Source organism: Mesorhizobium sp. MC2-1-1 (assembly GCF_057597255.1).
Map to the genome: position 1 here is coordinate 2899598 of NZ_CP195205.1, position 455226 is coordinate 3354823.

The following is a 455226-nucleotide window of genomic DNA, read 5'->3' on the forward strand; positions in this document are numbered from 1 at the left end:
AGAGATTCTACGCCATGACAGCGCAGGCTCGCTCGGCCGATCCGCGCCCTTCTAGGCTCCTGTTGATCTTGCATTGATCCGAACACGCCGTGCGCCCCGTAGATCTGGCTGACGCGAGACAAGGCGGCGCACCGCAGGGCAAACGCCGTGATCGGCGATGTCTGGTCATATCGCGCCGTTCGCGCCGAGAGCGCATGACGGAAATTTTTAAAACGCCCTGTCGAAAACGCGCCTCGCCGTTCGTCCTAGCAGCAAATCCAGGAAAACCGCGTGCCGGCTTTCCGTCGAGAATTGCCACAGCTCGGAACCGGGAATCCGGCCTCGACGGTATGGGATCAGCCAAAGGAGAACCAGATGCGCAAGATCATCGCCGCCACATTCGTCAGCCTCGACGGCGTCATGCAGGTACCCGGCGGGCCGGAAGAAGATCCGGTCGGCGGCTTCAAGTTCGGCGGCTGGACCTTCCATTACTTTGATGAGATAGCTGGCGCGGCAATGGACGAATTGTTCTCCAAGCCCTTCGCCCTGCTGCTCGGCCGCAAAACCTACGACATCTTCGCCGCGCATTGGCCATACCAGAACGATCCGATCGCTGAGGTCTTCAACCCCGCGGCCAAATATGTGGCGACGCACCGGCCGGATTCGTTGACCTGGCAGAACACCCAGTCGCTCGGGCCGGATGTCGTTGCAAGGCTGAACGAGCTCAAGCAGGAGGACGGTCCTGACCTGCTCATCCAGGGATCTGGCAACCTGATCCACACCTTGCTCGCCAACGGGCTGATCGACGAGATCCGTCTGATGGTCTTTCCGCTGGTGCTGGGCAAGGGCAAGCGGCTGTTCGGCGACAACGCGGTGCCGGCGGCCTTCAAGCTCGTCAAATCGCAAACATCCACCACCGGGATCATCATCGCGACCTACGAGCGCGCGGGCGAAATCCGGACTGGCTCGTTCGCCCAGGAGCAGCCTTCGCAAGCCGAGATCGAACGGCGCAAGAACTGGAAGTAGTGCAATCTCGCGGCGAGCCCTGCCTGCCGCGTATTCGCCTTATCAAGCCCGCTTTCGCAACGACGACTGAACCGTCAGGAGCCGCCTATGATGCCCACCATTACCGCCTTCGAACGATCGCCCGACGGCGGCAGGGGGCTGGCGCGCGACATGCACGTGCGCTGGGCCCTCGAGGAAGTCGGCCAGCCTTATGACGTTCGCCTCGTTTCGTTCGATGCGATGAAGCAACCCGCGCATCTTGCGATCAGCCCCTTCGGCAATATCCCGACCTATGAAGAAGGCGATCTTGCTCTGTTCGAGTCAGGCGCAATCGTCCTTCACATCGCTGTGCGTCATCCGGGCCTGTTGCCCGAGGATGCAAACGCACGGGCGCGGGCAATTGCCTGGATGTTCGCAGCCTTCAGCACCATCGAGCAGCCGATCCTCGATCGCACGACCGCAGTGATCCTGGAGCGCGACGCGCCGTGGCACGACCAGCGCCTGCCCCTGGTCGACGACCGGATCCGCAAGCGGCTGGCCGAGATCTCCCGTCACCTGGGTGATAGCGACTGGCTCGACGGAGCGTTCAGCGCCGGCGACCTCGTCATGGTCGGCGTGCTGCGCCGATTGCAGAGATCGGGACTGCTGAACGAATTCCCGAACGTCGCCGGCTATGTCGCCCGCGGCGAGGCGCGGCCGGCCTTCAGGCGCGCATTCGAGGCGCAACTGGCGGTCGCCATGGCGGCATCGAGCGGCTGACAGCCGTTCAGGCCGCCTCGCGCCGCCGTGCCAAACCCTCGCGGATATGGGTCGCGAACGCCTGCGCGGCCGGCGCGGTGGCGTGCTTGGGCAGGTGCAGGTTGACCGAGAAATTCGGCAGCGCCGGAAGGCCGGCATCGGACAGGATGTCGAGATCGGCCGGCACCGTCGAGGCAAGCCAGGTGGTAACGGCAAGGTCGGAGCGCACCGTCGCGGTCGTGGCGTCGATGTTGCCGTTCTCGAACACGGTGCGCCAGTCGAGCCCGTGCTCGCCGAGAGCGGCAAGCACTGCCGGGCGAAAGGCGCAGGTATCGGCGACGATCGAGACCGGCAAGGGCCGCTTCAAACGCGCCGAGCCGCCTCTGGCGCCGACCCATACCAGCCGGTCGACGAGCAGGCATTCGCCGGCGGTGGGACCGGCGCGTTCCTCGATCACGGCAAGGTCGATGGTGCCCGACGCCAGGGCCGCCGCTAGCTCGGGCGAGGACGCGCAGACCAGCGATATCTCCACCTGCGGATAGGCTTCGGCGTACGCTTTCAGCACCGGCGCGAGCAGCGTGCCCACGAGATCGTAAGGCACGCCGATCCGCACCTGCCCGGCAACCACCCTGCCCTTGATCTCGGTGAGGATCTCGTCGTTGAGCCGCAGCAGCGGCTTGGCCTTGTCGAGCAGGCGCTCGCCCGATCGTGTCAGCCTCAACCCGCGACGATCGCGCTCGAACAGGCTTTGGCCCAGCATGTCCTCGAGCCGCTTGATCTGTTGGCTGACGGCGCCCTGGGTCAGGTGAAGCGCATTGGCCGCCGACGTCATGCTGGCCTTGTCGGCCGTCGTGACGAAGGTGCGGATGAGAGTCATGTCGAGGTCGCGGATCATGAGCTCTATTATGATCCCTAATGCCAACCATATCAAACATTGCATTTACTGATGCTGGGAAGCGTCTAAGCATGCCGGCTCCTCCGACTGGAAAGCCCGCATGTCCGAAACCATCATCCCCTTGGTCCTGTTCGCGCTGATCTCGACCTCGACGCCCGGCATTGCCACGACATTGTCGACCGCGTCCGGCGCGCAATTCGGCTTTCGGCGCTCGGTGCCGCTGATGGCGGGCAGCGCCGCGGGACTGGCGTCGGTGGCGGCCGCGGGCGCGGCAGGCCTCGCCGGCCTGCTCGCCGCGGTGCCGTCCCTTCAACTCGCCATGAAGATAGCGGGCTCGCTCTACCTGATCTGGCTTGCGGTCAAGATCGGCCGCAGCGGTCCACCCAATCTCGACATCAGCATGGCCACCCCGAACAGCTTTTTGGGCGGCGCAGGCATCCAGTGGATGAATCCGAAGGGCTGGGCGATGGGATTGGGTGCCGCCGCATCCTTTGCGGCCCTGGCGGATGGTCCGATGCAGCTCGCGCTGCTGCTGGGCGCCGTATTCGGCCTGGCCGCGGCTTTCTCGCTGTCGCTGTGGTGCGTGGCGGGAACCTTGCTTGCCCGCCTGCTGAAGACCGAGCGCCAGTGGCGCGCGCTCAACATCGTGCTTGGCCTGCTGCTGGCCGCCTCCATCCTGCAGATGTGGCGGCCGGCGTAAGCAATTTCAGGAAAAGTGTGCAGCGGCTGTTCGTCAGCAATCGCGCGGGACGATACTTGAACCAGCCGCCACGATGACAGGACGTCAGACCGCGTAGCGCGCTGCCGGCTTGCTGGCGTGCAGGCTGCCGTAGAAGCCTTGGCGAGCGCCGAGGAAAGTATCCAGCTTGGCTGTGTCGGCAAGTCCCGGCACGGTCACAGCCTCGCCCCTGGCCAGGCCGACAAGTGCGGCATCGACCAGATCGTCGGCTGTCATGATGATCTCCGAGGGAAGCTTGTCGATATCGCTACCCGCAAGTTCCCAGAAATCGGTCCGGGTCGCGCCCGGCAGCACCACCTGCACCTTCACCTGCGTGCCCGCGACTTCACGCTGCAGAGCTTCGGTGAAGTTGACCACATAAGCCTTGGTGCCGCTGTAGATGCCGCCGAAGGAAGTATCAAAGGCAAGCACCGAGGCGATGTTGACGACGGCGCCGCGGTTGCGCGCCAGCAAACCCGGCAGCGCGGCGCGGGTAAGGCGGGTCAAGGCGATCACATTGACCTTGATCATGCGCTCGGCCGCATCGGCATCGGACGTCGCAACCACCTGTTGCCCGCCGAGGCCGGCATTGTTGACCAGCAGCGTCACGCTCTCGTCGCCGGCAATCGCCTGCTCGACACGGCGCACGTCGCCGTCATCGGAAAGATCGGCCGCGATCACCTTGACCTTGTGGCCATAGGCATAAGTCAGCCTGTCCGCCAGCTCCTGCAGCCGGTCGGCGCGCCGCGCCACCAGCACCAGGTCGTAGCCTTGCCCGGCCAGCCGGTCCGCATAGACAGCGCCGATGCCCGACGATGCGCCGGTGATGACGGCCGTGCCCTTGTTGTCCTTCGTGCTCATTGTCCTGTTCCTTTATTCGCTTCGCTTCGGTTCGGCGACGATGATGCCATCCGCCAAATGGCTCGGATTCCAATTAGTGGCATATACCACTTTCCGAGACGTAGGTATATGCCACTATCTTGTCAACGGCGGCGGCGAAAACTATTTTTGCGGCAGGCCGGCGCGCCTCTTCGCCGGCAAGGAGTGAACATGACGCAAGCTCGGCAACCCGGATTCAGCCGCTGCAACAACGCCACGCTGCGGCGCGCCGCGCGCAGCCTCGGCCGCTTCTATGACGACGCGCTGGCGCCGTCCGGCCTGAAGGGTACGCAGTTCGGCCTGCTCTTTCAGATCCACATCAGCGATGAGCCAGCAATGGGTACGATCGCCGAGGCGCTGATCATGGACCTTTCGGCGCTCGGCCACACGCTGAAGCCGCTGATCCGCGATGGCTACGTCGAAACCTTTCCCGACAAGGACGATCGCCGCGTGAAGCGCGTGCGGCTGACGCCGCAAGGCCAGGCCAAGCTCGACGAGGCGCTCGAACTCTGGAGCGTCGCCCAGCGGCAATTCGAGGATAAGGTCGGCGCTGAACAAGCGGCAAAGCTTCGAGCGGCGCTGGACGCGGTGGCCGACCTCGATCTGGAAATGCCGGCGGCCGCTCCTTCGAGGTGAAGAAGCCGCCACGGAACAGGTTTGATGCAGTTTTATTCCGCCGGCATGGCGACTGGCCGCCGCGCCGTCACCCGGCCGGCGAGCACGATACCCAGGCCAATGATCGGGAACACGGCGGCGATCAGGCCGAGATCTGCCGGGGCGCCGAAGCGCAGCACTGCTGCGCCGACCACCGCGCCGAGCGCGACGCCGAAGTAGAGCGCCGAGGCGTTGAGCGACAAAACGATTGGCGCGGCGTCGGGGGCGATCTTGAGGATGCGGCTCGCCTGCGCCGGCGGGAAGGCCCAGCCGACGATGCCCCACGGCACCATCATGGCCATCAGCGCCGGCCCGGCGAGATGATGCGGCAGGAAGGTCGGGATGAGCGAGAAGGTGACGAGCATGGCGGCCGACAGAGTCAACGACCAGGCGACGGTGCGGGTCGCGCCGAAGCGGTCGGCCGCCTGCCCGCCGGCGATGTTGCCGATGACGGCGCCGACGCCGAAGGCGAGCAGCATGCCCGGCAACGCGATCGGCGAGAGCCCGCCGCCTTCGATGGCCAAAGGCGCGATGAAGCTGAAGACGGTGAACGCGCCGATCAGCGCAAGCGCCGTGGTCAGAAGGATCGGCATCACGCCGGGCCGGATGGCTGCCGCCAGCCGGCGCTTCAGCGGCAGCCTGGTGCCGACGATGCCGCGCGGCAGCCGCCACCACAGGATCGCGCCTGACAGCGCGCCGAGCGCCGCGATGGCGAAGAAGGTGCCGCGCCAGCCGGCAATCGCCGCGACCAGGGCACCGAGCGGCGCGCCGACCGCGACCGCCACCGTGGTGCCGCCGACGACGACGGCGATGGCGCGCGCCCGGTGATGGTCGTCGACCAGCGCCACAGCGGTTCCCTGCGCGGTCGCCGCGAACAGGCCGGACGACAGCGCCATGACGATACGCGCGATCAGAAGCAATTCGAAGGAGGAACTGAGCGCCGCCACCAGATTGCCGATGACGAAGAATACAAGCGTCCACAGGATGACGCGCCGCCGGTCCCATTCGCCGGTCAGCGTCGCGAGCACCGGCGCGCCGATCGCATAGGCGAGCGCGAAAGCGGTGATCAGCGAACCGGCGAGCGGCACGGAAATGCCGGCATCAGCGGCGATATCAGGGAGAAGGCTTGAGATGACGAAGCCTTCGGTCGAGATCGCGAACGACCCGAGCGCGAGCCAGAAGATCCGCTTGTCCATGGGAATTGTCCTTAGTTCAAAAGTTATTGAACAATTGGACATAGCAGGGCATTGTGTCAACCGGACCGGGAGAAAATAGCTGAAGCCTGCTGACAGCCCTGTGTCAGGACCAGGCCGGAAATGAAGAGTGCGTCGCTCTCGGCGGGAAAGGTGCCAAGTTGAAGTTCGTTGCGTTTGTGCTTAATTCTTGGTCATGAGCCTGCCCCACCCAGCCACCGACCAGATCAGCCTGCCGATCGTGCTCGCCGTGCTCGGCGATCCGACCCGGCTCGCCATCGTGCGCTACCTGGCGAGCAAGGAAGGCGTGCCGATGAGTTGCGGCAAGTTCCTCGACCTCGCCTCCAAGACCAATCTGAGCTATCACCTGGCCAAGCTGCGCGAGGCGGGCATCACCCGCAGCGAAGCGGTGGGCACCAGCCGGCTGATCACACTGCGCCGCGACGACCTCGACAAGCGTTTTCCCGGCCTGCTCGACAGCGTGATCGCGGCAGCCGACGGTGCCCCTGACCTGCCGGCGGTCGGCGCTGCCGAGGTCGAGGTTTCCGCCTGATCCATGCGCATCGCCGTTCTCGCCGACATCCACGGTAACGTACTGGCTTTGGATGCCGTGCTGGACGATCTGAAACGCCGCGGCGGCGCCGACACGGCCGTCAATCTCGGCGACTGCGTCTCCGGCCCGCTATGGCCGCGCGAGACGATGGAACGGCTGCAGGTGCTCGGCCTGCCGACTGTGCGCGGCAACCACGACCGCCGCGTGGCGCAGGACACGGCGGATGATACCATGTGGCCGTCCGATCGCTACGCCCAGGAACGGCTGACATCGGCGCAGCGCCAGGCACTGCTCGACTTGCCGCTGACATTGGAGATCGCGCCCGGCGTCATCGCCTTCCACGCCCGGCCGGATCATGACGAGAAATATCTGGCCGACGCCATTGTCGACGGCCAGTTGGTGCGCGCGCCGCTTGCCGCCATCACGCGCCGGCTGAAGCCGCTCGATCCGGCCTGCCGCCTGGTGCTATGCGGCCACAGCCACCGCAACGAGCTGGTCCGCATTCCTGGAGGCCCGGTCGTCTTCAACCCCGGCAGCGTCGGCTGCCCGGCCTATGACGACGACACGCCGCCGGCGCATGTCTCCGAACAGGGCACCCCGCAGGCCCGCTACGGCATCGTTGATATTGGCTCGGATGGCAGTCCTAACCGTTTCGAGAGCATCGCCGTGGACTACGACCATGAAGCGGCCGCAAAGCAGGCCGAACAGGCGGGAAGGCCGGAATGGGCGCACGCGCTGCGAACCGGATTTATGAAGGAATAGGCGGAGCTTACATCCATTGAGCAAAGCTCATATGAAGCGCAACCTTACGCTCCTGCTGCTTTTCGCCGCTCCACTGCTGACGGCCACGCTGCCGGCCCTGGCTCAGGACGGGCCGGGGCCGATCATTTCAATTATAGGCGGGCTCGCTCCAGACGATCTCCTCAACATCCGGGCCACCGCATCGGCGGCCGGAAAGGTGGAGGCCCGCTTGCCCAACGGCACGGCCGTGAAGAACTACGGCTGCAAACTCGTCAACAATTATCCCTGGTGCAAGGTCGAGGATACGCAGGACGCGCACATCACCGGATGGGCGCCCGCCCGCTACCTCAGCCCAAACAATCCGGCACCGGCGCCTGAAGATACCGCCGCGCCGGCGACCGAGGCCGGCCCGCCTCGGCAAGCCGGCGCGCCCCAGCCCACCGCAGAGCCACAGCCGGACATCGCGGCCCGGCTGGGCAGCAACGAGCCGGCCGGGCCGCCATCCGCGGCCGACATCGGCAGGACCGCCATGCAGGACGCCTATGGCCTCGCCTTCGCGGCGTCGGCGGGTGGAATCTCCGACGGCCCCGCTCCCGATGCTGCCGGCGGCATCCCCTGCGCGCGCCGCATCGGCCAGCCGATGACCCGCTGCGAGGTCAGCGTCGCGCGCAACGACGGCGACAGCACGGTGACCGTGACCTGGCCCGATGGCGGAACGCGCGTCATCACCTTTCGTGGCGGCCAGCCGGCCGGCTCTGACTCTCCCGACGAGTTCCGCTTCACCCGCGAAGGCACGCTGAACATGATCCGCGTCGGCGCCGCCGAACGCTTCGAGATCACGGATCAGCTGGCGCTAGGCAATTAAGGGGGTAAGGCAGTAAAGGAAGAGAACGCCTACCGCCCTACCGCCCTACCGCCCTACCGCCCTACCGCCCTACCGCCTACTGCCCTACTCCCCTACTCGATCCCGCATTTTCGGGGTTACATCCGCCAAAACTCTTCCCTATAAGGCCCTCCTAGCCTGATACCTGAATCGCAAGCACAACCGGCCGGTCCCCCCGTCCCGGTTTTTCGTGCAAGCCGCTCGCCGAACGGATTTTACGATCATGCCAAGACGCACCGACATCAAGTCGATCCTGATCATCGGGGCCGGCCCCATCGTCATCGGCCAGGCATGCGAGTTCGATTATTCCGGCACCCAGGCCTGCAAGGCGCTGAAGGAAGAGGGCTTCCGCGTCATCCTGGTCAACTCCAATCCGGCCACGATCATGACCGATCCGGAGCTGGCGGACGCAACCTATATCGAGCCGATCACGCCCGAGGTGGTGGCCAAGATCATCGCCAAGGAGCGGCCTGACGCGCTGTTGCCGACCATGGGCGGTCAGACGGCGCTCAACACAGCACTTTCGCTGCGCCGCATGGGCGTGCTCGACCGCTACAATGTCGAGATGATCGGCGCCGACGCGCATGCCATCGACAAGGCCGAGGACCGCGCGCTGTTTCGCGAGGCGATGAGCAAGATCGGGCTCGAAACGCCGAAGTCGATGCTGGCCAACGCCACCGACGTCAAGAACGCCGACCGCAAGACGCATGAGGCGGAGCGGGCCGCGCTGAAGGCCGAGAACCCGGAAAACCTCGATGCCGCGCTCGACGCGCTGGAGACGCGCTGGAACCTCGGCGAAGGCGACCGCAAGCAGCGCTATATCAGCCACGCCATGGCGATCGCCGCCCAGGCGCTCGACCATGTCGGCCTGCCGGCCATCATCCGCCCCTCCTTCACCATGGGCGGCACCGGCGGCGGCATCGCCTACAACCGCGCCGAGTTCTACGACATCGTCCAGTCGGGCCTCGACGCCTCGCCCACCACCGAGGTGCTGATCGAGGAAAGCGTGCTCGGCTGGAAGGAGTATGAGATGGAGGTCGTCCGCGACAAGGCGGACAACTGCATCATCGTCTGCTCCATCGAAAACCTCGATCCGATGGGCGTGCACACGGGCGACTCGATCACCGTCGCGCCGGCGCTGACCTTGACCGACAAGGAATACCAGATGATGCGCAACGCCTCGATCGCGGTGCTCCGCGAGATCGGCGTCGAGACCGGCGGCTCGAACGTGCAGTTCGCCGTCAACCCGGCCGACGGTCGCCTCGTCGTCATCGAGATGAACCCGCGCGTCTCGCGCTCGTCGGCGCTGGCCTCCAAGGCCACCGGCTTCCCGATCGCCAAGGTCGCGGCCAAGCTGGCCGTCGGCTACACGCTGGACGAGCTGGAGAACGACATCACCGGCGGCGCCACGCCGGCCTCCTTCGAGCCGACCATCGATTACGTGGTGACGAAGATCCCGCGCTTTGCCTTCGAGAAATTCCCCGGCGCCGAGCCGGTGCTGACCACCGCCATGAAGTCGGTGGGCGAGGTGATGGCCATCGGTCGCACCTTCCAGGAATCGCTGCAGAAGGCCTTGCGCGGACTTGAAACCGGCCTGACGGGTCTGGACGAGATCGAGATCCCCGGCCTCGGCCATGGCGGCTCGCCCGCCAGCCATGCCGACGACCGCAACGCCATCCGCGCCGCGCTCGGCACGCCGACGCCGGACCGGCTGCGCATGGTGGCGCAGGCGATCCGCATGGGCACCTCGCTGGAAGATGTGCACGCCATGTGCAAGATCGACCCGTGGTTCCTCGAGCAGATCGCCGGCATCATCGCCATGGAGGAGCGCATCCGCGAGCATGGCCTGCCCCAGGACGCCGTCAATCTGCGCATGCTGAAGGCGATGGGCTTCTCCGACGCCCGCCTCGCCTCGCTGACGAAGACCGACGCGGAAGTGATTCAGAAGACTAGGCAAAAGCTCGACGTTCATCCGGTCTACAAGCGCATCGACACCTGCGCTGCCGAGTTCGCCTCGCCGACCGCCTACATGTATTCGACCTATGAAGTGCCCTTCGCCGGAGCGCTCGACAACGAGGCGCGCGTGTCGTCGCGCAAGAAGGTCGTCATCCTCGGCGGCGGCCCGAACCGAATCGGCCAGGGCATCGAATTCGACTATTGCTGCTGCCATGCCGCCTTCGCGCTGCGCGACGCCGGCTATGAAGCGATCATGGTCAACTGCAACCCGGAGACGGTCTCGACCGACTACGACACTTCCGACCGCCTCTATTTCGATCCGCTGACGGCGGAGGACGTGCTGGAGATCCTGCGCGCCGAGCAGGCATCCGGCGAGCTGGTCGGCGTCATCGTCCAGTTCGGCGGCCAGACGCCGCTGAAGCTGGCCGACGCGCTGGAGAAGGCCGGCATCCCGATCCTCGGCACCTCGCCCGACATGATCGACCTGGCAGAAGACCGTGACCGCTTCCAGAAGCTCCTGCACAAGCTGAACCTTACCCAGCCGAAGAACGGCATCGCCTATTCGGTCGAGCAGGCGCGCCTCGTCGCCGGCGAGCTCGGCTTCCCGCTGGTGGTGCGCCCGTCCTATGTGCTGGGCGGCCGCGCCATGCAGATCATCCATGACGAGGGCATGCTGCAGACCTATCTGCTCGATACCGTGCCCGGCCTGGTGCCGGAGGACATCAAGCAGAAATACCCCAACGACAAGACCGGCCAGATCAACACGCTGCTCGGCAAGAACCCGCTGCTGTTCGACACCTATCTGTCGGGCGCCATCGAAGTCGACGTCGACTGCCTGTGCGACGGCAAGGACACCTTCGTTTCCGGCATCCTGGAGCATATCGAGGAAGCCGGCATCCACTCGGGCGACAGCGCCTGCTCGCTGCCGACGCATTCGCTGCCCTCTGACCTCGTCGACGAGCTGGAGCGGCAGACGGCGGCCCTGGCCCGCGCGCTCAACGTCGGCGGCCTGATGAATGTGCAATACGCCATCAAGGACGGCACGGTCTATGTGCTGGAAGTGAACCCGCGTGCATCGCGCACCGTGCCCTTCGTCGCCAAGACCATAGGGCGGCCCATTGCCAAGATCGCGGCGCGCATCATGGCCGGCGAGACGCTGGAAAACGCCTTCGCCCATTACGGCGCCATGCCGGACCCACGCAACCCCGGCCACATCGCCGTCAAGGAAGCCGTCTTCCCCTTCGCCCGCTTCCCAGGCGTCGACATCCTGCTCGGCCCGGAAATGCGCTCGACCGGCGAGGTCATGGGCCTCGACCGCGACTTCGCCCTGGCCTTCGCCAAGAGCCAGCTCGGCGCCAATGTCGACCTGCCGCGTTCCGGCACGCTGTTCGTTTCGGTCCGCGACGAGGACAAGAAAGGCATCCTGCCGGCGGTCAAGCGCCTTGCCGGCCAGGGCTTCAAGGTGCTGGCCACCTCCGGCACCGCCCGCTTCCTGGCCGAAAACGGCGTCGACGCACAGAAGATCAACAAGGTGCTGGAAGGCCGCCCGCACATCGAGGACGCCATCCGCAACCGCCAGGTCCAGATCGTCTTCAACACGACGGACGGCCAGAAGGCGGTGTCGGACTCGAAGTCGCTGCGCCGCGCCACGCTGATGCAGAAGGTGCCGTATTACACGACGCTGTCGGGTGCTGCGGCCGTGGCGGAAGCGATTGCGGCGCTGCGGGCGGGGAATTTGGAAGTGCGGCCGCTGCAGGAGTATTTTGCGTGAGACACTCCAACTAACCTACAATGCGAGTATATCGCCGCCCGTCCCACGGGAGTGGCGACGGTTGCGTATGATTTCGTCTATCCTTCTTTTGACAAACGTAGCCCTAGCCTTAACTTTTTCAGCCGACGTTGCAATTATCGGGAGATTTGTGGCCCAACGCAAATCTTCGAAAGACACAATAGCTACACCGTCCCCAGAGGGCGAATCTATTGCATCGGGGTCAATTCGTACAATCCTCTTTTCGAAATCGAATTTGGCTTCAAACTCTGTCTCGTCGTGTCCACGCATCATACCTTTTCTAGATATATAACGCCCTATGGCCGCCGTAGACTCCAATACAGGCCTCATATTTGTTTGATAATCCAATTCCTTCGGAGCCTGCGATTTAAACATTAAGTATACAGAATTTATAAAATTCTCCACCCCAGGCTCTCCATAAGAGCCATACATGTACGTAGATACGCGAGTTCCCTTCATCGTAAATCCAATTTGAAGATTGTGGTCATTTAGCCTCAATATCTCAACCGGGTCACTTTGCTTAAGTATATCTCTTATTATTCTGGCCCAGTATTCAAACTCAGGTATAGTGTATAAATCATCAACCAGCGTAGGATTTATAGCTCTCGCCATGGAAAATACGGAATCTGTCTCGCGAAGAGGGACGATCTTAATCGCCTCCCTCAAATTGGGCACAAGATAATGCGTTAAAGCATAGGCCGTAAAATACTCCTGAAAAGTCCGATGAATAAATGAATATTGATCGCCGTCTTTAAAAAGCATATTCACAGATTCTGTCGCGTCTATCAGGAAATCCCTGGCATCAAAAGACTGATTTGCGCGCCGCTTCGCCCGCTCAATGTAACTTAGGCATTTATACTCTGAAAACGTATGCTCCATTTCCACGTACGTCGAGATGCAAAAATAGGAAAACACCTCTATAAACTCTTGCTCTCCTAACGACAGTCGGCGCTTTCGTTGAAAACCCTGCTTGCTGGCGTCGTGCAAAGTAAAGAGCGTCTGAAATGCGTACCTGTAGAAAACATGTATATTATCAGGTATATGCCGTATTTGTAGATAAGTCATTAGCATCATAAGTGTCAGAAGAGGAGTCGAGAAAAATGGCTTATACTCATTGTACCTCTTGTTTAGGATATTCTGGACAAATTCCTTTTTTGTATCCAAATCAAATTCTGTTTTATTTATCACCTCCAGCGTCTGATCCATTTCGAAAGGAAGCGCCTGGAAAAGGTAAAACTGCTCCCAAGATGAGAACCTATCGTCGTTCCTACTAGAAACTACGATACCGCAGTTAGGATACAATTTCGCCAGCTCCAATATCTGGCGCTGGACATCGTTTCTGAACTCATCCGGAATTTCGTCAAACCCATCAAGAATAAATATGAACCTGCCATCCTCCATCATCGCCTTGAATACATCTTCAGAGACAACCTCCTTTTCTGCTGACGAAGACACCCTCATAATGGCCAGAAGATTTTTTTGAGAAATTTCGTTTAATCTCCGTAATTCAAGAAAAATCGGTATTCTTCCCGCAGGATTGCTAAAACACTCATAAATAGATATTTGCAAAATATCGTCTTTCCAATTCCTCCAAAACCCGTGACTACAATTCTCTTGTTGTCTCTTATTTCCTGGCAAAGGCTGTCGTCATCGATAACTTCGCTATCGCAGCGGAATTTCGTCTTCACATATATTTCATTGATTTTAATCGGTCTTTCTTTATTAACTATTGTCTTTACGCTGCTGCAGGTCGTATGCATTTTTTCGAGGTATGGCGCAAAGTTAGAAAAATACTGAGAGTATTTCTTGCTTATAGTTCTAGTTACAGATTCTGACAGGCTTTTGAGAAAATCCTTGACGAGAGCTGTACCCACGCCAACCGCAATTTTATTTGGATCAAAGTCTGACATTGAAGGCCCCACACGTCTCCCGAACTAGATTGTAAACATTTATTTGCCCCATCATCTAGGGGATATTCCAATCTGTGCACAAATTTCAGCAGGTCGTACTTAGTTTGCATGTAATGGGGATGCGGCCTCCATCCTTATGCAAACCTTCAATCAGGTTCGGACTCATGGTGTCGATATCTAGGCAGGCGATGCCGCCCGATATGCGCCGGCCGACTCCAGGTAGCGCACAATTGCCCGAGAACGGTTGATCGAGCGGTGACCTTTACTGCTTTTCCGACAAAGGTCTGCGTGAGCAAAGCGGCGCCTCTGTCTGTGGTCGAGCGGCGGTTCAACTGGGAGAGAAGCTCAAGCCACCGCCACACACTCAATCTCGATATCGAACTCCATCGGCCATGACGCCACCGGCACGAAACTGCGCGCCGGCGGGTTGGTCGCAAAGTACTTCGCATAGACCCGGTTGATGGCGTTGTAGAAGCCGGAATTGACGGCGTAGATGCGCACCATCACCACCTTTTCCAGCGAGGTGCCGGCCGCTTCCAAGCAGTGTTTCAGCGCCTTCAGCGACGCGTCAGTCTGGGTCTCGATGTCGCCGCGCACCATCTCGCCGGTCGCCATGTCCACCGGCGGCGTCGCCGAGATGAACACGAAGCCGTTGGCCCGCACCGCCGTCGAGCACGGCAGGCCGAGCGCCCGCACCTTCGCCGACATCACGGGCACTTCGATGACTTCCTTGTCCATGGTGGTCCTCCCTTGTTTGCGGAGGAGATTATCGCGACGGCGGGGGAACGCCAGCGGCGACTTACCCTTCTCCCCTTGTGGGCGGGCGGTTCGGTATTTGCCAGGGTTGATGGACAGCGCGCAACGTAGCGATCCTTCTCGCCCCCCTCTGTCCTGCCGGACATCTCCCCCACAAGGGGGGAGATCAGATGTCGCCCTGGCTTTCGCCAATCGTCAACGTCGCAGAACGAGCGGGGCGCCGAAGCCGCCAATCTCCCCCCCAGTGGGGGAGATGTCCGGCAGGACAGAGGGGGGCGCCGTAGAGCGTCACTGTCGCCCGCTTGCCCAACACGGGATTCCTCACTGATGCGCCACCGCCAGTTCCTTCACATGCTTCTCGTGCATCGTGAGCACCGGCAGCGTTTTCTTGGCGAATTCCTTCATCGCCGGGTCGTCGCCGGAATTGGCATAGGTGGAAAACAGCGCAACCGCTTGCGTGTGCGCATCCATCTGCATCTTGATGTATTTGGTGTCGAACGCCTTGCCGGTGGCAGCTTTCAGCTCGTCGAGCATCTGCTGCTCCTTCGGCTGCAGCGCCGGGCCGGTGGGCTTGATCGAGGCGGTGGTCTGGCCCTGGCTGAGCGCGGCCTTGAAGTCCTCGGCAACTTTGGTGTGGTCCTTGATCATCCCGTCGGCGAAAGCCTTTACGTCGGCCGATGCCGACTTCTCCTGCGCAAGCTTGCTTGACGCGATCTCGAACATGTTGGCGTTGGGCACGGTCGTGACGAAGGTCTGGGTGTCGACCTTATTCGCGGTCACCATCGGTCCCACGGCGTCTGAGTTGGTGTCGTTCGACTGGGCGAACGCGGCGGGCGCGCCGGCAACAAGCGCGACGGCAACCAGGGGCAGCAGCGTTTTCATCTCGATCTCCGGTCCGAAACAGCCCCTCCGCTATCTCCAACGCGGGATTGGCCCCCAGGTTGCCTGAAAACCCGGGTGGCCTGAAAAGGCGCCGTACCCGCCCGGCTTTGCAGCCCCTAATCGGCTAAACCTTCCGCCTCGCGGCAAGACTTCGCGCGAAAGCGGACGGGCTCCGAAACCCCCGCCCCGGAGCCCGCCTGGGAGTGGCTGACGCATGCCGGCACAGCCTCCTCCGACGCCTTGCCAGCGTCGATCCGCCGATCGGCCGCCCGGCACGACAACGAATTAGCATGACCCGACGTCAGCCTATGTGAAGGGGTTCACAATGGCCGCGCGCAACTAGCTGCAGCGCCACTTCTTGCAATCAGCCCTTCCCAGTCGACCGGGATCATGCCGAGCCGCTCGTAGAGGCTGCAGGCCGCGCCGTTCTTCACCGTGTTGGTCTTGAGATCGACATGGGCCGCCCCGCGCTCGCGAAAAGCCAGGAATACGTGGCGCATCAGCGCCTCCCCGATGCCTTGCCTTCTGGCCTCAGGATGGACTGCGAGATCCTTGACGAAGCCAGACGCCCAGCACATCGCCGCGCCCGCCAGCAGGCCCTTGCCGTCGATCACCAGGAAACAAAGGTCGGGGTCGAACTCGACGTCGCCTAGGATGCGCGGCCACCAGTCCTCGAACGGCCCGTCGGCGCCGTCGTCGAACACCTCTTGCAACAGTGCGTGAAGAGCATGCGCGTCCCGATGCTCGAAAGCGCGCATCACGAAGCCCTGCGGCCAATCCGGCGCGGTCAGCGTGTCGTCGAGCAGCTTGCGCAGACGGATGTCGTTGGGCGCCGGCGGGCGGGGCGTTGTCTTCTCATGCAAGGCGCTGTCCCGAAACGCCGCGCGTGGCCCGACGGCGGCTCAGGCGCCCGGCGGCAGGCGGTGCCGCCCGCGGTCGACGCCAAGGCCCGTCGCCTCGAGCAGGCCCTTGCGCTTGGCGTCGTAGTAATAGCCGGTCTGGTAGAGCATGTCGGCCCGCTTGGCGTTGCCGCCCGATACCAGCCAGGCGCCGCGCAGATATTTCACCGCGTATTTGAGATTGGTCTCGGCGTCGAACAGGCCGGTCGCCGGGCCGTCATAGCCCATGCCACGCGCCGTCGCGTGCTTGATCTGCATCAGCCCCCAATGGCCGTTATTGTAGGCTTTCGGGTTGAAGGTGCTCTCGCGGTTGACGACATGGCGCACCAGATCGATCGGCACCTGATAGAGCGCCGAATATTTCGCGATCAACCGCTCGATCTCGCCGCGCGGGCCGCTGGCCTGCTGATCGGGCTGGCCGGGCGCCGCCAGCAGCGCCGGATTATCCGGCGCCACATAGGCGACCTGCTGGACGCCCGGCATCGGCGCGACCTTCGCCGTCTGGCCCGTGAGCGGCATGGCGACGCCCGCGGTCGTATAGACCGCTGCCTGCTTGATGGATGCCGCTTGCTTGATCGAGCCGGGGCCGGTCGGCGAGCCGCCGGCCGTCAGCACCGGCGGCGGCGGAAACTTGCCGGCCATCGGCGTCGCTCCGGCAAAGGCGGCGGGCTGCGCCATAACCATGGCGGATTGGGGCGTGCCGGGCTGGACAGGCGGCGGCAACAGCGCGCCTTGCGTCGCCGGCGCGCCCGGCGTGGTCGCCATGGCGACGGCATCGCCGGCCAGCGCGGCGGTCTGCACCTGCGCGAGGCCTGATGGCTCCGGCAGCACGGCCACGGTCTCGGGCAGCGCGACCGTCGGCGTGTCGTCGGCGACGGCAGGCGTCGAGGCCTCCGCGAGCGCGGGGGTGGCCTTCATCTGCGAGGTCGAGGTGCATCCGCTGAGACCAGCAGCGGCAACTAGCACGCCGATCGCGGTGATTATAATTTTAGCTGGCAAGCCGTGCGGGTCCGGTTTGTCGGTTGTTAAGGAGTCCTTACACCACCGATTCACGTCCCGCAATCGGGGCGCCCAGACGGTTTTCGGGTGGCGGCAAAAGGGCAAAAATGCCATATCGTTCTGGATACGTACCGGTTTTTCGCCGTTTTGCGGAGGAATATGCCATGAAACCCACATCCGAGATCACGGCCGGCCACGCAGTGTTAGAAACAGTGATCGGGTTCATGGGCATCGCCTGGAACGAGAAGGGCCTGATCCGGCTCTGCCTGCCCGAACGCAGCCGCGAGGCGATCGAGCGGCGGCTGTTCCGCCACCCGGGCGTTTCGACCGCGACCGGGCAGCCGCGATGGGTGGTCGAGCTGATCGCCTCGATCAAGGCTTACGCGGCCGGCGAGGATGTCGACTTCTCCGATGTGCCGGTCGACCTCGAAGGCGTCGACGATTTTCGCCTCGCCATCTACGACGCGGCCCGCAAGCTCGGCTTCGGCGAAACCACCACCTATGGCGAGCTGGCCAGGCGCGCCGGCCATGCCGGGCTTGCCCGCGAGACGGGCGCGGCCCTCGGCGCCAATCCGGTGCCGCTTGTCATTCCATGCCACCGTATCCTGGCGGCCGGCGGCAAGATCGGCGGCTTCTCCGCGCCGGGCGGCTCGGCCACCAAGGAAAAGATGCTGGCGATGGAAGGCGTTCGCGTCGGCCCGCCGCCAGTCGCGCAGGCCTCGTTCGGGTTCTAAGGGCGCGGGAACAACCAGGTCCGTAGCCAGACCTCGTGTTGAGCCAGCAGGCTCCCGGACAGGCTGCGAGAGCCGCGCCGTTTCGAACGGCGCCGCCCCTGTCAGGGCGTCAGTCGTTGTGCAGGAACCGGCGATGGAAGCGTCGATCGAAATCCGGCCGCTTGCAGACATAGACCGCGCAGGATTTGGTGTCGGCGCTGGGCACATAGGCGCGCGACCTCACCTCGCCCGCGTCGCAGAAGCGCTCGTCGCGCACGTAGCGATCGTAGAGCGGCAGGCCGGGCACGCGGGTCGACTGGTAGCGCAGGATGACGGCGCCCTGCCTGGCGATCGTCGCCTGCACCCGGCCGCAGCTCATGCGCGTCGGATCGTAGCGCGACACCGCCTGCGCCTCGGCGGCCACCAGAAGCAGGCAGGCGGCAAGCAGAACGGTCTTCATGGTTTCCTCCCTGGATCGGCGAGCATCTCATCCCTCCACAACGCGCGGCCGCTGTCAAAACTTCCGTGCGCCGCTTCCATGGCCTTCGAGACGGCTGAAGGCCGCTTCGAAGCGACCCGTCTTGTTTTCTTGCAAAAACTGTCTTATATCCGGGGCATTGAATTTGGCCGATCGATCGGGCCGCGATCTTCGCGTTTGCTGACGTCTATCTCCAAAGTTTCGATACCGCCGGCCGGACGTTGGTCCGGTCAAACCAAAGCAAATGTGAAGGGCATTCTATATGGCAACTGGTACGGTCAAGTGGTTCAACGCCACTAAGGGCTACGGCTTCATCCAGCCCGACAATGGCGGCGCGGACGTTTTCGTCCATATCTCCGCTGTTGAGCGCGCTGGCATGACCAGCCTGGCTGAAGGCCAGAAAATCAACTTCGAGATCGAGCAGGACCGCCGCACCGGCAAGTCCGCTGCTGGGTCTCTGAGCAAGGCAGCCTGATTTGGCGATAGCGCGCGCCGGACGGAGGTTCGGGGCGCGCGGCAAGTCACGGATGTACTGACGGTCGCGCGAGAAGCGCGCCGGAGCGAAAAGACCCGACAAGCTGGAACAGCAGATAGCTGCCAGCCCGGACAGGACGCTCCCGATCAGGCTACCGGCATAGGAAGGCGGGCATTGCCCGCCTTTTTTGTTGTCTGGATTCGAAGTTGCTTCCTTCCCGCGTTTTGACGGGGAGAGTGCCAGGCAGAGCGATGAGGGGCAGCGCTCACGTTTCAGAACTGCCATTGGCCGATTTTGCAAGGCCGGGGCCGCCCGTCGTCTGGCGGCCGCCATCTTCTCGCCCTCTACGGGGATAAGGAAGCTGTCGCCGACGCTTTCGCCAATCACCTGCGCCGTCTTTAAGGCGCCCACTCGATCGGCACATGTCCCTTGTCGGCTTCCACCCGCTTCAACCACTCCACGACGGCCGGATAGGCATCGAGCTGGAAGCCGCCCATCCCGGCAGTATGAGTATAGGCATACAAAGCGATGTCGGCGACACTGCAGGTGTTGCCGGCGAAGAATGCGTTTTGTTGCAGGTGGGTGTTCATCACCCCGAGCGCCTTGTTGCCGCGCTCCAGCGTCTGCGCCAATCGTTCCGGCGTGGCATCCTTTGCACGTTCCGGAAAGGTCAGCAGCGCCTTGCGCACCGCGATATAGGGCTCATGGCTGTATTGCTCGAAGAAAAGCCATTGGTAAGCGAGCGCGCGTTCGTATTTGTCGGCCGGCAGGAAGCGCGTGCCCTCGGCAAGATAAAGCAGGATGGCGTTGCTCTCGGCAATGCGCCTGCCGTCGTCGAGCTCGAGCATCGGCACCATCGCGTTCGGATTCTTGGCGAGATAGTCGGGCTTGCGCGTCTCGCCGGTGTGCGAGCTCACCTCGACCCGGATGAAGGGAATGCCGAGCTTGGCCATCAAAAGCCGCGGCTTGTAGCAATTGCCGCTGTCGGCCATGTCGTAAAGGATCATGCCTCTTGCCCTCTCCTGATCTCCAGAAGGCTCTAACGCGCCGGCTGTGTCTCATCCAGTGAGTTGTTTTTGAGGATAAGCATCTGCTTCCTTTCGGATCAACATCAGGGCTGCTTGTGCAGGGGCAAGACCTTGTTGGCGGCGTCGAGCAGGTCGTCGACAGACAGCGGCTCTTCCTTGAAGACGGTCCCGGCTAGCGCCGGGCGGGCCAGGTGAAAACCTTGCAACAGGTCGACGCCGCCCTCGAGCGCCACGCGCAGGTGTTGAGCGTGTTCTATGCCCTCGACCAGCACTTTGGCGCCGCGCTCATGCAGCATCCCCACCAACGGCCGGAAGAAGCGCTCGGCGGCTGCGTGGCGGCAGAGCTCGGCAAACCAGGCGCCGTCGATCTTGACGATGTCGGGCGCAAGCAGATTGATCCGCGCCTCGGTCGAATGTCCCGTGCCGAAATCGTCGATGGCGATACGGATGCCATCGCGCCGCATCTCGCGCACCAGGCTGACAAGAACACGGTCGTCGGCCGCCTGTTCGGTGATCTCGCAGACCAGCAGGCCCGGCTCCAGCCCGAAATCGCCCAGATGCCTAGTCATGAGCCGGATTTCAGCCAGCGCCCGCCCGAGATGGTCGTTGATCATAGGATTGTAGTTGAAGAACAGCGTGAGCCCCTCGACGCCGATGTTGCGGTAGTTCCCGAGATGCAGCATCCGGCACATCGTTTCGACAAACAGCCGGTCGGATGCGGAAATGCCGCCGAAGAAGTTCGACGTGGCCACCGGCTCGGCGACGCGGCGCGGCTCGATCAGCCCCTCGACCGCGACTGCTCTGAGTACCCTGCCCTCCGGTGCGAAGATGGGCTGATAGGCGCTCCACAGCCGGAATTCGCCGTAGATGCCGAACTGAAGGCCGATCTCGTCGGCGAAGATCGCCTTGGCGACATCGCGCCGCCTCTCACGCTTTTGGTTCATGGCGCGACCTTGCGCCCGAACACTCTTGCCGGCCGCGCCTGCGATGCCGGAGCCGCCGCTTCGGTCGATGGCTCGCTTCCCTCGGTCGCGGACAGCTGCGCCCCCTTGCCGAAGACGCGAAAGCTGGTGGGGGCAAGTTCGGGCCGGGCAAGCACATAGCCTTGCACCATGGAAGTGCCGGACCGCTCGGCGAGCTCCAGTTGCCAGCTTTCCTCGAGACCTTCGAAGACGGTGCGGATGCCCTGGGTCTCGAAGCCCTGCACCATCGCCGTCAGCAGCGCGAAGCCGGCGCCGGATTCCATCAGGTGGGTGATCCAATGCGCATCGAACTTGACGATGTCAGGCTTGAGTTCCTTGATCCGGTTGATGTCGGATTCATCGGCGCCATAGTCGTCCACCGCGATGCGGAAGCCATTGGCCCTCAGCGCCTCGACAAACTCGTAGAGCGTCTCCTGCGAGGCCGATTTCTGCTCGGTGACCTCGCAGACGATGCGGCGCGGATCGATGCCGGCTTCATGCAGCACCAGCCTCATGTCGCGCAACGCCTTGTCGGCAATGCCGCGATCGGTGAACACCGACGGGTCGAAATTGATGAAGATGGACGCCTCTTCCGGCAGGCAGGCGCGGGCGTTCAGAAGATGCAGCGTGCGCGTCAGCGCCTCGATATGCAGGCGGTCACCAGCCGGGCAAGTGCCGAAAAATGCCCGCGGCGATTGCGGCTCGCCGTCGCGGAACGGCCGGATCAGACCTTCGAACGCGACGACCGAAAGCTTGCCCTCCGTGAAGGCGAATATCGGCTGGAACGCGCTCTGCAGAGTATAGATGCCCCAGACACCGGTCGAGGTGCCGTCGTCATGATGGATGATCTGGGCAAGCCCGATACTGCGCGACAAAGCTTCCTCGTTCCGCGCGACTGGCGCAATTCGATCCGCGATCCTGCCAGCCAAGGGTTTAACGGCCGTTGATGAATTTAGCGTTGCCGCTCACGCCTCCTTGACCCCTGGCTCATCGCACAATGCTTGCGCTTGTCCCCATGATGCGACATGAGAGGCGCCGCGGCCGCTCCTGGCCGCTTTCCTAGGAGACATCCAGTCATGGCCTTTCTCGCCGACGCCCTTTCCCGCGTTAAGCCTTCCGCGACCATCGCGGTGACGCAGAAAGCGCGCGAGCTGAAAAATGCCGGCCGTGACGTGATCGGCCTCGGCGCCGGCGAGCCGGACTTCGATACGCCCGACAATATCAAGAATGCGGCGATCGAGGCGATCCGCCGCGGCGAGACCAAATACCCGCCGGTTTCCGGCATCGCGCCGCTGCGCGAGGCGATCGCCAAGAAATTCAAGCGAGAGAACAATCTCGACTATCGGCCGGAGCAGACCATCGTCGGCACCGGCGGCAAGCAGATCCTGTTCAATGCCTTCATGGCGACCCTGAACCCGGGCGACGAGGTCATCATCCCGCGCCCCTACTGGGTGAGCTATCCCGAAATGGTGGCGATCTGCGGCGGCACGTCAGTCTTCGCCGATACCTCGATCGACAACGGCTTCAAGCTCACCGCCGAGGTGCTGGAAAAGGCGATCACACGGAAGACCAAATGGCTGTTGATGAACTCGCCGTCGAACCCCTCGGGCGCCGCCTACACGGAGGCCGAGCTGCGGGCATTGGCCGACGTGCTGCTCAGGCACCCGCATGTCTGGACACTGACCGACGACATGTACGAGCACCTGACCTATGGCGACTTCGTCTTCAAGACAATCGCCGAGGTCGAGCCGAACCTCTATGAGCGCACGCTGACCATGAACGGCGTGTCGAAAGCCTATGCCATGACCGGCTGGCGCATCGGCTATGCCGCAGGCCCGGTGCCGCTGATCAAGGCCATGGACATGATCCAGGGCCAGCAGACCTCGGGCGCCTGCACCATCGCACAGTGGGCTTCGGTCGAGGCGCTCAACGGGCCGCAGGACTTCATTGCGAAGAACAAGGCGATCTTCCAGGGCCGGCGCGACCTCGTGGTCTCGATGCTCAACCAGGCGCGCGGCATCTCCTGCCCCTCGCCAGAAGGCGCCTTCTACGTCTACCCGTCCTGCGCCGAGCTGATCGGCAAGAAGACCAAGGCCGGCAAGGTGATCGACACCGACGAAGCCTTCTGCTCGGAACTGCTCGACGCCGAAGGCGTGGCGGTGGTTTTCGGCTCGGCCTTTGGCCTCGGTCCGAATTTCCGTATCTCCTACGCCACGTCGGAAACCTTGCTGGAGGAAGCCTGCACGCGCATCCAGCGCTTCACCGCCTCGCTGACCTGATCGGCGCGAAGCCGTCAGGCGTGAAGAACCCGGCTTCAGGCCGGGTTTTTTGTCGGGCCTGTCCTAACCGCCATATTGTCCGTCGGACACTTGCTCCAGCCAATCGGCTTGGACGCCATCCAGCGCCTCCTGCATGGCGATATGGGTCATCGCGGTTTTCCGCCCGGCGCCGTGCCAGTGTTTCTCACCGGGCGCGAAGGAAATGACGTCTCCCGCCCTGATCGTCTGGATCGGCTCGCCCCAGCTCTGCGCAAGTCCCGCGCCGGCGGTGACGTAGAGCGTCTGCCCAAGCGGATGCGTGTGCCAGTAAGTGCGCGCGCCGGGCTCGAAACTGACCAGTGTCGCCCTCAGCCGCGCCGGCGCTTCCTTCTCGATGATCGGCGTCTGCAGCACCCGCCCGGTGAAATAGGTCTCCGGCGCGATGATCGTCGGCACGCTGCCGCACGCAATGATCTTCATTGTCTCAATCCTCGAACTGATGCCGCATCGGCGGTCGCTCGCCCTCATGTGACTTTGCTTCCATGCCGCGCGCGACGCAACCGCTTCCGCGCCGCGGCATGGCGCATCGGCCACGGTGACCTGATCTTGACAGCCGTGGCCAGAACAGGCCGGCTCGGTTGCGGTGGGCAGCGTAGGCGTCGGCCATTTCCGTTCGCGAGAACTTCTTTTCCTCGTCCAGCGCGGCGATCAGATAAAGCACGAATATCACGGCAACCGGCGCCACCGCCCAGATCGACCAAGTCGCGATGCCCCAGCCGGCCCAAAAGATGATGTAGGACGTGTAGAACGGATGGCGGAGGTAGAAGAACGGGCCGTCAGTCACCAGGCCATGCGGATTGTCGGCATCGAAGACGAAGCGCAGCCCCGCCTTGCGCGACTTCGAAATCGCCCACCAAAACAGCGCCGAACTCGCCAGTTGAACCGCCAGCCCTACGATCTTGGCTAACGGCGGCTGCGGCAGGATCCATATGAGCGCCAGGAAAAACAGCGCCGTGGCGGCCACGACCACCGAGATTATCGTGGCGCCCGAGGACATGCCCGATGATTGAAAATGGGCACGCATCGACCACAGATACTGGCCTACCGTAGCGATGCCGACGATCGAGACAAGAAGGTCGAGCCCGCGTTCCACGTCCATCTCCATGAGCACACCTAGAATTCGAGGACACAATAGCCGTTACCGTACATTAGTCTTTTCTTAACCAATAACCTAAAGCCCGTGTAGACCGGGTAATGCGATGTTGGAGGCTGCGCAATACTAAGGTTCTATGCACCATGGCCATTGCCGAGCGCACGATCAGCACCCCGCAGGCCGATTTGCGCGTTAGCGAATCGGCGGGACCAGGCATGCCCATCGTGATGATCCACGGGTCCGGCGCCTCGCGCGCCGTGTTTGCCCGCCAGTTCGAAAGCCCGCTTGCCGACGCCCACCGGCTAATCGCTTTCGATCTCCCGGGCCACGGCCAGTCCTCGGACGCAGCCGACCCGGCGACGGACTATACGATCACCGGCTTGGCACGATCGGCGGCCGACCTCATCGACAACCTGGACCTCCGCCATGCCATCGTCTACGGCTGGTCGCTCGGCGGCCATGTAGCCATCGAGCTCGCAAGCTTCCATCCGGCCGTCAAGGGCCTGATGCTGACCGGCGCGCCGCCGGTGTCGAAAGGCTTCTTCGGCATGCTGCGCGGCTTCCACGCCAACTGGGACATGCTGCTGGTTTCCAAGAAACTTTATTCCGAACGCGACGCGGAACGCTTCGAGACGCTCTGCTTCGGCGACAGTGCGGACCCGTCCTTCCGTGAAACCATCCTTCGCGCCGACGGCCGCCTGCGCGCCACGGCGACACGCTCGATGATGGCCGGCAAGGGAGCCGACCAGAAGCAGGTGATCGAGCAGGCCGACTTCCCGGTTGCCATCGTCAATGGCGAGAACGACCCGTTCATCCGGCTTAACTACTTCGACACACTGGACTGCGGCACGTTGTGGGAGCAATGCCACGTCGTGCCCGGCGCCGGACACGCCCCTTTCTGGGAGCGGCCAGACCTTTTCAATCCGATCCTGTCGCGCTTTGCCGGATGGGTGGCGGCACAAGATGCCGAGATCGTCTTGCCAGCCCGGCACCGCGCAGGCTGACGCCTCGTGCCTTGGTTTCGCTTTGCAGGGAGGAGTTAAACCGGCTCGGGGCAGCTGCCGAGCGACAGCCCGATTCCACGCCGCGGCATCGCGCATACCGCCAAATTAGAATGTCTAAGAACCGTCATATATCGTTGCTTTTTAACCATAAAATCGCGATGATACCCCTCCGACGAAAGAATGGACTGAGGCAGCGGTCGCGCTCAGTATTTCTTAACGGCTGAGGTCCAAGCCATGGCGCGTGCTGTGGGGGCGCGGACATGAGTATCCTGGCGACGATCAAGGATCATAGCGGCCGTATCTACCGCGGCATCCAGGCCTTGCTCGTGATGAGTATCGCCGCCACCGGGCTCGCGGCCTTCGCGCTGACGGAGAACACCTCCCGCGCCGGCGCGCTGACGATGGCGGCGGCCTCCACCTCGATGGCGCTTCTGGTGCTGATGTACATGCGCTCAAGCGTCGTCCAACGCCTGCAATCGGCGGAGAACGCCGAGGCCGAGAAGCACCGCTTTCTCACCATCGATGCCATGACCGGAGCCATGACCCGGCGCTATTTCATGGAGGCGATGCGTGACCGGCTGGGCGGCTTGCGCAACCGCCGCCAGGCAGGCCTGCTTCTGATCGACCTCGATCACTTCAAGCAGCTCAACGACACGTTCGGCCATCAGTTCGGCGATCTGGCGCTGGCGCATCTGGTCACGGAAGCGCAACGCATTTTCGAGGACGGCGTCATCGGCCGGCTCGGCGGCGACGAGTTCGGCGTCATGGTTCCGCATGGCGACGCCGCCGTCATCAACAAGGACGTGCGCCGGCTGCTGGATGCGATGCGGGCCGGTAAGAGACATGAAGGCAAGATCGTTCCGCTGTCGATCTCGGTTGGTGTCGCGCTGGCGCCGCTGCATGCTTCGAACGGCGCTGAATTGATGCTGCTGGCCGATCTCGCGCTCTATGAGAGCAAGGCCGGCGGCCGCGGTTGCGTCACCGTCTTCGACGAGGAGATGCTGTCGGACAAACGCTATCGCCGGCTGGTGGAGCGCGAGCTGCGCGCCGCGATCTATCTCGGCGAGCTGGAACTCCACTACCAGCCGATCATCGACCCCGACGGCTTGGTCGACGCGCTGGAGGGATTGATCCGCTGGCGTCATCCCGTACGCGGCTTGATCTCGCCGGCGGAATTCATCGCGATCGCGGAGCGCTCGACGCTGATCGACATGATAGGCGAATGGGTTTTCAAGCGCGCCTGTGCCGATATCGGGCATTTTCCGGGACGGCGCATCTCGATCAACGTTTCCGGCGAACAGTTGAAGCGCGACGAGATCGTGACGATGTGCGACCGGGTGCTCAGCGAGACCGGCCGATCCGCCTCGCAGTTCATCATCGAAATCACGGAGACAGTGGCGACCGCCGCGACGCCCGAGGTTCTGAGGCGCTTGGAGGCGCTGCGCGGCCTCGGCTTCCACATCGCGCTCGACGACTTCGGCACCGGCCATTGCGGTTTCAACTATCTGAAGTCGCTGCCCATCGACGGCGTCAAGATCGACCGCTCCTACATAAGCAGCCTCGCCCAAGACCAAGTGGCGCAGATCTTCGTCTCGGCGCTCGCCCAGATCGCGCGCATCCAGAACATCGCCATCGTCGCGGAGGGCATCGAAACCGCGGAGGAGTTCACCCTCGCCCGGACCGCCGGCTGCAGCCGCTTCCAGGGATATTTCTTCGGTAGGCCGGCGCCTCGTGACAAGGCAAGCGCTCTGTGCGTCGCCGCTCGCGAACCGCTCGCCCTCACAGGCTGACGGACAGAGATGACGGCCTGACGAACCCTAGCAGGCGACTATCCTATTTTTCTTGCCCTCCTGGCGAACCCGTGTGACGATGGCCTTGGGAAGGGGTGCATAAACCCTGCCCGCGACGGCCGAACAGGCCGGCCGCCGCTCTGCATAGGGTGCGATCGGACGCAAAACCGGTTTCCACTTTTGCTGATCGCTCTCTTGGAAAACGCCTGAGTGGAGGTCAGCCATGGGTACTCGCGCCGGAGGACGACGCACGGGACCGAAATGCATCGCCATAGTCGGTCCCTTTGCAAGCGGTAAGACGACACTTCTCGAAGCCATCCTCGCCCGCACGGGCGCCATTCCCCGCCAGTCGCCCGTTTCATCGGGCAACACCGTTTCCGATCATTCGCCCGAGGCCCGCGCCCACGCCATGAGCGTCGAGGCGACCTTCGCCACCACCGATTTCATGGGCGAGCAGATTACCTTCGTCGATTGCCCCGGCTCCATCGAATTCGCCTTCGAGGCCGAGCCGGTGCTTGCCGCTTGCGACCTCGCGGTCGTTGTCGCCGAGGCCGACGAGAAGAAGATTCCGGCGCTTCAGCTCATCATGCGCAAGCTCGACGATCTCGCCATTCCGCGCATACTGTTCCTCAACAAGGTCGACAAGGCGATCGCGGGCGTGCGCGACACCCTGAAGATGCTGCAGCCGGCAAGTTCGGTGCCACTGCTGCTGCGCCAGATTCCGGTACGGAAGGACGGCATCGTCGTCGGCTCGATCGATCTGGCGCTGGAACGCGCCTACATCTACCGCGAATATGCCGAGAGCCAGGTCGCCGACATAGCGAACGATGACAAGGCGCGGGAGCTGGAAGCACGTTTCTCCATGCTGGAGACGCTCGCCGACCATGACGACCACCTTATGGAGCAGTTGCTGGAGGAGATCGAGCCGCCGAAGGATGCGATCTTCGACGACCTCTCGGCTGACCTGCGCGCCGGCGCCGTGACGCCGGTGCTGATCGGCACGGCCGAGAAGGGCAACGGCGTGCTGCGCCTGCTGAAGGCCATTCGCCACGACGCGCCGGATGTCGAGGCAACCAGGAAACGCCTTGGCGCGCCGGACGGCCAGACGGTGGTGCAGGTGATGAAGACCATCCACACCGCGCATGGCGGCAAGCTCTCGGTGTCGCGCGTGCTTTCAGGCCAACTGGCCGACGCAGCCGAGCTCTTCCTGTCCAACGGCGACACGGCGAAGGTTTCCGGCATCTACAGGATGCTGGGCAAGGATCAGACCAAGCTGACATCCGCCAAGGCGGGCGACACGGTCGCGCTCGGCAAGCTCGACAACGTCAAGACCGGCCACACGCTGAGTTCGATCAAGGGCGGCATCAGGCCATTGGTGACGCTCGAGCCGCCGCACCCCGTATTTGCCTTCGCGCTTCGCCCGAAGGAGCGCAAGGACGAAGTCAAGATGTCTGCGGCGATCCAGCGGCTGGCCGAGGAGGACCCCTCGCTCAGCCTGCGCCACAACCAGGATTCAGCCGAGACCGTCCTGTCAGGCCACGGCGAGATGCATCTGCGCGTGGTGCGCGAACGCCTCGAGGGCAAGAACCAGATTCCGGTCGAGGGCCATGCCCCTGCGGTGCCTTACCGCGAGACCATCCGCAAATCGACGCAGCAGCGCGGCCGCCACAAGAAGCAGTCAGGCGGCCACGGCCAGTTCGGCGATGTGGTTATTGAAATCAAGCCGCTGCCGCGCGGCTCCGGCTTCCAGTTCACCGACACCATCACCGGAGGCGTGGTGCCGAAGACCTATATCCAGTCGGTGGAGACCGGCATCCGCGACTATCTGAAGACAGGCCCGCTCGGCTTCCCGGTCGTCGACGTCGCCGTCAACCTGTCGGACGGCTCCTACCACGCGGTCGATTCCTCGGACATGGCCTTCCAGATGGCCGCCAAGCTCGCGATGAAGGAAGGCATGGCCGCCTGCTCGCCGGTCCTGCTGGAGCCAGTGATGAAGGTCGAGATCGTCACGCCCTCCGACGCGACCTCGAAGATCATCGCACTGATCCCACAGCGGCGCGGCCAGATCCTCGGTTATGACGCGCGGCCCGACTGGCCCGGCTGGGACGTCGTCGAGGCGACCATGCCGCAGGCCGAAATCGGTGACCTGATCATCGAGCTGCGCTCGGCGACCGCCGGCGTCGCCAGCTACAGGGCGGCGTTCGACCACATGGCCGAGCTCACCGGCCGCCTCGCCGACGAGGCGATGAACGCGAAGGGTAAGGCAGCCTGACCGAGTTTTTGCTGGCGGCAAAGAAACGGCGCCCGGTTGAACCGGGCGCCGTTCTTATGCGGACCGTCTTCCTGGGAGGCAACGGCAGGTCCGCCCCATCCGCAAATTGGTTCGGACGCGGTAGCTGCCTGAGCCCGGTCATTCCGAGTGATGCCCCCATCTCCCGAACCGACCAACCGCGTCCTATTGTCTACATAATCGATAGAGTGCGTCCGCGACATGTTACCCAATGTTACATGTCACTGTTACGTGGGGGATTCAGTCGTTTTTCCGCCGCCTCGAAGCCACGCGGGCAACAAAAAAGCCGGATCAATAAAGATCCGGCTGAGTTTGATTGGAAGTGCCGATTAAGGCTAACCTCCAGAGGGGAACACTCGAGGGCGCTAATGGGAGGAGAACGCGCCCTGGAGATGTGACTAGATATGTGCTCATCATGCCCAAGAAACAAGCATCTATTTTGCAACACACGCATGCAAAAAGACGCAGGCTGTGGTCCAACCTATTCCCAGAACCCATAGGACCAGAAAAATTACCGATTCCGTGCCGTTTTCGGAGCCAAAGCGCCTGCTTAAATACAAAAATCGAGCCGATTTGCTTGGAGATATAGGCGAGTCCGCAAGTGATGCCGATTTCGGCATGGAGCGGCCATTTTTTCGGCAGGAGATAGACAATGCGGGTTTTTTCAGCAATTGCCGGCAGCGCGCTATTCCTTGTCGTCGCGCCGGGTGTGGTCGCCGGAGTGGTGCCCTGGCTGCTGACCGAACATTATCGCCAGCCTCTGGCGGCTACACCGGGCCTCTTGGCCGCGGGCTCCATCCTCATGGTCGGAGCAGCAGCGGTGCTGCTCCATGCCTTCGCCCATTTTGCACTCGAAGGCCTCGGCACCCCCGCCCCGGTGGCGCCTACCCAGAAGCTGGTCGTCGGGGGCGCTTACCGCCATGTGCGTAACCCCATGTATGTCGCGGTGCTTTCGATCATCCTCGGCCAGGCGCTGCTGTTCTCGAGCTGGGCCGTCGCGATCTACGGTCTGATTGCCGCGGCAGCGATGGTCTGCTTCGTGAAACTCTATGAAGAGCCGGCGCTCACCAGCCGCTATGGGGCCCAGTACGAAGCCTACCGCCGCGCCGTGCCCGGCTGGCTCCCGCGACTGACGCCTTGGCGTGGATGATCAGCGCCGGTGGGCCGGGTTCCAGGTCATCGCCGTTCGCAGGCCGGCCTCACCGGAATATCGGCGCACCTTAGTAGGACCAGCTACGCGCCTTGGCGATGATGAAATCGCGGAAGACGTGCAGCTTCGCCTGGTTCTTCATCGCGTCGGGATAGGCGAAATAGGTGTCGAAAGACGGCACCTCGGTTTCGGGCAGCAGCTGCACAAGGTTCGAGTCCTTGTTGATCACATAATCGGGCAGCATGGCGATGCCGGCGCCGCCTTGGACCGCCCGCTTGATCGACAGGATATCGTTGATCTGCAGCGTCGGCACCCGCTGCGCGCCTTCGAAGTCCCCCACCGTCTCGAGCCAGTTCAACTCCGACAGATGCGAAGGCACCGGCACGCCGAAGGTGACGATGCGGTGGTTCCTGAGTTCGGCGATCGAGGCCGGCTTGCCGAACTTGGCGATGTAGGACGGCGCCGCGTAGAGGTGGAAGTGGACCGTGAACAGCCGACGCTGGATAAGGTCCGGCTGCTGTGGCTGGCGAAGCCGGATGGCGCAATCGGCCTGGCGCATGGTCAGGTCGAGCTCCTCATTGGCAAGGATCAGTTGCAGGCTGATCTCCGGATAGAGCTCGATGAATTCCTGTACCCGTTCGGTCAGCCAGCCGGCGCCCAGGCCAACCGTGGTCGTTACCCTGAGCACGCCCGACGGCCGGTCCTTGGTCTCGGTCAGCCGCGTCTTGATGGTTTCCAGCTTCATCAGCACGTCATGCGCCGTGCGGAACAGCATCTCGCCCTGCTCGGTCAGCACCAGCCCGCGCGCGTGGCGGTGGAACAGCGCAACTCCGACGTCATGCTCCAGCGCACTGACCTGCCGCGAGATGGCCGATTGCGACAGATGGAGCGTCTCGGCGGCATGAGTGAACGAACCAGCCTCCGCCGCGGCGTGGAATACGCGTAATTTGTCCCAGTCCAGCGCCATGATTCCCCTCGCGTTTCATTTGGCGTCTGAATGAAAAATCAGGCTTTTAAACGGCCTTTTTCAGCCGATCTGTCATTCCGCCGCTTCGCGGTGAACCTCTATGCCCGCCAGATATTTTTCCGCCTCGAGCGCGGCCATGCAACCGAGCCCCGCCGCTGTCACCGCCTGGCGGTAGACATCGTCTGTGACGTCGCCGGCGGCGAACACGCCGGGCACGTCGGTGCGGGTCGAATCCGGCGCCGTCCACAGATAGCCGTTCGGCTTCTGCTTCAGCTTGCCGGCAAAGAGCTCGACGGCTGGCGCATGTCCGATCGCGACGAACACGCCGTCGACCGGCAGCTTCGATTCCTGGCCGGTCACGACGTTGCGCAACGTCAGGCCTTCGACGGAAGGCGGCAGCGGCGCCTTGCCCGGACGGCCGGTGATCTCGTCCACGACCGTGTCCCAGATGACGCGGACATTGTCTTTCTTGAGCAGCCGCTCGCGAAGGATTCGCTCGGCGCGGAAATCGCCGCGCCGGTGGATGACGGTGACGCTCTTGGCAAGGTTAGACAGATAGAGCGCTTCCTCGACCGCGGAATTGCCGCCCCCCACCACCGCGACATCCTTGCCGCGATAGAAGAAGCCGTCGCAGGTGGCGCAGGCCGAAACGCCGAAGCCCATGAAGGTCTGCTCCGACGGAATGCCCAGCCACTTGGCCTGCGCGCCGGTGGCGATGATCAAGGCGTCCGCGGTGTAGATGGTGCCGGAATCGCCGGTGGCGCGGAACGGCCGCACATTGAGGTCGACCTCGGTGATGATGTCGTTGATGATGTCGGTGCCGACATGCTCGGCCTGCTTCAGCATCTCGCCCATCAGCCACGGGCCCTGGATCGGATCGGCGAAGCCTGGATAGTTTTCGACATCCGTGGTGATCATCAGCTGCCCGCCCTGCTGCAGCCCGGCGACCAGCATCGGCTTCAGCATGGCGCGGGCGGCATAGATCGCCGCCGTGTAGCCGGCCGGGCCGGAACCGATGATGAGAACGGGCGCATGTTTTGTATTGTCCATGAAAGGTCCCCTGCGGCGAACGGCCGTGGCTTGTCGCGTGTAATGTAAGTGTTGCCCGTGGGGCCAGCAAGGCAAGTTGACCTTCGTCCCCGGAAAGCTTCGTCCCTGCATATCGGGCCATATCGCCGATCGTCATCAACGCATTTCGCCCGGAGGCGCCCGGCCCCCGGATCACCGCATGCATCAAAACAAGGACAAATCATCGCAAAGCTATGGCCTCTGACACGAAACCAAATTACAAAATTGCGAAAGATTCTTGCGCGAAGGCCCTTCATGCCGCTGAAAGCCGACCTCGACGCCATCGACTGGAAGATCCTGCGCGAGCTGCAGAATGACGGGCGCATGACCAATGTCGAATTGTCCAGCAGGGTCGGGATCTCGGCGCCGCCCTGCCTGCGCCGGGTGAGGCGGCTGGAAGAGGCCGGCATCATCCGCGGCTATCGGGCCCTCCTCAACGCGCCGGCGCTGGGCATGGATGTCGTCGCCTTCTGCCTGATCGGCCTGCATCATCAGGCCGACGCGGAGCTGAAAACCTTCGCCGAGCGCACGCGCGGCTGGCCGATCGTGCGCGATGCCTGGATGGTCTCGGGCGAATCCGATTTCCTGCTGCACTGCGTGGCGAGCGACCTCGGCACCTTCCAGACCTTCGTTATCGAGGAGCTGGCCTCGGCCCCGAACGTGGACACGGTGCGCACCGCCTTGACCATCCGCCGCGTCAAGGACGAGGGGTTGGTGGCCTTTCCAACTTGATGGTGTGGCTAATTAAACGGCGGGCAATGGTTACCGGCAGTGATACCTGCTAGGCACCGACATCAAAGTGGACGGATGTGCTCAAAACCTCTTTGCGCGCCCTGCTGATTTGCGGCACAGCGCCAGCACCTGCAATACAAGTTTACAGCTTGCGTAATCGTGCCACCAGGCCGCGAAACCCGAATGGCAACCAAACCGTTTGGATATCGATTCGATCGGACCCAAATGCGCTTCGGTTCAAGAACTCCTCCAGTCCTTTTCGATCAAATGTCTGCTGGGTTTCAGGACCAATGAACTGCAACCTTCTCATGAAAGAGCAGTCCGTCGCATAGATCGACATGGTTCCTCCCGGGCGCAATACCCTGCGAGCTTCCGCGAGGGCGGTTCCTGTCGCTGAACAAAAATAGATCACGTTGACGGCAAGAACTTTGTCAACCGTGGCGCTTTCCAATGGTAACTGCTCGAAGCTACCCTGGATCAATTTCAGCTTTCCATCTTCAATTGCGGCCCGATTTCGAGCTTGGGCCTGACGAAGCATTGTCGGCGACCGATCTACCCCAATGATTGTACCCGTGCGCGCGAGCTTGGCCATCTTCTTGAGAGCCCAACCCGGTCCAAACCCCATTTCGAGCACGTCATCTTGTTCGGCGATGTCCAGCATTTCGATGGCGCGCACATTTGGCAGGTAGTTTATCAGGCCCATGACCGCTCCAGTCACACGCCCGCTCACACCCTCCGGTCTCGAAAATTGTTGCGCGATAAAGTCGTGCAGGCCCAGGGTGCCTATACCATCGAGGGGGACCTGCGGGTTAGGCATGCCTCGTAGAGCGAGGCCATCGTGCAAGGTGAATCCATCGATCCCTGGAACGAATGGTATCACGGGCAATTCCCGGGCTTTTTCATCTAACATTCATCGTTGCCTTTATTGCGGCACCTAGGACACCAGTTCGGTGTGGCGGTGTCCGAAAAGTGTCTGCCGAAATGGTGACGACAGCCGTCGTTGTAGCCGCGGACCCGCCCCCACATCCTATCAACCACCGTGTAGGCCGTCTCGATAGTCGAGGAGGAAAGCGGCACACTTCAGATGGGTCTTTTCGAGTGGAGCGAGAAATAACATCGCCGCGCTCGCGCTGCCGACGAACTCTGTACAGGGCCACCGATAGCAACGATCGGGACCGCGACGACCACAAGTGCCTTGGCTAGAATCAGCCGACGCAGTCCAGAAGTTTCAGCGGTTCCGTTCATCGCGATAGCTCCGTTCCGGAGCAATGGACGGTTGATATCACCAGCATCTTGCCGTCGGAATACAAATTCGTAAGGTCGATGATGCCTGCGCAGGCGCCCTTCTAGGGAATCGAGACGTTGAACATCACCATCCTGCCATGAGCGCCGCCTATCAGCCAGTTGGCGGAGCTCTGCAGCAAGCGGAACGCGTTGCGGATCAAGGTCAATAGTAGGCCGTCGCTCTGCTCACCCCAGAGCCAAGCGCACAACGAGGTATGCGACAAGGCCAAGCCCCGTTCTCACGTCGAGAGCGCTGCCTTTGCCGGCGGACAACCGGTGTTAGTGTGCCGGCTTCCGGAAATCACCCGCAAAAAGAACAGCCTAGGCTCTGGCTTTGAATCAATCTGCGATCAGAGCGACTGTATCGCGTTAAGCAGTCGATCAAGGTCCGTCGCGTCGCGCAACGGCGAAACTGAAAGCCTGCCCATCGTCGAGCCTTCGCCGTCGACGAGCCAACCGTGCGTAAGGCCGGCGCGCTGGGCGGCTTCCATGTCGGCCGGCTTGTCACCGACGATCAGCGATCGCTTCAGGTCGAGGCCAAGCCGTCGGCCCGCCTCGAGCAGCATGCCTGGATTGGGCTTGCGCATCGGGTGATCGGGTATCGCCAGCGCTCCGGTGCCGGCTTCGTGATAGGCGCAGGCAAGCACCATGTCGACAAGCACGTCTTGTTCAGCCAGCAGATCGAGCACCCGCCGATTGACCCGTGCAAACGCGTCCCAGCCGAAATAGCCCCGCGCGATACCCGACTGGTTGGTGACGACGACGACCGGAACGCCCCGCCGGTTCGCGGCTTCGATCACCGGCGCGATTTGGCCGCGTAGCACCATCGCGGCCGGATCGTCGGGATAGCCGGTGTCGACATTGATCGTGCCGTCACGGTCGAGGAAAAGCGCAGGCCGACCAACCGGAAACTCCGCGGAACCAATCCGCTCCACCCACAGGCCGGGCCCGGCCAGCGGAAAGCCCGCGTCCTCAGCCATTGCTGAGACGCGCTTCCACCGCCTCGCACAGATAGTGGTAGAGGCACAGATGCCCCTGCTGGATGATCGGCGTCGAGGTCGACGGCACGTTGAGCAGGATATCGGTCAACGGCGCAAGCTTGCCACCTGTGTCGCCCGTCAGGCTGATCACCGTCATGCCCATCATGCGGGCCTGCTCGGCAGCGGCAAGGATGCTCGGCGAATTGCCGCTGGTCGAAATCGCCAGGAGCACCGCGCCTTCCGACCCATGCGCCTCGACCTGGCGCGAGAAGACCGTGTCGAAGCCGTAGTCGTTGCCCCAGGCCGTCAGCACAGCGGCGTTCGCCGGCAGCGCGATGACGTTGTAGGCCTTGCGCTCCTTGAGGAAGCGGCCGACCAGCTCGCCGGCGATGTGGATGGCGTCGCTCGCAGAGCCGCCATTGCCGCAGATCAACAGCGCCTTGCCTTGGGAAAGCGCGGTCACGACGGTGCTCACCGCGTGCTCCATCTCGTTGGTGAGGTCACGTTCGACCATCGCCGAGATCGCCGCCGCGGAGCGGACGAGGTAGTCGTTCAAATCGGACATGGGATCCTCAGTTTGCGGCACGCAGCTTGCCGATCGTGTTCGTCGTGCTCTTGCCGGCGACGAGATCGACCAGCACCACGCGCCCGCCCGCCTTCTGCACCACATCGGCGCCGACCACGGTCTCGATCGTGTAATCCGCGCCCTTGACCAGGATGTCGGGCAAAAGCGCCTCGATCAGCTTCAGCGGCGTGTCTTCCTCGAAGACGACGACGGCATCGACCGACGCAAGAGCGGCCAGCACGCAGGCGCGGTCATGCTGGTTGTTGACCGGGCGACCCGGCCCTTTGAGCCGGCGCACCGAGGCGTCGCTGTTGAGGCCGAGCACCAGCCGGTCGCACTGGCTGCGCGCGGCATGCAGCAGGCTGACATGGCCGGCATGCAGGATGTCGAAACAGCCATTGGTGAAGCCGACGGTCAGCCCCTCGTCCTTCCACGCCGCGACCATCCTGGCAGCGGCATTGGCGTCGAGAATGGCATCGGTATGGGTCGTCGGCCCGTGCGAGCGGAAGAGCGCCCCGGCCAGTTCCTCGACGTTGAGCCTCGCGGTGCCGCGTTTGCCGACCACCACGCCGCCGGCCGCGTTGGCGATGACGGCCGCATGCACGCGGTCGGCGCCGGCGGCGAGCGAAAGCGCGAAGCTTGCGATGACCGTGTCGCCGGCACCGGAAACGTCGAACACTTCGCGCGCCTGGGTGGAGATGTGGCGGGCATCCTCGGCGGAAACCACGCTCATGCCCTTTTCGCTGCGCGTGGCGACGATGTATTCGAAGTCGTGCTCGGCGATGAGGTCGCGCGCGGCGGCCACGATCTCATCGTCGCTGAACACCTTGCGCCCGACCGCCTCGCCGAGCTCCTTGCGGTTCGGCGTGACCGCCGTCGCGCCGGCGTAACGCGCATAGTCGCGCCCCTTGGGATCGACCAGCACCGGCTTGCCGGCATCGCGGCAGATCGCGATCAGCTCGCCGGCGACGCCATCGAGCAATACCCCCTTGCCGTAGTCGGAGAGTATGACGATGTCGGCACGGCCAAGCGCCGCCTGGAAATGGTCGATGAGCTTCGCCCGCTCGGCGGAATTGAGCGCCTTGATCTCCTCTTCGTCGAAGCGCAGCACCTGTTGGTTGAGCGCACTGAAGCGGCTTTTCGACGAAGTCATACGGTCCTGGCTCTGCAGCAGCCCGTCGGTATCGACGCCGATCTCGCCGAGCATGCGCATCAGGCTGTTGCCTGCCTGATCTGCGCCGATCACCGAAACAGGAATGGCGGTCGCGCCGAGCGAAACGATGTTGGAGACGACGTTGCCGGCGCCGCCCATGTTCAGCGTCTCGCCCCGTCCATGCAGCACGGGGATTGGGGCTTCCGGCGAGATGCGCTCGATGACGCCGCTGACGAAGCGGTCGAGGATGAAATCGCCCACCACCAGCACGGTGGCATCGCCGAATCCGGCGATGGTGCGATGCAAAGGCTCGGGGGAAGGCAGATGCTGCTTGATCATCTCACTGGCGCACGCCTGAAGGCGGATTTTGGTCGGTTTGATGCCCGGGGTTTCCGGCACTTATCATGTTCGCGATGCCGATATACCGCAATTCGGATGAGCGCAACGGCAGGCTGACGAGGGCTACAACAGGAGCCGGCGAGCAATCAGCTCCTCTGCAAGGCAACATGGACACCGAGGCCGACCAGCACCGCGCCGCCAGCGCGCTGCATTAGTCGCTGCGCGCGTCCCGAACGCCGCAGCCGCGCAATCAGGGCGCCGGCAAGAAACACGCAAACGATGTCGGCCGAGGAGAACATCAGGTTGACGATGGTTCCCAGGACAACGAACTGCATCCACACCGGAAACGCCGCCGAGACATCGATGAATTGCGGCAGGAACGCCATGAAGAAGATCGCCGTCTTCGGATTGAGCACCTCGACGGTGATGCTTTCGAAAAAGGCGCGCCGGGCCGATTTCCGCTCGATGGTGGGCAGAGCCGCATCGCCGTCTGCCCGTTTACGGAACATGGAGACGCCGAGCCAGATCAGATAGAGAGCGCCGACGAGCTTGACCGTCAGATATAGCGGCGGCACCGCATGGAACAGGACGGACAGGCCAGCGGCGGCGGCAAAGACATGCACATAGCCGCCGAGATGGATACCGAGAGCCGCCGTCAAGCCAGACCAGCGCCCGCGCGCCATCGTCTGCGCGGCGGCATAAAGCATGGCGGGACCTGGGATGTAGGCGAAGATCGCCGTCGTGGCGAAAAACGCGATAAGCAGTTCGGTCGATGGCATTTTGTCTCTCACCATGTCGCCAGGCAGCGCGCCCGTCAGGCGGTTGGACGCGACTGAAGCGGGAGCTTTGCGGCCTCACTGTGGCGCGCCAGCTTGCCTGCTTTGTCGACACTCCCGCCCGCCTCCCTTATAAGGGCCGGAATCTGCAACGGAGCAAGGCTGAAAAGCATGATCATCGTTACGGGCGGCGCCGGAATGATCGGCTCCAACATCGTCGCCGCTCTCAATGCCGAGGGTCATGACGACATCGTCGTGGTCGACGATCTCACCGACGGCCACAAGATCGCCAACCTGGCCGACCTTCGCATCGCCGACTATGTCGACAAGGACGATTTTCTCGCCCAGCTCGACAATGGCGCCCTCGGCCGCATCGAGGCCGTCTTCCACCAGGGCGCGTGCTCGACCACCACCGAGTGGAACGGCAAGTTCATGATGGACGTGAACTACGCCTATTCGAAGCGGCTCCTGCATGCCTGCCTGGACCTGCGCGTGCCCTTCCTCTATGCCTCTTCCGCATCCGTCTATGGCGGCGGCAGCGACTTCCGCGAGGAGCCTGAGTTCGAGCGGCCGCTCAACGTCTACGCCTATTCGAAGAAGCTGTTCGACGACTACGTCCGCCGCAACGTCGACGCCAATCATTCGCAGGTGGCGGGCCTGCGCTACTTCAACGTCTACGGACCTCGCGAGGCGCACAAGGGCGCCATGGCGTCAGTCGCCTTCCATTTGTTCAACCAGGTCGAGCGTGGCGATAACCCGAAACTGTTCGGCGCATATGACGGCTTCGGCCCCGGCGAGCAGAGCCGCGACTTCATCCATGTCGGCGATGTCGCCGAGGTCAATCTGTGGCTGTGGAAAATGGGCCTGAGCGGCATCTTCAACTGCGGCACCGGCCGTGCCCAGCCGTTCCGCGCCATCGCCGAAACGGTGATCGACACGCTGGGCAAGGGGGAGATTGAATTCATCCCGTTCCCCGACCATCTCAAGGGCAGCTACCAGAGTTTTACTCAGGCTGATATGTCCCGCTTGCGCGCGGCCGGCTACAATGGCCAATTCCGCACAGTCGAAACCGGCGTCAGGGACTATGTCGAATGGCTGAAGGCCCAACGATCCTCGTGATCGGCCCACGCTGGGTGGGCGACATGGTCATGGCGCAGTGCCTGTTTGCGGCGCTGAAGGAAAAGCATCCTCACGCGGCCATCGATGTGCTGGCTCCGGCGTGGGCGGCGCCTCTGGTCAAGCGCATGCCGGAGATACGCAGCCAGATCGACTTTCCGTTGACGCCCGGAGCGCTCGAATTCCGCAGCCGCAGGCGCTTCGGCCGCTTGCTGCGCGGCCGCTACGACATGGCCTATGTGCTGCCGGGGAGCTGGAAATCGGCGCTGATCCCTTTCTTTGCCCGCATTCCGCATCGTGTCGGCTATTTGCGCGAAATGCGCTATGGCCTGCTCACCGACATCGTGCCGTTGCCCGAAACCCTGAAACGGCGCACGGCGCGCGCCTATTTCGGCCTCGCGCGCGGCGGCACGTTTCGCGCCCCGCATCTTGCCGTCGACCAGGCCAACCAGGCCGATCTGCTGGCGCGCTTCGGGCTCCCCGCGAGGAAATTCGTTGCCTTGATGCCCGGCGCCGAATTCGGCCCGGCAAAACGCTGGCCAAGCGACCACTATGCCGGGCTTGCCCGGGACATGATGGCAAAGGAATTGGGCGTCGTGCTGCTCGGCTCCAGGAACGATGCCGCCGTCACCGGCGAGATAGCGACGCTCGCCCCCGGCGCCATCGACCTTGCCGGCAAGACGCGGCTGGAGGACGCCATAGACCTCATCGCCGCGGCGAAGCTTGCGGTGTCGAATGACAGCGGACTGATGCATGTCGCCGCCGCCGTCGGCACGCCGATCGTGGCCGTCTATGGTTCGACCTCGCCGGAAAACACGCCGCCGCTCAGCGAGCGCTCCGAACTGATCTGGCTTCACCTGTCCTGTTCGCCCTGCCACAAGAAGATCTGCCCGCTTGGGCATCTCAACTGCCTGAACACGCTCGATGTCGCCCGCGTCACCGCCGCGGCCGAGCGATTGCTGACGGTCCCGGCAGCGGCATGAAGGTGCTGATCGTCAAGACGTCGTCGATGGGCGACGTCATTCACACCTTTCCCGCCGTCGAAGATGCCGTACGCAATCGGCCCAACATAGACTTCGACTGGTGCGTGGAGGAACCCTTTGCCGCGATCGTGGCGCTGCACCCGGCGATTGGAGTGATCCACAAGGTGGCGATCCGACGCTGGCGCAAGAAGCTTTTCAACGGCGGCACTTGGCGCGAGATGGCAGGGCTGCGCAAAACGCTTCGCGCCTCCCGCTACGATCTTGTCATCGACGCGCAAGGCTTGCTGAAATCAGCCTTGGTCGCCATCCAGGCTGGAGCGCCGATTGCCGGCTTCGACCGGGCTAGCGCCCGCGAGTCTTCGGCAGGGCTGTTTTATCAGCGCAGATATGCCGTGCCGCGCAACCTGCACGCCATCGAGCGCACCAGGCGGCTGTTCGGGCTGGCGCTTGGCTACCAGCCCGAGCTGTCGAGGCTCGAGTCAGGCATCGTGCCGCCGGCGGGCAACCTGCCCCGCATTGAAGGCAAAGCCGCCTTCCTGCTGCACGGCACGAGCCGCGAGGACAAGAAATGGCCGGTCGAGGACTGGGTCGAAACCGCGCGCCGACTGGCCGACCGGCAATTCACGCCGGTAGTCACCTGGTCGAATGAGCCGGAAAGGAAAGTGGCGCAAGCCATTGCCGGAGCCGTGCCGGAGACGGTGCTGGTTACGAAATCGCCGCTCGCGGATGTCGCCGCGATCCTCGGCCGCTCGACGCTGGTGATCGGCGCCGACACCGGCCTAACCCATCTCGCCAGTGCCTTCGGCCTGCCGACCGTCGCCATCTTCCTGGCGACGGAACCGGGTCTTACCGGCCCACGTGGAAAATTTGCATCGACCTTGCTTGCGCCGGCCGGGGGCAAGGTCACGCCGGCTGAGGTGATGGCGGAGGCGGAACGGCTGCTGGTGCTCAGTTCGAAAGCGCCAGCCTGAGGACCTTTTCGCAATAAGCTCCGGCCGGTCTAATGGCGTAGCGTTCGAGGAGCGGCCCATGCCGGCCGTTCTCATGTCATGTATGCTTCAGGCGAAAGGCCGGGAGCGCAGAGAACCACGCTACTCGGCCGCCTGAGCGGTGTCCAAGGCTCCTCAGATAAACTGGACCTGGACGATCTCATAACCACGAGCGCCGCCCGGGGCATTGACCTCGATGGCGTCGCCGACTTCCTTGCCGATCAGTGCCCGCGCGATCGGCGAGGAGATCGAGATGCGGCCGGACTTCACGTCCGCTTCCTGGTCGCCGACAATCTGGTAGGTCTTCTTTTCCTCAGTGTCCTCGTCGACCAGCACAACGGTCGCGCCGAACTTGACCTTGTCGCCGGAAAGCTTCGAGACGTCGATGACCTCCGCGCGCGCGATCAGATCCTCGAGCTCGTTGATGCGGCCTTCATTGTGGCTCTGCGACTCCTTGGCCGCGTGGTATTCCGCGTTTTCGGACAGGTCGCCATGCGAGCGCGCTTCGGAGATCGCCTCGATGATACGGGGACGTTCCTCCTGCTGGCGCCAGCGGAGTTCTTCCTTCAATGACGCGAACCCCTCGCCTGTCATCGGAACCTTGATCATAAGCCTGACCTTTCCTGCCGCCACCCCCGCGTTTCGGGAGCGGCCCTGTCAAATGGGTACAAAAAGAAAACGGTCCGGCAGCCTCGGGCTAACGGAACCGTTTCACCACAATTTCCCCGAATATAGCGATCTTCGCGCGATTTTCACGCCAAAAAATGAAGTTGGGCAAAATGATCACCGCTTTCGCGGGCCGGCTGGCCGCCAGCAAGAAAAAACCGGCTGCGAGTACTCGCAGCCGGTCGAGCAGTCATAAACTCCGTTCAGCTTCGCAGGAAATGATCGATCTGCTCGGACAGCATGCCGTATTCGCGCGAGCCCTTGCCGGTCCGCTTTTCGATTTCCTGCAGTTGCTGCTGCGCGCCGGCGAGATCGCCGATCTGCAGATGCGCTTCACCGAGATACTCGCGCACGAGTGTGTAGTTCGGATCGATCCTCAGGGCTTCCTCGTAGTAGCCGAGCCCGACCGTGACGCGGCCCGAATGGCGGTGCGAATAGCCGAGATAGTTGAGGATCCGTGGGTCCTGCTTGTTCTCGGCGAGCGTCAGTACAGAGATCGCCTCGTCATAGCGCCCGGCCATGGCCAGATCGTGGCCGGCCTCATAGATGCTGTCGTCATCCAGCATGCCATATTGCGGCTTCACGCACTTGTTCTTCTTCTTGTCCCAGACCTCGCCTTTCTTGCACTGGGTGACGGTCTGGCCGGCGCTGCTGCCGCCGGTGCCAGCGCCGCCGCTGTCGCCTGCCGTGAACGCGGGCGCCGCGAACAGCGGCAGGGCAGCAACAGCCATGACTTGAACAAGCAATCGTCTGCGCATCGAAGCCTCCTTATGGGCGTGGGAATGCCAGACTAACGCCTCTATGGCATTCTTTCATCCCGAAATACCGGCAGCGGCCCAACTATTTTGGACGGCTTTACCTCCGTACGTGACGCGCGCTGCAAATCCGCTATCATCGGTGCCCAGCGCATCACGTGGAGAAGGACCGTGCAGCAGCGCCTCGAGAAGGAGTGGGAACTTTCGATCGATCCGGACACGGTGCGCCTCCTCATCCTCAAGGCGAAGGCGCTGAGCGCCGCCGTCAACGAGGACTATGACGACGGCGCCGAGCATGAGGTCGAGTTCGACGGCGACGCGCATGCCAGCCACCACCATGACGGCCTTGCCGAGGAGGCTTCGGAAGATCTGACCGAGGAGGAATTCCGGGAGCTGATCGACGATCTCAACATCGACGAAGCGGCCGAACTGATCGCGCTCGCCTGGGTCGGGCGCGGCGACTATGACGCATCCGAATGGGCGGATGCGGTGGCCGCCGCCAGCGAACGCCCCAGGAAGCGCGCGGCCAAGTATCTGCTCGGCCTGCCGATGCTCGCGGACTGGCTGGAAGAAGGCCTTGAAGCCATAGGCGCGTAACGCGCCGGTAACCGATTGTGATCTGCAGGCCCGCCGGCGCAGGCAACTTCGCAACGCGACCGCCGTTTCCGGGCGATGGCAACGCTCGGCCTTTCACGACTTTGCAGACTGGCGCTGCCTTTGGTGGCTGCCGCGCTCGTGGTTACGCCGGCCCTGGCCAAGCATCATCATCGGTATAAGCGACACCTGCCGCCGGCCAGCCATAGCGCCACCCCGGCACCCGAAACGCCAGCGGCGGCTCCTGTCCCGGGATCACGCCCACAGGACAGGGAGAATGGCGCTGAGAAGTCCGGGTCCGACAAGCCGCCCGCGGACAGCAACGACGACTTACTCAACCAGGAGAAGTCGCGTCCGAAACGGGATGCCCACCCCCCAGGCTCGAACGGCCCTCAATCCGAGCCTCCGTCGGAATCCGAGCCGCAGACGCCGGACACCGTGCCAACGCCGCCGCTGAGGCCCGCCGAAGTGAACCCGGAGCCGCCGGAAACCCCGCCGCAACCACCGGAAAAGCCGGCTGATGCCGGCGAGAAGATGCTTCCCGATCCGCGTTCCACCGAGATGCCGGCCGGCAACATGCCGGCGGAGGAAACCGCATGCCGCGAGCGGTTGAAGGCGCTGGGCGTCGAGTTCGAGGAGCATAACGCCGAGCACGATCCAGAGATCGGCTGCTCGATCCCCTACCCCGTCGTCATAAAGACACTCGGCAGGTCCATTGGCATCAGTCCTGGCACTGAGCTCAATTGCCCGATGGCCGAGGCGGCAGCGCGCTTCATGGTCGACGTCGTCCAGCCCGCGGCAAAAGCCGAGCTCGGCGCCGACCTGCGGTCGATCGACCAGGCCTCGGCCTTTGTCTGCCGGCCGCGCCACGGCACCCGTAAACTGTCGGAACATGCTTTCGGCAACGCGCTCGACATCGCCTCCTTCACCCTGTCCGACGGCACCAAGATCGAGGTCGGCCCGACACCGACGGAGAAGGATGCGAAATTCCTCGACGCGGTGCGCAAGGCTGCCTGCGGACCGTTCAAGACAGTGCTGGGGCCGGGCGCCGATGCCGACCACACGCTGCATTTCCACCTGGACCTGGCCCCACGCCGCAACGGCGGTACTTTCTGCCAGTAGGCACGAAAGTTTCGGATCACCCCCTGGCAAGACCAGCGCCGCAATTCCGCCTCAGGCATGAATACCGGCGCTGAGCTTTCCTTTACTGTTGCGGATTATCCTTGAGCTATCCGAATCATGATCCCAATTGGGATCAGATCTTGGGGACAAGGATGCCTTTCAATGGCTCGAAGACTTGGCGCCATGCTATTAGCGGCGCAACGGGACAGGCGTGCGCGCGTCACGATCGCCGGACTGGCCGTTGGTGCTGCCATCGCGACAATATCGGCCTGCACCACGGGTGACGTCTTTGCGCTGCAGCCGGCCGTCGATGTCGGCAGCCAGACGGCAGCCGTGCCGCAGCCGGACGCGCCGCAATACTCCGGCATGCAGCGCCTCGTTCCATCCAATCCCTACCTGACCCAGGCCGCCTATCCGCGCATGGACGAGCCGATGTCGCCTCTCGAGCAGATGCCGGCCAGCGAAATCGACTGCCGCAACGAGTTGAAGCGTATGGGCGTGGTCTATCAGGACATCCAACCGATCCATGAGGGCCAGTGCGGCATCGATTTCCCGGTCAAAGTCTCGGCCATCGGCAGCGTCGCCATGAAGCCGGCGGCGACGCTCACCTGCAACATGGCCGCCACCTTCGCCGCCTGGACGAAGAACGAGCTGCAGCCAGCCGCCCGATGGCGCTACTTCTCCGGCGTCAAGGCGATCCACCAGGGCTCCAGCTATTCCTGCCGCAACATTGCCGGCGAAGGCGTCCTGTCCGAGCACGGCAAGGGCAACGCGCTCGACGTCATGAGCATAGAGCTCAACAATGGCGACGACATCGACGTGCGCAAGCCCGGCTGGTTCGCCTTCCGCACCCGTGGCTTCCTCAACAATGTGCGGGCCGACGGCTGCCAGTATTTCAACACTGTGCTCGGGCCGGGTTACAACTACGACCACCGCAATCATTTCCATTTCGACGTCAAGAACCGCAAAAGCGGCTACCGCGCCTGCCGCTGAGGCCGCTCTGCCCAAAAACGGCCAACACCGCATAAAATGGTCGCATGTGGATTTGGGAGCGGTTGGGTTGTGGTGGTTAAGCGAAGCCTGAAGCGGCGGGCGGCGATCTGGCTGGCGGCGCTTTGCGCCTCTTATCTGGCGCTCGCCTATGTCGCCGCGCCGGAATTCTGGACGTGGCGCGAGCGCGGTTTCCGCGCCCGGCCCTTCGGGATGGTGACTCATACGCCGCAGGGCATTCCCGGCGACCCGATCAATGTCGGCCTGGTCGGCACTGAAAAGGAAGTCGTCCACGCCTTCGCCATCGCCGGCTGGGACACGGCCGACGCAGTGACGCTTAGGACCGCGATCGGCATCGGCGAAAGCGTGTTGTTTTCCCGCCCCTATCCCGACGCGCCGATGAGCCGCCTTTTGTTCGAAGGCCGCCCCCAGGATCTCGCCTTCGAGAAACCGGTCGGCAACAGCGCCGACCGGCGTCACCACGTCCGCTTCTGGCGGACGGATGCCGTTGGCGACGACGACCGCCCGTTCTGGCTGGGCGCCGCGAGCTTCGACCGCGGCGTCGGCCTCAGCCACGACACGGGCGCCATCACCCACCATATCGGTCCCGACATCGACAATGAGCGCGACTTCCTGATCGGCGACCTGAATGCGGCCGCTCTGCTGGCTTCGACCACTGAGATACCGGGGATCGGCGCCACCAGGACCGGGCGCAACGGCGGCGGCGATCCCTATTTCACCGACGGCATGGCCGTGATCGGCGTGTTGAAGGTGCTTCAGTAGGGCTGCTTGCGGCGCGCTGAGACAAGGTGCGCGTGGTCATCGACGCGCTTGCCCGGCATTTCCTGGCGCCGATCCGGGATGCCGCCTGAACACTGTGCCTGTCATCTTCCAAAAATAGCGGCGAGCTATTTTCGAATGCACTGCAGCAATGCTATTGACCGCTCATGCTTTATGTTGAAATCGCCGTCGTTGCCGTCCTCATCCTGGTGAACGGCCTTTTGTCGATGTCGGAGCTTGCCATCGTCTCGTCGCGGCCTGCCCGTCTCAAGGCAATGATCGACCGCAACGTCAATGGCGCCGGTCGTGCCCTGGCGCTCGGCTCCAATCCCGGCAAGTTCCTGTCGTCGGTCCAGATCGGGATCACTCTGGTCGGCGTCCTCTCGGGCGCGTTTTCGGGAGCCACGCTCGGCGAAAGGCTGGCAAAATACCTTGCGTCGACCGGCATCCGCGAGAACATCGCCGACCCCGTCGGCGTCGGTATCGTCGTCGCTTTGATCACCTATGCCTCGCTGATCATCGGCGAGTTGGTCCCGAAGCAGATCGCGCTCAAGGACCCGGAACGCGTCGCGGTCAGGGCCGCGCCGGCAATGACTGTCCTTGCCACGGTCTCGGCGCCACTGGTCTTCCTGCTCGACCTCTCCGGCCGCGCAGTGCTGTGGCTGCTCGGCCAGGCCGGCGAAGCGGAAGAGAAGGTCACCGACGAGGAGATCAAGATGCTGGTCGCCGAGGCCGAGCATCACGGTACCATCGAATCCGACGAACGCCGCATGATTGCCGGCGTCATGCGCCTCGGCGACCGCGCCGTGCGCGCCGTCATGACGCCGCGCACCGAGGTCGATTGGCTGAACCTGCAATCCGACGAGACGGTGGTCCGGAAGCTATTGATGGAGACGCAGCATTCGCGGCTGCCCGCGGCTGAAGGCAATGTCGACGCCATGGTCGGCGTCATCCAGACACGCGACGTGCTGGCCGCCCTTCTCGCCGGTCGGGTACTGGATGCGCGCCAGCACGTACGCGCTGCCCCCATCGTGCATGACCAGGCCGACGCGCTCGACGTGCTGCAGAAGCTGAGGGAATCGGACGTGCCCATGGCGCTGGTCCACGACGAATACGGTCATTTCGAAGGCATTGTCACGCCGGCCGACATCCTCGAAGCCATCACCGGCGTGTTCCGCTCCGACCTCGAGGCCGGCGAAGAGGAGAACGCCGTCAAGCGCGATGACGGCTCGTGGCTGCTCGCCGGCTACATGCAGGCCGACGAGATGGCCGAGGTCCTGGGCATCGACCTGCCGGAGAACCGCGACTACGAGACCGTCGCTGGCTATGTGCTGTCGCACCTGCATCATCTTCCGGCCACCGGCGAATGCGTCGACGCGCAAGGCTGGCGCTTCGAGGTCGTCGACCTCGACGGTCGCCGCATCGACAAGCTGATCGCCACCCGCCTGCCCGACGGACATCGCCCCGTGGCACGCTCATAGCCATGCGATGCTTGTTCAGACCGCGACGGGCAGTTGGACAAGCGGCGAACCGACACCGCCGGGCGCGGTAGGGTCCCAAGTAGCCACCCGTTGCCGCTGCCGTTCCGCTCAATGCGCATCCGGCGGCGGCGCTTTGGGCGTGACGTTGCGCAGGAACGGAACCAGCGCCGTGGCGATTACGAAAGCCACCATGATGACCAGGAACGCATCGGCGTAAGCCATTGTCGAGGCCTCGCGATAGGCGAGCTGCCAGAGCTGCTTCAGCGATGCGGCATGGCCGCCGTCGATGGCGCCGGGCAACTGGCCGTAGCGCTGCGCAACGGTGTCGACCATGCGCATGGCCGCTTCGTTCTGCGGCGTCAGATGCGACGCGATCGTCAGGAAATGGAAGTTGGTGCGGTTGTTCAGGATTGCGCCGCAAATGGCGATGCCGACCGCGCCGCCGAGATTGCGCATCGTGTTGAACAGGCCGCTGGCATATTTCAGCCGTTCCGGCGGCAAGCTGCCGAGCCCGAGATTGACGCTCGGCGCGACGGCGAAGACCTGCGGAAAACCGCGAAAGATCTGCGGCAGTAGAAGCTCCGCCGAGCCCCACTGGCTGGTGATGGCGCTGAAACTCCACATCGACGCGCCGAAGGAGGCCAGACCGAACATCATCAGCCAGCGCGTATCGAAGCGTTTGGCGAGGAAGATATAGACCGGGACGCCCACCATCGAGGCGACGCCGGTGGAAAAAACCGCGAGCCCCGTCTCGAACGCGTTGTAGCCTCGCACATAGCCGAGGAACAGCGGCGTCAGGTAGATCGTGGCGAAGATGCCGATGCCGGTAATGAAGGACAGGAAACAGCCGATCGCGAAATTGCGATTGCCGAAGGCTCGGAAGTCGACCACCGGCTGCGCATAGGTCAGGCTCCGGAAGACGAACAGGATGAGCGTAACCACGGCGACGACGGCGCCGTTTCGGATCGTGGCGTCGTCGAACCAGTTCCAGCGCGAGCCCTCCTCAAGGACGTATTCCGCCGTGCCGAGGCTGACCGCCATCAGCATCATGCCGATATAGTCCGCGCCCTTCAGCAACGACAGATCGCCCCTGTCGATCCTGACCAGCAGCGCCACCAGGACGGTGATGATCGCGCCGGGGACGACGTTCACATAGAACAGCCAGTGCCAGTTCAACGTGTCGGTGATCCAGCCGCCGATGACGGGACCGAGCGTCGGCGCGATTGAGGCGATGCTGCCAACCACGGCGGCGGCATAGACGCGCCTCGGGCCCTGGAAATAATGGAAGGACGAGGTGAACACCGTCGGGATCATCGAAGCGCCGAGCAGCCCTTGCAGCGCCCGGAACACGATCATGCTCTCGATGTTCCAGGCAAAGCCGCACAGCATGCTGGCCAGCGTGAAACCGGCCGCCGAGATGGTGAAAAGCCATCTGGTCGAGAAGACGCGGGTGAGCCAGCCCGACAGCGGGATGACGATGATCTCCGCCACCAGATAGGAGGTCTGGACCCAGCCGATCTGGTCCTGCGCGGCCGACAGGCCGCCGCCGATGTCCTGCAGCGAGGAGGCGACGATCTGGATGTCGAGCAGCGCAATGAACATCCCCACGCACATCACCATGAACGGCAGGATGCTGGCGATGAAGGATTGCGGGGCGGCCGGCGCTGACACGGGGCCCTCAGCGCGACGCGGTATCGACCGTGACCACCGTCGACAGGCCGGGCCGCAGCGCAACCTTGCCTGCCTGGTCGGCATCGATCGTGATCCTGACCGGCACCCGCTGCACGATCTTGGTGAAATTGCCCGTCGCGTTCTGCGGCGGGATCACGCTGAAGATCGCTCCGGTCGCCGGCCCGAGGCTGGTGACGCGGCCCTTGAGCGGTTGGTCGGGCGCGACATCGGCATAGACGGTCGCGGCCTGTCCGTCGGCCATCGCGCGCAGCTGGTCTTCCTTGAAATTGGCGTCGACCCACAGGCCCGCCGCCGGGACGATGGTCAGCAGATAGCTGCCCGGCGAGACATAGGTGCCGACCTGCGCCACCCTATTGCCGACAATGCCGTCGATCGGCGAGCGGATTTCGGTGAAGCCAAGGTCGAGCTGGGCGGTGTCGAGATCCGCCTTGGCGGCGGCGACTTCCGCCGTCGCTTCCGAAATCTGGGTGTTGAGGACGTCAAGCTGTTGCCTTGAGGCCGAAAGCGCTGCCCGCGCGGCGGCGACCGCTGCCTGCGCCTGGCCGTCGGCCGCGGCGCTCTTTTGCGCATCTTGTTGCGAGCCGGTCTTGGCGCTGGCGAGCACCGCGTATCGCCTGGCGTCTTGCGCGGTGAACGCGGCGGCGGCGCTTTTGGCTTCTAGATCGGCGCTGGCCTGCTCGATCAGCGAGTTCTGCAGAGAGACCTGGGCCCGCAGATTGTCGAGCGCCGACTGCTTCTGACGCACCGAAGCCTGCGCGCGTTCCAGCGCCGCCTTGAACGGCCTGTCGTCGATGCGGATGACCGGCTGGCCGGCCACGACATGCTGGTTGTCCTCGACGAGCACCTTGTCGATATGCCCGGCGACGCGCGGCGCCAGCGGCGTGACATTGCCGCCGACATAGGCGTCGTCGGTCGTTACCAGGAAACGATTGGCCTGCCACCATTCCACGCCGTACCATCCGCCGGCGGCGACCACGATCAGCGCTGCCCCGAGCAGCCACGGCTTCCGGCGCTTTCTGACAGGCTTCGGAGCTTCAACGATCGAGGGCTGCAATTCAGCCGGGGAAAGAGCCCTGTTCATCCGATTTGCGCCTCTTCCCGGCCGCCATCCACCCGCGTGTTGTCGACGAGCGGCAGGCCCGAACCCTCACTGCTGAAACGATAGCGCTGGCGCATTCGATCGCTGGCCGCCGGCCCGGTCGCCATGGTGAAGCCGCCGCTGTCGAGCTCCTTGCCGGTCTCGCGGTCGACCAGAACGGGATCGGCCCAGTGCCCATCCGCCGTGTCCACCACGACGAGGCTCGGGCCTTCGGGCGCCAGATGCCTGTTGCCCCAGGCCAGCAGCGTAAGAAGCACCGGCCGGAAATCGCGGGCCTTGGCGGTCAGCACATATTCATGGCGAAGCGGCCGTTCGCAGTAGGCGCGCTTCTCGAACAGCCCGCGCTCGACCAGGCTGTTCAGCCGCCGCGTCAGGATGTTCGGGGCAATATCAAGGCTCTTCTGGAACTGGTCGAAGCGCGTGAGGCCCTGGAATGCGTCCCGCAACAGAAGGATGCTCCACCACTCGCCGACCTCGTCGAGGCTGCGCGCTATGGGGCACGGGCGCTTTTCGAAGCTCGTCCTGGCAACCATCCTCATGACTCACTTTCAATATGCAAGTCACTTTATAGCCGGGTTAGTTGCATTATGCAAGTCATCATGATCAGTGCGTATTGCGCGCTGCATCCTCACGCCGGGAGAGCTTCAGCGAGACGTTCGCGCAAACGAAAAGGGCGGCGCAAGCGCCGCCCTTCGGGGAGGATGATCTCTAAATCCGGTTTAAGCGGCCTGGGCTTCGCCGGCGATCGCGTCGGCGGCGCGAGCGGCCTTCAGCACCTTGGCCCACCAGACGACGTCGTTGACCAGCGCGGCCGCGGCCTGGTTCAGGTGCTCGAGATCCTCGAGCTTCTTCTCGCCCTGGCGCACCGCAAGGAAATCGCCCCAGGCGATATGGACGGCCGACTTGACCGGCGCCATCTGCAACTCGACGGCGATCAGGCGAAGCTGTTCTACCGCGCGCGCGCCGCCGACCGAGCCGTAGCCGACAAAGCCGGCCGGCTTTTTGTTCCATTCATTGGCGGCGTAGTCGATGGCATTTTTCAAGACGCCGGTCGGAGCGTGATTGTATTCGGCGGCGGTGAAGATGAAGCCGTCGAACTCGGCGACCTTCTTCTGCCAGCGCTGCGCCACTTCGTTCTTCGACGGCGCCCAGGCAGAGGATGCGACTTCGTCGAAGAAGGGCAGCGACCAGTCGCGCAGATCGACGATTTCGACGTCGATATCGGCATGCGACTTGGCGATCTTGGCGATCCACTGCGTCGGCACGTCGGCGAAGCGGGCGGCGCGCGTCGAACCGACGACGATGGCGATTTTGGGCTTGGACATAAGGGGCTCTCCTTGCGGGAATTTCTGGTATCGTTTGGATACCGGCGCTATATGTGATACTGACCAATCGGCGCGCAAGGAGGCACTTCTTTGTTACTGAGGCACCCGCACATCACCGAGGACTGCCGGGCCGTGTCGGAAATCCTGCAACGGGTCGGCGACAAATGGACCGTCCTCGTCGTCGGCAAGCTTGGCGACGGGGCGCTGCGTTTCAACGAATTGCGCGCCGCCGTCGGCGGCATTTCGCAGAAGATGCTGACCACCACCTTGCGGGGTCTGGAGCGCGACGGCTTCGTCACGCGCAAGGTATTTCCGACCATTCCGCCGCGTGTCGATTATGAGCTGACCGAACTCGGTCACGAGTTGCTCGTGCCGGTCGCCGCGCTTGGCGAATGGGCGCGCAAGAACACCAACCGGGTCCGCGAGGCGCGCGCCAAATTCGACAGCCAGCAGGCCTGAAACCGTTGTAATCCAAAGGTTTATGAACCATTGGATGAACCGTGTGGCTCGGTGTCGGCCCTATCGCATTTTCCGGCTCTGACCGGATCCGTCGCCACCTCGACGCGAGCCCCGCCGTCGGCTCCGAGCAACCGCCTGGACACGGAATGACAATGTTAGCCGGCTATTTATCAGGCGCTTTGGGCGGCCCCGTTGCAGCACGCTGTCGAGCAGCTTTCCGACTGCACCGGCTTCCTGTCGGCCACCTTCAGAACCCTCATGTAGGCGAAGCGCGGAAGGTCTTTCCTGACCTCCATATAGGCCGTTATGCCGAGCAGGCAGACCAAGGCTACAAGGGCTGCCGCGAGCCAGCCGTTCAGTATGTGTTGACGCATTGTTTTCCCCTTCGCGACCCTAAAGTGAATCGCGAAGGCAACCATTCGATGTCGCGGAGCCCATCTTCCGCGCCGGCATGGTTACAAAACGACAAGGCTGGGGAGAATCGTATCTGGTCAGCTTTCGGCCGGAACCGGCTTCGGCTTGCCTTCGCCGTCGAGCGCCACCATGACGAAATCGGCGTGGGTGACCTTTTCCATCAGGTCGGAAAGGTAGCGCTGCGCCCAGGCCTCGACCTTGAGCACCATGGAGGTGCGGCCGACCCGCTCGACATGGGTGTAGATGCAGAGCGTGTCGCCGATTTTCATCGCCTTGGCGAAGGACATCTCCTTCACAGCGGCGGTGACCACGCGGCCCTTGGCCCGCTCGGCGGCGCGGATGCCGCAGGCAAGGTCCATCTGCGCCATCACCCAGCCGCCGAAGATATCGCCGGCGGCATTGGCGTCGGAGGGCATGGCGAGCGTCCGCAGCGTGAGATCGCCAAGCGGTTTTCCGTCCGCGTAGTGCACCATGGGGAAATCCTTCCAGGATCAGTTGCAGTTGCCTATCAATGCGGCCGCCATGTCGCAAGCTCCGGCGAAAGCGAAATGCACGCCACGATCGACGGTCGCTTTTTTCACAAGCCATGCCGGAAGCCACGGCGACGCCGCAAGCAGGCAGTGTCTAGGGTAAGCCCGACATTGCGGAGGCCGCCCTTCCACCATGCAGACCTATGATTTCATCGTCGTCGGCTCCGGTTCGGCCGGTTCGGTCGTCGCCGACAGGCTGTCGGCGTCGGGCCGTTTTTCGGTGCTGGTGCTGGAGGCCGGCGGAACCGACCAGCGGTTCTACGTGCAGATGCCGCTCGGTTACGGCAAGACTTTCTTCGACCCGGCCGTCAACTGGAACTACAAGGCCGAGCCGGATCCCGGTCTCGCCGGCAATGCCGACCACTGGCCGCGCGGCAAGCTGCTCGGCGGCTCGAGCTCCATCAACGCCATGGTCTTCATCCGTGGCGCGCGCGAGGATTTCGACGCCTGGGCCGCCGCCGGCAATCCCGGCTGGAGCTATGAGGACCTCCTGCCCTCCTTCAAGGCGATGGAGGACAATGCGGCCGGCGCCGACCAGTGGCGCGGCGTCGGCGGCCCCTTGCATGTCACCGATTGTTCGAGCGCCGTGCATCCGCTGACCAAGCGCTATCTGGCCGCCGCCGTGCAGGCCGGCCTGCCGCTCAATCCCGATTTCAACGGCGCGTCCCAGGAAGGTGTCGGCGTCTACCAGATCACGACCAGGAATGGGCGCCGCATGTCGGCGGCCCGCGCTTTCCTGCGACCCGCGATGAAGCGTTCCAACGTGCGCGTCGAGACCAACGCGCTGGCGACGAAGGTCCTGTTCGAGGGTAGGCGCGCCATTGGCGTCGAATATGAGCAGAACGGTGAGAAGAAGACGGCGCGCGCCGGCCGCGAGGTGATACTTTCGGGCGGCTCGATCAACTCGCCGCAGTTGCTGCAACTTTCCGGCGTCGGCCCGGCAGCGTTGCTCGGCGATCTCGGCATCCCGGTCGTCCACGCCAACGGCAATGTCGGCGCCAATCTGCAGGACCATGTCGGCATCAACTATACTTTCAAGGGCAAGCTGCCGACGCTGAACCAGATCCTGCGGCCATGGTGGGGCAAGCTGCTCGTCGGCATGCAGTACATCCTCTTGCGCTCGGGTCCGCTGTCGCTGTCGATGAACAATGCCGGCGGCTTCTTCCGCACCGACCCATCGATGGCGCGGCCGAACATGCAACTCTATTTCCAGGCCTTCTCCACGGTGATCCCGAAGAGCGGCGAGCGTCCGATCCTGACGCCCGACCCCTGGCCGGGCTTTTCCATCGGCCTGTCCAACTGCCGGCCGTCGAGCCGCGGCGAGATCATGATCCGTTCCAACAATCCGCTCGACTACCCAAAGATCACCGCCAACGCCTATTCGACCAATGCCGATGTCGACGAGATGCTGGCAGCGGTGAAGTTCGTGCGCAGGATCGCGTCGATGCCCGCCATGGCCGAGATCATCGAGGAAGAGGTTCTGCCCGGGCCGTCGATACAGTCGGACGCCGACCTGATCCAGGATTTCAGGAAGCGCTCGGGCACCGTCTACCACCCGGTCTCGACCTGCCGCATGGGGCCGGACGCGTCGCGCGCCGTGGTTGATCCGCGCCTCAAGGTGCACGGGCTGGACGGCCTGCGCGTCATCGACGCATCGATTTTCCCGGACAATATCACCGGCAATACCAATGCCGCCTCGATCCTCACTGGATGGAAAGGCGCCGACCTGGTTCTGGAGGACCATAAATGAAGATCACCGATGTGAAGACCTGGGTCGTCGGCAACCCGCCGCCCGGGATCGGCGGCAAGTATTTCATCTTCGTCAAGCTCACCACCGACGGCGGCGTGGTCGGCTATGGCGAGGCCTACAACGCGACCTTCTCCGCGCATGTCACGGCCAGGATGATCGAGGACATGGCCGAGCGCTATCTCGTCGGTCGCGATCCGCATGACATCGAGAATTTCTTTCGCCGCGCCTATTCCTCCGGCTTCACGCAACGCCCCGACGTTTCGGGCATGGGCTGCTTCTCGGCGCTGGAGATGGCCTGCTGGGATATCATCGGCAAGGAGGCGAACAAGCCAGTCTACAAGCTGCTCGGCGGCCAGGTGCACGAGACGCTGCGCTCCTACACCTATCTCTATCCGCACACCGGCAGCGTCCATTCGGAAGATGCTCGCGGCAAGAACGTCTACAACGACCCCGAAATGGCCGCCGCCTGCGCGCTCGAATATGTCGAGCAGGGGTTCAACGCCGTGAAGCTCGACCCGGCCGGCCCCTACACCGCCTATGACGGCCACCAGCCACGCCTCATCGACATCGATCTGTCCGCGCGGATGATCAAGGCGATCCGCGAGGCAGTAGGCACCAGGGCCGATATACTGTTCGGCACGCACGGCCAGTTCACTGCCTCGGGCGCGCTGCGCCTCGCTCGCGCCATCGAACCCTATGATCCGCTATGGTTCGAGGAACCGGTGCCGCCGGATATGCCCGAGGTGATGGCGCAGGTCGCCCGCGGAACCTCCATTCCGGTCGCCACCGGCGAGCGGTTGACGACGAAGTTCGAGTTCGCCCGCGTCATCGAGAATCGCGCCGCAACCATTCTGCAGCCGGATCTCGGCCGCTCCGGCGGCATTCTGGAGACCAAGAAGATCGCAGCGATGGCCGAGGCCTACCACATCCAGGTCGCGCCGCATTGCTATTGCGGCCCGATCGTCGGCGCCGCCAACATCCAGCTTGCCGTCACGCTGCCCAACTTCCTCATCCTGGAATCGCTGAAGCAGTGGGACGGCTTTCACGCCACGCTGCTGAAGAAGAAGATCGAATGGCAGGACGGCAACGTCATCCCGTCGAAGGAGCCTGGCCTCGGAGTCGAGCTCAACGAAGCGGTCTGCGACGCGCATCCCTATGACGGCAAGGACCTGCATCTGCAGATGATGCAGACGCCGCTGATGCCATGACCGCGCACCCCGCCTACGCCTTCATCGGCCTCGGCAATCTTGGCGGCAACCTTGCCGCCAGCCTGCTGCGCAACGGCTTCGCCGTCACGGTCTTCGACCGCGACGCGGCAGCGGTCGAGCGACTGGTCGCGCTCGGCGCCACGGCAGCGGCGAGCCCGGCCGAAGCCGCCGCCCGCGCCGGCAATGCGATCACCTGCCTGCCCTCGCCGAAGGTCAGCGAGGCGGTGCTCGCCGGTCCGGACGGATTGCTTCAGGGCCTGCCGGCAGGCGGAACCTGGATCGAGATGTCGACCAACGGCCGCGACGAGATAGTGCGGCTCGCCGCGCTTGCTTCGGCCAAAGGCATCGAGACGCTGGAATGTCCGGTCACCGGCGGCGTGCATCTGGCCGCGGCGGGCAGGATCACCGCGCTGGTCGGCGGCGATGCCGCGCTCTACGAACGCCACCGGCCGGCCATCGAGGCGATGTGCGCAAAGTCTTTCCTGATGGGCCCGATCGGCTCGGCGGCGGTGATCAAGGTCATCACCAACATGCTGGCCTTCATCCATCTGGTCGCCGCCGGCGAGGCGCTTATGCTCGCCAAACAAGGCGGGCTCGACCTCGCCCAGGCCTATCACGCCATCGTCGCCTCTTCCGGCAACAGCTTCGTCCATGAGACCGAAAGCCAGCTCGTGCTCAACGGCTCCTACGACATCGGCTTCACCATGGACCTGGCGCTGAAGGATCTCGGCTTCGCGCTCGCCATGGGCAGGGATTTTGGCGCGCCGCTCGATCTGGCCACACGCGTCAACGCGATCTTCGAGGAGGGCAAGCGCGCCTATGGCGGCGGTGCCTGGTCGACCAAGATCGTCAAGCTGCTCGAGGACGCGGTCGGCACGGAGCTTCGCGCGCCAGGCTTCCCCGCCAGGCTCGAAACATAACCGGCAAGGATTTTGCCAGCTATTCCAATCAACTGACCGCGCTCGCTGAATCAAACCCTCAGCCGGTTGGTTCAACCTCTCAGCGTCAGCGCGCCGGGCAGGATCTCGAAGGTCGCCGGAATCCTGCCTGGCGACTCACCGTCTATGTCGACCAGCGCGCCATTCTTCTCGATATCGCCCAACGGCTCGACCAGCACCTTGCGGCCACGCAGGATGGTGATTGCCGGATGGTTGCGATGCCGGCCACCATAGAGCAGGCGGATGTCCCTTATCAGGCCGAGCTTGCCGGCGGCGCGCAGGATTACGATGTCGAACTGGCCGTCGGTGAGTTCGGCGTCCGGAGCGATCATCATCCCACCGCCGAAGAATTTGCCGTTGGCCACCGCCACCAAAGCCACGCGCGCCTCGATCGGCTCGCCGTCGTCGATGGTGATCCTGACGTCCTGGAAACGGTAGCGGATGAATTCCGTGACGGTGCGCCAGAAGAACAGCGCCTTGGCCGACACCCGGCCCTTTCGCTTGTCGGCATTGACGGCGCGATCCGTCGCGCCGGACAGACCCAGACTGGCGATGTTGATGAAGTGACGGCTGGCCAGCGCGCCGTGGTCGTCGATGTAGCAGATGCGGCCGACGTCGATCTTCCGGCCCTCGGCATCGGCGATCCGCTTGAGCGTGGCGTCGATGCCACGTGGCAGGCCGAGCCCGCGCGCGAAGTCGATGCCGGTGCCGCACGGCAAAAGCCCCAGCGCGCTTGCGCGGCCGGTCTCCTGCTCTGCCTGAAGCAGCCCGTCGGCCACCTCGCTGGCGGTGCCGTCGCCGCCTGCCGCGATCACCAGGTCGCATCCGCCGGCGGCAAGGTCGATAGCCAGCCGCTCGGCATCGCCGCCGCCTTGCGTCTCGCGCAGGTCGAAATCTCCGAAATTCCTGGCGAGCGACGCCGCCACCTCCGCCCAATGCCGCTTGAGCCTGCCGCCTCCGGCAATCGGATTGAGAACCACCCCGACCTTCAAGCCGACCTCCCCCGAGGCAATCGCGCACTATGCGCGGTGGAGTCGGCGCTGGCGCCCAAAGTCCGTCGTCGGCCCAAACTCCTTTGCCGGCATTGAAACGCGGACCAGGCGACGGGGCAAGGCTCAAGCGTCCAGGGTCACAGAAAAAGCGGGGCAGGCTGTCTAAGGGGTTCGGCTAGCGGGTTCCGACGCTTTTGCCGTTGGTCCCCGATAATCCCGCTATCCACAGGCATGCCGTTGTTCCCCAAACCCCTTACGCGGCGTAGATTCAACCCATCTCAGGCGGCTACCGAACGCCCAGCCGAAAGGCAAAAGCGCAAGGCGGATTTCCTGAGGCCCGTACGGCCCGGAACGAGAGCAGGTTCGCCTGTTGGAGGGACGGATGCCGAGACCTACGGGTGCCGCGGAAAGCGTGCTAACGCCGACGGCGGACCGATGCTGCCATGAAGGCCGGGAAAAACCTTCGATGGCACGCTGGGCGAAGCCCGCAAGGGTGGAGATCGGCGTGGTCTGGAACGGGCGCTGCCCTCGGGCGGCGACTGGCAGGACCGTCAAAATCAAGGCCGGCCTGGCGCGACGACTTTACTGGAGTTGCTGCCTTGACCGGGTCCTGATCTGACAGGGAGGCGCTGGGAGAAATCCCAGCGCCGACTGTCCTTTTGGGATCTGTCCGCCTCGTTGGCCTTGCCGGCGCCGCACCTCCAAGGCTTCCGCTACAGAGGCATTTCGGTCACAGTCGCCGACTGGGCAACCTGCGGAAACTTCCCGTCATCCACATTTCACAATCGCGGCCAAATCCCGCCTTGTTCAGCATGGATTGATGCAGACGGTGTTGGGAAGCAATTTCGAAGGGACAAGACCGTGATCAAGACCGCCCTTGTCGCCATGACCATCGTCGGCTGCGACTGCGACGCCAAGCTGTGCGAATATATCGGCGAGACGCCGGCCAAATGGGCGACGATCGCCGACTGCGAGGCGGCGATGAAGAGCCAGATGCTGCACCAGCGCAATTTCAACTATCCGCTGGTTTCAGGCATCTGCCGCGTCAAGGGCTCGGCCACGTCGTCCGAGCTTGCCGCGAAAGCCTCCACGCCGGATCTGAAGCCCAGGAACCGCGCTGTCGAAACCATCGCCCCGCTGCCGCCCGAGCTCGACCATCGCCCGAGCGCCCCCGTCGGTGGAGCGGTGACCGCCAGCGAAACGGAAGCAGCGAAGCCCGTGGCCTTCTACGGGTCGGTCGATGGCGGCCGCGCCGTGCTTTACCGCACCAAGGCCGGCTATGCCGTGGTCAAGACCGATCTCACCCGCGCCGCCGGCGCGACGGTTGACGCGGCGAAGCGCTCGGCGAACTGGCTGGCCGGTCTGACTGGGCTGTAGGCCTGTCCAAGGGGTGACGAGAGGCAGGTCAGTCCGGCCTCACCTGATCATCGACACGCCTTGCTCGTCGGCGGTCACAACCTTTGGTGGCTTCAGCAGCGACGGCGGCGAGCCGCAGCCAGATTGATAATGCCGAGATATTACAGCAAGATAATGCATTCGCCTGGGTTGGGGGGTGTCTTGACAATTGCCATTCGTATCGCGCTGTGCCTGCTGCTGGCGCTCGCTCCTTTGCATGCCCGGGCGCAAAGCGACGGCAAGGCCATGATGATCGCCTCCGACGACGCAGAGATGGCGGCGGCGATCGAGAAGGCGCGATCCAGCCTGGATGAATTCCTGGCTCTGTCCGATACTCCGCCGCCGGGAACAGGCAGGTTCAAGCTGAAGGTGATGATCGCCGACGGCAATGCGACGGAGCATTTCTGGGTCATCCCCTTCAAGCGGACTGAGACCGGCTTCGTCGGCATATTGGCGAACGAGCCGGAGGTCGTCCGCAATGTGGTCCTCGGCCAGAACATCGAATTCACCAGGGACGATATTTCCGACTGGGGCTATACTAGGAACGGCCATCAGGTCGGCAGCTTCACCGTCTGCGTGATGTTCAAGAAGATGTCCAAGGATGAAGCCGATCACATGCGCGCCCAATACGGCTTCGACTGCTGAGGCCTTTCCAGCCGCCTGGTGCCCGTGATCATCGCTCGCTCGGCATGAAATCCGCTGCTTCCACGGCCACTCCCGGCCCTCGCCAGGACATTGCTCATGATGGCGCCTTTGGTCGAAAGCCGCCGGCGCTCACCTTATCTCCCCAAGGCGGGAAAAATCGCCCCAAGCCGCGCTGCAACCCGCCGCCTGAGCGCCCCGTCCAGCGCGTCCACCGGCACCAGCCGTTCATGGCCTTGGGCAGCGAGGCGCGCGAAGAAATGCAGCCTGTAAGCCGCGATAATGCCGCGTGTGGCGGCATCGGCGCTGACATCGACGGTTAGGATCGAACCGATGCGGCCGGGCCATGGCTGCCTGGCAAGGGATGTGCCGAGGAAATCACCAAGGCCGTGGACAATGACGCTATCGCCGACACGCTCGACCGGCTGCACGACATGAGCGTGATGCCCCACGATCAGCTTTACACCGTGATCCGCCAGCCGCCTCGCCAGTGCCCGCGTCGCCGGCCTTGGAAAATGCCGGAACTCCCAGTCCCAGTGGGGCACGGCGCAGGTCAGGTCGATGCCGGAGACAACCTCGCGCGGCCATTTGGCGGGATCGCCACACATGGAGATGCGTTGTTCAAACGCAACGGCTGCGGCATTGCGCCAGAGCGTGAAGGCCGCAAAGCCGATCTTCAGCGATCCGGCCGCATGAAGCTGGACCGGACCGCCGGCAACCGTGCCGATGGTACGGATCCCGAGTCGCCTCAGCGAGACGAGCGTTTCCTCGAAACCGCCAACCCCCTGGTCGAGCACATGATTGTTGGCCAGGGACAGCACGAGCCTGTCGCGCGCGATGCCGGCGGCTGCAAGCGCATCGGCCAAGAAACGCTCGCTCATCGCATGACGCATACCGAGTAGCGTGCCGATGGTCGCGCGTGGACTGTCGACGATCGGGCTTTCGCAATTGCCGATCACCAGATCGGCCGATGAAAGCAGCGCTGCGATCGTCGGGTCGCATTCAGGCGTATCGCGATTGGCGACCGCCGAAATATCGCCGACGAAAGCCAGCCGCGCCGTCTTGATCGGCAGCGGATCGATCAGCGTCGTCGCCGGCGCCGCGAAGCCGCCTTTGTCGCCGCCAAGCGATGGTCTCAGCAGACGCGGCAACCACGACAACTTGTAGGAAAGCGGATAATTCGACACGGGCACGTCCAGTTTTGCCCTGTGTAGACTGTCTGACGGGCCGGTTGAAGCCGGCCACCGAGCGATCCTCAGCGGACATCTCCGGCTGACCAAAATACGTGTATGCTCGTCCCATCACGCGAGTGGAGGACGATGATGACGATGCTCAAGACAGTCTTTGCCGCCGCCCTGTCGGTGTTCCTGCCGGCGTCTCTCGCCTGGGCGGAGATGCCGGACGCAGCCAGATCCTTGTTCGAGGCCAAGACCGTGGCCGAGCGGGACACGGCGCTGTTGACGCTTGAGGCGGCAGCGGCCGGGGATCCGGCATCGGCCTATGCGGCTGGCGCCGGCGAATTCTTCACGGCACTGGAGCTCCTCGCCGCCGGCCTGCATCGCCACGGTTTCGAGAGCCCCAAATCCTTCATGCTGCCGTTGATGCAACTGCCCGTGCCGGAGAATCCCAACCCGCAACCGCTGACCTATGAACAATTCCGCGCCATCCTCGTCGCCTTCCGCGACCGGCTGGAAAAATCCGCCGTTACGCTGGGCTCGGTGCCAGCCAGCGCCGACATCGGCATGGTCGTCGACCTTACCCGCGCCGGTATCGATCTCAACGAGGACGGCACGATCGCGCCCGAAGAAAGCTTCGCCGCGATCATGGCCTCCCTCTCGCGCGGCGGTATCGAAACGAGCAACGGCGCGCCCTCACTGACCTTCCGCTTCGACCGCGCCGACGGATTCTGGCTGCAAGGCTACGCCGAGTTCCTAATGGCGCAGGCCGATTTCTGGCTGGCGCACGACTTCAGGGCCATGTTCGACGGCTCCTTCCACATGCTGTTCCCTCGGGCGAAACTGCCATTGCAGGATACGCTCGTACCGCCGGACGGCGGCATGAACGGCAACATCTTCACCTCCGAATGGCGCTTCGCCGACTTCATATCTCTCGTGCATCTCATCAACTGGCCCGTCGTCGAACCGGAGCGCCGTCAGGCCGCGCGCCGCCACCTGCTGGAAATGATCCGGCTGTCGCGCGAGGATTGGAAATCGATCCTGGCGGAGACCGACAACGACCGCGAATGGCTGCCGGGGCCGCAGCAGAAGGGCGTCAACCCGCTGACCGGCCTTGAGGTCGGCCAGCAACAGGTGCAGGCTTGGCTCGCCACATTGACCGTGGCCGAGGATCTTCTCGAAGGCCGCACCCTGCTGCCGCATTTCCGCATCACCGGCAAGGGCATAAACATGAAGCGCTTCTTCGACGAGCCCAAACCCTTCGACCTCGTGCTCTCGATCACTGGGCCCGGCATCGCACCCTATCTCGAAAGCGGCAAGATCCTCAGCAGCGACGGTTTCGACCAGATCCAGCGCCAGTTCGGCGGCGCCGGATTCTTGACGTTCGCGCTGTGGTTCAACTGAGACATCGCGGGACTGGAGCCTCCCCCCGCCATGCGTGGGCGAGGAACGCAACCCCGTAGCGATCGTGGCTTTCAGAGAATTGCCCCCTGGTAAAGCACCGCCTCCGCCTCACCCGGCGCGAAGCGCCGCGCCAGGGTGCGGAAGGCGCTGTGGACGCCATCGCGGTCGAGATTGCAGCTTCTAAGGTGCCGGACGGCCAGCGTCGGATCGAATTCGCTGCGCCCGTGCAGGACCCGCTGATTGTCGAACACCAGCACCTCACCGGGCTTGAGCTGGTGCTGGAACTGGTTCGCAGGATCGCAGATCAGCCGCGTCAACTCGGCCAGTGCTTCGATCAGACCGTCGACCGCCTCGACCGATCCCGCCTGCGGCGCCAGGCAGCGGTCGTTGTAGCGGATGCCGGTGACGGCGCCGCTCGCGTCGAGGCTGATCACATGCGCCTCGGCGCTGAAGAACACGTCACCGGCGTGCTCGCGATGGAACGTCACGCCATGCCTGGTCAGCACATCGAAGAGTTCCGGCGTGTTCCTGCGCATCAATTCGGCGACCTGAAAGCCGTCGACCATCAACGATGTGCCGCCGCTGCCGGCGCCGGTCCTGATGGCATGGAAGAAGATGAAGCCCGGCGGCGAATAGCGGAACGGCTCGTCCGTGTGCGGGATCTGCGCCCGTGCCGTCTCTCCTGCCACCCGCGCGTCGGGTCGTGAGATGAGATCGAAAACCTTGCCGTAGCTCGTCTCGCGTACGGGACCATAGCGGCCGGCGACACGCAGCGTCGCCTCGGGCTCGGCCGGCACGCCGGTCAGCATGGCGATGCCGTGGTCGCGCAAGGCGCGCAGCGAGCGGAACAGCGCTTCATCGTCCTCGACCACGGCATCGAAGGCAAAGCGGCCGAGCAGCCCGGAGAGATCTCTGTTCCACAGTTTCGGCCGGAAGCGCGGCGCACCGGAATCGCCGGTCTGCCCGGCATGGGCAGCCAGAAAGCCCGTCGCGAAGCGCGAGACATGGCCATCCGGCCAGGCCACGTCCATCATCCCATCCGACGAGATTACGATCGACGCTGCCCGCATATCGGCGGGAACGTCCGCCGGCGTCAGCCAGCGCTTCCCCGAAGCCGTGTCGCCGCATATCTCGCATTCGCAGGCGAGCCGCAGCCAGCGCGTGGAGAGGCGGCCGGCACTGCCGTCATCGAATTCGATCGTGATGCGTGTCCCTTCGTTACGCATCGATCGCAACGAGCGCGGTGTCGCTAGAGCCTTACCGGAGAAGACGGACTGGGTGTGCGTATCGAGCATTGCGATGGCTTTCCTGGATTGAGTTGTCTTCAACGAGACTAGGTCCGAGCCAATCAAACCAGCAAACGAGTTTGCTTTCTCAGGCTTTGAGGTAAACTCAATCCATGACACTCCTTCGCGACCTCCCCCTGTCGGCCTTGCGGGCGCTGGCCGCCGCCGCGCGCACCGGCAGTCTTACGCGCGCCGCCGACGAGCTCGGCGTCACGCCAGGCGCTGTCGGCCATCAGTTGCGGCAGTTGGAGGACCGGCTTGGCGTCAAACTGGTCAGGCGCGAGGGCAACGGCATCGCGCTCACGCGTATCGCCGAAGCGGCGCTGCCCGACATCGACCGTGGCTTCGACGCGCTGGCCTCAGGGCTGCGGCGGCTGCGTTTCGAGCGCCGCGCCCACACCTTCACCATCACGGCAGACCCCTCTTTCTCGTCGCTTTGGCTGGCGCCACGCCTTGACAGGGTTCGTGCGGCGCTCGGCAGGCTGGACGTGCGCATCGTCATGTCGATCGCGTTGGACTCGATGCTGGAGGAAGGTATCGACCTCGCCATCAGCTACCGGAAGAGCTCGGCCAGGGACCTCGCATCGGCCGACCTCTTCACCGAAAGGGTGGTCCCGGCTTGCGCCCCGGCATTGATCGGGAACCGTTCCGACACCGCCACGGCGCTGGACCGCCTGCCTCTGCTGCATATCGATCAGACTATGGGCGACGATGTCTACCCCACATGGGCAAACTGGTTCACCGCCGCCGGCCGCCAGCGCAAGAACATCGACCATGGACCGCGTTTCCCCTTGACCGTGCTGGCCGCGCAGGCTGCGATTTCCGGCATGGGCGCGTTGCTTGCAAGCGAACTGGTGCTACGGGAGCATTTCCGCTCCGGTCAGCTCGTCGAGATTGCCCGCGAGATTCCAGCATTGACCATCACGCGCCGTCTGGTCTGGCCGGTGAACGGACCGAAAGCCCGCCATGCTGCCGCTGTCGCCGCGGCACTTGCCGCGGTCGCGGATGCCGACAGTTCCCGGCTAACCAGATCATGACGCCGCTCCTGACAGCCTTCTGTCAGCAGCGTCCGCGCGCGGTCGGCGCCCGTTCACTCGGCTCTTCCCATTTCGGCCGAGTCCACCCATATTTGGGCCATGGCCAGACATCCTGACAAGAAGACGCCTTCGCAAGACGGCGCGCCGAAGCGGCGCAGTCCGCTCACCGACTTCCTCGACGCTGCCGAGCCGTTGAATCCCGGCGGCCTTGCCGAGGCGCCGCAGGCGGAGTTTTCCGGTGCGCCGTTGACCGGCTCGATCTCCGATTGGGCCGGGCAGATCGAACGCGAGGCGGAGAAGCAGCCAAAGGCGAAGGCGCCGAAGAAGATACCCGAACGCTCGTCCGCGCCTGGGCGCACGGCGCGCGGCACCTCGATGGGCGGCGCGGCTTCGGCCAAGGAACGCGCGGCAGCCGGCCTTAACCCGGTGGCCGGTCTCGACATCAGCCTGGAGGACGCCGAACAGGTTTCGTCCAGCGGCGTCACCGCGACCGTCGCGGCGCTGTCGGCGCTGATCGAATCCGGCAATCCGCTGCACAAGGACGGCCAGCTCTGGACGCCGCACCGTCCTGCACGGCCGGAAAAGTCGGAAGGCGGCATCGCCATCAAGATGGTGTCGGATTTCGAGCCGGCCGGCGACCAGCCGACCGCCATCAAGGACCTTGTCGAAGGCGTCGAGCGGAACGACCGCACCCAGGTGCTGCTCGGCGTCACCGGCTCGGGCAAGACCTTCACCATGGCCAAGGTGATCGAGGAGACGCAGCGCCCTGCCTTGATCCTGGCGCCCAACAAGACGCTGGCCGCGCAGCTCTATGCCGAATTCAAGAAATTCTTCCCGGAGAACGCGGTCGAGTATTTCGTCTCCTACTACGACTATTACCAGCCGGAAGCCTACGTTCCGCGCACCGACACCTACATCGAGAAGGAATCCTCGATCAACGAGCAGATCGACCGCATGCGCCACTCCGCGACGCGCTCGCTGCTGGAGCGAGACGACGTCATCATCGTCGCCTCGGTGTCCTGCATCTACGGTATCGGCTCGGTCGAGACCTATACGGCGATGACCTTCCAGATGCAGGTCGGAGACCGGCTCGACCAGCGCTCCCTGCTCGCCGACCTAGTCGCACAGCAATACAAGCGCCAGGACATCAACTTCGTGCGCGGGTCTTTTCGCGTTCGCGGCGACACGATTGAGATCTTTCCGGCCCACCTGGAAGACCGCGCCTGGCGCATCTCGATGTTCGGCGACGAGATCGAGTCGATCACCGAATTCGATCCGCTGACCGGGCAGAAGACCGGCGAGCTGAAGAGCGTCAAGATCTACGCCAATTCGCACTATGTGACGCCGCGCCCGACCTTGAATCAAGCCATCAAGTCGATCAAGGAAGAGCTCAAGCATCGCCTGCAAGAGCTTGAAAAAGCTGGGCGTCTCTTGGAGGCGCAGCGCCTTGAACAGCGCACGCGCTTCGATCTGGAAATGTTGGAGGCGACCGGTTCCTGCGCCGGCATCGAGAACTATTCCCGGTACCTCACCGGCCGCCAGCCGGGCGATCCGCCCCCGACCTTGTTCGAATATGTGCCGGACAATGCGCTGATCTTCATCGACGAGAGCCACGTCACCGTGCCGCAGATCGGCGGCATGTATCGCGGCGACTTCCGCCGCAAGGCCACGCTTGCCGAGTATGGTTTCCGCCTGCCCTCCTGCATGGACAACCGGCCGCTGCGCTTCGAGGAATGGGACGCCATGCGCCCGCTTTCGGTCGCGGTTTCGGCGACGCCCGGCAACTGGGAGATGGAGCAGTCCGGCGGCGTCTTCGCCGAGCAGGTCATCCGCCCGACCGGGTTGATCGATCCGCCTGTCGAGGTGCGCCCGGCCAAGAGCCAGGTGGACGATGTCGTCGGCGAGATCCGCGACACCACCCGGGCCGGCTACCGCACGCTGGTCACCGTGCTGACCAAGCGCATGGCCGAGGACCTGACCGAATATCTGCATGAGAACGGCATCCGAGTCCGCTACATGCATTCCGACATCGACACGCTGGAGCGCATCGAGATCCTGCGCGACCTGCGCCTCGGTGCCTTCGACGTGCTGGTTGGCATCAACCTGCTGCGCGAGGGCCTCGACATTCCCGAATGCGGTTTCGTTGCCATCCTCGATGCCGACAAGGAAGGTTTCCTGCGTTCCGAAACCTCGCTGATCCAGACCATCGGTCGCGCCGCCCGCAACGTCGACGGCAAGGTCATCCTCTACGCCGACCAGATCACCGGCTCGATGGAGCGCGCGATGGCGGAGACCAATCGCCGCCGCGAGAAGCAGATGGAGTGGAACACCGCCAACGGCATCACGCCGGAATCGGTCAAGTCGCGCATCGCCGACATCCTCGACTCGGTCTACGAGAAGGATCACGTGCGCGCCGACATCTCGCAGTTCACCGACGATGCCGGCGCCATGATGGGCAACAATCTGAAGACCCATCTCGAGGCTCTGGACAAGCAGATGCGCGACGCCGCCGCCAATCTCGATTTCGAGAAGGCCGCGCGCGTCCGCGACGAGATCAAGCGGCTGCGCGAGATGGAGCTTGCCATTTCGGACGACCCGCTGGCGCGCGAGGTGGAGAGCCAAAGTCCAGCCTCAGGCCGCGAAAAGGGCAAGCACAACAAGGGCGTGGCCAAGCATCGTACTGCCGAGGAGCAGGAGCGTTTCCGCCAGCTCGACGAAGCGCGCGCCGCCGAAGAGGCGGCCAAGGCCGCCCGGCCCAACCTCTTCCGCAAGCCGCATCTCGACGAGATGGGCGCGGACGGCGCTGTCCCGGTGAAGAAGCCGCTCTTCGCCAAGCCGTCGATCGACGACATGGGTCCTGGCACGGACATGACGACGCCGGCGGGCGCGGTGTCGCGCTCGCTGTTCAAGAAGCAGAGCGCGCAGGAAGCGCATGGTTCCGATTTTGGCGTTCCCGGCGATCGCACCAAGCCCCTGTTCAGGAAGAACTCGCTCGACGAGATGACGGTGCGCCGGACGGAAAAACCCGTCGAAGGAAAGGTGCCGGCGAAGCCAAAGCCGATCTCCCCCACAGGGGGCGAGATGTCGGGCAAGACTGAAGGGGGCGCGAAGGAAGGCGACGATTCCAGCAAGCCGATCGTTCGCCAGCGCGCCGGCATCGGCTCCTACGAAGACCCGGGCGACGAGCGTCGCCAGAAACGACGGCCGGGCAAGACCGGGCGGCCGGGGCAGTAATCTTACCCCGGCTCATATTCTCCGGTGAATGGAAGCCCGTTGAATGTGTGCGTACAGCAAGAACAACTCGGCTTCATGTCTTCCAGCTTGAGGCCCGGATCGACGAGCGCTAAGCGATTGTCCTCGTCGACATACAGGCCGCTGTAGTATGAATTTTCTCCAACGCGAACGAACGGTTTCTTTTCAGCCTCGTTGAGAGCGACCATCCAAAAGATCGGATCTTGCCGATCCAGCCGCGCTACCGCCCGGCTATGGACGTCAGCCCAGTCCTGACCAACTTTGGATAGAAGAAATTTAAACAGCGGCGTGTAGTCGAGACCATGCTGTTTTTCGGCGTGCATCGAGCCCCGGCTTGTCCTGTTCTGTTTCTTTATGTGCCGGGAAAACTTGTAGTCGCTGCCTCCATGGCGAACGCCATGGGTCCGCGTGTTTACTCGGCGATAGAGTGGTTCTTTGCTGTGCATCAGGCGCAATCCGTTAGGGGATCCAATATTCGCTCGAGTGAATTCTGGTCGATGTCGCCCACGGGCGCAAGATAACTTGGCGACGCCTTTCCGACCATCCTTTGCCAAAGCAGATTGAGGTCTTGCCACCGCCCCTCCCCCGGTGTACCCAATCCCCAACTCGAACTCTGGAAAGGAGGGCCGCGTGTATTTTTATCACCATTATCGGCGTGGCCCGATTTGCGCCCTGCGAGCTTGCTTGCAGGGCTGACCAGGACGGTCCGGGTTTTCCCGCTTCGATTTTTGGTCTGCCCTTCGTGGTGTCGCTGAACTTGGCCTGATGGCCGGTCGGCGCACCGTCAAAGTGCAATGAGCCGCTAGAGCATGATCCCGAAAAGTGGGAACCGGTTTCCGGGAAAGATCATGCTCCTACAAGCGTCGGCAAGACCAGAGAAATCGACATGGCCCTGATCAGCCTCAAATCCCTCGGCGTCACCATGAGTGCGCCGCTTTTTTCCAATCTCGACCTCACCATCGGCACCGGCGACCGGCTGGGCATCGTCGCCGCCAACGGCCGTGGCAAGTCAACCTTGCTCAGATGCCTGGCCGGTGAATTCGAACCCACGACCGGCGACATCACCCGGTCGCGCGGCCTGCGTGTCGGCCATGTCGAGCAATCCGTCCCCGACGCATTGCTCGACCTCGGCTTCCATGACGCCGTCGCCGATGCCTTACCGCCCGAGCAGCGCGACAGCGAGTTCTGGCGCGTCGACGTGGTGCTGGATTCGATCGACGTGCCCGAAGAGATGCGCAACCGGCCGATAGTCGCATTGAGCGGCGGCTGGCAGCGGCTCGTGCTGATTGCCCGGGTGTGGGTCACCGATCCCGACGTGCTTCTGCTCGACGAGCCGACCAATCACCTCGACCTCGCCAGGATCAATCAGCTGGAAACTTGGCTCAACGCGCTGCCGCGCGACGTACCGGTGATCATCGCCAGCCACGATCGCGCCTTCCTCGACACCACCACCAACCGCACGCTGTTCCTGCGTCCGGAAGAGTCGCCGGTGTTCGCGCTGCCCTATTCCCGGGCCAGGCAGGCGCTCGACGAACTCGACGCCTCGACGGCGCGCAAGTTCGAGCGCGACATGAAGATCGCCCAGCAACTGCGCAAACAGGCAGCCAAGCTCAACAACATCGGCATCAATTCCGGCAGCGACCTTTTGACGGTGAAGACCAAGCAGCTCAAGGAGCGGGCGGAAAGACTGGAGCATGCGGCCGTCCAAGCGCATCGCGAGCGTTCGGCCGGCGCAATCAAGCTGGCCAACCGCGGCACGCACGCCAAGGTGCTGATCACGCTGGAAGACGCGGCGGTGGAAACGCCTGACGGCACGCTGCTGTTCAGGACCGGCAAGCGCCACATCTGCCAGGGCGATCGCATCGTGCTGCTCGGCCGCAACGGCGTCGGCAAGACGCGCTTCATCGCGATGATCCGCGACGCCGTCGCCGAGCCGGGTTCGGTCGCGAACATCAAGGTGACGCCGTCAACGGTGCTCGGTTACGGCGATCAGGCGCTGTCCGGCATCGATGGCGACGACATGCCGCTTGCGATGCTCTCGCGCCGCTTCGAGATCGGCGAGCAGCGCGCCCGCTCGCTGCTCGCCGGCGCCGGCGTCGCGATCGAGATGCAGCAGAGGAAGATCGGCGCGCTGTCCGGCGGACAGAAGTCCAGGCTGATGATGCTGGTGCTCAGGCTCATCCATCCCAATTTCTATCTGCTCGACGAGCCGACCAACCATCTCGACATCGACGGCCAGGAAGCGCTGGAGGACGAATTGCTGACGCATCAGGCGAGCTGCCTGCTTGCCTCGCATGACCGCTCCTTCATCCGCGCCGTCGGCAACCGCTTCTGGCTGATCGACAGGCGGCGGCTGATCGAAGTCGACGATCCGGAGGAATTCTTCCGCTCGGTGGCCGAGACACCGAACTGAGTGACGATACATCTGCCGGGCCAGTGCCGCCGGCTCGGCAGTACTTTCACATCCGCTAAAAAAGGAGCATCTTGAATTGCCAAGCCATGGAGGAACGGGCCATGCGTGCAGTGGATATCGTCAGCGATCTCTATCAAAGCTATGCGGACCGTGACATCGAGGGCGCGCTCGTGCATTGCGCCGAGGATGTCGTGTTCCGCTGGATTGCCGATCCCCGGCAATCGCGCCATGCCGGCACCGCGCACGGCAAGCAGGAGTTCCTCGCCCGGCTCCTGGCGCTCGACGATGATTTCGAATACCGGCACTTCGTCCCGGTCGAGATCATCGACGGCGGCGACAAGGTCGCCGCGCAAGTCGAGATCCACATGACGCGGCGTGCCACCGGCGAGGACTTCATCATGCGCACCGCCAACTTCTGGACGGTCCGCGACGGCGAGATCATCGAGATGGTGGAGTATTACGACACCGCGCTGGCCGCGTCGGTGTTCTGAAAAGGATCGGGGCGATCTGTCGGATCGCCTGTAGCCGCCTCATCCTTGGGATGCCGACACAATGATGCCGGCATCAACCAGGGAGAGACATCATGTCGGTACTGTCATCCATCGGGCGCCTTGCCAACCGCTATGCGGCGGCGCGCGCCCGTCACAGCGGCGAGCGCATCCTGCTTTCGCCGCCTGCCGAGTTGCGCAAGGACATCGGCTTTCCGGAGATTTTCCAAACGCGCGAAAGCCGCTGCACCGCCACTTTCTCGGCGAAGGTCACATAGGGGTGGCACATCCAATGCGACTGTTCTCCGGCAGCCCGGGTTGCCGGAAAGTGGCCCTTTAAGAAATTTTCGGGAGGCATGTAGGATCGCCGCCGGTTCGTCCGTCCTTGGGCGGCAAGCCGGATCAACCCGTGAAGAGGAACACGAGAATGAACGACCAGACCCCGCCCCGCGCCAAGGTCCTTGGCGGATTGACCCCTTACCTGCAGGTCGACGGCGCCATCAAGGCCGCCGAATTCTACAAGCAGGCTTTCGGCGCGGAGGAAGTGTTTGCCTATCCGCCGGACGACAAGGGCCGCACCATGCACGTCCATCTTCACGTCAACGGCTCGACGCTGATGCTGGGCGATGCCTATCCGGAACACGGCCATCCGCACCAGGCGGCGCAGGGCTATACGCTGCAGTTCCATCTCGGCAGCGAGGACATCGACGCCTGGTGGAAGCGCGCGGTCGATGCCGGCTGCGAGGTCGTCACCCCGCTGCAGGTGATGTTCTGGGGCGACCGCTGGGGCCAGGTGAAGGATCCCTTCGGCGTCTCCTGGGCGATGAACGCGCCGGTGAAGTGAATCTCCTAGCGAGCAGGCGTCGCCCCGATGGATGACGCGCTCACTCGCGCCGGGTCGTTCCCCGCCGACCCGGCGCTCGTTTCTCAACAAAGGAGAGCTCATCATGTCTTATGTCGATGGTTTCGTACTTGCCGTGCCGCAGGCAAAACTCGATGATTACAAGAAGATGGCCGAGAACGCCGGCACCATCTGGATGGAGCACGGCGCACTAGCTTACGTCGAGTGCGTCGGCGACGACGTGCCGTATGGCGAGCTGACCTCGTTCCCGCGCGCCGTGCAGGCAACGGACGACGAGATCGTCATCTTCGCCTGGGTGGTCTATGAATCAAGGCAGGGCCGCGACGCGGTCATGGCCAAGGTAATGGCCGATGAGCGCCTCAAGATGGACTGGTCTGCCATGCCATTTGACGGCAAGCGCATGATCTTCGGCGGCTTCCAGCCGTTCGTGGAGCTATAGGCTTACATGGGACCGATCACTCCACGCCCCGCGCCAACACCAGACGCGTGACTCGTCTTCGTCTCTTAAAATTAGGACCGACTTATGCGCAAGCTGATCGTATTCAACAGCATATCGCTTGACGGCTATTTTACCGACGGGCATGGCGCCATGGACTGGGCTCATAGCCAGGATCCGGAATGGAACGCTTTCGTCGCCGACAATGCCAAGGGCGGCGGGATGCTGGTTCTGGGCCGCGTCACCTATGACCTAATGATCCAGTTCTGGCCGACGCCGATGGCCGCCCAGATCGCACCGGTGGTCGCCGAACGCATGAACGCCATGCCAAAGGTCGTGTTTTCCACTACGCTCGACACTGCGGGCTGGAACAACACCGAGTTGGTCAAGAACGGGCCCGTCGCCAAGCTTTGGGAACTGAAGCAGCAGCCGGGCAATCACATGACGATTCTGGGAAGCGGCAATCTCGTCGCCCAGTTGGCTGGAGAGAATTTGATCGATGAGTACCAGTTCGTCATCGTCCCGGTCGTGCTTGGCGCCGGCAGGACGATGTTCGAAGGCATGGGCAACCGGCTTGCGATGAAGCTGACGCGCTCGCAGGCCTTCAGCAACGGCAACGTCTTCCTGTGCTACGAACAGAAATCTCAAGCCGACCAGCGCAAGGCTTCGGCATGATGGTTCAGCCCAGCTTGTCCAGCAGTGGCTTCAGCCGATCCCCATATCGCTTCCAAAGATCGACCGAGCCCTGATACATCGGCTGGCGCACCTGCGCCGCCGAGGCCGTACGCACCGGCCGGTCTGTCTCGTGGAACGACAGCACTTTGTCGTCCCAAGGCAGGCCGAGATAAGCCATCAGCGCCCGTGTCTGCCCTTCCTGGTCGGCGACGAAATCCTCATAGCGCACATCGTGCACGACGCCCGGCAGCACCTTGTGCCAATGCGCCATGATGTCGGTGTAAAGGTTATGGAAATCCGCGAGCTCGCCGAGGTCGTAGCCATAGCGGTGGCTGTCGCCGCGGAAATGCACCTTGAAGATCGACAGGCACGTGGCCGCCGCATCGCGCGCGCAATGGACGATCTTCGCCTTCGGCAGCATCATGTGCAGGAAGCCGACCAGAAGGAAGTTGCCCGGCATCTTGTCGGTGACATGGCGGTAGCCTGGATAGCGGGTATGCAGCATGTCGAGATAGGCCTGACCGGCTTCGGCGAATGCCTTGTCGGGCATGTCGGCTATCCCGGCGGGGAAGCCGCCCGGCATGCTCATCGGAAACTGCTTGCCGACAGCCGTCTTCAGGATGTTCAATTCGCCTGCGCCATAGACCTGCGGATGGCTGGCGATGATCTGCTCGACCAGCGTCGTGCCGGAGCGCGGCATGCCGACGACGAAAATCGGCGTGTCGTCGGAAATGTCGCTTGGCCTGTGCTTCTCGAAGAAGGCCTCGTCGAAGACCGTCTTCATCGCCTCGAATTCGCCGCGCGTCCTGACCGGATCGTAGTCGATGGCCTGGCGGCGGATGGCGTTGCCCTCGGCGAAATAGTCGAAGGCGCGGCCATAGTCCTTGAGGTCGTCATTGACCTTGCCCAGGCCAAACGAGAGCTGCATGCGCGCCAGGCTGCCCTCCGGCGCCTTGGCATGCTCGGCCTCCATGCCGGAAAGCTCCTTGTCGCGCTCGGTCTGGCGCTTGACCTGCGTTAGCAGTAGCCAGGCCCTCGCCATGCTGGGCGCGATCGCCACTGCCTGGCGGGCGAGATCGGCCGCCTCGTCGAGCTTGCCTTTCTCCATCATCGCGACGCCCAGCCCGTAAAGCAGTTCGGCGTCCTTCGGCCGGATCGACAGCGCCTCCCGGAACAGCGCTATCGCCTCATCCAGCCGCCCCGCTTCCTGCAGCGTCTCGGCAAGGCCGATGCGCGCGCGGACATGGAACGGGTTGCGGCCGATGGTGCCACGATAGATCTCCTCGGCCGCGTCGAACTGGCCAAGTTGCTTCAGCGACGAGCCGAGATTGTCGCGTGCGGCCAGCTGGTCCGGCCGGATATCCACCGCCCCACGGAAGAAATCGATCGCGGCGGCGACGCGCCCGAGATCGCGCATGACCGTGCCCATATTGTTGAGGAAGTCGGCGTTACCGGGCTGCAAGGTCACCGACTTCTCGATGAGATCGAGCCCCTCCTCGCTCCTGCCGGTCTGATGCAGCAGCAATCCAAGGAAATGCAGCGCGGCGGCATGGTTGGGCTGCTGCCCCAACACCTGCCGGTAGAGTCCCTCGGCCTCCTGGCGGCGCCCCGCCTGGTGCAGTTGCAGCGCCTTTTGCACATACGGGTCGAGCGGGCTCGCCGAGGCACTTGGCCTGCCGCCCGCGTTTGCCGCTCTTCTTTGATCTCTGTTAATGGGAAACCTGCCGTATTTGTTGGTCCGCCGGACCTAAGCCATACGGGCAAGAGATTCAAGGCTAAGCATCATGGAGGCCGCATGCATCTCCACGGTTGGAGATGGATGCGGGCTAAGCAAAGCTCGTCGCCGACGATGTGGTAGTCTCTCCCAGGAGATCTTGAAGCAACGCATGTGTCTCTCCCCTATCCGGCTCCATGCCGGCAGGATGAATGACTGCGTCTGAAAGCCTTGGCCCATGCTTGGCCCGCCTCTGGCCGATGACCGCCGATGGAGCCGGGTCTATCGAGACCCGCAGCGTTGGACGCGCCGCAAGCCGCCCGCGAGCGTCGTCTTGCAACCATCACGTTTCCGTGTAATAAAAATCATGTTCGGGCATTTGCGACCCGGAGAGCGGAACGTTTTGGACGACCTTTCCCCGATAAGTGTGAATCTCTGACAGCCCCGTTTTTCGGCGGGGGGTTTGACCATGCGCGAATGCATGACCGCCGAAGCAACCACCGAGATTTGCCCAAGGCGCGAGGCAGCGGGCGAACCACAAAGACTGACACGGGTGAAGGAGTTTCCCCAATGGCCCAGACCGGTACCGTAAAGTTCTTCAATGCCACCAAAGGCTTCGGCTTCATCACGCCGGACGGTGGCGCCAAGGATGTGTTCGTCCACATTTCGGCGATCGAGGCATCCGGCCTGCGCACGCTGGTCGACGGCCAGAAGGTCACCTTCGACGTCGAGCCGGACCGCATGGGCAAGGGCCCGAAGGCGGTCAACCTGCGCGCCGCCTGATCGGCGCAACCGCCTGTCCTTGCGTACGCGATGATTTGGCAGGATCATGTACGGGCTTCCGGACAGGCTCGAAATTTCGAAGGCGCGACCGAACCGTCGCGCCTTTTTTGTGCCCAAATCCTTGGATCGGCAGGCGAAAACTTTCTCTTGCCGATAGCGCTAAAATAAAGGACAAATTTCCTCTCGGGCAGTTTGCCGGCCCGAGACTTGCCTTGATGGGATCAAAGGAGTTTCCCATGCCGCAGACCGGCACCGTCAAATTCTTCAACCATGCCAAGGGCTTCGGCTTCATCACGCCCGACGATGGCGCGAAGGATGTCTTCGTCCACATTTCGGCCGTGCAGGCGTCGGGCCTTCCCGGTCTTGAGGATGGGCAGAAAGTGACATTCGACACCGAGCCGGACAAGCGCGGCAAAGGTCCGAAGGCCGTCAATCTGTCGATCGGCTGAGCCGGCTCACGACGGATGCGACGGAGGCTTTTCGGGTGGGACCGCTCCCGCCCGGTATTGGGCTGCGCCCAAGCCTTTAGCTGGCCGTCACGAAAAATCGTTGCCCCCGAGTTCCGTTCAGCCTCCGTTCAGCCACGGTCTTCTATTAACCTTTGCTAAAGCCGGTCCGCATCCCCGCGAAATGCGCGGGCCGGCGCGAAGGAGACCGAAAATGAACCGTTTTCTCAAGACCGCCATCCTGAGCGTTGGCATTGCCGCGACCACCTTGGCCACCTTCTCGGCGGCCAATGCTAATGACTGGCGCTGGCGCCATCATCACAGCCACGGTGGTGGTGATGCTCTCGCCGCCGGCGTTGTCGGCCTCGCGGCGGGCGCCCTGATCGGCAGCGCGCTCAGCAACCCCGGGCCGCGCTACTACGAACCCGCCTATGGTGACGACTACTATGTCGATCGGCCGGTGCGCCGCTATTACGTGCAGCAGCCGCGCGTCGTCTATGCCGATCGCTACGCCGAGCCGTGGACCCGCGGCTGGTATGAGTATTGCTCGGACCGCTACCGCACCTTCAATTCGCGGACCGGCACCTTCACCGGCAATGACGGCGCCCAGCATTTCTGCGTCGCGAACTAAGAAAACCCAGGGTTCCCTGCCCCGGATAAAAGCGCCGCCTCCAGCGGCGCTTTTCTTTTTGAAGCACGTGCCAACGATGGCTGTGCCGGTAGGCCGGCATCACCTGACCATCGACACAGCCTAGGTCAGAAACGGATTGGTTCGCCGCTCGTCGCCAAAACGGCTGCCCGGGCCATGGCCGCAGATGAAGCCGACATCGTCGCCGAGTGGCAGAAGCTTGTTTTTAATCGAAGCGATCAGCGCGGCGTGGTCGCCGCCGGGCAGGTCGGTGCGCCCGATCGAGCCGCGGAACAGCACGTCCCCGACATGCGCGAATTTGGCCGCGCGATTGTAGTAGACCACATGGCCCGGCGCATGCCCCGGGCAATGCAGCACCTCGAACACATGATTGCCGAACGACACCGTCTCGCCTTCGGCCAGGAAACGGTCCGGTACGCAATTTCGCACGCCGGCGATGCCGTAGCGCCTGCCCTGGTTCTCGAGATTGTCGAGCAACATCTTGTCGGCCGCGTGCGGACCGACAATGTCGACGCCCAGCGCTTCCTTCAAATCCATAGCGCCGCCGGCATGGTCGATATGACCGTGCGTGATCCAGATCGCGCCGGCATTGATGGCATTGTCCTTCAGCACCGACAGTATCTTGTCGACATCGCCGCCGGGATCGACGACGACGCCGTTCTTGTCGTCCATATCGAAGAGAATGGTGCAGTTCTGCTGGAAGGGCGTGACCGGCACGATGCCGGCGTTGAGCTGACCCATGACTTTCCTTTCTCGGGCAGGACTAATTCGAACCGCTCCGATTGTCGCCCTGATGTAGACAGGCGGGCAAACGCCGTCCACTGCTGGCGGGCACAAATATCCCGAAACGAAATGGGCGGCCGAAGCCGCCCATTTGAAAGCTTGAAGCGAGGGGCTTTATTTCTTCATCGCGTTCATGACCGCGCCGATGATGCCGGTCAGGATGGCGCCGCCGCCGACGCCGCCGAGAAGGTTCTTCAGATCGAGGGCGCTGCCGATTCCGCCCGCCGCGGCCGCGGCGTCGACTCCGCCGCCACCCATCAGGCTGCCAAGGATGGCCGCGCCGCCGACCCCGCCGATCGCGCCGCCGAGGATCCTGGTGAGCTGGCCCATCGCCGCCTGTTTCAGCGCCGCTCCGACCGCCTGTCCACCGATAACGCCGGCAATCACCTGTACGACGATCTGAATAATCGTGTTGCTGTCCATGTAACTAGTCCCTCCATAGCCGCCTGCCTCTAGGGGCCGACACCATCATGAGACGCCGAACCGTTCGAAAGTCAAATGCGTGCAGGCTTAAATAAAAAGGGCGGCCCGAAAACCGCCCTTGTTGTACAAAAAAGCTGTGACTATCGCTATTCTGCGGCGATGGCGTGTTTTGGTTGCACTGCAGCGGAATAGTCGTTCATCAATGTCTTGGCGATCTCACCGACCTCGAATCGGTATGGACCGATCTCCGAAACCGGCGTCACCTCGGCGGCGGTGCCGGTGAGGAAACACTGCTCAAAACCTTCGAGTTCTTCCGGCATGATGGCGCGCTCGACCACTTCGAAACCGCGGTCCTTTGCCAGGCCGATCACCGTGCGGCGGGTGATGCCGTCGAGGAAACAGTCGGGCGTGGGGGTATGGATCTTGCCATCCTTAACGAAGAAGATGTTGGCGCCCGTGGCTTCCGCAACCTGGCCGCGCCAGTCGAGCATCATGGCGTCGGCATAGCCCTTGGCTTCTGCTGCATGCTTGGACAGAGTGCAGATCATGTAGAGGCCGGCGGCCTTCGACTTGGACGGCGCGGTGCGCGGATCTGGCCGGCGCCATTCGGCGACGTCGAGGCGGATGCCCTTGAGCTTCTGCGCCGGGTCGAAATAGCTCGGCCACTGCCAGATGGCGATGGCGCAATTGATGCGGTTGCTCTGCGCCGAGACGCCCATCTGCTCGCTGCCGCGCCATGCGATCGGCCGCACATAGGCGTCCTGGAAACCCTGCTTCTTCAAAAGCGTCCGGCAGGCCTCATCGATCTCCGCGACCGGATAGGGAATCTTGAAGCCCAGGAGCCGCGCCGATTCATGCAAGCGCTCATTATGCTCGGTCAGCTTGAAGATCTGGCCGCCATAGGCGCGCTCGCCCTCGAAGACGGCGCTGGCATAGTGCAGGCCGTGGGTCAGCACATGAATCTTGGCGTCCGCCCATCTGACGAACTCGCCGTTCATCCAGATGAAGCCTTGCAATTGATCGAAAGGAACGGATGCCATGTAAACCTCCCGGGGCGGTCGCCCGCAAATCTTTGTTTTATAGCCTTTCGTGCCGGCCCGCCAAGGGACCCGAAACGCCCGCCAGTGCTTGGAAGCGTAGGCGGATATTCAATCCGTGGCAAACTCAGGAAGTTCCGGAAAAACGGCTTCCTCTTGCCTTTTCGTTCGCAATCCGCCGAAAAGCTTGTCAAAAATTATCATTGCCCCGAAATTACGTCAATAGTACTGACATAATTACCCTCTCGCATGGAGAAATGATGACGAGCCCCGAAGCCGGAAAACCGATCAGGACGGCCATCACGGACGAGGACGGCATCGACTTCGCCATCATCGAACTGTTTTTCTTCGCCTATCGCGATTTCACCTCCGACCCGGACCAGATCCTCGCCGATTACGGTTTCGGCCGCGCGCATCACCGTGTGCTGCATTTCGTCAATCGCAGGCCCGGCCTCACCGTCGCCGAGTTGCTCGACGTTCTTAAGATCACCAAGCAGAGCCTTGCTCGGGTCTTGAAGCAGTTGATCGACACCGACCACATCGTCCAGGTGCAGGGCCCGCGCGACCGCCGGCAGCGCGAACTCTACCCGACCGCCAAGGGCCGCGCCCTGGCCCTGGCCCTGGCGCGGCCACAGTCGCGCCGCATCCGTGCGGCATTGGAGGATTCCGGAGCAACCGAACGCGCCACGATCGAGCGATTCCTGGAGGCGATGGTCAATCCGGAACTAAGAGCGCAGATCGACATTGTGCCTGCGCAAACATCGGGGAAGAACCATGGAGACCATTGAGAAGGTCGATCATCCGGCCGCGCCCGACGATGACGCGCCGCATCTTCTGGTCGTCGATGACGACACGCGTATCCGCAACCTGCTCAAGCAGTATCTGTCCGAGAACGGCTTTCGCGTCACCGTCGCCGGCAATTCCGGCGAGGCCAGGCGCAAGCTCGCCGGTCTCGACTTCGATCTTCTGGTGCTCGACGTCATGATGCCCGGCGAGACCGGCGTCGACCTCACCAAGGCGCTGCGGGCCGAGAAGAACGTGCCGATCCTGATGCTGACGGCGCTGTCCGAGACCGACAGCCGCGTCACCGGGCTGGAAGCCGGCGCCGATGACTACCTGCCGAAGCCGTTCGATCCGCGCGAACTGATCCTGCGCATCAACAACATCCTGCGCCGAGGCGGCCCGGCGGCGACGCCGAAGGTGGAACAACTGGTGTTCGGGCCCTACACGTTCCAGATCGCCAAGCGCGAGTTGAAGCGCGGCGGCGAGGCGCTTAAGCTGACTGACCGCGAGCAGGAGATCCTGGCGATCTTCGCCGCGCGGGCGGGCGAGACGATACCGCGCCATGAGCTTGTGGGCGATGAATCGGATGTCGGCGAGCGCACCATCGACGTGCAGATCAACCGCCTGCGCCGCAAGATCGAGCGCGATCCGTCCAATCCGGTGTGGCTTCAGACGGTGCGCGGTATTGGGTATCGGCTCAGCGTGGAATAAGTTACCGTCGAAGGCCCTTTGCTGAACAGGCCATCGACGGGCGGAAGGGCGAATGGCGACCACGCAACTGGAACAGCCTGAAGGAGGCGGCCTCGGCGATCTCGCGACGCGAACGCTGAGGGCGATGCCGCGCGCCTGGAACCGGTTCTGGCGGCTCGTCGCGCTCTACATGCCGAAGCGCCTCTATGCCCGCTCGCTGATCATCGTGATCGCGCCGATGATCCTTTTGCAGTCGGTTGTCGCCTTCGTCTTCATGGAGCGCCACTGGCAGACGGTCACCCAGCGCCTCTCGCAGGCGACGATCGCGGACATAGCGGCCGTCATCGACATGATGGAGACCTATCCGCACGACGCCGATTACGCCAACATCATCCGTATCGCCCAGGACCGAATGCAGTTGAAGGTGGATCTGCTGCCGCCGGATCCACTGCCGCCTCCCGGCCCGAAACCGTTCTTCTCAATCCTCGACGAGGCCTTGTCCTCGGAGATCACCAGGCAGATCAACCGTCCGTTCTGGATCGACACGGTCGGCAATTCCAACGTCGTCGAGGTTCGTGTCCAGCTTGAAGGCAAGGTGCTGCGCGTTTTCGTGCGCCGCAGCCAGGCCTATGCCTCGAACACCCATATCTTCCTTATATGGATGGTCGGCACCTCGCTGGTGCTTTTGATGATCGCCATCCCCTTCCTGCGCAATCAGATAAGGCCGATCCTGACGCTCGCAGAGGCCGCTGAAAGCTTCGGCAAGGGCCGGCCGATGCCGCGCGATTTCCGCCCGCGCGGCGCCGAGGAAGTCCGCCGCGCCGGCTTTGCCTTCATCCAGATGCGTGAGCGTATCGAACGCCAGATCGAGCAGCGCACCGCCATGCTGACCGGGGTCAGCCACGACCTTCGCACCATCCTCACCCGCTTCAAGCTGCAACTGGCGCTGGCCGGCGGCAAGGCGGAGACCAAGGCCGCGCTCAACCAGGACATCGACGACATGCAGTCGATGCTGGAAGGCTATCTCGCCTTTGCCCGTGGCGAAGCCGCGGAGGACACCGGCCGCTTCGACCTCGAGACCTATTTCCAGAAGCTGGGCGAGGAAGCGCAACTGCGCAAGTGCAAGCTCACGACGACCCTGACCGGGGATCCGACCGTGCATGTGCGGCCGAACGCCTTTGCCCGTTTGCTTTCGAACGTCATCGGCAATGCCTTCCGTTATGCAAAGACCGTCGAGGTCCACGCCAACCACGGCCGCGGCTCGCTCACCGTCACCATCGACGACAACGGGCCGGGCATCGCTCCCGAAAAGCGGGAAGAAGTGTTCAAGCCGTTCCTGCGGCTCGACGAGGCACGCAACCTCGACGCCAGCGGCACCGGGCTTGGCCTGTCGATTGCGCGCGATATCGCCCGCAGCCACGGCGGCGACATCAGTCTGGAGGACAGCCCTCTCGGCGGGCTGCGCGCGGTCATCAAGGTTCCGGCATAGCCAAAAAATGATACCGAAAGTGCAGCCGGTTCTTGCCGCGCTGATCTTCGGTTCGGATAAGATCATGCTCAATCAAAAACAGGCTTCATCCGCCCGTCATGAAATCATGGTGAAGAGCGCGTATGAAGCGCGCGACCCTTCTCGATTCGGCCCCGCCGCCCCGCTTCGATCCCGCGCCTGCCCGGGTGCGCTGGAGCGAGGCGCGAGCTGCGGCCTGGTTGCCGTTCCGGCACCACGCCGGCGCGCCAGGGAACTATCACGGTAAAGGACGGTCATGCGCATCGGGATCGCCATGCGTATCCTGATGGTCACCGACGCATGGCGGCCGCAGGTCAATGGCGTGGTACACACGCTGGAACGCCTCGCCGAGGCGCTGAAACCCTTCGACGTCGAACTCGATTTCCTGACGCCGACCCTTTTTCGCACCTTGCCGATGCCGACCTATCCTGACATCCGGCTCGCATTGACGACGCCAGGCCATGTGGCGCGGCTGATCGAAGCCGCCAAGGCCGACCATATCCACATCGTCACCGAGGGTCCGCTCGGCATCATGGCGCGCCGCCATTGCCGCGGGATCGGTCGTCCCTTCACCACCAGCTACCACACGCGCTTTCCGGAATATCTCAGCGCCCGCCTGCCTGTGCCGGAGCGCTGGGCCTACAACTGGCTGCGCGACTTCCACAATTCCGGACAGGGCACGCTGGTCGCCACGCAATCGCTGGCGGACGACCTCGCGGCGCGCGGCTTCAACAAGCTGAGGCCCTGGACGCGTGGCGTCGACATCGATCATTTCCGGCCGGACAAGCGCAAGGAGACCGGATTCCCCCGCCCGGTCTTCCTGTGCGTAGGCCGCGTAGCGATCGAAAAGAACCTGACTGCCTTCCTCGACCTCGACCTGCCCGGCAGCAAGGTTATCGTCGGTGAAGGACCGGAGCTGACAAAACTCAAGGCGCGCTATCCCAACGCGCATTTCCTCGGTCACCGCCCAAACGACGAGTTGGCCGAGATCTATGCATCGGCCGATGTCTTCGTCTTTCCGAGCCGCACCGACACGTTCGGCAACGTCATCGTGGAAGCGCTGGCCAGCGGAACGCCAGTCGCCGCCTATCCGGTGACCGGACCGATCGACATTGTCGGCGACGGCATCGGCGGAGCCGTGTCGAACGATCTGGGCGAGGCGGCGATGAAGGCGCTTCACGTCGATCGCGCCGAAGCGCGCCAGCGTGCGATGCGCTACAGTTGGAAGGCATGCGCCGAAATGTTCCTCGACGTGGTCGATGAAGCGCTGGGGATGCCGCGCAAGCGCAGGCATCAGGATGTCGCAGCTGCCGGCCGGCCGAGGCTGGTCCTAGAATAAGCGCCCACCATCCGGCACCTTGCGCTCGATCGCGCCGAGCACCACCGCGCCCTCCTCGTCCGGAAAGCCGAGCGTCAGCACTTCCGACATGAACGGACCGATCTGACGCGGCGGGAAATTGACCACCGCGAAGACCTGGCGGCCGACCAGCGTTTCCGGCGCGTAGTATTTGGTGATCTGCGCCGACGACTTCTTCACCCCGATATCTGGGCCGAAATCGATCTTCAGCTTGATCGCCGGCTTGCGCGCCTCCGGAAACGGCTCGGCTTCGACGATCGTGCCCGCGCGGATGTCGACACGGTCGAAATCGGCGAAGCTGATCTCGGGCTTGCGCTCGTGGCTGGAACTCATCGGCAATATCGGCTTGGTTCAGGCGTTTCCGTGGGTTTCGAAGAGCACGCTGGAGAGCGCGTCCTTGGCCGATGTACCCGACCAGACGACGAACTGGAAGGCCTGGAAATAGCATTCGCAGGCTTCGAGTGCCGAGGACAGAAGCACCTCGACCTGCTGGCTAGACGGCTCGACCCCGCCGGCAAGCAGCAGCGACTGGCGGAACATGATCGCGCCTTCCTGCTCCCACAGGTCGAAATGACCGAACAGCATCTGTTCGTTGATCAACGACAGGAGCCGCATCACTTCCAGCGCCCGCGTCTCGGGCACCTTGATGTCGAAGGCGCACGCCAGATGCAGCGCCTCGAAATCCTCCATCCAGGAAAAGGAGACGTGGTAGTCGGTCCAGTTGCCGGCCACCGAAATCGAAATCTCGTCGTCGCCGGCGCGCTCGAAGGACCAGTCGTTGTTGTGTGCCACCTGCTCGATGACGTCCACCGGGTGGATTTCACGGGAAAATTCGAGTTCGAGAAGTTCCATGGATGCTTCCTGTGTTCAGGGGAGCGCCACACGCTCCGCGGGGCACACACGACGAACAATCTTGTCTAGAACTCGGACGGCCAGGAACTTCTCAAACGCAAAGACCCCAGACCGGACCCCGCCGCCCGGCGCATGACCCTGCTTCGAATCATGCAACAAATTCAGTCTATTGATCGGGAGTCGCGTGAACAGCCCAATTTTTCGCACTGCGTCATCCGCATGTGGAAAGGTCGCTGTCACAAAGATTCATGCAATGCCGGTAAGCAATTCACGGCAAAGCGATTTTTCGGATCGCGCTTTGTGGAAAAGTTTAATAATTATTTTTTCGCGCGGGGCTTCGCCGCGCCCGCAGGTGCGGCCTGTCCGGTCAGTTCGGCGAGCCTGGCCTCGAGCGCCTCGACCCGCGTTGCCAACTGGATATTGTCTTCCCTCGCCTTGACCGCCATCTCGCGCACGGCCTCGAATTCTTCGCGCTGCACCACATCCATGGAGTTCAGCATGCGCTCGGCCTGCGCCCGGAACGCCGTCTCCACTTCGCGCCGCACGCCCTGCGCGGCACCCGCGGCGTCGGTCATGATCTTCGCGAATTCATCGAGAATGCGGTTCGGTCCGGTCGACATGGCATATCCTCGCTTTGTCGTTTTGACGTAGTGGCGCGCGCCGCGGAATGCAAGAACGTTGAGGTTCGATACCATGGCTGCGTTGCTATGGCGCATCGCGGCGCGATGCCTGAAGAAAGTTATCACATTGCCCCGACCTGTACTTGAAGCCGCCAAATCGCCTATTGTGCAGCGTATTGTTCCAGCACTCAGTCAGGATCGATCAATGGCAACGCCCCCGCGCCGACCGACAAACCCGATCGCAGCAGCGGAAGCCGCCTTCAAGCCCGTCAAAAAGCCCGCGGCGCCAATTCGCGAGGCCCCGGCGGTGCCAAATGTCAGAGAGCTTGTTTCGATAAGGATCGATCGCGCCGTACTGGACCACTTCCAGGAGGACGGCCCTGGCTGGCAGGACAGGATCAACGATGCTCTAAGGCAGATTGTCGCCGGCAAATCTCAGGTTTGAAGGTGCGCGCCGTGGCGTTCAGAACATCAACCGCCTTGCCTTGACCCTGCCAAAACCCTGCCGCATGGTCCGCGCCCGACAGGCGACCGCAACCGGGAGATCCCAGTTTGAGCGAATATTTCCTCTTGCCGCTGGCCTCCCTGCCGTTCCCCAACATCGACCCGGTCATCGTCAATATCGGGCCGCTCGCGGTGCACTGGTACGGCCTCGGCTATATCGTCGGCATCCTCTTTGCCTGGTGGTATGCCAAGCGCCTTGTCACCACCCCGCGCCTCTGGTCCGACGGCAGGCTGCCGATGAAGCCCGAGGACCTCGACGACTTCATCGTCTGGGCGGCGATCGGCGTCGTGCTCGGCGGGCGCACCGGCTACGTGCTTTTCTACGACCTGCCGCGCTACACCGCGCATCCGCTCGATATCTTCGCTGTCTGGCAGGGCGGCATGTCGTTCCATGGTGGCCTGCTCGGCGTGATCCTCGCCATGACGCTGTTTTCGCTCAAGCGCCGCATCCACACCTGGACGCTGTTCGATGTGGTGTCGGCCGGCGTGCCGGTTGGGCTCGGCCTCGTGCGTGTCGCCAACTTCATCAATTCGGAGCTCTGGGGCCGGCCGTCGGACGTGCCATGGGCGATCGAATTCCCGAATGGCGGGCCATTCACCCGCCACCCCAGCCAGCTTTACGAGGCCTTGCTCGAAGGCCTGGTGCTGTTCCTGGTGCTGCGCTTCCTCACCCATTCGCGCCTGAAACTGAAGACGCCGCGCTTTGTCGGCGGCGCCTTCATCTGCGGTTACGGCCTGTCACGCATCTTCGTCGAGTTCTTCCGCGAGCCCGACCAGCAACTTGGCTACCTGCTCGGCACCAACTGGCTCACCATGGGCATGATCCTGTCCACGCCGATGGTGCTCGCCGGGATCTGGGCCATGGTCACCGCAAAGCCGATGGCGCAGCCGCAGGCGGCATGACCCGGCTCAAGGAGCGCATCGTCGATCTGATCGAAGCCGTTGGGCCGATGCCGGTCGACGAATACATGGCGCTGTGCCTGTTCGATCCGCAGAACGGCTACTACACCACGCGTGAGCCATTCGGCGCCGCCGGCGATTTCATCACCGCGCCCGAGATCAGCCAGATGTTCGGCGAGCTCGTCGCGGTCTGGCTCTACCACGCGTGGCAAGGTGCCGGCCGGCCGTTGCCGGCGACCTTCGCCGAGATCGGCCCGGGCCGCGGCACGCTGATGAAGGACATGCTTCGGACGTGGTCGCGGCTCGACCCTGCGCTCGTGGCCGCTGCTTCCTTTGCCATGATCGAGACCAGTCCGCGCCTGGCTGAAATCCAGAAACAGACGCTTGCGGGCCAAAACGCGGCGCTTGCCTGGCACCAGACAATCGACGCGCTGCCTCGACAGCCGCTGTTCATCGTCGGCAACGAATTGTTCGACGCCGTGCCGATCCGGCAGTTCGTGCGTGTCGGCGAAAGCTGGCGCGAGCGCATGGTCGGTCTCGACGACAATGGCGAGCTGCTCTTCTTTGCCGGCGCCGGCTCGCTCGATCCATCGCTGTTGCCCGAAGACGCTTCCGGCGCGCCGGAAGGCGCCGTCGCTGAAGTGGCGCCGGCCCGTGTCGCATTGATGTCGGCGATCGCGGCGCGCATCGCTGCCCAGGGCGGCGCGGGCCTCTTTATAGACTACGGCCATGTGCAGCCTGGCATCGGCGACACCCTGCAGGCCTTGCGCCGGCATCGGTATGAAGACGTGCTGGCCGGCCCCGGCGAGGCCGACCTGACATCGCATGTCGATTTCGCCGCGCTCGCGACAGCGGTGCGCCCTTATGGGCTACGTGTCGAGATCGCGACACAGGGAGAATTCCTGCTTGGCATGGGCTTGATCGAGCGCGCCGGCACGTTGGGAGCGAACGCCGACGAGCAGGCCCGTCAAGCCATCTCCGACGCGGTCGAACGCCTAGCCGGCCCCGACGGAATGGGTGAGCTGTTCAAGGTCATGAAGGTCGTGCCGGCGGCGAAGGCCGCCTGACGTCAGGAAGCGGATCACCGGCTGGTCCGCTTCGTTCTCCGAACTTCGCCTTGACGAAACCGCCTCACACGGTCGACAACCCCCCCATGCTGAATCAGACCAGACCCGATCCAGTACGCTCGCCGCTCCTTGAAAAGGCGCAAGGCGTACGCCACGGCTATTTCACCCGTATCGGCGGCGTCTCCAACGGGATCTACCGGGGGCTCAACATCGGCACGGGCTCCAGCGACGATCAAACGCTGGTGGCCGAAAACCGGCGGCGCGTCGCCGACTGGATGGGCGTGGCGGCGGATCATTTGCTGACTGCGCACCAGATCCACTCGCCGGACGTGGTGATCGCCAGGGAACCCTTCGCGGGGCCCCGCCCGAAAGCCGACGCCATCGTGACCGATCGTCCGGGCATCGCGATAGGAGCTTCGACCGCCGATTGCGGGCCGGTTCTCTTCGCCGACGCCAGGGCGCGCATCATCGGCGCCGCCCATGCCGGCTGGAAGGGCGCCTTTACCGGCGTGCTCGAAAACACCGTCGCCGCGATGGAAGGCCTCGGCGCCAGCCGCGAGCGCATCGTCGCCGTTCTCGGCCCCTCCATCGGCCCCGACAATTACGAGGTCGGGCCAGAGTTCGTCGCCCGCTTCGTCGAAGCCGACGCCGACAATCACCGCTATTTCAGGCCATCCAGGACCGCCGGCCACTCGATGTTCGACCTCAACCAATACACACTCGACCGGCTGTGCAACGCCGGCGTGACCGCTGAGGGCCTTGGCCGCTGCACTTACGCGGAAGAGGACCTGTTCTATTCCTACCGGCGCACCACACACCGCAAGGAAGCGGATTACGGGCGCCAGGTTTCGGCAATTGTTCTGGAGAAAGAGTAATGGCGCTGCATTTCGAACGATCGGAATTCGACGCGCGGCGTGACCGGCTGCTGATCGAGATGGCCGAGAAGAAGCTGGACGCCGTGCTTTTGTTCGCTCAGGAGAGCATGTACTGGCTGACCGGTTACGACACGTTCGGCTTCTGCTTCTTCCAGTGCCTGGTGGTGAAGGCCGATGGCTCCATGGTGCTGCTCACCCGCTCGGCTGATCTCAGGCAGGCCCGCCATACCTCGACCATCGACAACATCGAGCTGTGGACCGACCGCGACGGCGCCAATCCCGCGATCGACCTGCGCAACCTGCTGAACGACCTCGACCTGCTCGGCGCCCGCATCGGCGTCGAATACGACACTCACGGCTTGACAGCCTACAATGGCCGCCGCGTGGATGAACAGTTGCAGACTTTCGGCCAGATCGCCGATGCGTCGGGGATCGTCGGCCGCCTGCGCCTGTTCAAGAGCCCGGCCGAGATAGCCAAGGCGGAAAAGGCAGCCAATCTTTCCGACGACGCGCTGGACGCCGCTCTGCCGCTGATCAGGCAGGGTGGTGATGAAGGGCTCATTCTTGCGGCAATGCAGGGCGCGGTCTTTGCCGGCGGCGGGGACTATCCCGCCAACGAATACATCATCGGCTCGGGTGCCGATGCCCTCCTCTGCCGTTATAAAGCTGGCCGGCGCAAGCTCACCAAGAACGATCAGCTGACGCTCGAATGGGCCGGTGTGTTCCACCACTATCATGCTCCGATGATGCGCACCATTTTGACCGGCAAGGTGTCGAAGCGTCACCAGGAACTGTTCGACGCGTCCCGCGCCGCCCTGCTCGCGGTCGAAAAGGCGATGACGCCGGGCAACAGTTTCGGCGATGTCTTCGACGCGCATGCCCGCACGCTCGAGGCGCACAATCTGACCAAGCACCGGCTGAACGCCTGCGGCTACTCGGTCGGCGCCCGCTTCACGCCGTCCTGGATGGATATGCCGATGTTCTACCAGGGCAATCCGGAGCCGATCGCCCCCAATATGACGCTGTTCGCGCATATGATCATCATGGATTCCGAAACCGAAACCGCGATGACGCTTGGCCGCACGTACCTCACCACGGAATCGGCGCCGAAGCCCCTCTCCCGCCATGATCTCGACTTGATCGTACAGTGAATCCATAATGGTTGGTTCACGGGGTGGTCTTCGCCACCAGGGAGTTCTCGGGCAAATGAGACGATCGCGGGTGACGAGCGTGTCATTGCTTGCAGCGGCGGCGCTTGCCGCTTGCACCAACGCCAAGGACGTCCTCGATCCTTCGGCTGTCACACCGCCGGCGAGTTCGGCCCAGACTTTGCCAGCCGCCCAGGGCATATCGGCCGCCACATCACCGACGGCAACCTCGACAGTCCCCACGGCGACCGCCGCGGCTTCCACGCCCGCCACGCCGGCCCAGGCCGCGGCTCTCGCCAAGACCCGGCTGCAGGTGGCGCCGATCGTCGGCGCCTCGGTAGAGGCCGCAGCGCCCTTGACGACGGAGTTGCAGACGCGCGCCAAGCAGCGCGGCTTGACGCTTGTCGGCAGCACGGATCAGACGGCGACGCATGTGCTGAAAGGCTATTTTTCGACGATGTCCGAGGGGAAGGACACGACCGTCATTTATGTCTGGGATATTTACGACCCTTCCGGAAATCGCCTCCATCGCATCAATGGCCAGCAGAAAGCGCCCGCGGTCGGCGGCGGCGAGGGGTGGCCGACTGTGGCGCCCGCGACCATGCAGGCCATAGCCGACCAGACGATCGACCAGTTCGCCGCGTGGCTCGGCGGCGGCGGCGCCGGTTGAACGAATGGTAGCCGGACGAGCTTTGCCGGCCAAACTGTTGCCGGCCATACTGTTGCCGGCTTGCGATGATTTCGACGTTTGTTGCGGTCGCCGGAAGGATTCCCCACAACGAGGCTTGCAATACCGGCCCGGGCCGCTAAAAGCCCGCTTAAAACGCTCATGAGAGTCTGTCGGGTCTCTCCATCCTTCACCAGGAACGGTGCATGAAGCTTTTCGCGGGCAATTCCAACCGGGTGCTGGCCGAAGCGGTCGCTCGCTATCTCAACGTTCCGCTGGGTAAGGCCAGTGTCAGGCGCTTCGCAGATCAGGAAATCTTCGTCGAGATCCAGGAAAACGTGCGCGGCGAGGATGTCTTCATCCTGCAGTCGACCTCTTTTCCGACCAACGACCACCTGATGGAATTGCTGATTATGATGGACGCCTTCATGCGCTCCTCGGCCCGGCGCATCACGGCGGTCATCCCCTATTTCGGCTATGCCAGGCAGGACCGCCGCGCATCGGGGCGCACGCCGATCTCGGCCAAGCTGGTCGCCAACATGATCACTCGCGCCGGGGCCAACCGTGTGTTGACGCTCGATCTCCACGCCGGCCAGATCCAGGGCTTCTTCGATATCCCCACCGACAACTTGTTCTCGGTGCCGGTGATGGCCCGCGACGTCAAGGCCAAATACAAGCAGCTCGGAAACGTCGTCGTCGTGTCGCCCGATATCGGCGGCGTCGTGCGGGCGCGCGCGCTGGCCAAGCGTTTCGACGCGCAGCTCGCCATCGTCGACAAGCGCCGCGAGCGCCCCGGCGAATCCGAGGTGATGAACATCATCGGCGCGGTCGCCGGCAAGGACTGCCTGCTGATCGATGATATCGTCGATTCCGGCGGCACGCTCTGCAACGCGGCTGACGCGCTGCTGGCCAACGGCGCGACCAGCGTCACCGCCTACATCACCCATGGGGTGCTCTCCGGCGGCGCGGTGGCTCGTATCGCCGGTTCGAAGCTGCAGGAACTTGTGATCACCGATTCCATCCAGCCGACGCAGGGCGTGCTCGACGCGCCGAACATCCGCGTTATTTCGATCGCCGATCTGATGGGCGAAGCGATCTCGCGCACGGCAACCGAGGAATCGGTGTCGAGCCTGTTCGACTAAGCCACCTGGGCCTCTATCCGGGTCGGACCGCTCAGCCGCCTCGCTCCCTCCCCCACCTCTCGCGCGCCGCGCATGTAGCCGCGCGGCGAGGTGCCGAGCATGCGCTTGAACATGGTGGTGAAGGCCGGCACGCTGTCATAGCCGAGATCGAGCGCCACCCTGGTGATCGGCTCGCCGTCGGCCAGCCTCGGCAGCGCCGCGAACAGGCAGGCCTGCTGACGCCAGGTCGAGAGCGACAGCCCGGTCTGGCGATGGAAGGCACGGGTGAACGACCGGCGGCTCATGCCCGCGGCATCCGCCCATTCGTCGATCGTGGCATGCGGCGAAGGAGCTGCCACGAAGCGCCGGCAGAGCGCCGCGAGCTTCGGATCGGATGGGAAAGGCAAGCCGAGCGGCCGTTCCGGCAGGTTCGGAATCTCGTGCAGCAAAAGGCCCATGACGAGCCCGGCGCGGCCTTGGAGCTCGCCGCCCTGCGGCAGCTTCTCCGATTCGACGATCAGGCTGTGCATCAACTCGGTAATCCCGACGACCCGCAATCCCTCTGGCAGGCCCGGAATGGCGTTGGGCATCACATAGACCGAGCGCATCGAGACGTCGCCCAGCATCTCGACGGAATGCTCTATGCCGGCCGGTATCCACATCGCATGGTCGGGCGGCACCATCCAGCGGCCGTGTTGCGTCGTCACCAACACGACGCCGACAAGCGCGTGCAACAGCTGGCTGCGGCTGTGGCGGTGCCTAGGCACGTGATAGCCGTCGGGGTATTCGGTCGGCAAGGCGACCGCGGGGCCAACCGCCTGCTCCAGCCACTGCCAGCGGCTCTCGTGCAGCCGGCCTAGCTCGGCGGCATCGCCCCTGAAGATTTCCCGGCCATGCGGCATCGGATGTGGCCCACTTGCGAAACTATTGGACCAAACCACGAAAGAAGTCGCGTGACAAGCAACCTATAAGGCGGCCTGCGGTTCGCCGCAAAGACGACCACGGAGCATTGCCTTGACCGATACGACCGCCACCTCCGTCGCCGCGCCGACGCCGGCAAGCCACACCTCGGCGCAAGCGACGGCCTTCACCGTCATTCTTGCGGTGAGCTTCTGCCACTGCGTCAACGACATCATGCAGTCGCTGCTTTCGGCGATCTACCCGCTGCTCAAGGACAATTACGGTCTCGATTTCTGGCAGATCGGCCTTCTGACCTTCACCTTCCAGGTGACGGCCTCGCTTCTGCAACCGGTGATCGGCATGATCACCGACAAGAAGCCGATGCCTTATTCCTTGCCCTGGGGCATGGCCTCGTCGCTGGTCGGCCTGGTAGTGCTTGCCCATGCCGGCCATTATTGGCTGCTCCTGACCGGCGCCTCGCTTATCGGTATCGGCTCAGCGATCTTCCATCCGGAATCCTCGCGCATCGCCCGCTTTGCCTCGGGCGGCCGCTTCGGCCTTGCGCAATCGCTGTTCCAAGTCGGCGGAAATTTCGGCCAGGCCATGGGTCCGCTGCTCGCGGCCTTCATCGTCGTGCCGTTCGGCCAGACCAGCATTTCCTGGTTCGCCGTCGGTTCGCTGATCGGCATAGTCGTGCTGTGGCAGGTCGGCGGCTGGTACAGCCGGCTGCGCGCCTCGATGGCGACCCGCAAGCAGGCCGCCCATGTCTCGCCCTTCCCGCGCAAGAAGGTCATGTGGGCGTTGGCCGTGCTGACGCTGCTGGTGCTGACCAAGAACGCCTATATCGCCTCGATTTCCAGCTACTACACCTTCTACGCCATCCATAAATTCGGCGTTTCGGTGCAGATGAGCCAGGTAATGCTGTTCCTGTTCCTCGGCGCCTCGGCGCTTGGCATCCTGCTCGGCGGCCCGTTCGGCGACCGCTATGGACAGAAGGCGATGATCTGGTTCTCGATCGTCGGCGTGCTGCCCTTCACGCTGGCGCTGCCCTACGCCAATCTGGAATGGACGATGGTGCTAACCGTGCTGATCGGCCTGATCCTGTCGTCGGCCTTCTCCAATATCGTCGTTTTCGCACAGGAACTGGTGCCGGGCCGCGTCGGCATGATCGCCGGCATCTTCTTCGGCTTCGCCTTCGGCATGGGCGGCATAGCGGCCGCGGTGCTCGGCGTCGTCGCCGACATGAAGGGCATCGACTTCGTCTACCAGATCTGCTCCTACCTGCCCTTCCTCGGCCTGTTGACTGTCTTCCTGCCCAACATGAAGGAAGCGCGGAAGGCCTGATTGCCCGCGAGCATCGGACAACCCGAGGCAATTCGCCCGCCTGCCAGCGGGTGTATTGCTATGCGTCCAGGCTGGATCAGTTGCTTGTCCGCGGGCCCAACCACTGTGAAAGCGCGCGAAGAAAGCGTTTGGGGCCGTCGATTGACCGCGGCGCGGGCAAGTTCGCTGACGCACCGCGCTCCCGCCTCGGCAAGGCTGCCAACTGATCCGGAAGAACTTGCAGCGTCGCCGTCCAAAGCAGCCGATCCAGTTGGGCAACATCCGTCGGTGCCGGATCGTCACGTTCACTCCGCAGCGCCTGCACGAGCAGATCCTGGAAATCCACCGGGTTGCCTGCCAGCCGGACATTCGGCGAGTGCTTGAAATGCTCGAAGCCGCGAAAAGCAAAGGGCGTCGCGACGATCGACTTGCGGTTATAGAGCGCTTCGGCGGTCTTGATGTTGGTGCCGCCGCCTTCGAGGATCGGAAGGATCACGACGTCGGCGAGTTCGATCAGCGCGCTGAGCGTCCCGGCATCCCGCACGCCGAGCAGTTCGGAGCGGGCATTGTTGATGCCCCCGCCGCGCAGAAATCTATGGTCGGCCTCGATCTGTCCGGAAACGCCACCGACTGCCACAATTCGTTCGGCAGGGGACAGGAAACCGAGATCCGGCGCCGTAAGCTCGAGAAATCCGTTGGCGTTGGGGGGATGGCCCGATGCCACGAACAGCGCGGTGCGCAGGCCGGCGAACCGCGACGCCCAATGCTCGAGGCCGACGGGCGATGCGCGTGGCCACGTGCCGTTGGCGGCGACCACCACGCTTGGATTGAGCTGGCGAAAATAGGCTGCATCCTGCCCGCTGACGGCGACGATCAGGTCCGCCTTCGCGGCAAGGTCGGACTCGATATCCGCCGCGCGCTGAGCGCTCCAGAGGTCGGTTTGCGCGCCCGGGATCGTGGCTTCTTGCGCCAGCAATTCCTGTTCGACGTTGTGCGAACTGTACACGACTGAAAAGTGTGCCTCAGGCGCGCATGTTTCCATGTACTCACGCACGGCCGGCCAAAGCCAACATTGCTCCAGGGCGATGACATCCGGCCTGAAGTCGTCGAGAAATCTGGCGATTTCGCGCCGATGCGACCTGCTGGCCGTGATGAATTCAGCGGTGGCGACGTCGGAACGCCATTTGCGCCTGGCCATGGTCTTGCGAAACCGGCGCGGCATCTCGATGAAGAGATCGCCGGGCTCCATTTCCCGCTTGGCGCCGCCATTGGGCGTGACGGCGATATGACGTGTTTCCCATCCGCAATCCCGCAGGACCCGGTGAACGGCATTCGCTCTCAACTGACCGCCATGCACCGGCCGCCAGATCGGAAACGTTCCAAGTGAAGCATACCTCATCGGATCGGCACGATGCCGCAACCGAAGGCATGAAGTGTCGACGTAGCATTCATGTTCCCGCTCCCCCACCCAGGTGTGAGGCTACCATTCGACGACGAGTCTGGACATGATGTTGATGGATGGATGCGAAGCTACGCCCAAGCTGGAACTTGGCGATTGCAAAGATGAGGGCATCATCTCGCGTCTGGCCGGAGAAAGCATTGTCGGGACAACGGTCGAGACATGTCTCAACTGAGAATCCCGAGCCTTCTCGTTCCACTGGACGGCCAGATACCCAGCCGCGCTCGAGAGTCGGAGGGCGATGTTCGCCCCGCAATTCCCCGACGGCGCGCATCATGTGCTCGTTATCGACAATTCCCTGCGCGAAAGCCACCGCGCCGACCTTGATCGTGGCGTCGAACTGATTGGAGGCTCAAACTGGCGAGCCCAGATCCGGCCAAGGGTGGGCGCCAAATTGGCGCGCATCCTGGCTTGAAGGGGAACGGCGCTGGCGCGGAAGACAGGGCACAATCTCGCGCCGTCACGGAGGCGCCCGGCCTGACGGCGGGCGCCTCCGTGACTTGGCAAGCAGTATCAGGCCTCGAAGAACGCCAACAGATCGGCGTTGATGACGTCGGCTTGGGTCGTCGCCATGCCGTGCGGAAAGCCCTTGTAGACCTTGAGCTCGCCCTTCTTGAGCAGCTTGATCGAGATGAGCGCGGAGTCCGCGATCGGCACGATCTGGTCGTCGTCGCCATGCATGACAAGCACCGGCACGTCGATCTTCTTAAGGTCCTCGGTGAAGTCGGTTTCGGAGAAGGCCTTGATGCAATCGTAATGCGCCTTGGCTCCGCCCATCATGCCCTGGCGCCACCAATTGTCGACGACGCCTTCGGAAACCTGGGCGCCGGGGCGGTTGAAGCCGTAGAACGGCCCGGCCGGCACGTCGTGGAAGAACTGGGCGCGGTTGGAGGCCAGTGCAGCGCGAAAACCATCGAACACCTCGATCGGCAGGCCACCTGGATTGGCCGGCGTCTTCAACATGATCGGCGGCACCGCGCCGATCAGCACGGCCTTGGCCACGCGGCCTTCGCCGCCATATTGCGCGACATAGCGCGCGACCTCGCCACCGCCCGTCGAATGGCCGACATGGATGGCATCCTTGAGGTCGAGATGCGCGGCGAGCGCCGCCACGTCGGCGGCATAGGTATCCATCTCGTTGCCGGTGTCGGTCTGGCTGGAACGGCCATGGCCGCGGCGGTCATGGGCAATGACTCGATAGCCCTTTGACAGGAAGAACAGCATCTGGGCGTCCCAGTCGTCGCTGCTCAGTGGCCAGCCATGGTGGAAGACGATCGGCTGCCCGGATCCCCAATCCTTGTAGAAGATCTGCGTTCCGTCCTTGGTGGTGATCGTGCCGCTGCCCGAACCCGGCTTGGTCTGCGAAGTCATCTCAATCTCCTTTTTCGGCGATATCGCGATAAACAATATCGCGATATCAATATCGGTAATGGAGGTTGAACCCCTTGTCTACTGGAATATGTATCGCGATATCATTTCGTGGTACGCAAGCGGTGCTCAGTCGGCAAAAGGAACGCGCCGTGCCTCTCCCGTTGGAAAATCAGCTCTGCTTCACGCTCTACGCCACCAGCATGGCGATCAACCGCACCTACAAGCCGATGCTGGACGAGATGGGGATCACCTATCCGCAATATCTCGTGCTCAACGCGCTCGGCGAGGCCGACGGTATGTCGGTGGGAAGCATCGCGCACCGGCTCGCCCTGGAATCGAGCACAATCACGCCGCTGGTGAAACGTATGGAGCAGGCCGGCCTTGTCACCCGCCAGCGCAGCCAGGCCGACGAGCGTCAGGTGCAGGTCGACATGACCCCCGCCGGACGCGCTCTGCTCGTCCGCTGCAATTGCCTGAACGAGACCTTGATCGAAAGGTCAGGTATGAAAATGGCTGAACTCGATGCCTTGAACCGGCAGATCCAGGCGTTGCGCGATGCGCTGAACAGCGGTCGGATCGACGCAGCCTGAGGCGTGCCCGCGCCTTCAAGTCGGCCGCTTGCGCCCTCGCCCGCCTTCCGCTATAGAGCCGCCACCCGCGTAGACACCCTTGGAGGCAACGCGGAGGAAGGCCGGCCAGGCCTGCATGATCCCCAAAAGCATTTGGACAGCCAAAGGCATTTGGACCGACTGTGCCAGGCCGCGACGGCTTTCGACGTTTACGGGCGGGTCTGCCGGCCGTGGACGCTCCACAACACGCGAAAGGAAATGCCATGAGCCACGATGCTTATGAGCTTAAAGCCGAAGCGCGCGAACAGGTCGGTAAGGGGTCCGCCCGTGCAGTTCGCCGTAACGGTAAAGTGCCTGCGGTTATCTACGGCGACAAGCAGCCTCCCCTGGCGATTGCGCTCAACTACAAGGACATCTTCTACAAGATCCATGGCGGCGGGTTCCTGACCACGATCGCCACGATCGATGTCGACGGCAAGAAGATCCAGGTCCTGCCGAAGGATTTCCAGCTCGACCCGGTCAAGGATTTTCCTGTCCATGTCGACTTCCTGCGCATCGGCAAGGACACCGAAGTCAATGTCGACGTGCCCGTCCACTTCATCAATGAGGACAAGTCGCCCGGCATCAAGCGCGGCGGCGTGCTCAACATCGTTCGCCACGAAGTCGAGTTCCACTGCCCGGCCAACGCGATCCCGGAATTCATCACCGTCGATCTCACCGGCACGGACATTGGCGATTCGATCCATATCTCGTCGGTGAAGCTGCCGGCCGGCGTCAAGCCTGTCATCTCCGATCGCGACTTCACCATCGCGACCGTTGCTGGCTCGTCGGCGATGAAGCCGGAGACGGAAGCCACCACCGAAGCGGCTGCCGAAACGGCGGCCCCGGCGTCCGAAGAGAAGTAATTCTCCGCCGGATGATTTCATCCGGATTAAATCAAAGAAATAGAGCATGATGTTTTCCGAAAACCCCCTAAAACTCTTCGGCATCATGCTCTAAGTCCGGAGACGGCGATGCTTGTCTTTGCAGGCCTCGGCAATCCGGGCGCGAAATACGGGAACAACCGGCACAATGTCGGCTTCATGGCGGCGGACGCGATTGCCCGCCGCCATTCCTTTTCGCCCTGGTCGAGGAAATTCCAGGGCATGATTTCGGAAGGCACGCTCGGCGGCGAGAAGATCCTGCTGATAAAGCCGCAGACCTTCATGAATCTGTCCGGGCAGTCGGTCGGCGAAGCGCTGCGCTTCTATAAGCTCGGACCGACCGCGCTAACCGTCCTCTACGACGAGATCGACCTTGCCGCCGGCAAGCTCAGGGTCAAGGTAGGCGGCGGCTCCGGCGGCCACAACGGCATCCGCTCGCTCGACCAGCATGTCGGCAACGGCTATCGCCGGGTGCGCATCGGCGTCGGCCATCCCGGCGTCAAGGAGATGGTGCACGGCCACGTGCTTGGCGATTTCTCCAAGGCCGATCGCGAGTGGCTCGATGTTCTGCTCGACGCCATCGCCGACAATGCCGGCTTGCTGGCCAACGGCGACGACAACTCATTCATGAACCGCGTCACGCTGACCTTGCGCGACAAGCTCGTGCCGACCGGCGATGACGACCGCCCGCCGCCCAAGGCGCCGAAGCAACAAAGCCATGTCCGCCAGGCGCGCCCGCAGCAGCCGGCGGCAAAGCTCCCCGAAAGCGGCCCGATGGCCGCCATGCTGAAGAAGCTTTTCGGCGGCAAGGAATAAGCCGCGGTACGATCGCGGGCTAAGGGCTTGACGTTCGTCACCGCTATCGCCCATAGCCCTCACCAAAATCGAAATTCCGACAGGACTGGACGAACATGGGTTTCAAATGTGGCATCGTTGGCTTGCCCAACGTCGGCAAGTCGACGCTGTTCAACGCGTTGACCAGGACGGCCGCCGCGCAGGCCGCCAACTATCCCTTCTGCACCATCGAGCCGAACACCGGCGAGGTAGCGGTGCCGGACCCGCGCCTGCAGAAGATCGCGGCGATCGGCAAGTCGAAGGAGATCATCCCGACCCGCATCTCCTTCGTCGACATCGCCGGCCTGGTGCGCGGCGCCTCCAAGGGAGAAGGCCTGGGCAACCAGTTCCTCGCCAACATTCGCGAGGTCGACGCGATCGTGCATGTGCTGCGCTGCTTCGAGGATGACGACATCACCCATGTCGAGGGCCGCATCGATCCGGTCGCGGACGCCGAGACGGTCGAGACCGAGCTGATGCTCGCGGACCTGGAGAGCCTCGAGCGCCGTATCGCCCAGGTCCGCAAGCGGGCCGCGGGCAAGGACAAGGAAGCCCTGTCCGTCCTGCCCATGATGGAGGCGTCGCTTGAGCTGCTGCAGGCCGGCAAGCCGACGCGCTTCCTGCTCGACGGCATCGCGCCGGAGGATCTGCGCATCCTTCAGGGGCTGAACCTGCTTACCTCGCACCCCGTCCTCTATGTCTGCAATGTCGCGGAGGCCGACGCAGCCACCGGCAACGAGCACACCAGGGCGGTGGAGAAGATGGCGGCCGCGCAGGGCGCCGGCACGGTGGTGATCTCGGCGGCGATCGAGGCGGAGGTCGCCCAGCTTTCCGACGAAGAGGAAATGGAGTTCCTCGCCTCGATCGGCCTCGACGAGCCGGGCCTCAACAAGGTGATCCGCGCCGGCTACGAGCTGCTGCATCTGATCACCTATTTCACCGTCGGACCGAAGGAGACGCGCGCCTGGACGATCCACAAGGGCGACAAGGCGCCGCAAGCGGCCGGCGTCATCCACACTGATTTCGAGCGCGGCTTCATCCGCGCCCAGACCATCTCCTATAACGACTTCGTCACGCTGGGCGGCGAAGTTGCGGCCAAGGAAGCCGGCAAGGCGCGCGACGAAGGCAAGGACTATGTCGTCCAGGACGGCGACATCATGCTGTTCAAGTTCAACACCTGATTCCGTTGCGGCTCCGCGGCCGCCCGCTGTCTTGACGTTGTGATATCACGGGGCTAGTCGGCTTGCAGGCGGTGTTTTCCGCCGGCAATCCCGGTGCAATCCAACGAAACCCTTTCCGTCAAGGGAGACCTGGCGATGATCAAGGCCTTCGTCGTGGACAATGATCGCCTGCGCGTCACCGAGGATTTCGCCACGGATGGCGACAGGATCGTGTGGGCCGACCTCTTCAACCCGACCAAGGAGGAAGAGGCCCGCATCGAGAGCTGGCTGGGCATTGCCGTGCCGACCCGCGAGGAGATGGAGGAGATCGAGATTTCGAGCCGCCTCTATGTCGAGGATGGCGGCTACTTCATGACCGCCGTGCTGCCGGCGCAGACCGAGGCGGACGACCCGCTGATGTCGCCGGTGACCTTCGCGCTGGCCGGCAAAAGGCTGATCACGATCCGCTACCACGAACCTAAGGCCTTCAAGACCTTCCCGCTGCGCGCGGAGAAAGTGGCGACCGGCTGCACCAGCGGAGACACCATCCTGATCGGCCTTCTGGAAGCCATTGTCGATCGCCTGGCCGATATCCTCGAGCGCGCCGGCCGCGATGTGGAGGCGATCTCGCGCGACATCTTCGAGGCGCGCTCCACCAAGGCTTCCAAGCGCAACCGCGATTTCCAGGAGCTCCTGAAAGGTATCGGCCGCAAGGAGGACCTCGCTTCCTCGGTCCGCGACAGCCTGATCTCGCTGCAGCGCCTTGCCGGTTTCCTCGCCCATGTCTCGGCCCAGACGAAGATGAGCAAGGACGTGCGCGCCCGCATCAAGACCTTGTCGCGCGACGTGCTGTCGCTCGCCGACCATGCAACTTTCCTGTCGCAGAAGATTTCCTTCCTGCTCGACGCCACGCTCGGCATGATCTCGATCGAGCAGAACGCCATCATCAAGATCTTCTCGGTCGCCGCCGTCATCTTCCTGCCGCCAACGCTGGTCGCCTCGATATACGGCATGAATTTCGACATAATCCCCGAACTCAAATGGGAGCTAGGCTACCCCTTCGCGATCGGCCTGATGGTGGTCTCGGCGATCCTGCCCTTCTGGTATTTCCGGCGCCGCGGCTGGCTCTGATCGTATTGCCGGTCGGCAACCCGGCTGGCTCACCAGAAAGGACTTGACCAAATTGCCTCGGGCCTGCATCCGGGTTGCCCGTTCCCTTGGGGGAATGCGCAAGTCAAACCGGATTGCAAACGATGACCGCAAAGACATGGGCCTTTGAGGATTTCGTCGAGGGCGCCTCGCTCGACCTCGGCAGCAAGGACGTAAGCGCCGCCGAGATCATCGAATTCGCCAGCGAGTTCGATCCGCAGCCCATGCATCTCGACGATGAAGCCGGCAAGGCGAGCATCCTGGGCGGACTTTCGGCTTCGGGCTGGCACACCTGCGCGATGTTCATGCGCATGCTGTGCGACGCCTTCCTGCTCGATTCGACCTCGCAAGGATCGCCTGGCATTGACCACGTCAAATGGAAGAAGCCGGTTCTGGCCGGTGACCGGCTGACAGGGACGGTCACCGTGCTGTCCAAGCGCCAATCCAAATCCCGGCCTCAGCTCGGCCTCGTCAGCATGCGCAGCGAGTTGTTCAACCAGCGCGGCGAAAGCGTCTTCGAGCTTGAGAACACCGGCATGTTCCTCTCGCGTGATGCAGTGGAGGGCCTGTCATGACCTTGGATGAATTCTTCCTCATCGGCGAAACCGTCACACTGGGTTCCCACAAGTTCGGCGCGGAAGAGATCAAGGCCTTCGCCCGCAAATATGATCCGCAGGTCTTCCATGTCGACGAGGAGGCGGCGAAGAAGAGCGTCCTTGGCGGCCTCTGCGCCTCGGGCTGGCACACAGCGGCCACCTGGATGAAATACAACCTCGAAAAGCGCATGGAGACCGAGGGAGTGCGCTGGACGGGCCCCGGTCCGCAGCCCGAATTCGGCCCCTCACCCGGGTTTCGCAATCTCAAATGGCTGAAACCGGTCTATGCCGGCGAGACGGTGACCTTCACGCGCACCGCGCTTGCCCACCGCCCGCTTGCCGGGCGTCCTGGCTGGAACCTGCTCACGCTGCGCTCGGAAGGTTTTGATTCGACCGGAGACAAGGTCATCGAATTCGACAGCGCCGTGCTGGTGAAAGTGGCGTAGCGAACTTTTCCCTTCTCCCCTTGTGGAAGAAGGGAAAGAGCTAATGCCCCTCATATCCGATCAGCGTCCTGACTGGCACGCCGAGCGCTTCCAGTTTCCTGCGGCCGCCGAGGTCCGGCAGGTCGATGACGAAGCAGGCGGCGACGATATCGGCGCCGATCTGCCTGAGCAGCCTCACCGCTGCCTCTGCAGTGCCGCCGGTAGCGATCAGGTCGTCGACCACGATCACCTTCTCGCCGGGCGCGACGCCGTCCTTGTGCATCTCCATCTCGTCCAGGCCGTATTCGAGGCTGTATGCGACCCGCACCGTCTCATAAGGCAGCTTGCCCTTCTTGCGGATCGGCACAAAGCCGGCAGAAAGCTGATGCGCCACCGCGCCGCCCAGGATGAAGCCGCGCGCCTCGATGCCGGCGATCTTGTCGATCTTCAGCCCGGCATAGGGATGCACCAGTTCGTCGATGGCACGGCGGAAGGCGCGCGCGTCGCCAAGCAGCGTGGTGATGTCGCGAAACAGAATGCCTGGCTTCGGATAGTCCGGAATGGTCCGGATCGCCGCGAGCAGCGTGTCTTCGAGGGAGGATTTCATAGGCAGTTGATCCGTTGCCGCACAGTTTTGCCGGCAAGCGGCCGAAAAGGAAAGGGCGCCTTTCGGCGCCCCCGCATTTTTCTGGAAGCCAGCCGGCTCAGTGCGCGACATCGGCCCAGACCCTGCGCTTGGTTACATAGACAAGCGCGCCGAAGAGCAGCAGGAAGATCATGACGCGGAAGCCGGTCTTCTTGCGATCCTCCAGATGCGGCTCGGCGGCGAACATCAGGAACGCCGAGACGTCACGGGCATACTGGTCGACGGTCTGCGGCGAGCCGTCGTCATAGGTCACCTGACCGTCTGAAAGCGGCTTGGGCATCTTCAGCGAAACGCCTGACAGGAAGTACGGATTGTAGTGCGTACCTTCCGGGATCACCATGCCGGCCGGTGGCGTCTGGTCGTAGCCGGTGAGCAGCGAATGGATGTAGTCCGGGCCGCCCTGCGCATACTGGGTGAAGATATCGAAGATGAACCGCGGGAAGCCGCGTTCGACGCCGCGCGCCTTGGCGAGCAGCGACATGTCCGGCGGGGCCGCGCCGCCATTGGCGGATGCCGCGGCCTGCTCGTTCGCGAACGGCGCCGGGAAGTGGTCCGACGGTTTGCCGGGACGATCGAACATGTCACCGGCATCGTTCGGGCCGTCATGGATGGTGTATTGGGCCGCCAGCGTCTTGATCTGCGCTTCCGAATAGCCGAGCCCTTCCAGCGTACGGAACGCCACCAGGTTCATCGAATGGCAGGCCGAGCAGACCTCCTTGTAGACCTTGAGGCCGCGCTGCAGCTGCGCCTTGTCGTAGGTGCCGAACGGGCCGGCGAAGCTCCAGCTCATTTCCTTCGGTTCGTTGATCGGGAAATGCGTCGGAGCGGCCGCGTTCTGCTCTTCCGCGGCGATGGCCGCGGTGGCCGCGACCACCAGGCCGAGCAGGGCCAGCGAGGTGAGAATCTTCTTCATACCCAAAATCCCCTCAGATCCTCAGCCCTTGGTTTCCGGCGCGGCCGTCGCGCCTGCCGGATGCCCGCTGCCGCCCTTGTTCTTTTCCAGCACCGCCTCGGTGATCGAGTTCGGCAGCCTGCGCGGCGTCTCGATGAGGCCAAGCACCGGCATGATGATCAGGAAGAAGGCGAAGTAGAACAGCGTCGCCATCTGCGCCATGAACACGTAGCTGCCTTCCGCCGGCTGCGAGCCCAGCCAGCCGAGCAGGATGGCGTCTGCAACGAACAGCCAGAAGAACAGCTTGTACCACGGACGGTAGACCGCCGAGCGCACCTTGGAGGTGTCGAGCCACGGCACCAGGAACAGCATGGCGATGGCACCGAACATGCACAGCACGCCGCCGAGCTTGGAATTGATCGGGCCGATGTTGAAGGTGATGGCGCGCAGGATCGCGTAGAACGGCAGGAAGTACCATTCCGGAACGATATGGGCCGGCGTCTTCAGCGGGTTGGCGACCGTGTAGTTGTCCGGGTGGCCGAGATAGTTCGGCAGGTAGAAGACGAAATAGGCGAAGAAGAACAGGAACACGATCATGCCGAACGCGTCCTTGATGGTCGCATACGGCGTGAAGGCGACGGTGTCGGTCTTCGACTTGACCTCGATGCCCGTCGGGTTCGACTGGCCGACGACATGCAGCGCCCAGACATGCAGCACGACGACGCCGGCGATCATGAACGGCAAGAGGTAATGCAGCGCGAAGAAGCGGTTCAGCGTCGGGTTGTCGACGGCGAAGCCGCCGAGCAGAAGCTGCTGGATCCAGTTGCCGACCAGCGGGATGGCGCTGAAGAAGCCGGTGATGACGGTGGCGCCCCAGAAGCTCATCTGGCCCCAGGGCAGCACATAGCCCATGAAGCCCGTGGCCATCATCAGAAGGTAGATGATGCAGCCGAGAATCCACAGCAGTTCGCGCGGCGCCTTGTAGGAGCCGTAGAACAGGCCGCGGAAGATGTGGATGTAGACGGCGACGAAGAAGAAAGAGGCGCCGTTGGAATGGAGATAGCGCAACAGCCATCCCGAATTCACGTCGCGCATGATCTTTTCGACCGAATCGAAGGCGAGATTGGTATCGGACGTGTAGTGCATCGCCAGCACGATGCCGGTCAGGATCTGCGAGACCAGCATGATCGACAGGATGCCGCCGAACGTCCACATGTAGTTGAGGTTGCGCGGCACCGGATAGGCGACGAAGCTGTCATAGATCAGCCGCGGCAGCGGCATGCGGGCGTCGAACCAGCGCTCGATACCGGTCTTGGGCGTATAGGTCGAGTGTCCCTCGCTCATCGAAATGTCCCCTGCCTCAACCGATAAGGATCTTGGTATCGGAAATGAACTTGAATACCGGGATCGCCATGTTCTCCGGCGCCGGGCCTTTGCGGATGCGGCCGGCGGTGTCGTATTGCGAGCCGTGGCACGGGCAGAACCAGCCGCCGAAATCGCCTTCCTGGCCGAGCGGGATGCAACCCAGATGGGTGCAGACCTGGACCATCACCATCCAGGCCTCCTTGCCGGGCGTTGTGCGGTTGGCGTCGGTCGCCGGCGCGTCGGAGGGCAAGTTGGCGTTGCGCGCGATCGGATCCTTCAGATCGGCAAGATTGACCGCCTCGCCGTCCTTCATTTCCTTTTCGGTGCGGTTGCGCACCACTACCGGCTTGCCGCGCCACTTGACGATCAGCGAACTGCCGGGCTGCAGCGAGGAGACATCGACCTCGACCGAGGCCAGCGCCAGCGTCGAGGCGTCGGGGCGCATCTGGTCGATGAACGGCCACGCGACGGCTCCGGCGCCGACGACGGCGGCCATGCCGGTGGCAACGTAGAGAAAATCGCGACGGTTGGGATCGTGGATGTCGGTTGCGCTCACGGGTGCCTGATCCTTTCGCCTCTTCCTAACCGGAGGCCGAGCCTTGTCCCCGCTCAATCGCACCTGCCCGACAGCGCATGGCGAACAGGCTAGCGAATTCCTCCGGCATTTGGAGTTCGGTTTATGCGTGAAGCCCGTTTTTGTCCAGTCGGGTGAGGCCACAAGGGCAGATTGTCGCGGGGATGCGCGACGGCCGTGGCCGGCGCGTGCCCGCCAGACCGTCCGACAGCGTGAAACAGCGGGAAATCCGGCGTGAAATCGGGCCGCTGTTCGCTTCGACGGCGGCTCCTGGCCCGCTTCATTGTCCGGTCATGGCGCATGTCACCGAACGCAACGGCCGGGCCGACGGCCCCGACCACCTGAAAGGCGAGCTACAAAGCACCGACATCAACGAGAATGGGCTTCATGAGGAGTGGCTGACGGAGCCGGTTTTAGCTGGCGCCCAGCCTGACCAGAACCGCCTTGGGGATGTTGTATTCGCGGATCACGGCATCGTGCCTGCGCAAGCCGCAAAGCTCGCGCTGGATAAAATAGGCATGGACGGCCGCGGCCGCCTCCTTCAACAGCCGGTTGCGGTGCTCGCCCTCCCCGTCTTCGCGCAGTTTGGCAAGGGTTTCCTCGACGCGCTGGCCGGCGCGGCCGAGTGCGGCCGCCTTTTCGGCGAGGATCTCGTGGCCGAGCAGGTCGAGCGCGCTTTCCTGCGCGCCTGAGCGTCCGAAATTGGCGGGCATGCGTACCGACATGTTGCCGTTCTACTCCGCCGGCCGCATCTCTTCCAGCGCGCTTTCCTCGTTGAACAGGAAGCCGCCGGACTGCCGTTTCCAGAGCCGCGCATAGAGCCCGTCGAGCGCAACCAACTCATCATGCGTGCCCTGCTCGACAATGCGGCCGCCGTCGAGAACCACCAGCCGGTCGAGCGCGGCAATGGTGGAGAGCCGGTGCGCGATGGCGATTACGGTCTTGTTTTCCATCAGCCGGGTCAGATTCTCCTGGATCGCCGCCTCGATGTCCGAATCAAGCGCCGAGGTCGCCTCGTCCAGGATCAGGATGGGCGCATCCTTGAGGAAGACGCGCGCGATGGCGACGCGCTGCCGCTGGCCGCCGGAGAGTTTGACGCCGCGCTCGCCGACATAGGCGTCGTAGCCGGCGCGATCGCGGTTGTCGCGCAGTCCCAGGATGAAGTCATGTGCCTCGGCTCTCCTGGCGGCGACGATAACCTGCGCATCGGTGGCATCCGGCATGCCGAGCTTGATGTTGTCGCGCAGCGAGCGGTGGAACAGCGCCGTATCCTGGCTGACCACGCCGATATTGGCGCGCAGCGAATTCTGCGTCACATGAGCGATGTCTTGGCCGTCGATCAGGATCTGGCCGCCTTCCAGGTCGTAGAGGCGCAGGATCAGGTTGGCTAAAGTCGTCTTGCCGGCGCCGGAGGGGCCGACGAGACCGACCTTCTCCCCGGGACGCACGACGAGGTCGATGCCGTCGAGCACCCCTCTCCCCTTGCCGTAATGGAAAGTGACGTTGCTGACGTCGATGCGCCCACCCGTGACGACCAGCTCACGTGCGTCCTTGGCGTCGGTCAGGCCAAGCGGCTGCGAGATCAGCGCCTTGGAGTTCTCCAGCACGCCGAGGTTTCTCAGGATGCCGTTGAGCTGCATCATCAGCCGTCCAAGCAGCATGTTGAGCCTCAGAACCAACGACAGCGTGAAGGCGACGGCGCCCACCGTGATCGAGCCTTCGACCCAGAGATAAATGGCAAACGCCGCGATCGCGGTGATCATGATGCCTGACAGCGTCGTCAGCGCCATGCGCACCCCGGTCAGCCGGCGTGTGAACGGCCGCAGCGCGTCGAGATAGATGTCGAAGCCGTTGCGGATATAGCGGTCGTCGCCATCGGCGGAAAACAGTTTCAAAGTCTGCACGTTTGAGTAGGAATCGACGATGCGGCCGTTGATCATCGAGCCGGCCTCGGCGGTTGCCTCGGCATGCCTGCGGATTGCCGGCAGATAAAGCTTGGCCAGCCAGCCGAAGGCGGCGATCCAGACCACCACCAGCGCGGCCAGCCTGAGATCGAGCCCGGCGACCAGCGCCAGCGTGGTCACCGTATAGACGATCATGAACCAGACGACCTCGATGAAGCTCTCCATCAGGTCGCCCGTCGCCTGCCCGGCCTGCCAGACCTTGGTGGCGATGCGGCCGGCGAAATCGTTCTGGAAGAAGGCGTAGGACTGGCGCGAGACATGCCGATGCGCTTGCCAGCGCACCAGATTGTAGAAGCCGGGCGTGATCGTCTGTTCGTCGACCAGCGCCGACAGGCCGACGACTGCCGTGCGCACGACGAGCACCACCGCGCCCATGAACAAAAGCTCGGGGCCCGCCGCGGCCCAAAGCCCGTGCCAACTGCGCTCGCCGGGCAACTGGTCGAGGATATCGACCAGCCTTCCGACGAAATAGAAGAGGCCAGCCTCGACAAGCGGCGCGACGCCGCCGATGACGAGCATGGCGAAGAAAGCGAGCTTCGCCTGCCCGACATAGTGCCAGAGAAAGCCGCCGACGCTGGCGGGCGGGCGCAGATCCGCCGGCTCGCGGAACGGGTAGACCCAATGCTCGAACCAGCGATAGATGGCTTGCATCATTCGGCGGCTTCACCCTTGGCGCCAACGTCATTGGCAAAACCATCGTTGGCTGCCTCGGCCGGCACATCATCGAGCAGGAAGCCGCCGGACTGGCGCTGCCATAGCTGCGCATAGAGCCCGCCCTTGGCGACGAGTTCCTCGTGCGAGCCCTCCTCGATGATGCGGCCCTTGTCCATGACGACGAGCCTGTCCATCGCGGCGATGGTCGAAAGGCGGTGCGCAATGGCGATGACGGTCTTGCCCTGCATCAGTTTGTAGAGGTTCTCCTGGATCGCCGCCTCGGCTTCCGAATCGAGCGCCGAGGTCGCCTCGTCGAGGATGAGGATCGGCGCGTCCTTCAGCATGACGCGGGCAATCGCGACGCGCTGTCGCTGGCCGCCTGACAATTTGACGCCGCGGTCCCCGACAAAGGCGTCGAATCCCTTGCGCCCCTCCGAATCGGAAAGCTCGGCAATGAAATCGAGCGCCTCCGCGCGCTTCGCCGCCTCGACGAGCATCTGGTCGGTGGCGTTTGGCCGGCCGTAGAGAATGTTCTCGCGCACCGAGCGGTGCAGCAACGAGGTGTCCTGCGTCACCATGCCGATCTGGGCGCGCAGCGAATCCTGCGTCACTGCCGCGATCTCCTGGCCATCGATCAGGATCTTGCCACTTTCCAGATCGTAGAAGCGCAGCAAAAGATTGACCAGCGTCGACTTGCCCGCGCCCGAACGCCCGACGATGCCGACCTTCTCGCCGGGCTTCACGGTGAGTGACAGGTTCTCGATGACGCCCTTCTGCTTGCCATAGTGGAAGCGGATGTCGTCAAAGCGGATCTCGCCTTGGCTGACGGATATCTCTTTCGCGCCTGGCCTGTCCTCGACCAGACGCGGAAGCGAGATCGACTGGATGCCGTCCTGCACGGTGCCGATGTTCTCGAACAGGCTCGACATTTCCCACATGATCCACTGCGACATGCCCCACATGCGCAATACGAGGCCGATCACCACCGCCACCGCGCCGATCGTAACCGCCTGGCCAAGCCACAGCCAAAGCGACAACGCAGCGACCGAAAAGAGCAGCAACGCGTTCAGGATGTAGAGCAGGACGTACAGCACCGTCACCAGCCGCATGGAGCGGTAGACAGTGCCGAGGAAGCTGTCCATGCCATCCCTGGCGAAGGCTGCTTCGCGCCGCGCATGCGAAAACAGCTTCACCGTCTGGATGTTGGCGTAGCTGTCGACCACGCGGCCGGTCATGACGGATCGCGCATTGGCCTGTTCCTCGCCGACCTTGCCGAGCCGGGGAATAAAAAAGCGCAAGAGCCCAATATAGCCGACCAGCCAGACGGCGAGCGGCGCCGCCAGCCGCAAGTCGGCCGAGCCGACGATGAACAGCATGCCGAGGAAGTAGACGATGACGTAGTTGAGCACGTCGATCAGCTTGATCACGCATTCGCGCACGGCGAGCGCTGTCTGCATCAGCTTGGTGGCGATGCGGCCGGCGAATTCGTCCTGGTAGAAGGCCATCGACTGCTTGAGCAGGTAGCGATGCACTTGCCAGCGGATGCGCATGGGATAATTGCCCATCAGCGTCTGCTGGTTGAGCAGCGAATGCAGCCAGACCGTGCCCGGCAGCGCGAACAGCACGACGAAAGCCATGCCGGCGAGCTTCCAGCCCTCCGTCTGCAGGAAGGTTTCGCGGTTCTGCGCCGACAGCCAGTCGACGATGCGGCCGAGGAAGCCGAACATCCAGACTTCCGTAAAGGCGATCGTCGTCACCAGCACCGCATCGACGATGATGTAGGGCCAGGCGCCGCGCGTGTAGTGCACGCAGAAAGCGACCAGCGTCTTCGGCGGCTCGACCGGCTCCGCGGCGGGAAACGGATCGAGCCTGTTTTCAAACCAGCGGAACATTGCAGGCACTCGACTTATCTATGCGCTCACGCGGCGCGGGATTGACGGGCAAGGCTTTGCGGCCGCGCGGCGTTGCGGGCCGGCGATACGGAATCACCCGTTTCGCCGGCCCTGCTTCGCGTAATATAGGGTTTCCCCGGCATTTCGCCGACAGCATCGTTTGACGATCCTGTCGACCCCGAAGTTGCAGAGGAAAGGCCGGAATCCGCCCGTTTCCTGTCGTCCGGCCGGATCATACGGATGATCCTGCGCACCAGCGTCGGCCGGCTGTGGTCGGGCACCGCGCGGGAGAAATCAACGTCCGGCAGCATCCCGCGATGCGGCCTGCGCCGTTCCTCGGCATGCACCGCCGACGAATAGGTCTCGCCGACCAGCAGCGCCCAGGTCGCCACCTTGCGCTCATGCAGGCTTCTTGAACCGGGTATCTTGTAGGGATCGAACATCGGTCCGTCCTCCATGTGCAAATGCGTTAAAAACGGTGATGCGGCCTCGACCGACGGCATTCGACAGAAGGCGCGGATCGAACCGGTCGGGGCGGGACGGCAACCGTCAGCCGGGACACGACTGGCGTCGGTCCTGACACGTTCAGCTGGGGCATGGCGCCCCTTTGGCAGTTTGAAAAACATCGCAAGATTCCTTCGAAGGCCGAAAACTGGGTTCGGCGGGAATCGGTGCGATGAGGACTTTAAAGTGTCAGAAGAATCGTCGTACCGAAACCGCCTGCGGGCATAGGTGAGCCCCGGAGCGGAGCTGGATGTGCATGGTCATCATGTGTTCCCCTCCATTCGGTTCGGGTTGACGATGGTCGGCATATACTCGACTTCGCAGAAAATGGCCACCCGCCAGTCCAGAAATCGCCGAAAGCCGGAGGCGCCTGTGGCCGATCTGCCACTTATTAGCAGGATGCGAAAATGAACGATCGTCTCCGCATCGCGCTCTACCAGCCGGATATCGCCGGCAACACCGGGACAATCCTGCGCTTTGCCGCCTGCCTCGACATCGGCGTCGACATCATCGAGCCGGCCGGCTTCCCGCTCTCCGACCGGGCGCTGAAACGGGCCGGCATGGACTACCTCGAAATGGCGGCGCTCTCCCGCCATGCCGACTGGCACGCCTTCGAGGAATGGCGAAAGGCGCATGCGCGCCGCCTGGTGCTGCTCACCACCAAGGCCTCGGCGCCCTATACCGGCTTCGCATTCGCCGCTGGCGACATTCTCCTCTTCGGCCGCGAATCCGCCGGCGTGCCGGACGGGGTTCATCAGGCGGCGGACGCGCGGCTGACCATACCGATGCGGCCGGGCGTGCGCAGCATCAATGTCGCTCTGTCCGTCGCCATGGTCGCGGGTGAAGCGCTCCGCCAGGTCGGATAGGAGCCTTCGAGCTTGGTCGCCGTCCCGAACCGCCGTCTCTTCCGTCATTCTTGCCCAGGCGCACATCGCCTTCTCCTGTATTTGCCATATCGTCGCCACTTCGCTACAAGCTCAACCTAACTTGAGGTCAAGCAGGGATTTCGAGAATGGCTCCTGTGCGGGAATTGACGGTCGGCCAAGTGGCCGTGCGTAGCGGCGTGGCGGTATCGGCGCTGCATTTCTACGAGGCCCGAGGCCTGATCCGCAGCCACCGCACGTCGGGCAACCAGCGCCGCTACAGCCGCGACGTGCTGCGGCGCGTGGCGATCATCCGTGTCGCCCAGGAGGTCGGCATCTCGCTTGCCGACATCGCCCGGGCTTTCCAGTCGCTGCCTGAAGAGAGGACGCCCACCCGCGAAGACTGGAACCTGCTTTCTACAGCCTGGCGCGACGAACTCGACCAGAAGATCAACCAACTCAAGAAATTGCGCGATGGCCTGACCGACTGCATCGGTTGCGGCTGCATGTCGATCGACAAATGCCCGTTGAGGAACAAGGAAGACCGTTTGGCCAGGGAGGGAACGGGGGCGCGGAGGTTGATTGTACCCTGAACGGTAGCAATGCGACTATGACGCCAGGAGCGAGGAGAGTTCAATGTTCGGGCATCTAGTTCAAGCGGAAGACGAAACGCAGCTCATCGTTATCTATCGGATCGGCTCCGATGGCATGCCGACACTTTATACATCATTGAGCTTTGAAAAGGCGCAGGAAATGGGCTTGGAGAAATTCAGCAAGCTACTCGGCGAGAACCTGATTCTGGATTCACCAAAACTGCGCGATCTGTTTTCGTTGTGACGCGCTTCAATCGGCCGCCGGCAGCCGGCGCATGGTGAACTCGATCACATCGCCCGGGCGTTCGAACCAGCTTTCGATCTCGGTCCAGTAGGCCTGCTTCGGGAAGCGCTCGAACCATTCCTTCGCCTTGAGACGCGCGGCCGGCCGCGGCAGCACGAAGGTCTCGCGCAGGAATCCGTCGCGGGGCTGGTTTGCACGCTCGGCCCTCGAGCGTTCCAGCCTCTTCTTCAAGCCATCCAGCGGCGGTCTCGCCGGGGTGCGCACGAAGGAACTCCTCTGCACCTTGGTTAGACGGGACTTGACCCTTGCCCTCAGGAGATTAGGGATCGCGCGCAGAAAAAACGAGTCCTTTGTCGGCCGCGACTGGAGACAGCATTTGGAACGACCTGAAATACCGGTGGGCCTGCCGGCCGACATCGAGCAGAAGAAGATGAAGGCCCGCCTCTGGTTCGAGGCCTTGCGCGAGCGCATCTGCGCCACCTTCGAGCAGATCGAGCAGGACCTGACAGGACCGCTGTCCTCGTGGTCGCCTGGCCATTTCGAAAAGACCCCCTGGGAGCGCGACGAGGGCAAGGGTGGCGGCGGTACCATGTCGATGATGCGCGGCCGCGTCTTCGAGAAGGTCGGCGTGCACACCTCGACCGTCCATGGGGAATTCTCGCCAGAGTTCAGGAAGCAGATTCCTGGCGCCGATGAAGACCCCCGCTTCTGGGCAAGCGGCATCTCGCTGATCGCGCATCCCTGGAACCCCAACGTGCCGGCCGTGCACATGAACACGCGCATGGTGGTCACCACGCGCCAGTGGTTCGGTGGCGGCGCCGATCTGACGCCGGTGCTCGACCGTCGCCGCACCCAGGACGACCCCGACACGATCGCCTTCCATCGCGCCATGCGGTTCGCCTGCGAGAAGAATGCCGCCGTGGCCGACTATCCCAAATTCAAGGCCTGGTGCGACGAGTATTTCTTCCTGCCGCACCGCAATGAGCCGCGCGGCATCGGCGGCATCTTCTTCGACTGGCTGCATTCGGACGAGGACAAGGGCGGCTGGGACGCCGATCTCAATTTCGTCCAGGATGTCGGACGCTCCTTCCTCGTCGTCTATGCCCATCTGGTGCGGGGCAACTTCGACCAGGACTGGACCGATGGCGAGCGCGACGAACAGCTCATCCGGCGCGGTCGCTACGTCGAGTTCAACTTGCTTCACGATCGCGGCACCATCTTCGGCCTGAAGACCGGCGGCAATGTCGCCTCGATCCTTTCCAGCCTGCCGCCCGAGGTAAAATGGCCGTAACGATCCAGTGAGCGCGGCCTTCGCCGCATTGCTGTCCCATTCGCCGGATCTTGGCCGGCAATGTGGCGGCAACGATTTCTTTTTCGTCTAATATCGTTTTGAAAGAATTGAATTATTTAAGGTCACCGGGTCGGGAAGCGCCGGCGGCGGAAGTGGAGGTCACAGGCCCTCCACGAGCCGTGACCCGACGCGACTTGACGGCCCTGATCAAGAGAGGTGCCTCGCCATACGGGGCGCCCGTATTTCCAGGAGAGCATGCCATGCGCAAGCTTATCATGACGGCGGCAGCCGCTGCATTTCTCGCCTCCGGTGGCGCCGCGCTCGCGGCGGTCAAGCACACCACGGGCACCGTCAAGAGCTTTGACGGAACGGCCATGAGCCTTGTTCTGGACAATGGGTCGACCTTCACGCTGTCCAAGGCCTTCAAGGACCCCGGCATTCAGGTCGGCGAGAAGGTCCGCGTGTCCTGGGACATGAGCGGCAAAAACAAGATTGCCGAGGCCGTCAAGATCATGAAGTAGCGACTGGCCCGGCATTGCGAGCTCAGGCGGCACGAAAGGCGGAGCACGTTGCTCCGCCTTTCGGTTTGGTGCCTTTGCCGCGGCAATCGCCCTCAGCCACTTCATGCAACCGATAGCGGCGGCATGTGTTATTGATATCCATCCTGGCAATCCCGCTAAATCGCGCAGCGGCTTCCAGCGGGACTGCACAATAACAAATGACTGGAGCGACCGGGCCGGTCGGCTCTGGAGCGAGGAAAGGAAAATCCCCATGAAGGAGTTTCAATGCGGATCGCTTGTCCCCGGCTGTGACTGGCACACGCGCGCCGAGGAAGAAGCTGAGGTCATGCGCCGCGCCGTCGAGCATATGCGCCAAACGCATGGCGAATCCGTGATCCGCGAGACGATGATCGAGGCGATCCGCTCGCGCATCCAGAAGGCCCGCGACGCCGCCTGAGCGAGCCAGATCGCGGACTTAGAAAGAGCGCAGGCCTGGATGCTGAAGGCGGGACGTCGCTTCCGGCGGTCCCGGGCTTGGTCGTGGATTACTCGCCGGCGAAAACCTTGCCCACGAATTCGAGAGAATTCTTATATTCGTAACGTCGTAGATAACCTCGCGGTAACGGTCTGCGTGCGAATCTCTCGCGCATGATCCGGCCAGAGGCGGCTGCCCGAGAGGCCCTTCGCCATCAAGGCGCTGTCCGGAATGGTGGGGCGAGGTGCTTCGCGCATGCGCGAGCGGTCCAACATCCGAGGCGCTCTTTGCACGACGGCGTTCCTGCTGTGCGCTCTTCTGTTTGCGTCCGCCGCCACAGCTCAAGAATGGACCACTTCGCTCGTCGACATCCATCAGGGCTCTCCGCTCAGCGACAAGGCCAGGGGCCTCGGCGACGGCGGCTATGAGCTGCAGGGCGGAAGCTGGGTGTCGTTCAACCAATGGTACCATGCGAACTGGGTCGATATGCATGTCGACCTTCTCACCCAGATCACGCCCGACGCCGGCATTCTGTGGGGATTTGGCACCGGGGAACAGGGCGAGAAATATCGCATCGCGCCCAGTCTAAAGCTTGGTTTTCTCACCCAGACCCACCCCAATCCGAACAGCACCCTGTCCCTGTCGGTCACCTCAACCATCGGCGGCGCCCTGACCGAAAAGCCCTGCGTGGCCGACTACGGCGACTTGGGCAGCTACAGCGTGAATTGCCGGCTCGCCGCGGGTGAGGCCGCACCCGAAGAAACGTTGAAATATCTTGTTAACGCTACACCCGAGAGGCTGCACCTGTGGCTCAACTACCGCGTTACGTTCTGATCGTCGGGAGGCCGCTGACGGCGCCCGCATTTCGCGATTCATCCGCCTTCTTGTTTGACCGGGAGTAAGACTATGTCTGGTAATTTCTGGAAGTTCGGCATTGCCGCGGCTCTTGTCCTTCTGCCGGCATCCATGGCCTCGGCCCAGGAAGCTCCCGACGCGGACGAGATGGCCGCGCTTTGCCACGGCGCTCAGTCCATATGCCTGAGCGCCGCGGTCCCGGTCGCGCGCACCACGCAGACCGTACAGAGCTGGATGAGCCCCGACGTCGGCGCCGCATGGGCCGCCGGCTACAAGGGCCAGGGCGTCACCATCACCATGGTCGACGACTTCAGCAGTTCAGATCGCTTTTCCGGGAATTTCGGCATTGGCGTCCAGACGCAGCGGCACGGTGAATGGACGCGTGAGGAGGCAAGCATGATCGCGCCCTCGGCGACCATCCGCTCCAAGGATTTCTCGACGGGTTCGGCCGTCTCGCTGGCCGGCGGCCGCAACGTGCTCAATCTCAGCTACGGCATGTACACTACCGCGGGCTACGGCGTGAACCAGATCTGGTGGGCCCCGGAAGAGGCCTCGATCATCAACTATGCGACCAGGGGAACGGCCGTCGTCTCGAAGGCAGCCGGCAACGACTCGGTTGCCGTTGGCGGTGTCACGGGCGGCCAGCAGGACTATCTCGACCTGGCCTTGATCGGCAAATCGACGGCGATCTTCGTCGGCGCGCTGTCGACGAACGGCACGACGGCCAACAAGGCCCAACTCGCCTGGTATTCCGACTACGCCGGCTCCAACCCGCTGGTGCAGAGCCACTTCCTGGTGGTCGGCGTCGAAGGCGACAAGACTGGCCTCTACGGAACCTCGTTCGCCGCGCCGATCATCTCGGGCTACGCCGCGATCATCGGCAGCAAGTTCACGAAAGCGACGCCGGTTCAGATCACCAATGACCTGCTAAATACTGCCCGCACCGACACGCTGGTGAACTACGATCCGTCCATCTACGGCAAGGGCGAGGCAAGCCTCTCGCGGGCGCTGGCACCCGTTGCGATACATTGACGGGCGCCGGCCGATCCGGCGCACTAAATTTCCAGGGCCTGCGCGGCGCGTTTCATGAGCGCGCCGCGTTCCAGTTTGAAACCCGACCCAACCCACTCCTGTTCGAGGTTCTTCAGGGTCGCTCCCAGCTTCGGCCCCGGTGACGCGCCAAGTCCGGTCAGGTCGGCGCCCTTGATCGGAAACACCGGCCTTTCCCATTTTATCGTGACATTGAGCAGGCGCGAAAAACCGCCAGCCTCGATCATCGCCTGATTGTCCTCGCCGGCGCGCGCCCGCGCGGCGGCAAGCGCCAGCCGAATACGATCGAGATAGCCATTGCGGTCACCGTAATAGAGCTTCTTGGCCAGTTCGGTCTCGGTCATCTTCGCCTCCGGAGCGATGGTCAGCGCCCAATGCCGCAGGCGCGCGGCCTCGTCGTTCGAAAGCCGCAGCCGCTCGCCAAGCGCCTTCATGCGCGCGGCATCGGGCGGGACGATTGCCTCGAGCCGCAGCATCGGATCGGCGGTCCAGTTGAGATCCTTTCCGGTCTTTGCCAGGCCGTGGATGGCATCGATGCCCCATTTCTCGCTTTCCGGGAGCACGGCCGACAGCACGCCCGCCTGGCGCATCCAGAGCAGGGCGCGCGAGGGGTCGGGCGCCGACAGCAGCTTCTTCAGTTCGGACCAGACTCGTTCGGGCGAAAGCTGGGCAAGCCCTTCCTTCAGCCTGGCGCAGGCCTTCAGGCCTTCGGCATCGGGCCGGCCGTCGCCATACCAGGCGAAGAAGCGGAAAAAGCGCAGGATGCGCAGATAATCCTCGCGGATGCGTGCTTCCGCGTCGCCGATGAAACGCAACCGCCGCGCCTCGATATCGGCAATGCCGCCGACAAGGTCGACGACCGTACCGTCGGCTTCGGCATAGAGCGCGTTTATTGTGAAGTCGCGCCGCTCGGCGTCAAGCTTCCAGTCACGCCCGAAGGTCACTTTCGCGCGCCGCCCGTCGGTCTCTATGTCGGCGCGCAGCGTGGTGACTTCATACGGCTTGCCGCCCGCAATAACGGTGATTGTGCCGTGTTCGATCCCTGTCGGCGCAGTCTTGAAGCCGGCCGCCTCGGCGCGTCTGATGGTCTCTTCGGGCAAGGTCGTCGCGGCAATGTCGATGTCGGCCACCGGTTGGCCAAGCAGCGTGTTGCGCACCGCGCCGCCGGCGACGCGCGCTTCCTCGCCGCCTTGCTTTAGCGCGGCCAGCAATTGCTGCAGGAGCTTGTCGCCCAGCCAATCGGCCCGATCCGAGAGGGACACCCCGGCACTCACGCATAAAGCCTTTCATACAGCGTGCGGATGATGCCGGCGGTGACGCCCCAGATCCGCTGGCCGCCATAGGGCATATCGTAGAAGAACCATTCGAGATCGTTCCACATGCGGCTGTCGCGCGTATGGTTGGCCGGATCCATGAGGAAACTGAGAGGGACCTCGAAAGCGGCATCGACCTCGTCGGCGTTGAGCGTCAGCGAAAAGCCCGGATGCACGACGGCAAGCACCGGCACGATGCGGTAGCCGCTGCCCGACACATAGTCCGGCATGCGGCCGATGACCTCGATATGGTCGCTATCGAGGCCGATCTCCTCGAAAGTCTCCCGCAGCGCGGTAGCCTCGGGACCGGGGTCGGTCGGGTCGATCGTGCCGCCTGGAAAGGCCACTTGGCCGGAATGGCTGCGCAGCTTCTCGGCGCGTTTGGTGAGCAGTACCATGGCGCCCTCGTCGCGGTCGACGACCGGGATGAGCACGGCCGCTTCACGCAGCGGCTTGACGTGTTGGAGCCTGGGATGATCGGGATTGAAGCGATGATCGCCGAAATCCTCGCCAGGGGTGATCGCGGCCTGCGCGGCAGCGCGCGCCCGGAAATCCGCGATCGAAAACGGCGCCCGCATCACCTGGTCCATCACGCGCTCAGCCGTTTCAGTTTATCGGCCGGCATGATCGGATAGGCCTCGCCGCCCGAGCGGACGGCGAACATCGCCCTGCCGTCGATGTCGATCTCCTCGCCATGCCCAACGAGTTCATACATCACGGGCCGCGCCACCAGCGCCTCCAGCCGCCCGCGCACCAGCACATAGGGTTTCAGCCCGCCGGTTTCCTCCTCGTCGACGAAGCGCAGCGGATGGCCGGGGCCGGCGGCCACCACGTCGCCGACATTGGTGCGGAAGGTGATGACCTGGTCGTCGCCGCTTCCGGACACATTCATTTCGACGGCGATGAAAGGCGCGTCGACCACGCGTATTCCGACCCGCTCGACCGGGGTCACAAGGTAGGTCTTTCCGTCGGCGTCCTTGCGCAGCACGCTGGAAAAAAGCTGCACCAGCGGCATGCGACCGATCGGCGTGCCGAGATAGAACCAGGTGCCGTCGGCCTTGATCTCCATGTCGAGATCGCCGCAGAAATCCGGATTCCAGCGCTCGACCGGCGCTGGCCCCTTGCCGGCACGGGCGGCCCGGGAGATCAGCGCCTCCAGGCCGCGCGCCTCGGTGGCTCCGGTTAGGCCCTGTTTGCTCGGGTTCTGTTCGCCCGGGCTTTGTTCACGATGTTCGCTGCGTTCGGCCATGGTCACGAAATAGTCACTGTTGTCCCGATTGTCAGCCTTGTCCGCCCAAGTCTGTGGTTTAAGTTCGAATGCAGGCGCCGGGCGAAGCCGAATCGCGGCATTCTGCGGCATGAGAATGCAGGCCGGTATTTCCAACTACAAGGATCGACGGCATGAGCGTGATGATCAAGGAGAGCCCGATCAGCGAGAAAGCGATGATCGAGGAAGCTGAAAAGGCGCTGGCCGACATCTCCAGGGTCCGCGACGCGGTCGGCCGGGTGATCTTCGGTCAGGAAGCGGTCGTCGAGCGCACGCTGGTGGCGTTGCTGGCGGGCGGCCATGCTCTGCTTGTCGGCGTGCCTGGCCTCGCCAAGACCAAGCTCGTCGAGACGCTGGGCATCGTACTCGGCCTCGATTCGCGCCGCGTCCAGTTCACGCCCGACCTGATGCCGTCGGACATCCTCGGCTCCGAGGTGATGGAGCAGGACGAGTTCGGCAAGCGCTCCTTCCGCTTCATTTCCGGGCCGATCTTCACGCAATTGCTGATGGCGGACGAGATCAATCGCGCCTCGCCGCGCACGCAATCGGCGCTGCTCCAAGCGATGCAGGAATACCATGTCACCATAGCTGGCGCCCGCTACGACCTGCCCTCGCCCTTCCATGTGCTGGCGACGCAGAACCCGCTGGAACAGGAAGGCACCTACCCGCTGCCAGAAGCCCAACTCGACCGCTTCCTGATGCAGGTCGACATTCTCTATCCGGAGATCGACGCCGAGCGCCGCATCCTGCTCGAAACGACCGGCGTCGAGGAGGCCAGGGCCGATAAGGTGCTCCAGCCGGCGAGATTGAGGGAAATCCAGACGCTGGTCCGTCGCATGCCGGTGTCGGAGAGCGTGGTCGAGGCAATCCTCAAGCTGGTGCGTTCGGCCCGGCCCGGCCAGGGCAATGCCGAGACGGACAGGCACGTCGCCTGGGGGCCGGGTCCACGGGCCAGCCAGGCGCTGACCCTGTGCGCCCGCGCCCGCGCCCTGTATGATGGCAGGTTGGCGCCGTCGGTGGACGACATCCGCGCCTTGGCGGAGCCGGTGCTGCAGCATCGCATGGCGCTGACTTTCGCCGCCCGCGCTGAAGGCACTTCCGTGCGCGACGTGGTGGCGAAGTTGGCAAAAGGCATCTGATGGGTCGAATAGGCGAGGTCCAGGCACCGGTTGCGACGCGCGACGCGCTCGCCCGTGGCCGGTTGCGGGCTTCACTGGTGCCAGACCTGTTGGTCGAGGCACGGCGTATCGTCAATACGGTGATCGCCGGCTGGCACGGCCGCCGCAAGCGTGGCATCGGCGAGAATTTCTGGCAGTTCCGGCCCTATGTAGAAGGCGATGCCTCGCGCATCGACTGGCGCCGTTCGGCCAAGGACGACCATACATATGTGCGCGACCGCGAATGGGAGGCCGCTCACACCGTCTGGCTTTGGGCCGACCCATCGCCTTCGATGCTCTACAAATCCGCAGCGGCGAGCGTTTCCAAGGAATCGCGCGCGCTGGTGCTGGCGCTTGCCTTGGCCGAGCTTTTGTCGCGTAGCGGCGAGCGCATCGCCTGGCCGGGCCTGACCGACCCGTTCACCGCCCGCAACGGCGCCGAGCGCATCGCCGCGCAGCTCAGCCACTCCGGCGCGCTGCCCGCCAAGCCCGATCTGTCGTCCATTCGCCGCTTCTGCGACATCGTCCTCGTCAGCGATTTTCTCGACCCGGTCGAGGAAACCAAGGCCTGGCTCGACGTGCTCGCCCGCCACGGCGTGCGCGCGCATCTGATCGAGGTCGCCGACCCGGTCGAGGAGACCTTCCCTTATTCCGGACGCACCGAGTTCACCGACCCCGAAACGGGCGACAAGCTGACCGCCGGCCGTGCAGAGATGCTGGCCGACGAGTACCGCCTGCTTTACCGCGCCCGCCGCGAGGAACTGGCCGCCTGGTGCAAGCGTCTCGGCTGGAGTTTTACCGTCAATCACACTGACAGTCTGGCTTCCGACGCGCTGGTGCGCATCCACATGGCGATGACCGCCGATGGCAATCATACCGGGTTGACCGCAGGTGGTCATACCGGGTTGACCGCCTCCGGCGATCATACCAGGCTGTCCCCGGGAAGGACGGTCGTATGAGCTGGCTGCCGCTTTCCTTTGGGGCACCCATGGTGCTGTGGGGTCTTCTGGCGCTGCCGGTGATCTGGTGGCTGTTGAGGCTCACCCCGCCCAAGCCGCAGACGGAAGTTTTCCCGCCGCTGAAGATCCTCGCCCGGGTCCTCAAGCGCGAAGAAACCCCGCAGCAAAGCCCGTGGTGGCTAACGCTGCTTCGGCTGCTGATGGCTGCGCTCGTCGTGATGGCGCTGGCCGAGCCGGTCTTCAATCCGCGCGAGAAGCTGCCGACGGAAGGCGCGGCTCTCGCGCTTGTCATCGATAATGGCTGGGCCAGCGCCGCCGACTGGGGCAAGCGCGTCGCCACCGCCGAACGGCTCATCGCCGATGCGGGCTCGAACGGCGTACCGGTCGTGATCGCCTTCACCGCCGAAAAGCCCAATGCCGAGATCGGCCCCTTCGATGCCTCGGCCGCGCTCGACCGTCTACGCGCCACCAGGCCGCGGCCGATCCCCACGGACCGTCCGGCCGTGTATGCCCGCGTCGCCGCCACGTTGGAACGCCTGCCCGGCGCAAGTGTCGCGGTGCTCGCCGACGGACTTGCCGCCAAGGGCGACGAAGTCGCTTTCAAGACCCTGCTGGAAAAGAACGCGAAACGGCTGGTCTGGGTCGCGCCCGACCGGCCTTCCCTGATCGGTCTGACTGGCGCCGACAACCAGGTCGACGGCTTCGCGCTCACCGCCGTTCGCGCGCCGGGGGATCCGGCGCCGGCGCAGGTCACGGCTGGCGCCTTCGACGACAAGGGCCGCCGCATCGCGGATGCGACGCTGACCTTCGCGCCGGGCGAAGCCACCGCCACCGCCACGATGGCCGTACCGTTCGAACTGCGCAACGATTTCGCCTCGATCGCACTCGACGGCGAGCATCAGGCCGGTGCCGTCCGCGTGCTCGACGAAAGCTCCAAACGCCGCCGCGTCGGCCTTCTCTCGCAGACCGAGGCCGACCAGGCGCAGCCGCTTCTGTCGCCGCTCTATTACATCCGCCGCGCCCTTCAGCCTTTTGCCGATCTGGTCGAACCGTCGAGCGCCGACCTCGCCGACGCCATTCCGCAGCTTCTCGACCAGAAGCCGGCGATGATCATCATGGCCGATGTCGGCACCATTCCCGAACAGGTCAAGCAGCGGTTGGTCGACTGGGTCGACAAGGGAGGCACGCTGGTGCGTTTCGCAGGCCCGCGCCTGGCCGCCGCCGGCAATGACGATGACCTCCTGCCTGTCCGGCTGCGCAGCGGGGAGCGCGCGCTGGGCGGCGCGCTGTCGTGGACGACGCCGCAGGCGGTCACCGAATTCCCGAAGAACGGTCCTTTCGCCGACCTCTCTCCGCCCTCCGAGGTGACGGTGAGCCGGCAGGTCCTGGCCGAGCCGACGCCCGACATCGTCGAGCGCACCTGGGCCACGCTCGCCGACGGCACGCCACTGGTGACGGGTATGAAGAAGGACAAGGGCACGCTGGTACTCTTCCATGTCACGCCCGAGGCAACTTGGTCGAACCTGCCGATCTCCGGCAGCTTCGTTGAGATGCTGAGGCGCGTCGTGCAGCTGTCGCGCAACCAGGGCGCCGCGATCGCAAATGCCGAGGCCACCGCCGCCTCGCTGGCGCCCTACCGCATGATCGGCGCCGACGGCATGCTGACGCCGCCGTCGCCGGACACGCGGCCGCTGGTGCCCGGCGCCGGACCGCTACCGGTGACGCTGGAAAACCCGCCAGGCCTTTACGGCTCGGAGACCGGCGTCTTTGCTCATAACCTTCTCGATGCTTCGACCACGTTCGCGCCGCTGGCACGCCCGCAGGTTTCGCTGCCGGTGACGGCCATTCCCTATGCCTTCGATGAATCGGAGAACCTCAAAGGCCCGATGGTCGCCGTCGCGCTCCTGTTGATGGCGCTCGACACCCTGGCCGTGTTCTGGATGGGCGGCCTGCTGGCACGCCGGCCGCGGCGCACGGCCGCGGCGGCCGCCGCCGCCGTTCTGGTCATTCTGGGCGGGCTCTTCGGCCACGCCGATCTCGCCCGCGCCGACGATTCGAAGCCCGGCGACGCCCAGGCGATCGACGACATTTCGAAAACCCGCATCGCCTATGTGATCACTGGCGAGCCGGGCGTCGATTCGATCAGCCGCGCCGGCCTCGAAGGCCTCACCAGGTTCCTGATCGAGAAGACCGCGCTCGAGCCCGGCCCCCCCGCCGGTGTCGACATCGCCAAGGACGAATTGTCCTTCTTCCCTCTGATCTATTGGCCGATCGATGCATCCGCGCCCATGCCGAGCCAGGCGGCGATAGCCCGCATCGATGCCTATATGCAGCAGGGCGGCACGGTTTTGTTCGACACGCGCGACCAATTCTCGAACGGCATCGGCGCCGGCTCGGCTAGTCCTGCCACTGAGCGGCTGCGCGACATCCTCGCCAATCTGAACGTGCCGCCGCTGGAGCCGGTGCCGTCGGACCATGTGCTGACCAAATCCTTCTTCATTCTTCCGGAGTTCCCTGGCCGCTTCAACGGCAGCCCGCTGTGGGTCGAGGCCTCGCTCGACGCCAGCAACACCGAAAACCGGCCGGTGCGCACCGGCGACGGCGTCTCGCCCATCATGATCACCGCCAATGATTTCGCCGGCGCATGGGCCGTCGACGAGAACGGCGATCCGATGCTGCCGACTGTGCCGCCCGACCCGATGCAGCGCGTCTATGCGCTGCGCGCCGGCGTCAACATCATCATGTACATGCTGACCGGCAATTACAAATCCGACCAGGTGCATGTCCCCGTGCTGCTCGAACGCCTGGGGCAGTAGGCCATGAACTGGTCGGTCTCCTTCGAACCGCTCGTCTCCTGGCCGCTCTTCGGCCTGCTCTTCGCGCCCTTGCTGTTGCTCGCGCTGGTTGGCCTGTGGTTCCGCCAGCGCGGCTCGGTGCTTCGCTTCATCGCGCTGCTCGCGCTTGCCGCCGCGTTGCTCAACCCGGTGTTCCTCGCCGAGGAACGCGAGGCGCTGAAGAGCGTCGTCGCCCTCATCGTCGACCGCAGCCAGAGCCAGGACATCGGCGACCGCGCCAGGCAGACCGACCAGGCGCTGGCCGGATTGCAGCAACGGCTCGCGCGCTTCAAGCAGTTCGATGTCCGTGTCGTCGAGGCCGGCAAGTCCGAAGCCGCCGACGAGCGCACCGAAACCAAGCTGTTCAGCGCGCTTGAGGGCGCCTTCCGCGACGTGCCGCCGTCCCGCATCGGCGGTGCCATCATGATCACCGATGGCGAGGTGCATGATGCGCCCGCCGGCGCACCGGAATTCAACGCCCCTTTGCATGCGCTGATCACCGGCAGCGAGCATGAGAAGGACCGCCGCATCCGCTTCGAGAACGCGCCGCGCTTTGCCCTCGTCGGCAAGCCGCTCGACATGACCTACCGCGTCATTTCGACGGAAGGCGACGGGGCTCCGGTGGACGTGCGCGTCTCGGTCAATGGCGAGCAGGTCTCGGTCGAGCATGCGACGGTCGGCCAGCCGATGAAGCTCTCGATCACCATTCCCAATGCCGGCCGCAACATCGTCCAGCTCGGCATCGACAGGGAGCCTGGAGAGCTTACCGATGCCAACAACCGGGCGATTGCCCTGGTCGACGGCATCCGCGAGAACCTTCGCGTGCTCTTGGTATCCGGCGAGCCGCATGCCGGCGAGCGCACCTGGCGCAATCTTTTGAAGTCGGACGCTTCGGTCGATCTTGTACACTTCACCATTCTGCGCCCGCCGGAAAAGCAGGATGGCACGCCGATCAACGAATTGTCGCTGATCGCTTTCCCGACGCGCGAGCTGTTCGTCGAGAAGATCAAGGATTTCGACCTGATCATCTTCGACCGCTACCAGCACCGCGACGTGCTGCCGATCCTCTATTACGATTACATCTCCGAATATGTCGAAAAGGGCGGCGCGCTGCTGATTGCCGCCGGCCCCGAATATGCCGGCGAGAACTCCATTGCCCGCACGCCCCTCAATGCCGCGCTGCCGGCCATGCCGACCGGCGAGGTGGTGGATAAGGCCTTCTATCCGCGCCTGACGGATCTCGGCCAGCGCCATCCGGTGACCCGCGGGCTTGAAGGATCGGCGAGCGAGCCGCCGCATTGGAGCCGCTGGTTCCGCACCATCGGGGTCAAGAACCCCGAAGGCGAGGTGGTGATGAAGGGCGCCGACGACCGTCCCCTGCTCCTGCTCGACCGCAAGGGCGAAGGCCGTGTCGGCATGCTGCTCTCCGACCAGGGCTGGCTGTGGGCGCGCGGCTTCGAGGGTGGCGGTCCGCACGTCCAGCTCTACCGGCGCATCGCTCACTGGCTGATGAAGGAGCCTGAGCTGGAAGAGGAACGGCTGACCGCCGATGGCCGCGGCATGATGCTTGAGATCCGCCGCCAGACGATGAACGACGATCCGGGTCCGGCCCAGGTTATAACGCCTTCCGGCAAGGCGGTGACGGTGAAGCTCGACAAATCCGAGCCCGGCATCTTTACCGGCAGCTTGCGGACCAGCGAGATCGGCCTTTACCAGATCGGCAATGGCGACCTCACCGCGCTTGCCCATGTCGGCCCGATCAACGCGCCGGAATTCTCGGACGTGATCTCGACCGAGGAGCGGCTGAAGGGGCCTGCCGAGGCGACCGGCGGCAGCGTGCGGCGGCTCGCCCCATCATCCATGCTGGACAATCTCGCCGGCGGCGTGTCACTGCCCTCCATCGTGCCGGTTCGCTCCTCGGCGGCCGCGTCGGGTGACGACTGGATCGGCCTGCGCACCACCGACGACAGCGCGCTCAAGGCGGTGTCGCGCGTCCCGATGTTCAGCGGCTTCCTCGGCCTCGCCCTGCTGCTGCTGGCGATAGGCTCGATGTGGTATCGTGAAGGGCGGTGAGTTTCTTCCTGCTCCCCGTTCCACAGAGAGAAGGTGCCCGAAAGGCGATTGAGGGGCGGCGCCCACCGGCCGGAATACGGCGCTTGCCTTGCCCTCGCCATGCGCGGCCAGCAAGCCGGCCCTCGCCCTCCCTCTCGAGGGCGAAGGAAAGTCCCTACTCCTCGGGTTCGACGGTAAACAGTAGCGGATAGCCCTTGGCCTTGCCGGCATCGGTCGCGCGTTGGGCCTTGGTCTCGGCGACATCGCGGGTAAACACAGCAACGACACACACGCCGCGCGTATGCGCGGTGACCATGACGCGGTGCGCCTGATCCTCGCTGAGCTTGAATTCGCCCTTGAGCACGGTCACCACGAACTCGCGCGGCGTGAAATCGTCATTGACGAGGATGACCTTGTAGAGCTTCGGTCGCTCGGTCTTCGGCTGCGTCTTGACGCGGGGCTTGACGACGGTTTCGGGCATCGGATCCGCTGGGGGCCTGCTCTCACTTTATCATCCGGGAAAGCAAACGTTCAATTGTCCACGCGCAAAGCCACGGTCGTGGACGGCCGACTTTATGTGGGGAAGCGTTGCCGAAGGTTCAACGGCCCTGGCGCCCGATCGAACGGCGCATCGCGGTGCCCGATCTGCCCGAGCCGGCGTCGCCGTCCGTACCCGAGCCGCGTTGCATGAAGGCAAAGAATATCCAGCCGGCCAAGCCGATCAGCGTTATGCCGGTCAGCATGATCAGGATCCAGGATTGCACCGGAGTGATGTAGTCGAAACTGGACGAGATCAACGGCGCGAAGAGCTCGGGCTCGGTCCTGCCACTGGCGGGATCCGGCACGGGGCTTGCGGTAAAGATGATCAGCGATCGCACGGCCGCGGTGACGAGCAGGCCGCCGAGTGCCAGCGAACGCATCAGGGACGAAAACCGCTTCTTCATGCGGGTTGTCCTACAATACCGGCATTGCAATCAGGTTAAGGATCGGGACAGGCGCCGCAGAAGCCGCCTGTGTCGGCGTCGGCCACCGAAAGACCGCCCCAGCCGAAACCGGCCCGGAGCGGTCTTGAAGATACCAGGACTGAAAGCCTGAATTACGACTTCTTCGCCGGGGCCTTCTTGGTCTCCTTGACCGGGCACTTGTGCGTCTTGGTCGCCTTGCAGGTCTTCTTGGTAGCCTTCTTCGGAGCAGCCTTCTTCGGAGCAGCCTTCGCCGGAGCGGTGGCGGCCGGAGCAGTCGTCGTGGTCGAGGCAGCCGGGGCAGCGGTCGTCGTGGCAGCGGCATTGCCGAGAGCCGGCATCGCGAAAGCGAGAGCAACACCGAGGCCGAGGGCGGAGAGGATGGACTTCTTCATGGCTTCATTTTCCTTTTCTTGCCGGTCTAAGTGAGCGTCACTGAGCGGGATCGATCGGTGTCACTCCAAGCAGCTTCAAAGCGTTTGCGAGCATCCGGATACCCTGCGCCTGTTTCTTGTTGGCGCAGAACCGGTTTCCCTTTCTTTGCAGTGCTTTCGCCGCGGTGACCTGCGTTGCCGCGGCATGGGTTTCGAGGGCTTCGTCAACTTGGCGGCTGAGATCGGTGCAACGCTCGGTCCGGGTAAGTGGGGCAACTTTTGCGGTGGCCGCGACTTTCGGGGGAGTCGCAACCTTCGCGGGGGTCGAGGTGCCGGCTGCTGCTGTGATGAGCGACATGCTGAGCACAGCCCCCATCATGCTGATCCAGAACCTCTGCATTGGTCTTGTCCGTTACTCCGGAAACTTGCGTCGCGGCCGATGACCTGACCGCCACGGCATCGTTTATGCCCTTGAAATTTTTCACCAGTTTTTCCCGACTGTAGAATTTTGTTTCTATATTGTGTCTGGGGAATCCCGATCGGACGGGCATCCTGGCCACTGGTCAAGATGTGGCCCGAATTCTATCGTGTCGGTGTTTCGCAAAGGGATGTCGGGGAAAATAGAATGATAGGTTTCGAGTGAAATCCGATGCGCACATACTGATCGTCGACGACGACAAGGGCATACGCGACCTGCTGCAGGAGTTCTTCCAGAAACGCGGGCTGCGGACGACGGTAGCCGGCGACGGCACCGAGATGGAGGCGATCCTGCGCCGGACCGCGGTGGACCTGATCATCCTCGACGTGATGCTGCCCGGAAAGAGCGGACTTGAGCTTTGCCGCGAGATCCGCGCCAACTACACCACCCCGATCATTATGCTGACAGCGGTCACCGAAACGACCGATCGCGTGGTGGGTCTCGAAATGGGCGCGGACGACTACGTGCCCAAGCCCTTCGATCCGCGCGAGCTTCTGGCTCGCATCCGCGCCGTGCTGCGACGTAACGGCAGCGCGGAGCCGCGTCGCCCTGCCGCCAAGCAGATATACCATTTCGCCGGCTGGACGATGGATTGCGCGCGACGGCGCCTGACGGCGCCCGACGGCGTCCGGGTCGAGCTGACAATGGCGGAGTTCAACCTGCTGCAGACCTTCGTCAAGAGCGCGCAGCGCGTGCTTACCCGCGAACAGTTGATCGAGCTCTCCGGCGGCGACAGCGGCTACAGCTTCGACCGCAGCGTCGACATTCTGGTGAGCCGCCTGCGCCGCAAGATGGAAGACGATCCGAAGACGCCGAAACTGATCCTGACGGTGCGCAGCGGCGGCTACCAGTTTCTGCCCGAGACAAGGTCCGAATGAGACGTTTCCTGCCACAGACCCTGCCGGCCTGGGTGCTGCTCATCGTCATTGCCGGTCTGATGCTTAGCCAGGTGACGACGCTTTACATCGTGGCAAGGGACCGCGTCGCCGCCAACGGTGTCGTCGACCTCTACCGGCTGAACGACCGCGCTTATTCGCTGGTGCAGCTGATGCATGACGCAACGCCCGAAGAGCGCAAGGCGACCGCTTCAGGCTTGTTCAACTCGACTTACGCCTTGACGGTGTCGGATACGCCGGTCATCACCTCATCGATCCCCGGCGATGACCAACTGGCCGAACTGGAGGACATCCTGGTCGGCCGCCTTTCGAAGTTCGGCATCACCGATGCGCGCGTGCGGCGCGATCCGGCCACCCAGGAAGCCGATGTCCCGGATGGACAGGCGGTGAACAGGGATGTCGGTCAGGTCGAGCGCGACCTGCTGGTTCTGGGCGCGAATTTTGCGCAGAGCGACAAGCTGACGGCCTCGCTTCGCTTCTCCGATGGCCAATGGCTGAATTTCACCGAACCGATCACCCCGGCCGGACCGATCCTGAGCCTCGACAGCCTGCCGCTCTATTCCCTGATAGCCGGCTTGATCGTCATCATGTCGATCTGGTCGCTGCGCCGGCTGACCGCACCCTACCGGATGATGGAAATGGCGGTGACGCGGATCGGCAAGGATCTGAAAAGCCCGCCGATCGCCGAGAGCGGCAGCCGCGAGATCCGCGCCGCGGCAAAGGCGATCAACGCCATGCAGATGCGGCTACGCGATTATGTCGAGGACCGCGAACACCTGGCGGCGGCGCTGGCGCATGATCTGCGCACGCCGCTGACCCGGATGCGCCTGCGCCTCGAACTGCTGCGCAGATCGCCCGCGCGGGATGCGCTCGCGCACGACCTCGCCGACATCGAAAGCATCGCGAGCTCGGTGATCGACTTCGCCAAATTCGAGGTGACCGAGGAAAAGGCCGAGCGGATCGACTTCTGGTCGCTTGTGGAATCGGTTGCGGACTCTTTCGAAGACGCATCCTTCGACGAGGACGCCACCCCTTCTCGCGGACTGATCTGCGTCGCACGGCCAGTGGCGTTGCGCCGCTGCGTCACCAATCTCATCCAGAACGCCGTGACCTACGGCAAGAAGGCGCATCTCGGCGTTCGACGATCGGGCGACACCATCACGCTTTCTATCCGAGACGAGGGTCCCGGAATCCCGCAAGCGAAGCTCGATGCCGTGTTCGGTTCCTTTGTGCGGCTGGAAGAATCGCGCAACCGCACGACCGGCGGCCTCGGTCTCGGCCTCACCATCGCCCGCAATATAGCGCGTGGCGCCGGCGGCGACGTCGATCTTTCCAATTATCCCGGCGGCGGCTTGCTGACAGAACTGCGGCTGCCCGTGGCAGCTTGAGTCAGCAAGGGTTGCCTGTTGCCCGCCCGGCACTGGATCGGCCCGCTCTTCGTGCGATAGTGCGGCCCGTTCCGGCACAAGGAAACTGAATCATGTTCTATGCTGTCCTTGCCTATCACGTCGAGGAGACGGTCCAATCCTGGTCGCCCGACGAGGATGCGGCGCTGATGAAAGACCTGCTCGAGGTGAACGACAGGCTCACCCGCGCCGGCAAGTTGGGGCCGGCGGCCAGACTGGGCGAGACCGCTAAGGCGGTCACGCTGCGCGGCCCAGCCGACGGCATCGTGATCGACGGCCCCTTCGCCGAAACCAAGGAGCAGTTGCTCGGCTTCTATATTCTCGACTGCGCGGACCAGGACGAGGCGATCGCCGCCGTGCGCGATCTGAAGCGCGTCAATCCCAGCGCCGTCTACGAAATCCGGCCGATCATGCTCTATCTGCCCGGAGCCGCGCTGCGGGCCGGTTGAAACGCCCTCGACCCTTCTGCTTCATGCCGGCGTGGCGGCTGCCTCGATTTCCTTCCCCAGCCGAAGCATCTCTGTGACCAGCAGGTCGAGATCGTCGCGGCGCGTGCGGTGATTGGCGATCGCCACTCTCAGGCAGTGCCGGCCTTGCACGGTGGTATCTGATAAGGCCGCGATGCCTTCTTCCTGCAGCCGCAGCATGATCTCGGTGTTGAGCGCCTTGAGCCCTTCCTCGGAGCCTCCACTCAGCCGGTGGCGGAAGCTGACGATATTGATGGTGGTCGGCGCCATCAGTTCCAGCGCCGGCTCCGCCTCCACCAACCGTGTGAGGTACCGGGCCTGGGCGATGTTCTGGTCGATCAGCCGGCCGAACTTTTCGACGCCATGCTCCCTCAGCGCCATCCAGATTTTCAGCGCGCGGAAGCCGCGCGACGTCTGCAGGCCGTAATCGTGGAGCCACTCTCCGGATGCGAGGCCGCGCGGCGTCGATTCCAGATATTCGGGCGTGACGGCAAATGTATTGCGGTGCGCGGATGCGTCCCTGACCAGCGCGCAACCGGCTTCGAATGGCGCATGCAGCCATTTGTGCGGGTCGAGCGCGATCGAATCCGCCTGCTCGATACCTGCGACAAGCGATCGGTTCTCAGGTGCGATCGCTATCAGCGCGCCGATGCAGCCGTCGACATGGAACCAGAGGCCTTCCTCGGTCGCCAATGCCGCCAGCGCCAGAAGGTCGTCGATGGCACCGGTGTTGACGGTGCCGGCGGTGCCGATCACACAGGCCGGCTTGAACCCCGCCTCGCGGTCCTCCGCGATTGCCGCCTTGAGCGCCGCGAGGTCGATGCGCAAACCGGCATCGGTCGGGATCCGCCGCAGCGCTCGATTGCCGAGGCCCAAAGCCTCCATGGCCTTCCGGTGGCAGGAATGGACCTGGTCCGAGGCGTAGTAACGCAACGGCTTCGGCATTGCCCCGACACCCCGCTCGCGCACGTCCACCCCCGCCTTGACATTGCGCGCGACGGTCAGGCCGATGATGTTGGCCATCGAGCCGCCGCTGACCAGCGTGCCGCCGGCCGAGGCCGGGAAGCCCACCATGTCCTTCATCCAGTTGACCACCTGGCTGTCCATTAGGGCCGCAGCATGGTTGCCACCGCCGAGATTGGAACCCTGGATCGCCGCCAGGAAATCGCCGAGCGCGCCGGTGAAGTTGCTGGCCCCCATGTACCAGGACCAGAAGCGGGGATGGATGTTGCCCATCGGGTAAGGCATGACGTTGCGGGCGACATCGCCATAGACGTCGGCCACCGGCGACGGGGATCGCGGCAAGGATGCGCTGAAGAACGATCGCACCTCTGGCGGCATCTCACGCCAGACCGGACGCTCGCGCACATCCTTGAGATAGGAGATGGCGTCGTCGACGATCCGATGCGAGAGCGTTCCCACCCCGGCCCAATCCGGCGGATCGAGTGTTTCGTCCGCGGCCGTCGCCTCCTGAAATATATCCATCCCGTCTCTCCACCGGCGCATGGGCGATCCGCGCGCAAAAGGGCGACGCCGCCATAAGCGGCGGCGTCGCGGTTCCTATCGTCAGGCGTCGAACTGGCAGCTCGGCGTCGAGCGCGACAGCGCCGTCTCCTCGGCATCCATGTCGGCCTCGATGCCGTCGAAGAGCGGCGTCGACATATAGCGCTCACCCGTATCGGGCAGCATGCACAGGATCACCGAGCCGGCCGGAGCCTTGTCCGCGATCTGGCGCGCCACGGCGAAGGTGGCGCCGCCGGAAATACCGGTGAAGATGCCTTCTCGCTGCGCTAACGCCTTCGCCCATTTGATGCCTTCGGGGCCCGGGATCGGGACCACCTCGTCGTAATAGTGCTTGTCGATCGCCTCCTGCAGCACATTAGGGATGAAGTCCGGCGTCCAGCCCTGGATCGGATGTGGCTCGAAAGCCGGATGGCTGGCGGCTGGCGCCCCACCGGCGCCGCGCTCCTGGCGCGTGCCGCTGCCGACCAATTGGGCGTTGGCCGGCTCGGCCAGCACGATCCGGACCTCCGGCCGTTCCTGGCGCAGCACCCGGCCGACACCGGCCACCGTGCCGCCCGTGCCATACCCGGTGACCAGGTAGTCCAGCCTCGAACCGGCGAAATCATTGACGATCTCGCGGCCCGTGGTCGCCTCGTGGATGGCGGCGTTGGCTTCCGTCTCGAACTGGCGGGCCAGGAACCAGCCATTGGCCTCGGCGAGTTCGACCGCCTTCTTGTACATGCCGAACCCTTTTTGGGCCCGCGGCGTCAGCACCACCTTGGCGCCGAGCATCCGCATCAGCTTGCGGCGTTCGATGGAGAAGCTGTCGGCCATCGTCACCACCAGCGGGTAACCCTTCTGCGCGCAGACCATTGCAAGGCCGATGCCGGTGTTGCCGCTCGTTGCCTCGACCACCGTCTGGCCGGGCTTCAACTTGCCGCTGCGTTCGCCTTCCTCGATGATGTTGAGCGCCAGCCGGTCCTTCACCGAGGCCGCCGGGTTGAAGAACTCGGCCTTCACATAGATCGTCGCGTGCCCCGGGCCGAGATTGTTGACGCGGACGACCGGCGTGTCGCCGACCGTTTCGAGAATGCTCTCGAACAGGCGGCCACGCCCGGCCGTGGTTCTGATTTTCAATTGATGCAACATGGCTTTGCTCCTGGATGTGCTCACACGTCGGTTACAGTCCGGCGGCTTGGGCGGCGCGGTTTCGACACCTAGCCGCGATAGCTTGTCTGATGGGCCGCTAAATGCGGCAACGGCGGCGTTCCGGCACGGAAACAGGCTGCCGGCTGCCTCCTGTCGTCTTTGGTGATACAATATGGACCAATTGGCCAGCGTTGGAGAAAGCGTGGAAACATACGTGGAATCCACCCGATCGGGCCTGAACAGCCGCTTTGGCCTGTCCATAAGGCTGCTCGGGCAACTGACGATCGCCCGCGAAGGAGTGCCCGTTATATTGCCTTCGTCGCGCAAGCTGCGTGCACTGCTTGCCTATCTGGCGATGGCGCCGCACCCCGTCAGCCGCAGCCGCCTTTGCGAACTCCTCTGGGACGTGCCCAACGACCCGCGCGGCGAACTGCGCTGGTGCCTGAGCAAGCTGCGCGCCGCCCTTGATGACCTGGATCGGCGCCGGGTCGAAACCGACGGCGAAATGGTGTCGCTCCGCCTCGACGATGTCCATGTCGACGCGCTGGATGCCGCCTCAGCGGTTGCCGAAGGTGTCGAGACGCTGGATCTCACGCGGCTGCAAGCGCTCTCGCGAGATTTCGCCGGCGACTTTCTCGACGGCCTCGAGCTGGATCGCAACCCGCATTTCACCAGCTGGCTCACGGCGCAACGCCGCCGTTTCAGCGCAAGCCACGTCGCCGTCCTGGAGCATATCATCGGTCTTGTCCCGCCGGGAGCCGATGAAGCCGGCGCCTATATCGACAAATGGCTGGAGCTTGCGCCCTTCGATGGCCGCGCGCATGTAGCGCTGCTGGAAAACCTGGCCCGGCGCGGGCAAATCGGCGCCGGCGAGGAGCATCTTGCCACCGCAGCCGACCTGTTTCATTCGGAAGAACTGGATTTCGCACCGTTGCGCGAGGCTTGGCGGGAGATAAGAACCCGCAACGCCGGCGCGACGCAAGGCGCACGATCCGAGCCTGCTTTACCAACCCCGGACTTGCCGGTAGCCGCGATCGAGTCAGACCCAGCGGCGACGCGCCGTGCTTCGCTCGCGGTGATGCCCTTTGCGGAAATCGCAGGCACTGGCGGCTTCCGTGGCGGGCTTGCCGACGGCCTCACGCACGACATCATCACGCGGCTTGCCAAGCTTCGCGATTTCTTTGTCATCGCCCGGGGCTCTGTCTTCGCGCTCGCCGAAAAGAACATTGCCCCGGAAGACGCCGGACGCAGGCTCAATGTCGACTATGTCGCGACCGGCTCTGTGCTTAGCCTGCCGGGCCGGTTCATGGTATCGGTCGAGCTTGTTGAGGTGCGCACGGCTAGGATCGTCTGGGCAGAAACCTTCGAGCACAGGCCCGACGACGTGTTCATCGTCATCGAGGATATCGGCAACAGCATAGTCTCTTCCATCGCCGCCGAGATCGCGACGGTGGAGCGCAACCGCGCATTGCTGAAGGCACCCAATTCGCTCAATGCCTGGGAGGCTTATCATCGCGGCCTCTGGCACATGTACCGCTTCACGCGTCAGGAGAACGAGCTGGCGCAGCATTTCTTCAGCGAAGCGCTGAAGCTCGACCCGACCTTCGCGCGCGCCTATGCCGGCCTTTCCTTCACCCACTGGCAGAGCGCCTTCCAGCGCTGGGGCGACCGCGACCGCGAGACCGCGCTTGCCTTCGAAAGCGCGGGCCAAAGCCTCCTGGTCGATGATCGCAACCCCGCCGCCCACTGGGCGATGGGTCGCGCGCTATGGCTTCGCGGCGAGCAGGACGGCGCGTTGCTGGAACTGGCGAGCGCCGTCGACCTCAGCCCCAATTTCGCTCTCGGCCATTACGCGCTGTCCTTCGTCCATTCGCAGTCGGGCGACCCGCAATCGGCGATCGGTTCGTCCGATCATTCGCGGCATCTGAGCCCCTTCGATCCGCTGCTGTTCGGCATGATGGGCGCTCGCGCCATGGCCCACGCCCGTCTCGGCGAATATGAAGCGGCCGCCGAATGGGCGCTGAAGGCCGCCGCCAGGCCAAACGCCCATATCATCATCCTGGCGATCGCCGCCCACTGCCTGGCACTGGCTGGCCGTCAGGACGAAGCGCGGAAGTACACCGGCATGATCCGCGACACCTTGCCGAACTATAGAGCCGACGATTTCATCGCCACGTTCCGGTTCGACCGCGATGCCGAAGCCCTGTTCCGGAACGGCGCCAAGCTCATCGGGCTGAATTGAGCCCTTGCCGCTGGCCGACCTTGTGTGCCCATATTCAGGTAGGGCCGAGCCGCAGATGTCTCTCGAGAACCTGAGCGCAGTGGACTTCGTTCCGAGAGCACAGGAAGCGCGGGGATGTATCATTTGCAGGCTGGCATAACCTGAATGTCGGCGCACTTCAGTGCGTCAGCGGACCGCTGGCCTTCCGCCAGGCGTCGATGCCGCCCTGGATGTGGCGGGCACTGGACATTCCGACATCCTGCGCGGCTTGCACCGCCATCGCCGAACGCTCCCCGAAAGCGCAGTAGAACAGGAGCTGCTTGGCTGTCGATTTCGCCAGCTCATGCAGCATGCCGCCGGCGGCGATGTTTTCCTGCAGACGCGCATAGGGAAGATGGATCGCGCCAGGGATGATGCCGTGCCGCTCGCGTTCGGTCTGCTCACGCAGGTCGATAAGGGCCACGTCGGGTCGCCCGATCAGCGCCAACGCCTGCTCGGCGCTGACCGCCCAGCCGCGGCTGGCGATATCGTCCTGATGCAGGCCGACCCGCATGTTGGCGGGCACGGCGACATCCATCATCTTCGGGTTGGCCAGGTTGAGATTGTTCATGATGTTCACATACTCGTCGACCGACTTCACCTGCAGGCGTGGGTTGAAGGCTTTCTCCTCGCCGATCGTCGACACGGTCTCGCCCTTGTAGTCATGCGCGGGGAAGATCAGCGTCTCGTCCGGCAGCTTGAGCAGACGGCCGAAGATCGATTCATATTGCTGGCGCGGATCGCCGTTCTGGAAATCGGTGCGGCCGGTGCCGCGGATGAGCAGCGTGTCGCCGGTGAAGACGCGGTCGGGCAGGACGAAGCTGTAGGAATCGTCGGTATGGCCCGGCGTATAGATGACATCGAGCGCCAGCCCCTCGATGCCGAGCTTGTCGCCATCGGCGAGCCGCATCGATACCACGTCGGCCTTGGTCTGCTCGCCCATTACGGTCACGCAATGCGTCTTGTCGCGCAGCGCGCCGAGACCGGTGATGTGGTCTGCATGAAGATGCGTGTCCACCGCCTTGACCAGCCTCAGGTCCAGTTCGTTGACGAGTTGCAGGTAGCGCTCGACCTTCTCCAGCACCGGGTCGATGATCAGCGCCTCGCCGCCGCGCCGGCTGGCAAGGAGATAGGAATAGGTGCCGGAAACGGAATCAAAGAGCTGACGGAAGATCATTGGCCAAGCATCCCCGCTGCATTTCGTCGCCAGGCGTCGTCGGCGCGACCGTAGCAGTATTCTGCCGCGAGGACATCTGGGAACGGAGCGGAGATTTTGCGCCTGCCACGCATGAAAGACAAGGTTGGGCCGGGTAAAGCCCCCTATGCGCTCGTCTCTCTGATGTGGATTGTCCGCTCGAAATACGGGGTTGCCGGGCCAGGCCGCGCCCAGCGGCACGCGGTAGCGCTCTAACGCGTGAACTTCTCCTGCCCCGTGATCGCCAGCCCACTCTTCAGATATGGGTGCAAAGTCAACCCGCAAGCCTCGGCCATTCGTCTTGAGGCCGCGTTGGTTGCGGCCACCTGTTCATAAAACACCGTGGCGCCATATTGCTCGAACGCCATCACGGCAGCGCAGGCGTTCATATAGCTGCCCAGCGACTTGCCTCTGTAAGCCGAGGACACAGCCGCAAGCCCGCCCCAGGCGAACGTGCGAAACTCGCTGAAAGAATTGTGTGGCATGTAGACGAAGGACGTGGCTGCGAGTTCGCCTTGTTCATCGACGATCGCGAATGTCCGTCCGGTCACGGATTCTCCCGCTAGTGTCGACCTGGAAAACGGCGCAAGACCATTTGCCGAGAGGAACACCTGCACGCGCTCCAGTTCCGCCTCGCGTGGTCTGTTGGACAGATCGACATGGCTGAAGCCAGGCGGCGTGCCTCGTTCCACGATCTGCTTTGACAAAGTGAGAACCTCGCTGGCGGAGCCCATGAAAGTATCCCACCAATCCACCCGATATCCCCGCGCCCCCAGGAATTCGGTGATCGCCCCGGTGCAGCCTTCGTGGACGAGGCGAAATCCGAAGCCGCCATCGGCTTCCAGCATGCCAACGCACGCTTCCAATCCGACCCGGTCGACATCGTCCGTCGAAACCATGCGGCCCGCGTTGCAAAGCCCAGGGATGCCATCGACCGTGGCCGCAAGCTCATCTGCACGCCGCTGCAGGCGCTGCTGCAACTCAGTCCCGAAATACCCCCTCATCGAGTCCCCCCAACGAGCGGCTGATCAAAGGCAGCCATTCCGGTGTTCCGTTACCCGCGGAGCCGGATGCCTACCTCCTCAGCACCGCGCTCAGCACGTCCCTGATGCCGATCGCGCCGACGAAGCGCGAGCCTTCGTCGAACAGTGCCACCGGGGCCGTCTGCGAGCGGTGCATTGCGAGCATCACCGTCTTCAGCGGCGTGCCGGGATTGGCCCAGAACACCTGCGCGCCCTCCTCCGGCTGACCCTCGACATCGGCGCAGGAAACCCACACCGCCGGCTTGCCGTCGCGTTCGGCCGCCGCCACCAAACCATGCTCGTCGATCTTGAAGCGGGTCGTCTTGCGGCGGTCGAGCCAGACCCAGCCGTCCTCACCCTGCTCAAGGTCGCGGCGATCGCGCATCACGTTCCACGCCGTCAGCACCGACAACGGGTTCACATTGGCGATGAAGTCGCGGACATAGTCGTTGGCGGGCCTGAGCACGATGTCTTCCGGCGCGCCGGTCTGGACGATGCGGCCACCTTCCATGATCGTGATGTGGCTGCCGATCTTCAGAGCCTCTTCAAGGTCGTGGCTGACGAAAATGATGGTCTTCTTCAACTCGGCCTGGAGCTGCAGCAATTCATCCTGCAGCTTGGTGCGGATCAGCGGGTCGAGCGCCGAGAATGGCTCGTCCATGAGCAGGATCGGCGCTTCGGTTGCGAAGGCCCGGGCAAGACCGACACGCTGCTGCATGCCGCCCGAGAGCTCGTGGGCGTATTTCTTCGACCACTGATCGAGATGGACAAGCTTCAGTTGCTTCTGCACGCGCGCCTTGCGCTCGGCCTCGGGCACGCCGGCAAGCTCGAGGCCGAAGCCGACATTTTCCTCGACCGTGCGCCAGGGCAGCAGGCCGAACTGCTGGAACACCATGGCCACCTGCTTCTGCCGCAGCCGCCGCAAGGTCGCCTCGTCGCAGGTGACCACATCGACGATGCGGTCGCCATCCTTGACCAGCACCTGGCCACGCGACACGACGTTCAGCCGGTTGACGGCGCGAAGCAGGGTCGACTTGCCGGACCCGGACAGTCCCATAAGCACCGAGATCTCGCCCTCATTCACGGTGAGGCTAGCGCCGGCGCAGCCCAGCACGTTGCCGGTCTTTTCCAGGATCTCGGCACGGGTGGCGCCCTGGTCGATCATCGCCAGCGAACCCGCCTGGTCGGCGCCGAAGACGATGTCCACATTCTTGAAATCAACGGCGACGGTCATTTCTTGCCTCCGACGCCGATGCGGGTCATGCGGTCGAGCACGATGGCTAGAACGACGATAGCCAGGCCAGCCTCAAGCCCGAGATCAATGCGGCGCGAGCCGAGCGCGCGGTTGATTTCGGTGCCGAGGCCGCCGGCGCCGATCAGCGCGGCGAACACAACCATGGACAGCGACAGCATGATCGATTGCGTCAGGCCAGCCATGATGGTCGGCAGCGCCGACGGCAGCTCCACCTTCCACAGAAGCTGGCGTTTGGTGGCGCCGAAAGCCTCGCCCGCCTCGACGATCGCCTTGGGCACGGAGACCACGCCGAGATGGGTGAGTCGCACGGCCGTCGGGATGACGAAGATGATTGTGACGATGAGGCCCGGCGCGTTGCCGAGCCCGAACAGGGTCAGCACCGGGATCAGGTAGACGAAGGTGGGCAGGGTCTGCATCAGGTCGAGCACCGGCAGCATGACGCGGTAGACCTTCGGCTTGTGCGCGGCCCAGATGCCGAGCGGCACGCCGATGGCCATCGCCATGGCGGCGGCGGCAACCACCAGCACCAGCGTCTGCACCGTCTGCTTCCACAGGTTCTGGTTGATGATGAAGACAAGGCCGAGGAAGACGCCGATGGCGAGCGGCCGCGAACGCTGCAAGAGCCAGGCGACGATAGCGATGATCAGCGCCAAAAGCACGGGCGGTACCATCAGCAGGAGGTTCACCGCTCCGTCGAGGATGAAATTCAGCCCGTTCGAGAACGCCCGGAAGATGGTGTCGAAATTATCCGTAAGGAAGCCGAAGAACGCCTTGCCCCACGGCCCGATGGGGATCTTGTAGTCGGTAAGGAATTTAGAAATCGGATCCATCTTTCCCCTCTCAACTCCGCCGCGCTTGCCGTGCGGTCATCTTCTCACGTCTCCGGGCGTATGAAAAAGGGCAGCCTCTTCCAGGGGCTGCCCTTTTCCGGCAATCACGCCGGCCCCAAGCCGCTCAGCCGCCGAGGGCTGTCTTGATGGCAGCCGCCGCGTCGCCACCGTCGAAGGTAGTGACGCCGGCAATCCAGGGCGCGATCGCGTCCGGATGCTTCTTAAGCCAGTCGGTTGCCACCGTCTGGGCGTCGCCGCCCTTCAGGATCGCGTCCATCATCTGGCCTTCCATGTCGAGGTTGAACTTCAGATTGGCGATGAACTTGCCGGCGTTCGGGCATTCGGTGGTATAGCCCTTGCGCACGTTGGTATAGACGGTCGCGGCGCCGAAGCCGCTGTCGCCCATGCCGTCGAGATAGGTGATCTTCATGGCGCCCATCACGGGATGCGGCGTCCAGCCCAGGAAGGCGATCCATTCGTTGTTCTTCATGGACTGCTCAGCCTGCGTCAACATGCCGGCTTCCGAGGACTCGACCAGTTCGAACCCGGCGAGATTGTCCTTCGGGTTCTTGATCATGTCCAGGATGATGCGGTTGCCGTCATTGCCGGCCTCGATCCCGTAGATCTTGCCGTTGAACTTGTCCTTGAACTTGCCGAGATCGGTCAGCGACTTCACTCCGGCGTCCGCGACATAGGTCGGCACCACGATACCGTAGCCGGCGCCGGTCAGGTTTGTGCTGATCGTCTCGACGGAACCGTCGGCGGTGTAGTCCTTGATGTCGTTGGTCATCGACGGCATCCAGTTGCCGAGGAAGACGTCGAGGTCCTTGTTCTTCAGCGAGGCATAGGTCACCGGCACCGAAAGCTGGATCACCTGTGGCTGATAGCCCAGCGCAGTCAGCAGCACCGAAGCCAACCCTGTGGTGGCCTGGATGTCGGTCCAGCCGACGTCGGACAGGCGAACCGCCTTGCAGCTCGCCGGATCGCCCGCATAGGCGGACGTCGTGGACAGAAGCGCCGCGAGGCCGAGGCCTGCGACGAACGATTTCATACGCGACATGAACTTTTCTCCCATTTGAACTTCGAGGCAAACGACGTCACGGTTCTTGCATCCGCCCTTGTTTCGTCAGCCAAACACCATTTTGATGCTGATTCAAGCGGTTCGACATCACGATGAACGGCGCGTGCTGGCCATTACGCGACATGACTGCCTTTTGAACGACATGGAGCTGAACGACAGAGAGTTGAACGACAGGGAGTTTTTGGTGGACGGAGCCGGCGCCCCCTCCCCGTGCAGAGGCAAGTCGGCTTAAAAGCACCTACCATGGCCAAGCTCTACTTCCACTATGCGACGATGAACGCAGGCAAGACGACGATGCTTCTGCAGGCGTCCTACAACTACCGCGAACGCGGCATGTCGACGATGCTGTTCGTCGCCGGCCATTACCGCAAGGGCGATAGCGGGCTGATCTCGTCGCGCATCGGTCTCGAATCCGAGGCGGAGATGTTCCGCGACGGCGACGATCTGTTCGCCAGGGTGGCCGAGCATCACGAGCATGCGAGCGTGCATTGCGTCTTTGTCGACGAGGCCCAGTTCCTCGAGGAGGATCAGGTCTGGCAGCTCGCCCGCATCGCCGACCGTCTGGATATTCCGGTCATGTGCTACGGCCTGCGCACCGATTTCCAGGGTAGTCTCTTCTCCGGCTCTCGAGCGCTGCTCGCCATAGCCGACGACCTGCGGGAGGTGCGCACCATCTGCCGCTGCGGCCGCAAGGCGACGATGGTGGTCAGGCTCGGCCCTGACGGCAAGGTTGCAAAACAGGGCCAGCAGGTGGCTATCGGCAAGGACGTCTATGTCTCTCTATGCCGCCGCCACTGGGAAGAAGAGATGGGGAGAGCCGCCCCCGAGGACTTCATTGGCTTCACCAGCAGTTGACCCCAAGCAGATATTCGAGAGACGTTCGGCGGGTATCTCATTTTATTTCTTTGTTTTCCGGCTTCCGGTCGAAAGGCCGTGGGCTACTCTTGCGAAACCAGCCTGATTCAAGCTGTCGAGGCGCGCCGCGCCGCAAACCGCCAGCCAAGCCGCACGACGATTGTCGCCAGCGCGATCAGCGCCATGCCCAAGGCTTGTGTGACGCTCGGCGCCGCCCTGCTCTATGCGGGGGCGACGATCCTCGCCAAGCGTTCGGACAACAGCGCGCCGAGATCACAGTGCTGTGCCAGACGCTGGTCGGCGTCGCGCTGCTCGCCCCGTTCGCCGGCGTCGGTCATCCGATCCCGCCGGTGTCGTGGGACTGGCTGGTGCGCATCGGAGTACCGCATACCGGCATTGCCTATGTGCTGGTGAATGCCGCCTTCGCACGCCTGACGCGGAGATGGCTCGAACCCGAATGTGGTGTCTGTCGCGGGGTGTGGCGTTTGCAAAGGCTTCGCTTTATAACGCCGACAGCCAGAACTCTCCGGGGTCAGCCATGCTTCGAGCCATTTCGTCCGCCGCGGTCATGCTGCTTGCCGGCGACCTTGCCGCCCATGCCGATGGCGACGCCGCCCTTGGCAAGAAGGTCTTCAACCGATGCGTCCCCTGCCACGAGGCGGCGACGGATCGCGACAAGGTAGGCCCTCATCTGCTGGGTGTCGTCGGCCGCAAGGCCGCCTCGGCGGACAGCTTTGCCGGTCATTATTCGCAGGCCATGAAGGATGCCGGCGCCGCCGGCCTCGTCTGGAACGAGACCAACCTCGCCGAATATCTCAAGGCGCCCAGGCAGAAGGTTCCAGGCAACAAAATGGCCTTCACCGGCCTGGCCAGCGATGACGACATCGCCAATGTCATCGCCTATCTTAAGGCCGACCCCAAGCCCTGATCGGTATGGGAGAGAAACCGGCGTTGCCCGACCGCCGAACAAAAAAGACCGGCTGCCAATCATTGATTTCTACGCGACCCGCCGCAAGAGATTTGCCGGCGTTGTTTCACCGCCTTCAGCGCCGCAAAAACAAGAACTTAAGGCATATCAGCTAAAGCTGCTCTACCGCGGGGCGCGTTACTGGGCGCCATACGCATGCTTGCATTATCTTTCAAGGGCCTAACCAGTTCTTTGTTTTGACGCCTCTCTCGGTCTTCCTTCTTTCAATCCATTGAGGCCCCCCATATATTCGCCGCCACGTGCGATACGAGACAGGATGCCGAAGCGGGAGGCCCCAATGGTGACATTGCAGAATTTCGATGCCGAAATTGTAAAGACCAGGCAGGTCGTCGAGGATATGCGCGCCAAGATCGAGCAGTCCGGCACCGTTCTCGACACGCTCGCGCAGGCCGACAAGAAGATCGGCGATGCTGATTTCGACATCGAGAACGCCCGCATCGAGGATGTGTTGAAGCAGCAGAAGGTCATGGAAGGCAACATCGCCGACCTGATCATCGGGCTGGAGGACGCAACCAATGTCTTCGGCACCGAATTCGAGAGCATGAAGAACTACACCGGCTGGGAAAACTTCGTCGGCGTCTTTTCGGCGCAGCGCAAGCAGCGCATGCGCACCGACCGCGTCCGCAACATGTCGCTGGCCGGCAACCTTCAGGAGCTTTTGGCGAAGTCGGATACCATCGTCGGCATCCTGAAGGCGCAGAAACAGGTCCTCGACCAGCGCTACAAGACTTCCGAGACCAGCCTGTCGCAGGTGATCGAGCGCCGCAAGGTGACCATGACCAATCTGGAAGCAGTGCAGAAGCGCATCGAGGCATTGAACCCCCTGCTGCTCGACATCGAGAACAAGATCGCCGCCTCGACCACGCAGAAGGAGCGTACCGAGCTTGAGGGCGAGCGCTCGAAAATGGCGACCGAATACAACGAGAAGCAGGCCAAGGAGCAGGAACTTCTGGCCGAAAGCCAGACGCTCGAGCGCTACACCTCGATGTTCCAGACTTTCGTCGATTCACTCAACAACCAGATCGCCGCGCAGTCGACGCTGATCAACAAGCTGACCATCGACACCGAGCAACGCATCGTTCTCTACAAGGCCCTGGAAGATTCACTGAAGACGGCCGCCCAACAGGACGTCGCCCACAAGATCAACACGCTGGGCAGCAAGGTCGACAACACCGCCGAGGAGACGATGGCTGGCATCGGCGCGGCCTCGCAGAAGCACATCGGCGATTTGCTTGAAATGCATGAGAAGAACATGGTGGCTTCAGCCGACATCCAGCGCCGCAAGAAGCTTGCCGACGATGCCTTCGCGCGCCGCTTCGACGATGTGATGAAGAAGCACAACGCCGCCAACTATGTGCAGCAATAGGCGGCGCCGCTGATTTCATTTCCACGGCAGCCACATGACATCTGAAAACGACGCGGCGGCCCGCTACTTCTCCGCCATCACGGCCGCGCTGAGCGGGCTGGAAGTGTTCATGCGCGACGACCGCTCGCCGCTGTACCGGCATGGCATCGTCGCCAGGATCGTCGCGGAATATATCGCGCGGCTGGACAAGTCCTTTGCCTGCTGGCGCAACCGCCTGGGTTTCATGGACACTTTCCGCATTTCGCGCGCCGATAGCGGGTATCCGGTGTTCCAGAACCTGCTTGAGCTGGAAAACGACCGCCAGCAGGCCGATGCCAGGCTTGCCAACATCCCTCAGGCCGCGGAGCTGCGCGAGGAGATGGCCGACTTCATCTTGCGCCACAAGGAATTTCCCGAAGCGCTGCAGAGATCGATGGCCGAGCGGCTCTATCTGGAGGACGTCAGGAGCGAGGCGACCTTCGGCCCGTTCACGCTGGCGCAGACGGCCAAGGTCTCGGTCAACCCGAAGACCATGCGGCCCTATTACCTTGTCCACTGGGCCACCTTCGACGGCAGCGCCAACCTGCCGCTGGTCTACATGGTTACGGTGGAAGACTCCTCCGAAAGCATGGTGCGCCAGTTGGTCGACGCGAACGGCAAGCTGAACGAGAAGGTTGACATACCGCTTCCCGTCGACGGCCTGCTTAACCCTGAGCTTGCGCACCGCTTCGACGACTTCACCGAAAAGAACTCGGCCTACACGCTCTCGCCGGCGACCATTGCCGTCAATCTCGACAAGGATTTCGAGCCGCTGCACCCGAAGCAGCTACGGCGGGTGGTGCTCGGGCCCTTCTACTCGGCCGGCATCACCGACAACAATTCGACCGTGACCGAGGTGCTGGCCAAGGTGCGCAAGCCGGAGAACGCATGGCTGCTCACCTGGACCATCCAGGAGGTCTTTTCCAAGGGCGAAAAGCCCGGCCGCAGGGGCCTTTTCTCCAGCGAGAAGACCACGCAGGAGTTCTTCATCAACACCGACGATCTCGAAGCGGCTCGCCAGGGCGTGTCGAGCTACGAGAATCACGCGCTGATCCCACACGAGGCCTACCAGGCGCTCTATGCAGCGGGCGAGGCGCAGAAGATCTTTTCCGGCTACAAGGTTCACGTCCTGTCCAACGGGCAGGTCATCAGCGACGTCTGACCGTCAAACCGCGGAGCATCCTTCATGGACACCGGCCTGACAACAATCTCGGAAGCCGCAATCGAAAAGCATCGCGCGATTGCGCAGAGCTTCATCACTCGCATCGTCGTGCTGGAGGATTCGTCGCGCGAATCGGGCACCGCGCTCGCCGGCACCAATCGCCGCTTCGTCTCGACCGTGTCTGTCGGTTCGGTGCGCCGCACGCGCGAGGTCGAGCTCTCGAAGACGGTTGCGGCCATTCATCCCGACGACCAGTTGATGAGCATCCCGCAACATACGCTGCTCTACCGCGCCCGGCGCGGCCTGGCGATCGCGCTCGCCATATCGGACGTCTTCGCCGAGGGCTCCGACCTCGAAGGCCTGCAGGCAAAGAACACGCGCGCCCCGCTGGAAGGCGACGAGGCCGCCACCTTCAAAAAGCTCCTGTCGGCGTCGGCTTACATCTCGGCCTTCAGTTTCGCTTCCTACCTGTTCCAGCTGATCGACAGCGATGGCGAGGCGCCCAACGACAGCCCTGAGCCCGACTTCCTGTTCGACACGCCGCAGGATGCGGTGAAGTCGATCGTCGCCGGCCTCGACAAGGCGATCGCCGGCTCGAAGGACGACGCCGACCTGATGACCCGGGCACGGGCTTTTGCCCGCGTCGCCATCGACGGGCTCTTGGCGCGAAAAGGCCGCTTCGACGGCATCGGCCCGTTCGAGAATGCGCATATCCGCATCGATGTCGACGATTTCACCCTCGACGGCTTCGACGTCGCGCCCGGCAAGCGTTCCAAGCCGCTGGTGATGACCTTCAAGAAGCCGGAAGAGGTGGTCGGCAACCACATCGCCAAGTACCAGTCGGTCAAGCTCGCCAAGATGCTGATGGCCTATGACTTCGAGCGCGAATTGAACCCCTTCGTCGAGCTCGGTGGCTTCCTGTTCACCTTCATCGGCGACGGCGCGCCCGGCACCGGCAAGACGACTCTCATTCAGATGATAGCCGGCCTGGTCAATGGCTACTGTCAGGTGGCCGGCTATCCTTTCGCCTATGAGAATTTCGGCGTCGACCAGATTTCGTCCTACCAGGGCAAGTCGGGTCAGAATTGCCGCCAGTTCATCAACAACGTTCTCAATCCGCGCGTCATCGGCTTCGGCACCATCGACGACATCGACCAGGTGGCGGCACGCCGCTCCGACGATCGCGCGTCGGCCGGACAGCAGGAGATCACCGGCGTCCTTATGGATGCCTTCGCCGGCGCCTCGACGGTCGTGCGCGGCAACTGCTCCTTCGGTATGTTCTCCAACTATCCCGAGAATGTCGACGACGCGCTGCGCCAGCGCGCCGGCGCGCGCTGGCTGGTCGATGGCCCGCAGACGCGCGACGACTACATCGACATCTTCGTGTTGCTTGCCGGCAAGAACCACAAAATCCCGCTGGGCAAGCACGAACTCTATGCCGCGCAGGAAATCCAGCGTGCGGTGAGCGAGGCTTACGAAGAGCACGCGAAGCCTCGGGAAGAGGGGCTGATGAAGGTCTACGAGCGCTATGTGAAGGAGAACGGCGCGCCGAAGACCATGGCGGACGTCGGCACCTATCTGCACATGATCAAGGATGCCGAGCCGCGCTTCACCGGCCGCGCCATCAAGAACGTCACCGACGCCATCAAGATGCGCGCCATGGACATCGAGTTGCCGGACGAATGGTTCGAGAAACCGGAAGCCTTCATGCACAAGAGCTACGACGACAAGAAGGCGATGATCGAGGAACTGCGCGGGCCGTTCTCGATGGACATGGTCATGCAGGAGATCAACCGCTACGCCGATTCCGAATTCCGCTATTCCGACAAGTCCGACGATGCCGCGGTCGAGAAGCTCCTGCGCGACGCACGCCTGCGCGAACGCGCGGCGCGCGAGATGGAGGAGTTGAGGAAGAAGGGGCTGTGGAATGCGTAAGCTGCGCCAACGCCCCCTTCTCCCCGTGAACGGGGAGAAGGAAAGATGAAAACCGCCAAAAAGCCCGACCTTCTGCGCGACAACGAACTTTTCTACGGCAGGTTGCTCACCGTCGACGAGCCGCATCTCATCCAACGCTACAACAAGGCGCTCGTTGCCTTTGGCCTCGCGCCAACCAGGCTGGTAAGCTTCCAGATCGACCGTACCGGCTTCTCGCCCGAAATCGCCGAGGAATGTGACGACTACGACTATCTCGACCCCAACGAGGTCAACCGCCGCTTCATCATCCTGACGCCCTCGCAGATCGACCTGCCGGTGGTGCACACCGCCTTCTCCAACACCTCGCAGCTGATGTTCGAGTTCATGTCCAAGAACCAGCGCGCCATCGACGCGCTGACCATCAAGGACGTGATCTACGGCGAGATCGAGGACTCCGTTCCGAAGGTCAACGACATCGAGGACCTGCTCGCGATCAACCAGGTCGAGTTCAAGGTGCTGTCGGCCGAGGACGTGCTGGGCAAGGCAGCCGAGCTCGGCAAGCTCGTCGACCGGCTGAAGCAGGAGCCCGACGCCTGGCGCGACAACGCCATGCTTCAGCGCATGGTCGATCTGGCCAAGGTCTGCGGCGACATTCGCGAGAACGCACTGGTGCCGGACCAGGTGATCTTCCGCCACAATGCCTACTGGACCAGCCATTTCGGCGGGCTCTATGTCTTTGTCGATCCGGACATGACGACGGTGATCTGCGATCCGGCCGCTCCCGGCTTCCGCCGCTCACGCCCCTGGCAGGTGAGCTATCTGTCGATCAACGACGCCGACAAGGTGTTCCGCTTCCTTGCCGCCACGGGGCGTCTCGACCTGCCGCGCGCCTCGTGGATCGAGGCCTCCGGCTATCTCGAACACCGCGCCGAGATGGTCGTGCGCGCACTGATCCGCGAGGCCGAACCCAACCGCAACCTGACCGATGTCGACAAGGTCTGGCTGCAGACCTGGATCCACGGCCATGCCGACCTTATCGCCCAGGACGGGAACTTCCCTTTCCTCAACGCCGCCAAGCGCGAGATCGTGCAGCTCGGCCATCTCAAGATCGAGGATGTGCCCCCGCGCCAGCGCTTCCTGGTCGTGCGCGCCAAGCCCGATCATCCCGATGCCTGGCTGACCAACCAGCTGATCTCGGATTTCGTGCCGCAGGATTTCGTCTCGCGTTACGTCTTCAACAAGCCGGGCTTCTACAAGGACTATGACGGCTTCAGCGACGCTTGGCGAAGCCATGTTGTGGACGTTCTGAAAACCACATATTTGAAGGACAAGGCGGCGTTCCGCGCGCGCCTTTACGGCTTGACTGACTAGAACGAAATGAACCGTCATTTCGTTCTGACTTGTTGTTTTGGCGCATGATGTTACCCAAAGAGTCTGCAACTTTTTGGCATCATGCTAAGGGGGTGCCACAGCCATGCTCGATCCGATCGTGAACTTCTTCACCCAGATCTTCCAATGGATCGGCCGCGGCATCGGCTTCGTGATCGGCGTTATCCTGTGGCCGTTCATGTGGATCGGCCGCTGGTACAGACAGCGTGGCTGGATACTCAAGGCGGTGGTCGGCCTTGCCCTTCTGGTGCTGCTCGGCCTCTACGCCAATTTCTTCTACGCCACACAGTGGTGGAACAATTTCAACCCAAACTATCCCGACGCCTACACTTTCGAGAAACGCAACGTTTCCGCCGGAGAGCAGGTTTCCGCCGGCACCGGCACCGACACGGCCAAGACCTGCGGCAACTCGGCGATCGCCCAGGTTGCCGCCGATCTGACCGACTTCAACGTCAATCAGAATGCCTGGATCTCGTCGATGATCCTCTACAAGCTCGGCCTGTTCGGCATCGACTGGGACAACACGCCGTGGATGGACAACAAGGCCTCCTTCCAGCGCGGCATCAACCAGGCGGTGCGGCGCACCGCCACCGAGCTTGCCGACAATCTGGGCCGCGTGCGCACGACTTCGCAGATCGATTCCGACCTGCAGGATGCGCGCGGCAATCTGCAATTCGACGAGTATACCTGGTATTTCGGCCTGAACCCGTTCGGCCCGAAGACTCCTACGCCGAGCTACTATCGCGACGCGGTGCGCAAGCTGCGTTCGTTCAATGCGCGTCTCGCCACGTGCCAGGCGACGTTCGACGCGCGCGCCGACAACCTTAAGCAGTATATCGACCGCATCGCTTCCGACATCGGCTCGACCTCGGCGATCCTCAAGGAGCGTGCCGAAAACCACAACAACGGCTGGTTCGATACCCGGGCCGACGACCGCTTCTGGTTCGCCTATGGCCAGCTCTACGCCTATTACGGCCTGATGAAGGGCGCCCAGGCCGACTTCGAGGACGTGATCAAGGAAAAGCACCTGCAGAGCCTGTGGGATACGATGGACGCGCAATTCGTCTCGGCCCTGCGCATCCAGCCCTTCATCATCGCCAATGGCCGCGAGGATGGCTGGCTGTTGCCGACGCATCTGACGACGATGGGCTTCTACATCCTCAGAGTGCGCTCCAACATGGTCGAGATCAGCAACGTGCTGACGCAGTAACGCGTGTCGAGGCGGCACGGCGATGGCGGATTTGCGCCGTCGCATCTGTCGCATTCCGCGCATTAGGCGGCTGTTTTGAGACGGCGGAGCCGCTCCCGCTCTGGCTTCTATACGCCGCAAACGGACCGGGCGACGAAGACCCGAAGCGGGTCGGACCGGGAACAGCAGCATTCTTTCTTTACAGGAAACATAGTTGCATGGAAGTTGACGCCGCGGCAGCGACAGGGTTAGAAAACACCCCTGCGCCTGTGCTTCGTTTCTAACATGCAAACATGATCAGAACCGTCCCTTCCACCGCCCAATCCAGAGGAAAGCCGTCATGGCCGAAGTGAAGTCCGACATCGAGATCGCGCGCGCCGCCAAGAAGAAACCGATCCAGGAAATCGGCGCCAGGATCGGCATCCCGAACGAACATCTGCTGCCCTATGGTCACGACAAGGCCAAGGTCTCGGCCGAGTTCATCAAGTCGGTGAAAGGCAACAAGGACGGCAAGCTGATCCTGGTCACCGCCATCAACCCGACGCCCGCCGGCGAAGGCAAGACGACCACCACTGTTGGCCTTGGCGACGGCCTGAACCGCATCGGCAAGAAGGCGATCATCTGCATCCGCGAAGCCTCGCTCGGCCCGAATTTCGGCGTCAAGGGCGGTGCCGCCGGCGGCGGCCTCGCCCAGGTGGTGCCGATGGAGGACATGAACCTCCACTTCACCGGCGACTTCCACGCCATCACAACGGCGCATAACCTGCTTTCGGCGCTGATCGACAACCACATCTACTGGGGCAACGAACTCGGCATCGACACCCGCCGCGTCGCCTGGCGCCGCGTCATGGACATGAACGACCGCGCGCTGCGCGAGATCATCTGCTCGCTGGGCGGCGTCGCCAACGGCTATCCGCGCGAAGCCGGCTTCGACATCACCGTCGCCTCGGAAGTGATGGCGATCCTGTGCCTCGCCACCGACCTCAAGGACCTCGAGAAGCGCCTCGGCGACATCATCGTCGCCTACCGCCGCGACAAGTCGCCGGTCTATGCCCGCGACCTCAAGGCCGACGGCGCCATGGCGGTTCTGCTCAAGGACGCCATGCAGCCCAACCTGGTGCAGACGCTGGAGAACAACCCGGCCTTTGTGCATGGCGGCCCGTTCGCCAATATCGCGCATGGCTGCAACTCGGTCGTCGCCACCACGACCGCGCTTAAGCTCGCCGATTACGTCGTCACCGAAGCCGGCTTCGGCGCCGACCTCGGCGCTGAAAAGTTCTTCGACATCAAATGCCGCAAAGCGGGGCTGAAGCCGTCGGCGGCGGTCATCGTCGCCACCGTGCGCGCCATGAAGATGAACGGCGGTGTCAAGAAGGAGGAGCTCGGCAAAGAGAACATCGAGGCGGTCAAGAAGGGCTGCCTCAACCTCGGCCGCCACATCGAGAACGTGAAGCAGTTCGGCGTACCGGCCGTGGTGGCGATCAACCACTTCACCACCGACACCGAGGCCGAGATCCAGGCGATGAAGGAATTCGTCAAGGCGCAGGGCGCCGAGGCGATCCTTTGCAAGCACTGGGCGCAGGGCTCGGCTGGCATCGAAGACCTGGCGAAGAAGGTCGTCGAGATCGCTGAATCCGGCGCCTCGCAATTCTCGCCGCTCTATCCCGACGAGATGCCGCTGTTCGAGAAGGTTAACACCATCGTCAAGCGTATCTACCGCGGCGACGAGGCGATCGCCGACAAGTCGATCCGCGACCAGTTGCATGCCTGGGAGCAGGCCGGCTACGGCAACCTGCCGGTCTGCATGGCCAAGACGCAGTACTCCTTCTCGACCGATCCGAACCTGCGCGGTGCGCCGACCGGCCACACCGTGCCGGTGCGCGAAGTCAGGCTTTCGGCGGGCGCCGGCTTCGTCGTCATCATCTGCGGCGAGGTCATGACCATGCCTGGCCTGCCCAAGGCGCCGTCCTCGGAAAAGATCTTCCTCAACGAACAGGGCCAGATCGAGGGCCTGTTCTAAGCATCTTCCGGACCGCGGACGATCGAGGGCGTCGCGCTACCGCGGCGCCCTTTGCTTACCGGATCTCTTGCGCCACCTTCAGCCGGCCAATCCGGAGACGAGAGGATCACGGGATGTGGTCTCTTGTCTCCCGACAACCAAGCCCGGCACGAAGCCCGTTATGGTCAGGCAGCGTTCCGCTGCAGGGCCCGCTGGTTCGATGCATAGATCGTATCCCGCTCCGGCAGCGTGCCGGTCGCCAGGCAATCGATCCACTCGGCAGTCTTCAACACCGCGGCGAAGCGCGACTGCAGAACGACACTCACCACCCGGTGGATGTCCTCGGCCGACGCGTAGCCGGCGCTGTTGGCGTAGGGCACCGAGCCGCTGGCATCCGAAAGGAACTCGACGGCAAAGCCCATATGCACGGCATGGATGATGGTCGACAGATCGCAATTGTGGGTCATATAGCCGACGACCGCGATCGTATCGATGGCGTTGGCGCGCAGCCAGGCCTCTAGATCCGTGCCGGTGAAGGCAGATGGCATCGTCTTCTCGACATAGTGGTCGCGGCCGCGCCTTGCGATCTCCGTATGCAACTCGCCGCCATGGCTGCCCTTGGCAAAGATCGGCGAGCTTTCGGGGGCCATCTGCCTGACGACGACAATCTGGATGCCGGCCGCGGCGGCGGCATCCATGGCGCGCGCGACATTGGCGACCGTCTCGGCGAATGGCGGATGCTGGATGGCGAGATTGCCGCCATCGTAGTCGTTCTGGACATCGATGACGACAAGCGCGCGGCGCGGCTGGGTGGCTGGTGCTGACATGGCGGTATCCTTTCGGCCGTGTTTATGCCGCAAAGCTAGACGCGCATTTCTGAAACCGAAAGTGGCCCGATTGACATCATTCGAAAAAATTGGGACATTTCGCCAATTAACCAACGATGCCTGTTATGAAGACCCCGATCATTGCCGTTGTCGCCTTCGACGGCATCAGCCCGTTCCATCTATCCGTGCCTTGCCTGGTGTTCGGCACGGACCGCACCAGGCTTGGCCTGCCGCGCTTCGATTTCCGCGTCTGCGCTATGGAGGAAGGACCTATCCGCACCGATGCCGGCCTGAGCATCCTCGTCCCATATGGGCTTGCCGCGCTCGAAAAAGCCGACATCGTCATCATTCCAAGCTGGAAGGACCTCGATGCTCCCCTTGCCGCGCCGTTCAAGGATGCGCTGGACCGAGCGCATCGGCGCGGCGCGCTGATCGTGGGCTTGTGCCTCGGCACCTTCGCCGTTGCCGGCGCCGGATTGCTCGCCGGGCGCAAGGCAACCACCCACTGGGCCTATACGGATCAGTTGCAGAAGCTTCATCCCGACGTCGCCATCGACGCGCAGGTGCTCTATGTCGACGATGGCGACATCATCACCTCCGCCGGCGTCGCCGCCGGTCTGGACTGCTGCCTGCACATCGTGCGCGCCCGCTACGGCGCGGAAGCGGCACTCCGGCTGGCGCGCCATGTCGTGCTTTCGCCGCACCGGCAAGGCGGCCAGGCGCAGTTCATTGAGCGCCCGCTTGCTCCGACGCCGGATGCGGACCGGTTCACGCGCGCGCTGGACCAGGTGCGGGCGACGCCCGGCGAAGTGCACAGTCTCGACAGCGTCGCCGCCAAGGCCGGCCTTACCCGCCGCACCTTCACGCGTCGCTTCCAGAAAACGACCGGAACCAGTTTCGGCTACTGGCTTGCGGACCAGCGCTTAGCACTCGCGCAGCGGCTTCTGGAGCAGACGGACAAGCCGATGGATATGGTGGCCTTCGAGGCCGGCTTCGGCAGCGCCACCTCGCTGCGCCAGCATTTCGCCGCGCGGCTCGGAACGTCGCCGATGCACTATCGGCGTGAGTTCTCGGGGCGGACCGATCAGGACGGAGCACATAGCGCGCGTGTCTTGAGGTAAGACGGCTCTCAAGGCGCCGCGTCGACGCGGCCGCTTTTGCATTCTCCGGTCTGCGGCCAGCCAACGTATTCCGGCGACGGCGCGCGCTTGCGGCCGGCAACCGTTGCCCGAACAAGGTTCTCGCTATGGCGCGTGGCTGGCCAGAACCACGCCACCGGGCAAGCCCGGGCCATACACGGGGCGGGCCTAAGGCTCAGGAACCGGTGGCGAGAGCTTCCGGGCCTTCTCCTCTGCGAGCAGGTGCGAGAGCATCTCGCGGTTCACGGGATCTGTTTCCGTTTCGAGCTTTTTTTCGAAGTTCTTGATGTTTTCGAGGTGCACGAACTCGTTGTATCTGCCTGGCATCGCGCGCTCCTTTCAGGGAGGGCTTCTGGCGAGCCGCCACGCTATGCCTTCCGCAGCCGCGTGTCCAATTAATCCACAAAATTCGAACTGAGACGCTACCAGAAAGCCAGTAGTCAAACACTGGAGCTATGCTAGCCTGTAGCTTGGATACTTGGCTCAGGTTCCGATCTCGAGGGGCGATCATGCTTTACATTCTTGCACTGCTGATAGGTGTCGTTGCAGGCCTGCGCGCGATGACCGCGCCCGCGGCCGTGGCTTGGGGTGCTTACCTCGGCTGGCTGCCGGTCACAGGCACGTGGGCAAGCTTCATGGGCCACTGGATTGCCGTCGGCATCTTCACCATCCTGGCGATCGTCGAATTGATCACCGATCAGTTGCCCTCGACGCCGAGCCGCAAGGTGCCGCAGCAGTTCGGCGCGCGCATCCTCATGGGCGCCTTCACCGGCGCGGTGATCGGCGCTACCGCCGGCGCCACCATCGGCGGCCTTATCGCCGGCGCCATCGGCGCGGTGATCGGCACGCTTGGCGGCGCCGAAGTGCGCGGTCGGTTGGCCGCTGCCTTCGGTAAGGATCCGCCCGCCGCCTTCATCGAGGACGCGGTTGCCATCATCGGCGGGCTGCTCATCGTGGCGGCGGTAGCATGAGCCCAAAGAGCTTCGACGCCATCGTCATAGGCGCTGGCCAGGCCGGCACTCCGCTCGCCGGCCGGTTGAACGCGGCCGGCATGAGCGTGGCGCTGATCGAGCGCAAGCTGGTCGGCGGCACCTGCGTCAACACGGGCTGCATTCCGACCAAGACGATGGTGGCGAGCGCCTATGCCGCCCATCTCGCCCGCCGCGCCGCCGATTATGGCGTGACGCTCGGCGGTCCGGTCGGCGTCGACTACAAGGCGATCAAGGCGCGCAAGGACAAGGTTTCGGGCGCCTCCCGCGCCGGACTCGAGACCTGGATCGCGGGCATGGAGAAGTGCGCGCTCTACCGCGGCCATGCCCGGTTCGAATCCGCTGACACCGTGCGTGTCGGCGACGATCTGCTGACCGCGCCGAGGATCTTCCTCAACACCGGCGGCCGCGCCTCGGTGCCCGACCTGCCGGGGGTTCACGATATCCCCTACCTCACCAATTCCTCGATGATGGATCTCGATGTGCTGCCCAGCCATCTCATCGTCGTCGGCGGCAGCTACATCTCGCTCGAATTCGCGCAGATGTTCCGCCGCTTCGGCTCCGAGGTCACGGTCATCGAGAAGGCGCCGCGGCTGACCGGGCGGGAGGATGAGGACACCTCGGCCGCCATCCTTTCGATCCTCGAAAACGAGGGCATCGCGGTTCATGTCGGCGCCGGCGACATAAGCTTTGCCAAACAAGGCGGCGACATCGCCGTTACATTTGCTGCCGGCAAGCCGGCGGCAAAGGGCTCACACGTGCTGCTGGCGCTCGGCCGTGTTCCGAACACCGACGATCTCGGCCTCGACAAGGCAGGCATCGCGATGGACCAGCGCGGCTACATCATCGTCGACGACCAGTTGCGCACCAATGTGCCCGGCATCTGGGCGATGGGTGACTGCAATGGCAAGGGCGCCTTCACCCACACCTCCTACAACGACTTCGAAATCGTCGCCGCCAACCTGCTCGACAATGACCCGCGCAAGGTCAGCGACCGCATCGAAGCCTACGCCCTCTACATCGATCCGCCTCTCGGGCGCTGCGGCATGACGGAGGCCGCCGTCAGGAAATCCGGCCGCCGTGCGCTGGTTGGCCAGCGGCCCATGACCCGCGTCGGCCGCGCCGTCGAGAAGGGCGAGACACAGGGCTTCATGAAGATCCTGGCCGATGCCGACACTGGCGAAATCCTCGGCTGCGCGGTGCTCGGGCCGGGCGGCGACGAGGCGGTCCACTGCGTGCTCGACCTCATGTACGCCAAGGCGCCGATCTCGACACTCGCGCGCGCCATGCACATCCACCCCAACGTCTCGGAGCTTTTGCCGACTATCGCCCAGGAGCTGAAGCCGTTGTCCTGATGCATCTCGACCGGACGTTCCGGAACAACGACATGAATCAACACAAAGGCGTAACGCGCGCCGCATGAATCCATTTCAGGGCGTCGTCCCTTGGATTCCCCTCATCAAGCCGCTCCGGTCTTTCTGCATCGCTGCATTGCAACAATGACGCTTGTGCGCCGGACTCATCCAGAGCCAGTCTTGAATTTGAACCGATTCAGACCGGACCCCCCATGCCGCTGCCGATCCTAGCGCTTGCCATTGCATCCTTCTGCATCGGCACCACCGAATTCGTGATCATGGGCTTGCTGCCGGAGGTCGCCGCCGACCTCGGCGTCTCGATCCCTTCGGCCGGTCTCCTGGTCACCGGCTATGCGCTTGGCGTCGTCTTCGGCGCGCCGGTCGTTGCCATGGCGACCGCGCGCCTGCCGCGCAAACCGGTGCTCGTCGGCCTGGCCGCGCTCTTTGTTGTCGGCAACCTCTTTTGCGCCATCGCGCCGAGCTATTGGCTGCTTATGGCCGCGCGTGTCTTCACCGCTTTCGGCCATGGCGCCTTCTTCGGCATCGGCTCCGTCGTTGCAGCGAGCCTCGTGCCGCGCAACAAGCGGGCAAGCGCCATCGCGCTGATGTTCGCCGGCCTGACGCTCTCCAACATCCTGGGCGTTCCCGCCGGTACGGCGCTGGGCGAGGCCTTCGGCTGGCGCGCCACCTTCCTCGCCGTGGTTGGCATTGGTCTGATCTCGGTCGCGGCCATCGCATGGCTGGTGCCGTCGGATGTCGCGGAGCCCAGCGGCGGCGGCCTGGTCGGCGAACTGCGCGTGCTCGGAAAGCTGCAGGTGTGGCTGGCGATGCTGATCGCCTCGCTCGCCTCGGCCAGCCTGTTCGCGGTATTCACCTACATCAAGCCGTATCTCACCGACGTCTCCGGCCTTTCGACGGCAACCGTCACCTGGGTGTTGCTCTTGTTCGGCGCCGGCATGACCATCGGCAATATCATCGGCGGCAGGCTGGCCGACTGGAAGCTGATGCCGACGGTGATCGCCACGCTGCTCTCCATGGCCCTTCTATTCGTCGTCTTCACCGGGTTCGGTGCCGTGGCAAGCGTGGCCGTGGCAATCGTCTTCCTGTGGGGCATGCTGATCTTCATCGTCGTGCCGCCATTGCAGATCCGTGTCGTTGAAGCGGCTTCCGAAGGGCCTAATCTTGCCGCGACGCTCAACCAGGGCGCCTTCAATGTCGGCAACGCCGGCGGTGCCTGGATCGGCGGCCTCGCCATCTCCTGGGGCGTGTCCTACGCCAATCTTCCGCTGGTGGGCGCCGCGCTGACGCTCATGGCCGTTGCCGTGGCCGTATCGTCGCAGGCGCTCGATCGCCGCGCTTTGCTCCAGGCGCAGCCGGCCGAATAGCCCTGCGGCGCGACACGCGCTGGGACCACTCGACAGCCCGATCGCAAAAATGCATGTGTGAAACCACGTCACGCGGAGGTGCCCCATGCAGAAGACGATCGAACACATCGCCGGCGACAGCGAAGGCGTCGCCTACGAATTTCCGGTCTTCCGCTTCGAGGGCAAGGACAAGGCGGCTCCTTCCGCCTATCTGCAGGCCGCTCTCCATGCCGGCGAACTGCCGGGCGTCGTCGCCATCGACGCCCTGATGCCGATGCTTGCCAAGGCGGAGGCCGAGGGCAGCATCAAGGGTCTGATCACGATCGTGCCCTGGGCCAATCCGATCGGGCGCGCGCAATATCATTTCGGCGAGCATCAGGGCCGCTTCAATCTCGGCACAAGGACAAACTTCAACCGGTCCTTCCCGTTGCTTGCCGCGCCCGACGCCAGACTGTTGCCTGATGCCAGCCTGGGCGGCGCCGATCGCCGGCTGAAGAACCGGCTCGTCCAGCTCTCGCTCGGCAACGACATCGTCCTTGACCTTCACTGCGACGACGAAGGCCTCGCCTATCTCTACATCCACACCAGCCTGTGGCCGCATATGGCCGACTGTGCCGCCGCCATGGGCGCCGAAGCCGTCGTGCTGTGGAGCGAGGACGACACCGGCACCTTCGAGGGCGCCTCGATCATGCCCTACCAGAACGTGCCGGCCAGCGTCGCACGCCTCGAGCGGCGCGTCGTCACCACTGTCGAATATCGCGGCATGCTCGATGTGGATGGCCCACTGGCTGCTTCCGATGCCGGGGGGCTCTACCGTCTGCTGGTCACACGAGGCGTGATCCAGGACTCATCCGTGCCGAAATTCGAGACATTTTCCGGACCTGTAGTGCCGCTGGAAAACATCGACATGATGCCCTCGCCCCGGGCCGGCGCCATCCTGTACGACGTCACGCCCGGAGATCGTGTAAAGAAAGGTGACAGGCTGGCGACAATCGTGCATGCGCCCGGCGAGGTCGGCGGCCGCACGGAAGTGTTTGCCCCGCAATCGGGCTTCATTCTGACCCGCCGCTCGCGCCGCATCATCCGCGCCGGCGAGGATCTGTTGAAGCTCGCTGGCGACAAGAAGAGCGGCGACGCGCGTTCCGGTACGCTCGAGGACTGAAGCCCCGCGGCCTCGGCATTGGCGTGAAATCCAGTTGCAAGGACCTCCATTCGTCGCTATGGGAGTCGACATGAACATGCGTTCGAACAAGACCATTTGGTGGTGGGGCTGCTGACAGCGGCCTGTTCGTGCATGTGCGCGTGAAAATGAGGGTGGCCGCAGCGGAATGTCCGGGCGGCCATTTGTTTTTTGAAGCCATTCCCGGGTCCGTTGCCCAAAACGCTGATGGAGACGGCAATGACGACTAAAGTTCTGGATAACGGGGCGGAGCGCTTCGTCACCGAGGGCGGCGTGACGATCACCCGCGAGCGGCACGATAGGCCGTACGAAGGCGCGATCGATGCCTATGTCGACGGCCTGAATTCGCGCCGCGGCGCGGTGTTTTCCTCGAACTATGAATATCCGGGCCGCTACACCCGCTGGGACACCGCCATCATCGATCCGCCGCTGGTAATTTCGGCGCGCGGACGCGCCATGCGCATCGAAGCGCTGAACAAGCGCGGCGAAGTGCTGCTGCCGGTGATCGGCAAGACGCTTGGCGCGCTCAACGAAGTGACGATCGCCGAGACCTCGAAGACGCTCATTCGCCTCGATGTCGCCAAGCCGGGCCGTGTCTTCACCGAGGAGGAGCGCAGCCGCGTTCCATCCGTCTTCACCGTGCTGCGTGCCATCACCGCGCTGTTCAAAACCGCGGAAGACGCCAACCTCGGCCTTTACGGCGCCTTCGGCTACGATCTCGCCTTCCAGTTCGACCCCGTCGACTACAAGCTTGAGCGCAAGGAGAGCCAGCGCGACCTCGTGCTGTTCCTGCCGGACGAAATCCTCGTCGTCGACCACTATTCGACCAAGGCCTGGACCGACCGCTACGACTATTCCGGCGAAGGCTTCTCCACCGAAGGCATGCCGCGCGACGCCCACATAGAACCCTTCAAGACCGCCGACCGCATCCCGCCGCGCGGCGACCACGAGCCGGGTGAATACGCGAGCCTGGTGCGCCGGGCGATGGAAAGCTTCAAGCGCGGCGACCTGTTCGAGGTCGTGCCCGGCCAGATGTTCTACGAGCGCTGCGAGACCCACCCATCCGACATTTCGCGCAAGCTGAAATCGATCAACCCGTCGCCCTATTCCTTCTTCATCAATCTCGGCGAGAACGAATATCTGATCGGCGCCTCGCCGGAGATGTTCGTGCGCGTCAACGGCCGCCGCGTCGAAACCTGCCCGATCTCCGGCACCATCAAACGCGGCGACGACGCCATATCGGATTCTGAGCAGATCCTGAGGCTGCTCAACTCCAAGAAGGACGAGTCGGAACTCACCATGTGCTCGGATGTCGACCGCAACGACAAGTCCCGCGTTTGTGAACCGGGCTCGGTGCGTGTCATCGGCCGGCGCCAGATCGAGATGTATTCGCGCCTGATCCACACCGTCGACCATATCGAGGGGCGGCTGCGCGAGGGCATGGACGCCTTCGACGCTTTCCTCTCGCACGCTTGGGCGGTCACCGTTACCGGCGCGCCGAAGCTGTGGGCCATGCGCTTCATCGAGCAGAACGAGAAAAGCCCGCGCGCCTGGTATGGCGGCGCTATCGGCATGGTCAACTTCAACGGCGACATGAACACCGGGCTGACCCTGCGCACCATCCGCATCAAGGACGGCATCGCCGAGGTGCGCGCCGGCGCCACGCTGCTTTTCGACAGTGTTCCCGAGGAAGAAGAAGCCGAAACCGAACTGAAGGCATCAGCCATGCTCTCCGCCATCCGCGAGGCCAAGACCGGCAACGCCGCAGGCGCCGAGCGCGCCACCGCGCGCGTCGGCGACGGCGTCAACATCCTGCTCGTCGACCATGAGGACTCTTTCGTCCACACGCTGGCCAACTACTTCCGCCAGACCGGCGCCAATGTCTCCACCGTGCGCTCACCGGTGGCGGAAGAGGTCTTCGACCGGCTGAAGCCTGATCTCGTCGTGCTGTCGCCCGGCCCCGGCACCCCGAAGGATTTCGACTGCGCCGCCACCATCAAGAAGGCGCGCGCCCGCGACCTGCCGATCTTCGGCGTCTGCCTCGGCCTGCAGGCGCTGGCCGAGGCCTATGGCGGCGAACTAAGGCAATTGCACATCCCCATGCATGGCAAGCCCTCGCGCATACGCGTCTCCAAGCCCGGCATCATCTTCTCAGGCCTGCCTAAAGAAGTGACTGTCGGCCGCTACCACTCGATCTTCGCCGATCCGGTGCGCCTTCCTGACGGCTTCGTGGTTACCGCCGAGACCGAGGACGGCATCATCATGGCCTTCGAGCACCGCAAGGAGCCGATCGCGGCGGTGCAGTTCCATCCGGAATCGATCATGACGCTCGGTCACAACGCCGGCATGCGTATCATCGAGAACATCGTCGCGCATCTACCGCGCAAGGCCAAGGAAAAGGCCGCCTAGGGGCGGGTAAGTCGGAATGAACGCGGCAATGACGATGACGACGGCGCAAGCAAAGGCGGCGACCAGGCAAAAGGTCGCCAGCCTTGCATTCTGGTCGATCGTCGTCGCCTTCGTCGTACTCGCCCTCAAGGTGGTCGCCTGGTACATCACGGGCTCCGTCGCGCTTTATTCGGACGCGGCGGAATCGATCGTCAACGTCATCGCTTCGGTAGCCGCCTTCTGGGCGATCCAGGTCAGCTACAAGCCCGCCGACCAGGACCATCCCTTCGGTCATCATAAGGCCGAGTATTTCTCCGCCGTCCTCGAGGGCGTGCTGATTGTCGTCGCGGCCCTCCTGATCCTCAACGAGGTCTGGCGGTCCTGGCAGCATCCGTCGCCGATCGAGCAGCCCTGGCAGGGCCTTGCCGTCAACGGCGTCGCAACGGTCATCAACGCTGTCTGGGCCTGGTTACTGATCCGCGTCGGTCGGAACGCCAAGTCGCCCGCATTGGTCGCCGACGGTCAGCACATCATGACCGATGTGGTGACATCCATCGGCGTGTTCGGCGGTCTCGTCGGCGCGGTGCTTACCGGCTGGCAGATCCTCGACCCGGCGCTCGCCGTGATCGTCGCGCTCAACATCCTGTGGCAGGGCTGGCATGTCATCGGCTCTTCGATGAACGGCCTGATGGATCGCGCCGTCGACAACCAGGAACACATGCAGATCCGCGACATCATCTCGGCCAATTCGAAAGGCGCGCTCGAGGTGCACGACCTGAAGACGCGCATTGCCGGACGCGCAACCTTCATCGAGTTCCACCTGGTCGTCGACGCCGACATGACGGTCGGCGCCAGCCACGTCATCTGTGACCGCATCGAGGACGCGCTGAAGGCCGAAATCCCGTCGGTGCGCGTCACCATCCATGTCGAGCCGGACGACGAGGCCAAGCTGCCGAAAGGCACCGCCGCGGTGCCTTTCGCGTAAGGCAATTCATATCGCAGCGTTGGAAGTTTCGTCGAAGCCTTCCAACTTCGTCATTTCAGGCGAAGCAAGAAGCGAAGCAACGCAGACCATGGAATCACCAAGCGCTGGTCACGGCGCACATGCCGGCTGGGGCATCAGCTGCAGCCTAAAGACCTTGTCGTCCGACTTCGTCTTGCCATCCCCTGCCTTCGAGCAGAGATCGACCACCGCGACCGCATTGTTGGGATTGGCCAGCATCATCGTGCCGTTGGCGCCGCGCTTGAGGAAAATCTCCTTCTGCGAGATGTCGCAGGTAAAATCGCTCATCTTGGAGCTGGCCGAGCAGCGCCACTGGTCGGCCTCGCCCTGGCAGGAATAGGTCTGCGTGACCTTTTTGTCTTTCTGCCTTGTCGTCACCGAAACGGCGATGTCAGCCCCGTCGGGCCAGTTCGCGGCATCGCCGCCGGCGGCGAAGGAGGCGAGCTCGATCGGGCCGCGGAAAACGCGGATCGATTGCGTGAGCTGGTTAGGATGCGACTTCAGATGCGCATCGTCGTAGTCGCGCCCGAAGCAGAAGGGCTGATCAGGCTTCAGCCGCACGCGCAGCGGATCGCCCAGCGCCGGATCGATCGGATCGATGCGCGCGAACTCCGCCTTGCAGTCGTCGGCAGGCATCGGATCCAGCTTGAAATTGTCGTCCTCGCTGCCCAGCGCCTGCCTGGCGTACTCCGCCTTGCTCATCGACTCCGCCGCGTCAGGATCGAGATAGACATCTTGCGACAGGCTGGAGAGCAGAAGCTTACCCTTGTCGTCGACTTTCAGCGAAGCCAGCGTCCGGTCGCAATCCATTCCGCAGCGGATGCCGCTAGCCTTGTCGTCGGGATCATTCCTGTTGCACCAACTGCTCGCCCATTCCGGCTTCTTGGCGCCGCGAACCGTGGTGGTGAGGAAGCCATTGTAGGAATTATCCTGGTTGGCGGGCGGTTCTTCGTTCGGGCGGCTCACCGGGTCATGCCCGTAGAAGAAGAAGATGCGCGCCACCTTCTGATGCGGATGCGCCTTCAGATGGGCGGCATCGTAAACGCGGCCGAAGCAGACATCGGCGCCGGTTGGGCTGAGCTCGGGGAGTTTGGGTGGCTGTTCGGCGCACGCCGGGCCGTCAACTGCGCCAAGGGTAACGCAAAACAGCGCGCCCGCCATGGTCCTCGCCACCATGGTCCTCGTTGTCATGTGACCCTCCTCCCACCCACAGGACTGGAATATATGCTAGCCTAGGAGCGTCGCCCGGACCATGCCAAATCATGCGAGGCGACGAGGCAGGGAGGATAGGATGCTGCGCCGTGACATCTTTCGTGCCGGTTTTGCAGGCGCCGCGGGCCTGTTCGGCCTGAGCCGGGCAAACGCGGCAACGCCTGAGCAAAGGCTGAAAGTCGCCTATCATCTCAGTGACGCGGACAAGGTGAATTTCGTCCTCGGCAACATCAAGAACCACTATGAGGGCACCGGCGGCAATGTCGATATCGTCCTGGTGGTGCATGGTCCGGCTCTGGCCGCCTTCAAGGCCAAGGGCGCTTCCGGCGCTGTTTCCAGCCGCTTTGCCGGCCTTGTCCGGCAGGGTCTCGTTCCGCAAGCCTGCGGCAACACCCTGCATGGCATGGACATCACGCTGACAGACCTGCTGGCGGGCTTCGAGCTTGCCGAGAAGGGCGGCGTCGTGAAGCTCGCCGAGCTGCAGCATCAGGGCTATGTCTATCTCCGGCCCTGACAGCACGCGCGCTTGAACGGCAGGCTGGCAATGGCTTACGAAAGATGTGAACCAGGAGGCCAGCCAATATGACAAAACTTGCCATCCCCGATCTTGCCGGCAAGGCGGTATTGGTCACCGGCGCTTCGACGGGCATAGGCGCGGCACTTGCCCGTGCCTATGCGGCGCAGAAATGCCACGTCGCACTGCACTACAATGCGAGCCGGGCGCCCGCCGAAGCCGTCGCCGAATCCATCCGCGACGATGGCGGCGAGGTGTTTCTGGTCCAGGGCGATTTTTCGATACCCGCCGACGTCGAGCGCGTCGTCGAGGAGAGCGCAAACCATTTCGGGCGGCTCGACGGCCTGGTCAACAATGCCGGGGGCATGCTCGGCCGCGTCGCCTATGCCGATCAGGACGAGGCGCATTACGACGCGGTGATGAATCTTAACGCTCGCTCGGTGCTAACCGCCTCGCGCAAGGCGATCCCGTGGCTGAAGCGCCAGGGCGGCTTCATAATAAACACCTCCTCGATTGCCGCTCGCAACGGCGCCGGCGGCGGCGCGGGGCTCTACGGCTCGTCCAAGGCCTTTGTGTCCAACGTGACGCGCGGCATGGCCAAGGAGCTGATCGGCTTCCGCATCCGTGTCAACGCGGTGGCGCCAGGCACCATACTGACGCCCTTTCACGAGCGCTATTCGACCACCGAGCAGATCAAGGCCATGGTCACGACCATACCGCAGGGCCGCGCCGGAACCGCCGAGGACTGCGTCGGCGCCTACCTGTTTTTGTCATCCGACCTTTTGAGCGGCTACGTCATAGGCCAGGTGATCGAGGTGAATGGTGGCCAGTTGATGCCGTGAGACGGCGATTGCATAATTGATGCGCGTGCAACCTGGAGGGAGATCAAGGGCATGTACGGACTGATCGGCAAGATGCGGGCGGCGCGCGGCCAGCGCGATGCGGTCATGGACGTGCTGCGCGAAAGCACTGGCGCTCTTCCCGGCTGCCTGAGCTACATCATCGCCACCGATCCGGTCGACGCCGACGCGATCTGGGTCACCGAGGTGTGGACCGACCAGGCGAGCCACAAGGCATCGCTGCAGCTGCCGGAAGTCCAGGCGGCGATCGCCAAGGCGCGTCCCTTCATCGCCGGCTTCGAATTCCAGGTCGAGACCCACCCGGTCGGCGGTTTCGGCCTTCTGTCGCCCGAAAAGGTTGGCTGATCTCCCGGACGCGCATTTTCCGCGAAAGGCAGGTTCGCATTTGTCTGCGTCCCCTCTAAGAGCGGAAACATGGACTCTTCACCAGAGCAGAACCCAACCCCGGTTGAGCGCCTGGCGCCCCTGCGTCCGCCGCGACAGTGGCTGGTGCTGATGGTGTTTTCACTGCTCTTCGCCGCCGCGCTGGAGCTTGCGGCCCTGCCGGCGGCGCTGCTTGTCGGCCCGATGCTTGCCGCGATCATGGCCGGCATCAACGGCGCCACCGTGCGCGTGCCGCCACCGCTGTTCGGCTCCGCCCAGGCGATTGTCGGCTGCCTCGTTGCCAGCTCGATCTCCGCCGACATCTTTCCGGTGTTCTATGACGAATGGCCGCTCTTCCTCGGTGTGGTGATGGCGACCGTCGCCGCGTCCAGTCTGCTCGGCTGGCTGATCAGCCGCTGGCGCATCCTGCCCGGCACCACTGCGGTCTGGGGTTCCTCGCCGGGGGCCGCCACCGCCATGGTGCTGATGGCCGGCGCTTTCGGCGCCGACCAGCGTCTCGTCGCCTTCATGCAATATCTGCGCGTCATCTTCGTCTCGATGACCGCCGCGCTCGTCGCCAGGATGTGGGTCGACACATCCGGCATCGAGGTATCGCCCATCGTCTGGTTTCCGCCCATCGATGCCTTCGCCCTTGCCGCCACGGTCGGCATCGCCGCCGTGGGCGGCCTGCTCGGAAGGCTGGCCAGGCTGCCCTCGCCGTTTTTTCTCGGCACCTTCATTTTCGGCGCGATGATCCATCTCGGCCTCGGCATGCCGATGCAATTGCCGCCTTGGCTGCTGGCGATCAGCTACGCCATGGTCGGCTGGTCGATCGGCCTGAACTTCACCCGGCCCATCCTGCGCCATGCGGCGCGCGCCCTGCCGCAGATCATCGCCTCGATCGTCGCGCTGATCGCCTTTTGCGGCGGCATGGCCTTCGTCATCAGCCGCCTGCTCGACATCGACCCGCTGACCGCCTATCTCGCAACCAGCCCGGGCGGCATGGACAGTGTCGCCATCATTGCCGCCGCGGCGCGGAACGTCGACATCTCCTTCGTCATGGCGCTGCAGTCGGCGCGCTTCCTGGTCGCGCTGCTCATTGGGCCAAGCGTAGCCAAGCTGGTGGCGCGAAACGTCAACGCCTGATCCACGCTATCCATTGCCAGCAAGCAAGGGAAATAGCCTATGAACCGCCGTTTGAACGCCATCGATCTTTCCGGCCGCATCGCCGTCGTGACGGGCGGCGCGCAGGGCATCGGCCTTGCGGTCACCCGGCGCCTGTTGTCGTCGGGCGCCGCCGTGGCCATTTGGGACGTCGACCAGGCCGCCATGGCCAAGGCCGTAACTAAACTCGCTTCGCTCGGCAGCGTCGCCGCCATCCTTTGCGATCAGTCACAGATCGAGGCCGTTGATCGCGCCGCCACCGAGACCGAGCGGACGCTCGGCCCCGTCGACCTCCTCGTCAACAATGCCGGCATCGCCGGGCCGGCCGCGACCGTGGTGGATTACGACCCCGCCGCCTGGCGACAGATCGTCGATATCGACCTCAACGGCGTCTTCTACTGTTGCCGGCGCCTGGTGCCCGGCATGGTCGCACGCAACTACGGCCGCATCGTCAACATCTCCTCGGTGGCCGGCAAGGAAGGCAATCCCAACGCCGCCGCCTATTCAGCCGCCAAGGCCGGCGTGCTGGCGCTGACCAAGTCGCTCGGCAAGGAGCTCGCCGGACACGACATCGCCGTCAACGCGCTGACGCCTTCGCCCGCCCGCACCCGCATTCTGGAGCAACTCACCGAAGCCCAGGTCTCCTATATGTTGGGCAAGGTGCCGCGCGGCCGTTTCGTCGAGGTCGAGGAAGCCGCCGCCATGGTCGCTTTCATGCTGTCGGACGAGAACTCCTTCACCACAGGCGCGACGTTCGACCTCTCCGGCGGACGCACGACCTACTGACGGCAAGCCGCCGTCGCGAAGCTTATCGACCGGCTACAGGCGCCATTACGCCGTCGCCTCGGCTGATAATCTGTCTTGCGACCGGTCACCGTCCAGCGTGAAGGCCATGTCGCCCTCGCCGTTGAAGCCTTTGCCGGTCACGGCTACGCGAACATGCCGGACGCCGTCGCGCCGCACGACGCTGACGACGTGAAGATTGGATTGCAGGCGGATGTTGTCGACCGGTTCCACCGCGCGATCCCGTCGCGGCTATGGAAGTTGCCGACTCCGGTCGTTCAACAACGCATCGCCGGTAAATGCGGCCAGAAAGACTTCGGCTGTACCGGCATTGGTGGCTTCTACAAAACGACGAAAGAAGTTGGGCGCTGTTGTCATGGATACGCCCCTTAATCGAGCCTGTGCATCAGATCGTCATCCAGCCAGCGGCCGAAGAAATAGACGAGCTGCTTGTGCCACCATGGCCAGTCATGGCTGACGTCGCCGCCCCAATAGTCGACCCAGGCCGGAATGGACTTGTCGCGCAGCACCTGTTCCAGCTCGCGTGTCTCGACCAGCATGCGCTCTTCCCAGGCGCCCTGGCCACAGCAGAAGATTAGCCGCAGCGCCCTGAGCCGCCCGAGGAGCTTTTGGTCGACGATGCCGGGCAGATAATCGAGCGGCGAGTTGAAATAGACGTTGCCGTCCAGCGTCCGGCCGAAGAAATCGCGGGCCGAATAGACGCCGGACAGCGAGATCAAGCCGCTCGCCAGTTCCGGAAAACGGAACACGAAGTTCGACGAATGGTAGCCGCCCATCGAGCAGCCGCAGAACAGCGGCTTCAAGGCGCGGCCGCCATTGGCCCTGGCGGCGACCGTCAGCAGCTCGGGCAGCGCCTCTTCGCGCACATAGCGGAAATAGGCTTCGTGGCGGGCGATGCGATGCGCCGCGTCGGCATGCTCGTTGAAGAAGGATTCCGAATCGATGCCATCGAGCGTGAAGAGCTGGATGCGGCCGGTGTCGATGAATTCGGCAAGAGCTGCGACGCCGCCAGAATCCTCGAACTGGTAGAACCGTCCCTGCGAGGTCGGGAACACCACCACCGGGCGCCCGGCATGGCCGTAGCGCTTGTATTCCATGTCGCGGCCGAGATTGCGGGCATGGCCCTTGTGATAGGAGACGTCCATCGGCTCAGCCCTTTTCCGCGTGGATAAAGTCGACCGCCTGGCGCAGCGCCTTCTGATCCTTGGAACGCATCTGGTAGGCGTAATTGCCCATGGCGCGGCTGAATACCTCCTCGATGGCCTGGTGGTGGACGATCTTGTCGCCGTGGGCGGCCAGCACGTCCGCATGGCTGTGCAAATAGTCGATATGCCGCTTGCGGCTGGCGTAGGCCGTGAAAAACTTGCCCTTGTACGGCCCGCCAACGGCATCCTTGACCACCATGTCGGCCCATGCGGCGTAGACATCGATGTCGAACGTGTAGTTGATGGCGTCAGTCATCCAGGCGCCGGGCGGGCGCATGTTGACCTCAAGCGCGATGATGCGATCATCCTTGGTCTCGAAAAGCTCGATGTGGAAGAAGCGCTCGCGCACGTCGAACGCTTTGAGGATTTTGCGGCCCGCCTCTTCCACAGCGGGCGTGATCTCGGGGAAGCAGGTGTAGCTCATGTGGCGGTCCTTGTTGACCGCGTCCATGATGCTCTGGTCGTAACGGTGGCTGGCGGCCAGCACCACCTCGCCGTCGCGGTTGACCAGCCCGTCGAAGGTCACGACCAATCCCTCGATGAACTGCTCCATGACGAAAGTCACACCCTCGGGCTTATCCCTGAAGAACTGGTCGAGCTCCTTGGCGTCAGAGATCTTGAAGGTATTGGAAGCGCCCGAGCCCGAATCCGGCTTGACCACCACCGGGTAGCCGACACGGCGGATGAAGGTCATGGCGCCGGCGCGGTCGGAGCATTTGCGCTGCGGAATGGTCTCGACACCGCTCTTGCGGAAGAAGGCGCGCATGCGGCTTTTCCGTTTCAGGTTCTTCACGAAGTCGACCTTGGTGCCGAAGATGTTGAAGTCGGTGCGGATGTTGGCTTCGAGCTCCAGCCAGTGCTCGTTGAGCGACTCAAAGCGGTCGATGCGGCCCCATTTGTGGATGAAATGCCCCATCGCCCGGAATACGGCATGGTAATCTTCCATGTCGGCGACTCGATAATATTCCGAAAGCGCCGCCTTCAGCTTGCCGTTCAAGGTCTCGTAAGGTGCGTCGCCGATGCCGAGCACGGTAGCCCCGGCCTTCTTCAGCCGGTCGCAAAACTCGGTTCCATTCGCTGGAAAATGCGGCGAGAAGAACACGAAATTCATGAATCGCCCCTCCCCGGCGCTTCGCTCGATGGTGAAGTCTGGCGCATTTGCGCGGCGTGGGGAAGGCCATCTGCATCGGCGATCACATTAGACGCGTCGCATTCACCCATGCGTCCCGCTTGCCTCCGCTGGGCCGCTCCTGTAAGAGTGCCGCCATGACCACGCGCGCCCGCTCCGTCGCTTCCTCTCGCACCGGCTTCGCCGGCGAGACCGCGCGCGCGCTCGCTTCCACCCTGCTTCTTCTCGGCCTTATCGGCGATCGCCGGGTTCGCTGAAGGAGCGCCCGGCGGTCGAAACCGCCGCTTGAGGCGCACGCTCCTTGGCCAGATTTTGGCAAAGTCACATCAAAGCGAACGAATTTTGGTAGAGGCGACGCTCGCCAACCATCCGCCTGAAGCGGGCATGCGAGCCGCCGGGAGAAATGACGATGAACGCACGAGAAGAAATCCGAGTCGACGAGGCTGACAGCCATAGGCACGTGGCCGGCCACATGCCGGATGCGGCACGCAAATATCAGCCCTACCCCACTGTCGGCCTGACCGACCGCACCTGGCCGAACAAGATCATCGACAAGGCGCCGATCTGGTGCTCGGTCGATCTGCGCGACGGCAACCAGGCGCTGATCGACCCGATGGGCCATGAACGCAAGGCGCGCATGTTCGCGCTGCTCCTCGACATGGGCTTCAAGGAAATCGAGATCGGCTTCCCCTCGGCCTCGCAGACGGATTTCGACTTTGCCCGCTGGTGCATCGAGCAAGGCGGCGTGCCCAGGGACGTATCGCTCCAGGTGTTGGTGCAGTGTCGGCCCGAGCTGATCACCCGCACCTTCGACGCGCTGAAAGGCGCGCATCGGCCGATCGTGCATTTCTACAATTCGACCAGCGAGCTGCAGCGCCGCGTCGTCTTTGAAAAGGACGTCGCCGGCATCAAGCGCATCGCCACCGACGCCGCCAAGATGATTACCGACATGGCGGCCAAGGCCGGTGGCGGTTATCGCTTCGAGTATTCGCCGGAGAGTTTCACCGGCACCGAGCTCGAGGTCGCGCTGGAAATCTGCAATGCCGTCACCGAGATCGTGAAGCCGACGGCCGACAACAAGCTGATCATCAACCTGCCCTCGACGGTCGAGATGTCGACGCCCAACGTCTATGCCGACCGCATCGAGTGGATGTGCCGCAATCTCGACAACCGCGAGAACCTGATCATCTCGCTGCATCCGCACAACGACCGCGGAACCGGCGTCGCCACCACCGAACTCGGCCTGATGGCCGGCGCCGACCGCGTCGAGGGCACGCTGTTCGGCAATGGCGAACGTACCGGTAATGTCGACATCGTCACGCTGGCGCTCAACATGTTCACCCAGGGCGTCGATCCGGAGCTCGACTGCTCGGACATCAACCGGATGAAGGATGTCTATGAATATTCGAACCAGCTGAAGATCCCGGAGCGCCACCCTTATGTCGGCGAGCTGGTCTACACGGCTTTCTCCGGCTCGCATCAGGACGCCATCAACAAGGGGATCAAAGCGCTGAAGAAGGCCAACACCCCGCTCTGGGAGGTGCCTTATCTGCCGATCGATCCAGCCGATGTCGGCCGCACTTACGAGGCGATCATCCGTATCAATTCGCAGTCGGGCAAAGGCGGCATCGCCTATGTGCTGCAGGCCGACTACGGCCTAAACCTGCCGCGCAATCTGCAGATCGAGTTCAGCCAGGCGATCCAGGCGATCACCGACGCCGAGGGCAAGGAAGTGCCGGCCAAGCGCATCCACGAACGTTTCCTCGAAACTTATGTCGACCAGCCCGGCGCGCGGCTGAAGTTTCTGGACCACCGCACCTACCCCGACACCGAGGTGAAGGGCCGGCGAATTGTCGAGGCGGATATCCTCGACAACGGCCAGGAAGTGACGATCAGCGGCTCGGGCACCGGCCCGATCGACGGCTTCGTCGACGCGCTCTCGCGCCATCTCGGCGTCGACATGTCGGTGCTCGACTATTCCGAGCATTCCCTGCAGCGCGGCTCCAACGCCTCGGCGATCTCCTATGTCGAAATGGAATATCCGGGCGGCAAGCTGTTCGGCGCGGGCATCAACACCAACATCGTCGCCGCCTCGCTGGAGGCCGTCGTTTCGGCCGCCAACCGGATCATCGGTCATAAAGCTGGCTGAGTTGCAAATCGATAGGAGTGCGGCGCATCCAACCTGCGCCGCACTTCGAACACGGAGGCGCAAGCCTGCCATTCGTTAACCGGCGCGGGAATTTCCGGTGGCTTACGCGATCGCATAATAGAAGCATCCTTGTGCGCCGGCGCGAGCGCTATATGATCGCGCCCTAACCTGTGCCGACTTCGGAAGGATCGACACTTGGAGCATGCCCCGCCTGCCGCCCCCGCAGTGCGCGAGACATTGGAGCGACTGCTTGCCAGCGAAACGTTCGGACGCTCCGAGCGTGCACGCAGGCTTCTACGCTATCTGGTCGAACGCGAGCAGGCCGGCGAAGCGGACAGGCTGAAGGGCATTTCCATTGCCATGGACGTCTTCGGCAAGGACGGCGATTTCGACGCCTCCACCGATGCCGTGGTCAGGGTCCAGGCCGGCCGCTTGCGCGAGCTTCTGGAGCAGTATTTCGCCAATGAAGGCATCGCCGAGCCGGTGCGCATCGCCATTCCGCGCGGCGGTTATGTCCCCTCCTATGAACTGAACTCAATCCGGCTGTCCGGCGACGCAAGGTCAACAACGGGCGGCATAGCGCGCCGCCCCGAGGTGGTGGCCGAAGCCGCCGCGGCTGCAACCGAACATCGGGAGGGCTCTGCGTCGAGCGAACCCGCAACGCTGATCGCCCCTGCGGCGCCTGCCCAGTCGCTCACGCGGCAACTGCGGTTCTTCTGGGCTGCCATGGTTCTGGTCATAATTATGCTCGGCGTGCTCATCGTGCGTCAAGGCAATGCCGTCCTCAACGGCGGCGACACAGCCGCCACGCTCGAAACGGCGGGCGTTGCCGGCACCGCCGCCCAGCCGACATTCGGCTCCTTGCCGCTGATCTACATTGCCGTGAAGGCAAACGGAGCGGAGGCGGCCCGCGTCGCCTCGTCGCTACGCGTCGGCCTTGCAGGCTTCGACACCATCGATTTCATCGGCCGCGATGCGGATTCAACGCGCGATCAATCGGCCGACCCGATCAGTTTCGTCTTCGATATTGTTACCGGCCCCGCCGCCGGTGACGTCACGGTCGAATTGCAGAGCGTGGCGACCGGTCGTGTCCTGCTGTCGCGAAACCTGACTTCGGCCGAAACCGCGCCTGGTGTGGTTGAAAGCAACATCGCCAGCCTTCTCACCTCGACCGTTCCCGCTTCCGGCGCCATCTACAGCTACATCGACCAGAGCGGCATCCAAACCAGCCAGATCGCATGCCTGGTGCTTGACGACCGCTACTTTCTCGACATGAGCGCAAAGACCCACGAGGTTGCGTATCGTTGCCTGGAAGAACTGGCCAGCGAAGGCACCAAGTCATCGCTTGTCTACGCGGAACTGGCTGCACTTCATGTGGAAGCCGCCACCGCGCACTATGCCTATCCCCCGGAAGCGACGCTCGAAAAAGCCATGACACTTGCCCATCGCGCCGTCCAGATGGGGCCGATGAGCCCGCACGCGCATCGCATCTTGGGCTACATAAACTCGCGTCTCGGCAACACGGACGAAGCGATCCGTTTGATGCGCAGGGCCTACGAACTCAACCCATACGACCTCGGCATGGCCGCCGCCTACGGCTACGGGCTGATCTTCGCCGGCAGATATGAAGAGGGAACGCCGATCCTGGGCCGCGCGGTCGACGCCTTCAGTGGCCATCCGACCTGGTGGGACTATGGCTTGTTCGTCGGAGCTTTCATGCAGGGCGACATGAAGAAGGCCGCCATCGCCAGTGAGTCGCTACGCACGACTGCATCCAAGTCTCACTATCTGGCCGCGCGTCTTATTGGCGCCAGGATTTCGGGCCGCAACAAGCTGGCGGGCGAGCTTGCAAACGAGCTCACCGCCGAATTCCCAAAATTCGCCGCCGACCCGCGCGCGACGTTCGTCGACCGCAAATACCCTCCCGATCTCACCGATCGGCTGGTGCGATCCTTGCGCGCCGCCGGGATCGGCAACCCGAGCTGACCACGCCCCCGTCTATGTTCGGGCATCCGGGTCGCCGGACTGCGTACCGCATCGGTCGCGAAGATTTTACTGGCTATCGGTCTGGATCGGGAGCAATCCAGCCACAATCTGGGTTTGCCGCCTCACCGCTCCATTTTTCATGCTTCCGATTCCCTTTATCGTCGAAGGCCGCCCTGGTCCGAAGACTATCGTCTTTCTGCACGGCTTCGGAGCTTGCCGTGAGATCTGGCGCGACGTCATGACTTCGCTGGCCACGGAGGCGAGAGTATTGGCCTACGATCTTCCGGGCCATGGTCATTCGCTGGAATGCGAGGGCATGGGCGGCGCCAAGCCGGCCGCGCGAGCCATCCTTGCCGATCTTGCCGCCCGCCAGCTGGACAAGGTCCACCTCGTCGGGCACTCGATGGGCGGCGCGATTGCGACATTGATGGCGCTTGCCGACCCCGGCAGGGTGGCTTCGCTCACGCTGTTGGCGCCCGGCGGCTTCGGTCCGGAAATCGACGCAAACCTGCTGCGCCGCTATGCCGCCGCGACCGGCAGGAGACAGATCCGCGCCAACCTTGCGGCCCTGTCAGGTCCACGCAGCGTGCCGCCTGACCACGTGGTGGACGCGCTGTGCCGGATGCGCAAGCGGCCGCGCCAGTTGCAGGCCCTGATCGATATGGCGGCCGCGATGACCAGGGATGACCGGCAAGGGGTCATCCCCGGGGCGCAACTGGATACACTCGACATGCCGGTGATGGTCGTCTGGGGAGTAGAGGATCCGCTGCTGCCTGTAGAACAGACAGAGGCTCTGCCGTCGCACTTCCATCTGCATCATGTTCTTGACGCGGGTCACATGCTGGTCGAGGAGGCTCCTGACCTGGTCGCCGAGATCGTGCGCCGCAACACGCGACGGCGCGCCAGACGGTTGCGTCCGGCGCTGGGCGCCACCGCGAGCTGATCGCCAGGCGGATTTCCAGCGGGGACGGGCTCCAGACCGGCCCGGAACATATCCGTGGCAGCGTCCGCCTGGACCGAGCCTGTCGCTTGTCGTCGGCAGTGCATTTTGCCGGCGAGTGTGTTAACTCGCTGTTAACCAACAGCGAGGCAGCCGCCCATGAAGGATGCAGGCGAAAAAACTACTCCGATCGAGCCATCGCGAAACCTCTCGGATGCCATACGCGACGTCAAGAACGCGTTCGCCGACCGCGATGACGTGGTCGTTGAGATGCGCGAGGCGCACCGCATGCGGCTCGATCTGCTGGCAGCCGAGCTTGCACCGGTGTTTGCCGATGTCCCCCTCGACATCGACAGCTTCGACTTCGCCGTCTCGTCGGGCCTGCAGCCGCGGCTGTGGATCGATGCGGTGAGCCACGTCGCCATGGGACGCGACCGCCGAACCTACCGCTTCCTCAAGGATACGCGCGTCGGCCGCGTGGTGCTGGCTGAAACGACCGAGATGAAAGTCGTTGCCGACGCAGTCATGCGTTACGTGGCGGAACGTGTCGTCGAGCGGCAGCGCATGATGGAGGGCGGCCTGGAAAGCGCCTCTTCCGGCCTGAATTGCCCCGTGGTTCGTGAAGCGCAGCCGCCTATCCGATCCGAAACCGGCCGCAGCGGCTGGACGACATTCTTCGCCGGCCTCGGCCTGATCACTGCCGGGGCGCTTGTCGGCTTGGCCTTTTCGCTGGCGTTGTTCTGGGATCGCATCATGCAGATGAGGATCAGTTTCTGACCAGAGCGATTTCAGGCCGGAGCAATTCCAGGTCTAAGCAACTCCGGGTGAGGGCATATCCAGGAAAGTTGAGCGGTTAAGGCGGTGGCTTCGCCGTCTCCATCAAATGGCGAGTTGCCCTGTCTGGCGCGCCGCGCCGGCCGGCACATCGAGGTCCACCGTCTCCAGGTCCGAAGGCGGAATGGCCGGTCCGGTCAGGCCGCGCCTGGTCAGGCGGAGCCGCCAGTCGCCTCTTTCTCCATTGATTTCGAACATATTGTACTGCGCCGCCGGCTGTTTGCCGCCGGGCGCCTGGCCGGCGGCAGCGACCCCGACCACGGGCACCTTGGCACCGCGCGGGCCGATGGCGAACAGGGAAGGCAGATGCGAATGGCCGTGCAGGACGAGCTCCGCGCCATGCCGGCGAATGACTTTGTGGAAGCGGGCAATGCCGAACAGCCGCTTATGCTGCGGGACCGCGCCGCGCACCGGCGGGTGGTGGATCATGATGATCCGGAAGAGCCCCTGCTTCGCCGTGTCGTCGAGGGCCTTGCCGAGCCGTTCGGCCTGCCCTTCCATGAAGAAGCCGTTTGCCATGAATGGCGCGGTGGCGCGCGCCGTGGTGACGCCGATCAGCGCGACATTGCCACGCACGCGCAGATACGGAAAGGAGTTGCGGTCGACCGGACTGTTGACGCCGTCGCCAGTCATCCAGGGAGCCCACGCCCGGCAGACCTTGTCGAAGGCGCCCGGCACATAGGCGTCATGATTGCCGGGTACCACGGAGACGTCTTGCGGCGATCCGAGCGTCTCAAGCCAGTGCTTCGCCATCTCGATCTCGCCGTCGAGCGCCAGGTTGACGAGGTCGCCGGTGACGGCGAGGTGATCGGGCGCGTTGGCTTTGATGTCGGCGACAATGGTGTCGATTACCGCATCATGCATGTGGCGGCGGCGGTTGCGCTGCCAGTTGACGTAACCCAGCACGCGCTTGGACGCGAGGTCGCGATAGGTTACATCGGGCAACGGTCCCAGATGAGCATCGGAAATATGCGCGAGCCTGAACATGGTCCCTTCTTAAGCGACGCCGGCGAGGCTTTCCACTCACCCTTTGCTGTTCGCCCAAGCAGGTTCCGCAAAAGTGTCCCACGGTTTTGCGGCCAGCCCCTGCGAAAAACAAGGAAAGCCAAGCGGATGTTCGTGGGAGAACCCACGAACATCTGCTTGGGGATCGTTGGATGAGCGGTCGAGACGATCCGGAAGAGGCATTCCGCCAGACCGGCTGGCCGGGGCTGCGGGCAAGGCTGTTCCATCTCTACTTCCTGATGCGCCGCCCAATGACGCTCGGCGTGCGCGGGCTGGTCTACGAACGTGCCTCCAACGCCGTCTTCCTGATCCGCCATACTTATGTTCCCGGCTGGCAGTTGCCCGGCGGCGGGGTTGAGGCCGGCGAGACGCTCGAAGAAGCGCTGACGCGCGAGCTGACCGAGGAAGGCAACATCGCGCTGGCCGCGCCGCCGGTGCTGAGGTCGATGCATTTCAACCGCCGCTCCAGCAAGCGCGACCATGTCGGCCTTTATTTGATCGAAGCCTTCAGTCAGACGGCGCCGAAACTGCCCGACCATGAGATCGCCGAAGCAGGCTTCTTCCCGATCGACCGCTTGCCGGGGGGCACGACCCCAGCGACGCTCCGGCGGATAGCCGAGATTTTTGGCGGTGAGCGCATCTCACCTTATTGGTAGCCGCGTCCACAGCGATTTTCTCTTGCTTTTGAATATCCAGACTCTATTTTCGAGCAACGCAGGGGGAACATAAACATATGTCCATGAGCGAAAATGAAACGGTCAACATTTGGCGATACGTCGGCATTTACCTTGCCACCACAATTGTACTTTATCTCGCCTGGATCGCTTTTTTGTACGCCCTTCCATCCATGGAAAAGAGTACGTCGACTCCCGTCAATCTAGCTATAATATTCGCTTCAACATCGTGTTCTTATTTCTATTTCACAAGACAACACGGAAGACTGTTCGAAAGGCACGAGTACTGGAAAATTGTTACTTTCTCGACAGCCGCATCGTTGCTGTTTTCAATCATTTGCCTGCTGGTTTCGATAGCGGTCGGCATTGCGCCGGTGGCTGTCGAGGGCGTATCGACCGGCGCCTGGATAATGGTCATGGCCATACTTGCGCTTTTTGGTTTTTGCCTCAATGCAATCGGCTTCAATAAACGGATCGGCAAGAGGCTCTTGAAGGCCAACGGGGCCAGACGGGCTCAACTCGATGCAAAGCCTTTCCAGTAAAACAATTTTCACGCCGCCCTCCTGAACCTGCCCCGGTCATGTGGCGCCGCATAATCAAGCTCCGGCCCGACCGGCACGATCCCCGTAGGATTGATCGATTTGTGGCTGCCGTAATAATGCGCCTTGATGTGATGCAGGTTGACCGTGCCCGCGACGCCGGGCACCTGATAGAGGTCGCGCAGATAGTTCGACAGGTTCGGATAGTCGGCGATGCGGCGCAGGTTGCATTTGAAATGGCCGACATAGACGGGATCGAAACGAACCAGCGTGGTGAACAGTCGCCAGTCCGCCTCGGTGACGTGCTCGCCGGTGAGATAGCGTTGCCGCGACAGCCGGTCTTCCACCGTATCTAGCGCCGAGAACAATTCGCCGAACGCCTCCTCATAGGCCAACTGCGTGGTAGCGAAGCCGGCGCGATAAACGCCGTTGTTGATCGCCGGATAGACGAGCGAATTGATCCCGTCGATATCGGCGCGCAGCGCCGCCGGATAGAAGTCGAGGCTCGCATCTCCCCATTCGTCGAAGGCTGAATTGAGCATCCGGATGATCTCCGAGGATTCGTTGTTGACGATCGTCTCTTCCTGTTTGTCCCACAGCACCGGCACCGTCACGCGGCCCGAATAGGTCGGATCGGCCTTGGTATAGATCTGGTGCAGGAAATCGAGGCCGTATAGCGTGTCGCCGGTCGCGCCGTCCTCAGCTTTGAAGGTCCAGCCGTTCTCGCCCATGAAATGATGCACGACCGAAACCGAAAGGATGCCGTTGAGCTTCTTCAACGCGCGGAAAATCAGCGTCCGGTGCGCCCACGGACAGGCCAGCGAGACATAGAGATGGTAGCGGCCAGGCTCCGCCTTGAAGCCGCGCTCGCGCCCTTCCGCCGGAGCGCCATCGCGCGTCACCCAGTCGCGCCATTGCGATTGCGCACGCACGAACCTGCCGCCGCTGCTGGCCGTATCGTACCATCTGTCCTGCCATTGTCCTTCGACCAACAATCCCATGCGGAAGTCTCCCTGCGGTTCAGGCTAATCTAGGCACCTGATAATCTAGGCCGATGGCCGGGCTGGCGAAGGCCTCCGGCGCTGAACAGTTCGTCAAATGCCGGAACCAGTTCGTCGAACTCCGCCAAGAAAGACAAAAGGCGCCGATTGCAGCGGCACAAAATTGGTGCTAGCGGAGGCGCCCATGTTTGACTTTGCCTCGATCCGGTTCGACCGACGACGAAAGGGCGCCCGCGCTTAGAAAGCGCTGACTGGCGAATGCTGCCGCTTTGCAGCACCCCCTCCTCGCATACCCGGAACGCAAAGACCATGAGCCTTGCCGACGTGAAATACCTGCCGGAGACTCCGGCGCATGATGCTGAAATCGAAGCCATCAATGCCGAGGCCTTTGGCCCTGGCCGTTTCGTGCTTGCCGCCTACAAGATCCGCGAGTCAGGCGGGCATGACCGCTCGATGTCCTTTGTGGCCGTCAAGGACGACACGGTCATCGCTTCCGTGCGCATGACGCGCGTGGCCGCGGGCGCCGGACGCGCCATGATGCTCGGCCCGCTTGCCGTGCGTCCCGCCTTCAAGAATCTCGGCATCGGCCGCAAGCTGGTCGCGATCGCGCTGGACGCGGCCAGGAAGGCCGGCGCGCCTGCCGTCATCCTGGTCGGCGACGAGCCATATTATGGACCGCTCGGCTTCAAACGCTTTCCGCGCGGGCAGATCACCATGCCGCGCCCGGTCGATCTCGACCGGCTGCTTCATCACGAGATCAGGGCTGGCTCCATTGCCCGCTTTGCCGGCGATGTCTGCCACGCCAGCATGGCGCGGGTTGCCGAATTTGCTCCGGCCTTGGCCCGTCCGGCCGCCCATGCGCAGTCGTCGATCGACCCGGCTATTGCGGTTGCGCCTCCTTTGCGCGCCTCGTAGCATAATTCGAAACCCTGGAGGCTTGCATGACCCCGAACGGCCAGATCGCGATCGTCACCGGCGGGGGATCCGGCCTTGGCGAGGCGACGGCGCGCGCGCTGGCGGCCAGGGGCGCCCGTGTCGCCATCCTAGACGTGGGCGTCGAGCGCGCGGCGAAAGTCGCGGCCGACATCGGCGGCATTGCCGTCCAATGCGACGTCAGCAGCGGCGACAGCGCCACCGCGGCGATCACCGAAGTGGCTGGAAAGCTTGGTGAGCCGCGCATCCTGATCAACTGTGCCGGCATCGCCATCGGCGTGAAGACCGTCGGCAAGGACGGACCGCATCCGCTCGACCAGTACCGCAAGGTTATCGAGATCAACCTGATCGGCACCTTCAACATGATCCGCCTCGTCGCCGACCGGGCGGCGAAACTCGATCCGCTGGAAGGCGGCGAGCGCGGCGTCATCGTCAACACCGCCTCGGTCGCCGCCTATGATGGCCAGATCGGCCAGGCCGCCTATTCAGCTTCCAAAGGGGGCGTCGTCGGCATGACGCTGCCGGTGGCGCGTGATCTGGCGCGATCAGGCATTCGCGTCTGCACCATCGCGCCCGGCATCTTCAAGACCCCGATGATGGCCGGCATGCCGCAGGAGGTGCAGGATTCGCTCGGCGCATCCGTGCCCTTCCCGCCACGGCTCGGCGAGCCGTCGGAATATGCCGCACTTGCCCTCCACATCGTCGAGAACCAGATGCTGAACGGTGAAACAATCCGCCTCGACGGCGCCATCCGCATGGCGCCGAAATAGGCGCGCGATGACTGGCTCGCCGGCAGGCGCCGGTGTTCCCACCGAGAAGACCGGGCCACTCGGCGGCTTGAAAGTCATCGAGATGGCTGGGCTCGGTCCCGTGCCGCTTGCCGCCCTGATGTTGTCCGAAATGGGCGCCGAGGTGCTGCGCATAGAACGCGCCGATGCCGGCCAGCCGTTCCTGAGCCTGCCGCAGGAATACGACCTCGACCGCCACGGCCGTTCCATACTCAAGCTCGACCTGAAGCGTCCGGCCGGCGCGGAGCTGTTGCTGCGGATCGCGGCATCGGCCGACCTGCTTGTCGAAGGTTTCCGCCCCGGCGTGATGGAGCGGCTCGGCCTCGGACCCAACGTGCTCTTCGAACGCAATCCGGCGCTGGTCTATGGCCGCCTGACCGGATTCGGCCAGGACGGACCGCTGTCCGGGCGAGCGGGGCACGACATCACCTATCTCGCCTATGCGGGCCTCTTGCACGCGATCGGCAGGAAGGAGGCGCCGCCCGTACCGCCGCTCAATCTGGTCGCGGATCAGGGCGGTGGCGCCATGATGCTCATCGCCGGCGTGCTCGCAGCTCTTTTCCAGCGTTCGCTGACGGGAAAGGGCCAGGTGGTCGACGCCTCGATGATCGAGGGTGCCTCGATGCTCGCGGCGCCGATCCACGCCTATATGGCGGCGGGCCTGTGGAGCGACAGGCGCGGCGAGAACCTGCTCGATTCCGGCGCGCCTTTCTACGACACCTATGAGACGGCGGACTCAAGGCACATTGCCGTCGGCTGTCTCGAACCTCGCTTCTTCGCCGAATTCGCCAGGCTCCTCCCGCTTGCCGGGCATTTTGTCGGCAGCCAGTACGAAAGATCATCGTGGCCGGTGATGCGCGCCGCCATCGCTGGCCGGGTCAAGGAGAAAACGCGTGACGAATGGGCCGGGATTTTCGCCGCGACCGACGCCTGCGTGGCGCCCGTGCTGTCGATGGTCGAAGCCAGGAGCCATCCGCACAATCGCGCCAGGCAGAGCTTTGTGAAGTTCGGCCGGTTCGAGCGCCCGACGCCGGCGCCGCGCTTTCCGCAAGGTGCGCGGGCGCTTGCCTCAACGCCCGCGACCGCCGATGGCGCGCCCGCGAGCATGTTGGCCCGCTTCGGCTTGAGCGGCGAGGAGATCGCAGCCCTTGCAAAGGCGGGTGTACTCGGCTGATAACCGGAGAAGCAAAATCAACTTATCCCGGGTGAGCTTGTGACCGAGTCGAAGAAAGACGTCATTCGCCGGACCGACGCCGAAGCGATCAGGCTGGCAAAAACCCTGATCCGTGCCGCGCGTTTCGGCGCGATCGCGGTGATCGAGCCCGGCACCGGCGTGCCCTTGGCGAGCAGGGTTGGCGTCGCCACCGACATCGACGGCGCGCCGCTGATCCTGGTCTCGATGCTGTCCGCGCATACCACTGCGCTTATCGCCGATCCGCGCTGCTCGCTGCTGCTTGGTGAACCCGGCAAGGGCGATCCGCTGGCGCATCCCCGCATCGGCCTGGTATGCCGAGCCCAAAGGCTGGAGCGAGGCTCGGCCGACCAGGTCCGAGCCGAACGGCGTTACCTCAACCGCAATCCGAAAGCGAAGCTCTACGCTGGGCTCGGGGACTTCTCGTTCTTCCGGCTCGAACCCGAGCGCGCCAGCCTGAATGGCGGCTTCGGCAAGGCGTATCTACTCGACCGCGATGATTTCATCAGCGGTGGCGCCCTTGTCGAGGAGTTGGCCGATAGCGAGCAATCCGCGCTGGACCACATGAATGCCGACCATCGCGACGCGATTGCCCTCTATGCCCGTCACTTCGGCCGCGCCGCGGGCGACGGCTGGATCGCCATCGGCTTCGATGCCGACGGCATGGATCTCGCCACGCAGGACGCGACCTGCAGGATCTTCTTTCCTCGCCCCCTGCAGACCGCACGAGAATTGCGTTCGGTACTGGTCGAGATGGCCAGGACGGCACGAGCGGCGGAGCAAGAACGATAGTTGATCGCGCGCTGGCGAAAGCAACGCTTGAGATTTGAACGAAATGATCTACCTTTGTTTTGACGCTGATTCAGCAGCGCCCATCGACATCTGAACATTGTGGATTCAGGCGCCATTGCCCCCTGGCGCCAGGATGAGCCAAGACCCTTGGGGGATCTATGATCTCAAATCGACTGATCGCCAATGCGGAATCGGCGGCCGCGTTTCTCACTCTCATGGGCAACGAGAAGCGCTTGTTGATCGTGGCCTATCTGATCGAAGGTGAGATGTCGGTCGGCGCTATCGCCGAGAAGGTGCAACTCAGCCAGTCCGCGCTGTCGCAGCATCTCGCCAAGCTGAGGGCGGTCGATCTCGTCGAGACCCGGCGCGACCGCCAGATGATCTATTATTCCTGCAAATCCGAAGCAGCGCGCGAGTTGCTGCACATGCTGGAAGGCATTTTCGGCGAAGGCGATCTTTCCCAGATGGCCCACCGGCTGCGCCGCGCCGGGGCTTGACCCGCGCCATCCAAGGCCTCTTACCTCGCTGACAATTTTTCCCGGCGAGATTTGCATGAAGCTCATCCCCATCGACGACCCTCTGGACCCGCGCGTCGCCGCCTATCTCGACATCCGCGAGCGCGACCTCGTCGGGCGGCATGGCCGTTTCGTCGCCGAGGGCAAGGTGGTGCTGGGGCTGCTGCTGTCGAACGGGCGCTTCGCCGCCGAGTCGGCTCTCATCCTCGAAAACAGGCTAGCGGGCCTGCAGTCGATCCTGGACAAGGCGCCTTCCGATTTTCCGGTCTATGTGGTCGGCGGCGAGGTCATGGACCGGATAGCCGGCTTCCACATGCATCGCGGCATCCTGGCGATCGGCACGCGTGGCGAGCCGGTGCCCGCCGAGATTCTGGTGGAAACCCTGCCGCGGCGCTCATTGACGGTCGTCCTGGTCGGCATATCCAACCACGACAATATGGGGGCGATCTTCCGCAATGCCGCGGCCTTCGGGGCGGACGCGGTGTTGCTCGACCGGACCTGCTGCGACCCGCTCTACCGCAAGGCTATTCGCGTTTCGGTCGGGGCGGCGCTGAAGGTTCCCTTCGCATCCTTCGGCGATACCGGAACCTTCACCGCGACGCTCGCCCGGCTTGGCTTCAGCCAGTTCGCTCTATCGCCGCGTGGAGAGGTGGACATCCTAGACTCGGAGCGTTCGGCCAGGCTGGCACTCTATCTCGGCACCGAAGGTGAAGGCCTGCCGCCGAACCTGCTCGCCAGGCTGCAAACGGTGAGGATCACCATGGCGGAAGGTTTCGACAGCTTGAACGTCGCGGCAGCGTCGGCCATCGCCCTGCATCATTTTTCGCAAGCCGTCGCCCCGTAGAACAGTCGCAGCATCTGTTCAGTTGGTCGAGCTGGCCTTCTGCAGTGCCCTCACCCGATCGGCAAGGCTGACGCCGCGCCCACTTTGTTGCCCCTCGCCCGCCAGGGCCTTGGCGATGGGGGAATCCGGCCCGTCGAGCTTCATCGTCAGGTTGACGACCTCGGCCGCCAGTTCGTTCATCTGCTCGCGAAGGCCGGCGCCGGGTCGCGCATCGGCCGTCGATTCGGATCTTGCCGCTCCCGAGGCGGCGAGATCGGTCTTCAGCCGCTTGTTTTCGCGCGCCAGCGCAGTCAGCCTTGCCTCGAGCCGTTCCCGGTCAGCCTCCAGCCTCGCGATTGCCCCGTCGACGTCGTCACGTTTCGCATCGGGGCCGGGAACCAGCCGCGCAACGCCGTTTGCAGCGGCGATGTCCTTGGACCGCTCACGCATTCGAGCGAGGTCCTTCTCGCGCCGGTCGAGTTTTTCCTCGCGGTCGGCAAGCGTCGCGAGCAGCCTCTCGACCTTCTTGTCGAGTTCGGCGGTTCTCCTCTTCTCCGCCTTCAACGCTTCGCGCGCTCCCTTGCTTTCCAAGGCGATCTCCTGGTTTCGCCTGTCCGCCTCCTTGCGCTGGCCGCGCAGCATCGCAATGTCGCTGGCGAGCTTCTCCAGTTCCGATTCGCGGGCAACCAGCTCGATCTGCCGGTTCGAGGACGAGAAACTGGCATCGTCATACATCTGCTCGAGCTTCCGCAGCTCCAGCCCCCGCTTCTCCAACTCCCGCTCCGTCTGCGCGTGCTTTTCCGACAGGCGGTGCAAATCCTCCTCGCGCTGCCTGAGCTCCGCATTCTTGGCTTGCAGGTCGGCTAGCACCTCGTTCTTTTCCTGCAATTCGACCGCCAGGCTCTTCAAGGCCTCACGCCCTCGGGCGATCTCCACCACCTGCTCGGCCGTCTTCTCCTGCAGGTTCTTGACGGTTATCTCGAGCCGGCGCGTCGTCATGGCATATTCCGCCCGGACCCGATCCTTGTCCGCCTGGATTTCGGCCTGTGTCAGAGGCAGAGAGGCCTCCAGACGCCTGCGTGTCAGGACGACGGCCCGCCGCCAGACCGCCGGCGCGATCAGCGACACCAGAAAAACGGCGCAAAGGAAACCGAGTACAAAGAACAGGACCGACTGGACCAAGGCGTGCTTTCCACATTACGGAGCGGCAATCGCTGGACTGAGCCACCTTGGCATGGCGGAAATTCAGCGCCGCGGCAAGAGCTTGCCGCGGCGCCTTCAGCACTGTCCGAGCGGAGTTAGCGGGCTGAACCCGGTCAGAACGGGTTCCAGGTCGGTCTTTCGGTGAGCTTCAGATAGCCGAGATTGACACCGAGACGGGCGCCGACGCCGGTGCGGATCGGAACGAGCAGCACGCGGTTGCTCTGCAAAACGTTGAAGCCGACGCCGGCAATGACATAGGCCGAACCGGCGACGCCGCCGAAACGGTTGTAGAGGCTGCTGATGTCGTCGAGGTTGTAGACCAGCATCATCACCCGCGAGCCCTCGCCGCCGAAGTCCCAGCCGAGTGACGGCCCTTGCCAGAACACCTTATGGTCGCCAGCATTCTTGGTGTAGAGCGTGCCCTCGCCATAAGTCAGGCCGCCGATCAACGCGCCGGATCCTTCCTCGCCCAGCAGGTAGCCGTTGGGCAGGCCGTAGGACGCAAATATCTTCTCCACGACGGTGGCCAGCCCGCCAGACGTCTCGCCGAAGAACTTATGACCGGAATCGACGATTTCCTGAGCTGTGTACTGTTGGGCCCGCGATGCCGAGGCCGAAAGCACCAAAGCCCCCAGAAGTGTGATGGTCATGGTGAGGACACGGACAAACGTCCGGTCGTAGTATCGGGAAAACATGCTTCCAATCTCCGTCAGGGAGCACTTTCGCCGACGCCTCGCACCCCTGCGGCTCTTGGCGGCCGTTGAGGGTGGCTATCACGGGCAAACTATGCCGTAATCCTTTTTCAACCATTAAACTCCCACAGGAAGATGGCGGTTCGAAGGCCGCGCCCCGGCCCCGGCGGCCGGTTTTCCCCCTGTAAACAAGTCATTTTTGCGCTCGACAATTTCGGATTTGTTGATGCGCGCTCGGGCGCTGTGTATTCAGAAAGCCTTGGAAAAGCGCGTGATTCGCGTGGACAGGCGCGAAGACGTTCGCTCGGCCATGAACAAGTGACGCAAGCAGGGATTTGACCGATGGCCGAGCTCTTCACCCTTTCCGCGCCCGATCTCGCGGCGCTGCTTTGCAGCCGTGTCTGCCACGACATCATTTCGCCCGTCGGCGCCATCAACAATGGCTTGGAACTGCTTGACGAGGGCGGCGCCGACGAAGACGCCATGAAGCTCATTCGCCAGAGCGCCAAGAACGCGTCGGCGCGGCTGCAGTTTGCCCGCATCGCCTTCGGCGCCGCGGGTTCCGCCGGCATGATGATCGATACCGGCGACGCCGAGGCCGTGGCCACTGCCTTCTTGAAGAACGAGAAGCCCGAGCTGGTATGGAACGGTTCCCGCGCGCTCTTGCCCAAGAACAAGGTCAAGCTGCTGCTGAACCTCATTCTTGTCGCCCATGCGGCAATCCCGCGCGGCGGCAAGCTGGTGATCACCCTGGAAAATCTCGAGACCCAACCGCGGTTTTCGCTGTCAGCCAGCGGCCCGATGCTGCGCGTGCCGCCGAAATTTCTCGAACTGCATTCCGGACACAAGCCGGAGGAGCCGATCGACGCCCATTCGGTCCAGCCCTACTACACGCTTCTTCTGGCGCGTGAGGCCAATATGACGATCTCGATCCACGCGACGGCAGACGAGATCGTGTTCACGGCTGAATAGTGGAAAGATAGGGCCGCTTATCCCCACTATATGTGCCGCCAGTCCTGGCGCAGCAGCGTGCGGTCCATTGCCGTGACGGTGCCGCGGCCAGCTAGGATGCGGCATGCCCTTTGGAAAAACTTTACCCAACGGCTTTTCAGCTTCTTTACCAGATTGGCCTATGGTGGCTTCCGCTTACCCGGAGGTTGCCGGTTCGGCAGATGGCAAAGAGGAACCCGGATATGAAGCGCTGCCTGTTCGTCGATGATTCGAGCGTCATCAGGAAGGTCGCAAAACGCATTCTCGGTGGCTCGGACCTGATTGTAATCGAGGCATCGACCGGGGTCGAGGCTGCCGAGATGTGCGCCGGCGACATGCCGGATGTCGTCGTTATCGATGGCGGACTGACCGATGTCCAGGCTGTGGACCTCATCCGCCGCATCCGCGCGATGGAAAGCCCCATCACGCCGCAGATCCTGATCTCGCTGGTCGAGGTCGATGCCGCGGCGATCATGCGTGCCAGGCGGGCCGGCGCTCAAGGCTACCTCTTGAAGCCCTTCAACCGCGCGCAATTGCTCGAAAGCTTCCGTGTCCTGAAAATAGCAGCCTGATTCGCCGGCGCGGTATTCAACAAAAAACCCGGCCTGAGCCGGGTTTTTCTGTTTCGAGATCGCCTCGATCGCTCAGGCGCTGACGCGGATGTCTTCCGGTTCGCGCAGCACGTAGCCGCGCCCCCACACCGTCTCGATGTAGTTCTGGCCGCCGGACGCCGCGTCGAGTTTCTTGCGCAGCTTGCAGATGAAGACGTCGATGATCTTCAGCTCCGGCTCGTCCATGCCGCCATAAAGATGGTTCAGGAACATTTCCTTGGTGAGCGTCGTGCCCTTGCGCAGCGAGAGCAGTTCCAGCATCTGATATTCCTTGCCGGTCAGGTGCACGCGCTGTCCGCCGACCTCGACCGTCTTGGCATCGAGATTGACCACCAGGTCGCCGGTGGTGATGACCGACTGGGCATGGCCCTTGGAGCGACGCACGATCGCATGGATGCGCGCCACCAGTTCGTCCTTGTGGAAAGGCTTCGTCATATAGTCGTCGGCGCCGAAACCGAGGCCGCGCACCTTGTCCTCGATGCCGGCCATGCCGGACAGGATCAGGATCGGCGTCTTGACCTTGGAGAGGCGCAACGTGCGCAGGACTTCGTAACCCGACATATCGGGGAGATTGAGGTCCAGAAGGATGATGTCGTAGTCGTAGAGCTTGCCGAGGTCGACACCTTCTTCGCCGAGATCGGTCGTATAGACGTTGAAGCTCTCCGATTTCAGCATCAGTTCGATGCTCTGTGCGGTTGCACTGTCATCTTCAATCAGCAGAACACGCATTTCATTCCCCTTTTCTGCTGCCGGGCCATGCCACGACCCGTCCGGGACCCGGAGCAGTGATTGCCTGAACAGAAGGTGCCACCGACTGGTTAACAAATCCTAATTTCGTGCCATCCACGATATCAGATTTTTTAACCCCTTTCTACACCCACTTGAATCTAATAACGAATCACAGACCAAAACCGCTAACGCACCACATTAATAAGTCAGCCTAAGTGACTCCAGAGACTCGTAGGCCCGGGCTTTGCCGAGAGCCGGAAATTTTTACCCGGCCTTAAGTCCTCGCCCGTATGATTAACAATGCCCGTAAACGAATGGTTACCGCCGGCAAAAATCTTTAGGGCTTTGTTTTCCATAGCCTAGGGAAAGCCGGGGGAAATGGGCGGCGCCTGGGCCGTTCCGGGCGGGTTGGACGGTATTGCAGGTGTGCGTTTGCGGAGTATCGAGTCATGAAGTCACGTGAAAACCTCGTTCGATTGAAGCAGTTTCAGGTGAATGAGAAGCGCCGGCAGCTCTTGCAGCTGGACATGATGATCGCCGAGTTCGAGCGCATGGCCGTCGAACTGGAGGCGCAGATCATCGCCGAAGAGAAAAAAGCCGGCATCACCGACATCAATCATTTCGCCTATCCGACCTTCGCCAAGGCGGCTCGCCTTCGCCGCGACAACCTCAGAAATTCACAAAGCGACCTCGCCCAGCAGCGAAGCAGCGCCGAATCATTACTCGGCGAAGCTGAAGCGGAGCTGTCCAAGGCGGAGATGCTGGAATCACGGGATACCAAGATCCGCGAGGCCGAAACCGGCGGCCGCAGCGCCATGATCGGCTGATCGCCCGCATATTTGGTCGTCGCCGGAGACAGACCGGCATCTTCAGGACCGGCAGCCGGTCGAAGCAGCCCTGCCGCCGTCTTCAGGATGCAGCGGCCATGTCGCCTTGATCAGCCGATGCCCTTGCTCGGGCTTCCTTGATTTCCGGCGTATGCTCTTCCGCCCACGACCGGATCTGGCTGAGCAGCCCCGCCAGGTTCTGGCCAAGCTCCGTCAATTCATACTCCACGCGCGGCGGAATGACCGCAAACACCTCGCGCCGGACCAGGCCGTCACGCTCCAGAACACGCAGTGTTTGGGTCAGCATCTTGGGCGTGATGCCCTCAAGCTTGCGCGCCAATTCGCCATTGCGCAGCCGGCCGCGCCGCAGCGCGCAGACTGTGAGATAAACCCATTTGCTGGCCAGCATCTCGAGCACAGTATGCGACGGGCAGGTACGCCGGAACGCATCGTAACCGAAAGGTGCGTCATCACTATCCATCAGGTGCCTATATATCCAAAACGTACATACTGGACAATGGTATGTTACTATCCAAATGATAGCGGCACATTCCCCCAACAGGAGGCGTTCATGCGTGCCGTTATCCAGAAATCCATCGGCGGACCCGACGTCCTTTTCGTGGCCGAGCAGCCGGACCCCTCGCCCGGACCCGGTGAAGTGCTCGTCCGCGTCAAGGCGGCGGGCATCAACCCCGTCGATGGCGCCGTGCGTGGTGGTTTCTACCCCCTGCTCGGCGAGCCGCCCTTCATTCTCGGCTGGGATATCTCAGGAACTGTCACCGCGCTCGGCGGCGACGTGACCACCTTCAAAGTCGGCGATCACGTGTTCGGCATGCCGCGCTTCCCCAAACAGGCCGGCGCTTATGCCGAGCTTGCCGCGGTGCCCGCGGGTGAGATCGCCGCGAAGCCCGCCGCCCTCGACCATGCGCATGCCGCGGCCCTGCCGCTGGCCGGGCTGACGGCCTGGCAGGGCCTCGTCCGCCATGGTCACCTTCAATCGGGACAACGCGTGCTGATCCACGCCGGCGCCGGTGGCGTCGGCCATCTGGCGGTGCAGATCGCCAAGGCGCGCGGCGCCTATGTCATCGCCACGGTCAGTCCAGACAAGCTTGATTTCGTTCGCACGCTCGGTGCCGACGACGTCGTCGACTACACCAAAGGCAATTTCACCGAACACGTCCGCAACGTCGATCTGGTGCTGGACGCAATCGGCGGCGACCATGTCGATGAATCGCTGAAAGTGGTGCGTGATGGTGGCACCCTGGTGTCCCTGCTGGTCGTTCACGACGCCTCCAGGACGAGGGCAAAGGAGCGGAACATCCGTGTTGAACGCATGTCCGTGACGCCCGACCGTGAAGGCCTTGTCGAACTCGCCAAGCTGGTCGATGCAGGGAAGCTCTCGCCCCATGTGGCAAAGACCTTCCCGCTCGACCAGGCCGGGGCAGCCCATGCGTTCCTCGCTACGCGACCCATCGGCAAGATCGTGCTGACGGTCTGAGGCTTGTGCGAAAGCGAAAAGGGCGCGGTGTTCCGCGCCCTTTCGATTTGCGGCTATCCGGCCTAGTGCCGGTACTGCTGGATCCGCGTGGTGCGCAGCCCGGCAAGCCCGTATTCGTCTATCGACGCCTGCCAGGAGAGGAATTCCTCGGTGGTGAGCTTGTAGCGCTGACAGGCTTCCTCAAGGCTGAGCAAGCCGCCGCGCACCGCCGCGACCACTTCCGCCTTGCGCCGGATAACCCAGCGCCGCGTATTCGTCGGCGGCAGATCGGCGATCGTAAGAGGGCTGCCGTCGGGCCCGATAACATACTTGACTCTAGGTCTAACCAGATCGGTCATCGTACTCTCTACTAAAAACTCAAAGACCCAATCCCCGCCACAGTACCGCCACAGCTTTAAAAATTGCCTAAGCGAACCCTAATCACTAGGTAAGGATCGTGAACGTCCGGTTAGGATTTGTTTTAGAATTTGAAACACCTGCCTCCAGGCTCCGACTTTGCCCCTAAATTCGCCATTGGACGGTAAGCTGGCGCGCGCGTGGCGCTTGACCTATATTCCGGCCATTGGCATTGAGCGCCGTACAGTGAAAGCACCATGAACAGCCTCGATCTTCCCGGCAGTCCCGAAGAAACCCGCGTCGTCGTCGCCATGTCGGGCGGTGTCGATTCGTCGGTCGTCGCCGGTATCCTGAAGCGCGAAGGCTATGACGTCGTCGGCGTGACGCTGCAGCTCTACGACCACGGCGCCGCCACCCATCGCGCCGGCTCGTGCTGCGCCGGACAGGACATCGACGACGCCCGCCGCGTCTCGGAGACGCTCGGCATTCCGCACTACGTGCTCGACTATGAAGAGCGTTTCCGCAAGGCGGTCATCGACCCCTTCGCGGAGAGCTATGTCGCCGGCGAGACGCCCATCCCCTGCGTGTCCTGCAACCAGACGGTCAAGTTCGCCGATCTCCTAGCCACGGCAAAGGATCTCGGCGCCGACGCCTTGGCCACTGGCCACTATATCCGCTCGCGCGCCAATGGCGCTCATCGCGCGCTCTACCGGCCAGTCGACGCCGACCGCGACCAGAGCTATTTCCTGTTCGCCACCACGCAGGCGCAGATCGACTATCTGCGTTTCCCGCTCGGCGGCCTGTCCAAGCCGCAGGTGCGCGCCATCGCCGAGGAAATGGGGCTCACTGTCGCGGCCAAGCAGGACAGCCAGGATATCTGCTTCGTTCCGCAGGGCCGATATTCCGACATCATCGCCAAGCTGAAGCCCACGGCCGCCAACCCCGGCGACATCGTCCATATCGACGGGCGCGTGCTTGGCCGCCATGAGGGCATTCTGCGCTACACGATCGGCCAGCGCCGCGGCATCGGCATCGCCTCGGGCGAGCCGCTTTATGTCGTCCATCTCGACGCCGACCGTGCGCGCGTCATCGTCGGCCCGCGCGAGGCGCTGGAGACGCACAAGATCTATCTGCGCACCATGAACTGGCTGGGCGACGGACCGCTGTCGGACGTTCCAGCCGGCGGAATTGAGCTCTTCGCGAAAGTCCGCTCGACCAGGCCGCCGCGCCCGGCCGTGCTGCATCACCTCAATGGCGTGACTTCGGTCGAGCTGGCCGATGGCGAGTCGGGCATCGCGCCCGGACAGGCCTGCGTTCTCTACTCCGACGACGGCAACGAGGCGCGCGTCTTCGGCGGCGGCTTCATCGAACGTTCCGAGCGCGGCGCGGAAGCCGAGGCCATGCTTTCGAGGCTTGCAGCCAGGCCGGCGCAAATCCCCGCGGAGTAAGATCAAGGCTTTCGGCCTGCCAGACTTTTCTCAGGTTCCAGATTTGGCGCGGCTCGTCGCCGGCGTCTCGGGAGTGGCTCAGGCGGACGAGCCGGTATGGATCACCGTGCCCGCGGTCAGGATGCGCAGCACCCGGATCGCTTCCTCGCCGTCGGTGCGCGGCTTGGCACGCGTCTCGATGCATTGCATGAAATGGGCGAGTTCGCGCGTCAGCGGCATGCCCTCGCCGACCGGCACGTAGGAAGGCTCGTTGGCCGTGAACGCCCACTGGCCGCTGTCCTGCCAGACGGCGTGGCGGTAGACGGCAAGCTTGCGCTCCCAGGGCTCGACGTCGTCGAACACAGCCATCGCCTTGGTGCCGACCACGGTCAGTCGCCGCTCGCGATAGGGATTGAGTCGCGAGGCGAAGAGATGGCTGCGCAGGCCGTTCGGGAAGCGCATATGCAGATGCGCGAAGTCACTTAGATTATCGAGCAACGCCGCCCCCTCGCCCCTGACCTCGATCGGCTCGGTGCCGGTGATGGCGAGAATCATCGACAGGTCATGCGGGGCAAGATCCCAGAGCGCATCGTTTTCGGTATGGAACTTGCCAAGGCCGAGCCGGTGCGAATGGATGTAGCGCACCTCGCCGAGCTCGCCGGTGTCGATCAGCGCCTTCAGCGTCTCGAAGGCGGGGTGGAAGCGCAGCACATGGCCGACCATGAAGACGCGGCCATTGTCCTTTGCCGCCTTCACCGCGCGCTCGGCGTCGGCGACAGTCAGCGCGATCGGCTTTTCCACCAGCACGTCCTTGCCGCTTTCGACGGCGCGCACCGCCGTGTCGGCATGGAATTGCGGCGGCAAAGCCATAACGATGGCGTCTACGTCGGTTCGCTCGAACAGTCTGTCCGGCTCGATCGCCAGACAGTCCTGCTCGCTGGCGAAACCCTCGGCGCGGGCACGGTTGACGTCGGAAACGGCATGCAGCGCGCCAAGCGCCTTGAGGGTGCGGATATGGTTGCTGCCCCAGTATCCGCAACCGAGGACGGCGATGCGCGGCTTCATTCGCTCAAACTCTAGAATTTCATGGCCGAGACATAGCGACGTGCCCCGCCGAACTCAACCCCGGGACTCGCGCTGAGTGCCTGCCCGGCAAAGCTTTTCTGGGACGGGATTATGCCAGCCGGATTATGCCGGCATGTCGGCCGCTTCCAAGCTTGACAGGCTTGCCCTCGCAACCTTATATCCGCGCGACCTCGGCAAACGCCTTGGAACATCCATCCATCCAGGACGGATTTTTCGAGCCGTTTGCCACCCTGGCGGGGTAGCTCAGTTGGTTAGAGCACGGGAATCATAATCCTGGGGTCGGGGGTTCAAGTCCCTCTCCCGCTACCACCATTCCCCCCACTCCTTTGACGCCGTGGGGGAAGGCACCCTCGCCCAACAGTGCCGTTAGCCGCCCAGCGATTTCGACTTCGACGCCGCCAATCCTCGATGGATGTCGAAACACCGTGACGGTTTCGACCAGATCACGCATTGCATCTGCACATTCGGAATCGCCGGAAGCAATGCCCTTGGCAAGCCCGGTCTGAAGTTGGTTTAGTTGTTCCTCGTAGCGGGCGAGCACCGCAGGGTGCAGCGCGATCACTCCGGTCGCAGCGGGTACTCGATCCAACTCTGCCAAAATGCACTTGCGCTCTTCATTCAATGTTGTTGATTGCGGTCCCAGTACAGCTGGGTCGCCGTGGCCTTTGGCAATGGCGTTGACCAGCCGCTCGATCTCCCGGGTTACCTCTTCAAGCCGTCGCTCCAAACGGGTGCGCCTGGCATCGGTATCGGCTGCCAAGCGCTTCCGTTCTTCATGGTAGGTCTGGACGTACTGGGCAATCACTTCAGGATGGCGCAACTCGGCGGTAAGGCCGTTCAGAACTGCAGTTTCGACCGTATCCAAATAAAAGGTCTTGGGATCGGCGCATGTTCCGCTTTCTGTGGCGGCGGAACAGCGGATGCGTATGCGCTTGGACTTGTCCACTCCTTTTGAAGACATTCCCGCACCACAGGCACCGCACCTCAGGAGCCCAGTCAGCATATGCCGTGGTCGGCGTTGATGGCTTGGATGGGTGGTTGCGCGGGCCTTTTTGCGTGCTTGGGCTGCGTCGAAGAGGTCGGACGAGACAATGGCGAGGTCCGGTACTGCGACTACTCGCCATTGACCCTTGGGATTTGGACGCGAGACACGTTTCCCGGTATCAGGATCCTTGATCATTCTGACCCTGTTCCAGATCAGGCGGCCAGCATAAAGCTCATTATGAAGCAGCCCCGTCCCTCTGTGCACATTTCCATTGATGGTGGAGGCATTCCAGGCTCGACCGCGAGGCGGGGGTACGCGGTCTCTGTTTAGATTGTGAGCGATATCACGCGGGGTCTGGCCTTCGACATACTCTCGAAAGACACGGCGCACGATGTCCGCTTCATCCTCTGCGATCATCCGCTTGCCCGGGTCGCCCAGCACGTACGAATAGCCATAGGTCAATCCGCCGGCATGAAGCCCCTTGTTGACTCGGCCGGCCTGACCTCTCCGGACTTTGTGAGCAATGTCCTCTCGGTAGAGTTGGCCAACGAGACCGCGCAGGCCGACCAACACCGTGTTCACCACGCCTTCGTGAACAGCACGAATCTCGATGCCGAGAAATGAAAGGCGCTTGTGAATACCCGCTAGGTCCTCCATGTCGCGCGAGAGCCGATCAAGTGCCTCTACGACGAGCACGTCGAATTCGTGCTCACGCGCTTTGTCCATGAGGTGAAGTAAACCGTCACGGCCCAGCACGGAGCCACCGGAGCGTGCTCGGTCGTCAAACGTTGCGACAACGTTCAACCCCTCACGTTCTGCGTATGCTCGGCACAAAGCGAGCTGATCGTCGATTGATCGCTCATTCTGGAGGTCGGTTGAGAAGCGTGCGTAGATCGCGGCTCGGCTCATGTTGAATTTTCTCGGCCTGTTCACGCGCATGGTCTTCGCGGGCCGCTTGGCGAGCGAGAGCGCTTGCAAGGCGCAGAATCGCCCGGTCGGGTGCCTCACGCAAGACCCGCTTACGGGACTTCACCACCATTGCAGGAACAGCTTGCGACGGGGCAAAAATGGCGGGGAGCAAAATACCCCGAACGATAGCAGTCGGCAGGTTGGCTGCCGGCCGTCACGTACGCCAAGAAAACGTAGCTCCTCCATGTCTCGCAAAATGTGCTCATGCGCGAGACGAGGGAATTCTCCACGATGGCCGCTCGCAGAAAGGGATAGCAGGGCGTGCTATTCGGACATACTTCGCCCTGATCCGCCACTCTGGCTCAAACCTGCCGGAACGAAAGACGCGGGTTAGCACTAAGTCGCGTCGGTTGAACAACCACCGTGGACCGAAGGGCCTCTATCCTGAACAAATACCCACGACAGGCGCCTCCCTCAAGCGCAGATTAGAAGCCTGCTTTTGCAGACCGATCAGATCGGTCGCTATCTCCTGATAAGGCCTACAGTCCGCCTGGACCACGGTTCGCTCAGGCCGTTCAAGCGGCACACTCCCGGCGATTTCCTTCAAGTCGGCAAGGACCGAAGCAATATGCGGCCAGGGGAAATCCGTTGGATCGTCAATTTCGCGATCTGCGCCTGCGATGATCTCGAGCTTGGCGACGACACCGAGAAGCGACCGCGCCCGTATTTGGGGTAGCTTGTCCTGAAGCTTCAAAGCCACAGTGGAGGACTCAACCTCCGCTTGGCAGGCGATCGAGTAGGCGACCTGCTTGTCCATCGCTTCCGAGCCTCTAGCGTCGAGATAACGCCTCTCTAGACGCTGTTGAAGACGGCAAAGGACCTGAGAAACATGCTGCGCCCGCAACCAATCTCGGAGCAATAGAATCGGGGGATCTGCATCCGGCAACCGGTTCGACGCCGTGTCCTTGCCATTCGTGACGAAAGGCATAGTCGTGCTATGGTCGGAATCAGCCATGATCCGAGCTCCGCAAAGCGTGGGCGTGGTTAGACTGTGGAAGCGGGGGAACCACTTCCAACGGCCGTTTCCTAAAACAAGCATATTTGCGCTTTTTGCGCAACAGGGCATTTGAACAATGAAGGTAAGTGCGGCCCAAGTTCGCGCGGCCCGTGGGCTTCTCGACATTTCTCAACAGGGACTGGCGGATTTATCCAAGGTAAGTTTGAGGACAATCGTGCAGTTCGAACGTGGTTCGAAACCAGCATCTGAATCAATCCTGCAAGCGCTGAAGCTATCGCTCGAAGCAGCCGGAATAGAATTCATTCCAGAGAATGGCGGCGGTCCTGGTGTCCGCTTGTCACGCGGTAGCGCGAACACTTAGACGAAGGCGGCATCTATAGGCGCCTTTAAGACTATCTGTTTCCCGATCAATGTCAGCAACGCGCCTAATGTCGGCCGTAGAGATCTGCTTCGCCGCTGCCTCAGTGCTGACGTGGTCAGCAAACAGGGTTGGCCATTCACGGCCCACGACCGGTCATTTTTCTACCGTGGTGCGAGTGTTTTCTAAAGGCGGCCTGCGGTCCGCAGCACATCACTCAGCGCATTTCTTCGCTAAGGTCTGAGTGGTTGGTCGATGATCCTCCCGAAACTGAGCGTGACGATCCGTTTCAATGAGCGGGACGAAGACAATCCAACTTTCAGCTCTATCGGGCCTCCGCCGGAAATGTGAGGGTGAGATAGTGTTGGATCGCGTCGACTAGGCGGTCCGAATCGGCGCCCCAAATCAGGTGGTCATCGCCCGGCAGCTCGACAAGCGTGGCGCCAGCGATGCGCTCGGACAAGTAAAGCGCTTCTTCGGGCTTGATCCATCGATCGCCCTTCCTTTGGAGGATCAGAGTGGGCACATGGATCGCGTGCAGGATATTGCGGACATCGACTTCCGCGCCCCAGCGCCACAGCGCGATCGCATCGGAAGGTGACGCCGAACTCCTCAGATAGGCTGCGAACCATTGTTGTTCGTGCGTATCGTTCACTAGGCTCGGCGCCCCGCGCCCCAAGTCCCAAGGCTCTCCCCAATTTCGCCCGATCGCCGCCAATTCTTCTTCCATTTCCTCTCGGGTCTTCGCCCAGGGATATTCCGGTGACCACAGTCCCAGGGCGTATGCACCATGAAGAATGAGAGCTTTGGTTCGCTCGGGGTAGGTCGCAGCAAAGAGCATGCAAAGGACGCCGCCTTCGGAACTGCCGAACACCACTGTTCGCCGCGATCCGATTGCATCTAGTACCGCCCGAACATCGTCCACCCGCTCCAGCAACGTCGGAAACCCTACATTGCGGTCGGAAAGACCGGTGCCTCGCTTGTCGATGCGGACCAGCCGACAAAATGACCCAAGCCGGCGCAGCACATGCGTCAGCCGCGGAGATTCCCAAGCATAGTCGAGATTGGAAACCCAGCCCTGCACGTAGACGAGGTCGAACGGTCCCTCACCGGTAACCTGATAGGCAATGCTAACACCTCCCGACTTCACATAGCGCGTTTCGGGGCGTACCGAAGCCGGCACTGGTTTAGCGCCTGGGACCGCCCCCTCGGCCCTTACGCTCGGTGCTGTATTCTGTCTGGTCGGTCCGAAACGGCTGGCACGGAGCTTGTCATACAACTCACGCGTCTCGTTGTCCGGTTCCAGTTGCAAGTGCTTGCGCAGTGCCTCGCGGCATTGCGCAAACTGCTTCAATGCCATGTTCGCTCGGCCCTGGCGGGCATAGATTTGCATGAGGCCGCGGTGAATATCTTCCCGGAGAGGATCGGATGCGAGCAAACGCGTTGCTGCCTGGACATAGGCGGCCAGATTGTCCTTCATCGCATGCTGGTGGAGGAGTTTTTCTAGAACCCCGATCCAGATCGTCCTCAGCCTCTCACGTTCCAGCCTTAGCCAGTCGTCGAACGGTTCTTCCCTCAGGACGAAGCCATCGAGCAGATCACCGGCATAGAGGAGCGCGGCCTGCTCAAGCTGCTCGGGCGCGCTTCCTGATACCAGGCGCTCGAACTGTGCCACATCGATCTCGAGGTCGTCGAGATTGAGGGTGACAGTATCGCCGTCCGCCAGGAGCCGCCGGTCGCCGGCCGATGGCAACGCTTTCCTTATCGCCGATAGGCCCTGTCTGAGGTTCATCCGCGCCTGCGGCTCTCCGGTATCACCCCATAGAAGCGCGGCGAGTTTCTCACGCGAATGGGGTCGTCCAGGATTGAGGGCAAGATAGGTCACCAGACCGCGCGCTTTGCGGCTCAGCACCGCGGCGGCAGGTCCGCTTCCAGCAAGAGTAAAGCCTCCGAACAGCAGAAGTTGAAGTTGCGCCATCGCTCCGTAAGCCAGGTTCGACGTTCAATTGTTCTCCGGACCTGGCGCGACTTCAACCACGATTTAGGGGGGGCCGCATTTTTCACGAACCAATCACGGTTCCTAGTACGCATATCTCACGGCCACAGGAGAGAGTTCGTGGATCCACACTCCGCGGGAGGATGATATGCTTAGTCCCAGCCTTTCTGATTGGCCCATTCAGCCCAGGATATTGTCAACCACAGCACAGCCGCCCGGTGGCTTTCGGCCGACACGTCATGAACTTGCACTGGCATTCTATCTGGAACGGCAAGACGCCCATCGAGCTGCGATCATCGCTTCTCGGCAGGCTGCGCAGATCCGACCTCATCCGTTCCTGCGTCTGACCGATCTTGGCCGCTTCTTGAAAAGGAAAGTTCTCGCGGCGCAATAGGCCTGTCGCTCTTCAGACCGCCTTCGGGGCTGAACTGACCGACTGCATTGTGCCGCTTACATCGCAAAACAGACAGTCCGGTTGCGGCCCCTTCCCAGTCGTGGAATTTACGTCAGAGAGGACTGTTCAACGTTGACAGCAACGTGCCACTCCACCGCCACTAGTCGCTGTTTTTTCGTGATGCGCTGGTGTGCCATGCATCAGGATCGGCGATCCACCGATTAACATCGGATTCCCGCCAGCCCGCCCCGTTGACACTGATCTTGATCTGAGCCGGGAACGTGCCTTCGGCGATTTTGCGATAGATGGTTGAACGGGACAGGCCGGTCCGGTCAAGGACGGTTTTGAGGCGTATGATGCGATCCGGCTCGGGCATGGCTTGCCTGCACCTCACTGGTTCTTGCTGATGTCTGCTGGGACAGACAGGACGAACCGATCCTAAGCGCAATCAGGTTTGTCGCCTCAACCGCCTGCGGAGTGGAAACGGCGGCAAATCGGCATTCCTTAGATCCCAATGCCCCGCCCCTTTCCGATGCCATGGCTGAGGGCCAGTTCCGCGCCCAAGCGGCGACCCGAATCCACGTTGATGCCAAGCTGGCGTTTGCGGTTGGCGAGCAGGGATTCCAGCTGCGGATCGCGTTCAAGGCTCTTGGCCATGTCGGACATGGCCGAGCGTGTTGACTTGTAGCCGGACATGTCGCCGGCCTGGTATTGCCGCTGGCTCGAGCGATCGAGTTTTTGCCAGCGTTCCACGAACCGGTCGGCGCGGCGGCTCGGATCGTCGTCCGGCCCGGTGCGGATTTCCGTTTCGAGCTGAAGAGCCAGCACGACGGGATTGACCCGGCCGGCCCCCGCCTCACGGACAAGCTCGGGATTTTTCACATAAGCCGCTTCGGCATCGCGCCAGCCATACGGCCGCACCTTCTCGAAGGCGCTACGGGCATCCGTCAACTCGCGCATCTGCTCGGGACTGCCCTGCCCGTCCGCATTTGCATTGTGCGACATCGCTTCGAGAGCGCGCGCGTGACGCACAAGCGCCTTTGTTCGAGCGCTGCGCAAAGCCGCTTCCGCATCCAATGGCGCAGTCGTGTCGGGCGGCACTCCGGTGGCAAGATTTTCTCTGCCGGGCGGCGGGCCTGCATCTCCGATTTGCGCCCCAACATCTTCCCTTCCCGGTCCAGGTCCACGTTCCTGCATGGGCTCGGCGTCTGCAGGCGAGCGCAACCCGTCGACCAGCCCGCCGATCCTGTCGCGCAGCTTCTCTGGAATGATCCGGCGCACGATGTCGACCACACGCTCGCGGAAGGTGATACCGCGCCGCTCGGCATAGCTCTGCGCTGGGTCGATCTGCTCATAATCTGACGCCATGTCCTTGGCGCGGTCGCGCGACAGCGTGCGGACGAGCCGGTCGCGTGTCGCGAAGTCGTCTTTGCCGTAATGCAGGTCCATTCCGTCTCGATGGCGCGACAGAGCCACATAGCTGCCATGCGCATCCATGCCCGGCGTGGCGAGCACATGGGTCCGGTCGACGGTTATGCCCTGGGCCTTGTGAATGGTCGCGGCATAGCCGTGGTCGATATGGGCATAGTCCTTCAGGTCAAAGCGCACCGATCTGCCGTCATCGGTGCGGACGGTCATGCTCTGTGAGCTGACGTCCTCCACTATACCCAGCGTGCCGTTCTTGACGCCAAGCCCGCGCTCGTTGCGCAGGAACATGACGCGGTCGCCGCTGGCGAAGTTTCTTGGGCCGCGTTCGACAGTCACGTGAACATCGTCGCCGAGATCGCCGGCAGCCCGCATGCGCTCGCGTGCGGCCTGGTTCAGTGCGCGCACCTCGTCGTTTGTGTGGGTGAGGATGATCCGGCTTGCCTCTGGATGCGCCTGCCTGTCGCGATCCCAGCGCGCGACGAGTTCACCTCGCGCCTCATTGCGCGTTGCAGCCTGATGCACCATGCCTTGCGCGTCATAGGCGCTGATCGCAGCATTGATCCTGCCGGTCGCCAGGTCGCGCGTGGCGTCACGCTGCCAGTCCTTGCGCTGCCGGCGCACCTGACCGATTTCGACGCCGCCATGTCGCTCGTGTATCGACCGGAATGCGGCGCCGGCCTCGATTGCCTGCAACTGCTGCGGATCGCCGACCAGCACGACCTTTGCGCCGACGTCCGCCGCATGGGAGAGCACGCGCTCCAACTGGCGCGTGCCGACCATGCCGGCCTCGTCGATCACCAGGACATCGCGCGTGGTGAGCAGATCGCGGCCCTGTCCCCAGCTGTGCTCCAGGCTGGCGATGGTGCGAGACGAGATGCCCGAACCGCCTTCCAGATTCTCGGCCGCAATGCCGGAGAGTGCGGCGCCTCGAACCTCGTAGCCCGCCGCTGCCCATGCTTGGCGCGCAACGCCCAGCATGGCACTCTTGCCCGTTCCGGCAAAACCAACCACGACGCCAAGACCGCGGCCGTCGGTAATGCGATTCAGCGCATCCGCTTGCTCGCCTGACAGGACAAGACTGCCCTGTTTCGCCTTCTCCAACGCTGCCTCGCGATGTGCTCCACTAACTGCGTGACGCTCACCTCTGGCCATGCGTTCCGTCGCGCGATACAGGCGCTGTTCGGTCTCGATCATCTGCCGGGTGGTGAAGCGGTCTTCGCCGCGTCCGTCCTTGCCGAGTTCAATCAGGTCGGGTGCATTGCTGATGGCTGACATGACCGCGCTGAACTGATCCACCCCGTCGCTGTGCCGATGCGCGAATTTCGCGATGTCCTTTCGTGTAAAGGTCGATTGCTGATGCGTGATGGCATCGAGCGCCACGGATGGATCGGCAATGATGCGCGTACCATTGTTGCGCGCAATCTCGCGATGCAGCTCGGCGCGATCTGCTTCAATGCCCGAAGCGTCAATGTCACCGCCTTCGATGCGTTGCGCCGGAGCCCCAATCTGCGTCTGCGGCTCCAGGGCAATGCTCTGCGCTTCCAGGCTGCGATGATCGATGCGGGCGTCGATATCGAGTTCGGCGAGGCGCTCATTGGCAAGCTCGGCCCATCGCTCGCGCCAGCGTTCGACCATATGGGTAGCGTTCCAGTCGCGCACCTTTGACCCAAAACCATTCTCGTCGACGGACCGCATGGTCAGCATGACATGAGCATGCGGCTTGGGACTGCCATCCTCCGCCCTGTCCCAATGCACGTTGAGATCGGCGACCATCCCTCGGCTGACAAACTCGGCCTGAACAAAGTCGCGCGCCAGTTCGATGCCTTGCGCCTGGTTTAGTTCACGCGGGAGCGCAAACTCGACCTCGCGCGCAAGCTGTGCATCCTTGCGTACCTCGAACGCTTCGACATCGTTCCACAGCCGTTCGCGGTCGCTCCAGGCCTCCGGTGCATTCGCAGGCAGCATCACCTCGGAATGGACGACTCCGCGCTTGGCGGAGAAGTCGTGGCTGCGGTCGATGCGTTCATCGCGTAGCCGCGAAGCCGAGCGGTAGGTGGCCGACGCGACTGCGCTTGAACCTGCCTTGCGGCCAATGACCTTGACGTGAAGATGAGATCGTGTCCCATCAGGTGGTGTAGCTGAGGGTTATGAAGCCGCTCGCGAGCGCGCCGTTAGTTGTGCTGTAGCGAGTGAGCGGCCTGTCGGTGGTCATCGGCGCTTTCCGGTAGGGTTTGGTTGTTGACGCCAACCCATTTCGGAAGGACCACCGATGACCGACGACATGATGAACCTGCGCACGCTCGTGGAGAAGACCCCGGATGCCGATCTGCTGCGCGAGATGATCGGCTTTGCCGCCGAGCGGCTGATGGAGTTGGAGGTGGGCGCGGCCACCGGTGCCGGCTATGGCGAGAAGACCCCGTTGCGGCTCGCTCAACGCAACGGCTATCGCGAGCGGGATTGGGAAACGCGAGCGGGAACCGTCGAACTTCGCATTCCCAAGCTCAGGAAGGGTTCTTACTTCCCGGGCTTCCTCGAACCGCGCCGCATGGCCGAGAAGGCGCTCACCGCCGTCATCCAGGAAGCCTATGTGCAGGGCATCTCGACGCGCTCGGTCGACGACCTGGTCAAGGCGATGGGCATGAGCGGCATCTCCAAGAGCCAGGTCTCGCGGCTGTGCGAGGAGATCGACGGCAAGGTGAAAGCCTTCCTCGAGCGGCCGATCGAGGGCGATTGGCCATACTTGTGGATCGATGCCACTTACCTAAAGGTGCGCCGCGGTGGGCGCATCGTATCGGTCGCCGTCATCATCGCCGTCGGCGTCAACGCAGACGGCCGGCGCGAGGTGCTTGGCATGGAGATCGGCGCCTCGGAGGCCGAGCCGATCTGGACCGAGTTCCTGCGCAAGCTCACCCGCCGCGGCCTGCGCGGCGTCAAGCTCGTCGTCTCAGACGCACATGAAGGTCTCAAGGCGGCCGTCACCAAGGTGCTGTGCGCCACTTGGCAGAGATGCCGCGTCCACTTCATGAGGAACGTGCTGGCGCACGCCGGCAAGAGCGGCCGCAGGGTCGTCTCGGCCTTCATCGCCACCGCCTTCGCCCAGGAAACGCCCGAGGCCGCGAGCACCCAATGGCGCGCCGTCGCTGATCAGATCCGGCCCAAGGTCCCTAAGCTGGCGACAATCATGGATGACGCCGAGCCCGACGTGCTGGCCTATATGACCTTCCCGAAGGAACATCGCGCCAAGCTCCACTCGACGAATCCGATCGAGCGTCTCAACGGCGAGATCAAGCGACGCACCGAGGTCGTCGGAATCTTCCCGAACGACGATGCGATCGTGCGCCTCGTCGGGGCGCTGCTGCTCGAACAGAATGATGAGTGGGCCGTCCAGCGAGCCCGCTATATGACCCTTGAGACGATCAGCCAGATGAGTGATGATCCCCTCATCAGCCTGCCAGCCGTGGCGCGCTGATCAGCCCGGCCCATGCCGGAGAGCTCGGCGACCAATGCCGCCAGCTACACCACAGCCCGGGACATGATCTGAAGATGATAGATCGCCATCGCGACCAGATCATTTGCACGTCAAACCGCACGTCGGCACGACGTATAAGCGCGCCCTCCCTCGAAAAAATCTCGGGATGGACCAGCCCGTCCCGGGCTGTCTCGGCAACCCTGAAGCCTTCCGGCAGGCGCTCCCCTATCATCCTCCGATCGACAACCGATGGAGATAGCTATGCGCAAACCACGCGATTTCGACGCCGAACTGAAGGCGCTGGAGGACAAAGCGCGAGAGCTCAAAACGCGAAGGGTGCAGCAACTTGGCCAGCTGGTGATCGCCACCGGCGCCGACCAACTCAGCACCGAGGAACTGGCCGGCGCATTGGTCGCAATCGCCGAGACGAAAGACGCCGCAAAGCGTGAGGCATGGGCTAAGCGTGGGGTGATGTTTTTCGAAAGCGGCTCCCGGCGAGCTGCTTCGGCATCTCAGCGCAACCGACGCAGCATTGCAGCGCAACAAGGCAGCGCACAACCGCCGGCAAGCGGCTCTGGCTCGGCATGACATGCGCAGCTGGCAGGTCGAGCGCCGCAAGCGCACCCGGCATCTGATTGAACTCGGCGGTCTCGTCGTCAAGGCAGGCATTGTCGAGCTCACCAACGACGATCGCGCCACCATCTACGGCGCGCTGCTTTGGATCGCCGCCAAGTTGCAGAGCGATGAAGGCGACCATGCGCGAGGCCTGTGGGCCGGGAAAGGAGAGCAGGCGTTCGATGCGGACCGGCGTGAAGAGCAAAAGGGCGCGCAAACGTAGCAATGGTTGGCGCAGGCGACTTCCGTCGCGTAAAAGTGGAAGGAAACCGCGAACAGAACGTCCCGCTGTGTAATTGTGCGCGCCATGTAGGTGGCGAGCCCGCCACTGGAATCCACCAGCACACAACGTTTGCCGAGCATGGTCAGAACGTAACTCAAGAGATCAACGACGGGAGCCGAGCGCAAATTGCCCGATCAAGTAAACGGTATCGCTATAGTGGACGGGTCGGTCAAGCCGGTAGCCTGCAGCGATCCCCTCCCCGCAAGTCCTGACACCGCCATGTGAGACCTCGGGCCGCTTGAGCTGGCAGAAATAAGCGAATCGCCAACATCGCCGAACGGGCCATGAGGCCAATCGGAATTCTCAAATTGAGAAAAATAGCGCAGGCTGTCTAACCCCATCTGGCTACCATCATTAGTGCGGGCTTGGAGAGAGCATGTTCCGCGGTTCTTGCTGCAAAGCGAACAATGCCGCCACACAGCAGAGAACGAAAATTGGGTTGACCGTGATCAGGGAGGACACGGTGTCAGGCTCTGTCGCCGACAAATCGATTATCGTCACCGGCGCAGGCCGAGGCATAGGCGCCGAGATAGCACGCGACCTCGCCCGCAATGGCGCGAGGGTCTGTGTCGCAGACATCAACCTAGATGCTGCCAGTCAAGTTGCAGAAGGCATTGGCGGCTCGGCAATCGCTGTCCGCGTCGATGTAGCCAACAGGGCAAGCATTCGGGAACTGATCGGCGCAACGGTGACGTCCTTCGGGCGGCTCGATGTGATGTTCAACAATGCAGGCATCAGCCAGACTTGTGCCTTCATGGATGTGACCGAGGACGACTGGCACCGCGTTATGGATGTGAACGCTCTTAGCGTACTTATGGGGGCGCAGGAAGCCGCCCGGCAAATGAAGGCTCAGGGCGCCGGCGGCAAGATCATCAACACAGCCTCGATTGCCGGCAAACAGGGTTATCCCTTGTTCGCTCACTACTGCGCCTCGAAATTCGCCGTCGTGGCGTTGACCCAAGCCGCGGCGCGCGCGTTGGCCGCAGACCGAATTACCGTCAACGCGTTTGCACCCGGCGTAGTGCGCACCGAGCTATGGGAACAACTAGACCGCGAGTTCATGACGCTCGGCCTGACGGACAAGCCAGATCAAGCGATCAACGAATTCAGCCAATCGATCCTGGTCGGCCGCTATTCGCAGCCGGAAGATATCACCGGCGTCACCACATTCCTTGCGTCGACAGGGTCGGATTATGTGACCGGGCAGACCTTCATGGTCGATGGTGGAATGGTGTTGACATGAACTTGTCTCAGGAGCGCATTTGATGAAAGCAGTAAGGTTTCACGCAGCCAGGGATATACGTGTCGAGGATGTGGCCGGGCCTTCACAAGTGCTTGGCCCAAACGACGTGCTCGTCAAGCCGCTGGTGACCGGCATCTGCGGCACCGACCTTCATGAATACATTGCCGGACCGATCGTCACCCCGCAAACACCCCACCCATATACCGGCGCGACCAACCCGCAAATTCTCGGCCACGAGTTCAGCGCCATTGTGGCCGACAAGGGGTCGGCCGCCGCCAACGTAAAGGTCGGAGATCGGGTGTCGATCCAGCCGCTGATCTCGCCCCGCAACGACTACTACGGCCGCAGGGGCCTCTATCACCTCAGCGAGAAGATGGGCTGCGTTGGGCTGAGTTGGGCCTGGGGCGGGATGGCGGAATACGCTGTCGTGAACGACTACAATATTGCCGTAGTGCCGAAAGGCGTCAGCGACGTACAGGCTGCGATGATCGAGCCGGCAGCCGTTGCAGTGTATGCCGTCGACCGTGGCGAGGTGACCTCGGGTTCTACTGTGCTGATTTCCGGCCTGGGCCCCATCGGCGCACTGACTCTGCTTGCCGCCCGAGCGGCTGGCGCGGCCGTCATCTTCGTGAGCGAGCCAAATGCCTATCGACGTGGCCTCGCCAAGCAGTTGGTTCCCGACGCGATCTGTCTCGATCCGACAAGGGACGACGTACCTACCTTCATCCGCGACCATACGGAAGAAGGCGTCGGCGTCGATGTTGCCCTCGAATGCGTCGGCCTCGAATCCAGCCTCAACGCTTGCGCTGCCTCAATCCGTCGTCAGGGCAAGGTGGTGCAGACCGGCCTTCACATGAAGCCTGCGTCCATCGACGCGATGCTTTGGGCACTGAAGGATATCACCGTGGAGGCCACTTGGTGCTATCCCGTGCAGTCCTGGCCACGGATCATCCGCATGGTCGAGGCAGGACTGCTGCCGGTCGAAAAGATCTGCACCGCGCAGATTTCGGCCGACGATGTCGTCGCCAAGGGTTTCGAAGCCCTTCTCGACAAGTCCGTCAACCACATGAAAATTCTCGTCACGGTTTGAGCTAGAAATGAGCAGCAAGAAACCGCCTGTAAAAGTCGCGATGATTGGCCTCGGCTGGTGGGGCAAGAAGATGACCGCTGTCCTTCAGAAGGCTCCCGACGAGATAGAGATCGTTTGCGCCGCCGAGCCCAGCCAAGCGGGAGCAGAATTCGCAGCCGCGAACGGATTAAATTGCTATCCGGACGACAGAGGAGCGCTGGCCCATCCGGGCGTCGAGGCAGTTATTCTCGCAACGCCGCATTCGCTGCACTCCGAGCAGATCGAGCGCGCGGTCTCTGCCGGCAAGCATGTCTTCTGCGAGAAGCCCCTGAGCCACACCCGAATAGGTGCAGAGGCTGCGGTCAAAGCCTGCCGCGCAAGAAATCTCGTGCTCGGCATGGGCCACGAGCGCCGCTGGGAGCCGCCGGTTGCGGAAATGCTTCAAGCTGCCCGATCCGGTAAGCTCGGTCGCCTCCTGCAGGTTGAGGCCAATTTCAGTCACGACAAGTTCCTGACCCTCAATGCCGACAACTGGCGACTCAATGCCGCGGAAGCACCCGTGGCCGGCATGACCGCGACAGGCATTCATCTTACCGACCTCTCGACAGCACTTTTCGGTCCGGCGCGCGACGTCCGCGTCTCCTGCGAGAACCTTGGTTCTGATTTTCCGCAAGGTGACACGATGAGCGCCCACATCCGCTTCAAGTCAGGCGGCACGGCCTATATCTCGGCGACGCTCGTGACGCCGTTCGTCTCGCGCTTCGCCGTGTTTGGAACCAAGGGGTGGATCGACATCCGCGACAAGGCGCACGTCGAGTCCCCCGCGGGTTGGGTCGTGACATCAGCCGAAACGGGCTCGCCAATCACGGTGGAGGAAGTAGCCCCAGCTGAGCCTGTTCGCGACAATCTCGTGGCGTTTGCCCGTGCCGTGCGCGGCGAGGCGCCGTATCCGGTTACCGGAGAAGAACTCGTCAACAACATCGCGATCCTCGAAGCCATCATTGCCTCCGCAGAGCAGGATGGGGCGGTCGTAGCAGTCTAGGAGGAGACCATGAAGGCGCTTGTTTTTGAAAAGCCAGATCAACCGGTCGTCGTTGATGTTCCGATGCCCGTCATTGACGACACCGAGGTTATGGTGCGCACGCGCACTGTTGGCATCTGCCATTCGGACTATGAGCTCCTGGCTGGGCGGTACATCATTCCCATCTCCTATCCTGTGACGCCTGGGCATGAATGGTGCGGCGAGATCGTGGAAGTCGGGAAGGCCGTCAAGAACTTCCGCGTGGGGGACCGCGTTGTCGGCGAGTGCGTGGTTCGCACGCCAGAGCGCCTGCACCACTTCGGCTTCTCCATGGATGGCGCCGATCGGCAGTATTTCAACGTAAACCCCGATTGGCTGCACAAACTGCCGGACAGCGTCGACGACAATCGTGGCGCCCTGATCGAGCCCTTCACCTGCGGCTTCTACGCCGTGCTACGCTCCGGCGGAACCAACGCCAGCGAGACGGTGGTGGTCTCGGGCGGCGGCACGATCGGCCTGGTGTCAGCAGCTGCGGCGATTGGGATGGGCGCCAATGTTGTCGTTGTCGATCCGATCCAGACCCGCCGCGACGTCGCGCTGAAGCTCGGCGCATCGGAAGCGATCGACCCGTCGACAGCGGCAGAGCGGATCAAGGACATCACGCATGGTCGTGGCGCCGATCTTGTGATTGAAGCCGCTGGCCACAGCGCTTCGCTCGCGGCGGCGTTCGAATACGCCGCGCAGGAGGGGCGCATGTCGATGGTCGGCATCAACATAGGCCAGAAAATCCCCGCCAATCTCGGGCTCATCCAGATGAAGAACCTCACTGTGCGTGGCTGCATCGGCTCGCCCGGTGTCTGGCCAGCAGCAATCCGCTTTCTGGAAAGGACCGCCATCGACCTGTCGCCCATCCAGACCCACCACTTCAACCTTACCGATGCGGTCGAAGCCTTCGATCTCGGTCAGAATCCGCAAGCCTGCATCAAGGTAACGCTCAGCACGGAAGGACTGAACTGATGGCTCGCCATGCATTGATCGCCGGCGTTTCCGGGATCATCGGCCGACATTTGGCAGAGCGCCTGACGGCGGAAGACTGGATAGTGACCGGCCTCTCCCGCCACAAGCACGACCTGCCCAGCGGCGTCGCGCACATTGCGGTGGACCTCACCGACAAGGGTGCTGTCAACCAGGCACTAGCCGACGTCGACCCAACCGACGTCTTCATCACAACCTGGCTACGCCAGCCCACCGAGGCGGAAAACTGCCAGGTGAATGCCGGCATGGTCCGCAACCTGCTGCAGGCCATGGATGGCAAGCCTTTGCGACACGTCGCGCTAGTGACTGGATTGAAGCACTACATGGGACCTTTCGAAGCCTATGCGAAGGCCAGGCCAGTAACGCCCTTTCGGGAGGAACAGCCGCGGCTGGCCTATCAGAACTTTTACTACGATCAGGAGGACGAGGTTTTCGCTGCGGCCGAGCGCCAGGGTTTTGGCTGGTCGGTGCATCGCCCTCACACATTGATCGGATATGCGGTCGGAAATCAGATGAACATGGCGGCGACGCTTGGCGCCTATGCAGCGATCTGCAAAGAGACCGGGCGGCCCTTCGTTTTTCCTGGTTCGCAACAGCAATATGAGGCCGTAGTCGACGTCACAGACGGCAGGATCATCGCCAAACACCTCCTATGGGCGGCAACTGAGCCCGCGGCACGCAACAATGCCTTCAACATCGTCAATGGCGAGGTCTTCCGCTGGAATTGGCTATGGCCGAAGCTGGCTGGGCATCTCGGCGTCGCCGCGGCTAAATATCCCGGCCACGCCCAGCCGCTGGAAGAGCAGATGGCGGGCATGGAGCCGGTCTGGGACAAGATCGTCGCGAAGTATGGACTTCAGCGTAACCCGCTCAACAAGGTCGCGTCCTGGTGGCACAGCGACGCCGATCTAGGCCGGGTCATTGAGAACTTCACCGACATGACCAAGAGCCGCGACATGGGCTTCACGGCCTACCAGAACTCCTTGCGGTCCTTCACCGACGCCTTCGACAAGTTCCGCGCGGCCAAAGTGCTGCCCTAGCGCTTGGGAGAGCGCACTGAAATGAACGCGACCCCGACTATACCAGATGCTCTTCCCCAACCGATCGTGAGCGCAATGCCGCTGGCCAGGAGCTTCGTGACGGTCATCCTCTCGACGCTCTTGCTACTCGTCGTGTGCATGATTTTTGCACCTTCGAGCATTTCCTTGGGCGCCTTCTCGGGAAGCCTGCCATTCGCGGCAATCATCGCCATTGTCGGACTCGGTCAGTTGTTGGTGGTTCAACAGGGCGGATTCGATCTGTCGCTACCGGGCGCAGTTTCGCTCTCGGTTGTGGTTGCGACGCACTATCCGCAGCAGAATGACGCCATGCTTTACCGGGCGGTCCTGCTGGCCATGGCCTTTGCGCTGGCTGCCGGTTTCCTCAACGGCGTGCTTGTCAGCATTTTCCGGCTCAATGCCATAATCGCCACTATCGGCACCAATGCATTGCTTTACGGCGCCGTCTTCGCGGTCTCCGGCGGAGTCCCGTCGATCACCACAAATCTGCTGGCGGAGATCGCTGGCGGCGAAACATTTGGCTTTCCGAACTCGATCTTCTTCGCGCTCGCCGCGCTCGCCCTCGTATCCTTTGTCCTGAAGAAAACAGTTGTCGGACGAAGGTTCGAAGCAATCGGCGCCAATCCGCTTGCGGGTCGCGCCGCGGGCCTCAACGTGCGTATTCACAGGATGATGGCCTATGTCTATGCGCAGCTTCTCTACTGCATGGCCGGTGTGCTGATTGCCGGAATTACGCGCGAGCCGACCGCCTTCCAGGGCGACAGTCTGTTGCTGCCGTCCGTTGCGGTGGTCGTGCTCGGGGGCACCTCCCTTTTGGGCGGGCGCGGCTATCCGATATCCACGGTGATATCCGCCTTTTTTCTAAACCAATTGAGCCAATTCGCACTGGCAGTCGGTGTGCCGTTTTCGGCTCAGACCATCATCCAGGCCTTGGCTTTGGGTTTTGGCATAGGTGTTTACTCGATCCGCTGGAGGGTAAACGTGAGGAAATCGACTGGGTCAAAAAATGTGGAGGAAAAATAATGAAATACTCTGTTCTTGCGAAGAGCTTGGCATTCTCGGTGGCTGCCACGGTCATGGCGCTCGGATCCACCAACATCGCGCGCGCCGAAGTGCCTTCCTGGTGCGGCCCCAAGAAGGCCACGCTTGCACTGCTTGACGGCTATGGCGGCAACAGCTGGCGTCAGGTGACGACGGCTTCCGGCAAGCAGACCGTCGAACTCTGCCCCAGCATCACGAAATACGAATACGCCGACGGACAAGGCGATACACAGAAGTCGATTTCGGACATCAAGAGCATGGCGGCGAAAGGTATCGATGCCCTCGTCGTGTTCGGTGACGCCGGTCCCGCCGTCCTTCCTGCCATTACGAGCGTCTTCAAAGCCGGCAAAGTCATCGTGCCCTATCGCGTGAATGTTGGTGGCAAGGAAGGCCAGAATTACTCGAAGTTCATCGGCTCTTCCTTTGTCGATGACGGTGAAACCTGGGGCAAGTGGATCAAGAGCATCCTGCCCAAGGGCGGGAACCTGTTGTTCCTCTCAGGCCCGGCAGGCAACAGCCAGGGGCTGGACGAATTGAAGGGGATGAAGAAAGTTCTTGGTCCGGAATATAAATTCGTCAACCCGGAGCCTTTCGCGGTGACCAACTGGGATCCGGCTCTTACCCAAAAGGTGCTCACGGCAGAGATCTCGAAGGACGCCAAGATCGACGTTATTGTCTCCGACTTCGGACCTTCGCTGGTGGGCGCTTTGCCGCTGTTCAACAAGCAGAACAAATCGATCCCGGCTTTGGCGACTTCGGACGGCAATTCGCTTGGGTGCTTCTGGCAGGACAACCAGGCCAAGAATCCGGATTTCAAACTTTTCACCGTCGCAACCGGCAACGACAACGTCCGGCTTGCCGTGCAGTGGGCCGTGGCGCTCGCTACCGGCGGCAAGCCGCCAGCTGATCAAATCTTCAAGGCCCCGGCTTTCGAGGACTCCGTGACCGGCAAGCCGAATGCCGTGCAATGCCGCAAGGACCTGCCGGGAGCCATTTATCTGTCTTCGGAACTCCCGGCCGAAGACCAGGCCAAGGCCGTCGGCAAATAACGACAGACATTGGCAAACGCCCGGAGGGCAACCTCCGGGCAAACTTACGCAAGGTCGGATCAGCGGTATGGCGGCACTTAGCATCAAGGCGTCCAAGCCTGAGACGGTGACCCACGGCGACGTGACGATCCGTCTGGAAGGCATATACAAGTACTTCTCGGGCGTCCCGGCGCTTCGAGATGTCAATGTCGAATTCTATACTGGCGAGGTACATGCCATTCTGGGCGAGAACGGCGCGGGCAAATCGACCCTGATGAACATTATTTCGGGCACTCTTGCTCGAAGCGAGGGGGAGATCAGCTTCGAGGGTCGGCCGATCCAACAAATGACGCCAGAAATGGCCGCCTCACTCGGCATTGCCACTTGCTTCCAACATCCCGCCATAATCGAGGATCTGTCGGTTATGGAAAATCTGCGGATGGCGCTGCCTGCGTCGCTTTTTCCCGGCCCGCAGCCGCAGGCAGCGGCACAGAGCATGCTGGCAAGCGTTGGCTTGGAACTGCCGCTGCGCATGCGGGCCGAGGGTCTCACAGTCGCCCAGAAGCATCTGCTCGAAATTGCCAAGGCGCTTGCGCTCAAACCGAAGGTACTGATTCTCGACGAGCCCACCGCGTCTCTCGATCAGGAAGCGACGGATATGTTGTTCGACCGCATCCGTGAAGTCGTCAAGACCGGCACCTCTGTCATCTACATCACACATCGATTGGCTGAGTTGCGCCAGATCGCCCACCGCGTGACAGTCTTGCGAGACGGTCGCGTCCGCGGCGCCGCGCGAGTTGACGATATAAGCGACATGGATCTGGTGCGTCTCATCGTCGGACGCACGCTCGAATCCGCCTTCCCGCCGAAATCGCACGGGTCTGGCCAGATCACGGCGTTTTCAGTGTCTGGCGTGAGCGGAAGGGGTCTTCATAATATCAGTTTCGACGTGCCGCGCGGTCAGATAATTGGAATCGCCGGCGTCGCTGGCAACGGCCAGTCGGAGCTCATGCGCGTGCTTGCGGGCCTCGAGGCGGGCGGTGGTACGATAGCGCTTCGTGGCAAGGCGACCACTCAAGCCGACTTGCTTCGCCAGGCGGCCTTCATGCCATCCGATAGACATGTCGAAGGCGTGGCGAGCGGACTGACCGTCAGGGAGAACGCGACTTTCTCGGCGCTGGAGAAATTTGCGGTCGCCGGCATCGTCAGCTCCAGGGAAGAACTCAGTCGGGTCCGGTCTATCTTCGGCGAGCTGGCCGTCAAGACGCCGAGCATGGAAGCGCCTATCCTGTCGCTTTCCGGCGGCAACCAGCAGAAGGTGGTGATGTCGCGCGCGCTGCTGTCAGATCCCGGCATCATCATTGCCGACGAACCTACGCAGGGTGTCGATGTCGGTGCGCGCTTCGAGATTTACCGCATCCTGCGTAGCGTTTCGGAAGCGGGAACCCCGGTCGTCGTCAATTCTTCGGATGCGGTCGAACTGGAAGGCCTCTGCGACAAGGTGGTCGTGATGTCGCGCGGGCATATCGTCGAAACCTTGACGGGCGACGATGTAACCGAGGAGCGGATCGTCGCCGCGGCCGTCAGGGCGGAAACGCATGGCGGCGAAAGTATTTCGAATGCGCATGCATCAAGGCGCGGCGCCTTTCGCCACCTTCTGCAGACTGACAACGCCCCGGCTGTGCCATTGGCTTTCGTCACCATTCTGCTCGGGCTGTATGTCTACAGTCAGAATGAGAATTTTCTGTCTGCCTACAATGTCTACAACATCTTCCTCTTGGCAACGGCGCTCGGATTCATCGCGTTGGGGCAGACTATCGCCCTGCTGATGGGCGGCATCGACCTGTCGGTCGGGCCACTCGCAGGCTTCCTTGTGGTCGTGGCTTCCTTTTTCATCAACGACGACAAGTCGACGTTCGTGATGATCGCGGGCTTCGCGCTGATGTTCATCGGCGCTTTGATCACAGGTGCCGTGAACGGGATTCTGATACGCTACGCGAACTTCACGCCGATCGCGGCGACGCTGGCCATGTACATCGCGATACAAGGCTTCAGTTTTCTGCTGCGCGACAATCCCGATGGCTACATCAGTAGTACGGCCACGGATTGGATCAACTGGCAGTGGGGACCATTCCCGGTAGCGTTCCTCGTGCTCGTGGCTATCGCCATCTGCGCCGAGCAGGTTCTGCGGCGGACCAAAGCCGGATGGCGCCTGAGGGCGGTCGGTTCCGACGAAGAGTCAGCTCGCAGGATGGGCTCGCGCGTCGACCTCATTTTCATCGGCGGATACATCGCTTGCTCGCTTATGACCGCGCTCGGAGCGATCATGCTGATGACCCAGATTGGTGTCGGCGACCCACGCCAGGGCGTGAACTACACGCTTTCAAGCATCACGGCAGTGGTTCTCGGAGGAACGAGCCTGACGGGAGGACGCGGTACCTTCATAGGTACGGTGCTGGGCGCCGTTCTGCTCACCGAGGTTCTCAATGCCGCAACCTTTCTCGGCCTGACGCAGACATACCAATATCTGTTCCAGGGCATCCTTATCGTCATCGCTGCCCTGATCTATTCGGCTGTGCAGCGACGGGCAACGCTCTGAGGAACGCAAGCCGCCGACATGCGTGACGGTGCGATGCTTTCATACTCGAAATCGCGGACGACCAGGAGGAGAAACATGGCCGAAAAAGTATACGGTATGCACCATATCGGCATTACGGTACCGGACATCGAGGAAGGCATCGCATTCTTCAAGGCCATCTTCGGCGCTGTCGAGGTGTTCCGGACGGGCGCTTTTGATGTCGACGAGAATTTCATGAAGAACAAGCTGGGCGCATCGGCGCACTCGCGAATCAGGGACTTGGTATTCCTGCGTTGCGGTGAGGGAACAAGCGTGGAGCTCTTCGAGTATGAAGGCGAGGACAAGGGCGTAGTGCCGAGGCGCCCATCGGAGATTGGCGGGATGCACATGTGCTTCGAAGTTGACGACGTCTTCGAGTCGGCCGAACGGCTTCGCTCGCAGGGTGTCGAAATGTTGGACGGACCCAACTTGGTCGAAGACGGTCCGCTCGCCGGTTTTCACTGGATCTATTTCCGTGCACCCTGGGGGCAAATCCTAGAGATCGCAAGCTTCGACAAACTTGGCTACGAGAACACATCGCCTCACCGTCTGTGGCGTGCGATGCCCAAGGGTGCGCACGCTTAACCAGTACGACGAGGCGAGGATGTAAGGCGTTCAAAAACGGCCGAACGGCCAGCCTCCATCCTGTCGGGACTGTAGTTTGCTGAAGAGTTTGCGCAAGGTGCGGCGAGCCTATCCCAGCGCAGCGCGCCGAGAAAGATTGTGCGCCAGTGACCGTGCGGACCCAGGCCGCGTAGCCGCTTACCCTTCGGCCCCCAACCGCGTAGCGGAGCCATGTTGGTCTTGATCAAGGTCTCGTCGATGAAGACCAGACACCTGCGGATCTAGGCCGCCCTGCCAGGATCGCCATCGTTGGCGTCTTCGACGGCCAATCAATGGCCAATGCTTCCGCGCCTATGTCGAGCAGGGCGGCCATCAGGCAAATGATCAGGGCCGTGGGCGCGAGGCTCTGGTATCTGCCGCCCTACTCGCCGGAACTCAATCTGATCGAGCAGGGCTTCGCCAAGATCAAACACTGGATGCGCCAGGCCCAGAAACGCACCGTCGAGGAGAATTGGCGACACATCGGCCGCCACGTCGAAACAATCGAGCCCGCCGAATGCGGCAAGTAGTTCGCTAACGCTAGATACGTTCCATCAAAGCGTGAAAGACTTTAGATCTTTGGCGCTCCGGACAGACAGAAGAAGTCATCGTCACCGAGCCCTTCGACATAAGCCTGCTCGAAACGTTGCCGGACGATCGCATTCACCGGAATGGAAATGTGATCGGCGCGGGCTACCTCAAGCACGAGATCGAGGTCCTTCATAATCTGGCTTACCGAAAACGCCGCGGGATACTCGCCCTTGATCAGGCTGTTTTTCTTGTAGCCGAGCAGCGGCGTGGCGATCGCGCTCTGCGTCATCACTTCAAGCATGTCGGATCGGTGCAATCCGCCCGCTTCGCCAATCGCGAGCGCTTCCGCGATTAGGGCGGAGTTGGCCGCAAGGATCGAATTAATCGCAAGCTTTAGATAACGGGCCTGATCGTCTGCCCCCAGATAGAACTGTCTGGCGCAGAAGGCGGTCAGGACCGGTTGTACATCATCGAATGCGGACCTCGGTCCAGAGGCCATGGCTGTCAGCTGACCTGCGGCCGCATGAGTCGTTGATCCGGACACCGGAACACGCAAGTAGGCTGCCCCGGTCGGCGCCAATTTGCGGGCAACTTTGGCCGAAGCCTCCGGCGACACCGTGGAAATGTCGATGAAGACATGGGCCGGCCGGAGTGCGGCAAGAAACCCGTCGGTCATCAGGCCGAGCAGCGCCGCATCATCGGGAACTGCGGAAAAGATGACCTCGGACGTCGCAAGCTTGTCAAGGCTTCCGCAGGTTGGAAACCCCTCCCTCTCGGCCTTCGCCGCGCCGTCTTGATTGCGCGCCAGCACCGTCACCGGCAAACCTGCAGCCTTCAATCGCCCGCAGATGGGCAGGCCCATCTTCCCAAGACCTATCCAGCCCACGGCTCGGAATATTCCCGTCGCCATGATCCATCTCCTCCCGGTTTAATCCTCGTGGTAAACCGGAAGGCTTACGAAACGTCGTGTTTAATTCTCATTTTGAGAATCATTTGCGCGGCGATAGACGGCAGCGATCCTAGGATGCCAATATCAAGGAAGGGAGGCTTTGATGATCGGGGTACTCACGTTCCTTCGGTCTCAGCCGGATCGACTCGCGCAGACGATCGATGCACTGCAAAACGTAATCGTCCCGAGTCTCGAAAGCCCGGGCTGCTTAGCCATCCACCTTCATGCCGACCCCAGGGATGCTTGTCGATTGATGATCTACGAGCAATGGGTGAGCAAGACCGATTTCGATGTAAACGGGGCCCTCCCTCAATCGCAGTGGTTCTGGCAAAACCGAAGCGACTACCTTCAGGCGGACATCGACATCCAGTTCTTCGATCTGGTTGCGGACGCATCGCGCGATGGTGCCTCCGTCAGCGGACCGTCCACAGGAAACGCTCAGTCCACACCCCGAACGCAGCCGTCAGGGAGGGCAGAGGCACGCGAGCCTTGATTGCCATCATGTCGATAACAAAATGACAGGCGGTTGGGAGGCCCGGAACACATGACCGAATACGAGCTTTTGCGGATAATCAGCTTTCTGGAACGGATGCGTAAACCCTATGACCAGCTCCTGCCGGTCGCCGAGCCGGACCAGAACTGGAACATGGTTATATTCCTCATGCGGAGCTATCTTCGCGGCCAGACGGTGAGCATGTCGTCGCTCGCCCAGTCGGCCGAGGTTCCCTTCGCAAGCGCCATGCGGCGTGTCCACCGACTTATTGAGCTGGGCGAGGTCGAGAAGCAGGAGAAGACGCCGGGATCGAGGACGTTTTACCTGGTTCCCAGCGCCCGGCTGATCGAGAATTTCACGGAGTACGCTCGCAAGGTCAAAGCGCTGCTGGCCGAGACGTTCGGACTGAAATCCGGAAACGGAGACGAGGAAGACTACTATTTCGGCGGTTCATACCTTGCGGGCCAGATCATTCCGCCCCTCGAGATCATGGCGAGCAGCCAAGACTCCGGCGAGGACCTCAAATTCCTGCTCCATGACGATAACTACTTCGCCTCGATGCGGGACATGTGGTCGGACTTCCGGGCAAAACTTTCATCAAGGAAGAACTTCACGCTTGTACCGCTTCCCCGGCTTCAGGCGGAAGTGTTCGAGAACGCGCGCAGGAAACGCAGCAAGTACGATGTCATCGCCGTCAACATGCCGTGGCTCGGCGAGGCGGTCACACGCGATGTCTGTCGGCCACTGACTGAGTTTCTGGAGAAAAGCGAGATCAATCCTCTCGATTTCCATCCCAACATCTGGGCCACCGGGTCGTGGAACAAGATTCAGTATGGCGTGCCGATCTATTGCACGATCGAAACGCTCGCCATCCGAAAGGATCTGTTGGAGGCCTACAAGCTGCAGGCTCCGACCAGCTTCGACCGCGTGATCGAAGTCGGCAGGCAGTTGCACCAGCCGCATCGCGGGCTCAATGGCGTGGTCTGGAACGCCGCGCGCGGCATGCCCATCGCCCATTCCTTCATGTTCTTCATGGGCTGCTGCGGCAGTGCCGTCATCAATCTTCCCACCGCGCGGCTCTACATGGACTATTCGCAGCTCTCGGGCGAGCAGATGCGGCCTCGCCTTGCCACCGAAGCCGGCCGAAAGACGCTGGATTTCATGCACAGGTTGCTGTCGATCTCGCCGCCGGACATCCTCGATATCGACTGGAACCGGGGGCTCGAATATTTCATGACGGGCCATTCGGCCATGGCCTATACGTGGACCATGCGCGCCGCGCGCTTCGAATACGACATCCGCTCGGCGGTGAAGCGCAAGGTCGAATATCTGGCCCACCCGCACGGACCGGGCGGGACGAGCGTCAGCCCGATCGGCGGTTTCCTGCTGATGATCCCGCAATCGCTGCCGCCCGAGCGAGCCAAACTGGCCTTCGAGGCGATCTCCTGGATGGCCTCGCCGGCGGCGATGAAGGAGCATGTGAAGAATGGCTTTCCGGTGGCGCCACGATTCTCTGTCAGCGCGGACCCGGAGGCCGCCGCCTCGACACCGATCGTCCGCTTCGTCGATCGGCTCGCGAAGAAGAACAAACTGCAGAACTGGCAGCGCCCGCCCATCCCCGAATATCACCTCGTCGAGGAAATCATCGGCTGCGAAATCTATGCGGCCCTTACCGGCGAGATTTCCGACCAGGAAGCACTGGATCGGGCGCAAGATCGCATCGACAAGATCATGCGAGAGGCAGGCTACTACTAACGGCCAGGAGATTGCCGCATAGCCCTCGCCTTTTCGCGCGCCTTGAATGTCCTCGCGCTCATGCGGTCCAGCAATTCGATGACCTCGCGAAGACTGTTATGTGGAATGCCTTGGGTGATGAAGACGACGCGGGTGCGCTCGTCCTTGTCGGGCCACTTGTCGAGCCAGGTCATGGTATGAAGCAGGTGCTGAGCGCCTTGGATGACCGCTGGGCGGCCCGGCTCCTCCGCAACATTGACTAGACCCTTGACGCGCAGCATGCTTGGCCCCAGGTTCTGCGAGATCCCGTCAAGCAGAAACTGCAATTCAGCGCGCGATACCGGTTCGTCCCTCAACAGCACAAACGATTGGATATCCTTGGCAGCAAGATGAGCGTGATCGTGCTCGTGCTCGTGGGCGCAATTGTCTTGTGACAAGTGGGCGGCTTCGGTTGCCTGGTAGCGGGACAGTGAAAGCCACGGCCGAGGATCGGCGCCTGGATCGGCTGCGTCGAAGCCCTTTGTCGTCAAAAGCGCCGCGATATCCGCAGTCTCCCAAGTCATCGGTCCGATCTTGGCAGCCGGATTGAGACGCGCGAGCGCGTTGAGCAACTGCTCCTTGGTACCTGACCCGGCAAGATCGACCTTGGTGATGCGGATCTGATCGGCAAGAGCGACCTGCCGCACCGCTTCGTCGTGATTTTGGCGCGTCTCTTCCCAGTTGACCGCATCCACCAGGGTAACGATGCTTGCCACGCGATATAGGCCGTCTAGCGTCGGTTCTGATAGGAAGGCCTGCACCACCGGTCCGGGCTCCGCCAGCCCCGAGGTTTCGATGACCACATTGTCGAAGGGCGGCATGCGTCCCGCCATGCGGGCCTGGTAGAGCTCATTGAGTGTCGACACGAGGTCGCCGCGCACGGTGCAGCAGAGACATCCGTTTTCGAGCACCACCACGGCGTCGCTCGAATTGGCGACCAGTGAATGGTCGAGGCTGACCTCGCCGAACTCGTTGACCACGACAACCGTGTTGCGCAATCCCGGAGCCTTCAGAGCGGCATTGATCATTGTCGTCTTGCCGCTGCCAAGAAAGCCGGTGACAAGCGTCACCGGCAACCGCGCTTGGATCCGGCCTCCGACATTTCGCATCTCAGGACCTCCACTTGGGGAGCATCAAAACACCTCGCAGCCCGGCAGGCCGCAAGAGATCAACCGATCCGAGGGGAAATTCGTGATGATCTCGCATCCGTCCTTGGTGACGACCACCTCTTCTTCAATGCGAGCGGCACCCGAGCCGTCCTCGGCACCCTTCCAGGTTTCGAGAGCAAAGACCATGCCTTCCTGGAGTGCCGTGTTCTGGCCGCGGAAGCGCTTGGAAAAGATTGGCCTTTCCCATAGCGACAAGCCCACGCCGTGGCCGTATTGCAGCAGGAATGCCTCTTCCTCATCGCGATAGCCGAATTCATGTGCGTCGGGCCAGACCGCGGCAACCTCGTCGGGCGTGATGCCCGGCTTGATCAAATCGATCGAGGCGCTGATCCATTTCGAGGCAGTCTCGTAAGCATCGATCTGATGCTTGTTCGGCTCACCGCAGATGAAGGTGCGGTAGTAGCAGGTGCGATAGCCGTTGAACGAATGCATGATGTCGAGGAATATCATGTCACCGGGCTGGATCATCCGATCCGAGAAGGTATGGGAGTGCGGCCGCCCGCGTCGGCCCGACACCGAGTTGACGCATTCGACGCGCTCCGATCCCATCCGGAACAGACGGTCGTTGGCAATGGCGACAAGCTCGTTTTCCTTGGTGCCCGGCCGGATAGCGCGCGCAATGTCGACATAGGTGGCGTCGACCATGGCGGCAGCCATCTTCAATAGTTCTACCTCGTCACCGGTTTTGATCTCGCGCGCGTCAAGAAGCGCCTGCTGGCCATCGACGATCTCGATACCCTCGGCCTCGAGCGCTCGGATCATCCCGATTTCCATAATATCGATACCAAGCGGTTCCTTGTCGATGCCGTAATGCACCAGCGCCTTCTTGATCTGACGGGCGAAGTCGCGTGCGACATTCATGCCCGGTGGAATTGCGCCCTGCATGGTGGTGATCGGCGCCGCGACGTTGTCGGCGATCCACGGTGATGAGATGCGTTTTGCCGGAGGTGCTGGATCCCACAGGAAAGGGGAACCTTCGGCAGGGCACAGCGCGTAGCGGAAAAACTTGTCCCTGGCCCACTCGCCAATATGTGTCGCGGTCACATAGCGGATATTGTCAAAATGGAAGCAGAGCACTCCGCCGAGCCCGGCGAACTTGATCGCTTCCTGCGCCCGCCTCAGACGCTCCTTGGAAAGCCGATGGTAGTCGATGCCTTGCTCCCAGTCCTTTGCCTGGGCGCCATAGGCGGCGGTGGAATGTGGACTGTTGTATTTCAAGGCGATTTCCTCCGATTGTCCTTGCAAAGGGCGAGCGCGAACGGGTCACAGTATGCCGTGTCGCGTCAGCCGAATTCCTGGTCCCACTTTCGTGTTTCGAGCACCGACTTCAGCCGGGACAGAAAGGCCGCGGAATATGCGCCGTCGAAGGCACGATGGTCGAAACTCTGTCCAACCATTCCAAGCATTCGGGGAGCGATGAAGTCCCCCGCCGACGTCGAAACCACCGCGGGGCGCAGCCGGATCGCGTCGCTCGACAGGATGGCGACCTGCGGCGCGTTGATGATCGGCGCGGTGAACTGGGTACCAAACGCACCGTTATTGGTGATCGAGTAAGTGCCGCCAGCCATATCGTCGGCGCCGAGCTTGCCGGTGCGCGCCTTCTCCACCAGCCTGCCAAGACGCTTGGCGATGCCAGCAACCGTCAGTTCGTCCGCGTTGTGAAGCACTGGCACAACGAGACCCTTATGGGAGAGATCGACCGCAATGCCGATGTTGATGTCTCCGCAGCGAATGAGGCGAGCGCCGTCCGTCCGGGCATTTATTTCGGGATATTCGCGCAGCACGATGCATGCCGCCTTTGTGATGAAGGGTAGGAATGTCAACGCGAGGCCATGCTCTGCCTTGAAGGCATCCTTTTGCAGCTTGCGCACGGTATCAACAGCGGTGAAATCCACCTCCAAGGCCTGAAACACGTGCGGGATCGTCCGCCAGCTCTCCGCCAGGCGATCGGCTGTCCGTTGCCTTATGTTCGAAAAAGCTACGACTTGGTCCCGCGGGCCGACGGGGAGGCTTGGCGGCAAGAGGGACGCAGGGGCGGCCGTCGCCGCGTGCGGCGCCATCGATCGGAACGTGCCACGCTCGGACAGATAAGCCTGCACATCCTTCATTGCGATGCGGTCGAGTCCCTTGTTACTTCGGTCGGCCAGAAGGCCCTTTAAGTCGACGCCCTGTTCGGCAATCAGTCGACGCGCTAAAGGAGTAACGCGTATGCCATCCTGCAGCGCCTTGCCGAACAGGCCTCGCGAGGTGCGGACCTCTTCAAAGGCGATGAGCGACGGTGCGGCCTTCGCTACGTCCCTGGCCTTGTCGCCGGTCGGCTTCTCAGCCTTGGGAGTGGGGATTGGCTCGTTGGCCGATGCGCCACCCAAGATGGCGACAACCGCGCCCACAGGCGCCGTTGCGCCATCGCCGACGCGGATTTCGGTGATCGTGCCTGCCTCAATGGCCTCGACATCGATAGTTACCTTGTCTGTCTCGACCTCGAAGAGGCGTTCGCCGGCTGTGACGGTGTCGCCCACTTTCTTGAACCAGCTAACGATCCTGCCTTCGGCAACGGTCTCGCCGAGTTGTGGCATGACGACATTGGCGCCCATCTCAGTCCCCGTTCATGACGCGGCTGACGCGTTCGACGATCCGGTCGGCCGTGGGAAGGGCAATGTCCTCAAGATGGTCGGCGGCGGGCAGCGGGATGTGCGGCGTGGTGATCCGCACGCAAGGACCGTCGAGATCCCAGAACGCTTCGTCCGCCACGATCGAGACGATCTCGGCGCCCCAGCCGCACAGACGCGGATTTTCCTCGACCGTGAACAGCCTTCCGGTCTTCACGACCGACCCCAGTATGGTCTGCGTATCGAGCGGCACCAGGCAGCGCACGTCGATCACCTCGGCGTCGATACCGTGTTCCGCCGAAAGACGCTTCGCCGCTTCCATCGCCCTGGGCACCATCATGGCAAGGGCGATGATCGTACAATCCCTGCCCGAGCGCAGGACCTTGGCGGTGCCGAGCGTGTCGACAATCTCACCGTCCGGCACCTCGCCCTTTATAGAATAGAGCGCCTTGTGCTCGTGAAAGATCACGGGATTGTTGTCGCGCACCGCCGCCGCCATCAGGCCGACGACGTCGACCGGCGAGGATGGGGCCACTACCTTAAGACCCGGGATCATCATCGACCAGTTCTCGATCGATTGCGAATGCTGCGCGCCGAAGCGAACGCCGCCGCCATTGCCGGTGCGGACCACCAGCGGCACCGACAATTGGCCGTTCGTCATGTAACGCGTTTTGGGAAATTCATTGGCCACATAGTCGAAGCACACTGCCATGAAATCCGAGAACATGATCTCGGCGATCGGACGCAGGCCCGTCATTGCCGCGCCCATTGCCGCGCCGAGAATCGCCTGCTCCGATATCGGCGTGTCGCGCACCCGGCGCGGGCCGAATTCCTCCAGAAGTCCGACGGTGGCCTTGAAAACCCCGCCGGCCTTGGCGACGTCCTCGCCAAGAAACACGACCCGCTCGTCTCGGCGCATTTCCTGCGCGATGGCGCGCGCGACTGCGTCGCGGTATGTCAGTTCCGCCACGCCCAGCCTCCATCGTCATAAACATCAGCGGTGAGGAGCGTTTCGGGCGCAGGCGGAGAAGCCTTGCACGCGGCCGTGGCTTCCTCGACCTTTTCCCGGCTTCGCTCTTCAATGCGGGAAATCTCGTTCGCAGGGATACCGAAATCGATGAGGCGCTGCCGATAGATCTTGAGGGGATCGCGCTCCAGCCAACGGTCGAGTTCGCCATCGGGCCGGTATTTGGCGGGATCTGCCCGCGAATGGCCTGAGTGGCGATAGGTAAGGCATTCGATCAGTGACGGCCCCTTGCCGCCACGGGCCCGTTCCAGTGCTGTCCGCGCGCTGCGGTAGACTATGTCGGCGTCATTGCCGTCGATGACAATCCGCTCGAGCCCATATGCGCTCGCGCGATCGCCCGCGGGATGCGGAACTGCGGTGACATCGCCGATCGGTGTGTATTCCATGTAAAGATTGTTCTCGCAGACGAACACGACGGGCAGCTTCCACACGACGGCGAAATTGAGGGCCTCGTGGAAAGCGCCAATATTGGTGGTCCCGTCGCCGAAGAAGCAGACGGCAACATCCGGATCACCGAGATACTGCGCCCTCCAGGCCGAGCCGCATGCGATCGGCAGATGGCCGCCGATGATGGCATAAGAACCCATTACGCCATGCTCGACTGAAGTCAGATGCATGGATCCGCCCTTGCCACGCATCAGTCCGATGTCGCGCAGCATCAACTCTCCGAGCATTTTTTCCATACCCACGCCACGCGCCAGCGTGTGGGCATGGCCGCGATACGTGCAAAAGGATTTATCGCCCGGCTGCATTGCGGCTCCGAACGCCGCCGCTATCGCTTCCTGGCCTAGCGACAGATGGCTCGTGCCCTTGATGAGATTTTGAAGGAAGAGATCGTAGGCCCTCTTCTCGCAATCCCTGATCTCGACCTGGAGCCGGAACATCTCAAGTCGTTTGTCGATGCCGATATCGTCGTTCGACAGGGCGTTGCGCTGTCGCGCGCCCGCTCTTGAAGCTGCCATGATCTAACTCGATTCCTCCCGCGCCTGTGCTCGGCGCGATCTTGTCAGGATAGGAATCTGCCAGACAAAACCGGAGCTATTGCGATGCAATTTTCTCAGTTTGAGAATCTTCTATCGAGCATCCGCGCGTCAGTCGGCAGAGCCTGCTCTCAAGATCCCCGCGACAAGAGGAGATCGTTCTGCCACGGAGGAGCCAATCATGAGCCGGGTTGAGGGTCGTGGACCGCGCATCGCCTTCCTGGGAACGGGCGCCCAGGGTGCTTCCATCGGAGCCGATTTCGCGCTTGCCGGCCTCGATGTCACATTTATCGAGCAATGGCCTGCGCATGTCGAGGCAATCCGTGCGCACGGCATTACGGTCAACCTGCCTGCCCAAACAATCAATGCCAGGGTTCCGGCGTTACATCTATGTCAGGTTGCCGAGGTCAAGGAAGCGTTCGATCTCGTCTTCCTCGTGGTCAAGGCTTACGACACCAAGTGGGCCACGCAGTTGATCTCGTCCTGCCTTGCCCCCGACGGACTTGTCGTTGGGCTTCAGAACGGCATGACGCACGAAGACATCGCCGAAGTCGTCGGTCGAGAACGCACCGTGGGAGCGGTCATCGAAATCGCCTCCAACATGTTTACACCCGGCGTCACCAACCGGCAGAATGACCGCACCACTTCCTGGTTCGCCCTCGGCGCCCTCGATCCAGTCACTCAACCTCGGGTGGAGGCCGTTGCCGAGTTGCTGCGAAATGCTGGAAGGGTCGAGATCACCGACGATATTCGTTCCGCCAAATGGATGAAACTGGTGGTGAATGCAGCCGAGCTGCTGCCGTCGGCGATCCTCAATATGCCACTCGCAGACGCGGCCAGGGCGCCGGGTATGCTCGAAGTCATGCGGGCGGCGGGCTACGAGGCGATGAATGCCGCGCTGGCCGATGGCGCCCGGATCGTCCCGATCATTGGGATGCCGCCCGTGACGACAAACCATCCTGAACGCTATGTAGACCGAATCTTCGAAGAGGTCCTCACCACCTTCTCCAAGCCGGACACGCTGACCACCTCCTTACAGGATTGGCGAAAAGGTCGCCGCGCCGAAGTCCAAGAGGTGAATGGCTGGGTTGTGGAGACGCTCAGGCTTCACGGACAGGATGCTCCGGTCAACAGACGTGTTGTGGAACTCGCCATCGAAATCGAGCAAGGTAGACTTGAAGCGAAGCCTGAGAACGTTGAACTCCTCATCGAAGCCTTGTGGCCGAACGCCGAACGCCGGTAGGCTATCCAGCGCAGAGGAAGTTCTCGCTTGCTGCAGACGGTTGCCGAAGGTGGTCGACCGGCACGCTGCCATCTATTTGCATTTGCGCTTTTACTGTCCGTCAGAGTATCAAATAGACGTTGACGACAATATAAAAAACTACAACGAAAAGAAAAAGCACCAACCACATGTTGCTGGCTGGTCGTCGCAGGATAGCGACGATCCGAGCACATAGTCCGTCGGCGATGTTCGTGATCATGCCCTCCAGTGCCTCGCTGAGACGACAGCTCCAAGAAAGAGCTGGCATCAGATATTCGCCTCAAATCTTGGATCGGTCAACGCGTCTGGCCTGTGGCACTTATAAGATGGCTTGTCTGGAGCGCTCGATTGGTAAGAGCTGCCGGATCGACTTACCCTGTAACATAGCTGCCGCAGGCTAAGGCAGAGGTTAGGGTATGGCGCTGATCACAAGATCTGAGTTGCTTCGACACGCTGCATGCCGAGCCGCACGCGGCCATGCTCCCGTATACGATTGGCTCAACACAGTTGCGGTAACCAATCTGACGCAGTCGGTAACCGCTGTCTTTGGCGGGTCGCCAGGTCAGGCGCTCTACGATTTTGCCAACTTGCCCGGTTGGCCAACGACTGGGGCGTGGAGTTGACGGAGAGCGACCTCGATCAGGCAGCCGATATCGCGAAGAAAAGCCCTACCGGGAGGCGAACGATGGATGAACACGAACTAGGTTTTTTCACCGAGGAGAATTCGGTCGCGGTCGTGACAGGCCGCAACAAGAATGCAAAGCACGAGCGCCTGAAGCAGGTGATGGAAGTGATTACTCGCAAGTTGCACGAAGCCGTGAAGGAGATCGAGCCGACGCAGGAGGAATGGATGGAGGCAATCACTTTCCTGACCCGGACAGGCCAACTCTGCAACGAGTGGCGTCAGGAATTCATCCTACTGTCGGACGTCCTCGGCGTGTCTATGCTGGTCGATGCTATCAATAACCGCAAACCCACTGGCGCCTCACAATCCACGGTGCTCGGTCCCTTTTACGTCGCGAACGCGCCAGAGCTGCCGATGGGCGCCAACATCTGCCTAGATGGCAAGGGCGAGGACATGGTGATCCATGGTCGCATCCTCGACACCGAAGGCAGCCCAGTGGCCAATGCGTTGCTAGATGTCTGGCAGGCCAATGACGAAGGCTTCTACGACGTACAGCAAAAAGGCATTCAGCCCGACTTCAACCTCCGCGGCGTGTTTCGCACCGGCGCGGACGGCCACTACTGGTTCCGCGCGGCGAAGCCCAGATTCTACCCAATACCGAATGACGGCACGGTCGGGACACTGTTGCAGACGCTCGGTCGACATCCTCATCGTCCGGCGCATCTTCACTTCATTCTCAAAGCTGACGGTTTCAACACGCTGACCACCCACATCTTCGACAAGGACGACGCCTACATCAATTCGGATGCGGTCTTCGGCGTTAAAGAAAGCCTGCTTGCGGAATTCAAATGGGTGACGGACCCAAGCGCATCAGAGGGGTTGGGCTTTGCCGGCCCCTTTTGGGACGTGGAATACAATTTCATCCTCGCGTCTGATCGGGCTGACTCCGCATTTGAATGAGATTTAAAAATCCCGGAGCTTGGACCCGGTAAGCATCCCAATATGCGCATAGCGTCCGAACGCTGTTTCGGCTAGGTAGGAGACCATCCCGGCGCGCCATTTTTCTGCCGTCTGGACCTAGCGGTTCTGGACGACTATGGCATGCATCCGCTCATCTTTCCTTTTGAAAGAACGGCGCACGGCTGGAAGCACGCCATCACTGGAACTCCGCTAACTGTTCACCCCACCCACTGACGTTACTGGTTGAACATTCGCCCGGGTAGACCTGAAAAGCGCAACGGCTGGACGCCTTGCCCGTAGGCGGCCCGACAGTTCCGCGTTGGGGGGCGTAGGGTTGAACCGCCGGGCCTGACCGAATCGGTACGGAGAGTGGGCTGGAGCGAAGGTTACATTAGCGAGGCTGCATGAATATCACGGTTGGTTACGTTCCACCGGTTTGGCAGAAACTCGCCGGGCGAGGCCCCCAACAACTATCTCAAGCCCGACGAGCTGCCGGAGATCAACCCGGCAATCATGCCTTGCAAGGCCGATGCCAGTCATTCCGTCCTTGAATGACACAGCTTGCCGATAATCGGCTTTGTTATGAGGCGCCTGCTGGACGTGTCGGGCCTTTCGTCCGCTTAGGTCGTGACAAGCCGCACGGCATTGCGCTTGACCGTGATCCCGAGATCCTTGCCGCCGACGGTCACCGTTTCATCGTCGACGCGCGTGACTAGGCCTCTCAGCTCGATCGTCTGTCCGCTGCTTATGTGAGGCGTCGTGTCCACGATCGAATGTGGCTGGTCGTATGACGGGATCAGGACGCTCACCCTGTCCTCGGTCACGCGCTTGCGCACGGTTGCCGTGATCGCCACCTCGTCGCCGACCTTGATGCTGTTGTCCTTGACCATTGCCATGATGATTCTGGCGCGGTCAACGTCGTCGTCAAGCTTGCGCTAATATTTGTCTGAGATCAAAGCATGCATGGGGCAGGAGGCGCATGCTGTTTACATGTGGGAGACGATCCTCAGCGCGCCATTTTTCTGCCGTCTGGACGTAGCAGTTCTTGATGACGAGGGCATGCATCCGCTCGTTTTTCCGTGTGAAAGGACGGTGCATGGTTGGAAGCACGCCATCACTGGAACTCCGCTAACTGTTCACCCCACCCACTGGCGCTACTGGATTGAACATTCGCCCGGGCAGACCGGAAAACGAAACGGTTAGACGCGTTTCCGCTAAACACTCAAGTTGAACGATCGCCATTGGTGCGGGGCGGCCGGCACCCTTCCTTCCGTTGGGGTGGGAAATTGCGTGAAAGGCACCGGCCTGGCGGTAGGGTTAGCTCCGCCACGTAATGCCTTGCGCGATCCAGGTTTAGGAAAATATTCCTTGACCGGTGCGGCGACCCACTCACGAGGATCGCCATGGGCAAGGTATACCCGTTTTCAGAGAGCACGCTTGGCGGGAAGCTGGCGGCGGGCACCGGCCTATCGGTCTACTGCCTCACTTGCCGGCGCAAGGCGGTCCTTGATGTCGCTGAGCTTGTGAAGCGGTTCGGGCCGGATCAGCGCTGTCTGCATTGGGATCTGCAGATCATCTATTGCCACGAGTGCCGCGCCGCCGGCCGAGACGATCGGAACCTGCAGTTTACCAATCATGCGCTGAAACCGGAGCAGCGGAAGAGTTTGACGCCTTGTCGCTAAGGCCCCGGCCCTCCTCCGTCGCCGCTGGTACATCCGCAGTCGGCGACGGAGGTCGGAAGCGGCCCGGCATCGCTGACGGGGTCGGCCAGCAAGCGCCGGGCCTAACCGGGGGACTTCGGCTCGCGCAAATATACGCCTCTGCCGAAATAGTAGGCACATATCCATAAGGACGACGTGGGAGTAGCCCAACGCCGCCGTCTCCATTCCGTCCCATCTCGGGACCGAATTGCTGGCATCAATTTTGCGTCGGCGGGCGCCAAGCCGGTAAGGTCGATCGTCGTCGCGGCCATCCTGCGCAATCCATGCGCCGGGCGCGGCTTCGTCGAGAACCTGCGGCCAGAGATTGTCGTCATCGCCCAAGCTGGGCCACGAGCTCACGCGTCGCCTCCTCCAGCTCATGCCTGCCGAGCGCATTGAAAGCTACGGCAAGGCCGCCGCTGTGGGTGTCGCAGGCTAGATCGAACACGCCTCAGCCATGATCCATACGCTGCGGTTCGGCAATGTGTTTCGCGACGCCGTCGGCGGCACAACCTATCTCGAATTCTGCAACACGCGCAACGGGCCGGGCGCGCTGCTGTCGTTGCCGATGATGCACAAGAGCGAGAACGGCCGCCGCTCGCATTTCATCACCGCCAACTTCCAGATCGCCGACGGCCCGGCCACCGACGAAATCGTCGTGCCATCGGCGCGGCGGATGGCGGCCGCCTCCATCCGCGGATCGCCGACCGTTTCCAGGAAGATGGAGCAGGATGCAGCGATGTGATCCTTGCGCTGCATCATTGATGATGTCTACTTTCGAGCATCGGCGCGGCTTACCTCAACGGCGGACATTAGGCGCATTGCTGCCGAGCTGTTGAGGACTCGGGCTGCTGTTTACGACCAGAGAGGCACTTGCGCTAGAAAGTAAATGCCTCGTCAAATTCCTTCTAACACCGAATCTGATGTCCCAAGTTGCTCCATAAGGGCACGCAATTCGGGTTGAGGCGCGACCCAGACAGTTCGAAAAGCTTCCAGGAATCCCAGCCAGTATCTCTTAAGCCTCCTTCAAGCCGTTAATCTAAAAGGTTTTCCGACCCATGGGGAGCCTCCCCCGCGAGCTTCGCCGCCATTTGGCGATGCGCAGCGGTGGTGCCCACGGCACTCCGGAGTTCGGGAAACAAGCTGCTCGGGCAATGGCCCAACGACATGAAATCCAGAATCTCACGCGGCGGGGAAACATCTTTCACTGGCGGCCGCGCGTGCCAGCGAGCTTCTGGGCTCGGCAGGATGCAGCCGGTTTTCACTAATCATGTCCTGCTCCCGACAGCATAAGCAGGTGCAGAGTATGCGGTGAGTGGGCGCTACTGGAATGGGTTTGCTCGCGCTTGTATTATCTCCTTCAAATCTCCGGGATGCTTTCGCGAAAAATCACCTGCAGCCGTGGCTGGTGCAGATCGTAGGACAGGCCCCTGACGGAATGGGAAAGGATGTTGAGCGCCTCGCGCGCCTCGACGCGCGGGTTCTGGTCGATCACCGCATCCAAAGTGCCATCGAGAAGCAGCTCCTTGGTGCCATCCGTCACTTCGTGCCCTAGGAAGATGATCTCCTTCGCGCGACCACGCTCCTTCAACGCCCGGGCGATGCCGGTGTTGCCGGCGCCGACATTGTAGATCGCGGCGAGGTCGGGGTGGCGCTCGAGCAAAGCGGAGGCCTCCGAATAGGCCTTTTCGCGATCGTCGAGCATTTCACGCATCTCGACGATCTCGAGGTTGGGGGATTCCTCGGCCACGATATGGCGGAAACCCATCTCGCGCTCCTCATGGCCGCGATATGCAAGCGAGCCGGCGAACAGCGCGACCTTGCCTGGGCGACCGGCGCCCATGAAGCGGTTAAGCAGATAGCCGGCCAGGCGGCCTGCGGCGCGGTTGTCGATGCCGATATAGGCGACCCTTGGCACATGCAGGATGTCGGAGGCGATGGTGACGACCTTGATGTCGCTGGCCGACAGCGAGCGGATCGCCTCGCGCACCGTAGGATGATCGAGCGCGATGACGCCCACGCCCTGCGTCTGGCCGTGCAGGTCCTGCAACAGGCGCGCAAGCCGGTCGGGATTGAAGCCCTCGATGGTCGTCACGCGAACGTCGAGGTCGGGCCGCGTCAGTGCCTGCGCTTCGATGTGGCGGTGTAAGAGCTTGATGAAGGAGTTGGTGCCGGCCGGCAGAGCGAAGTCGAGCCTGACCGTCTGGCCCGGCGCGGCGCGCTGCGGCGCGCCGTTCGGCGTTTCGCCGATATAGCCCAGGCGCTGCGCCATCTCGATGACGATCTCGCGCGTGCGGGCCCGCACCCCCGGTCTGTTATTGAGCACGCGATCGACCGTGGCCGGAGAAACGCCGGCTTCCCGGGCTATGTCTGTCAGCGTTGACCGCACGTCTAGCACCTCATCGCAAGCATCAAAATCACGCAGCTCCCACTCAGTTCCCGAAAACGCCTCAGCAGCGACCGCGATTCTGATGTGAAATGATGTAACCACCCTTGGCATGCGCGCAAGCCGGCACGGTAGAGAAGGCAACGAAGGAACCGTCCAGGTGGTCGGATCGAGGTGAAAGCCCCTCAAATCCAAGCAATGGACGCGACGTTATGGGTTCGGCAGACTGCATTTTCTCCCTCGCTTGCGTTCTTATGACGTATTTTGAGTATTTATGATGTTGACAGGCTTCACGCACTGCCGTCAATATCCCTCAGTGGGCCATGGAGGAACAGGCCCCGAGGGAGGAATTCGATGTCTCATTTGATCCGCATGTCGCGGCGCCGCCTTTTGGCGTCCGGAGGAAAGGCCGCGGTGTTCGTCGCCGCGACCGGTATTGCACCGCAGTTCATTCGTCCCGGCCGCGCCTTTGCCGCTGACGCGCTGGCGCCCGGCATGATAGGCGGGCCGACCGGCTTCGACGGCGCGGAGCGCTACCAGTACGGACCTGACACGCCGGAAGGGCGCGCGATCGAGGCGGCGAAGGCCCTGAAGGCGGCCGGCAAGGCGCCGGCAAAGATTGTCCTCGGCCTGTCCGACGGCTCGATCGGCCAGTTGACCAAGCCCTTCCCGGCCGGCGCACCTTCGATCAAGGATTTGTGGGAGAAGGAAACCGGCATCCCGATCGAGATCGTCGGCCTGCCCAACGGCCAGGAATTCACCAAGACGATGCAGGATATCTCCACCAAGGGTGGGGCCTACGACATCTATTCGACCGAGTGGAACCGGCTCGGCGATCTCGCAGAGACCGGCGGCATCGCCAAGCTCGACGACTTCGTCGCCAAGCACAAACCGGAATGGGACGACCCCAAGCAGGGCTACGTCAACGGCGCCAAGGGCGTGTCGCTGCTCAACCAGTATCGCGGCTCGACCTATGGCGTGTCGCTCGACGGCGACTTCCAGACCTGGGTCTATCGCACCGACCTGTTCAACGACGCCGCCGAGCAGAAGGCCTTCAAGGACAAATACGGCTACGACCTTGCGCCACCGAAGACCTGGAAGCAGCACAGCGATGTCGCGGCCTTCTTCCAGCGGCCGGACAAGGGTCTGTTCGGCTCCACCGACCTGCGCAACCAGGGCTGGGGCTACACCAACTGGTATCAGCGCTACGTCTCGATGGCGTCGCCCAACCAGTTCCTGTTCGGCGATGACGGCAAGCCATTGATCAATTCCGAGCAGGGCATCGCGGCGACCAAGGAATATGTGGAGTCGCTGGCGCATCATTCGCCGGACGCGATCTCGTGGGGCTGGCCGGAGCAATATGGCAATTTCGCCAAGGGCGGGGCCGCGATGACCTGCGCCTTCTCCAACCTGCCGAAGTTCCTCGACAATGCCGGCAACAAGGATTCCGCGGTCACCGGCAAGATCGGCTCGATGCTGCCGCCGGGTCGCGAGATCGACGGCAAGCTGATCAGCCGCTCCGTTCTGTGGTTCTCGCTGACCGGCATGGTCTCGTCGCAGTCGAAGAATCCGGAGGCCGCCTATCTTCTGCTGCAGTGGCTCGGCTCGGCCCGCATCTATGCCTGGATGAGCGCAAATCCCGGCGGCTATCTCGATCCGTTCCGGCTCTCGGACTTTTCCGATCCGCTCGTTCGCCAGACGTATCACGCCTATCACATGGACGTGGTGCGCGAGACGGTGGCGCGCACGGTGCCGACCATCAACTATCCTGGCGCTACCGCCTTCCACAACGCGCTCGACGAGAACCTCATGGCCTCATTGACCAAGGCCAAGACGCCTGAGCAGGCGATGGCCGACACCGAACGCGAATGGAAGAAGATCGCGCGTCGCATCGGCGAAGACAAGCTCCTCGAAGCCATCAAGACCAACAAGGAGGCCTGGCCCACGGTTCTCGATCCGATCAGCTGATCCTTCTCCCTGGATCAGAAAAGGAGGGGAGGGGCGACTGCTCCTCCCCTTCGCCAACGACGCCACCAGCAAAGCAGCCAGATGAAGCGTTCCGTTCCCTTCGAGATATTCCGCTACGCCGCTATCCTTGCAGCGATGGCGGTGACACTGGTGCCGATCCTTTGGATGGTGTCGATGGCCTTCAAGCCGATCGGCGAATGGTCGGCGACCGGCGCCGACCTGACCTGGTGGCCGAAGCATCCGACGCTAGCCAATTTCCAGTTCGTCTTCGGCCATTCCGCCAGCGACCTGATCGTCGCGCTCGATCACACGGCGCTGAAGCCCATCCTGTCGTCGCTGCTCTCGGCGGTGTTCGGGACCGCGATCGCGATGTCGGCCGGCACCGCCGCAGCCTACGGCCTGTCGCGCTTCGGCTCCGGCCAGAACCTGCCGCTGGCGCTGATCCAACTGAGGCTGTTTCCGCCGATGGCCGTCATGATCCCGGTGATGATCATGTGGGCTTTCCTCAACCTCAACGACACATGGTGGGGGCTGGCGCTGATCTACGGCATCGTCACACTACCCTTCGCCTTCTGGCTGATGAAGACCTTCTTCGACGACATGCCTCGCGAGATCGAGGAAGCCGCACTTGTGGAGGGCTGCTCGCGGCTGCGGGTCTTCACCCGCATAACGCTGCCCATGATGCGCGCGCCGCTGGCGAGTGCCGCGCTCTTCGTCTTCATCCTCAACTGGTCGGATTACCTGATCGCGCTGCTGCTCACGACGCGCGAATGGGTGACGATCCCCGTGTACATGGCGTCGCTCTCCTCCTCGATGACCGGACAGCTCTACGGCGCCAAGGCTGCGCTCGGTCTGATCGCGGCGGTACCGCCCGTCATCATGGGCATCGCCATCCAGCGCCACCTGGTGCGCGGGCTCACCTTCGGAGCGCTCAAGCAATGAGCGCGGTGACGGCGACGATTTCGGAGGACAAGATGGGTGCCGCGCGAGCGAAGCCAGCGCAGCGGGACGAGGGCGAGCGGCTGGGTTTCCGCCTGACCTTGCCGGCGCAGATCCTGGTGCTGTTTATCTCGGCCTTTCCGCTTTTGATGCAGCTCTACATAAGCGTCACCGACTGGTCGCCGCTATCGGGCGTCGGCTGGTGGAATGCCTGGGAGATGTGGAACAGTTTCGCCAACTATACCGACCTCGCGGCCGACACCCGATTCTGGAGCGCGCTGCAGCGCACCGCTATCGTGATGCTGGTCTGCGTACCGGCGGAGTTCCTGCTTGGCCTCGCGCTGGCGACGCTTTTCGCCGACGACTTTCCAGGCAAGCGGATCTTCTATTCGATCCTCCTGATGCCGATGATGGTCGTGCCCGCGGTCGCCGGCTACATGTTCTTCATGCTGTTCCAGTCGGGCGGCCCGGTGAACGACATCCTGTCGAGGATCATCGGCGGCCCCGTGACGATCGCCTGGCTTTCCGATCCGAACCTTGCGCTGATTGCAGTGATGATCGCCGATATCTGGCAGTGGACGCCGCTGATGTTCCTCATCCTGCTCGCCGGCCTGGTCGGCGTGCCGGAGGACCAGATCAAGGCGGCGACGCTGCTCGGCGCCAATGCGTGGCAGCGCTTCACCACGATCGTGCTGCCGAAGATGAAGACGATCATCATCATCGCGCTGGCGATTAGGGTGATCGAGAACTTCAAGATCTTCGACACGCTCTACATCATGACCGGCGGCGGGCCCGGTGTCGCCACCGAGACGATCTCGGTCTACATCTACAAAGTTACCACGCAGGACCTGATCTGGGGCTATGTAGCGGCCATCGCTCTCGCCATCCTGATCGTGCTCTCGATCGTCGCGGTCTACGCCATGAAGCGCATGGCGAAGACGCGGGAGGTGCCGGCATGAGCGCCATCCACCTCAAGAACCTCACCAAGACATTCGGCGACTTCGCCGCGCTGAAGACGATGGACCTCGAAATCGCCGACGGCGAATTCATGGCGCTGCTCGGGCCTTCGGGCTGCGGCAAGTCGACGACGATGAATATGATCGCCGGCATGGAGGAGCCGAGCAGCGGCAAGATCCTGTTCGGCGAGCGCGATATGGCCGGCGTGCCGATGGGGCGGCGCGGTGTCGGCTTCGTCTTCCAGAATTATGCCATCTTCACGCATATGACGGTCAGGCAGAACCTTGCCTACGGTCCGAGGATGCGTGGCGCCGCAAAGGTCGAGATCGACCGCCGCGTCGGCGCCATCGCCGAGATGCTGCAGCTTTCGCCGCTGCTCGACCGCAAGGCGGACCGGCTCTCCGTCAACATCCTGCAGCGCGTGGCGATCGGCCGCTCGGCGATTATGGAGCCGGCGATCTTCCTGCTCGACGAGCCGTTATCCAATGTCGACGCCGCGTTCCGCGCGGTTATGCGCACCGAGCTCAAGCAGCTGCAGCGCCAGTTCAGGCAGACGATGGTCTATGTCACGCACGATCAGCTCGAGGCCATGACCATGGCCGATCGCATCGCGGTGATGGATCATGGCGTGCTGCAGCAGGTCGGCACGCCGCTCGAGGTCTACAACAATCCGGCCAATGTATTCGTGGCGCGCTTCATAGGCGCGCCGGGCATGAACCTGCTGAAGGGCAGGCCGGCGGAAAGCGATCGCGGCTTGGTGATCGATCTGGGCCCGCTCGGCGTCACGCCGCCTCTGCCGGATGAACTGGCCTCCTCTGTGAGAGCGGTGCGCAACGATGTGCTCTACGGCTTCCGGCCCGAGCAGGTGGCGCTTGCCGATCGCGGGCTCTCGATGCCGGCCACTTTCGTCGAGCGCATCGGGGCACGCACCATCGTCCACCTTGGCGAAGGCGAGAGCGCCGTGAAAGCAGTGTTCGAGAACGATGTTGGGCTGTCGGTCGGGCAGACGGCAGTCGTCGCGCCGCCGGCTTCCTCGGTGCGCGTCTTCGATGCCGCCACCGGCCTCGCAGTGAGGGCGGGCTGAGCCATGGCCGACATCGCTTTCCGCAATGTCACGAAGCGCTACGGCAACACACTTGCCGTCGACGATGCCTCCTTCACCGTCAACGACAACGAGTTCTTCTGCTTCTTCGGTCCACCGCTCTCCGGCAAATCGACGATCCTGCGCCTTGTGCTCGGATTGGAGGTGCCGGACGAGGGCGAGATCCTGATCGGCGGCAAGCCCGTCAACAGCGTCTCGCCGGCCGAGCGCAACGTCGCCATGGTGTTCCAGAACCTGGCGCTGTTCCCGCATATGAGCGCACGGGACAATGTCCGTTTTCCGCTGGTCGAGCGGAAGGTGGCCGATGCCGAGATTGAGAAGCGGCTGGCCGACGTCGCGCAAAAACTCCACATCGGCCACATCCTGCACAAACCGCCGGCGCAGCTCTCGGGCGGCGAGCGGCAGCGGGTGGCGATCGCGCGCGCGCTTGTGCGCGACCCGGCCGCGTATCTGATGGACGATCCGATCTCGGCGCTCGATGCGCGGCTGCGCGAGGAGACGCGCGTCGAGCTGAAACGCATCCAGCGCGAGCTGGGCAAGACGCTGATCTATGTCACGCATGACCAGGAAGAGGCTATGTCGGTCGCCGACCGCATGGCGATCCTGGAGAAAGGCCGCATCCGACAGATCGGCGCGCCGGCCGAGATTTACGACCGTCCGGCCAGCGCCTATGTGGCGCGCATGCTCGGCTCGCCGATGATGAACATCCTGCCGTCGGTGCGCGGCGCCAACGGGATCGAGGCCGCGGAAGGGACAATCCGCATTGCCGATGCCAGGGCCCCGGCCGAGGCGATTGAGATCGGGCTCCGGCCCGAAGACCTCAAGGTCCGGCCCTGGACCGACAGCGGGACGGCGGAAGCCCGCCCGGCGCGGGTGTTCGAGGTCGAGCCGCTCGGCGGCTACACGGTCGTAACCATAGAAGCCGGACAGGCGCGGCTGAGGGCCTTGCTGCGCGGGCAGCCAGACATCAGGCCGGATGCAATGGTGGCGATATCCTGTGATCCCGGTCGCGTGCATTATTTCGGCCAGGACGGAGGCGCGCTGTGACGGCGGCCGCGAGGAGAGAATTTCGGGAGGAAGACATGGCGGAAGAAGACTTCGTGCCGGACGTCAAGGTTCGCACCAGGGAGTACAAGATCGGCTGCGTCGGCGCCGGCATGATCATGGCCGAGTGCCATCTCGCGGCCTACAAGGAGGCCGGTTTCCCGGTGGTGGCGATCGCCTCGCGCACCAAGGCGAATGCCCAAAAGGTCGCCACCCGCTGGGGCATCCCGACGGTGCATGACACGCCGGAACAGCTGATCGAGGATACCAATGTCGAGATCATCGATCTTGCTTTTCCGCCGGACCAGCAGCCGGCGCTGATCCGCCACGCGCTGAAGCAGAAGCACATCAAGGCGATCCTAGCGCAGAAGCCTCTGGCGCTGTCGGTGGAGGAAGCCGCCAAGCTGCGCGACGAGGCGGCGAAGGCCGGCAAGATTCTCTCGGTCAACCAGAACATGCGCTACGACCAGTCGATGCGTGTGCTCAAGCAGATCATCGACAGCGGCGCGCTCGGCGACATCGTCTTCGCACAGATCGATATGCACGCTATCCCGCACTGGCAGACCTTCCTCCAGGACTACGACCGGCTGACGCTTGCCAATATGAGCGTGCACCATCTCGATGTGCTGCGCTTCCTGTTCGGCGACCCGGACGAGATCACCACGCTGACGCGCAAGGATCCGCGCACCCAGTTCGACCATTCCGACGGCATCACGGTATCGACGCTACGCTTCCCGTCAGGGGTGCTTGCGGTGTCGCTTGAGGACGTGTGGTCCGGCCCGCGCCAGGAGGGCTACAAGGACGACCAACACATCAACTGGCGCGTCGACGGCACCAAGGGCGTTGCCAAGGGCACTATCGGCTGGCCGACTGGGGCGGCATCGACCCTGACCTATGCCTCGGCCGAGACGACCGGTGGTGAATGGGTAAGCCCAAGCTGGGAGACCATGTGGTTCCCGCATGCCTTCATCGGGGTCATGGAGCAGCTGCAGCATGCCGTGAAGACCGGCACGCGTCCGGCACTGTCCGTCGCCGACAACGTCAAGACCATGGCGCTTGTCGAGGCGGGCTATCGCTCGATGGCATCGGGCCGCACGGTCAAGCTCTCTGAGATCTCGATCAACTGAATCAACGCAATCAACTGAAATCACCGGCAACTGAATCGCTTACAGGGAGGAATTCAAGATCATGATGCAGGCAGGTATTTTCACGGGCTATTTCCCGTACGGCCTCGAAGAGACGGCTAAGAAGATCCGCGGGCTCGGTTTCAACACGGTGCAGCTCGACCTGCACTTCAAGGACGTCGACCTCTCGGCCGGTCAGATCACCAAGGAGAAGGCGAAGAAGGTGCGCGACACCTTCCGCGACCATAACCTGCCAGTGTGCTGCGTGTCGGGCTACACCAACATCATCCATCCGGACAAGGCGGAGCGCGAGAAGCGCGTCGGCTACCTCAAGGAGATCATCCGCAATGCGCGCCATTTCGGCTCGCCCTACGTGATCTCGGAGACCGGCACCTACAACACCGAATCCGACTGGGTGCATCACCCGAAGAACAAGACCGAGGAAGGTTTCGAGGAGTGCCGCAAGGTGATCGCCGACCTTGCCCAGACGGCTTACGACCACGGCGCGGTCTTCCTGCTCGAAACCTATGTCAACAACGTCGTCGGCTCGGTCGAGGAGACGGTGAGGATGTTCGCGCAAGTCGACCATCCCGGCCTCGGCCTGCTGATGGACCCGACCAATTATTTCGAGACCCACAACATCGACAGGATGGACCAGATCCTGAACCAGGTCTTCGACACGCTGACCGACAAGATCAAGATCGCCCACGCCAAGGATGTGAAGCGCTCGGGCGACGACAAGTCCGAAAAGCATGCCGATATCGGCGACGCCGACGCGATGGAAAGCCACACCTTCCGCGGTGTCGGCGAGATCGAGTTGCCGGCGCCGGGCCTCGGCTCGCTGAACTACGATCTCTACCTCAAGCGGCTCGCCGAGAAGCACCCGAACATCCCGGTCATCATCGAGCATCTGTCGGAAGACGATGTGCCGCGCGCCAAGAAGTTCCTCGACGGGAAGTTCCGCGAGAACGGCCTCTGAGATGGCGCAGGCGCCGCCGGTTCGCGGCGGCGCCGACTTGCACGACATAGAGTGGAGGAAAACCAGATGTTGAAGTTTGGATTGAAGCTGGCAGTTGCCGCGGCCGTGCTCGCTGGCGTCGCCTTCGGCTCGGCGGCGCAGGCTGCTGACGGTCAAAAGACGTTCTACCTTCTGTCGCATGGCGGCCCGTCCGACGCGTTCTGGATCGACTGGAATGCCGGCGCGACGAAGGCCTGCGACCAGCTCAAGGTGACCTGCAAGATTTCCTTTAGCGGCGGCGACATGGCGGCGCAGAAGGAAGCCTTCAATTCGGCGCTCGCCGCCAAGCCCGATGGCATCGCCACCACCTCGGCGCAGCCTGGATTGTGGACCGAGGAAGTGAAGGCGGCGAAGGCCGCAGGCATTCCGATCGTGTTCTTCAACACGGACGATCCGGCGACCGGACGTCAGGCCTATGTCGGGGCAGATCTGAAGGAAGCCGGCTCCATCTGGGCGAAGTATCTCGTCGACCACAAGATGGTGAAGCAGGGCGACAAGGTGTTCCTGCCGGTAGAAGTTCCCGGCGCCAGCTACCAGCAACTCGAGACAGAAGGCATCGCCAGTGTCTTCGATCCGCTCGGCATCAAGTACGACGTGGTCGACTGCGGTACCGATCCGGCGGGCATCATCGCCAAGATGACCGACTACATGGTCGCCAACAATCCGCCGGCGATCATCGCGCTGGGCGACTCCGTCGCGGCCAGCGTCAAGCGGGTGTTCGACGGCGCCGGTATCCCGGCCGGCAAGATCCCGGTCGTCGGCTGGGGCAATTCCAAGGAGACGGCCCAGGCGGTCAAGGACGGGTTCGTCAACGCCGCCGCCTGGCAATATCCTTCGGCGCAAGGCTTCATGCCGGTCGCGCTGCTCGGTCTCGCGGCCTCGGGCGAGCCTATCGGCTACGACATCCACACATTCGGCCTGTACGACGCTACAAGCGTCGAACCGATCCTCAAGCTCTACGACAAGAAGTGAGGAAGCCAGCGCCCGCCGCGCGCGGCGGGCGCTGTTCACAAAGCATGGTTCAGCAAGTCATGGCTATCACCGTAGAAGACGGCGCAGGGCGGGCGAAAGGCAGGTCGAGCCTGATACGCTCGCCGCAATTCTCATCCTTCGTCATCCTCATCGTGCTCCTGGCGGTGTTTGCGCTCGCCGACGGCAATTTCTTGTCGCCGCTCAACATCTCCAACATGATGGCGTTCCTGCCGGAACTCGGCATCATCGCGCTCGGCATGACGCTGCTGCTCACGGCCGGTGAATTCGACCTGTCGGTCGGCGCGGTGTTCGGCCTGGCGCCGGTTGTGGTGATGCTCCTGGTGCAGAATGCCGGGGTCGATATAGGCGCGGCGCTGCTGGCGGGGCTTTTGCTCTGCGTCGCGATCGGCGCGATCAACGGCGTTATCGTCACCAAGATCGGCATCTCGTCCTTCCTGGTGACGCTGTCGATGCTGCTCATCGTGCGCGGCGCTGCGCTATACATCACGCAGGGCTTTCCGCTGAAGTCATGGGACCAGCCGGGCTTTTTCGTCACGCTGCTCGCCGGCAGCTTCAACATCGGCGCATTCCGATTCTACACTTCGCTGTGGTGGTTTGTCGGCCTTTCCCTGCTTGCGATCTATGTGCTGCGCTACGCCAAGCTCGGCAACTGGATCAGCGCCATCGGCTCCAACCGCAACGCCGCCGTTGCGCGGGGGGTGCCGGCCGACGCCGTCAAGATCTGGTTGTTCATACTGACCTCGGTGCTAGCCGGGCTCGCCGGCATGATCAGCGCTTTTCGCATCTCGGCGGCCTCGCCGGTGGCGGGAACCGGCTATGAACTGGAAGTGATCGCCATGGTCGTGGTCGGCGGCACGGCGCTGACCGGAGGCCGCGGGACGATCCTCGGAACCATCGTCGGTGCGCTGATGCTGCGCGCTATCCGCAACGGCATCGTGCTCGTCGGCGTGCCTGGGCTCGCCTACAACATCTTCGTCGGCGTCATCATCCTCGCCATGCTCATCCTGCACGCTCTGCTGCAGAAAAGCGCAGCAAGGAGCTGACCACATGGAAGAAGTGCTTAGGCTGCAGAATCTGCAAAAATCCTTCGGCAGCGTGCGCGCGCTGAAAAATGCGTCGCTGACGCTCAAGGAGGGCGAGGTGGTGGCGCTGCTCGGCGACAACGGCGCCGGCAAGTCGACGCTGATCAAGGCGATCTCGGGCGTCTTCCCGATCGACCGCGGCGATATCTATGTGCGCGGCGAGAAGGTCTCCATCCGCTCGACGCGCGAGGCGATGGTCCTCGGCATCGAGACCATCCACCAGGACACTTCGCTTGCGCCTGACCTCAGCATCGCGCGCAACCTGTTCCTTGGCCGCGAGCCGGTTAATCTCAAATGGCTCGGCGTCTTCGCGCCGCTCGACCTCGCCAAATTGCGCAATGCGGCCTCGGCGCTGCTGAAGCGCGTCGGCATCTCGAAGAAGCTCGACGCCGACGCGTTGGTCTCGACGCTGTCCGGCGGCGAGCGGCAGTCGATCGCGATCTCACGCGCCATGCAGTTCGCGGCCAAGGTGATCATCCTTGACGAGCCGACCAACAATCTCGGCGTCGAGGAAACGCATGGCGTCCTGCGCTTCGTGAAAGAGATGCGCGCGGCGGGGCACTCGGTGCTCTTGATTACCCACAACATCCACCATGTCTTCGAGGTCGCCGACCGGATCATCGTCATGCGCCGCGGGGAGATCGTCGCCGAGCAGGTCGTTGCCGATACCGACCTCCTGACCGTGGAAAGCCTGATAACCGGCGCCGACTTGTCGGCCCTGATGAAGAGGGCGCAGTGACGGCATGGTGAAGCTCTATGGCCAGACGCTTTCGCGCCGGCAGATCGCCGAACGCTCCGGCATGTTGTCGCAATTCGCCGGCGTGCGGCTGATGACGCTCGGCGACGGTGTCGAGCGCGGCATCCGCATGCTCGAGTTCCGCACCGGCTCGGGCCTGCGCTTCACCGCGCTGGTCGATCGCGCGCTCGACATCGCCGACTGCGAATACGGGGGCCAGGCGATCGGCTGGCACTCGCCGAGCGGCTTTCGTCATCCCGGGCTGCATGACTATGAAGGCGAGGACGGATTCGCCTGGGGGCGGTCCTTCTCCGGTCTGCTCGTCACCTGCGGCCTCGACCACATTCTCGGACGCGACGAGGTGCCGGCCGAGAACTACAATTATCCCGGACGCAAGACGGTGACGCATTCGCTCCATGGGCGCATCGGCACCATCCCGGCGCGGCTCACCGGCTATGGCGAACGCTGGGACGGCGACCGGTGCGTTTTATGGGCCGAAGGCACCGTTCAGCAGGCGAGCGTTTTCGGCGAGGATCTGCTCCTCATACGCCGCATCGAGGCCGATGTCGGCGGCAACGAGATCCGGCTTTCGGACCGTGTCGTCAACCATGGGTTCCACCGGACGCCGCATATGTACTTCTACCATGTCAATGTCGGATACCCTTTGCTCGACGAAGGTTCGCGCTACCTGGCGCCGATCCGCGACGTGCTTTGGGCCGCGCATGGTGGAGAACGCTATGAGGCGCAGGGGGCCGGCTACCGGACCGCGCCGGCGCCGCAGTTCGGTTTCAGCGAACAGGTCTGGCAGCATGAACTCGGGGCCGATGCCAGCGGCGAGGTGCCTGTGGCCGTCGTAAACGACCGCCTCGGCTTCGGCTTCGAGGTCGTCACCCGCAAGGACCAACTGCCCTGCTGCTATCAGTGGCAGAATTTCCAGACGGGCCAGTATGCGCTCGGCATCGAGCCGTCGACGCACCATGTGCTCGGCGATCTTGCCGCGCGTGAGCGCGGCGAGATGATCTGGCTGGAGCATGACGAGACCCGCGCCTATGACGCGGTGTTCCGCGTCCTCGACGGCAAGAATGCGATCGCCGATGCTGAACGAAGGATTGCTGCCATCGTCCGCCAGCCGGAGCAGGAGTATCCTCAGCCCTCCGGCAATTTCCCAAAACTGGCGGGCAGGGCATGATCGCGACATTTACCCATAGCAAGTCCTTCGGCCGGTGGACCGGATTGCCAGCGGTGCGTGAAGATTGGAGGCCAATGTGACCATGGCGAAGAAGCGCGATTACAGCCTTGTCGGCGAAAGCACGCGCCGGGCAATCGAAACGGGGCTTGCCTCGGCCGAGTGGTACCATACCGACGTGCCGCGCAAGACCATGAAGGAATTGATGCAGCGTTCGGACGGGCCGGCGATCCGGGACACCATCATCTGGATCGTGCTGATCCTGGGCTCGGCCGCCGGCATAATCTGGTTCTGGGGCACTTGGTGGATCGTGCCATTCCTGTTCGTCTATGGCGTGCTCTACGGCTCTTCGAGCGACTCGCGCTGGCATGAATGCAGCCACGGGACGGCCTTCCGCACGCGCTGGATGAACGATGTCGTCTATCAAATCGCCTCGTTCATGCTGATGCGCAATCCGGTCCAGTGGCGCTGGAGCCATGCGCGCCACCACACCGACACCATCATCGTCGGCCGCGACGCCGAGATCGCCGTGATGCGACCGCCGGACCTCTTGAAGGCGGCGCTCGCTTTCACCGGCATCCTCGACTTCCGCTACTCGCTGCCGACCCTGGTGCGACAGGCCTTCGGCAAATTGTCGGACGACGAGAAGAGCTACATCCCGCAGATGGAGCAGCATAAGGCCGTGATCGCGGCGCGTTGGCACATGGTGGTATATGCCGCGACGATCGCTGTCGCGATCGCGCTTCGGTCATGGATACCGCTGGTGCTGATCGGCCTGCCCCGCCTCTACGGCACCTGGCACATGGTGCTTACCGGCCTCCTGCAACATATCGGCCTGGCCGACAACGTCACCGACCATCGGCTGAACACGCGCACTGTCTACATGAATCCGATCAGCCGGTTCATCTACTGGAACATGAACTACCATGTGGAGCATCACATGTTCCCGATGGTGCCTTACCATGCGCTGCCGAAGCTGCATGAGCTGATCAAGCACGATTTGCCGGTGCCGAACCCATCGATGTGGCACGCCTATCGCGAGGTCTGGCCGGTGCTGCTCAGGCAGCTGAAATACGAGGACCATTATCTCAAGCGTGAATTGCCGCCGACGGCCAAGCCCTATCGCGGCGAGTTCCACGATCTCGACATAACGGCCGCGGCCGCCGAATAGACGCCGCGCCGCAATCCCTAGAAGATAACGACCGGAGAAAAGATGATGGCGGAGTGGGTTGAAGCATGCGCGGTCGACGACGTGGACGAGGAGGATGTCATCCGCTTCGACCATGGCGGCCGCACGTTCGCGATCTTTCGTTCGCCGGAGGACGCATTCTTCGCCACCGATGGTTACTGCACGCATGAGAAGGCGCATCTCGCCGACGGGTTGGTGATGGACGAGATCATCGAATGCCCCAAGCACAATGGGCGCTTCAACTACAAGACGGGCCAGGCCAAGGGCGCGCCGGTCTGCGTGGACCTCAAGACCTATCCGGTCAAGGTCGAGGCCGGCAAGGTGATGATCAATATCGGCTGAATTGCCGGACCGTCGCTTACCCACACAAAGAGGAACAAAGTTCTATGAGCCGAAAGAGACCGACCGTTGCCGATCTGCGCGCCATGAAGGGCAAGCGGCAACTGACGATGCTGCGCGTGCTGACGCTGGAAGAGGCGGAAGCCGCCGAGCGGGCAGGTGTGGATATCGTCTCGGTGCCGCCGGAACTGGTGCTCAATCCGCAATATCGCGATGCCGCGCCCAGCCTCTTCACCATGCCGGGCGAGAATTTCTTCGAGATCGGCACGGCCGACGACTTCGTCCGCTGGTCGTTCCGGCTCTACAAGGCCGGCGCCGACGCCGTCTATTGCAGCGCCGGCTATGCCACGATCAAGCGCATGGCCGACGACGCAATCCCCGTCATCGGGCATGTTGGTCTCATTCCCTCCCGCGCCACCTGGACCGGCGGCTTCAAGGCGGTCGGCAAGACCGCCGATACGGCCATGCAGGTGTTCGAGGCGGTCAAGCAGTTGGAGGCAGCCGGCGCCATCGGTGCCGAGATCGAGGTGGTACCGGTGGAGGTGGCGAAGGCGATTTCCGAGCGCACCCCACTGATCATGCTGTCGATGGGCGCGGGCACTGGCTGCGATGCGCAATATCTGTTCGCCGAGGACATCCTCGGCACCAACCGCGGGCACATGCCGCGCCACTCGAAAGTCTACCGCAATTTCGCCGCCGAATATGACCGGCTGCAGCAGGAGCGCATCGCGGCCTTCTCGGAATATGTCGCCGACGTCAACAGCGGCGCCTATCCGGAAGACAGGCATATCGTGCATATGGACCCGGACGAACTCACCCTGTTCATGAAGAAGGTGGACGCAAAGGTGCCGTCGACCAATCGTTGATCTCCGCGGGCCGACCCCTGGTATCCAGCCTGTCCCCTCCCCTCAGGGTCACGCACAGCGGCCATGAATATTGCCGATCGGCCCTTAGCGGCCCTCGGCAACAAGGTGTTCAGCCCGCCCAAACCGAGTTAGGGCAAACGCCCTAATGGCGATATTCACGGCGGTCACTCATACTCTCCCTCCCTGGCATGACTATCGGGCTTAGGTGAGAAGCGGGCGTGTTGTTGAAGGAAGACCATGCCACCCAGAATGTCGCGCGATATGGCCAAGCCCGCTTCCTCGGCTTTGCCTGCCTCCAGCGCGGCGATCGCTTCTTCATGAAAATTAGCCGTTCCGATCTGCTTCAGATCCTGATTGAGGTGATGCAGGAACGGACCGGCCTGCAGCCACATCAGCCTGATCATCGATTGCAGCGTCTGTGACGGCGTGTAGCGATAGATCGCAAACTTCAACCTTTGATTGTAATCCAAGTAGTCGTAGATGGCGTGCTCGTCGATTGCCTTCGAAAGACCCGCGGAGCACCGCTTCAACTCATTGAAGCCAGCCCTGTCTATGTTGCCACAGGCCTGCATTGTGGCCTCGCGCTCGAGCAGGGCGCGCATCGTCATGATCTCACTGAATTTCTTTCTACTGAGATGCGGGACCGAAAAGGTCCCGTTGGCGTTCTGAACCAGACCGCCTTCTGCCAGGAGCCTGCCCATAGCCGCCCGTACTGGCATGTCGCTCGTTCCGACCATTGCCGCCAGTTTTCGTGAGCTCACTTTCTGGCCCGGCGCGAATCCGCCGCGCATCAGCACAGTGCGAATTTCCTCGTAAACAAGTTCCTGTAGCGAGTGAAAGTCGATGCGCTTGAGCGTGGGGGCAGTCGAGGTTGTAGACGCTTTCTTGTTGATCAAGCAATCCTCACATCAGCATTGTCCGAGCAGTTGGATGGCACACAGCAGCAGGTCGCGCTAACGCCAGAGGTATGCCCGATCAAGGCTATCCACCAACATCCACATCGCTCAATATGCGATGGCCGAGCCATGATGACAACCGCATGCGATCTGCGATCGCGAAGTTAATGATTACATCCGAATTATGACTTTGGGCGATCAGGGGGCACACGGAGTTATGGACGGACATATGGCAAATCGTCGGATATCATAGGGTAAGGCGACACGGATGGCGACGCGCAGGTCAAGCCAACTCGGCCGAGCGGCACGACCTCTGTGAATGGAATTCTGATCCACGCCGTGCGATGAGGCCTGCGGCGCGGTTATCTTGTCATCGGCAGACGGTTACCAGTGACGGCACCGGTGCTTGGCCCTCCCTGGCACCGATAAGATGTCGTCGAGCTTCGTCTTGCGCCGGCTCCTCGGCGCTGCCTGCACGGCATGACGTCGACCTGAGCCAGGCCTGGAAGTAGCCTTTTCTGGCAATTCTTGAATTGCCGCACTCCTGGGCTATGGCCACGGCCCGGTAGTGAAAAGATGTCAACTGTCGCTTGGGCGAAAGGACCTCCTTGGGACAGGCCCGTCAAGACTTCCAACGCGATGCACGCCTTCGAACCAGACGACATGCTTTGCCGGCTTCCGCCAACCCAAACATGCTCGGGGGCGGTCTTGTCGGCGGCCGGCATTGTCTGTGTACCTTCCAACATCTTGGCCCCTGAGGTCTATTGTGCCGAGTTGCCTCCGTCGACCGGCACCAACGAGCCGGTCATGAAACTGGCGTCGCCCGAAGCGAGAAAGGCGACGACCTTGGCAACTTCGTCGGCCCGCGCCAGCCGGCCCATTGGAATGGTGTCGGCCAATTGCTGAGCTTTGATCGTGCGGTCTGAACCGGGCAACGCCAGATCCAACATGGGCGTGTCGGTGTCACCGGGACATACAGCATTCACGCGTACGCCCTCCCGCGCGTGATCCAACGCCATGCACCGGGTGAGTTGCGCAAGCGCCGCCTTGGACACGCAGTAAGCGGCGGCGCCTCTTGCCCCCATCAGTGCCCAGTCGGAGGCGACATTGACGATGGAGCCAGCTCGCTGCGACAGCATGACCGGCAGCACGGCCCGAGAAAGGCGAAATGCGGCGGACACGTTCAGGTCGATCACCCGATCCCAATCGCCATCTTCGCACTCCAAGACGGTGCCGTTTACCAATACGCCAGCATTGTTGACGAGAACGTCGATACGCCCGAAGCGCGCCAGCGCGTCCCGGCAGATTGCTTCGGGAGCGGCACGGTCGGCAAGATCGGCCCTCACGAAGATCGCATTGAGGCCGCGTTGGGAGAGCGAAGCCACGAGCGCCTTTCCCATTGCTTCGTTGCGCCCCGTGAGCACCAGGTCCGCACGTCTCCTCGCAAACTCCTCGGTGACCGCCAAGCCTATCCCGGATGTGGCTCCGGTGATGAGGCATGCCATACCAGAAAAAGACATGTTAAGCCCTCGAACCGCCATCTGGCTTACGATCTGCGATCGCATAATTCAAGGGCTAAGCGCCTGCCGCCCTTGGCACCCATGCAGACAAGAAGGCTGGAGTGATACGAGAAGATCTAAAGGGCGACTGACGTCCTTTTAAGAACGGCAAACATCGAAGACATCAGCTTCTATGACGTCGCAGGGAAGCCAAAATCTCGCCAGCTTCGGTCAATTATCCCTTTCCTACCACGGCTGCGTTGCGAATCGTCCTGACGGAGCGCTACATGAAGTGCGCATCGAACAGATCTTCATCGTGCTGCGAAGATTGATCGAGGCGCGAAACCCGAGCTGGCAGACGTGGCTGCACGAGATTGGCCACGCGGCCGGTCGCTATTACAATGGCAATCGTCAAGTCGCGGAAGTTATCTTGGGGCCGACCAGCCACAGAATATCCAGCCAGGCCACCATCCACGAAAACCAAAACACCGCCGAGATCGGCAGGTTTTTGTCGTCCTGGAGATTTCTGATCTGGCCAAGAAGAAATCGAAATTAAATCCCAGCTACGGATAGTCGGGTGAATCCTGCAAGCGAGCCAATTCCCGTCGTCGAGAGCCGCCCTGTCGATCATGTCGGGTTGGTGGAAATCAATCGTCCCGAGGTGCGCAATGCACTCAACCTGGAAGTGCGTGAGAGGTTGGCTGCATCGGTAGCCGGCTTTTCGGAGGATCCGGAAATCCGCGCGATCGTGATCACCGGCCGCGGCGGCAACTTCGCGGCGGGCGCCGACATAAAGGCGTTCGAAAGGCTCGGTTCGGCCGACATGCTTCTGCAACGCACCCACCGCTACTGGGACGTGATCGCCAAGTGCCCGAAACCGATTATTGCCGCGGTCGAAGGCTTCGCGCTGGGCGGCGGCTGCGAACTTGCCATGCACGCCGACATCATCGTCGCGGCAAGGACAGCTACGTTCGGGCAGCCAGAGGTAAAACTGGGCCTGATGCCGGGCGCCGGCGGCACCCAGAGGCTGCTCAGGGCGATCGGCAAATACAAGACGCTGATGCTGGTTCTCACCGGCGACATGTTTTCGGCGGAAGACGCCGAGCGCGCCGGTCTCGTCAGCACCCTCACGGACGAGGGCCAGGCCTTGCAGCAGGCGCTGCTGATCGCGCAGAAGATCAGCCGGCTCCCGCCGCTGGCCGTCGAGCAGATCAAGGAAGCGGTGATCAACGGCGAGGACGCTCCGCTGGAAACGGCGCTGAGGCTGGAACGCAAGGCCTTCCAGCTGCTTTTCGACACCGCCGACAAGACCGAAGGCATCTCCGCCTTCCTCGAGAAGCGCAAGCCCTTATTCAAGGGGCGCTGACTTGGCTAGCACGGGAGGGGTGTCCACAAGTCTGATCGAAAAAGCCGGCGTCGTGGGCGCCGGGGTGATGGGCTCCGGCATCGCCGAGGTTCTGGCCGCGGCGGGCATCGACGTGATGATCGTCGATGAAGCGCCCGGAAAGGCGGCCGCCGCCGTCGAGCAGATCGCGTCGCGCCAGCGGGCGCGGGCTGCGGCAGGCAAGATCAGCGCGGATTCGGTCGAGAAGCTGCTGGCGCGCATAACGCCTGTCGAAACCCTTGATCGCCTGGCTGACGCCGATCTGGTCGTGGAAGCCATCATCGAACAAATCGAACCCAAGCGCCGGCTCATCGAGGCGTTGGAGAAGATCGTGGGGGCCGAGACGATCATCGCGACCAACACCTCTTCTCTCTCGGTGACGGCCATCGCTTCGGCAGCTGAGCGGCCGCGGCGGGTCGCCGGCTACCACTTCTTCAATCCCGTGCCGGTGATGAAACTGGTCGAGGTCATCTCCGGCGCTCACACCTCGCCTGCTGTGGAGCGCGCGCTGGTCGACCTTGCACACCGCTTCGGTCATCGTCCCGTGATCGCCGCCGACACCCCCGGCTTCATCGTCAACCACGCCGGACGCGCCTTCGGCACGGAGGCCCTGGCGATGCTGCGCGAAGGCGTGGCCTCGGTCGGCGAGATCGACGCGATCCTGCGCGATGCCGCTGGCTTCAAGATGGGGCCGTTCGAGCTGATGGACCTGACCGGCCTCGATGTTTCGCATCCGGTGATGGAGAGCATCTACACCCAGTTCTACCAGGATCCGCGTTACCGTCCTTCCGTGATCGCTGCCCAGCGTGTCGCGGCAGGGCTGCTCGGACGCAAGACGAGACGCGGCTTCTACGGCTATGACGCCAACGGGCAAGTTGTGCCGCCGCAGGCCACGCAGCCCGCCGGAACCGCCGCAATTCCGGAGCGCGTCGCCGTGCTGGCGGACAACGACGCGGGCGATATGCAAGAGCTGGTCGCGTCGACCGGCGCCACCGTATCGGGCACCGGGGAACGGACACAGGAGGGGGATGATCTCATCCTCCTGGGGCTGGAGGGCGAAGATGTGGCCGGCGCCGCGATTCGCCTCGGCCTGCCCCCGTCACTGTGCGTCGGGTTCGATCCCTATTTCGGTCTAGACCGGCATGTGACGCTGGTCGCCTCGGCTGCGACATCGGAAAAAGCCAGGAGCGCGGCCCTCGCTATCGCCAGGGGCGCCGGCCGCAAGGCGACGCTGGTGAATGACAGTTGCGGCGCCGTCTGCCAGCGCGTCGTGGCGATGATCGTCAACATCGGCAGCGAGATCGTCGAGCAGAAGATCGCGTCGGCGGCCGACGTGGACGCCGCGGTGCGGCTGGGTCTCGGCTACCCCCACGGACCGCTTGAATGGGGCAACAAGCTCGGCCCAGCCCGCGTTCTGCGCATCCTGGACACGATCCATGACCGCACCCGTGATCCTCGCTACCGCGCGAGCCTCTGGCTGCGACGTCGTGCGGAACTGGGACTTGCGCTGGAAGAATAAGCAGGCCGGGAGAAGTTAATTTTGGATATGTAGAAGGCCATGACGCCCTTGTAGCAGGCAGAGAGCGAAAAACGCCCACTCATATGGATTCCAGACCCGCAATGCATGCAACATCGCGGCTGATTTCCCCCAAGCCGCAGCCAGCTTAACGTGGATCTGTCATAATTCAACGAAATAAAGCGGAACCGGCGCCCCGGTAGCTACCGCGAGCTCGATGGCCGGTGCAGACAGTTTCCGGCTGGCGTCCCTATTTTCTGAACCGCAATCTCTGAGCTGTCGTCACTCCCTCGCATGCCTTTAACCACTCGTATGTGTCTTTCAACCCGAACCCGCTCCTCGGTGTGACGCCAATTGCTAAACAATCCCCCACGCCCGAAACCTCCCTCTCCCTGTCATCTCGCGCAACCCAAGCTCGCCGACCAGGTTAAGCGCCCCCTGTTTTGTCACCTTAAGCCGCTCCTGGATCATGCCGGTCGAGACGAGCGGCCGTGACTGCACCAACTCGACCAGATCTGGAAGCCTCGATCTGGCATGGCGCCTGCGCGGCCGCCGCTCCAACTGTTTTTTGCCAGCACCAGCCGGTCATTCTCCTTCAAGCCACCAAGTGCCGCGTCGTGGGTCGAGGAAGAGCAGCCTATCGCTACGATTGCGTGCCCGCCCCCCGCGGAATGTTTTTGGCGCCGAGATGCAGGCGAGCGAGATGATTGGCGGCGACCCCCTCCTGACGCAGCAGCGCGGCGACGAACAGTGGCCCAAGCCAAGTGGCGTGCTGCAGCACCTTGATGTCTTGCCATGCCTCGAGCAGGATCGCGGCGCGCAGCACCAATGGCCACTCCCGCGTGACGCCTTCATCGCTCACAGAAGCCAGGGAAAAAGACGGCGGTCGATGATCTCGAGCGTTATAAGCGGATTGGCTAACGGTTGCTCGCAGGGCAAAACTACCCTGCACCCGTGCGCCGAATGTCGGGGCACATCTTCAATATCGGCGCAGGGGCGCGATCAGATGTCAGCCCGCCTCGATGTCGGTCTGCGGAAAATCGGCACCTTTGAACATAAGCGGCTCTGCTAAATGCCGGGCACAAGCGTAGGCGAAACAGTCTCCGAAATTCAGCCGAGCAGGATGGCGGCCCTTGCCGTATCGATCGAAGGCCTCAAGCGCGATCCTGGCCGCCTCGGGCGGCACAGCCACCACCGTGATCTCCATCAGCTCGAGGTAACGCTCGAGGGCGTCAGCGGTCTCGGCAATTGTGAGACCGAGAACGCGCGCAACGGCAATCGTTGCCTCCCATACGGCAAGCGGCGAGGTAAGGCGCGTGTTGGACTGCGAGAGCCGTGCCAGAAGTTCTCGTGCATCGGACTCGTCAGCCAGAAGCGCAGTCAAAGCCGAGGCATCGATGAACATCAGTCGTCCTCGTACAGACTGTCACGAAACGCTTTGTCGGCAGGTCGACCTTTTTTCGGATTCCCGCGTGCTCGCAGTTCGCGCGCGAAATCAATGCCTAGTTCAACCAATGAGGGCTTGCCCTGCTCGCGCTCGAGTTCGTGCAGCAAGGCGGCATGGACGGCCTCCGTTAGGCCGGTCTTTCGCAATGCTGCCACCTTTCGGGCGAGCAAGTCGGTCGCGGGGTTCTTGATGTGGAAAGCCATGACTATCTCGTATATCCTGTTTGATGTACACGTATATAATGCACGGTGTACCTCAGGAAAAGTAGCCACAGGGTGGTGATGTGAGAACAATCCCACGTCGGCCATATTCTTCATCTGCCGAGATGTTACGTCGGTCCTCCCACTTTGAAACGCGCGCTACCTGGTCCATCTGTCTGGCCGTGACCTGGCTTGCAAGCAGCACAAGTCATCGGCCGCCACCCAAAGGGTCCCCATTTCTCTACCAGCTATTGCTAGGCAAAAGAAATCAACTCGCCAAATCGGCGCCTGGACTCTTGACAGTGAATCGTGGATTTGCGATTCTCAGACTGCTTAGATCATGAGAGAGGCTTCCACCACGGCGACGTCTGGGGGCCTTTTTCTTTTGCGGTTGAGTGCTCCTTAGCGTTGTCTTCTGTCGGAGCTCGTCATAGAGCGCTTGCAGGCGCTCCCGCACGAAGCTTGCGAATTCCGGCTCGATGCGTTTGTCGAACGCGAAGGTCATCTTCGTTTCGCCGTCGCTGATATTGACCAGGCGAGATCCGTTGGCGACGATCCACACCGTCCGTTCGGGTTTCTTGGTCGTAGTCTTGATGAGGTTGTGAATGGCCTGGAAACGCTCATCGCTAGTGCGCCCGGCGAATTCCGGCTCCTGGATGGCCTTGAGCGCCTTTGTCCGCTTGCCTTTTCCTCAAGCAGATCGGCAAGCTCGGCCCATTTCTGACGTCCAATCGATTCTGCGGCGCCGAGCGCCTCGATAACGATCTGCTCGCACGAGCAAGGCCCGGTCACCGCCTGTGTCACCTATCCCCACTGGCAGGAGGCACGGGGTAGGTCACTCGGGCGACGCCGCAGGCTCGACGCCCACGCCGATCATACTCAACCGGGTAGGCGCTAAGGTCTTGCCGGTGCGGCCGGTGCAAGCCATGTCTTGACCGCCGCCGGGATCAAATGGGTTTCGGATTCTGTCCCCCATGTCGTGGTGTTCCCCGTCCATTTCGGCCGTCGATCCTGTACGCGAGGGCAAGGCATTTGGGCGCGACCCGGCCTCGGCACGGGCAAGATCACGTTCCGGCTTGGTGCCGCGAACCGGAACCGCTGGAGAATACGGACGTGGCACCTATCCGAGGATCGGCGATGCCGTCGGGGGGCGTCCAGCCCCTCGACGACCGCATGGCGAAAGCGGACATTCGGGCCGATATACGTTGGCTGGCACTGAATACTATCGAAACAAGGGGCTCCGCCCTCATTCTGCGGCCAGTCGGGCATCTGAGCGGCCGGCGACCAATACCCTGGCTTCAGCAACAGCCTGCGCCGCTCGCCTAAGAATAGGCTCGGACTGCAATACGCCATCCGTGAAATCCTTGTCGGTCGCGTAGACGGCCGTCGGCAGCGTGAAGGCTTCGAAGAAGCCGAACAGCGGCCGCAATTGGTGCTCGACGACCAGGGCATGGCGCTCACCGCCTCCGGTCGCGGTCAGCAGCACGGGCTTGCCCCTCAGCGCCGACGGATCGATCAGGTCGAAGAAATGCTTGAACAGCCCCGTGTAGCTCCCCTTGTAAGTCGGCGAGCCGACCACAAGCACGTCGGCGGCGAGGATTTGCGAAAGTATCTCTTGCGCTTGCGCGTCGAGGTCGCGGGCCAACTTGGCAGTGCCCAGCGACGGTCCGAGATCGTCGACATCGTAGGTTCGTCCCGATAGCCCGTGAAGGCTGGAGATATCTTGGACGATAAGGTCGACGAAGGCGCGTGTTTTTGACGGTCGAGTGATGTTGCCGGAAAAGCCGACGATTGCTGGGCTGGACATGGAACGGGCCTCCGAGGTGACTCTGATTGAGACTGGGCGGCCCTCGCCGGCCGCACTTGGCGAAATTGCTGTTCCGCTGGACTCAATGTCCCGGCGGGAAAGCCCGATCAGCTCCAGGCATGCAAGGGGGGTGTGTCGCCGTTGAGGAAATACTTGCCGAGGATCGCGTATTTCCAGCGCACCGGATCGTGCAGCGTATCGGTTCGGGCATTGCGCCAGTGGCGATCAAGATTGTGCTCTGCCAGTGTCGAGCGTGTGCCCGCCAGTTCAAACAATTTGTTGGTGGCGGCGATCGCGATCTCAGTCGACAGGATCTTTGCTTCTGCGGTGACGATCTGGGCATGCGCGACGGTCTCGGTGGACGGCTTGACGATGGCATCGCCAATCGCATGGCCGGCCTTCTCGCTATAGGAAGCATGGCATTTCGACCTGCTCTAATACTTTTTATAGACATTAGCGCCTGACGGAAGAAATGGGCTGCTCAAGCGCATTTGGTATGAGAGATGATTTTTCCGCCAGAAAGACCGCTGGGAGCCATTGCGACGCATTGGCCCGATATCGGTGCACTCCGCGACATCGGACGCTTGGCGACATTGCCAGACGAACGAGCCCGCGCGCCAGTGAGGGACGATCGACCTTATGCGTAAAGAAGAAGCGCAGCGGCTTCGGCTCTTCTATCCGGCGAAGCGCGTTTCCGGGACGCCCTTGATCCCAAGGCCCGAGATCGCGAACAGGCTTCCCCGCAAGACGCCGTCGCCTGGGAAACGCGGCAATGGGGGCTTTGCCATCGAGGTCACATAGAGAATGTCCAGCTTTGGCCCGCCGAACATCACGCTGGTGATCTTCTTCACTGGCATGTCGATGATGCGGTCGATGCTGCCGTCGGGCGCATAGCGCACAAGTCTTCCGTCATAGACCAGTGCGTTCCACAGATAGCCTTCGGCGTCGACGGTCGAGCCGTCGGCCGCGCCGCCGCGGCTGGTATCGACGCGGGTAAAGGTGCGGCGATTGGTGGCCGCGCCCGTGGCAATGTCGTAGTCATAGGCCCAGATCTCACCCGTCCAGGTGTCGGCGAAATAGAAAGTACGGTCATCGGGGCTCCAGCAAGGACCGTTGGAGCAGATGATGCCAGAATCGATCCTGGTGACGGAGAAGTCCGGATCGAGCCGGTAAAGCCCGCCCGAGGGACCTTCCTCCATCGTGTCCATGGAGCCCGCGAAGAAGCGGCCGCGCCGGTCCACCTTGCCGTCGTTGAGGCGGTTCATCGGCCGGTCCGGCTCGGGATCGTGGATCAGCGTCACCTCACCAGTGGCGAAATCGAGCAGATGGAAGCCACGCTGCAGCGAGACCACTGCGCCACCGCCATCCTTGCGCAGCGCCATCGAGCCTATCTTCATCGGCACGTCCCAGCAGCGGATTTCGCGCCCGTCGGCGGTGGCGCGGAAGACGCGCCCGTCGAAACTGTCGATCCAGTAGAGGCGCTCCTGCTCGACATCCCATAGCGGGCCTTCGCCCAGCGTCGTCTTCACGTCCACCACGACTTCGATTTTCATGCTGTCCTCCCTGGTTCGGCAACCTTAGGCGGCGGGTCAGAAAGCGACCCTGTCGCCGCCCTTCAACGACAGGATCTCGCGCGCCTCGTCGGGCGTCGCCACTTCCATGCCGAGTCCTTCGATGATCTTGCGCGCCAGCACCACCTGTTCGGCATTCGACTTTGCCAGCTTGCCCTTGCCGGCCCACAAGCTGTCCTCCAGCCCGACGCGGATGTTGCCACCGAGCGCCGCCGACTGCGCGGCGATGCGCAACTGGCTAGCGCCGGCGCCGAGAACAGACCAGCGGAACTGGTCGCCGAACAGCCGGTCCGCGGTTCGCTTCATATGAGCGACATCTTCGGGATGCGTGCCGATGCCGCCGAGCAGGCCGAAAACCGACTGCACGAAGAATGGCGGCTTCACCAGCCCGCGGTCAGCGAAGTGAGCGAGGTTGTAAAGGTGCGCGATGTCGTAGCATTCGAACTCGAAGCGCGTGCCGTTGTCGTAGCAGGTCGCCAGGATGTATTCGATGTCCTTGAACGAGTTGCGGAAAACGAGATCTCGCGTCGCTTCCAGATGCGGCTTTTCCCAATCGAACTTGAAGGTCTCGTATTTGTCGGCAAGGTGATAAAGGCCGAAATTGATCGAGCCCATATTGAGCGAAGCCACCTCCGGCTTGAACTGGGCGGCCGGGCGCACGCGTTCCTCCACCTTCATGTAGGGGCTGCCGCCGGTGGTGATGTTGATGGCGGCATGAGTGCCTTGCTTGACGCGCGGCAGGAAGCGCGCGAACGCCTCCGGTGTCTGGTCGGGCTTGCCGGTTTCGGGATCGCGCGCATGCAAATGCAGGATCGCGGCACCGGCTTCGGCCGCGGCGATCGCCTCCGAGGCGATCTGATCTGGCGTGATCGGCAGATAGGGCGACATGGTCGGCGTGTGGATCGCGCCCGTTACCGCGCAGGTGATGATGACCTTGCCTCTGGCCGCCGATGCGCCTGATTTGCGGCTGGTTTCCTTCATTGTCCGAACTCCTGATCCGATTTCTTCTTGTGCGCCACCAGCGCCATCAGCCGCCGATCGCGCCAGACTTGCCGCTCGCCAAGGTCCTCTCGCGGCAGGCGCCTGCTGCGCTCGGCCTCGACGGTTTTCATCACATCGCCCGCCCAGTCGACCCGGCGCAGCATCTGCGGGAAGATGTTGGAATAGATGCCCTGGTAGCGTTCGACATAGTCGCGCACGCCGCCGGGCGCATTGAGGTCGATGGTCTCGAACGGTCCCATGAAGGACCAGCGCAGCGCCAACCCGTCGCGGATGCCGATATCGACGTCCTCGACACTGGCGAAGCCGTCGGCGACAAGCCTGAAAGCCTCTTCCAGCAGGGCGCCTTGCAGGCGGTTCATGATGAAACCGTCGAGCTCGCGCTTCATCACCAGCGGCGCATGGCCGGCATCGATGAGGAAAGCACGCGTCTTTTCCAGCGCCTCGGCGGAGGTCCAGGGCGCCGGGACTACCTCTGCCGCCGGAATGAGATAGGGCGGGTTGATCGGATGCACGACCAGGCAGCGGTGCCGCCCCCGCAGATGGTCGGTGAATTTCGACGGCAGCAGCGCCGAGGTCGAACTGGCCACGATCGCCTGCGGACTGGCAAGGCTGTCGATCAGCGAGAACACCTCTCGCTTCACATCGAGGTCTTCGGGAGTGTTCTCCTGAACATGCGCCGCACCGGCCAGCGCGTCTGCGAGTTCGGCCGCGATCGCGATGCGGCCGAGCACGGTATCGACGGACTGGCCGCGCAGCAGGTCGTTCGAGGCCAGGTCGTCGAGCACGCCCTCTATGTAGTCGCGGGCGCCACCTGTCGCGGCGGGCGACTGGTCCCACATGCGCACCTCATGGCCGGCACGGGCGAAACTGATCGCCCAGGCCCGCCCGATGAACCCGCTTCCGACAATCGCGACATTGGCCATCGAATGGTTCCTCAGAGCGTTTCGACGTTGCCGTCGACGCCGAGCGACTGGCCCGAGATGTTGATGCCTGCGTCAGATAGCAGGAAGGCGACCATGGAGGCGACATCGTAGGGGCTGGTCATGCGGCGCAGCGAGATGTTTTGCAGGTAGCGACCGGTCATCTCCTCGTGGCTGATGCCGAGCTGCCTGGCGCGCGCCGAGATCACGCCTTCGATGCGTGGTCCCTCGATAATGCCGGGCAGGATGGCGTTGACCCTAATGCCGTGCGGTCCAAGCTCCTTGGCGAGGCTCTGCGTGAAGCCGATGACGCCGAACTTGGCCGCCGAATAGGGCGTGCGGAATGCGTAGCCATGCCGGCCGGCCGCCGACGACATCGAGACGATCGAGCCGCCGCCCGCCGCCTTGATCAGCGGCACGGCGCGCCGGGCGCACAGGAACTGGCCGGTCAGGCAGATGTCGATGCAGCGCCGCCAGTCGTCAGGGTCGATCTCGTCGACACCGCCGGTCGGCCCGGCAATGCCAGCATTGTTGATCAGCGCGTCGAGCCCGCCGAGTTTTTCCTTCACGGCCTCGAACAGCCGGTCGACGTCCTCGTCGCGCGAAACATCGGCCTTGACCGCCGCGACCAGGTCGATCTTGCCCGGAGCGGCTGCCAGCGCCTCGTCGGAGATATCGCAGACGACGATGCGCGCGCCGAGCCGCGACAGCGTCTCGGCGATGGCGAAGCCGATGCCGCCGGCACCCGCTGTCACGAGCACGCGCTGCCCATTCAGCCCGGCCAGAAATTCGTCCGCCGTTGCAGGTGCCTTTGCGCTCATCGTCTTGTCCTTTTCATTGCAGCCGCCGTTCGCGCAGCGCCATGACGGCACCCAGAACGACCAGCCCGTAAAGAATAGCCCTGGTAGCGTAGGGCAGCGTGGTGCCAGCCAGCAGCATCTGCAGCGCTGTCAGAAGCAGCACGCCGCCGAGCATGCCGAGATAGTGGCCGCGTCCGCCGGTTATCAGCGCGCCGCCGACCACCACGACCGCGATCGACGGCAAGAGATAGTCGTCACCCATGCCGAGGCTCGCCTGGCCGGAAAAGCCGGTCAGCATGATGCCGACGGTCGCCGCACAAACGGCCGACAGCATGTAGACCAGGATCAGCGTGCGCTCGACGCCGATGCCGGACAGGCGCGCCGCGCGCAGCCCGTTGCCGATGCCATAGACCCGGCGCCCGAACGGCGTGCGTCCCAGGAGAAGGACCGCCCCGACGACGAAGACACTCATCAGCAGCACGATCGGTGTCACGAAGCCGAGCCTGGCCGTCATGAACCAGCGCAGCATCGGCGAGGAGAAACCGGCCGGCGTTCCCTGCGAATAGACAAGCGCGAGGCCCTGCAGAATACCGTTGGTGGCGAGCGTCATGACGATCGGCGAGATGCCGAGATAGGCGATGCCGAAACCGTTGGCGAAACCGATGGCGCAGGCCATCAACAGCACGACCGGCAAGGCGTAGACAAGGGCGGCGTCAGAGCCATTGACCATGCCGGCCAGGATGATGCCGGAAATGCCGATCGTCCACGGCACCGAAAGATCGAGGCCGCCGGTCAGGATGACCGTTCCCTGCCCCAGCGCGAGAACGGCGAGGAAGGACGACAGCACCAGCAGCGAGTTCCAGTAACCAGGATTGAGGACGGCGCGGCCGAGCCAGATTTGCGTGACGGCGATGATAATGATCAGGCAGACATAGGCGGGCAGCGCATAGCGCAACGTCTCGGCGTTGCGCAGGAGGAAAGCCGGTTGCGGCGACGCCAGACCGCGTGGGTTTTGCGACGACCCGGTGATCTTGAGGCGCCGGTCGATCGGCTCAAGCTGCGAAGGCAACATCCCTGCGCGCCATGCGGCGAGCCGGGAGCTGGCGGCGCGCATTTGAACGGCAAGCACCGATGCGTGAGACAAGGACCCGGCAAGGGCCGCCAGCACCAGGATGGCACCTTCCGCGATGGTCGAATAGTAAGCCGACACATTGAGCACCAGCAGGATATTCACCACCATCATCAGGATATAGGCGCCGAAGACGGTACCCACGGGACCGCCCTGCCCGCCACCAAGGCGGGTGCCGCCGACGACGACCGCCGCGAACATCGACAGGAGCAGTGGATTGCCGACCAGCGGGTCGGCGCTGCCGGTCTGCGCGCTGATGAACACCCCGGCAAGGCCGTAGCAGCCGCCGGCGATGACGTAGACTGCAAAACGCACCAGCACGACATTGATGCCGACGGCCGAGGCCGAATCAGGATCGCTGCCGACGGCATAAAGCGCCGTGCCGAAACGGGTTCCCTTCAGCCAGAACCAGACGAGCAGGACGACGCCGATCACCACCAGCGGCATCGGCAGCCAGCCGGCGATCGCGTCGCCCAGATAGAAACTGCCGAGATCGGGCGAGACGAAGCCGCCGGGCTTGTCCATCACCAGCAGCGTCACGCCTTGCAGGATGAACATGGTGGACAGAGTCACCACGATGGGCTGCATGCGCAACACGGCGATGAAGAAGCCGTTGAAGGCGCCCACCACCATGCCGACACCGATGCCGACGGCGGTCCACAAGAAGATGCTTGCGCCTGGCGCCATCGGATCCATGCTCGATGCCAACACGACATTGACCAAGGAGATCACCGCACCGGCGGACAGGTCGAAACCGCCCGACAGGATGACAATGGTCTGGCCGACAGCGGCCAACGCCGAGGTCGCCCCTCCGCTCGATAGGAACGACACGTCGAAATAGGTCAGCGGCCCGGCACTGATCCAGTCGACGATCGAGAGCAGGATCGCAAGAACGATGGCAGCGATCAGCGCGCCGCGATTGCGCATCAGCGCGCGACGCAGGCCGAAACCAGCCGAAACAGGGGATGAAGCTGCTGCGCTGCTCATGCGGCGTGTTCCCCGGCATGGCCGAGCGCTACGCGCATGATGGCAGGTTCGGTGATAGCGTCGCCTTCGAGCTCGGCCGCGATGCGCCCGTCATAGAGGACCAGGACCCGGTCGCATTGGTGGACCAGTTCAGGAATCTCAGTCGAGTGCAGCAGGATCGAGCCGCCGGCAGCGACGTAGTTTCGCATCATCACATAAAGCTCATGCTTGGTGCCGACATCGATGCCGCGTGTGGGATCGAACAGGAGCAGGATGCGGCTCTGCGCCACCAGCCATTTGGCGATGGCGATCTTCTGCTGATTGCCGCCGGAAAACGCCCCTGCCCGCGTCCACAGCGCACGGCGATCGACCTCGACAGTGGCGAACGCCTCCTCGACCGAGCGGGCCTCAGCAGCCGCGTCGACAAGTCCGAAGCGGGTGAAGCGCGAAACCACAGGCAGCGTGGCGTTCAGCGTGCCCGACAGTTTCAGGAACAGGCCTTCGGATTTGCGGTCTTCCGGCACCAGGCCGATGGCGATGTTGGGCCGCAACGCGTCCGCCGGCGAGCCGAGCCAGACCTTGCGGCCGTCGACAAGGACGTCGCCGCGAGTGATTTCGGCCATGCCAAAGCAGGCCAGGAACAGGTCCTGCTGGCCCATGCCCTGCAGTCCGGCAACGCCGAGAATCTCGCCCCGGCGCAGGTCGAAGCTGGCTCCGTCGAGCTTGCGCCCGACATTCAGGTCGCGCACGCCCAGTACCGGCGGGCCGAAAGCCTGGGCGCCGTCGGGCTTGGGCGGGAAGGTCTGCTCGATGGAGCGGCCGATGATCTTTTCGATCACGTCGGCATCAGAGATATCGGCCGCTGGCGCGGTGACGATGTGGCGGCCGTTCCTCAGGATCGTCAGCGTGTCGCAAAAGGCGCGCACCTCGCGCATACGATGCGTAATGAAGACGACGGTGGTGCCCGCCGCCTTCAGCCTGGCGATGATCTCACCCAGCCAGTCGACGTCGCGGCCGGCCAGCGTCGAGGTCGGCTCGTCAAGCAAGAGGATGCGCGGCTTGCGGTAGACTGCGCGCGCTATCTCGATCTTCTGGCGCACCGAAAGCTCGAGCTCGCCGACCTCGGCATCGAGATCGACGGAAAAGCCGAGCTCGTCGATGTGGCGGCGGATAGCCTTGCGCGCGGCATTGCGCCTGATCAGCCCGGAGACGCCGACGGGAGCGTAGGGCAATAGCATGTTGTCGAGGACTGAAAGATCGCGCACCAGGGTCATCTCCTGGAACGCCGTCTGCACGCCGAGCGCGTGGGCCGCGCGCGGCGCGCCATAGCCGATCTCCTTCCCGAAGACCCTGATATGACCGGCGCTCGGCCGCACCAGCCCCGACAGCAGCTTCACCAGCGTCGACTTGCCGGCGCCGTTCTCCCCCAGCAGCGCATGGACGCTGCCGGGCGCGATAGCGAACGACACGCTGTCCACCGCAACCGTCGGACCATACGCCTTGACGATGCCGTCGATCTCGATGGCGGGGAGCGGCGAATGTTCTGTCATATCCTCGATCGCAGGCTGTGCATTTCTGGACGCCAAGCATTGGCACGGATCGACGATGCACGGATGTCCGTGCATCGTCGCGATCTGCCTTGGGAGGCTCAGTTCTCCGGCTGTCCCACGAGCGCGGCATTGAGGCCGATCTCGGGCGTCTGCTCGGAAAAGATCGAGGCGAACCAGCCGGGGTTGGACACCAGCGACGGCTTGAAGACGTTGCAGCCAGCCTTCATTTCCGCCCAGGTGCCCTCGTCGCACAGCTTGATCGTCTCGTTGGTGACGACTGGTAGCGGCAGGATCGTGGTCTTCGGCACGTCCTTGCCTTCGATCGCCTCGACGGCAAGTTTCAGCGCCAGCGCGCCGGAATAGGGCGGCGAGGCATAGGAAATGCGTTGCGCACCCGCCGGTGCGTATGGCGGGGCGGCGCCTTCGACGTCAGTGCCCTCCGGCAGCATTTGGATGCGGCCGCCATTGGAGCCCTCGCCGGCGCAAGGCAGGAGCTCGCTGGCCTTCTTGCCGGCCTCGAGCTGCATCGAGTTGGCGGTGAAGCAGCCGACCTGCATCCAAAGCCCGTTGATATCGTTCCAACTGCGCGTGGCGAGGATCTTGGAGAGTTCGGTGCGGGCTACCGCCTGGCTCCACATGCCGACAGCCTCGCCGACGATCTTGATGTCGGGATATTTGGCAAAGACCTCCTTGGCCGCCTTTGTTCGCTGATCATCGACCGATGTTCCCGGAACGCCGGTGATGGCGATGATGTTGCCCTTGCCGTTGAGTTTTTTGACCAGCCATTCGGCGGTCACCCTGCCCGCTTCGAGCTGGTCGATATGGACGTTGTAGGCGCAAGGCTCGGTGATCTCGGCGTCATAGGCAAAGACCTTTACCCCCTTGTCGCACGCGTTCTTCACGACCTGGTTGAGGGCGGTCGGCGAGATCGGATAGACGACGATCGCCTCGGCGCCGCTTTGCACCATGGCGTTGATCTGCTGGATCTGACGTTGCGCGTTGGGTCCGGCGACCTGGACCTGCAGGTCGACCTTGTCGGCAAGGCTCTTGTGAGCTGCCATGGCCTTGACCATGTTTGCGGCCTCCGCCTGCCAGTCATTGCCGATATAGCTCATGCTGAGAAAGATCTTGTGCTTTCCGGCTGCTTCGGCGGCCGACACGCCAAAAGCGCACGCAGCCATGCCGGCCAGCAGCGCGAGCCGCCGGACTTTCGATCCGATACCCATTTAAATTCCTCCCGATGACGACCGAATGCCTCCCGAGGGCAACGAACGTAGCCCTCGCCATTCGATACCGAGACCGTATCATGATTTGATCAAAGATCAATGATGAAACATCATTATTGTGAGGCGTCGGCCGCGATGCTTGACGCCGCGGCCGGAACCTTGCATTCCCGGGAACGGGTCGTGGCGCGGCCGTTGCCCGGAAAGGTTGATGCAAGATGGCCGGAGCGGCGTTCAGGAGGCCTGGTGTCGAGATTGCGCCTCTGTCGAAGGAAACCCTTCAGGACAGGGTCTATCGCCATGTCACCGAACTGATCCTCGACGGCTCGATCGTGCCGGGCGAGATGGTCACGGTTCAGAGCCTCGCCGACGCCTTCGGCGTCAGTCCGATGCCGGTCAGGGAGGCGTTGCGGCGACTGACGGCGGCCAATGCGCTGATGGTTGTATCAGGCCGCTCGATCGGCATTCCCGCGCTCAGCCGCGCGCGCCTCATCGATCTCCGGAACGTCCGCTTCGAGATCGAAGCGATCGCCGCCGCCTGGGCTGCCGAGCGCATCGATGACCAAGGCATCTCGCGACTGGGTGAACACCTTGCCGCGCTCGAGCAGGCCAACGCCACCGGAGACGTCAAATCCTATCTGCGCGCCAATTATGCCTTCCATTTCTCGATCTATCGGGCCGCGGGCTCCGAGAACATGCTCAGCATCATCGAGAATCTTTGGCTCCAAATCAGCCCCTATTTCAACATGCTGCATGATTCGGGAAACTACTCGACAGCCAACGAGCACCATCAGCAGATGTACGCCGCGTTGCGCGACCGAGATGGAGAAGCGGTCAAGGCTGCCGTCCGCGCTGATATCGATGCTGCCTTCGGCGTCCTGATTGTCTTGCTCAAGTAACGGCTGACCAGCAACATCGGCTGCTCAAGAAATGACGAGGCCGCGAATTTCGCTGGCCGGCTTCGTACGCCGGAGCGTTCAAATACCAGCATTGCAAAGCAAAACGTCTTCGTTACTGCCACATGGCGACTAATACGCAGCGGCGGGCCGGGCCGATACTGGCCTCGCTGAGCAGATCAAAGCCACAGGCTGCCGAAATATTCAGCGTTTCGAAGTGCTATTCCGGCAACCTCGAATCCGGAACGCCGGCGATGAACTGCTCCAATACCACGTTGGTTTGACTCCAGAAGATTGCCGCTATCGGAGACGTCGCGACAGCAAAGGTGTACGAACGAGGTGAGGCGCATTTCGATCGACCGCTTTGGGGCCAATGCAGATCGACAGCTTCTGATCTCGCAAATGCGATGGGAGTCGTTTGGCACGTCTGGACCGACATCGCCTGAACAAGCGCCGCGGCTCACACAGTTCTGTTCCTGGTGGCCCCCAGCGAATCTACGAAACGCAGTGAGCGCTGTAGCGCGGCCCGAATGGTCGGGATATCGACAGGCGTATTTCGTCGTTGCGGGTAGCGGCGCTGAGGGCGCTCCAATCGCAATGGCATTTCAATGCTGACTGGAAGCCCCGGAGGGAGCATGCGCCAGTATTTCAGGTAATCGACGGCGCCATTGCCGAGGGCACAGAACGTCCATCCTGCATCGCTGCTGACAACGTCCTTGAGATGTGCATGACCAATCATGTCGATGGCTGCCTCGATATCTTCTGCAGGCTGCGTCGCCTCATGGCTATATGTGAAGGCGTTTGCTGCGTCGTGATTCAGGCAGACCTGGCGCGATCCGATTTCGCGTATGAAGCCTGCTCCCATTCGAGCATTGCCAAGTAAATCGCCCCTGCCGTGGCCGGGATTCTCGAGCGCAAGAGTGACACCGGATTGCTCCAGCTTCGGCAGAACGGCATCGATCGCCTTTCGTATGCCAGCCCTTTTCGTCATCGGCCCGGCATTGGTAATCAGGAAGGATGCGCCTAGGCCGGCAGCAAAGGCGATGCGCCGCGACAACGCGTCGACCGCATCAGGCGCCGAAAGGTCGAGATGAGCCGATACGGCCTTGATCCCAAGTCCGGCAGCTTCCGCTGTTGCCTGCAGCCTTGATGCATTCGTGCTTGTGAACATGGCTTCGTCGAAATCGACATAGCCGCGAATAAAGGCCGGCTCGACATGCATGGCGCCAGCCTGCGCGATCTCTTCGATGGCTAATTCCATCGAATAGCCGTCGAAGAGCGCGGTCGAGACCGATACGGTCCGAGGCATCGGAGACAGCGCTCAGGCTCCTTTGCCGTAGACGATCAGTTCGGAGGCTTCCTTCACCTTGGCTGGAGAGAGGGCCTCGCGCCAATCATCGCGGACCACGACGCCCTTGGCGAAGCGCATCAGGCGCAGCGCCGCGTCCGAAGGCACTTTCGGAGAGAAGCCGAACCACATGGCGATCTCGACATTCAGGTGGCCGATCAGGAAATCGAGGGCGGCCTTTCTGGGGATGCCATATTTGCGCTCGCATTCCTCCACGGCCTCCACCATCGTGTCGACGAAGGGCATGGCGACCATTTCAGACAGGCCCGGCTCGAGTATCGCCAGTTGCTCGACCGTGACCCGGTGGCTTTCGATGATTGGCGACCACATCGCTTTGCACACCTCTTCGCCAAGCGCGTAGTGTTCCTCTGGACCTTGCATCAGAGCGCAGACGATCGACTGCCTGGCTATGCCGCCGTGATAGTCGCGGCGAGCCGCCCACTCCGCCTCGTCGTTGAAAAGCGGAGGATGGCAGGGATGGCCGACAAAATAGGTCAGATCCGGCCGATCCTTCGGCAGGTCGCCGGCGTAAGGAGCTGCCGCATCGAGAATGAGAAGCATAGTGCCTTTCGCGAGCATCGGGGAGATCTGCCGCGCCACCTCGCCGATGACATTGTCCGGCAAAGCCATCACCACGACCTTGGCTCCGCGAACGCCCTCTTCCATGGCGACGGAATTGATACCGGCCTCCGCCAGTCGCTTACGGCCCGGCTCGCCGATTTCCACGGCGCGGACGCCGTAGCCCGCGTCAACCAGCTTGCGGGTCACGCGCAAGCCCATCTTCCCTCCCGCCCCAAGCACCGCTACCGATGTCGTCATTGCTTTCTCCTTTGCCTTGATGGTGCGCCGACGCCGCGAATTCAGCCAAACGCCTGCAGCGCGGCCTCGAGTTCTGGATGCGTGCCCGCATAATCGCGCGCAGGGATGCCTGCGGCGGCGGCGTCAAACGCATCATGCAGGCTTCGCACGCCTGCAGCCGGCCCGCCCGGATGCGCCATGATGCCGCCGCCACAGCAATAGATGAAATCGTTCGAGCCGAGCCTGGCAAAGGTGTCGCCGGCCTGCACAGCGCTCTGTCCGGACGAAAATACCGGCATGACCGTGTCTGGTCGGTCCGCGCGCCCGAACATCGGCGTCAGGCAGGCATGGGCCGAGGCCATCACAGACGCGTCCTGTTCGCAGAACTTGTTGGACAGCCCATTGACGTGCATGTGGTCTATCCCGGCCAGCCGCCAGAATTTCTGGTAGGCGATATAGCTCATGCCGAGATCTGGGGAGCGGCTGTAGAGGCCCCAGCCGGCGCGATGGCCGTGCAACGCAACGGCCGAGTGTCGGCGCATCTCGATGACGCCGGAAAGGCCAACGGAGTTCAGGACGAGCATGGCGCTGGTGCCGCCACGGCGGTCGATCAGGTCCAGCCGACGGCGCATGGCGTCGGAATCGCCGGAAATGTTAGCCGCATACATGACCTTGCGGCCGGTCTCGTCGGCGCGCCTGTCTATGACGTCCATCACCGCTCCGAACCGCTGTTCGAAGGGCGAATGCGGGGGATCTCCCATCAATTCGTCGTCCTTGATGAAATCAAGACCGGCAGCAATCAGCGTGTCGGCAAGCGCCGCCGTCTCCTGCGGCGTCAGACCAACACTCGGCTTGACGATCGTGCCGATCAGCGGACGGCCTTCGACCCCTGTCAGCCGGCGCGTCCCCTCGACCGCGAAGGCCGGCCCAGGGTAAGCGTCCGCGAAGACATCGGGAAAGCTGACGTCGAGCAGCCGCATGGCCGAAAAGTGGTGCAGCTCGAACAGATTGCCTAGAACGGTCGACCAGACTGAAGCCAGCACGGTCCCGGTGTTCTCGATATTCCAGGACAGCCCCACCTTGGCGCGGCGCGGCCTGCCGCGGGCCGCGTTTTTCGGCGGACGTGAAAACGGCAAAGCCTCGCCTTCGGCTTCCCCGATATCCTCGATGAACTCGACCCGGGCTCCGAACCGGCGCAGCAGCTCGGGTGTCTCTCCGGGCACGGCGCGGAATGTTCCACTGGACTGTTCGCCCGCCATGGCAGCCGCGGCCGCGTCCAGCGGATAGCGGGTTTCGATCAGATAAGTGGCGGAGAGACGGCCGTTCGATGCGGCTGAGATGTCATTCATGGGCCGAGCGTTAGCATCAAAAAGAAATTATGTCATCATATGAGTTCTGACGGGCAAAAAAAATTCCCCGGGTGAGTTGCTCAGCCGTCGCGGGCACCGGCGAGCTTCGAATAGAGCTCATTGGCGCGGCCAATGTGCTCGGCCATGGCAAGGCTGGCGCCTTCCGCATCGCCGCTGGCGATCGCCTTGTAGATCCGTTCGTGCTCCTCGATCGTCAGCCGCTCGGCGCCTTTAACAGCGACCAGGTCGCGCTTGAACCGGGATAGCCATTCGAGCATTCCCTTCGCCACCGCTGCGATCATCGAGTTGCCGCTCATTTCCGCGATGACGGCATGGAACTCCATGTCTGCCGCCACAAATCGCGCCTGATCGCCCTTTGCCTCCCGCAAGTGACGCAGCGTCTCGGCAAGCCGTTCCAGATTTTTGGCCGTGGCCCGGCTCGTAGCTATCCGCACCAGGCCTGTTTCCAGCAAAAGCCTGACTTCCTTTAGTTCTTCGAGGCCTCGCGAGTTGGTGGCCAGCATCATGACCATGGCGGCTGAGACCTGGTCGATGATCACTTCGGGCGTCGGATTGATGACGCGCGCGCGCTCCCCGTGGGAAATCCTGATGAGCCCCATTTGCTGCAGCGTCAGCATTGCCTCCCGGATCGAGGGGCGCCCCACGCCGATCATCGTCATGAGCTCCTTTTCCGACGGCAATTGCGAGCCGGGCGGAAACTCGGATGTGGAGATCGCCGCCATCAACCGGTCAAGCACCTCCACATACAGTTTCTTCTTCTGAACCGGCTCCATCCGTCCCTCCATGATCGTTGCGGACATATCGATCCCGAGTCGCATAGACAAACAAGGGGCTTTAGTTGACATTACATATATGATGACATAACGTCCGTGGCCTGTCGATAATTGCGCTTGATCACCAAAGTCGGGGGTTGCCGCGGCCGATCGGACGGAGCGGGCCGGTCAAGCGCGAGACTGCGTAGGCCGCTCTTCGCCCTCGGCAGCCGCATCGAATGAGGTTCCGGAGCCGCTTGCCTATTTGGTATGCTGGTATAATATGTACCTGGTATGGCGTCTTCAGAAAGCGTCACGACGGAAGGGTATGCGAGCCGGTCATGTCGGCCGGTCTTTTTATTGGGAGGAAGTATATGAAGTTTGCAATCGTGGCGGCGCTTGCCAGCGCCGCGCTGACCAGCGTTGCGGCTTTGCCGGCGATGGCGTCCCCGGATAAGCCGGTCATCGCGCTGGCCAACGCCTATTACGGCAACACCTGGCGGCATCAGATGGTGGAGGCCTTCGAGGCTTCGGCCAAGGAAGCGAAAGCCGCCGGGCAGATCGCCGACTACATCGTCATGAACGGCGACGGCTCGGTCGCGCAGCAGAACAGCCAGATCGCCGAACTGATCCTCAAGAAGGTCGATGTGCTCGCCGTCGACGCGGCCTCGGAGACCGCCGTCAACGGCGTGATCGAGAAGGCCTGCAAAGCCGGCATCATCGTGATCTCCTTCGATTCCGTCGCATCGGCGCCGTGCAACTACCAGCTCAATTTCGACTTCAAGGGCTACAAGGCGGCGCAGGCCGAAGCCGTGTTCAAGATGCTCGGCGGCAAGGGCAATGTCATCCAGGTGCGCGGCGTGAAGGGCTCGGCACCCGACAACGACATGTTCAACGCGCAACAGTCGGTGCTGGCCAAGTATCCGGACATCAAGGTGGTGGCCACCGTCTACGGCCAGGCGACCGCTTCGGTGGCGCAGGCGGCCATTGCCAATGTGCTGCCCTCGCTGCAGCACGTCGACGCCGTGCTCGGCCAAGGCGGCAGCGATGATGTCGGCATCGCCCAGGCCTTCGTCCAGTATGGCGGCGACTACAAGGACAAGATGCCGATCATCGAAGGCGGCGGCGGCACCGACTTCGTCAAATGGTGGGCCGAAGAGAACGCAAAGAACGGCTACCAGACGGTTTCCATGAACACCACGCCTGGCATCGGCGGCGCCGCTTTCTGGCTCGGTCTGTCGCTGCTCAAGGGCGCCAAGGCGCCAAAGCTGATGATCATGCCGGTGGCGACGGTCGATGCGAGCAACCTGAAGGACTACGCAAAGCTGCCGGGTGGGCAGATCATCAGCCCCAGCTACTCGCTGGACTGGGTCAAGCAGAACCTGCTCACCAAGTAAGGCAGGCAGCTCAGGGATCGGGCGCTGCCGCACGGCCGCGCCCGATCGTTGTCCGCGAAAAACCGGAGGACGAATGTCCCACATCGCCGTTGCCGTACAGGGCGCTGCTGCCGCCCCTGCTGGACCGAGCGTCGTTTCGCTGAGCGGGATCACCAAGAGTTTTGGGCCGACGCTTGCCAATGCGGGGATCGATCTCTGTGCGCGGGCTGGCGACGTGATCGGACTCGTCGGCGGCAACGGTGCCGGAAAGTCGACGCTGATGCGCATTCTGTGCGGCGCGATGTGGCCGACGCTGGGCGCGATTTCCTTTGCGGGCGAAGAGGTGCCGTTCGCAGCCTACGACACCGGCGAAGCGCAGCGCCGCGGCATCCGCATGGTGCATCAGGAGCTGTCGCTGTGCGCCAACCTGTCTGTCGCGGAGAATTTCTTCCTGGAAACCCCTGGCGACTCGGCAAGCCGTCCGGGCTGGCGGGCACTGTATCGGACCCGCGCCCGCGCGGCGCTCGACGCCGTCTTCCCGGGCAGCGGCATCGATACCGATGCGGAGGTCGGCCATCTCACGATTGCCGAACGGCAGATGGTCGAGATCGCGCGTGCCGCGGCGACGCCCGGCGTCAAGCTGATCGTGCTCGACGAGCCGACCTCTTCTCTCGACCTCGACCGCTCGAAGCAGCTTAGAGCCTTTATCCGCGGGCGGGCAGAAGCCGGACTCGCCTTCATCTTCATCAGCCACAAGCTGCAGGAGATCATCGACATCGCCACCGAAGTCGTGGTGCTGCGCAACGGCCGCGTGGCATGGCAGGGCCACGCCCAGGAAGCTTCGATCGGCAAGCTGGTGCAGTTGATGGGCGGCGATGCCGATCCGATCCATCAGCACAGCGTCTCCACCATGTCCTCGCAGGACGTGCTCGTGCGGCTCTCGGGAGCGCTGACGGCGGAGCTCGGCCGCGACGTCGACATCGTGCGCGGCGAGATCGTCGGGCTGGCCGGACTCGAGGGTAGCGGACAGAAGGAGCTGCTGCACGCGATCTTCGAGCCGAACCGAAAACAGCAGGCGACCATCGCCAGGCGTGCCGAGGCAGGCTTCATCGCCGGCGACCGGCAGAAGGAAGGCGTGTTCCCGCTGTGGAGCGTGCTTTCCAACATCAGCATCGGCGCGCTTGCCCGCCGGTCGGCGCTGGGCGTAGTTTCCGAGCGCGCCAACAGCGACACGGCGAGAGGCGCCGCCAGCAAGCTGCGGCTCGACGACAAGCGCTTCCAATCCAACATCACCGAACTCAGTGGCGGCAACCAGCAGAAGGCGCTGGTGGCGCGAGCGCTGGTCGCCGACACGCCGATCATCCTGCTCGACGATCCTACCCGCGGCGTCGACATCGCAACCAAGCAGGATTTCTATCGGCTCTGCAACGAAGTGGCGCGCAGCGGCCGCGCGCTGATCTGGCACACGACCGAGGACGCCGAATTGCTGGCGTGCGATCGCGTGCTCGTCTTTTCCGGGGGCCTCATCGTCAGCGAGCTGGTGGGCGAGGCTATCACCGAGCAGGCTATCGTCGGCGCCTCCTTCGCGCAACCGGCGGTCATCCAGGCGAATGCCGCCAGGAAGCGGACCGCCATGGCGGGGCTTGGGCGCAAACTAGTCAATGCCGCGCCGTTCATCGGCCTTGCCGCCGTGCTTGCCATCATGATCGCGATCAATCCGGCGGTGGCCTCGACTTTCGGACTCGACCTTCTGCTGATGCCGGCGCTCTCGCTGGTGCTGGTGACGGCGGCGCAGATGTTCATCGTCGGCGGCAGCGAGATCGACCTCGGCGTCGGCGCCTTTGCCGGCCTGATAAGCGTGGTCAGCGCCGCGCTGCTCTACGACCAGCCATGGCTCGGCGCGCTGGCGCTGGTGGCCGCGCTCGCCGCCTATGCGGGGCTTGGCGGCGTTATCCAGGCGCGCAAGATCCCGGCCATCGTCGTGACGCTGGGTGCATCCTTCATCTGGGTCGGCATCGGCTATGCGCTGCAACCGACGCCCGGCGGCGCAAGCCCGGACTGGCTGAGCGCCCTCTTCGGCTGGTCGATCGGCTTCATGCCGACATCGATCATCATGATCGCGGCAGTGGCACTGATCGTGCTCGTCATCGACCGGTTGCCGCTCGGCGTGGTGCTGCGCGGCTTCGGCAACAATCCCGCGGCGATGATCCGCTCGGGGTGGTCGCCGACACGCTATGCGCTGGTACGCTATCTCATCGCCGGCCTGTTCGCGGCTGCTGCCGGCCTGTCGCTGACGGCCATCAACACGGCGAGCGATATAAACTCGGGCAATTCCTTCACGCTGCTCAGCGTCGCCGCCGTGGTGATGGGCGGTTGCTCGCTGCTGGGCGGCGTCATCTCGCCGGTCGGCGCTATCGCTGGCGCGGTGACGCTGTCGCTGATCGGCGCGCTTCTGGGCACGCTCAGCGTCAGCAGCGACTACAATGCCGCCACGCAGGGGCTGATCCTGATCGCGCTGCTCACCTTGCGCAGCCTGACCGCCGACCGCCGGAGCGAGCCATGAACGCGTTCGCCACGTTCGGCCTCTGGGCGCAACGCAACCGCTGGATTTGGGCGGCGATCGGCGTGCTGATCCTCTGGCTGGTTCTCTCCGTCGTGACAAACCGCTTCAGCCTCTCCAGCCTGTCCGGCGTGATCCTCTCGGCATCGTTCCTGACGGTCGTCGGCATTGGCCAGATGTTCGTGGTGACCACCGGGCGCGGCAACATCGACCTCTCCGTCGCTTCGGTTATCACGCTCAGTGCCTTCGTCGCTCTGCTGACCATCAAGGGACAGGATGCCAACCTCGCCATTGGCGTCATCGCCGCGATCCTGCTCGGCCTGGCCGTCGGCGCCCTCAATTCCCTGCTCGTCGTCGGGCTCGGCATTCCGGCGATCATCGCGACGCTGGCGACCGGCTATGTGCTGGCGACCGCAACGCTGCTGTCGAACAAGGCGATCCCGGGTTTCGCGGTCAGCCCGGCGCTGAAGGAGCTGGCGACGGGCCGCATCCTGGGCATGCCGATCATGGCGGTCATCGCCATTTTGGGCGTCGCCGCAACCTCCTTCGTCTTGCGCTACACTGTATTCGGGCAACTGCTGTCTGCGGTCGGCCAGAACCGAGCCGCGGCTCGGCTCGCGGGCATCCGCAACGGCCCCGTCGTTGCGGCGGCCTTCGTCATCTCGTCGGTGCTGGCCTCGCTCGACGGGCTGCTGCTCGGCGCTTATATCGGCGGCGCCTTCTTGGAGATGGGCCAGCCCTATCTGCTGCAGTCGATTGCCGCGGTGGTCCTCGGCGGAACGCTGATCTTCGGCGGATCGGCAACGGCTGTGGGCACGCTTTTCGCCAGCATCCTGCTCATCCTCATCGTCACGACCATGCAAATCGTCGGGCTGCCGCCGGGCGCACAGGACATCGTGCAGGGCATCGTCGTCATCTTCGTGCTGGCGCTGGCCGGACGGCAGGCGCTGGGGCGGCGGGCGCCCGCCGACCTCGCGCAAGGCGGTGACGACCCGGACGCGAAAACGAAAGTGCCGGCGACGGGCCAGTCGGGATGAGGGACAAATCGAAGACGATTCCTCTTGCCAACCATTGGTAGAGTGATCATACCAGTATGCAAGATGACGATTGGCACGGCCCGTCGTCTGAACATCAGGAGCAGATTGATGACAACGATTGCGCTATTGGGTGCCGGCGGCAAAATGGGCTACCGCCTGTCGACCAATTTTCGCGGCTCGCCCTACACCATCCGCCATGTCGAGATCAGCGAGGCGGGCAAGGAACGCCTGAAGACCGGACTCGGCATCGACACGGTCGGGGTCGATGAAGCGCTCAAGGGTGCCGACGTGGTGATCCTGGCGGTTCCCGACACACATATCGGCAAGGTCGCAGCCGGCATCGAGAGCAAACTCGTCCCGGGAACGATGGTGATCGTGCTCGATGCCGCGGCCCCCTTTGCCGGCCATCTGCCGAAGCGCCCCGACCTCACCTATTTCGTCACCCATCCTTGTCATCCTCCGATCTTCAACGACGAAACCGATATGGCGGCCAAGAAGGACTTCTTCGGCGGCGTCAAAGCCAAGCAGCATTTCGTCAGCGCTCTGATGCAGGGCCCGGAAGAGAACTACGCCAAGGGTGAGGAGATCGCCCGGATCATCTGGGCACCGGTGATGCGCTCGCATCGCGTCACTGTCGAGCAGATGGCGCTGCTCGAGCCAGGTCTCTCGGAGACGGTCTGCGCTTCGCTGCTCGTGGTCATGAAGGAGGCCGTCGACGAGGTGGTGGCGCGCGGCGTCGACCGCCAGGCGGCGCTCGACTTCCTGCTCGGCCACATGAACGTGCTCGGCGCCGTCATCTTCGGTGAAACCAAGGGCGTGTTCTCCGATGCCTGCAACAAGGCGATAGAATTCGGCAAGCCGGTGCTCATGCGCGACGACTGGAAGCGGGTCTTCGAACCGGAAGAGATCGCAGCCAGCATCCGGCGCATCACCTGAGAGGGCATTGTTCCCCTCATGAGAGAAGGCGCAATTCCGGCAGCGCATCAGGTACATATCACCTGAATTAGTGATTGACTCATCATACCAGTTAGCTTTAGCTGTCCCGACTCGGATTTGCTGGGAATCCGAGGAATGGTGGAGGAGAGCGGGAGCGAGGAGAGCCGATCATCGGTGTCCCGGGTTGGACGAATGCGCCGCCCGCACGAATTCAAACAGCCAAACGGCCTCGGCCCGCCGAGGCAGGTTTTTCAACGGGAGGACTTCATGAAATTCACTCGCAGAACGACGCTTGCCGCTTTCGCCGGCTTGCTGGCACTCGGCACCGCGATGCCAGCCTACGCGGCGGACCTGATCGCAATCATCACGCCTTCGCACGACAATCCGTTCTTCAAGGCGGAAGCGGTGGGCGCCGAAGCCAAGGCCAAGGAACTCGGCTATGACACGCTGGTGCTGGTGCATGACGACGACGCGAACAAGCAGTCGGAGCTGATCGACACCGCGATCGGCCGCGGCGCCAAGGCGATCATCCTCGACAATGCCGGCGCCGACGCCACCGTCGCTGCCGTGCAGAAAGCCAAGGACGCCGGCGTCCCCTCCTTCCTCATCGACCGCGAGATCAATGCCACTGGTGTCGCCGTGGCGCAGATCGTCTCCAACAACTACCAGGGCGCGCAGCTCGGCGCGCAGGAGTTCGTCAAGCTGATGGGTGAGAAGGGCAATTATGTCGAGCTGGTCGGCAAGGAATCCGACACCAACGCCGGCATCCGGTCCAAGGGCTATCACGACGTGATCGACGACTATCCGGACCTGAAGAAGGTCGCGCAGCAGTCGGCCAACTGGAGCCAGACCGAGGCCTATTCCAAGATGGAATCGATCCTGCAAGCCAATCCCGACATCAAAGGCGTGATATCCGGCAACGACACGATGGCCATGGGCGCCTACGCGGCACTTGCCGCCGCCGGCCGCAAGGACGTCATCGTCGTCGGCTTCGACGGCTCAAACGACGTGCGCGACTCCATCATTTCAGGCGGCATCAAGGCGACGGTGCTGCAGCCGGCCTACGCCCAGGCGCAGATGGCCGTCGAGCAGGCCAGCGACTTCATCAAGAACAAGAAGTCGCCGGAGAAGGAAAAGCAGCTGATGGACTGCGTGCTGATCAACGGCGACAATGCTCCCAAGCTGGAGACCTTCGCGCTCAAGAATTGAGCTGGCGACGCAAGCTGCGAGGGGCGAACGCGTTCGTCCCTCGCCTCAATTTTCATTATCCGGGTGCCTTTCGAACGCCATGCCGAACAAGTTGACCTGGCTCACCCTTGTGCTGACCTTTGCCGCGCTCGCTGGCCTCAGCCTCAGCGCCTGCAAGATCCTGCCGACACCGTCGGCGCAAGGCGGCGATAGCGCCAACAGCACGGCCTTCAATCCCGACAAGATGGTCGCGGAAATCTGGCCTTCGAAGGTCATTCCCTATTTGCAGCAGAAGGCAGGACCGTTCGCAGAGGTCCATGCGCTCGCCAAGACCGATCAAGCCGCAGCCGGGGCAAAATACGGCAATGCGAAGAAGCAGGCGAATTCGCCGTGGACCTTCGCGGTTCGAGTCGAAGGCAAGGTCGTCGCCGCCAACACGCAATCGCGCGCGGCTACCATCGATGTCGACGTTGATGGCGACGGCAAGGCGGATGCGCGGGTGCAGATCGGGCCGGCCATGCGCGGAACCGCGCTTCGCGACAGCCTGGACTTCGTGCAGTTCAACGACTTCACCAACCAGATCGACTTCGCCCAGTTCGGCAAGGCCTTCAACGCCTATGCCGACAAGACCGTGCTGTCCCTGCTGCCGCGCGACGGGCTGGAAGGCCGCACCGCGAAAGTGCTCGGCGCTTACACGATCGAAGGCGGCCAGGACCTGCCGCTGGTGACGCCGGCGGAGGCCGAGGTCGGGCCGAAGCCATGAGTTCCGGTCACGACGTCATCCTCAAGCTGGAGGACATTTCCAAGGTCTATGCCGGCACCGTGGCGGTCAAGCACGCGAACTTCGAGGTGCGCAAGGGCGCGGTCAACGTGCTGGTCGGCGAGAACGGCGCCGGCAAGTCGACGCTGATGAAGATCATCGCCGGCGTGGAGAGGCCGACCGCCGGCCGCATCCTGCTCGACGGCAACGAGGTTTCGTTCGCGTCGTCCGGAGATGCCGTCAGCCGCGGCATCGGCATGGTGTTCCAGGAGTTGAACCTGTTCGGCAACCTCTCGGTCGCCGAGAATATCTTCGCCACCCGCGAACTGACCAACGCCTTCCGCAAGATCGACCACAAGGCGCAGGAACGGCGTGCCGCCGAATTCCTGGAACAGCTCGAGGCCGGCATTCGGCCTGACATGCTGGTTGAGGATTTGCGCATCGGCCAGCAGCAGTTGGTCGAGATCGCCAAGGCGGTCTCGCTCGACGCGCGCATCCTGATCATGGACGAGCCGACCTCGGCGCTGAGCGCGGCCGAGGTCGAGATCCTGTTCAAGGTGATCGCCGATCTCAAGGCGCGCGGTGTGGCCATCGTCTACATCTCGCACCGGCTGGAAGAGCTGATCCGCATCGGCGACTACATCACCGTGCTGCGCGACGGCCGCATCACCGGCCAGGAGGAGATGAAAAACGTCGACACGCAGTGGATCGTGCGCCAGATGATCGGCTCGGACGCCAAGGATTTCGCCAAGGCCGACGGCCACCGGCCGGGCGACGAGGTGTTTCGCGCCGAGGACATTTGCCTGCCGCGCGTCACCGGCGGGCTAGCGGTCGATCACGTCTCGCTGTCGCTGCGCACCGGCGAGATCCTCGGCATCTACGGGCTGATGGGCGCGGGCAGGAGCGAGTTGTTCGACTGCATCATGGGCCGCCACGGCCAGGCGAGCGGCAGGATCTTCATCGACGGCAAGCAGGTCAGGGAGCGCGACACGACGCGGCGCATCCGGCGCGGTCTGGCGCTGATCCCGGAAGACCGCCAGCGCGAGGGGTTGGTATCCATCCTGTCGGTTGCCAGCAACCTGACCCTGGCCAGCCTGTCGCGCTTCGTCAGCCTGTTCCACATCCGCGGCGGCGCCGAAAGGCAGGCCGTCACGCAGATGGTGCGCGAACTTGCGATCAAGGTCGCCGACCCGGCGCAAGAAGTGTCATCGCTTTCGGGCGGCAACCAGCAGAAAGTGGTGATCGGCAAGGCGCTGCTCACCGGACCGAAGGTGCTGTTGATGGACGAGCCCAGCCGCGGCATCGATGTCGGCGCCAAGGCCGACGTGTTCCGCACCATGCGTAAGCTTTCGCGCGACGGGCTGGGCATCCTGTTCGCCACTTCCGACCTCGACGAGGTGATGGCGCTCTCCGATCGCATCGCGGTGATGAGCAACGGAAAACTGACGGGCATGTTCGATCGCGCCGAGGCGACAGAGGCAGCGATCGTCGCTGCATCGGCGCTTGGCCACGGACCCGTACACGGAGAGCAACGCCGATGACCGACATTCCAGCCAAGGCTGCCGCGCCATCCGCATCCGGCGGCTCCATGCTGCTTACGCTTATGAAGCTCAGGACCTTCATCGCGCTGATCGCCGTGCTGGTGTTCTTCTCGATCGCGGCGCCGAATTTTCTGTCGGCCGCCAATCTGATTTTGATGGCCAAGCACGTGGCGCTCAACGCCTTCCTCGCCATGGGCATGACCTTCGTCATCATCACCGGCGGCATCGACCTCTCGGTCGGCTCGATCGTCGGCCTGTGCGGCATGGTCGCCGGCTACCTCGTGCTCAACGGCATCGACCTGCAGTTCGGCTATACCGTCTATTTCAACGTCGTCGAGATCGCGTTGATCACGCTATTGGTCGGCATAGCGATCGGCGCCATCAACGGATTGCTGATCACCCGGCTCAACGTCGCGCCCTTCATCGCTACACTTGGCGTGCTCTACGTCTCGCGCGGCCTGGCGCTGTTGTCGTCCGACGGCCGCACATTCCCCAACCTCGTCGGTAAGCCGGAGTTGGGCACTACCGGCTTCGGCTATCTCGGAGCCGGCAAGCTCCTCGGCCTGCCGGTCTCGATCTGGATCCTGGTCGTAGTCGCACTCGGGGCCGCCTATCTGGCACGCTATACGCCGCTCGGACGCCACATCTTCGCCGTCGGCGGCAACGAGCGCGCGGCGCGTATATCGGGCGTGCGCGTCAACATGGTGAAGATGTTCGTCTACATGTTCTCAGGCTTCTGCGCGGCGATCGTCGGCCTCATCATCTCATCGGAGCTGATGGCCTCGCATCCGGCGACGGGCGAAAGCTTCGAGCTCAACGCGATCGCGGCGGCAGTGCTGGGCGGCACCTCGATGTCTGGCGGCCGCGGCACGATCGGCGGCACCATCGTCGGCGCCTTTGTCATCGGCATCCTGTCCGACGGGCTGGTGATGATGGGCGTGAGCTCGTTCTGGCAGATGGTGATCAAGGGTGTCGTCATCATCGTCGCGGTCGTCGTCGACCAGGCCCAGCGCCGGCTGCAGAGCCGCGTGACATTGATGCAGATGGCGAAGGAGGGTTGATCATGGCGACCTTGCGTGGAGCGCTGATCGGCTGCGGCTTCTTCGCCGTCAACCAGATGCATGGCTGGCGCGACATCGACGGCGCGGCGATCGTGGCGATCTGCGACCGCGATCCCGAGCGGCTCAAGATCGTCGGCGACCAGTTCGGCATCGAGCGGCGCTACAGCGATGCGGCCGCCATGTTTGCCGGCGAGACACTCGACTTCGTCGACATCGCCACCACCGTCGGCAGCCATCGGCCGCTGGTCGAGATGGCCGCCGCCAACCGTGTCCCCGTCATCTGCCAGAAGCCGTTCGCGCCGACGCTTGCCGACGCCAGGGCGATGGTCAAGGCCTGCATGGACGCCGGCGTGCCGCTAATGGTGCATGAGAACTTCCGCTGGCAGTCGCCGATCCAGGCGGTGCGCGCCGTGCTCGACAGCGGCGAGATCGGCACGCCCTTCTTCGGACGCATATCCTTCCGCTCGGCATATGACGTGTTTTCCGGCCAGCCTTATCTGGCAACGGGCAAGCGCTTCATCATCGAGGACCTCGGCATCCATATCCTGGACATCGCCCGGTTCCTGCTGGGGGACGTTTCAAGCCTCACCGCGCGCACCATGCGCGTCAATCCAACGATCGCCGGCGAGGATGTGGCGACGATTCTGATGGACCACGATAATGGTGCAACCTCGGTGGTCGATTGCAGCTACGCGACGAAGCTTGCCACCGAGCCGTTCCCCGAGACGTTGATCGAGCTGGACGGCTCGGACGGCACGATCCGGCTGGCGCAAGGCTACAAGCTCACCGTAACCGGCAGGAGCGGCACCAGCGTCACGGACGTCTCGCCACCGCTGCTTTCGTGGGCGTCGCGTCCATGGCACAACATCCAAGAGAGCGTCGCGGCGATCCAGAAACATTGGGTGGAGTGCCTTGCCGCTGGCAAGGAACCCGCCACCTCCGGCGCCGACAACCTCAAGACATTCGCGCTGGTCGAGGCCGCCTATGCCGGTGCGGCCAGCCGGCAACCGATACGGATCGACGGACTGCTCAAATGACCACTGATCCGTTCTTGCTCTATGGCACGCGCGCGGTCGAAGCCGAACCTGTCCGGCTCAGCGCAGGACCGCTTAGCGCCGATTTCGTCAACGGCAATCTGCGCACCATTCGCCACGCCGGCACTGAGGTGCTGCGCGCCATCGCCTATATCGTGCGCGACCGTGACTGGGGCACTTATGAACCGGCGCTCACGGATCTGGTCATCGAACAGGAGGACGACCGTTTCTCGGTGCGCTATTCGGCAAGCTGCGAGGGGCCGGGCGGAAGCAGGCTCGGCTTCCAAGCCGCGATCGACGGCCATGCGGGTGGCCGGCTCAGCTTCGATGTGACCGCCCTGCCCCAGAGCGATTTCGAGACCAACCGCTGCGGCTTCTGCATCCTGCATCCGATCGCCGATCTTGCTGGCAGCCCGGTCAAGGTCGAGCACACCGACGGCAGCACGGTGAACACGAAGCTGCCGCTGCTGATCGACCCGTGGCAGCCTTTCAAGGATATGCGCGCCATCACCCATCAGGTGCGGCCGGGCGTCAGCGCCGAATGCCGGATGGAAGGCGACATTTTCGAGATGGAAGACCAGCGTAACTGGTCGGATGCTTCCTACAAGACCTATGTGCGGCCGCTCGCTCTGCCATGGCCCTTTGTGCTGCCGGCCGGCCAGCCGATGCGCCAGACGATCAGCCTGCGTATCAGGGGCGACTCCAAGCGGGCTGCCGCGGCACCCCGCGCCGAGCCGGTCCGCATCGAACCCGGCGAGACCGGAGCGAGGCTGCCAGCCGTCGGCGTGGTCATTTATCCGGAAGACGTCGAGGCGGCGTTAGGCGAACTGCCGCTGCTCAAGAAGCTTGGCCCACAGCAGCTCCTTCTCCATTACGATCCGACACGCGGCCATGGCCGGGACGCCTTGCAGGCTCATGCCAGGCTCGCCGCCGCATACCCGGCCTCCACAACGCTCGAATGCGTGGTCGCCTGCACCGGCGATCTCGAAACAGAACTCTCCGGTGTCGCCGATATGGTACGCCGAACCGGCCTGCGGCTCGATGCCATCGCGGTCTCGCCTTCGGTCGATCGCCAGTCGACGCCGCCCGGCAGCGTCTGGCCAGACTGTCCGCCGCTCGAGGACGTCTACGCGGCTGCCCGCCGCGCCTTTCCGGACCTCCGTCTAGGCGGCGGCATGTTCAGCTATTTCACAGAGCTCAATCGCAAGCGCGTCCCAGCCGGCGTCCTCGATTTCGTCACCCATTGCACCTGTCCGATCGTGCATGCGGCGGACGACCTCAGCATCATGCAATCGCTGGAGGCGCTACGTTTCATCACCCAGTCGACAAGGGCGATCTATGGGGCGAAGCCTTATCGTATCGGCCCGTCGACGATCGCCATGCGGCAGAACCCTTATGGCGGCGCGACCAAGGACAATCCAAACGGCCAGCGCATAGCCATGGCCAATCGCGATCCGCGCCATGCAGGCTTGTTCGCCGCCGCATGGACGATCGGCTACGCCGCGCGCGTCGCGCCGGCCGGGCTGGAGATGCTGACGCTATCCAGCTTTGCCGGACCGTTCGGCGTGCTGGCGGCCGCCGGGGAGCCCGCCGAGGAAGGAACGCCGCGGCCGATCTTCCATGCGGTACAGGGCTTGGCCGCCCTGGCCGGTCATTCGCAGGTTGCCATGCGCGTCAGTGACGAGCGCGTGGCTGTCCTGGCGGGCCGCTCACCGGCCGGCGCCATCACAGCCTGGTTGGCAAACATCACGTCCGACAATGTACCGGTAGACACCTCGGCGCTGCTTCGTGCGGCGGCAGCTCCGGTTGTGATCTGGGAAGGAACGGATGCGCGCAAGTTTGACCCAGGCACAGCTTCAGGGCACCTGACAATGCCCCCTTATGGCATAGCCAGGGTCGGCTGAAGCTACTTCTCGGAGTTCATCACGTAGAGGGCGCGCGAGCGTTCGAGGTGCTTGATCATAGCCTTCTCGGCCCCTTCGGCATCGTTCTTCTCGATACAGCCGATGATCTCTTCATGCTCAGTCAGCGTGAACTTTTCCTTGCCGGTCCAGATCAGCATTTCCGTGTGATATTCCTTCAGCCAGCCGAGCATCGCCTCGCTGACCGCGACATAGATCGGATTGCCTGAGATCGCCGCGATCTGGGAGTGAAACTTCATGTCGGCGGAGATGAAGGCCTCGGCATCGCCGCGCGCGCCACGTTGCTCGGCGACGGTTGCCCTGAGCCGCTGCACATCCTCGGGCGTCGCCTTCTCGGCCGCTTCCCTGACCATGCCGCGCTCGAAGAAGATGCGCGCGCTCTTCAAGTGCTCCAGCGTGTCCTTCGACGACGACAGGATGATCTTGGCCGCGCCGTCGACCTGCTTGATGATCGACTTGGCGGTGAGCTGCAGCACCTTGGCGCGCTCGCCGTGCGAGATGGCGACCAGGCCCATATTGCTAAGCGCCTGCATCGCTTCACGAATCGCTGGCCGGCCGACCTCGAAGCGCTCCATCAGCTCGCGCTCGGACGGCATGTCGTCGCCTGGCTGCAGTTCACCGCTGGTGATCAGCCGCTTCAGCCTGGCAAAGACTTCATCGGAAAGCTTGCGCCGGACGATCGGTTCCGAACGGTTCATCGCCGCGAATCACTCCCTTGACCCTGATTCCAATCTAGCACCGCGAGCTCAATTTCCAGAATGCCCGCCATGCTTTGACGCCGCGCCGGGCAGGATATTGCTTGCAATGCTTATGTACTCATTATACCAGATTTCGAACTCAAGGAATTCTTTTCCTGGCCTTTCGACTGGGTATTGCCGGCCATGATCACCCTCACTTATCGCATAGAGACCTCGGGAAGCATCGAGGGACTGGCGGCCAAGATCGCCAGCGACCAGTCGACCGGTACCTTCGTCGCGCTGCCAGGGGAAACCGAGGAGCTAAAGGCACGGGTGGCCGCACGCGTGCTGGCGATCCGGGATCTGCCGGACGCGGCGCAACCTTCGATTCCCGAGACCGACCCCGGTCCCTTCAAGCGTGCCGATGTCGACATCGCCTTTCCCTTCGACGCGATCGGCACCGACCTCGCGGCCCTGATGACGATTGCGATCGGCGGCACCTATTCGATCAGAGGGTTGTCTGGCATCCGTGTCGTCGACATGAAGCTGCCGGAGGAATTCAGAGGCGCTCATCCAGGCCCCCAATTCGGTGCTGCCGGCAGTCGCCGGCTGGCCGGCGTCGAGGGCCGCCCGATCATCGGCACCATCGTCAAGCCGGCGCTGGGTCTGAGGCCCGCGGAGACCGCCGCGATGGTCGGCGAGTTGATCGAGGCGGGTGTGGACTTCATCAAGGACGACGAGAAGCTGATGAGCCCGGCCTATTCGCCCCTGGCCGAGCGGGTCAAGGAGATCATGCCGCTGATCCTCGACCACGAGCAGAAGACCGGCAAGAAGGTGATGTACGCCTTCGGCATCTCGCATGCCGACCCGGACGAGATGATGCGCAACCACGACCTGGTGCTCGAGGCCGGCGGCAATTGCGCGGTGGTCAACATCAACTCCATCGGCTTCGGCGGCATGGCTTTCCTTAGGAAGCGTTCCGGGCTGGTGCTGCACGCGCACCGCAACGGCTGGGATATCCTCACCCGCCATCCCGGCCTTGGCATGGATTTCAAGGTCTGGCAGCAATTTTGGCGGCTGCTCGGCGTCGACCAGTTCCAGATCAATGGTATCGCGTCCAAATACTGGGAGCCGGATGACTCCTTCATCCGATCTTTCGAGGCGGTGACGACGCCCCTGTTTTCGCCCGCGGATTGCGCGCTGCCCGTGGTCTGCTCCGGACAGTGGGGTGGACAGGCGCCGGAAACCTATCGACGCACAGGACGCACGATTGACCTGCTTTACCTCTGCGGCGGCGGCATCGTGAGCCATCCGGACGGGCCGGGAGCCGGCGTGCGCGCCGTGCTGCAGGCCTGGCAGGCTGCAGTCGAAGGCATTCCGCTGACGGAATTTGCCAAAGACCATGTGGAATTGGCGCGCTCGATCGAGAAATTCGCCGACGGCAAGGCGGCTTGAGCATGCAGAAGCTGCTTCTCAGTTATTATGGCGACGACCTCACCGGCTCGACCGACGTGATGGAGGCGCTCGAACTCGGCGGCGTACCGACGGTGCTGTTCATGCGCAAGCCGGATGCCGGCCTGCTTGAACGCTTCGCGCATTGCCGCGCCGTTGGCCTTGCCGGCACCAGCCGTAGCGAATCCCCGCAATGGATGGACACGCATCTCAAAGCCGCTTTTGCCTGGCTGAAGTCGCTTCAAGCCGAGATCTGCCACTACAAGATCTGCTCGACCTTCGATTCCAGCCCGACGATCGGCAGCATCGGCCGGGCGATCGAGATCGGCCACGAGGTGTTCGCGCAAGACTGCGTGCCCCTGGTGGTCGGCGCGCCGCAGCTCAAGCGCTACACCGCCTTCGGCCATCTTTTCGCGGCCTACCGCGACAGATACTACCGCATCGACCGCCACCCGGTGATGAGCCGGCACCCGGCGACTCCGATGGATGAATCGGACCTTCTGGTACACCTGTCACGTCAGACGAACCTTCCGTCAGAATTGCTAGACCTGGCGACGCTGCGTTCGCCCACTCGGTCCGCAACGTTCGACAGTCTGGCCGCCGGATCGGCGATCCTGCTCATCGATGTCGACAGTCCCGAAAGCCAGGCCCTGGCCGGCAAGGAAATCTGGCGCACCCGCAAGCCGGGCGGCTACTTCGTCGTGGGCTCCTCCGGCATCGAGTATGCATTGCTCGCCGAATGGAGGCAGAACGCCGACCGCGCCGCCGAAGCCGTTTTCACGTCGCCCGGTGCCGCCGACCGCATCGCGGTGGTGTCCGGCAGTTGCTCGCCGACGACGGAACGGCAGATCCGGCATGCGATGAGCGATGGCTTCGATGGCATCGAGGTCGATCCGGTCGAACTGGTGTCGGAAAATTCCGACACCACGATCGCGCGCGCGGTAGCAGCCGGCAAGGCTAGCCTCGAGGCCGGGCGCAGCGTCATCCTCTACACCGCGCTCGGCCCTGCCGCAGATCGTGGCGCCGAGATCGACCGTGAGGAAGGCGCCCGCCACAAGCTTGGCCGCGGCCTCGGCGAACTGCTTCGCGCCTTGACCGTCGAGCAGAAACTGAAGCGCGTGATCATCGCCGGTGGTGATACGTCAAGCCATGCGCTTGGACAGATGGGCGTCGATGCGCTGACGGTCAGGATGCCACTCCCGGCCTCGCCCGGCTCACCGCTCTGCGTCGCTCACTCCAGCATCGCGGCGATCGACGGGCTGGAGGTCGCGCTGAAAGGTGGGCAGGTCGGAACCGACCGCTATTTCCTGGCCATCCGTGACGGTTTCGGCGAGTGACAGCCATGCCGCACCAGCCCGAATTCGGCTCGCTCTTGCCAGGGAAATGACCGGTGACACAGATGCCGCAAGTGTGGATCGGGACCAGTTGGAAGATGAACAAGACGCTGGCCGAGGCGCGCGCCTTTGCCGGCGCCCTGCTTGCCGATCCGGAAGGCGATGCGCGTATCCAGCGCTTCGTCATCCCGCCCTTCACGGTCGCCCGAGAGGTCAAGGCGATGCTGAAGGATACGTCCGTCAAGGTCGGCGCGCAGAACATGCATTGGGCCGATGAAGGGGCATGGACCGGCGAGATCTCGCCGGTGATGCTGAAGGACTGCGATCTGGATATCGTCGAGCTCGGCCATTCCGAGCGCCGCGAGCATTTCGGCGAGACCGACGAGACCGTGGGCCTCAAGACGGAAGCCGCGGTGCGCCACGGCCTCATTCCGCTGATCTGCATCGGCGAGACATTGGCCGAGCGCGAGGCCGGCCTTGCCCGCGAGGTGCTTGCCAGGCAGGTGCGCGGCGCACTCTCCAGGCTCGGCGCCGCGCAGAAGAGCGCGCCGATCCTGCTCGCCTACGAGCCGGTCTGGGCGATCGGCGCCAACGGCATTGCGGCAACCTCGGACTATGCCGACGCCCGCCAGGCGGAGATCGTCGCTGCCGCCGAGGACGTGCTCGGGCGCCGCGTTCCCTGTCTTTATGGTGGTTCGGTCAATCCCGGCAATTGCGCCGAACTCATCGCATGCCCGCATATCGACGGGCTGTTCATCGGGCGCTCCGCCTGGGCTGTCGAGGGGTATCTCGACATCCTGTCCAGATGCGCCGCAACATTATAGAAGGAGTTGACCATGAGACTTGCAGTGGCTGGAGACAGCGCCGGCGAGGGCTTGGCGAAGGTTCTCGCGGATTACCTGAAGGACAGGCACGAGGTGTCGGAGGTGTCGCGCACCGAGGCCGGCGCCGATCCGTTCTACGCCAACCTGTCAGACCGGGTCGCCAGCGATCTGCTGGCCGGCAAATACGATCGGGCGATCCTGGTCTGCGGCACCGGCATCGGCGTCTGCATCTCGGCCAACAAGGTGCCGGGCATCCGTGCCGCGCTCACCCACGATACATATTCGGCCGAACGCGCCGCGCTCTCCAACAACGCCCAGATCATCACCATGGGTGCGCGCGTGATCGGAACGGAGCTGGCGAAAGCCATCGCCGATGCCTTCCTCAAGGAGACATTCGATCCGCAGGGGCGGTCGGCCGGCAATGTCGCCGCCATCGACCAGATCGACGCAAAGTACAACGCTCGCTAAAACTTCGAGCGCCTGATCGAGACCGTCAGAGCCTCGTTCGGCAGCGCCATATCGGAGCCCTGCGGAATCAGAGACAGAACCACCGGAACATCATTGCCTACAAAAGCAGTCAGGCGGCTTTCATGGCGTGGCAGATTTCTTCGACCAGCATGGCGGCCGAAATCGAGCCGGGGTCCGGGTGCCCCAAGGAACGCTCGCCGAGACGTGCGGCGCGGCCGACGGTTGCGACCATGTTGCGTGTCGCTTCCGCACCCTCTCGGGCCGCCGCGATTATGGCATCGGCATTCTGACCATCGAGTGCGGCATCGGCGGCCGGGCCCCAGGCATCGAGCATCGTCTTCTGGCCGGGCTCCGCCTTGCCACGCTGGACGATGCCGTCGCGCATCGCCGCAATGATGGTCCGCAGTTCGCCCTTCGGCATTGATGTGCGCGGACCTGCGGCCTTGCCGGCGCGTAGAAGGGCGGTCGCGTAGAGTGGTCCCGACGAGGCGCCGACCGCGTTGAGAAAGCCTTTGGCGGCGGCATTGAAGACTTCCTGCAGCGTGCCCTCGGCGGCCTGGGCGGCATCGGCCGCGGCTTTCATGCCTTGTTCCATGGCAATGCCGTGGTCGGCATCCCCAATGACTCCATCAAGGGCGCAGAGCCTGTCGCGCTCAGTTGCCATCCGTGCAGAGATGGTGCCGAAAAGGGTTTTCAAATCCGCGGTCGTAAAATCCATCTCGCTCAACTCCGGAACATGGCGCAGTCGCAGGGATGGTCGATCATACGCTGCAATTCGTCATCGAGATGCATGATGGTGATCGATGCGCCGGCCATGTCAAGCGACGTGCAGTAGGGGCCGACAAGCGTCTTGTGAACGGCCAGCCCGGCTGCCTTCAAGCGCTCGGCGATCCGCGCGTTCAGGATGTAAAGTTCCATCAGCGGCGTTGCACCGAGCGAGTTGACCAGAACAGCGACACGAGCGCCGGCCGGCGCCGCCATTTCCGCCAGGATCGCGTCCATGATTTCGTCGGCGACCTCATTGGCCGAACGCAATGGTCCGCGCCGCACCCCGGGTTCGCCATGGATGCCCATGCCGATTTCCATTTCACCAACAGGAAGATCGAAGCTCGGCTTGCGCGTCTGCGGCAGGGAACAGGACGAGAGCGCCACGCCCATGGTGAAGGTGCGGTCGTTGGCGTGCCTGGCGATCCGCTCCACCTCGTCCAGCGGCATCATCATGTCGGCGGCTGCGCCCGCGCACTTGAAGATGAACACGTTGCCAGCCACGCCACGGCGCTTTTGCCTTTGATCGCGCGGCGCCGACGCGATGTCGTCGGTGGTCAGCACCGTGCGCGCCTCGATGCCTTCCATCTCCAGCAGTTCTGCGGCCATGTCGAAATTCATCACGTCGCCGGCATAGTTGCCATACATGAATAGGACGCCTGCGCCGCCATTCGCGGCTATCGCCGCGTCGACCGCCGGCTGCGGAGGGGGCGAAGCGAAGACGTTGCCGATCGCCGCGGCATCCGCCAGTCCCTTGCCGACATAGCCCAGGAAGGTCGGCTCATGGCCTGAGCCGCCGCCGATCACCAGTGCGACTTTGCCGGCCCGAGGGCCATTCTTTGCAACGACCGCTCGAGGGGCGTTGTCAGGGCGCCAGAGATACTCGGGGTGCGCGGCCATGATACCGACCAGCATTTCGTCCACGGCCGCATTGCCGTCGTTGATCAGCTTCTGCGTGAGGCTCATTCGCGTCTCCCTGTAATCATCTCCGGCCGTGAGACTAGAGTGTTTCGCGAAGGCGGGGAAACTGTCTCCTTCTGGTCCAACATCGCGAAGCATGAAGCATGAAGTCTTAGCGAGCGTTGTACTTTGCGTCGATCTGGTCGATGGCGGCGACATTGCCGGCCGACCGCCCCTGCGGATCGAATGTCTCCTTGAGGAAGGCATCGGCGATGGCTTTCGCCAGCTCCGTTCCGATCACGCGCGCACCCATGGTGATGATCTGGGCGTTGTTGGAGAGCGCGGCGCGTTCGGCCGAATATGTATCGTGGGTGAGCGCGGCACGGATGCCCGGCACCTTGTTGGCCGAGATGCAGACGCCGATGCCGGTGCCGCAGACCAGGATCGCCCGATCGTATTTGCCGGCCAGCAGATCGCTGGCGACCCGGTCTGACAGGTTGGCGTAGAACGGATCGGCGCCGGCCTCGGTGCGCGACACCTCCGACACCTCGTGCCTGTCCTTCAGGTAATCCGCGAGAACCTTCGCCAAGCCCTCGCCGGCGCTGTCTCCAGCCACTGCAAGTCTCATGGTCAACTCCTTCTATAATGTTGCGGCGCATCTGGACAGGATGTCGAGATACCCCTCGACAGCCCAGGCGGAGCGCCCGATGAACAGCCCGTCGATATGCGGGCATGCGATGAGTTCGGCGCAATTGCCGGGATTGACCGAACCACCATAAAGACAGGGAACGCGGCGCCCGAGCACGTCCTCGGCGGCAGCGACGATCTCCGCCTGGCGGGCGTCGGCATAGTCCGAGGTTGCCGCAATGCCGTTGGCGCCGATCGCCCAGACCGGCTCGTAGGCGAGCAGGATCGGCGCGCTCTTCTGCGCGGCGCCGAGCCTGGAGAGTGCGCCGCGCACCTGCCTGGCAAGCACCTCGCGGGCAAGGCCGGCCTCGCGCTCGGCCAATGTCTCGCCGATGCAGATCAGCGGAACGAGGCCGTGGCGCACCGCGGCTTCCGTCTTGAGGCCCACGGTCTCGTCGGTCTCGCCGAAATGCTCGCGGCGCTCGGAATGGCCGAGCTCGACGATATCCAGATCGCAGTCCTTCAGCATCACCGGCGAGATCTCGCCGGTCCATGCCCCTTCATCGGCCCAATGCATGTTCTGCGCGCCGACCTTGACGGACGTATCCTTCAGCATCGCCTTGACCTCTCGGGCGACCGTGAAGGGCGGGATGACGAAGCGCTGGATACGCGCATCGCCTTCCGGATCGGCAAGCAGGGCGCCGGCAAAGGCGCGCGCCTCGGCCAGCGTCTTGTTCATCTTCCAACTGGTCCCGATCCACACTTGCTTTGGCTGCGCCATGCGATGGTTACTCCGTTGCGCGTACCAGGGCTTGGGCCGTCGGCTCATCGGTGATAAGGCCCTTCAACCGCGCGCTCTTCAGCACCGCACGGACCGCCTCGATCTTCGTAGGCCCCCCGGCGATGGCGATGATGCGGCTTTCCGCCGGCCCGTCCAGATCGACGGCGAGCGTGCGGGCCGTCAAGGTTGTCTCCAGTACCCGGCCGCGCGTGTCGAAAAAATGGCCGAGCATTTCGCCGACGCCACCGACGGCGGTGATCTCGGCGATCTCACGCGGTTCGATCATGCCGGTCGCCACGAGCTGGGCGCCGGCATCCGCCGTGCCGATGCCGACGAATTTCAGAGTCGCCCGGCTAGACATCTCGAAGATTTCCCGCACGCCGCGCTGCGCCAGGAGTACTTCGCGGTCGTCCGCGGAATTGGCAAAAAAGGGTACCGGCATGACGTAGGCCTGCGCGCCGGTTTTTTCGGCCAGCCGGTGCATGACGTCGTGCGGGTTGGCGGCATAGTTGCGCGTCAGGCCGCCGAGCAGGGAGACGAAGCGGACGCCGGCTGCCTCGAAGCGCGGCAACTGATGCACTGCGGCGGCGAGCGTGCGGCCATGCCCGATACCGATGACGCTGTCTTCGCCGCGTTCCATTTCGCGCCGTAGGAAACTGGCGCCCGCCAGCCCCAGCGCTCGTAGCGGCAGGCCCTCCTCGCCCAGATCCGGCGCAACCTCGCAGAAGTCCAGCCCGTAGCGATCGCAGAGCTGGTTCTCCAGCAGGACGCATTCGACGATCGCGCCGTCGATAGAGACTTTCACCGCGCCGTCGGCCACCGCCCGGGCGATCAGACGATGCGCCTTCACCGAAGGCAGCCCGAGCCGCTTGGCCACCTCGGCCTGTGTGAGCCCACCGGCATAGTGAAGCCAGGCGGCGCGGATCGCGAGCGATCCTTCAGCGTCCATTTGACCTGGTCGTTTCAAGGGATGCAGTCCTTCATCGCGCGTTCGGCATAATCGTCAGCCGGCTCAGATATTCAGGCTTTGCACGCCGGTGTCGATATGGGGCGCCCAGAAAGCTATGCTTTCGGCGATCTGCGGTATGACCTGCCGATCATCCGGCTCCCGTTCCTTGAAACTCAGCTCCAGGCAAATCTCGTTATCGATGGCTCCGCCTTCGGCCAAGGCCTTCAGCAGCGGCCCGGGTTGTATGCGGCCCCTGCTGTTGAACACAGCGGTGAAGGGACGGTGTCCACCCTTGTCCATAAGGCTTTGCTTGATATGGATGATAGGCGAAACTTTGGGCACCGCGCGAGCCCAGGCATAGGGATCGTAGTCGTCCGGATCGGCGCTGGTCACGTCGCCGTGGTCGATGTCGGCCATCATCCACATCGGCACCGCCATTTCGGCTTTGGTCAGCCTATCCTGCAGCTTCAGGCATTCGGTGATCGTCTGGCCGAACTCGCGCCCAATGCTCATTGGTTCCCAGAAAACATATCCCAGCCCGGCTGCCTTGGCATGCTCCGCCACCTCGGCCCAGCAGTCGACGGCGATCCGGATCATCTCCTCGCGCCGGGCCGGGTTGTCGTAGTCCTTGAAGGTGAAGATGGCGAACTGGGTGCCGACGCAAACGCCGCCGAGGTCGGCGATTATGTCGGCGAAGGTCTTGAACCAATCGACATAGTATCGGCGTACGTCGCTGTCGGGATGGCCGAAATGGTTGAGCCGGCCGTAGGGGCCGGTCATGCCGCTTGTGACGCGCACGCCGGTGCGCCGCAGGGCCGCCGTCATCTGCCGGGTCAGTCGCCTGATCACCGGCGCCGGCCAGCTCGGATTGATGAACTCGTGCGTCAATTGCAGGTCGCGCAGCCTGAGGTCGCGGGCGACCGTCTCGATCAGGTCGTCCGGCTCGGCAAAGCGGTTGACCAACGGGTTGGTGTTCAGCGAAAGCGTCAGCGCCATGGCGTGTCGGTCCGGAACGTGGTTCTGGGTCGAGCTCGCATCGGATTTCACGCAGCCTCGGCAAGGCGCTCAGCCTCGAACCATCCGGCGAAGGCGTGCCGTTCGGCCTCGGTGAGGTGCAGGTGGTGCTTGGTGCGCCGCAGCAGGATGTCGTCCGGCGTGCGCGCCCACTCCTTGGCGACGAGATAGCGCACCTCCGCCTCGTACAGCAGGCCGCCGTGATGGCGACCAAGGCCGTCCAGGCTTGCGGCATCCTTGACGACATCCTTGGCGCGCGCGCCGTAAAGCCGTCCGTAGTGATGCACGAGATCACGTGCCATCCACGGATAGGCCTCGCGCAGGCCGTTTGCAAAGGTCTCGTAGTCGGCATTGGGAATTTCGCCGCCGGGCAGCGGCGCATCGCCGGTCCAGTCCCCACCCATCCGTGGGAAAACATGCTTCAGCCGGCGCATGCCGCGCTCGGCCAGTTCGCGGAAAGTGGTGATCTTGCCGCCGAAGACGTTGAGCAGTGGCGCACCGCCGGTCTCGTCGAGGTCGAAGACATAGTCGCGCGTCACGGCGGATGGATTGCCCTTGCCGTCGTCGAACAAAGGCCGCACACCGGAGAATGAGTGCAACACGTCCTGGCGCCGCAGCTTCTCCTTGAAGTAGCGGTTCACCGCCGCGAGCAGATAGTCGATCTCGCTCTCGTCGGCCTTCACATCCTCGGCGCGGCCATCATAGGCGATGTCGGTAGTTCCAATCAGCGCCATGTCGCCTTCATAGGGGTTGATGAAGATGACGCGCTTGTCGTGATTCTGCACCAGATAGGCATTCGCCCCTTGCCAGAACTTCGGCACGATGATGTGGCTGCCTTTGACCAGGCGTACGTTGCGTGATGAGTTCGATCCCGCGACACGGCCAATGACGTCTGAAACCCATGGGCCGGCGGCATTGACGACGCAGCGGGCGCGGAAAACGCGCGTTTGCCCCGTCATCGAATTCTTCGCCGTCACCGTCCAGGCGCCCTCTTCGCGGCGGGCGGAAACGACGGGCGTACGGGTGAGCACCTCGGCCCCACGCTCGGCAGCGCCGATCGCGTTGAGCACCACGAGCCGGGCGTCGTCCACCCAGCAGTCGGAATATTCGAACCCGTCCGTGTAGCGGTCGAGCAGCGGCGCTCCTTCCGGATCGCGCCTGAGGTCCAGCCTGCGCGTGGCCGGCAGCTTTTTCCGGCCGCCCAAATGGTCGTAAAGAAACAGGCCGAGCCTCACCAGCCAGGCCGGCCGATCCTGCGGGCTGTGCGGCAGCACGAAGCGCATCGGCCAGATGATATGTGGCGCGGCCTTGAGCAGCACCTCGCGCTCGATCAGCGCTTCGCGCACCAGCCGGAATTCATAGTATTCGAGGTAGCGCAGGCCGCCGTGCACCAGCTTGCCGGAGCGCGAGGAGGTGCCCTCGGCAAGATCGTCCTTTTCGCACAGCACGACCGACAGGCCGCGACCGGCCGCATCCCGGGCGATGCCTGCGCCGTTGATGCCGCCGCCTATGACGAAGAGATCGACCGTCTTCGGCTCAGGCCCCATCGCTTTGTCCTTTGGACGTTTCGGTAGGGGCGCCTGCTGCATTACGGCGCGCGGCGGCCAGGGCATCCCAGGCGGGACCCAGGACACGACGCGCCGCGCCGAATGCTGCGAAAAGCTTGTCATAGGCCGCCATCAACTTCGGATCTGGCGCCTCGGCAGGCCCCAGCAGCGGCGTCACCCATTCAGCGATGCAGGCGTTCATATCGGGGTAGACGCCGATGGCAACCGCCGCCATCATCGCGCAACCGGCGGCACCGGCTTCCTCACGCGACGAGACACGCACGGGTGCATGAACCGCCGCCGACAGGATACCGCGCAATCCCTTCGAGCGGGCAGCGCCACCCGAAAGCCGCAGCTCCGATGGCAGGTCGCCCATCGCCGCATAGCAATCGCGCATGGCCAGCCCCAGCCCTTCGATGACCGCACGGACCATATCGGGATAGCGATGGCCGACCGACAGGCCGACGAATCCGGCACGAGCGTTGGCATTGACGAACGGTCCGCGTTCCCCGGCCTCCGAAATGTAAGGGTGATAGACGACCTGGCCAGGGCGGGTCGTCGCAAGCCATTGATCGATGCGGCCGACCAGATCGCGGTGATTGGCGTCGTGCCCGAAGTCCTTCAGCACGTCCGCCGCCAGGCCGAGGACCCAATCGATGTTGAGCGTGGTCGCCATGTTGGTCTGCACCTGCGTCACCAGACCGGGAATGGGTAGGGCAATGACGTAGCCCGAACCCTCCTTGTTGAGGTGGACCTCGCCCGTGGGTACGGCGCGCATGTGAACGCCGGTCGAGCCGACGATCGAGCAGGCGACATCTCCCTGGCCACCGCAGACGCCGGCGCCAAGTGCGGTCATGACCATGTCGACATAGCCGAGGCTGACCGGAGTACCCGCTTTCAGGCCGGTCTCGGCCGCCGCCTCGGCGGTGAGCGGATGGGTGATCATCGTGCCGTCGACGATCTCTGGCAAGAGCTTGCGCCGCCCGGAAAGGCCAAGCGCCTCGATCACGATGTCGTCGTAGTGGCGGTTACGGAAATTGCCAAAGGTGAAGCTCGCCTCCGAGGGGTCGGTGGCGCGTACGCCCGTCAGCTTCACATAGAGCCAGTCCTTGCAGTGCAGCGCGACTTCCGCCTGATCGAGAAGGTCAGGCGAGTGGCGGTCCATATGCGCCATCTGGCTGCCCTGCTGGCAAGTGTTCAGGCCCGTTCCCGTCGCCTCGAAGCGAGCGCGGCTGAGCGGGCCGGCGGCCAGGCGCTCGACAGTGGGTGAAGCGCGTGCGTCGAGCCACAGCCATGCATCCGCGACCGGTCTGTTTTCGCGCCCGACCAGCCACGTGCCGTCGCCCTGCCCGGTCACTGCCAGAGCGGCGGTGCGCGCAGCCAGGTCCTCGACCTTTTCGCGAAGCCCTCTAAGGGCCGTCGCGCAGTCGTGCCAAGTTTGGGAGAGCGACTGCGTCGCCGAGCCGTCTGCACCCGACGCGTACCGGTTCGGAACCGAAGCGGACGCAATCTGGCGACCGTTCAAGTCGAAGGCGACCGCCTTGATGATCGACGTGCCGGAATCGATGCCAACGATAACATCAGAGCGAGCCACGGACCGCTCCACTTTCAGTGCGAACGCACTTCCATCGGCAACAGGGCAATGTCTGTTTCCTCCTCGTTTGCGACTGCGGCCACCGCTGGCCTGCAGCGGTACAAGAATACGTGGCCACCTGCTCCCCCATAACGAAACCATCCTAAATTATCATGGAAATAACACAACTGTTGATTTTTTTTGCAGACAGAGAAATTTTTTTCAGATAGGCTTATTTTAGCAGGGATGAAATCGGTACCCGCCTTACGTCATCCCGGCCAGGCAAATGGGAGAGCGAACAAGAAAGCGGCTGGACAGTTCAGATTTGCATTCAGTTCGAGTCGGGATACGGGGTGGTGGAAATAAAACACCGCTAGATCAGATGTTTATCGGAGCTCTTACCCTAGCGACAGCCCTACCCTGCCGCGCTTATGCGACCGGCAATCTCAGATTACCGGTCGTGCTGGGAAACGGGGATGCGCGGATTCGGCGGCAAGCGATTCATTGGACGTTGGCCTGGGCGCCGGCGCCTGCCCGAGGGTCAAATCCGCTTCGAAGCGAAACGCTGATATCACATACTTGACGCAAAGATAACACGGATTTAACATTACAGACCGATGGCGATGTTGCGGGAGGAAGAAGCCGCATCGCAGGTCAAGGGTGGAGAAAGCGATGCAAGCATTCGAGCCGAAGGGATACCGCGTCGTCGAAGGGCGTGCGTCGGCGCGCGCGCGTCGACAACCCTTGCAGGTCTGGACCCGCCCAGTTCGATCGCGGGTCGGGAACTGATTATGAACGTAGCGGCAACCCGGACGCCGAAGCCCCCCGCCGCGCCGCGCCGCGGTCTGATGATTGCGTTCGGTCTCGGCGTCGTAGTCCTCGCCGCCATCGCGCTCGATACCAAGGTCGTCCGGATCGGATCATCCGCAGACGTGAGCCAGGAGGCGTTTTCACCCGACCGGTTCGGCGAAAAGGAGTTTCCGCGCATCCAGGCATTCGTCGTCGAGCACGCAGTCGACGCTGCGACCTTCGGGCCGGCAGCCATGGCCGATAAGAATGCAGCCGCAAAGCAGTATGGAACAGCCTCATCGACCGGCGCGATCATCCCGATCAGGCTGACGGCGGTGGCGGGTGAAGCGAAGTCCGGCGTCTACGAGCTCAAGGCAGATGGCGTGCCGGCCGAGATCCACGTGCGGTTGCAGACTGGTCCCGCCATCAACGGAACAGACCTGCGCGACGCACCAGGCGACATCGCCTTCGGCAAGTTCAAGAACCAGATCGAGTACCAGGACGCTGGCTCGGCCATCAACCGTGCCATGAAGAAGGCGACCCTCGATGGGATCGACACCGCCAACCTTTCCGGCAAGACGCTGGAAATCTTCGGTGCCTTCCGTCTTATCAATCCGAAGAACTGGCTGATCACGCCGGTGAAGGTCACCGTCAAATGAGCGACGCCGCGATCTCCCGGCGGGCCGATGAAGTGGTTCTGGCGGCACGCAACATCGCCAAGTCCTACAACGGCGTGAAGGCGCTGAAGGGTGTCAATTTCGATGTTCACCGCGGCCAGGTGACGACACTCTTCGGCGAGAACGGAGCCGGCAAGTCGACGCTTATGAAGATCCTCTCCGGTGTGGTGCGGCCGACCTCCGGCGAGGTCATTCTCGACGGCCAGCCCATCGTGTTTTCCTCTTCCACCGACGCGCGAAACCACGGCATTTCGATCATTCATCAGGAACTCAGCCTCGCGCCCAACCTGTCGGTTCGCGACAACATCTTCATGGGGCGCGAGATCAATGGTGCGGCGGGCGTAAACTACGCCGAGGAGGAACGTCAGGTCCGCGAGCTGCTGGCGGAACTCCAGGAGGACATCGATCCGCTCACCCCCGTTGAGGAGCTGCGCCTCGGGCAGCAGCAGATCGTGGAGATCGCCCGCGCGCTCTCGATCGACAGCCGGATCCTCATCATGGATGAGCCGACATCGGCGCTCTCGGCCACTGAGGTCGAGGTTCTGTTCAAGGTGATCCGCGACCTCACCGCCAAGGGCGTGTCGATCGTCTACATCTCGCACCATCTCGAGGAAGCCCTGCAGATCACCGATCATGCCGTGGTGCTGCGGGACGGCAACATGACGGCCTATGCGCCGCGCGCCGATATCGACCTTGAATGGATCGTGCGCAACATGGTCGGCGAGAACTACGATCTGGGCAGTCCGCCGACCGGTCATGATTTCGGCTCGGTCTTGCTCTCGGTCCGTGGCCTGACCGTGCCGGACCCGGCCGGAGGCGGCTACAACGTCGTGGACCGCATGTCGCTCGACGTCAGGGCCGGTGAGATTGTCTGCATCTATGGCCTGATGGGTGCCGGCAGGACAGAGCTGCTTGAAACCATCGCAGGAAAACTCAGCGCCTCATCCGGCGAGATAGCGCTCGAAGGCAGGGAGATTTCCCATCTTGCCATCGGCGAGCGCATCGCCAGTGGCCTTGCACTTGTGCCTGAGGATCGCCAGCGCTACGGGCTCGTCCAGACGATGTCTGTCGGGCAGAATCTCTCGCTCGCCTCGATCATGGAGTTCACGCGCGGGGTCTTCACTTCGCTAAGGCTTGAGCGGGCATTGATCCAGAAATCGATCACGGACGTCACCGTGAAGACCGACGGACCGGATGTACCGATTGGATCGCTGTCAGGCGGCAACCAGCAGAAAGTGGTCATTGGCAAGATGCTGGCGACCCAACCCAAGGTTCTCCTGCTGGATGAACCCAGTCGCGGCATCGACATCGGCGCCAAGGCCGAGGTTTTCCGGATCCTTGCAGCCCATGCGGCGGCCGGGCAGGCCATCGTCTACACGACCTCGGAAGTCAATGAGTGCCTCTCGATCGCCCACCGCATCATCATAATGCGGCGCGGCCGGATCTCCGCCGAATTCACCTCCGACGTCCCCAAGGAAAAGATCATGGCCGCCTCCGGCGAGGCCGTGGCGGCCTGAGCGGAGCACGGGAACCAACAATGACGCAAACGAGCGCCAACCGCACCACCGCTTCCCCGGTCGCATCGGCAAAGGGAAATACCGGCCTCATAAAGCTCTTGCTGAAGGGCCGCGCTTTCTTCGCCCTGATCGCCATCATCGTCGTCTTTTCTTTTCTGTCGCCGAATTACCTGACCATCTCCAATCTGCTGATCATGTCCTCGCACGTAGCCATCTACGGGATACTCGCGATCGGCATGCTGGTGGTCATACTGAGCGGCGGCATCGACCTGTCGGTCGGTTCGATCCTGGCGCTGTGCGGAGTCGTCGCAGGCGCCTTGATGCAGGGCATGGAACTGAAGCCGCTTGGCGTGATCCTGTTTCCGCCGGTGTGGGCGGTGATCGTGCTCACTTGCTCGCTCGGCGCCTTGGTCGGCATGCTCAACGGCATTCTCATCGCCTGGTTCAGGGTGCCGGCCTTCGTCACCACGCTGGGAGTTATGTACATGGCGCGCGGCATCGCGCTGCTGATGACCAACGGCCTCACTTACAACAACCTCGCCGGTCGGCCGGAGCTCGGCAACACCGGCTTCGACTGGCTGGGCTTCAACCGGCTCTTTGGCGTGCCGATCAGTGTGGTGGTTCTGGCGGTCCTCGCCGTGCTGACCGGGCTGATGCTTAGCCGCTCCGCCTTCGGTCGCTGGCTGTACGCCTCGGGCGGCAACGAGAACGCGGCCGAGCTGTCGGGCGTGCCGGTCAAGCGGGTCAAGATCACCGTGTACACGCTCTCGGGTATCCTGTCGGCCATCGCCGGCCTGGTGCTTTCCTCGCAGTTGACTTCGGCCGGACCAACCGCCGGCACCACATATGAACTGACCGCTATCGCGGCGGTGGTCATCGGCGGGGCCGCATTGACCGGAGGGCGCGGTACCGTGCGCGGCACGATGCTCGGCGCCTTCGTCATCGGTTTTCTCTCGGACGGCCTCGTCATCATCGGCGTGTCCTCCTACTGGCAGACCGTCTTCACCGGCGCCGTAATCGTGCTCGCCGTGCTCATGAACACCATCCAATACGGGGCTCGCGGCGTCCGACAGTGACTCCGCGCCTCGCCGCAAGCTTCTCCGGGACGCAAGGAGACCGACCGGAAAAGAAGGCCGAGACAAATCGGCAACCGCAATATGCAACCGCAATCTTTACAAAGGGAGTGAGAGAAATGATCAACAAAACCAGAAGGATGCTCTTGGTCGCGGCCGCGGCGCTGCCGCTGATGGCAAGCCATGCCTGGGCGGCGGGCCTGATCAGCATCATCGTGACCGATCCGGCTAATCCCTATTGGCTCACCGAGGGTCAGGTCGCCAAGGCCACGGCCGAGAAGCTTGGCTACACCGCCAACGTCAGCGCCCACAAGGGCGACACCAATACCGAAAGCACGATGATCGACACCGCCATCACCAACAAATCGGTGGCGATCATCCTCGACCCGGCCAATGCCGACGGTTCGATCGGCGCGGTCAAGAAGGCAATCGCCGCCAACATCCCGGTCTTCCTGGTCAACGCCGAGATCAACCAGGATGGTCTCGCCAAGGCACAGCTGGTCTCCAACAACGCCCAGGGCGCCGCACTCGGCGCGCAACAGTGGGTCGAAGCGATCGGCGACAAGGGCAACTACGTCGAACTGTTCGGAAACCCGGCCGACAACAATGCGGCAACGCGCTCGAACGGCTATGAGACCGTGCTTGGCCAGTACCCGGACCTCAAGAAGGCCGGCAAGGAGGTGGCCAATTGGGATCGCACCCAGGGCTACCAGAAAATGCAATCGCTGCTGCAGGCCCATCCCGACATCGTAGGTGTCATCTCGGGCAACGACGAGATGGCCCTGGGCGCCATTGCGGCGCTGAAGGAAGCGGGCAAGCTTAGCCAGGTGAAGGTCGGTGGATTTGACGGCTCGCCGGACGCGGTCGCCGCCGTCAAGGCGGGCGAAATGCAATACACCGTGCTGCAGCCCGTCGCCGTGTTCTCGGCCGAGGCCGTGAAGCAGGCCGATAAGTTCATCAAGACAGGGTCGACAGGCGTATCCTCCGAGAAGCAGCTCTTTGATTGTGCCCTGATCACCAAGGACAATGTCGACAAATACACTGGGCCGTTCACGCTTTCCCAGTAGACTTCGGGGGGCGCGCACGATGCGCGCGCCCTCTTCCTGCCGCGCAAGATGCATTCGATGCGCAAAACACTGCTCGCCCTTAAGGCACCGCTTGCCATCGGCGCCAAATATGCGAATGGCATCGGCAGGAGAGGCTTAGATGAAAGATCGCGAGATTCGGCCCGAGCAGGCGTTGAAGAACCTTGCCTGGGATCAGGTACCCGCCGACAGCCGCCACGCGCGCCAGCTTGCACGCCGCCAGATGATGGCCGAGGCCGTCCTGGCCGAGGGCACGATGCGCATCGAGGACCTCACCGAACGCTTCGGCATCAGCCTGATGACCGCGCATCGCGACCTTGACGAACTGGTCGGTAAGGGTTTGCTGCGCAAGACGCGCGGCATCGTCTCGGCGGCCCCCACCAGCCTCATCGAATCTAGCGACGTCTACCGCTCGTCGCGCCAGGCTACCGAGAAGCGCGCTATAGCGCAGGCTGCGGCGGATTTCCTCGAACCCGGTCAAGCCGTGTTCTTCGACGATTCCACCACGGTCCTGCAGCTCGTGCCGTATCTCGCGGCGCGCGTGCCGCTGACGGCGATCACCAATTCCATCACGCTGATGAATGAGCTGAAGGGCATTCGAGACCTGACGCTACTTGGGCTTGGCGGCCAGTTCTACAACTGGTGCAATGCCTTCATGGGACCGGTCACGATCACCGAGATCCGGCGGCTGAGAGCCGATTGCGTGTTCATGTCGATGTCGGCCATTACCGACGGCATGGTGTTTCACCAGTCGCCGGAAATGGTCGAAACCAAGCGCGCCATGTTCGACAGCGCCGCCACGCGAATCCTGCTGGCTGACCACACCAAGTTCGAGCGCCGCGCATTGCACGCCATGTGCGCGCTTGGTGAGTTCGACGTGATCGTCGTCGACGAGGGAACCCCGCCCAGGCAGATCGAGACGATGAAGGCAGAAGGCACGAGGGTCGTCGTCGCTCCTGTGCGGCAAGACGAATTGTAACAATCATTGATGTTAACTTAACATCATGCTATGTGAATTTCCCAGAAGATGCACGCGATGTGCATGGCGAGGAGCGGATGCCCTGTCTGCTGGGAATCGATAGTGGTCTGACCGTCACCAAGGCCGTGATCTTCGATGAGACCGGCACGCCGCTGGCCGTGGCGCGCCGCCGGCTGGCGCAGATCATGTCCGAGCCGCACCATGTAGAGCGCGACATGAACGGGCTTTGGCGGGCTACCGCCGATGCGATCGCGCAAGTGGTGTCGGAGTGTGGCCGGCCGGCCTCCGATATCGCCGCCGTCGCGGTCACTGCCCATGGTGACGGGCTCTACATGGTCGATCGCACCCTCGAGCCGCTCGGGTACGGCATCCTGTCACTTGATAGCCGGGCCGGAGACATCGCGGACCGGTGGCAGACCGATGGGACGGCCGCGAAGGCTTTATCGCGGACCGGCCAGACGCCACATGCCTCGGCGCCGTCTTCGCTTCTGGCCTGGATACGCGAGCGCGAGCCGGAGCGCTTTGCCCATATCGGCCACGTGCTTGCCTGCAAGGACTGGCTGCGCTTTTGCCTGACGGGCAGCCTGGGCACCGATCTCACCGAGGCGAGCACCTCGTTCACAGAGGTCGATACGCAAGCCTACGCGCCGGATATCCTCTCGATCTTCGGCTTAGGAGCGCTCGGCGATGCACTGCCGCCGGTCGCGCGGCCCGACGAGATCGTCGGCGCCGTCACGGCGAAAGCGGCCCGGTCTACCGGACTTGTCTCGGGCACGCCGGTCGTGGCCGGCCTGCATGATGTAACTGCCTCGGCGCTCGGCATCGGCGGCTACGGCGAAGGTGTGATCGCCGTCGTTGCCGGCACCTATTCAATCAATGAGACGGTATCCGCCGCACCGCGCATCGACGCCCGCTGGTTCTGTCGCAACGGACTGAGCCCAGGCGAGTGGAACAACATGTCGATCTCGCCGGCATCGGCGGCAAACTACGACTGGTTCCTCGACACGCTATGCGGCTCCGAGCGGGCGGCGGCGGAAGCCGACGGGCGATCGATCCACGCCGTCGTCGGTCCGGAAATCGAGGCAGCGCTGGCGCGACCGTCTACACTGCTATTCCACCCTTATCTGTTCGGCTCGCCGCATGGCCCAGGTGCTAGCGCCAGCTTTCTCGGGCTGCGCGGCTGGCACGACAGGGGCGACATGTTACGAGCGGTGATCGAAGGCATCGCCTTCAACCATCGCGTTCACGTCGATGCGCTGCGCGAAGGTTTTGCCGCGAGGGAGGTGCGGCTGACCGGCGGCATTTCGCGCAATTCCGTCTTCGCGCAGATATTTGCCGATGTGCTCGGCATGCCGATTACGGTGACCAAAACTGAGGAGGCCGCAGCATGGGGCGCGGCACTGTGCGCCGGAGCCGGCATCGGCCTGTTTGCCTCAGCACGTCATGATCCGCGCGAACTCGCCGCGCTTGGCCGTACCTACCGGCCCGACCCCGTGCGCAGCGCCGGCATGGACAAGCGCTACCGGCTGCACTGTGACATCGCCAACCGTCTCGCCGGCGCCTGGCCGTCGATCGAAGCGCTCGCGCAAACGGGGGAACCATGAACACGGACAATCGCCGCCAGGACATTGCCGAATATGTCATTCAGCACGGCGAGGCACGAATCGACGAGCTTGTCGCGACATTCGGCGTCTCACGCATGACGATCCATCGCCACGTCGACGAACTGGCGCGCCAGGGGGTGCTGCGCAAGCTGCACGGCGCAGTCAGCGCACAGCCGTCCGGCATCTACGAAAGCCTTTTCCGCTTCCGCGAAACGCATGCGACCGCCGCCAAGCATGCGCTCGCCCGGGCGGCCGTGGCCGAGATCGAACCCGGGCAGGTTGTGCTTTTCGACGATTCGACCACCGCCAACGCGGTCGGCCCGTTCCTGCCGCAGATGGCACCGTTGACAATTGTCACCAATAGCCTGTCCCTGGCGGAACAGCTGGTCGACAAGGAGGACCTGAAGCTTATCCTGCTCGGCGGCGAATACCATCCGACCTACAACGCCTTTATCGGCCACATCTGCGAGAGCGCCCTGCAGAAGATCAGGGTGAACCTTCTGATCTGCTCCGCTTCGGCGATCGACAAAACCGCCACGCTGATCCAGGATCCGCAGGTGGTGCGGGTCAAGCAGGCGATGGCCGCGGCGGCCGCGCGCACCATCCTGCTGATCGATTCCTCCAAGTTCGGCAAGGTAGCGCTGCATCTTTTCGCAGACCTCACCGACTTCGATCTCGTGCTCTGTGACGACGGTCTTCCCGATGAGATTGCCGGCAGCCTGAGGGCGGCCGGGGTCAATCTCAAGATCGTGCCGGTGCAATGACCGGGGCGTCACGGGACGTCGATGTCCTGATCCTCGGCGCCGGCATCAATGGCGCCGGTCTGTTTCGCGATCTGTGCGAACAGGGCCTCAGCGTCGCGATCGTCGACAAGGCGGATTTCGGTTCCGGCACCAGCGCCGCGCCGTCGCGGCTCATCCATGGCGGCATCAAGTATTTGGAGACGGGCGAGTTGGGCCTCGTCGCGCAGTCGACGCTGGAACGTAACCTTCTGCTGCGCAATGCGCCGCATGCCGTGCGACCGCTGCCGACCGTCATCCCGATCTTTTCGTGGCTGACGGGCATCGGAGCGGCGCTCCGGACCCTTTTCGGCAGCATGACCGCACCGCGCAGCCGCGGCGCTCTGCTGATCAAGATCGGTCTCGCCATGTACGACTTCTATGGCGCCCGCCACCGCGTCATGCCAAGGCATGCGCTGTGGTCGAGGGCGCGGGCGTTGACCGAGATACCGCCGTTGACGCCACGCATCGTGGCGGCCGGTACCTATTACGATGCCACCGTCCGTCATCCCGAACGACTGGTGCTAGAGCTTCTTCAGGACGGCATAAGGGCTAGCGCTCAATCCGAGGCTCTCAACTACGTGCAATTGCTTGGCCGCGACGACAGCATCGTGCGTTTCGCCCTGCCGGAGGGCGGCGAGCTAAGCTTCCGGCCGCGCATCGTCGTCAACGCGACAGGGCCTTGGATCGATCCCGTGAACGCGGCGCTTGGCGCGCCGTCACGACTGGTTGGCGGCACCAAGGGGTCGCACGTCCTGCTTGACCATCCCGAACTGTTGCGGGCTCTGAAAGGCCGCATGATCTATTTCGAGGCCAATGACGGCCGCATCTGCCTGGTGTTCGACTATCTCGGCCGGGCGCTGGTCGGCTCGACAGATATCCGCGCCGACGACCCCGAAACGGTGCGCTGCGAGGAGGACGAGATCGAATACTTCCTGGCGAGCCTGCGCGACCTTCTGCCCGGTCTTGCCTTCGGCCGCGAGCAGATCATCTATGCCTATTCCGGCATCCGCCCGCTGCCGGCGTCGGACGGCACTGCGCCGGGTCTCATCAGCCGTGACCACTCGGCACCGGTCATGGAACCCGAGGGCAACCGGAACTGGCCGATCATTTCATTGGTGGGCGGCAAGTGGACCACCTTCCGCGGTTTCGCGGAAGAGGTAGCGGACACATTGCTGTCCAGGCTTGGCCAGCCCAGGCGGGTGAGCACGCAAAACCTCGCCATCGGCGGCGGCCGCGATTTTCCGGCCGATGCGGCTGCGCGTGCGCGCTGGATCTCCGCAGTGACAGCCGAAACAGGAACATCGCCAGCTCGCGCTGAAGTACTGCTCGACCGCTATGGCACGACCGCCCATGTCATTCTAGCGCACGAAGCCAAACGGCAGGCGGAACCGCTTGCCGGCTCGTTGGAATATACGCAGGCGGAAATCGATTGGTTGGCGCGCAACGAACGCGTCGTCCACCTGGCAGACATTGTCATGCGACGAACAGCGCTGGCGATCACGGGCCGGCTCAATCGCAGCAACCTCGAACAAATTGCCGACATCGCAGCTGCCGCGCTGACGTGGAATGCCGAACGGCGTCAGAAGGAGCTCGAAGCGACTTCAAAGGAACTCATGGAGCGGCACCGATTTCGTTTTGAATAGCCGAGATCCCATGACGGTCGATGGCTGAGCCAAGTCTGACAGACCGCGCTTAATTGTCCAACTAGCTAGAGCAGTCAGGGCGAGACGAAAGATCTGCCGCTCGGCGGCGTACTCGGACGGGGCTGATCTCAGGCACAACCCGTGCAACCGCCGTCTAACGTTCGTTACCGCGGGGTCCGCTTTCAGCTATCGGCAGAGCCTGCCTCGAAGGCCGATTTTGGGATCAAAGCTGCCGTTCGCGTCATGGAGACGGCGTCGGCATCGGGTCAGATTTGTCCTTGCCCTCTGGTCTTTGCAACACAGATATAGGTCATCACGCCCAACACCGTAGAAGGTATCTCGGGTTTTCCGAGTGGGGGGAAAGGCGGTAGCGCTCTCCCGCTACCACTTCACACCCACGATCGTGTCCAACGGCCGTCCCATAGCGGCTTCTTATTGAGCGGGCTTTTCCAGTATGCCGTGAGGTGGGGAACGCGGCTCCGCCAATGAGAGCGGCAAATTTGCCCTTGACCTCGATTTCGAAGCCTTTGCGCGCAGGTTTTGGGTGAACGGCAACGTCGGTAACAGGCTCTCGGAAGTTTCGGGTGAGCGGGCCGCGATCATCTGGGGCGTTCACGTGGCCCGCCAACGTCTTTGTCCGCTGCAAACACGGGATCTCGCAAGCAACTACTGATACGAGGCCAAGTTTGGCGGCATCGACGGTTCCAACGCGCTACCCAGCTATCCCACCTCCAAGGGCGACACTCCAGGAACGCCGGTCGGTGGCTGCCTCCGTGGATACGGAACGGACCGCAACTACCCGCGCTTTGCGAATTGCCCGAAACGAAACTGCAGTGCCGCGAACATCAATCGCCGCAGCGCTTTAAAGCCACCGACGAACCCGTCAGCTCTCATTGAATCGTCCCTCTAGCATTGTCCACAGGCCGGATAGATCCGCGCTGTGAAAGGAACCCCCGATCTCCCCATTGAGTGGTCGCGCAGCAATCACCTGTTCCGCGAGGTCGCCTGAGACAGCCCGCTCCGCGAGTACCTGCCTGGCCTGCCCTGTCGGCAGCGCGTCGAACCAGCGATAACCAGCGGCGCGCCGGGCGGCGGGGTCGACCTTGCCCCACAGCCGCACCCGCGAGATGCCCCCATCGGGATAGGCATCGAGCCTCACGTAGGAAACCGGCTCGCTCGTTTCTGCCACGCGAAAGACATGGCGCGTGTCCGGCTGCAATGGCCGGCGCGAAAGCAGCGGCATCCAGCCGTTGTCTCCGGTCAGTGCCTCCCCCGTCCCGGAAAGCGCGACCTCCGCCGAAGCGTTGTACTTGAAATGCGCTGTGTCGATCTCGACCAGGCTGACACGGCCCGGCAGCGCCAGGCGGATGATGGCATGGTCATTGCCGTCATCACGACGGCGGCGCGTTTCCCACCCGTCTCCCATGTTGCGTGCCTTGTCGGGACGGTTGAGCATCGCGGCAGAGGTGTAGAAGCCGTCGCTGCTGGTCACCACCTGGCCGCCATGATCCTGGCTGGCGAGGTCGATGGTGAGCCCGTCGAATATTCGCGGGTCCGGCACGACACGGCCATAGACGCGCAGCCTCGCGATGCCGCCGTCCGGAAAGGCCGACAGACGCACATGGGTGAAGCGGCGGCGGTCAGAGACGTCGAAGCGGTTGTGCGCGTCGCCCTTGAGCGGCGAACGCGGCACGATCTCGATCCATTCGGTCTCGGTCGATTGCAGGGCCTTGGGCCCAGGATAGCCTTCGATGCCGCAGGCCTCGATGCGGCACGTGGTCGGGAAATTGCCGGTGAAGAAGGAGGTATCGACATCGATGCTGGTAATCATGCCGGCGGCGCCCAGCCGGACCAATGCCCAATCGTGTCCGGGTTCGCGCCGACGCTTGGTCTCCCAGCCGTCGACGATCTCGCCGCGCGGCCCGTAATTGCCGGGGACGAACGCAGAGGGCGTCGGCGTGAGCAGGCTCTCTTTTTCGCCGAAGGATTCGTCGCTCGCGGCCAGCACGCTGCCGCCCAGCCAGCGCGAGGCAAGATCGACCTCGGCTGCGAAATCCTCCTTCAACTCGGGCATGGCGTAAGCCTCATGTGCCGAGGCTTTCTCGATCATGTTCATCGCCGGCCTCCCGCGCGCAACGCCAGCCCCGCCGGGCGCTGGCTCAAGCCCAGCGCCTGCGATAACGGCCAACCGTCGATGCGCTTCGCGTCCGGCTTTGCGTAGGTCGAGACCTTGCTGGTCTTGAGGCCCAGGCCGACGACCGCCTCGGCCAGGCGCACCGCCGCGGCCACGCCGTCGATAACGGGCACGCCAAGTTCGGATGTGATCGCCTCCTCCAAGCCGGCCATGCCTGCGCAGCCCAGACAGATCACTTCGGCATGATCCTGTTCGACGGCCTTGCGCGCTTCCTCAACGATGGACCGCATCGCGCCGGCGGGATCCTGATCGACCTCCAGCGTGGTCATGCCGTTGGCGCGCACCGAGGCGCAGCGGTCGGCAAGGCCGGACAGCCGCAGCCGATCCTCGATCGGCGGCACCGAGCGCTGCAAGGTTGTGACGACCGAATAGCTGCGGCCGATCATCATCGCGATGTGGGCGGAAGCCTCGCAGATCTCGATGACCGGCTCCTCGATCAGTTCCTGCAGCCCATCGCGGCCATGCTCGCCGAAGCCGGCCAGGACCACGGCATCGAACGGTTCGTCATGGGCGAGCACGCGGTCCATCACGGCGACTGCCGAGATGTAGCTCTCGAAGTTGCAGTCCACCGCTTCGGGGCCGAAGAAGGGCGTCAGCGTGACGATGTCGGTTCCAGGCGATGCTGCGGTCTTGGCGGCCGTGTCGATGACATCGGACATCGACAGGCTGGTGTTGACGTTGACGACCAGGATTTTCATCTCAGGCACTCCTTCTCAATTCTTGCATCAGGCTTGTTCTTCCGGCCTGCGCTCTTCTGTCGATCAGTTCGCCCATCGGGCGGCCGAAGAGGTCGATGCGCCGGCCGCGGAGGTATGTTTCCTGCACCACGCCGCTCAGCGTCCTGCCGGCATAAGGGGTGATCGGATGGCGATGGTGGAGGCTGGCCGCATCGACGATGAATTCGGCATCGGGTGAAAACAATGCGAAGTCGGCATCGCAACCGGTCGCGATGCGCCCCTTGTGCGCCAGCCCGGCGAGCGCGGCCGGACGCTCCGCCATCCAGCGGACGACGTCGGGCAGCGAATGGCCGCGCTTGCGCGCCTCGCTCCAGGTCACCGGCAGCCCGAGCTGCAGCGAGGAAATGCCGCCCCAGGCGGCGCCGAAATCGCCGGAGACCAGCTCCTTCATTTCAGGCGTGCAGGGCGAATGGTCCGAGACGATCATGCTGATCGTGCCCTCCCCGACGCCATCCCAGAGTCTTTCACGATTGACGGTTTCGCGCACAGGTGGGCCGACCTTGGCGGCGGTCTCGCCGTCGGCGATCTCCTCGGCGCAAAGCGCAAGATAGTGCGGGCAGGTCCTCGACGCTGAGCCTGACGCCGTCGGCGATTGCGGAAGCGATCATCGGCAGCGCGTCGGCGCTTGAGAGATGAAGGATATGCGCGCGCGCGCCGCTGGCGCGGGCTGCCTCGATCACATGGGCGATCGCCTGGTCCTCGATGCCTTTGGGGCGCGAGGCGAGATAGTCGGCATAATGGCGGGTGTGTACCTCCGCCATTGCGGCCATCGCTTCGGCGCTCTCCGCGTGGACGATGAAGAGCGAGCCGAGACCGGCGACAACATCCATCACCTTGCGCATATGTCCGGGTGTGATGCCCGGAAAATCGTCGGTGCCGGTGTCGCAGAGGAAGGACTTGAAGCCGAACACGCCGGCGGCATGCAACTTCGGCAGGTCTTCGAGGTTCGACGGAATGGCGCCGCCCCAGAAGCCGACATCGACATGGCACTGGCCGTCGGCGGCCTCCCGCTTTGCGGCAAGTGCCTCGAGCGTCACGGTGGTCGGTACGCTGTCCAGCGGCATGTCGACCAGCGTCGTGATGCCGCCGGCCGCCGCCGCGCGGGTTGCTGTCAGAAAGCCTTCCCATTCGGTGTTGCCGGGTTCGCAGATATGGACATGGCTGTCGACGAGGCCCGGCAGCAGCACGGTATCGGCATCGAGCGTGACGGTTTCCCGGGCTTTGGCGGGAGCGCCGAGCGCGGCGACACGGGCGATCTTGCCGCCGACGACGCCGACGGATACGGCGCGCTCGCCTTCCGGCAGGATTGCGCGCGGCGCGCGGATGAGGAGATCGAGGGATGTCATGGTAATTCCTCCCGTGCGGTCTGCCGCAACGGACACAGTGGGGCTTGGATATCGGTCCGGAGACTGGCTGCAGCCTCCGGACCGCCTGTGCTTCAGATGCGGGCGAAGCCAAGCAGGGCCTGCACGTCGGCCCGCTTGCGGACCAGCGTCACGCCGATGAGGTAGACGACCGCGCCGGTCAGCCAGGCCTGAAGGGCCGGGAAGCCGATATAGGCGCTGTTGATCGCCGGGATGAGGCCCGCGGTGTAGACGCCGACCACCGTACCGGCGGCCAAGGCTATGACGCCCGGCCAGTTGGCGATGCCGAGCTCGCCCCAGTTGGCGACGCGGTACATTGGCCGCTTGATGCCGAATAGCCAGGGCAGCAGGAAAAGGTCGATCGCCATGATTGTGCTTGCGACCGGCACCGTGGTCGAGCCGATGCTGGTGACGAGGTTGAACGTATCCTGCAAGTTAGGCAGGTAGAAGGTGAGCACGGCCGCAATCAGGCCAAGGCCGACGACGGTATACTGGCGCTTCCAGCCGCGAATGCCGGAGAGAACGTTCTGCGCGCCGTTGACTGCGATGTAGAGGTTGCCGTCCTGCACCGCCCACTGGTTGATGACGATGACTGCGATGCCCAGCAGCGCGCTGCCGAACATGGTGAAGTTGACGAAGTAGCTGATGCTCGGGCCAAAGTCGGGCTGGTTGGAGAGCGCCGCGATCATGTAGCCCATGATCGGGAAGAGCAGCGCGCCGACCACATATGAGATGACGATGGTTGGAATATTCCACCAGGAGGCGCGACCGACCTTTGCGTAGCGGAAGAAGTCCGGCTCGTTGCCCCAGGTGGACAGACCGACCATCGAGCCGATCACCATGATCATCGCGGTCTTGTTGTCGACATGGGGCACTGCGGCCAGCACATCGTGCGAGACGGTGGTGAAGGCGAGGATGGTGGCGAAGATGCCCCAGATCAGAATAACCGGCACGGCGACGAACTGGGCGAAGCGCTGCACGCCCTCGAAACCGAAATAGGTGTTGACGATCATCACTATCGCCAATAGCGCGGTGATGGCGCCGACCGCCGGCACCGTCATCAGGCCGCCGGCGATATCGATGATGAACTTCACCGTGAACAGGTAGAAGGCCATGCCGTTGACGACCAGAAGCAGCGAGACGAGACCGCTGCCGATGGTGCCGAAAATGCTGCGCGCCATCACCGAATGGGTCTGGCCGGTGGCGGCGCCGGCATTTGCCGAGCCGATGCAATATAGACTCATGACGGCCGCGGCGATCAGCATCGCCAAAGTCAATTCGGAAAGCGTCAGCCCCTGGAAGCGCGCGCCATAGCCGACCAGCACGGTGCCGAACACCGCCTGCATCGATAGGAACTGCGCCAGCATGCGGAAGTTGGAGCGCCGCTTTGCCTGCGGCACCACGGATTCGGTATAGTCGGCGATGTCCGCCTCGGTGACGGATAGGATGGTTTCTACGCTGTCGGCAATCGTCGGCTGCGAGTCGCCCGGCAACGGCTGCCGGGGCGAAGTCGGTGTCTGCAAGGTCATCTCAATATCCCCTTTGCGAGGTGTTCCCCTGGTCGATATGCCCGCCCGTCTTGCCTTACGGCAGCATCAACGGGACCGATGCAATATCGCCATGCTTGACCATGAAACTCCGAGCTACTCCCTTCAACGCCCAAAGATCGAACGTTAAGCATTAATCAGATCAATGCACTCCCTTCCCGAGGCTGCGTCTTCTCGACAATTTCGGCGATGAAAAGGTCACGCGCGATATGTGTCGGGCTTTGCGGGTCGGTGACGATGAAGATGTCGTTGCGAGGGACCTCGGTACCGGCGATCAGCGGCCACAGCCGCCCGGCCTCGACATCGGTTTGCGCGTAGCCTTCCGGCAGGAAGCAGAGACCGACGCCGAGGATCGCCAGACGCTTGGCCTCCTCGAGATGATCGGACATGCCGGCGATGTTGCGGCCAAAGCCATGTTCGAGCCGGAATTGGGTTAGCTCGTCGCCCTCGTCGGCGCCGGTCAGCACGAAGGCTTCCCTGGCCAGATCGCCCGGATTGGCGATGCTCTTGCCAAAGAGCTTGTGCGGCCTTCCGCAATAGGGCCGGTGGATCTCGGTGAAGAGATGGAGGTAGGCGAGTTCGGCGCGCTTTACCCGCGAAGGCGAGATGCCGACGTCGATCTTGTGTTGGATGAGGGAGTTGACCACTTCGGTCCAGGCCGCGACTTCAACGATCAGCTCGACAGCCGGATATTTGGCATGGAAGGCGGCGATCGCCTCATCGAGCGCCGGCGCGACAAGGTTGGAGACCAGCATCACCCGCAAATGTCCATGTATCTCGGACTTGACGTCCGAGAGCTTTGCCGGGATTTCACGGATTGCGCCGGCGAACTCCCGGCAACGCTCGGCAAGGATGCGGCCCTCCTCCGTCAACTCGAAGCCGGTCGGGCCACGATGGCAAAGCGTGACACCAAGCCTTTCCTCGAGGCGCCGCAACGCGAGGCTGAGCGCCGGTTGCTTTCGGTTCAATTCCTGCGCCGCCCGGGTCACCGAACGGGCGCTGGCGATCTCATGGAAGAATTTCAGCAGGTTCCAGTCGAGAGTCCTGGCGAATTGCGGTCCGCGAACCGCCTGATCCGATTGTCTGCGCCCCATGCACGCTCCCGAAACCACTTCGCCGGCCGCTCATCGCGGCAAGGCTCGGCAAGTTAAGCCGATATTTTCGGAGCCGGCAAAGCCATTTGTCCCCGCGCCGCCAGGACAGGGGGACATCGCCTTCTAGCTAGGCGCGGCCGGCGCGCGCGGCGCCGTCCTCGGTATTCTTGTTGGATCGCGCGGATGAGTACGTGACTTCTTCCGCCGGGCCGTGGCTGTCGATCTGACGACTTCCCTAATGCCTGACCATCCCGGCGTCCACATTCAGCGTCTGGCCGGTGATCCAGCGTGCGTCCTCGCTCGCCAGGAACGATACGACATCAGCGATGTGTTCTGGCTGGCCCTTGCCTTTCACCGCTTGCAGCATCTCGACGAAGCCGAACGCCTCGTTGTGCGGGCTTGCCTTGACGCCGTCGCTCTCGATCAGGCCGGGCGTCACCGCATTCGCCGTGATGTTATACTTGCCAAGCTCCGTGGCCAGCGCCCGCGTGAAACCGATGACACCGCCCTTGGCAGCGACATAGGCCGCCATATTGGGCGTGCCGGCGAAGAAGGTGTTGGAGGCGATGCTGATCACCCGCCCCGCCTTGTTCGCCGCCCGCATCTGGTCGGTGGCCGCGCGGGTCACGATGAAGGTGCCCGTCAGGTTGACGTCGATGATCTTGCGCCAATGGTCGAGATCGACATCGTCCCAGGCGATAAACGGCACGATGCTGGCGTTGTTGACCAGGATATCGACGCCGCCGGTCAGTGCCTGGATTTCAGCGAAAAGCGCTTTGACGGATGCCGGGTCGGAGATGTCGGCGGCGACAGCCTTCGCTTTGCCGCCGATCGACGCGGCGGCGGCCTTGGCGCCCTCGGCGTTGACGTCGCTGACGATGACGGTCGCGCCGTCGGCGGCAAGCCTCGCCGCGATCGCCTTGCCGATACCCTGCGCCGCGCCTGTCACCAGGGCGGTCTTTCCCGCAAGCCGTCCAGTCATGAAATGTCTCCCTTGGTCCGTGATCCGATGATGTCTGTTCAGGCGTCGGCGTCGATGACGGCCAGCGCCGCATCGATGCCTTTGCCGATTGCCAGTTTCTGGCCGGCCGCGTTCATGGCGCCGCCAAGCGCCGTCAGCGCCGCGATCGCATAGATCGGCTGCGCGGTCGGCCCCATATGGCCGATGCGCGTCAGCTTCCCAAGCGTTTCGCCGCGACCCGATGAAAACACCACGCCATAGCGGGCGCGCGCGGCCTGGCGAAGCGCCTTCTCGTCAACGCCTACCGGGGTGCGGACCGCGGTCGTGGTTGGCGACGCGATCCTGTCGCTCGCCGCCCAGATGGACAAGCCCATCGCCGCGACGCCCGCGCGCATGGCCCTGGCTGTAAGCGCGTGGCGCGCCCAAACCGCCTCCGGCCCCTCGTTGAGGTAGAGATCGAGTGCGACATCGAGCCCGTTGATCTCCGAGACCGACGGCGTGAACGGAAATGGCTTGTCGCTCGACCAGGCGTCTTCCCAGTCGACGATACTCAGCATCGATGCGCGCGGCGCCAGGGGATTGGCCTTCATCTTGGCCCAGGCCCGCTCGCTGACGCCCATCATGGTGAGGCCGGGAGGGGCGCCCAGGCATTTGTTGGGGCCGGTCACATAGATATCGGCCTTGCAATCCTCGGGATGCGTCTTCATGCCGCCGAAGGAGGAGACGGCGTCGACGATGAAGTAGGCGCCATGCGCCGAGACCAGCGCGCCGATGGCATCGATCGGGTTGATGGTGCCGGACGGCGTGTCGTGGTGACAGACGGAAACGACGGTGATTTCCGGATGCGCCTCAAGCATTGCCGCGACCGCCTGCGGGTCGATCGCCTCATTGTAGGGCACTTCGATTTCGAGCAGATGCGGCGAATAGCGTTTCGCCCAATAGCCGAACCCCTTGCCGTAAACGCCGGAGGCAAGGTTGAGCACCACGTCGTCGGGCGCGATCAGGGACGCCGCCGCGGCCTCGAGGCCCAGCACCGGCTCACCATGCAGAATGACCGGCTTGTTCGACAGCCGCATCGCCTTCTGCGCCTTGTTGGCCACCTTTTCATAGAAGAGCTGGAACGCCGGGTCGTAGTCGTAGAGCACCGTGCGGCCGAGGCCCCGCAGCACTTCGGCATAGGCGTTGACTGGCCCCGCGGTCAGGGTGATGACCGGGTCGGCATGATCGGAATAGCGCATGGGGGTGGTCTCCGGATTGGCGGCGTTCAGCCGTAGAACTGGGTGCCGGTCTTGTACGTCTTGAAGTTCTCCATGTCGTGCGAGTACATCAGCTCGGCGCCATGGTCCTCGGCAAGCTTCTTCACCTTGCGCATCGAATCGACGCCGGCGACCGGGTCGATGTGGAAAGACGCCTGGCAAAGTGTTTCAAGGCTCTTCTGCGTGTAGGCGGCGTCGATGGTGAACATGATCGGCTTGCGCTTGGAGAACTCGACCAGCAGGCTGTAGTGACCGATCGAATGGCCGGGCGTCGAGATGAGCTTGACGCCCCTGGCGAGATCGACGTCGCCGTCGATGCCCTCGAAGGTCGAGTTGGCGCGCGTCGTGCCTTCCAGCAATTGCGCGGTCGCGCCGCGCGCCTCGGCCGCCTCAGCCGAGAAGCTCAGGTCGGAATAGCCCAGATGTTCGAAAGGCTGCGGATTGCAGGCCTGCGGCACCTCCGAGCGATGGCAGATTTTCTTTGCGTGCGGAAAATACTTGTTGCCGCCGCAATGGTCGAAATGGAAATGCGAGTTGACGACGACGTCGATGTCCTTAGGCTCGAGTCCGAGCAAGGCAAGCGCGCCGGGAATGGTCTGGTGCTTTTCCTGGATCGGCTTCTCGAAAGGCAACACTTTCATCACATGGTCGTAGTCGTAGCCGGTGTCGATCAGGAACCGGCCCTCGGCATGCTCGATCAGTATCGAATAGACCGGAAAGCGCACTTCGCCGCCCGGGCCGCGATTCCAGAACACGTGATAGCCGTCGAGGACGAGCGAGCCGCCGTCGAGCAGGTAGACCTTGGTATCCGACATTGTTGCCTCCTGTTTTGGCGCGGCTCCCGTCCGCGCATGTGATTGCTGTCAGCGCGCACCGCGCTCGTATGGAATGCCGAGCGCCGCCGGCAGGCTGGCGCGCCGCCCGAACAGCACCAGCATGATCATTACCGCCAGGAATGGCAGCATCTGGATGACGTCGGTCGGTATGTTGATGCCCGCCACCTGCATGGCCGTCGTCAGCGACAGGCAGACCCCGAACAAAAGCGCGCCGAACAGCACCCAGACCGGACGGCCGCGCGCCAGCATGGCCAGCACGATGCCGAGGAAACCCGCACCGTTGGTGATGAACGGAATGAACAGTCCCGCCCCGACATTGGCGAGATAGGCGCCGCCGAGCCCGGCCAGCGCGCCGGTCGTCAGCACCGCGACCGTGCGCGTCCTGACCACGTCTATCCCGGCGACGTCGAGCGCGGCCGGCTTGTCGCCCGCCGCCTGCAGATTGAGGCCGAGCTGCGTGCGCCGGTAGAGGTGGCTCATTCCGAACACCAGCGCGACCGCCAGGTAGACGATCAGGTGATGCTTGAAGAAGGCAGGCCCGATGACAGGAATATCCGACAGCAGCGGGATAACCGTGGCGTCCGCCGCCGGCAGGCGGGGATAGCTGCGCGAGAACTGGAAATGGTGAAGCAGAGCCGTCAGTCCTTCGAGACCGAGCGTCAGCGCGATGCCGATGACGATTTGGTTCAGCCCGATGCGTACGCACAGCAGCGCCATGATCAACGCCACCGCGACGCCCCCGACAGCGCCAGTGAGGAAGCCCAGCCAAAGCGATCCGGAATAAAAGGAACCGACGAAGCCGAGATAGGCGCCGGCCAGCATCATGCCTTCGATGCCGATGTTCAGCACGCCGGCCTTTTCCGACATCTGCTCGCCGAGGCCGGCAAGCAGCAGCGGGATGGCCGCGGTGACGGCGCCGAACAGGAGCGCGCTGAGAAAGACTTCGCTGAACAGCCCGGTCATGCCTCAGGCCTTTCTCGACTGGTTGTAGCGATGGTCGAAATACTCTGCGAGAGCGAGCACGATCAGCACGATGGAGACCAGCACCAGCGTGAAATGATTGGGCACGCCAAGCCGCCGCGCTGCGCTCTCGCCGCCGATCGACAGCACCGAAAGCAGGAACACGAAACCTATCGCGGCAAAGCCGTTCATGCGGGCGAGGAACACGGCCGGAATGACCGCCAGCCCATAAGCGGGATTCCAGTCGGCGCGGACATTGCCCTGCACGCCGATGATGTCGACGGCGCCGGCCAGGCCGGCGAGCCCGGCGGAAATAGCGAAGACCGCAATGGTCAGGCCAGGCACGCCCAGCCCCGCATGAACCGCGGCGCGCGGATTGGCGCCGACGATGCGCAGCTTCAGGCCGAACGCGGTGCGCGTCATCACCAGATGCACGATGATGATCGCCGCAAGGCCGAGCAGGAGGCCGCTGGTGATGGTGGTGTCGAACAGTCGCGGCAGCCGCTCGTCCACCGGCAGCGTGCGTGTCTGCGGCACGGTCGTGCCGGGATCGCGAAAAACGAGCTTGACCAGGACATTGGCGAGCGAGGTGCCGAGGAACGTCATCATCAGCGTGGTGATGATCTCGTTGACGCCCTGATAGGCGCGCAGCAACGCGGGCACCAGCGACCAGATCACCGCCACGACCATGGCGATCAGGAATGAGCAGATGAGCGCCAGCCAAGCCGGCAAGATCTCCACTAGCACAGGAGCGCTGGCGGCGGCCGTGACGGCGCCCAGCAGGAACTGGCCGTCGCCGCCGAGGTTCCACATGCCCGAGCGGAAGGCGACGATCAGGCCGGCGGCGAGGAACAGCAGCGGCGCCATCCGCGTCAGCGTCTGTTGCACGCCCAGCGGCGAGAACAGGCCTTTCTCCAGCACATAGCCATAATAGGCGAGCGGATCGACACCGACGGCGAGCAGGATGCAGCCGGCGATGACGAGAGCGACCAGGATGGGGCCGAGCGTCATCAGCAACCGGCGCAGCATGTCACGGCGTGGAGCCGCCCCGCTCGTGGCATCGAGCGCGGTGGCGCTGACAGTGGGTGCGGTATCGATGCTCATGCGGCCAGTCCGATCATCAGGCGCCCGACCTTGGTGCGGGCATCGTCGCTATTCTCGACGGCGCCCACGAGCGCGCCGTTGGCAATCACCGCGATACGGTCGCACATGCTGAGCAATTCCTCGAGATCGGTGGAGATCAAGAGGACGGCGAGGCCGCGTGCCGCCGTGTCGCGGATGCGTTGGCGTGACGCCAGCGTGTTGGCGAGATCGAGCCCGTAGGTCGGCTTGTTGAAAATCACCACCTTCGCGCCCTCGGCCAGCTCGCGCGCCAAAAGGACCTTCTGGATGTTGCCGCCGGAGAGCCGCGCGACCGGCGTCTTGAGGCTTGGTGTACGAACATCATATTCGCGCACGAGCTCAGCGGCGCGCCTGTCGATCTCGGCACGCTGCTCGACGCCGCCGCGCCAGAAGGGCGCCGCGCCAACCTGCTTAAGGAAGAAGTTGATCGAGACCGGGAAGGTGCCTACCGTGCCTTCGCCCAGCCGGTCGTCGGTCAGGTAGCGTAGACCATGTCTGCGGCGTTCGCCGACGCTCGCAGCCTCGATGGCGGCGCCCTCCAGCCGCACCGAACCGCCGGTCGCCGCGCGCTGGCCAGCCAGGGCCTCGGCCAATTGCTTCTGGCCATTGCCGTCGATACCGGCGATCCCGAGAATTTCGCCGGGGCGGATGTCGAAGGAGATCGAAGACAGGCCCGGCGCGTTGTCGGTCGGCGCGACCGATAGACCGGCCACTTCGAGCAACGGCGCGGCATCGGCTCGGATAGTTCGGGTAGGACGCTGCGCAGCTTCGGGATCGCCCTTCTGCTTGCCGAACATCAATTCCACGATCTCCGAGATAATCTCGTGCTCACCCAGCGCGCGAAAACGCTCGGGCGGAATCTCGCCGACCTTGCGTCCGAGTTTCAGCACCGAGATGCGGTCGCCGAAAGCCGCCGCTTCCTTGAGCTTGTGGGTGATGAAGACGATCGCCAGGCCCTTCTCGGCAAGGCGGCGCATCAGCGCGCCGAGTTCCTCGATGCCCTTGGGCGTCAGCATCGAGGTGGATTCATCGAGGATCAGCAGCCGGCTGTTGCGCACCATGGCGCGCAGGATCTCGACCTGCTGCTGCTCGCCGAGCGAAAGCTCCGACACCTTGGCATGCAGCTTGACCGTGATGCCCAGGCTGCGGGTGATTTCGGCGACGCGCGCCGCGAGTTCTTCGGTCCTGGGGCGCTGCCACCAGGGCCCGCCGAGCAAGAGGTTTTCCGCCACCGTCAGCGTCGGCACCAGCATCATGTGCTGGAACACGGTGCCGATGCCCAGCGCCAGCGCATGGCGCGGCGAGGTTATCGGCGTCGGCTTGCCGTCGACCAGTATGCGCCCCTCGTCCGGTTGCTGCAGTCCCGACAACATGCCGATCAGGGTGGATTTTCCCGCGCCGTTCTCGCCGAGCAGCACATGCACCTCGCCGGGGCGGATCGACAGGTCGATGCCGTCATTGGCGACGATGCCGGGAAAGCGTTTGGTCACGCCTTCGAGCGCGACGATATCGCGCTTGCCGGCGGGCGATGAAGAAAGACTGCTCATGAAAGCCCAGCACTGGAAAAACGGGAAATATCCGGAGGGGTGAACCGATCGCCCCTCCGGAAGCAGGCTAGCGGCCGCCTTACTGGGCGACGCTCGTCATCAGCGCCCTGACGGCGGCGGCGTCATAGACCGGATCGACCTTGATCTTGCCGGAAATGACGTCCTCGCGCAGCGCCTGGATTTCGGACCAGACCTTGTCCGGGATCGCTGCGGTCTTCAGCAGCTTGACCGAGTCGTCCTTGAGGCCAATCGCATAGTGCTTGGTGCCGAAAGTGTCGGCCTTGATGTCGGCGATCATCGCCGCATAGACCGGCTCGATGTTCCACACCACCGACGACAGCAGGAAGCCCTTGTCGATCGGCGACTTGTCACCGATGACGTCGATGAAATAGACCTTGCCGCCGTCGGCAGCCTTGGTCGTCTCGACCGCCTGCAGCATGCCGAAGCTCGAGCCGTTGCCCTGGCCGAAGATGATATCCGCCCCCGAGGCGATCACGCTCTCGGTGACGCGCTTGCCGCCGGCCGCATCGCTGTAGGCGGCCGGGCCGATCACCGCATAGGTGATCTTGACGGCCGGGTTCTCGGCCTTCACGCCCTGCGCGAACGCCGCCGACTGCGAGTTCCATGACGGAGGTTCGCCCGACACGACGATGCCGACCGACTTAGAGCGCGACATCTTGGCGGCGAGACGACCGGCAAGATAGGCGCCCTGGTGGCCGCTCAGCGTATAGTCGGCGACGAGACCCTTCTCCAGGCCGTTCGGCGTATCGACGATCGCCACCGGAACCTTCAACTCCTTGGCGATTTCAGGCGCCGAGGTGTTGTAGCCGCTGGCGTGGGCGATCAGCAGGCTGGCGCCGTCGGAAGCGAGTTCCCGCAACGTCGGGCGTACGTCGCCATAGCCGAGGCCCTGGGCCACGACCACTTCGACGCCGGCGGCCTTGCCCGCCGCCTTGGCCGCATCGATGCCCTGCTGGTTCCAACCGTAATCGGTGCCTTCTTCCGGCGTCAGGATGGCGATCGACTTCACTTCGCCAGCAAGCGCACCGCCAAGCAAGACGCCACTCAGTATAATTGCACTAACACTGCTCTTCAGAACCTTTAACATTTCACCCTCTCTGTTTCGGTTTACCAATTAATATTCTTGTTGTTATTGCGCAGAAGCGAGATAGACTGCCTGAGAAAAATTTACCCATGGAGCTCAGGCAAAGTGAAGATTCGTTATATCCTCCCGGTGATGCTGGCGTTCACATCGTTCGCCAACGCGGTTGAGTTGCACCATGTCATCGTCCGCAAGGGCACCGATGGGCTCGATATGGTGCCGTTGACGATTTCGAATGCGGGCAGTGAAGGGCTGTCGTGCAATGCCGACTTCGCCCACTGGTATTCGGCCGGGATCGCGACGGTCGCGCCGGGCAAGAGCGCTCGCCTCGAGCTCTGGTTCGACCCCAAGACGGGTACGTTCACGATCCTCAACGACAAGCGCGAGAACCTGCCCGTAGAGCGGCTGTGGTGCGGTCTGTCGGGTCGCGCATATGCCACCCGCGCGCAGATCACGCTCGACCGCACCGACGCGGCGAAAGGTGAGCGCGCCGTGTCCTGCGTTATGGGGCAGGACAATCTGGTCTGCCGGTAGGCGCTCATCGACTTGCCGCTCCAACACCGCGCGCCTCTTACTTCTTCCCCAGGAACTTGTCGGTGAACACATCATCCGCCGACAGGGTGGCCTTGAGCACGCCCTGATCGGTGAGCGTCTTCAGGGTTTCCTCCCACTGCGTCTTCGTCATCCAGCCGAGGCCGTGTTCCTTGGTGTCGGAACTGGTGAAGGTCGACGCGATGTCGGCGTTGATCTGCGCCAGTAGCACGTCCTTCTTATCAGCGTAGCCAGGGGCTGCCTTGGCCGTGATCTCGGCGGCCTCTCCAGGGTGGGCAACGACATAGTCGAAGGCTTCGCTGTAGGCCTTGACGAAACGGGCGACGACGTCGGGCTTGTCCTTGATCATCTTCTCCGAGGTGAACAGGCCGGAGCCATAGGCCTTCCAGCCATGATCCGCGCCCATCATGATGCTGAGGGAGCCGGGACCGCCGGCCTTGGCTTCCAGTTCGGGAACCTCGGCGTCGACATAGCCGACCACCGTCTGGACCCGGCCAAGCAGAAGATAGCTTTCATAGGGCGGCGAGACGCTGTTCAGTGTCATGTCCTTCTCGGTCAGGCCATTGGCCGCCAGGAAGCCCTTGAAGAAGATGTAGGTCGAGCCGGCCGGATGAATGCCGATGGTGAGGCCCTTGAGGTCGGCCGGCTTGGTGAGCTTCACCGTCTTGGCCAGCGAGATGATGGCCAGCGGCGAGTGCTGGTTGACGGCGGCCACCGCGACGACCGGGACATTCTGCGAACGGGCGACGGCGAGCGTTGGAAGATCGCCGAAACCGAAATCCGCGTTTCCATTGCCCACCAGCCGCATGGCGTCGGGTGAGCCCGACCCCTTGCGGATCTCGGCGACGTCAATGCCGTTCTTGGCGAAGAAGCCCTTTTCCTTGCCGACAAAGAACATGGCGTGGTTGCCGCGCACCACCCAGTCGAGCTGGACATTGATCTTGTCGGCCGCCAAGGCCGCATTCGAGAACCCAAGCACACCGGCGGCCGCAGCGACGGCGACTGCCTTGATAAGTGAGCGTCTGAGCATTTTTTGTTCCCTTCTTGTGAAGTCGGTTGATGGGCCTAGGCTTGGCTGAATTTCGGCGCCCATGGCACCACGATGCGTTCGAGAATCTCGGCTGCGTAGTAGAAGGCGATGCCCAGCACCGAAACGAGCAGCAGCGCCGCGAAGACCAGCGCGGTGTCGAGCTGCGTCGAGGCGAACTGGATGACGTATCCCAGCCCGTCCGAGGCGCCGGCGAATTCACCGACGATGGCGCCGATGACGCTCAACGTGGCGGCTATCTTGGTTCCCGCCATCAGGTTCGGCAGCGAGTGCGGAACGCGGATCCTGAACAGGATCTGCGTCGGGCTGGCGCCGACCGAATTCATCAGCGACAGCAACGAGCGATCGACCGACTGCATGCCCGCCAGCATCGACAAGGTCACCGGGAAGAATGCTATGACCAGGATCAGGCCGATCTTGGGCGCGAGCCCGTAGCCGAACCAGAGGATGAAGATCGGCGCCAGCGCTACCTTGGGCACGTTCTGAAACAGGACCACCAGCGGATAGAGCGCTCGCCCCAGCCAGTCGAAGCGCACGATGACCAGCGCGATGATGACGCCGACGACGACCGAAACAAGGAAGCCGAACAGAATCTCGCCTGCCGTCACCAGCGTCGCCTGCATGAGCGTCGCCCATTGCGCGACCAGCGATCGCGCAATCTCGGACGGGGCGGGAATGATGAAGGCGGATATGGCGAAGATCCGCACCACGGCTTCCCATGCCACGATCGTCGCCAGCAGAAGTATGACCGCCGGCAGCCAACTGCCTGTCGCCGCGCTCCAGCTCGCGGCAAACCGCGACTCGGGGAGATTGGTGAAGGGTTGGTCGCTCATGACGCGCCTCCCGGCTGATGGCTGGCGCGCAGCATCGTGCGCAATTGAACCACGAGCCTGACGAACTTCGGATCCTCGGTCACCGACAGGTCGCGTGGATAAGGCAGGTCGATATCGAGGCTTTCGGTGATCCGTCCCGGCTTGATGCCCAGGACGTGGACATGGCGGGAAAGATGAATGGCTTCGTCGATGGAGTGGGTGACGAGCACGATGGTCTTGCCGGTGCGCTGCCAGATCTCCAGGAGCGACTGGCCCATCTGGTCGCGGGTGATGGCGTCGAGCGCGCCGAACGGCTCATCCATCAGCAGCACCGCCGGGTCGAGCGCCAGGGCTCGCGCGATGGCCACGCGCTGGCGCATGCCGCCGGACAGTTCATGGGGCCGCTTGTGGGCGCTGTCGCCCAGTCCCACCAGTTCCAGCATCTCTTGGCCTCGCGCCCGCAAATCCGCGCGCGAGAGCGACTTGTCGGCAATGCCCAGCAACATCGATGCGTTGTCGACGGCGTTTTTCCAGGGAAGCAAATTGGCCTCTTGGAAGACGAGGCCGATCATGCGCTTGCGCGTCGCCTCGACCGGCGAAAGCCCGGCGATCGAAACGTTGCCGCTTGTCGGAGCGACGAGTCCGGCCAGAACCTTGAGCAGGGTGCTCTTGCCACAGCCGGAAGGCCCGATGAGTGAGACGAACGAGCCCTTCGGTATCGCAAGATCGATATTCTGCAGAACCAGTTGCCTGGTCAGCGTCACCGAGACGCCCTTGGCGGAGATCAGGTCGTCATGGCGTATATGGCTCGGGCGGCCGCCCGAGGCTCTGATGGTCTCAATACGCATGGCTCACCTCCGGGTCCGCCGGCTTCGGGCCGTCAGCCAGGGCGGGCCTGGCATAAGCGGCCGCCCTCGTGAACGTCCCGACCCGACCGGCCTTATGAGCATCACGGGTCATCGGCTACTCCCGGCCTTCCAGGATGCGCCGTACCGCGACGAGCTTGCGCGCCCGCTCGGCTTGCAGCGCCTTGATCTGCTCGGGTGTGTAGGAGAACATGCCCTCGCCGGACTTGAGGCCGAACTTCGACGCGTTGGTCTTTTCCAGGACCATGGGCGCGACATCGTCGCGGTTGGAAAGATCGGCGTTGAGGAAGGACGAGACGGACTTGTAGATATCGAGGCCCGCCATATCGAGCAGCGCCATCGGCCCGATCACGGCGATCTTGTAGCCGATGCCCCAGGATACGCATGTGTCGAGGTCTTCCGGTTCGATGACGCCTCTCTCGACAAGGTCGACCGCCTCGCGCAGCAGCGCATAGAGCACGCGGTTTTCGACGAAGCCCGGAACGTCCTTCTTCACCACCACCGGCAGCAGGCCGATCGAGCGGATCAGGTCGCGGATGGTCGCCACTGTCTGCGGCGCGGTCTTCTCGCCGGCGACCACCTCGATCATCGGGATGATATGCGGTGGGTTCGACCAGTGCATGCCCACCATCCGTTCCGGATGCGAGATATGCGCCTGCAGCTTGGTGATCGGGATGCCCGACGTGTCCGACGCCACGATCGTGTCCGCCGCTATCAGGCCATCGATCATGCGATAGACATCGGCCTTGATCGAAATGTTCTCGGGCACGTTCTCTATGACGAGGTCGGCGCCGGATACCGCATCGCCTATATCATCGGTCAGGCGAACCGTTCCGGGGCCGTCCGACGGTGCCAAGACGCCCAGTGCGTCGAGCACGGACTCGGCGGTGCTCAGCATCGATCGCGCGCGCTCGATCGCGGTCGGGGCGACATCGTAGGCGGTCACATGCAGGCCGCCCCTGGCGAGCCGCGCGGCCATGCCCGGCCCCATCGTGCCCAGACCGATTATGGCGATACGCTGGATCATCACGCTGCCCTGCTTTCCGTTGCTGCTCTTGTCGCGGCGATGAGGTCGGCCGCCTTCTCGGCGATCATGATCACTGCCGCGTTGATGTTCCCGCAGACCAGGTCGGGCATGACGGAAGCATCCACCACGCGCAGGCCCTCGATGCCGCGAATTCGCAGCTCCGGGTCAACGACCGAGGCCGCGTCCGCACCCATCCTGCAGGTGCCTGCCGGATGATGCACGGTGATGGAGGTCTTGCGGATATGCTCGTCGATCTCGTCGTCGCTCTGGCACTGGGGACCGGGAAAGAATTCCGCCGCGATGAAGGGCTGCATGGAAGGTTGCGCCGCGAGATCCCTTGCCACCCGGAAACCGGCCCGCAGCGATTGCCAGTCCCTGGGCGAGGCCAGGAAGTTCTGGTGAATCAGGGGCGCCGCGAAAGGATCGGCCGATGCCAGCTTCACCGAGCCGCGGCTCTCGGGCTGCGTGGCCACGACGCGCGTTGCGAAACCGTCCGGAAACGGCGCCTTGAATGGCTTGAAATAGGGCCATGCGGCGAGCGGAGCCGCCGTGAAGAGCAGTTGCACATCCGGCAACGGCCGCTCCGGACCGCTTTTCAGGAAGGCGACGACTCCGCCGGGCACGTCGCCCGAAAAACCGCGCCCTGTAAGGTAGGTCTTGACGAAGTCCAACCCGATGCGATCGGCGCGCATGTTGTGCAGGAACGGACCCGGATTGCGGCGCCGGTACATGAGAATGACCGAGACGTGGTCCTGCAGGTTCTTGCCGACCGCGGGCAGGCCGACCCGCGTCTGGATGCCATGCGCCGCAAGTTCAGCCGGCGCGCCGATGCCGGACAGCATCAGCAGTTGCGGCGTGTTGATCACCCCGCCCGAAAGCAGAACTTCCTTGCGTGCAATGATCGTCCGTTCGCTGCCGCGATGGCTTATCGCCACTCCGGTGGCGCGCGTGCCTTCCAGGATGACCTTCGTCGCCGTCGCATCGGTAAGAACGGTCAGATTGGGCCGCCGCAGGACCGGCCGCAGATAGGCCGACGCGGTCGAACTGCGCCGACCCTTGGAGATCGTCATCTGGAGACGTCCGAAGCCCTCCTGCCGCTCGCCATTGTAGTCGTCCGTCTGGGGGTGACCTGCCTCCACGCTGGCCTGCGCGAACGCCTCGATCAGCGGGTCCTTGTAGCGGCAGAACTGGGTATTCACCGGACCGGAGCCGCCGCGAAAATGGCTCTCGCCCCGTTCCCAGCTTTCCTGCTTCCGGAAATAGGGCAGGACCTTGTCATACGACCAGTCACGCAGCCCGCTGGCGGCCCAGCGGTCGTAGTCGCCGCGATTTCCGCGCACATAGGCCATGGCGTTTGTCGACGACGATCCGCCAATGACCTTGCCGCGCGCGCACTCGACCTTGCGCCCGCCGACATTGTCTTCCGGCTCGCAGAAATACATCCAGTCGTGGCGACGCTCGGTCAGGATCTTGCCCCATCCGAGCGGTATATGGATCATGGGGTCGCGGTCCCAGCCGCCGGCCTCGAGCAGCAGCACCGAGCAGCGGGGATCGGCGCTCAGCCGATTGGCGAGCACGCAACCGGCCGATCCGGCCCCAACGATGATGTAGTCGTAGCTTTGCGCGTGCGGCATGATGCGTTTCATTGCCTTCGTCCGACGCCGGGGCGCCAGGGAACTGTTGGAACCTGGAAATCCCGGCACGGGCCGGGACCGCCTGGGTATTTCACAAGGCGACCGGCACTAGATCAGGCCAGCCTCTTTCAGACGCTGCGACCAGTGGTTCCATCCACGATCGATTTGGGCGCCGACCAGCTTTCCCGCCGTCTTGACCTCGCCTGGCGACAGATACTTGATCTTGCCGATCTGCAGGCCGGCCGTGAGCGCCTTCGCTTCCTGCTCGAGATAGAAGGCCCGGAAGACGACCTCGCGCACCGAATTGCCGACATTGACGACGCCATGGCGAGCCATCAGGACCACCGTTTGGTCGCCGAGGCTTTTGGCGATATCCGCGCATACATCGTGGCTGCCGCCGAAGAGATCCGTCTCGTCGCCGTGCTTGTCACGGATCTCATAGACCGGAACCGACTCGCCCATGAAAGCTCCCATATGGGTGACCGGCCGAAGCGGTGTGTCGACGAAGCAATAGGGCAGCACGGCGGGGGAATGCGTGTGGAGCACGCACTGGACGTCGGGCCGAGCCTTGTAGATCTCGCTGTGGATGTAGCGCTCCAGGTAGGAAGGTCGGTTGTCTGACGTTTCGCCTTCAAGATTGAAACGCTGGATGTCGTCGGTGGTTATCAGGCTCGGAGCGAGCTTCTGAGCCAGGAAGAAGCTTTCAGGGTCCTCCGGGTCGCGGGCACTGATGTGCCCGAACGTATCCAGGATGCCTTCATTCAGAAGGATCTTCGTCGCCGTGACCAGTTCTTCGAAGACCTTCCGGCGCACTGGGCTGTTGTCCTTCATTCCAATTCTCCCATTGCGCGGTGACGGCGACCATTCTTGTTTTTGTTATCGGTCGCACGCACCGCGGATTTCACTTGTTTTCGTAGAGGCCGACGATCCGGTTCTGCTCGACGATGTTGCCGGCATATTTCTGCAGGAACTCCTCCCGGGTGGGCGAGCCTTCGACCTTCGTGTCCAAGGCATAGACCCAGAAGTAGTAGTGATGAATTCCATGGCCGGCAGGCGGTTGCGGCCCGTAATATTGCTTGTGGCCGGCGCCGTTGGGTCCGACGCGGAACCTCTCCTGGGCGTCCGAAAGGTCGGTGGTCGACGGATCGATGCCGTACACCACCCAGTGGGTGAAGCCGTTAGCCAGTGGCGCGTCGGGATCGTGACAGATGACGGCGAGTTCCTTGGCGCCGGCCGGCACGCCGCTGACCGTCAGCTTCGGCAGGACGTTGCCCTTGTCGCCGGCGTGTTCGTCGCGCAGTTTCCCTAACGGCTGGAAGTCCGCCGACGTGATCTTGAGGTCCTTGATATTCAGGGGCATTCAACTTGTCCTCTATGAAAATCGATCGGCCTAAACGGCGGCCTGGAGGTCGGCGACGGCCTTGCCGCCGACGCGCTGATGCACGCGCGAACCGGACGCAACCGCGACACAGATCAGGAGTTCGTCGGGGCGCGGACCGTCCGGCACGGCGAAGGTGACTGCGTCATAATGCGAGCGGATATAGAGCTCGTCCTTGTGGGCAAGCGGGATGTCGATGGCCGTACCGGCCGCGGCCACCTTGCTGGCCGACGATATCCAGGCCTTGCCGCCGCCTACCTGTTGACGAAACGGGTCGCCGAACGCCGTGGTGATGCAGGCAACGACATGTTCCTGCTCGCCTGCCGTGCCTGCTATACCACCCTTGCCGTAACTCTCGACCGGCCTGTTGCCCAATAGGGCCGCGGCCCGCTCGCCAAGCGCATGGCCGATCGCCGGGCTGGGTTCGATTAGGTCCGACAGGTCGGCGACGAACTTTCCGGCGAAGGGGTTGCGTATGATGACGCCGACCGCGGCCTTGACGAGACTGACGCCCGGTGTTCCGCCGTCGTGGCGGATCTCGTGAATGGTGGAATACCAGCCCCGCACGTCGTAATTCTTCTCAACTTCCACCGAATAGTCCATTCATGTCTCCCGAGCGGCGCGCAGCCTCTACGCGCGAAAATTGTCCGGTTATTGCGGCCACGAATACACGCGGCGAAGCGGATCGTAGCGGGCTGCCTCGAGGGCTGCCGGCGTGAACATGTTTCCCTTGGAAAGCGAGCGGTTCGCGGCGTAGTCGCCGGACAAGGCCTGGCAGCGATCGGTGATCGGGCGAATGCGCGTCTCCCAGGCGACTAGCGCATCCTCGACCGAGGAGCCCTCCTCCAGGTCCTGCGACAGGCTGAAGGCGTTGACCATGGCGCAGCCGGCGCCCTGGGCAAGTGCGGGACACATGGCATGGGCGGCGTCGCCCACCAGCGCAACCTTGCCTCTCGTCCAGCTGTCCAGCTTGTTCGTCTGGTACGTGTCGTACCGCGCGGTCTCGAGCTTTGCTGCTTCGACAAGGCACGGCTCGAGGAAAGGGAACATCTCGACCCAGACCTCGAGATCCAGCGGAACTTTCGATCCGCGCGGATCGGCGGCGGGCGCCATCAGGCCCAGATACAGTTCGTTCTCGTTGCAAGGCGAGTAGAGGATACGTTGGACACGCGGCCAGAAGTTCCACATATCGATGGTGTTGTCCCACTCGCCGTGGCCGAGCTCCTTCTTCTTGCGCGGGACGATCAGCCGGATAATTCCATCCTTCGACATCCAGCGGTCCTGCTTGAATCCGATTGAATCCCTGACCTTGGACCCCACGCCGTCCGCGCCGACGATCAGGTCGGCCTCCAGAACCTCGCCGGTCTGGAGGGTCAGGCGGCCTTCCGGGTCGGCGGCAACCGCCTCGGAATCGACGCGGATATCGATCCCTAGGGCACGAGCGCGGTTGACGAGAGCGTTATGCAAATGGCTGCGCGTCATGATGCGCCAGGGAAGGCCGTTGAACGTCTCCCTGGAGATCGATTTGTTATGCATCCAGGTTTCGTAGGTCGGAGGCGTATGCGATCCCTGGAGAACGTCGTCCAGGGCGCCCAGCCCTTCGAGCACACGAAGGCCATTGTGCCAGAGGTAGATGCCCGCGCCGAACGCCCGGAGCTCGGAGCTTTTTTCGTGCAGCCTGACGTCCCAGCCGCTCTGCTTGAGGGCGATGGCGGCTGTCAGACCGGCAAAGCCGCCGCCTGCGACCTCGGCGCGACGCGTCTTGCCCGGAGTTCTGTTTACATTAGCCATTTTCTATCCTGATGCTGCATGCAAGAAGACGGCGCGATGGGCCGTCAGGCGTCGATGAAGTTTGTGATGGCTTTCAACGTGATCTCGGGAGAAACCTCGTTGACATAGTGGTCGGCCCCGGGGACGACCACGACGGGCAGATCGGGCCGCAACTGGCTGGTCTTTGCCAGCGCTGCGGCCGAAACCAGCTTGCTCTGTTCGCCACGGACGATGAGGACGGGCTTCGCCACGTCGCGGTAAGCCTGCGTCAGGTCCGCGCGAAGTCCCTTGGCGGTCTGAGCCATTGCCGTGGGCGACGCCAAGGGACGCAGGCCGCCTTCGACCCGCTGATAGCCGCTTTCGGCCCTGATCCTGATGGCGTCGGCGGGAATATTCGGATAGCGGCCTGCGAGATATGTCTGGACGTCCTCGATGTCCCTGAAAACCCGGTCTCCGGCGTTCACCCGGCTCTCCAGGGCGTCGAGCGCTTCAGTCTCGATGTAGGGAGTGAAGTCGATCGCGATGACGGACCGCACCAGTTCTGGATTTCTCGCTGCCACGGTTACCGAGTTCCTGGCGCCGAGCGAATGCCCGACGAGGATGGCGGGGCCTCGTCCGAGCGTGCGTATCAGGCTGGCGATGTCGTCCGCGTAGTCATTCGCCTCGTAGCCGCTTGCGGGCTTGTCGCTGAGACCATGCCCTCTCTGGTCGACAGCTACAGTCGTGAAGCGATCCGAGAGCCGAGCCATCAACGGCGCGAAGACCGCGGAGTTGGAGGTTATGCCATGGAAGAAAAGCATCAACGGGCCGGCACCGCTCTCGCGCACATTCAAGACGATGCGATCGGTTTCCACACGTCGCGAACCAACCTGGCTGGAAAGTATGTTTGCCACCACGTTCATGGTCCCCGGCGCTGCTGCTTTCTCACATAAGAGGATCATACAACCACGAGGGCGTCAACACGGATTGTCTGACATTCTTGCAATCTTAAGAATTGACAATCCTGCTATTCCCGCTGTCCAATGTCCGCAGCGTCGCATATGATGCGCCGGAGTCCGACCCTGAGCCGATGAGACGTAACCGATGCCGCCTGAACTGAATTTGCGGATTTCGCCACGGACAGTGCAGCAGGAGACTGTCGACAAGCTGCGGCTCGCCATCCTGTCCGGCCTGTTCCAGCCGGGAAGCCGCCTTATTGAAAGCCAGTTGTGCGCACAGCTCGGCGTCAGTCGCCCCTCGCTAAGGGAGGCATTGCGCAGCCTCGAGGCCGAACGCCTGATCGAGATCGTGCCCAATCGCGGGCCCGCGATACCAGAGCTTTCCTGGAAAGAGGCAACCGCCATCTACGAGGTGCGAGAGCTGTTGGAGGTGGAGGCGGCCGGGCGATGCGCGTCGAGAATACCAACGGAGCAGTTGCACGAGCTTGAGAGATCGCTTTTGGCGTTCGAGGAAGCCGCCTCGAGCAATGACAGCGTAGCCCAAGTCATGACCGCGGCCGATTTCTATTCGATCATCCTCGCGAATTGCGGCAATCCCATACTTGAGGAAGTCCATCGCGGCCTGGTGGCCAGGATCAGCTTTTTTCGAGGACGGTCGATGTCCTTGGAGGGCAGAGCGCAAAGCAGCCTGGCGGAGATGCGGGAGATATACGAATCCATTGCCGCCGGCGACGAGAAAGCCGCTCGCAAGGCCTCGAAACGGCACCTTATGAAGGCGAAGGCGGCGGCAAAGATGTCTATGAACAGCGAGAGCTGAGGTCTCCGGCGCGGGGGCGTCGGCTGAAGTCTTGAAATCCTTTGCGGTGTTTTCGGATCCCACCTCCGCTCGACCGGGATCAGCGAACCCGCGCGTCAACACAGAACGACGGAGTGGAGATGACCAAGGAGATTGGTGGGCGCGGACCGAGTGCCGATGTCGTCATCGTCGGGGGCGGGTCGGCCGGCACGTTGCTTGCCGCGCGGCTGAGTGAAGAGCCGACGCGCCGTGTCCTGCTGATCGAGGCGGGCGAGGAGGCAGCCGACCCCGACATCTGGAATCCCGCCGCATGGCCGATGCTTCAGGGCCGCAGCTACGACTGGGACTACCGCACGGAGCCGCAAGCCGGCACCGCGGGCCGGGTCCATCACTGGGCGCGCGGACGGTTGATCGGCGGCTCGAGTTGCCTGCATGCGATGGGCTACATGCGCGGCCATCCCTCGGACTTCCAGGCGTGGGTCGACGCGACCGGCGATCGCCGATGGAGCTGGGATGAGCTGCTGCCGGTTTTCCGGGCGATCGAAGATCACCCGCTTGGCGGCGACGGCACTCACGGCAAGGGCGGGCCGTTGCCGGTCTATTTGCCGACGGACGAAGTAAGTCCGCTTGCCCGTGCCTTCATCGAGGCAGGCGCGTCGTTGGGATTGCCTCGCCTGGTGGGTCATAACGGCGGTGAAATGATCGGCGTCACCCCGAACTCTCTGAACATCCGAGACGGGCGGCGGGTCACAACGGCCGACGCGTGGCTCACAAAGGCTGTCCGGGACCGCAAGAACCTGTCCATACTCACGGGATCCCGCGTGCGACGGCTGAAGCTGGACGGCAATCAGGTCGGCAGCCTCGAGGTCGTCGGACGGCACGGCTCCGTCGAAGTCCTTGCCGGTCAAGTCGTCCTTTGCGCCGGAGCGCTGGAGAGTCCGGCCTTGCTGATGCGCTCGGGCATCGGTCCTTCCGATATCCTCGATAGTGCCGGCGTCGGCTGCTCGATCGACATGCCGGAAATCGGCCGAAACCTTCAGGACCATCTGCTTGGCGCGGGCAATCTCTATGCCGCCCGCAGGCCGGTTCCGCCATCGCGCCTCCAGCACTCGGAATCGATGGCCTATATGAGAGCCGGGAACTTCACCGCTGCCGGGCAGCCCGAAATTGTCGTCGGTTGCGGCGTGGCGCCGATCGTGTCCGAGCGCTTTCAGACGCCCGCCGCCGGCACAGCCTACTCGCTGCTGTTCGGCATCACTCACCCAACGAGCCGCGGCAGCCTGCGCATAAGCGGACCGGAGCTCGACGATCGGTTGATCATCGACCCGGCATATCTGCAAACCGGTCGCGACCGCGACCTGTTTCGCCAGGCGCTGGAGGCCGCACGGACAATCGGACATCGAGACGAACTCGCCGATTGGCGGGAGCGCGAACTCCTGCCGGGCGCCCTGAACGGGGCGGCCGAAATTGACGACTTCATCGCACGGTCGGTCATCACACACCATCATCCCTGTGGCACGTGCAGAATGGGCAAGGATCCGAACGCCGTCGTCGACGCGGACCTGCGGCTCAAGACGCTCGACAATCTCTTTGTCGTGGACGCCTCGATCATGCCCAACCTCACCGCCGGGCCGATTCACGCCGCGGTGCTCGCAATCGCCGAGACTTTCGCACGGCGGCATCGGGAAATCCTGCAATCTTGACTTGAGCTGCTAATGCGCCGGTCCGCGCTCGAGAGACATTGTGCTCGAGCGGCTCCGCGAACATCTCGGCGACTGGCTTCGCGCCGCGTCATCAGGCCGTCACGGCGCTGGCTGGCCAGCCGCGACGGCCCCGCGAAACCGACAAGGAGCGGAAATCGAACCGTGTTTTGTACAGGCCTTCGCCCATCGAACTCCGTGCAGTCGAAGCCGAACTGGGTGGCGACGCGAAACTGGGCGCGCGAACATGTCGGAGCTTCTTCCGTAAAACTCAAGCGCTCCGCCGTGGAGCGGGATCAAGATGCAGAACACATGCAGCGCGACATCCTGCTCTAGGTCATCCCTTGCGTTCCTGGAGGATGTTGCCGCCATCCACGACGAGAACGGCGCCGTTGACATAGCTGGCTTCGTCGGATGCCAGAAACAACACGGCGGCAGCGACTTCCCCAGGGCTGCCGGCGCGTCCGAGCGGCGTGTTGCGGGCGGCGGCAAGTTCCTCCGGCGTCGAGGCGCCCGTTGCGATCCAGCCCGGCGCCACGGCGTTGACCGTGACGCCGCTTCTGCCGACCTCCAGGGCAAGCGCGTGCGTCAGCCCGATCATGCCGGCCTTGGCCGCGGAATAGGCGGCCTCGCCTTCGTTGGACACGTAGGGCCCCGTCACCGAGGCCATGTTGACGACCCGCCCGTGGCCGCGCCGCACCATGCCGGCCAGGAATCCGCGTGTGCTCAAGAAGGCGGTTTTCAGGCTGACATCGATGCCGCGATCCCAGTCGCTTTCGCTGAGGTCGAGAAATCTTCTTTGCAGCGCCGGCTGGGCAACGGTGCCCATCCCGGCATTGTTGACGAGAATGTCGATTTCACCGGCCTCGGAGCGCAAACGCTCGACATCGCCCGAGAGCGTCAAGTCGGCCATGAGAGCGCGGACATCGAGCCCATCCGCCCGCAGTTCCTGCGCCCGTTGCTCCACTCGCGCGGACGAAGCGGTGATGACGACCGAAAGACCGGCCTCGCCCAGCGCGCGCGCGGTCGCGATCCCGATGCCGTCGGCGGCCCCCGCGCCGGTCACCAGCGCCTTGCGAGATTTGCGAAACAAGATCATTTCCTCCCCACGACGCAAGCGCCGGCATGCCGGCCCGGGCAAACATACCCGCGATGAACCCGATCCCGCGCTTTTCAGTAGCCGGCGCTGACGCCGAAATCGATCGAAAGCGCGGCTCCGGTGATCGGCGCCGCGACCGGCTGGCAAAGATAGTGGATGAAGGACGCGATCTCTTCCGCCTGGATGAATCTTGCTTTGTCCCCTTGCGGATAATGCCCCAGAAGCCGGCGCTTGTAGCCCTCGGGGTCGTCTCCACCATAAGTCCTGGCCTGATATTCGATCATCGGCGTTGCCGTGTCGCCCGGACAAACCGCGTTGACCCTGATGCCTTGCGGGGCGAGTTCCAGGGCTAGAGCCTTGGTCAGCAGCACCAGTCCGCCCTTCGAGGCGCAATAGACGGCTGCCCCGTTATTGCCGACGAGACCGGCGTCGGAGGCGATATTGACGATCACGCCTTGCGCCGCCGACAGATGCGGGATGGCCGCCGAGATCAGGAAGAACGCGCCCTTGAGATTGACGTCCAGCACGAGGTCCCACTGCTCTTCCTCGACGCAGTCAGCCGCGCCCTCCAGCCAGACGCCGGCGGCATTGACGAGAATGTCTATCGCGCCGCCCCAGTCCTTGGCCTTGCCCACCACCTCGCGGCAGGCGGCGACGGAGCGTATATCGAGTGGCAAGCCGATCGCTTCCGCGCCGGTAGCCGCGATCGTCGCGACGGCGGCGTCGAGTTTGGGGCCGGGAAGATCGGCAAGCGCGATCCGCTCGCCGTCGGCAGCGAGACGTATTCCGGCCGCCAGACCCATGCCCCCGGCGCCGCCGGCGATCAGGACCGTTCTACCAGCCATTCGATAACCTCCACGGAACGCAGCGCCCCCGGCCAACGCAAACCACGTCATTGCTATATGTCGCATGGGCCAGCCAGGCAAAACAATGGTCTCAACGGCTTGGGCTGGCGGCCGCTCATCCCAACTCGAGCGTCGTGATGCCGAAAACCATAGACGGCGCGTTGCCGGGCTTGCCGCCCTTGTACATGCGCGTCGTCGTGAAGCCCGGAACCATGCCGGCGGCCTGCAGCATGGCGGTGAATTGAACCTGGCTGACCGGCACGTCGATATGCAATGCCTCGTTGCCGACCCTGCCCGCAAGGTCGGCCGCCAGGGCCAGGGCAACATCCGACCGGTCGGCGAACAGGGGGCCGACCTTGAAGCCTTCCCGGCACCGGCGCGCCACGCCATAGCCGGCGACACCGCCGAAGCCGGCTGAGAGGAGCGCAATCCGCGGCTGCCGCAGCCACTCGCCAAGAAAGGTTTCCCGCGCTGCGGGGAAGCACTGGCGATCATAGGCGAGTATCCCGGCCACGTCGCCTGCCGTTATGGGGCGTATATCGCCGCCGTTTGGCAAGCCGGCGGGCCTGCGGCTGTAGCGGACGGTCTCATAGACTGGCACGAAGCCCATGCGCTGGTAGTTGGCCCGCTGCTCTGCCACCCCGTCGAGACCGATGATGCGGTTGCCGAGACGCGCCATGCCGGCGTCCCAGACCGCCTTGCCATGACCTTCGCCGCGCCTGTCGGGACGGCAGATATAGAGGCCGATGAAGCCGAAATCCGGGCCGTATGCGACGGCCGAGATGCCGGCCAGCATCTCGCCGCCAACGAAGGCGCCGATGAATCCTTCCGGATCGGCTGCCCGGAACGCAGCGGCATCGCCAATGCCAGGATTCCACCCTTCCCTCGCCGCCCAGTCGACGAGCGTTTCCACTTCGCTGGCGGTCAGTGTCCGGATGGTTCTCGGCATCGTCTCACTCTGTGGCGGGGATGGTCGAGCACCAGGATAGGCCGCCATCCGCTGACTGCAAAGGCCGCGCGAACGCCATCGGCATGCCCTGGCCGGTGCCAGCCTGCCGGCCGACGCGGCAGATAGGCGACACGCAGGCGACGGTCGAGGATGGACCGGACTGTTATGGAGACGGTTTGCCGAACTCATGCAATGAGTTAGCAACGAAATCGCCGCCTAGGCGTTCGTTGTTCCTATGGGCGACTGGACACGATCGGCGAAGGCTGGAAATCTTCATTTGTCGTTGCTTGAAATCGCCCGGAGTACCGCAGGAAATGCCGCTGAGTGCCGCAGAGATCGCCCGTCATCCGGCAGCGCTTCGCTGCATCCAGGAGCAGGCGCGCGCGCTCATCCATATATACGAAACAAGCCCGCGGCTGGCCGCCGTGTTCGCCACCCAGCAGCGCTGGCTTCTTGCTCATGCCGGCCTGGCTCTGCATTTCCGGCGCGACCCCAGTGACCGTCGCACCGAAATGACGATGGCGCGGTTCATCGAGGTCGTGCGCCGCAATTCCGTGGCCAGCCGCAATACGGCCGAGGCCTTCGTCAAGGAGATGCTACGCTACAACATCGCCGAATATGTTTCGGCCAGCGGTGACGGCCGCGCCCACCCAATGCGGGTCACTGAGGGCACCATCCAGACCTTCACCGGCTGGATCCATGCGCATCTGAGAACGCTCGACCGCATGGACGGCGGAAACCGGCTGTCGGCTTTCCTCGATCGACCCGAAATGCTGCCCAAACTGCAGCCGCTGATCGCCGACGGATTGCTGGCAAGCCAGGACGTGCGGGAGCCCGGGCAGACCTTCTCGTTGTTTATCTGGCTAAATAACGGCGGCATCGTCATGGACTGGCTTATGTCCGGTATCGATCCGGAGGACGTCCATCTCGACAGGATACCGACCAGCGTCATCTCGGTCAGTGAGTTCGCGCATTGGCTGAAGCTGTCGCGCACCCACCTGGCGCGAAAACTCAACGATGCCGAGGCGCTGGGCAGTATCGGCTGGGTCGGCCAGCGCGGTCATTCCGTCATGTGGGTTTCGCGCCAGTTCTTCGACGAATACATGGCTGTGCAGGCGTCCAAGCTCGCCGTCGTCGACGAGGCCTTTGCCGCCAGCATGAGACACACGACCGCCTGACCGTCTCGCATTTCTCTATCCTGCTTTCAGGATAGCTGAAAAACGCGGATCGAAGGCACGGCTGATCGGCTCGGCCGCGGCGCCCACGGCGATCGCCCATGGGTCCGTGATTCCGAGTTGCAGGCGCGGCAATCGCCTCCCGGGGCGGTCGGCGATCGACGGCAGCAGCGGATGTATAGCCTGCAGCAAGCGGCGCGCCAACGCCTCGGGTGCGCCGCTGGTGAGGATGACAGTCTGCGGATCGAAGATCGTTTCGATCAGATGCACGCTCCAGCGCAGATCCTGCGCGGCACCCTCGATCCAGCCCATCACCTTCGCGTCCTCGGCGGCGGCCAGAGCGCCTATCTTCTCATAAAGATGCTCATCGGCCGGGTTGAGGCTGAGATGCTGGTACAGCGAGGCGAGCGAGGCACGGTGCTCGAGCGGTGTAGCTCCAGGCCCGGCGGGCGACAGCAGTGCCCTGCCGATCTCGCCGGCGTTGCCGTTGCCGCCATTGTAGAGTTCGCCATTGAGGATCAGGCCGGCGGCGATGCCGTAGCCGACATAAAGGCAGACCGCGTGATCGACACCGTGCGCGGCGCCGACGATGCGCTCAGCCGTGGCGCAGGCAGCGGCGTCATTCTGCAGCCCGACGCTCAACCCGGTCCCGGCAGCTAGCGTCTCCAGCAACGGGAACTGCTGCCAGGCCGGCATCATCCATTTGTCGTCGGACTCTTTAAGGCCGAACGGACCCGGCATGGCGACGCCGAGCCCGACCAGCCGCCGCTCGGACTGAGCGGAGATATCCGCCAGTTCGCGCCTCGTATGCGCGATGAGACCCAGGATGGTCTGCACGCCCGGCGACGGCTCGTCGAGGGGCAGACTGGCCTCGGCACGCGCCACCACGTTGCCGACCAGGTCGACAACCACCACCCGCGTCAAATGCCGGTCGATCTGCAGCCCGATTGCGAAAGCTCCCTCGGGGACCAGCCGATAGGGCGTGAAAGGCTGCCCCCTGCCCTTGCGCACCGCATCCAGCGCCACGACCAAGCCGTCCCGCTCCAGATCCTCGATGATGTTCGAGACCGCCTGCTTGGTAAGCTGCGTCGCCCGCGCCAGGTCGGCGCGCGAGAGCGCGCCGTTCAGCCGCAGCGCCTCGATCATGACGCGGCGGTTATGGGCGCTGGTGCCCTCCTGGTTGGTGCCGCTCTTGGCACGGATCGGGCTGATATCGTGCACCCTAGCTTCCCCTCTTGACTCCAATAAAGGATTGATCGACTAATTAAGTCAAGCGAATTGACTTAATAGGTGAAGCCCGCGCGGCTCTACAAGAAGACGGCAGGCTTTGGGCTTCGCCGTCCGCCGTTGGGAACGGATCCGGTCACGCGAAGCGAATCCGAGGAAGCGGCTCGCCGCCCACTCGCAGCTATCGAAATGGGAGAAAGACAAATGCTGAAATCGATCGGTAAGACACTTCTGGGCGCGGTCTTCCTTGGCGGGCTGTTCGTCCCCCACGCCTTCGCCGAAACCACGCTGAACGCGCTGTTCATGGCCCAGGCCGCTTATAGCGAAGCCGACGTGCGCTCCATGACGGAAGCTTTCACCAAGGCCAATCCGGACATCAAGGTCAATCTCGAATTCGTTCCCTATGAAGGCCTGCACGACAAGACCGTGCTCGCGCAAGGTTCCGGCGGCGGCTATGACGTGGTGCTGTTCGATGTGATTTGGCCGGCCGAATACGCGACCAACAAGGTGCTGGTCGACGTATCTTCGAAGATCACCGACGACATGAAGAAGGGCGTGCTGCCGGGTGCCTGGACCACGGTCCAGTATGACGGCAAGTACTACGGCATGCCTTGGATCCTCGACACCAAGTACCTGTTCTACAACAAGGAGATCTTGGAAAAGGCCGGCATCAAGGCGCCGCCGAAGACCTGGGAAGAACTCGGCCAGCAGGCCAAGATCATCCAGGACAAGGGTCTGCTGAAGACACCCATCGCCTGGAGCTGGTCGCAGGCCGAGGCCGCCGTTTGTGACTATACCACCCTGGTCAGCGCCTATGGCGGCGACTTCCTCAAGGACGGAAAGCCCGACTTCCAGAACGGCGGCGGCGTGTCGGCGCTGAAATACATGGTCGACAGCTACAAGTCGGGACTCACCAACCCGAACTCCAAGGAATTTCTGGAAGAGGACGTCCGCAAGGTGTTCGAGAACGGCGATGCCGCTTTCGCGCTGAACTGGACCTATATGTACAATATGGCCAACGATCCCAAGGACTCGAAGGTCGCCGGCAAGGTCGGCGTCGTGCCGGCGCCGGGCGTAGCCGGCACCAGCGAGGTCTCGGCCGTGAACGGCTCGATGGGCCTCGGCGTCACGGCGGTGTCGAAGCACCAGGACGAAGCCTGGAAATACATCGAGTTCATGACCTCGCAGGCGACGCAGAACCAGTACGCCAAGCTCTCACTGCCGATCTGGGCCTCGTCCTATGACGATCCGGCCGTCACCAAGGGCCAGGAAGAACTGATCGCCGCCGCCAAGCTCGGTCTCGCCGCGATGTATCCGCGCCCGACCACGCCGAAATACCAGCAGCTGTCGACGGCGCTGCAGCAGGCCATCCAGGAATCATTGCTCGGCCAGACGACGCCGGAAGACGCGCTCAAGACCGCCGCGGAAAACAGCGGCCTCTGATCTGGCGTTCCCCGACGGGCGGGCGGCCTCATCCACGAGCGCCGCCCGTGCTATTTCTTTCCGGATGAAGGAAGAGAGGCGCCTTGCATGTCAGGCACCTGGATGACGACTCGCGCGTGGCTGTTGATGCTGCCACTTCTGGTGATCATGGTCGCCGTCATCGGCTGGCCGTTGGTCGATACGGTCAGGCTCTCCTTCACCGACGCCCAGTTGGTCGGCACGGCTGGCAATTACGTCGGCTTCGACAACTACAGCAGGATGTTGACGAGTTCGAACTTCACCCGCACGCTCTCGACCACCACCCGGTTCGCGGTCGTCTCGGTCGCCGCCGAGATGGTGCTTGGCGTTCTTGCGGCACTACTGCTCAACCAGGAGTTCCGCGGCCGCGCTGTGCTGCGCGGGTTGATGATCCTCCCCTGGGCGCTGCCTACCGTCGTCAACGCGACGCTCTGGCGGCTGATCTATAATCCCGAATATGGCGCGCTGAACGCGGCGCTGACGCAACTCCATCTCATCGACGACTATCGCTCCTGGCTGGGCGAGCCGGGCACCGCGCTGGCGGCGCTGATCGTCGCCGATTGCTGGAAGAATTTTCCGCTTGTTGCGCTCATCGCGCTTGCCGCCTTGCAAGCGGTGCCGCGCGACATCACTGCCGCCGCGCTCGTCGACGGCGCCGGCCCGTTCAACCGCTTTCGTTTTGTCATCCTGCCCTATCTCGCCGGACCGCTGATGGTTGCGCTGGTGCTGCGAACCATCGAGGCCTTCAAGGTCTTCGACATCATCTGGGTGATGACGCGCGGCGGTCCCGCAAACAGCACGCGCTCGCTGTCGATCCTCGTCTACCAAGAGGCTTTCTCCTTCCAGCGCGCCGGCTCCGGCGCTTCGCTGGCGCTCATCGTCACCTTGCTGGTGACCGTTCTCGCCGTCGCTTACGCTGCGCTGGTCAGGAAGACCGCAGGGAGCGCGACCTGATGGAACGCAAGACCCCGCTCTTCACCGCTTTCGTTTATGTCTGCGCCCTCCTGCTCGCGGCCGTGATCCTGGCGCCCCTCGCCTGGCTCTTCGTCATGAGCATATCTCCGGCCGCTGACCTTGCCTCCAAGCCGCTGCGCTGGTGGCCGCAGGCGGCCGACTTCTCCCGCTACGCGCAGCTCCTGTCGACGGCCGAAAACAGCGCCGGCGCTGCCTTCACCGCCTCGCTACGCAACAGCCTGGAGGTCGCCGGCATGGCGACGCTCGCCGCTGTTGTCCTTGCTGTGCCGGCCGGCTGGGCCGTCTCGCGCACGCCTTCGGTGGGGTGGTCGCTCTCGATGGTGATCGCCACCTACATGCTGCCGCCGGTGGCGCTCTCCGTGCCCCTTTACATGGGCCTGTCCTGGCTCGGCCTGCTCAACAATGTCTTCGGCCTGGCGCTGATCTATCTGACGATCCTGGCGCCCTTCACCACCTGGCTGATGAAATCGGGTTTCGATTCCATTCCGCGCGAGATCGAGGCCGCGGCCATGATCGACGGCGCCGGCTTGTTCCAGACCTGGCGCATCATCACCCTGCCTCTGGCGGCGCCAGTCGTGGCGACATCGGCGCTGTTTGCCGTGCTGCTTGCATGGGACGAATTCTTCTACGCCCTGCTCTTCACCTCGGACCAACGGGCAAAGACGCTGACGGTCGCCATCGCCGATCTCGCCGGCGGCCGCGTCTCCGACTACGGACTTATCGCCACCGCCGGCGTTCTCGCAGCCTTGCCGCCGGTGCTGATCGGCCTCGTCATGCAACGCGCGCTGATCTCGGGACTCACCAGCGGCGGCGTGAAAGGATAATGATGACTGCTGAAAGACCTCGACCCTCCGGCCTCCTCGCGATCGACCGTGAGATGGCGCGCCAGCATGAGGATGCGCTCGCCTCGTTCGAGAACAATGGCGAAGCAGCCGCCAAGGTCGCCGCCTCGATCAGGAAGAACGGCCGTCTTGTCCTGCTCGGCATGGGCGCCTCGCATGCCGTCGCCCGCGCCGTCGAGCCGCTCTATCGCGCGCACGGCATCGATGCCATCGCGCTGCCGCTTTCCGAGCAGCTCGGCCAGCCGCTGCCGCTTGCCGGCAAGACCGTGATCGTCACCTCGCAATCCGGCGAAAGCGCCGAGGTGTTGCGCTGGTTCGCCGAGACCGGCGATCACGCCGAAACCTTCGGCCTGACGCTGGAGGCAGGCTCGTTCCTCGGCCGCACGGTTCCTTGCCTCGTCGGCGCCGGCGGCACCGAGCTCGCCTTTGCCGCGACCCGCAGCCTGACCGTGACCTTTGCCCTGCATCTCGCCATCCTGGCCGCGCTGGGCGAGGATGCCGCCGTTGCGCTCGCCGCGCTGAAGGCGCCGGAGGCGGTTGCGATCGATGCAGCGCTTGCGGCGCTCGACAATGTGGCGACCGTGGTCACGTCCGCCCGCAGCCTTCAAGGCGTGGCCGAAGCGTTGGCGCTCGGCCTTACCGAACTGTCGCGCCTGCCTTGCTTTTCCCTCGAAGGCGGCCAGCTTCGCCATGGGCCGATGGAGATGCTCAGCCCGAAGATCGGCGTCGTGCTTTTCCGCGGCGACGACCCGACCGCCGACCTCGTCACCGCCATGGCGCTGTCCGTCCTCGAAGCCGGCGCGCCGCTGATCGTCTTCGACGCCTCGGGCATGCCGCCGGTCGCGGGCGCCGAAACGTTGAGTTTCAAGCCTGCCTTCGGACTGGCAGCGATCTTTGCCATGCTGCCCGTGGCGCAACGACTGATGATCGCCTTCGCCGATTCCCGCGTCGAGAATGCCGGAACGCCGGTGCGCACCACCAAGATCACGCGGAGCGAATGATGCGGCCGCTCGCCGTGATCGGCAACGTCAATGTCGACCTGATCGTCGGTCCGGTCGCGCCCTGGCCAAAGGCCGGCACCGAGACCGTCGTCGATCATGACGACCTGCGTGTCGGCGGCCAGGCCGGCAACACCGCGCTTGCCTGGCAGGCGCTGGGCATCGACTTCGAGATTGCCGCCAATATCGGTGACGACCAGTTCGGCCGCTGGCTGCGCGAAGCGTTTGGCGCGCGTGCGGCCAACTGGCCGGTTCGTCCAGAAGGCACGACATTGTCGGTCGGGATGACCCATCCCGATGGCGAGCGCACCTTCTTCACTACGCGCGGCCACCTGCCCCGCTTTAGCCTGGCCGACGTGCTCTCGGTGCTCGACGGGGAACGGCTTGCTGGTGGCTACGCGCTGCTCTGCGGCTGTTTCCTCACCGACGACCTGACGCGCGACTACGAGGCTTTTTTCGACTGGGCCGAAGCGCATGGCATTGCCATCGCGCTCGACACAGGCTGGCCGATCGACGGTTGGACGCATGCGAATTGCACTGCCGCGCGCGGCTGGCTGTCGCGCTGCGAACTGGCCCTGTTCAACGAAGTCGAGACGACCACGCTGGCCGGCCTCGCAAGTCCCGCGGAGGCGGCGCGCAAGATCCGCGACGGCATGAAGGGCGGGGCGACAGTGGTCGTCAAGCGCGGACCGGAGGGCGCGATCGCCATCGGCGCCGGCGGCGAGCTCATTGAGGCGCTGGCGCCACGCGTCGCCGTCATCGACACGATCGGCGCCGGCGATGTCTTCAACGCCGCCTTCCTGGCTGCGCTGGCGCAGGGCCGGTCGCAGGAGGACTGTCTGTCGGCCGCCATCCGGGTGGCGTCGCACGCCATCTCAACCTCGCCCCGCGACTATGGCGGGCCGATCCAATTCGAGGATGCCGTCCATGAGCGCGCTTGAAATCCGCGATGTCCGCAAGAATTACGGCGGCGTCGAGACGCTCAAAGGCATCGACATCGCACTCGAGAACGGTGAGTTCCTCGTGCTGCTCGGCTCTTCGGGCTGCGGCAAGTCCACCTTGCTCAACATCATCGCCGGTCTCGCGGAGGCAACCAGCGGCGACGTGCTGATCGGCGGCCGGTCAGTGCTTGGCGTGCATCCGAAGAACCGCGACATCGCCATGGTCTTCCAATCCTACGCGCTCTATCCAAACCTCACAGTCAGCCGCAACATCGGCTTCGGCCTCGAGATGCGTAAGGTTCCCGCCGCCGAGCGCGACAGGGCGGTGCGCGATACGGCAAGGCTCTTGCAGATCGAGAACCTGCTCGACCGCAAGCCTGGTCAGTTGTCTGGCGGCCAGCGCCAGCGCGTCGCCATTGGAAGGGCGCTGGTGCGCAAGCCGCAGGTCTTCCTGTTCGATGAACCCCTCTCCAATCTCGATGCCAAGCTGCGCCTCGAAATGCGCACCGAACTGAAGCGCCTGCACGAGATGCTCCGCACCACGGTCGTCTACGTCACCCATGACCAGATCGAGGCGATGACGCTGGCGACGCGCATCGCCGTCATGCGCGACGGTCGCATCGAACAGCTCGGCACGCCGCAGGAGATCTACAACCACCCGGCGACCCTCTATGTCGCGGGCTTCGTCGGCGCGCCGGCGATGAACATGCTGGAAGCAGTTGCCCAGGACGGCAAGCTCGCCATCGCCGGCACGCAAGCGAGGCTGGCGCTGCCGGAACGCTACGTCGATGCAGCCCGCGACGGGGCTTCGGTTATGGTCGGCATCAGGCCGGAAGCGCTGCGCCTCGGGTCGGGCAGCGGTGCGGAATTGTCGCTGCCGGTCGAAATCGACGTCGTCGAATTGACTGGCCCTGAACAGGTCATCACCGCCCGGATCGGCGCGCAAAGGCTGACGGCTACCTTGCCGCCGCAAGCCCACGTTGCCAAGGGTCAGTCTTGCGCGTTTGTCTTCGACGCGGACGCGCTTCGCCTGTTCGACCCGGGGACCGGCAAGGCCTTCTGAGCGATATCCCCCGCTCGGCGGATCCCATCATACCGAGATGGCTGTACACGCGGCACACCACGCGCCAAGGCAACATCGCGCATGGGGTAGCTTTGAAGAAGACCTTCGAGAACCGATGTTGAACAGGCGTCAGAAACTGTCCAGCGTCACGGCTGTCTGCACGCAGTCAACCTGCGTCAACTAACCCGTCTCTATGTGAGCTGAAGACGGCGCCGCCCAAGCGGCGCCGTTTCGATTCAATCGATGTCGAAGGACACGCCCTGCGCGAGCGGCAGCGCCTTGGAGAAGTTCACCGTGTTGGTGGCGCGGCGCATATAGGCCTTCCAGGCATCCGAGCCGCTCTCGCGGCCGCCGCCCGTCTCCTTCTCGCCGCCGAACGCCCCGCCGATCTCGGCGCCCGACGTGCCGATATTGACGTTGGCGATGCCGCAGTCCGAACCGTCGACGCCGAGGAAGCGCTCCGATTCCTGCAGGTCTCGGGTGAAGATCGACGACGACAGGCCGGCGCCGACCGCGTTGTGCAGCTCGAGCGCCTCGTCGAAGTCTGTGTATCTCATCACGTAGAGGATCGGCGCGAAGGTCTCTTCCGTCACCGGCGAGACCTGGGCGGGCATCTCGACCAGCGCCGGATGCACGTAATAGGCGTCAGGATGGCCGTTCTCCAGTCGCGCACCGCCGGTCACCTTGCCGCCACGCGCCTGCGCTTCCTTCAGCGCTTTCTGCATGTTGTCGAAGGCGGCCTTGTCGATCAGCGGGCCGACCAGCGCCTTGCCTTCCAGTGGATTGCCGACCGAAACGCTCTGATAGGCCTTCTTCAGCCGCGGCAAGAGCGCGTCACAGACGCTATCATGCACGAACAGGCGCCTGAGCGTGGTGCAGCGCTGGCCGGCCGTGCCCATGGCGCCGAAGGCGATGGCTCTCAGCGCCATGTCGAGATCGGCGGTCGGCGTGACGATGCCGGCATTGTTGCCGCCGAGCTCCAGCACGGCGCGCGCAAAACGCTTGGCAAGCCTGGGGCCAACCTCGCGGCCCATGCGGGTCGAGCCGGTGGCCGAAACCAGCGGCACCTTCGGGTGGTCGACCAGTACCTCGCCGGCGACACGGTCGCCGATCAGCACCTGCAGCAGCCCTGCCGGCGCGTGAGCGCCGAAACGCTCCGCGGCGCGCTTGAAGATCGCCTCGCAGGCAAGCGCCGTCAGCGGCGTCTTCTCCGAGGGCTTCCACACCACCGCATCGCCGCAGACGAAGGCGAGCGCCGCGTTCCACGACCACACCGCGACCGGGAAGTTGAAGGCCGAGATGACACCGACCACCCCAAGAGGGTGCCAGGTCTCCATCATGCGATGACCGGGACGCTCGGTGGCGATGGTGAGGCCATAGAGTTGCCGCGAGAGGCCGACGGCGAAATCGCAAATGTCGATCATCTCCTGGACCTCACCCAGCCCCTCGGACGGAATCTTGCCGACTTCGATCGATACAAGCCGGCCGAGCTCCGCCTTATGCGCGCGCAATTCCTCGCCGAGCAGCCGCACGAGTTCGCCCCGCTTCGGCCCCGGCACCAGCCGCCAGGCCTGGAACGCCTTGTGCGCGGCATCGATGGCCTTGCCGGCATCGGCGGCCGAGATCGACCTCAGCGCCGCGATCTGTTCGCCCGTCACCGGGCTGCGCACGACGAGGTCGCCTCCGACAAGTGCGTCCTTGGCGACGCCCAGTTCCTCGAGAAGAGCGGCCGTTTCCTTCGCTAACGTCATTTTTTGTCCCTTTCAGGTGCTGCCTCGCATGGGCAGGAATGGAGCCATGCGCCGTCTCTTGGACGAGCCGTGGGCGCCTTGATGGCGAGGCATTACTCGTTTCGGGGAAAAACCGCCACCCCGGCATGGTCTAAGGCCAAGCTGCGAAATTGGGCCAGACAATGGGAATCGCAATCAGCGGGCTTTCTGGACCGACGACTTCTGGTCGCTCTCCTTGATCAGCCGATCGATATGCATGCGGATATGCGCCGCCTCGGCGGCGGTGTTGGCCAAGGCGATCGCGCGGTCGAAGGCGACACGCGCCTCCTCGTTGCGGCCAAGCTGCATCAGCAGCCCACCCCTGAGACCGAAGAAATGGAAATAGCCCGAGAGCCGCTCTTCCAGTGGTTCGATCATGGCAAGCGCCGCGTCCGGGCCCTTCACCTTGCTGACCGCGACCGCGCGGTTCAGCGTCACCACCGGCGAAGGCTGCATCTGCTCCAGCAGGCCGTAGAGCAAGTCGATTTCGGTCCAGTCCGTATCCGCGGCCGTCGCCGCGCGCGCATGCAGCGCAGCAATCGCCGCCTGCACCTGATAGGGGCCGGGTTTGCGGTGGCGCAACGCCTTGTCGACCAGCGCCAGGCCCTCGTCGATCATCTTGCTGCTCCAAAGCGAGCGATCCTGATCCTCGAGCAGCACGATCTCGCCATTATCGTCGAACCGTGCCGGCGCCCGCGCATGCTGCAGCAGAAGCAGCGCGGTCAGCCCCATGATCTCCGGCTCGGCCTGGAAAAGCCTGAGCAGCAGCCGGGCGAGCCGGATCGCCTCTTCGCACAGCGGCGCGCGGGCCGGCGCCTCGCCGCCATTGGTCGAATAGCCTTCGTTGAAGATCAGATAGACCATGGCGGCGACAGCGGCCAGCCGTTCCGAGCGCTCGACCGCGCCGGGCGTCTCGAACGGCACGCCGGCATCGGCGATGCGCGCCTTGGCGCGGGTGATGCGCTGCTCCATGGCGCTCTCGCCGACCAGGAAGGCGCGCGCGATCTGCTTGACGGTCAGGCCGGAGACGATGCGCAGCGCCACGGCGATCTGCTGGGTGGCCGGCAGGTCGGGATGGCAGCAGATAAACAGGAGCCGCAGGATGTCGTCGCGGTAATGCGCGCCGTCGAGCCGCTCGGCGATGTCGCTCTCGGCGTCCCCAAGGTCGGAGATCTGATCCTCTTCCGGCATCGGCGCCTGTTTGGCGCGTTTGCGCACGGCGTCGATGCCGCTGTTGCGGCCGACGAAAATCAGCCAGGCCGCCGGATCGCGCGGCGGCCCGTTCTTCGGCCAGTTCTTGAGCGCCCTCAGGCACGCATCCTGGAAAGCCTCTTCCGCGGCGTCGAGGTCGCGGAAGTAGCGCAGCAGCGCGCCCATCGCTTGCGGGCGGGCGTTGCTGATCGCCGTGCTTATCCAGGCAAGGTCCGTCATACCGCGACCTTTGTGGGATTGAAGACCGAGACCGGCCGGATCTCGTAAGAGCCGCCGCTGGGATTGACCTCGGAAAGCTCCCGCGCGAATTCGACGGCTTCGTCGAGGTCTTTGCATTCGATCGTGTAGAAGCCGAGGAATTGTTCCTTGGTCTCGGCAAACGGCCCATCGAGCACGATCGACTCTCCCTTGACCTTTCGCAGCGTCGTGGCCGCCGTCGTGGGCAAAAGGCGCGCCACCGGCCCGAGCCGACCGGCCTTGGCGTATCTGTCCTGCACGTCGAGAAGCTTTGCCATGACCTCGTCGTCCTGTTCCTTGCTCCATGAGCAAACAACGTCTTCGGAGGCGTAGCAGAGGATGGCGTAGAGCATGGCAGGTCCTTTCCGTATCAAAGGACGCGACACTAGGGCCCTTCCCGACACAAGGTCGATAAAAAAATATGACGGCGATCAGGGACTTGGCGCCCCGTCCCGCCCTGGCATCAGGCGCCGCGCGCCTGCAGCCATCTCAGCACCAGCGTTTCTTCCTCGTCGAGACCGGATATCAGCCGTTTGCGCTTGTTGGCCGCGGCCATCTCGTCAAGCAGACGCCCTTCGGCCCACGCCTCGAACACCAGTGGATGGATATAGCATTTGCGGCAGACCGCCCGTGTGTTGCCCAGCCGCTCGGCGACCTTGTCGACGACGCTGTTGATCACACGTTTTTGCTGTGCCTTGCTTTCCGGCAGCTCGGTTCCCGCAAACAGCGACGCCGCATGGATCGTGCCGCCCCAGGTGCGGAAATGCTTTGAGCTGAAATCGGAGCCCGAAGCCTCGCGAATATAGCGGTTGACGTCCTCCGAGCGCACGGGCCGTCTGTTGCCATCTTCATCGAGATATTGGAACAATTTCTGGCCGGGCAGATCCTGGGCGCCGCGCACCACCTTGGCGATGCGGCGATCGACCAGCTTCAGCTTCCATTCCTTGCCCGACTTGCCCTTGAAGGCGAAGCGCAGGCTGGATCCGGTGATCTCGACATGGCGGTCGCGCAGCGTGGTCAATCCGAAGCTCTTATTGTCGCGCGCATAGGCCGCGTTGCCAATGCGGATCATGGTGTTGTCGAGCAACCAGACCACCGACGCGACGACGCGCTCCAGAGGCAGCCCGTGCCGGCGCAGATCGCCATCGATCTGCCGCCTCAGAGCAGGCAGGCTTTCCGCAAAGGCGACGAGGCTTGAATATTTGACGCCGTCGCGTTCCTCGGTCCATTGCGGGTGGTAGCGATATTGTTTGCGACCGCGCTGATCCCGGCCGGTTGCCTGGATGTGGCCGTCTGGATCGGGCGAGATCCATACATCCGTCCAGGCCGGCGGAATGACGATCGATTTGATGCGGGCAAGCGTCGTTTCGTCGACAGCTCTGCCGCTGCGTGCAAGATAGGAGAATCCCGTCCCTTTACTCAACCTGCGGATGCCGGGGTCAGCATCGCTTACATAGTTGAGCGACGTGGCCTCCGCCGAGTTGCGATCACCGTTCCTACGATTTCCATCGTGCCGTTCGGAACGGTCCGATGACGTTTGTGAATGCTGCAACATACATGCAGGCTCCGCGAAATTATCCGTAGATAAAGCCGCGCGCCAAGGACTTGTTCCGAACGAGCTTTCAGCCTGCCTGACCGGCGGATAAATCCGCCATCCAGAGCCCCCCGTCGTCGGCATGGGCGGGGAAGTACTCTCGCCCGGCCGGCACCGTCTCGAGGGTCATTCCCGTCTCGTCAGCCAGATAGTCGTAGCCGATCTCCTGCAGGCGGCGATCCGGATCGAGACGATTGTAGAGGTCGCGACGCGACGCGCGCCGCTTGGGCTCGATCATTTTCAGATGATAGAGGTTGAGGCCGCTGTCCTTGAGCCTGAAGCCGATATCGTCGGGAAACCAGGCGCCGTGCAGATCCTTCGATCGATAGCGGTCGGGGTGGTAGGCGCCGAAAAGCCTGTGCTGCATCTTGTGGCCCCAGGTTCCGTCGATCCTGTAGCTGGCCGGCGTATACATCTCCCGGCAGCGGAACCCCCAGGCGACTTGCGTCGACCCGCCGGTGAGCCGGCCGATCCTGCCGGCGACGGCGTTTTCCAGCCTTTCGTCGGGATCCATGGCCAGAACCCAATCGGCGCCCGCCTCAAAGGCCGCGGCGATGAGCGCGCGCCGCCTGCGCGGCTCGCTGCTGAAAACCTCGTCCGAGGAGCGATCGTCATAAGCGATCCAGCCATCGACGACAGGGGCGATGTTTGCGATGAGGTCGGGCACGAGGTGCTGATCGTAGCGGTAGCTGAAAACGGCGACGATCTTGCGCCGCGACCAGAGCCATCGACCGCGCCGACGCCGCGGCGGCTTCATCTCGACGGTGATCATCGGTGGCGGCCCGTCCTGTCGCCATGCCGGGCACCGGCGGACGCTCCCAGCGATTTGGCGAACAAAGCCATCCATACGATCGGCAGCGACAGCCTTGCAAAAATCCTTTCCTTGCCGGAAAGCCCTTCCTTGGCCAGCTTGCCGACATTGCGCCGATCCCGGAACACCTTCCGGAACGGACGCACGGGCATCTCGGCCTCGACGGATCGAAGAAAAGCGCCGTAGCGGCGCCCGCGCCGATACTGGTCCGCGAGCAGCCCGAACAGGTTCGTCTCGTTGCGATGGATGGTCAGAACCCGCGGTTCCCAGACCGGCTGCAAGCCGGCCGGCAGCCTGGCCATGAATTCGGTGTCCTCTCCCGACGTCATCCGCTCGTCGAACGACCCATATCGATCGAACAGCTTGCGATCGAAAGAAACGCCGTAGCGCTGCGCCTTCTCTGCCGGAAGGCCGGGCAGGCGTCGCATGTAGGTCACGAGATGCGCCGCGCAGGCAATCAGATTGCGCGGGTGACTGTTCAACATCGCGCCCGCCACCGCCGGGATACCCTCATGGTGCCGCCGCAGCCGGACTTCCGCCCATCCCGGATGGGCAAGACAATCATCGGCGAGGAAGGCTACGTAGGGCGCTTGCGTGGCGGCGATGCCGCGATTACGAGCGGCGCCGACAAACAACCGCTCCTCGACATCGATGACCCTGACCTCGATGCCGTGGTCGGCAAGAAGCGCCTTCGCGTTGCCGCCGCCGGAATTCACGACCACGATTTCAAGCGCGACAGCCTGGTCGAGCAACGACCTTACCGCCGAGGCCAGTCCGACGGGGCTCCGGAAACCGATCACCACGACTGCGAGATCTGGCCTCCCGGCCATCAGGCGCGTTGCAATAGGGTGGCCGGCCCCCTGAACCTGCGCCGCAGCGCGATCTTCAATCGGTAGCGTATGCAACGCCAGATATCCGAGCCGGCCCGTGGCGCGGCTTCGGCTACGCCGAGGAATCTCGCCGCCATGTCGAAATCGCCGCTCGCGTAGTGAACGCGGGCGATCTTCAGGGCGACGAGGCCTTCCCTGATCTTCAGGGATCGCTCCGAGATGCCGCAGGAACGGAGCCCGCGCAGCGCCCGGCGCCATTCGAGAAAGCGCCCGGCAGGCCTGATCGTAAAACGACCGTCGGAGCGCTGCGTCGACACCAAATAGACGAATATCGGCTGCGTTACGACCGCAAGCGAGGCCCTGGCCATCACGCGCGCCCAGAACAGAGTATCCTCGTCATAGGCTAGCCCGGTCGCGAATCTTGTTTCGCCGACAAGCCGCCGCGACACCAGCGCGCTGCCGACCGCGATCGACCGTATCCGTCCTTCAAGATAGGCACAGGCATTGGCCGGTCCGCTTGCCGTGTAGCTGGCCGGCATCTTGGTCGATCGCTCCTCCCCGTCGACACACCGGCGATAGGCGCCAACCACCATGTCGATCCCCGATCGCGCCTCGGCGGCCGTGGCCAGCATCATGCGCAGGCCGCCTTCCAGATGGAGGTCGTCGGCATCGATCAGATAAATCCAGGGAAAACAGGCCTGTTCCAACGCCAGATTCCTGGCGCCGCCGACGTCGCGGCAGTTCGACTTTATGACGCGCAACGGCAAGGCAAGGCGCAACGCCGCTTCCGTGGCCACGGCATCGGTGGCGTCGGACGACGAATCGTCCACCAGCAGCACCTCGCCGATAACCTCTTTCTCCGAGGCCAGCGAAGCGAGCGTCCTGGCAATCGTCCGGGCCGCATCGTGTGCTGGAATGATGACGCTGACTGCTTTCAATCCTGTCTCCGCGCCGTTACGGGCAAACGCCCGCAATCCCCCGTCGGTTCGATCCCCAGAATATCGACGGCAATCGCGCTTGAGAAGCGTTTATCGGGCGACCGGGTGGCCGTCACGCTTTCTCGAGAACGACTGGAATGACGTCGACCGCCTGCTCGCCGACCTGGCCGCCCGTCGTCTTCAACACGCCGACGATCGGCGCTACATCGGAATAGTCGCGACCGTAACCGACGGTGATATGGTCGTTGCTCGCCCGCATGCCGTTGGTCGGATCGAATTCCTGCCAGCCGGCATCGCGTCCGCACCAGGCCTTGACCCAGGCGTGCATTGCGTCGGCGCCTTCTAGCCTGGGCTTGCCCTTCGGAGGAATGGTGCGCAGGAAGCCGCTGACATACCCTGCCGGAATGCCAAGTCCGCGCAGGCCGGCGATCATTATATGCGAGAAATCCTGGCAGACCCCGCGCTTCATCGCGAAGGCGTCGCTGGCCCGCGTCTGCACCGTGGTCGCCTTGCCGTCATAAGCGAAATCGCGGTGGATGCGGTTGCAGAGATCGACCGCGGTCGCCACAACCGAAGAGGCCAGGCTGTCATGCGCATAGGCGGTGATCGCCGCATCAATGCCGGCGTGATCGCTAGGGGCGAGGAAATGATGCGGCGCCAGGGGCGCCAGGGAGCGCACCATATCTAGCTCCGACCTCAGCCCTGCTATATCGGGCGAGACATCGAGACCCGGCTCGGGCCGCGTAACCGAGACGCGCGCGTTCATTCGGATGTCGAGCGTCTCATGCGCCTCACGAAAGGCGATCGATGTGACGTTGTTGCCGAAGAAGTCGGAAAAATCGGCGCGCTCCGCCGGCATCGGCTGGAACGACAGCGAGGCGGCGATCACACGCTGCACGCCGCCGATCGTCTGCGGCATCACGCGCACCTGGTGACGCCCGCCGCCGGCCGCGGTTGCGTAGTCGTAATGCAGATGGAGTCTGATGTCGTATAGCATCTAAGCGAAATAGGCTCGGGCGAGACTGTTGTAGAGGTCGCCGATCTGGCCGGCGAAGTCGTCGAGCACCTTGGCGCTCATGTCCGACGGCTCCATGACGGCTATCGCCGTGTTGAGCTGCAGGATTTCCTTGGCGGCTGGCGACATATGCCCCTCGCCGCCGACCGAGGGCAGCATGCCGATCTCAGCCTTCAGCCGCTCGAGCTGGAACAGGATGGAGCGGGGATTGAGCGGATCGAGCGCGAGCAGGTCGACAACGGTGCGCCGCCCGGCCTGCGCCGGATATTGCCTGCGATGGGTCATAACGCTGTCGCCGATCTCCAGCATCATGTCGAGCGCGCCCTCCGGCGCCTCTTTCCTCGTCAGCCGGCTGAGCGTGCGAGCAATCTGGATGCCGCGTTCCAGCCTGCGGCCGATTTCGAGGAAACGCCAGCCGGTGAAACGGTACATGTTCTCGTGCAGCAGGCCGGAAAAGCCGGCCAGCTTGCGCAGCATCACCGTCATCGCCCGCGTCGCGTCGTCTCCGGGCGCAACCGTTTCCGCGAACTTGTGGATGGTCTTCGACAGATCCTTCAATGCCAGCCAGCCATCTGGCGAGAAGCGGTCGCGGATCTGGCCGGCGCTGTAGACCGCGCTGTCCAGGGTGCCGATCAACCCTGGCGGTATCGGCGCTTCGACTTCGACGCCGTACGGCTCGAGATAACGCCTGATATCGACCAGGAGCGGCATTTCCGGATCGGAAGTCTCGGCAAGCCGCACATGATAGGCGCGCAGCACGCGCACCGTGTCTTCCGAACGCTCGATATAGCGCCCGAGCCACATCAGGTTCTCCGCCGCGCGGCTGGGCAGGCTGCCCGGCATGCTGCGGGTGAAACTCTCATGTTCCTGGGGCAGCAGCGTCTCGCGCTCGACCGGACTGTCGCTGACCACCCAGACATCCGCCGCCTGGCCGCCGCGCTGCATGGCGATCGCCGTCGGATCGAGCGAGAAGCCGACGCGGGCGAAGCCGCCGGGCATGACGGTCCAGCCTTCCCGTGTTCGCGCCAGATAGACGCGCAGGCTGGCGGGCCGCGGCTCCAGCCGGCCGCCGACGAACACCGGCGTGGTCGACAGCGTCACCGCCTCCTGGCCGACGAAACCGGCACCGTCCGCCTCGATGCGCGCGACAAGTTCGGCCCGCTCGCCCGCCGAAAGGGACGATCCGAGCCGGGTCGCGCCGTCGTCCTCGAAGGCGAGCCGGGTCGACAGCGCCGGGCCGACGACCATGCGGTCGATATTGGCAAGCACATGGTCGCGCTCGCCCTGCTGCCCGCACCACCACGTGGCGACGCTCGGCAGTTTGAGCTCCTCGCCCTGCAGTTCCCGCGCGATCATGGGCAGGAAGGAAAGCAGCGCCCGCGCCTCCACAAGGCCGGAGCCGAGCGCGTTGACGGCCGATACCGAACCCTGCCGGATTGCCTCGACCAGTCCCGGCGTGCCGATCTGCGAGTCCGGCTTGAGCTCGAGCGGATCGGCGAAGGCCGCATCCAGCCGCCGCCACAAGACGCCGATAGGCATCAGGCCGGAAACGGTCCGAACCATCAGCCTGCCGCCGGAGACGGTCAGGTCCTCGCCCTCCAGCAGCATGATGCCGAGATAGCGCGCGATATAGGCGTGCTCGTAATAGGTCTCGTTGAGCGGGCCGGGCGTCAGGATGGCGACACGCCCGCCGGATTCTTTCGCCATGCCGTTCAGCGCGTCGCGAAAGCGGCGGAAGAAGCCGGCGAGGCGATGCACGTGCATCTCGCCATAGATGTCCGACAGCGCGCGCGTGGTGGCGACGCGATTTTCAAGGGCGAAGCCCGCACCCGACGGCGCCTGGGTGCGGTCGCCAAGTACCCACCAGCGGCCATCCGGGCCGCGGCCGAGCTCAAAGGCAACCATGTGGAGGAAATACCTGCTGGCCGGCCGGACGCCGGCGATGGGGCGCAGATATTCCGGGCTCGCCGCGATCAGTCCGGCAGGCAGGATGCCCTTCTCGATCAGCCGGTTCGGCCCATAGATATCGGCCAGGATCGCTTCGAACAGGTCGGCGCGCTCAACCAGTCCGGCGCTGATTTGGGCCCATTCGGCTTCCTCGATCAGCAGCGGGACATAGGCCAGCGGCCATTCCCGTTCATTGGCGCCGGCTTTGTCATAGACCCGGTAGTAGACGCCGGCGTCGCGCAGATACTGGTCGGCACGGGCAAAACGCTGGCCAAGGCGCTCCGGGCCCAAACGGTCGAGCGCGTCGACGAAGGAACGCCAGGCCGGACGCGGGCTGCCCGACTCGTCGACCATCTCGTCGACGACGCCCGCGATCGGACGGTAGCGATCCAGCAGGCTCTGCGCCCGCGGCCCGCCGCTCGCCCGCTTGTGATTCCCCTTGGCCATTGTCGATCAGAGTCTCGCCGGCCGCCTGAGGTCAAGGGTCATTGGGAACTCTTCAGAAGCTTCTTCGTCACGCAACACATAGCCGCCCGGCGTGTGGCCGCGCGGCTCGAACCGGGCAAGCCGTCGGGCCTCGGCCTCGTTGCCGTTGATCGGGAAGGTGTCGTAATTGCGCCCGCCGGGATGCGCGACATGGTAGACGCAGCCGCCGACCGAGCGGCCCGACCAGCGGTCATAGATGTCGAATACCAGCGGAGTGTTGACCGGTAGAGCCGGATGCAGGCCCGACGCCGGCTGCCAGGCCTTGAAGCGCACGCCCGCCACCGCGACCTCTCTGGTGTCGGTGACTTTCATCGGCACGACGCGGCCGTTGCAGACGACGGCGTGGCGTTCCGGATTGAGGCCTTCGGTTCGCACCTGCAACCGCTCCACGGAAGAATCGACGAAGCGAACCGTACCGCCGATCGCGCCCTGCTCGCCCATCACGTGCCAGGGCTCCAGCGCCTGCCGTAGCTCCAGCTTGACGCCGGCATGCTGTACTTCGCCGCAGAACGGAAAGCGGAATTCGAGCTGTGCCGCGAACCAGTCGGGGCGGAAGTCGAAACCGTTGAGCTTCAGATCCTCCAGCACGTCGAGGAAATCCGTCCAGACATAGTGAGGGAGCATGAAGCGGTCGTGCAGTGACGTGCCCCAACGCACGAAGCGGCCGTCCAGCGGGTTCTTCCAGGCCCGGGCGATGATCGCGCGGACCAGCAATTGCTGCGCGAGGCTCATGCGCGCATTGGGCGGCATCTCGAAGCCGCGGAACTCGACCAGCCCGAGCCGGCCGGTCGGCCCGTCCGGCGAGAACAATTTATCGATGCAGATTTCCGAGCGGTGGGTGTTTCCGGTCACGTCGGTCAGGAGATTGCGGAACAGCCGGTCGACCAGCCACGGCAAAGGGGCCGTACCCTTATCCGGATGCGGCACCTGCGCCAGTGCGATCTCCAGCTCGTAAAGCGAATCGTGCCGCGCCTCGTCGAAGCGCGGCGCCTGGCTGGTCGGACCGATGAACAGGCCGGAAAACAGGTAGGATAGCGACGGATGCCGCTGCCATTGCAGCACCAGGCTCTTCAACAGGTCGGGCCTGCGCAGGAACGGGCTGTCGTTCGGCGTCGCACCGCCGACGACGACATGGTTGCCGCCGCCCGTGCCGGTATGGCGTCCGTCGATCATGAACTTGTCGGCGCCGAGCCGCGATAGCCTTGCCTCCTCGTAGATCGCCGTGGTGGTGGCAACGCATTCCTGCCAGTTGGCGGCCGGGTGGATGTTGACCTCGATGACCCCCGGATCCGGCGCGACGCGGATGACGTTGAGGCGCGGATCGTGCGGCGGAGCATAGCCCTCGATATGCACCGGCACACCAATGGCCTTGGCCGCATTCTCCGCCGCCGCCACCAGTTCGAGATAGTCTTCCAGCGCCTCGACCGGCGGCATGAACACGCATAGCCGGCCGTCGCGCGGCTCGACGGTCAGCGCCGTGCGCACCGCGCCGCCGATCTCGGTGATCTCCTGCTCGACACGGTCCTGCTGGACGGTGGCGGCGGTGAAAGAAACCGCCTGCTGGCGGTGCGCCATTTCATCCGCGCCCTCAAGTGTCCCCGGCGAAGCGTCCGGCAAAATCGCCTCGCGCGCCGGCAGCGGGCCGCGCGGCACAGAGGGATCGACCGGCACGATGTAAGGGAAATGCGCCGGCGCAACATAGGGCAATGTGCCGAGTGGCAGGCGATAGCCGACCGGGGAGTCGCCCGGCACCAGGAACAGGCGGCCGCGCCGCGTCTTCCATTTCTCCGAGCGCCAGCGCTGGCCAGCGGCCTGACTGTTCCAGCGCTGCACTGGCAGCACATAGCCGGACGGCTTGGTCAGCCCGCGCTCGAAGACGCGGGCCATGCGGCTGCGCTCTTCCGGGTCTTCCAGCTTCGAATTGGACGGATCGACATTGTCCGGCAGCTTGCCTTCCTTGAGCAACCACTCAGCCGGGTCCTCATAGGCCTCGTTGACCATCGTCCTGTCGATGCCGAGCTCGCCGGCGATCGCCGTGAGCAGGCTTTCGGCCTGTTCGGGACCCACCGCGGCATTGCCCTTCTCGCGCGCGATCAGCGACGGATCGCGCCAGACCGGCTCTCCATCCGTGCGCCAGTAGAGCGAGAAGGTCCAGCGCGGCAGGCTCTCCCCCGGATACCACTTGCCCTGGCCATAATGCAGGAAGCCGCCCGGCGCAAAGCGCTCGCGCAGCCGGCGGATCAGTTGGTCGGCCTTGTCGCGCTTGGTCGGTCCGACGGCCGCCGTGTTCCATTCGGCGGACTCGAAATCGTCGACCGACACGAAGGTCGGCTCGCCACCCATGGTGAGCCGCACGTCGCCGTCTCTGAGCGCGGCGTCGACTTTTTCGCCCAGTTGATCTAGCGCCTCCCAGCTTTCGTCGGAGAACGGCTTGGTGATGCGCGGATGTTCGGCGATCCGGTCGACGCGCATGTCGAAGCTGAAATCGACATTGGCGAAGCTTGCCATGCCGGAAATCGGCGCGGCATTGCGGAAATGCGGCGTCGCGGCAAGCGGAACATGACTTTCACCGGTAAGCAGGCCGGAAGTCGGGTCGAAGCCGATCCAGCCGGCGCCGGGAATATAGACCTCGCACCAGGCATGCAGGTCGGTGAAGTCGACAGCTGTTCCAGGCGGCCCATCGAGCGCGACCAGGTCGGGCTTGAGCTGAATCAGGTATCCGGAGACGAAGCGTGCCGCGATGCCGAGGTTACGCAGGATCTGCACCAGGAGCCAACTCGAATCCCGGCAAGAGCCCTTGGCAGCGGCAAGCGTCTCTTCCGGCGAATAGACGCCTGTCTCCATGCGCACTATGTAGTCGATCTCGCGCTGCAGCCTTGCATTGAGATCGACCAGGAAATTGACGGTGTTTGCCGGCCTGCGGTCGATGCTGTCCAGGAACTTGGACAGCAGCGGCCCGGCTGGTTCCGGCGTGCGATAGATGGCGAGGTCTTCCCTGATCTCTTCCGGATAATCGAACGGAAAGGTCTCGGCGCTCTCCTCGACGAAGAAATCGAACGGATTGTAGACCGTCATGTCGGCGACGAGGTCGACTTCGATCTTGAGCTCGTTGACCGGCTCCGGGAAGACGAAGCGGGCGAGGAAGTTGCCGTAGGGGTCCTGCTGCAGGTTGACGAAGTGGTTTGCCGGTTCGACCTTCAGCGAATGGCTGAGCACCTTGGTGCGCGAATGCGGCGCCGGCTGCAGCCTGATCACCTGGGGGCCGAGAGCCACCGGCCGGTCATATTTGTAATGTGTCAGGTGATGGACGGCTGCCAGAATTGCCATGGTGCCCCGGAGTTCGGCGTTTCAGTCGCCGAACCCTGACATAGGTGCTGGCCATTCTCCAAGCAGAGATGTTGCGCTGCACCTAAATTAAGCAGCGTTGCCGGCTTAGAAAAATGCCTGGATGCCCGTCTGCGCCCGCCCGAGGATCAGCGCGTGCACGTCATGCGTGCCCTCATAGGTGTTGACCGTCTCCAGGTTCTGCGCGTGGCGCATCACGTGGTAGCCGATCTGGATGCCGTTGCCGCCATGCATGTCCCGGGCCTGGCGGGCGATGTCGAGCGCCTTGCCGCAATTGTTGCGCTTGACGATGGAGATCATTTCCGGCGCCATCTTGCCTTCGTCCATCAGCCGGCCGACCCGCAACGAGCCCTGCAGGCCGAGCGCGATCTCGGTCTGCATGTCGGCGAGCTTCTTCTGGAAGAGCTGCGTGCCGGCCAGCGGCTTGCCGAACTGTTTGCGGTCGAGCCCGTATTGCCGCGCCCGGTGCCAGCAATCCTCGGCCGCGCCCATGGCGCCCCAGGAGATGCCGTAGCGCGCCCGGTTCAAGCAGCCGAACGGGCCGCCGAGACCTCGGGCATTGGGCAGCATTGCGTCCTCGCCGACCTCGACGCCTTCCAGCACCACCTCGCCGGTGATCGACGCCCGCAGCGACAACTTGCCGCCGATCTTTGGCGCCGACAGCCCTTTCATGCCCTTCTCCAGCACGAAGCCGCGGATTTCGTCCTTGCCGTTATCGCCCTTCAGCTTCGCCCAGACGACGAAGACGTCCGCGATCGGCGCGTTGGAAATCCACATCTTGGAGCCGGAGAGTTTGTAGCCATTCGCCGTCTTCTCGGCGCGCGTCTTCATGCCGCCTGGATCGGAGCCGGCATCCGGCTCGGTGAGGCCGAAGCAGCCGATCCATTCGCCCGATGCGAGCTTCGGCAGGTATTTCTTGCGCTGCGCTTCCGAGCCATAGGCGTGGATCGGATACATGACCAGCGAGGACTGCACGCTCATCATCGAGCGATAGCCCGAATCGATGCGCTCGACCTCGCGCGCCACCAGGCCGTAAGTCACGTATCCGGCGCCAAGCCCACCATACTCTTCCGGGATGGTGATGCCGAGCAGGCCGGCCTCGCCCATCTCGCGGAAAATCGAAGGATCTGTCTTCTCCTCGGCGTAAGCTTCCTCAATGCGCGGCGCGAGCTTGTCAGCGGCGAAGGCGGTGGCGCCGTCCCGCACCATGCGCTCATCCTCGGAAAGCTGGTCCTCGATCAGGAAAGGATCGTTCCACACGAAGGTGTTCTTCTCAGCGGCCATGGCCTCGCTCCCGGTGACTTTTGATGTGCCCGGCTTATCCGCCTGCGACAGGGAAAAATCAAACGAAATTGCATCACAGATCAATGAGGGATAGTAATGGATCATGAACATGCAACGCCGCCTCTTGCCGAACACCGCCGCGCTTGCCGCCTTCGAGGCGGTGGCGCGCCTCGGCTCGTTCACGGCAGCCGCCCGCGAGCTCGATCTGACGCAAGGCGCCATCAGCCGGCAGATCAGCCTGCTGGAAGAGCAGTTCGGGCGGCGGCTGTTCGAGCGCGACAGCCGCAATGTCCGGCTATCGGCCGCAGGCGAGACCTACGCCGAAGCGGTGCGCGCCGCTCTTGGTCAGTTGCGCGACGCCGCACTCGGATTGATGAGCAATCGGCATAGTGGCGTCCTCAATGTTGCAATCCTGCCGACCTTCGGCACACGCTGGCTGATGCCGCTGATCCCGGATTTCGTCGCCCGCCACCCCGACATTACAATCAACTTCGCCACACGCATCGGCCGTTTCGACTTCGCCCGCGAGCGGCTGGACGCAGCGATCCATCATGGCACGCCGGACTGGCCTGAGGCCGATTGCACGCTTCTGATGCGCGAGACCGTGATGCCTGTGGCTTCGCCCGAATTCCTCGCCTCTCGCGCTATCGCCACGCCGGCCGATATCAACCGCCTGCCGTTGCTGCACATGGCGACCCGCCCCGGCGCCTGGAGTGAATGGTTCGAGCATCAGGGACTGGAGGCACCGACCGGACCCGGCATGCAGTTCGAGCAGTTCGGCACGGTCGCCCAGGCCTGCATGGCCGGGCTCGGCATGGCGCTGCTTCCGGAAATCCTGATTGCCGGCGAATTGCAGCGTGGCCAGTTGGTGCCGGCACCGGGCACCCCGATGCAGAGCCGCAGCGCCTATTATCTGGTCGTGCCGCACGACAAGCGCGGCCACCCGCCGGTGGCAAGCTTCCGTGACTGGCTGCTGGGTCAGATCGGCAAGGAGCCGGCAGTGCTCGCGTGGTAGCTACTTGCGTTTCATCGCCTCGGCGAGCACCGCGCCGAAAGCACCTTGCGAAGGCTTTTCCGGCTGACGCTGCGGCGCGGGCGAGCGCGGCGCCGGCTTGCCGCCGCCTTGATCGCGTTGTCCACCGCGAGGCGCGCCCTCGCCGCCATCCTTGCGCATCGACAGCCCGATGCGCTTGCGTTTGATATCTACATCGACGACCCGCACCTTCACCACGTCGCCAGCCTTAACCACCTCATGCGCGTCCTTGATGAACCGGTCGGCCAGTTGCGAGACATGCACGAGCCCGTCCTGGTGCACGCCGATGTCGACGAAGGCGCCAAAGGCCGCGACATTGGTGACGGTGCCCTCGAGCAGCATGCCGGGCTTCAGGTCCTTGATGTCGTCGACGCCCTCGGCGAAGGTCGCCGTCTTGAAGCCGGGGCGCGGATCCCGGCCGGGCTTTTCCAGCTCGGCGATGATGTCGCGAACCGTCGGCAGGCCGAAGCGCTCGTCGACGAAGACGCGCGGATCGAGCGCCTTCAGCGCGGCGCTGTCGCCCATCAGCGCGCGCACGTCGCGGCCGCAAGCGGCGACTATTTTCTTCGCCACGCCATAGGCCTCCGGATGGACCGATGACGCATCGAGCGGCTCCGCGCCGTTCGGGATGCGCAGGAAGCCGGCGCTTTGCTCGAACGCGCGCGGCCCCAGCCGCGCCACCTTGAGCAGGTCCTTGCGGCTGGCAAACGGCCCGGCCGCATCGCGATGCGCGACGATCGCCTCGGCGAGCGACGGCCCCAATCCCGACACGCGCGCCAAAAGCGGCGCCGACGCCGTGTTGAGATCGACGCCGACGGCGTTCACCGCATCCTCGACTACCGCCTCCAGCGAACGGCCGAGCCGGTACTGGTCGACATCGTGCTGGTATTGACCAACGCCGATCGATTTCGGCTCGATCTTGACGAGTTCGGCCAGCGGATCCTGCAGGCGCCGGGCGATCGAGACAGCGCCTCGCAGCGAAACATCCAGGCCCGGGAATTCCGCCGCCGCCGTTGCCGAAGCCGAATACACGGAAGCACCGGCTTCGCTGACGATCACCTTGAGCGGCTTCGGCCCGCTGCCCGCAGGCAGGTCCGACAACATATCGGCAACCAGCTTCTCCGTTTCGCGGCTGCCAGTGCCGTTGCCGATCGAGATCAGCTCGACCTTGTGCTGGCGGACAAGGGCTGCAAGCTCCACCTGCGTGCCCCGCACGTCGTTCTTCGGCGGGAACGGATAGACGGTCGTCGTCGCCACCAACTTGCCGGTGCCGTCGACCACCGCCACCTTGACGCCGGTGCGGATGCCGGGGTCGAGCCCCATCGTCGGCCGCGAACCGGCGGGCGCCGCGAGCAAAAGATCCTTCAGGTTGCGGGCAAAGACATGGATCGCCTCCTCCTCGGCCCGCTCGCGCAGGTCGCGCATCAGGTCGAGCGTCAGATGCAGTGACAGCTTGATCCGCCAGGTCCAGCCCGCGACCTCCATCAGCCATTTATCGCCCGGCAGGCTGCCGCCGATCGCATAGGCATTGGCGATCATGCGCTCGACCGGCTTAACCGGCGATTGATCGTCGGCATCGACCTCGATGTCGAGTGACAGCACCTCTTCATTGCGGCCGCGCAGCATGGCGAGCGCGCGGTGGCTGGGCACGCCCGCCCAGCGCTCGACATGGTCGAAATAGTCGGAGAATTTCGCCCCGGCTTCCTGCTTCCCGTCGACGACTTTTGCGCGCAGGAAGGCGCGTTCCTTCATATAGACGCGCAGCTTGCCGACCAGATCGGCATTCTCGGCGAACTGTTCCGACAGGATGTCGCGCGCGCCTTCCAGCGCCGCCTTGGCGTCGGCAACCTCTTGCGTGACATAGGCGATCGCAAGCTCGGCCGGCACCGCTGACCGGTCGGCCAGGATCGCTTCGGCAAGAGGCCCGAGCCCGCGCTCCCTGGCGATCTCGGCCTTGGTGCGCCGCTTCGGCTTATAAGGCAGATAAATGTCCTCGAGCTCGGCCTTCGTGGCGGCCGCGGCGATCTTGGCCTCCAGCTCCGCGGTCAGCTTGCCCTGCTCGCGGATCGAGCCGAGGATCGTGTCGCGCCGCGCATCGAGCTCGCGCAGATAGGCAAGCCGCTCGGAAAGGTCGCGCAATTGCGTGTCGTCGAGCCCGCCCGTGACTTCCTTGCGGTAACGCGCCACGAACGGGACTGTCGCGCCTTCGTCGAGCAGCCCGATTGCCGCCGCGGCCTGCTCCGGCCGCGCGCCGATCTCGGACGCGATGATTGCTGCGATGCGCTTGATATCCGATGCCATGCTCGTTCCTGTCGAAAAGAGCGGCGACCATAGGCCGGGATGCCTGCCGCGCCAACCGCGCCGTGTTCAGCAGAATGAGAGGTCCACAAGAAAGACCCTCGGGCGTTTGTCACGCCCTCACCTGCCTCCAGCCTACACAGTCGGTTCGACCTAGATTATCCGGCTGAGCGTCTCCAGGAAGGCCACGATATCCTCGTCCAGCTTGTCGTCCACCGGGTCCGGCTGCGACGACATCTTGGCGATGACGACTTCCGTTTTCGGATTGACGTAGATCCACTGCCCGTGGATCCCGATGCCGCAATAGGCGCCGCTGTCACGGCCGGTCTGGTACCATTTGTTGCGATAGCGCCCCTTCGGGAACAAAAATGCCATCGTGCCGCGTTGCCAGGCCTCATGGCTGCCGCCGGTGGCGACCGTGTCGCGCACCCAGGCTTCCGGCACGACGCGGCGGCCATTGGCGGTGCCGCCCTGTCGCATCATCTCGCCGATGCGGGCAAGGTCGCGCGGCGTCATCGACATGCCGCCGGCGGTGCGCGCCGTGCCTTCCATGTCGACCGTCACCGCCATTTCGCTTACGGCACCCAGTGGCAGCCACAGCTTCTCGCTGAGCAATTCGCTGACGCGTTTGCCAGATGCCCGCTCCACCAGGATGCCCAGCATGTCCGAATTGGGCGATCGGTAGCGGTAGGTCTGCCCGTGCGGTTCGGCGAGACGCGGCAGCGTCAGCAGGAAAGCCGTGAGGCTTTCCGACCCGCCGCCCGGGTTCCACAAGGTCGAGCGACGATAGAGGGCAAAGACGCTTTCCGGATCGAGATAGTCTTCTTCGAAATCGAGACTGACCGTCATGTCGAGCACATTGCGCACGCTCGCGTCGCCATAGGCCGAGCCCCTGGCTTCGGGAATGTACTCTGTAACCGGCGCGCCGGGGTCGAACACCCCTTCGCCTTCCAGTATGCCGGCGAGGATCGCCGTCACCGACTTGCTGATCGAAAACACGATGTGCCGGGCTCCGAACTGCATATGCGGTGCAGACCAATCGCCGACCAGCTTGCCGGCCTTCAGGATCGTCAGTCCGTCCGTATCGGAGCGCTTCAGGAAGCTCGCGACGGTTTCGCTGCCGCGAGAGAGCGAGATATTCTCCTCGAGTAGGGCCCCCAGGGATTTCGCCTGCTCCTCGCCACCGGGCGCCGCCGCGACATGCGCGCTTGGCACCAGCTCGCCGACATTCTGGAACGACCATCGGTTGAACGGCGCCAGCCGCCAGGTTTCGAGCCGCACATCCTTGCGGGCAAAGCCATATTGGATCTCGAAGGCGGTCTTGCCGGTCATGATGCTCTCTCGGTTGCTATCTTGGGGTTTCAGGCCAGCGCTCCGGCGATGGCATGCACCGCTTTCTGCGTCGCCACCGAATAGGCGGAGTTGAGGAAATCCGGATAAGTCGAAAGCTTCACCACGACCATCCTGTGTTCCCAGCTCATATGGATCAGTTGGCCGAACACGCCGCGGCACATCAGCGATCGCGAACGCGAATCCTCGATCCAGAACTGGTTGCGGTAGCTGCCGTCCGGCAGGCTTGGGCTGAAATTCGGCCCGTGCTTGCCGGTCCGCGTCGCCTCGATCCAGTCGGCCGGGATCACGCCGCCGCCATTGTCGAGGATCAATTGCCCGAAACGGCCGTAGTCGCGCAGCGTAGCGTTGAAGCCGCCATCGGCCAGCGCGTAGCCGGCGCCGTCGACGGTGAAGCAGGCGCTCTCATCGGCGCCGAGCTTCTGCCAGAGCTCTTCCGAGACGAGCTGCGCCAGGCGCTTGCCGCTCACCCGTTCCATGATGAAGGCCAGCACATCCGTCTCGATCGAGCGGTATTCGAAGGCCTCGCCATGCTCCCGCACCTTGTCCTTCAGCCGCAGGATCAACTCGAACAGATGCGACGGCCACGGGAAATTCGGATCGCTGCCCGGCGGGATAGGTTTCCAGCCGGTCGCGACATCGACCTGGCCGATCTCGGAATAGCGATCGGTGTACTCCTCGGAAAAGCGCACCCCTGTAGTCATGTCGAGCACGTGCTGCACCAAGGCGCCGGCCCAGCCCGTCTCGCCGAGTTCGGGCAGATAGTCTGTCACCGGCTTCGCCGGATCGATCAGGCCGCGCCCGACCAGGATGCCGCAGACCGATCCGGTGACCGATTTCGCCATCGACTGCGACAGATGCAGCGTGCGCTCGTCCATGCCGTTGAAATAGCGCTCATACGCGATCTTCCCGTCCTTCAGCACGAGGAAGCCATCGGCATAGGTTTCGTCGAGCAAGCCTGCAAGCGTCGTCGGCGCGCCCGTGCTGTCAACGACGGCCAAGCCGTCGAGGTCGACCTCGTTGCGTTCCAGGCGGTGACGATGGCCGTTGCCGCGCCAGACTTCGACGGTGGGCAGGAATTCGCGAATATGCTGGAAGGCCCAACGGTTCCATGGTGGCCGATCCCAATCGAGCCTCGGCGGCACCAGTTTAGGCGGCGAGCCCTGCATGATCGGCGGCCGCGGATCGGAGTTGCGATAGGAATGCATGCGAATTTCCCTTGCCGCGGCATGTGCTGCCGTTACCCGAACGAGCGGCATCGGCACGGCCGACGAAAGCCCAAATGGGCTTCGAGTGCCGAGTGCCCGAAGTCTTGAAGGCATTGCCGGTAGGCGAGTCAGGGGGCGGCGCAGATTCGGCGCCGCCCCCTTGTCCGGTCCCGCATCTCCCAAGAGGGGAGTGTGCCGCTACTTCTGAAGATCCGTCCAGATGCGCGTGTAGATTTGCTGCACCTCGGGCGAGCAAGGGGTCATGAACTCGCCCACTTTCTCGAACTCTGGCGGCACCACCAGTTCGGGCGCACTCTTCATGTCGTCGGGCATGAACGCCGTCGAGCCCTTGATGCCATTGGCATATTTAGCGAAGGCGGAGATCATGGCGGCGTTCTGTGGATCCATGATGAAGTTCATGAACAGCTTTGCGTTCTCGACATTCTTCGCATCTTTCAGGATGGCGACGCTGTCCATGAAGTAGGGGAAGCCCTCCTTTGGATAGCCGAACTTGATATCGGGGTTCTTGATGCGCGAGCGCATGATGGCGCCATTCCAGTAGTAGACGGCCGAATAGTCGCCGGCCGGCAGCTTCTCGGTCACGCTGTAGTCCATAGCCAACCATTTCGGCTTTGCCTCGGCCAGCTTGTCACGCACTTTCTTGAGCAATTCCTTGTCGTCAGTGCACCATTTGCCACCCAGATACTTGATGGCGGCAAACATCACGTCGTTCATTTCCGGCGCAACGTTGATCTTGCCGACCAATTCCTTCGGCGGATCCAGGAAGATCGCAGAGGTGTTGATGTCGCCGCCGTAGACCTTCGTGTTGACGCCGATACCAGTCAGACCCCACTGCCACGGAACCGTATAGTGACGGCCCGGATCCCAAGGAACATTGACCCAGCGCTCGTCGACATTCTTGAAGTTTTCCATCTGGTCGGGCCGCGCCTCGAGCAGCAGCCCTTCCTTCACCCAGATCGGCACGTAATTGGCCGAAGGCACCACGATGTCGAAGCCGTGACCGCCGGCGCGCACCTTGGCGAGCGCAGTGTCGTTGGAATCGTAGTCCGTGACCGTTACCTTGACCTTGTATGTGTCCTCGAACTTCTTGATCATCTCGGGGCTGGTGTAGTCACCCCAATTAAAGATGTTGAGTTCGCCTTCCGCATACGCGCTGCTCACGAAGGCAAGCAATCCGAGTGCCGCCGTTGCGGCCGTTGTCTTCCATTTCATTGCTGTTCTCCAGTCCGGTTATGGTTTGCGACGATTGACGAAGTAAAAGACGGTTACGAGCACTACCGACAGAGCCAGAAACACAGTGGCGATCGCATTGATTTCCGGACTCGTTTCGCGCCGCAACTGGCCGAGCATGTAGGTGGGAAGCGTATCCTGCCCGCCGGACTTGACGAATTCGGTGATGACGACATCGTCGAGCGAAATGACGAAGGCGAGCATGAAACCGGCGATTATGGCAGGCCTCAAGAGCGGCAACGTCACGAAACGGAAGGCTTGCCAAGGCGTGGCGTAAAGGTCGGCGGCGGCGCGCTCCAGAGTGAGGTCCATGTTCTCCAACCGCGCTCGGATCGGCAGGTAGGCGAACGGGATGCAGAAGGCGGTGTGCGCGGCGATCAGGTATCCGAGTCCTGAATAGCCGGTCCAGACCTTGATGCGCGAGAACACGATCAGCAGCGCTACGCCGGTGACGATTTCCGGCACCATCAGCGGCTGGTTGATGAAGGCGTATTTGAAGGTCAGGCCGGGATAAGGCCGCGTGCGGGTGGTGGCCAGCGCGGCCATGGTGGCGACGATCGTCGACAGCGCGGCGGCCGACACCGCCAGCACGAGCGATCGTACGGAGGCATCCTGCACGGCCGAATTGTGCCATGCTGAAATAAACCAGCGCAACGAGAAGCCATCCCAGCGCGATAGCGAATCCGCCGCGTTGAATGAATAAGCGACGAGCGCGGCGATCGGCAGGTACAGCCCGACGAAGGTTAGAAGCGCGATAAGGCCGAAGCCGGGCTGGGCCTGTATGTCGAACGAACGCTTAGCCATGGAAGCCATCCGACTTGGAAGCGTTGCGCACGTAGACAAGGAGCGCGATCATCACCACCGCCATTAGCGTGATTGAGATGGCAGCGCCCAGAGGCCAGTTGCGACCGGCGCTGAACTGCAGTTCGATCAGGTTGCCGAGCATCATGTTCTTGCCCCCGCCCAGCACACGCGGAATGACATAGGCGCCGAGCGAGGGAATGAAGACCAGGATCGAGCCGGCGATGACGCCGGGCTTGATCAGCGGGAAGATGATGCGGCGCAGAACCTGCCAACGACCGGCGTAAAGATCATATCCGGCCTCGACCAGCCGGAAGTCGAGCTTCTCCATCGAGGCGTAGATCGGCAGCACCATCAGGGGCAGGTAGATGTAGATCATGCCAAGCAGGATGGCGGTGTCGGTATTCATGATCTGCAGCGGTTGCTTGATAATGCCGAGCGCCATAAGCGCCGTGTTGACCAGGCCTTCGTTACGGATCACCTGTTGCATGGCGAAGGTGCGGATCAGGAGATTTGTCCAGAACGGAATGGTGACGAGGAAAACCCAGACCTCTCGTGTCTTCGGCGGTCGCGTGGCGATGAAATAGGCCGTGGGGAAGCCGAAGAGCAACGTCAGCACAGTGGTGTAGAAGGACAGGCTGATCGAACGCCAGAAGATGGTCAGGTGCGCGTCCGCCAGGCCAAGCGTGTCGTCGAAGATGTCACGCTGGAACAGGACCGATGTCCATCCGTCCAGTGAGAACGTGCCGAACTGTACATCGCCGTAGTCGCCCTTCAGCATGAAGGAATAGGCCAGCATCACGAAAAGCGGACCGATGGCGGCGAGAAGGATTATGACGAGCGCCGGCGCCGACAGTAACCAGCGGTCACGTATGTCCCTGGCGTCGGCGGCGCGGGCGATTTCTTCGGCGCTGGCCATGATTGGAGGTCCTTTAGTCCTTCAGCACTTGAGCCGCATTCTCGCCGATCACGACCCCCACGCGGCTGCCCGGAGCAAGCGCTTCCCCGCCACCACGGCTGTTCTGGCGCCGCACGATGAAGGCGCTGCCGTCGTCGAGTTTGAGATGGAAATGCGTATCGGTGCCGAGATAGACAATGTTCTCAACTGTGCCGCTGAGCGAAGCGTTGGCTTCCGCCGGGCAAATCTGAGCGTGCTCGGGCCGCACCACGAGGGTAATGCCGCCTGACGGCGTAAAACCTTCCGGCAGCGATGCCGGGATTTCCGTGCCCGACGCGAGCCTGACGATCGCACGCCCGTCGGCCATGCTCTTCACCTCGCCCTTGACGAAATTGCTCTCGCCGATGAAATCGGCGACGAAGCGTTCCGCCGGGCGGTCGTAGATGTCGCGTGGCGTGCCGACCTGCAGGATCTTGCCGGCCGACATCACCGCGATCCGGTCGGACATCGTCAGCGCTTCCTCCTGGTCGTGGGTGACGAAGATGAAGGTGATGCCGGTTTCGTGCTGCAGGCGTTTCAGTTCGATCTGCATTTCCTTGCGAAGCTTGTAGTCCAGCGCCGACAAGGGTTCGTCAAGCAGCAGCACCTTCGGCTGCGGCGCCAGTGCCCGGGCCAGCGCCACGCGCTGCTGCTGACCACCGGAGATCTGGCTGGTGCGGCGCGCCTTCAACGCCTCCATCTTGACCAGCTTCAGCATCTGGGCAACGCGTGCTTCGATCTCCGCTTTCGGCTTGCCGAGCATTTCCAGCCCGAAACCGATATTGTGAGCCACCGTCATGTGCGGAAACAGCGCGTAGCTCTGGAACACCGTGTTGACAGGACGCTTGAAGGGCGGCAGCGGCGCGATGTCCTGGCCGTGCAGCAATATCTCTCCGGCGGTTGGAAAATCGAAGCCGGCAATCAGTCTCAGCAGGGTCGTCTTGCCGCATCCGGACGGGCCGAGCAGCGTGAAAAACTCGTTCTCGCGGATCGACACCGACACCGTGTCGAGAGCGGCTACCTGATTTTCGCCGGTTCCAAAGACCTTGCGAACACCGCGAACTTCGATCGCGTTCTTACCCGGTTGTTCCGGCACGATTACCCCATTGAGAGAGCCTGCTCTTTGCGGCAGGTGTGTTCCTGTCTGATTGTCACCATAAGCCGGGCGGCTTGGCAACTGCGGAGCGATGACTCGGTCCGAGTCCCTATGCAATTAAGCAATTCCTATGCCATCGTTAGGCTTGGTAGGTGATCCTCCCCCCGCAGATGGTGGCAACCGGATGCACGGTATGCAGCGCTTCCGGCGCGGTCTCCTCGATATCAGCCGACAAGACGACGATATCCCCCAGATAGCCGGCCTTAAGGCGACCCTTGCGATCTTCCATGAATTCCGCATACGCGCCCTCGACCGTGTAGCCCTCGATTGCTTCTCGCAGCGAGAAGCTCTGGTCCGGCATGCCTTCTGCCCAAGGCTTGCGCATGACCGCCGCCTGGATGGACAGGATCGGATCGACCGGCGAAACCGGCCAGTCCGATGCGAACACGACGCGCGCCCCTGCGTTCTTCAGCGTGCGCCAGGCATAGGCCAGTGGCCACTTGTCGCGACCGATGCGTGAAAGCGTGGGCTCCAACGGGAAGTTCAGCGCGCCCGGCGGATGCGCCGGCTGCATCGAAGCCAGAACGCCAAGTTCGGCGAAACGCGGCACGTCGGAGGCCGTAGTCACCTCGATATGCTCGATGCGGTGCCGGCTGTCGCGCCTGCCGTTTTTCTTCTGAGCCGTCTCGTACCCATCAAGCACGGCCCGCACTGCCCCGTCGCCGATCGAATGCACGGCGATCTGGAGGCCGCGCCGGTCAGCCTCGGTCGCCACCTCGGCGAAATGCTCCGGCGAAAACAGCGGTTCGCCGCGCCATCCTGGCCGGTCGGCATAGTCGTCGACCATCACCGCAGTCCAGGAATCCAGCACGCCGTCATAGAAGACCTTGACCATGCCGGACGACAGCCATTCCGATTTGTAGGTCGCGGCCATCCGCGATGCCTTTTCCAGCATGTCCAGCTTCATGAAATTCTTGAAGTGGAACGGGATCTTGGTCCGGCAGATGAGCCGTCCCTCTTCCTCCAGCCCGGCCAGCAGCTCGAGCTGGTAGAGGTTGCCGTCCATGTTCTGGATCGAGGTGATGCCGTGCCTGGCGCACCATTGCAGGCCGCGATGCATCAGATCCCGGTCGGCCGCCAGTTCCCCTGCGGACGGGTATGGGGCCGGCTCGGCACCCTCCAGGCCAAGCCGCGTCCGGTTTGCCCCGTAATGTTCGAGGATCGGTCCGAAGGCTTCGCCTTCGCGCAACTCCCCGGCGGCAAGCCCGTCCGTGCCCATGACGATCTCGTTGCCTTGGCCCAGCTGCCTGCCATGCAGCAGGCCGGCCTCTTCCAGCGCCTTGGTGTTCGCCCACATCGTGTGATGGTCGGAGGCCGACATGGCGAAAGGACGGTCGGGAATGATGCGGTCTAGATCCTGGCGCGTCACCGGCTCCGGCAGGATGGCGTAGTCGACGCCGGCGCCGAGAAGAAGCCTGGCGTCCGGCCGCTTCGCTGCAAAATCGTGGATCGCGTCGCGCAGCGCGTCGAAGCCATGCACGCCCGCCAGATGCAGATTGTCGAGCTCGGCCGCGCCGCCGAAAAGATGCATATGCGCTTCTATGAAGCCCGGCAGCACGGAGCCGCCCTGGGCATCGACGACCTTTGTCGTGGGTCCTTTGAACTCTTCGATTGAAGCACGGTCCCCAACGGCGATGATGACGCCATCCTTGACGGCAACAGCCTCGGCGGCGGGATTGTCATCGTCGATGGTCAGCACACGGCCGTTGACGACCACCAGATCCGCAACACCATCCGTAACCGACATCGCGACTCCACATTCTGCCCAGGGACCGACAGCGCCATGTCCGACGAGCCGCCGTTCCACCGAATGGCGACAAGGACAAAAGCTGATGCCGATGCGCCGTCTTCGAAATTCCCCTTGTTATCGTGGAAGACAGCGTGGATAAAGAATGCGACTGATTATTCGCGTTTGTCAACACGCCGGGTTTAGAATGTATTGTGGACGGCGCCGCGCGCCGATGGTGGGACATGGCGGGGAACGGGGGGCTACGAGCAGTGAAGCGCAGTCTCGACCGCAAGACCAAGATAGCGCTCGAACCGCGCAAGCAGCCGCGGCAACAGCGGTCGAGCAAATTGGTCGACCGGATTCTCGACGCGGCGCTGATCCTGACTCGAGAACAGGGAACCAAGACGCCTACGACCCTCGCCATCGCGCAGCGCGCGGGCCTGTCGGTCGGTTCGGTCTACCAGTATTTTCCCAACAAGGAAGCCATTCTTCTCGAACTCGCCAGGCGCTGGCTGTCCTCTTTTCCCGAGGTGATCGCGAAGCGGATCAAGGTCGCCCCACCCGCCAATCGCGAGGAGTTTCGCCGGGAAGTGCGCAAGCTCTTCATCGATACGTCCAGGATCTATCTCGAGAACGCGACCCTGATGCCGGTGATCGAGGCGATATCCGGCAACGCCGACCTCCGGCCGATCCAGGATGAATATGACGAGCAGATCATCGCCCTCTATGCCGCGTGGCTGCGGCATGTGAACCCGGCTCTCGACGAAAAGATCGCCAGCCGGCTCGGCGTGGTGATGATGGAGGTAGGACATGTCTGCCGGCTTGTCGGGCTGAAGAAAGATCGCAGGACGTTCGACCTCATCGAGGATGACGTGGAAACCATGTGGCTCGCCCTGGTGAGCCCCTATCTCAATCTTGACTGACCAACGCTTCGAGGGGAATTCAATGAAGACTGTCTATTCGCCGCTTCACGCCGGTCATGCCGGGCAGATGGAACTGGTGACGTCGGCGATCGTGCCCGGTTTCGAGAAGCCTTCTCGAGCCGAATTCATCAGGTCGCGGGTGGAAAGCGAGAAGCTCGGGCCGATCATCGGGCCGGTCGAGCACGACCTCGCCGCGGCCAAGCGCGTGCACGAGGCGAACTATATCGATTTCCTGCCAACCGTCTGGCCGGAATGGATTGCCGCCGGCTTCAAGGGTTCTGCGATGGGCTTCACCTGGCCGACGCGCGGCCTGCGCGGCGACGTGCCGCCGAAGCGCATCGATGCCTTGCTCGGCTACTATTCCTTCGACGCTGGCGCCACCTTCGTCGAAGGCACCTGGGCCGCGATCAAGTCGTCCTATGACGTCGCGCTGACTGCCGCCGCCCTCGTCAAGGGCGGCGATCGCGCCGCCTTCGCGCTCTGCCGCCCGCCAGGCCACCATGCGGGTGCTGCCTTCATGGGCGGCTACTGCTTCATCAACAACGCGGCCGTCGTGGCGCAGTGGTTCCGTGACCAAGGCGCCAAACGTGTTTCGATCCTCGATGTCGACTACCATCACGGCAACGGCACGCAGGAGATCTTCTATCGCCGCGGCGACATCCAGGTCCTCAATCTGCATGGCGATCCGATGGTCGAGTACCCCTTCTTCCTCGGCCATGCCGACGAGCGCGGCGAGGGCGAAGGCGAAGGCTTCAACGTCAATTACCCGATGCCCTTCGGCACCAACTGGGACCGCTGGAGCGCATCGCTCGAAGACGCCTGCGTCAGGCTCGCGGCCTATTCTCCCGACTTAGTCATTGTCTCGCTCGGAGTCGACACCTTCGAAAAGGATCCGATCAGCCAGTTCAAGCTGAAGAGCGAGGACTATCCGAAGATCGGTCGCCGTATTGCCAAACTCGGCCTGCCGACGCTGTTCGTGATGGAAGGCGGCTACGCGGTCGAGGAGATCGGCATCAACGCCGTCGGCGTGCTGACGGGTTTCGAGGATCGCTAGGTACATCGGATTGATGAGATACGCCCCCGGATGTAACCGGGGGCGTGTTTTATTGCGACCCGACCGGGAGATTGTCGGCTTAGGTCGACTTTGAAAACATCGCCAAGTAAGGCGAAGATCGGCCGCCGAGTCGCGACGCGAGTCCACCGGATTCGATTTTGTCAAATCGCGTTTGATGTCGGATTCATCTGCGGGTAAATTAGACCCGAATCAGCCGGTCCACGGGGGGCGCGGCGACCACCCAAAGTCTCAAGTTCCGGCCCAGGCCGGCGCCAGACGCGGACGGTTTCGCGTTCCCTGGAAGGATTCGGCGCGGTTGGCGCTGTTTGCGCCTTGAGTGTGTCTTCGTAAACGTGACGCGTTTCGGGTCCGTCGTTGGCTTTGCCAGCACCGGGCACAAGGATCGATTCCGGCAAGAATCCAAGAATCAAGATGAGCAGTCCCGCCGCGCTTCTCCAACCAGATGCTTCAGGCCCGCGCCTGACGTCGCGCGGCGATCTCACAAGTTTCTTCATGCAGCTTGCCGCCGATATCGGGGCCGACAGCTACATGCTGGTCGCCATCGTGCATGACCAGGATCGCAACGATGCGCGCATCGTCTCCTCGAACTGGATTTTCGATGCCATCGAACTGATCGGAAAAAGACTGATCGCCAACCTGGCGCTGGGACCGCTGACGGCGGCGCCTGGCATGCGTCCCAAGCCGCTCGTGGCGGCGCACGCGCCCGACGCCGGCGCGCTGGTGAGCGGTGAAGAGGCCCGCCTGCTCGACGTGCTCGGCCACGCCGAGATCTACTCGCTGCGGCTCTATGTCGGCCACCAGCGCCTGTTCGCGCTTTTCTCGGCGGCGGAGCCAGGCAAGATCGAGCTCACCGCGCTGATGAAGGCGCAGTTGAAATGCTGCTACGCTCTCTCCGGCATCCCGCAACTGATTGCCGCGGCATCCATGCAGGACCCGCTGTCGGACCGGGAGCGCGAATGCCTGTTCTGGGTATCGGAAGGCAAGACCACCGACGAGGTGGCACTCATCCTTGGCGTCTCGTCGAACACCGTCAACAGCTACATCACGCACGCCATCCAGAAATTCGCGGCCAGCAACCGCGCGATGGCGATCGCGACGGCGATTAGGAGCGGCATCATTTGAAGCACGCGCACGTCAAAGAGGCGGCAGCCGCCCTTTTCAACGATCAGCGCAGTCCCTTCGGTGCCTTCTCGCTGGGCTCGGAGACCCACCACGCGACCACCATTCCGGATGCTGTGCGCCGTTGCCGCTGGATTGCCGTCGATATCAACGCCTCGGCTTTCGGGCTCTACTTCGTCAGCCCGTCGGCTGAACGCGCTCGCCTCGTCGCATGCTTCGATTCCGACTATCCGAGCACCGCCGTCGCGACCAAATTCATCTCAGGCGCCAATGGCGAGGATGTGGTGCGCCACAGCCGCATCTCGACGGCGCCGCGTTGGTGGGCCGACGACGGCATCACCGGATCGCGGCAGATTTTCCAGTCGCTCACCTGGGCCGAGCCGACCGCGCCGCTGGCGCCCGGCACCAACGGCATCGCCCTTCCCGTACATGCCGACCGCGGCCAATGCGGACTCGTCGTCTTCCTGGGCTCAGAGATAGCACTGTCAGACGACACGCTCTGCGAGATCCACGCGCGCTCCTTTGCGCTCTTCGCAGCGGTCGCACGAATCCGCCCCGGCGAAACCGGCCGGACGCGTTCGATCTCCAAGCGCGAGCTCGAATGCCTGAAGCTGACAGCCAACGGCAACACAAGCGAAGAGATCGCCAAGCTCCTGAAGCTCTCTGTGCACACCGCCAATCAGTATCTCACCCAGTCGACGCAGAAGCTCAACGCCGTAAACCGCAACCAGGCGGTCGCCAAGGCGCTGCGGCTCGGCCTGATCGAATAACAGCCTGGCGCGGCGCTTCGAACGCATTGCCGCGAGGCAGGTCGCCCGCGATCAATCATTACGGAAATGCAAGCGGCTCGGTTCTGCGCATGCGGGCTTCTTCAATCGCGCCCTCGAGCAAGGCGGTGTTGTGCTCCGGCGTCTCGCCGGGCTTTTCGAACGACACGTAGTTGACCACGACGGACGCGCCGTCCGCTGTCAGCGTCAATTGGAAATAGACCGTCACGCCGCGCGGCCGCAGCTCGAGATCAAGCACGATGCGCGGACTGCCGCTCCAGTCGACATGCGCCTCGCCGCCATGGCCGAGCCGCAGCGTGCCGGGCCTGAAGTAAAGCTCGGCGGCCGAATCCACCAGATCCGAGAGGCAGGCGAAATGCTCGAGCCGGATGAAGGCGATATAGTCGGCAACGTCGATGAGCCTGAGCTCGCCCACCACGGGTTCGATGACGCTGGCGACGATCAGCTCGCGGGAGTTGGCGTGTGGTTGCCGGTCCATGGATTAGCGGCGTCCGTTCATTGGGTTGCCTTGCGCGCGGTCTTCTTCGAATAGACGATCCGCACCAACTCGGCGACCGCCTGGTAGAATTGCGACGGGATCACGCTATCAACCGAAACTTGCTTGTACATGGAGCGCGCAAGCGCCACGTCCTCGAAGATCGGAATGTTGTTCTCCCTGGCGATCTCGCGGATCTTGAGCGCCACCAGATCCTGACCCTTGGCCAGCACGATCGGAGCGGAATCCTCCTCGCGCACATATTTCAGCGCGATCGAGAAATGCGTCGGGTTGGCGATCACCAGCGTCGCGCGCGGCACGGCTGTCATCATGCGCCTGCGCGCCCGGTCGCGCGCCAGCGAGCGCAGCCGCGACTTGACGATGGGGTCGCCTTCCGACTGCTTCAGCTCGTCCTTGACTTCCTGCTTTGTCATGCGCAGGTCGCGCCGCCAGTGGAAACGCGACCAGACGATATCGACAACCGCGATCAAGCCCATGACGAAGACGATCGCCACAAGGATGTCGACGAAGATCCCCCGGATAACCAGGCCGAACGAGGCCGGGTTGGTGATCATGCCGGCGAGCAGCTTGCGGTGGTCTTGCGACAGCGTGAAACTCAGCACCGCGATGGCGAAGCCGAGCTTGGCCAGCGACTTCAGGAATTCGACCCACCCCTGCATGCCGAACATCCGGCTCCAGCCCTTGGCGATCGAGATGCGCGACAGCTGCGGCCTGATCCGTTCGCCGACGATTTGCGGCAAGTTCTGGAAGACCGAGGCGCCGATCCCGGCAACCGTCAGCAGCACCAGCAGGCTAACGACGGCGCGGCCGATTTCGGTCATCACCTGCTTGTAGAGCGAGATGACGTCGGTCTCGGTGTCCATCGGCCATGCTTCCGGCTTTTCCAGGAAGGTCGACAGGAACATGCCGAGATCGACGATCGCGTCCTTGGCGTAGAAGACGGCGAAGACCAGTATGGCCAGGAACGAAGCGAAGATCGCGGTCTCGCGCGAATGGGGCAGCTTGCCCTGTTCGACCGTGTCGCGGATCTTCTTTTCTGTTGCTTCCTCGGTTTTGGAATCCTTATCGACCGCTTCAGCCATGGTGCTCCGACCCGATAGCTATCGTCAGGCGGCTTCGGCGGCGGCGGTTTGTGTCGAAGGCAACTCGAAAGCCCCTTCGCGCGACAGCCGGATGGCGGCGATCGAGATATTCTTGCGGGCGCCCATGATGTCGGCGAGCGCAATACCTTCCGATCCCTGTCCGAGTTCGGATTCGATCATGCGGCGAGAGCGAGCGCCGATCGCCGACAGCGCCGATTCGGTCAGTTCCGGCGACGCACCGCGCAAAGCCAGCGTGACGAGTTCGGTCGACAGGCCGTCGAACAGAAGGACCCGGGCCTTTTGCGAAAGCAGCGGCAGATCGTCGAAGGCGAACAGCCGCGACCTGACGCCGGCGAGATCGGGCGTGTTGGCGTCCTCCAGGTCCTGCATGAGTTCATCCAGTTCGGGCTTCGCCATCTCGTTGAGCATGCTGGCCACGCGTTCCTGGCCGGCAGTGGTGTCCCGGCTCGCCTTCTGCGACAGCACGCTCACACGCAGCTGGTTCTCGACGATGCGAGATGCCGCATCCGGGATGTTGGCCATCGTCACCATGCGCTTGATGATCTGGCTGCGCATCGGCTTCCCCATGGTGAGGAGCACATTGGCGGCTGTCTGCGGCGCGAGCTTTGAAAGCACCATGGCCGACGTCTGCGGATGCTCGCCGGAGAGGAAGGAGCCGAGCCGAGCCGGTTCGAGCTTTTCGAGGTCCGGCCAGATCGGCGCGGGTCCATCCGGGACCGGCTCGAACTTCCTGTCGCCCATGATGGCGCTCATCTCCTCTGGCGACAGCGACTCGTTGAGGATCGTATCCATCCGGTCGGCCGAATCGAGCAGTCCCGCGCCCTCCGTGAACTCGGCCTCGAACTCGGCGACGATGCGCTCCAGATCGGCCTGAGGAATGGTGCGCAGCAGGCGCGCGCCCTCGATCAGCGCCTTCAGCTCGTCCTGTTTGAAGAATTTGAGCAGCCGGCTGGCCGCGGGTTTGCCCATGGCCACCAGTATGGCCGCCGCCTTTTGCGGACGTGTGAGCGCCAATGTCGTCGTCATGCGTGCTGCCCCCGCTGCCGATTGATCCGCCAGCCCATCATTCTCAGGCGGTCTTCGTCGCGGCGATGATCTCGGTGAGCCTGATGCCGAAGCGCGTCGGATCGCTCTCCAGCACCGTGATCTCGCCGCGCGCGATGTTGCGGCCATTGACCACGACGTCGACCGGCTCGCCGATGCGGCGGTTGAGCGCGACCGTGGAGCCCTTCTGCAGCGCCATCAACTCCGAGACCGGCATCTCGGTGCTGCCGAGGATGATCTGCACGTCGACCGGGATGGTCATGATGATCGAAGAATTGGCACCGGATTGAAAGGCCGCGTCCGGGCGCTTCTCCTCCTCCCGCAAGACGCCGCGCAATTCCTCGATGGCTCGGTCGAGCTGTTCGTCGGGCTGATCGGATTCGGCTTCCACCTTGGTTTGTGACATCTGTCGTCTCCTCAAATCCCCGGCCCGGCGTCAGCCCGGCATCAGCCCGTCGATGAAATCCTGCCCCGCACCATGCGGATGGCTGATGCGCACGGTGTAGTTCTGTCCGAGCTTGCCGAACTCGCAGACAAACAGCGTCCTGTCGCGGGCGCTGAGCCTGGCGTTGAGCTGAGCTTTCTCCTCGAATTCGATCACCTGGCCGGGCATGAGCGCGGCAAGGTCGCCAAGTGTCAGCCGGGCCAGCGGCATCGTCGCCTCTAGCCGCACGGTCGAGCGCATCACTTCTTCGGAGAAGCGGGCCCGCCAGTCGAGCTCCGTGGCCTCGCCATCCTCGCCTGCGGCGGCGGCGCCGCGCGCGGAAAGCAGCACGCGCTGCGGGATCACCACCGTGAGCGTGCCGCTGTCGGACGGGGTCGACAGCCCGTAGACGATGCGCACGGCGGCGCCGTCGCGCAGCACGCGCCGCCTCGCCTCGCTGCCGGCCATTGCTCTTGGCGCCGGCAGGCGCAGATCGAGCGAGCGTTTGCCTGATCCATTGAGCGCCGCGGCGACCTCCTGGAACACCATGGTCGCGACATCGGCCTCAATTTGCGACAGGTCGCGCTCGATCGGCGCAACCGGCTGGTCGGGGTCGCCGCCAAACAGCGCGCTCACCATGACGGCGACCGCCTGCGCATCCATCACCAGCGTCATGGCGTCAGCCGACGCGGGCGAGGAGACAATGCTCAGCGCGAAGGCCTCGCCGGCGCGCGATCGCGCTTCGGAGACGCGACTTACCTCCACCGCCTGCAGGTCGACCGCCACCGGCGCGCCGAGCTCGCCGGCAAGCGCCTTCTGCAGCACCGGCAGCGCTCGCTCGGCCATGCCGCGCCCGACGCCGATCACCTGCGCGGCCTCGCCGCTGTCGCCGACGAGGCGCTCGATGATCAACGCCCGGGTTTGCGAAGGAGTGCCCGGGCTTGTCATGATGGCAAGCGGCCCTGTCCGAGATGCTGCATGCTCAGGCCGCCTTCTTCTCGGCGGCGCCCGCGCTCATGGTGCTCTGCTCGACGGCATCGATCGTCGGTCGCTCATAGGAGGATATGGTCTTGCGGCCGAACTCGATCGCCACCTGCGGCAGGGCGCCGTTCATATAGGCGAGCAGCGTCTGCTTGACGATGATGTAGAGGCGGTTCTTCTTTTCACGCACCGTCTTGATCTTGGTGGCGACCGGACCGACCACGGCATAGGACAGGAAGATGCCGAGGAAGGTCCCGACGAGCGCGGCGCCGATCAGCCCGCCGAGGATCTCCGGCGACTGGTCCAGTGCGCCCATCGCTTTCACCACGCCGAGGACCGCCGCCACGATGCCCAGCGCCGGCAGGCCGTCGCCGACCGCGACCATCGCGTGATAGGCCTTCAGCTTGTCGGAGCGGATCGTCTGGATCTCCTCGTCCATCAGTGCCTCGATCTCGTGTGAGCGGGCATTGCCGATGATGATGATGCGGCAGTAGTCGCAGATGAAATTCGTCAGGTCGTGGTTCTTCAGTACGGTCGGGAAAGCCTGGAAGATGGCGGACTCCTCCGGATTGTCGATATGCGCCTCGACCTCGCTGCGTGACTTCGAGCGCAGTTCGCGCATCAGGCTGTGAAGCACGCCCAGCGTCTCGAGGTAGTCCCGCTCCTTCGGCACGGCCTGCTTGAAGGCTTCGAGGATGCCCTTGCCGGTGTCCTTGACCGTCTTCATCGGATTGGCGACCAGGAAGGTGCCAAGCGCAGCGCCGCAGATGACCACTGCTTCCCAAGGCTGCAGCAACACGTGCAGATGGCCGCCCATGGCCATGAATCCGCCGAGAACACAGCCGAGCGTCACCACAAGTCCGATCAGAATGCCCAAGACAGGTCCTTCCGCATTTCACGTCTTGGAGAAGGGATAGTCCTCGTGCCTTGTGTGAGGCTTGAATCGAGGGCAACGAACGCCATTCAGCTTCGCGCAAGGAAGTGACGCTATCGTGCATGGATAGCTTCGGCCGGAGGCATCCCCTTTGCTCAGTACTTTTACCAGCTACCAGTTGATTGCCAAAGACATCAACAAATCGATCACCCAGGTTGAGCAACAGCCGACGGTCGATCGCGATACGCAATATTATCTGGCTAATATCGGCAAGGTTAAATCGATCGACGATTTCGTAAACAATGACCGCCTGTTCAAATACGCCATGAAGGCCTACGGGCTGGAGAGCATGGACTATGCCAAGGCTTTCATGGTCAAAGCTCTGAAGGAGGGCGTATCCGACGCCAACAGCTTCGCCAACAAGCTGACCGACAAGCGCTACGCCCAGTTCGTCACCGCCTTCAACTTCGCGGCCGACGGCGCCAATGCGACCGTCTACAACCCGACACAGCAGCCGGTTACAGCGAACTACGCCGCACAGGCCCAGATCGCCGGCCTCGATCCGAATTCGGACTATGTAAAAGGCGAGACGACCTACTATCTCGCCAACATCACCAAGGTGAAGTCGATCGACGATCTGATGTCGAACAATCGGCTCTACACTTACGCGCTTGCCGCGTTCGGGCTGGATTCGGCCACTGAGGACAAGGCCCTGATCAAGTCCGTCCTGCAAGGCGGCGTGAAGGATTCCAAAAGCGTCGCGAACCAGCAAACCAACAAGGCCTATGCCGGGCTCGCCGCCGCTTTCAACTTCGCGCAGTACGGCGACACGACAACCACCCGGGTTGCGGCGCAGCAGCCGACCGTCGACATGTATCTGCGCCAGACATTGGAAGAGAATGCGGGCCAGACCAACGAAGGTGTCCGTCTGGCGCTGTATTTCCAGCGCAAGGCGCCCGACATCACCAGCTGGTACGACGTGCTGGCCGACACCGCATTGGCCAGCGTGGTGCGTACCGCGCTCGGTCTGCCCGATTCCTTCGCCACCGCCGATATCGACAAGCAGGCGCAGCTGTTCGGGCAGAAGCTCGACATCAAGGATTTCACCGACCCCGAGAAGCTCGGCAAGTTCCTGACCCGCTTCACCAGCATGTATGAGATCGCCAATCCGACCTCGACGGCCGTTACGTCGGTGAGCGTGCTCTTCGCTCAGCCCACCACCGTCGGCATCTCCACCGATCTGATGATGGCCATGCAGCAATTGAAGTTCTGAGACGATCATGCAGGACAGTCTTTACGTCGCCCTCTCCTCTCAGATCGCGCTCGAGCGCCGTCTCGACACCATCGCCGACAACGTCGCCAACGCCTCGACCATCGGCTTTCGCGCCACCGGCGTGAAATTCGAGGACGTCGTCTCCGGCACCGGATCGAGGTCGGTCTCCTTCGCCTCCTCCGGCAAGACCTATCTTTCCGGCGCGCATGGAGCTCTGACCGAAACCGGCAACCCGTTCGACTTCGCTGTCCAGGGCGACGCCTGGTTCGCCATCGATACGCCCGCCGGCACGGTGATGACGCGCGACGGCCGTTTCTCCATGAATGAGAACGGCGAACTGATGTCGATCGAAGGCCATCCGGTGCTGGACAGCGGCGGCGCCCCGATCCAGCTCGACCCGCGCAACGGCCCTCCCAAGGCGGGCGCCGACGGCTCGCTCCGGCAGAACGACCAGCTGGTCGGAGCTCTCGGCCTCTACAATTTCGATCCGGGCGAGAATTTCGTCCGCTACGGCAATTCAGGCATCATTCCGGCGCGCACGCCAGAACCCGTCACCGATCGCTCAGATATCGGCATCGCGCAGGGGTTCGTGGAGGAGTCGAACGTCAACCCGGTTCTGGAAATGACCCGACTGATCCAGGTGCAGCGCGCTTTCGAGAACACCGCGGCGCTCATGCGGCAGACCGATTCCTCAACCGACGACGCGATCAAGACGCTCGGCTCGAAGTGATGGCATGACGACCGGCTCGTCCCTGTTGCGCGCTTCGGAGAACACGGCGGATTCCGAACGGACGGATAGGCTGGCCGCGCTCGAACGCGTCTGGCGCCGGTTCGACGATCCGCAGGCGCTACTGTCGCGCGGCGGCCGCGTCGTCGAGATATCGCCCACGCATTACAAGGTCCGCGGCCTCTCCGGAATTGCCAGGCTCGGCGACATTGTGGAGCAGCGCGGCAAGGCCGGCGCGCGACGCGGCGAGATCGTCAAGATCGGCAGCGACGAGGTCGTGATCGCGCCTTTCGAGCGCAGCGCCGATGCCGGTATCGGCGACGCTGTTTTCCGTCGCGGCCCGCTCGCGGTCACGCCGCATGTGTCCTGGCGCGGGCGCGCCATCGATGCCTTGACCCGGGCCATTGACGGCGGCCCGCCGCTGATGAGGCCGGATGCCGCCAATGTCACGCATGGCACGACGCCGGGCGCCCTGTCGCGCCAGCGTGTCGGCACCGGCTTCCTCACCGGAGTCCGGGTGATCGACATTTTCACCCCGCTCTGCTTCGGCCAGCGGCTCGGCATCTTCGCCGGTTCCGGCGTCGGCAAGTCGACGCTGCTTGCCATGCTCGCCGGCGCTGGGGCCTTCGACACTGTGGTCGTAGCGCTGATCGGCGAGCGCGGCCGGGAGGTGCGCGAATTCCTCGAGGACACGATCGGCGCCGAGAGCATGGCCAAGACGATTGCCGTCGTCGCCACCAGCGACGAGAGCGCCATGATGCGCCGGCGCGCGCCGGACACCGCCATGTGCGTGGCCGAGCATTTCCGCGATCAGGGTCATCGCGTATTGCTGGTGCTGGATTCCATCACCCGCTTCGCGCATGCGCTGCGCGAGGTGGCGACGGGAACCGGCGAGCCGCCGGTCGCGCGCGGCTATCCTGCCTCGGTCTTCACCGACCTGCCGAAGCTGCTCGAACGCGCCGGCCCCGGAGCCGAGGGCAAGGGTTCGATCACCGCCATCATTTCCGTGCTGGTCGACGGCGACGACCACAATGATCCCGTGGCCGACTCGGTGCGCGGCATCCTGGACGGCCATGTCGTGCTCGACCGCACGATTGCCGAGCAGGGCCGCTATCCGCCGGTCAATCCGCTGTCGTCGATCTCGCGCCTTGCCGACAAGGCCTGGAGCACCGATCAGCGCATGCTGGTGACGAAGCTGAAGTCGATGATCGCTCGCTTCGAGGATACGCGCGACATCCGTCTGCTGGGCGCTTACCAGAGCGGCGCCGATGCCGAACTCGACAACGCGGTGCGACAGGTGCCGCTGATTTACGAAGCGCTCACGCAATCGCCGAGGGACCGCGCCTCGGCCGATCCGTTCGCCGACCTCGCCCGCCATCTCAAGGGGAAGCTGCATGGCGATCAAGGAGACTGAACTCCAATATACCGAGCGCATGCTGCGCGACATGCTTGCCCAGGCCGAGGCGGCGGAAAGGGCTGAGGCCGATAAGGCCAGGATTGCCAGGGACAAAGCCGCGCGTGCCAGGACAGAGAAGGCAGCGGCGCTTCTTACCAGAGCTGACAGGCCTCATCCGCCCAGGGTATCCACCGCCAAGATCGCCGACCCTGCCGAGGTCAGCCGCGATTCGCTGCTTGACGGGCTTTTCCCGCGCGCCGAATGGCCGGACCCGCCAAAAGCGCAATTCCCACGTCTGGCAGACAAGAGCGCCGACCGGCGCAGCGACCTCGTAATCGCCGCGCTGGGCATCACGCTCGGTCTGATATGCGCGTTGTTCCCCTGGTACATCTTCTTCAACCAGGAGCAGTTTGGCGTCCAGGCCATCAAGTTCGGCGGCAGCGGCAGCAACTCCGGACGCGAGGGCGGCGGCGTCGTGGCTCAGCGCAGCGGGCCGCTGACGGCCAGGGACGTTCCCGATCCCGCTATCGACCTGTTTGCCACCGGAACGGTGCAGGACGATCCTTCGCCGCCGCCCGCCGACCAGCCCTTCCCCGCCGCCGCATCGGAATTCAAGATGGTGCATGTCGCCAACGGTCGCGCCATGATCGAGGACGACACCGGTCTGTGGGTCGTGCAGCGCGGCTCTGTCCTGCCTGATTCCAGCCGCGTCGCCTCGATCGAGCAGCGCGGCGGCAAGTGGGTGATCGTCACGAGCACTGATAAGGTGATCCAGCTCACCAAGTAGCGGCACAGGCCAGGCAGCCACATCCCGCGCAAGGTCCGCGCAAGACTGACCGCCTAGTCTTGTCCGTACTTGCCCGGGAGATTCCCATGGAACCCGTAAATCTTTTCGATCTCGCCACGCGGCAGTCGCAATGGCTGGCTGTGCGCCAGTCGGCGATTGCCTCCAACATCGCCAATGCCAACACGCCCGGCTACACGGCCAATGATGTCGAACCGTTCGAAAAGGTTCTTGACCGGACCGCCGTGACGCTGGCGGCCACGCAGGCGGGCCATCTCGGCGCTGAAACGGCCAATGCCGGCTTCAACGTCAAGCCGGAGGACCCCAACGGCGCGATCATGCCGTCGAAGAACACCGTCGTTCTCGAACAGGAGCTGATGAAGGCCGGCGAGGTCCGCCGCTCCTTCGAGTTGAACACGGCGATCGTAAAGGCCTTCCATTCGATGATGACGATGGTGGTTAAGAGCTGACCATGGACGCCCTCACCGCAGCCCTCAAAGTCGCGGCATCCGGCCTCGGTGCCCAGTCGGAGCGCCTGCGCGTGGTCTCGGAAAACCTTGCCAACGCCCAGTCGACCGGCAGTACGCCCGGCGCCGATCCCTATCGCCGCAAGACGATCACCTTCCAGTCCGAGGTCGACCGCGCAACCGGCGGCTCGCTAGTGGAAGTCAGCTCTATCTCCCGCGATCCTTCGGACTTCCCGATCGAGTTCCAGCCCGGCAACGAAGCCGCCGACGACAAAGGGTACGTCAAGATGCCCAACGTCAACACGTTGGTCGAAATGGCCGACATGAGCGAGGCGAACCGCTCCTATGAAGCCAACCTGCAGGTCATCAAGCAGGCTCGCGATCTGATTTCCATGACCATCGACTTGATGAGGAACCAGTAATGATCGGCGGTATCGGGGCAATTCAATTCAGGACCGCGGTTGACGGCGCCGAGTCGGCGTCGCCAAACCTGCTGCAGGGCAGCGTCGGAACGCAGGCCGGTGAAAGCGTCGGCGCGAGCTTTGCCGATGTCTTGAGTCACGCGGCGACGAAAACCGTCAACACGCTACAGGGCGCCGAGCAGATGTCGATACAGGCGCTCAAGGGCGACGCCGACACGCGCCAGGTCGTTGATGCGGTGCTGAGCGCCCAACAGGCGCTGCAGACGACCATCGCGATCCGCGACAAGGTCGTATCGGCCTATCTCGAAATCAGTCGTATGAGTATTTAGGACCATGAAAGCACTCGCCATCGCAGCGACCGGCATGAATGCCCAGCAAACCAACTTGGAAGTCATCGCCAACAACATCGCCAACATCAACACCACCGGCTACAAGCGGGCCCGCGCCGAATTCTCCGACCTCCTATACCAGGTCGACCGCACGCAGGGCGTGCCTAACCGTTCCAACACCTCGCTGGTTCCGGAAGGCGTCTCGATCGGCCTCGGCGTGAAGACGACGGCGGTCCGCAACGTTCATACCCAGGGCGAGCTGGCTAGCACCGGCAACAGCTTCGACATGGCGTTGACCGGCAGAGGCTGGTTCCAGATCGAGGGCGCCGATGGCGGCACGCTCTACACCCGCGCCGGCGCCTTCAACACCAACGCCACCGGCCAGCTCGTGACGGTGGACGGCGCCAACGTGATCCCTGCCATCACCGTGCCGACCAACGCCATCGAGGTCATCGTCAACAAGACCGGTCAGGTCTTTGCCCGACTGGACGGTCAGACCAACCTCCAGCTTCTCGGCCAGCTTCAGATCGCCAATTTCGCCAACGAGGCCGGCCTGGCGCCGCTCGGCGACAACCTCTTCCAGGAAACGGCCGCATCGGGCCCGGCCAATGTCGGTGTTCCTGGCGATCCGGGTTTCGCCTCAATCCAGCAGGGTTATCTGGAATCCTCCAATGTCGATCCGGTCAAGGAAATCACCGAGCTGATCTCGGCGCAACGCGCCTATGAAATGAACTCCAAGGTCATCCAGGCCGCCGACGACATGGCCTCGGTTGTCTCCAAGAACATCAGGTAACGGATGATGGCCGGGCCGTTCTCCTCCGCACTGCGCCGCGCCGCGCTGGCCGCCGTTCTGGTGGCAGCCGGCACGCCGGCTTTCGCGCAGGACACGACCGGCCAGTCGGCAAACCAAATCGCCGCCGGCCAGGCGGTCGGCGAGGCCGTGCTGATCCCCAACCGGGTCATCTATCCCGGCGAGACAATCGAGTCCGCCTCGCTCAAGCAGGTGACGCTCATCCCCGGCAAGCACAAGCCGGACGGCGTGGCGACGCGCTCCGAGGAGCTCCAGGGCAAGGTCGCCAAGCGTACGCTTCTGCCCGGCCGCTACATCCCGGTCACCGCCATACGCGACGCCTGGCTGGTCGAACAGGGCGCTTCCGTGCAGGTTTATTTCACCGCCGGCGCGCTGACCATTTCGGCGGCCTGCGTCACGCTGCAGCCAGGCGCGGCCGGCGACCAGATCAAGATCCGCAACATCGACAGCGGCAAGATCATCTCCGGTACGGTGATGGCCGACGGCACCATCAAGGTCGGCGCTTCGTGATGCGTGCCTTCGTCCTTCTGCTCGCCGCGGCCATCGGAATTCCGCCGGCATTGGCTGACGGGCTGACGCCCAAGGCCAAGCGCGAGCTCGCGCAGAAAAATGGCGGCGTCTACGACGACCCGGAATATGATCCGGCCACGACCCAGCGCATGTTCCGCGTTTCCACAGGGCCGAGCACGCTGCCGCCCGGCCAGGTCGCCGCGCGCATCAAGGACATCGCCCAGTTGCAGAGCGCGCGCGACAACCAGCTCGTCGGCTACGGCCTGGTTATCGGCCTTGCCGGCACCGGCGACAGCCTGCGCAATTCGCCGTTCACCGAACAGTCGATCCGCGCCATGCTGGAGAATCTCGGCATCGCCACGGAGGGCGGCAGCGCGCGCGCCAAGAATGTGGCCGCCGTCATCGTCACCGCCAACATGCCGCCCTTCGTCCAGTCGGGCGCCCGCATCGACATCGCCGTCTCCTCGATGGGCGACGCCACCTCGCTCGCCGGCGGTACGCTGGTGATGACGCCGCTGAAGGCCGCCGATGGCGAGATCTATGCCGTCGGGCAGGGCTCGGTGATCGTCGGCGGCTTCACCGTCCAGGGCCAGGCCGAGCAGCTGACCCAAGGGGTGCCGACCGCCGGCCGCGTACCCAACGGCGCCATCGTCGAGCGGGCCGTGCCGGCCGAGTTCGACGACCAGGGGGTGCTCACGCTGCAGCTGCGCAATCCCGACTTCTCGACTGCCATCCGCATCGCGGACGCCATCAACGATTATACTTCGCAGCGCTTCGGCATGCGGGTCGCCGCCGAGCGCGATGCCCGCACGGTGCAGATCAGGCGGCCGAAGAACATCTCCGCAGCGCGCTTCTATGCCGAGATCGAGAACCTTGTCGTCGAGTCGGATGCCCCTGCCCGCGTCGTCATCGACGAGCGCACCGGGACCATCGTCATCGGCAACAATGTCAGGATCTCGCGCGTGGCGATCAGCCACGGCACGCTTACCGTACGCATCACCGAAGCACCGAGGGTCGTCCAACCCGAACCCTTTTCCAAGGGTGAGACCGCGGTGGAACCCTCGACCGCCATCGAGGCGAGCCGGCCAAACGCGCGCGTTGCCGTCCTCGACGGCCCCGATCTCGAAACGCTCGTCTCCGGCCTCAATCGCCTCGGTGTGAAACCCGACGGCATCATAGCCATTCTGCAAGGCATCAAATCGGCCGGCGCCCTGCAGGCCGACCTGGTTCTCCAATAGGCACGCCGATGACCGCGCTTTTCTCCTCACGACCGCATCGTAGCCCAGGACTTCATCGCTTGATCGGGCTCCTCTCCGTTGGCGCGATCGTCGCGCTGGCGGGCGGCGCCGTCCGCGCCGACGAAGTGCGCCAGGTGCTGCCCGGCGGTCAGGAGCCGGTCGTGCCGGCCCAGCTTGCACGGGAGACCGCGCCGGTTCAGGCGGCCGCGCTCACGGGCGGAAAGGCACCAGACGAAAGCGAGATCCAGCGCTTCTGCTCCAACATAGCGGACGCCGCCCGCGACCGCCGTTACGCTTTGCAGGCCGAGGAACTGAAGCAGCTACAGACCGGCATCGACGAGCGCATGAAGGCTCTGGAGGCAAAGCGGGCCGAATACGAGGAATGGCTGAAGCGGCGCGAAGTATTCCTGGCGCGTGCCGAGGATGGCGTCGTCAAGATCTATGCCGGCATGAAACCGGACGCCGCCGCCGAGCGGCTGGCGATGATCAACGCCGAGCTCGCGGCCGCGATCCTGATGAAGCTCGACGCGCGCAAGGCCGGCGTCATCCTGAACGAAATGGACCAGAAGGCGGCGGCGACGCTCACCGGCATCATGGCCAGCGCGGCGCGAAGGGTTGATCCGTCATGAAGTTGAAGTTGCTTGCCCTGATCGCCTTGGCTGGCCTGGCCGGCTGCGGCACAGATCTCAAGGAGATCAACAGGGAGCCCGCCTTGTCGCCGGTCGGTTCAGGCATTGGTGAAGGCGGCTCCGGGCCTTACAGCTACCCCGAACCTCCCGCTTCGCGGCCGAAGAAATTCTCGCTCTGGGACGATCGCCAGAGCCGGCTCTTCACCGATCCGCGCGCGCTGCGCGCCGGCGACATCCTGACCGTCAACATCAGGCTAAACGACAGGGCCAATTTCAAGAACCAGAACGATCGCAGCCGAACCGCCGCGCGCAAGCTCGGCTACGACATCAATCTCGGCTGGGAACAGGCGAGCACCAGCGGCAAGGGTGACGCCGGTCTGAGTTCGAGCACCGAGACCAACGCCGACGGCGAGATCAAGCGCTCGGAAGACATCGCGCTCAATGTCGCCGCGGTCGTGACCGAGGTGCTTCCCAACGGCAATCTGATGATCAGAGGCTCGCAGGAAGTCCGCGTCAACTACGAGCTTCGGGTCCTCACCATCGCCGGCATGGTGCGCCCGTCCGATATCGGCGCTGAGAACACCATCCCATACGAGCGTATCGCCGAGGCACGAATCTCCTATGGCGGTCGAGGCCGCGTGAGCGAGGTCCAGCAGCCGGCCTATGGCCAGCAGGTCCTCGACCAGGTTCTTCCCTTCTAGGATCGGGAGAGCGCGGCCGTGGCAAATGTCGAGCAGGTCCAGCCCAAGAAGGGACCTTCCCTGGTCATCCAGCTTGCAATGCTGCTGGTCATGACAGGCGCGGCCATTGGCATGGGCTGGGTTTCCGGCGGCTATCTCAAGCAGGGTGAAACGCCGGCGCCGGTGCCTTCGGCGGCGGAGAACGCCGGCACGGCGGAGAAGCCCGGGGAGACCGGCAAGACGGCAGCCGGGTCAACGCTGGTTCAGTTGGCGACGATCACCACCAATCTCGCCTCGCCATCGGACGTCTGGATCCGGCTGGACGCCTCGCTGCTTTATGACGCGCCGCAACCGCAGGAAGTGACCGAGCAGATCCATCAGGATCTGCTCGCCTATGTGCGCACGCTCAAGCTTCATCAGATCGAGGGCGCCAGCGGCTACCAGCACCTCAAGGCCGATCTCGACGAGCGCGCGGCGCTGCGCAGCGGCGGCCACGTCAAACAGGTTCTCGTCAGGACGATGCTGCTCGAATGAGAAAATTCCTCATAGCCACGGCGCTGATCGTCGTCACCACCTCCGTCGCCGCGGCCCAGCAGCTCGATCTCGGCGGCATCGGCAAGGCCGACGGAACGACCGTTGGCTATCTGATCCAGATGTTCGGCCTGCTCACCGTGCTTTCGGTGGCGCCGGGACTGCTCATCATGGTGACGAGTTTCACCCGCTTTGTCATCGCCTTCTCGATCCTGCGCGCCGGCATCGGCCTGCAGTCGACGCCGGCCAACCTGATCCTGATCTCGCTGTCGCTGTTCATGACCTTCTATGTCATGGCGCCGACCTTCGACCAGGCGTGGAACACCGGCGTGAAACCGCTGATGGACAACCAGATCACGCAGGCCGAGGCATTCGAGAAGATTTCGGGGCCGTTTCGCGACTTCATGCTGCACAATGTGCGTGACAAGGATTTCGACCTCTTCGCCGACCTCGCCCGCGAGCGCGGCCAAACCGTATCGCGCGAGACTGTCGACCTGCGCATCCTGGTGCCGGCCTTCATGATCTCGGAAATCCGGCGTGGTTTCGAAATCGGCTTTCTCATCGTCCTGCCGTTCCTCGTCATCGATCTCATCGTCGCCACCGTCACCATGGCCATGGGCATGATGATGCTGCCGCCGACGGTGGTGTCGCTGCCGTTCAAGATACTCTTCTTCGTGCTGATCGACGGCTGGAACCTGCTCGTCGGCAGTCTTGTGCGTTCCTTCACGTGAGGCCGCGACCGCCAGCGCCGGATAGTAGCTCGAATTTTAGGCAATATATTTTCGATTAACCCTGCGATTTAGCTCTTTGGTAGGGACTGCCGCCCATATTGCCCGCAGATGGCGGGTGATCGGGTTTCAGAGATCATTGGCATGATGCCGCACCGTCATACCGGACATGCCGGTATGTAAAAAAAATCCGTGTAAAATAGGTACGAGTAGCCATGTCCAGTATCATGACGAACAGCGCTGCGTTGACCGCGCTGCAGAGCCTCAACAACACCCAGAACCAGCTCCAGACCACCCAGTCCCGCATCTCGACCGGTTACCGCGTTTCCCAGGCTTCCGACAACGCCGCTTACTGGTCGATCGCCACCACGATGCGTTCCGACAATCAGGCCATGTCCACCGTTTCGGACGCCCTCGGCCTCGGCGCCTCGAAGGTCGACACCGCCTACACCGGCATGGACAGCGCGATCAGCACGATCAACCAGATCCAGCAGAAGCTCACCGCATCCTACGGTCAGACCGATGCTTCCAAGGAAAAGACCCAGGTTGAAATCAAGGCTCTTCAGGATCAGTTGAAGGCCTATGCCGACGGCGCCACCTTCTCCGGCACCAACATGCTATCGGTCAACAGCGGTGCCACCGCCACGTCCGCGGCCGACGTCAAGATTGTTTCGGCTTTCAACCGCAGCTCCGCCGGCGCGGTTTCGATCTCGACGATCGACGTCAACGTGGAAAGCATCAAGCTGTATGAAGCCGGCACCGCGGCAGGCGTGTCGAAGGGTATCCTCGACTCCAACCGCCTCGGCACCGATGGCAGCGTCGTTGCCACTGCATCGGCCCCGACCCTGGGTGCCGCCGCGGCGGCCACCGACACCTACACGGTCTCCAGCCTGGCGATCTTCTCCGGTTCCACCGCGGCCAGCGACACCCAGATCCAGCAGATGATGAACGTCGTCGACGCGGCGCTCAAGTCCATGACGACCGCCGCCACCAAGCTCGGCGCCGCCAAGAGCTCGATCGACCTGCAGAAGACCTTCACCTCGAGCCTGATGGACTCCATCGACCGCGGCGTCGGCCAGCTCGTCGATGCCGACATGAACAAGGAATCGACCCGCCTGCAGGCGCTGCAAGTCCAGCAGCAGCTCGGCGTCCAGGCGCTCTCGATCGCCAACGGCTCCTCGCAGTCGATCCTGTCGCTCTTCCGCGGCTGATCGCGCCAAGACCTGCATCGGACAATCGGGCCGCGCCAAAAGCGCGGCCCGATTTGCGTTGGGCGGCTCACCGTCTCACGGATACGGCACAGCTTAATTCTCTTTTTGAAGCAATTGCGCCCGGCAACTCTGCTTGGAACTACTGTCGCTCAAGGTTCGCGCAATCGTCGTTTCTTAGCTTCTCAAAGCTGATTTTTAACGGGCCATTAACCATATCGGGCTAGTTATGGTTAACCAATGACTTTAGGTCGTCGAATCGGCCGGACCGGCATGATCGCGACCCGTGGGCAGGCCGAGACTCGGCCGCTGGCATGCCGGCTTTTGAGAAGGAGCGAGTTTCTTGGCGAGCATCATGACGAACGCTGCGGCGTTGACTGCACTTCAAAGCCTCAACGCCACCAATAAATCGCTCCAGCAGACCCAGGCCCGGATCTCGACCGGCTACAGGGTCTCCGAGGCCTCCGACAATGCCGCCTACTGGTCGATCGCCACGACGATGCGCTCGGACAATTCGGCGCTGTCGACCGTGCAGGACGCGCTCGGCCTCGGCGCTTCGAAGGTCGACACCGCTTACACCGGCATGAACAACGTCCTTTCGTCGATCGGGCAGATCAAGACCAAGCTCTTGTCGGCCGTCGGCCAGTCGGATGCCAACAAGGCAAAGACGCAGACCGAAATCACGGCGCTGCAGGCGCAGATGAAATCCTTCGCCGATGCCGCCACCTTCTCCGGCTCGAATTACCTATCGGTGACGTCCAAGCAGGTCGCGGCTCCCAATGACGGCGTCCAGCCCGATGCCCAGATCGTCTCATCGTTCAACCGCTCGTCGTCCGGCGCCATCTCGCTCGGCACCATCGACATCAATGTCGAAAGCACCAAGCTGTTCGATTCCGGTCTCGCCACCGACGTCAAGAACCAGGGCATCCTCGATCGCCAGACCTCGATATATTCCACGGCCGCGGATCAGTCCGCGTACGACACGGCCTATGCGGCCGCGATAGCCGGGGGCGCCACCGACATCGCCGCCAACACCACTGCCCAGGCCGCCGTGTCGGGCACGCCCGTCAAGATCGACAACGTCTCGGCCTTCAATCTCGACATCACGGCATCGGGCGTGACCGACGACATCATCACGCAGATGATCACCAAGATCGACCACGTCATGAGTCAGCTCACCGACTCCGCCACCATCCTCGGCGCCGCCAAGAGCTCGATCGACCTGCAGAAGACTTTCACGCAGAGCCTGATGGACTCCATCGACCGCGGCGTCGGCCAGCTTGTCGATGCCGACATGAACAAGGAATCGACCCGCCTCCAGGCCCTGCAGGTTCAGCAGCAGCTTGGCATCCAGTCCCTGTCGATCGCCAACAGTTCCTCGCAGTCGATCCTGCAGCTGTTCAAGAACGGCTAAGCCGCCTTATCGTCCCGACCACAGAATGGCCGCGCCCGAAGCGCGGCCTTCTTTCGTTGTGGGGAGAAGCCGCCAGTCCGGCGCTCGCGGCTTCTTCGGCGGCGCGCCCTATCATCCTCGCACAAGCTTCGCGGTCTAGTCTTCTGGCGGACAGTCATGCTGGGAGCGGTTGAATCGTGCCGGAACAGATCCAGAGCATCATCGCGAATTTCAAGAGCTTCGGCGTGAGGCGTCTGGCGCTGATGGGCGGTATCGCGGCCCTGGTCATGGCCGTCATCGGCATCGCCTCCGTCTATCTCAACCGTCCGGCCTATGAAACGCTTTATGTCGGCCTCGAGCGCTCTGACGTGAACCAGATCGGCCTTGTGCTGGCCGATGCCGGCATCGGCTTCGATGTCGGTTCCGACGGAACCTCCGTCCTGGTGCCGGCCGGCACCACCGCGCAGGCTCGCATGCTGCTTGCCGAGAAGGGCCTGCCGACCAGCTCCAATGCCGGTTACGAGTTGTTCGACAATGTCGGCTCGCTCGGCCTCACCTCCTTCATGCAGCAGATCACGCGCGTACGCGCGCTGGAGGGCGAGATCGCGCGCACCATCCAGTCGATTTCCGGCGTCAAGGCGGCACGCGTCCATATCGTGATGTCCGAGCGCGCCAACTTCCGCCGCGACGAGCAGCAGCCTTCCGCCTCGGTGGTCATCCGCTACGCCGGCAACGATGCCGAGAAAAGCGCCATGTCGATCCGCCACCTGGTCGCTGCGGCCGTTCCCGGCCTCTCGGCCGACAAGGTCACAGTGCTCGATTCCAACGGCAATCTGTTGGCCGCAGGCGACGATCCTTCCAACACGAGCGCCGCGCGCACGCTCGGCGTCGAGCAGACGGTCGAGGCGCAGATCGGCGACAACATCCGCCGCGCGCTCACCCCTTATCTCGGACCCGACAATTTCCGTGCAAGCGTCAAGGCCGATGTCAACACCGATACGCGCCAGACCGAGGAAACGATCTTCGATCCGAACTCGCGCGTCGAACGTTCGGTGCAGTCGGTGAAGACCAACGAAGCCAGCAACCAGAAGCAGGCATCGACGCCGGCCAGCGTCGAGCAGAACCTGCCCGAGACGCAAACGACAACCACCGAGGGACCGCAATCCTCCTCGCAGAACGATCGCAAGGAAGAGATCACCAACTACGAGATCAACTCGAAGAAGATCGCAACCGTCTCCAACGGCTACACGGTCAACAAGATGTCGATCGCGGTCGTGGTCAACCAGGATCGGCTGAAGACCATCCTGGGCAAGGACGCCACGCCGGAGCAGATCGCCAAGCGCGTCGCCGACATCCAGAAGATGGTGGCCTCGGCGACCGGCTTCGACGACAAGCGCGGCGATGTCATCGACGTGTCGGCGGTCGAGTTCATCAACGGCCTCGACGGTGAGCCTATCGATCAGCCGGGCATCCTCGCCTCGATCGGCACCTATACCGGCACGCTGATCAATGCCGGCGCCTTCATTGTCGTCGTCTTCCTGGTTGCCTTCTTCGGCCTGAAGCCGATGGCCGCAGCGCTGACGGCATCGGCAAAGCCAGCGGCCATCGCTGGTCCGAGCTTCGACGACGTGCAGCGCTCGCTGCCGACGCCCGACGCGCCGGTCGCCGCGATCACCGCCGAAACTCCGGCCGGCCCCTTGCCCGGCGCGCGTGCCGGCGCAACCCCGCTCGACGACCTGCGCCAGAAGATCCGGCCGGCGCCGCAGGAACGACTTGCCCGCATGGTGGACCTCAATGAGGAGCGAACCGCGCAGATCCTGCGCAAATGGGCGGCCGCTCCGGAAGCCGTGGGTTAGCCCGTGGTCTCGGCCGCTCTCTTCGATCTCCTGCCCGATTTCGGTTCACGGACCTCGGGAGCCGGCCAGGCGCCGGCCGCCCGCGACGCCACGCATACGCCTGCAGCGCCTGCGGCGCCGCAGGCCGACATCGGCGCCTTGATCGCCGAGGCCGTGGCCGAGGCGGAGGCCGCGCTCGAGGCGCGTCTTACGATTGCCCACCAGGCGGCGCTCGACGCCGAGCGCCAGGCGAACGACGATGCGGCGAGAGCTTTCCTTGAAAGCTTCGGCGCCGATCTCGGCGCCGCCGTCGCAACGCGGATCGAGGCCATGGAACAGCGCGTTGCCGAGCTTGCCGGCGCGACCGTTGCCCGCATCATCGGCGGCCTTCTCAGCGACGACCTGCAGGAACGTTCGCTCCAGGCCCTTTCTCGCGCCATCGGCGCCGCGGTCGCCGACAACGAGGCCGTCCGCATCGGCGTCCGCGGACCGCTCTCGCTGTTCGAGCCTCTGAACGCCGCGCTCGGATCCCGCGCCGCCAATCTCGACTTCACCGAGGCGGCGGGCTTCGACCTGACCGTCACCATTGACGAAACGGTGTTCGAGACGCGTATCGCCGAGTGGTCGGCGTCCCTGTCGGAGGTTCTGTCATGAGCGCCATCGATCATGCCGAACCCCGGCATGAGATCATCATCGTCAAGCGCAACCACGACGGTCATGACGACGAACACCATGGCGGTGTGTGGAAGATCGCGTTCGCCGACTTCATGACGGCGATGATGTGCTTCTTCCTCGTGATGTGGCTGATCAACGCCGCCAACGAGCAGACCAAGGCGGCCGTCGCCAGCTATTTCAATCCGGTCGAGCTGATCGATCGCAATTCCAGCCGCAAGGGTCTCGAAGACCTTGGCGACGGCCCGAGCAAGGTCGGATTGACCGCGGACAATCCGCAGCAGGGCACGACCAAGGCGGGGGATGACGGCAAGGGCGGCGCGGGCTCGTCCGAACGCCGGCAGACGAAGGATGGGGCGCAGGATGCCCAGTTGTCCGACGAGAAGTTGTTTGCCGATCCCTATGCGGTGCTGTCGGAGATCGCCGCCGATACGGGAGTGATGCAGAACGTCAGCGCCAAGGGCGAAGGCGGCGCCCAGGCGGCCGGCCCGGCCACCGGCGCCTCTGGCGGCGAATCCTATCGCGATCCGTTCGCGCCCGACTTCTGGTCGCAGCAGGTGGCGGCGCCTGGCGCCGAAGCCACCGCCGAACGAGCCAGGATCGCCGGCGACCCTGCCAAGCCCGGCGAGAAGGTCGCCATGGAGGCAGTGCCGAAGGTGAAGGCCGTTCCAGTCGCTCCTCCGTTGACGAGCGCCCCGCTGGAGCCATTGGCGGCCCCGCAAGGAACCGATGCCCGCAAAGCTCAGGACGCCGCGCAAGGCAAGACCGGAAAGCCGTCGAGCAAAGGGACCAACGGCGGAGCCGTCGATGCTGAGGCCGAGGCCGAGGCGGCTAAGGCCGAGAAGGCCGAGCCCGAGCAGACCGCCGACAAGGGCGGCAAGGCGCCGAGCAAAGCCGCTCTCCAGGAGGCGGCCGATATCAAGAAGCAACTCGCCAAGGCATTCCTGCCAGGCGAAAGACTCGCCGCCGGCGTCTCGGTCGAGGCCACCGATAAGGGCGTCGTCATTTCCATCACCGACCAGCTCGATTTCGGCATGTTCGAGATCGGCTCGGCGATGCCGCGCCGCGAGCTGGTGCTGGCCATGGAGAAGATCGGCCAGATCATTAATGAGAAGAAGGGCACCATCACCATCAGCGGCCACACCGACGCGCGGCCTTTCCGCAGCGACACCTACGACAACTGGCGGCTGTCCACCGCGCGCGCCCATGCGGCCTATTACATGCTGGTGCGCGGCGGCGTCGACGAAAGCCGCATCACCGAGGTCGCCGGTTTCGCCGACCGGCAGCCCAAGATCGCCTCTGATCCGATGGCGGCCGTGAACCGCCGCATCGAAATCCTGATGACGGCCGGCGGATGAAGGGCGGAACCGTCATCGGAGGCGCGATAGCGCTGCTGTGGCTCGCCGCGGCGTCGCCATCGGCCGTCTTCGCGCAGGACACACTGCAGCCCTATCAGCTGGTGCGTTCGCTGCAATTGATCCAGGACCGTATTGCCGGCGGTGATCACGCCGCGCTGCCGATGCAGGCAAAGCTCCTCGAAATGACCGACGCCCGGTTGCGCGACGCGAATGCCGAGGATTTCAAGGAGCCGAAGAATTTCCGCGCCTTGCTTGTCTATGGCATGAGCGGCGGCAACCCGGCGACTGTCGCGGCGGCGGCCTCACGCGCCACGGCGGACCCGCAGGGCCTTGCCATCGCCAATGGCATCATCGCCTATCTGAATGGGCAGCCGGCCAAGGCGATCGAAGCGCTGAAACCGATCGATCCGATGAGCGTGCCCGCGGACATCGGCGCCTTCCTGGCGCTGGTAAAGGGCTCGCTGCTTGCGACGGAGGATCCTGCCCAGGCTCTCGCCCTGCTGGGCGAGGCGCGCCTGCTCAGCCCCGGCACGCTGGTCGAGGAGGCGGCGCTGCGCCGCTCCGTGGGCATCGCCGCGGCGCAGGGCGACGCCGCGCGCTTCGCGCTGGCTTCGACCCAGTATGTCGAGTCCTATCTCTATTCGCCCTATGCAAGCCAGTTCGCCGACGCCTTTGTCTCTGGCGTCATCACGCTGCATATGGCGATCAGCCAGGACAAGATCGCCGACATCACCTCCATGATGGATCCCGAGCGCGAGAAGGTGATCTACCTTCGCATCGCGCGCCGCGCCGCGATCGAAGGGATGACGGAGCTCTCGGCTTTCGCCTCGGCCAGGGCGTTGCTCGGCCGCGACGGCAACGGCAATCAGGACGACCCGCGCACCCAGCTCTATTCGAGCCTTTCCACCATGACGTCGGCCAGCGTCGATCAGGTGCGCGCCAAGCTTGGAAAGATCGATCGCGGCAAGCTTTCGCAAAGCGACCGCGACCTGCTTGACGCAGCGCAGGCCGTGGCGGGCGAAGTGGTGGCGCCCGTGAAGACGACGCCGAGGGCCGATGCCGCTCCGGCAAGCGCTGCAAAAGCTGACCAGGCGAAATCCACAGCCGATGCCTCCGCCGATCCGGCCAATGCGGACTTGCCTCCAGTGGAAGGAGCCATGCCCGACCAGCCAGCGGTCGCTGCAAGCGATCCGCCGGTCGCTGCAAGCGATCCGACGGTCTCAGCGGGTGGTGATCAGGCCAGGGACATGCAGGCCGCGGCTTTGCCAGAGCCTGCGCGGCCGAGTGCTGAAGCGCCCGCGGCTGCTCCGGCAAAGGCCGGCGCGGCGCCGGTAATGCAGGCGTCCGCGCCGGCGGCGCCCGATGTCCAAGACCCTGTCGACGCGGCGGTGACCAGCACGCGCCGCCAGCTCGACCAGATCGACCAACTCCTCGGAGCAGCCCCGAAATGACCAGCGTTAGTCAGGCCCTGCCGGGCTTTGCTTCGACCCAGCCCCAGCATCACGCCGTCCGCGGCAAGGATAAGGATCAGGACTTCGGCGCGATTGTGCATGTGACGGACAATTCCGACAGGCCCCAGGACAAGCATGCTTCGGGAATGACGGACCCGCATCCGGCGAGGCTTCCGTTGGCCGACAATGGCACGCGGGAGCCGGACCAGGACCGTCAGGGGAAAACCGGGTCGCAGAAAGCAGCCGCGGGAAAATCCGCGAAGGCCACGACTGAGGCCGATCAGTCGAAGCCGACAGAGGACAAGCAGGCCACCGCGCAAGCCAACGATCCCCGACCGCTGCAGGACCGTTTGCCGTTGCTGATGGCGCTGAGCGACATGAAGCACTTCGCGCAATCGTCGGGCACGGGCGGCAAAGACTCCGCCGCCGGCGAAGATGGCGCCGGCGGGCACGCAGCGCTGGAATTGCGGCCGCGCCCGGGCAAGCGCGCGGCGGTTGACAATTCCGTCGAGCCGCAGTCGCGATCCGCCCGTTCGGCGGCTGCTGAAGCTTCCGGGCCCGACTTCGGGCAGAAGCCGGTCAAGGCGGACATTGCACTAGACATGCCGGGCCGCAACGAAACCAAAATCTTACCGACGCAGGGGAACGAACCGCTGGCCGACAGCCCGGTGCCGCCGCAAGGCTGGCGGCCGGCTTCCGCCTCGAAGGTCTCGCAACAGTCTCAGTCGACCACGCAGCAGACACAGGCCAAACCGTCTTCTTCCGCCGCACGCATGGAAGTCGTCAGCCTGCAGAGCTTCCCGGCGCCCGCGCAAAACCCGATCAGCCAGACCACATCGGCGCTGGTTGAGGCGCTTGTCTCCGACAATGGCGTCCAGCGGGCCTCTGCAAGCGCGTCTTCAGGCTCGCAGACGACCAATTCTGTTGCCGTTCCGACACATGTGCTCAAGATCGAGCTTCACCCTTCGGAGCTCGGAGCGGTCACCGCCAGCCTCAGGCTCTCGGGCGAGGAACTTTCGATTGAGTTGAAGCCCGAGACGCACGAGGCGTATCGCCGTCTCACCACCGACAGCGATGCCATCGTCAAGTCCATGCGCGGCCTTGGCTTCGATGTCGACAAGGTCACCATTCTGCAACCCTCGATAGCAGCGCACACGGCCAGCCGCGCCGACGCGAACGGCGCCATGCCGACGTCGACGGGCCGCGACCAGCCCTCGTTCCAGCCCGGGAACTCGGGCGCCAACGGCGGGGACGGTGGCCGGCAACCAGGAAGGAACGATGGCAATGGCGCACAGGAATTCGGTCGTGCTGCGTCGCCTCCTCGCGAGCGCGCTGACGACAATCTGTATATCTAGCTCAGCCGTCCTCGCCGCCAACGCCGCCGCCAACCCCTGCGAGCCGGAGATTCTGCGCGCCGCCGACCGCTATGGCATTCCGGCTGGCATTCTCTATGCGGTGGGCCTGACCGAGACCGGAAAGAAGGGCAGTCTTCAGCCTAACGCCTTGAATATAGAAGGAAAGGCTGTATTTCCACGCAGCCGCGGTGAGGCGCTCGCCGAATTCGAGAATGCCCGCCGCGAGGGCAAGTCCTTGATCGACCTCGGCTGCATGCAGATCAACCACCACTATCATGGCGATCATTTCCGCAGCGTCGACGACATGCTCGACCCGCATCAGAACGTCGACTATGCCGCACGCTTCCTGGCGAGCCTGCACGCAAGGCATATGACGTGGTCAATGGCCGTCGCCCGCTATCATGCCGGCCCCGATAACGATCCTGCGCAGAAGGTCTATGTCTGTCGCGTCATCGCCAACATGGTCGCCACCGGCTTCGGCAAATGGACCCCGAATGCCAACACATTCTGCAATCAGTAGTTGCTTTGTCCGGCCTGTTGATCCGTCCTGCCCGCCCGCCCATCGCGCCAATATTCGTCCTCCGACAGCTGGCGCGAATACACCCGCAAGGCCGCTTTTATTACGGCTCCTAAAAAAACTCCCAAGAAAATAGCTACAAGAAATGATGGTTTTCCACGATTCGCCGAGCCGGGTACCCCTTTCCACACGGGGCAAGTGATTTGATTCGGAGGGCGGGCCGATGATCGTGATCGTTGACGAGCGAGAGCTCGTGACAGAGGGCTACTCCTCACTTTTCGATCGCGAGGGGGTGGCCACCGCCGGCTTCGCGCCGGGCGAATTCGGCGAGTGGGTCAGTTCCGCCGCCGACACCGATCTCAGATCCGTCAGGGCTTTCCTCATCGGCGACTGCCGCGACGGGGCGATATCGCCGCGGCAAATCCGTGACCGCACCGGCGCGCCGGTGATCGCGCTCAGCGAACATCACTCGCTCGAACATACGCTGCGGCTCTTCGAAAGCGGCGTCGACGATGTCGTGCGCAAGCCTGTCCACATCCGCGAGATTCTCGCTCGCATCACCGCCATCCGCCGCCGCGGCTCCGAAGAGGCCGCCTACACCGAGGTCGGCTCGATGCGCATCTTCATGGACGGCCGCGATCCGGAGATCGACGGCGAGCCGCTGCCGCTGCCCCGTCGGGAGCGGCGTATCCTGGAGTATCTGGCCAGCAACCGCGGCCGGCGGGTGACCAAGACGCAGGTCTTCAACGCCATCTACGGCATCTTCGACGAGGAGGTCGAGGAAAACGTGGTGGAGAGCCACATCTCGAAGCTGCGCAAGAAGCTGCGCGAGAAGCTCGGCCACGACCCGATCGATTCCAAGAGGTTCCTCGGCTACCGGCTGGTGTTTTGATGGCCTCCGAAGGCCCGTCCCGCGCCAGCCTCGCGCAAGACAAGAGGCATACTTTCACGGCCTCCTACCCAGGCACTGCGGAGATCCATCGATGAGCCTCTACGGAATGATGCGGACCGGCGTTTCCGGTATGAACGCGCAGGCCAACCGCCTCTCCGCGGTGGCCGACAACATCGCCAACTCCGACACCACCGGCTACAAGCGCTCTTCGGCCGAGTTCTCGTCCTTGATAATGCCTGGCACCGGGGGTGCCTATAATTCCGGCGGCGTGACAACCACGATCCGCTCGGCCATCAGCACGCAAGGCGTCATGACCTACACCACCTCGGTGTCGGATCTTGCCGTCAACGGCGATGGCTTCTTCGTCGTCCAGGACGCCAGCGGCACGCCCTACCTCACCCGCGCCGGTTCCTTCGTCCCTGATGCTCAAGGCCGGCTGGTCAATGCCGCGGGCTACCAGCTCATGGCCTACAGCTACGCCAATGGCGAGCCGGCGGCGACCGCCAACGGCTTCGAAGGTCTCGTGCCGGTCCAGATCTCCGACCAGGAAATGACGGCGACGCCGAGCACGGAAGGCATCTTCAGCGGCAACCTGCCGGCAGGCGCCACTCCGGTCGCGGCCGGCAGCCTGCCCTCTGCCAACAGCGCTTCTTCGGAGTACACATCGAAAACCTCGCTGGTTGCCTACGACAATCTCGGCAACAAGAAGCTGCTCGACGTCTATTTCACCAACACCGGCGCCGGCACCTGGGAAGTCTCTGTCTTCGACCAGTCGAAGGCGACCCCGGGCACCTCCTTCCCCTATGCCGGCGGCGCGCTGGGTACGGCCAACCTCACCTTCGATACCACCACAGGCAAGCTCACAGGCGCGACCACAGGCGTCTCCTTCACAGTGCCGGGCGGTTCGACCCTGAACCTCGATCTCTCCAAGGTGACCCAGCTCGGGACCGGCTTCAGCGTCGCCGACGCCAAGGTCAACGGCAATGCGCCAAGTTCCATCCAGAAGGTCCAGATCGGACAGGACGGCGTCATCTACGCGCAATTCGAGGACGGCTCGACCAAGGCGCTTTACAAGATACCGCTGGCCGACGTGCAGAGCCCGGACAACCTGACGGCCATGCCTGGCAACGTCTACGTGCAGAGCACCGATTCCGGCGCCGTCCACATCGGCTTTGCCAATGAGGGCAAGCTCGGCTCCATCGTCTCCGGCGCGCTCGAGAACTCCAATGTCGATATCGCCGAGGAACTGACCAACATGATTGCGGCGCAGCGCAGCTACACCGCCAATTCCAAGGTCTTCCAGACCGGTTCGGACCTGATGGACGTCCTCGTCAACTTGAAGAGATAAACGACGGGCGCGGCCCGTGAAAGATCAGCATGTCGCTTTCCTCCGCACTAAGCATTGCCCAGTCGGCGCTCCTGGCTACGTCCAAGCAAACCAGCGTCGTGTCGCGCAATGTGGCCGATGCGTCGAACCCGGACTACACCCGCCGCATCGCAGTGGTGACCAGCACGGCGCCCGGCGCGAGGGCGGTGGAGATCCAGCGTGCCACGAACGAGCTCCTGTTTCGGCAGAACCTGTCGGCGCGGTCGGCATGGAGCGGCCAGAGCGCGCTTTACAACGGCATGGATCAGCTGGATCTGTCGGTCAACGGGGTCGACAACGCGTCGTCCCCTTCGACGGCGATCGCCAACTTGCAGAAGGCCCTGCAACTCTACGCCACCACGCCGTCGAACCAGAACCTCGGCACCAGCGTCGTCGACGCCGCCAAGCAGGTGGTGAATTCGCTGAACAGCGGCACCAAGGCGATCCAGGACTCCCGGACCCAGGCGGACAGCCAGATTGCCACGGCCGTCGACGACCTCAACTCGCTGCTCAGCCAGTTCCAGGACGCCAACAAGGCCGTCATCTCGGGCACCCGATCAGGCACGGACGTGTCCGACGCGCTCGACCAGCGCGATGCAATCCTCAAGAAGATAGCCGAATACGTCCCGGTCTCGACCTTCACACGTGGCGACAACGACATGGTCATCACCACCAAGGATGGCACGACATTGTTCGAGACGGTGCCGCGCTCGGTGACCTTCACGCCGTCGGCGGGCTACACGGCCGGCACGCCCGGCAACACAGTCTACATCGACAATGTGCCGGTTTCAGCGGGCACCGGCGACAACACCGCCGCCGACGGCAAGCTGGCGGGCCTCTTGAAGCTGCGCGACGGCGTCGCTTCGACGATGCAGAGCCAGCTCGACGAGATCGCGCGCGGCCTTATCACGGCATTTGCCGAAACCTCGTCGTCGCAGCCTAACGCGACCGGCCTGTTCACCTGGTCCGGCGCGCCGGCGATCCCGGCCGCCGGCACCCTGGTCGACGGCCTCGCCGGTTCGATCGGCGTCAACGCGGCTTTTGATTCGAGCGCCGGCGGCAATCCGGCCCTGCTGCGCGACGGCGGCGCCAACGGCGCGGCCTATGTAGCCAACACCAGCGGCGGCGCCTCCTATTCGGATCTGCTGATCGGCTACTCCAACAAGCTGGATCAGCCGATGGCCTTCGATGCCTCGGCCGGCATCACTGTCAGCTCCGGCGTCTCCGACTATGCGGCCAATGCCATCGGCTGGTTCGAGGGCGTGCGCCAGCAGGCTTCGACCAATGCCGACAGCAAGCAGGCGCTGGCCGCGCGCACGGCCGAGGCGCTGTCCAACGACACCGGGGTCAATGTCGACCAGGAGATGTCCCTGCTTCTCGACCTCGAGCACACCTACCAGGCCTCGGCGCATATGATGAAGACCGTGAGCGATATGCTGGACGCACTGATGAGCGCGGCGGGGTAATTCATGAAGGCGACAGGCGTTTCATCGGCTGCCATTTCCAACGCGCTGCGTTACCAGCAGGCAAGGATGCAGGCCGACCTCGTCAAGGCGACGAAGGAATCACAGACCGGCACGGTCGCCGATGTCGGCCTGGCGCTCGGCAGCCGCACAACCCAGGCTGTCACCTTCCAGCGCGATCTCGACCGGCTGAATGGCATCGTCGATTCCAACGCACTCGTCTCCGCGCGCCTGACATCGACCCAGAATTCGCTCGGCCAGGTCGCCGATGCCGCGCAGAGCTTCCTGTCTGCGCTGACCAGCGGAATTTCAGGCGACTCCTCGACCAGCATCCTGCGGACCGCCGGCGCCTCGGCGCTGCAGCAGATGACGGGCATCCTCAACACCAGCGTTAACGGCGAATATCTGTTTGCCGGCACCAATACCGATGTAAAACCCATCGACGATTTCAACGCCGCCGGCTCGCCGGCGAAGGCTGCGTTCGATGCCGCCTTCTCGAGCTATTTCGGTTTTGCCCAGACCGATCCGGCGGCAGCCAACATCACCGCCGCGCAGATGAACGACTTCATCACCACCCAGGTCGAGCCGCAATTCCTCGGCTCCGGCTGGCAGGCCAACTGGTCGAGCGCCACCGACGGGCAGATCACCAGCCGCATCTCGCTCAACGAAACCACACAGACCTCGGTCAGCGCCAACGAACCGGGCGTCCGCAAGCTCGCCATGGCGGCCGCCATGGTCAGCGGCCTGCTAACAGGCACCATCAGCGAGGCCGCGCAGAACGCGATCGTCAGCCGGGCGCAGACGCTCGTCGGCGAGGCCATCGGCGGCATCACACAGGTGCGTGCCGAAACGGGCCTCGCCCAGCAGCGCGTCTCCGACGCCAGCGATCGCATGAAGACCCAGGTCGATCTCTTCGAGAAACATATCGTCGACCTCGAAGGTGTTGATCCCGCGGCAGCCGCCACCCGCGTCGCCGACCTGACGCAGCATATCGAGACGTCCTTCGCCTTAACCGCGCGTCTGCAGCAGCTCAGCCTGCTCAAATATCTGACCTGACAACCCACACCGGAACGCCCGAGCGCTGACGATGTATCAATTCTCCTACGCCGACATCCAGACCGATTCCGTCGCTGACGCCAAGGATCGGGAGCGACAGTTGCTCACCCGCTCGATAGACATGCTGGCAGCGGCAGCGGCGGCCGGCGCCGATTCTATGCAAGCGGTCGAGGCGCTGCACTTCACCAACCGCGTCTGGACTGCTTTCGTCGAGGATCTCGGCTCCAGCGACAATGCCCTGCCCAAGGAACTGCGCGCCAACCTCATCTCCATCGGTCTGTGGCTGCTGCGTGAGACGGAAGACATCCGCCAGGGCCGCACCAACAATTTCGAAGGCTTGATCGAGGTCTCTCAGATCATCCGAGACGGCATCCAATGAGCAACACGCTGAAAATATCGCTGAAGCCGAACGAGAAGATCTATATCAACGGCGCGGTTGTCCGCGTCGACCGCAAGGTCACCATCGAGCTGATGAACGATGTGCAGTTCCTGCTGGAAAGCCATGTCATCCAGGCCGACCAGGCCTCCACGCCGCTCCGGCAGCTCTATTTCATCGTCCAGATCATGCTGATCAACCCGGCGGGCGCCGCGGACGCGCGCGACATGTTCCGCCGCTCGCTGCCGATGCTGATCGCAAGCTTCGACAACCAGGAAATCTGCAAGGGGCTGAAGCAGATCGACCGCATGGTCGGAGAGGGCGATATCTATGAGGCGCTGAAGGCGATCCGCGCGCTCTATCCGCTCGAGCGCAAGGCGCTCGAAGACAATGACGACATTCCCGAAACGCCACGCGCATTGGCTGTAGGAGCATAAGATGGCCGTCGACATGACGACAACTATCCCGGTTGGCGCCAACCAGGCCAGCCAGCAAACCTCGAAGACGGCGGTGGACTACCAGTCGTTCCTGAAGCTCCTGATCGCCGAGATGAAGAACCAGGATCCGACCAAGCCGATGGATTCGACGCAATATGTCGCGCAGCTCGCCACCTTCTCCCAGGTCGAACAGTCGGTGCAGACCAACACCAAGCTCGACCAGATCATGCAGTCTTCGGCATTGTCGCAGGCCGACGCGCTGATCGGCCGCTCGATCACCTCGGCTGACGGCAAGACCACCGGAACGGTGGCTTCGGTGACGCTCTCAAGCAGCGGCCTGATCGCGGTGCTGCAGGACGGCACCAAGGTCCCCGTCGGCGCGGGCGTCTCGATCAAGCCGGCCTCCTGACCGGTTTCGCTCGAGTCGCAACCAATGAACGAGGCCGACGCCCTCGATATCGTCCAGTACGCGGTGTGGACGGTTCTCACCGCTTCCGCCCCCGTCGTGCTGGTGGCAATGGTCGTCGGCATCGGCATCGCGCTGATCCAAGCGCTGACCCAGATCCAGGAAATCACGCTGACCTTCGTGCCGAAGATTGTCGCCATCATGCTCGTGGTGGCGCTGACCGGTCCATTCATCGGCGGCCAGATCTCGGCCTTCACCAACGTCATCTTCGAGCGCATCGAGCACGGTTTCTGAAGCGGGGCGGCGTCAATCGTCGGACGGCATTCATGCAAGCCGGAAGATCGCTTGCGGCTGCGTTTGTTGCAGCTAGATTGCAGGCGCGCCGGTATTTGCCGACGCCTTGGTTGGGTGATTGTCAGGAAGCGATGCATCAGGCAGGAGCGGACGGCAGGCCATGTGCGGAATAGCCGGCGTCTGGCGAAAGCGCGATCCGATCAGCACCGGCGATCTTTCCGATGTCGTACGCATGATGCAGGCATTGGCGCATCGCGGTCCCGACGATCACGGCAAATGGAACGACGCCCGCCTGGCGCTCGGCCATCGCCGGCTGAGCATCATCGACCCATCGCCGGCCGCGCGCGAGCCGATGCTGACCGCGTCCGGTGACGGCGTGCTGTGCTACAATGGCGAGGTCTATAATTTTCGCGCGCTACGCGCGACACTGGAGGCGGAGGGCCTGACTTTCCGCACGGTGTCCGATACCGAAGTGGTGCTTCAGGCCCTGCATCACTGGGGGCCGCGAAAAGCGGTGCCGCTGTTCGACGGCATGTTCTCCTTCGCCTATTTCGACGCCCGCGACACCGCCTTTTGGCTAGCCCGTGACAGGCTGGGCATCAAGCCGATGTCGGTCGCCGAAACCGGCGACCGCGTCTTGTTCGCCTCCGAGGACAAGGCGATCCTCGCCTGTCATGATTTTGCCCGCCGGATCGACACGCGCGAACTGACGCTGCGGCTGGCCTGGCAGAGCCGCGATTCCAGCTACAGCGTCTTCGAAGGGATCGAGCGGCTGCCGCCGGCGGGCCTTTGGAAGATCAACGGAGAGGGTATCGAGAAGCATCGATTCTGGCACGTCCTCGACGTGATCGACACATTCCGCATCGCCGGCGACAGGACGTCCGACGCTGAACACGCCGCGACACTTCAGAAATTGCTCGAGGAAAGCGTTGAACTGCACTGCATCGCCGACGCCAGCCTCGCCACCGCCTGCAGCGGCGGCATCGATTCCGGCCTGATCACCGCGCTCGCCAAACGCTTCAGGCCGGAGCTGCACGGCTACGTCGTCGACCCGAAGCTCGGCCACAGCGAGGCGCAGGATGCCGAGCGTACCGGCCGCCATGTCGGTGTCGGGCTGCGCCGGGTGCCCCTCGACCGAGACCGGTTCCTCGAGCTGTGGCCACGTGCGATCTGGCATCTCGAAACCGATGGCTGGCATGCCAGCCACGCCGCGCTGCTGGCGCTTGCCGAGCAATGCCGCGCCGACGGCGTCAAGGTGCTGCTCACCGGCGAGGGCTCGGACGAGCTTTTCGGCGGCTACAAATGGCAGGCATCGACGATGAGGCTCTGGCGCCAGTCCTGGCTGCAGCGCCTGTTCCGCTCGAAGACCACGCGCGACCGGAAATTCGCTGATTTGCGCCGCGCCCCGTTCCGCAACTCGATCGGCCGCGGCTCGCCCGCGGAGCGCAGCATGGCGCTCAGGGCACTGTCGCCAGAGCTCAATTTCCTGCAGATAAAGCTGTTCGACAGGCTGGAAGGCCTCGAGCCGCTCGATGATCGTGCCTTTCTCGCAAGCTGCTTCTACGACCTTTATTCGCACCTGCAGGATCTGCTGCATCGGCACGACCGGTTGAGCATGGCGGCTTCCGTCGAGCTCAGGGTGCCGTTCCTCGAGAACCGGCTCATCGACTTCGCCCTGCATCTGCCGCGCAGGCAGAAATATCGCGACGGCACCGGCAAGTGGCTGCTGAAGAAGGTCGCCGAACACCATCTGCCGCCAGAAAACATCCGTGCGGCAAAGGTCGGCTTCGACATGGCGGACGCTTTCACGGCCGGCACGCAAGGGATGCTGCGCGGCGGTCTGCTGCGCGACGCGATGAAATGGTCGTCCTGCGAACTGGACGACCTGATCGACATGGCAAGGAGCCAGGAAACGTCGCGCCTGCGTCTCGTCGGCATGGAAATGCTGCTCAGGCTTTATATGAATGGCGAGACGACAGGCGGCCTGACCGAGGCCCTGCGTGCCGAAACGAGAAACGCGAAATAGCCAGAAGTTGGTCCAGACCGGCAAGATGCTTGGTTTAAAGCTTCGCCGACGCATTTTCGCCTTTGCCATCCTATTGTTGGGTCGCATCTTTGGCGAGTTGCCGGCCCGTTCGGGCGCGGCAAGCCTTGTGCAGCGGACAAAGGCGCAACCATGATCGACGACGAGCCGGAAAGCGAACGCGTCTCCGCGCTGGCGCCGTTCCGGCACGGCATCTTCCGCGCCGTCTGGGCGGCCAGCCTGGTGTCGAATTTTGGCGGCCTGATCCAGGGCGTGGGCGCCGCCTGGATGATGACCACGATCGCCACCTCGTCCTATCAGGTGGCGCTGGTCCAGGCCTCGACCACCTTGCCGATCATGCTGTTCGCGCTCGTTGCCGGCGCCATCGCGGACAGCTTCAACCGCCGCAAGGTGATGCTGGTCGCGCAGACCTTCATGCTGGTCGTCTCGGCGCTGCTGACCTTGTTCACCTGGCAAGGCTGGATGACGCCGTGGACGCTGCTTGCCTTCACCTTCCTGATCGACAGCGGCACGGCGCTGAACAGCCCGTCATGGCAGGCTTCGGTCGGCGACATGGTGCCCCGCGCCAAGGTGCCGGCGGCGGTCGCGCTCAATTCGCTGGGCTTCAACATCACCCGCAGCGTTGGCCCGGCCATTGGCGGCGTCATCGTCGCGGCGGCCGGCGCCGCGGCCGCCTTCGCCGCCAATGCCGTCAGCTATATCGGCCTGATCGTCGTGCTCGCCCGCTGGAAGCCGGCGCTGTCCGATCAGACCCTGCCGCGCGAGTCGCTGGGCGCGGCGATGGGCGCTGGCCTGCGCTATGTCGCCATGTCGCCCAACATCGCCAAGGTGCTGGTCCGCGGCTCGGCCTTCGGCTTCAGCGCCGGCGCGGTGCTGGCACTGTTGCCGCTGGTGGCGCGCGATGTCGTCAAGGGCGATGCGCTGACCTATGGCATCATGCTCGGCGCCTTCGGCATCGGCGCGGTCGGCGGCGCGCTGATCAGCGTGCGGCTCAGGCAGTTGCTGTCCAGCGAGGCGATGGTGCGCATGGCGTTTGCCGGCTTCGCGCTTTGCGCCTTCAACGCCGCCATCAGCCACAATGCCTGGCAGACGTCGGCGGGCCTTCTTATCGGAGGCGGCTGCTGGGTGATCGCGCTGTCGCACTTCAACGTTACCGTGCAGATGTCGACGCCGCGCTGGGTGGTCGGCCGCGTACTTTCGATCTACCAGACGGCGACCTTCGGCGGCATTGCGCTGGGCAGCTGGATATGGGGTGTCGTCGCCGACGCGCATGGCGCGGAGACCGCGCTGATCGCGGCGGCAATCGCGATGCTCGCCGGCGGCGCCATCGGCTTCGTGCTGCCGCTGCCGCGCCAGACAGTGCTCAACCTCGATCCGCTCAACCGCTTCAAGGAGCCAATGCTGGCGCTCGACCTGAAGCCGCGCAGCGGCCCGATCGCCATCATGATCGAATACATCATTCGCGAGGATGACGTGCCGGAATTCCTGGCGACCATGGCCGAGCGCGGCCGCATCCGCCGCCGGGACGGCGCCCGCAACTGGACGCTCGCGCGGGATCTCGAGAATCCGTCCGTTTGGATCGAGCATTACCACACGCCGACCTGGGTCGAGTACATCCGCCACAACCGGCGCGCCACCCATGCCGACGCCGTGGTCGGCGAACGCATCCGCGCGCTGCACAGCGGCGAGAACCCCCCGCGGGTGCGCCGCATGATCGAGCGGCCGACCACCGCCGGCACGACGCTCGTCTCCCCCAAAGGACCGATCGATCATTGACGGCATGTCGCCGAAAGCGCGCGGCGCTTCAGGCGAGCGGCCGGGCGTGCGTTCCCGGATGGCGACAACGATGCTCCGTCCGGCTATCGATCACACCGGTCTCCACAATCAGTGGCCTGTGATGCTGTCGGCCAGGGCCGCAAGCTTCGAGGTGTGCGCGAGCCCGGCCGCCTCGCGGTTATCGGCAATCCGATAGAGCTGGTACATCGAGTGGACGCCCAGCCAGCGGAACGGCTCCGGCTCCCACGGCCGCACCTTGCGATTGACCCAGGGCAACCGCGTGAGTTCGCTATCTTGGCCGAGCACGAGATCGGTCAGCGTGCGCCCGGAGAGGTTCGAGCTCGACACGCCGAGCCCGACATAGCCTCCGGCCCAACCGATACGCGTTTTGGGATCGAGGCCGACCGTCGTGCACCAGTCGCGCGGCACGCCAAGCACGCCGCACCAGGCATGGTCGATGCGGCATCCGGCGGTTTGCGGCAGGAGCGTCGTCAGGATTGCATGCAATTGGTCGATCGTCGCCTGCTGCGTCTGCCCGTTGACGTCGGTGCGCGAGCCATAACGGTAGGGCACGCCGCGCCCGCCCATGGTGATGCGCCCCTCGCGCGTGCGCTGGGCATAGCAATAGGCATGCGCGGCATTGCCGAGCAGTTCATGCCCCTCCCAGCCAATCTTGTGCCAGAGCTCTTCCGTCAGCGGCTCGGTGACGATCTGCGCGCTGTTGAGCGCCAGCCAGGTCCGCTCTTCTCCGGGGATGCCGGCGGTGAACCCTTCCGTGGCGCGGATGATGGTCTCGGCTCGCACCGTGCCGCGGTTCGTGCTCACGGCGCCCTTGGCAATGCCGGTCACCGTTGTCTTCTCGTAGATCGAAACCCCAAGATGCTCGACCGCCGCGGCCAGCCCGCGCACCAGCTTGGCGGGCTGCACGCGCGCCTGGCCGTGAATGACGAACCCGCCCAAGACATTCTTGATGTTGATGCGCGCCCGCGTCGCCTCGGCGTCGAGCGGCTCGATACGTTGGGGATCGGCATCCCAGGAGCGGATCGTCTCGCATTCCTCGCGCACACGCTCCAACTGCGCTGGATTGGTGGCCACCGTCAGATTGTCGACCCGGCGGATATCCGCGTCGATGCCCTCTTCCGTCGCAACCCGGATCACCTCATCGACGCAGCCGGCCATCGCCTTCTGCATCGCGGTGACGCCTTGCCGCGTTGACGTCTTCAGGTACTTCTCACGCGACCAGCCGAAGCCGCCCGACAGCCAGCCGCCATTGCGCCCCGATGCGCCGAATCCGGCGAACTCCCGTTCCAGCAGCACAATGCGCAGCGATGGCTTCGCCTTCTTCAGGTAATAGGCGGTCCACAGCCCGGTATAGCCGGCGCCAACGATAGCGACATCCGCCTCGATGTCGCCCGGCAAGGGCGGTCGCGGCGTGGGGATGGCACCCAGATCCGCATACCAGAACGAGATATCGCCGTTGCGCTTGACTTGCATGGGCTGGCTTCCGGGAGTGGTGAGCGTGTTATTGGCCGGGCTGGCGATCGGGTCAACCTTCGCCGGCCAGATCCCGCCGCGCCTTGTCGAGTTCCTCGGCGTAGCGGCGCATCAGATGGCTTTCCGTGAGCAGGCCGAGAACGATGCGCTCGTCGAAGTCCTCGACCACCGCCAGTTCTTCGGCCCCGGTGCGCTGAAAAGTCTCGGCGGCGGTCTGCACGTTCATCGAGGGCACGAGCACCGCGTCCTTGAACCGGGCGAGCGCGCTTACCGGCGTGGCGCCGTCGGAAAGGTCGCTGTGCAGTTCCGGCACCAGCAGCATGCCGACATATTGGTCTTCATGCTCGACGGCGATGACGCGCTGGGCGGAGCCGAGTGGGATCTCCCTGCGGAACTCTGAGAGCGTGGTCGAGGAGGGGATGGTGCGGACATCCTTGCGCATCATCGAGCCGACGGTGAGGCTGCGCATCCAGCCGACGTCATGGGCGCTGCGAATCGTCTCGCCGCGGAGGTGGAAACGCCAGGTCGAGAACGAGTAGCCGAAGGTCTCGCGCACCAGGATCGCCGACATGATCGAGGCGGCCAGAACCACGCCGGTGAGGGTCAGGTCGCGTGTGGATTCCAGCGCCAGGAACGTCATGGTCAGCGGGCCGCCGACGACGCCGACCGCAAGCGAGGTCATGCCGACGACTGCGGCGACCGCCGGATCGATGCCGACGGATGGCGCGGTCAGCGCCATGACGCCGGCAAACACCTTGCCCAGCAAGGCTCCGAGGAACAGCGAGGCGAAGAACAGGCCGCCGCGGAAGCCGGAGCCGAGCGAGATGGCGGAGGCGGCCAGCTTCATCACGAAGACGCTCGCCACCACCGGCAGCGCGTAGTTCATGGCGAACTCGCGGTGCAGCGCGCCATGGCCGCTGGAGAGCACCTGCGGCGTGACCAGCCCGAGCAGGCCGACGAAGATGCCGCCGATAAAGGGCCGGACCGACGCATCTATCGACAGACGCACGAAAATTCGCTCGACAATGCTCACCAGATGCATAATCGCGATCGAGGCTGCCCCGCCGAGCAGTCCGAGCAGCATGAACGGCACGTATTCGCTGGCCGTCAGATTCGGCAGACCTGACAGTTCCAGCGGGAACGGCACGCCGCCGAACATTTCCGCGGTCAGCGAAGCGGCGATGGCCGCCGTCATCACCGGCGCCACATTGGCGACGGAGTAGATGCCGATGACCAGCTCGAACCCGTAGAAGGCGCCGGTCAACGGCGCGTCGAAGGCGGCGGCGATCGCGCCGGCCGCGCCGCAGCCGACCAGGATGCGGACGTCGTTGCGGCGCAAATGGAAGGCGCGTGCCAGCCGCGAGGCGAAACCCGAGCCGATCTGCGTATAGCCGGCTTCCAGTCCGACCGATGCGCCGAAGCCGCTGGAAATCATCGTCTGCGCCACGATGATGAAAGTGTCGGTGAGCGACATGCGCCCGCCATAGAGCGCGTTGGCCTCGATCGGGTCGACCGGCGTGCGGAACTTGCGCTTCCGCAGCCAGATGACGGAAAGGCCGAGCAGCAGGCCGCCGATGGCCGGGAACATCGCCTGCACCGGATCGGCGAGCGAGAACATCGCCGAAAGCCGGCCGCCCGGCTGCACGTCGAAAAGCAGGTAATGCATGCCTTGAACCAGCGCGCTCATGCCGGTGACCAGCGCGCCCGCGATGACGCCGACCATGCCGGCCATCAGCACGATCACGATGCCGCGCGCCTCGAGCACGGGAATCGAGCTGATCAGCACCGCGCGAAGCCGCCGGGCGTAAACTTGCGGATCGTTTCTGGCAGGCAACGGAGGGCTCGCCGTGTGCGAAAGATTAAAACTGCCGTGCCTGATACGCGCGGCGGCTCTGCGTGGCAATCGCAATGCCGACCGCTTGTGGCGCCATTTTGGCGTTACACAAATTAGCCTTAAGCAAGATTTGGCGCGAGACCAAGGATATAGACTTAGTCAGGTACAGGGATAGTGAGGCGTCCGCACTCGTCCTCCGCGACGAAGACCGCCAGCAGCTCGGCCGGCTCGGAGGCGCTGGCGTTCTCGGCGAAAGAATGGATGGCGCCCGGCGCCTCGAACCAGGTCTGGCCCTCTGTGTAAGTGATGGCAGGCCCTCCTTCCATCTGCGAACGCAGCGCCCCCTTGATGACGAAGGCCGTGACGGAGCCGGGATGGCGATGTCGCGGCGTATAGGCATTGGGCGGGAATTCGACCAGCGCCGTGGTGATCGAATGCCCAGGCACATTCGGCAGCTTTTCGCAGGAGAGCGGCTTCACCGTGGTGGTCGGTCGCACCGTCGCGCCCTCCCCGGCATCGGCCCCCATCATGTGAACATGCGCACCGATTCCGCCCGTCATTGTGGCTGCCCTGTTGCTCGGGACTGCGGCCATGCCAAGCAGCCCCCCAGCAATGGCGGCCACGCCGACCAGCGCAAGGCCGCGTGAGGAAACGTCTTCGATCATGACGGCAACTCCCTCGCTTACTCGGCCAGGCGAAAGCCGGCGTGCCAGCCGAGCTCGTGGACGGCCCTATCGGTTGTGATATGACCGTTCGGCTCGGCGACATTGAAGGCGCCTTGCGTTCCACGCTCGACGGCAAGGAGCGCCGCGTAAGCGGCGGCGTCGACATGCACCGCCGGATCCGCCGCGGCTTGCGCGCCGGTGCCTGGGCCATAGAGATGGCCATAGCGCAGCACGATGCCGGTCATTGGCGAGGCGCCGAGCACGTGCTTCTCCAGCGCGATGACGCCGCCGACGCTGACAGCCCGGCCGCCTTCAGCGCCACTGTCGAGCGGATCTGTCTCGGCATGCGGCTCGGGTCCCGGCGCGTAGGCCCAGGCTATGCTTTGGGCGATCAGCCGCCTCGCCGCGGTCGCCTTCGCCGCCTCGACGAGGTTGCGGGTTCCTTCATCGCGGATGCGGGCGTTGCGAGCGATTGCCTCGGTCATCTTCGACGGATCGAGCCCGGCCGGCAGGTCCGTGAGCTGATGGATGACGATCTCCGGCTTTGCCGCCAAGACAGCCGCGCGCAACCCGTTCGCATCGAACACATCGACCACCACAGGATCAGCGCCGAGCGCGCGAAGGTCTTCGGCTTTTGCCATCTGGCGCGTCGTCGCCGTCACCTCATATCCGGCCGCCACAAGCTGCGGCACCAGCCGGCGGCCGATCGCGCCCGAGGCGCCCGCAAGAAAAACACGATAGCCCATCGTCTTTGGCTCCCAGTTGAGGTAATATCAGTGTACGAACAACATATAAGAGCTCTGATATTATGCGCAAGGGGAATCCATCCATACCGACCGTCGGTGAGGGCAAGCGAGGCGAGGAAGGTTATCTCGGCTATCTGCTGCGCCAGGCGGCCGGCGCCTACCGCCTGAAGGTGGAGCGAGCGCTGGATGAGTTCGGCGTGACGCAGGCGCAGTTCGCGGCTCTCACCATGATCTCGGCCTATCCCGGCCTGTCCAATGCCGATCTGGCCCGACTGGCCGTGCTGACGCCGCAGACGGTGAGCGTGATCGTCGGCAATCTGGAGAAGGCCGGGTCTCTCGTGCGTCGGCCGCATGCAGTCCACGGCCGCATCCAGCATCTCGACCTCTCGGACAGCGGCCGCGCCCTGCTGAAGAAATGCCGGGAACGTGTCTACAAGCTTGAGGGCGATCTCACCGCCGGTCTCTCCGGCGAGCAAGAACGCACCGTGCGGCGCTGGCTGGTCGCCGTCGCGACCGCGGATGCGACTGAGACTTGAAAGTGGACGCTGTCAGGTCGGCGCGCCGCCATCCGTTGTATAAAGCGTGAGCTTGCGGTCGCCGATTTCGAGGTTCGCCCAGCTCGCTCGCCAGTCAGCGATATGCGCCGACTTGAAATGCGCTTCGAGCGCGGCACGGTCGCTCCAGGCTTCCGAGATATGGATGAGCCCGGCATCCAGCACATCCTGCGCGTAGGAATAGCCGAGGCAGCCCGGCTCGACGCGGCTCGCCTGGATCATGCGTTGCATCACGGGCTTTGCCTGTTCGAGCCTATCCGGCGGCAGCCGGATCGTGCCGATGACCAAGAGCATCTGCCTTCCTTTCACAAGACCGTGGCAAGATCGCTAGCCACTCTCCCACCTTCGCGCAAGCTTGGAAGGTTACGGTCGAAGGACTGCCCTGCGCGCGGCAGCTGTTGACTTGGGAACGAGATGGCGATCAGCGAAACACTACCGTCCGGCATGGTGGCGAAGAACGGCCGCGACGTGTTCTTCGCGCTGGGCATCGTCTTCATATTGGCTGTGCTGTTCCTGCCGATCCCGGCCTTCCTCATCGATATCGGCCTTGCCTTCTCGATCGCGCTTTCGGTGCTGATCCTGATGGTGGCGCTGTGGATCCAGCGGCCGCTCGACTTCTCGTCCTTCCCGACCGTGCTGCTGATTGCCACGATGCTGCGGCTGTCGCTCAACATCGCCACCACGCGCATGATCCTGTCGCACGGCAATGAGGGCACGCATGCCGCAGGATACGTTATCTCGGGCTTCTCCAAGCTGGTGATGTCGAGCGACTTCGTCATCGGTCTCATCGTCTTCATGATCCTGATCGTGGTGAACTTCATCGTCATCACCAAGGGCGCCACCCGCATCGCCGAAGTCGGCGCACGCTTTACCCTCGATGCCATCCCCGGCAAGCAGATGTCGATCGACGCCGACCTCTCAGCCGGCATGATCGACGACAAGACGGCGCAGCTGCGCCGCCGCGAACTGGAGGAGGAATCCTCTTTCTTCGGCTCGATGGACGGCGCCTCGAAATTCGTGCGCGGCGACGCCATCGCGGGCCTGATCATCACCGCCATCAACATCGTCGGCGGCATCGCCATCGGCTACCTTCGCCACGGCATGGGTCTCGGCCAGGCTGCCGACGTCTTCATCAAGCTGTCGGTGGGCGACGGTCTCGTCACACAGATCCCGGCGCTTATCGTCTCGCTCGCCGCCGGCATGCTCGTCTCCAAGGGCGGCACGCGCGGCTCGGCCAACCAGGCGGTGTTCGGCCAGCTCGGCGCGCATCCGCGCGCGCTCTATGTCGCCGCCTCGCTGCTCGTCATCCTCGGCCTGATGCCCGGCCTGCCGCTCTTCCCTTTCTTCGCGCTCGCTGGCGGCATGGCCGGCCTCGGCTACATCATCCCGCTGCGCCACAACCGCGCCCTTGTCGCCGCCGAAGCCTTGAAGACGCAAGAGAAAGCGAACAAGGTCGAGGAGGAGAAGAACTCGGTAAAGGCCTCACTTGTCACCGCCGAGATCGAGCTTCTGATCGGCAAGCAGCTTTCGACCAGGCTGATGGTGGCGCACCAGGAACTGGTGTTCCGCATGTCGAAGATGCGCAAGAAATTCGCCCAGCAATACGGCTTCGTGGTGCCGGAAGTGCGCGTCGCCGACGACTTCGCCATCCCGCCGAAGAGCTACCAGATCAAGGTGCACGGCACGGTGGTCGCCGAATACCAGATGCGCGTCGGCGAGATCATGGTGCTGCTCGGCACGCGCGGCGTGCCTGAAATTCCAGGCGAGGAAATCCGCGAGCCGGCCTTCGGCATGCGCGCCTATTCCGTGCTGGAAACTTTCGCTGAGGATCTCAAGCGCGAGAACTACACCTTCGCCGACAACATGTCGGTGCTGCTCACACACCTTTCCGAGGTGATCCGCAACAACCTGCCGCAGCTTCTGTCCTACAAGGACATGAAGGCGCTGCTTGAGCGGCTCGACCCGGAATACCGCAAGCTCGCCGACGAGATCTGCACGTCGCATATCTCCTATCCCGGCCTGCAAGCGGTGCTGAAGCTGCTGCTTGCCGAGCGCGTCTCGATCCGCAACCTGCATCTGATCATCGAGGCGATCGCCGAGATCGCGCCGCATGTGCGCCGCACCGAGCAGATCGTCGAGCATGTGCGCATTCGTATGGCGCAGCAGATCTGCGGCGACCTGTCCGAAGGTGGCACGCTCAAGGTGCTGCGCCTCGGCAACCGATGGGACCTCGCCTTCCACCAAAGCCTCAAGCGCGACGCCAAGGGCGAGGTGCGCGAGTTCGACATCGACCCGCGCCAGCTCGAGGAATTCGGCCAGGACGCCACCAAGGCGATCCGCAAGCACCTCGAGGCGGGCGAGCGCTTCGTGCTCGTGACCGCGCCAGACGCGCGTCCCTATGTGCGCATGATCATCGAGCGGCTGTTCACGACGCTTCCCGTTCTCAGCCATGTCGAGATCGCCAAGGGCGTCGAGATCAAGGTGCTCGGGACCATCTCGTGAACGCGCTCTCGCAAGGCGTCGTCATCGCCGCCTTCCTCGCCTTCTGCCGCATCGGCGCCTGCTTCATGCTGATGCCGGGCCTGTCCAGCGCCCGCGTGCCGCTGCAGATCAGGCTGTTCGTGTCGGTGGCGGCGACCGGCGGCTTGCTCGCTTTCCTGTGGGATCGCATCTACCCATTCGTCGATCCGCGCCCGCAGGTCCTGGCGCCGATGATCGTCTCCGAGCTGCTGGTCGGGGGTCTGATCGGCGCCATGACCAGGCTCTACATGGAGGCGCTGCGCTTCATGGGCTCGGCCATCGCCATGCTGATCGGCTATGGCGGCTCTGGCGGGCCGGCGATCGAGGAGCCGGAACCGCAGGCAGCCCTTGCCGCCCTCATCTCGTTCTCGGCGCTGCTTTTGCTCTTCGTCTTCGACTTCGACCACGAGATCGTCAAGGCGCTGGTCGCCTCCTACCAGGTTGCCCCGGTCAACGTGTTCTTCAACCCGCAGGCGGCGCTGGTCGACGTCACCGACACGGTATCGGACGCCTTCTTCCTGGTCGTGCGGCTGGGCAGCCCTTTCGTCGCCTATGCCATCCTGGTCAATCTGACGATCGGCTTCGTCAACAAGCTGACACCGCAGATCCCCGTCTACTTCATCTCGCTGCCCTTCGTCATCGCCGGCGGCATGATCATCTTCTATTTCGCGGTCGGCACCTTCCTGTCGCTGTTCGTCGACGGATTCGTCGACCTGACGTTGGCGAGATAGGTGCCATGACCACGCGGAAAGATCGCCTGAAGAAACTGGTCAAGGTGCAGGAGCAGTTGAAGGCGCTGCACGAGACCCGCCATGCCGGGTTCCTCGCGGTCGCGGCCAGGGCGGAGTCGGAGGCCAGGGAACTGATCGAGCGTTTCGACACCGACAGTTCGCTGGCAGGCCTTTTCCCGGCGCTTTACCACCGCCGCATCACCGACGCGCTTGGCCGGCAGAGACAGAACCTGGAAGATGCCAAGCAGGAAGCCGCGCTGATCGCCACCGCGACGGCGCGCACCAACATGGTCGAGCGCGCTTACAGGGACGTCCGCCGTCGCGACGAGCGCGAGCGTTCCGACCGCGAACGGCTCGATCTCATTTCCCAGAGAAAAGACCAGGGCGAAGGGTAGCGGCCGCCGGTCGAGATTATGAGGTCAGCTATCTATGCTGGCCTCATGCAAGTCGGCAGGAGGCGCTTCGCCGGCTACGGACGAGGGTCCCCGTCGGACCTCGGTTCGCGCAAGCCTGCCACAAGCTTGTTCAGTCATTGTGCGGGTGACAAAACCGGCAAAGGGCGGACTTTCTTGGCCATTTCCCCACCCAGCGACATCGTCATGGACGTTGCCCGCGCAGCGGAGCCGGCGGACGTGGAGGCCGCGCGCGCGGCGCTCGCGAGAAGGGCGAACGGCGCCGCCGCACCCTTCGCTCTCGATCCATCCGCGACGGTCGACGCCGGCTCCGTGCTCTCGCGCGCCGCGGCCGACAAGGCGGAAGCCTCCAATCCGGCAAAGAAGTTCCAGCGCTTCGAGGCGATGGTGCTGACGACCTTCATCCAGAACATGATGCCCAAGGACACCGAAGGCGTCTACGGCAAGGGCCTGGCCGGCGACATGTGGAAGTCGCAGCTCGCCGAAAAGGTCGCCGATGTGATGGCCGCGCATGGCGGCATCGGCATCGCCAAATCCATGCTCGCCGATCATTATCTGGACGGCAAGCAGAAGGTCCCGGTCGGCCCCGTTGCCGGCGGACCCCGGAAGGCCGAGATCGACCAGCAGACCCGGCTTTCGACCTCGATGCTCGAGGAGCTTGAGCGCAAAGCCGCGCGGTCGATGACCGGCGACGACACGACCATAAAAACGGACATCAATATCTAGGGATCTACATGGCCGACCAAACGGATCTTTCCAACCTTCTCGCGCGGACCAACGCGATGGAAGCGCCCGCCGCGGCACGACCCGGCAACCTCGCCGCCATCATCGGCCGCATCGAGGAAGTCGTGGACGAGGAGACCGCCGGCATCCGTAGCGGAACGGCCTATGACCTCAAATCCTCGAACGCGCGCAAGAGCCGTTATCTCTACGAGTTGAACCGGGCGCTCAAGGGCGCCAACGAGATCGAATTCCTCGAGCAGCATCGCGAAGGTCTGCTGCGGCTACGCCAGAAGCTGGCGAAGAACGAGGCGGCGATCCTCGCTCATCTCAACGCCGTCAACGAGGTCGCCACGCTCCTGAGGAACGCCATCCAGCGCGCCGATGCCGACGGGACCTATTCGGTCGGCGAGTTCCAAATGGCGCGAGCCTGACAGGGATGATCGAGGCGCAAGGGCAGACCCGGTGATAAAATTCATCGCCGCCGCTTTGTGGATCTGCGCCGCCACGCTTGGCGCGGTCTTCTTTTCCTTCCAGGCGGCCAGCGAGCGCGGCGCGGCCGAACCGCCGAAGCCGATGCTGGGCGGCCTCGACTACGTCAAGACCGACACGATCTCGGTGCCGCTGCTGCGCGAGGGCAGGATCGACGGCTATTTCCTCACCAGGCTCGTCTACACGGTGGAACCGGAACAGATGAAGAAGCTGTCGGTCCCGGCGCAGGCGCTGATAACCGACCAGGTCTATTCCTACCTCTATTCCAATCCGCAGATCGATTTCACCAAGAAGGATTCGATCGATCTGGACGCTTTCCGCAAAGCGATCCGCGACACAATCAACACCCGCATCGGCGTCGATCTGGTGCACGAGGTGCTGATCGACCAGGTGAACTTCCTCTCCAAGGACGATATACGCGACAACGCGCTTCGCCGGCGCAGGAATGCTGGCGAGACCGCGGCGGCGATGACCAAGCCCTTCCAGGCGGCGCCGGAGCATTGACGGCCTGGTCGCCGTCCGGCGGAGCGATGGCACGGCTCTCCAAGCGATATGACGCAGGCTGACCGCGTTGACGTTAACGTCAACTCGAAGCTATATGCCGGTGACAGACGGCCGCGCGGGCGCGGCGCGTCTACCTCGCCCAGCGGCTCGACAGGCCGGTGCGCGTCAACGCAACCAACGAGGAGAACCGCCATGGGCGTTCAGGAGATTGCCGACAAGATCAAGTCGCGCGTGGCAAGCGCAGGCTTCGAGCATTCGGTCAAGTTCGACACCGGCAGCGACGGCGTCATCGTCATCGACGGCGCGACTGTCTCGACCACCGACGCGCCGACCGACTGCACGATCAAGCTCTCGCTCGACGATCTGGATTCGCTGATTGCCGGCGACCTCAACCCGACCATGGCCTTCATGGCGGGCAAGCTCAAGGTCGAAGGCGACATGACGGTCGCCATGGCGCTGAGCCAACTGCTCGGCTGATCATTCGCAGAAAACGACGCCGCCCATCGGCGGCGTCGTCTTTTTGTCGAACAGCAGGCGCTCAGGCGACCAAGCCCTACGCTTCGCCCCTGATCTTGCGGCCTGCGGCCCTGATCGTTCCCTTGGCGCCATCCAGCGCGCCGTCCTTCAGCTCCAGCGCCAGAAGCCGGTGCCGCTCATAGGGGCCGGGCATGGCGAGCGTTCCGGTACGATCGGCTGAGAAGCCGAACCGCCCGTAATAGGGCGCATCGCCGACGAGCAGGATCGCGCCATGGCCGAGCCGCGCGGCTTCGGCGAGCGCATGCCGCATCAGCGCCGAGCCGATGCCGCCGCTCTTCAATCCCGGCTCGACCGCGAGCGGGCCGAGCAGAAGCGCCGCCGGACCGCCCTCACCTAACCTTATATCCCACAACCGCACCGAGCCGATGACCGCGCCCGAACGATCGCGGGCGACGAAGGCCAGGCCTTCCGAGGGCCGGCGGCCGCGCCGCAGCTTCTCCGACGACTTCTTCTTGCGCTTCGGTCCCATGGCGCGGTCGAGCAGCGCTTCGCGCGCCGCGGCGTCGCCCGCGCCTTCGCCAAGGATGACGAAGGCCGGCGCCTGGGCGGCCCCCTCGTCCGGCACGCCACGCGAGCCAGCCTGTGCCCGGAGGGCAAGGGTGGGCGCAAGCACCGCCGTCGAGCCATTCTCCCCCGCGGAGAAGAGCTCAGCCGGCGGTCCGGACGAAAGGGCGACTTCGGTGGCCGCAATGGCCGATTTGATCAGGTATTCCATGTCCGCGATCCTTCACGAGCGGAAGATCTGTTCCACAAGCGAGCCCGGACGGGCGACGTCATCGCCCGCGCCGGATGATCTGAACGGTCCTCGCGAACCGGTCAGATCACGTAGGATCGGAGAGGCTCGAAGCCATTGAAGGCGACCGCCGAGTAGGTGGTCGTATAGGCTCCGGTGCCTTCGATCAGCACCTCGTCGCCGATGGTCAGCGACAAGGGCAGCGGATAAGGCGTCTTCTCGTACATCACGTCGGCCGAATCGCAGGTCGGGCCGGCTAGCACGCAAGGCGCGGTCTCCGAGCCGTCATGGCGGGTGACCAGCGGATAGCGGATCGCCTCGTCCATGGTCTCGGCGAGACCGCCGAACTTGCCGATGTCGAGGAACACCCAGCGCACATTGTCGTTATCGGCCTTCTTCGAGATCAGCACGACTTCCGACTTGATGACGCCGGCATTGCCGACCATGCCGCGGCCCGGCTCGATGATCGTCTCGGGCAGCGCGTTGCCGAAATGCCTGCGCAGCGCCGAGAAGATCGCCTGGCCGTAGGCCTGGGCCACCGGCACGTCTTTCAGGTAGCGGGTCGGGAAACCGCCGCCCATGTTGACCATCTTCAAGACGATGCCCTCCTCGGCCAGCGTCGCGAACACCTTCTTGGCGTCGCCCAACGCGCGGTCCCAGGCCGACAGGTCCGTCTGCTGCGAGCCGACATGGAACGACACGCCATAGGCGTCGAGGCCGAGGCCCTTGGCATGACGCAGCACGTCGACGGCCATCGCCGGCACGCAGCCGAACTTGCGCGACAGCGGCCACTCGGCGCCTTCGCCGTCGGTGAGCACGCGGCAGAACACGCGCGAGCCGGGCGCGACGCGGGCGATCTTCTCGACCTCCTCGACGCAGTCGACTGCGAACAGGCGAATGCCAAGCTGATAGGCGCGCGCGATGTCACGTTCCTTCTTGATGGTGTTGCCGAAGGAAATGCGGTCCGCGGGCGCACCCGCATCCATCGCCATCTCGACCTCGGCAACCGATGCGGTGTCGAAGGACGAGCCCATCGCAGCAAGGAGGCGCAGGATTTCCGGGGCCGGGTTTGCTTTCACCGCATAGTAGATCCTGGAATCGGGCAACGCCTTCTCGAAGGCGCGGAAATTGTCGCGCACGACATCGAGGTCGACGACGAGGCAGGGACCGTTCGGACGTCGGGTGGCGAGGAAGTCGAGGATGCGCTGGGTGGCCATCGTGGTTTCTCCATCACGCCTTTCGGCGCGCACAAGGGTGCGGACGCGGGCGGTCGGCCTCGCGAACACGCGGTCAAACAAAGGCGGGACGTCAAATCCATGGAACCAGCCGGTGGAGACCCCGGAACCATGCAATGCCGTCTCGCGGCGATGAACCTTGGCCTTGCCCGGCCTCGGTCCGCTTTGTCTGCCTTGGCTTGGATGGGAGAACCCCGTCCGCACTGCCGGCAATGAAGGTGTGCCTCTTCAGTAACCCCGGTCTTTGGACGACCGGCAGAGAACCAGAAAGGCCCGCACCGTCGTTGCTTCAAGGTGTCCTCGGTCTTGTGGTTGGCCACTGACCGACTGGAGGGGTTGGCTCCAGTTACCTTACCGATTGCCCTCACCATTCGAGGATCGGCGGACACCCACAGGCACGTGCGACTTTGGGCAAGCGCGATATAGGGGCGAAGGGTTTCACAATCAATAAAAATCGTAAGCCCAGGTTGTAAAATTCGCGGCATCGAACAATGTGTGTCGCATCGTATCCGGAAATCGAACGATGCCAGGAACTCAAGGGCCGCTGAACGCCTTCCTCGATCTGCGCCAAATGCCTGTGGCGAATGCGGAATTGGGCCCGCTCGCCGGCCTGCGCCTGGCCGTCAAGGACATCTATGACGTCGCCGGCTACCGCACCGGCTGCGGCAACCCGCAGAAATTCGAGGAGGCGCATGCCGCCACGCGCACGGCCGCGGCGGTGCAGGCGATCCTCGATGCTGGCGCGCGATTCGTCGGAAAGACCCAAACCGACGAGTTGGCCTTCTCGCTGTTCGGCCAGAACGCGCATTTCCCCTACCCGGTCAATCCCGCCGCGCCCGAACGCGTCACCGGCGGCTCCTCGTCCGGCTCGGCGGCCGCGGTCGCCGGCGGGCTGGCCAATATCGCCACCGGCTCCGACACCGGCGGCTCGATCCGCGCGCCGGCGAGCTTCTGCGGCCTGATCGGACTGCGCGCCACCCATGGCCGCATCCCGCTCGACGGCGCGATGAAGCTGGCGTCGAGCTTCGACACTTTCGGCTGGTTCGCCGACGACATCGAGACCTATGAAACCGTCGGCAAGCTTTTGCTTGGCCGCGATCCGCACCAGCACCCGCTCAACCGCCCGCTGTCGATCCGCTGGCTGGACGCCTTCGTCATGGGTCCGGCGGAATCCGCCGAATATCAGCGCATGAAGGCGCTGGCCGCCGGCGTCATCGGCCAGCTCGCGGAGACCGAATATGCCTTTGCCTCGTTCCCCGACGAGCTTTACTGGTGCTTTCGCCGCCTGCAGGCCTTCGAGGCCTGGCGCGAGCATGGCCCGTGGATTTCGGCCGGCGGTCGCCTCAGCCCCGGCGTCGAGGAGCGTTTCGCCTTCGGCCGCACCATCGATGCAAAGACTGCCGCCACCGAAGCCGCGCGCCGGCTGGCTTTCCGCGCCGAGTTCGGCGCGCTGCTCGGCAACAACGGCTTCCTGGTCCTGCCAACCGTTCCCGGCGCGGCGCCGTTCGCCGCCAGCACGCCGGAACAGTTCCAGGCTTATCGCGAAAGGGCGCTGCACCTCTTGTGCCTCTCCGGCCTCTCAGGCTTTCCGCAGATCACCTTGCCGATTGGCTCGGTCGACGGCGCACCCTTCGGCCTGTCGCTGCTTGGCCCTTCCGGCAGCGACGTTGCCCTGATAGGGCTCGGCCGCAAGATTCTCGACGCGGCACGAAAGGTCTGACCATGGATACATTGACCCGCATGCGCGCCTTCATCGACGTGGTAGAGGCGGAAGGCTTTTCGGCCGCGGCGCGCAAGATCGGCCGCTCCAAGGCGCTCTTGTCGAAATATGTGCGCGAGCTGGAGGACGAACTCGGCGCTCTGCTGCTCAACCGCACCACGCGTCAGTTCTCGCTGACGGAAGCCGGCCACACCTATTATCAGCGGGCGTCGGAAATCGTGCGCGAGGTCGACAGCCTCGCCGAGGCGGTGCGCCAGTCTTCCGGCGACGTTCGCGGGAGGATCAAGCTGTCGGCCGCGCGTACTTTTGCCGATGCGCCGATCGGTCAATCGCTGGTCGACTTCGCGAGGCAGCACCCCGACATCGTGCTCGACATCCACCTCGACGATCGCTTCGTAGACCTGGTCGAGGAAGGTTTCGACCTTGCCGTGCGCATCTCGCGGCTGGAGAACTCGTCGCTGATCGCCAGGCGGCTGGCGCCGTTCTCGGTAAGACTTTGCGCTTCGCCGGAGCTGATCGCCAAGCATGGCGCGCCGACGCGGCCGCAGGACCTCGCCAACATGCCTTGCATCGTCGACACCAACGGGCGCTCGCTGGCCAACTGGCGCTTCAAGGGCGAGGGCGACGAATCCATCAGTGTCGCCGTTTCAGGCCCGATCGAGGTCAACAGCCCGATCGTGGCGAGGGCCGCCGCGGTCTCCGGCCTGGGCTTCGCCATGCTGCCGGATTTCATCGCCGCGCCGGACGTCGCGTCCGGCAAGCTGGTCACAATGCTCGACGACCGCCTCCTGGCGGGCACCGGCATCTTTGCCGTCTACCCTCACCGTCGCTATCTGCCGGCCAAGGTGCGCGTCTTCGTCGACTTCCTGGCGCACTGGTTCAGGACGCGCGATACGGCGTCGTAAGGACGCGTCCCAATTTCGCCCGCTTTCTGTCAACTCTCGGGCTCGCTCCCGACCTCACTGGAATCGCAGCACGGAATGCATCTAAAACGGCAAGCAACCATGCTGGCTTCGGCCCTCGCGGCCATATTCGCCTCGGTCGGGCAGGCCGAAGTGCACCCGCATGTCTTTGCCGAGGCCCGGCTCGACGTGATCCTCAGCGAAGATCACCAAAGTGTGACGGCGCTGCGCCATCTTTGGCGCTTCGACGACTTGTTTTCGAGTACAGTAATGATGGAGTTCGACAAGAACTCCGACCTGAAACTTGACGACAAAGAGCTCAAGGAAGTGGCCGACACCGTCCATTCCTCGCTGGCCGAGTTCAACTACTTCCAGCTCGTCACCCAGGACGGCAAGGACGTGCCCATGGTCCCGCCGCCGCATCTGATGGCGAATTTCGACAACGACCAGCTGATCATCCTGTTCGAGTCGCAGCCGAAGACACCGATAAAGCTGACGGGCAAAATCGACATCGGCGTCTACGATCCGACCTTTTACACGGCGATCGACTTCACTGACGACGCCAACCTCACCGTCGAAGGCCTGCCCTCGACCTGCACCAGGAAGGTCATCCGCCCGGACCCGGACGAAGCGATCAAGGAAAACCAGAAGACCCTGACGGACGCGTTCTTCAACGATCCGACGGGGACCGACATGAGCAAGATCTTCGCCACCAAGCTCGAATTGGACTGCCCGCCGGAAGGATGATTTGGTGATGAAACCGTCGCAGCGCGCAAGCAGGTTACCCACGAATATCCGCTTAGCGCTTGGCCTGCTGGCCGCTACCCTGGTGATCACCCATTTGCCCGTCGTCGCGCATGCGCAAAGCTCGCTCGGAATCGGCACCAATGACGGCATGGCCCCGACCACCACGGGTCCGTTCGCCCATATCCTGATGTGGATCAATCTTAGGCAGCAGGAATTCTACCATTCGCTGGCGGCTGCCATGAAGGCGATGCGCCAGGACGGCAGCAAGCTTTGGCTGCTGATCGGCCTGTCCTTCGCCTATGGCATCTTCCACGCCGCGGGCCCCGGCCACGGAAAGGCGGTGATCTCGTCCTACATGGTGGCCAACGAGGTGGCGCTCAGGCGCGGCATCATGCTCTCCTTCGTCTCGGCGCTCCTGCAAGGGCTGACCGCGGTCGTCGTCATGATGCTCGCCTATTTCGTGCTGCGCGGCACCGCGATCTCGATGACCGACGCGGCCTGGTTCCTGGAAATCTCGAGCTTTGTGCTGGTGACGCTGTTCGGCGCCTGGCTGCTCTGGCGCAAGTTAGGTCCGCCGATCGTGCGTCTGTTCGGCGGAACGCCCGCCTACAGCCTGTCGGCCGCCCATGCCGGCCATTCGCATGGCTCCCATGGGGCGCATTCGCATGCCGGCCATTCGCATTCGACGCATGCCGCGCGGTCCCATGCCCTGCACGCCCATCACGACCACGATCATGGCCACCTGCATAGCCATGATCACGGCGCGCACGATCTCCACCATCACGAGCACGCCGCGCACGACGGCAGCCATGAGCACCATCACGACCACGGCCCAGGCGAAATCTGCGAGACCTGCGGCCATTCGCATGCGCCAGACCCGGCGATGCTGTCGGGCGACCGCTTCGACTGGAAGACCGCCTGGTCGGCGGTGGCCGCCGTCGGCATCCGCCCCTGCTCGGGGGCGCTCATCGTGCTGAGCTTCGCGCTGCTCAACGGACTATGGCTAGGCGGGCTGCTGTCGGTGCTGGCGATGTCGATCGGCACGGCAATCACCGTCTCGGCGCTGGCGACGATCGCCGTGACTGCCAAGAACTGGGCCGTCTATTTCGCCGGCGACGGGCGCATTGGCAACCGCATCCATTCGATCGTCGAGATCGGCGGCGCCGCCTTCATTTTCATGGTCGGCCTGCTGCTTCTGTCGGCCAGCCTGTCGGGCGGCGTCTGAACCTTGTCAGGCGATCTTTCCGCCCAGCTCGTCCTCGATGTGCGCGCGGATGATTTCGTCAAAGCTGCTTTCGGCCGCAAAGCCGAGTTCCCTGGCCCGCCTTGCCTCGAACCGTGTGGGCCAACCTCTGACGATCGCCCAGATGGTCTCGTCGGGCTGCTCGCGGATCCGTTTCGCGACCTCGGCGCCGGCAATGCGCTCCAGCGCCTCGATCTGCTCGCCGACCGTGACGGCGACGCCGGGCATTGTGAGGTTGCGGCGCGGGCCGACCGCTTGGCCGTCGATCTCAGCCGCATGGATGAGGAAATTCACCGCCGAGCGCGGGCTGGCATGGGTGTGCAGCACCGAGCGCGGCACCGGCAGTATCGCCTCCTGCCCGGCGAGCGGCTCGCGAATGATGCCGGAGAAGAAGCCCGACGCCGCCTTGTTCGGTTTGCCAGGGCGAACGCAGATCGTCGGCAGCCGGATGCCTATGCCGTCGAAGAAGCCGCGTCGCGTATAGTCGGCAAGCAGCGCCTCGCTCATCTGCTTCTGCGTGCCGTATGAGGTGAGCGGCGTCGGGTGGAATTCGTCCGGGATGACGTCGGGAAATGGCGCGCCGAACACCGCAATCGACGAGGTGAAGACCAGGCGAGGCGCGAACGCCGCCAGCCGCACCGCGTCGAACAAAGCGCGCGTACCGTCGAGATTGACCCGGTAGCCGAGATCGAAATTGGCTTCCGCCTCCCCCGACACGATGCCGGCGAGATGGAAGATCACATCCGGGCGGGAAGCCACGAGAGCAGCCGTGGCGCCGGGTGCCGAAAGGTCGCCGGTGTGGATCGAGACGTCGACGCCCGCAAACCCCGGCGCTTGCGGCGCCACGATGTCATGCAGGTCGAGCGCCGTGATCTTGCGCCCACGCAAGGCGCCGTCCCTGGCCAGCCGCGCGATAAGCTTGCGGCCCACCATGCCGGCGGCGCCGGTGATCAGAATTCTCATTGTCAGAGACCTTTCTTGCGCTGGCTGCGTCCGCGCAGCCATAGGACGACGAATAGCCCGACCATGAAGATCACGGCGATGATTGCCGCCAGGACCGTTGAAACCTTGCCGGCGGCCAGCATCATGGCTGGCAGGAAGTAGGCGGCGAAACCGAACACCAGCAGTATAATGGCCGCGGCGATCGCTGCGTTCCTTGTGTCACGATCCATCAGCTAGTGGTCCTGGTTTCGAGGCTGTTCGGCTTCGTCATAATGGTGATCAGTGGTAATGCCTGCGATCGGCGGGCGCGCCATGCTCATGGTCGTGGTGGTGATGGTCATGCTCGTCGCGGCTGTCGGCGCATAGCCCGAATTCGGATTCGACCGTGGCATGATCGATGCCGTGCCTGGCGGCAAGCCGTTTCTTGATGGCGCTCACCGCCGCATGGGGATTGACGCCGTCATTCAGGCAAGCGTGCAGCGTCGCCATGTTGGAGGTGCCATCAAGCGACCAGATATGCATGTGGTGCACCTCGCGCACGCCCTTGACCGAGCCTTCCAGATCCTTGGCGATCAGGTCGCGATCGAGGCTTGCCGGCACGCCTTCCAGCAGCACATGGGCGGCCTCGCGCATCAGCGACCATGCCGTCGACAGGATGAGCAGCGACACCAGCACCGACAGGATCGGATCGATCGGAGTCCAGCCCGTCGCCAGGATGATGATGGCGGCGACAATGGCAGCGGCGGAGCCCAGGAGATCGCCCAGCACATGCAGGATGGCGCCGCGCATGTTGAGGCTCTCGCGGTCGCCGCCATGCAGCACGAAGAAGGAAGCGATATTGACCAGCAGGCCTGCCACCGCCACCACCAGCATCGGCCCGCCGAGCACCGGCGCAGGTGCCATCAGCCGTCCCCAGGCTTCGTAGACGATCCAGAGCGCGATGGCGAAGATGGCGATGCCGTTGGTGTAGGCGACCAGCGTCTTCACCCGGCCGAAGCCATAGGTGAGCCGGCCGGTGGCCGGGCGTCCGGCGAGATGGAAAGCATACCAGGCAAGACCGAGCGCGATGGCGTCCGCCAGCATGTGGCCGGCATCCGCGAGAAGCGCCAGCGACCCGGTGAGCAGGCCGCCGAGCGCCTCGGCAACCATGAAGCCGCCGGTCAGGCAGGCGGCGATCAGCACCCGCTTCTTGTCGGTCGAGCCATGCACGTGGCCGGCGTCATGGCTGTGTCCATGCGAACCGTGGTCATGCGCCATCGCGGAACTCCTCGTTACTGGCCACGATCTTGTCCGAACCGAAGGTCCGCGCAGCAAAAACCGGCTGCCCGCTTTTCGGGATCATGATTCATGCGCCGAAGTCAGCTCGGAAATCCTCCAACCGCCGCTTCTGGACGCCTTCGCCGTCGAAATTCGCCGGATCGAGCCAGGCCTCATAGGACTTGCGCAGCGCCGGCCACTCCTTGTCGATGATCGAATACCACGCCGTATCGCGGTTTTCACCCTTGACCACAAGATGCTGGCGGAAGATGCCTTCGAACTTGAAACCGAAGCGTTCCGCGGCGCGCTTCGAAGGCTCGTTGCGGTTGTTGCATTTCCACTCGTAGCGGCGGTAGCCGAGATCGTCGAAGAGATATTTCGCGAATAGGAATTGCGCCTCGGTCGCCGCCGGCTTGCGCGAGATCAGCGGCCCCCAATAGATGTTGCCGATTTCGCCAACGCCGTTGGCGGCGTCAATGCGCATCAGCGTCTGGCGCCCGGCGATCTTGCCGCTGGCCTTGTCGATGACGGTGAAGAACAGCGGATCCTCGCTCGCTTCCGCCTTGTCGAGCCATGGCTGGAAGGCGGCGCGGGTCTCCGGCGGGTAATCGGGCAGCCAGGCGAAACGTCCGCCGACATCCGAAACCGACGAGGCCTCGTAGAGCCCGTCGCCATGCCTTGCCGCGCTCAGCGGCTCGAGCCTGACGGTGCGTCCCTCGATCGTCTTGCGTTCCGGCCGTGGGCGCGGCTGCCAATTCTTCAGATCTTCCGACACCGATCACTCCAATCCGTTGACATTTCCTGGCGGACGCTCACAAAAACGCTCGCTCACAGAAAGAACCACAGGGACGGGAAAAATGCTCCACACGATCGCGGCCTTCGACCGGCTCGGCGAGGAAAATGCCTTCGCGGTGCTCGCCAGGGCCACCGCGCTTGCCCATCAGGGGCGCGACATCATCAACCTCGGCATCGGCCAGCCCGACTTCAAGACGCCGCAGCACATCGTCGAAGCGGCGATCAAGGCGCTGCGCGACGGCCACCATGGCTACACGCCGGCCAACGGCCTTTTGGCCACACGCGAGGCGGTCGTGCGCCGCACGCTGGCCACCACCGGAGTCGAGGTGTCGCCCGAGAATGTGATGATCCTGCCTGGCGGCAAGCCGACCATGTTCGCCGCGATCCTGATGTTCGGCGAGGCTGGCACTGAGATCCTCTATCCCGATCCCGGCTTTCCGATCTACCGCTCGATGATCGAGTTCACCGGCGCGGCACCGGTGCCGGTGCCTATCCGCGAGGAAAACGGCTTTGCCTTCTCGGCCGACGAGACGCTGGCGCTGATCACGCCGAAGACCAGGCTGCTCATCCTCAACTCGCCCGCCAATCCGACCGGCGGCGTCACCCCGCGGGCCGAGATCGAGAAGCTGGTCAAGGGGCTGGAGAAGCATCCCCAGGTCGCCATCATGTCCGACGAGATCTATGACGTCATGACCTATGACGGCGAGAAGCACTGCTCGTTGCTCAATTTCCCGGAAATCCGCGACAGGCTGATCGTGCTCAACGGCTGGTCGAAGACCTGGGCGATGACCGGCTGGCGCATGGGCTGGTCGATCTGGCCGAACGGCGACAAGGGCGCCCATCTCTACGACAAGGTGCGCAAGCTGGCGGTGAACTGCTGGTCCTGCGTCAACGCACCGAGCCAATATGCCGGCATCGCGGCAATCGACGGCCCGCAGGACGATGTCGACAGGATGATGCGCGCCTTCGACAACCGCAGGAAGATCGTCGTCGAGGGGCTGAACGCGCTGCCCGGCATTTCCTGCATCACGCCGAAGGGTGCCTTCTACGCCTTCCCCAACGTGTCGAACACCGGCTGGAAGGCCAAGAAGCTCGCCTCGGCGCTGCTTGAGGATGCCGGCGTGGCTCTGATCGGCGGCCCCGATTTCGGTGTGCTCGGCGAGGGCTATGTCCGGCTTTCCTACGCCAACTCCGAGGAGAACATCTTACGCGCGCTGGAGCGGATCGAAGCGTTTCTGGCGAAGTGAGATCCACTCCCGCGCAATAGGGCCGCCGAAGCCCGGTTTCGCTCCGGGGAGTTGCCTCGCTCCGAGCCGACCCTCATTGCGGCCGGCTGAAGTGCGCCGGCATGGTCTTGGCAAACATGGTCACCGCGTGATGACCGATGCGATCAGGTGTTTGATCCAGCGCAAGGTGCCAGGCTGCCAGGTGGCGTAGCATTACGCATGTAAATGACAGGACAAATCCCAATGCGTAACGGCTGGATGAGATTCGCGGCGGCAATCAGCGTTGTCATGGCCTTCGTCCCCGGGGCCGCATGGGCGCAGGCATCGGACGCCGATCGGTATGCCTATGGTCCCGGGATGATGTGGTGGGGCGGAGGTTGGGCGATGATGTTCGGTCCCTTGTTCATGATCCTCTTTTTCGTCGTGCTGGTGGCTGCCGTGACGCGTTGGCAGTGGGGACCGGGTGCAGTGCCACCCCACCACGTGCCGCCGGGCCGCACGCCCCTCGACATCCTCAAGGAGCGCTTCGCGCGCGGCGAAATCGACAAGAACGAATTCGAGGAACGCCGTCGGGTGCTCGGCGACTGAAGCGGGTCCAAGCGAGGCGCTTTGAGCGCGCCCTTGGGGCATCGGATTCTTGGTATGGTCGGCCTGCTTAGCCGCGCCCGACAAACGGCATCTTCGTAGCCATCACCGTCATGAACAGCACATTGGCGTCGAGCGGCAGGCTGGCCATATGCAGCACCGCGTCGGCGACGCGCTGAACATCCATCACGGCCTCGGCGGCGATCGAGCCATTGGCCTGCGGCACGCCGACCGTCATCGGCTGCGCCATCTCGGTCAGCGCATTGCCGATGTCGATCTGGCCGCAGGCGATGTCGAAGGGCCGGCCGTCGAGCGCCAGCGTCTTGGTGAGCCCGGTGATTGCGTGCTTAGTGGCCGTATAGGGCACGGAACCCGGGCGCGGGGCATAGGCCGACACCGAGCCGTTGTTGATGATGCGGCCGCCCATCGGCTTCTGCCGGCGCATGGCGCCGAAGGCTGCGCGGGCGCACAGGAACGATCCGGTGAGGTTGACGCCAACGACGTCGTTCCAGACCTCCACAGGGATCTCGTCGATCAGGGTCGACTTATAGCCCATGCCGGCATTGTTGAAGAGCAGGTCGACGCGGCCGAACGCCTCGAGCACGGTCTCGAACATGTCGTCGACTTCCGCCGCCTTGCTGATGTCGCAGGCGACAGCCAATGCCTTGGCCTTAGTCTGCCCGGCGTCGGCGATCGCTTCTTCCAGCATCGCCTTTCGGCGGCCGCAGAACACCGTGTTCCAGCCCGCCGCGAGCAGTGCCGTGGCGACGCTCTTGCCGATGCCGGTGCCGGCGCCGGTAACGATGGCGGTCTTCTGTTCTATGGCTGTCATCGCCGTCCTCCCGGTCATGGATGGAAAGACGTGGCATCGCAAATGGCGAGGATCATGGCAAGCGGCTGTCGGCGATAAAGCAGAGGCCAACAAAAAGGGCGGTCATTGGCGACCGCCCCGATCTGAACCGCGCTTGGGAGGAGGAAAAGCCGGTCCGACTGCTTAGAATTATGCGCTCTCTGGGTTAACGGGGAATTAACGCCCGCTCGGTGGCTTGCTGCGCTCCGGCAAGCTATCCCTCACCACGGCGAGTTGGACGCGCTCCCTGCGGGAACCTTGGCCGCCGAAACGGTCGCCTCGACATGGTCGACCAGGGCATCCGGCAGGCCGAGGCGGCCTGCGAGAAGATCGAGATAGCCGCGCTCGGTGCGCGTGTCGGGATCGATCGTAAGCCGCGAGGCGGTGTAGAGCTCGAGCTTCTGCGCATCGGTCTTGGCGCCCGCGACCAGCGTATCGAGGTCGAGCGGGCTCTCGAGCTCGGTCATCAGGAACTTCTCGGCCTCTGCGCCGATACCGGAGAGCTTGAGCTTATCGGCGATCTTCTTTCGCTCCTCGTCGTCGACGTGACCATCGGCTTTCGCGGCCGAGATCATTGCCCTGACCAGGGTCAGTGTGAACTCGCCCTCGCCCTGCGGCGCCTGCGCGGGATGGAAATCGGTATCGACCGGCGGTGGCAGCAATTCCGGCTGGCCGGCAGGAGGCGTCTGCTCCGGCGCATTACCGGCCTTGTAATTCTGGTAGGCCTTGTAGGCCAAGCCCCCGATCGCCGCTAGACCGCCGAGCTTGATCGCCGCGCCCGTCACCTGTCGGCCGGCACCGGTGCCGAGCAGCACGGCGGCGAGCGCACCCGCCGCGAGCGGATTGTCCTTCGCCATCTGCACCGCCTGCCCGGCCTTGTCGCGGACGGTCGATCCCGAGCCGGGGATCTGCGAGCCGAGAAGGTCGTCGAGCAGCTTCTTGGGGTCGAGCATCAGTACCTCCAGAATGGGGCCCGGCTGAACGTGCCCGGGCAAGGTTTCGGACGGGCAAGAGGTAGGCCCCCCGCCTTGACATTACAATGACGGGGCTGGTTTTGCGCGAAAGGGCGGGCCTCTCTAGCTTCCGATGTGGCGCCTGCCGCCGCGCGCTTGCGCGAGTTCGACCTGGCGATGGCGTTCGGCATAACGCTCTCGATCCTCGTCTGACCGCGCTTCGAAACAATGCGGACATGAGACGCCGGCCCTGAATTTCGGCGACAGCCGATCCTCGACCGTCAACGGATGGCGGCAGGCGCGGCATAGCTCGGCCTCGCCTTCCGCGAGACCGTGCGAGACGGACACGCGCTCGTCGAAGACGAAGCACTCGCCTTGCCAGAGGCTTTCTTCCGCCGGCACGTCCTCCAGATATTTCAGGATGCCGCCCTTGAGGTGGAAGACCTGCTTCAGTCCGAGCGACTTCACATAGGCCGTCGCCTTCTCGCAGCGTATGCCGCCCGTGCAGAACATCGCCACCTTTCGGCCTTCGAGTTCCTCCCGGTGCTGCTCGACCCAGGCCGGAAACTCGCGGAAGCTGGAGGTCTTCGGGTCGACCGCTCCCCGGAAGGTGCCGATCGAAACCTCGTAGGCATTGCGCGTGTCTATGACGATGGTGTCGGCGTCGGCGATCAGCGCGTTCCAGTCGGCGGGAGCGACATAGGTGCCGGCGCTGGTTGCAGGGTCGATGTCCTCGACGCCCATGGTGACGATCTCGCGTTTCAGCCGCACCTTCATGCGATGGAACGGCATCTCGGCGGCGTTGCTGTATTTGACTTCCAGACCGGCAAGGCCCTCTATGGCCTGCAGGTGGCCGATGAGAGCCGCAATCGCGTCCTCGCTGCCGGCGACGGTGCCGTTGATGCCTTCGTGCGCCAGAAGCAGCGTGCCCTTGATGCCGCGCTCGCAGCAGAAGGCCGCGAGCGGCGCGCGCAAGGCTTGATAGCCGTCGAGCCGCGCGAATTTGTATAGGGCGGCGACACGGACTGGCTGGATTTCCTTTACTATTGTCATGGCAATGCCACTAGACCGTGCTGAAAGCGGTTTCAAGGCAAAGACCGCCGGCGCATGACGACGTGACATCGCGACACGCCGCCCTCGTGGACTTGGCATATCCCTTCTGCTAATCGGTTTAAAGCGATCGAAACGGAGAGTAGCCAATGACCAGCAAGACCGAAAAGCTCCTGTCGCTCCTCAACGGTCAGCCGGTTATCCCGGTGCTCAAGATCGCCAATGTCGCCGATGCGGTGCCGCTGGCCCGCGCTCTGTCGCGCGGCGGTTTGCCCGCGATCGAGATCACGCTGCGCACCGCCGATGCCCTGGAAGCGATCCGCCGCGTCGCCGCGGAAGTCGAGGAAGCGGTCGTCGGCGCCGGCACGATCCTCGACGCCAGGCAGTTCGACGAAGCGGCTCGCGCCGGCTCGAAATTCATCGTCAGCCCCGGCATCACCAGCCAGCTTCTCGACGCGGCCAAGGGCAGCCCCGTGCCGCTGCTGCCCGGCGCCATCACGCCCGGCGAGATCATGGCCGCGCGCGAAGCCGGCCTGCGCTTTCTGAAATTCTTCCCGGCCGAACAGTCGGGCGGCATCGCTTCGCTGAAGGCCTTCGCCTCGCCGCTGGCGGATGTCAAATTCTGCCCGACCGGCGGCATCACGGCCAAGAACGCTGCCGACTATCTCAGCCTGCCCAACGTCATCTGCGTCGGCGGCTCCTGGGTCGCGCCCGACGATCTGATCAAAGCCGGCAAGTGGGACGAGATCGAAGCGCTCGCGCGCGAGGCGAGCAAGCTCAAGAAGTAATCCGTCGTTCTCACCAGGGTAGCGGACCGTTCTCGTCGAAATAGCCGCCCGTCGGTCCGCCAGCCTCCAGCGTTGCCAGCCGCACGATGATACCGGCCGCCTGCTGCACAGTGCGGCCGCCCCTGTGCGCATTGAGGTCCGTCGCGGTGTAGCCGGGAGCGGCGGCGTTGACCATGACGCCGCGCGGCGCGAGTTCCCGGGCGAAGGACAGCGTTATGGCATTGAGCGCCGTCTTCGAACTGCCATAGCTCATGACATTGGGCGACTGGCCGCCGCCGGCCGCCCGCGCCAGCGATCCGAGGTAGCTGCTCACCATGACGATACGGGCGGCGGGCGACGCCAATAGCAGCGGCAGGAACGCCTTGGTGACCCGCACCGGCCCGAAGACGTTCACGTCATAGGTGGCTTTCATGTCCGCGACATCCTCCTGGCTCGGCGGCCGCTCATAGCGGCCGTCCGGACCGATCGCGTCGACATAGCCGGGCGCAATGCCGGCGTTGTTGACCAGCACGTCCAGGCCGGGCGCCCGCGCCGCGACAGTCTTGGCCGCGGCCGCCACGCTGTCGTCGCTGGCAACGTCGAGCGCAAGCCACTCTACGTCGAGCCCCTCGAGGCGCAGCGCTTGCGCTGCGGTCTCGCCGCGCTCGGCATCGCGGGCGCCGAGCCATACCTTGTAGTCCAGTGCCGCCAGGCGCCGGGCCGTCTCAAGTCCGATGCCCTTGTTGGCACCGGTCACCAGCGCGTTCTTCTTTGTCGTCATTTTCCGATCTCCTTTTGGGTGATGCATAAATGATGTTGGCCGATCCGCTTCGCGCGCCGGATAGTCGCGTCCTCTTGCCTGATCCTCTCAAAAGGTGCGCGCCTTCGCGTCACCGGGGTGCGCGTCTTCGTGCCACCTGGGTGCGCGTCTTCGTGTCAGCTGGGTGCGAGTGCCGTCGTCACCTGGGTGCGAGTGTCGTCGTCACCGTGGTTGCGCGGCCCACCCGGATCGGCAATGCTGAAACGATGAACGAAACGCTGCGGGAACTGATCGCAATCGCCGGCCGCCATGCACGCGGACGACGAACCAGGACGGCCATCCCGCGCGTCACGATCGGCCGCAGCGAGGTCCCGACGTCGCCGATGCCCGAGCTGTGCCAACCGACCGCGCTGTTGGTCCTGCAGGGGACCAAGACGGTGCTGATCGGCGATCGCAAGCTTGCCTACAGCGACGGCAGTTATTTCGTCTACACGGTGGAGGCGCCGGCCACCAGCCAGTTGCTCGAGGCAAGCAGCACCCGCCCTTACATGGCTCTCGGCTTCGCGCTCGACATCGAGCTGATTGCGGGCTTGCTCATCGATCACAAGCCGGTGGTGGCCGGCGACGACTTCGTGACCAGCTCGGCCGATGATGAATTGCTCGACGCCTGGCGTCGGATGTTGCGGCTACTCGACAGGCCGGCCGATATTCCCGTACTAGCGCCTTTGCTTGAACGCGAGATAGTGTTCCGGCTGTTGCAGGGCCCGCAAGGCGACAAGCTTCGCCAGTTCGCGCGCGCGGATGGGCGCTTGTCGCGGATCCGCCGCGCCACCGCATGGATCCGCGCCCACTACAACGAGCCGATCGATGTGAGGGAACTGGCCGCACTGTCGCATATGAGCAATGCCGCTTTTCATCGCCACTTCAAGGCGGCGACGGGCATGAGCCCGATACAGTACCAGAAGCAGCTCCGCCTGCTGGAGGCGCGCCATCTTCTGATCGCGCGACCGGGCAATGCCGCGCATGTCGCCTTCACCGTCGGCTACGAAAGCGCTTCGCAGTTCAGCCGGGAATATGCGCGCCAGTTCGGACTGCCTCCGGCGCGTGACGCCGCTCGGCTTCTGGCCAAGGGCGAAGCGGCTGCGCTGGAAGTCGACTGGACATGGAAAGCCGGTGGGCTGGCGCCCACCTCCGCGCGGGGAGTCTAGGCCGATGTGGCTCGCGCAATGGCGGACAAAACCTGTCCCTGAATGGTTCCCGCTCATGGATTCGAACCACGATTCACGCCTTCAAAGGGCGCTGTCCTACCATTAGACGAAGCGGGAAGACCGTGTGCTCAAACAGGCAGCGGCACCTTGAAGGACAAAACCGCGCTGGCAGGCCAGTGCGGCTTTGCAGTGGCCAAGCCTACTTCGTTTGGAAGCGCGCGACCGAGAGGAATTTCACCGCGTTGCCGGTGAAACGGCTTGCGTCGGGCACCTGACCGTCCGCCTGGAAGCCGGCCGTGTAGACCTCGCTCGGCGGGGTATGCACGATATTATAGGCATAGCGCGGCGCCGTCGTCGGATCGGAAACCGAGGCGATGTTCACGCCGCTGCCCAGCGCCCAGCGAGCGGCTTGTGGAGGCGGAGCCACCACCAGAGCCTTCGGTCCGGGCTTCATATCGTGAGCAGACGCTCTGGCCTCCTTGCGCGTCGTCTTCACACCGGCGCCGATCGCCTGCGCGGGATCTGCTCCTGCCGGAAGAGCCGCGATGGCCTGGCGCGGCGAGGCCGCATCGACGCCTGACGGATCGTTGAACGCCGAGCGCCGCTCTGGCTCCGTCAACGACGCAAGCTGGTATTCGGCCCCGGCGCCACCGGCCTCGACGGTTGCATTGGCGTGTTCGAGAACGGCTTTGACCTCGTCCTGCTTGCCAGGCTGCGGGCGGGCGGTGGGCAGCACGGAGAACGCGTCCGTCGCACTCTTGTCCTGCGAAGCGGTTTCGGCCAGCGCCAGAAGGACGTTCTTGTCCTTCGGCGCCGGTTCGGCCGGCGTCGAGCGGTCAGGGCGCCAGGTCGGCAACGGGACGTTGTTGACCGCCACCTGCGCCGGATCCGTGCTCACGGCCTCGGCCGCGCTGGCCGTGCCGAAGGGAACCTTGTCCGGTGTGGGCGTCTGGGCCGTCGCAACCGCCTGCTCCGTCGTCGCCGAGGCATCCGCCGTGGCGAACGGCACGTTCTGCGGCGTCTGCTGGCCGACATCAACCTTCGGGCGCGGCGCGAAGCCGGGCAGCGGAATTTCCTTGGGCGGCAGCGCGGCGATGATCGTCTCCGGCGTGTCCTGCTGCTGCGAATCGTCAGCGCTGTCATCCGCGATCTGCGGGACGTTGGCGCGCTTGGCATCCTTCGGCGCGACGATCGCGATGCCCGGAAGATTGCGCGCCGGGGCGGCGGTAGCGACCTGGACCTGCTTCACAGCCTTCGCCTGGGGCGCTGCCCCGCCATTGCCGGTATCGGCTTCATCGTCAGCCTCGTCGGCGCCACCGCCGAACAAGGCGGCAAGCAATCCTCCGGACCGCTTGGTCGAGCCACCAGCGCTGGCCAGTTCGATATTCGGGGTGCCGGCGCCCTTACGCGCTTGATACGCGGCCACGGCTTGCTCGTAGCCCGGCAGCGGGCGCCCATCGCTCGGCACATGCAGGGTCTTGCCATTCGGGAACAGGCTAACCAGTTCCTGACGGCTGATGCCGGGCCAATGGCGCACATTGCCCACATCCATATGGACGAAAGGCGAGCCGGAGGTCGGGTAGTAACCGACACCGCCGCCCTGCATCTTGAGGCCGATATTGCGCAGCTTCTTCAGCGGTACGCCGGGGATGTAGAAATCCATTGCCTTGCCGAGCATGTGCTGGCTCTTCTCGGCGACGCCGCGGCTGCGCGAGCGCAGCATCGAGTTGGTCGACGGCGAGCGATAGCCGCATACGACCTGGATGTAGTCCGTCGAGCCGCTTTCACGGTAGGCTTCCCAGACGAGGTCGAGCAACCGCGGGTCCATCTTGGTCGGCTCGTTGCGACGCCAGTCGCGCAGGATGATGTTGATCTTGCGCAGGCCTTCCGGGTCGTAGCGGCCATTGCGCTTGTAGACGATCTCGGCCTTCTCGTGCGTGTGCAGGTGATAGAGCTTGAGTGTACGCACCTCAGCCCTGGCGCCCGACGTCGCCGCGGAGATGAACCCAAGGGCCAAGATTACAAACGCCAGCCACCTCGGCCAGACGCTCGTATGGAAATGCCGCCCGTCTATGTGTCGTTCGACTTTGTTCAAATCAAATGGCCCTGCAGGCTGCCGTTTGTCCCCGGATTTGACCAAACGGATGCGTGGTTTTCACATCCGAATATCGATCCTAATGGTTAATCATCGTTTATTGAAGCCGAAATGCGGTAACACCGTGGCGATATCCCGTCAAAAATGATGCACGGCGTTTCGTGGTAAACCGCTGGTTTAGATGAAGAATCCGGCTCCGGCCAGAACACGATCTGTTACCGTTAGCGTTAATGCGTGATCCCGGCAACGCCGCCCCCTGAAAACCTTGGGTTTTCAGTTCAAAAGCGACAATTTGACTCGGATTTTAGACGGGCAATCTCGTCCGGAGCTTGCCGGTTACGAGGCAAGCCGGTCGACGCGACCAGCTTCGGGATCGATGCCATATTCCTTCAACTTGCGATAGAGCGTGGAGCGTCCGATGCCCAACCTGCGGGCAACCTCGCTCATCTGGCCGTTATAATGATCGATCGCGAGCTTGATCATCTCGAGTTCGACATCGGCCAGCGCACGTACATTGCCGCGCTCATCGAGCGCCCGAAGCGTTCCGAAACGCGGCTGCAGCCTCGCCGGCGCCTCAACCTCGGACGACGCGGTCCCCGTAATGCCGGCAACAGTCTCATCCGATTGGCGGGATGTATCCGCGTTGCTTTCGACGACGACGGAAGCCGGTTCCGCCCCCAGGTTTACGGTCCCTTCCACCTGCGCCCGGATTTGCGGGAACTCCTCCTCGGTCAGCACGTCGCCCTCGGCAAGCACCGAGGCCCTGAACACCGCATTCTCCAACTGGCGGATGTTGCCCGGCCAGTCATAGGCCTGCAGCATTGCGAGCGCCGACGCCGATATGCCGGTGAGGCGACGGCGCGGGTCGGTCGGAGCGACCTTGTCCATGAAATGCCGGACGAGGTAGGGAATGTCGTCGCGGCGGTCCCGCAGCGGCGGCACGAAGATCGGGTAGACGTTCAGCCGGTAGAACAGGTCTTCGCGGAACTTTCCGTCCTTGACCTGCTGCAGAAGGTTCCGGTGCGTGGCCGAGATCAGCCTTATATCGATCTTGACGGTCGAGCGGCCGCCGACCGGATCGACCTCGCCTTCCTGCACGGCGCGCAGCAGCTTGACCTGGACGTCGAGCGGCAGATCGCCGATCTCGTCCAGGAACAGCGTGCCGGAATTCGCCTCGACGAATTTGCCGGTATGCTTCTCGGTGGCACCCGTGAAGGATTCCTTCTCGTGGCCGAACAGGATTGATTCGACGAGATTGTCCGGAATGGCGCCGCAGTTGACGGTGACGAACGGCTTCGAGCGGCGGTCGCCGGTGCCCTGGATGGCGCGCGCCACCAGTTCCTTGCCGACGCCGGATTCGCCCTCGATCAGGATCGGGATGTTGGAGGCCGCCGCTTTCTGTCCGAGGCGTATCACCCGATCCATTGCCGGGCTGTGAGTGATCATGTCCTTGAAGGTGAGATGGCCGCTGCCGCGTCGCCGCGACACGCGCTTTATCTCGTCCTCGACCGCCTCGACCTTGAGCGCGTTTGAGATCGCGGTCTGCAGCCTGTCGGGCGACGCCGGCTTGACGACGAAATCGAAGGCGCCTTGCCGCATTGCCGAGACCACCGTCTCGATGCCGCCCTGGGCCGTCTGCACTATGACGGGGATGTTGATCGCGCGCTCGCGCATCGCCTTCAGCACGCCGATTCCGTCGAGGCCGGGCATGACTAGGTCGAGGATGACGACGGAGACCTCTTGCGCGTTCGACCCGTCGAGCACGTCGAGACCGGCCTCGCCGCTATCGGTTACGATCGCGGTGTGGCCGAACCTGGTCAATGCGGCCTCGAGCAGCCGGCGCTGGACCGGATCGTCATCGACTATAAGTATGGAACCTGTCATGACTGTGCTGGCTGCCCGCCTTGGAAATCCCCATGGATCATCTTGGCACAGGGTTCTAAATAAGGTTTCAAAAAACCCGGTGAACGAATTCCTTAGGATTTGACCGGCTTCGTTTTTCCCTCTGATCTGACCCCGATTCAAAGAAGGTGTTGCTGATGCGCATGGAGTTTGGTCATCGGCTTGCGGCGACGGCGTCCGGACAGGGCGCGGCCGAGCTTGGCGACCTGCCGGAGTGGAATCTCGCCGATCTCTATTCCGGCATGGAAGCGCCCGAGTTGAAGCGCGACATCGCCCGGGCGGCGAGCGACGCCATCGCCTTCGAAACCCGCTGGAAGGGCACGCTGGCCGCGGAAGCCGGGCGCGGCGGCGCCGGCCGGCTGGGCGAAGCGCTGAGAGCCTATGAGGCGCTTGAGGAACTGATCGGCCGCATCGTTTCCTATGCCGGCCTCGTCTACGCCGGCAACACCGCCGATCCGCAGCGCGCAAAGCTCTATGGCGACGTCCAGGAAAAGATGACGGATGCCAGCGCGCATCTGCTGTTCTTCGCGCTCGAGCTGAACCTGATCGAAGACGCGGCGATCGAGAACGCGCTTGGCGCTGACCAGGCCTTCGGCCATTACCGGCCCTGGGTGCTCGACCTCAGGAAGGACAAACCCTACCAGCTCGAGGATCGCGTCGAGCAGTTGTTCCATGAGAAGTCGGTCACCGGGCGCGGCGCCTGGAACCGCCTGTTCGACGAGACGATGACCGATCTGCGATTCGACGTCGACGGCGAGGAACTGGCGCTCGAGCCAGCGCTAAACCGGCTGCAGGACCCGGATGGCGAAGTGCGCCGCCGTGCTGCCGAGGCGCTCGCGGCGACGTTCCGCAGGAGCCTGCGCACCTTCACCCTCATCACCAACACTTTGGCGAAGGACAAGGAAATTTCCGACCGCTGGCGCGGCTTTCAGGATATCGCCGACTCGCGCCACCTCGCCAACCGCGTCGAGCGCGAAGTGGTCGACGCGCTGGCGGCGGCTGTGCGCGAGGCATATCCGCGGCTGTCGCACCGCTACTATGCGATGAAGGCACGCTGGCTTGGCATGGAGGTGATGAACCACTGGGATCGCAACGCGCCGCTGCCTGAGACGCCGAAGGCGGTGATACGCTGGGATGACGCCAGGGACACGGTGCTCGCCGCCTACCAGCGCTTCTCGCCGGACATGGCCGAAATCGCCCGCGGCTTTTTCGACCGCAGGTGGATCGATGCGCCGGTGCGGCCGGGCAAGTCTCCTGGCGCCTTCGCGCATCCGACCGTGCCATCGGCGCATCCTTACGTGCTGCTCAACTATATGGGCAAGCCGCGCGACGTGATGACGCTTGCGCATGAGCTCGGCCATGGCGTGCACCAGGTGCTGGCCGCGGGCCAGGGCGCGCTGATGGCCTCGACACCGCTGACGCTGGCCGAGACCGCTTCCGTCTTCGGCGAGATGCTGACCTTCCGCTCGCTGCTCGAGCAGACCACTGACCGCCGCGAGCGCAAGGCGATGCTTGCCCAGAAGGTCGAGGACATGATCAACACGGTCGTTCGCCAGATCGCCTTCTATGAGTTCGAGCGCAAGGTGCATGCCGAGCGCCGCAACGGGGAACTCACCTCGGACCGGCTGGGCGAATTCTGGCTGGAAGTGCAGGCCGAGAGCCTGGGACCGGCGATCAAGCTGCGCGAGGGTTACGAGGTTTTCTGGACCTATATCCCGCACTTCATCCACTCGCCCTTCTATGTCTATGCCTACGCCTTCGGCGATTGCCTGGTGAACTCGCTCTACGCGGTCTATCAGAATGCCGAGCGCGGGTTTCAGGAGAAGTATTTCGAGATGCTGCGCGCCGGCGGCACGAAACACCACTCCGAGCTCCTGGCGCCTTTCGGTCTGGACGCCACAGATCCGGCTTTCTGGCAGATCGGACTTGGCGTGATCGGTTCGCTGATCGACGAGTTGGAGGCGCTCGACAAGTGACGGCAACCACGAAGCGGGCATCGGCCGCAATAGTTTGACCGGGATGGTATCAGCAAGACTCTATTCTTGCTCTAAAGAGCTTCCTGAATAACTCTCCGGCGAAATTGCTGGCCGCCGGGAACGAAGCTGAATTCGCCCGCCAGTTCCCGACAGCCAGTACCGCAAGCAACACTTGGCCACCGCCGTGTTGGCAGCAAGGCGGCAGCCTCACGGGGGCCGTCTTTGTTTTGGGCCAGCCACCTTTGCGTCGCACGACGCCGCTCCCTCGATTGCGCCTCGGCAAGCCCCCATATAGAGCGGTCGACTGAATTGTCCGCTTCCGAGGCTCATGTCCCTGCCCGCAGCCATTTTCCGCAACGACGCGACCGCTCGCCAGCTGGTCTTCGAGCGGCCGCGCGAGATCATCGTCGCGAACGGCGCGGAAGAGTTCCTGCCCGCGCTTGAACGCGCGCAGGCGGCCTCCGACTCCGGCAAATGGCTGGCCGGATATTTCTCCTATGAAGCCGGTTACCTGCTCGAGCCGAAGCTGGCGCCACTGCTGCCCGAAGGCCGACGCGCGCCGCTGATCTGCCTCGGCATCTTCGACGCGCCGGCCGACCAAGTGGTGCCTCAAGGCGCCGGGGTCGCAAGCAACGGTCCGATCTTCGATGCCAGGGCGGCATGGTCCGCCGAGGATTATGCCGTGCGCTTCGCGCGCCTTCACGACCACCTCCGCAAGGGCGATTGCTACCAGGGCAACCTCACCTTCCCGATTCGTGCGCAATGGTCGGGCGATCCGCTCGCGGCCTTCGACGCGCTGACGGAACGCCAGCCGGTGAAATATGGCGCGCTTGTCTCGCTCGGCGATCCGATCGTGCTCTCGCGCTCGCCCGAATTGTTCTTCGAGATCGATGCCGACGGCATGATCGAAACCCACCCGATGAAGGGCACCGCGCCGCGCGGCGCGACCAGGGCCGAAGATGCGCGGCTGAAGGCCTTCCTGCGCAACGATGAGAAGAATCAGGCCGAGAATAGGATGATCGTCGACCTTTTGCGCAACGACATCTCGCTGATCAGCGAAGTCGGCACGCTGGACGTGCCGGAACTGTTCCGCATCGAGACCTATCCGACGGTGCACCAGATGGTGAGCCGGGTGCAGGCAAAGCTGTTGCCCGGCATCGGCATCCGCCGGATTTTCGCCGCGCTCTTTCCCTGCGGCTCGATCACCGGTGCGCCGAAAATCCGAGCCATGGAGATACTGCGTGAGCTGGAAGACACGCCGCGAGACGTGTATTGCGGCGCAATCGGCTGGATCGCGCCGACCGGCAGGATGCGCTTCTCGGTGGCGATCCGCACCGTCTCGCTCTTCGCCGACGGCGAAGCCGTCTACAATGTCGGCGGCGGCGTCGTCTTCGATTCGACCGCCGAGGAGGAGTATCGGGAGTGTCTGCTGAAAGCACGCTTCGCGACAGGAACGGCGCCGGTTTCGAGCTGATCGAAACCATGCGCTGGGAGCCAGGCTCGGGCTTCCTGCGCTTCGACCGCCACCTTGCCAGGCTTTATGCGTCCGCCGCCGAACTGGGCTTCGCCTGTGATCCGGAGGTGATCGGCGAAGTGCTTGCGAGCACCGTCAACGGAAACGCAACTGCCTTGCGCGTCCGCCTTGCCTTGCAACGCGGTGGCGAGGTCACGGCCGCCGCTCAAGTCTACCAACCGCTGGCGGCGGATAAGATCTGGCGTCTGCAACTCGCTCGGGTCCGGCTCGATTCCGCCAACACGCTGCTTCGCCACAAGACAAGCCTGCGCCAGGTCTACACACACGCGCGCTCGGAATATCTAGCTGCCTGCGCCGACGAGGTGCTGCTCGCCAACGAACGCGGCGAGCTCTGCGAGGGCACGATCACAAACCTCTTTGCCGACTTCGGCGACGGCCCTTTGGCCACGCCCCGCCTCGACTGCGGCCTTTTGCCTGGAATATTGCGCGGCTCGCTTCTGGACGAAGGCCGCGCCGTGGAAGCGATCTACAGCTTCGAGGATCTGAAAGCGGCGAAGGCGATCTTCGTCGGCAATTCGCTGCGCGGGCTGATCCCGGCGCGGCTCGGCTGACCGCTGGAGATGTAACTGGACAGTACCTCAAAGGCATGACCGTTCGACAGCCGACCCACACGCCCTATGACGGGTCCTCAAAACTCTTCACCATCGGGCTGAAGCCGCTCGAATTCGATCGCTGGATCGAGGTCGACGAGTTCCTGCTGCCGCATCTCGCCGAGAAGCAGCGGCTTTACGCGGAGATCCCCGAAAAGGTCTTTGTCGAGGAAGACGCCACGCGTGACGCCCAGCGCGAGGTGCTGGACCTGCTCGTCACGCATCTCGAAGGCGCACACCCCGGCACGCATCGCCGCCGGGGAATGGACGTCGAGCCATTGGGGTTCGAGGGGACGATCGGAAGGTTGCCTCCTGGCCTACGCGAGGCGCCGCTCGCAAGGGCTTCGCTGTTGGTCCAGGAAGACCTGATCCTGATGCGCCGCGACGAGCGTGGCTGGCGGCTGGCGGCCGGCTCGCTGTGCTTCCCTTCATCCTGGTCGCTGCGGGAAAAATTCGGCAGCCCGCTCCAGGAGATCCACCGACCGGTGCCGGGTTTCGGTCCGGGCACGCGGCCGGCCGAGCTCATCAACCGCATGTTCGACGGCCTGCAGGGCCAGGCGGTCGAGCGCTTCAACTGGTCGATCCAGGAGAATGACGCACTCTACCATCCGCTCTCCAACGTCGAGCGGATCGACCGCGCCACGAACCGCCCGAGCCGCTTCCCCGACGGCGATGTCGGCGCCCATGCCTTCATCCGCGTCGAACGCCAGACGCTGCGCAAGCTCCCCGTGTCGCGCGATATCCTCTTCACCATCCACATCCACCTCGATGCGCTCAGCGTGCTCGCGCGCCATCCTGACCGGGCAATGCTGGCAGCCTCGTTCGCCGGACAGCTCCAGGCCCTCGACCAGCAACAGCTCGACTACAAAGGCCTGACCGCCGACCGCGACCGGGTGGTTGCATTGCTGGACCGCATGGCCGGATCGGCTTAACCACACGCCAAGACGGCTTGACCCGCGATTGGCGCTTTTCGCTGGTTTATGACAATGATCTGTGGTGTAGCGCTTGGCCGTTGGGCGAAAAACGCCCGGTTTTGCGCGTGTTTGAAGGAGTGTGTGAAAAAATGGCGAATGAAAACTGGCCCGTTTACGGTGAAATCACCGGTCCTGTCGTGATGATCGGCTTCGGCTCGATCGGGCGGGGAACGCTGCCGCTGATCGAGCGCCATTTCAAGTTCGACAAGTCGCGCATGGTGGTCATCGACCCGCGCGATACAGACCGCAAGCTGCTTGACGAGCGCGGCATCACCTTCATGCAGGACGCGGTGACCGAGAAGAATTACAAGAAGCTGCTCACGCCCATCCTGACCAATGGCGGCGGCCAGGGCTTTTGCGTTAACCTGTCTGTCGACACCGGTTCCGTGGACCTGATGCGATTGTGCCGCAAGCTCGGCGTGCTCTACATCGACACCGTCGTCGAGCCGTGGCTCGGCTTCTATTTCGACGCCGAGGCCGACAATGCCAGCCGCACCAACTACGCGCTGCGCGAGGCGATGATCAAGGAAAAGCACGACAAGCCCGGCGGCCCGACGGCGGTATCCACCTGCGGCGCCAATCCCGGCATGGTCTCGTGGTTCGTCAAGAAGGCGCTGGTCAACCTCGCCACCGATCTTGGTCTCGAGTTCTCGGAGCCCGTGCAGGAAGACCGCGAGGCCTGGGCCAGGTTGATGAAGAAGGCCGGCGTCAAGGGCATCCATATCGCCGAGCGCGACACGCAGCGCACCAAGAAGCCGAAGCCGATGAACGTGTTCTGGAACACTTGGTCAGTAGAAGGCTTCATATCGGAGGGTCTGCAGCCGGCCGAACTGGGCTGGGGCACGCATGAAAACTGGATGCCGAAGAACGGCAAGAAACATAAGCACGGCTCCAAGGCGGCGATCTATCTGGAGCAGCCGGGCGCCAACACGCGCGTACGCAGCTGGTGCCCGACGCCCGGCCCGCAATACGGCCTGCTGGTGACGCATAACGAGTCGATCTCGATCGCCGACTTCTTCACCGTGCGCTCGAAGAAGGGCAAGGTCCAATACCGCCCGACCTGCCACTACGCCTACCATCCCTGCAACGATGCCTTGCTGTCGCTGGACGAGATGTTCGGCGCCGCCGGCAAACCGCAGCCGGTCCACCATGTTCTCGACGAGAACGAACTGGTCGACGGCGTCGACGAGCTCGGCGTGCTGCTCTACGGCCACGACAAGAACGCCTACTGGTACGGCTCGCAACTGTCGCTGGCCGAGGCGCGCAAGCTCGCCCCCTACCAGAACGCCACCGGGCTGCAGGTGACCTCGGCCGTCCTCGCCGGCATGGTCTGGGCGCTGGAGAACCCGAGCGCCGGCATCGTGGAAGCCGACGAGATGGACTACCGGCGCTGCCTCGAAGTACAGTCGCCTTATCTCGGGCCGGTCAGGGGCTACTACACCGACTGGACTCCTCTGGACAACCGCCCTGGCCTCTTCCCGGAGGATCTGGACAGGGACGACCCGTGGCAGTTCCGCAACATTCTGGTCCGATAGCGCCAGTACTGACCAGCGCCAGCGCCTTGCAATCGCCCGTAAATCGGGCGATTGAGTATCGGCGGACTGAGGAGAGGATTTCACGATGACCATTGCGCGCAAACTGCTTTCGGCAGGCGCCGCGGCAAGCCTGCTGGCTGCGGCCGCTTGCACTACCACCGGCCCTTCCGGCCAGCCTTCGATGGCAACCGCCCCCAAGGGGGTCGAAGGCAACTGGATCGACGCCAAGGGCACCGGCCTGTCCACCTTCGCTGCTGGCAGCTTCACCACGGTCGCCACCGACACCGGCCAGAAGCTGTCGGAAGGCAGCTACACCATGACCGGACCGACCGCGGTCGAGATCCACGGCACCTCGCTGATCCGCCAGACGCCGGTCAGCTTCAACTGCCTGATGGTCTCCACCAGCCAGCTCAACTGCACCAGCGCCAGCGGTCAGAATTTCGTGCTGACACGCCGGGCTTGAGGGCTCGCGAACATCTCCAGAAAGGGATGGCGGCGTAAGCCGCCGTTCTTTTTATGCCGGCAAACATCTCCCTGATTTGTGCTTGCATCGGCCGAAACCCGATGTGAACATGACCGGGGCTGACTGGTATTTTCCGGTCAGGCGAAAGCAATAGCACCTTCGAAGTCAGCTCATCCGGGAGACGAAGATGAAGAAGATTGCCGCCATTCTGGCCTTGTCCGCCTCCGCCCTTGGCATGTCGGCCGGCGTGTCTTTTGCCGACTATACGCTGAACATCCTGCATTTCAACGATTGGCACAGTCGCATCGAAGGCAACAACAAATACGAGTCCACCTGCTCCGCCGAAGAGGAGACCAAGGGCGAATGCATCGGCGGCGCCGGCAGGCTGATCGCCGCAATCGCCGAGGAGCGCAAGAAGCTCGAAGGCCAGAACGTGCTGCTGCTCAATGCCGGCGACAGCTTCCAAGGATCGCTGTTTTACACCACCTACAAGGGCGCCGTGGAAGAGGAATTCCTCAACCAGATCAAGCCCGACGCGGTAACGCTCGGCAACCACGAATTCGACGATGGCGAGACCGCTTTGGTGCCTTACCTCGACAAGGCGAAATTCCCGGTCGTCAGCGCCAATGTCGTGCCCAATGACAAATCCGGCGCGGCGGGCAAGATCAGGCCTTCGATCGTGGTCGAGGTCGGCGGCCAGAAGATCGGCATCATCGGCGCGGTCACCAACGATACGCCGGAACTCGCCTCGCCCGGTCCGAACATCGCCATCGCCGACGACGTCAGGTCGATCACGGCCGAGGTCGAGAAGCTCAAGGCGCAAGGCATCAACAAGATCATCGCGGTCACCCATATCGGCTACAGGCGCGAGCGCGACGTGATCGCCAAGATCCCGGGTATCGACGTGGTGGTCGGCGGCCACAGCCACACGCTCCTGTCCAACACCGATCCGAAGGCCGAAGGCCCCTACCCGACCATGGTCGACAACCCCGGCGGCTACAAGGTGCCGGTGGTGCAGGCCGCGTCCTATTCGAAATATCTGGGCGAGTTCAAGGTCGTGTTCGACGACAACGGCAAAGTCAAGGAAGCGAGCGGGGCTCCGATCTACCTCGACAAGTCGATCACGCCTGATCCAGCCGTGCTCGCGCGCATCAAGGAACTAGGCGCGCCGATCGAGGCGCTGAAGAGCAAGCCGGTGGCCGAGACCACCAAGGCGATCGACGGCAGCCGCGAGAATTGCCGCGCGCGCGAATGCGAGATGGGCGACCTCGTCTCCGACGCCATCCTGGACCGCGTTAAAGGCCAGGGCGTCGAAATCGCCATCTCGAACGGCGGCGGCCTGCGCGCTTCGATCGACCAGGGTACGGTGACCATGGGCGAGGTGCTGACCGTGCTGCCGTTCCAGAACACGCTGGCGACCTTCAAGATCTCGGGCAAGGATCTTGTCGCCGGCCTCGAAAGCGGCCTCAGCCAGATCGAGGACGGCGCCGGCCGCTTCCCGCAGGTCGCGGGGCTGAAATACACCTTCGACAAGTCGGTCGCGCCCAACGCCGGCCGCGTCAAATCGGTCGAGGTGATGGAGAACGGCGCCTGGACGCCGATCAGTCCGGATAAGCAGTATCTCGTCGCCACCAACAACTATGTCCGCCAGGGTGGCGACGGCTACAAGGTTTTCGCCGAGAAGGCCACGGACGCCTATGACTACGGTCCCGGCCTCGAACAGGTGGTGGCCGATTATCTTAGCGCGCACGGACCCTATACGCCGAAGCTCGACGGCCGTATCACCGAGGTGGCGGCGACGTCGGCGGCGGAACCTGCAAAGCCTGCCGAACCGGCCCCTGCCTCATCGGCAGCGAAACCGGCCGAGGCCGCACCGGCAACCAGCGAGCCTGCGATGCCGGCCCTGCCTTCGGGTTCCAGCGACATCGCCGGCACGCCGCCGGCAGTTCCGGCTGAAACCGCGCCCGCGGCGCCGGCCGCGGAACCTGCGAAGCCCGCCGAGACCGCACCGGCCACCCCTGCTCCCACTGCCGAACCGGCCGTGCCAAGCCAAAGCAGCCATGTCATCGTCGCTGGCGACACTTATTGGGATCTGGCCAAGAAGGCCTATGGCGACGCGACCAAGTGGAAACATATCTATGACGCCAATAAGGGCCAAAGGCCCCACCGGCTTAAGCCTGGCGCGACGCTGACGATCCCGGCTAGATAACGTCACTTGCTTTGCCACTGTAACGATAAAACCCGCGCAGGAAACCGAACGGGTTTTGTCGTTGCAGCCTAAGGTGCGGCCAGACGCGGCATTGATTGCGCGCGCAAGATGACTAGGTTCGCGTCTCCTGGAGAACCCTTATGACGCTTTCCACCACTGTCGACGCCAAAGCCGCGAAGGCTATCGGCCCATTGCCGGCCGGGCACCCGCCGGTCAAGGTTGGCAAGATCGGCGTCATGCTGATCAATCTCGGCACGCCCGATGGCACCGATTACAAGCCGATGCGGCGCTATCTCAGGGAATTCCTCTCCGACCCACGCGTCATCGAACTCAACAGGGCGATCTGGTATCCGATCCTCTATGGGTTGGTGCTGACCACGCGGCCGAAGAAGTCGGGCGCCAACTACGCGCGGATCTGGAACCAGGAGAGGAACGAGTCGCCATTGCGCACCTACACCCGCGCCCAGGGTGAAAAGCTGGCCGAGGCGCTGCGCGACCTGCCCGATGTCATCGTCGACTGGGCGATGCGCTACGGCAATCCTTCTACCGCGAGCGTGGCGCAGGGGCTGGTCGACCAAGGCTGCGACCGCATTCTTTCGTTCCCGCTCTATCCGCAATATTCGGCGACCACAACGGCGACCGCCAATGATCAGCTTTTTCGCGCGCTGATGAGAATGCGCCACGCACCTGCTATCCGCAGTGTACCACCCTACTTTGATGAGCCGATCTATATCGAAGCGTTGGCGCGTTCGATCGAGCAACATCTGGCAACGCTTGATTTCGAACCGGAAGTGGTCATCGCCTCATACCACGGCATCCCAAAGCCTTATTTTGAGAAGGGCGATCCCTATCATTGCCACTGCCTGAAGACGACGCGGCTGCTGCGGGCAAGACTCGGCTGGAGCGAGAAGAAGCTCATCACCACTTTCCAGTCGCGCTTCGGGGCGCAGGAATGGCTGCAGCCCTACACCGACGTGACGGTCGAGAAATTGGCTAAGGACGGCGTGAAGTCGATCGCGATCGTCAATCCGGGCTTCTCCGTCGACTGCATCGAGACGCTCGACGAGATCGGCCGCGAGGCGGCGGAAACATTCCATCACGCCGGCGGCACGAACTTCGCGCATATCCCATGCCTCAACGACAGCGCCGAGGGCATGGCGGTGGTGGAAGCGCTGGTGCGACGCGAGCTTTCCGGCTGGGTGTGACCGGTTTCACCGACAGGCTCGAAACCAGTGCGCAAAAGCCTTCGCTAACCAATATTCCCGATCACCTGATTGTAACGTTACGGAAACACACTTAAGTGATTGCGTGAGGTCGCCACCTTTTGAGGGAGAAACGAAATGGGTTTCAGCGGTTTCGATATCGCGATTATAGTCCTTGTTGCACTTGTGGTTCTGGTGCTTTTCAAGGGTATTCGGACAATCCCGCAAGGTTACAATTACACGGTTGAACGTTTCGGCCGTTATACCAAGACACTGAGCCCTGGCCTCAACCTAATAGTCCCGTTCATCGACCGTATCGGCGCCAAGATGAACATGATGGAGCAGGTACTCGACGTTCCCAGCCAGGAGATCATCACCCGCGACAACGCCATTGTTGGCGTCGACGGCATCGCCTTCTTCCAGATCCTCAACGCGGCACAGGCTGCCTATCAGGTTTCCGGCCTACAGAACGCCATTCTCAACCTGACGATGACCAACATCCGCACCGTCATGGGTTCGATGGACCTCGATGAGTTGTTGTCGAACCGCGACGCAATCAACGAACGCCTGCTGCGTGTCGTCGACGAAGCCGCGCACCCCTGGGGCATCAAGATCACCCGCGTCGAGATCAAGGACATCAATCCGCCGGCCAATCTCATCGAATCGATGGGGCGGCAGATGACCGCCGAACGCAACAAGCGCGCGCAGATCCTTGCCGCCGAAGGCCTCAAGCAGTCGCAGATCCTGGAAGCCGAGGGTCGCAAGGAAGCCGCTTTCCGCGATGCGGAAGCGCGCGAGCGCTCGGCCGAGGCCGAAGCCCGCGCCACGCAGGTCGTCTCGGAAGCCATCTCCAAGGGCGACGTCCAGGCGCTGAACTATTTCGTCGCCCAGAAATATACCGAGGCGCTGACGAAGATCGGCTCTGCCACCAACAGCAAGGTCGTGCTGATGCCGCTGGAAGCCTCGTCGCTGATCGGCACGCTCGGAGGCATCGGCGAGATCGCCAAGGAGGTCTTCCGCAGCGAGGGCTCGAATGGCGCGCAGCGGCAGGCGGCGCGCCCGCCAGTCGTTCGTCCGAGCGAAAATTGAGATCATAGGGAAACTTCCCCCATGATTGAGCGCGTCATTTCCGAACTCGGCCCCTGGAACTGGATGGTTCTGGGCTTCGTCCTCCTGGTCATGGAGATCATAGCGCCGGGCGTCTTCATGCTGTGGATCGGCATTGCCGCCCTGGTCATCGGTGCGGTGTCGCTGCTGATCTGGGACGCAAGCTTCTGGACCTGGCAGATCCAGGTTCTTGCCTTCCTCATCCTCTCACTGGTTTCGGCTTATGTCGGCAAGAGAGTGGCCGGCGGACGGCATACCCCCACGGATCAGCCGCTTCTCAACCGCCGCGGCGAACAGATGATCGGCAAGATGGCTACTCTTTCCGAGCCGATAAAGGACGGCCGTGGCCGCATCAAGCTTGGCGACACGCTCTGGCGCGTATCGGGTCCGGACCTGCCGGCCGGCACGAAAGTGCGCGTGACGGGAGCCGCCGACACCGATCTGGAGTTGACCGTCGAGGCGGTTTGAGTTTCCTCAGGCCGCGCCTA

At 63.4% G+C, this 455226-nt stretch carries 439 protein-coding genes, 2 tRNA genes and 6 pseudogenes (1 of these 447 running past the window's edge); 251 read left to right on the top strand and 196 right to left on the bottom strand.

Annotated elements, in window-relative coordinates; genetic code table 11:
- Positions 1 to 354: 354 nt before the first annotated feature.
- Both ACR64R_RS14405 and ACR64R_RS14410 read left to right on the top strand, forming a co-directional pair.
- Positions 355 to 1005 (top strand): dihydrofolate reductase family protein, encoded by a 651-nt coding sequence (locus ACR64R_RS14405; protein WP_487362275.1) that lies wholly within the window; start codon positions 355 to 357, stop codon positions 1003 to 1005.
- Positions 1006 to 1092: 87 nt separating this feature from the next.
- Positions 1093 to 1743 carry a glutathione S-transferase family protein gene (locus tag ACR64R_RS14410; RefSeq protein WP_487362276.1) on the top strand — a complete coding sequence of 217 codons (651 nt, stop codon included), beginning with the start codon at positions 1093 to 1095 and terminating at the stop codon, positions 1741 to 1743.
- Between the two features lie 7 nt (positions 1744 to 1750).
- Here the strand turns inward: ACR64R_RS14410 and ACR64R_RS14415 are convergent, their stop codons facing one another.
- Positions 1751 to 2617: a LysR family transcriptional regulator gene (locus ACR64R_RS14415; protein ID WP_487362277.1), complete on the bottom strand. Its 867-nt coding sequence runs from the start codon at positions 2615 to 2617 to the stop codon at positions 1751 to 1753.
- A gap of 100 nt (positions 2618 to 2717) precedes the next feature.
- On the opposite strand from ACR64R_RS14415, the gene ACR64R_RS14420 reads away from it, so the two are divergent.
- Positions 2718 to 3317: a LysE family translocator gene (locus tag ACR64R_RS14420; protein ID WP_487362278.1), complete on the top strand. Its 600-nt coding sequence runs from the start codon at positions 2718 to 2720 to the stop codon at positions 3315 to 3317.
- 84 nt (positions 3318 to 3401) lie between these two features.
- Here the strand turns inward: ACR64R_RS14420 and ACR64R_RS14425 are convergent, their stop codons facing one another.
- Positions 3402 to 4196 carry an SDR family NAD(P)-dependent oxidoreductase gene (locus ACR64R_RS14425; protein ID WP_487362279.1) on the bottom strand — a complete coding sequence of 265 codons (795 nt, stop codon included), beginning with the start codon at positions 4194 to 4196 and terminating at the stop codon, positions 3402 to 3404.
- Positions 4197 to 4385: 189 nt separating this feature from the next.
- On the opposite strand from ACR64R_RS14425, the gene ACR64R_RS14430 reads away from it, so the two are divergent.
- The gene (locus tag ACR64R_RS14430; RefSeq protein WP_487362280.1) at positions 4386 to 4850 is read left to right on the top strand and encodes a MarR family winged helix-turn-helix transcriptional regulator; all 465 of its coding nucleotides are present in this window, start codon (positions 4386 to 4388) and stop codon (positions 4848 to 4850) included.
- A gap of 32 nt (positions 4851 to 4882) precedes the next feature.
- Here the strand turns inward: ACR64R_RS14430 and ACR64R_RS14435 are convergent, their stop codons facing one another.
- Positions 4883 to 6064 carry an MFS transporter gene (locus ACR64R_RS14435; RefSeq protein WP_487362281.1) on the bottom strand — a complete coding sequence of 394 codons (1182 nt, stop codon included), beginning with the start codon at positions 6062 to 6064 and terminating at the stop codon, positions 4883 to 4885.
- A gap of 193 nt (positions 6065 to 6257) precedes the next feature.
- Here ACR64R_RS14435 and ACR64R_RS14440 point away from each other — a divergent pair, with 193 nt between their 5' ends.
- From ACR64R_RS14440 to carB, 4 genes are all read left to right on the top strand, one after another.
- Positions 6258 to 6614, top strand: coding sequence for an ArsR/SmtB family transcription factor (locus tag ACR64R_RS14440; protein ID WP_487362282.1), 357 nt, complete (start codon positions 6258 to 6260; stop codon positions 6612 to 6614).
- Positions 6615 to 6617: 3 nt separating this feature from the next.
- Positions 6618 to 7376 carry a metallophosphoesterase family protein gene (locus ACR64R_RS14445; protein ID WP_487362283.1) on the top strand — a complete coding sequence of 253 codons (759 nt, stop codon included), beginning with the start codon at positions 6618 to 6620 and terminating at the stop codon, positions 7374 to 7376.
- Between the two features lie 31 nt (positions 7377 to 7407).
- A complete protein-coding gene (locus tag ACR64R_RS14450) occupies positions 7408 to 8220 on the top strand; it encodes an SH3 domain-containing protein (protein ID WP_487362284.1) in 813 nt (270 codons plus the stop codon).
- A 241-nt stretch (positions 8221 to 8461) separates the two neighbouring features.
- Positions 8462 to 11965 (top strand): carbamoyl-phosphate synthase large subunit, encoded by a 3504-nt coding sequence (gene carB / locus ACR64R_RS14455; protein ID WP_487362285.1) that lies wholly within the window; start codon positions 8462 to 8464, stop codon positions 11963 to 11965.
- A 15-nt stretch (positions 11966 to 11980) separates the two neighbouring features.
- Here the strand turns inward: carB and ACR64R_RS14460 are convergent, their stop codons facing one another.
- From ACR64R_RS14460 to ACR64R_RS14485, 6 genes are all read right to left on the bottom strand, one after another.
- Positions 11981 to 13552, bottom strand: a complete 1572-nt coding sequence (locus ACR64R_RS14460; RefSeq protein WP_487362286.1) for an NACHT domain-containing protein — start codon at positions 13550 to 13552, stop codon at positions 11981 to 11983.
- The gene (locus ACR64R_RS14465; RefSeq protein ID WP_487362287.1) at positions 13477 to 13893 is read right to left on the bottom strand and encodes a hypothetical protein; all 417 of its coding nucleotides are present in this window, start codon (positions 13891 to 13893) and stop codon (positions 13477 to 13479) included. The genes ACR64R_RS14460 and ACR64R_RS14465 overlap by 76 nt, the downstream gene beginning before the upstream one ends.
- Before the next feature lie 345 nt (positions 13894 to 14238).
- On the bottom strand, positions 14239 to 14631 hold the full coding sequence (locus ACR64R_RS14470) for a RidA family protein (RefSeq protein WP_487362288.1): 393 nt from the start codon (positions 14629 to 14631) through the stop codon (positions 14239 to 14241).
- A 339-nt stretch (positions 14632 to 14970) separates the two neighbouring features.
- Positions 14971 to 15531 carry a DUF4142 domain-containing protein gene (locus tag ACR64R_RS14475; RefSeq protein WP_487362289.1) on the bottom strand — a complete coding sequence of 187 codons (561 nt, stop codon included), beginning with the start codon at positions 15529 to 15531 and terminating at the stop codon, positions 14971 to 14973.
- A 320-nt stretch (positions 15532 to 15851) separates the two neighbouring features.
- On the bottom strand, positions 15852 to 16394 hold the full coding sequence (locus ACR64R_RS14480) for a GNAT family N-acetyltransferase (protein ID WP_487362290.1): 543 nt from the start codon (positions 16392 to 16394) through the stop codon (positions 15852 to 15854).
- Positions 16395 to 16433: 39 nt separating this feature from the next.
- Complete coding sequence (locus ACR64R_RS14485; protein ID WP_487362291.1) at positions 16434 to 17429, bottom strand: transglycosylase SLT domain-containing protein; 996 nt, start codon at positions 17427 to 17429, stop codon at positions 16434 to 16436.
- 164 nt (positions 17430 to 17593) lie between these two features.
- Here ACR64R_RS14485 and ACR64R_RS14490 point away from each other — a divergent pair, with 164 nt between their 5' ends.
- On the top strand, positions 17594 to 18163 hold the full coding sequence (locus tag ACR64R_RS14490; RefSeq protein ID WP_487362292.1) for a methylated-DNA--[protein]-cysteine S-methyltransferase: 570 nt from the start codon (positions 17594 to 17596) through the stop codon (positions 18161 to 18163).
- A 109-nt stretch (positions 18164 to 18272) separates the two neighbouring features.
- On the opposite strand, the gene ACR64R_RS14495 is transcribed toward ACR64R_RS14490, so the two are convergent.
- Positions 18273 to 18602, bottom strand: a complete 330-nt coding sequence (locus ACR64R_RS14495) for a hypothetical protein (protein ID WP_487362293.1) — start codon at positions 18600 to 18602, stop codon at positions 18273 to 18275.
- Positions 18603 to 18882: 280 nt separating this feature from the next.
- On the opposite strand from ACR64R_RS14495, the gene ACR64R_RS14500 reads away from it, so the two are divergent.
- A complete protein-coding gene (locus tag ACR64R_RS14500) occupies positions 18883 to 19095 on the top strand; it encodes a cold-shock protein (protein WP_027168154.1) in 213 nt (70 codons plus the stop codon).
- Between the two features lie 398 nt (positions 19096 to 19493).
- Here the strand turns inward: ACR64R_RS14500 and ACR64R_RS14505 are convergent, their stop codons facing one another.
- The 3 genes from ACR64R_RS14505 to ACR64R_RS14515 all read right to left on the bottom strand — a co-directional run bounded on the left by ACR64R_RS14505 (position 19494) and on the right by ACR64R_RS14515 (position 21960).
- Positions 19494 to 20102, bottom strand: coding sequence for a glutathione S-transferase family protein (locus tag ACR64R_RS14505; protein WP_487362294.1), 609 nt, complete (start codon positions 20100 to 20102; stop codon positions 19494 to 19496).
- Positions 20103 to 20206: 104 nt separating this feature from the next.
- Positions 20207 to 21067, bottom strand: coding sequence for an EAL domain-containing protein (locus ACR64R_RS14510; RefSeq protein ID WP_487362295.1), 861 nt, complete (start codon positions 21065 to 21067; stop codon positions 20207 to 20209).
- Complete coding sequence (locus tag ACR64R_RS14515) at positions 21064 to 21960, bottom strand: EAL domain-containing protein (protein WP_487362296.1); 897 nt, start codon at positions 21958 to 21960, stop codon at positions 21064 to 21066. Before ACR64R_RS14515 ends, ACR64R_RS14510 begins: the two co-directional genes overlap by 4 nt.
- Positions 21961 to 22161: 201 nt before the next feature.
- On the opposite strand from ACR64R_RS14515, the gene ACR64R_RS14520 reads away from it, so the two are divergent.
- Complete coding sequence (locus ACR64R_RS14520) at positions 22162 to 23364, top strand: pyridoxal phosphate-dependent aminotransferase (protein WP_487362297.1); 1203 nt, start codon at positions 22162 to 22164, stop codon at positions 23362 to 23364.
- Between the two features lie 63 nt (positions 23365 to 23427).
- On the opposite strand, the gene ACR64R_RS14525 is transcribed toward ACR64R_RS14520, so the two are convergent.
- Together ACR64R_RS14525 and ACR64R_RS14530 are read right to left on the bottom strand one after the other, a co-directional pair.
- The gene (locus ACR64R_RS14525; protein WP_487362298.1) at positions 23428 to 23823 is read right to left on the bottom strand and encodes a (R)-mandelonitrile lyase; all 396 of its coding nucleotides are present in this window, start codon (positions 23821 to 23823) and stop codon (positions 23428 to 23430) included.
- A 4-nt stretch (positions 23824 to 23827) separates the two neighbouring features.
- Positions 23828 to 24508, bottom strand: coding sequence for a methyltransferase family protein (locus tag ACR64R_RS14530; protein WP_487362299.1), 681 nt, complete (start codon positions 24506 to 24508; stop codon positions 23828 to 23830).
- Between the two features lie 203 nt (positions 24509 to 24711).
- On the opposite strand from ACR64R_RS14530, the gene ACR64R_RS14535 reads away from it, so the two are divergent.
- The 4 genes from ACR64R_RS14535 (at position 24712) to ACR64R_RS14550 (ending at position 30730) form a co-directional block, all read left to right on the top strand.
- Positions 24712 to 25500: an alpha/beta fold hydrolase gene (locus ACR64R_RS14535; protein ID WP_487362300.1), complete on the top strand. Its 789-nt coding sequence runs from the start codon at positions 24712 to 24714 to the stop codon at positions 25498 to 25500.
- Positions 25501 to 25760: 260 nt separating this feature from the next.
- The gene (locus tag ACR64R_RS14540) at positions 25761 to 27290 is read left to right on the top strand and encodes a putative bifunctional diguanylate cyclase/phosphodiesterase (RefSeq protein ID WP_487362301.1); all 1530 of its coding nucleotides are present in this window, start codon (positions 25761 to 25763) and stop codon (positions 27288 to 27290) included.
- A 223-nt stretch (positions 27291 to 27513) separates the two neighbouring features.
- Positions 27514 to 29562 carry an elongation factor G gene (locus ACR64R_RS14545; RefSeq protein ID WP_487362302.1) on the top strand — a complete coding sequence of 683 codons (2049 nt, stop codon included), beginning with the start codon at positions 27514 to 27516 and terminating at the stop codon, positions 29560 to 29562.
- A 670-nt stretch (positions 29563 to 30232) separates the two neighbouring features.
- Positions 30233 to 30730, top strand: coding sequence for a methyltransferase family protein (locus tag ACR64R_RS14550; protein ID WP_487362303.1), 498 nt, complete (start codon positions 30233 to 30235; stop codon positions 30728 to 30730).
- 70 nt (positions 30731 to 30800) lie between these two features.
- Here the strand turns inward: ACR64R_RS14550 and ACR64R_RS14555 are convergent, their stop codons facing one another.
- Positions 30801 to 31697 carry a LysR family transcriptional regulator gene (locus ACR64R_RS14555; protein ID WP_487362304.1) on the bottom strand — a complete coding sequence of 299 codons (897 nt, stop codon included), beginning with the start codon at positions 31695 to 31697 and terminating at the stop codon, positions 30801 to 30803.
- Between the two features lie 72 nt (positions 31698 to 31769).
- Positions 31770 to 32747 carry a thioredoxin-disulfide reductase gene (trxB, locus tag ACR64R_RS14560; protein ID WP_487362305.1) on the bottom strand — a complete coding sequence of 326 codons (978 nt, stop codon included), beginning with the start codon at positions 32745 to 32747 and terminating at the stop codon, positions 31770 to 31772.
- Between the two features lie 273 nt (positions 32748 to 33020).
- Here trxB and ACR64R_RS14565 point away from each other — a divergent pair, with 273 nt between their 5' ends.
- Positions 33021 to 33497, top strand: coding sequence for an Lrp/AsnC family transcriptional regulator (locus ACR64R_RS14565; protein ID WP_487362306.1), 477 nt, complete (start codon positions 33021 to 33023; stop codon positions 33495 to 33497).
- A gap of 142 nt (positions 33498 to 33639) precedes the next feature.
- Here ACR64R_RS14565 and ACR64R_RS14570 read toward each other — a convergent pair whose 3' ends face one another.
- The 5 genes from ACR64R_RS14570 to ACR64R_RS14590 all read right to left on the bottom strand — a co-directional run bounded on the left by ACR64R_RS14570 (position 33640) and on the right by ACR64R_RS14590 (position 38597).
- Complete coding sequence (locus ACR64R_RS14570) at positions 33640 to 34407, bottom strand: class I SAM-dependent methyltransferase (protein WP_487362307.1); 768 nt, start codon at positions 34405 to 34407, stop codon at positions 33640 to 33642.
- Between the two features lie 724 nt (positions 34408 to 35131).
- Positions 35132 to 35761 (bottom strand): D-glycero-alpha-D-manno-heptose-1,7-bisphosphate 7-phosphatase, encoded by a 630-nt coding sequence (locus ACR64R_RS14575; RefSeq protein ID WP_487362308.1) that lies wholly within the window; start codon positions 35759 to 35761, stop codon positions 35132 to 35134.
- Positions 35754 to 36326 carry a D-sedoheptulose-7-phosphate isomerase gene (locus ACR64R_RS14580; RefSeq protein ID WP_487362309.1) on the bottom strand — a complete coding sequence of 191 codons (573 nt, stop codon included), beginning with the start codon at positions 36324 to 36326 and terminating at the stop codon, positions 35754 to 35756. Before ACR64R_RS14580 ends, ACR64R_RS14575 begins: the two co-directional genes overlap by 8 nt.
- Before the next feature lie 7 nt (positions 36327 to 36333).
- Positions 36334 to 37818, bottom strand: a complete 1485-nt coding sequence (gene rfaE1, locus ACR64R_RS14585; protein WP_487362310.1) for a D-glycero-beta-D-manno-heptose-7-phosphate kinase — start codon at positions 37816 to 37818, stop codon at positions 36334 to 36336.
- Between the two features lie 146 nt (positions 37819 to 37964).
- Positions 37965 to 38597: a LysE family translocator gene (locus tag ACR64R_RS14590; protein WP_487362311.1), complete on the bottom strand. Its 633-nt coding sequence runs from the start codon at positions 38595 to 38597 to the stop codon at positions 37965 to 37967.
- Between the two features lie 168 nt (positions 38598 to 38765).
- Here ACR64R_RS14590 and rfaD point away from each other — a divergent pair, with 168 nt between their 5' ends.
- Genes rfaD through waaC form a run of 3 tightly spaced genes read left to right on the top strand, consistent with a single transcriptional unit; the run spans position 38766 to position 41664 of the window.
- Positions 38766 to 39713 (top strand): ADP-glyceromanno-heptose 6-epimerase, encoded by a 948-nt coding sequence (gene rfaD / locus ACR64R_RS14595; protein WP_487362312.1) that lies wholly within the window; start codon positions 38766 to 38768, stop codon positions 39711 to 39713.
- On the top strand, positions 39686 to 40693 hold the full coding sequence (gene waaF / locus ACR64R_RS14600) for a lipopolysaccharide heptosyltransferase II (protein WP_487362313.1): 1008 nt from the start codon (positions 39686 to 39688) through the stop codon (positions 40691 to 40693). Before rfaD ends, waaF begins: the two co-directional genes overlap by 28 nt.
- Positions 40690 to 41664, top strand: a complete 975-nt coding sequence (gene waaC / locus ACR64R_RS14605) for a lipopolysaccharide heptosyltransferase I (RefSeq protein WP_487362314.1) — start codon at positions 40690 to 40692, stop codon at positions 41662 to 41664. The genes waaF and waaC overlap by 4 nt, the downstream gene beginning before the upstream one ends.
- 153 nt (positions 41665 to 41817) lie before the next feature.
- Here waaC and greA read toward each other — a convergent pair whose 3' ends face one another.
- Complete coding sequence (greA, locus tag ACR64R_RS14610) at positions 41818 to 42291, bottom strand: transcription elongation factor GreA (RefSeq protein WP_027168132.1); 474 nt, start codon at positions 42289 to 42291, stop codon at positions 41818 to 41820.
- 260 nt (positions 42292 to 42551) lie between these two features.
- Positions 42552 to 43106 carry a tetratricopeptide repeat protein gene (locus tag ACR64R_RS14615; RefSeq protein ID WP_487362315.1) on the bottom strand — a complete coding sequence of 185 codons (555 nt, stop codon included), beginning with the start codon at positions 43104 to 43106 and terminating at the stop codon, positions 42552 to 42554.
- Between the two features lie 168 nt (positions 43107 to 43274).
- Here ACR64R_RS14615 and ACR64R_RS14620 point away from each other — a divergent pair, with 168 nt between their 5' ends.
- The 5 genes from ACR64R_RS14620 (at position 43275) to ACR64R_RS14640 (ending at position 48070) form a co-directional block, all read left to right on the top strand.
- Positions 43275 to 43700 carry a DUF3775 domain-containing protein gene (locus ACR64R_RS14620; protein ID WP_487362316.1) on the top strand — a complete coding sequence of 142 codons (426 nt, stop codon included), beginning with the start codon at positions 43275 to 43277 and terminating at the stop codon, positions 43698 to 43700.
- Between the two features lie 75 nt (positions 43701 to 43775).
- On the top strand, positions 43776 to 44819 hold the full coding sequence (locus tag ACR64R_RS14625; protein WP_487362317.1) for an extensin-like domain-containing protein: 1044 nt from the start codon (positions 43776 to 43778) through the stop codon (positions 44817 to 44819).
- 162 nt (positions 44820 to 44981) lie between these two features.
- Positions 44982 to 45812: an extensin-like domain-containing protein gene (locus ACR64R_RS14630; RefSeq protein WP_487362318.1), complete on the top strand. Its 831-nt coding sequence runs from the start codon at positions 44982 to 44984 to the stop codon at positions 45810 to 45812.
- 72 nt (positions 45813 to 45884) lie between these two features.
- The gene (locus ACR64R_RS14635) at positions 45885 to 46592 is read left to right on the top strand and encodes an LssY C-terminal domain-containing protein (protein ID WP_487362319.1); all 708 of its coding nucleotides are present in this window, start codon (positions 45885 to 45887) and stop codon (positions 46590 to 46592) included.
- A gap of 164 nt (positions 46593 to 46756) precedes the next feature.
- Positions 46757 to 48070 (top strand): hemolysin family protein, encoded by a 1314-nt coding sequence (locus ACR64R_RS14640; protein ID WP_487362320.1) that lies wholly within the window; start codon positions 46757 to 46759, stop codon positions 48068 to 48070.
- A gap of 108 nt (positions 48071 to 48178) precedes the next feature.
- On the opposite strand, the gene ACR64R_RS14645 is transcribed toward ACR64R_RS14640, so the two are convergent.
- From ACR64R_RS14645 to ACR64R_RS14660, 4 genes are all read right to left on the bottom strand, one after another.
- Entirely contained in the window at positions 48179 to 49741 is a 1563-nt protein-coding gene (locus tag ACR64R_RS14645) for a DHA2 family efflux MFS transporter permease subunit (RefSeq protein ID WP_487362321.1), read from the bottom strand.
- Positions 49742 to 49748: 7 nt separating this feature from the next.
- A complete protein-coding gene (locus ACR64R_RS14650) occupies positions 49749 to 50843 on the bottom strand; it encodes an HlyD family secretion protein (protein WP_487362322.1) in 1095 nt (364 codons plus the stop codon).
- The gene (locus ACR64R_RS14655) at positions 50840 to 51394 is read right to left on the bottom strand and encodes a winged helix-turn-helix transcriptional regulator (RefSeq protein WP_487362442.1); all 555 of its coding nucleotides are present in this window, start codon (positions 51392 to 51394) and stop codon (positions 50840 to 50842) included. The genes ACR64R_RS14650 and ACR64R_RS14655 overlap by 4 nt, the downstream gene beginning before the upstream one ends.
- Positions 51395 to 51580: 186 nt before the next feature.
- Positions 51581 to 52186, bottom strand: a complete 606-nt coding sequence (locus tag ACR64R_RS14660) for an NADPH-dependent FMN reductase (RefSeq protein ID WP_487362323.1) — start codon at positions 52184 to 52186, stop codon at positions 51581 to 51583.
- A gap of 90 nt (positions 52187 to 52276) precedes the next feature.
- Between ACR64R_RS14660 and ACR64R_RS14665 the strand changes: the two genes are divergently transcribed.
- Entirely contained in the window at positions 52277 to 52645 is a 369-nt protein-coding gene (locus ACR64R_RS14665) for a winged helix-turn-helix transcriptional regulator (protein WP_487362324.1), read from the top strand.
- 170 nt (positions 52646 to 52815) lie between these two features.
- Here ACR64R_RS14665 and ACR64R_RS14670 read toward each other — a convergent pair whose 3' ends face one another.
- On the bottom strand, positions 52816 to 53019 hold the full coding sequence (locus ACR64R_RS14670) for a hypothetical protein (RefSeq protein ID WP_487362325.1): 204 nt from the start codon (positions 53017 to 53019) through the stop codon (positions 52816 to 52818).
- Between the two features lie 117 nt (positions 53020 to 53136).
- Positions 53137 to 53532 (bottom strand): acyl-CoA thioesterase, encoded by a 396-nt coding sequence (locus tag ACR64R_RS14675; RefSeq protein ID WP_320217521.1) that lies wholly within the window; start codon positions 53530 to 53532, stop codon positions 53137 to 53139.
- Positions 53533 to 53722: 190 nt separating this feature from the next.
- On the opposite strand from ACR64R_RS14675, the gene ACR64R_RS14680 reads away from it, so the two are divergent.
- The 3 genes from ACR64R_RS14680 to ACR64R_RS14690 are packed head-to-tail and all read left to right on the top strand — an operon-like array spanning position 53723 to position 57467.
- Positions 53723 to 55339 (top strand): GMC family oxidoreductase, encoded by a 1617-nt coding sequence (locus ACR64R_RS14680; protein ID WP_487362326.1) that lies wholly within the window; start codon positions 53723 to 53725, stop codon positions 55337 to 55339.
- Positions 55336 to 56547: a mandelate racemase/muconate lactonizing enzyme family protein gene (locus tag ACR64R_RS14685; RefSeq protein ID WP_487362327.1), complete on the top strand. Its 1212-nt coding sequence runs from the start codon at positions 55336 to 55338 to the stop codon at positions 56545 to 56547. Before ACR64R_RS14680 ends, ACR64R_RS14685 begins: the two co-directional genes overlap by 4 nt.
- A complete protein-coding gene (locus ACR64R_RS14690; protein WP_487362328.1) occupies positions 56544 to 57467 on the top strand; it encodes an NAD(P)-dependent oxidoreductase in 924 nt (307 codons plus the stop codon). Before ACR64R_RS14685 ends, ACR64R_RS14690 begins: the two co-directional genes overlap by 4 nt.
- A gap of 71 nt (positions 57468 to 57538) precedes the next feature.
- On the opposite strand, the gene ACR64R_RS14695 is transcribed toward ACR64R_RS14690, so the two are convergent.
- A complete protein-coding gene (locus ACR64R_RS14695) occupies positions 57539 to 58477 on the bottom strand; it encodes a diacylglycerol/lipid kinase family protein (protein WP_487362329.1) in 939 nt (312 codons plus the stop codon).
- Between the two features lie 861 nt (positions 58478 to 59338).
- On the opposite strand from ACR64R_RS14695, the gene ACR64R_RS14700 reads away from it, so the two are divergent.
- Together ACR64R_RS14700 and ACR64R_RS14705 are read left to right on the top strand one after the other, a co-directional pair.
- Positions 59339 to 59854 (top strand): hypothetical protein, encoded by a 516-nt coding sequence (locus ACR64R_RS14700; protein ID WP_487362330.1) that lies wholly within the window; start codon positions 59339 to 59341, stop codon positions 59852 to 59854.
- Positions 59855 to 60034: 180 nt separating this feature from the next.
- Entirely contained in the window at positions 60035 to 60517 is a 483-nt protein-coding gene (locus ACR64R_RS14705; protein ID WP_487362331.1) for a YegJ family protein, read from the top strand.
- 134 nt (positions 60518 to 60651) lie between these two features.
- Here the strand turns inward: ACR64R_RS14705 and ACR64R_RS14710 are convergent, their stop codons facing one another.
- Positions 60652 to 61701 carry a CapA family protein gene (locus ACR64R_RS14710; protein ID WP_487362332.1) on the bottom strand — a complete coding sequence of 350 codons (1050 nt, stop codon included), beginning with the start codon at positions 61699 to 61701 and terminating at the stop codon, positions 60652 to 60654.
- A 141-nt stretch (positions 61702 to 61842) separates the two neighbouring features.
- On the opposite strand from ACR64R_RS14710, the gene ACR64R_RS14715 reads away from it, so the two are divergent.
- Positions 61843 to 63093, top strand: a complete 1251-nt coding sequence (locus ACR64R_RS14715) for a hypothetical protein (protein ID WP_487362443.1) — start codon at positions 61843 to 61845, stop codon at positions 63091 to 63093.
- Between the two features lie 71 nt (positions 63094 to 63164).
- On the opposite strand, the gene ACR64R_RS14720 is transcribed toward ACR64R_RS14715, so the two are convergent.
- Complete coding sequence (locus tag ACR64R_RS14720) at positions 63165 to 64388, bottom strand: clavaminate synthase family protein (RefSeq protein WP_487362333.1); 1224 nt, start codon at positions 64386 to 64388, stop codon at positions 63165 to 63167.
- Positions 64389 to 64492: 104 nt separating this feature from the next.
- Here ACR64R_RS14720 and ACR64R_RS14725 point away from each other — a divergent pair, with 104 nt between their 5' ends.
- Together ACR64R_RS14725 and uvrB are read left to right on the top strand one after the other, a co-directional pair.
- The gene (locus ACR64R_RS14725; protein WP_487362334.1) at positions 64493 to 65416 is read left to right on the top strand and encodes a LysR substrate-binding domain-containing protein; all 924 of its coding nucleotides are present in this window, start codon (positions 64493 to 64495) and stop codon (positions 65414 to 65416) included.
- Between the two features lie 99 nt (positions 65417 to 65515).
- Entirely contained in the window at positions 65516 to 68650 is a 3135-nt protein-coding gene (gene uvrB, locus ACR64R_RS14730; RefSeq protein WP_487362335.1) for an excinuclease ABC subunit UvrB, read from the top strand.
- Between the two features lie 2 nt (positions 68651 to 68652).
- Here the strand turns inward: uvrB and ACR64R_RS14735 are convergent, their stop codons facing one another.
- Entirely contained in the window at positions 68653 to 69114 is a 462-nt protein-coding gene (locus tag ACR64R_RS14735; protein WP_487362336.1) for a hypothetical protein, read from the bottom strand.
- 440 nt (positions 69115 to 69554) lie between these two features.
- Between ACR64R_RS14735 and ACR64R_RS14740 the strand changes: the two genes are divergently transcribed.
- The 6 genes from ACR64R_RS14740 (at position 69555) to ACR64R_RS14765 (ending at position 73542) form a co-directional block, all read left to right on the top strand.
- Positions 69555 to 71081: an ABC-F family ATP-binding cassette domain-containing protein gene (locus ACR64R_RS14740; protein ID WP_487362337.1), complete on the top strand. Its 1527-nt coding sequence runs from the start codon at positions 69555 to 69557 to the stop codon at positions 71079 to 71081.
- A gap of 101 nt (positions 71082 to 71182) precedes the next feature.
- Positions 71183 to 71572, top strand: coding sequence for a nuclear transport factor 2 family protein (locus ACR64R_RS14745; RefSeq protein ID WP_487362338.1), 390 nt, complete (start codon positions 71183 to 71185; stop codon positions 71570 to 71572).
- Between the two features lie 92 nt (positions 71573 to 71664).
- Positions 71665 to 71847 carry a hypothetical protein gene (locus ACR64R_RS14750; RefSeq protein WP_487362339.1) on the top strand — a complete coding sequence of 61 codons (183 nt, stop codon included), beginning with the start codon at positions 71665 to 71667 and terminating at the stop codon, positions 71845 to 71847.
- A gap of 149 nt (positions 71848 to 71996) precedes the next feature.
- Positions 71997 to 72413, top strand: coding sequence for a VOC family protein (locus tag ACR64R_RS14755; protein WP_487362340.1), 417 nt, complete (start codon positions 71997 to 71999; stop codon positions 72411 to 72413).
- A 103-nt stretch (positions 72414 to 72516) separates the two neighbouring features.
- Positions 72517 to 72870, top strand: coding sequence for a DUF1428 domain-containing protein (locus ACR64R_RS14760; protein WP_487362341.1), 354 nt, complete (start codon positions 72517 to 72519; stop codon positions 72868 to 72870).
- Between the two features lie 84 nt (positions 72871 to 72954).
- The gene (locus ACR64R_RS14765; protein ID WP_487362342.1) at positions 72955 to 73542 is read left to right on the top strand and encodes a dihydrofolate reductase family protein; all 588 of its coding nucleotides are present in this window, start codon (positions 72955 to 72957) and stop codon (positions 73540 to 73542) included.
- A 4-nt stretch (positions 73543 to 73546) separates the two neighbouring features.
- Here ACR64R_RS14765 and ACR64R_RS14770 read toward each other — a convergent pair whose 3' ends face one another.
- Positions 73547 to 75181 (bottom strand): tetratricopeptide repeat-containing sulfotransferase family protein, encoded by a 1635-nt coding sequence (locus ACR64R_RS14770; RefSeq protein WP_487362343.1) that lies wholly within the window; start codon positions 75179 to 75181, stop codon positions 73547 to 73549.
- A 645-nt stretch (positions 75182 to 75826) separates the two neighbouring features.
- On the opposite strand from ACR64R_RS14770, the gene ACR64R_RS14775 reads away from it, so the two are divergent.
- From ACR64R_RS14775 to ACR64R_RS14785, 3 genes are all read left to right on the top strand, one after another.
- The gene (locus tag ACR64R_RS14775; protein ID WP_006202520.1) at positions 75827 to 76039 is read left to right on the top strand and encodes a cold-shock protein; all 213 of its coding nucleotides are present in this window, start codon (positions 75827 to 75829) and stop codon (positions 76037 to 76039) included.
- A 236-nt stretch (positions 76040 to 76275) separates the two neighbouring features.
- Entirely contained in the window at positions 76276 to 76488 is a 213-nt protein-coding gene (locus tag ACR64R_RS14780) for a cold-shock protein (RefSeq protein ID WP_006202521.1), read from the top strand.
- Between the two features lie 211 nt (positions 76489 to 76699).
- Positions 76700 to 77116 carry a BA14K family protein gene (locus ACR64R_RS14785; protein WP_487362344.1) on the top strand — a complete coding sequence of 139 codons (417 nt, stop codon included), beginning with the start codon at positions 76700 to 76702 and terminating at the stop codon, positions 77114 to 77116.
- 120 nt (positions 77117 to 77236) lie between these two features.
- On the opposite strand, the gene ACR64R_RS14790 is transcribed toward ACR64R_RS14785, so the two are convergent.
- The 3 genes from ACR64R_RS14790 to ACR64R_RS14800 form a co-directional block, all read right to left on the bottom strand.
- On the bottom strand, positions 77237 to 77875 hold the full coding sequence (locus ACR64R_RS14790; RefSeq protein ID WP_487362345.1) for an MBL fold metallo-hydrolase: 639 nt from the start codon (positions 77873 to 77875) through the stop codon (positions 77237 to 77239).
- A 156-nt stretch (positions 77876 to 78031) separates the two neighbouring features.
- Positions 78032 to 78340: a hypothetical protein gene (locus tag ACR64R_RS14795; protein ID WP_487362346.1), complete on the bottom strand. Its 309-nt coding sequence runs from the start codon at positions 78338 to 78340 to the stop codon at positions 78032 to 78034.
- 146 nt (positions 78341 to 78486) lie between these two features.
- Positions 78487 to 79380 carry a branched-chain amino acid aminotransferase gene (locus ACR64R_RS14800; protein WP_487362347.1) on the bottom strand — a complete coding sequence of 298 codons (894 nt, stop codon included), beginning with the start codon at positions 79378 to 79380 and terminating at the stop codon, positions 78487 to 78489.
- A 254-nt stretch (positions 79381 to 79634) separates the two neighbouring features.
- Here ACR64R_RS14800 and ACR64R_RS14805 point away from each other — a divergent pair, with 254 nt between their 5' ends.
- From ACR64R_RS14805 to ACR64R_RS14825, 5 genes are read left to right on the top strand one after another with little or no spacing between them, the layout of a single operon-like run.
- On the top strand, positions 79635 to 80165 hold the full coding sequence (locus tag ACR64R_RS14805) for a MarR family winged helix-turn-helix transcriptional regulator (RefSeq protein WP_487362348.1): 531 nt from the start codon (positions 79635 to 79637) through the stop codon (positions 80163 to 80165).
- Positions 80152 to 80871: a response regulator gene (locus ACR64R_RS14810; RefSeq protein ID WP_487362349.1), complete on the top strand. Its 720-nt coding sequence runs from the start codon at positions 80152 to 80154 to the stop codon at positions 80869 to 80871. Before ACR64R_RS14805 ends, ACR64R_RS14810 begins: the two co-directional genes overlap by 14 nt.
- Before the next feature lie 52 nt (positions 80872 to 80923).
- The gene (locus ACR64R_RS14815; protein ID WP_487362350.1) at positions 80924 to 82339 is read left to right on the top strand and encodes an ATP-binding protein; all 1416 of its coding nucleotides are present in this window, start codon (positions 80924 to 80926) and stop codon (positions 82337 to 82339) included.
- 7 nt (positions 82340 to 82346) lie between these two features.
- Positions 82347 to 82604: a hypothetical protein gene (locus ACR64R_RS14820; protein WP_487362351.1), complete on the top strand. Its 258-nt coding sequence runs from the start codon at positions 82347 to 82349 to the stop codon at positions 82602 to 82604.
- Positions 82605 to 82631: 27 nt separating this feature from the next.
- Positions 82632 to 83696, top strand: coding sequence for a glycosyltransferase family 4 protein (locus ACR64R_RS14825; protein WP_487362444.1), 1065 nt, complete (start codon positions 82632 to 82634; stop codon positions 83694 to 83696).
- Here the strand turns inward: ACR64R_RS14825 and ACR64R_RS14830 are convergent.
- The 3 genes from ACR64R_RS14830 to ACR64R_RS14840 form a co-directional block, all read right to left on the bottom strand.
- Positions 83688 to 84047, bottom strand: a complete 360-nt coding sequence (locus tag ACR64R_RS14830) for a tRNA-binding protein (RefSeq protein ID WP_487362352.1) — start codon at positions 84045 to 84047, stop codon at positions 83688 to 83690. The genes ACR64R_RS14825 and ACR64R_RS14830 overlap by 9 nt on opposite strands.
- 18 nt (positions 84048 to 84065) lie before the next feature.
- Entirely contained in the window at positions 84066 to 84566 is a 501-nt protein-coding gene (locus ACR64R_RS14835) for a type III secretion system chaperone family protein (RefSeq protein ID WP_487357112.1), read from the bottom strand.
- A 317-nt stretch (positions 84567 to 84883) separates the two neighbouring features.
- On the bottom strand, positions 84884 to 85186 hold the full coding sequence (locus ACR64R_RS14840; RefSeq protein WP_224636597.1) for an accessory factor UbiK family protein: 303 nt from the start codon (positions 85184 to 85186) through the stop codon (positions 84884 to 84886).
- A 205-nt stretch (positions 85187 to 85391) separates the two neighbouring features.
- Between ACR64R_RS14840 and ACR64R_RS14845 the strand changes: the two genes are divergently transcribed.
- The 7 genes from ACR64R_RS14845 (at position 85392) to ACR64R_RS14875 (ending at position 91489) form a co-directional block, all read left to right on the top strand.
- On the top strand, positions 85392 to 85631 hold the full coding sequence (locus ACR64R_RS14845; RefSeq protein WP_487362445.1) for a BrnA antitoxin family protein: 240 nt from the start codon (positions 85392 to 85394) through the stop codon (positions 85629 to 85631).
- Between the two features lie 107 nt (positions 85632 to 85738).
- A complete protein-coding gene (gene lgt / locus ACR64R_RS14850; protein WP_487357113.1) occupies positions 85739 to 86593 on the top strand; it encodes a prolipoprotein diacylglyceryl transferase in 855 nt (284 codons plus the stop codon).
- Positions 86590 to 87657 (top strand): class I SAM-dependent methyltransferase, encoded by a 1068-nt coding sequence (locus ACR64R_RS14855; protein WP_487357114.1) that lies wholly within the window; start codon positions 86590 to 86592, stop codon positions 87655 to 87657. Before lgt ends, ACR64R_RS14855 begins: the two co-directional genes overlap by 4 nt.
- Before the next feature lie 86 nt (positions 87658 to 87743).
- Positions 87744 to 88532 (top strand): peptidoglycan editing factor PgeF, encoded by a 789-nt coding sequence (pgeF, locus tag ACR64R_RS14860; protein WP_487357115.1) that lies wholly within the window; start codon positions 87744 to 87746, stop codon positions 88530 to 88532.
- On the top strand, positions 88532 to 89683 hold the full coding sequence (locus tag ACR64R_RS14865; protein WP_487357116.1) for a M24 family metallopeptidase: 1152 nt from the start codon (positions 88532 to 88534) through the stop codon (positions 89681 to 89683). Before pgeF ends, ACR64R_RS14865 begins: the two co-directional genes overlap by 1 nt.
- Before the next feature lie 55 nt (positions 89684 to 89738).
- Complete coding sequence (locus tag ACR64R_RS14870; protein ID WP_487357117.1) at positions 89739 to 90350, top strand: hypothetical protein; 612 nt, start codon at positions 89739 to 89741, stop codon at positions 90348 to 90350.
- Positions 90351 to 90553: 203 nt separating this feature from the next.
- Positions 90554 to 91489 carry a ribose-phosphate pyrophosphokinase gene (locus ACR64R_RS14875; protein WP_487357118.1) on the top strand — a complete coding sequence of 312 codons (936 nt, stop codon included), beginning with the start codon at positions 90554 to 90556 and terminating at the stop codon, positions 91487 to 91489.
- Here the strand turns inward: ACR64R_RS14875 and ACR64R_RS14880 are convergent.
- Positions 91486 to 92370 (bottom strand): AraC family transcriptional regulator, encoded by an 885-nt coding sequence (locus tag ACR64R_RS14880; protein ID WP_487357119.1) that lies wholly within the window; start codon positions 92368 to 92370, stop codon positions 91486 to 91488. The genes ACR64R_RS14875 and ACR64R_RS14880 overlap by 4 nt on opposite strands.
- A 112-nt stretch (positions 92371 to 92482) precedes the next feature.
- Between ACR64R_RS14880 and ACR64R_RS14885 the strand changes: the two genes are divergently transcribed.
- Positions 92483 to 93712 carry an MFS transporter gene (locus ACR64R_RS14885; protein ID WP_487357120.1) on the top strand — a complete coding sequence of 410 codons (1230 nt, stop codon included), beginning with the start codon at positions 92483 to 92485 and terminating at the stop codon, positions 93710 to 93712.
- A 76-nt stretch (positions 93713 to 93788) separates the two neighbouring features.
- On the opposite strand, the gene ACR64R_RS14890 is transcribed toward ACR64R_RS14885, so the two are convergent.
- The gene (locus tag ACR64R_RS14890; RefSeq protein WP_487357121.1) at positions 93789 to 95048 is read right to left on the bottom strand and encodes a glycosyltransferase; all 1260 of its coding nucleotides are present in this window, start codon (positions 95046 to 95048) and stop codon (positions 93789 to 93791) included.
- A 343-nt stretch (positions 95049 to 95391) separates the two neighbouring features.
- On the opposite strand from ACR64R_RS14890, the gene ACR64R_RS14895 reads away from it, so the two are divergent.
- Complete coding sequence (locus ACR64R_RS14895; protein WP_487357122.1) at positions 95392 to 95565, top strand: hypothetical protein; 174 nt, start codon at positions 95392 to 95394, stop codon at positions 95563 to 95565.
- Between the two features lie 98 nt (positions 95566 to 95663).
- Here the strand turns inward: ACR64R_RS14895 and ACR64R_RS14900 are convergent, their stop codons facing one another.
- Positions 95664 to 96521, bottom strand: coding sequence for an alpha/beta fold hydrolase (locus ACR64R_RS14900; RefSeq protein WP_487357123.1), 858 nt, complete (start codon positions 96519 to 96521; stop codon positions 95664 to 95666).
- A gap of 149 nt (positions 96522 to 96670) precedes the next feature.
- On the opposite strand from ACR64R_RS14900, the gene ACR64R_RS14905 reads away from it, so the two are divergent.
- From ACR64R_RS14905 to ACR64R_RS14935, 7 genes are all read left to right on the top strand, one after another.
- Positions 96671 to 97111 carry a MarR family winged helix-turn-helix transcriptional regulator gene (locus ACR64R_RS14905; protein WP_487357124.1) on the top strand — a complete coding sequence of 147 codons (441 nt, stop codon included), beginning with the start codon at positions 96671 to 96673 and terminating at the stop codon, positions 97109 to 97111.
- Positions 97112 to 97353: 242 nt separating this feature from the next.
- Complete coding sequence (locus tag ACR64R_RS14910; protein ID WP_487357125.1) at positions 97354 to 97995, top strand: 50S ribosomal protein L25/general stress protein Ctc; 642 nt, start codon at positions 97354 to 97356, stop codon at positions 97993 to 97995.
- A gap of 108 nt (positions 97996 to 98103) precedes the next feature.
- Positions 98104 to 98829, top strand: coding sequence for an aminoacyl-tRNA hydrolase (pth, locus tag ACR64R_RS14915; RefSeq protein WP_487357126.1), 726 nt, complete (start codon positions 98104 to 98106; stop codon positions 98827 to 98829).
- A gap of 95 nt (positions 98830 to 98924) precedes the next feature.
- Positions 98925 to 100028, top strand: a complete 1104-nt coding sequence (ychF, locus tag ACR64R_RS14920; protein WP_487357127.1) for a redox-regulated ATPase YchF — start codon at positions 98925 to 98927, stop codon at positions 100026 to 100028.
- A 135-nt stretch (positions 100029 to 100163) separates the two neighbouring features.
- The gene (corA, locus tag ACR64R_RS14925) at positions 100164 to 101138 is read left to right on the top strand and encodes a magnesium/cobalt transporter CorA (protein WP_487362446.1); all 975 of its coding nucleotides are present in this window, start codon (positions 100164 to 100166) and stop codon (positions 101136 to 101138) included.
- A 122-nt stretch (positions 101139 to 101260) separates the two neighbouring features.
- A complete protein-coding gene (locus ACR64R_RS14930; protein ID WP_487357128.1) occupies positions 101261 to 101731 on the top strand; it encodes a MaoC family dehydratase in 471 nt (156 codons plus the stop codon).
- Positions 101728 to 102198, top strand: coding sequence for a MaoC family dehydratase (locus ACR64R_RS14935; protein WP_487357129.1), 471 nt, complete (start codon positions 101728 to 101730; stop codon positions 102196 to 102198). The genes ACR64R_RS14930 and ACR64R_RS14935 overlap by 4 nt, the downstream gene beginning before the upstream one ends.
- 40 nt (positions 102199 to 102238) lie before the next feature.
- Here ACR64R_RS14935 and ACR64R_RS14940 read toward each other — a convergent pair whose 3' ends face one another.
- From ACR64R_RS14940 to ACR64R_RS14975, 8 genes are all read right to left on the bottom strand, one after another.
- Positions 102239 to 102784 carry an adenine phosphoribosyltransferase gene (locus ACR64R_RS14940; RefSeq protein WP_487357130.1) on the bottom strand — a complete coding sequence of 182 codons (546 nt, stop codon included), beginning with the start codon at positions 102782 to 102784 and terminating at the stop codon, positions 102239 to 102241.
- A gap of 97 nt (positions 102785 to 102881) precedes the next feature.
- Positions 102882 to 103736: a cytochrome c1 gene (locus ACR64R_RS14945; RefSeq protein ID WP_487357131.1), complete on the bottom strand. Its 855-nt coding sequence runs from the start codon at positions 103734 to 103736 to the stop codon at positions 102882 to 102884.
- A 21-nt stretch (positions 103737 to 103757) separates the two neighbouring features.
- Positions 103758 to 105059: a cytochrome b gene (locus ACR64R_RS14950; RefSeq protein WP_487357132.1), complete on the bottom strand. Its 1302-nt coding sequence runs from the start codon at positions 105057 to 105059 to the stop codon at positions 103758 to 103760.
- A 16-nt stretch (positions 105060 to 105075) separates the two neighbouring features.
- The gene (gene petA, locus ACR64R_RS14955; protein ID WP_042647595.1) at positions 105076 to 105636 is read right to left on the bottom strand and encodes a ubiquinol-cytochrome c reductase iron-sulfur subunit; all 561 of its coding nucleotides are present in this window, start codon (positions 105634 to 105636) and stop codon (positions 105076 to 105078) included.
- Between the two features lie 431 nt (positions 105637 to 106067).
- Positions 106068 to 106379, bottom strand: a complete 312-nt coding sequence (locus ACR64R_RS14960; protein WP_487357133.1) for a DUF6665 family protein — start codon at positions 106377 to 106379, stop codon at positions 106068 to 106070.
- Positions 106380 to 106388: 9 nt separating this feature from the next.
- Positions 106389 to 108272, bottom strand: coding sequence for an ABC transporter ATP-binding protein (locus ACR64R_RS14965; protein ID WP_487357134.1), 1884 nt, complete (start codon positions 108270 to 108272; stop codon positions 106389 to 106391).
- A complete protein-coding gene (locus ACR64R_RS14970) occupies positions 108269 to 110164 on the bottom strand; it encodes an ABC transporter ATP-binding protein (protein ID WP_487357135.1) in 1896 nt (631 codons plus the stop codon). Before ACR64R_RS14970 ends, ACR64R_RS14965 begins: the two co-directional genes overlap by 4 nt.
- Positions 110165 to 110190: 26 nt before the next feature.
- Positions 110191 to 110607: a hypothetical protein gene (locus ACR64R_RS14975; RefSeq protein WP_487357136.1), complete on the bottom strand. Its 417-nt coding sequence runs from the start codon at positions 110605 to 110607 to the stop codon at positions 110191 to 110193.
- A gap of 468 nt (positions 110608 to 111075) precedes the next feature.
- Between ACR64R_RS14975 and ACR64R_RS14980 the strand changes: the two genes are divergently transcribed.
- The 3 genes from ACR64R_RS14980 (at position 111076) to ACR64R_RS14990 (ending at position 112368) form a co-directional block, all read left to right on the top strand.
- Positions 111076 to 111534 (top strand): tRNA (cytidine(34)-2'-O)-methyltransferase, encoded by a 459-nt coding sequence (locus ACR64R_RS14980; RefSeq protein ID WP_487357137.1) that lies wholly within the window; start codon positions 111076 to 111078, stop codon positions 111532 to 111534.
- 146 nt (positions 111535 to 111680) lie between these two features.
- The gene (gene soxR / locus ACR64R_RS14985) at positions 111681 to 112124 is read left to right on the top strand and encodes a redox-sensitive transcriptional activator SoxR (RefSeq protein WP_487357138.1); all 444 of its coding nucleotides are present in this window, start codon (positions 111681 to 111683) and stop codon (positions 112122 to 112124) included.
- Positions 112125 to 112167: 43 nt separating this feature from the next.
- Positions 112168 to 112368, top strand: coding sequence for a hypothetical protein (locus tag ACR64R_RS14990; protein WP_487357139.1), 201 nt, complete (start codon positions 112168 to 112170; stop codon positions 112366 to 112368).
- Between the two features lie 6 nt (positions 112369 to 112374).
- On the opposite strand, the gene ACR64R_RS14995 is transcribed toward ACR64R_RS14990, so the two are convergent.
- Positions 112375 to 112632, bottom strand: coding sequence for a hypothetical protein (locus ACR64R_RS14995; protein WP_140809004.1), 258 nt, complete (start codon positions 112630 to 112632; stop codon positions 112375 to 112377).
- A gap of 112 nt (positions 112633 to 112744) precedes the next feature.
- Here ACR64R_RS14995 and hemF point away from each other — a divergent pair, with 112 nt between their 5' ends.
- The 5 genes from hemF (at position 112745) to ACR64R_RS15020 (ending at position 116521) form a co-directional block, all read left to right on the top strand.
- Complete coding sequence (hemF, locus tag ACR64R_RS15000; protein WP_487357140.1) at positions 112745 to 113659, top strand: oxygen-dependent coproporphyrinogen oxidase; 915 nt, start codon at positions 112745 to 112747, stop codon at positions 113657 to 113659.
- A gap of 260 nt (positions 113660 to 113919) precedes the next feature.
- A complete protein-coding gene (locus tag ACR64R_RS15005) occupies positions 113920 to 114180 on the top strand; it encodes a DUF1344 domain-containing protein (protein ID WP_487357141.1) in 261 nt (86 codons plus the stop codon).
- Positions 114181 to 114430: 250 nt separating this feature from the next.
- The gene (locus tag ACR64R_RS15010) at positions 114431 to 114616 is read left to right on the top strand and encodes a DUF1059 domain-containing protein (protein WP_487357142.1); all 186 of its coding nucleotides are present in this window, start codon (positions 114431 to 114433) and stop codon (positions 114614 to 114616) included.
- Between the two features lie 273 nt (positions 114617 to 114889).
- A complete protein-coding gene (locus ACR64R_RS15015; protein ID WP_487357143.1) occupies positions 114890 to 115468 on the top strand; it encodes a hypothetical protein in 579 nt (192 codons plus the stop codon).
- A 72-nt stretch (positions 115469 to 115540) separates the two neighbouring features.
- The gene (locus ACR64R_RS15020) at positions 115541 to 116521 is read left to right on the top strand and encodes a S8 family serine peptidase (RefSeq protein WP_487357144.1); all 981 of its coding nucleotides are present in this window, start codon (positions 115541 to 115543) and stop codon (positions 116519 to 116521) included.
- 23 nt (positions 116522 to 116544) lie between these two features.
- Here ACR64R_RS15020 and ACR64R_RS15025 read toward each other — a convergent pair whose 3' ends face one another.
- The 3 genes from ACR64R_RS15025 to ACR64R_RS15035 are packed head-to-tail and all read right to left on the bottom strand — an operon-like array spanning position 116545 to position 119101.
- Positions 116545 to 117813, bottom strand: a complete 1269-nt coding sequence (locus ACR64R_RS15025; RefSeq protein ID WP_487357145.1) for a CCA tRNA nucleotidyltransferase — start codon at positions 117811 to 117813, stop codon at positions 116545 to 116547.
- On the bottom strand, positions 117810 to 118442 hold the full coding sequence (locus ACR64R_RS15030) for a CoA pyrophosphatase (RefSeq protein WP_487357146.1): 633 nt from the start codon (positions 118440 to 118442) through the stop codon (positions 117810 to 117812). Before ACR64R_RS15030 ends, ACR64R_RS15025 begins: the two co-directional genes overlap by 4 nt.
- Complete coding sequence (locus ACR64R_RS15035) at positions 118442 to 119101, bottom strand: DUF1285 domain-containing protein (protein WP_487362447.1); 660 nt, start codon at positions 119099 to 119101, stop codon at positions 118442 to 118444. Before ACR64R_RS15035 ends, ACR64R_RS15030 begins: the two co-directional genes overlap by 1 nt.
- Positions 119102 to 119253: 152 nt before the next feature.
- Between ACR64R_RS15035 and ACR64R_RS15040 the strand changes: the two genes are divergently transcribed.
- From ACR64R_RS15040 to ACR64R_RS15055, 4 genes are read left to right on the top strand one after another with little or no spacing between them, the layout of a single operon-like run.
- Positions 119254 to 120258, top strand: a complete 1005-nt coding sequence (locus tag ACR64R_RS15040) for an AAA family ATPase (protein WP_487357147.1) — start codon at positions 119254 to 119256, stop codon at positions 120256 to 120258.
- Positions 120258 to 121235 carry a DUF58 domain-containing protein gene (locus tag ACR64R_RS15045; RefSeq protein ID WP_487357148.1) on the top strand — a complete coding sequence of 326 codons (978 nt, stop codon included), beginning with the start codon at positions 120258 to 120260 and terminating at the stop codon, positions 121233 to 121235. Before ACR64R_RS15040 ends, ACR64R_RS15045 begins: the two co-directional genes overlap by 1 nt.
- Positions 121232 to 124051 (top strand): DUF4159 domain-containing protein, encoded by a 2820-nt coding sequence (locus ACR64R_RS15050; protein WP_487357149.1) that lies wholly within the window; start codon positions 121232 to 121234, stop codon positions 124049 to 124051. Before ACR64R_RS15045 ends, ACR64R_RS15050 begins: the two co-directional genes overlap by 4 nt.
- A gap of 3 nt (positions 124052 to 124054) precedes the next feature.
- Complete coding sequence (locus tag ACR64R_RS15055) at positions 124055 to 126142, top strand: hypothetical protein (protein ID WP_487357150.1); 2088 nt, start codon at positions 124055 to 124057, stop codon at positions 126140 to 126142.
- Positions 126143 to 126296: 154 nt separating this feature from the next.
- Here the strand turns inward: ACR64R_RS15055 and clpS are convergent, their stop codons facing one another.
- From clpS to ACR64R_RS15075, 4 genes are all read right to left on the bottom strand, one after another.
- Complete coding sequence (gene clpS, locus ACR64R_RS15060) at positions 126297 to 126602, bottom strand: ATP-dependent Clp protease adapter ClpS (RefSeq protein WP_487357151.1); 306 nt, start codon at positions 126600 to 126602, stop codon at positions 126297 to 126299.
- 118 nt (positions 126603 to 126720) lie between these two features.
- Complete coding sequence (locus ACR64R_RS15065) at positions 126721 to 127065, bottom strand: hypothetical protein (RefSeq protein ID WP_487357152.1); 345 nt, start codon at positions 127063 to 127065, stop codon at positions 126721 to 126723.
- 152 nt (positions 127066 to 127217) lie between these two features.
- Complete coding sequence (locus tag ACR64R_RS15070; protein WP_487357153.1) at positions 127218 to 127478, bottom strand: hypothetical protein; 261 nt, start codon at positions 127476 to 127478, stop codon at positions 127218 to 127220.
- Between the two features lie 37 nt (positions 127479 to 127515).
- On the bottom strand, positions 127516 to 127857 hold the full coding sequence (locus tag ACR64R_RS15075; protein ID WP_487357154.1) for a hypothetical protein: 342 nt from the start codon (positions 127855 to 127857) through the stop codon (positions 127516 to 127518).
- A gap of 239 nt (positions 127858 to 128096) precedes the next feature.
- On the opposite strand from ACR64R_RS15075, the gene ACR64R_RS15080 reads away from it, so the two are divergent.
- From ACR64R_RS15080 to ACR64R_RS15090, 3 genes are all read left to right on the top strand, one after another.
- On the top strand, positions 128097 to 128813 hold the full coding sequence (locus ACR64R_RS15080; RefSeq protein ID WP_487357155.1) for a response regulator: 717 nt from the start codon (positions 128097 to 128099) through the stop codon (positions 128811 to 128813).
- Positions 128810 to 130219 carry an ATP-binding protein gene (locus ACR64R_RS15085; RefSeq protein ID WP_487357156.1) on the top strand — a complete coding sequence of 470 codons (1410 nt, stop codon included), beginning with the start codon at positions 128810 to 128812 and terminating at the stop codon, positions 130217 to 130219. Before ACR64R_RS15080 ends, ACR64R_RS15085 begins: the two co-directional genes overlap by 4 nt.
- A gap of 92 nt (positions 130220 to 130311) precedes the next feature.
- Entirely contained in the window at positions 130312 to 130686 is a 375-nt protein-coding gene (locus ACR64R_RS15090) for a YciI family protein (RefSeq protein ID WP_487357157.1), read from the top strand.
- 21 nt (positions 130687 to 130707) lie between these two features.
- Here the strand turns inward: ACR64R_RS15090 and ACR64R_RS15095 are convergent, their stop codons facing one another.
- Together ACR64R_RS15095 and ACR64R_RS15100 are read right to left on the bottom strand one after the other, a co-directional pair.
- Complete coding sequence (locus ACR64R_RS15095; protein ID WP_487357158.1) at positions 130708 to 132189, bottom strand: pyridoxal phosphate-dependent decarboxylase family protein; 1482 nt, start codon at positions 132187 to 132189, stop codon at positions 130708 to 130710.
- A gap of 81 nt (positions 132190 to 132270) precedes the next feature.
- Positions 132271 to 133356, bottom strand: a complete 1086-nt coding sequence (locus ACR64R_RS15100; protein ID WP_487357159.1) for a PLP-dependent cysteine synthase family protein — start codon at positions 133354 to 133356, stop codon at positions 132271 to 132273.
- 214 nt (positions 133357 to 133570) lie between these two features.
- Here ACR64R_RS15100 and ACR64R_RS15105 point away from each other — a divergent pair, with 214 nt between their 5' ends.
- Positions 133571 to 135598, top strand: a complete 2028-nt coding sequence (locus tag ACR64R_RS15105; protein ID WP_487357160.1) for a transcriptional regulator — start codon at positions 133571 to 133573, stop codon at positions 135596 to 135598.
- Between the two features lie 157 nt (positions 135599 to 135755).
- Here ACR64R_RS15105 and ACR64R_RS15110 read toward each other — a convergent pair whose 3' ends face one another.
- The 5 genes from ACR64R_RS15110 to ACR64R_RS15130 form a co-directional block, all read right to left on the bottom strand.
- Positions 135756 to 136793 carry an MBL fold metallo-hydrolase gene (locus ACR64R_RS15110; protein WP_487357161.1) on the bottom strand — a complete coding sequence of 346 codons (1038 nt, stop codon included), beginning with the start codon at positions 136791 to 136793 and terminating at the stop codon, positions 135756 to 135758.
- A 230-nt stretch (positions 136794 to 137023) separates the two neighbouring features.
- Positions 137024 to 137815, bottom strand: a complete 792-nt coding sequence (locus ACR64R_RS15115; RefSeq protein ID WP_487357162.1) for a GNAT family N-acetyltransferase — start codon at positions 137813 to 137815, stop codon at positions 137024 to 137026.
- A 70-nt stretch (positions 137816 to 137885) separates the two neighbouring features.
- On the bottom strand, positions 137886 to 139067 hold the full coding sequence (gene choV, locus ACR64R_RS15120) for a choline ABC transporter ATP-binding protein (protein WP_487357163.1): 1182 nt from the start codon (positions 139065 to 139067) through the stop codon (positions 137886 to 137888).
- Entirely contained in the window at positions 139064 to 139918 is an 855-nt protein-coding gene (choW, locus tag ACR64R_RS15125; protein WP_487357164.1) for a choline ABC transporter permease subunit, read from the bottom strand. Before choW ends, choV begins: the two co-directional genes overlap by 4 nt.
- A gap of 124 nt (positions 139919 to 140042) precedes the next feature.
- Positions 140043 to 140978, bottom strand: a complete 936-nt coding sequence (locus tag ACR64R_RS15130) for a choline ABC transporter substrate-binding protein (RefSeq protein WP_487357165.1) — start codon at positions 140976 to 140978, stop codon at positions 140043 to 140045.
- 264 nt (positions 140979 to 141242) lie between these two features.
- On the opposite strand from ACR64R_RS15130, the gene ACR64R_RS15135 reads away from it, so the two are divergent.
- The 8 genes from ACR64R_RS15135 (at position 141243) to ACR64R_RS15170 (ending at position 151900) form a co-directional block, all read left to right on the top strand.
- Complete coding sequence (locus tag ACR64R_RS15135) at positions 141243 to 141854, top strand: thymidine kinase (protein WP_487357166.1); 612 nt, start codon at positions 141243 to 141245, stop codon at positions 141852 to 141854.
- 538 nt (positions 141855 to 142392) lie between these two features.
- Positions 142393 to 142782: a c-type cytochrome gene (locus tag ACR64R_RS15140; protein ID WP_487357167.1), complete on the top strand. Its 390-nt coding sequence runs from the start codon at positions 142393 to 142395 to the stop codon at positions 142780 to 142782.
- Between the two features lie 337 nt (positions 142783 to 143119).
- Positions 143120 to 144208 (top strand): hypothetical protein, encoded by a 1089-nt coding sequence (locus ACR64R_RS15145; RefSeq protein ID WP_487357168.1) that lies wholly within the window; start codon positions 143120 to 143122, stop codon positions 144206 to 144208.
- A gap of 34 nt (positions 144209 to 144242) precedes the next feature.
- Positions 144243 to 145388: a hypothetical protein gene (locus ACR64R_RS15150; protein WP_487357169.1), complete on the top strand. Its 1146-nt coding sequence runs from the start codon at positions 144243 to 144245 to the stop codon at positions 145386 to 145388.
- 24 nt (positions 145389 to 145412) lie between these two features.
- Positions 145413 to 147323, top strand: coding sequence for an AAA family ATPase (locus ACR64R_RS15155; RefSeq protein WP_487357170.1), 1911 nt, complete (start codon positions 145413 to 145415; stop codon positions 147321 to 147323).
- A 45-nt stretch (positions 147324 to 147368) separates the two neighbouring features.
- Positions 147369 to 148673, top strand: coding sequence for a DUF6638 family protein (locus ACR64R_RS15160; protein WP_487357171.1), 1305 nt, complete (start codon positions 147369 to 147371; stop codon positions 148671 to 148673).
- A 103-nt stretch (positions 148674 to 148776) separates the two neighbouring features.
- The gene (locus ACR64R_RS15165; protein ID WP_487357172.1) at positions 148777 to 149901 is read left to right on the top strand and encodes a DUF2333 family protein; all 1125 of its coding nucleotides are present in this window, start codon (positions 148777 to 148779) and stop codon (positions 149899 to 149901) included.
- A gap of 319 nt (positions 149902 to 150220) precedes the next feature.
- Positions 150221 to 151900 carry a formate--tetrahydrofolate ligase gene (locus ACR64R_RS15170; RefSeq protein WP_487357173.1) on the top strand — a complete coding sequence of 560 codons (1680 nt, stop codon included), beginning with the start codon at positions 150221 to 150223 and terminating at the stop codon, positions 151898 to 151900.
- 164 nt (positions 151901 to 152064) lie between these two features.
- On the opposite strand, the gene ACR64R_RS15175 is transcribed toward ACR64R_RS15170, so the two are convergent.
- Positions 152065 to 152706, bottom strand: coding sequence for a cysteine hydrolase family protein (locus ACR64R_RS15175; protein ID WP_487357174.1), 642 nt, complete (start codon positions 152704 to 152706; stop codon positions 152065 to 152067).
- Positions 152707 to 152831: 125 nt separating this feature from the next.
- Here ACR64R_RS15175 and ACR64R_RS15180 point away from each other — a divergent pair, with 125 nt between their 5' ends.
- Positions 152832 to 153827 carry a helix-turn-helix domain-containing protein gene (locus ACR64R_RS15180; protein WP_487357175.1) on the top strand — a complete coding sequence of 332 codons (996 nt, stop codon included), beginning with the start codon at positions 152832 to 152834 and terminating at the stop codon, positions 153825 to 153827.
- Between the two features lie 186 nt (positions 153828 to 154013).
- On the opposite strand, the gene ACR64R_RS15185 is transcribed toward ACR64R_RS15180, so the two are convergent.
- Entirely contained in the window at positions 154014 to 154172 is a 159-nt protein-coding gene (locus ACR64R_RS15185) for a hypothetical protein (RefSeq protein ID WP_487357176.1), read from the bottom strand.
- Positions 154173 to 154354: 182 nt separating this feature from the next.
- Here ACR64R_RS15185 and ACR64R_RS15190 point away from each other — a divergent pair, with 182 nt between their 5' ends.
- The 6 genes from ACR64R_RS15190 to ACR64R_RS15215 all read left to right on the top strand — a co-directional run bounded on the left by ACR64R_RS15190 (position 154355) and on the right by ACR64R_RS15215 (position 162106).
- Entirely contained in the window at positions 154355 to 154816 is a 462-nt protein-coding gene (locus ACR64R_RS15190; RefSeq protein WP_487357177.1) for a DUF4126 domain-containing protein, read from the top strand.
- The gene (locus ACR64R_RS15195) at positions 154813 to 156189 is read left to right on the top strand and encodes an FAD-containing oxidoreductase (RefSeq protein ID WP_487357178.1); all 1377 of its coding nucleotides are present in this window, start codon (positions 154813 to 154815) and stop codon (positions 156187 to 156189) included. Before ACR64R_RS15190 ends, ACR64R_RS15195 begins: the two co-directional genes overlap by 4 nt.
- Before the next feature lie 212 nt (positions 156190 to 156401).
- Positions 156402 to 157574 carry an MFS transporter gene (locus ACR64R_RS15200; protein ID WP_487357179.1) on the top strand — a complete coding sequence of 391 codons (1173 nt, stop codon included), beginning with the start codon at positions 156402 to 156404 and terminating at the stop codon, positions 157572 to 157574.
- Positions 157575 to 157659: 85 nt separating this feature from the next.
- Positions 157660 to 158715, top strand: coding sequence for a M14 family metallopeptidase (locus ACR64R_RS15205; RefSeq protein WP_487357180.1), 1056 nt, complete (start codon positions 157660 to 157662; stop codon positions 158713 to 158715).
- Between the two features lie 237 nt (positions 158716 to 158952).
- Complete coding sequence (locus ACR64R_RS15210; RefSeq protein ID WP_487357181.1) at positions 158953 to 161142, top strand: anthranilate synthase; 2190 nt, start codon at positions 158953 to 158955, stop codon at positions 161140 to 161142.
- Positions 161143 to 161158: 16 nt separating this feature from the next.
- A complete protein-coding gene (locus ACR64R_RS15215) occupies positions 161159 to 162106 on the top strand; it encodes a cation diffusion facilitator family transporter (RefSeq protein WP_487357182.1) in 948 nt (315 codons plus the stop codon).
- 108 nt (positions 162107 to 162214) lie between these two features.
- Here ACR64R_RS15215 and ACR64R_RS15220 read toward each other — a convergent pair whose 3' ends face one another.
- Positions 162215 to 163315: a hypothetical protein gene (locus ACR64R_RS15220; RefSeq protein ID WP_487357183.1), complete on the bottom strand. Its 1101-nt coding sequence runs from the start codon at positions 163313 to 163315 to the stop codon at positions 162215 to 162217.
- A 100-nt stretch (positions 163316 to 163415) separates the two neighbouring features.
- On the opposite strand from ACR64R_RS15220, the gene ACR64R_RS15225 reads away from it, so the two are divergent.
- The 5 genes from ACR64R_RS15225 to ACR64R_RS15245 all read left to right on the top strand — a co-directional run bounded on the left by ACR64R_RS15225 (position 163416) and on the right by ACR64R_RS15245 (position 167023).
- Positions 163416 to 163850: a DsrE family protein gene (locus tag ACR64R_RS15225; RefSeq protein WP_487357184.1), complete on the top strand. Its 435-nt coding sequence runs from the start codon at positions 163416 to 163418 to the stop codon at positions 163848 to 163850.
- A 68-nt stretch (positions 163851 to 163918) separates the two neighbouring features.
- Positions 163919 to 164692, top strand: coding sequence for an SDR family NAD(P)-dependent oxidoreductase (locus ACR64R_RS15230; protein ID WP_487357185.1), 774 nt, complete (start codon positions 163919 to 163921; stop codon positions 164690 to 164692).
- A gap of 51 nt (positions 164693 to 164743) precedes the next feature.
- On the top strand, positions 164744 to 165055 hold the full coding sequence (locus ACR64R_RS15235; RefSeq protein WP_487357186.1) for a putative quinol monooxygenase: 312 nt from the start codon (positions 164744 to 164746) through the stop codon (positions 165053 to 165055).
- Between the two features lie 69 nt (positions 165056 to 165124).
- Positions 165125 to 166219, top strand: coding sequence for an AbrB family transcriptional regulator (locus ACR64R_RS15240; RefSeq protein WP_487357187.1), 1095 nt, complete (start codon positions 165125 to 165127; stop codon positions 166217 to 166219).
- Between the two features lie 51 nt (positions 166220 to 166270).
- On the top strand, positions 166271 to 167023 hold the full coding sequence (locus ACR64R_RS15245) for an SDR family NAD(P)-dependent oxidoreductase (protein ID WP_487362448.1): 753 nt from the start codon (positions 166271 to 166273) through the stop codon (positions 167021 to 167023).
- A gap of 45 nt (positions 167024 to 167068) precedes the next feature.
- On the opposite strand, the gene ACR64R_RS15250 is transcribed toward ACR64R_RS15245, so the two are convergent.
- From ACR64R_RS15250 to ACR64R_RS15265, 4 genes are read right to left on the bottom strand one after another with little or no spacing between them, the layout of a single operon-like run.
- Positions 167069 to 167254, bottom strand: coding sequence for a hypothetical protein (locus ACR64R_RS15250; protein WP_487357188.1), 186 nt, complete (start codon positions 167252 to 167254; stop codon positions 167069 to 167071).
- 18 nt (positions 167255 to 167272) lie between these two features.
- Positions 167273 to 167398, bottom strand: coding sequence for a hypothetical protein (locus ACR64R_RS15255; protein WP_487357189.1), 126 nt, complete (start codon positions 167396 to 167398; stop codon positions 167273 to 167275).
- Positions 167399 to 167409: 11 nt separating this feature from the next.
- Complete coding sequence (locus ACR64R_RS15260) at positions 167410 to 168186, bottom strand: esterase family protein (RefSeq protein WP_487357190.1); 777 nt, start codon at positions 168184 to 168186, stop codon at positions 167410 to 167412.
- A 4-nt stretch (positions 168187 to 168190) separates the two neighbouring features.
- Entirely contained in the window at positions 168191 to 169357 is a 1167-nt protein-coding gene (locus ACR64R_RS15265) for an ATP-grasp domain-containing protein (RefSeq protein WP_487357191.1), read from the bottom strand.
- 490 nt (positions 169358 to 169847) lie between these two features.
- Between ACR64R_RS15265 and leuA the strand changes: the two genes are divergently transcribed.
- The 4 genes from leuA (at position 169848) to ACR64R_RS15285 (ending at position 175227) form a co-directional block, all read left to right on the top strand.
- Positions 169848 to 171524 carry a 2-isopropylmalate synthase gene (leuA, locus tag ACR64R_RS15270; protein WP_487362449.1) on the top strand — a complete coding sequence of 559 codons (1677 nt, stop codon included), beginning with the start codon at positions 169848 to 169850 and terminating at the stop codon, positions 171522 to 171524.
- A 195-nt stretch (positions 171525 to 171719) separates the two neighbouring features.
- Positions 171720 to 173510 (top strand): tetratricopeptide repeat protein, encoded by a 1791-nt coding sequence (locus ACR64R_RS15275; protein ID WP_487357192.1) that lies wholly within the window; start codon positions 171720 to 171722, stop codon positions 173508 to 173510.
- A 139-nt stretch (positions 173511 to 173649) separates the two neighbouring features.
- Positions 173650 to 174453, top strand: coding sequence for an alpha/beta fold hydrolase (locus ACR64R_RS15280; RefSeq protein ID WP_487357193.1), 804 nt, complete (start codon positions 173650 to 173652; stop codon positions 174451 to 174453).
- A gap of 156 nt (positions 174454 to 174609) precedes the next feature.
- Positions 174610 to 175227 carry a hypothetical protein gene (locus ACR64R_RS15285; RefSeq protein WP_487357194.1) on the top strand — a complete coding sequence of 206 codons (618 nt, stop codon included), beginning with the start codon at positions 174610 to 174612 and terminating at the stop codon, positions 175225 to 175227.
- A gap of 102 nt (positions 175228 to 175329) precedes the next feature.
- Here ACR64R_RS15285 and ACR64R_RS15290 read toward each other — a convergent pair whose 3' ends face one another.
- Positions 175330 to 176271 carry a metallophosphoesterase family protein gene (locus ACR64R_RS15290; RefSeq protein WP_487357195.1) on the bottom strand — a complete coding sequence of 314 codons (942 nt, stop codon included), beginning with the start codon at positions 176269 to 176271 and terminating at the stop codon, positions 175330 to 175332.
- Between the two features lie 170 nt (positions 176272 to 176441).
- Between ACR64R_RS15290 and ACR64R_RS15295 the strand changes: the two genes are divergently transcribed.
- On the top strand, positions 176442 to 176945 hold the full coding sequence (locus ACR64R_RS15295) for an NUDIX domain-containing protein (RefSeq protein ID WP_487357196.1): 504 nt from the start codon (positions 176442 to 176444) through the stop codon (positions 176943 to 176945).
- 77 nt (positions 176946 to 177022) lie between these two features.
- Positions 177023 to 177505, top strand: coding sequence for an ABZJ_00895 family protein (locus ACR64R_RS15300; RefSeq protein ID WP_487357197.1), 483 nt, complete (start codon positions 177023 to 177025; stop codon positions 177503 to 177505).
- Between the two features lie 8 nt (positions 177506 to 177513).
- Here ACR64R_RS15300 and ACR64R_RS15305 read toward each other — a convergent pair whose 3' ends face one another.
- Positions 177514 to 178503, bottom strand: a complete 990-nt coding sequence (locus ACR64R_RS15305) for a glutathione S-transferase family protein (RefSeq protein ID WP_487357198.1) — start codon at positions 178501 to 178503, stop codon at positions 177514 to 177516.
- A 309-nt stretch (positions 178504 to 178812) separates the two neighbouring features.
- On the opposite strand from ACR64R_RS15305, the gene ACR64R_RS15310 reads away from it, so the two are divergent.
- From ACR64R_RS15310 to ACR64R_RS15335, 6 genes are all read left to right on the top strand, one after another.
- Positions 178813 to 179418, top strand: a complete 606-nt coding sequence (locus tag ACR64R_RS15310; protein WP_487357199.1) for a GNAT family N-acetyltransferase — start codon at positions 178813 to 178815, stop codon at positions 179416 to 179418.
- 26 nt (positions 179419 to 179444) lie between these two features.
- The gene (locus tag ACR64R_RS15315; protein WP_487357200.1) at positions 179445 to 180206 is read left to right on the top strand and encodes a 3-hydroxyacyl-CoA dehydrogenase; all 762 of its coding nucleotides are present in this window, start codon (positions 179445 to 179447) and stop codon (positions 180204 to 180206) included.
- A 7-nt stretch (positions 180207 to 180213) separates the two neighbouring features.
- A complete protein-coding gene (locus ACR64R_RS15320) occupies positions 180214 to 181398 on the top strand; it encodes a CaiB/BaiF CoA transferase family protein (RefSeq protein ID WP_487357201.1) in 1185 nt (394 codons plus the stop codon).
- 39 nt (positions 181399 to 181437) lie between these two features.
- Positions 181438 to 182208: a HugZ family pyridoxamine 5'-phosphate oxidase gene (locus ACR64R_RS15325; protein ID WP_487357202.1), complete on the top strand. Its 771-nt coding sequence runs from the start codon at positions 181438 to 181440 to the stop codon at positions 182206 to 182208.
- 158 nt (positions 182209 to 182366) lie between these two features.
- Positions 182367 to 182705 (top strand): ArsR/SmtB family transcription factor, encoded by a 339-nt coding sequence (locus ACR64R_RS15330; protein ID WP_487357203.1) that lies wholly within the window; start codon positions 182367 to 182369, stop codon positions 182703 to 182705.
- Between the two features lie 55 nt (positions 182706 to 182760).
- Positions 182761 to 183567 carry a TrmH family RNA methyltransferase gene (locus ACR64R_RS15335; RefSeq protein ID WP_487357204.1) on the top strand — a complete coding sequence of 269 codons (807 nt, stop codon included), beginning with the start codon at positions 182761 to 182763 and terminating at the stop codon, positions 183565 to 183567.
- 18 nt (positions 183568 to 183585) lie between these two features.
- On the opposite strand, the gene ACR64R_RS15340 is transcribed toward ACR64R_RS15335, so the two are convergent.
- Together ACR64R_RS15340 and ACR64R_RS15345 are read right to left on the bottom strand one after the other, a co-directional pair.
- Positions 183586 to 184728: a coiled-coil domain-containing protein gene (locus ACR64R_RS15340; protein ID WP_487357205.1), complete on the bottom strand. Its 1143-nt coding sequence runs from the start codon at positions 184726 to 184728 to the stop codon at positions 183586 to 183588.
- 134 nt (positions 184729 to 184862) lie between these two features.
- Positions 184863 to 185399: a DUF1134 domain-containing protein gene (locus ACR64R_RS15345; protein WP_487362450.1), complete on the bottom strand. Its 537-nt coding sequence runs from the start codon at positions 185397 to 185399 to the stop codon at positions 184863 to 184865.
- Positions 185400 to 185783: 384 nt separating this feature from the next.
- Between ACR64R_RS15345 and chpT the strand changes: the two genes are divergently transcribed.
- Complete coding sequence (chpT, locus tag ACR64R_RS15350; RefSeq protein ID WP_487357206.1) at positions 185784 to 186413, top strand: histidine phosphotransferase ChpT; 630 nt, start codon at positions 185784 to 185786, stop codon at positions 186411 to 186413.
- Between the two features lie 221 nt (positions 186414 to 186634).
- Positions 186635 to 187003 (top strand): response regulator, encoded by a 369-nt coding sequence (locus ACR64R_RS15355; RefSeq protein WP_487362451.1) that lies wholly within the window; start codon positions 186635 to 186637, stop codon positions 187001 to 187003.
- Positions 187004 to 187075: 72 nt separating this feature from the next.
- Here ACR64R_RS15355 and ctrA read toward each other — a convergent pair whose 3' ends face one another.
- Positions 187076 to 187771 (bottom strand): response regulator transcription factor CtrA, encoded by a 696-nt coding sequence (gene ctrA / locus ACR64R_RS15360; protein ID WP_006203583.1) that lies wholly within the window; start codon positions 187769 to 187771, stop codon positions 187076 to 187078.
- A 449-nt stretch (positions 187772 to 188220) separates the two neighbouring features.
- Between ctrA and ACR64R_RS15365 the strand changes: the two genes are divergently transcribed.
- Positions 188221 to 188598 carry a flagellar export protein FliJ gene (locus ACR64R_RS15365; RefSeq protein ID WP_487357207.1) on the top strand — a complete coding sequence of 126 codons (378 nt, stop codon included), beginning with the start codon at positions 188221 to 188223 and terminating at the stop codon, positions 188596 to 188598.
- A gap of 82 nt (positions 188599 to 188680) precedes the next feature.
- Here the strand turns inward: ACR64R_RS15365 and ACR64R_RS15370 are convergent, their stop codons facing one another.
- Positions 188681 to 189079: a winged helix-turn-helix transcriptional regulator gene (locus ACR64R_RS15370; protein ID WP_487357208.1), complete on the bottom strand. Its 399-nt coding sequence runs from the start codon at positions 189077 to 189079 to the stop codon at positions 188681 to 188683.
- A gap of 90 nt (positions 189080 to 189169) precedes the next feature.
- On the opposite strand from ACR64R_RS15370, the gene ACR64R_RS15375 reads away from it, so the two are divergent.
- Positions 189170 to 190096 carry an NADP-dependent oxidoreductase gene (locus tag ACR64R_RS15375; RefSeq protein ID WP_487357209.1) on the top strand — a complete coding sequence of 309 codons (927 nt, stop codon included), beginning with the start codon at positions 189170 to 189172 and terminating at the stop codon, positions 190094 to 190096.
- A gap of 62 nt (positions 190097 to 190158) precedes the next feature.
- Here the strand turns inward: ACR64R_RS15375 and sciP are convergent, their stop codons facing one another.
- Positions 190159 to 190434, bottom strand: coding sequence for a CtrA inhibitor SciP (gene sciP / locus ACR64R_RS15380; RefSeq protein WP_006203587.1), 276 nt, complete (start codon positions 190432 to 190434; stop codon positions 190159 to 190161).
- Positions 190435 to 190689: 255 nt separating this feature from the next.
- Here sciP and mnmA point away from each other — a divergent pair, with 255 nt between their 5' ends.
- On the top strand, positions 190690 to 191880 hold the full coding sequence (mnmA, locus tag ACR64R_RS15385) for a tRNA 2-thiouridine(34) synthase MnmA (RefSeq protein WP_487357210.1): 1191 nt from the start codon (positions 190690 to 190692) through the stop codon (positions 191878 to 191880).
- A gap of 78 nt (positions 191881 to 191958) precedes the next feature.
- Here mnmA and ACR64R_RS15390 read toward each other — a convergent pair whose 3' ends face one another.
- On the bottom strand, positions 191959 to 192924 hold the full coding sequence (locus ACR64R_RS15390) for a Gfo/Idh/MocA family protein (RefSeq protein WP_487357211.1): 966 nt from the start codon (positions 192922 to 192924) through the stop codon (positions 191959 to 191961).
- Positions 192925 to 193177: 253 nt separating this feature from the next.
- Here ACR64R_RS15390 and ACR64R_RS15395 point away from each other — a divergent pair.
- Positions 193178 to 193254 (top strand) — tRNA-Met (locus ACR64R_RS15395).
- Here ACR64R_RS15395 and ACR64R_RS15400 read toward each other — a convergent pair.
- Positions 193211 to 194869 carry a recombinase family protein gene (locus tag ACR64R_RS15400; protein ID WP_342634143.1) on the bottom strand — a complete coding sequence of 553 codons (1659 nt, stop codon included), beginning with the start codon at positions 194867 to 194869 and terminating at the stop codon, positions 193211 to 193213. The genes ACR64R_RS15395 and ACR64R_RS15400 overlap by 44 nt on opposite strands.
- 409 nt (positions 194870 to 195278) lie before the next feature.
- Positions 195279 to 195854, bottom strand: a complete 576-nt coding sequence (locus ACR64R_RS15405; RefSeq protein WP_487357212.1) for a hypothetical protein — start codon at positions 195852 to 195854, stop codon at positions 195279 to 195281.
- A gap of 118 nt (positions 195855 to 195972) precedes the next feature.
- Between ACR64R_RS15405 and ACR64R_RS15410 the strand changes: the two genes are divergently transcribed.
- A complete protein-coding gene (locus ACR64R_RS15410; RefSeq protein ID WP_081295868.1) occupies positions 195973 to 196218 on the top strand; it encodes a helix-turn-helix domain-containing protein in 246 nt (81 codons plus the stop codon).
- Between the two features lie 322 nt (positions 196219 to 196540).
- Here the strand turns inward: ACR64R_RS15410 and ACR64R_RS15415 are convergent, their stop codons facing one another.
- The 3 genes and pseudogenes from ACR64R_RS15415 to traA all read right to left on the bottom strand — a co-directional run.
- Positions 196541 to 198193, bottom strand: coding sequence for a bifunctional AfsR/SARP family transcriptional regulator/alpha/beta hydrolase (locus tag ACR64R_RS15415; protein WP_487357213.1), 1653 nt, complete (start codon positions 198191 to 198193; stop codon positions 196541 to 196543).
- Positions 198194 to 198765: 572 nt separating this feature from the next.
- Complete coding sequence (locus ACR64R_RS15420; protein ID WP_487357214.1) at positions 198766 to 198981, bottom strand: helix-turn-helix transcriptional regulator; 216 nt, start codon at positions 198979 to 198981, stop codon at positions 198766 to 198768.
- A 128-nt stretch (positions 198982 to 199109) separates the two neighbouring features.
- Positions 199110 to 202145: pseudogene (traA, locus tag ACR64R_RS15425) on the bottom strand (Ti-type conjugative transfer relaxase TraA); the annotation flags it as partial.
- Between the two features lie 157 nt (positions 202146 to 202302).
- Here traA and ACR64R_RS15430 point away from each other — a divergent pair.
- The 12 genes from ACR64R_RS15430 to ACR64R_RS15485 all read left to right on the top strand — a co-directional run bounded on the left by ACR64R_RS15430 (position 202303) and on the right by ACR64R_RS15485 (position 215097).
- Positions 202303 to 203502, top strand: a complete 1200-nt coding sequence (locus ACR64R_RS15430) for an IS256 family transposase (protein ID WP_292591592.1) — start codon at positions 202303 to 202305, stop codon at positions 203500 to 203502.
- Positions 203503 to 203763: 261 nt separating this feature from the next.
- The gene (locus ACR64R_RS15435; protein ID WP_487362452.1) at positions 203764 to 204090 is read left to right on the top strand and encodes a conjugal transfer protein TraD; all 327 of its coding nucleotides are present in this window, start codon (positions 203764 to 203766) and stop codon (positions 204088 to 204090) included.
- A 1-nt stretch (position 204091) separates the two neighbouring features.
- A complete protein-coding gene (locus ACR64R_RS15440) occupies positions 204092 to 204340 on the top strand; it encodes a conjugal transfer protein TraD (RefSeq protein WP_487357215.1) in 249 nt (82 codons plus the stop codon).
- A 436-nt stretch (positions 204341 to 204776) separates the two neighbouring features.
- The gene (locus tag ACR64R_RS15445; RefSeq protein WP_487357216.1) at positions 204777 to 205643 is read left to right on the top strand and encodes a glucose 1-dehydrogenase; all 867 of its coding nucleotides are present in this window, start codon (positions 204777 to 204779) and stop codon (positions 205641 to 205643) included.
- 22 nt (positions 205644 to 205665) lie between these two features.
- Positions 205666 to 206733 (top strand): zinc-binding dehydrogenase, encoded by a 1068-nt coding sequence (locus ACR64R_RS15450; RefSeq protein WP_487357217.1) that lies wholly within the window; start codon positions 205666 to 205668, stop codon positions 206731 to 206733.
- Positions 206734 to 206740: 7 nt separating this feature from the next.
- Positions 206741 to 207754 (top strand): Gfo/Idh/MocA family protein, encoded by a 1014-nt coding sequence (locus ACR64R_RS15455; protein ID WP_487357218.1) that lies wholly within the window; start codon positions 206741 to 206743, stop codon positions 207752 to 207754.
- Between the two features lie 9 nt (positions 207755 to 207763).
- Entirely contained in the window at positions 207764 to 208750 is a 987-nt protein-coding gene (locus ACR64R_RS15460) for a zinc-dependent alcohol dehydrogenase (protein ID WP_487357219.1), read from the top strand.
- The gene (locus ACR64R_RS15465) at positions 208750 to 209808 is read left to right on the top strand and encodes an SDR family oxidoreductase (RefSeq protein WP_487357220.1); all 1059 of its coding nucleotides are present in this window, start codon (positions 208750 to 208752) and stop codon (positions 209806 to 209808) included. The genes ACR64R_RS15460 and ACR64R_RS15465 overlap by 1 nt, the downstream gene beginning before the upstream one ends.
- Positions 209809 to 209829: 21 nt before the next feature.
- Positions 209830 to 210849, top strand: a complete 1020-nt coding sequence (locus ACR64R_RS15470) for an ABC transporter permease (protein WP_487357221.1) — start codon at positions 209830 to 209832, stop codon at positions 210847 to 210849.
- Complete coding sequence (locus tag ACR64R_RS15475) at positions 210849 to 211916, top strand: substrate-binding domain-containing protein (protein ID WP_487357222.1); 1068 nt, start codon at positions 210849 to 210851, stop codon at positions 211914 to 211916. Before ACR64R_RS15470 ends, ACR64R_RS15475 begins: the two co-directional genes overlap by 1 nt.
- Positions 211917 to 211983: 67 nt before the next feature.
- The gene (locus tag ACR64R_RS15480) at positions 211984 to 214494 is read left to right on the top strand and encodes an ATP-binding cassette domain-containing protein (protein ID WP_487357223.1); all 2511 of its coding nucleotides are present in this window, start codon (positions 211984 to 211986) and stop codon (positions 214492 to 214494) included.
- Between the two features lie 75 nt (positions 214495 to 214569).
- A complete protein-coding gene (locus ACR64R_RS15485; protein ID WP_487357224.1) occupies positions 214570 to 215097 on the top strand; it encodes a VOC family protein in 528 nt (175 codons plus the stop codon).
- A 92-nt stretch (positions 215098 to 215189) separates the two neighbouring features.
- On the opposite strand, the pseudogene ACR64R_RS15490 reads toward ACR64R_RS15485, so the two are convergent.
- Positions 215190 to 215397: pseudogene (locus ACR64R_RS15490) on the bottom strand (IS630 family transposase); the annotation flags it as partial.
- 47 nt (positions 215398 to 215444) lie between these two features.
- Here ACR64R_RS15490 and ACR64R_RS15495 point away from each other — a divergent pair.
- A pseudogene (locus tag ACR64R_RS15495) lies at positions 215445 to 215645 on the top strand (transposase); the annotation flags it as partial.
- Between the two features lie 41 nt (positions 215646 to 215686).
- Here the strand turns inward: ACR64R_RS15495 and ACR64R_RS15500 are convergent.
- Entirely contained in the window at positions 215687 to 216556 is an 870-nt protein-coding gene (locus ACR64R_RS15500) for an NAD(P)-dependent oxidoreductase (RefSeq protein WP_487357225.1), read from the bottom strand.
- Between the two features lie 142 nt (positions 216557 to 216698).
- Between ACR64R_RS15500 and ACR64R_RS15505 the strand changes: the two genes are divergently transcribed.
- Together ACR64R_RS15505 and ACR64R_RS15510 are read left to right on the top strand one after the other, a co-directional pair.
- Entirely contained in the window at positions 216699 to 217088 is a 390-nt protein-coding gene (locus ACR64R_RS15505) for a putative quinol monooxygenase (protein WP_487357226.1), read from the top strand.
- 51 nt (positions 217089 to 217139) lie between these two features.
- Positions 217140 to 218843: an extracellular solute-binding protein gene (locus ACR64R_RS15510; protein ID WP_487357227.1), complete on the top strand. Its 1704-nt coding sequence runs from the start codon at positions 217140 to 217142 to the stop codon at positions 218841 to 218843.
- On the opposite strand, the gene ACR64R_RS15515 is transcribed toward ACR64R_RS15510, so the two are convergent.
- The 5 genes from ACR64R_RS15515 to ACR64R_RS15535 all read right to left on the bottom strand — a co-directional run bounded on the left by ACR64R_RS15515 (position 218840) and on the right by ACR64R_RS15535 (position 224550).
- Positions 218840 to 219970 carry a CobW family GTP-binding protein gene (locus ACR64R_RS15515; protein ID WP_487357228.1) on the bottom strand — a complete coding sequence of 377 codons (1131 nt, stop codon included), beginning with the start codon at positions 219968 to 219970 and terminating at the stop codon, positions 218840 to 218842. The genes ACR64R_RS15510 and ACR64R_RS15515 overlap by 4 nt on opposite strands.
- Positions 219971 to 219994: 24 nt before the next feature.
- Entirely contained in the window at positions 219995 to 221248 is a 1254-nt protein-coding gene (locus ACR64R_RS15520; RefSeq protein ID WP_487357229.1) for a M24 family metallopeptidase, read from the bottom strand.
- A gap of 65 nt (positions 221249 to 221313) precedes the next feature.
- On the bottom strand, positions 221314 to 222624 hold the full coding sequence (locus ACR64R_RS15525; protein WP_487357230.1) for a dihydrolipoamide acetyltransferase family protein: 1311 nt from the start codon (positions 222622 to 222624) through the stop codon (positions 221314 to 221316).
- A gap of 1 nt (position 222625) precedes the next feature.
- Positions 222626 to 223609 (bottom strand): alpha-ketoacid dehydrogenase subunit beta, encoded by a 984-nt coding sequence (locus ACR64R_RS15530; RefSeq protein WP_487357231.1) that lies wholly within the window; start codon positions 223607 to 223609, stop codon positions 222626 to 222628.
- Entirely contained in the window at positions 223597 to 224550 is a 954-nt protein-coding gene (locus tag ACR64R_RS15535) for a thiamine pyrophosphate-dependent dehydrogenase E1 component subunit alpha (RefSeq protein ID WP_487357232.1), read from the bottom strand. The genes ACR64R_RS15530 and ACR64R_RS15535 overlap by 13 nt, the downstream gene beginning before the upstream one ends.
- A 277-nt stretch (positions 224551 to 224827) precedes the next feature.
- Between ACR64R_RS15535 and ACR64R_RS15540 the strand changes: the two genes are divergently transcribed.
- Entirely contained in the window at positions 224828 to 225889 is a 1062-nt protein-coding gene (locus ACR64R_RS15540; protein WP_487357233.1) for a ketopantoate reductase family protein, read from the top strand.
- A gap of 703 nt (positions 225890 to 226592) precedes the next feature.
- Entirely contained in the window at positions 226593 to 227492 is a 900-nt protein-coding gene (locus tag ACR64R_RS15545; RefSeq protein WP_487357234.1) for an intradiol ring-cleavage dioxygenase, read from the top strand.
- A gap of 620 nt (positions 227493 to 228112) precedes the next feature.
- Here ACR64R_RS15545 and ACR64R_RS15550 read toward each other — a convergent pair.
- Both ACR64R_RS15550 and ACR64R_RS15555 read right to left on the bottom strand, forming a co-directional pair.
- Positions 228113 to 228388 carry a hypothetical protein gene (locus ACR64R_RS15550; protein ID WP_487357235.1) on the bottom strand — a complete coding sequence of 92 codons (276 nt, stop codon included), beginning with the start codon at positions 228386 to 228388 and terminating at the stop codon, positions 228113 to 228115.
- A 570-nt stretch (positions 228389 to 228958) separates the two neighbouring features.
- Positions 228959 to 229129: a hypothetical protein gene (locus ACR64R_RS15555; RefSeq protein WP_487357236.1), complete on the bottom strand. Its 171-nt coding sequence runs from the start codon at positions 229127 to 229129 to the stop codon at positions 228959 to 228961.
- Positions 229130 to 229399: 270 nt separating this feature from the next.
- On the opposite strand from ACR64R_RS15555, the pseudogene ACR64R_RS15560 reads away from it, so the two are divergent.
- Positions 229400 to 229957, top strand: a pseudogene (locus ACR64R_RS15560) (amino acid synthesis family protein).
- A gap of 595 nt (positions 229958 to 230552) precedes the next feature.
- Here ACR64R_RS15560 and ACR64R_RS15565 read toward each other — a convergent pair.
- Entirely contained in the window at positions 230553 to 231581 is a 1029-nt protein-coding gene (locus ACR64R_RS15565; protein WP_487357237.1) for a LacI family DNA-binding transcriptional regulator, read from the bottom strand.
- Between the two features lie 351 nt (positions 231582 to 231932).
- Between ACR64R_RS15565 and ACR64R_RS15570 the strand changes: the two genes are divergently transcribed.
- The 14 genes from ACR64R_RS15570 to ACR64R_RS15635 all read left to right on the top strand — a co-directional run bounded on the left by ACR64R_RS15570 (position 231933) and on the right by ACR64R_RS15635 (position 246121).
- Positions 231933 to 233546, top strand: coding sequence for an extracellular solute-binding protein (locus tag ACR64R_RS15570; RefSeq protein WP_487357238.1), 1614 nt, complete (start codon positions 231933 to 231935; stop codon positions 233544 to 233546).
- Between the two features lie 81 nt (positions 233547 to 233627).
- Positions 233628 to 234488 carry a carbohydrate ABC transporter permease gene (locus tag ACR64R_RS15575; protein WP_487357239.1) on the top strand — a complete coding sequence of 287 codons (861 nt, stop codon included), beginning with the start codon at positions 233628 to 233630 and terminating at the stop codon, positions 234486 to 234488.
- Positions 234485 to 235444, top strand: coding sequence for a carbohydrate ABC transporter permease (locus ACR64R_RS15580; protein WP_487357240.1), 960 nt, complete (start codon positions 234485 to 234487; stop codon positions 235442 to 235444). Before ACR64R_RS15575 ends, ACR64R_RS15580 begins: the two co-directional genes overlap by 4 nt.
- A complete protein-coding gene (locus ACR64R_RS15585) occupies positions 235441 to 236526 on the top strand; it encodes an ABC transporter ATP-binding protein (RefSeq protein WP_487357241.1) in 1086 nt (361 codons plus the stop codon). The genes ACR64R_RS15580 and ACR64R_RS15585 overlap by 4 nt, the downstream gene beginning before the upstream one ends.
- Before the next feature lie 3 nt (positions 236527 to 236529).
- Positions 236530 to 237591, top strand: a complete 1062-nt coding sequence (locus tag ACR64R_RS15590; protein ID WP_487357242.1) for an ABC transporter ATP-binding protein — start codon at positions 236530 to 236532, stop codon at positions 237589 to 237591.
- A 35-nt stretch (positions 237592 to 237626) separates the two neighbouring features.
- Positions 237627 to 238715, top strand: a complete 1089-nt coding sequence (locus tag ACR64R_RS15595) for a Gfo/Idh/MocA family protein (RefSeq protein ID WP_487357243.1) — start codon at positions 237627 to 237629, stop codon at positions 238713 to 238715.
- A 61-nt stretch (positions 238716 to 238776) separates the two neighbouring features.
- Positions 238777 to 239691, top strand: a complete 915-nt coding sequence (locus ACR64R_RS15600; RefSeq protein WP_487357244.1) for a sugar phosphate isomerase/epimerase family protein — start codon at positions 238777 to 238779, stop codon at positions 239689 to 239691.
- Between the two features lie 66 nt (positions 239692 to 239757).
- Positions 239758 to 240702 carry a sugar ABC transporter substrate-binding protein gene (locus tag ACR64R_RS15605; protein WP_487357245.1) on the top strand — a complete coding sequence of 315 codons (945 nt, stop codon included), beginning with the start codon at positions 239758 to 239760 and terminating at the stop codon, positions 240700 to 240702.
- A 59-nt stretch (positions 240703 to 240761) separates the two neighbouring features.
- Positions 240762 to 241766: an ABC transporter permease gene (locus ACR64R_RS15610; protein WP_487357246.1), complete on the top strand. Its 1005-nt coding sequence runs from the start codon at positions 240762 to 240764 to the stop codon at positions 241764 to 241766.
- Positions 241767 to 241770: 4 nt separating this feature from the next.
- Positions 241771 to 242544: an ATP-binding cassette domain-containing protein gene (locus tag ACR64R_RS15615; protein WP_487357247.1), complete on the top strand. Its 774-nt coding sequence runs from the start codon at positions 241771 to 241773 to the stop codon at positions 242542 to 242544.
- A gap of 4 nt (positions 242545 to 242548) precedes the next feature.
- Entirely contained in the window at positions 242549 to 243730 is a 1182-nt protein-coding gene (locus ACR64R_RS15620) for an aldose 1-epimerase family protein (protein ID WP_487357248.1), read from the top strand.
- 82 nt (positions 243731 to 243812) lie between these two features.
- A complete protein-coding gene (locus ACR64R_RS15625) occupies positions 243813 to 244898 on the top strand; it encodes a fatty acid desaturase family protein (RefSeq protein WP_487362453.1) in 1086 nt (361 codons plus the stop codon).
- Positions 244899 to 244943: 45 nt separating this feature from the next.
- Positions 244944 to 245258 (top strand): MocE family 2Fe-2S type ferredoxin, encoded by a 315-nt coding sequence (locus ACR64R_RS15630; RefSeq protein WP_487357249.1) that lies wholly within the window; start codon positions 244944 to 244946, stop codon positions 245256 to 245258.
- Positions 245259 to 245302: 44 nt separating this feature from the next.
- On the top strand, positions 245303 to 246121 hold the full coding sequence (locus ACR64R_RS15635) for a 3-methyl-2-oxobutanoate hydroxymethyltransferase (protein ID WP_487357250.1): 819 nt from the start codon (positions 245303 to 245305) through the stop codon (positions 246119 to 246121).
- A 164-nt stretch (positions 246122 to 246285) separates the two neighbouring features.
- On the opposite strand, the gene ACR64R_RS15640 is transcribed toward ACR64R_RS15635, so the two are convergent.
- Both ACR64R_RS15640 and ACR64R_RS15645 read right to left on the bottom strand, forming a co-directional pair.
- Complete coding sequence (locus ACR64R_RS15640) at positions 246286 to 247017, bottom strand: GntR family transcriptional regulator (RefSeq protein ID WP_487357251.1); 732 nt, start codon at positions 247015 to 247017, stop codon at positions 246286 to 246288.
- A 761-nt stretch (positions 247018 to 247778) separates the two neighbouring features.
- A complete protein-coding gene (locus ACR64R_RS15645) occupies positions 247779 to 248582 on the bottom strand; it encodes an SDR family NAD(P)-dependent oxidoreductase (protein ID WP_487357252.1) in 804 nt (267 codons plus the stop codon).
- Positions 248583 to 248709: 127 nt separating this feature from the next.
- Between ACR64R_RS15645 and ACR64R_RS15650 the strand changes: the two genes are divergently transcribed.
- Genes ACR64R_RS15650 through ACR64R_RS15660 form a run of 3 tightly spaced genes read left to right on the top strand, consistent with a single transcriptional unit; the run spans position 248710 to position 251419 of the window.
- The gene (locus ACR64R_RS15650) at positions 248710 to 249072 is read left to right on the top strand and encodes a hypothetical protein (RefSeq protein WP_487357253.1); all 363 of its coding nucleotides are present in this window, start codon (positions 248710 to 248712) and stop codon (positions 249070 to 249072) included.
- Positions 249073 to 249882, top strand: coding sequence for an enoyl-CoA hydratase-related protein (locus tag ACR64R_RS15655; RefSeq protein ID WP_487362454.1), 810 nt, complete (start codon positions 249073 to 249075; stop codon positions 249880 to 249882).
- A gap of 1 nt (position 249883) precedes the next feature.
- Positions 249884 to 251419, top strand: a complete 1536-nt coding sequence (locus ACR64R_RS15660) for a 3-hydroxyacyl-CoA dehydrogenase (RefSeq protein ID WP_487357254.1) — start codon at positions 249884 to 249886, stop codon at positions 251417 to 251419.
- Between the two features lie 354 nt (positions 251420 to 251773).
- Here ACR64R_RS15660 and ACR64R_RS15665 read toward each other — a convergent pair whose 3' ends face one another.
- The 4 genes from ACR64R_RS15665 to ACR64R_RS15680 all read right to left on the bottom strand — a co-directional run bounded on the left by ACR64R_RS15665 (position 251774) and on the right by ACR64R_RS15680 (position 253066).
- The gene (locus ACR64R_RS15665; RefSeq protein ID WP_487362455.1) at positions 251774 to 251887 is read right to left on the bottom strand and encodes a helix-turn-helix domain-containing protein; all 114 of its coding nucleotides are present in this window, start codon (positions 251885 to 251887) and stop codon (positions 251774 to 251776) included.
- 172 nt (positions 251888 to 252059) lie between these two features.
- Complete coding sequence (locus tag ACR64R_RS15670; protein WP_487362456.1) at positions 252060 to 252242, bottom strand: DUF1612 domain-containing protein; 183 nt, start codon at positions 252240 to 252242, stop codon at positions 252060 to 252062.
- Positions 252243 to 252425: 183 nt separating this feature from the next.
- Complete coding sequence (locus tag ACR64R_RS15675; RefSeq protein WP_487357255.1) at positions 252426 to 252821, bottom strand: type II toxin-antitoxin system VapC family toxin; 396 nt, start codon at positions 252819 to 252821, stop codon at positions 252426 to 252428.
- The gene (locus ACR64R_RS15680) at positions 252821 to 253066 is read right to left on the bottom strand and encodes a type II toxin-antitoxin system VapB family antitoxin (RefSeq protein ID WP_487357256.1); all 246 of its coding nucleotides are present in this window, start codon (positions 253064 to 253066) and stop codon (positions 252821 to 252823) included. Before ACR64R_RS15680 ends, ACR64R_RS15675 begins: the two co-directional genes overlap by 1 nt.
- A 436-nt stretch (positions 253067 to 253502) precedes the next feature.
- On the opposite strand from ACR64R_RS15680, the gene ACR64R_RS15685 reads away from it, so the two are divergent.
- On the top strand, positions 253503 to 253787 hold the full coding sequence (locus tag ACR64R_RS15685) for a hypothetical protein (RefSeq protein ID WP_487357257.1): 285 nt from the start codon (positions 253503 to 253505) through the stop codon (positions 253785 to 253787).
- Between the two features lie 522 nt (positions 253788 to 254309).
- Here ACR64R_RS15685 and msuE read toward each other — a convergent pair.
- From msuE to ACR64R_RS15730, 9 genes and pseudogenes are all read right to left on the bottom strand, one after another.
- Positions 254310 to 254870, bottom strand: a complete 561-nt coding sequence (msuE, locus tag ACR64R_RS15690; RefSeq protein WP_487357258.1) for an FMN reductase — start codon at positions 254868 to 254870, stop codon at positions 254310 to 254312.
- A 107-nt stretch (positions 254871 to 254977) separates the two neighbouring features.
- Positions 254978 to 255274: pseudogene (locus ACR64R_RS15695) on the bottom strand (SfnB family sulfur acquisition oxidoreductase); the annotation flags it as partial.
- 270 nt (positions 255275 to 255544) lie between these two features.
- The gene (locus ACR64R_RS15700; RefSeq protein ID WP_487357259.1) at positions 255545 to 256423 is read right to left on the bottom strand and encodes an SMP-30/gluconolactonase/LRE family protein; all 879 of its coding nucleotides are present in this window, start codon (positions 256421 to 256423) and stop codon (positions 255545 to 255547) included.
- 36 nt (positions 256424 to 256459) lie between these two features.
- Entirely contained in the window at positions 256460 to 257422 is a 963-nt protein-coding gene (gene kce / locus ACR64R_RS15705) for a 3,5-dioxohexanoate:acetyl-CoA acetone transferase (protein WP_487357260.1), read from the bottom strand.
- A complete protein-coding gene (locus ACR64R_RS15710; RefSeq protein WP_487357261.1) occupies positions 257419 to 258366 on the bottom strand; it encodes a 3-hydroxyacyl-CoA dehydrogenase in 948 nt (315 codons plus the stop codon). Before ACR64R_RS15710 ends, kce begins: the two co-directional genes overlap by 4 nt.
- A gap of 11 nt (positions 258367 to 258377) precedes the next feature.
- Positions 258378 to 259184: an SDR family oxidoreductase gene (locus ACR64R_RS15715; RefSeq protein WP_487357262.1), complete on the bottom strand. Its 807-nt coding sequence runs from the start codon at positions 259182 to 259184 to the stop codon at positions 258378 to 258380.
- A gap of 13 nt (positions 259185 to 259197) precedes the next feature.
- Entirely contained in the window at positions 259198 to 261279 is a 2082-nt protein-coding gene (locus tag ACR64R_RS15720; protein ID WP_487357263.1) for an ABC transporter permease, read from the bottom strand.
- A complete protein-coding gene (locus ACR64R_RS15725) occupies positions 261276 to 262808 on the bottom strand; it encodes a sugar ABC transporter ATP-binding protein (protein ID WP_487357264.1) in 1533 nt (510 codons plus the stop codon). The genes ACR64R_RS15720 and ACR64R_RS15725 overlap by 4 nt, the downstream gene beginning before the upstream one ends.
- A gap of 98 nt (positions 262809 to 262906) precedes the next feature.
- On the bottom strand, positions 262907 to 264034 hold the full coding sequence (locus ACR64R_RS15730) for a sugar ABC transporter substrate-binding protein (protein WP_487357265.1): 1128 nt from the start codon (positions 264032 to 264034) through the stop codon (positions 262907 to 262909).
- Positions 264035 to 264249: 215 nt separating this feature from the next.
- Between ACR64R_RS15730 and ACR64R_RS15735 the strand changes: the two genes are divergently transcribed.
- On the top strand, positions 264250 to 264930 hold the full coding sequence (locus tag ACR64R_RS15735; protein ID WP_487357266.1) for a GntR family transcriptional regulator: 681 nt from the start codon (positions 264250 to 264252) through the stop codon (positions 264928 to 264930).
- A gap of 457 nt (positions 264931 to 265387) precedes the next feature.
- Here ACR64R_RS15735 and ACR64R_RS15740 read toward each other — a convergent pair whose 3' ends face one another.
- The 4 genes from ACR64R_RS15740 to nanR all read right to left on the bottom strand — a co-directional run bounded on the left by ACR64R_RS15740 (position 265388) and on the right by nanR (position 269216).
- Positions 265388 to 266188 carry a sugar phosphate isomerase/epimerase family protein gene (locus tag ACR64R_RS15740; RefSeq protein ID WP_487357267.1) on the bottom strand — a complete coding sequence of 267 codons (801 nt, stop codon included), beginning with the start codon at positions 266186 to 266188 and terminating at the stop codon, positions 265388 to 265390.
- A gap of 60 nt (positions 266189 to 266248) precedes the next feature.
- Positions 266249 to 267094, bottom strand: a complete 846-nt coding sequence (locus ACR64R_RS15745) for a phosphogluconate dehydrogenase C-terminal domain-containing protein (RefSeq protein WP_487357268.1) — start codon at positions 267092 to 267094, stop codon at positions 266249 to 266251.
- A 41-nt stretch (positions 267095 to 267135) separates the two neighbouring features.
- Positions 267136 to 268422, bottom strand: coding sequence for a RuBisCO large subunit C-terminal-like domain-containing protein (locus ACR64R_RS15750; RefSeq protein ID WP_487357269.1), 1287 nt, complete (start codon positions 268420 to 268422; stop codon positions 267136 to 267138).
- A gap of 80 nt (positions 268423 to 268502) precedes the next feature.
- Positions 268503 to 269216 carry a transcriptional regulator NanR gene (nanR, locus tag ACR64R_RS15755; protein WP_487357270.1) on the bottom strand — a complete coding sequence of 238 codons (714 nt, stop codon included), beginning with the start codon at positions 269214 to 269216 and terminating at the stop codon, positions 268503 to 268505.
- Between the two features lie 353 nt (positions 269217 to 269569).
- Between nanR and ACR64R_RS15760 the strand changes: the two genes are divergently transcribed.
- The 10 genes from ACR64R_RS15760 to apnL all read left to right on the top strand — a co-directional run bounded on the left by ACR64R_RS15760 (position 269570) and on the right by apnL (position 282592).
- Positions 269570 to 270592, top strand: a complete 1023-nt coding sequence (locus tag ACR64R_RS15760) for a substrate-binding domain-containing protein (RefSeq protein ID WP_487357271.1) — start codon at positions 269570 to 269572, stop codon at positions 270590 to 270592.
- 73 nt (positions 270593 to 270665) lie between these two features.
- The gene (locus ACR64R_RS15765) at positions 270666 to 273134 is read left to right on the top strand and encodes an ATP-binding cassette domain-containing protein (protein WP_487357272.1); all 2469 of its coding nucleotides are present in this window, start codon (positions 270666 to 270668) and stop codon (positions 273132 to 273134) included.
- Positions 273131 to 274168, top strand: coding sequence for an ABC transporter permease (locus ACR64R_RS15770; protein ID WP_487357273.1), 1038 nt, complete (start codon positions 273131 to 273133; stop codon positions 274166 to 274168). The genes ACR64R_RS15765 and ACR64R_RS15770 overlap by 4 nt, the downstream gene beginning before the upstream one ends.
- Positions 274169 to 274276: 108 nt before the next feature.
- Positions 274277 to 275104, top strand: coding sequence for a phosphogluconate dehydrogenase C-terminal domain-containing protein (locus ACR64R_RS15775; protein ID WP_487357274.1), 828 nt, complete (start codon positions 274277 to 274279; stop codon positions 275102 to 275104).
- Between the two features lie 267 nt (positions 275105 to 275371).
- Positions 275372 to 276313, top strand: coding sequence for a substrate-binding domain-containing protein (locus ACR64R_RS15780; RefSeq protein ID WP_487357275.1), 942 nt, complete (start codon positions 275372 to 275374; stop codon positions 276311 to 276313).
- 79 nt (positions 276314 to 276392) lie between these two features.
- Positions 276393 to 277055 (top strand): DUF2291 family protein, encoded by a 663-nt coding sequence (locus ACR64R_RS15785; protein ID WP_487357276.1) that lies wholly within the window; start codon positions 276393 to 276395, stop codon positions 277053 to 277055.
- Positions 277052 to 278593, top strand: a complete 1542-nt coding sequence (locus tag ACR64R_RS15790) for a sugar ABC transporter ATP-binding protein (RefSeq protein WP_487357277.1) — start codon at positions 277052 to 277054, stop codon at positions 278591 to 278593. The genes ACR64R_RS15785 and ACR64R_RS15790 overlap by 4 nt, the downstream gene beginning before the upstream one ends.
- The gene (locus ACR64R_RS15795) at positions 278590 to 279654 is read left to right on the top strand and encodes an ABC transporter permease (protein ID WP_487357278.1); all 1065 of its coding nucleotides are present in this window, start codon (positions 278590 to 278592) and stop codon (positions 279652 to 279654) included. Before ACR64R_RS15790 ends, ACR64R_RS15795 begins: the two co-directional genes overlap by 4 nt.
- A 2-nt stretch (positions 279655 to 279656) precedes the next feature.
- Complete coding sequence (locus tag ACR64R_RS15800; protein WP_487357279.1) at positions 279657 to 280691, top strand: Gfo/Idh/MocA family protein; 1035 nt, start codon at positions 279657 to 279659, stop codon at positions 280689 to 280691.
- On the top strand, positions 280688 to 282592 hold the full coding sequence (apnL, locus tag ACR64R_RS15805) for a D-apionate lactonase (protein WP_487357280.1): 1905 nt from the start codon (positions 280688 to 280690) through the stop codon (positions 282590 to 282592). The genes ACR64R_RS15800 and apnL overlap by 4 nt, the downstream gene beginning before the upstream one ends.
- A 2-nt stretch (positions 282593 to 282594) precedes the next feature.
- On the opposite strand, the gene ACR64R_RS15810 is transcribed toward apnL, so the two are convergent.
- Positions 282595 to 283308, bottom strand: a complete 714-nt coding sequence (locus ACR64R_RS15810; RefSeq protein WP_487357281.1) for a transcriptional regulator NanR — start codon at positions 283306 to 283308, stop codon at positions 282595 to 282597.
- A 183-nt stretch (positions 283309 to 283491) separates the two neighbouring features.
- Between ACR64R_RS15810 and oiaX the strand changes: the two genes are divergently transcribed.
- The 4 genes from oiaX (at position 283492) to derI (ACR64R_RS15830) (ending at position 287365) form a co-directional block, all read left to right on the top strand.
- The gene (gene oiaX, locus ACR64R_RS15815; RefSeq protein WP_487357282.1) at positions 283492 to 284742 is read left to right on the top strand and encodes a 3-oxo-isoapionate-4-phosphate decarboxylase OiaX; all 1251 of its coding nucleotides are present in this window, start codon (positions 283492 to 283494) and stop codon (positions 284740 to 284742) included.
- 2 nt (positions 284743 to 284744) lie between these two features.
- A complete protein-coding gene (locus ACR64R_RS15820; protein ID WP_487357283.1) occupies positions 284745 to 286076 on the top strand; it encodes a four-carbon acid sugar kinase family protein in 1332 nt (443 codons plus the stop codon).
- A gap of 62 nt (positions 286077 to 286138) precedes the next feature.
- Positions 286139 to 286897 (top strand): triose-phosphate isomerase, encoded by a 759-nt coding sequence (locus ACR64R_RS15825; protein ID WP_487362457.1) that lies wholly within the window; start codon positions 286139 to 286141, stop codon positions 286895 to 286897.
- A gap of 12 nt (positions 286898 to 286909) precedes the next feature.
- A complete protein-coding gene (derI, locus tag ACR64R_RS15830; protein ID WP_337091154.1) occupies positions 286910 to 287365 on the top strand; it encodes a D-erythrulose-4-phosphate isomerase in 456 nt (151 codons plus the stop codon).
- Positions 287366 to 287474: 109 nt separating this feature from the next.
- Here derI (ACR64R_RS15830) and dhaL read toward each other — a convergent pair whose 3' ends face one another.
- From dhaL to ACR64R_RS15870, 8 genes are all read right to left on the bottom strand, one after another.
- A complete protein-coding gene (gene dhaL / locus ACR64R_RS15835) occupies positions 287475 to 288083 on the bottom strand; it encodes a dihydroxyacetone kinase subunit DhaL (RefSeq protein WP_487357284.1) in 609 nt (202 codons plus the stop codon).
- 5 nt (positions 288084 to 288088) lie between these two features.
- Complete coding sequence (locus ACR64R_RS15840; RefSeq protein ID WP_487357285.1) at positions 288089 to 289096, bottom strand: dihydroxyacetone kinase subunit DhaK; 1008 nt, start codon at positions 289094 to 289096, stop codon at positions 288089 to 288091.
- Between the two features lie 106 nt (positions 289097 to 289202).
- The gene (gene derI / locus ACR64R_RS15845; RefSeq protein WP_337091154.1) at positions 289203 to 289658 is read right to left on the bottom strand and encodes a D-erythrulose-4-phosphate isomerase; all 456 of its coding nucleotides are present in this window, start codon (positions 289656 to 289658) and stop codon (positions 289203 to 289205) included.
- A gap of 12 nt (positions 289659 to 289670) precedes the next feature.
- Positions 289671 to 290438: a triose-phosphate isomerase gene (locus tag ACR64R_RS15850; RefSeq protein WP_487357286.1), complete on the bottom strand. Its 768-nt coding sequence runs from the start codon at positions 290436 to 290438 to the stop codon at positions 289671 to 289673.
- A gap of 7 nt (positions 290439 to 290445) precedes the next feature.
- Positions 290446 to 291387, bottom strand: a complete 942-nt coding sequence (locus ACR64R_RS15855) for a sugar-binding transcriptional regulator (protein WP_487357287.1) — start codon at positions 291385 to 291387, stop codon at positions 290446 to 290448.
- Positions 291388 to 291450: 63 nt separating this feature from the next.
- A complete protein-coding gene (locus tag ACR64R_RS15860) occupies positions 291451 to 292383 on the bottom strand; it encodes a sugar phosphate isomerase/epimerase family protein (RefSeq protein ID WP_487362458.1) in 933 nt (310 codons plus the stop codon).
- 47 nt (positions 292384 to 292430) lie between these two features.
- Positions 292431 to 293948 (bottom strand): glycerol-3-phosphate dehydrogenase, encoded by a 1518-nt coding sequence (locus tag ACR64R_RS15865; RefSeq protein ID WP_487357288.1) that lies wholly within the window; start codon positions 293946 to 293948, stop codon positions 292431 to 292433.
- A complete protein-coding gene (locus tag ACR64R_RS15870; RefSeq protein ID WP_487357289.1) occupies positions 293938 to 295542 on the bottom strand; it encodes an FGGY family carbohydrate kinase in 1605 nt (534 codons plus the stop codon). Before ACR64R_RS15870 ends, ACR64R_RS15865 begins: the two co-directional genes overlap by 11 nt.
- Before the next feature lie 770 nt (positions 295543 to 296312).
- On the opposite strand from ACR64R_RS15870, the gene ACR64R_RS15875 reads away from it, so the two are divergent.
- The 8 genes from ACR64R_RS15875 (at position 296313) to ACR64R_RS15910 (ending at position 305670) form a co-directional block, all read left to right on the top strand.
- Complete coding sequence (locus ACR64R_RS15875) at positions 296313 to 296969, top strand: DUF2291 family protein (protein WP_487362459.1); 657 nt, start codon at positions 296313 to 296315, stop codon at positions 296967 to 296969.
- Positions 296966 to 298504, top strand: a complete 1539-nt coding sequence (locus tag ACR64R_RS15880) for a sugar ABC transporter ATP-binding protein (protein ID WP_487357290.1) — start codon at positions 296966 to 296968, stop codon at positions 298502 to 298504. The genes ACR64R_RS15875 and ACR64R_RS15880 overlap by 4 nt, the downstream gene beginning before the upstream one ends.
- 20 nt (positions 298505 to 298524) lie before the next feature.
- On the top strand, positions 298525 to 299580 hold the full coding sequence (locus ACR64R_RS15885; protein WP_487357291.1) for an ABC transporter permease: 1056 nt from the start codon (positions 298525 to 298527) through the stop codon (positions 299578 to 299580).
- Positions 299581 to 299696: 116 nt separating this feature from the next.
- Positions 299697 to 300644: a substrate-binding domain-containing protein gene (locus ACR64R_RS15890; RefSeq protein ID WP_487357292.1), complete on the top strand. Its 948-nt coding sequence runs from the start codon at positions 299697 to 299699 to the stop codon at positions 300642 to 300644.
- 139 nt (positions 300645 to 300783) lie between these two features.
- Positions 300784 to 301641 carry a DeoR/GlpR family DNA-binding transcription regulator gene (locus ACR64R_RS15895; RefSeq protein WP_487357293.1) on the top strand — a complete coding sequence of 286 codons (858 nt, stop codon included), beginning with the start codon at positions 300784 to 300786 and terminating at the stop codon, positions 301639 to 301641.
- Between the two features lie 77 nt (positions 301642 to 301718).
- Positions 301719 to 303245, top strand: coding sequence for an FGGY-family carbohydrate kinase (locus tag ACR64R_RS15900; RefSeq protein WP_487357294.1), 1527 nt, complete (start codon positions 301719 to 301721; stop codon positions 303243 to 303245).
- Positions 303242 to 304009 carry a DeoR/GlpR family DNA-binding transcription regulator gene (locus ACR64R_RS15905; protein WP_487357295.1) on the top strand — a complete coding sequence of 256 codons (768 nt, stop codon included), beginning with the start codon at positions 303242 to 303244 and terminating at the stop codon, positions 304007 to 304009. The genes ACR64R_RS15900 and ACR64R_RS15905 overlap by 4 nt, the downstream gene beginning before the upstream one ends.
- A complete protein-coding gene (locus tag ACR64R_RS15910) occupies positions 304006 to 305670 on the top strand; it encodes a glycerol-3-phosphate dehydrogenase/oxidase (protein WP_487357296.1) in 1665 nt (554 codons plus the stop codon). Before ACR64R_RS15905 ends, ACR64R_RS15910 begins: the two co-directional genes overlap by 4 nt.
- An 883-nt stretch (positions 305671 to 306553) precedes the next feature.
- Here ACR64R_RS15910 and alc read toward each other — a convergent pair.
- From alc to ACR64R_RS15975, 13 genes are all read right to left on the bottom strand, one after another.
- Positions 306554 to 307786 carry an allantoicase gene (gene alc, locus ACR64R_RS15915; RefSeq protein ID WP_487357297.1) on the bottom strand — a complete coding sequence of 411 codons (1233 nt, stop codon included), beginning with the start codon at positions 307784 to 307786 and terminating at the stop codon, positions 306554 to 306556.
- Positions 307783 to 308562, bottom strand: coding sequence for an aspartate/glutamate racemase family protein (locus ACR64R_RS15920; protein ID WP_487357298.1), 780 nt, complete (start codon positions 308560 to 308562; stop codon positions 307783 to 307785). The genes alc and ACR64R_RS15920 overlap by 4 nt, the downstream gene beginning before the upstream one ends.
- Position 308563: 1 nt before the next feature.
- Complete coding sequence (locus ACR64R_RS15925; protein ID WP_487357299.1) at positions 308564 to 309088, bottom strand: amidohydrolase family protein; 525 nt, start codon at positions 309086 to 309088, stop codon at positions 308564 to 308566.
- The gene (locus ACR64R_RS15930) at positions 309066 to 309947 is read right to left on the bottom strand and encodes an amidohydrolase family protein (RefSeq protein ID WP_487357300.1); all 882 of its coding nucleotides are present in this window, start codon (positions 309945 to 309947) and stop codon (positions 309066 to 309068) included. Before ACR64R_RS15930 ends, ACR64R_RS15925 begins: the two co-directional genes overlap by 23 nt.
- Positions 309948 to 310039: 92 nt before the next feature.
- Complete coding sequence (locus ACR64R_RS15935; protein ID WP_487357301.1) at positions 310040 to 311494, bottom strand: purine-cytosine permease family protein; 1455 nt, start codon at positions 311492 to 311494, stop codon at positions 310040 to 310042.
- 155 nt (positions 311495 to 311649) lie between these two features.
- The gene (locus ACR64R_RS15940; protein ID WP_487357302.1) at positions 311650 to 312606 is read right to left on the bottom strand and encodes a LysR family transcriptional regulator; all 957 of its coding nucleotides are present in this window, start codon (positions 312604 to 312606) and stop codon (positions 311650 to 311652) included.
- Between the two features lie 235 nt (positions 312607 to 312841).
- Positions 312842 to 313588, bottom strand: a complete 747-nt coding sequence (pldH, locus tag ACR64R_RS15945; RefSeq protein ID WP_487357303.1) for a pyridoxal 4-dehydrogenase, SDR-type — start codon at positions 313586 to 313588, stop codon at positions 312842 to 312844.
- A 38-nt stretch (positions 313589 to 313626) separates the two neighbouring features.
- Positions 313627 to 314805 (bottom strand): pyridoxamine--pyruvate transaminase, encoded by a 1179-nt coding sequence (gene ppaT, locus ACR64R_RS15950; protein WP_487357304.1) that lies wholly within the window; start codon positions 314803 to 314805, stop codon positions 313627 to 313629.
- A 26-nt stretch (positions 314806 to 314831) separates the two neighbouring features.
- Positions 314832 to 315638 (bottom strand): 4-pyridoxolactonase, encoded by an 807-nt coding sequence (pldA, locus tag ACR64R_RS15955; RefSeq protein WP_487357305.1) that lies wholly within the window; start codon positions 315636 to 315638, stop codon positions 314832 to 314834.
- 48 nt (positions 315639 to 315686) lie between these two features.
- On the bottom strand, positions 315687 to 316622 hold the full coding sequence (locus tag ACR64R_RS15960; protein WP_487357306.1) for a putative B6 ABC transporter permease subunit 1: 936 nt from the start codon (positions 316620 to 316622) through the stop codon (positions 315687 to 315689).
- Between the two features lie 3 nt (positions 316623 to 316625).
- A complete protein-coding gene (locus ACR64R_RS15965) occupies positions 316626 to 317723 on the bottom strand; it encodes a putative B6 ABC transporter permease subunit 2 (RefSeq protein ID WP_487357307.1) in 1098 nt (365 codons plus the stop codon).
- Positions 317720 to 319288 carry a putative B6 ABC transporter ATP-binding protein gene (locus ACR64R_RS15970; protein WP_487357308.1) on the bottom strand — a complete coding sequence of 523 codons (1569 nt, stop codon included), beginning with the start codon at positions 319286 to 319288 and terminating at the stop codon, positions 317720 to 317722. Before ACR64R_RS15970 ends, ACR64R_RS15965 begins: the two co-directional genes overlap by 4 nt.
- Before the next feature lie 79 nt (positions 319289 to 319367).
- Complete coding sequence (locus ACR64R_RS15975) at positions 319368 to 320396, bottom strand: putative B6 ABC transporter substrate-binding protein (protein WP_487357309.1); 1029 nt, start codon at positions 320394 to 320396, stop codon at positions 319368 to 319370.
- Positions 320397 to 320498: 102 nt separating this feature from the next.
- On the opposite strand from ACR64R_RS15975, the gene ACR64R_RS15980 reads away from it, so the two are divergent.
- Positions 320499 to 320924 carry a hypothetical protein gene (locus ACR64R_RS15980; RefSeq protein WP_487357310.1) on the top strand — a complete coding sequence of 142 codons (426 nt, stop codon included), beginning with the start codon at positions 320499 to 320501 and terminating at the stop codon, positions 320922 to 320924.
- Positions 320925 to 320961: 37 nt separating this feature from the next.
- On the opposite strand, the gene ACR64R_RS15985 is transcribed toward ACR64R_RS15980, so the two are convergent.
- The 10 genes from ACR64R_RS15985 to ACR64R_RS16030 all read right to left on the bottom strand — a co-directional run bounded on the left by ACR64R_RS15985 (position 320962) and on the right by ACR64R_RS16030 (position 330379).
- The gene (locus tag ACR64R_RS15985) at positions 320962 to 321972 is read right to left on the bottom strand and encodes an ABC transporter substrate-binding protein (protein WP_487357311.1); all 1011 of its coding nucleotides are present in this window, start codon (positions 321970 to 321972) and stop codon (positions 320962 to 320964) included.
- A 35-nt stretch (positions 321973 to 322007) separates the two neighbouring features.
- Positions 322008 to 322823: an ABC transporter permease gene (locus tag ACR64R_RS15990; RefSeq protein ID WP_487357312.1), complete on the bottom strand. Its 816-nt coding sequence runs from the start codon at positions 322821 to 322823 to the stop codon at positions 322008 to 322010.
- Positions 322820 to 323650 carry an ABC transporter ATP-binding protein gene (locus tag ACR64R_RS15995; RefSeq protein WP_487357313.1) on the bottom strand — a complete coding sequence of 277 codons (831 nt, stop codon included), beginning with the start codon at positions 323648 to 323650 and terminating at the stop codon, positions 322820 to 322822. Before ACR64R_RS15995 ends, ACR64R_RS15990 begins: the two co-directional genes overlap by 4 nt.
- Positions 323651 to 323765: 115 nt before the next feature.
- A complete protein-coding gene (fhmpcd1, locus tag ACR64R_RS16000; RefSeq protein WP_487357314.1) occupies positions 323766 to 324695 on the bottom strand; it encodes a 5-formyl-3-hydroxy-2-methylpyridine 4-carboxylate 5-dehydrogenase in 930 nt (309 codons plus the stop codon).
- On the bottom strand, positions 324695 to 326329 hold the full coding sequence (locus ACR64R_RS16005) for a GMC family oxidoreductase (RefSeq protein ID WP_487362460.1): 1635 nt from the start codon (positions 326327 to 326329) through the stop codon (positions 324695 to 324697). Before ACR64R_RS16005 ends, fhmpcd1 begins: the two co-directional genes overlap by 1 nt.
- Before the next feature lie 108 nt (positions 326330 to 326437).
- Complete coding sequence (locus ACR64R_RS16010; protein ID WP_487357315.1) at positions 326438 to 327160, bottom strand: class II aldolase/adducin family protein; 723 nt, start codon at positions 327158 to 327160, stop codon at positions 326438 to 326440.
- Between the two features lie 70 nt (positions 327161 to 327230).
- Entirely contained in the window at positions 327231 to 327689 is a 459-nt protein-coding gene (locus ACR64R_RS16015) for a YbhB/YbcL family Raf kinase inhibitor-like protein (RefSeq protein ID WP_487357316.1), read from the bottom strand.
- A 30-nt stretch (positions 327690 to 327719) separates the two neighbouring features.
- Positions 327720 to 328310, bottom strand: a complete 591-nt coding sequence (locus ACR64R_RS16020; RefSeq protein ID WP_487357317.1) for an amino acid synthesis family protein — start codon at positions 328308 to 328310, stop codon at positions 327720 to 327722.
- 48 nt (positions 328311 to 328358) lie between these two features.
- A complete protein-coding gene (locus tag ACR64R_RS16025; protein ID WP_487357318.1) occupies positions 328359 to 329498 on the bottom strand; it encodes an FAD-dependent oxidoreductase in 1140 nt (379 codons plus the stop codon).
- A 44-nt stretch (positions 329499 to 329542) separates the two neighbouring features.
- Complete coding sequence (locus tag ACR64R_RS16030; protein ID WP_487357319.1) at positions 329543 to 330379, bottom strand: alpha/beta fold hydrolase; 837 nt, start codon at positions 330377 to 330379, stop codon at positions 329543 to 329545.
- 181 nt (positions 330380 to 330560) lie between these two features.
- Between ACR64R_RS16030 and ACR64R_RS16035 the strand changes: the two genes are divergently transcribed.
- Together ACR64R_RS16035 and ACR64R_RS16040 are read left to right on the top strand one after the other, a co-directional pair.
- The gene (locus ACR64R_RS16035; protein WP_487357320.1) at positions 330561 to 331232 is read left to right on the top strand and encodes a GntR family transcriptional regulator; all 672 of its coding nucleotides are present in this window, start codon (positions 330561 to 330563) and stop codon (positions 331230 to 331232) included.
- Between the two features lie 119 nt (positions 331233 to 331351).
- Positions 331352 to 332914 (top strand): GMC family oxidoreductase, encoded by a 1563-nt coding sequence (locus ACR64R_RS16040; RefSeq protein ID WP_487357321.1) that lies wholly within the window; start codon positions 331352 to 331354, stop codon positions 332912 to 332914.
- A 334-nt stretch (positions 332915 to 333248) separates the two neighbouring features.
- Here ACR64R_RS16040 and ACR64R_RS16045 read toward each other — a convergent pair whose 3' ends face one another.
- The 3 genes from ACR64R_RS16045 to ACR64R_RS16055 form a co-directional block, all read right to left on the bottom strand.
- Positions 333249 to 334004 (bottom strand): SDR family NAD(P)-dependent oxidoreductase, encoded by a 756-nt coding sequence (locus ACR64R_RS16045; protein ID WP_487357322.1) that lies wholly within the window; start codon positions 334002 to 334004, stop codon positions 333249 to 333251.
- A gap of 80 nt (positions 334005 to 334084) precedes the next feature.
- A complete protein-coding gene (locus ACR64R_RS16050) occupies positions 334085 to 334855 on the bottom strand; it encodes an SDR family NAD(P)-dependent oxidoreductase (RefSeq protein ID WP_487357323.1) in 771 nt (256 codons plus the stop codon).
- Positions 334856 to 334970: 115 nt separating this feature from the next.
- Positions 334971 to 335804, bottom strand: coding sequence for a GNAT family N-acetyltransferase (locus ACR64R_RS16055; RefSeq protein WP_487357324.1), 834 nt, complete (start codon positions 335802 to 335804; stop codon positions 334971 to 334973).
- 314 nt (positions 335805 to 336118) lie between these two features.
- Between ACR64R_RS16055 and ACR64R_RS16060 the strand changes: the two genes are divergently transcribed.
- The gene (locus ACR64R_RS16060) at positions 336119 to 336982 is read left to right on the top strand and encodes a hypothetical protein (RefSeq protein WP_487357325.1); all 864 of its coding nucleotides are present in this window, start codon (positions 336119 to 336121) and stop codon (positions 336980 to 336982) included.
- Positions 336983 to 336997: 15 nt separating this feature from the next.
- Here the strand turns inward: ACR64R_RS16060 and ACR64R_RS16065 are convergent, their stop codons facing one another.
- Positions 336998 to 338200, bottom strand: a complete 1203-nt coding sequence (locus tag ACR64R_RS16065) for an ROK family protein (RefSeq protein ID WP_487357326.1) — start codon at positions 338198 to 338200, stop codon at positions 336998 to 337000.
- Between the two features lie 210 nt (positions 338201 to 338410).
- Here ACR64R_RS16065 and ACR64R_RS16070 point away from each other — a divergent pair, with 210 nt between their 5' ends.
- The 6 genes from ACR64R_RS16070 (at position 338411) to ACR64R_RS16095 (ending at position 344486) form a co-directional block, all read left to right on the top strand.
- Positions 338411 to 339649 carry an extracellular solute-binding protein gene (locus tag ACR64R_RS16070; protein WP_487357327.1) on the top strand — a complete coding sequence of 413 codons (1239 nt, stop codon included), beginning with the start codon at positions 338411 to 338413 and terminating at the stop codon, positions 339647 to 339649.
- An 87-nt stretch (positions 339650 to 339736) separates the two neighbouring features.
- The gene (locus ACR64R_RS16075) at positions 339737 to 340621 is read left to right on the top strand and encodes a carbohydrate ABC transporter permease (RefSeq protein ID WP_487357328.1); all 885 of its coding nucleotides are present in this window, start codon (positions 339737 to 339739) and stop codon (positions 340619 to 340621) included.
- Entirely contained in the window at positions 340621 to 341466 is an 846-nt protein-coding gene (locus ACR64R_RS16080; RefSeq protein ID WP_487357329.1) for a carbohydrate ABC transporter permease, read from the top strand. Before ACR64R_RS16075 ends, ACR64R_RS16080 begins: the two co-directional genes overlap by 1 nt.
- Before the next feature lie 2 nt (positions 341467 to 341468).
- Entirely contained in the window at positions 341469 to 342485 is a 1017-nt protein-coding gene (locus ACR64R_RS16085; protein ID WP_487357330.1) for an SIS domain-containing protein, read from the top strand.
- Positions 342485 to 343423 carry a PfkB family carbohydrate kinase gene (locus ACR64R_RS16090; protein WP_487357331.1) on the top strand — a complete coding sequence of 313 codons (939 nt, stop codon included), beginning with the start codon at positions 342485 to 342487 and terminating at the stop codon, positions 343421 to 343423. The genes ACR64R_RS16085 and ACR64R_RS16090 overlap by 1 nt, the downstream gene beginning before the upstream one ends.
- Complete coding sequence (locus tag ACR64R_RS16095; protein ID WP_487357332.1) at positions 343410 to 344486, top strand: ABC transporter ATP-binding protein; 1077 nt, start codon at positions 343410 to 343412, stop codon at positions 344484 to 344486. Before ACR64R_RS16090 ends, ACR64R_RS16095 begins: the two co-directional genes overlap by 14 nt.
- A gap of 236 nt (positions 344487 to 344722) precedes the next feature.
- Here ACR64R_RS16095 and amaB read toward each other — a convergent pair whose 3' ends face one another.
- The 11 genes from amaB to ACR64R_RS16150 all read right to left on the bottom strand — a co-directional run bounded on the left by amaB (position 344723) and on the right by ACR64R_RS16150 (position 359954).
- Positions 344723 to 346237, bottom strand: a complete 1515-nt coding sequence (gene amaB / locus ACR64R_RS16100; RefSeq protein WP_487357333.1) for an L-piperidine-6-carboxylate dehydrogenase — start codon at positions 346235 to 346237, stop codon at positions 344723 to 344725.
- Between the two features lie 174 nt (positions 346238 to 346411).
- Complete coding sequence (locus ACR64R_RS16105; protein WP_487357334.1) at positions 346412 to 347686, bottom strand: RNA polymerase sigma factor; 1275 nt, start codon at positions 347684 to 347686, stop codon at positions 346412 to 346414.
- Positions 347683 to 348057: a YciI family protein gene (locus ACR64R_RS16110; protein ID WP_487357335.1), complete on the bottom strand. Its 375-nt coding sequence runs from the start codon at positions 348055 to 348057 to the stop codon at positions 347683 to 347685. Before ACR64R_RS16110 ends, ACR64R_RS16105 begins: the two co-directional genes overlap by 4 nt.
- Before the next feature lie 110 nt (positions 348058 to 348167).
- Entirely contained in the window at positions 348168 to 349259 is a 1092-nt protein-coding gene (locus tag ACR64R_RS16115; RefSeq protein ID WP_487357336.1) for a DNA topoisomerase IB, read from the bottom strand.
- Positions 349260 to 349326: 67 nt separating this feature from the next.
- Positions 349327 to 350070 carry a hypothetical protein gene (locus ACR64R_RS16120; RefSeq protein WP_487357337.1) on the bottom strand — a complete coding sequence of 248 codons (744 nt, stop codon included), beginning with the start codon at positions 350068 to 350070 and terminating at the stop codon, positions 349327 to 349329.
- A complete protein-coding gene (locus ACR64R_RS16125; protein WP_487357338.1) occupies positions 350067 to 350939 on the bottom strand; it encodes a glycosyltransferase family 2 protein in 873 nt (290 codons plus the stop codon). Before ACR64R_RS16125 ends, ACR64R_RS16120 begins: the two co-directional genes overlap by 4 nt.
- The gene (locus ACR64R_RS16130) at positions 350939 to 351877 is read right to left on the bottom strand and encodes a glycosyltransferase family 2 protein (RefSeq protein WP_487357339.1); all 939 of its coding nucleotides are present in this window, start codon (positions 351875 to 351877) and stop codon (positions 350939 to 350941) included. Before ACR64R_RS16130 ends, ACR64R_RS16125 begins: the two co-directional genes overlap by 1 nt.
- A 112-nt stretch (positions 351878 to 351989) precedes the next feature.
- On the bottom strand, positions 351990 to 352874 hold the full coding sequence (locus ACR64R_RS16135; protein WP_487357340.1) for a transglutaminase family protein: 885 nt from the start codon (positions 352872 to 352874) through the stop codon (positions 351990 to 351992).
- Entirely contained in the window at positions 352875 to 355286 is a 2412-nt protein-coding gene (locus ACR64R_RS16140; RefSeq protein WP_487357341.1) for a circularly permuted type 2 ATP-grasp protein, read from the bottom strand. It lies immediately after the preceding gene.
- Positions 355287 to 355292: 6 nt separating this feature from the next.
- The gene (locus ACR64R_RS16145; protein WP_487357342.1) at positions 355293 to 358652 is read right to left on the bottom strand and encodes a transglutaminase family protein; all 3360 of its coding nucleotides are present in this window, start codon (positions 358650 to 358652) and stop codon (positions 355293 to 355295) included.
- 105 nt (positions 358653 to 358757) lie between these two features.
- Entirely contained in the window at positions 358758 to 359954 is a 1197-nt protein-coding gene (locus tag ACR64R_RS16150) for an acyl-CoA dehydrogenase (protein ID WP_487357343.1), read from the bottom strand.
- Positions 359955 to 360057: 103 nt separating this feature from the next.
- Here ACR64R_RS16150 and ACR64R_RS16155 point away from each other — a divergent pair, with 103 nt between their 5' ends.
- Positions 360058 to 360969: a LysR family transcriptional regulator gene (locus ACR64R_RS16155; RefSeq protein ID WP_487357344.1), complete on the top strand. Its 912-nt coding sequence runs from the start codon at positions 360058 to 360060 to the stop codon at positions 360967 to 360969.
- Here ACR64R_RS16155 and ACR64R_RS16160 read toward each other — a convergent pair whose 3' ends face one another.
- The 8 genes from ACR64R_RS16160 to ACR64R_RS16195 form a co-directional block, all read right to left on the bottom strand.
- Positions 360970 to 363288 (bottom strand): Tex family protein, encoded by a 2319-nt coding sequence (locus ACR64R_RS16160; protein ID WP_487357345.1) that lies wholly within the window; start codon positions 363286 to 363288, stop codon positions 360970 to 360972.
- A gap of 150 nt (positions 363289 to 363438) precedes the next feature.
- Positions 363439 to 364617, bottom strand: coding sequence for a serine hydrolase domain-containing protein (locus ACR64R_RS16165; protein WP_487357346.1), 1179 nt, complete (start codon positions 364615 to 364617; stop codon positions 363439 to 363441).
- A 29-nt stretch (positions 364618 to 364646) separates the two neighbouring features.
- Entirely contained in the window at positions 364647 to 365843 is a 1197-nt protein-coding gene (locus ACR64R_RS16170) for a serine hydrolase domain-containing protein (RefSeq protein ID WP_487357347.1), read from the bottom strand.
- 198 nt (positions 365844 to 366041) lie between these two features.
- Positions 366042 to 367076 (bottom strand): ABC transporter substrate-binding protein, encoded by a 1035-nt coding sequence (locus ACR64R_RS16175; RefSeq protein ID WP_487357348.1) that lies wholly within the window; start codon positions 367074 to 367076, stop codon positions 366042 to 366044.
- An 18-nt stretch (positions 367077 to 367094) separates the two neighbouring features.
- Positions 367095 to 367898: an ABC transporter permease gene (locus ACR64R_RS16180; protein ID WP_487357349.1), complete on the bottom strand. Its 804-nt coding sequence runs from the start codon at positions 367896 to 367898 to the stop codon at positions 367095 to 367097.
- Positions 367891 to 368814: an ABC transporter permease gene (locus tag ACR64R_RS16185; protein WP_487357350.1), complete on the bottom strand. Its 924-nt coding sequence runs from the start codon at positions 368812 to 368814 to the stop codon at positions 367891 to 367893. The genes ACR64R_RS16180 and ACR64R_RS16185 overlap by 8 nt, the downstream gene beginning before the upstream one ends.
- 13 nt (positions 368815 to 368827) lie before the next feature.
- Positions 368828 to 369928, bottom strand: coding sequence for an ABC transporter ATP-binding protein (locus tag ACR64R_RS16190; RefSeq protein WP_487357351.1), 1101 nt, complete (start codon positions 369926 to 369928; stop codon positions 368828 to 368830).
- Between the two features lie 139 nt (positions 369929 to 370067).
- On the bottom strand, positions 370068 to 371735 hold the full coding sequence (locus ACR64R_RS16195) for an amidohydrolase (protein WP_487357352.1): 1668 nt from the start codon (positions 371733 to 371735) through the stop codon (positions 370068 to 370070).
- A 251-nt stretch (positions 371736 to 371986) separates the two neighbouring features.
- Here ACR64R_RS16195 and ACR64R_RS16200 point away from each other — a divergent pair, with 251 nt between their 5' ends.
- From ACR64R_RS16200 to ACR64R_RS16215, 4 genes are all read left to right on the top strand, one after another.
- A complete protein-coding gene (locus ACR64R_RS16200) occupies positions 371987 to 372640 on the top strand; it encodes a TetR/AcrR family transcriptional regulator (RefSeq protein WP_487357353.1) in 654 nt (217 codons plus the stop codon).
- A gap of 22 nt (positions 372641 to 372662) precedes the next feature.
- The gene (locus ACR64R_RS16205; protein ID WP_487357354.1) at positions 372663 to 373694 is read left to right on the top strand and encodes a histone deacetylase family protein; all 1032 of its coding nucleotides are present in this window, start codon (positions 372663 to 372665) and stop codon (positions 373692 to 373694) included.
- A 432-nt stretch (positions 373695 to 374126) separates the two neighbouring features.
- Complete coding sequence (locus tag ACR64R_RS16210) at positions 374127 to 374837, top strand: helix-turn-helix transcriptional regulator (protein ID WP_487357355.1); 711 nt, start codon at positions 374127 to 374129, stop codon at positions 374835 to 374837.
- Positions 374834 to 375604: a helix-turn-helix transcriptional regulator gene (locus ACR64R_RS16215; protein WP_487357356.1), complete on the top strand. Its 771-nt coding sequence runs from the start codon at positions 374834 to 374836 to the stop codon at positions 375602 to 375604. Before ACR64R_RS16210 ends, ACR64R_RS16215 begins: the two co-directional genes overlap by 4 nt.
- 58 nt (positions 375605 to 375662) lie before the next feature.
- Here the strand turns inward: ACR64R_RS16215 and ACR64R_RS16220 are convergent, their stop codons facing one another.
- From ACR64R_RS16220 to motA, 6 genes are read right to left on the bottom strand one after another with little or no spacing between them, the layout of a single operon-like run.
- Positions 375663 to 376100 carry a hypothetical protein gene (locus ACR64R_RS16220; protein WP_487357357.1) on the bottom strand — a complete coding sequence of 146 codons (438 nt, stop codon included), beginning with the start codon at positions 376098 to 376100 and terminating at the stop codon, positions 375663 to 375665.
- A gap of 17 nt (positions 376101 to 376117) precedes the next feature.
- On the bottom strand, positions 376118 to 377200 hold the full coding sequence (gene flhB, locus ACR64R_RS16225) for a flagellar biosynthesis protein FlhB (protein ID WP_487357358.1): 1083 nt from the start codon (positions 377198 to 377200) through the stop codon (positions 376118 to 376120).
- 24 nt (positions 377201 to 377224) lie between these two features.
- On the bottom strand, positions 377225 to 378247 hold the full coding sequence (locus tag ACR64R_RS16230; protein ID WP_487357359.1) for a flagellar motor switch protein FliG: 1023 nt from the start codon (positions 378245 to 378247) through the stop codon (positions 377225 to 377227).
- A gap of 43 nt (positions 378248 to 378290) precedes the next feature.
- On the bottom strand, positions 378291 to 378671 hold the full coding sequence (gene fliN / locus ACR64R_RS16235; RefSeq protein WP_487357360.1) for a flagellar motor switch protein FliN: 381 nt from the start codon (positions 378669 to 378671) through the stop codon (positions 378291 to 378293).
- Positions 378672 to 378701: 30 nt separating this feature from the next.
- Positions 378702 to 379637 (bottom strand): FliM/FliN family flagellar motor switch protein, encoded by a 936-nt coding sequence (locus ACR64R_RS16240; protein WP_487357361.1) that lies wholly within the window; start codon positions 379635 to 379637, stop codon positions 378702 to 378704.
- Between the two features lie 34 nt (positions 379638 to 379671).
- Complete coding sequence (motA, locus tag ACR64R_RS16245; protein WP_487357362.1) at positions 379672 to 380547, bottom strand: flagellar motor stator protein MotA; 876 nt, start codon at positions 380545 to 380547, stop codon at positions 379672 to 379674.
- Between the two features lie 148 nt (positions 380548 to 380695).
- On the opposite strand from motA, the gene ACR64R_RS16250 reads away from it, so the two are divergent.
- From ACR64R_RS16250 to ACR64R_RS16405, 32 genes are all read left to right on the top strand, one after another.
- Positions 380696 to 381817 (top strand): DUF1217 domain-containing protein, encoded by a 1122-nt coding sequence (locus ACR64R_RS16250; RefSeq protein ID WP_487357363.1) that lies wholly within the window; start codon positions 380696 to 380698, stop codon positions 381815 to 381817.
- A gap of 7 nt (positions 381818 to 381824) precedes the next feature.
- Complete coding sequence (gene flgF, locus ACR64R_RS16255) at positions 381825 to 382547, top strand: flagellar basal-body rod protein FlgF (protein ID WP_487357364.1); 723 nt, start codon at positions 381825 to 381827, stop codon at positions 382545 to 382547.
- A gap of 4 nt (positions 382548 to 382551) precedes the next feature.
- The gene (gene fliI, locus ACR64R_RS16260; RefSeq protein ID WP_487357365.1) at positions 382552 to 383958 is read left to right on the top strand and encodes a flagellar protein export ATPase FliI; all 1407 of its coding nucleotides are present in this window, start codon (positions 382552 to 382554) and stop codon (positions 383956 to 383958) included.
- Positions 383939 to 384727, top strand: a complete 789-nt coding sequence (locus ACR64R_RS16265) for a hypothetical protein (protein ID WP_487357366.1) — start codon at positions 383939 to 383941, stop codon at positions 384725 to 384727. The genes fliI and ACR64R_RS16265 overlap by 20 nt, the downstream gene beginning before the upstream one ends.
- 86 nt (positions 384728 to 384813) lie before the next feature.
- Positions 384814 to 385194, top strand: coding sequence for a flagellar basal body rod protein FlgB (gene flgB, locus ACR64R_RS16270; RefSeq protein ID WP_127225762.1), 381 nt, complete (start codon positions 384814 to 384816; stop codon positions 385192 to 385194).
- Between the two features lie 2 nt (positions 385195 to 385196).
- On the top strand, positions 385197 to 385613 hold the full coding sequence (flgC, locus tag ACR64R_RS16275) for a flagellar basal body rod protein FlgC (RefSeq protein WP_487357367.1): 417 nt from the start codon (positions 385197 to 385199) through the stop codon (positions 385611 to 385613).
- A complete protein-coding gene (fliE, locus tag ACR64R_RS16280) occupies positions 385613 to 385942 on the top strand; it encodes a flagellar hook-basal body complex protein FliE (protein WP_487357368.1) in 330 nt (109 codons plus the stop codon). The genes flgC and fliE overlap by 1 nt, the downstream gene beginning before the upstream one ends.
- 4 nt (positions 385943 to 385946) lie before the next feature.
- Positions 385947 to 386735 (top strand): flagellar basal-body rod protein FlgG, encoded by a 789-nt coding sequence (gene flgG / locus ACR64R_RS16285; RefSeq protein ID WP_487357369.1) that lies wholly within the window; start codon positions 385947 to 385949, stop codon positions 386733 to 386735.
- Between the two features lie 6 nt (positions 386736 to 386741).
- The gene (gene flgA, locus ACR64R_RS16290) at positions 386742 to 387263 is read left to right on the top strand and encodes a flagellar basal body P-ring formation chaperone FlgA (protein ID WP_487357370.1); all 522 of its coding nucleotides are present in this window, start codon (positions 386742 to 386744) and stop codon (positions 387261 to 387263) included.
- 149 nt (positions 387264 to 387412) lie between these two features.
- A complete protein-coding gene (locus tag ACR64R_RS16295; protein WP_487362461.1) occupies positions 387413 to 388501 on the top strand; it encodes a flagellar basal body P-ring protein FlgI in 1089 nt (362 codons plus the stop codon).
- An 8-nt stretch (positions 388502 to 388509) separates the two neighbouring features.
- Entirely contained in the window at positions 388510 to 389130 is a 621-nt protein-coding gene (locus tag ACR64R_RS16300) for a MotE family protein (RefSeq protein ID WP_487357371.1), read from the top strand.
- Positions 389127 to 389831, top strand: coding sequence for a flagellar basal body L-ring protein FlgH (gene flgH, locus ACR64R_RS16305; protein WP_487357372.1), 705 nt, complete (start codon positions 389127 to 389129; stop codon positions 389829 to 389831). The genes ACR64R_RS16300 and flgH overlap by 4 nt, the downstream gene beginning before the upstream one ends.
- Before the next feature lie 18 nt (positions 389832 to 389849).
- Complete coding sequence (locus ACR64R_RS16310; RefSeq protein WP_487357373.1) at positions 389850 to 390344, top strand: flagellar basal body-associated FliL family protein; 495 nt, start codon at positions 389850 to 389852, stop codon at positions 390342 to 390344.
- The gene (fliP, locus tag ACR64R_RS16315) at positions 390341 to 391072 is read left to right on the top strand and encodes a flagellar type III secretion system pore protein FliP (protein ID WP_040997123.1); all 732 of its coding nucleotides are present in this window, start codon (positions 390341 to 390343) and stop codon (positions 391070 to 391072) included. Before ACR64R_RS16310 ends, fliP begins: the two co-directional genes overlap by 4 nt.
- A gap of 212 nt (positions 391073 to 391284) precedes the next feature.
- Positions 391285 to 392280, top strand: coding sequence for a flagellin N-terminal helical domain-containing protein (locus ACR64R_RS16320; protein ID WP_487357374.1), 996 nt, complete (start codon positions 391285 to 391287; stop codon positions 392278 to 392280).
- 340 nt (positions 392281 to 392620) lie between these two features.
- Positions 392621 to 393691 (top strand): flagellin N-terminal helical domain-containing protein, encoded by a 1071-nt coding sequence (locus tag ACR64R_RS16325; protein ID WP_487357375.1) that lies wholly within the window; start codon positions 392621 to 392623, stop codon positions 393689 to 393691.
- Positions 393692 to 393867: 176 nt separating this feature from the next.
- The gene (gene fliF / locus ACR64R_RS16330; protein WP_487357376.1) at positions 393868 to 395526 is read left to right on the top strand and encodes a flagellar basal-body MS-ring/collar protein FliF; all 1659 of its coding nucleotides are present in this window, start codon (positions 393868 to 393870) and stop codon (positions 395524 to 395526) included.
- A gap of 3 nt (positions 395527 to 395529) precedes the next feature.
- Positions 395530 to 396159 (top strand): hypothetical protein, encoded by a 630-nt coding sequence (locus ACR64R_RS16335; RefSeq protein ID WP_487357377.1) that lies wholly within the window; start codon positions 395530 to 395532, stop codon positions 396157 to 396159.
- Positions 396156 to 397535 (top strand): MotB family protein, encoded by a 1380-nt coding sequence (locus tag ACR64R_RS16340; RefSeq protein ID WP_487357378.1) that lies wholly within the window; start codon positions 396156 to 396158, stop codon positions 397533 to 397535. Before ACR64R_RS16335 ends, ACR64R_RS16340 begins: the two co-directional genes overlap by 4 nt.
- On the top strand, positions 397532 to 398986 hold the full coding sequence (locus ACR64R_RS16345; RefSeq protein WP_487357379.1) for a chemotaxis protein MotC: 1455 nt from the start codon (positions 397532 to 397534) through the stop codon (positions 398984 to 398986). The genes ACR64R_RS16340 and ACR64R_RS16345 overlap by 4 nt, the downstream gene beginning before the upstream one ends.
- Positions 398987 to 399162: 176 nt before the next feature.
- Positions 399163 to 400341 carry a flagellar hook-length control protein FliK gene (gene fliK, locus ACR64R_RS16350; RefSeq protein ID WP_487357380.1) on the top strand — a complete coding sequence of 393 codons (1179 nt, stop codon included), beginning with the start codon at positions 399163 to 399165 and terminating at the stop codon, positions 400339 to 400341.
- The gene (locus ACR64R_RS16355; RefSeq protein ID WP_487357381.1) at positions 400292 to 400861 is read left to right on the top strand and encodes a transglycosylase SLT domain-containing protein; all 570 of its coding nucleotides are present in this window, start codon (positions 400292 to 400294) and stop codon (positions 400859 to 400861) included. The genes fliK and ACR64R_RS16355 overlap by 50 nt, the downstream gene beginning before the upstream one ends.
- A 220-nt stretch (positions 400862 to 401081) precedes the next feature.
- Complete coding sequence (locus ACR64R_RS16360; protein WP_487357382.1) at positions 401082 to 401750, top strand: response regulator transcription factor; 669 nt, start codon at positions 401082 to 401084, stop codon at positions 401748 to 401750.
- 91 nt (positions 401751 to 401841) lie between these two features.
- The gene (locus ACR64R_RS16365) at positions 401842 to 403098 is read left to right on the top strand and encodes a flagellar hook protein FlgE (protein WP_487357383.1); all 1257 of its coding nucleotides are present in this window, start codon (positions 401842 to 401844) and stop codon (positions 403096 to 403098) included.
- A gap of 29 nt (positions 403099 to 403127) precedes the next feature.
- The gene (gene flgK, locus ACR64R_RS16370; protein ID WP_487357384.1) at positions 403128 to 404582 is read left to right on the top strand and encodes a flagellar hook-associated protein FlgK; all 1455 of its coding nucleotides are present in this window, start codon (positions 403128 to 403130) and stop codon (positions 404580 to 404582) included.
- A gap of 3 nt (positions 404583 to 404585) precedes the next feature.
- Complete coding sequence (locus tag ACR64R_RS16375; protein ID WP_487357385.1) at positions 404586 to 405635, top strand: flagellar hook-associated family protein; 1050 nt, start codon at positions 404586 to 404588, stop codon at positions 405633 to 405635.
- 31 nt (positions 405636 to 405666) lie between these two features.
- A complete protein-coding gene (flaF, locus tag ACR64R_RS16380; RefSeq protein WP_487357386.1) occupies positions 405667 to 406014 on the top strand; it encodes a flagellar biosynthesis regulator FlaF in 348 nt (115 codons plus the stop codon).
- A complete protein-coding gene (flbT, locus tag ACR64R_RS16385; protein ID WP_487357387.1) occupies positions 406011 to 406448 on the top strand; it encodes a flagellar biosynthesis repressor FlbT in 438 nt (145 codons plus the stop codon). Before flaF ends, flbT begins: the two co-directional genes overlap by 4 nt.
- A 1-nt stretch (position 406449) precedes the next feature.
- The gene (flgD, locus tag ACR64R_RS16390; protein ID WP_487357388.1) at positions 406450 to 406857 is read left to right on the top strand and encodes a flagellar hook assembly protein FlgD; all 408 of its coding nucleotides are present in this window, start codon (positions 406450 to 406452) and stop codon (positions 406855 to 406857) included.
- A 24-nt stretch (positions 406858 to 406881) separates the two neighbouring features.
- The gene (gene fliQ / locus ACR64R_RS16395) at positions 406882 to 407148 is read left to right on the top strand and encodes a flagellar biosynthesis protein FliQ (protein ID WP_095766361.1); all 267 of its coding nucleotides are present in this window, start codon (positions 406882 to 406884) and stop codon (positions 407146 to 407148) included.
- 160 nt (positions 407149 to 407308) lie between these two features.
- Positions 407309 to 409174, top strand: a complete 1866-nt coding sequence (gene asnB, locus ACR64R_RS16400; RefSeq protein ID WP_487357389.1) for an asparagine synthase (glutamine-hydrolyzing) — start codon at positions 407309 to 407311, stop codon at positions 409172 to 409174.
- Positions 409175 to 409324: 150 nt separating this feature from the next.
- Positions 409325 to 410968, top strand: a complete 1644-nt coding sequence (locus tag ACR64R_RS16405) for an MFS transporter (RefSeq protein WP_487357390.1) — start codon at positions 409325 to 409327, stop codon at positions 410966 to 410968.
- Positions 410969 to 411076: 108 nt separating this feature from the next.
- On the opposite strand, the gene ACR64R_RS16410 is transcribed toward ACR64R_RS16405, so the two are convergent.
- From ACR64R_RS16410 to ACR64R_RS16425, 4 genes are all read right to left on the bottom strand, one after another.
- Positions 411077 to 412462 (bottom strand): NAD(P)/FAD-dependent oxidoreductase, encoded by a 1386-nt coding sequence (locus ACR64R_RS16410; RefSeq protein WP_487357391.1) that lies wholly within the window; start codon positions 412460 to 412462, stop codon positions 411077 to 411079.
- Positions 412463 to 412514: 52 nt separating this feature from the next.
- Positions 412515 to 414296, bottom strand: coding sequence for a chloride channel protein (locus tag ACR64R_RS16415; protein WP_487357392.1), 1782 nt, complete (start codon positions 414294 to 414296; stop codon positions 412515 to 412517).
- 155 nt (positions 414297 to 414451) lie between these two features.
- Entirely contained in the window at positions 414452 to 414961 is a 510-nt protein-coding gene (locus ACR64R_RS16420) for a cupin domain-containing protein (protein WP_487357393.1), read from the bottom strand.
- A gap of 17 nt (positions 414962 to 414978) precedes the next feature.
- Positions 414979 to 415707: an NAD-dependent epimerase/dehydratase family protein gene (locus tag ACR64R_RS16425; RefSeq protein WP_487357394.1), complete on the bottom strand. Its 729-nt coding sequence runs from the start codon at positions 415705 to 415707 to the stop codon at positions 414979 to 414981.
- A 62-nt stretch (positions 415708 to 415769) separates the two neighbouring features.
- On the opposite strand from ACR64R_RS16425, the gene ACR64R_RS16430 reads away from it, so the two are divergent.
- Positions 415770 to 416243: a MarR family winged helix-turn-helix transcriptional regulator gene (locus tag ACR64R_RS16430; RefSeq protein WP_487357395.1), complete on the top strand. Its 474-nt coding sequence runs from the start codon at positions 415770 to 415772 to the stop codon at positions 416241 to 416243.
- 12 nt (positions 416244 to 416255) lie between these two features.
- Here ACR64R_RS16430 and ACR64R_RS16435 read toward each other — a convergent pair whose 3' ends face one another.
- A complete protein-coding gene (locus ACR64R_RS16435; RefSeq protein WP_487357396.1) occupies positions 416256 to 416555 on the bottom strand; it encodes a putative quinol monooxygenase in 300 nt (99 codons plus the stop codon).
- Between the two features lie 120 nt (positions 416556 to 416675).
- Between ACR64R_RS16435 and flhA the strand changes: the two genes are divergently transcribed.
- The 7 genes from flhA (at position 416676) to ACR64R_RS16470 (ending at position 422118) form a co-directional block, all read left to right on the top strand.
- The gene (gene flhA, locus ACR64R_RS16440) at positions 416676 to 418763 is read left to right on the top strand and encodes a flagellar biosynthesis protein FlhA (RefSeq protein ID WP_487357397.1); all 2088 of its coding nucleotides are present in this window, start codon (positions 416676 to 416678) and stop codon (positions 418761 to 418763) included.
- Positions 418760 to 419512: a flagellar biosynthetic protein FliR gene (gene fliR, locus ACR64R_RS16445; RefSeq protein WP_487357398.1), complete on the top strand. Its 753-nt coding sequence runs from the start codon at positions 418760 to 418762 to the stop codon at positions 419510 to 419512. Before flhA ends, fliR begins: the two co-directional genes overlap by 4 nt.
- Positions 419513 to 419517: 5 nt before the next feature.
- On the top strand, positions 419518 to 419907 hold the full coding sequence (locus tag ACR64R_RS16450) for a hypothetical protein (RefSeq protein WP_487357399.1): 390 nt from the start codon (positions 419518 to 419520) through the stop codon (positions 419905 to 419907).
- Between the two features lie 174 nt (positions 419908 to 420081).
- Positions 420082 to 420651, top strand: coding sequence for a rod-binding protein (locus ACR64R_RS16455; protein ID WP_487357400.1), 570 nt, complete (start codon positions 420082 to 420084; stop codon positions 420649 to 420651).
- Between the two features lie 8 nt (positions 420652 to 420659).
- Positions 420660 to 421079: a hypothetical protein gene (locus ACR64R_RS16460; RefSeq protein ID WP_487357401.1), complete on the top strand. Its 420-nt coding sequence runs from the start codon at positions 420660 to 420662 to the stop codon at positions 421077 to 421079.
- A 31-nt stretch (positions 421080 to 421110) separates the two neighbouring features.
- Positions 421111 to 421641: a hypothetical protein gene (locus tag ACR64R_RS16465; RefSeq protein ID WP_487357402.1), complete on the top strand. Its 531-nt coding sequence runs from the start codon at positions 421111 to 421113 to the stop codon at positions 421639 to 421641.
- Between the two features lie 192 nt (positions 421642 to 421833).
- Positions 421834 to 422118, top strand: a complete 285-nt coding sequence (locus ACR64R_RS16470) for an SCP2 sterol-binding domain-containing protein (RefSeq protein WP_040990022.1) — start codon at positions 421834 to 421836, stop codon at positions 422116 to 422118.
- Between the two features lie 76 nt (positions 422119 to 422194).
- On the opposite strand, the gene ACR64R_RS16475 is transcribed toward ACR64R_RS16470, so the two are convergent.
- Both ACR64R_RS16475 and odc2 read right to left on the bottom strand, forming a co-directional pair.
- Complete coding sequence (locus ACR64R_RS16475; protein WP_487362462.1) at positions 422195 to 422743, bottom strand: GNAT family N-acetyltransferase; 549 nt, start codon at positions 422741 to 422743, stop codon at positions 422195 to 422197.
- Positions 422744 to 422994: 251 nt separating this feature from the next.
- Positions 422995 to 424128 carry an ornithine/lysine decarboxylase gene (gene odc2 / locus ACR64R_RS16480; protein ID WP_487357403.1) on the bottom strand — a complete coding sequence of 378 codons (1134 nt, stop codon included), beginning with the start codon at positions 424126 to 424128 and terminating at the stop codon, positions 422995 to 422997.
- A gap of 541 nt (positions 424129 to 424669) precedes the next feature.
- On the opposite strand from odc2, the gene ACR64R_RS16485 reads away from it, so the two are divergent.
- From ACR64R_RS16485 to ACR64R_RS16500, 4 genes are all read left to right on the top strand, one after another.
- Complete coding sequence (locus tag ACR64R_RS16485) at positions 424670 to 425866, top strand: amidase (protein ID WP_487357404.1); 1197 nt, start codon at positions 424670 to 424672, stop codon at positions 425864 to 425866.
- Between the two features lie 2 nt (positions 425867 to 425868).
- Positions 425869 to 426771 (top strand): LysR family transcriptional regulator, encoded by a 903-nt coding sequence (locus ACR64R_RS16490; protein ID WP_487357405.1) that lies wholly within the window; start codon positions 425869 to 425871, stop codon positions 426769 to 426771.
- 75 nt (positions 426772 to 426846) lie between these two features.
- A complete protein-coding gene (locus ACR64R_RS16495) occupies positions 426847 to 427515 on the top strand; it encodes a DUF1007 family protein (protein WP_487357406.1) in 669 nt (222 codons plus the stop codon).
- A 7-nt stretch (positions 427516 to 427522) separates the two neighbouring features.
- A complete protein-coding gene (locus tag ACR64R_RS16500) occupies positions 427523 to 428740 on the top strand; it encodes a nickel/cobalt transporter (RefSeq protein WP_487357407.1) in 1218 nt (405 codons plus the stop codon).
- Between the two features lie 6 nt (positions 428741 to 428746).
- Here the strand turns inward: ACR64R_RS16500 and denD are convergent, their stop codons facing one another.
- From denD to ACR64R_RS16520, 4 genes are all read right to left on the bottom strand, one after another.
- Positions 428747 to 429721: a D-erythronate dehydrogenase gene (gene denD, locus ACR64R_RS16505; RefSeq protein WP_487357408.1), complete on the bottom strand. Its 975-nt coding sequence runs from the start codon at positions 429719 to 429721 to the stop codon at positions 428747 to 428749.
- A gap of 2 nt (positions 429722 to 429723) precedes the next feature.
- Entirely contained in the window at positions 429724 to 429930 is a 207-nt protein-coding gene (locus tag ACR64R_RS16510; protein ID WP_487357409.1) for a hypothetical protein, read from the bottom strand.
- Positions 429931 to 429979: 49 nt separating this feature from the next.
- On the bottom strand, positions 429980 to 430957 hold the full coding sequence (locus tag ACR64R_RS16515) for a cation diffusion facilitator family transporter (protein WP_487357410.1): 978 nt from the start codon (positions 430955 to 430957) through the stop codon (positions 429980 to 429982).
- Positions 430958 to 431045: 88 nt separating this feature from the next.
- A complete protein-coding gene (locus ACR64R_RS16520; protein WP_487357411.1) occupies positions 431046 to 431732 on the bottom strand; it encodes a GNAT family N-acetyltransferase in 687 nt (228 codons plus the stop codon).
- Between the two features lie 82 nt (positions 431733 to 431814).
- Between ACR64R_RS16520 and ACR64R_RS16525 the strand changes: the two genes are divergently transcribed.
- Positions 431815 to 432999, top strand: coding sequence for a pyridoxal phosphate-dependent aminotransferase (locus ACR64R_RS16525; protein WP_487357412.1), 1185 nt, complete (start codon positions 431815 to 431817; stop codon positions 432997 to 432999).
- 222 nt (positions 433000 to 433221) lie between these two features.
- A complete protein-coding gene (locus tag ACR64R_RS16530; RefSeq protein ID WP_487357413.1) occupies positions 433222 to 433566 on the top strand; it encodes an SHOCT domain-containing protein in 345 nt (114 codons plus the stop codon).
- A gap of 67 nt (positions 433567 to 433633) precedes the next feature.
- Here ACR64R_RS16530 and ACR64R_RS16535 read toward each other — a convergent pair whose 3' ends face one another.
- From ACR64R_RS16535 to trhO, 3 genes are all read right to left on the bottom strand, one after another.
- Positions 433634 to 434395 (bottom strand): SDR family oxidoreductase, encoded by a 762-nt coding sequence (locus tag ACR64R_RS16535; RefSeq protein ID WP_487357414.1) that lies wholly within the window; start codon positions 434393 to 434395, stop codon positions 433634 to 433636.
- Between the two features lie 239 nt (positions 434396 to 434634).
- A complete protein-coding gene (locus ACR64R_RS16540) occupies positions 434635 to 435366 on the bottom strand; it encodes a tellurite resistance TerB family protein (RefSeq protein WP_487357415.1) in 732 nt (243 codons plus the stop codon).
- Positions 435367 to 435489: 123 nt separating this feature from the next.
- Positions 435490 to 436419 (bottom strand): oxygen-dependent tRNA uridine(34) hydroxylase TrhO, encoded by a 930-nt coding sequence (gene trhO, locus ACR64R_RS16545; protein WP_487357416.1) that lies wholly within the window; start codon positions 436417 to 436419, stop codon positions 435490 to 435492.
- 146 nt (positions 436420 to 436565) lie between these two features.
- Between trhO and ACR64R_RS16550 the strand changes: the two genes are divergently transcribed.
- The gene (locus ACR64R_RS16550; RefSeq protein ID WP_487357417.1) at positions 436566 to 437204 is read left to right on the top strand and encodes a 2-dehydro-3-deoxy-phosphogluconate aldolase; all 639 of its coding nucleotides are present in this window, start codon (positions 436566 to 436568) and stop codon (positions 437202 to 437204) included.
- A gap of 10 nt (positions 437205 to 437214) precedes the next feature.
- On the opposite strand, the gene ACR64R_RS16555 is transcribed toward ACR64R_RS16550, so the two are convergent.
- Positions 437215 to 437964, bottom strand: a complete 750-nt coding sequence (locus ACR64R_RS16555) for an SDR family NAD(P)-dependent oxidoreductase (protein WP_487357418.1) — start codon at positions 437962 to 437964, stop codon at positions 437215 to 437217.
- 140 nt (positions 437965 to 438104) lie between these two features.
- On the opposite strand from ACR64R_RS16555, the gene ACR64R_RS16560 reads away from it, so the two are divergent.
- Positions 438105 to 439151, top strand: coding sequence for an AraC family transcriptional regulator (locus ACR64R_RS16560; protein WP_487357419.1), 1047 nt, complete (start codon positions 438105 to 438107; stop codon positions 439149 to 439151).
- 43 nt (positions 439152 to 439194) lie between these two features.
- Here ACR64R_RS16560 and ACR64R_RS16565 read toward each other — a convergent pair.
- From ACR64R_RS16565 to ACR64R_RS16575, 3 genes are all read right to left on the bottom strand, one after another.
- A tRNA-Gln gene (locus ACR64R_RS16565) sits at positions 439195 to 439268 on the bottom strand.
- Positions 439269 to 439350: 82 nt separating this feature from the next.
- Positions 439351 to 441171 carry a peptidoglycan L,D-endopeptidase MepK gene (locus ACR64R_RS16570; RefSeq protein WP_487362463.1) on the bottom strand — a complete coding sequence of 607 codons (1821 nt, stop codon included), beginning with the start codon at positions 441169 to 441171 and terminating at the stop codon, positions 439351 to 439353.
- A 411-nt stretch (positions 441172 to 441582) separates the two neighbouring features.
- Positions 441583 to 443130 carry a sigma-54-dependent transcriptional regulator gene (locus ACR64R_RS16575; protein WP_487357420.1) on the bottom strand — a complete coding sequence of 516 codons (1548 nt, stop codon included), beginning with the start codon at positions 443128 to 443130 and terminating at the stop codon, positions 441583 to 441585.
- 155 nt (positions 443131 to 443285) lie between these two features.
- On the opposite strand from ACR64R_RS16575, the gene ACR64R_RS16580 reads away from it, so the two are divergent.
- The 11 genes and pseudogenes from ACR64R_RS16580 (at position 443286) to ACR64R_RS16630 (ending at position 455206) form a co-directional block, all read left to right on the top strand.
- Entirely contained in the window at positions 443286 to 445124 is a 1839-nt protein-coding gene (locus ACR64R_RS16580; protein ID WP_487357421.1) for a M3 family oligoendopeptidase, read from the top strand.
- A gap of 98 nt (positions 445125 to 445222) precedes the next feature.
- Positions 445223 to 445297, top strand: a pseudogene (locus ACR64R_RS16585) (proton-conducting membrane transporter); the annotation flags it as partial.
- Between the two features lie 155 nt (positions 445298 to 445452).
- Positions 445453 to 446598, top strand: coding sequence for an aminodeoxychorismate synthase component I (locus ACR64R_RS16590; protein ID WP_487357422.1), 1146 nt, complete (start codon positions 445453 to 445455; stop codon positions 446596 to 446598).
- Positions 446547 to 447209 (top strand): aminotransferase class IV family protein, encoded by a 663-nt coding sequence (locus ACR64R_RS16595; protein ID WP_487357423.1) that lies wholly within the window; start codon positions 446547 to 446549, stop codon positions 447207 to 447209. Before ACR64R_RS16590 ends, ACR64R_RS16595 begins: the two co-directional genes overlap by 52 nt.
- A gap of 35 nt (positions 447210 to 447244) precedes the next feature.
- Positions 447245 to 448180: a heme-dependent oxidative N-demethylase family protein gene (locus ACR64R_RS16600; protein WP_487357424.1), complete on the top strand. Its 936-nt coding sequence runs from the start codon at positions 447245 to 447247 to the stop codon at positions 448178 to 448180.
- A 131-nt stretch (positions 448181 to 448311) separates the two neighbouring features.
- Positions 448312 to 449757: a homospermidine synthase gene (locus ACR64R_RS16605; protein ID WP_487357425.1), complete on the top strand. Its 1446-nt coding sequence runs from the start codon at positions 448312 to 448314 to the stop codon at positions 449755 to 449757.
- An 85-nt stretch (positions 449758 to 449842) separates the two neighbouring features.
- The gene (gene omp10, locus ACR64R_RS16610) at positions 449843 to 450220 is read left to right on the top strand and encodes an outer membrane lipoprotein Omp10 (RefSeq protein WP_487357426.1); all 378 of its coding nucleotides are present in this window, start codon (positions 449843 to 449845) and stop codon (positions 450218 to 450220) included.
- A 187-nt stretch (positions 450221 to 450407) separates the two neighbouring features.
- Complete coding sequence (locus tag ACR64R_RS16615; protein ID WP_487357427.1) at positions 450408 to 452429, top strand: 5'-nucleotidase C-terminal domain-containing protein; 2022 nt, start codon at positions 450408 to 450410, stop codon at positions 452427 to 452429.
- Between the two features lie 140 nt (positions 452430 to 452569).
- Positions 452570 to 453634: a ferrochelatase gene (hemH, locus tag ACR64R_RS16620; RefSeq protein ID WP_487357428.1), complete on the top strand. Its 1065-nt coding sequence runs from the start codon at positions 452570 to 452572 to the stop codon at positions 453632 to 453634.
- 135 nt (positions 453635 to 453769) lie between these two features.
- Positions 453770 to 454720 carry an SPFH domain-containing protein gene (locus ACR64R_RS16625; protein ID WP_487357429.1) on the top strand — a complete coding sequence of 317 codons (951 nt, stop codon included), beginning with the start codon at positions 453770 to 453772 and terminating at the stop codon, positions 454718 to 454720.
- Between the two features lie 21 nt (positions 454721 to 454741).
- Positions 454742 to 455206 (top strand): NfeD family protein, encoded by a 465-nt coding sequence (locus ACR64R_RS16630; protein WP_487357430.1) that lies wholly within the window; start codon positions 454742 to 454744, stop codon positions 455204 to 455206.
- 6 nt (positions 455207 to 455212) lie between these two features.
- On the opposite strand, the gene ACR64R_RS16635 is transcribed toward ACR64R_RS16630, so the two are convergent.
- Positions 455213 to 455226, bottom strand: the final stretch of a protein-coding gene (locus ACR64R_RS16635) for a KpsF/GutQ family sugar-phosphate isomerase (protein WP_487357431.1). Its footprint extends 988 nt past the window's final position; the window shows 14 of its 1002 coding nt (coding positions 989-1002); the start codon falls outside the window, past its right edge; the stop codon is at positions 455213 to 455215.

Bases quoted from the DNA above. Each gene is read 5' to 3' on its own strand.
- ACR64R_RS14405 (WP_487362275.1), top strand. From the start codon at position 355: ATGCGCAAGATCATCGCCGCCACATTCGTCAGCCTCGACGGCGTCATG.
- ACR64R_RS14410 (WP_487362276.1), top strand. From the start codon at position 1,093: ATGATGCCCACCATTACCGCCTTCGAACGATCGCCCGACGGCGGCAGG.
- ACR64R_RS14415 (WP_487362277.1), bottom strand. From the start codon at position 2,617: ATGATCCGCGACCTCGACATGACTCTCATCCGCACCTTCGTCACGACG.
- ACR64R_RS14420 (WP_487362278.1), top strand. From the start codon at position 2,718: ATGTCCGAAACCATCATCCCCTTGGTCCTGTTCGCGCTGATCTCGACC.
- ACR64R_RS14425 (WP_487362279.1), bottom strand. From the start codon at position 4,196: ATGAGCACGAAGGACAACAAGGGCACGGCCGTCATCACCGGCGCATCG.
- ACR64R_RS14430 (WP_487362280.1), top strand. From the start codon at position 4,386: ATGACGCAAGCTCGGCAACCCGGATTCAGCCGCTGCAACAACGCCACG.
- ACR64R_RS14435 (WP_487362281.1), bottom strand. From the start codon at position 6,064: ATGGACAAGCGGATCTTCTGGCTCGCGCTCGGGTCGTTCGCGATCTCG.
- ACR64R_RS14440 (WP_487362282.1), top strand. From the start codon at position 6,258: ATGAGCCTGCCCCACCCAGCCACCGACCAGATCAGCCTGCCGATCGTG.
- ACR64R_RS14445 (WP_487362283.1), top strand. From the start codon at position 6,618: ATGCGCATCGCCGTTCTCGCCGACATCCACGGTAACGTACTGGCTTTG.
- ACR64R_RS14450 (WP_487362284.1), top strand. From the start codon at position 7,408: ATGAAGCGCAACCTTACGCTCCTGCTGCTTTTCGCCGCTCCACTGCTG.
- carB (WP_487362285.1), top strand. From the start codon at position 8,462: ATGCCAAGACGCACCGACATCAAGTCGATCCTGATCATCGGGGCCGGC.
- ACR64R_RS14465 (WP_487362287.1), bottom strand. From the start codon at position 13,893: ATGTCAGACTTTGATCCAAATAAAATTGCGGTTGGCGTGGGTACAGCT.
- ACR64R_RS14470 (WP_487362288.1), bottom strand. From the start codon at position 14,631: ATGGACAAGGAAGTCATCGAAGTGCCCGTGATGTCGGCGAAGGTGCGG.
- ACR64R_RS14475 (WP_487362289.1), bottom strand. From the start codon at position 15,531: ATGAAAACGCTGCTGCCCCTGGTTGCCGTCGCGCTTGTTGCCGGCGCG.
- ACR64R_RS14490 (WP_487362292.1), top strand. From the start codon at position 17,594: ATGAAACCCACATCCGAGATCACGGCCGGCCACGCAGTGTTAGAAACA.
- ACR64R_RS14495 (WP_487362293.1), bottom strand. From the start codon at position 18,602: ATGAAGACCGTTCTGCTTGCCGCCTGCCTGCTTCTGGTGGCCGCCGAG.
- ACR64R_RS14500 (WP_027168154.1), top strand. From the start codon at position 18,883: ATGGCAACTGGTACGGTCAAGTGGTTCAACGCCACTAAGGGCTACGGC.
- ACR64R_RS14505 (WP_487362294.1), bottom strand. From the start codon at position 20,102: ATGATCCTTTACGACATGGCCGACAGCGGCAATTGCTACAAGCCGCGG.
- ACR64R_RS14510 (WP_487362295.1), bottom strand. From the start codon at position 21,067: ATGAACCAAAAGCGTGAGAGGCGGCGCGATGTCGCCAAGGCGATCTTC.
- ACR64R_RS14520 (WP_487362297.1), top strand. From the start codon at position 22,162: ATGGCCTTTCTCGCCGACGCCCTTTCCCGCGTTAAGCCTTCCGCGACC.
- ACR64R_RS14525 (WP_487362298.1), bottom strand. From the start codon at position 23,823: ATGAAGATCATTGCGTGCGGCAGCGTGCCGACGATCATCGCGCCGGAG.
- ACR64R_RS14530 (WP_487362299.1), bottom strand. From the start codon at position 24,508: ATGGAGATGGACGTGGAACGCGGGCTCGACCTTCTTGTCTCGATCGTC.
- ACR64R_RS14535 (WP_487362300.1), top strand. From the start codon at position 24,712: ATGCCCATCGTGATGATCCACGGGTCCGGCGCCTCGCGCGCCGTGTTT.
- ACR64R_RS14540 (WP_487362301.1), top strand. From the start codon at position 25,761: ATGAGTATCCTGGCGACGATCAAGGATCATAGCGGCCGTATCTACCGC.
- ACR64R_RS14545 (WP_487362302.1), top strand. From the start codon at position 27,514: ATGGGTACTCGCGCCGGAGGACGACGCACGGGACCGAAATGCATCGCC.
- ACR64R_RS14550 (WP_487362303.1), top strand. From the start codon at position 30,233: ATGCGGGTTTTTTCAGCAATTGCCGGCAGCGCGCTATTCCTTGTCGTC.
- ACR64R_RS14555 (WP_487362304.1), bottom strand. From the start codon at position 31,697: ATGGCGCTGGACTGGGACAAATTACGCGTATTCCACGCCGCGGCGGAG.
- trxB (WP_487362305.1), bottom strand. From the start codon at position 32,747: ATGGACAATACAAAACATGCGCCCGTTCTCATCATCGGTTCCGGCCCG.
- ACR64R_RS14565 (WP_487362306.1), top strand. From the start codon at position 33,021: ATGCCGCTGAAAGCCGACCTCGACGCCATCGACTGGAAGATCCTGCGC.
- ACR64R_RS14570 (WP_487362307.1), bottom strand. From the start codon at position 34,407: ATGTTAGATGAAAAAGCCCGGGAATTGCCCGTGATACCATTCGTTCCA.
- ACR64R_RS14575 (WP_487362308.1), bottom strand. From the start codon at position 35,761: ATGGCTGAGGACGCGGGCTTTCCGCTGGCCGGGCCCGGCCTGTGGGTG.
- ACR64R_RS14580 (WP_487362309.1), bottom strand. From the start codon at position 36,326: ATGTCCGATTTGAACGACTACCTCGTCCGCTCCGCGGCGGCGATCTCG.
- rfaE1 (WP_487362310.1), bottom strand. From the start codon at position 37,818: ATGATCAAGCAGCATCTGCCTTCCCCCGAGCCTTTGCATCGCACCATC.
- ACR64R_RS14590 (WP_487362311.1), bottom strand. From the start codon at position 38,597: ATGCCATCGACCGAACTGCTTATCGCGTTTTTCGCCACGACGGCGATC.
- rfaD (WP_487362312.1), top strand. From the start codon at position 38,766: ATGATCATCGTTACGGGCGGCGCCGGAATGATCGGCTCCAACATCGTC.
- waaF (WP_487362313.1), top strand. From the start codon at position 39,686: ATGGCTGAAGGCCCAACGATCCTCGTGATCGGCCCACGCTGGGTGGGC.
- waaC (WP_487362314.1), top strand. From the start codon at position 40,690: ATGAAGGTGCTGATCGTCAAGACGTCGTCGATGGGCGACGTCATTCAC.
- greA (WP_027168132.1), bottom strand. From the start codon at position 42,291: ATGATCAAGGTTCCGATGACAGGCGAGGGGTTCGCGTCATTGAAGGAA.
- ACR64R_RS14615 (WP_487362315.1), bottom strand. From the start codon at position 43,106: ATGCGCAGACGATTGCTTGTTCAAGTCATGGCTGTTGCTGCCCTGCCG.
- ACR64R_RS14625 (WP_487362317.1), top strand. From the start codon at position 43,776: ATGGCAACGCTCGGCCTTTCACGACTTTGCAGACTGGCGCTGCCTTTG.
- ACR64R_RS14630 (WP_487362318.1), top strand. From the start codon at position 44,982: ATGGCTCGAAGACTTGGCGCCATGCTATTAGCGGCGCAACGGGACAGG.
- ACR64R_RS14640 (WP_487362320.1), top strand. From the start codon at position 46,757: ATGCTTTATGTTGAAATCGCCGTCGTTGCCGTCCTCATCCTGGTGAAC.
- ACR64R_RS14650 (WP_487362322.1), bottom strand. From the start codon at position 50,843: ATGAACAGGGCTCTTTCCCCGGCTGAATTGCAGCCCTCGATCGTTGAA.
- ACR64R_RS14655 (WP_487362442.1), bottom strand. From the start codon at position 51,394: ATGGTTGCCAGGACGAGCTTCGAAAAGCGCCCGTGCCCCATAGCGCGC.
- ACR64R_RS14660 (WP_487362323.1), bottom strand. From the start codon at position 52,186: ATGTCCAAGCCCAAAATCGCCATCGTCGTCGGTTCGACGCGCGCCGCC.
- ACR64R_RS14670 (WP_487362325.1), bottom strand. From the start codon at position 53,019: ATGCGTCAACACATACTGAACGGCTGGCTCGCGGCAGCCCTTGTAGCC.
- ACR64R_RS14675 (WP_320217521.1), bottom strand. From the start codon at position 53,532: ATGGTGCACTACGCGGACGGAAAACCGCTTGGCGATCTCACGCTGCGG.
- ACR64R_RS14680 (WP_487362326.1), top strand. From the start codon at position 53,723: ATGCAGACCTATGATTTCATCGTCGTCGGCTCCGGTTCGGCCGGTTCG.
- ACR64R_RS14685 (WP_487362327.1), top strand. From the start codon at position 55,336: ATGAAGATCACCGATGTGAAGACCTGGGTCGTCGGCAACCCGCCGCCC.
- ACR64R_RS14690 (WP_487362328.1), top strand. From the start codon at position 56,544: ATGACCGCGCACCCCGCCTACGCCTTCATCGGCCTCGGCAATCTTGGC.
- ACR64R_RS14715 (WP_487362443.1), top strand. From the start codon at position 61,843: ATGCTCAAGACAGTCTTTGCCGCCGCCCTGTCGGTGTTCCTGCCGGCG.
- ACR64R_RS14720 (WP_487362333.1), bottom strand. From the start codon at position 64,388: ATGCTCGATACGCACACCCAGTCCGTCTTCTCCGGTAAGGCTCTAGCG.
- ACR64R_RS14725 (WP_487362334.1), top strand. From the start codon at position 64,493: ATGACACTCCTTCGCGACCTCCCCCTGTCGGCCTTGCGGGCGCTGGCC.
- uvrB (WP_487362335.1), top strand. From the start codon at position 65,516: ATGGCCAGACATCCTGACAAGAAGACGCCTTCGCAAGACGGCGCGCCG.
- ACR64R_RS14735 (WP_487362336.1), bottom strand. From the start codon at position 69,114: ATGCACAGCAAAGAACCACTCTATCGCCGAGTAAACACGCGGACCCAT.
- ACR64R_RS14740 (WP_487362337.1), top strand. From the start codon at position 69,555: ATGGCCCTGATCAGCCTCAAATCCCTCGGCGTCACCATGAGTGCGCCG.
- ACR64R_RS14745 (WP_487362338.1), top strand. From the start codon at position 71,183: ATGCGTGCAGTGGATATCGTCAGCGATCTCTATCAAAGCTATGCGGAC.
- ACR64R_RS14750 (WP_487362339.1), top strand. From the start codon at position 71,665: ATGTCGGTACTGTCATCCATCGGGCGCCTTGCCAACCGCTATGCGGCG.
- ACR64R_RS14755 (WP_487362340.1), top strand. From the start codon at position 71,997: ATGAACGACCAGACCCCGCCCCGCGCCAAGGTCCTTGGCGGATTGACC.
- ACR64R_RS14760 (WP_487362341.1), top strand. From the start codon at position 72,517: ATGTCTTATGTCGATGGTTTCGTACTTGCCGTGCCGCAGGCAAAACTC.
- ACR64R_RS14765 (WP_487362342.1), top strand. From the start codon at position 72,955: ATGCGCAAGCTGATCGTATTCAACAGCATATCGCTTGACGGCTATTTT.
- ACR64R_RS14775 (WP_006202520.1), top strand. From the start codon at position 75,827: ATGGCCCAGACCGGTACCGTAAAGTTCTTCAATGCCACCAAAGGCTTC.
- ACR64R_RS14780 (WP_006202521.1), top strand. From the start codon at position 76,276: ATGCCGCAGACCGGCACCGTCAAATTCTTCAACCATGCCAAGGGCTTC.
- ACR64R_RS14785 (WP_487362344.1), top strand. From the start codon at position 76,700: ATGAACCGTTTTCTCAAGACCGCCATCCTGAGCGTTGGCATTGCCGCG.
- ACR64R_RS14790 (WP_487362345.1), bottom strand. From the start codon at position 77,875: ATGGGTCAGCTCAACGCCGGCATCGTGCCGGTCACGCCCTTCCAGCAG.
- ACR64R_RS14795 (WP_487362346.1), bottom strand. From the start codon at position 78,340: ATGGACAGCAACACGATTATTCAGATCGTCGTACAGGTGATTGCCGGC.
- ACR64R_RS14800 (WP_487362347.1), bottom strand. From the start codon at position 79,380: ATGGCATCCGTTCCTTTCGATCAATTGCAAGGCTTCATCTGGATGAAC.
- ACR64R_RS14805 (WP_487362348.1), top strand. From the start codon at position 79,635: ATGATGACGAGCCCCGAAGCCGGAAAACCGATCAGGACGGCCATCACG.
- ACR64R_RS14810 (WP_487362349.1), top strand. From the start codon at position 80,152: ATGGAGACCATTGAGAAGGTCGATCATCCGGCCGCGCCCGACGATGAC.
- ACR64R_RS14815 (WP_487362350.1), top strand. From the start codon at position 80,924: ATGGCGACCACGCAACTGGAACAGCCTGAAGGAGGCGGCCTCGGCGAT.
- ACR64R_RS14820 (WP_487362351.1), top strand. From the start codon at position 82,347: ATGATACCGAAAGTGCAGCCGGTTCTTGCCGCGCTGATCTTCGGTTCG.
- ACR64R_RS14825 (WP_487362444.1), top strand. From the start codon at position 82,632: ATGCGTATCCTGATGGTCACCGACGCATGGCGGCCGCAGGTCAATGGC.
- ACR64R_RS14830 (WP_487362352.1), bottom strand. From the start codon at position 84,047: ATGAGTTCCAGCCACGAGCGCAAGCCCGAGATCAGCTTCGCCGATTTC.
- ACR64R_RS14835 (WP_487357112.1), bottom strand. From the start codon at position 84,566: ATGGAACTTCTCGAACTCGAATTTTCCCGTGAAATCCACCCGGTGGAC.
- ACR64R_RS14840 (WP_224636597.1), bottom strand. From the start codon at position 85,186: ATGTCGACCGGACCGAACCGCATTCTCGATGAATTCGCGAAGATCATG.
- ACR64R_RS14845 (WP_487362445.1), top strand. From the start codon at position 85,392: ATGGCAACGCCCCCGCGCCGACCGACAAACCCGATCGCAGCAGCGGAA.
- ACR64R_RS14855 (WP_487357114.1), top strand. From the start codon at position 86,590: ATGACCCGGCTCAAGGAGCGCATCGTCGATCTGATCGAAGCCGTTGGG.
- pgeF (WP_487357115.1), top strand. From the start codon at position 87,744: ATGCTGAATCAGACCAGACCCGATCCAGTACGCTCGCCGCTCCTTGAA.
- ACR64R_RS14865 (WP_487357116.1), top strand. From the start codon at position 88,532: ATGGCGCTGCATTTCGAACGATCGGAATTCGACGCGCGGCGTGACCGG.
- ACR64R_RS14870 (WP_487357117.1), top strand. From the start codon at position 89,739: ATGAGACGATCGCGGGTGACGAGCGTGTCATTGCTTGCAGCGGCGGCG.
- ACR64R_RS14875 (WP_487357118.1), top strand. From the start codon at position 90,554: ATGAAGCTTTTCGCGGGCAATTCCAACCGGGTGCTGGCCGAAGCGGTC.
- ACR64R_RS14880 (WP_487357119.1), bottom strand. From the start codon at position 92,370: ATGCCGCATGGCCGGGAAATCTTCAGGGGCGATGCCGCCGAGCTAGGC.
- ACR64R_RS14895 (WP_487357122.1), top strand. From the start codon at position 95,392: ATGTTCGCCCCGCAATTCCCCGACGGCGCGCATCATGTGCTCGTTATC.
- ACR64R_RS14900 (WP_487357123.1), bottom strand. From the start codon at position 96,521: ATGACTTCGCAGACCAAGCCGGGTTCGGGCAGCGGCACGATCACCACC.
- ACR64R_RS14910 (WP_487357125.1), top strand. From the start codon at position 97,354: ATGAGCCACGATGCTTATGAGCTTAAAGCCGAAGCGCGCGAACAGGTC.
- pth (WP_487357126.1), top strand. From the start codon at position 98,104: ATGCTTGTCTTTGCAGGCCTCGGCAATCCGGGCGCGAAATACGGGAAC.
- ychF (WP_487357127.1), top strand. From the start codon at position 98,925: ATGGGTTTCAAATGTGGCATCGTTGGCTTGCCCAACGTCGGCAAGTCG.
- corA (WP_487362446.1), top strand. From the start codon at position 100,164: ATGATCAAGGCCTTCGTCGTGGACAATGATCGCCTGCGCGTCACCGAG.
- ACR64R_RS14930 (WP_487357128.1), top strand. From the start codon at position 101,261: ATGACCGCAAAGACATGGGCCTTTGAGGATTTCGTCGAGGGCGCCTCG.
- ACR64R_RS14935 (WP_487357129.1), top strand. From the start codon at position 101,728: ATGACCTTGGATGAATTCTTCCTCATCGGCGAAACCGTCACACTGGGT.
- ACR64R_RS14940 (WP_487357130.1), bottom strand. From the start codon at position 102,784: ATGAAATCCTCCCTCGAAGACACGCTGCTCGCGGCGATCCGGACCATT.
- ACR64R_RS14945 (WP_487357131.1), bottom strand. From the start codon at position 103,736: ATGAAGAAGATTCTCACCTCGCTGGCCCTGCTCGGCCTGGTGGTCGCG.
- ACR64R_RS14950 (WP_487357132.1), bottom strand. From the start codon at position 105,059: ATGAGCGAGGGACACTCGACCTATACGCCCAAGACCGGTATCGAGCGC.
- ACR64R_RS14960 (WP_487357133.1), bottom strand. From the start codon at position 106,379: ATGTCGGTACGCATGCCCGCCAATTTCGGACGCTCAGGCGCGCAGGAA.
- ACR64R_RS14965 (WP_487357134.1), bottom strand. From the start codon at position 108,272: ATGATGCAAGCCATCTATCGCTGGTTCGAGCATTGGGTCTACCCGTTC.
- ACR64R_RS14970 (WP_487357135.1), bottom strand. From the start codon at position 110,164: ATGTTCCGCTGGTTTGAAAACAGGCTCGATCCGTTTCCCGCCGCGGAG.
- ACR64R_RS14975 (WP_487357136.1), bottom strand. From the start codon at position 110,607: ATGTTCGATCCCTACAAGATACCCGGTTCAAGAAGCCTGCATGAGCGC.
- ACR64R_RS14980 (WP_487357137.1), top strand. From the start codon at position 111,076: ATGAACGATCGTCTCCGCATCGCGCTCTACCAGCCGGATATCGCCGGC.
- soxR (WP_487357138.1), top strand. From the start codon at position 111,681: ATGGCTCCTGTGCGGGAATTGACGGTCGGCCAAGTGGCCGTGCGTAGC.
- ACR64R_RS14990 (WP_487357139.1), top strand. From the start codon at position 112,168: ATGTTCGGGCATCTAGTTCAAGCGGAAGACGAAACGCAGCTCATCGTT.
- ACR64R_RS15005 (WP_487357141.1), top strand. From the start codon at position 113,920: ATGCGCAAGCTTATCATGACGGCGGCAGCCGCTGCATTTCTCGCCTCC.
- ACR64R_RS15010 (WP_487357142.1), top strand. From the start codon at position 114,431: ATGAAGGAGTTTCAATGCGGATCGCTTGTCCCCGGCTGTGACTGGCAC.
- ACR64R_RS15015 (WP_487357143.1), top strand. From the start codon at position 114,890: ATGCGCGAGCGGTCCAACATCCGAGGCGCTCTTTGCACGACGGCGTTC.
- ACR64R_RS15020 (WP_487357144.1), top strand. From the start codon at position 115,541: ATGTCTGGTAATTTCTGGAAGTTCGGCATTGCCGCGGCTCTTGTCCTT.
- ACR64R_RS15030 (WP_487357146.1), bottom strand. From the start codon at position 118,442: ATGGACCAGGTGATGCGGGCGCCGTTTTCGATCGCGGATTTCCGGGCG.
- ACR64R_RS15035 (WP_487362447.1), bottom strand. From the start codon at position 119,101: ATGGCCGAACGCAGCGAACATCGTGAACAAAGCCCGGGCGAACAGAAC.
- ACR64R_RS15040 (WP_487357147.1), top strand. From the start codon at position 119,254: ATGAGCGTGATGATCAAGGAGAGCCCGATCAGCGAGAAAGCGATGATC.
- ACR64R_RS15045 (WP_487357148.1), top strand. From the start codon at position 120,258: ATGGGTCGAATAGGCGAGGTCCAGGCACCGGTTGCGACGCGCGACGCG.
- ACR64R_RS15050 (WP_487357149.1), top strand. From the start codon at position 121,232: ATGAGCTGGCTGCCGCTTTCCTTTGGGGCACCCATGGTGCTGTGGGGT.
- ACR64R_RS15055 (WP_487357150.1), top strand. From the start codon at position 124,055: ATGAACTGGTCGGTCTCCTTCGAACCGCTCGTCTCCTGGCCGCTCTTC.
- clpS (WP_487357151.1), bottom strand. From the start codon at position 126,602: ATGCCCGAAACCGTCGTCAAGCCCCGCGTCAAGACGCAGCCGAAGACC.
- ACR64R_RS15065 (WP_487357152.1), bottom strand. From the start codon at position 127,065: ATGAAGAAGCGGTTTTCGTCCCTGATGCGTTCGCTGGCACTCGGCGGC.
- ACR64R_RS15070 (WP_487357153.1), bottom strand. From the start codon at position 127,478: ATGAAGAAGTCCATCCTCTCCGCCCTCGGCCTCGGTGTTGCTCTCGCT.
- ACR64R_RS15075 (WP_487357154.1), bottom strand. From the start codon at position 127,857: ATGCAGAGGTTCTGGATCAGCATGATGGGGGCTGTGCTCAGCATGTCG.
- ACR64R_RS15085 (WP_487357156.1), top strand. From the start codon at position 128,810: ATGAGACGTTTCCTGCCACAGACCCTGCCGGCCTGGGTGCTGCTCATC.
- ACR64R_RS15090 (WP_487357157.1), top strand. From the start codon at position 130,312: ATGTTCTATGCTGTCCTTGCCTATCACGTCGAGGAGACGGTCCAATCC.
- ACR64R_RS15095 (WP_487357158.1), bottom strand. From the start codon at position 132,189: ATGGATATATTTCAGGAGGCGACGGCCGCGGACGAAACACTCGATCCG.
- ACR64R_RS15100 (WP_487357159.1), bottom strand. From the start codon at position 133,356: ATGTTGCATCAATTGAAAATCAGAACCACGGCCGGGCGTGGCCGCCTG.
- ACR64R_RS15110 (WP_487357161.1), bottom strand. From the start codon at position 136,793: ATGATCTTCCGTCAGCTCTTTGATTCCGTTTCCGGCACCTATTCCTAT.
- ACR64R_RS15115 (WP_487357162.1), bottom strand. From the start codon at position 137,815: ATGAGGGGGTATTTCGGGACTGAGTTGCAGCAGCGCCTGCAGCGGCGT.
- choV (WP_487357163.1), bottom strand. From the start codon at position 139,067: ATGACCGTCGCCGTTGATTTCAAGAATGTGGACATCGTCTTCGGCGCC.
- choW (WP_487357164.1), bottom strand. From the start codon at position 139,918: ATGGATCCGATTTCTAAATTCCTTACCGACTACAAGATCCCCATCGGG.
- ACR64R_RS15130 (WP_487357165.1), bottom strand. From the start codon at position 140,978: ATGTCGCGTATGAAATCGTTCGTCGCAGGCCTCGGCCTCGCGGCGCTT.
- ACR64R_RS15135 (WP_487357166.1), top strand. From the start codon at position 141,243: ATGGCCAAGCTCTACTTCCACTATGCGACGATGAACGCAGGCAAGACG.
- ACR64R_RS15140 (WP_487357167.1), top strand. From the start codon at position 142,393: ATGCTTCGAGCCATTTCGTCCGCCGCGGTCATGCTGCTTGCCGGCGAC.
- ACR64R_RS15145 (WP_487357168.1), top strand. From the start codon at position 143,120: ATGGTGACATTGCAGAATTTCGATGCCGAAATTGTAAAGACCAGGCAG.
- ACR64R_RS15150 (WP_487357169.1), top strand. From the start codon at position 144,243: ATGACATCTGAAAACGACGCGGCGGCCCGCTACTTCTCCGCCATCACG.
- ACR64R_RS15155 (WP_487357170.1), top strand. From the start codon at position 145,413: ATGGACACCGGCCTGACAACAATCTCGGAAGCCGCAATCGAAAAGCAT.
- ACR64R_RS15160 (WP_487357171.1), top strand. From the start codon at position 147,369: ATGAAAACCGCCAAAAAGCCCGACCTTCTGCGCGACAACGAACTTTTC.
- ACR64R_RS15165 (WP_487357172.1), top strand. From the start codon at position 148,777: ATGCTCGATCCGATCGTGAACTTCTTCACCCAGATCTTCCAATGGATC.
- ACR64R_RS15170 (WP_487357173.1), top strand. From the start codon at position 150,221: ATGGCCGAAGTGAAGTCCGACATCGAGATCGCGCGCGCCGCCAAGAAG.
- ACR64R_RS15175 (WP_487357174.1), bottom strand. From the start codon at position 152,706: ATGTCAGCACCAGCCACCCAGCCGCGCCGCGCGCTTGTCGTCATCGAT.
- ACR64R_RS15180 (WP_487357175.1), top strand. From the start codon at position 152,832: ATGAAGACCCCGATCATTGCCGTTGTCGCCTTCGACGGCATCAGCCCG.
- ACR64R_RS15185 (WP_487357176.1), bottom strand. From the start codon at position 154,172: ATGCCAGGCAGATACAACGAGTTCGTGCACCTCGAAAACATCAAGAAC.
- ACR64R_RS15190 (WP_487357177.1), top strand. From the start codon at position 154,355: ATGCTTTACATTCTTGCACTGCTGATAGGTGTCGTTGCAGGCCTGCGC.
- ACR64R_RS15195 (WP_487357178.1), top strand. From the start codon at position 154,813: ATGAGCCCAAAGAGCTTCGACGCCATCGTCATAGGCGCTGGCCAGGCC.
- ACR64R_RS15200 (WP_487357179.1), top strand. From the start codon at position 156,402: ATGCCGCTGCCGATCCTAGCGCTTGCCATTGCATCCTTCTGCATCGGC.
- ACR64R_RS15205 (WP_487357180.1), top strand. From the start codon at position 157,660: ATGCAGAAGACGATCGAACACATCGCCGGCGACAGCGAAGGCGTCGCC.
- ACR64R_RS15210 (WP_487357181.1), top strand. From the start codon at position 158,953: ATGACGACTAAAGTTCTGGATAACGGGGCGGAGCGCTTCGTCACCGAG.
- ACR64R_RS15215 (WP_487357182.1), top strand. From the start codon at position 161,159: ATGAACGCGGCAATGACGATGACGACGGCGCAAGCAAAGGCGGCGACC.
- ACR64R_RS15220 (WP_487357183.1), bottom strand. From the start codon at position 163,315: ATGACAACGAGGACCATGGTGGCGAGGACCATGGCGGGCGCGCTGTTT.
- ACR64R_RS15225 (WP_487357184.1), top strand. From the start codon at position 163,416: ATGCTGCGCCGTGACATCTTTCGTGCCGGTTTTGCAGGCGCCGCGGGC.
- ACR64R_RS15230 (WP_487357185.1), top strand. From the start codon at position 163,919: ATGACAAAACTTGCCATCCCCGATCTTGCCGGCAAGGCGGTATTGGTC.
- ACR64R_RS15235 (WP_487357186.1), top strand. From the start codon at position 164,744: ATGTACGGACTGATCGGCAAGATGCGGGCGGCGCGCGGCCAGCGCGAT.
- ACR64R_RS15240 (WP_487357187.1), top strand. From the start codon at position 165,125: ATGGACTCTTCACCAGAGCAGAACCCAACCCCGGTTGAGCGCCTGGCG.
- ACR64R_RS15255 (WP_487357189.1), bottom strand. From the start codon at position 167,398: ATGACAACAGCGCCCAACTTCTTTCGTCGTTTTGTAGAAGCCACCAAT.
- ACR64R_RS15260 (WP_487357190.1), bottom strand. From the start codon at position 168,186: ATGGACGTCTCCTATCACAAGGGCCATGCCCGCAATCTCGGCCGCGAC.
- ACR64R_RS15265 (WP_487357191.1), bottom strand. From the start codon at position 169,357: ATGAATTTCGTGTTCTTCTCGCCGCATTTTCCAGCGAATGGAACCGAG.
- leuA (WP_487362449.1), top strand. From the start codon at position 169,848: ATGCCGGATGCGGCACGCAAATATCAGCCCTACCCCACTGTCGGCCTG.
- ACR64R_RS15280 (WP_487357193.1), top strand. From the start codon at position 173,650: ATGCTTCCGATTCCCTTTATCGTCGAAGGCCGCCCTGGTCCGAAGACT.
- ACR64R_RS15285 (WP_487357194.1), top strand. From the start codon at position 174,610: ATGAAGGATGCAGGCGAAAAAACTACTCCGATCGAGCCATCGCGAAAC.
- ACR64R_RS15290 (WP_487357195.1), bottom strand. From the start codon at position 176,271: ATGTTCAGGCTCGCGCATATTTCCGATGCTCATCTGGGACCGTTGCCC.
- ACR64R_RS15295 (WP_487357196.1), top strand. From the start codon at position 176,442: ATGAGCGGTCGAGACGATCCGGAAGAGGCATTCCGCCAGACCGGCTGG.
- ACR64R_RS15300 (WP_487357197.1), top strand. From the start codon at position 177,023: ATGTCCATGAGCGAAAATGAAACGGTCAACATTTGGCGATACGTCGGC.
- ACR64R_RS15305 (WP_487357198.1), bottom strand. From the start codon at position 178,503: ATGGGATTGTTGGTCGAAGGACAATGGCAGGACAGATGGTACGATACG.
- ACR64R_RS15310 (WP_487357199.1), top strand. From the start codon at position 178,813: ATGAGCCTTGCCGACGTGAAATACCTGCCGGAGACTCCGGCGCATGAT.
- ACR64R_RS15315 (WP_487357200.1), top strand. From the start codon at position 179,445: ATGACCCCGAACGGCCAGATCGCGATCGTCACCGGCGGGGGATCCGGC.
- ACR64R_RS15320 (WP_487357201.1), top strand. From the start codon at position 180,214: ATGACTGGCTCGCCGGCAGGCGCCGGTGTTCCCACCGAGAAGACCGGG.
- ACR64R_RS15330 (WP_487357203.1), top strand. From the start codon at position 182,367: ATGATCTCAAATCGACTGATCGCCAATGCGGAATCGGCGGCCGCGTTT.
- ACR64R_RS15335 (WP_487357204.1), top strand. From the start codon at position 182,761: ATGAAGCTCATCCCCATCGACGACCCTCTGGACCCGCGCGTCGCCGCC.
- ACR64R_RS15345 (WP_487362450.1), bottom strand. From the start codon at position 185,399: ATGACCATCACACTTCTGGGGGCTTTGGTGCTTTCGGCCTCGGCATCG.
- chpT (WP_487357206.1), top strand. From the start codon at position 185,784: ATGGCCGAGCTCTTCACCCTTTCCGCGCCCGATCTCGCGGCGCTGCTT.
- ACR64R_RS15355 (WP_487362451.1), top strand. From the start codon at position 186,635: ATGAAGCGCTGCCTGTTCGTCGATGATTCGAGCGTCATCAGGAAGGTC.
- ctrA (WP_006203583.1), bottom strand. From the start codon at position 187,771: ATGCGTGTTCTGCTGATTGAAGATGACAGTGCAACCGCACAGAGCATC.
- ACR64R_RS15365 (WP_487357207.1), top strand. From the start codon at position 188,221: ATGAAGTCACGTGAAAACCTCGTTCGATTGAAGCAGTTTCAGGTGAAT.
- ACR64R_RS15370 (WP_487357208.1), bottom strand. From the start codon at position 189,079: ATGGATAGTGATGACGCACCTTTCGGTTACGATGCGTTCCGGCGTACC.
- ACR64R_RS15375 (WP_487357209.1), top strand. From the start codon at position 189,170: ATGCGTGCCGTTATCCAGAAATCCATCGGCGGACCCGACGTCCTTTTC.
- sciP (WP_006203587.1), bottom strand. From the start codon at position 190,434: ATGACCGATCTGGTTAGACCTAGAGTCAAGTATGTTATCGGGCCCGAC.
- mnmA (WP_487357210.1), top strand. From the start codon at position 190,690: ATGAACAGCCTCGATCTTCCCGGCAGTCCCGAAGAAACCCGCGTCGTC.
- ACR64R_RS15390 (WP_487357211.1), bottom strand. From the start codon at position 192,924: ATGAAGCCGCGCATCGCCGTCCTCGGTTGCGGATACTGGGGCAGCAAC.
- ACR64R_RS15400 (WP_342634143.1), bottom strand. From the start codon at position 194,869: ATGCGCGTGAACAGGCCGAGAAAATTCAACATGAGCCGAGCCGCGATC.
- ACR64R_RS15405 (WP_487357212.1), bottom strand. From the start codon at position 195,854: ATGGCTGATTCCGACCATAGCACGACTATGCCTTTCGTCACGAATGGC.
- ACR64R_RS15410 (WP_081295868.1), top strand. From the start codon at position 195,973: ATGAAGGTAAGTGCGGCCCAAGTTCGCGCGGCCCGTGGGCTTCTCGAC.
- ACR64R_RS15415 (WP_487357213.1), bottom strand. From the start codon at position 198,193: ATGGCGCAACTTCAACTTCTGCTGTTCGGAGGCTTTACTCTTGCTGGA.
- ACR64R_RS15420 (WP_487357214.1), bottom strand. From the start codon at position 198,981: ATGCCCGAGCCGGATCGCATCATACGCCTCAAAACCGTCCTTGACCGG.
- ACR64R_RS15430 (WP_292591592.1), top strand. From the start codon at position 202,303: ATGACCGACGACATGATGAACCTGCGCACGCTCGTGGAGAAGACCCCG.
- ACR64R_RS15435 (WP_487362452.1), top strand. From the start codon at position 203,764: ATGCGCAAACCACGCGATTTCGACGCCGAACTGAAGGCGCTGGAGGAC.
- ACR64R_RS15440 (WP_487357215.1), top strand. From the start codon at position 204,092: ATGCGCAGCTGGCAGGTCGAGCGCCGCAAGCGCACCCGGCATCTGATT.
- ACR64R_RS15445 (WP_487357216.1), top strand. From the start codon at position 204,777: ATGTTCCGCGGTTCTTGCTGCAAAGCGAACAATGCCGCCACACAGCAG.
- ACR64R_RS15450 (WP_487357217.1), top strand. From the start codon at position 205,666: ATGAAAGCAGTAAGGTTTCACGCAGCCAGGGATATACGTGTCGAGGAT.
- ACR64R_RS15455 (WP_487357218.1), top strand. From the start codon at position 206,741: ATGAGCAGCAAGAAACCGCCTGTAAAAGTCGCGATGATTGGCCTCGGC.
- ACR64R_RS15460 (WP_487357219.1), top strand. From the start codon at position 207,764: ATGAAGGCGCTTGTTTTTGAAAAGCCAGATCAACCGGTCGTCGTTGAT.
- ACR64R_RS15465 (WP_487357220.1), top strand. From the start codon at position 208,750: ATGGCTCGCCATGCATTGATCGCCGGCGTTTCCGGGATCATCGGCCGA.
- ACR64R_RS15470 (WP_487357221.1), top strand. From the start codon at position 209,830: ATGAACGCGACCCCGACTATACCAGATGCTCTTCCCCAACCGATCGTG.
- ACR64R_RS15475 (WP_487357222.1), top strand. From the start codon at position 210,849: ATGAAATACTCTGTTCTTGCGAAGAGCTTGGCATTCTCGGTGGCTGCC.
- ACR64R_RS15480 (WP_487357223.1), top strand. From the start codon at position 211,984: ATGGCGGCACTTAGCATCAAGGCGTCCAAGCCTGAGACGGTGACCCAC.
- ACR64R_RS15485 (WP_487357224.1), top strand. From the start codon at position 214,570: ATGGCCGAAAAAGTATACGGTATGCACCATATCGGCATTACGGTACCG.
- ACR64R_RS15500 (WP_487357225.1), bottom strand. From the start codon at position 216,556: ATGGCGACGGGAATATTCCGAGCCGTGGGCTGGATAGGTCTTGGGAAG.
- ACR64R_RS15505 (WP_487357226.1), top strand. From the start codon at position 216,699: ATGATCGGGGTACTCACGTTCCTTCGGTCTCAGCCGGATCGACTCGCG.
- ACR64R_RS15510 (WP_487357227.1), top strand. From the start codon at position 217,140: ATGACCGAATACGAGCTTTTGCGGATAATCAGCTTTCTGGAACGGATG.
- ACR64R_RS15515 (WP_487357228.1), bottom strand. From the start codon at position 219,970: ATGCGAAATGTCGGAGGCCGGATCCAAGCGCGGTTGCCGGTGACGCTT.
- ACR64R_RS15525 (WP_487357230.1), bottom strand. From the start codon at position 222,624: ATGGGCGCCAATGTCGTCATGCCACAACTCGGCGAGACCGTTGCCGAA.
- ACR64R_RS15535 (WP_487357232.1), bottom strand. From the start codon at position 224,550: ATGTTCCGGCTCCAGGTCGAGATCAGGGATTGCGAGAAGAGGGCCTAC.
- ACR64R_RS15540 (WP_487357233.1), top strand. From the start codon at position 224,828: ATGAGCCGGGTTGAGGGTCGTGGACCGCGCATCGCCTTCCTGGGAACG.
- ACR64R_RS15545 (WP_487357234.1), top strand. From the start codon at position 226,593: ATGGATGAACACGAACTAGGTTTTTTCACCGAGGAGAATTCGGTCGCG.
- ACR64R_RS15550 (WP_487357235.1), bottom strand. From the start codon at position 228,388: ATGGCAATGGTCAAGGACAACAGCATCAAGGTCGGCGACGAGGTGGCG.
- ACR64R_RS15555 (WP_487357236.1), bottom strand. From the start codon at position 229,129: ATGATTGGTAAACTGCAGGTTCCGATCGTCTCGGCCGGCGGCGCGGCA.
- ACR64R_RS15570 (WP_487357238.1), top strand. From the start codon at position 231,933: ATGTCTCATTTGATCCGCATGTCGCGGCGCCGCCTTTTGGCGTCCGGA.
- ACR64R_RS15575 (WP_487357239.1), top strand. From the start codon at position 233,628: ATGAAGCGTTCCGTTCCCTTCGAGATATTCCGCTACGCCGCTATCCTT.
- ACR64R_RS15580 (WP_487357240.1), top strand. From the start codon at position 234,485: ATGAGCGCGGTGACGGCGACGATTTCGGAGGACAAGATGGGTGCCGCG.
- ACR64R_RS15585 (WP_487357241.1), top strand. From the start codon at position 235,441: ATGAGCGCCATCCACCTCAAGAACCTCACCAAGACATTCGGCGACTTC.
- ACR64R_RS15590 (WP_487357242.1), top strand. From the start codon at position 236,530: ATGGCCGACATCGCTTTCCGCAATGTCACGAAGCGCTACGGCAACACA.
- ACR64R_RS15595 (WP_487357243.1), top strand. From the start codon at position 237,627: ATGGCGGAAGAAGACTTCGTGCCGGACGTCAAGGTTCGCACCAGGGAG.
- ACR64R_RS15600 (WP_487357244.1), top strand. From the start codon at position 238,777: ATGATGCAGGCAGGTATTTTCACGGGCTATTTCCCGTACGGCCTCGAA.
- ACR64R_RS15605 (WP_487357245.1), top strand. From the start codon at position 239,758: ATGTTGAAGTTTGGATTGAAGCTGGCAGTTGCCGCGGCCGTGCTCGCT.
- ACR64R_RS15610 (WP_487357246.1), top strand. From the start codon at position 240,762: ATGGCTATCACCGTAGAAGACGGCGCAGGGCGGGCGAAAGGCAGGTCG.
- ACR64R_RS15615 (WP_487357247.1), top strand. From the start codon at position 241,771: ATGGAAGAAGTGCTTAGGCTGCAGAATCTGCAAAAATCCTTCGGCAGC.
- ACR64R_RS15620 (WP_487357248.1), top strand. From the start codon at position 242,549: ATGGTGAAGCTCTATGGCCAGACGCTTTCGCGCCGGCAGATCGCCGAA.
- ACR64R_RS15625 (WP_487362453.1), top strand. From the start codon at position 243,813: ATGGCGAAGAAGCGCGATTACAGCCTTGTCGGCGAAAGCACGCGCCGG.
- ACR64R_RS15630 (WP_487357249.1), top strand. From the start codon at position 244,944: ATGGCGGAGTGGGTTGAAGCATGCGCGGTCGACGACGTGGACGAGGAG.
- ACR64R_RS15635 (WP_487357250.1), top strand. From the start codon at position 245,303: ATGAGCCGAAAGAGACCGACCGTTGCCGATCTGCGCGCCATGAAGGGC.
- ACR64R_RS15645 (WP_487357252.1), bottom strand. From the start codon at position 248,582: ATGCGATCGCAGATCGTAAGCCAGATGGCGGTTCGAGGGCTTAACATG.
- ACR64R_RS15650 (WP_487357253.1), top strand. From the start codon at position 248,710: ATGACGTCGCAGGGAAGCCAAAATCTCGCCAGCTTCGGTCAATTATCC.
- ACR64R_RS15665 (WP_487362455.1), bottom strand. From the start codon at position 251,887: ATGATCCAGGAGCGGCTTAAGGTGACAAAACAGGGGGCGCTTAACCTG.
- ACR64R_RS15675 (WP_487357255.1), bottom strand. From the start codon at position 252,821: ATGTTCATCGATGCCTCGGCTTTGACTGCGCTTCTGGCTGACGAGTCC.
- ACR64R_RS15680 (WP_487357256.1), bottom strand. From the start codon at position 253,066: ATGGCTTTCCACATCAAGAACCCCGCGACCGACTTGCTCGCCCGAAAG.
- msuE (WP_487357258.1), bottom strand. From the start codon at position 254,870: ATGTCCAGCCCAGCAATCGTCGGCTTTTCCGGCAACATCACTCGACCG.
- ACR64R_RS15700 (WP_487357259.1), bottom strand. From the start codon at position 256,423: ATGAAAATCGAAGTCGTGGTGGACGTGAAGACGACGCTGGGCGAAGGC.
- kce (WP_487357260.1), bottom strand. From the start codon at position 257,422: ATGAAGGAAACCAGCCGCAAATCAGGCGCATCGGCGGCCAGAGGCAAG.
- ACR64R_RS15710 (WP_487357261.1), bottom strand. From the start codon at position 258,366: ATGGCCAATGTCGCGATTGTCGGAAGCGGGTTCATCGGGCGGGCCTGG.
- ACR64R_RS15715 (WP_487357262.1), bottom strand. From the start codon at position 259,184: ATGAGCGCAAAGGCACCTGCAACGGCGGACGAATTTCTGGCCGGGCTG.
- ACR64R_RS15720 (WP_487357263.1), bottom strand. From the start codon at position 261,279: ATGAGCAGCGCAGCAGCTTCATCCCCTGTTTCGGCTGGTTTCGGCCTG.
- ACR64R_RS15725 (WP_487357264.1), bottom strand. From the start codon at position 262,808: ATGACAGAACATTCGCCGCTCCCCGCCATCGAGATCGACGGCATCGTC.
- ACR64R_RS15730 (WP_487357265.1), bottom strand. From the start codon at position 264,034: ATGGGTATCGGATCGAAAGTCCGGCGGCTCGCGCTGCTGGCCGGCATG.
- ACR64R_RS15735 (WP_487357266.1), top strand. From the start codon at position 264,250: ATGGCCGGAGCGGCGTTCAGGAGGCCTGGTGTCGAGATTGCGCCTCTG.
- ACR64R_RS15740 (WP_487357267.1), bottom strand. From the start codon at position 266,188: ATGGAATTAGCCATCGAAGAGATCGCGCAGGCTGGCGCCATGCATGTC.
- ACR64R_RS15745 (WP_487357268.1), bottom strand. From the start codon at position 267,094: ATGACGACATCGGTAGCGGTGCTTGGGGCGGGAGGGAAGATGGGCTTG.
- ACR64R_RS15750 (WP_487357269.1), bottom strand. From the start codon at position 268,422: ATGAATGACATCTCAGCCGCATCGAACGGCCGTCTCTCCGCCACTTAT.
- nanR (WP_487357270.1), bottom strand. From the start codon at position 269,216: ATGGAGCCGGTTCAGAAGAAGAAACTGTATGTGGAGGTGCTTGACCGG.
- ACR64R_RS15760 (WP_487357271.1), top strand. From the start codon at position 269,570: ATGAAGTTTGCAATCGTGGCGGCGCTTGCCAGCGCCGCGCTGACCAGC.
- ACR64R_RS15765 (WP_487357272.1), top strand. From the start codon at position 270,666: ATGTCCCACATCGCCGTTGCCGTACAGGGCGCTGCTGCCGCCCCTGCT.
- ACR64R_RS15770 (WP_487357273.1), top strand. From the start codon at position 273,131: ATGAACGCGTTCGCCACGTTCGGCCTCTGGGCGCAACGCAACCGCTGG.
- ACR64R_RS15775 (WP_487357274.1), top strand. From the start codon at position 274,277: ATGACAACGATTGCGCTATTGGGTGCCGGCGGCAAAATGGGCTACCGC.
- ACR64R_RS15780 (WP_487357275.1), top strand. From the start codon at position 275,372: ATGAAATTCACTCGCAGAACGACGCTTGCCGCTTTCGCCGGCTTGCTG.
- ACR64R_RS15785 (WP_487357276.1), top strand. From the start codon at position 276,393: ATGCCGAACAAGTTGACCTGGCTCACCCTTGTGCTGACCTTTGCCGCG.
- ACR64R_RS15790 (WP_487357277.1), top strand. From the start codon at position 277,052: ATGAGTTCCGGTCACGACGTCATCCTCAAGCTGGAGGACATTTCCAAG.
- ACR64R_RS15795 (WP_487357278.1), top strand. From the start codon at position 278,590: ATGACCGACATTCCAGCCAAGGCTGCCGCGCCATCCGCATCCGGCGGC.
- ACR64R_RS15800 (WP_487357279.1), top strand. From the start codon at position 279,657: ATGGCGACCTTGCGTGGAGCGCTGATCGGCTGCGGCTTCTTCGCCGTC.
- apnL (WP_487357280.1), top strand. From the start codon at position 280,688: ATGACCACTGATCCGTTCTTGCTCTATGGCACGCGCGCGGTCGAAGCC.
- ACR64R_RS15810 (WP_487357281.1), bottom strand. From the start codon at position 283,308: ATGAACCGTTCGGAACCGATCGTCCGGCGCAAGCTTTCCGATGAAGTC.
- oiaX (WP_487357282.1), top strand. From the start codon at position 283,492: ATGATCACCCTCACTTATCGCATAGAGACCTCGGGAAGCATCGAGGGA.
- ACR64R_RS15820 (WP_487357283.1), top strand. From the start codon at position 284,745: ATGCAGAAGCTGCTTCTCAGTTATTATGGCGACGACCTCACCGGCTCG.
- ACR64R_RS15825 (WP_487362457.1), top strand. From the start codon at position 286,139: ATGCCGCAAGTGTGGATCGGGACCAGTTGGAAGATGAACAAGACGCTG.
- derI (WP_337091154.1), top strand. From the start codon at position 286,910: ATGAGACTTGCAGTGGCTGGAGACAGCGCCGGCGAGGGCTTGGCGAAG.
- dhaL (WP_487357284.1), bottom strand. From the start codon at position 288,083: ATGGATTTTACGACCGCGGATTTGAAAACCCTTTTCGGCACCATCTCT.
- ACR64R_RS15840 (WP_487357285.1), bottom strand. From the start codon at position 289,096: ATGAGCCTCACGCAGAAGCTGATCAACGACGGCAATGCGGCCGTGGAC.
- derI (WP_337091154.1), bottom strand. From the start codon at position 289,658: ATGAGACTTGCAGTGGCTGGAGACAGCGCCGGCGAGGGCTTGGCGAAG.
- ACR64R_RS15850 (WP_487357286.1), bottom strand. From the start codon at position 290,438: ATGGCGCAGCCAAAGCAAGTGTGGATCGGGACCAGTTGGAAGATGAAC.
- ACR64R_RS15855 (WP_487357287.1), bottom strand. From the start codon at position 291,387: ATGGACGCTGAAGGATCGCTCGCGATCCGCGCCGCCTGGCTTCACTAT.
- ACR64R_RS15860 (WP_487362458.1), bottom strand. From the start codon at position 292,383: ATGGCGCTGACGCTTTCGCTGAACACCAACCCGTTGGTCAACCGCTTT.
- ACR64R_RS15865 (WP_487357288.1), bottom strand. From the start codon at position 293,948: ATGGGGCCTGAGCCGAAGACGGTCGATCTCTTCGTCATAGGCGGCGGC.
- ACR64R_RS15875 (WP_487362459.1), top strand. From the start codon at position 296,313: ATGAACGTAGCGGCAACCCGGACGCCGAAGCCCCCCGCCGCGCCGCGC.
- ACR64R_RS15880 (WP_487357290.1), top strand. From the start codon at position 296,966: ATGAGCGACGCCGCGATCTCCCGGCGGGCCGATGAAGTGGTTCTGGCG.
- ACR64R_RS15885 (WP_487357291.1), top strand. From the start codon at position 298,525: ATGACGCAAACGAGCGCCAACCGCACCACCGCTTCCCCGGTCGCATCG.
- ACR64R_RS15890 (WP_487357292.1), top strand. From the start codon at position 299,697: ATGATCAACAAAACCAGAAGGATGCTCTTGGTCGCGGCCGCGGCGCTG.
- ACR64R_RS15895 (WP_487357293.1), top strand. From the start codon at position 300,784: ATGAAAGATCGCGAGATTCGGCCCGAGCAGGCGTTGAAGAACCTTGCC.
- ACR64R_RS15900 (WP_487357294.1), top strand. From the start codon at position 301,719: ATGCCCTGTCTGCTGGGAATCGATAGTGGTCTGACCGTCACCAAGGCC.
- ACR64R_RS15905 (WP_487357295.1), top strand. From the start codon at position 303,242: ATGAACACGGACAATCGCCGCCAGGACATTGCCGAATATGTCATTCAG.
- ACR64R_RS15910 (WP_487357296.1), top strand. From the start codon at position 304,006: ATGACCGGGGCGTCACGGGACGTCGATGTCCTGATCCTCGGCGCCGGC.
- alc (WP_487357297.1), bottom strand. From the start codon at position 307,786: ATGAACATGATCGAGAAAGCCTCGGCACATGAGGCTTACGCCATGCCC.
- ACR64R_RS15920 (WP_487357298.1), bottom strand. From the start codon at position 308,562: ATGAAAATCCTGGTCGTCAACGTCAACACCAGCCTGTCGATGTCCGAT.
- ACR64R_RS15930 (WP_487357300.1), bottom strand. From the start codon at position 309,947: ATGACATCCCTCGATCTCCTCATCCGCGCGCCGCGCGCAATCCTGCCG.
- ACR64R_RS15935 (WP_487357301.1), bottom strand. From the start codon at position 311,494: ATGACCTTGCAGACACCGACTTCGCCCCGGCAGCCGTTGCCGGGCGAC.
- ACR64R_RS15940 (WP_487357302.1), bottom strand. From the start codon at position 312,606: ATGGGGCGCAGACAATCGGATCAGGCGGTTCGCGGACCGCAATTCGCC.
- pldH (WP_487357303.1), bottom strand. From the start codon at position 313,588: ATGACTGGACGGCTTGCGGGAAAGACCGCCCTGGTGACAGGCGCGGCG.
- ppaT (WP_487357304.1), bottom strand. From the start codon at position 314,805: ATGCGCTATTCCGATCATGCCGACCCGGTCATCACCCTGACCGCGGGG.
- pldA (WP_487357305.1), bottom strand. From the start codon at position 315,638: ATGTCGGATACCAAGGTCTACCTGCTCGACGGCGGCTCGCTCGTCCTC.
- ACR64R_RS15960 (WP_487357306.1), bottom strand. From the start codon at position 316,622: ATGACCGGGCTGTTCAGCGAAGTCTTTCTCAGCGCGCTCCTGTTCGGC.
- ACR64R_RS15965 (WP_487357307.1), bottom strand. From the start codon at position 317,723: ATGAGCATCGATACCGCACCCACTGTCAGCGCCACCGCGCTCGATGCC.
- ACR64R_RS15970 (WP_487357308.1), bottom strand. From the start codon at position 319,288: ATGAGCAGTCTTTCTTCATCGCCCGCCGGCAAGCGCGATATCGTCGCG.
- ACR64R_RS15975 (WP_487357309.1), bottom strand. From the start codon at position 320,396: ATGTTAAAGGTTCTGAAGAGCAGTGTTAGTGCAATTATACTGAGTGGC.
- ACR64R_RS15985 (WP_487357311.1), bottom strand. From the start codon at position 321,972: ATGCTCAGACGCTCACTTATCAAGGCAGTCGCCGTCGCTGCGGCCGCC.
- ACR64R_RS15990 (WP_487357312.1), bottom strand. From the start codon at position 322,823: ATGAGCGACCAACCCTTCACCAATCTCCCCGAGTCGCGGTTTGCCGCG.
- ACR64R_RS15995 (WP_487357313.1), bottom strand. From the start codon at position 323,650: ATGCGTATTGAGACCATCAGAGCCTCGGGCGGCCGCCCGAGCCATATA.
- fhmpcd1 (WP_487357314.1), bottom strand. From the start codon at position 324,695: ATGATCCAGCGTATCGCCATAATCGGTCTGGGCACGATGGGGCCGGGC.
- ACR64R_RS16005 (WP_487362460.1), bottom strand. From the start codon at position 326,329: ATGCCGCACGCGCAAAGCTACGACTACATCATCGTTGGGGCCGGATCG.
- ACR64R_RS16010 (WP_487357315.1), bottom strand. From the start codon at position 327,160: ATGAAGGACAACAGCCCAGTGCGCCGGAAGGTCTTCGAAGAACTGGTC.
- ACR64R_RS16015 (WP_487357316.1), bottom strand. From the start codon at position 327,689: ATGCCCCTGAATATCAAGGACCTCAAGATCACGTCGGCGGACTTCCAG.
- ACR64R_RS16020 (WP_487357317.1), bottom strand. From the start codon at position 328,310: ATGGACTATTCGGTGGAAGTTGAGAAGAATTACGACGTGCGGGGCTGG.
- ACR64R_RS16025 (WP_487357318.1), bottom strand. From the start codon at position 329,498: ATGGCTAATGTAAACAGAACTCCGGGCAAGACGCGTCGCGCCGAGGTC.
- ACR64R_RS16030 (WP_487357319.1), bottom strand. From the start codon at position 330,379: ATGAACGTGGTGGCAAACATACTTTCCAGCCAGGTTGGTTCGCGACGT.
- ACR64R_RS16035 (WP_487357320.1), top strand. From the start codon at position 330,561: ATGCCGCCTGAACTGAATTTGCGGATTTCGCCACGGACAGTGCAGCAG.
- ACR64R_RS16040 (WP_487357321.1), top strand. From the start codon at position 331,352: ATGACCAAGGAGATTGGTGGGCGCGGACCGAGTGCCGATGTCGTCATC.
- ACR64R_RS16050 (WP_487357323.1), bottom strand. From the start codon at position 334,855: ATGGCTGGTAGAACGGTCCTGATCGCCGGCGGCGCCGGGGGCATGGGT.
- ACR64R_RS16055 (WP_487357324.1), bottom strand. From the start codon at position 335,804: ATGCCGAGAACCATCCGGACACTGACCGCCAGCGAAGTGGAAACGCTC.
- ACR64R_RS16060 (WP_487357325.1), top strand. From the start codon at position 336,119: ATGCCGCTGAGTGCCGCAGAGATCGCCCGTCATCCGGCAGCGCTTCGC.
- ACR64R_RS16070 (WP_487357327.1), top strand. From the start codon at position 338,411: ATGCTGAAATCGATCGGTAAGACACTTCTGGGCGCGGTCTTCCTTGGC.
- ACR64R_RS16075 (WP_487357328.1), top strand. From the start codon at position 339,737: ATGTCAGGCACCTGGATGACGACTCGCGCGTGGCTGTTGATGCTGCCA.
- ACR64R_RS16080 (WP_487357329.1), top strand. From the start codon at position 340,621: ATGGAACGCAAGACCCCGCTCTTCACCGCTTTCGTTTATGTCTGCGCC.
- ACR64R_RS16085 (WP_487357330.1), top strand. From the start codon at position 341,469: ATGACTGCTGAAAGACCTCGACCCTCCGGCCTCCTCGCGATCGACCGT.
- ACR64R_RS16090 (WP_487357331.1), top strand. From the start codon at position 342,485: ATGCGGCCGCTCGCCGTGATCGGCAACGTCAATGTCGACCTGATCGTC.
- ACR64R_RS16095 (WP_487357332.1), top strand. From the start codon at position 343,410: ATGAGCGCGCTTGAAATCCGCGATGTCCGCAAGAATTACGGCGGCGTC.
- amaB (WP_487357333.1), bottom strand. From the start codon at position 346,237: ATGACGTTAGCGAAGGAAACGGCCGCTCTTCTCGAGGAACTGGGCGTC.
- ACR64R_RS16105 (WP_487357334.1), bottom strand. From the start codon at position 347,686: ATGACGGACCTTGCCTGGATAAGCACGGCGATCAGCAACGCCCGCCCG.
- ACR64R_RS16110 (WP_487357335.1), bottom strand. From the start codon at position 348,057: ATGCTCTACGCCATCCTCTGCTACGCCTCCGAAGACGTTGTTTGCTCA.
- ACR64R_RS16115 (WP_487357336.1), bottom strand. From the start codon at position 349,259: ATGTTGCAGCATTCACAAACGTCATCGGACCGTTCCGAACGGCACGAT.
- ACR64R_RS16120 (WP_487357337.1), bottom strand. From the start codon at position 350,070: ATGATCACCGTCGAGATGAAGCCGCCGCGGCGTCGGCGCGGTCGATGG.
- ACR64R_RS16125 (WP_487357338.1), bottom strand. From the start codon at position 350,939: ATGGCCGGGAGGCCAGATCTCGCAGTCGTGGTGATCGGTTTCCGGAGC.
- ACR64R_RS16135 (WP_487357340.1), bottom strand. From the start codon at position 352,874: ATGCTATACGACATCAGACTCCATCTGCATTACGACTACGCAACCGCG.
- ACR64R_RS16140 (WP_487357341.1), bottom strand. From the start codon at position 355,286: ATGGCCAAGGGGAATCACAAGCGGGCGAGCGGCGGGCCGCGGGCGCAG.
- ACR64R_RS16145 (WP_487357342.1), bottom strand. From the start codon at position 358,652: ATGGCAATTCTGGCAGCCGTCCATCACCTGACACATTACAAATATGAC.
- ACR64R_RS16150 (WP_487357343.1), bottom strand. From the start codon at position 359,954: ATGGCCGCTGAGAAGAACACCTTCGTGTGGAACGATCCTTTCCTGATC.
- ACR64R_RS16155 (WP_487357344.1), top strand. From the start codon at position 360,058: ATGAACATGCAACGCCGCCTCTTGCCGAACACCGCCGCGCTTGCCGCC.
- ACR64R_RS16160 (WP_487357345.1), bottom strand. From the start codon at position 363,288: ATGGCATCGGATATCAAGCGCATCGCAGCAATCATCGCGTCCGAGATC.
- ACR64R_RS16165 (WP_487357346.1), bottom strand. From the start codon at position 364,617: ATGACCGGCAAGACCGCCTTCGAGATCCAATATGGCTTTGCCCGCAAG.
- ACR64R_RS16170 (WP_487357347.1), bottom strand. From the start codon at position 365,843: ATGCATTCCTATCGCAACTCCGATCCGCGGCCGCCGATCATGCAGGGC.
- ACR64R_RS16175 (WP_487357348.1), bottom strand. From the start codon at position 367,076: ATGAAATGGAAGACAACGGCCGCAACGGCGGCACTCGGATTGCTTGCC.
- ACR64R_RS16180 (WP_487357349.1), bottom strand. From the start codon at position 367,898: ATGGCTAAGCGTTCGTTCGACATACAGGCCCAGCCCGGCTTCGGCCTT.
- ACR64R_RS16185 (WP_487357350.1), bottom strand. From the start codon at position 368,814: ATGGCCAGCGCCGAAGAAATCGCCCGCGCCGCCGACGCCAGGGACATA.
- ACR64R_RS16195 (WP_487357352.1), bottom strand. From the start codon at position 371,735: ATGTCGGTTACGGATGGTGTTGCGGATCTGGTGGTCGTCAACGGCCGT.
- ACR64R_RS16205 (WP_487357354.1), top strand. From the start codon at position 372,663: ATGAAGACTGTCTATTCGCCGCTTCACGCCGGTCATGCCGGGCAGATG.
- ACR64R_RS16210 (WP_487357355.1), top strand. From the start codon at position 374,127: ATGAGCAGTCCCGCCGCGCTTCTCCAACCAGATGCTTCAGGCCCGCGC.
- ACR64R_RS16220 (WP_487357357.1), bottom strand. From the start codon at position 376,100: ATGGACCGGCAACCACACGCCAACTCCCGCGAGCTGATCGTCGCCAGC.
- flhB (WP_487357358.1), bottom strand. From the start codon at position 377,200: ATGGCTGAAGCGGTCGATAAGGATTCCAAAACCGAGGAAGCAACAGAA.
- ACR64R_RS16230 (WP_487357359.1), bottom strand. From the start codon at position 378,247: ATGACGACGACATTGGCGCTCACACGTCCGCAAAAGGCGGCGGCCATA.
- fliN (WP_487357360.1), bottom strand. From the start codon at position 378,671: ATGTCACAAACCAAGGTGGAAGCCGAATCCGATCAGCCCGACGAACAG.
- ACR64R_RS16240 (WP_487357361.1), bottom strand. From the start codon at position 379,637: ATGACAAGCCCGGGCACTCCTTCGCAAACCCGGGCGTTGATCATCGAG.
- flgF (WP_487357364.1), top strand. From the start codon at position 381,825: ATGCAGGACAGTCTTTACGTCGCCCTCTCCTCTCAGATCGCGCTCGAG.
- fliI (WP_487357365.1), top strand. From the start codon at position 382,552: ATGACGACCGGCTCGTCCCTGTTGCGCGCTTCGGAGAACACGGCGGAT.
- ACR64R_RS16265 (WP_487357366.1), top strand. From the start codon at position 383,939: ATGGCGATCAAGGAGACTGAACTCCAATATACCGAGCGCATGCTGCGC.
- flgB (WP_127225762.1), top strand. From the start codon at position 384,814: ATGGAACCCGTAAATCTTTTCGATCTCGCCACGCGGCAGTCGCAATGG.
- flgC (WP_487357367.1), top strand. From the start codon at position 385,197: ATGGACGCCCTCACCGCAGCCCTCAAAGTCGCGGCATCCGGCCTCGGT.
- fliE (WP_487357368.1), top strand. From the start codon at position 385,613: ATGATCGGCGGTATCGGGGCAATTCAATTCAGGACCGCGGTTGACGGC.
- flgG (WP_487357369.1), top strand. From the start codon at position 385,947: ATGAAAGCACTCGCCATCGCAGCGACCGGCATGAATGCCCAGCAAACC.
- flgA (WP_487357370.1), top strand. From the start codon at position 386,742: ATGGCCGGGCCGTTCTCCTCCGCACTGCGCCGCGCCGCGCTGGCCGCC.
- ACR64R_RS16295 (WP_487362461.1), top strand. From the start codon at position 387,413: ATGTTCCGCGTTTCCACAGGGCCGAGCACGCTGCCGCCCGGCCAGGTC.
- ACR64R_RS16300 (WP_487357371.1), top strand. From the start codon at position 388,510: ATGACCGCGCTTTTCTCCTCACGACCGCATCGTAGCCCAGGACTTCAT.
- flgH (WP_487357372.1), top strand. From the start codon at position 389,127: ATGAAGTTGAAGTTGCTTGCCCTGATCGCCTTGGCTGGCCTGGCCGGC.
- fliP (WP_040997123.1), top strand. From the start codon at position 390,341: ATGAGAAAATTCCTCATAGCCACGGCGCTGATCGTCGTCACCACCTCC.
- ACR64R_RS16320 (WP_487357374.1), top strand. From the start codon at position 391,285: ATGTCCAGTATCATGACGAACAGCGCTGCGTTGACCGCGCTGCAGAGC.
- ACR64R_RS16340 (WP_487357378.1), top strand. From the start codon at position 396,156: ATGAGCGCCATCGATCATGCCGAACCCCGGCATGAGATCATCATCGTC.
- ACR64R_RS16345 (WP_487357379.1), top strand. From the start codon at position 397,532: ATGAAGGGCGGAACCGTCATCGGAGGCGCGATAGCGCTGCTGTGGCTC.
- ACR64R_RS16360 (WP_487357382.1), top strand. From the start codon at position 401,082: ATGATCGTGATCGTTGACGAGCGAGAGCTCGTGACAGAGGGCTACTCC.
- ACR64R_RS16365 (WP_487357383.1), top strand. From the start codon at position 401,842: ATGAGCCTCTACGGAATGATGCGGACCGGCGTTTCCGGTATGAACGCG.
- flgK (WP_487357384.1), top strand. From the start codon at position 403,128: ATGTCGCTTTCCTCCGCACTAAGCATTGCCCAGTCGGCGCTCCTGGCT.
- ACR64R_RS16375 (WP_487357385.1), top strand. From the start codon at position 404,586: ATGAAGGCGACAGGCGTTTCATCGGCTGCCATTTCCAACGCGCTGCGT.
- flaF (WP_487357386.1), top strand. From the start codon at position 405,667: ATGTATCAATTCTCCTACGCCGACATCCAGACCGATTCCGTCGCTGAC.
- flbT (WP_487357387.1), top strand. From the start codon at position 406,011: ATGAGCAACACGCTGAAAATATCGCTGAAGCCGAACGAGAAGATCTAT.
- flgD (WP_487357388.1), top strand. From the start codon at position 406,450: ATGGCCGTCGACATGACGACAACTATCCCGGTTGGCGCCAACCAGGCC.
- fliQ (WP_095766361.1), top strand. From the start codon at position 406,882: ATGAACGAGGCCGACGCCCTCGATATCGTCCAGTACGCGGTGTGGACG.
- asnB (WP_487357389.1), top strand. From the start codon at position 407,309: ATGTGCGGAATAGCCGGCGTCTGGCGAAAGCGCGATCCGATCAGCACC.
- ACR64R_RS16405 (WP_487357390.1), top strand. From the start codon at position 409,325: ATGATCGACGACGAGCCGGAAAGCGAACGCGTCTCCGCGCTGGCGCCG.
- ACR64R_RS16410 (WP_487357391.1), bottom strand. From the start codon at position 412,462: ATGCAAGTCAAGCGCAACGGCGATATCTCGTTCTGGTATGCGGATCTG.
- ACR64R_RS16420 (WP_487357393.1), bottom strand. From the start codon at position 414,961: ATGATCGAAGACGTTTCCTCACGCGGCCTTGCGCTGGTCGGCGTGGCC.
- ACR64R_RS16425 (WP_487357394.1), bottom strand. From the start codon at position 415,707: ATGGGCTATCGTGTTTTTCTTGCGGGCGCCTCGGGCGCGATCGGCCGC.
- ACR64R_RS16430 (WP_487357395.1), top strand. From the start codon at position 415,770: ATGCGCAAGGGGAATCCATCCATACCGACCGTCGGTGAGGGCAAGCGA.
- ACR64R_RS16435 (WP_487357396.1), bottom strand. From the start codon at position 416,555: ATGCTCTTGGTCATCGGCACGATCCGGCTGCCGCCGGATAGGCTCGAA.
- flhA (WP_487357397.1), top strand. From the start codon at position 416,676: ATGGCGATCAGCGAAACACTACCGTCCGGCATGGTGGCGAAGAACGGC.
- ACR64R_RS16450 (WP_487357399.1), top strand. From the start codon at position 419,518: ATGACCACGCGGAAAGATCGCCTGAAGAAACTGGTCAAGGTGCAGGAG.
- ACR64R_RS16460 (WP_487357401.1), top strand. From the start codon at position 420,660: ATGGCCGACCAAACGGATCTTTCCAACCTTCTCGCGCGGACCAACGCG.
- ACR64R_RS16470 (WP_040990022.1), top strand. From the start codon at position 421,834: ATGGGCGTTCAGGAGATTGCCGACAAGATCAAGTCGCGCGTGGCAAGC.
- odc2 (WP_487357403.1), bottom strand. From the start codon at position 424,128: ATGGCCACCCAGCGCATCCTCGACTTCCTCGCCACCCGACGTCCGAAC.
- ACR64R_RS16485 (WP_487357404.1), top strand. From the start codon at position 424,670: ATGCCAGGAACTCAAGGGCCGCTGAACGCCTTCCTCGATCTGCGCCAA.
- ACR64R_RS16490 (WP_487357405.1), top strand. From the start codon at position 425,869: ATGGATACATTGACCCGCATGCGCGCCTTCATCGACGTGGTAGAGGCG.
- ACR64R_RS16495 (WP_487357406.1), top strand. From the start codon at position 426,847: ATGCATCTAAAACGGCAAGCAACCATGCTGGCTTCGGCCCTCGCGGCC.
- ACR64R_RS16500 (WP_487357407.1), top strand. From the start codon at position 427,523: ATGAAACCGTCGCAGCGCGCAAGCAGGTTACCCACGAATATCCGCTTA.
- denD (WP_487357408.1), bottom strand. From the start codon at position 429,721: ATGAGAATTCTGATCACCGGCGCCGCCGGCATGGTGGGCCGCAAGCTT.
- ACR64R_RS16510 (WP_487357409.1), bottom strand. From the start codon at position 429,930: ATGGATCGTGACACAAGGAACGCAGCGATCGCCGCGGCCATTATACTG.
- ACR64R_RS16515 (WP_487357410.1), bottom strand. From the start codon at position 430,957: ATGGCGCATGACCACGGTTCGCATGGACACAGCCATGACGCCGGCCAC.
- ACR64R_RS16525 (WP_487357412.1), top strand. From the start codon at position 431,815: ATGCTCCACACGATCGCGGCCTTCGACCGGCTCGGCGAGGAAAATGCC.
- ACR64R_RS16530 (WP_487357413.1), top strand. From the start codon at position 433,222: ATGCGTAACGGCTGGATGAGATTCGCGGCGGCAATCAGCGTTGTCATG.
- ACR64R_RS16535 (WP_487357414.1), bottom strand. From the start codon at position 434,395: ATGACAGCCATAGAACAGAAGACCGCCATCGTTACCGGCGCCGGCACC.
- ACR64R_RS16540 (WP_487357415.1), bottom strand. From the start codon at position 435,366: ATGCTCGACCCCAAGAAGCTGCTCGACGACCTTCTCGGCTCGCAGATC.
- trhO (WP_487357416.1), bottom strand. From the start codon at position 436,419: ATGACAATAGTAAAGGAAATCCAGCCAGTCCGTGTCGCCGCCCTATAC.
- ACR64R_RS16550 (WP_487357417.1), top strand. From the start codon at position 436,566: ATGACCAGCAAGACCGAAAAGCTCCTGTCGCTCCTCAACGGTCAGCCG.
- ACR64R_RS16555 (WP_487357418.1), bottom strand. From the start codon at position 437,964: ATGACGACAAAGAAGAACGCGCTGGTGACCGGTGCCAACAAGGGCATC.
- ACR64R_RS16575 (WP_487357420.1), bottom strand. From the start codon at position 443,130: ATGACAGGTTCCATACTTATAGTCGATGACGATCCGGTCCAGCGCCGG.
- ACR64R_RS16580 (WP_487357421.1), top strand. From the start codon at position 443,286: ATGCGCATGGAGTTTGGTCATCGGCTTGCGGCGACGGCGTCCGGACAG.
- ACR64R_RS16590 (WP_487357422.1), top strand. From the start codon at position 445,453: ATGTCCCTGCCCGCAGCCATTTTCCGCAACGACGCGACCGCTCGCCAG.
- ACR64R_RS16600 (WP_487357424.1), top strand. From the start codon at position 447,245: ATGACCGTTCGACAGCCGACCCACACGCCCTATGACGGGTCCTCAAAA.
- ACR64R_RS16605 (WP_487357425.1), top strand. From the start codon at position 448,312: ATGGCGAATGAAAACTGGCCCGTTTACGGTGAAATCACCGGTCCTGTC.
- omp10 (WP_487357426.1), top strand. From the start codon at position 449,843: ATGACCATTGCGCGCAAACTGCTTTCGGCAGGCGCCGCGGCAAGCCTG.
- ACR64R_RS16615 (WP_487357427.1), top strand. From the start codon at position 450,408: ATGAAGAAGATTGCCGCCATTCTGGCCTTGTCCGCCTCCGCCCTTGGC.
- hemH (WP_487357428.1), top strand. From the start codon at position 452,570: ATGACGCTTTCCACCACTGTCGACGCCAAAGCCGCGAAGGCTATCGGC.
- ACR64R_RS16625 (WP_487357429.1), top strand. From the start codon at position 453,770: ATGGGTTTCAGCGGTTTCGATATCGCGATTATAGTCCTTGTTGCACTT.
- ACR64R_RS16630 (WP_487357430.1), top strand. From the start codon at position 454,742: ATGATTGAGCGCGTCATTTCCGAACTCGGCCCCTGGAACTGGATGGTT.